We start from the raw sequence: 461373 nt of genomic DNA, 5'->3' as shown, positions 1-461373 counted from the left end.
TGGTTCTATTTATGACCCGTACAAACGACAACGCCCCGTCGAAACGGGGCGTTGCTTGCATCTCAATAAAGCGAGTATCAATTACTCTGCCTTATCAGCCTCTGCAGCTGGCTCAGCAGGTGCATCCGGAGCACCAGCTTCTGCTTTTGGATCCTTGATTGCGATCAGTTCCAGGTCGAAAACCAGCACCGAGTTTGCTGGAATCGCAGGGCTCGGGCTTTGCGCGCCGTAGGCCAGATCACTAGGGATGTACAGCTTGATCTTCTCGCCAACGTGCATCAGCTGCAGGCCTTCAACCCAGCCCGGGATCACGCCGTTAACGGGCAAGTCAATCGGGCTGCCACGCTCAATCGAGCTGTCGAAAACAGTGCCGTCAGTCAGCTTGCCTTCGTAGTGGACGGTAACGATATCGGTTGGCTTGGGTTGCGCACCGTCAGCCTTCTTGATGATTTCGTACTGCAGGCCGGAATCAGTGGTCACGACGCCATCGCGCTTGCCGTTCTCTTCCAGGAACTTCTTGCCTGCTGCCTTGGATTCGTCGCTCAGCTTGGCCAGGCGCTCTTCGGAACGCTTTTGCAGGGAAGCAAAAGCTTCAACCAGCTCTTCGTCTTTCAAACGTTGTTCTTTCTTGCCGATCGCATCTTCAATGCCCTGGGCAACTGCTTTTGAATCAAGATCGTCCATGCCTTCTTGAGCCAGGCTTCTGCCCATGTTCAGGCCAATACCATAAGAGGCTTTCTGCGCTGGGGTTTTCAGTTCCACGCTGTTGGTTTGCGAATCACAACCAGCGAGCACCAGCCCAACCAGGGCTACCGCAGCTGCTAAACGATGCTGTTTCATGCTTATTCCTTGTTCGGTGCACGCCCGTAGGGCATTCGAGTGAAAGCGCGAGCTTAGCAGGCCGCAACGATCACTGGCTACCAGCTTAGGATTAAGAAAATGCTTATAAGTTCAGCTATTTAGGTCGAACTTCGACGAAAACAATTGGTTTGCAGGGAAAGGGGTAGAATCTAGAAGAAATGATGCAATGCGGGGAAGCATGAAGAGGGGGGGGGGGGGAAAATGGCGCAGCGGACGGGACTCGAACCCGCGACCCCCGGCGTGACAGGCCGGTATTCTAACCAACTGAACTACCGCTGCGCGTAACTTCAAAAAGCGAGTTTGGTGGGTGATGACGGGATCGAACCGCCGACCCTCTGCTTGTAAGGCAGATGCTCTCCCAGCTGAGCTAATCACCCTTCACTCTCGAAGTGGGGCGCATTCTAGAGAGCCAATCGCACCTTGGCAACCCCCTTTGCCAAATAAATTTTATTTAGCAGGCAAAGGCTTAGATAAGGTCTGAAAAACTACCCTGGCAGGCACTCCTGCGTTAAAACGTTGCCCAACCTAGGGCTTCACTACCTGATTTTTAAATTTGCACTGCTGCCACTTACCTGCTTTTCCAGCGATTCCTTCACTCAGGGTTGGCCTGGGACGATTAGGCGGGAATAATGGCGGCTTTGCGTTAATGGAGAGTCACCCTGCTATGTGGTTTCGTAACCTGCTGGTTTATCGCCTCACCCAAGATGTACCCTTTGATGCAGATGCGCTGGAAGCCGCACTTGCTGCAAAACCGGCACGCCCATGCGCTAGTCAGGAACTGACCACTTACGGTTTCGTCGCCCCCTTTGGCAAAGGTGCTGACGCTCCCCTGGTTCACAGCAGCCAGGGGTTCCTGTTGATTGCCGCACGCAAGGAAGAACGCATTCTGCCCGGCAGCGTGGTGCGTGACGCGGTCAAGGAAAAAGTCGACGAGATCGAAGCCGAGCAGATGCGCAAGGTCTACAAGAAGGAGCGCGATCAGATCAAGGACGAGATCGTCCAAGCCTTCCTGCCTCGCGCCTTTATCCGCAAATCTGCAACCTTCGCAGCCATCGCCCCGGCCCAAGGCCTGATCCTCGTCGATGCATCCAGCCCGAAACGTGCCGAAGACCTGCTTTCGACCCTGCGTGAAGCCATTGGCTCACTGCCGGTACGCCCGCTGACGGTGAAGATCGCCCCGACGGCGACCATGACCGAATGGGTCAAGACCCAGAAAAGCGCCGATGACTTCTATGTCCTGGATGAGTGCGAACTTCGCGACACCCATGAAGATGGCGGCGTGGTGCGGGTCAAGCGCCAGGACCTGACCAGCGATGAAATCCAGCTGCACATGGAGTCGGGCAAGCAAGTCACCCAACTGTCCCTGGCATGGCAGGAGAAGCTGTCGTTTGTACTCGACGACAAGCTCACGGTTAAACGCCTGCGCTTCGAAGACCTGCTGCAAGAGCAGGCAGAGCAAGACGGTGGTGATGACAACCTCGGCCAGCTGGACGCCAGCTTCACCCTGATGATGCTGACCTTCGTTGAATTCCTGCCAGCGTTGTTTGAAGCCCTTGGTGGCGAAGACACACCGCAGGGACTCTAAGCAGCCTGTTGCCAGGATGCGTTCTACTGCGCATCCTGGCGATGCATTACCGGGCAACATGAACAAGCCGCTGGACATAAGAGCGGCACCCCGTCACCCAATGGATCAACAACATGCGCGCATTGATTAGCCTAAGCCGCTTTGTCGGCAATACCTTTGCCTTGTGGGTACTGTTATTTGCGATTTTGGCTTTTTTCCTGCCAAGTGTTTTTCTACCGCTTACCGCTTGGATAGTGCCGCTGCTTGGCCTGATCATGTTCGGCATGGGCCTGACCCTGAAGACCGAAGATTTCCGTGAAGTCGCCCAACGCCCCGCGCGGGTATTGGCCGGCGTCATCGCTCAATTTGTAATCATGCCGTGCCTGGCCTGGCTACTGTGCAAACTACTGAACCTGCCTGCCGAAATTGCCGTCGGGGTGATTCTGGTGGGCTGCTGCCCGGGCGGAACAGCTTCCAATGTCATGGCCTGGTTCGCCCGCGGCGACGTGGCGCTGTCAGTGGCAATCACCTCCGTGACCACCCTGCTCGCCCCGCTGGTGACGCCGGCGCTGATATGGCTGCTTGCCTCGCAGTGGTTGCCCGTGTCCTTTATGGCAATGTTTATCTCGATCCTGAAGATGGTTCTGCTACCAATCATTCTCGGGTTGGTCGTCCAGCGCCTGCTGGGTGAGCGAGTCAAATTGGCTGTCGATGTGTTGCCGCTGATCTCGGTGGTCAGCATCGTTGCCATCGTCGCGGCTGTTGTTGCCGCCAGCCAGGCCAAGATTGCCGAGTCGGGCCTGCTGATCATGGCGGTTGTGATTCTGCATAACGGTATTGGCCTGGCGCTCGGCTACCTTGCAGGACGGGTGATGGGCATGCCATTGGCACAGCGTAAAACCATGTCGATTGAAGTCGGCATGCAGAACTCCGGGCTGGGTGCTGCACTGGCCAGCGCGCATTTCTCACCTTTGGCTGCCGTGCCCAGCGCGCTATTCAGCGTTTGGCACAACCTGTCCGGCCCACTGGTCGCCAGCATTTATCGACGCATGAAAGATGACGCGCCTGAGAAAAACCAATAAATCAGAAATATTTGGATATTGCGGCGACTTGCCTCGCCGCAGGACTCGGTTAAACTAGTACCCGTTTTGAGGACGACCTCAGACTGCATATCCATCTGGCGGGGACGACCCCAGCGACGCAAATTAATCGTCTGGAGGTCTGTATGTCCTGGATCATTCTGTTTTTCGCCGGCCTGTTCGAAGTCGGCTGGGCTGTTGGCCTTAAATACACCGACGGCTTTACCCGCCCCCTCCCTACCGCACTGACCATTGCCGCCATGGGCATAAGCCTGGTGCTGCTCGGCATTGCCATGAAAGACCTACCGCTGGGTACCGCCTATGCAATCTGGACCGGCATTGGCGCCATCGGCACGGTGATTGCCGGAATCATCCTGTTCGGTGAGTCAATGGCCCCCATGCGCATACTCAGCGTGGCCTTGATCGTCAGCGGGCTGCTGGGCTTGAAACTCAGCCACTAGCGCCTAAAGCCCTGCCAGCGCCGCATATCGCCGCGCTGGCACAGGACACTATGACCTCAACGAATATCGCCACGCAGCCCGGCTACCTGCTCTTGCAGATTGGCGCGACTGGCTTGTTGTGCAGCAATCGGTGAGCCCGCCACCAGGCAAATGCGTGACCACAGGCGCCGTAAAAAGCCCTTGTTCGGATCGCGACTGAAAAAACTGCCCCATAAACCTTGCAGCGCCATCGGAATCACCGGCACCGGGGTTTGCTCAAGAATGCGTTCGACACCGCCCTTGAATTCATCAATTTCACCGTCGCCGGTCAATTTGCCCTCGGGAAAGATACACACCAGCTCACCGTCTCGCAGGTACTGCGCGATTTGCTTGAACGCAGCGTCGTAGATCAGCAGGTCTTCGTTACGTCCGGCAATCGGCACGGTGCCAGCGGTGCGGAAGATAAAGTTGAGCACCGGCAGGTTATAGATTTTGTAGTACATCACGAAGCGCACCGGACGCCGGATAGCGCCACCAATCAGCAAGGCATCGACAAACGAGACATGGTTGCAGACCAACAATGCGGCGCCTTCATCTGGGATCGCCTGCAAGTTCTTGTGCTCAACCCGGTACATGGAATGGCTGAGCAGCCAGATCATGAAACGCATGCTGAACTCGGGCACAATCTTGAAGATATAGCTGTTGACGGCAATGTTCATCAGCGAGATGACCAGGAACAACTGCGGAATAGACAGCTTGGCCAGGGTCAGAAAAGCAATAGAAACAATCGCCGAGACCACCATGAACAGCGCATTGAGAATGTTGTTTGCCGCAATCACCCGCGCCCGCTCACTCTCGACACTGCGCGATTGAATCAGCGCATACAGCGGGACTATATAGAAGCCGCCAAACAAGCCAATGCCCATGATCGAAGCCATGATCGCCCACGCCTGGACATGGCTCAAAACCCCAAGCCAGTCATGGGGCTGGGCGGCTTGCGGAAAGTCGCCGGATACCCACCAGAGTAAAATGCCAAACAGGGTCAGGCCGATGGAGCCAAACGGCACCAGGCCAATCTCGACCTTCTCACCCGACATCTTTTCACAGAGCATCGAGCCCAGGCCGATGCCCAGCGAGAACACCGTGAGGATCAGGGTGACCACGCTCTCGTCGCCATACAGCCAGTCCTTGGCGTACGCCGGGATTTGCGTCAGGTATACAGCGCCGAGAAACCAGAACCAGGAATTACCCAGCAAGGAGCGTGAAACGGCCGGGGTTTGACCCAGGCCAATTTTCATAGTGGCCCAGGACTGACGGAAGATATTCCAGTCCATTTTCAGCTCAGGCAAGGCCGCAGGCCCGGAAGGAATCTTGCAACTGCACAGGTAGCCCAGCACCGCGACACTTACCACGGCTCCGGCAACAATACTGGCGTAGCTGCTGCTGGCCATGATCACACCAGCGCCGATGGTGCCAGCCAGAATCGCCAGGAAGGTTCCCATTTCAACCAGCGCGTTACCGCCAATCAACTCACGCTCGCGCAAGTGCTGCGGCAAAATCGAATATTTGACCGGACCAAACAACGCCGACTGGGTGCCCATGGCAAACAGCACCAACAACATCAGGGGCAAATTGCCCAGCAGAACCCCGGCGGCCCCTGCAAGCATGATGATGATTTCAGCGAACTTGATCTTGCGGATCAGCCAGTCCTTATCGAACTTCTCGCCAAATTGTCCGCCGAGGGCGGAAAACAGGAAAAACGGCAGGATAAATAGCAATGCGCACAGGTTGACCAGTAGATCACGGTCAGCGTCGACAGTGAGCTTGAACAGAATGGCCAGAATCAGTGACTGCTTGAAAATATTGTCGTTAAAAGCGCCGAGCAACTGGGTCAAGAAAAACGGCAGGAACCGCTTGGTGCCGAGTAACGCAAACTGCGATTGTTGGGTCATCGTCCATGTACCTGTGGCGGATTCGTTATGCATTTGACTGCAACCCATCCATCGAAAGCCACACCCAAAGCAGATTTTTGCAGAGGATTAACGAAAAAAGCGCCCTCGGGCACTCTTTCAATAAGCCCTTCTGCAGGGTGGAAGACGCCTCACCCCTCCACTAGCATTTGACGTCGATCTCGTGCCTCGCGCTGGACAAGCTGCGCGTTGTCGCACCCTCGCCCCGGTGACTTCTGGTTTTCCACTAGATCGGCAACTGCCCCATTGCCCAGCGCAGCAGGAAAAACACCAGCAAACCTCCACCGATTGTCGCCAGCAGGTGCCGGGTAAACGCCGCAATCGCGATGGTGACCAGGCCCGCCACCAGGTAAGCGTTATTCAGCGCCAGTTGCCAGTTCTGGCCATCGGGCAACAACATGCCGGGCACCACGATCGCCGTCAGTACCGCTGTCGGCACATAATGCAGCCCCTGGCGTACCAGCGGCGGAAAACTCAGGTTTGGCAAGGCGAACAAACTGTAGCGAATACTGAAGGTAATGACCGCCATGCCGAAAACCAGCAACCAATTGTCCATCAGGCAAGCTCCTCTTCAGGCAAATCACTGCGTCGTTCCAGGACCACGCCGACAAGGATCCCGCTGAATGCCGCGGCCATCAGCCCCAACTTGTAGGGAAAGTCATAACAAGCCAGGGCAACTGCAGCGGCAACCAAGGCGGCTGCAACCTGAGGGCAATTGCGCAGCATCGGCACAACGATGCCAATAAAGGTCGCGAGCATCGCAAAATCCAAGCCCCACTCGGCCAGGTTCGGCACCGACTGGCCAAAAACCAAGCCAATGACCGTACACAACAACCAGTTGCTGTACATCGCCAGTGCAGCGCCGAGGAAATACCAGTGCTTGTTCAACGACTGATCAGCGAGCGCATAGCGGTGCTGGACTACGGCGAAGGCTTCATCGGTCAACCAGAACGCCAGGCCCATACGCCAGCGCGCAGGTAGATGACGTACGAACGGTTGCAAGCTGGCGCTGTACAAAGCATGTCGCAGATTGACCACGAAGGTGGTCAACAATAGAACGGTGAGACCGACACCGCTGCTGAGCAGACTGATCGCAATAAACTGCGCTGAGCCTGCAAAAACAAAAACCGACATGGCCAGGGTCTGCCATGGGCTCAGCCCAGCCGCAACCGCCAGGCTGCCATAGATGATGCCAAATGGCATGGCGCCCAACAGCATGGGCAGCATGTCACGGACACCTTGAGAAAATTCCTGCACACGGGTCATAACCTGTCTCCTTGACCCGCAAGCCTATCTCAACCAGCGGCAGGCAGCTTGAACGATATTGCTCAACTGCGCGCCTTCGCCGAAATCACTATTGCAGGCTTGGCAGACCCGAGCTGGCAGCACGGTACGCACCAGGAGATACGCCGAATACCTGCTTGAACTGGCGACTCAAATGACTCTGGTCGGCAAAGCCGAGCTGCATCGCCACGTGCAAGGGCATGCACCCCTGCTTGAGCAGGGCACGGGCCTGGCTCAGGCGCCGCTGCTTCAACCATGCGTGGGGAGGCAGACCGGTTGCCCGGCGAAATACCCGTGCGAAATGAAAAGGTGAAAGGTTCACCGCCGCCGCCAACTCTTCGAGCGAGGGCGGCGCGGCCATTTGACTGCTGAGCAACTCCTTGGCCTGCTCCACCGCCCGGGTTTCACGTCCGGGGACGCGAGGCTCGGCGACCTTGGCGTAGCGTTGAAACAGCAGCAAGACCGCTTCGCGCCAGACGATTTGCTGATGCAAGGCATCGGCGCCGCCTTCCAGCAGAAGGTGCAGTTGGGTAAATGCATTGTGCAGTTGTGGATCGTGCAGCACGCTCACGGCGAAGCCAGGCATTCCGCCGCCGGCCAGATCCAGCTCTCGCAATACCCCGAGCACCTGGTGGTTATCCGGATAAAAGCCCCGGTAACGCCAGCCGTCGTCATGGGCCTTGGAGCCGGTGTGGACCTCATCCGGGTTGATCAACACCATGCTGCCCTGCGGCGCCAAATGATCACTGCCACGGTGCCTGAATCGCTGGGCGCCGTTTTGGATAACAGTAAACACAAAGCCTTCATGAACATGTGGGGCAAAACGCTGTTGCACATATCGCGCATGCAGCAGTTCGACATCGGCCAGGCCCTTGGCCTGCCAAAAACGGATTTGTTCACTCGCCTCGCTCATGGTTTTACAACGCGCCGAATCGCGCCTCCAACTGCTGCTTGATGGCTGGCCATTGCTGGTCAGTAATGCTGTATAGCACGGTGTCATCAAGGCGCCCATCGGCCAGGCGACGATGATTGCGCAACAGGCCCTCTCGTTCAGCGCCGAGCTTTTCAATCGCCGCCTGTGAACGCAGGTTACTGGCCGCCGTTTTCAGTTGCACACGGACCATCCGCCAGCTTTCAAAGGCGTGGCGCAACATCAGGTACTTGATCGTTGTGTTGAGCCCAGTGCCGTGCTGCGCCCGGTCAAGCCAGGTCCAGCCAATTTCGGCGGCAGGCAGTTTGGGCATGAAATCGGCAAAGCGCGTGGTTCCGACGAGTTGATCGCCCAGGCGGATAACAAATGGCAGCGCCTTGTCCTCGCGCTGATCAGCCAAGCCCTGGCGATACCAGTCAAGACGCTGCGCGCCGTCGACATACACCAGTTCGCCACGATTGGCCTCGGCCAGGGCTACCAAGGCCGGGATGTCCGCATCAAGCATCGGCTCGATGCGCAAGGCGCCACGCTGTAGGGTTATTAATTGCGGTCTGAACATAAGGCTCCTCTACATGCGTCAACGCCAACGAATCAACTTAACAGGGTGATAACCACTTCACAATTAACAGGCGCACAATTATTCCCGGCAGCAGCCCTGCGACCAAGGTCGCAACTGACGTTTGCAGACTTTGCTGCGACACTGTCGGCTGTAACACCCAAGCATTTGTATGCAGTTGCTGTGGTGCAACCTGCTACTGCTCACAAAGGCGCAAAATGTCATAGCCGTCGGTTGTTGAAGTTAAGACCGAACCGTTCGTACTTAGTTTGTTGTTGGAGTCTGCATGTCGCTGTCCGGCGGGCTAATCGCTGCTGTTGCCCTCACCTATATGGCCATCCTGTTCGCCATCGCATTTTATGGCGACAGGCGCCGCAAACCCTTGTCGCCTAAAGTTCGCGCCTGGGTCTACAGCTTGTCGCTGACCGTTTACTGCACCAGTTGGACATTCTTTGGCGCCGTGGGCCAGTCGGCCGAACAGCTGTGGTCTTTCCTGCCCATCTATATCGGCCCGATTCTCTTGCTGCTGTTCGCCCCCTGGGTGCTGCAGAAAATGGTGCTGATCAGCAAACAGGAAAACATCACCTCGATTGCTGACTTCATTGCTGCGCGCTACGGCAAATCCCAAGGCCTGGCCGTAGCCGTTGCCTTGATCTGCCTGGTTGGCGTGCTGCCTTATATTGCCTTGCAGCTCAAGGGCATTGTGCTCGGGGTGAACCTGCTGGTTGGCTCGGTGCCAGACTCCACCGGCACCCGCGCCCAAGACACGGCGCTGATTGTGTCGCTGGTACTGGCCCTGTTCACCATTTTGTTCGGCACACGCAACCTGGATGCCACCGAGCACCACCGCGGCATGGTGCTGGCGATTGCCTTTGAATCACTGGTAAAGCTGCTGGCGTTTCTCGCGGTTGGCGCCTTTGTTACCTTCGGCTTGTTCGATGGCTTCGCCGATGTATTCACCCAGGCCAAAAACTCCACTGAACTCACGGATTTCTGGCAAGTGGCGGTCAACTGGCCGGCAATGCTGGTGCAAACCTGCCTGGCGATGATTGCCATCGTCTGCCTGCCCCGGCAGTTCCACGTCACGGTTGTCGAGAACATCGAGCCGCAAGACCTGCGCCTGGCGCGCTGGGTTTTCCCTGCATACCTGGTGCTTGCCGCGATGTTTGTGGTGCCCATCGCCCTCGCCGGGCAGATGCTCCTGACCCAGGGCGTAACGCCTGATTCATTCGTGATCAGCCTGCCCCTGGCCGAGGCCCATCCAGCGCTGGCCATGCTCGCATTCATCGGTGGCGCCTCGGCGGCCACCGGCATGGTCATTGTTGCCTCCGTGGCACTGTCGACTATGATTTCCAATGACATGCTCTTACCTTGGCTTTTGCACCGCAATAGCACTGAGCGGCCTTATGAAGCATTCCGCCACTGGATGCTGACGGCACGCCGCGTGAGTATTGTGCTGATTCTATTGCTTGCCTATGTCTGCTATCGACTGCTCGGCTCCAACGCCAGCCTGGCGACCATCGGTCAGGTCTCATTCGCCGCTATCGGCCAATTGGCACCGGCCATGTTCGGTGCTTTAGTCTGGAAGCAAGCCAATCGCCGGGGCGTGTTCGCCGGGCTTATTGTCGGCGCACTGATCTGGTTCTACACCCTGGTGATCCCGCTGATCATCGGCAGCCTGGGCTGGTCCATAGAGCGCGTGCCCGGCCTGCACTCGCTGCTCCATGCACCGATCGGCTTCGAGGTGGATGCACTCACTCGCGGCGTGGTGCTGTCTCTGGCTGGCAACACGCTGCTCTTCGCCTGGGTCTCGTATTTTTCCCGTACCCGTGTATCTGAACACTGGCAAGCCGGACGCTTTATCGGCCACGACCTGGGCAGCAAGCTCGGCGCACGCAATAGCCTTGCCGTGCAGGTTAATGACTTGCTGATACTGGCCAGCCGCTTTGTGGGCGAGGAACGCGCCAAGCAAAGCTTTATGCGTTTTGCCGCACGCCAGGATCTGGCGTTCAACCCCAATCATCAAGCCAACAGTGAATGGATCGCCCACACCGAACGCTTGTTGGCCGGTGTGCTCGGCGCCTCATCGACACGTGCCGTGGTCAAGGCAGCCATTGAAGGCCGCGACATGCAGGTCGAGGACGTCGTACGCATAGTCGACGAAGCCTCTGAAGTGCTGCAGTTCAACCGGGCATTGTTGCAAGGCGCGATCGAAAACATCACCCAGGGCATCAGCGTGGTCGATCAGTCGCTGCGGCTGGTGGCCTGGAATCACCGCTACATCGAAATGTTCGAGTACCCAGATGACCTGATATACGTTGGCCGCCCTATCGCCGACATCATCCGCCACAACGCCGAGCGTGGCCTGTTTCGCGAAGGTGGCGTCGAAGCCAATATCAGCAAGCGCCTGTACTGGATGCGCCAGGGCACACCGCACACCTCTGAACGCATGTTCCCCAACGGCCGGGTGATCGAACTGATCGGCAACCCCATGCCCGGCGGCGGTTTCGTCATGAGTTTCACAGACATTACCGAGTTCCGCCAAGCCGAGCAGGCGCTCAAGGAAGCCAACGAGGGCCTCGAACAGCGAGTCAGCGAGCGCACCCACGAGCTGTCGCAATTGAATGTCGCCCTGACCGAGGCCAAGGGCAATGCCGAGGCCGCCAACCAGTCGAAAACGCGCTTCCTCGCTGCCGTGAGCCATGACCTGATGCAGCCTTTGAATGCTGCTCGCCTGTTCTCAGCAGCCCTGTCGCATCAGGACGAAGCACTTCCCCATGAAGCCCAGGAACTGGTACGCCATCTCGACACATCGCTGCGCTCCGCTGAAGAGTTGATAACCGACCTGCTGGATATCTCGCGACTGGAAAGCGGACGCATCACCCCCGACTTCAACCCCTTCGCACTAAGCACGCTGTTTGACACCCTCGGTGCTGAGTTCAAGGTGCTTGCCGCCGAACAGGGCATTGATTTCCGCCTGCGCGGCAGCCGTCAACGGATCGACAGCGATATCCGCCTGTTGCGCCGTGTGCTGCAGAACTTCCTGACCAACGCCTTCCGCTACGCCCAGGGCCGCGTGATTCTGGGCGTACGCCATATCCCCGGCCATTTGCGCCTGGAGGTATGGGATCGTGGTCCCGGGATTCCCGAGAACAAGCGCAAGGAAATCTTTGAAGAGTTCAAGCGCCTGGACAGCCATCAGACCCGTGCCGAAAAAGGCCTGGGCCTGGGCCTGGCGATTGCCGATGGCCTGTGCCGGGTGCTAAATCATTCACTGGAAGTGCGTTCATGGCCAGGCAAAGGCAGCGTGTTCAGTGTCACCGTACCGCTGGCCAAGGCCTCGCTGCACAAGCCAGCCAGCAAAGCCGTCGAACAGAACAATGCCCAGCTGCCAGGCTCCCAGGTGCTCTGTATCGACAACGAAGACAGCATTCTGACGGGCATGCACAGCTTGCTGTCGCGCTGGGGCTGCCAGGTTTGGACCGCACGCAATCGCCTGGAGTGCGAGCACCTGCTCAGCGAAGATGTACGGCCGCAGCTTGCCCTGATCGACTTCCACTTGGATGAAGGTGATACCGGCACCGAACTGATGGCCTGGCTACGCACCCGGCTCGGCGAGCCTGTACCTGGCGTAGTGATTAGCGCGGACGGACGCCCCGAACTTATCGCCGCGGTGCATGCGGCTGGGCTTGACTACCTGTCCAAGCCGGTCAAGCCTGCGGCGCTGCGCGCCTTGCTCAGCCGTCATCTAACCTTGCGCTAAAGGAGCTTGCGGGTAGACCTCCCCGCAGGAGCTACCCGCAGCTTGCCAACCGTCAGGCATCGTCCTCAAGGGGCAATTGCGCGGCCTGCTCCAGCAGGTCGGCCGGCAAGCTTTTACTTGCCCGCGCGCCCAGCAGCTTCAGGTTCTCAACACGATTGATGATATTGCCTCGCCCGTCGCACAGCTTGTTACGTGCCGAAGCGTAGGCTTTATCCAGCTGTTGCAGGCGCGCCCCCACTTCGTCCAGGTCCTGGATAAAGGCAAAGAACTTGTCGTACAGCGCCCCGGCTCGTTCGGCAATCTCGCGGGCATTCTGGCCTTGGCGTTCCTGGCGCCAGAGGCTGTCAGTCACACGCAGCGTTGCCAGCAATGTGGTTGGGCTGACGATCACGATATTCTGCTCAAAGGCTTCCTGGAACAGCCCGGGCTCAGCCTGGAGCGCAGCAGCGAATGCAGCTTCGATTGGTACGAACAGCAATACAAAGTCGAGGCTGTGCAAGCCTTCAAGCCGCTGGTAATTCTTGAGCGACAAACCCTTGAGGTGGCTGCGCAATGATTGCACATGCTGCTTGAGTGCCGGCTGTCGCGTGGCATCATCCTCGGCGGCCACGTACTGCTGATAGGCAGTCAGGCTAACCTTGGCATCGACCACCACTTGCTTGTCTCCGGGTAACTGAATCAATACATCCGGCTGGAAGCGCTCGCCCTCGGCGCTTTTCAGACTGACCTGGGTCTGGTACTCACGGCCCTTCTCCAAGCCGGCATGCTCGAGCACCCGCTCAAGGATCAGTTCCCCCCAGTTTCCCTGGGTCTTCTGCCCCTTGAGCGCACGCGTCAGGTTGGTCGCCTCATCACCCAGGCGCTGATTGAGTTGCTGTAGACGCTCAAGCTCCTTGCCCAGGGAAAACCGCTCACGCGCCTCATGTTGATAGCTTTCTTCGACGCGCTTCTCGAACGACTGGATGCGCTCCTTGAGCGGGTCAAGCAACTGGCCGAGGCGTTGCTGGCTGGTTTCTGCAAAGCGCTGCTCGCGCTCATCAAAAATTTTCCCGGCAAGCTCGGCAAACTGTGCGCGCAATTCATCCCGTGAGCTCTGCAAGTCCGCCAGGCGCTGCTGATGATGCTCCTGTTGATCACGCAGTTCTGCGGCAAGCGCCGCCCGTTCCGAGCCCAGGCGGCGCAACTCCGCCTCCTGCTGCTCGCGCTGCTGCTGCCACTCACGAGCGGCTTCGCGGGAAATCTGCTGTTCGTGCTGCAACAGTTCAGCCTCGCGGCGCATGGCTGCAAGTTCTGCCTGCTGGTCGGCTTTGATCTCGGCGATCTCGCTGACTTCCTCGCGGCAGGCATCAAGCTGCGCGCTCAGCCCGGCTTGCGTCAGTTGCGCACTGCCCAAGCGCTCCTGCAGCAAACTGCACTCGAAGGCCTGGGCCGAGGCGCGACTCTGTAGCACCAGGGCAAGCACCAACAAGGGTATTCCCGCTCCGGCAAGGCCGATAAACAAGCTCGGTAAATCGATTGGCATACGCAACTCCGCATCAGCATTACTGGAAGTATACCCAGTAGTTTACCGATACGTCAGGCGCCAGTTGCTTAACCCTTTATATAGCCAGGGCAAGGCATCGTCATGGATGCCGCACAGCCAGGATCATTCGCTGGATAAAGTCCAACCCAGGCATACAGCCCGGCATGCCTGAAAGATATTGATTGGCTGGATTGGGGGTCAGAGCGACTTGAGCAGGGCCTTGGCTTCTTGCGAACCATGCGCAGCAGCCTGTTCCAGCCACTGGTGCGCCTGATGCGGTTCGTTGACGCGTGGCTTGAGATAATGGCGTCCCAGCTCCAGCTGCGCGCAACTGTCGCCTGCGCGGGCAGCCAGGCGCAGCATTTCAAGTCCCATGCGACGGTCGCGGGTGTTACCGCAATCACGGCAGAGCATTTGTCCCAAACGGCTTTGTGCAGCCACTACCCCTTCGCGTGCGGGCTGCTTTAGCAGTTGGCCAGCAAAACGCTTGATCGAAGGTGCATGGCCCAAGCGTGGGTTATCGAGCAGCCACAGCGCGACGCGCATGGGTAACTTGGTGCTGATTGGGACGGGAGCAGAATGGGTACGGGGCAATACGCGAGGCATAAATAACGGCGATAGGGTGGAAAGGCGCGCCACTCTACTCTTTTTTTTTCAGAGGTAAACCCCAAAGACCTCGGAAAAACGTAGCGGGCGACGAAAGCACAAGGCGCACAGCCAACGCATAGCAGTCAAAGGCTTGACCAACATGACGGCACCCGCACTATCGAACCCAATCATTTTTCTGCAGTTCCCTAAACAGACTAATGTGACAACCGTATGTAGGTCCTGGACAGACAATCCACAGAACCTGTGGATAACTCGGTGGACAAGATGGGAGCAAGCGCCGTCAACGCCTGTAGTTTGGGGGCTGAGCTTAAACTGACGATTTTTTCACCAGCAAAAAAAATTGATATTTTTCATTGACTTAAAAAATCCATATGAATAATCAATGATTTACGGCGCTCTTTGAATCAAGCTTGCTAAGGCGCATTGAAATTGTGCACAAGTCAATTTACCGCAGGTCAGAAATGCCCTAATTGGGCGCATATTGGCCACTCCTGAAGATCACCATAACAGCGTCAAAGACTTGACCCACAAGCGCAAGCCCAGCAGCGTGGGGATCTCCACAGGGTGCGAACAGCAAGCGCCAAAAAAAACTGCGGCAAATTCGCGCAGGATAATTTTATTGGCCTTGATGCGATCATGTCTCAATTAGCCAACCGGTCGATCAACTTTCAGGCCGGTAGCGGCAAGCGCCCTTCGTGCTGAAAATCGGTGAGTTTGAATACCTTTGGCCCATCAATGGAGTGTGGTTTTTTAAAGGCCACGTACTGCTCGGTAGTCTCGCAAAACCAGGGCATCAGATTTCGGGGCCGTTTCTCCGCCAACGCTCGCGGGGTAAATAGCGCCACATTGACTCCACCTTGGGTACAACGCGCCGAGCGGTATTCGAACGCCTCGACCTGCGCACCACGCATGGCCGCCCCCAAAGCCTGGGTTTGCGAGTATTGGCTGGGATGCATCAGTTGCGTGCGGTACTCATCAAAGGGCGCTTTTTGCAGGGCAATGCCCCGTTCCACCTTATAACCCGCCTCGAACGAGCAATGTTCCGACAGAATCCGCCCGCTGGGCGGCGCTACGTCCATGCCATCCCACAATACAAAGCGGTAATAAGCAGCCTCGGCCATTGCCGTTTCGATGCGCTGGGCGGCATAGAACAAGCTGGGTTCAAAGCGCGAACCAAAACGCGAGCCCCAGCGCAGTGGCGGATAGCGAAACGGCGTTATCAATAGATAGTGCAAGCCGCGCGTTGCATCCGGCAGCACTGGTTTGCTGGTTTCCAGTAACTCCTCCAGCAGCGCTTGCTCCGCCAGGGTATCGACCAGTTGCAAGGTAGCGACCTGCTCCTGGCTCTCGACCAGGCGTACGAGTCGACCGCGCAGTGGCGCTATCTGTTCAGGGCCGTGACAGGCCTGCCAGATGCTCATCAAACCTTGCCGCGAATCGCATCAAGGTATTCCACTACCCGCACCAGGCCCTGCACCTGCCCCATCATCTCAAGCGGCACTCCCGCCAAGTGGTTGTTTTCAGTGCGCAAGAAATGCCGCATATCGGCGAGATCACCGCCAAAGAGTGCGAACAATGCACGATAGCCACGGATAAAGAGCAACGCCAACTCACCGGTTTTGCTCTGCGGGCTCAAACCTGTATCCACCCAGCGACTGATCGCACTGCGGTGCACACCGACAATACCGGCCAGCTCCTGCTGGGTCAGCCCAAGTTGTTCGCGACTGTTGAGCAACGCTTTGGCCAATACACTGTCAACATCGCTAACAGGCTGTATCTTTGCACTCATATGCGCCCCTCCAAATGTCTATTTACATCAATAATAGACCTTGATGTTGCAAATGCACACCAAGAAAGACATCTGCATTGGCAGCACATCCGGCATGGGGTAACGTCTGCCCATCGCCCAAGCCCGCCAATGCTTGGCCCCAAAGCACTGATAAGGTCCCGAGGTTTCACAGCAATTGATTGCGCCAACCTGCACACAGGAAGCTAAGCGATGAGACGACTCTGGCTACGATTGGCCGGATTGCTGGTGCTTCTGTGTGTGCTGGCGGGCATCGCAATGGTGAGTTGGCAGCAATTTCTACAGCGCCAGCACATCAGCCGTTTCGACTGGCAAGGGTTGTCTGTTTCCCTAGATGGCATTCACCTGCGCCAACTCCAGGTCGAACAACAAAGTGATGCCGCAACGCTAAGCGTTCAAAGCCAGGGCTTGACCCTTGGATGGCGCGACTTCAGTACGCTTACGCCATTCTGGCAGCACATCGAATTAGAGCGGCTCAGTCTCGACTGGCAGGAACACAATAGCCGCACCACACCCACCGACTCCGCCGCCATCGACCTGCTGGAAATGCTTGGCCCGCTGGCGCTGATGCCGCAGTCGCTGAGCATTGGCCAGCTCAGCGCAACACTGCCCTGCGCCCAGGGACGCTGCACCTTGCAAGGCGACCTGCAGCTGGACAAAACTTCGCAACAGCCACTGGCCATGACCCTGCAGAGCAACCTGCGCAGCCAAGGCCAGTTGCTGACCATTGATGGCCAGTTGCAGCGCACAGAGGATGACCTGGACCTGCAACTTGCACTGCAGGTCGATGGACAGCCGCAACTGGGAGCAAACCTGAGCCTGCGCAAACAGACCAATGCTTCAGGACAACCAAGCAGCCTGTTGAGCGGTGCAATCGCGGCGCCAAACCTGAACCAAGCCAGTGCCTTGCAACACTGGCTCAGCCAGTGGGCATTACCGGCCAGGGTCAAGCTGCCCGAAGCGCCGGGCGTTGCCGCCTTATCCGCAAACTGGGAACTGGACCTGCCAGCCGGGCCGATCAGTATTGAACATCTGCAACAGGCCAGCGGAACGCTGACCGCAAGCGCCAACCTGCCTGAGCCTTGGCCAGTTCCGGGTATCGGCCAGGTTCAGGGAGAGCTTAGCCTGGCACTTAATGCCCAGTCCGGCCAATGGCTCGTTAAGCAGATCAAGGCCGACCTGAAGCTGCAGCAACTGGCTGAAGCACTGCGCAACCGCTTGCCTGCCCCGCTGCAAAACGATCAATTCAGTCTCAGCATACAGCCCGCCGAACCAGCCAGTGGAACAGAAGACGCGCTCGAGACTCAGCTGCGCGGGCGTAACCTGCCGCTGGCGCTCAACCTCAACAGCAGCGGTGCCAGCTCAGTGCAGTTGCAAGCCAACCTGGCGCTGGCCAACACCTTGCCTTGGGCTGTTCAAGTCTACGACGCAAGCCTCGACGCCAGCAGCAAGAACCTGCAACTCGATGACTGGAAAGCCCAAGGCCTCAATGCAATGCTGGCCTTCAAGGGCTATGCAGACGCACAGCAACTCAGGCTCAACCTGGATAAAGGTTCGCGACTGCAACTCGCGCAGCTCACTCACCCTGAGTTCGGCGCCACTGGCCTTGATGCCACGCTTGCCGGAATAAACCTGAGCGCGGCAACCAGCTTCGATAGCTGGCAAGCCAGCGGACCGCTCGTGCTCAGTGCTAAAGCCTTGCAGCAGCATGCATTGAAAGCGCAAAGCTGGGGCTTCAAGGGCAAGCTGCAAGCCGACTCACAGACCCAGGCGCTTGATGGCTCGCTAACCACTGGCAGCGGCTTGCAAGCGCAACTGGCGGGGCAAAACACTGCAAGCAAGGGCTTGCAGCTAGAGGCCAAATTCAACGAGATATTCTTCCGCGCGGGCAACCCACTGAAAAGCACCCTGAGCGACTGGCCTGCCCTGCTCGACCTCAACAATGGCCGCCTCAATGCCAATGCCAAGCTGCACCTGGCACCCGGCAGCAACCCAGACCTGAGCTTCGACCTTGCCAGCCAGGGGCTCTCAGGCATTTACGACCGCACCCTGTTCAACGGCTTGACTGCCAAGGTGCAGGTGCGCCTGGCGAACCAAGGTCTCGAGGCCGAGGTCAAAGACTTGAACCTGACCGAGGCCAATCCAGGCATCGCCCTTGGCCCCATAGAACTGCGCGGCCGCTACAGCGCCCCACTCGGCGCACTGGATAAGGGCCAGCTAAGACTGCAGCAGGCCAACGCCCAGGTTCTCGGCGGGCAAGTTACCTTGCCAGCCAACCAATGGGACCTGAAGCAGCCTGATTTGCTCTTTGCCCTGAACTTGAAAAGCCTGAAACTTGAAGACCTGTTTGCCGCCTACCCCGCAGAAGGCTTGTCCGGTAACGGCTTGATCGATGGTTCGATTCCCTTGCGCCTCAACCCCGCAGGCTTGAGCGTTGAACAAGGCCAAATCAGCGCGCGCCAACCCGGCGGCCGCCTGCAGTTCGACAACGACAAGATCAAAGCGCTGGGCGCCAGTAATCCAGCCATGCAACTGGTAGCCCAGTCACTGGAGGACTTTCACTACACCACCCTTTCCAGCGGCGTGAGTTATGACCCTCAAGGCCAGCTCTTGCTAGCCCTGCGCCTTGAAGGCAGAAACCCGGCAATCGAGAAAGGACGCCCCATCAACTTCAACATCAACCTGGAGGAAAACATTCCGACCTTGCTGGCCAGTATCCAGTTGAGCGATAAAGTCAGTGATATTGTCCAGCAAAGGGTTCAACAATTTATCCTCAAGCGAAATAAAAGTGTCGCGCCAAAGGACAATCAATAAGGGAGCACGCAACATGCGTTTACGCAACGGTTTAGCCGCTCTGGCATTGGGTTTGATAAGCGTTGCCTGTACCCCAACGGTGCAGCTGGCAGTGCCTAACGAGCCGATCAACATCAACCTCAACGTCAAGATCGAGCATGAGATCTACATCAAGGTCGACAAAGAGCTCGACAGCATGTTCAACGAATCAAGCGGTCTATTTTAAGGAGCGATGCAATGACTCTATCTAAACGAATTGCCAGCCTGGTATTGCTATTGAGCCTGAGCATCCCGGCCTTTGCCATGAACCTCAACGATGCAATGTCCGCACTCGGCGGCGCTAAGGCCTCCGGCCAACTAGGCGAGATGCAAACCGGCTACCTGGGCGTGGTCAAGCCCGGCGGCAACGCCGATGAAATCGCCAGGCTGATCAACGACGCGCGGCGTAACGAGTACAAGAAACTGGCTGAAAAAAATGGTATCGAGGTCAGCGCCGTAGAGGCGATTGCGGGCAAGAAGGCAATTGAAAAGACCCCGCCTGGCCAGTACATCCAGCAAGGCGGCAACTGGGTCAAGAAATAGACGACCACAACAAAGGCGCCCTGTTTAGGCGCCTTTGTTGTATGCGGGGGGATTAAACCAGGGTCAGCGTGACATCAATGTTGCCGCGCGTTGCGTTCGAGTATGGGCAAACGATGTGCGCGCGATCAACCAGGGTTTGCGCCGCCGCCTTATCAAGACCCGGCAGGCTGATGCGCAACTCGACCTCGATGCCGAAACCATTGGGGATTGCACCAATGCCGACAACACCTTCAATCGACGCATCCGCCGGAATCTGCAACTTGTCGCGTGCGGCCACAAATTTCATTGCACCGATAAAACAAGCCGAGTAGCCCGCAGCGAACAATTGCTCAGGGTTGGTCCCCTCGCCGCCTGCGCCACCCAATTCCTTCGGTGTGGTCAGCGCCACATCCAGAACACCGTCAGAAGATATAGCCCGGCCATCACGGCCGCCAGTGGCTTCTGCATATGCACGGTAAGCAATAGTTTCGATCGACATGATGATTTCCTCTTGGTAGTCAAATAAAGGGGTAACAGATGCAACGAGGATCAAGTGGTGTTCTCGTTGGCCTTGAAACAATATTAGTGCGCAATTATTTAGTGCGCAAGATAATTATTCACAGATTTCTCTATCAGCACGATCAAGTTCTTCAATGGCCAGCTTTCTCGGCCAACAACCAACCATCGCAGGCTGCCCGGTTGTTGGCGCACAGGCTATTAGTGCGTTAACTTGACAGCCATCTTCCGCGTAGAGCTCATCCCATGGATTCCTCACTCGAACCTTGCAAGGCCCTGCTGCTGGACAATCAGCTGTGCTTTGCCTTGCATTCCACTTCGCTGCTCATGACCAAGACCTACAAGCCCCTGCTACAGGAAATGGGGCTCACCTATCCACAGTATCTGGCCATGTTGGTGCTGTGGGAAACCGACGGCCTGACCGTGGGTGATATCAGTGCGCGACTGCTGACCGACCCTGGCTCGCTGACACCGCTACTCAAGCGCCTTGAAGCCCAGGGCTTGCTCCAGCGCAACAGGAGCAAGGCCGATGAGCGTGTTGTAGAGCTGCGCCTGACCGCCAAGGGGCGTGCCTTGCATGAGCAGGCCAAGGCGATTCCGGGTTGTATCCTGAAATCGGCGGGCATGCCCATGGAGCAGCTTGATGAACTCAAGCAAGCGCTATTCACGCTGCGCAAACACTTGCACCAATCACTTGATGGCGATTAAGAATTAACGCCACATTGCTAGAGAACGATCATGAACAACGCATTAATCATCGAAGATATCGTCCTGGGCGATGGCAAGGCTGCCGTCAAGGGCGCACTGATCACCACCCAATACCGCGGCACCCTTGAGGACGGCACCACCTTTGACTCATCCTATGATCGCGGCAAGCCATTTCAGTGCGTGATAGGTACAGGTCGCGTCATCAAAGGCTGGGACCAGGGCCTGATGGGCATGAAAGTCGGCGGCAAGCGCAAACTCTTCGTACCGGCCGAACTGGCTTATGGCGAGCGCCAGATGGGCCAGCATATCAAGCCGCACTCGAACCTGATTTTCGAAATAGAGTTGCTTGAAGTGCTGACCCGCGACGACTAAAGCACCGAAAGCCGCTGGCGAATTGCAAAGCAAGACTCGGAGTTTTGATAACCGCCTGACCGCTTAAGCTTGAATCACTTTCACTGCTTGTGGGCACCGCGATGAAACCGACCAAATCCTTAGCAACCAAAATGACTGTAGATGACCCGCGCTGGCAGCGTGTGCTCGATCGCGCCCCTTCACTGGATCAGCCCTTCGTCTACGCAGTCAAGACCACGGGCATCTATTGCCGCCCCAATTGTCCGTCACGGCGTCCGAAACCCGACAACGTTGAGTTTTTCGACACGCCACAGCAAGCAGCCGCTGCCGGTTATCGCCCCTGCAAGCGCGCCACTTGCGGCGGCACCCCGCTCAGTCAGCAACACGCCGCGATAGTCAGCAAGGCCTGCCAGATTATCGAACATGCCGAGCAACTGCCCAGCCTCGACCAGCTCGCCCGGCAAGTCGGCGTCAGCGCCTATCACTTCCATCGCTTATTCAAGGCGGCGACCGGCCTGACGCCAAGGGCCTACGCCAGTGCAAACCGCGCACGCAAGCTACGCGCACAGTTGCAAAAAGGCAGCCTGGTCACAGACGCGCTCTACCACGCCGGCTTCAACGCCAGCAGCCGCTTTTATGAAAAAAGCGCCGAGGTACTCGGCATGAAACCCAGTGATTACCGCGCGGGGGGCGCTAATACGGATATTCGCTTTGCAGTGGCGCAGTGCTCGCTCGGGGCCATTCTGGTCGCACAAAGCAACCGTGGCATCTGCGCAATCCTGCTTGGTGATGAACCCGAAACCCTGGTTCGCGAGTTGCAAGACACCTTTGCCCAGGCCAACCTGATTGGCGCTGACGCAAAGTTCGAGCAACTGGTCGCCAAGGTCATCGGTTTTATCGAAGCGCCGGCAATCGGCCTCGACTTACCCCTGGATCTGCGCGGCACCGCATTTCAGGAGCGGGTCTGGCAGGCATTGCGCAACATCCCGGCTGGCAGCACGGCCAGCTATGCCGAGATCGCCAAACTGATTGGCGCACCAACATCATTCCGCGCCGTCGCCCAGGCCTGTGCGGCCAACAAGCTTGCAGTGGCCATCCCTTGCCATCGTGTGGTCAGAAGTGATGGCAACCTGTCCGGCTATCGCTGGGGCATCGAACGCAAGCAACAATTACTGGAGCTGGAGCGTGAAACGACTTGAGCATCAGGTGCCATCCTGTTGCGCGGCGCATTGGCGATGCAAAAACTTCAGCAACTCGCCAATAATCGCTTCAGGTGCATCCTCCTGGACCAGATGCCCGGCGCCGGGTACGCGCACCATTTGGCAGTTGGCAATCTGCCGTGCCAGCGCCTCCCCCCGCTCAATGGGTATCCACTGATCCTGCTCACCCCAGAGCAGTAGTACCGGGCAATCCAGCGAGGCATAGGCGCCTTGCACTTCATCGGTATAACGTTGGTCCATCTGCGCAATCTGCCGGTAGAACGCACCTTGCCGCCCCTCGCCCAGCCAGGGTTTGGTGTAGTGCTGCAAATCATGCTCCGCCATGGGGTGGCAGACCGAACCCTGTATATAGGCGGCCAATATCGCTTCGTGTATATAACCGGGCAATCCGCTGAATGCCTGCTGATGCTGGCGTACGTGCTGGACGAAGGGCGAACCCCAGGGCGCAATGGCCACCGGGTCGATCAAGGTCAGCGTTGTGTAGGCCAACTGATTGAGAATCCGGCAGCGCAAGGCCGTAGCGCCACCAAAATCATGGGCAACGACATGAGGCTTATCCAGGCCCCAATGCTCGATCAACGCCGCAAGCAGATGATTCTGCACGCCAAGCGAAACATCCTCGCCCTCAACCATTTCAGATTGCCCATAGCCGAGCAAATCAAAGTAATACACGCAGTAATTGCTGGCCAACAGCGGAGCGATACGCCGCCAAACCTGAGATGAAAATGGCGTGCCATGCACCAGGACCATTGCCGGACCTGCGCCCATGACGCCGTAGCGAACCGGTCGCCCTGCAAAATCAAAGGTGTGCGGTAAAGGAAGTGATTGATCGACAGCGTTCATATTTAACCCCTTTAATAGCTCATAAAGGTTAGAATAGGAGTCACCATACCTAACCTTTATCAATCAATAAAGGGGTTATATGAATACTGCCGACAACAGGCACTGGACCACCAGTGACTTTATCGCCGACGACCCTGTGCTCGACTTTCTCAACACCACAGGCGCCAAAGGCAAACAGCGCATCAACGAAAGACTGCACTCATGCCGCGCACTCATCGACTGGGCCCTGGCCGCACAACTGGTCACTGAAGACGAACACCAACGCCTGCTACAGCTGAGCCAGGCGGACACTGCAACAGCTGGGCGCGAACTGGACCAGATCATCCTGTGGCGCGAAGCCCTGTACGCGCTGATGCATGCCGCAAGCCATGAGCAAAAGCCCGAGGGCGCAGCGTTGCACTGCGTGGAAAACGTGATCAAACAGGCACTTGCCAGCGCCCAACTGCATTACACCGTGGGTGAACCCGGCTTTTGGGGTGTGGATTCAGAGAATGCTGGCATTGCGACCATCCGGCATCGATTGGCCCTGCAACTGAACAAGGGCATTACTGGCGGCAAATACCAACAAACCAAGGAATGCGAGGCCTGCACCTGGATGTTTATCGATACATCGCGCAGCCGCAGGCGTCGCTGGTGTTCAATGAGCACCTGCGGCAACCGGGCCAAGGCCCGGCGCTTTTACCAGGGTGAAAACAAGGCCTGACACCAACCGGCTGATGAACAACCCGGCTGGCCGGCTATTTTGCCCCGCGGGGCAACTGATGCCGCATAGCGCAACCGCCGGGGCATCAAGCCTTGAGACGAGTGACCAGGCGCGCTTGCAAGGCTTCCAGTTCAGCAGCATCGGCCTTGGCGCTGGCATGTATACCCAGGTCTTCACCGGCGAAGCGTGGGATCACATGCATATGGATATGGAACACCGTCTGCCCGGCAGGCGCACCATTGAACTGCGCAACCTGGACGCCAGCAGGCTGTAACTCATCGACCAATGCACGGGTGATTTTCTGCACCACCTGCATGACCTTGCACAGGCTTTCGCTGTCGATGTCGAGCATATTGCGCGCAGCAGAGCGCTTGGGAATTACCAGGCTGTGGCCATAGGACTGGGGAAATACGTCGAGGAAAGCCAGCACATCATCGTCTTCATACAGCTTGTAGCACGGCGCATCGCCACGAATGATCTGGGCAAAAATATTCTGGGAGTCGTAATCGCCATGCAAGCTCATGAGTCTGTCCAATATCCGTGGATGAAGGTGTAACCATACCGGTTTTACCGAGTCAGATAAAACTCGGTAGGCTTAGCTCAATCCTACCCGCCAGACCTTTTGATGTGGAGTCCCTATGCCTGATCTATCTGCTTTCAAGATTACCCAGAAATGGCCTGCCAGCCACCCCGAGCGTCTGCAACTGTATTCCCTGCCCACGCCAAACGGGGTCAAGGTATCGATCATGCTTGAAGAAATCGGCTTGCCATATGAACCGCACCTGGTCAGCTTCGAAACCCGCGACCAGTTTTCGCCGGAATACCTATCGCTAAACCCGAACAACAAGATCCCCGCGATGATCGACCCCAATGGGCCAGACGGCCAGCCACTGGCGCTGGTTGAGTCAGGCGCCATGCTTGTCTATCTCGCCGAGAAAACCGGCCAGCTACTCGCCAGCGACCCCGCGCAACGTTATGAAACCCTGCAATGGCTGATGTTCCAGATGGGCGGAATCGGGCCAATGATCGGTCAACTGGGCTTCTTCCATAAGTTCGCGGGCAAGGACATCGAAGACAAGCGCCCACGCGACCGCTATGTGGATGAAGTCAAACGCCTGCTCAACGTACTGGAGCAACGCCTGCAAGGCCGCGAATGGATCATGGGCGACGACTACAGCATCGCCGATATCGCCATCTTCCCGTGGATGCGCAACCTGGTTGGCTTTTACGAAGCTGGCGACTTGGTCGAATTCAACAAGTGCCCGAACATCAAGCGCGTGCTGGACAAGTTCCTGGCCCGCCCTGCTGTCCAGCGCGGCCTGAACATCCCCAGCCGCGGCTAAACCACCAAAGGCAAGGCCCAAACCCATCGCAAGCGCATGAAAAGATGCGAAAAATTGCACTTTGGGCTTCGCCAAACGCAAATCAGCTGATATCATGCGCGCCGCTGTGGGAAGATGCCGGAGTGGCCGAACGGGACGGATTCGAAATCCGTTGAACTGGCAACAGTTCCTAGGGTTCAAATCCCTATCTTCCCGCCACTATTCAATACTTAAGCCCCTGAAATTCCTAGAGTTTCGGGGGCTTTTGTTTTTCCGGACACGCAATGTGTCGAAAAACGTCGAAAAAAATGCAATGCTGGCAATTCAACATGATGCAGGAGCAAGCACATGGAAATGCTGGCAACACCACAGAGTAAGCGACTTCTTTATCCTACGACTTTTGTTAGCTTGCGCGCCCTGCCGATAGCCTGCATTAATTAGAGGCGCAGGCTAGGGTTTGACGTCGTTTAAATTTAAACTTGGTCTGTCCCCTATTACTTCTGATCCGTGACCAGAAACCAACGATACCTTACCCTCATAGATACTCTCCTCATGAAAAGAACGGAATACATAGAAAATATAGCTTTGAAGCTATTGCAAGCGGCAAGGCAGTATCCATTTTTATTCTCCAAGAACTGACGATGAAAAATATGATGTAAAGCAAAGTTATCGAAGCAGTAACAAATATAAGCAGCGCATCCCCAACAGCCAGAAAAGCCATAATCGATTTCAAGAGATGCCAAACTGTCCAAGCAAAAAAAGCATAGATAATTGGTTTAGTTGGTAATCTATACAACATACGTACAAACCAGTTCAACATACACCTCACATACAAAATTAATAAAAGTTTTTGTTTATAAACAACACAAAAACCTGCTACACGCGTACTGCTGGAACGCAAACTAAAACAGCAACTTAAATGTGTCATGCAACTTAAGCTTTGGCTAGATAACAAAAGTCTATGTGTCGAAAAAGTGTCGAAATCACTGGCTAAAGATGCACAGCATTGACCAGTTAGAAAAGAGCTAAAGCCAGAGAATAACTAGCTTTGACCTAAATAGGTCAGCAACGGACAACGCTGGAATCGGGTTCAAATCACTCCCAACCCCGCCACCTCCAAAATGCTTTTCACGCCTAACGACTGAGCTGATTGCTCCAGAATTCCGTTCCATGGCGTGGAATCATCAATATCATTGCCCTAGTAGGTAGCCAGATAATGTGCCGTGGACACCAGCAACAAAATCAATAAACCCGGAAAAGAACTTATAATCACAAGTCGCTGAACCTGCAAAGCAAAAATCAGAATTTTGGTTCGATATAATGATGGATGATCTGGATACCGCTTAACAATATTTAACCAACTAGCAATAGACGAATTAATTTCTGGGAGTTTGGTTTTATAGGCTGCAGGCGAAAAAATCAACGCCAGAAATAGAAGTACAACACCTACGGGTAACATATAAAAAACAGCAGGTATCTTTATACCTTCACCATAATAGTCATAAAAATATTTAAGTACAAAGATACCCCCTGGAATCCCAAATGCAAATGAAAGCTGCGCGAGAGTTCTCATATTTCCAGATATCGACAGGTCAATTTTTTGCATAGGTGTCCTAATGTCCATATTAAGTGTTTGCTTCAGTCCAACCCATTGGAAGAAGCAAATCCATTGTTAAAGATTACTGCTGAAATTTTTAGATTATACATACTCACAATCTACAGCCTTACTAAAATATCAATGTGCCACACCGCCCCACCAAAAGCCTAGAAGCAAGAGAGTTTGTATCGACAAAATGTCGAAATTACAGGTTAGATAAGGCCGTCACTGCCCAAGAGAGATGAATCGCACACCAGATAATGACTGGCTTTGACCTCAATAGGTCAGCAACCGACAACGCTGGTAAACAGGGCTCAGACCACGGTTTCGCAAGGTGTCTCTTTTGCCCTGCCCCGGCCACCACGCCCTTGCCTACTTCAAATAGCTCGGCAACGTATATCGGATTTATCCCGTGACAATGGCATAGCCATCCCCCTTACCCACCCTGCAAGGGAAATACCGGTCGCATTGAATCAAAGGCAGATTAAAGGCAATATGCCCGTGCCTGCTATAGCCTAGGCGATTGATCCACGGATGATGTTTTGACTTTACAAGGAATGTACCCAATGAAAGCTGCTTCTATAGTTGCGACCTGTGTGCTCGCTCTTTCGCCCGCAATCGTGTTCGGCTCCGGTTGCCCCAAAGGCAAGGAAGGGCCAACTCCGTTCAAGCCAATCACTGAAAGCAGCGGTTCGCTCGATGTACAAATCTACAGCCAAACCGATCTTGGTAGCGAAGCGATCAAGGCAGAGGGCTGGCGTTTCCGAGCGCGGACAATCGTTTTCGGTAAGGATGCCGTGGCTCCACTTCATTCCCACGACAAGCGCCCCGAGACAGCGGTGATGAAGCACGGCTCGGTGACGGTCTATGAACAGAACTGCACCGTCAGCTATGAGATGAAAGAGGGCGATGTCTATCAGTCTGGCCATGGCGACGCCCATTGGGTGGTAAATACAAGTGGCGCACCTGCCGTCATGTTTGTGGTCGACCTTGTGAATGAAGATTCCTTCCCGGGGTCCCACGACAAGATGTAAGACGGCCTACTGTTTGAGGCGGGCGCAAACAACGTGGTTAGCCCTATACCGTATTGGCACGCTTCTGCTAGCCCGGTTATTGCTGGGCTGAGCGCCAAAACCAGTCCTGACTCTGGTCGAGCTATCAACACAGTAGCCAGCAAAAAAAAATGGCCCTTCAAGTGAAGGGCCATTTTTTGTAGCAATGTTGGTTGGGACGATTAGTTGCCCGTTGGCATTGGGATGCTGAAACCTTCTTTGCCGAGGGCTTCACGCACGTATTGGAAGCGTTGGTATTGAGTGAGCGTGATTGGACCTGAGTACCCCTCGCCTTGCATTTTGCGCGGTGGGTATTTGATGTAGGTCTTCATTTTCTCTTTGATCGCTTCGTTGATTGTCACCAGCGTCCAGGTGCGCTCTGTGTAGTTGTTCATGAAAATATCGTAGCGTTCTTGAGGGTCCTGCCACAGGTCGAATACCTGGGGCACGGTAGCAACGTATTTTTCAGGCCCCTTCCAGCCCAGGTTGGTATCGACCGCCAAGCCACCAGTGGCTTGACCGTTGTCACCACGCAGGTTGAAGACCGCCTTGTAGTTACCTACGCGAACCGCACCCGGAGTCAGCTCGTTTTCAGTGAAGTAGAACCAGCTCTTACGATCTGACTTACCCGTGCCGAATAGCACAGGCGACATATCGTAGCTGTCGAAAATGATTGGCTTGCCTTCACGGTCATCCTTGGGCAGTTCAACCCCTGCGACCTTGGCGAAGGTTGCCATCAGGTCGAGCCCGCCCAGAATGTCGTGGTTCTTGGAGTTCGCTTTGATTTTGCCCGGCATCCAGGCAATGGCCGGCACACGGTTGCCGCCCTCACGCACTGTCCCTTTAGTACCCCTGAATGGCGTGTAGCCTGCATCTGGGTATACATCCTGCCAGGCACCATTGTCAGTGGTGTAGAAGACCAGGGTGTTTTTCTCGAGCCCAAGCTCACGGACCTTGTCCATGATGCGGCCAATATGGGTATCAAGCTCAACTATAGAGTCGGCAAATTTGGATTTTGACAGCGATTTGCCCTTGAACTCGGGAGCCGGCATGCTCGGCTGGTGAACTTTCATGAAGTTGACGTTGACGAAGAACGGCTCACCTGACTTGGCGCCTTTCTCGATAAAGTCTATCGAGGCTTTTTCAACATAGTTGTCGTAGAACGGAATACCTACGACCCCGTTGGGGTATTCATCGGTTTTTTCGTCTGGTTTATCGACGTATTGACCGTTGACGGCAAAATCTTCAGTTGGCTTCTCTCCAGCCTTGCCTGAAAGCGCACCCTTGGTGACTTTTTTGAACATGGCCCGCAGATCATCGCTCATGTCCGGAAACCATGTCGGATCGGCATAGGTGTAGGCATTGAGGTGGTAAAGGCCGACGTATTTCATCTCGTCGTAGCCTTGGGCATTTGGCAATGCGGAGTCATCTTCACCCAAGTGCCATTTGCCGGTGAAGTAGGTTGAATAGCCTGCTTTCTTGAGTACTGAACCCAGCGTCCATTCTGCGGCAGGGAGACCGCCACCCTGGCCCTGGAACGCGACAGTGGTCATGCCGCTACGGTTGGGAATCCTGCCGGTCTGCATTGCAGCACGACCGGGAGTACAGCTTGGCTGGGCATAGAATGAAAACATTGTCATGCCTTCATCAGCGAGCCTGTCCAGGTTTGGAGTGGGCATCCCACGGCCCTCTCCCCCGCCATAGGCACCCAAGTCACCATAGCCAGTGTCATCCGAGACAATCAAAATGATATTGGGTTTGGACTCTTCCGCATAGACAGGTAACCCTGTCAGCAGCATCGCTGCTGTGAATCCAGAAAGCATTAACTTCATCATTCATCTCCATTGAAATAATTGTCAATTCCCGGGCTGGGGCATTCAAACATCATTGATTAAAACGATTTTTTTTATCCTTTGCCCACTTGGCAATGTTACGCAATCGCTCTTTCGAGTGTAAGCAAAAACAATATGGTTTAAACGATAGTAGAATTTTCCGGGCAGTCTAGAATCAGCCTTTGCTGGCCGACAGAACGTACTGCCAGCTATGGGACCAAAAAAAAGCAGAACGCCCGGCGCTCTGCTTTTTTGCTGTAGCCATGAATGGCTTAACCCGAAGAATCTGCTCCGCCCAGCTGGAGAAATTGCAGTTTGTGCACTTTGCCCTGGCTGTCTTGATAGACCATGATGACCGGGACCACACCGCGTAGCTCGCTGACATCGGTCAAGGATATGACTTTGGCCACATCCAGTTTGTTGCCGTATTCATACTGAACAGGCTTGAGGTCATCAATGCTGCTGGCGTTGGCAAAGGCTACTGGGGCCAAGCTCAATAGTATTGCTGCAAGGGCGGTAGTCGCTTTCATCTGGTTTACTCCTGAGTCCGTTCATTGGATGCTGCCAAGCCGGTTCTGGTTGGGTTACCTGGGCATCGGCTTGGTTTAATCACTCGTTACGGGCTTATAGAGTTGAGTGGCTATTTGAAATTACAGATGAAGCGTCCAAGGGCGATGACCGGTAGCGCAATAATCCAGCCGCCCGCTTTCGCAGCCAGAACTCAGGTTGGCGCCGCAATCGGCCCCTTCACGATCAAGGCGCAACCAATGGACAATGCATCAAGACTCCAGGCAATGCTTGCATCCGATGCCTTGCGCTGGCGCCTGCTGGAAATGGTGCACTCCCTGGCGTTGCCCGATTGCTGGATAGCGGCGGGCTTTGTTCGAAACGCTGTTTGGGATCACTTGCACGGCCGTGCGCCTGGTGCAGTCGCAACCGATATCGATGTCATTTGGTTTGATCCACAGCGCTGCACGCCCGAGGAGGACCAGGCCCTTGAGGCCAGGTTGCGCAAGCTTGATGCACCGGTTACCTGGTCGGTGAAAAACCAAGCACGAATGCATATTCGCAACGGCGATGAACCTTACCTTTGTGCAACCCACGCCATGCGTTTCTGGCCTGAAACAGCAACGGCAGTAGCGGTAAGGCTGGGCAAGGACAGATCCTGCGAGATTGCAGCGCCCTTTGGGCTCGATGATCTATTTGGCTTGGTGCTCAGGCACACATGGCGCTTTGCTGGAGAAAAAAATGCCATCTATCAAGAGCGCCTGAAAGCCAAGAACTGGCTCGCAACATGGCCTTTGCTTGAGCTCGCATCAGAGCCGTCCGCCGCCGGTTAACCACAGGCGAAAGCCCGGCTTAAACAACGGGCATAAAAAAACCGGAAGCAAACGTACTGAGGTTCGGCTTCCGGTTGTGGTTACGCATGGCTTAACCCGATGAATTCGCGCCGCCAAGCTGGAGGAACTGCAGTTTGTGCACATTGCCTTCGCTGTCCTTGTACACCATGGTCACAGGGACTACGCCGCGTTGTTGGCTGACGTCGGTCAACGAGATCACTTTGGCCACGTCCAGTTCGGTACCGTACTGATATTGGACGGGATCAACCTTTGCGGCATTGCTGGTGCTGGCAAATGCTGCCGGGGCCAGGCTGAGTAAGGCTGCTGCGAGGGCAATGGAAGCTTTCATCTGGGTCACTCCTGAGTAAATTAAATGGGTCATGTTCAAGCGTCTACCGGGCCGGTCCAGGCATTCAGGCCTGTGGGTTGTGGCTGGTAGTTGCTGGGTACGGGGCTAGTTAAACACCCGCTGGTTCGCCAGAGAAATCGACTTGAGTGGTACTAAATATTAGCGCGACAAATAGTTTCAGGTAATCGTTCCAAAACCATCTATAGAGACTGAATATAAATATTCCTGCGAGTCATAAGCCGTGCAAACGCTGGCAATGCAGCTGCACCGAGTTTCTCTGTACTGATAAATAGAGTCGCGGCGGCTTCAGATATTACAAATCGCCCGAACCCACGAGAGGCATCTGCCTGGACTGCAGGCCCATCAGCGCAGGGCGATGGCTCTAGCGCGAATGGTTCTGGGCAATCAGGCTGCGTTGCATTACGCCAAATCGCGCCCACAAAAAAGGGCGCCGCAGCGCCCTCTTGACCTATTAACCCATCAAGCCGTTAGCTTGGTCAGCGCTTCACGGTACTTGTCGGCGGTTTTCTGCGCGACATCCGCTGGAACCGCTGGGGCTGGCGCTTGTTTATTCCAGCCGGTGGACTCCAGCCAATCGCGCACGAACTGCTTGTCGAAGCTGGGTGGATTGCTGCCTTCGACATAGCTCTCTGCTGGCCAGAAACGACTGGAGTCAGGCGTCAGCACCTCGTCCATCAGGGTCAGGGTGCCGTCTTCATCCAGGCCAAATTCAAACTTGGTATCGGCGATGATGATGCCCCGTGTGGCTGCATATTCGACAGCAGCGCTATACAGGGCAATTGCGGTATCACGAACCTTGAGCGCCAGCTCGTCACCGATAATCGCCTGGCACTGCTCAAACGAGATGTTCTCGTCGTGGTCACCCACTGCAGCCTTGGTCGAAGGGGTGAAAATGGGAGCAGGTAATTTAGAAGCCTCTTTCAGGCCAGCCGGCAATTGAATACCGCAGACGGTGCCGCTTTTCTGGTATTCCTTCCACCCGGAACCCACGATGTAGCCACGTACAATTGCTTCAACCGCTACAGGCTTGAGACGCTTGGCAACCACCGCACGCCCTTCAACCAGAGGCAATTCAGCCGCACTGACCACATCTTCAACCTTGTCGCCGGTGAAGTGGTTGGGCACCACGGCCGCGAGCTTGTCGAACCAGAAATTTGAAATCGAGGTAAGGATCTTGCCTTTCTCCGGGATCGGCTCATCGAGAATGACGTCGAACGCAGAGAGACGGTCGGTTGCGACCATCAACATGCGCTTGTCATCAATTTCATAGAGGTCGCGGACTTTGCCTGAGTAGATTTTTTTCAGGCTGAGGGTCGCAGGCGTGGTCATGTCGGAGTTTCCGTCTTGAACAAACGAAACAGGCGAAACATGGGTTTCGCCTATCGGTTTCATGCGGGCTGCGGCTGCAGCCCTGTTTCAGTGTCTAAATCATGCTGCCGACAAGGCCGCATGACGCTCGGTTTAACCCAGGTTATCCTGGATCAACCCAAGGATTTTGCGCGAAACGTCTTCAGGTGCAACTGTGTTCGCGTCTTTCTCGACCGACACTTGAACGCTGTCGCCTACTGTTGTCAGCCGTACCTGATAGCGCTCGGCCCGTGCGTCGATTTCTTCCTGGTCAGGTTCGCTGCCAAACAAGCTGCTGAAGAAGCCTGGCTTCTCTTCCTTGGACTTGGCGCCTTCGGCGAGGTTGATGTAGTAGACGCCCAGGCTGCGGTTAAGGTCGTCGATCCGAACGTCAGCCGAATCCAGCGAGCGGCCCACGCCTGACCATGCACGGTCGAAGTCCGAGCTGAGATTGAGGATCGGATTGCCATTACCGTCTTGCGACATGCTCACGCGGCTAGGTGCGTCGTAATCACGCGCAGCCAGCAACGAAACCGAACCACCCTGCTCCGTGCTGCGAGCCATGCTTACGAGCATTTCATCGAGCAGCGCAGCATCCAGGCTTTCATTGATGCTTTTCTCGGTGAAGGCCACATCCGCAGTGCTACCGGCAGGACGCTCGGCACTGACGACGAAGATTTCACTGGTGTTGCGCTGCACACCGGGCTCGATGCGCACGCGGACACGGGTTTCGGCATCAGGCGTGGAACCGGAAACGCGGGTGCTCAGGCGACGCGCCATGGCTGGCGACAGGTCTTCAAAACGCTGCCAGTCAGTGGTGAACTCGCCGGTTTGCGGACGCTCACTGGCAATACGGAAACCATTGGATTCATAGAACTGGCGCGCCACTGGCCAGACTTCAGCTGGCACGCGCTGCGCGACAATCCAGCGCGAAGCACCGCTCTTCTGCAAGCTGTACTCACTGGCGTCTGCCTGAACCTGCAGCGCTTGAGGACGCGGCACGTCATACTCACCTTCGACGTTCTCCGTAGCCACTTGCTGTGGAATAGGCAGCAACGGGTCAAGCGGCTTGCTGTGCACGTCGGCCGGAAGCTGCATTGGCGCAGTCTGGCGGGCAGTAAGGTAATCGCTGCCGCGATCACGGAAATAGCCATCTTCGCCCCAGAGCCAGCCGCAACCGCTGGTACTGGAGATAATCAAGGCAAGTGTTGTAAGTCCGGCCAGTCGCTTCATGCGTAGTAATTCCTCAATTAAACCAATACGCCGCACTGGCGCAGAGCCTGACGCAGCGGTTCATGACAGCGCGGGCTGAGCCAGGTCAGAGGCAGACGGATACCGTCTGGCATCATGCCCATCTCGTGCAGTGCCCATTTGACTGGAATCGGGTTGGATTCAATGAACAGATTCTTGTGCAGCGGCATCAAACGATCGTTGATGGCACGCGCGATAGCCGCTTCGCCACGCATGGCTGCGGCACACAGGTCGCTCATGGCACGCGGAGCGACGTTGGCGGTGACCGAGATATTGCCCTTGCCGCCCAGCAGCATCAGCTCAACCGCAGTGGCATCGTCGCCGGAGTAGACCAGGAAGTCCTTGCTGACGCGATCAATCACTTCTTTGGCGCGTTGCAGGTCGCCCGTGGCTTCCTTGATGCCAATGATGTTGTCGATCTTCGACAAGCGCTCAACGGTCTCGGGCAGCATGTCGCAAACGGTGCGACCCGGCACGTTGTAAAGGATCTGCGGGATCGCAACGGCTTCGGCAATGTGGCGGAAATGCAGGTACAAGCCTTCCTGGGTTGGCTTGTTGTAATAAGGCGTTACCAGCAGGCAAGCGTCTGCGCCGACATCCTTGGCCGCGCGTGTCAGCTCTACCGACTCACGCGTGGAGTTGCCGCCGGTACCGGCGATCACCGGGATGCGCCCTGCTACCTGATCAACAACGCGACGGATCGCCTCAATGTGCTCAGACACTTCCAGGGTCGCCGACTCACCAGTGGTGCCGACCGCGACGATGGCATTGGTGCCTTCTTGCAGATGGAAATCCACCAGTTTGCTCAGGCTATCCCAGTCGAGACCACCTTGTGCATCCATAGGAGTGACCAGTGCCACCATACTGCCCGCAATCATGCAACCGCTCCTGCCAAAAAAAGAGAGCCGTAATGGTACTGGCGCTATGAGCCTTGCACAAGCGAAGTACTTGGGTTACCGGCCAGTAGATGCAACTCGGCACAACCTTACTCAACCACCGGCCCAGGCGGTGCGGGCTTGAAACGGCGGAAATCCGGCGAAATCAGGCTTGATCATCAAGACTTTTACAACCTGAGACTCTCAACAAAAGACCGGCATACTTGGCAAAAAGCTTAAAAAAACCCGCATGGCGACTGCAAAAAAGTCGCTTGCGCGGTCTGATTGATTATCAGGTCCTGTCTGGTGCTGCATTTTTCTGGGCTTTACCAGGCAAGTGGAACAGCGGCCATGGGTGCTTTTCACAATATGACCGACTGGATATGGATTCGCTCAGGGCGCCAGGTTGGGAAGCGGTTATTGGAGGAGTGATTCCCCTCGGCAGCGCTTTTCGCTACCCTTCCGTCTTTGAGCAACGCTGTGTAAGAAAAATTGCTCACTCATTGTTTAGGAAGGCTGCATGTCCCCCCCCTCAGTACGCGAACAATTCCTCGTTATTAGCGCGCTCGGCCCTAACGCCATGGAGCTGACCAACGTCCTGTGCCGCACCAGCCACGAGAACCGCTGTGCCGTGATCAGCACACGCTTGAGCCGACATGGCGAGTTCAGCGCGCTGGTATTGCAAATCACCGGGAGCTGGGATGCCCTCGCCCGCCTTGAGGCAAGTTTGCCGGCGCTGTCCAAAAAGCACAGCTTTACCGCCAATGTGATTCGCAGTGCGGCCACCGAGAACCGGCCCCAGGCCTTGCCTTACGTGGCCTATGTCAGCTCGGTGTACCGTCCGGACATTCTCAACGAGCTGTGCCAGTTCTTTATCGACCACAATGTCGAGTTGGAGAACCTGACCTGTGACACCTACCAGGCACCGCAGACAGGCGGCACCATGCTCAATGCCACATTAACGGTCACCTTGCCCGCCGGCACGCAAATCAGTTGGCTGCGCGACCAGTTCCTCGACTTTGCCGATGCCCTCAACCTAGATGCGTTGATTGAGCCCTGGCGCCCACAAAACCCTTGAAACCTGCTGTCGCAGCCCTTTGCAGAGTTTTTCCCAGGAGATTTGTATGACAGTGAAGATTGATGCCCCGGTAACCGACTTCCAGGCCCAGGCCACCAGCGAACAACAGGTTCAGCTGTCCGCGCTCAAGGGCAAGCAAGTGGTGATCTACTTTTATCCAAAGGACAGCACGCCCGGCTGCACCACCGAAGGCCAGGGTTTTCGGGATCAGTTTTCCGAGTTCCAAGCCGCCAACACGGTGATCTTTGGGGTTTCCCGCGATGGCGTGAAATCGCATGAAAACTTCAAGGCCAAGCAAGGCTTCCCCTTTGAGCTGATTTCAGACAAGGATGAAAGCCTGTGCAAGCTGTTCGATGTGATCAAGCTGAAGAAACTCTACGGCAAGGAATACATGGGCGTAGACCGCAGCACCTTCCTGATCGACAAGGATGGCGTACTGCGCCAGGAGTGGCGCGGGGTTAAAGTCCCGGGCCACGTCGATGCGGTGCTGGCGGCGGCACAAGCGCTGAATAAAGCCTGACCTGCCAGCCAATAGCTGGCGCTCGAAACTAAAAAGGCCACTGATGTAGTGGCCTTTTTTCTGCGCGGCGCTTGGCCGATCAAACCAACGCTATTAAGCGCAAGGCTGTGGCGGTGGCTCGTTGCTCTCTACTCGCGGCCAGGCATCCAGCAGTGCCTTGAACAAGGTTGCCAAGGGGATCGCGAAGAACACACCCCAGAAGCCCCACAAACCGCCGAACAGCAAGACTGCACAGATAATCGCCACCGGGTGCAGGTTGACCGCCTCGGAGAACAGCAGAGGCACCAGCACATTGCCATCGAGTGCCTGAATGATCGAGTAGACCAGCATCAGGTACAAAAACTGATCACCAAAGCCCCACTGGAACAAGGCGATGAGCGCCACCGGCACCGTCACGACGACCGCGCCTATGTATGGCACCACGACCGACAGGCCCACGGCCAATGCCAGCAGTGCCGGATAGTTGAGGCCCAGTGCGGCGAAGGCAATATAAGTGACAACCCCGCAAATGATGATCTCAATCACCTTGCCACGGATGTAATTGGCAATCTGCTTGTTCATTTCGGTCGCGACCTGGCTGATAAGCGTACGCTCCTGTGGCAGATAGCCACTGAACCACTTGCCGATCACTTCACGGTCCTTGAGAAAGAAAAACACCAGAATCGGCACCAACACCAGGTAGATCATCACGCCAACCAACACAGGCAGGCTCGACAGCGAGAACGACAAGGCCCACTGGCCGAACTTGCCCGCGCCACCGCGCAATGACTCTATCGACTGCACGATCTGCTGCTCGGTGACCAGCCCGGGATAGCGCTCGGGCAGCATCATGAACAAGGTCTGCCACTCGCCCAGCATGCGCGGCAATTCGTTGAACAAGGTGCTGAGCTGATGCCAGAGCAGCGGCATCAGCACCAGGATAATCAAGCCCAAACTGCTGACAAACAATGCAAAGACCAGCCATACCGCGATGATATGTGGCACACGCAGGCGTTCGAGCGCACCGACCATGCCCTGCATAAGAAAAGCCAGGACCAGCCCCGTCAATACAGGCGCGAGCATGCCGCCCAATGTCAGGATCAAGGCAAAGCCGACAACCAGCAAAACAGCCAGCACCACCGCCTGCTCATCGGAGAAATAGCGGTGCAGCCAATCACGTAAAACCTTAAGCATTAATAATCCTTGATCAACCGATAATCAGCAGCATCTTCAACCACCGCAATGCCGTCTCAGGCTTTGCGTAGCCAATAGCAGTACACACCGTCCGCCACGGTTTCATGCAACAAACTGTGCCCGGCCAGCGTAGCGAATGCGCGAAAGTCGCGCTGTGAGCCAGCATCCGTTGCTATCACTTTAAGCACATTGCCACTTACCAGCTTGTTCAGCTCAAGCTTGGCCTTGAGCAGCGGCATCGGGCAATTCAAGCCGCTGGCATCCACCTGCGCATCGTAGGCTGGCGGCGAATTTTGTACATCACTCATCAAACTATCTCCAAAATCCTGCCGAAAACATGCTCCATATCTTTACCGCTTGTTTCATGGTCAACAACCGAGCGGTTGACCTTGAGATGCGGGCACAGCGGCAGGAGACGCAACATACGCGATGTGACCCACGCTTGCCATGCTCAAGGCGGTGCTACAGGCTCATGACGTTGCGCCAGCAGCGATATCGACACAGTGACCTGCGCAGGTTTCCCTCGCCACTGGTCATAGCAACCTGATCACAGCTACAGTATGGGCACCAGAAAACCAAGAGCACCCTGAATGAATTTCCTGCGCCCTGCCCTTTTGACGCTCGCCTGCCTGTCCGCCTCCGCCCAGGCTGCCAACGACTTGCCGTCACTGGGAGACGCCAGCTCGGCCATTGTCTCACCCCAGCAGGAGCATCAGCTAGGTCGGGCGTGGCTGAGCCTGCTACGGGGTCAGGTAAGCCAATTATCCGACCCCCAGCTCAAGGACTTCGTCGAGACCAGCGTCTACCGGCTCAGCGAAAGCAGCCAATTGAATGATCGACGCCTTGAGTTTGTGTTGCTCAACAGCCCGCAGATCAACGCATTCGCCGCCCCCGGCGGGATTATCGGGGTCAACGGCGGCTTGTTCCTGTATGCCGAGACTGAAGCAGAATATGCCTCGGTACTGGCTCACGAACTGGCTCACTTGTCGCAACGTCACTTTGCCCGCGGCCTGGAAGCCCAGCAACGCATGCAACTGCCGGTAATGGCGGCGATGCTGGCAGGAATTGTCGCTGCAGCAGCAGGTGCAGGTGACGCTGGTATTGCGGCGATTGCCTCGACCCAGGCAGCAGCCATCCAGGAACAACGGCGCTTTTCCCGGCAGAACGAAGCAGAGGCCGACCGTATCGGTATTATCAACCTCGAGAAGGCCGGTTACGACCCAAAGGCCATGCCGACCATGTTTGAGCACTTGATGCGTCAGTACCGCTATGACCGCATGCCGCCTGAATTTTTGCTCACCCACCCGGTGTCCGAATCGCGTATCGCCGACACCCGCAACCGCGCAGAGCAGTTACCAAGCGGCGGCAAGAAAGACAGCCTGGAATACCAGCTGATGCGCGCTCGGGTGCAACTGTTTTATGAAGGCACGCCCGGCCTGGCGGCAAAACGCTTTCGCGCCGAGTTGAACGAAAACCCGAAAAACGACGCTGCACGCTACGGCCTGGCCATCGCGCTGATCAAGGGCGGACGACAGAAAGAGGCCGGCGAGATTCTGGCCCAGCTGCTGAGCAAGTCGCCCAAATCGATTCCCTACAACCTCGCCCAGGTTGACCTGGATACCGCAGCCAGCCGCTTGAGTGACGCCCAGAGCCGCCTGGAGCGCATGCTCAGGGATTATCCAGACAATTACCCACTGAACCAGGCACGGGTCGATCTGATGATCCGCCAAGGCCGCACCCAAGACGCCGAGAGCAAGCTAGACGCCCTGCTCAAGTCGCGACCCAAGGATCCTGACGTCTGGTATCAAGTTGCAGAAGTACGCGGCCTCAGCGGCAACAGAATCGGCCTGCACCAGGCGCGCGCCGAATACTTCGCCCTGGTTGGCGACTACAAGCAGGCAATCGAGCAGCTCGACTACGCCAAACGCCGCGCAGCAAACAACTTCCAGCTGGCCTCACGGATCGACGCCCGCCAACGTGAGCTGGCCGAAGAGAAGCGCATGATCGACGAAATGCTCAATTAACCGGCCTCAAGGGCCACGCACTCAACAGCCAGTGCAGCTCGTTGACAGTAGGTAGGCGGACAACGCCAGGCGTGTCCGCCGCCCCATCGGCAAGACACTCAAGGATAAGCGCGGCTTGTTAACCCCAAGCTGTGCATGAAGCCCCACACGCCTTTAGGCGTTACCGGACAACCTCATGCGCGCTGCCTTGGTGAAATCAAGCATGCGTGTCAGCGGTTTGATGGCCTTGGGAATCAGCGCTGAATCGACGAAGATTTCATTGCTGCCTTCACGCAGGCAATTGAGCGTACGCTCGAGGGTGTTCATTGCCATCCACGGGCAATGCGCGCAGCTCCTGCATGCCGCGCCGCTACCGGCGGTTGGCGCCTCGACGAATTCTTTATCGGGACACAGCTGCTGCATCTTGTAGAAGATACCGCGGTCGGTTGCGACGATGAACCTCTTGTTCGGCAGGCTTTGCGCTGCTGCAATCAACTGGCTGGTCGAGCCTACGGCATCCGCCAGCTCAATCACCGCAGTCGGTGATTCCGGGTGAACCAAAACGGCAGCGTCCGGGTACAGCCCCTTCATGTCCTCGAGCTGCTTGGCCTTGAACTCTTCGTGGACGATACAGGCGCCGTCCCACAACAGCATGTCCGCGCCGGTCTTGTTCTGGATATAACGCCCCAGATGCTGGTCCGGAGCCCAGATGATCTTTTCACCGTTGTCCATCAGGTGCTCGACGATCTCGACCGCGCAGCTGGATGTCACGACCCAGTCGGCACGGGCTTTGACCGCTGCAGAGGTATTGGCGTAAACCACAACGGTACGCTCGGGGTGCTGATCGCAAAAAGCGGCGAACTCATTGATCGGACAACCCAGGTCAAGGGAGCAAGTGGCTTCCAGCGTTGGCATCAGCACACGCTTTTCAGGGTTGAGAATCTTCGCAGTCTCGCCCATGAACTTAACGCCCGCCACCAACACGGTCTGGGCAGGATGCTGGTTGCCAAAGCGCGCCATTTCAAGCGAATCGGAAACACAGCCGCCCGTTTCTTCAGCTAGCGCTTGCAGCACCGGGTCACAGTAATAATGCGCGACCAGCACGGCATTCTGCTTTTTTAGCTCCGCGGCAATTTCAGCGCGATAAAACGCCTCTTGCTCGGCGGTCAGCGGCGCCGGTTGCTTGGCGTCTAAGTGCGCCTGAACCAGAAGGCGTTCGGAAATCTGCGTCATGTCATCAGGCCCTGTAGCGGTCTATCAGCACGGGATTCAAGTATACCCCTGCTGTTGGCTATACAAGGGCCTGGCAGACGGGGTGTACAACACGGTTTGGCTGGCATGGATACGACACGGGCCTGTTATCTTCAGGCCTCGGCGCATTAAAGCGGCGGGCATAATATCGCGTTCGGGCAACTTTGCTCAAACGCCTTGATCAGCATGGCCGGCGCACAAACAAAAGACATAAAAAAACCCGAGGTTCTGCCAGAGAACACTCGGGTTTTCGGCCTGCACAGCCAATCGACTTGGCTGTGTAGACAATATGGTGGGTCGTGTAGGATTCGAACCTACGACCAATTGGTTAAAAGCCAACTGCTCTACCAACTGAGCTAACGACCCGTTGCGGGGGCGCATAATACTGATTTGATTCAGTAATTCAACCCTTTAACGCATTTTTTAGGCATACGGGGTCGGATCGGCAATGCCAGCAGCGGCAAATCCCTCGCTGCGCAGGCGACAACTGTCGCACTTGCCGCAGGCTCTACCCTGGTCGTCTGCCTGGTAGCAGGACACGGTCAAAGCATAGTCAACACCCTGGGCAACCCCGGCCTGAACGATTTGCGCCTTGCTCATGTTCTGCAGCGGCGCCTGTATGCGAAAGCCATTGCCCTCCACGCCAGCCTTGGTCGCCAGGTTGGCCATGCGCTCGAATGCTTCGACAAATTCGGGGCGGCAATCCGGGTAGCCCGAATAATCCACTGCATTGACGCCAATGAAAATATCGCGCGCGCCCAGCACCTCGGCCCAGCCCAGCGCCAAGGACAGGAATACAGTGTTGCGTGCAGGCACGTAGGTGACCGGAATGCCTTCGGACGGTGCCTCAGGCACATCGATGCTGCTGTCAGTCAACGCCGAGCCACCCATGCCATTGAGGTTCAAGCCAATCACCTTGTGCTCGACAACGCCCAGTTGCTGCGCCACACGCTCCGCAGCCTGCAACTCCGATCGATGGCGCTGGCCGTAATCAAAACTCATGGTGTAGCAGGCATAACCCTCGGCCTTGGCCAGGGCAACCACAGTAGCCGAGTCGAGGCCGCCGGAAAGCAGGATGACTGCGCGTTTGATGCTCATATAAATTCCTCGCGTCATTATCAGCGACGCCATGCTCAAATTAAGATTTGCAGCTGCCGATTAAAACCTGGGTCAGCGGCCTTGCTCGTCATTCCAGAGAATCTTGTGCAGCTGTAACTGCAGACGAACCGGCAAATTGTCGGCAACTATCCAGTCAGCCAGGTCACGGGCAGAGACTTGATGATGGCTGGGCGAGTACAGCACCTCACCAGCACGCTCATTGAGCCGATACTGGATCAGTTTAGTGGTCGCCCAGTCGTAGTCCTCGCGGGAGCATATGACGAACTTGACCTGGTCATTCGGGGTAAGCAGGTCGATGTTTTCGTAGCGGTTACGCGCCACCTCTGCCGAACCCGGGGTTTTAAGGTCCAGGACCTTGCTGACGCGCCCGTCAACCGCCGAAACGTCGAGAGCGCCGCTGGTTTCCAACGACACCTCGAAACCGGCGTCACACAGCCGCTCAAGCAGGGCTATGCAGTTGGGCTGAGCCAAGGGTTCGCCGCCGGTGACACAGACGTATCGCGGTGAATAGCTGGCGACTTTTTCGATAATGGCGTCAAGCGACATCAACTCGCCGCCATTGAAGGCGTAGGCAGTGTCGCAGTACTGACAACGCAGGGGGCAGCCGGTCAGGCGCACGAATACTGTGGGTAAACCAGCAGTACGCGTCTCCCCCTGCAGCGAGAAAAATATCTCGGTGATGCGCAGGGTCTTTTGCATATAAGCCACGGGCGTAACAGCTAAACAGGCTGTCCGCCTCCGTTGCGGGAAAGAAAGCAGCTATCGATTATCAATAGCTGCAAGGACAAGCACAGCTAGCCTGTCCACCAATAAAAACGCCGTGCTTGATCTGGGCACGGCGCTCTTTTTACAATTTTAGCAAATTAAAGGCTACATCCGCTGCAGGTTGCGTTGAGCAAGTTGCGCTGCGGACGAGTTGGGAAATTGCGCGATCACTTGCTGGAAGGTGCGCTTTGCCTTGTCCTGATCGCCAAGACGCTGTTCAACATCGCCCAGCTTGAACATCGAGTCAGGCACCTTGCTGTGCTGCGGGTATTTCTGCCCCACATCGGCAAACGCCTGGGCGGCGCCTTGCAGATTGCCTTGAGCCAGATTGACTTCGCCCAGCCAGTACTGCGCATTACCGGCGTACTGGCTTTTCGGATATTTGCGCAAGAAGGCACTGAACGCCTGGTTGGCTTTATCAAAGTCCTTGGTCTTGATCAGGTCGAAGGCAGCGTCATAAAACAGCTTTTCCTTCTCGGGATCAGGCTCACTGGCGCCCGCTGAAGCTGGAGCAGGTGCAGCGCCAGCACTGCTGTCGCCACCTGCGGAGGAATTCTGTGTGGCTGCAGCACCTGCTGCCCCACTGCTCAGCCGTTGATCAAGATCCTTGTAACGCTCAAGGTTTTCTTGCTTCATGCGCTGAATATCGTTTTGCTGCTCTTCAAGCATGCCGCGCAGCCGACCGATTTCGTCCTGCATTTGCTGCAACTGGTTGAATAGCATGCCCTGCGCAGAGGTCGGAGCTTGCGCTCCGCCTCCTGCATAGGCGCCGGACGTCTCATAACTCGGTGCGGGATAGCTGCCCGAGTTATTGTCCACAACTGGAACCTCAGCCCAGGCCACAAGTGGCAGGCTGAGTGCGAGTAGGCTTACGAGACGTCGGCACTTTTGCATATCGAATTACTTACGCAGTTCGACGCGACGGTTCTGAGCCCACGACTGCTCGTCGTTGCCAGTTGCAACTGGACGCTCTTCGCCGTAGGAAACCAGTTCCAGCTGAGCAGGAGAAACGCCCTGCAGAACCAGGTAGCGCTGAACGGCTTTCGCACGACGCTCGCCCAGAGCCATGTTGTATTCACGCGTACCGCGCTCGTCGGTGTTGCCTTCCAGAACGACGCGAGCGCCGTTGGCTTTCAGGTCTTTGGCGTGAACGTCCAGAGCGCGCATGGCTTCTGGCTTCAGGTCTGAACTGTCGTATTCGAAGTAGAAAGTGGTGATGGCGCGCAGAGCGGCTTCTTCGCTCATGTTGCCGTCAACCGAACCTGCGTCTGCACCGTAACCAGCGTTAGGGTCGATTGCGCCTTCACCAGCGGTGTCGCCGCCTTTCGAAGAACAACCAACAGCAACAGCCAGAGCCAAGCTCAGTGCAGCAAACTTACCAAATTTCAGCATTTCCATCATATAGCTCCTAATGAACCCCAGTGTGTTAAGCAAAATTGCAAAGTAACAAATGTACAACGCCGCATCAGTTCAGGTAGGGGGACCAGGAAGGCTCTCGAACTTCGCCTTGAGCGGTAGGAAGAGGGAGCCTGACGCGACCATTTACGGACGCTAACATCAAGACTCCCCGACCCTGCTGGCGGGTTGCGAAGATTATCATGGTGCCATTAGGCGCAACAGTGGGTGATTCATCCAAATTTGTGGATGAAAGTATCCGCACGTTTCCGCGCTGCAGGTCTTGAGCCGCTACTTTGAAGTTGGTGAAGCCTTCTTGGCGATGAATCATGACCAAGGTTTTCTCATCAGCAGACAGTTTTGGATTGGCGTTGTAGTTACCTACAAACGTTACACGTTCAACTGAACCACTATTGATATTGGTTTTATAGATCTGTGGCTTGCCACCACGATCCGACGTGAAGTAAATGGTTTGACCATCTTTACCCCAGAAGGGTTCGGTATCAATACCAAACTGGTTGGTCACCCGGCGCAGGGACTTGGACGCCAGGTCCATCACGTAGATTTCCGGATTGCCGTCCTTGGACAGGACAAATGCCAGGCGCTTGCCATCCGGAGACCAGGCTGGAGCGCCGTTCAGGCCTTCAAAATTGGTGATCTGCTCACGACGTCCGGTATCAATATACTGGACAAAGATCCGTGGGCGACGCTGCTCGAACGAGACATAGGCAATGCGCTTGCCATCCGGCGCAAACGAGGGCGACAGGATTGGCTCACGCGATTGCAGCAAGGTCACGGCGCGCGCACCGTCATAGTCGGAGCGTTGCAAGGTGTAGCGCGTGTTGTCCACCGAGAAACGTTCAGCAGTGACATAAAGCAAACGGGTAGAGAACGCACCCTTGACACCGGTGAGCTTCTCAAACGCCTGATCGGAGATGTAATGCGCCATGTCGCGCAACTGGTCGGTGGTGCCGCCAACCGTACCGGTCATCACCTGCTGCTCGGTAGCCACGTTAAACAGGGCGTACTGCACCTGGATACGACCACCGGCCGGCACCATGCTGCCGACCAGGACATACTGCGCGTTGACTGCTTTCCAGTCGCGGTAGATCACTTCACTGGCCTGGGTCGGCTGGCTGATCATGTTCTGCCGGGGAATGGGTTCGAATACACCCGAGTTGCGCAGGTCATTGCCAACGATCTCGGCAATGTCGTCAGGCAGCACACTGCCGCCCTGCCATCCAAAAGGCACCACCGCAATTGGCGTAGCGCGGTCAGTACCGGTACTAATGACCAGTGGATCAGCCGCCTGTACTGCGCCGACCATCATGGTCAAACTCAGTAGAACGATACGCATCAGGGTATTCACAGATCTAAATCCTCCGGTTTGAAGATAGCGCGACGCTTGCGGTACTGGCTGTCAAACGTTGCACGATCAAGTTGTTGCATCTCAGAGATACGGCCGACGTTACGCACGGCTTGTACGGCTGAATTATCAAAAGGTGCATCGCCACTTGAGCGCGACACACTGGCATTGGTGATGGTGCCATCAGGCAGCATCTCTATCAGCACTTCAACACTCATTCCATTACGTGCCGAAGGCGGACGACGCCATTGCTCACTGACCAGCTTGACGATCAAGTCATCAAGGTTGCCAGCAACTTTATCACCGACTTCATCTGCCAATGCCTGCTGGTGGCCCACATCATCGGAGAGCAACTCAGCCAGGGCAGCAGCTTTTTTATCCTCTACAGCTTTGCGGCGAGCCTCTTCGGCGGCCTTTTTCTTCTTGGCATCATCCGCGGCCTTTTTCTTGGCCTCCTCTGCTGCCTTCTTTTTCTTCGCATCTTCGGCCGCTTTCTTTTTAGCGTCCTCAGCTGCTTTTTTCTTGGCCTCTTCTTCCGCCTGTTTCTTCTTGGCGTCCTCGGCCGCTTTTTTCTTGGCGGCCTCATCGGCTTTCTTGGCTATTTCAGCTTTTTTCGCTGCCTCGGCCTTTTTAGCCTCGTCGGCCTTCTTCGCAGCTTCGGCTTTTTGAGCCTCGTCCGCTTTCTTTTGTTCCGCGGCCTTGGCCGCCGCTACTTTCTGCTCTTCAGCTTTTTTCTGTTCCAGCTGCTCGGTCTCGTACTGCGGAGCTGCTGTCTTCTTCTTTTCGCCGGCAATTTTCTGATTTGTCTGAGTCGTTGCCTGGCTCTGCGACTTCAACTGATACAGGGTTGCCTGAACAATCGGCTTGGCCGGTGGCAGATCCGGGGCAAAAGCAAAGCTGACAAACAACATGCCGAACATCAGCGTGTGCAGGGTCACCGCCCAGACAATTGGCCAGAAATAGCTTTCCGAGGTGGAACGCTCACGTTGCTCGCGCATCACGGGGCCTCGGTAATCAGCCCGACGTTACCCACGTCAGCCTGCTGCAAACCACCCATGGCAGCCATCACCGTGCCGTAGTCGACCGACTTGTCGCCGCGCACAAAGACCTGGACCTGCTTACCCTGGCGTCGGCTTTCATTGATGATCGCCGTTACCGCCTTGGTCATGCCGTCAAGCGATACTGCCTGATCCTGCACGGTGTCGGTGTCGACTTCCGCGCCCATGTTCCAGTAATACGACTTGTCGGCCTTGATCGAGATCGTCAGGACCCTGGCGTCGTTGTCTTGCGGCAAGATCTGGCTGCTGACCTGCGGCAGATCGACCTTGACCCCTTGGTTGAGCATCGGCGCAGTCACCATGAAGATAACCAGCAGCACCAACATCACGTCGATGTAGGGCACCACGTTCATCTCGGCGACCGGCTTGCGTCTGTTACGAATTCTGGCCATCGCTTAAAAACCTATCGAGTGAGCCAACAGCTAAACCAGCCCTTGGCAGAATACCGCGTCAGCGTTGAGTGGTTGGCGGGCGGCTATTGCCCGCCCAACCCTCGCAAAACAGCTGACACCCGCTATCAAATCAACTGGCGGTCAGTCTTCTGTTGTATGTACCTTGCGGTGCAAGATCGCGTGGAACTCGTCGGCAAATGTGTAATAGCGAGCAATGAACATCTCACCACGCGAAGAGAAACGGTTGTAGGCAATGACCGCTGGAATCGCTGCAAACAGGCCGATTGCAGTGGCAATCAATGCCTCGGCGATACCTGGCGCCACAGTGGCCAGCGTGGCTTGCTGCACCTGAGCCAGGCCGCGAAAGGAGTTCATGATGCCCCACACGGTACCAAACAGGCCGATATACGGGCTGGTGGAGCCAACTGTGGCGAGGAACGGCAAGCTGGTTTCAAGCTTCTCCTCTTCACGCGAGATAGCCACACGCATCGCACGGGCCACGCCATCCATGACTGCATCGGGGTCAACATTCGGCTGTTGACGCATGCGCGAGAACTCTTTGAAACCGGCACGGAAGATCTGCTCCAGGCCGGAATCCGGATCAGGATTGCTGCCGGCTTGACGATACAGCTTGGACAGATCAATGCCCGACCAAAAACGCTCCTCGAACGAATCGAGCGAACGCTTGGCAGCACGAAGCATGGTGGTACGCTGGAAAATCATGATCCAGGAGGTGACCGATGCGGCCACCAGGGTCAACATGACCAACTGAACAACCAGGCTGGCATTGCTGATCAAACTCCACATCGACATGTGGTCAACGGCGTTGGCTTCCACGCTTACTCTCCTGCTGTAGATGTACCCGCGCCGCCCTGCTCAGCAAAGGCTGTACGCAGAGCTTCGGGAATGGCCCGGGGTTTCAAATTGTCGGCGCGCACACAGGCCACCAAAAACTGCCCTTCACAGAGCAGCACATCATCCGCAACCCGCCTGACTTGTTGACGAAACTTCAGGCTGGCACGGTTTAATTCAATCACTTGCGCAGTTACTGATAGCTCATCGTCGAGCTTCGCCGGTGCGTGATAGCGCACTTCAGTCGAATGCACGACGAATAACAGGCCCTCACTTGCCAGCGTAGATTGGGAAAAACCCAGATCTCTCAGCCGTTCGGTGCGAGCCCGTTCCATAAACTTGAGGTAATTGACGTAGTAGACGATACCGCCGGCATCAGTGTCTTCGTAGTAAACCCGACAATGATGAGCGAACGGCTGAACTCCGTTTTGCGCGCGCATACTGTAGTGCTAGCTCCTGCTCTTGCCAATTGGGTAAAGCAAATATATTTTCCGATCACCCAGTCCCTTCATCGACCCATCAGCCGACCCAGGCCCAGCTATAGAATCGAATCCTCGTCAACACTGAACAGATCCGCGACCGGAAGTTCCCCCATGCGCTTGGGCACATTGAGTCCAAAGTGCAAATAAGCATGTCGCGTGACTACGCGCCCCCGCGGGGTGCGCATGATGTAGCCCTGCTGGATCAAGTACGGCTCCAGCACATCCTCGATGGTGTGACGCTCCTCGCTGATCGCCGCCGCCAGGCTATCAACCCCGACCGGGCCACCGTCGAACTTCTCGATCATGGTCAGTAGCAGCCGACGATCCTGATGATCAAAGCCGCGCTCATCCACATCCAGCAGGTTGAGCGCCAGATCGGCAACCTGGCGACTGATATCGCCATTGCTGCGTACCTCGGCGAAGTCACGTACGCGGCGCAGCAAGCGATTGGCGATACGTGGCGTGCCCCGGGCGCGACGTGCGATCTCGAAAGCCCCCTGGGTTTCTATGGGCAAATTCAAAATCCCCGCAGAACGGCTGACAATAGTCGCCAGATCATCGGTGCTGTAAAACTCCAGACGCTGGACGATGCCGAAGCGGTCACGCAGCGGATTGGTCAACATACCAGCGCGGGTTGTGGCACCAACCAGGGTAAAAGGCGGCAAGTCGAGCTTGATCGAGCGCGCAGCAGGCCCTTCGCCAATCATGATATCGAGCTGGAAATCCTCCATCGCCGGATACAGGACTTCCTCGACAATGGGCGAAAGCCGGTGAATCTCATCGATAAACAGTACATCGCCCGGCTCCAGGTTGGTCAGCAGCGCCGCCAGGTCACCCGGCCTCTCAAGCACAGGGCCAGAGGTGCTTTTGATCGACACCCCCATTTCCTGGGCAATGATATTGGCCAGGGTGGTCTTGCCCAGGCCTGGCGGGCCAAATATGAGGGTATGGTCCAGCGACTCCTTGCGCGCCCTCGCCGCCTGGATAAACAACTCCATCTGCTCACGCACGCTCGGCTGGCCAATGTATTCGGCAAGCGTGAGCGGGCGAATCGCGCGATCGACCTGTTCATCGCGATCACGCGTACTGGCGGTAATCAGGCGGTCAGCCTCTATCATTTAAACCATTCCTTTCAGGGCACGCCGGATCAAATCTTCACTGCTCAAACCATCTTCCTTGACAGCCGAAACCGCACGACTGGCTTCTTGCGGCTTGTAGCCCAGCGAGATCAAGGCACTTACCGCATCATTCTCGGCGCTTGGCGCAAGCGCTCCAGCTGCGGGCGCCACCACCAGAGAAGTCATGCCTGGCAAGGTTTCCCAAGCCTTGAAGCGATCCTTGAGCTCGACCAGCAAGCGTTCTGCAGTCTTTTTACCGACACCGGGGATTTTCACCAGCGCCGAGGTATCTTGCGCCTGGACGCAGCGCACCAACTCGTCGACCTCAAGCCCGGACATCAACGCCAGCGCCAACTTGGGCCCCACACCGTTGAGCCGGATCAGCTCGCGAAACAGCTCACGCTCACGCTTTTCAAAAAAGCCATACAGCAACTGCGCATCTTCACGCACGACCAAATGGGTGTGCAGCGTCAGCGGCTCGCCTACCGAAGGTAAACGGTACAACGTTGTCATGGGTACTTCCAACTCATAACCCAGGCCATTCACATCCAGAATCAAATGCGGCGGCTGTTTCTCAGCCAAGGTGCCGCGTAAACGTCCGATCACCGTTAAATCCTTAAAAAATTCAAACTACAAACGAAGGCGCCCGCCACGTCGCTTGGCACCGACCAGACCATGGGGAATAAGACTTTGACGATGATGGGCATGACACAAGGCGATGGCCAATGCGTCTGAAGCGTCAATCTGTGGCTTTTTTACCAGCTTGAGCAAGTGCATGACCATCATTTGCACCTGCTCCTTGTCCGCGCCACCCGTGCCGGCAATAGCCTGCTTGACCTGGGTTGCAGTGTATTCGCTTATATCCAGCCCCGCCTCGACGCCCGCGACAATCGCAGCGCCACGGGCCTGACCCAGCTTGAGCGCAGAGTCGGCATTGCGCGCCATAAAAACCTGCTCGATGCCCATGGTCACCGGGCCATAGGTTTCGATCACCTCGCGCACACCGCGAAAGACAACCTGCAGGCGCTCGGGTAACGGGCCATTGCCTGTGCGAATGCAGCCCGAGGCGACATACTCGCAAGTGCGACCAGTGTCGCGCACCACGCCGTAGCCGGTGATCCGTGAACCTGGGTCTATCCCTAGAATCAGTGTCATAACAACAGGCTCTCACGCCGGTGAATTAAAAATCGCCGCCCGGGCCGCAGGGCGCGACAAGGCAACGCTTGCCCCACCCGACAACCGAAGACAGGATACCGCCGATGGCGGATGCATAAAGCGTTATCCACCCTAGCTCTACAAAACCCCGGCCAATTAAAAAAGCCGGAACTTACTCCGGCTTTTTCATTATCCCAACTGGGCCATGACGTCGTCAGGAATCTCGGCATTGGAGTGGACATTCTGCACATCGTCCAGGTCTTCAAGCATATCGATCAACTTAAGCACTTTCTGCGCCGTATCGACATCCTCAAGCGTCGAATAAGTCGATGGCAACATCACCACCTCCGACTCCTCAGCCTTATAACCCGCTGCCGTCAGGGCTTCGCTTACCGCGATAAAGTCGACAAAGGCAGTGAATACGTCGATCGAACCATCATCGTTGGTCACAATATCATCAGCACCCGCCTCAAGAGCCGCCTCCATCAGCGCCTCCTCGTCCAGGCCCGGGGCAAAACTGATTTGCCCCTTGCGCTCGAACATATAGGCGACCGAACCGTCGGTGCCGAGATTACCGCCGCACTTGGTAAAGGCATGACGCACCTCGGCTGCCGTGCGGTTGCGGTTGTCGGTCATGGCCTCAACGATGATGGCCACGCCACTTGGGGCGTAACCTTCGTAGCTGAGCTCCTCGACTTTCTCACCGTCCGTCGACCCCACGCCGCGTGCAATGGCTCGATCAATGGTGTCACGCGTCATGTTTGCCGTCAGGGCCTTGTCGACCGCCAGGCGCAGGCGCGGGTTGTCTGCCGGAATCCCACCGCCCTGACTTGCTGCAACTGTCAGTTCACGAATAAGTTTGGTAAAGATCTTGCCGCGCTTGGCGTCTTGACGCCCTTTGCGATGCTTGATGTTTGCCCACTTGGAATGACCCGCCATAACAACTCCGCTTTCAATTACTTATGGGCACCCGCTTAACGAGGATGCCCAATGTTTATTACTCAGCCTTTGGCTGCTCACGCAGGCGAATGTGCAACTCGCGCAGCGCTTTGTTATCCACCAGCCCCGGTGCCTGGGTCATTACGCAGGCAGCACTTTGGGTTTTCGGGAAGGCAATTACTTCACGAATCGACTGTGCGCCAGTCATCAGCATGACCAGGCGGTCCAGGCCGAATGCCAAGCCACCGTGCGGCGGTGCGCCATACTTGAGCGCATCGAGCAGGAAGCCGAACTTCTCTTCCTGTTCAGCTGCCTCGATACCCAGCAGGCGGAACACGGCTTGCTGCATTTCCTTGCGGTGGATACGAATCGAACCACCACCCAGCTCTGTACCGTTAAGCACCATGTCGTAAGCACGCGACAACGCGGTGGCCGGGCTGGCCTCCAACTCTTGCGGGGTGCACTTAGGTGCAGTGAACGGGTGATGCAGTGCGCTGAAGCTGCCGTCGTCGTTCTCTTCGAACATCGGGAAGTCAACCACCCACATTGGGGCCCACTCGCAAGTCAGCAGATCCAGGTCGGTGCCCAGCTTCAGACGTAGCGCGCCGAGGGCTTCGCTGACGATCTTGGCTTTGTCGGCACCGAAGAAGACGATGTCGCCATCAACCGCTCCCACGCGATCAAGGATCACATTGAGGTTTTCCAGCGGGATGTTTTTCACGATTGGCGATTGCAGGCCTTCAACACCGCTGGCGCGGTCATTGACCTTGATGTACGCCAGGCCTCGAGCGCCGTAGATACCTACAAACTTGGTGTAGTCGTCGATCTGCTTGCGTGGCATGCTCGCACCGCCCGGAACGCGCAGTGCAGCAACGCGGCATTTTGGATCATTGGCCGGACCACTGAACACCTTGAATTCAACCTCTTTGAGTTGGTCTTCAACATCGACCAGCTCCATTGGGTTGCGCAGATCCGGCTTGTCCGAACCATAACGACGCATCGCTTCTGCAAACGTCATGTGCGGGAACTCGCCAAACTCAACGTCGAGCACTTCTTTAAACAGCTGGCGCACCATCTTCTCGGTGATGCCCATGATGTCCTTTTCATCGAGGAAACTGGTCTCGATGTCGATCTGGGTGAATTCCGGCTGACGATCGGCACGCAAGTCTTCGTCGCGGAAGCACTTGGCAATCTGGTAGTAGCGATCAAAACCGGCAACCATCAGCAACTGCTTGAACAACTGCGGCGACTGCGGCAAGGCGAAGAAGCTGCCAGGATGGGTACGGCTAGGCACCAGGTAGTCCCGTGCGCCTTCTGGAGTCGCGCGGGTCAGAATCGGCGTTTCTACGTCAAGGAAGCCATTTTCGTCGAGATAGCGACGGATGCTGGTGGTGATGCTCGAACGCAGCTTCAGCTTGGCCGCCATTTCTGGGCGACGCAGGTCGATAAAGCGATAACGCAGGCGCGTTTCTTCGCCCACATCGGAGTATTCGTTGAGCGGGAACGGCGGGGTTTCAGCTTCGTTCAGCACTTCCAGCTCATAGCCGAGCACTTCAATCGCGCCAGAGGCCATGTTCGAGTTGCCCGCACCAGCCGGACGCAGACGCACCTTACCGGTGATCTTGACCACAAACTCGCTGCGCACTTTATCGGCGACAGCAAAGGTTTCAGCACGATCAGGGTCAAAAACCACCTGAGCCAGGCCTTCACGATCACGAATATCGAGGAAGATAACCCCGCCGTGGTCACGGCGACGGTGAACCCAGCCGCAAAGGGTAATTTCCTGACCGTCCAGGCTCTCGTTCAACTGGCCGCAATAGTGGCTGCGCATCATGATGTTAGTCGCTTCTCTTGAGTCTTGAATTCGTAGGCTGCACGCCTGAACGCCTGGCGTCCAATGTGCAGCATTTAGCTTCAGGCAAATCTGGCCGTATAGATGTATGCACTAATTTGTGTTGGTCACACACAATATGACAGGCAATCGCCCCGCACCGGGCTTGGGCAGCACAGAACACCGGCATAAATCTCGGCAAAGCGCGAGATTATATATGGTTAAGCCGCCACATGCAGCCGCCCCGCTGTGGCTATTCGATCACAGGCCACATCTCTCGCCCTGATCGTCAGCCAAATCCCCTGCCAAACAGAGCTGATAATCGATGCCATTGTCAGTCAACAAGCGACAATTATTGAACCAAAAGCCCCTGAATAGACTCAAGCAATGACACCCATTGAGACAAGCATGGGCGCAGTGCCATACTGCCAATGCTAGAATTTACCCATATTTAGGGCACCCAATTCACGCCCAACCTGAGAGGATAAAAGGTATGGAAATCAACATCGGAATCGCCGAACAGGATCGCGCAGCAATCGCCGAAGGCCTTTCTCGCCTGCTGGCAGACACCTACACCCTGTATTTGAAAACCCACAATTTTCACTGGAATGTCACCGGCCCGATGTTCAACACCCTGCACCTGATGTTCGAAGGCCAGTACACCGAACTGGCGGTTGCGGTTGACGATATTGCCGAACGCATCCGTGCCATTGGCTTCCCGGCACCAGGCACCTACGCCGCCTACGCACGCCTGTCTTCGATCAAGGAAGAGGAAGGCATTCCAACGGCTGAGGAAATGATCAAGCTGCTGGTCCAAGGCCAGGAAGCCGTGACCCGGACCGCTCGTGGCATCTTCCCGCTGCTGGAAAAGGTCAACGACGAGCCTACCGCCGACTTGCTGACCCAGCGCATGCAGGTCCACGAAAAAACTGCATGGATGCTGCGCAGCCTGCTCGCTGCCTGATAAAGCTTCACCGCGCAAGACCACAAGGCCCGACATGCTCGGGCCTTGTCACCCGAGACTTGCTGACCAGCAAAGCCGGGCATAGCTGCGTCAGCAGCATTGAGTCGCCCCGCCCTTTACTGTTAAATACGCCTCCGTGCTAGCGACTCCGCTTTTGGCATTTATTAGCACGCCTGCCTGCTTAAGCTATCCACGCCTTCCACATCTACGGCAACGCATATGCAGTCAGTTTTCCTAGCGATTGGTTAAATTAAGTGAGCTCATTGAACATGTTGAAAATCGTCCACCTGCTGACGGGTCTAGCGGCCCTGCTTCTATCCTTTGTGCCCAGCCTTACAAATCACGCCCCGGCATTCCTGCAACACGCCGATGCGCTATGCCTTGCCTTGTTTGGCCTGCTCAACCTCACCCTAGCACCTCAACTCCCTATCTGGCACGCCGGACCACGCAGTGCTCTGCAGAATCTGGTATCCGTGCTTTTACTGACAGCCACCGTACTGCAGGCACTGATTCTAGTTGCACCGCTGCCGGTGATCGCCCACCTCCCAGCTACATTGTTCAGCCTGCTGGTATTGGCTGCTGGCGTATTGCTGCACCTGTGCATCAACCTGCGGTTCGCCTCGTCACGCCAGTCACTATCGTCACCCACAGACGCCAACCGTGAAAACGGCACGGTCAAGTGGTTCAATACGTCCAAGGGCTTTGGCTTCATTTCCCGCGACTCAGGCGACGATATATTTGTGCATTTTCGTGCAATCCGCGGTGAAGGCCATCGCGTCCTGGTCGAAGGCCAGCGCGTTGAATTTTCGGTCATGCAACGCGACAAGGGCCTGCAAGCCGAAGATGTAATCGCCGCACCACCTGCAAGACGCTAACTGGCAAACACAAAAAACCCGCATTTGGCGGGTTTTTTTAGCTCTTTATTAACACTCAATAATGAGGCGGCGGCGCTTCATCCTCTGAAATTTCAAGCTGCCCGGTCAGCTCTTCCTGACGCTTGGCCAACCCAGCCACCTGCAATTGCAGATGATCAATACGCCTTTGCTGCTCCACCAGTACATCGTTGAGTGACTGGATGGTGTCATCCTGGAACGCCAAGCGCGTTTCAAGCTCGACTACACGACTTTCAATATCCATGCTCATTCCCCGGCACTAAAGCCTGCAAAATTTGCCGCGCCCAGGCGCCGGCGAAGGTCGGCGATCTCTGCCTCAGTATAGGCTTGCACAGGTGCTTTGCCCCAGACAGGTGCTGGCCATGCAGCATCAGTGGCACGCCGTGCCACTACATGCATATGCAGTTGGGCAACCATATTGCCCAAGGTCGCGATATTCATTTTATCCGCAGCGAACTCCTGCTTTAAGAACGCCGCAAGCTGCGAGGTTTCCTGCCAGAGCAAAAGCTGATCCGCTGCATCCAGGTCAAACACCTCGGTCACCGCTTCACGCCGTGGCACCAGGATAAACCATGGGTAGTTGGCATCATTCATTAACAGCAAGCGACACAGGGGGAAATCGCCGACAACCCTGGTATCGCTCTGCAGGCGTGAATCCAACGCGAACATAAATAACCTCGTAACAGTGGTAGTAACAAAATTGTAATCAGGCAGCCTGTACCCTATAGCCAAAGCGTAAGGATACGCGCTGAGGCAAGCTTCGAGCGCAAATGCCGCTAAATCGCTCAAAAAACAACCACCAGATACACGCACCAAGAGGTGGCACGAACAATTTCAAGCCGGTATTTGCATGCACCATTTTGTTCCCTTCGGTAATAGATAGCATCTTAAAACCAGGCGGGGACCATCCCCAGGCAAACACTGGGGCAAATTGCTGATACAAAATTGAAACCGCGTCTCAAGCATTGAAATTCCAAGAAAAAATGCTTGTGAGGCCCGCAAAGACTAGCTATAACATGGCCCAAGATCACCCAGCCGCCATCAAGAGCGGACGCAAAGATCAAGGAAATTAAGAAAGATAGCGTTTTGAGCACGACTTTTGCTTTCTGCTACGACAATGCTCGGAATGCGGCGTAGCAAGCCCGCAATCAGGGCTTTATAAGTGAACAATTACAAGATCCGTTGGCGTAACTCATGCACCAGTAAAATCTATGAAATTGCGACATGTTCCCTCAGTATTTGCGACATCACTGAAAAGAACCAGCAACGAGCAGACGGCAACTATCGCCAATATTGGCTGCGTGTTATAAGTTACCGCCGACACAAAAAGAAAGAGCCGTCCATACAATAATTAATTGGGCAGCACAACTCTTCTAAAAAACCAAAGGAGCAGTCACGATGCAAGTGATGAAGTGGAGCGTAATGGCCCTGGCAGTAGCCGCGGGTAGCACTCAAATGGCTTTCGCCTCTAGCCAATCCGAATCTAACGGCTTTCTTGAAGATAGCAGCTTCGACATCTTCAACCGTGTTCTGTACATGAACCGTGATTTCCGTAATGGCCCTAACCCATCAGCTCCTAAAGGTGACAGCGGTTACCGCGAGGAAACTGGCTGGGGTCTGCGCACCCTGTTTGAATCGGGCTTCACCCAAGGCACCATCGGTGTTGGTTTTGACGCTTTCACCCTGAGCAGCCTGAAGCTGGACGGCGGTAGCGGTCACGGTGGTAGCGGTCTGTTTTCACGAGACAGCGACAGCAACTATGAGAAAACCCAATCTCAAGCTGGCGGCGCTATCAAATTCCGCGTATCCAACACTGGCCTGAAATACGGTGACATGTTTGTTGCCAGCCCAGTATTCAGCACTGACGACAGCCGTATCCTGCCTGAATCTGCAACCGGTACCTACCTGGTCAGCAACGAAATCGAAGGCCTGGAACTGAGCGCTGGTCGCTTCACCGCAATGAGCAGCCAGGTTGCAACCGGTCGCGACACCATTGACGGTACTGGCTTGAAGTCAGCCAACATCTACGGTGCAAACTACAGCTTCACTGATAACCTCAGCGCTGGCCTGCACTACTCCGACGTTGAAGACTACTTCAAAAAGACCTACCTGAACGTCAACTGGAATCTGCCGATCGCTGAAGATCAAAGCTTGAACTTTGACCTCAACGGTTACCACACCAAAGGTGATGGCGACGAAATCTACGGCGAAGTTGACAACGATATCTGGAGCTTGGCGGGCGCTTACAACATCGGCGCGCACACCTTCACCCTGGCCTATCAAAGCTCTAGCGGTGATGCTGGCTACGTCTACGGTGTAGACGGCGGCGGCACCATCTATCTGGCGAACTCGGTTCAATACTCCGACTTCAACGGCAAAGACGAAGATTCTTGGCAAGCACGCTACGACATCAACATGGCTAGCTACGGCGTACCAGGTCTGAGCTTCATGACTCGCTACATCGCTGGCGACAACATTGATGTTGGCACTGGCACCGACGCTCAAGAGCGTGAAATCGACATCGAAGCCAAGTATGTAATTCAAGATGGCGCTGCGAAAGACCTGTCTTTCCGTGTACGTAACGCCTTCTACCGTTCCAGCAATGCATACGGCGGCGATATCAACGATTTCCGTCTGATCATGGACTACCCGCTGGACGTGCTGTAATCCTCGGTTAGTTTGCAAGCGTTATAAAAAACCCGGCTTCGGCCGGGTTTTTTTATTATGTAATGCTGCATCGCCTGGCGATATATAAACAGCACCATGGTCTTAAATAGGCAGCGCATAAGTTCCCGTCACATGGGCGACCAGCTCATCTTCATTGCCCGCCGAATACAATGCGACTTCGCACACCGCCTGGCGCCGACTTAGACGCAATATTTTTGCCTGCGCCAATAAGTCGACCGCTTTTGGTTTGACCAGAAAGTTGATATTCAAGTTGGAGGTCACTGCCATCTCCACTCGACCCAGCCGACCCAACACCACCGCATACATCGCCGCATCCGCCAACGCCATGATAGTCGGCCCCGAAATAGTGCCGCCGGGGCGCACCAATCTTGCGCAGAAAGGTATACGCGCCAGGGCGCCTTCAGAATCAAGCCGATCGATGGTCAGTTGCATCTCTTGCGCTTGCGGCAATCCAGACCAGATAAGCGCTTGTACTTGCTCCGCTGTTAGTTCCGACATCCTAATCCCCCTTATTGTGCATATCTGCATCCTATACGTCTCAGTGCAGGCACCGTACAATGCCGGTCAATTAATTGCCCTTGCAACAGACAGAACGGTCAACCATGCGTACTAGTCAGTTCCTGCTCGCCACACAAAAAGAAACCCCATCCGATGCCGTTGTCGTCAGCCATCAGCTGATGCTGCGCGCCGGGATGATCCGCAAACTTGCTTCCGGCCTCTACACCTGGCTGCCAATGGGCCTGCGCACCCTGCGCAAGGTAGAGCGTGTCGTGCGCGAGGAAATGGACGCTGCTGGCGCACTCGAAGTGCTGATGCCGGGCATCCAGCCGGCCGAGCTGTGGCAGGAATCAGGCCGCTGGGAACAGTACGGCCCGGAGCTGCTGCGCATGAAAGACCGCCATGGTCGTGACTTTTGCGCAGGTCCGACTCACGAAGAAGTCATCACCGATATGGCGCGCAATGAGCTCAACAGCTACAAGCAGCTGCCAATCAACATGTACCAGATCCAGACCAAGTTCCGTGACGAAATCCGTCCACGTTTTGGCTTGATGCGCGGCCGTGAGTTCATCATGAAGGACGCCTACTCCTTCCATGCGAATCCAGAGTCCCTGCAGGAAACCTACGACCGCATGCATCAGGCGTACTGCAATGTATTCAGCCGCCTGGGTCTTGATTTCCGCCCAGTGCAGGCCGACACCGGCTCGATTGGGGGCACCGGCTCCCATGAATTCCATGTTCTGGCGGAGTCTGGCGAAGATGATATCGCGTTCAGCGATGCATCCGATTACGCCGCCAATATCGAAAAAGCCGAAGCGGTGCCACGTGAGTCCGAGCGCGGCGCGGCCAGTGAAGAACTGCGCCTGGTCGATACGCCAAACACCAAGACCATCAACGATTTGATCACTGGCTTTAACCTGCCAATCGAAAAAACCATCAAAACGCTGATTGCCCGCGGCACTGAAGAAGGCACCCTGGTTGCCCTGGTTATCCGTGGCGACCATGAACTCAACGAAATCAAGGCGGCCAACCTTGAACAGGTTGCCAACCCACTGGTTTTCGCCACAGAAGACGAAATTCGCAGCGCTGTTGGCGCAGGCCCAGGCTCACTTGGCCCTGTTAATATGCCAATCACCTGCATCATCGACCGCTCGGTGGCGATGATGAGCGACTTTGCAGCTGGCGCCAATATCGAAGAGAAGCACTACTTCGGGGTCAACTGGGAACGCGACTTGCCGCTGCCAGAGGTTGCGGACCTGCGCAATGTCGTCGAAGGCGATCCAAGCCCAGACGGCAAAGGCACATTGGTGATCAAGCGTGGCATTGAAGTGGGCCATATCTTCCAGCTCGGCACCAAGTACAGTGAAGCCATGAACTGCCAGGTGCTGGGTGAAAATGGCAAGCCAGTTACCCTGAGCATGGGTTGCTACGGCATCGGTGTGTCGCGCGTTGTCGCCGCTGCAATCGAGCAGAACTCAGATGAGCGCGGGATTATCTGGAATGACGCCCTGGCCCCCTTCCATATCGCCCTGGTGCCATTGCGTTACGAAACCGAGGTTGTGCGCGAAGCAACCGACAAGCTCTACGCCGAACTGACTGCTGCCGGTTACGAAGTATTGCTCGATGACCGTGACAAAAAGACCAGTCCGGGCATCAAATTCGCAGACATGGAACTGATAGGCATCCCGCACCGCATCGTGGTCAGTGACCGCGGCCTTGCTGAAGGCAACCTGGAATACAAGAGCCGGCTCGACACTGAAGCTCAAGCCGTTCCAGCCGCTGACATCCTGTCGTTTATCAAAGCACGTATCAGCCGCTGATTTCAGCCTATAGCAAGAGCCATCATGTTCAATAGAAACACCCTACGCCTTGGCGGCGCCGCACTTTGCGGCGCCGTTTTTCTGAGCGGCTGCGCCAACCAACTTCCTCAACGCAGCGAACATGAGGAACGCATCGAGCGCAAATTACTCGACCACAGCCTGCTGATAGACGCCGGTCAACCCGGCGTGCTTGAACTGCCACAGCGCCGTGTGCGGATAAATGAGCAAAAGACCTTTGAGGTCACCGTATTTGAAGTCACACGTAAATACGACCGCTACACGCCCTATCAACCTTGGCGCGAGTTGTACGAGATTCCGCTCGGTGCTGTAGCCGTAGTGGCTGGCGTGGGTGCCAATATATTGAATGTGGTCTTGCTGGGCAGCCTGCCTGACACCGCAACCAAAGACTGGATCAGCTACGGCTTTGCCGGCCTGAACCCATTTATGAATGTGCAGTCCAACGGCCGCTCGCAACAAAACCTGGCCAGTATCGACGAGCAGCGCCAGGATGCCCGGCTCGAATATTCGAGCCTGCCCTGGTCTGAACGTCCGGTGCTGGTCAAGGCTGGCAATGAACAGCATGAGCTTTCAACTGATCGCAGCGGCGTGCTGCGCATCAACCTGCTCGACAGCCCATTTGCCGAACAGGACATCAGTCGCGTCAGCTCCTTGCTTATCAGTGTCGAGGATCCGGACAGCGAAGTCCGGGCCGATGCCAGCTTGATGGTCAGCCGAACACTGCGTGGCAAGCTCAACGAGGCGCACAGGCTTATTTATGATGATCTGGAAGGCGACGACACTCGCCAGTGGGTGCATCGCGTCAAACGGCTTTCCGAACTGGGCCTCGAAGAGGAAGCCAGCGAACTGGAACAAAGCCTGATCGAACTGACCCGCAACGACCCCGAGCTGCAAGAGGCATTCTTGCGCTCACTGACCAAGGATGCCGGGCGCCTGGTCGCCGACCCCGGCAGCAACTAGACACAAGGCTGCTCGCTTGTGCGGGCAGTCGCAGGGCAAGTGAAACAGGGGGTTGCTCCATCAGCGAATGATAAAACCTGCGATCCCCTGAACACCTTGCTCGGTCAGGGCAACAGCCTCGACCCTGGCCTTTTTCGGACCCTGCTCAAGCCATTTACGCATCGCCTCGACGGCTTGCCCTTCACCCTCGCACATCACCTCTACCCGGCCGTCCGGCAAGTTCCTCACCCAACCATCAATGCCCAGTTGCTCGGCTTGCGCGGCCGTGGCCAGGCGAAAACCCACGCCTTGCACCCGTCCACTGATGTATCCATGCAAGCTGGTTCTGGCTTCCGGTTCATTGCTCATCTCGTTCTAGCCCTCGGCCTTTAGCTGCGCGAGCTTGGTCTTGATGCCTTCTGCGGTTTGCTCGCCCAGCAAGCGCTCACGCGTACGCCCGCTATCATCAATGATATAAGTTACCGGCAAGGCTTCACTGCGCGGCAATTTGTAACGCTCGGCGGGATCGCTGGCCAATACCGTGAAGGTGATGCCCAACGCCTCACTGACCTTTTCAAGTTCTGCGCCCTGCAAGTTATCGAAGTTCACTCCAAGGACACTGACGCCTTTGCCGGCCAACTCTTTATCCAAGGCATTGAGCTGAGGAATTTCAGTTCGACAAGGTGCGCACCACTCGGCCCAATAATTGATAACTAACCACTGGCCTTCGATCCGCTCAACAGGTACCTTGCGTCCATACTGGTCAACACCAGTCGCGTCTGAGCATGCTGTCAGGACGACCACTGCAAATACGCCTAGAACTATACGAATGACCCATTGGAGTTGTGCAGCCATGTATTCGATCCTCGTGCTGGCAGGGTTGATATGACGCTCGATGCCTTGCGCCTGGAGGTGCCGGACATCATTGATGAACAGTGTGTGCCACAGTCCGAGCTCGCGGAATGTTTCAGCAACGCTCGCATGGCCTCCCTTGAAGCTGCCCTGGAACAAGTCGTCAGCCTTTTGTTTCGGCTCAATCGCAGCACGATGACCTTACTCGAAAGACAGCGCGCGCTGCAAAACTTCAGCGATGAATATCGCCACTACTCGCTTTCCCAGCAAAGCCACACCCCGCCTCCGGTGATGTACATACACCTGTGCAGCGAACTGGCAATTGGCTTTAAGCGCTTGTTGCTGCAAATTCTCCAAGGCCGCAACCCGTCGCGCCCGCACCTGGCGTGGTGCCTGTATATGGCGCAGCATTTCCTGGCACAAACCCAATTGCGCCATTACCAGGTCTACCAAGAGCCACCGCCCAGCCTATGGCGTGACAGCCACCTGCTGTATTGGATCGGCGAACATCAGGCCTGCCTGGATGAACCTGTGGCCGCTGCCTTCAAGCCTGCGCCTTCTCCAACGCTGCGCGGCGTTTACCAGCAAATGCTGTTAATGGCGCTGAGTAACCCGTTTCACCTGCATGAAGGCGAGTGCCTGCTGCTATTTAGCGCCCTGGCTCCGATTACAGGATTAGCGCGGCTTTTACCCTGGGACGCAGAGGACGATGTCGAGGGCCCGATCGTTGACCTCAGCGAATCACGACCCTGCTTGAGTCTTGACCAGTCCGTGACGGGCGATCCCCAGTATTTGCGCCGCTTTGAACTTGGCGCTCTATTGGTTGCATTGCATGAACCCGCTCCACTGCGAACGGCTGCCGAGAGCAAAGTCCTCAACCATGTCCAGCAACATTGGATGGGACGCCAGCAACGGCGCCATGAGCGTGCCGAAGCGCCATCGAACTGTGACTTACTGGTTGGGCTCAATACTATCCATGCACAATTGCTGGGGCAGCGTCCGCCCCGCATCGAAGTCCAGGTAATCGATACCAGCCCGGGCGGCGCCCGCATACTCTGCCACTCGGATCGAGCCAAAGCGCTGCAAGTCGGTCAGCTCGTACTGATTGTCAACAGCAGCGAGACACCCACTCTGGCATTGGTACGCTGGCGCCACCTGAATCCCGCAGGCTTGCATATTGGCCTGCGCTACCTAAAGGGGCTGCCTCGCCCGGTCTGGCTACGCAGGGCACCTGTTGCACAAACCCATCCGGGCTTGCTGCAAAGTACACCAGCCATCGGCAGCGGCTGGCATCACGGTTTATGGCTACCACTTGGTCAGTTTGTCGAGGGTGAAAGTATTTGGCTGCAACTCGCCAATTCCAACAGCCAGAAGATCCTGCCGCTGCCGGCCTCAAACCTCAGCACGCCATTGGTAAGTCGTCATCCGATGGGACTGGGCTAAGCCCCCTGAGCGTCCTGGCGAATCCTTAAATCTGCGAGACTGATCACGCCGGTTATCGCTTGAGCGCACAGTTTGCAGCGCACACCGAGGTTTATAATTTGCCCCAATGGTGATGTCGAAATCAGTTCTCAGCCCGGATGCCAAAATGCCCCAGCCACACGACACATTGATCGGCAACGTCCCCTCTCAAATAGTTAAAAGTGCTCGTCAGCAAGTGAGTGCTTTCGAAGGGCGCATCGCTGAGTACAACGTGGCGGTCTGGCTGCATGTTCCGGGGCTAGCCAACTTGCCTGCATCGCTGTTTGTGACCTATATGGACGCGGGAAAACGGCGTGAAATTGCGATTGATCATGGCCAGGTCAATACTCACCACAAGATCATGCTGTCCGGCATTGCACGACTGCCCTTCAAGCTACAAATCGAAGACATGCAGTTGCAGCTGCGCAGCGCAGTGAGCTTTCAAACCCTGGCAGTTGAAGAGCTCTTTGTACAAGCTGCCGAACTCGAAGCCAGCGCAGGTCATCAGGCGCTGGCTTGATGCTCTGACGCCGAAATGCTCTCGGCCACCACAGGCTCTGCGCTGGACGGCTCAACCACCTCGGCATGCGTGTGAGCATGGGCGACAAGTGATTCAGGCCAATGGCTAAAACGCAGTCCCGTCAGCCGGTTCAACCGCTCAAGCGCTGCATCCGAGTCATAGGCACACAGCGGTACAACCTTGCCCTTTCTTGTACTCATATCCAGCTTTAAGCTCCCAGATTGTCTGCTTTATCACAGCTCGAATACTTGCCTGTTCTTCCCCGGCCAAACCGCCAGCCCTGCAACCCAAGGCGCAGTGCTCTTGATGCCTTGAACAAACCCTCTGCCAGAACCATGCCAGCCCCTGGCCGACCCGCCACATGCAGCATACCGACAATAGCCGCAACCCGGCTGGGCGGCAGTTCGCCGTAAACTGACACTATTTGTCAGTCGTTGCAGGCTGTAGCCACTGTGCCAGGCTGCCCTCGAACAAATGTGCCTGCTGCTCATGGAAGCGCTCAAGCACATCACGCAGTGCCGGGTACCATGGCTCATCCAATGCCTGCGGTAGTTGCTCTATTTGTGGCATCGGCCACGGGCTTTGACTGACCAGCCGCTGCAAAGAGAAACTGTTGAGGTCTCGAATCAGCACCCAGGCACCGGCTCCGCTGGTCGTGACTAGGCGCTGATTCTCAAGAAACCCCAGTACCTCTTCCCATTCATGCTCGGGCAGCCGCCAGCCTTTACGGCGAACATCACGATAGCGAACCTTCAAACCCGACTGTTGCCGCTCATAGAACACACGCAAAACCGCCATTACCAGCAAAATCTTTGGAATGTCCATACGGCGCCACTGGTAGGACGAAGACAGGTTGCACACCAGCTCAGCGCCAAACAGCACAATCAACCAGGACAAATATATCCAGAGCAAAAACAGCGGCACGGTGGCGAACGCGCCATAAATGAGCTGATAGCCCGGGAAGAAACGTACATACAAGCCAAATATCATCTTGGCCACCTCAAACAATACCGCCGTAAACAGGCCGCCAAGCAACGCATGCTTAAGCGGCACCTGTGCATTGGGAACGGTGGCATATAACAAGGTGAAAGCTGCCACGCTGAAGATAAGAGGCATAAAGCGCAGCAGGGTCTTGGCCCCTATCAATGCATCCGGGCCAGACATCAGCGACAAGGATGCAACATAGGTGCTGATGGCAAACCCGGCGCCGAGCAAGATCGGCCCCAGGCTGAGGATCGCCCAATACAGCAAGAAGCTGGAGACGCCACGCCTTGCCTGGCGCACGCGCCAAATAGTGTTGAAGGTTTTCTCGATGGTCACCAGCATTAAAAATGCAGTAACCGCCAAAATAATCACCCCAATCCAGGTCAGCTGACGCGCCTGGACGGTGAAGTTTCGCAAATACTCCTGGACAGTCTCGCCCGCCGAAGGCACGAAATTGCGAAACACGAAATTCTGGATTTGCTCATCCGTGCCCTGAAAAGCAGGAATCGCCGAGAGCATGGTAAAGGTGACAGTCATCATCGGCACAACGGCAAACAGCGTGGTGTAGGTCAGCGCAGCCGCATTGCTTGTGCCCTGATCGGCAAAAAACCGCTGGAACAGAAACCGCCAGAACTCGAACCATTCTCTTAACTGTTGGCGCATGCCTTCTCCTTAGCTGACCGCAGTATAGCCACGCTATTGTCCTTAATATGAGTCAGTTGTGCCCTTAATCGACAACTCAATGCAAGGCTTTACTGCACACAGGGCTACGCACATCAACGCTCGACACGGTTAGAATAGTCGCCACCTGACGCAAGATGCGAACCCGCACATGACCGATTTAACGCTATACCACAACCCGCGCTGTTCAAAATCACGCGCTGCATTGCAGCTTTTGCAGGAGCGCGGCCTTGCGCCCGAGATCGTCCTGTATCTCGACACGCCGCCAACTGCCGAGCAGCTCAATGACATACTGGACAAACTCGCAATCAGCGCACGCGCCCTGCTGCGTACCGGCGAAGAAGCGTACAAAACGCTGAACCTGGCCGCACAGGATCTCAGCGAAACTGAGCTGATCGCAGCCATGGTTGCCCAGCCCAAACTGATCGAACGACCGATTCTTATCGCAGGCAACCGAGCCGTGATTGGTCGCCCACCTGAGCGCGTCCTGGAGATTCTGCCGTGAGCGCAGCCTATATTCTGGTTCTGTATTACAGCCGCCACGGCGCCACCAGCGAAATGGCCAAGCAAATCGCCCGAGGCATCGAAAGCGCGGGGCTGGAGGCACGCCTACGCACTGTGCCGAACGTTTCCGCAGACTGCGAAGCCACTGCCCCCCAGATCCCGGAACAAGGCGCACTGTACGCGACCCTGGATGACCTGAAGAACTGCAGCGGCCTGGCCCTTGGCAGCCCAACGCGATTTGGCAATATGTCAGCCTCGCTCAAATACTTTCTTGATGGCACCAGCAATCTCTGGCTGACGGGGGCACTAACCGGCAAACCGGCAGGCGTATTCACTTCGACCGCCAGCTTGCACGGCGGCCAGGAAACCACATTGCTGTCGATGATGATGCCGCTGCTGCACCACGGCATGCTGATCACCGGGTTGCCTTACAGCGAATCAGCCCTGCTTGAAACCCGTGGTGGCGGCACGCCTTACGGCCCGAGCCACCACGCAGGCGCAGACGGCAAACGCGCATTGGACGAACACGAAAAGAGCCTGTGCAGAGCCCTCGGCCAACGCCTGGCCAAAACCGCACAACAACTGGAGATGCCCCGTGGCTAAACAGAAAAAGCCACTGCCAGAATTGTCGTGGCTAGAACCTCGCGTGAAACTCAGTCGCGCACTTAGCCTGTTTAACTATGTCGCGCTATTGATCTTGATTACCCTGTGGAATGTGGCGTTCGCCGACCTGCATGGCGCACGCAGCTGGGTAGTGCTAAGCGTTCAGTTAGTGCCGCTGCTGCTGCTCGCACCGGGCATTGTGCTCGGCAATGCCCGCGCACATGCCTGGCTGTGCTTTGTGATCAACCTGTATTTTATCCAGGGAATCCTGGCCGCCATCGACCCGGCACGAGCACTATATGGCGCGCTGGAGACAATCATCAGCTTTGCCCTGTTCTGCAGCGCCCTGCTCTACACCCGCTGGCGCTTCCAGTACGACCGCAAACTGGCAGGCGAGCAATAATCAGGCGAATGGCTGCCTGAAACGCGGAGCTTACTCCTGTAAGTGAGCATTTTCGGGTAGCTATTCAACGCAGTATCAGCAAGCGCAGTCGCTTCAAAGCAGATTGCAACCCAGCCAACAAAGAACTTATGCGCTTCTATATGCAAGCTTAAAATCTGGCTTTCAAGCGTAACGAGCGCAGCTCAGACAAGGCGAATGGCTGCCTGAAACGCGGAGCTTACTCCTGTAAGTGAGCATTTTCGGGTAGCCATTCAACGCAGTATCAGCAAGCGCAGTCGCTTCAAAGCAGATTTTTACCAGCCGAGAGTTTCTTTGAGAAAGGGAATGGTCAATTTACGCTGGGCTTGCAGCGACGCTTGATCCAACTCCTCAAGCAGGTCAAACAGGGCATTCATGCTGCGCTCGCCACGCGTGAGGATAAACCGCCCGACTTCTTCACTCATATGCAGGCCACGACGTGAGGCACGCAGTTGCAGGGCACGCAGTTTATCTTCATCAGATAGTCCCTGCAGTTGGAATACCAGCGCCAGAGTCAGGCGCGACTTCAAATCAGGCAGCTTGATCTTCAATTCGCGGGGCGAGGTGTTGGCAGACAGCAACAGCTTGCGGCCACTGTCGCGCAATCGATTGAACAAGTGAAAGAGCGCCTCTTCCCAGATGGGCTGGCCGGCAACGGCTTCAAGGTCATCCAGACAAACCAGTTCGCAACGCTCGAGATTATCGAGCAAGGCAATGCCATGCACGGCAACATCAGCCAGGGGCAAGTACACCGCCAATTCGTCACGCTGCTCAAACTTCAGGCAGGCAGCCTGCATCAGGTGGCTGCGACCGACGCCGTGCGCGCCCCACAGATAGATAAGACTCTCCGTCCAGCCCGCATCAACGTCACATAGGCGCTCAACATAGCCCAGCGCCGCAGCATTGGCTCCAGGGTAGAAGTTGGCAAACGTGGCGTCATCGCGTAGACGCACACCTAATGGCAGCTGAATCGGTTTCATACTGGGTTTTGCGGCTCATCTAAGCGCTAGCTGGAGACTCTCCATAAAGAGCGGGAAGTTTATAGTCTTCGGCCCCGGATGTCATTGATGCATTTTGCAGCTCAACTCAAGGGCTTAGGCCTGATAAAGCAACATGAAACAGGCCACGTTTTAGTTAAACGCCTGAACAAAACGTTCGCCCTTACTCTTTATACTTAAACCCGCTGCATGCTTCGATACACAAAACGATTGATTAAAATTAATCAATTACCTCGCCATTATTATAAGCGCCAGACTGCTTATAAAAATCATGGGCATGGCGTAGCAAAACCATGATTACTGCGGCAACGGGGAGCGCCAGAAGAATCCCGGAAAAACCGAATAGTTGGCCGCCAGCCATGATCGCGAAAATAACGGCAACAGGGTGCAAGCCAATGCGGTCACCTACCAACCATGGTGTTAACAGCATGCCTTCGAGCATTTGCCCCACGACAAAGACTGCCGCAATGGCCAGCAATGGATAGGGATCGAGGCCAAACTGGAAGAGCCCGGCAATCAGTGCAGATGAAATACCAACAAATACACCCAGATACGGAACAATACTGGCCAGCCCTGCAAATACCCCGATCAACAAGCCAAGCTCAAGGCCGATCACCATCAAGCCTGTGGCGTACATCACGCCCAACGCCAGCATTACCAATAGTTGCCCGCGCATAAAGGCGCCAATTACTTCATGGCACTCGCCCATCAGTTTGACAACGGTTTCTTCCTGATGGCGCGGCAGCATCAAACGGAGTTTTGCCACCATCAGGTCCCAGTCGCGCATCAGATAAAAGCTAACCACCGGGATCAGCAGCAGGTTGGCCACCCAGCCGACCAGGGCCATACCCGAGGCTGTAACTTTTTTAACCACCATGCTGACGATATCTGTGGTTTTCCCCAGATTGTCCGAGAGCGCGCCCTTGAGCTGGTCGAGACGCCAGAAATTGTCATTGAGACCAAACTTCGCCTGCACCCAAGGCAGTGCGATGTGCTGCGTCCAGTCAATCATCTGCGGCACCAGCTCGTACAGGCGTACCAGTTGCTTGCCCAGCAGTGGGACCAGCACCACCAGCAAGATGGTCAATACCAGGCTGAAAATGGCGAAGACAATGATCACGCCCCAAGTGCGTGAAATCTTCATTCGCTCCAACCGGTCAACCAGTGGGTCACCCATATACGCCAGCACAATGGCGATAATAAAGGGAGACAGCATCGGCCCCAGCAGATAGAGCAACCACACCAACAGCACAAACCCAACGATCAAATACCAGCGTGGCAGAGCCTTCATCCTAAATCCCCAGGTCGTCTTGTCGGTGCAGCTAAAAAAGCAACCCTTGGTTGTCAGCGGTTGCTTTGATAAATCGATGTAGCTCGGTAATTACCAGCGAAAACGCAATACGTTTGCCTTTGGCACATTACTTTGAGGTGTTGGAGGTTGTGGCGTAGCACTGCCTGGCGCACCCTCCTCGGTCCCGGTCCCGGTTTCGGTCGGGACCTGGGCATTGCCCTGGGCAGGTTCAGGGTCGGCCGTGGCGGGGATTTCCTGCAATTGTGCCAGCGCCAGCTGGGAACGTAGTTGTTCGGCATTGGCCTTGACCTTGAATACCAGGCGACCGTTATCAACCTTGATAAAACTCGACTCGAATGGCTCCAGGATCCGTTGAACCTCAGCATAACGAGCCAGGCTCGCGCCCTCGATCTCCAAGGTCAAATCTGTTGAAGAACCAGCAGCCGCGACGAAACGTTTTGCCAGCAACTCGCTCACGGCCATCATCACCGAATCTGCGACTGCAGCTTGATCCGCACCTTGCGCGCTGCCATTGAAGCTATCGCTGCCGACCCAGAGCCGCCAGTCGGCGCTCCACTGACCATCGGCTTCACGTGCCTGCACCGCCAACAGTGCATCGGCCGAGTAACGTTCAGACGCGCTGCGCAGTTCGTCAGGCGACTTGGCACTCAGGTTTTCTGCAGTAGCCACCAGTTGCTCGCTGAGATCAGCCAAGGGCAGGCGCAAGGGCAGGCCGCGATGCTGCGCTGCCCGACTCAAGGGCTCGGCGCTGGCCAGGCCATCACCGACCAGGCTAGTACCGTTAAGATCTTCGTTCAGCCACCAGGTCATCACCGCCGGGCGATTGGCGCTCCAGATCGGCATGCCCGCCTGGCGCAATGCGCGATCAACGCTTGCGGGATCGAAACTGACAACAATGCTGTCGCCCTCGAAACCATACTGAGTAACAATTTGTTGCGGATCTTTATAAACCTCGGCCAAATCGGGATTTTTCGAGCCATCGGGCTTGCCGGTCAGGCGCAGGACCAGAGTGTCCAAAGCACGGCCTAATTCAGCATCGCGCTTATCAGGCTGCTGGCTAGCGCCTGCTTCCCGTACTTCATAAAGGTCGGTAACCGTTGCGGCCAGGCTGGGCAAGCTGTACAGCAGGGGTAATGACAGGGCGAGCATACGAGCGATCAGGCGCATTAATTGGGTTCTCGAAAGACAGGGAGCGGTTAAAACAGCGCATTAAACAGGCTATACCTTAAACAGCCGCTCGTCCCCCGGCAACCATAGCGCTTCGTGGGTGGTCGCTGCCTACCAAGCCTGATAAAATCGCGCGCCTCGCAGCCCGGTCCATATAACGCCGGTACTCATCCGAATTTTCCTTAAAGGCCTGTACCCATGAGCAAGCAACCCTCCATCAGCTACAAGGACGCAGGTGTAGATATCGACGCAGGCGAAGCCCTGGTTGAACGCATCAAGGGTGTCGCCAAACGCACCGCTCGTCCGGAAGTCATGGGTGGCTTGGGCGGCTTTGGCGCTCTTTGCGAAATACCTGCCGGCTACAAGCAGCCTGTCCTGGTTTCTGGCACCGATGGCGTCGGCACCAAACTGCGTTTGGCGCTGAACCTGAACAAGCATGACAGCATTGGCCAGGACCTGGTTGCCATGTGCGTCAACGACTTGATTGTCTGCGGTGCCGAACCTCTGTTTTTCCTCGATTACTATGCCACCGGCAAACTCAACGTCGATGTCGCCGCCCAAGTGGTTACCGGCATTGGTGCGGGCTGCGAACTGGCGGGTTGCTCGCTGGTTGGCGGGGAAACCGCCGAAATGCCAGGCATGTATGAAGGCGAAGACTATGACCTGGCAGGTTTCTGTGTCGGCGTGGTCGAGAAAGCTGAAATCATCGACGGCAGCAAAGTCTGCGCTGGCGATGCCTTGATCGCCCTGCCATCTTCGGGCCCGCATTCGAACGGCTACTCACTGATCCGCAAGATTATCGAAGTCTCGGGCGCAGACATCGAAAACACTCAACTTGACGGCAAGCCACTGACCGACCTGCTGATGGCCCCGACGCGTATCTATGTCAAGCCGCTGCTCAAGCTGATCAAGGAGACCGGCGCAGTCAAAGCCATGGCGCACATCACCGGCGGTGGCCTGCTCGACAACATTCCACGGGTACTGCCAAAAGGTGCCCAGGCCATTGTCGATGTGGCCAGCTGGAAACGCCCTGTCGTATTCGACTGGCTGCAAGAAAAAGGCAATGTCGAAGAAAATGAAATGCACCGGGTACTCAACTGCGGCGTGGGCATGGTTATCTGCGTCGCTCAGGGTCAGGTTGAAGCGACTCTCAATAACCTGAAGGCCTCAGGCGAGCAACCTTGGGTCATCGGCCAGATTGCAGATGCAGCACAAAACGCCGAGCCCGTTGTTCTCAACAACTTGAAAAACCATTAATGCCGACGCCTTGCAATGTAGTGGTGTTGCTCTCAGGTTCTGGGAGCAACTTGCAAGCCCTTATCGATAAACTGGACCCAGGCTCCGCTCGTATCAGCGCAGTGATTTCAAATCGTGCGGATGCATACGGGCTTGAGCGCGCCAAGGCCGCCGGTATCGCGACCAACCTGTTGGATCACCGCCAATACGACAGTCGCGAGTCGTTCGATGCGGCATTGATCGAAGCAATTGACGCCCACAAGCCACAGTTGGTGGTTCTTGCTGGCTTCATGCGCATACTCAGTGCCGACTTTGTTCGCCACTATGCCGGACGCCTGCTTAACATCCACCCTTCCCTGCTGCCAAAGTACAAAGGCTTGCATACGCATCAACGCGCATTGGACGCCAAGGATGCCGAGCACGGCTGTAGCGTGCACTTTGTGACAGAGGAACTCGATGGCGGACCATTGGTCGTACAAGCAGTAGTTCCAGTTAATGCAGACGACTCAGCCGCAAGCCTGGCTGAGCGAGTTCACCGCCTGGAACACCAGATCTATCCACTGGCGGTGAGCTGGTTTGCCGATCAACGCTTGCACCTTGGCCCACAAGGCGCAATGCTTGACGGCAAGCCACTTGCAACTACTGGCTATATTTTCCGAACTTAGGAGAGAACATGCGTCGCGCCTTACTGTTCGCACTCGCGCTGATCAGCGCCCCGGTCTTTGCAGACGAGATCAAACCCTTCACCGCCAGCTACACCGCAGACTGGAAACAACTCCCGGTTAGCGGTTCGGCAGAGCGCAACCTGACGGATCTGGGCGACGGTCGCTGGGAATTGAACTTCGAAGCCTCCATGCTAGTCGCCAGCCTTACCGAAACCAGCACCTTCCGTATTGAAGACAATGCGTTCACTCCCCTCAACTATAAATACGAGCGCGGAGGCCTGGGCAAAGGCAAATCAGTCGAGCAAGACTTTGACTGGTCAGCCAAGCAAGTAATCGGCAACGACCGCGGAACCCCGGTTCGCATTCCACTGAACCGTGGCCTGCTGGACAAATCCACCTATCAAATGGTTTTGCAACATGACGTAGCTGCCGGCAAAAAAAGCATGAGCTACCAAGTGGTCGATGGTGATGACATTGAAACCTACGATTTTCGTGTACTCGGCGAAGAAGCCGTCACCACCAAGGTCGGCCTGATAGACGCCATCAAGGTAGAACGGGTACGTGATCCAACACAAAGCAAGCGCAAAACAACCTTGTGGTTTGCCAAAAACTGGGATTACTTGCTGGTTGCCCTGAACCAGATTGAGAAAGACGGCAAGGAATACCAAATCATGCTTGAGGAAGGCACCGTAAACGGCAAGACCGTTAAAGGTCGCTAATAATGCCGCACAAAAAAACCGGCCTAGAGCCGGTTTTTTTGTGGTGTGAAGTTCACTGCTGGACTAATTGATGCCCTGCATGCTCGACTGGCAACGGATTCAACATCGCTAAAGGCAGCGGCTTCAGCCCGCTCATCACCGAACGCAGCAAAGCCAGCATCACGCCAAGCATCAGTCCCAATACCAAGCCCAATACAACGATCAACAGCTTCTTCGGCTTTATCGGCGAAAGCGGGCTCACCGCTGGCTGGTCCACATCAACCAGGTCTTGCAACAACAGTTCGGGCTTCAATGCCTGCAAATAGGATGACTCCTCTTCCCACTTGGCCAGCTTAGCCAGGAACAGATCATCGTTATCGCGCTTGCGTAACGCTTCGACTTCGCGATTGTGGCGCAACATCCGCAGTTGCTTTTCGATCTCGCCAACATGCGGATCGGTAAAATCATCGGAGCTGCGTGCCCGCAATGCCTTTCGCTCGGCACCCAAGGCTTCGGTGCCCATGAAGTAAAGTGGAATCTGCTGATTATTCACTTCGGTGCGTATCAGGTTATTGGATGATTGCTGGCCAATCTCGCGCATGGAGGAAGGTGTCGCTGGCTTGTGGATCCCCAACTGCTCGGCGATCATCATCGCTTCGGTCAGTTGTGCAATGCGGTTCTGGCGGCGTAACTTGAGCTGCTGTCGCAGGCCTGACAACTCGTCGATAAGGTTGGCACGCTTTACAGAATCGGCCTCCAACAACTTGGCGATTTTCGATTGCTTGTCTGCCTCATAACCAATACGGGCAGCCGCAATCTGGCTTTGCAGTTTGCTCAGGCGGTTCGCCACCAATGTGTTGATTTCGGCTGCAATACGCGTTCGCTCCTGCTCTATGGCATAAGCAATCAAGCCATTCACCACGGCAGGCCCGTCGACGCCCTCGGGGTAGACAAAACTCAGGCCAACATAGTTAGACAGAGAATTGGCTCTCTTGGCGTCGGGCTTCAAAATGGTGAATGCGGATTCGTTGAGTCGTTCAAACGCTTGCTCGAGCGTCATACCAGGCTGCTCAAGAGCCTGGAAAAGTGCCTGGTGCTCCTGGAAAAACGCATAGCGGGTTGAATAGGACTCAAGCGAAATACCAATGCGCTTAAGCACCTGATCCCTGTCAACCTTATACACGCCAGTGAGGTTGAGCTGGTCGAAGCTTTTCAGCGACGTGGGCTTAAGAATGCTTTGCGCTTGGTAATAGGGTGTTGCGAGCATTGCATAGGCAACTGCTGCGGCGCCAACCAGCGCCATGACTGACGCAATCAGCCAACGCTGTCGCCACAAGCCACTGACCAAGGCAATTAAATCAATCTCATCGTTTCTGAATTCTGGATCATGACTTACGCGAGCATTCATTACAGCATCCATTAAATTGCTTGGAAATTCCTCTTCAGCGCATATCTATCATGTCTAGAATAGGCCTAGAACCTGACAAAAGACTGGTCGCCCTGAAGGGCGCGCGACGATATCAGACTGATATCATTATGCCAAGCAATTGATAGTACTGACTTAACTGCAATCCTATTACTCAGCGAGAAGCCAGCATGCAGCAGATGCCCTACCAACCATTGGCTTGTGCCCTGTATGACGAAATAGAAATCGCCTGCCTGCATAGTTACGACCTGGCAATCGAATTGATTTCCGGCGCAACACTTGAAGGCCAGGCACTAACCACCGAAACCAGTGCCGATAAGCAAGAGTTTCTAATCATCAGGACCGCTGACGACAAAGTGCGCGTGCGCCTTGACCAGCTACAGGCAATTACTGCCCTGACGCCGGGCGCGAGCTTCAAGCGCATTGAGATGAACAAGCCAGACAGTTCGTCCTGAGCGTTACAACAAACCACAGGTATTAAAAAGCCGGGCATAAGCCCGGCTTGAATAACCCGTAGTAATCAATCACCACATCAGGTCATCAGGCACCTGATAGGCCGCATACGGATCATCGGCATCTGGCGCCTCGGTTGGCGTATTGAGCAGCACCACACGACGCGGATCGCGTTCCTGGATCTTAAGCGCCGCCTCACGCGGGATCACTTCATAACCACCGCCATGACGCACAATGGCCAGCGAGCCGCTGCTTAACTTGTTGCGCACCAGATCATTGACCGGCAAGCGCTTAACTTTCTTGTCATCGGCAAAGTTGTAGTAGTCCTCGGTCGTCAGCTTAGGCAGGCGCGATGCTTCAATCAGTTGCTTGACCTGGGCTGCCTTGGCCTTTTGCTCGGCCTTTTCTTGCTGTTGACGGTTCAGCTCTTGGTCGCGAGCAAGCTTCTCTGCCCTTGCCTGCTCTGCGGCCAGCTGTTGCGAGTTGTCCTTCTCGACTTGGCCCTTATGCTCCATGCGCTGCTGTTTTTGCTTTTGCTTAGTAGCCTGTTTGGCCTGCTTCTCGTTAACCAACCCCGCCTTTAGCAGTTGGTCGCGTAGTGATAAAGCCATGACTTACCTCGGTATTCAACGACAGCAACCTCGATCCACACAGGTCTTGTTGCCATTTATTTTGATCCAATTTACAACCAGCGCCTCGCCCAGGTAACCAGCAGAGGCGCCTGGGCCAGCCGCGCTTAGATTTATCGACGCAATTCCCGCCTGCCGCGCATATTGATTGCTTATTGGCAATCAGCCAAGTGTTTGCTGTTTTTCCAGCTTCTTGGCCTCGCCCCACAAGGCATCGAGTGACTCCAGGTCGCACTTGGCAATGTCGCGTCCCGACGCGCGCAGCGCCTGCTCGATAAACCTGAAGCGCCGCTCGAACTTGGCGTTCGCCATACGCAACGCCGCCTCCGGGTCCACCTTCAAGTGGCGCGCAAGGTTGGTCACCACGAACAGCAAGTCACCAAGTTCCTCGGCAACCGCGCAGGCGTCATTTTCACTCATGGCTTCAAGCACTTCGTCCAGCTCTTCGCGGACTTTATCCACGACCCCGAGTGCCTCTGGCCAGTCAAACCCTACCTGCGCCGCACGTTTTTGCAGCTTCACAGCACGGGACATCGACGGCAACGTGCTGGGTACATCGTCCAGCAGCGATAGCTGCTCGGGTGCTCGCGCGTTGGCGGCACGCTCCTCGGCCTTGATCTGGTCCCAACGCTGCTTGACTGCCTCTGGATCGAGCCTGGGCAGTTCGACCGCACCGTACAAGTCACCGTCGGGAAACACATGGGGATGGCGACGCACCAGCTTGCGGGTAATGGTGTCGATGACCTCAGCAAAACCAAAGCGCCCTTCTTCTGCGGCCAACTGACTGTAATAAACCACCTGGAACAGCAAATCACCCAGTTCACCTGGCAATTGATCGAAATCGCCACGCTCGATCACATCAGCAACCTCGTAAGCCTCTTCAAGCGTATAGGGCACTATGGTCGCGTAGCTTTGCTCAAGGTCCCAGGGGCAGCCATGCTGCGGATCACGCAGGCGCGCCATAAGGTGTAGCAAGTCGTTTAGCTGGTACATAAATCCTCAGGAAGAACTGCGCAAACGCCGGGCTTCGATAATATTGGGCAACTGTGAAATCCGACCCAGCAAGCGACCCAGCGCTTCAAGACCGGGGATTTCAATGGTGATCGACATAGTCGCGGTGTTGTCTTCCTTGTTCGACTGGGTATTGACCGCCAGCACATTGAGCTTCTCGTTGAGCAGTATCTGGGTAACATCGCGCAGCAGCCCGGAACGGTCATATGCGCGAATAACCACGTCAACCGGGTAGGTCTGCACCGGTACCGGCCCCCAACTGACCTGGATCATCCGCTCAGGCTCGCGCCCTGCCAACTGCAATACCGCCGCACAATCCTGACGGTGAATACTCACGCCCCGCCCCAAGGTGATGTAGCCAACGATGGGGTCGCCCGGCAATGGCTGGCAACAGCCGGCCATCTGCGTCAGCAAGTTGCCGACGCCCTGAATTTGAATATCGCCGCGCTTGCCTGGCTTGAAACCCAGCGCTTTACGCGGAATAAGCTCAAGCTGCTCGGTGTTGCGCTCCGGCTCCACCAGCTGCTGGGCGAGGTTTACCACATGGGCCAGGCGAACATCTGCCGCACCCAGGGCCGCAAACAGATCCTCGGATGACTTCAGGTTGGCCTTTTCAGCCAGCTTATCGAAATCCACATGCGACAGTGCCAAGCGGCCTAGTTCACGCTCAAGCAAACCTTTACCGGCCAGTACGTTCTGGTCCCGGTCCTGCATCTTGAACCAGTGGACAATTTTTGCCCGCGCCCGCGAAGTGGTGATGTAGCCCAGGTTGGAGTTCAGCCAGTCGCGGCTCGGCGTGCCTTGCTTGCTGGTGATGATTTCGACCTGCTCACCGGTTTGCAGGCTGTAGCTCAGCGGCACGATGCGCCCGTTTACCTTGGCGCCACGACAGTTGTGGCCGATCTCGGTATGTACGCGGTAGGCGAAGTCCAGGGGCGTCGAGTCCTTGGGCAAATCAACTGCATGCCCATCGGGCGTGAACACATAGACCCGATCCGGCTCGATATCGACACGCAGCTGTTCGGCCAAGCCGCCAATGTCGCCCAGCTCTTCGTGCCATTCGAGGACCTGGCGCAGCCACGAGATTTTCTCTTCGTAGTGATTCGACCCCGACTTGACGTCGGTGCCTTTATAGCGCCAGTGCGCACAAACACCGAGCTCAGCTTCTTCGTGCATCGCAGCAGTACGAATCTGCACCTCGAGCACTTTGCCTTCTGGACCTAGAACTGCGGTGTGCAACGAGCGATAGCCGTTTTCCTTGGGATTGGCGATGTAGTCGTCAAACTCCTTGGGAATGTGTCGCCACAGCGTATGGACAATACCCAGCGCCGTGTAGCAGTCGCGCATCTGCGGCACCAGAACCCGTACGGCGCGCACGTCATAGATCTGACTGAACTGCAGGCCCTTGCGCTGCATTTTCCGCCAGATGGAGTAAATATGCTTGGCCCGCCCACTGATATCCGCCTCAATGCCCGTGGCCTCAAGCTCTGATCGCAGCTGATCCATCACTTCGTTGATGTAGTGCTCGCGATCCAGCCGCCGCTCATGCAGCAAGGTGGCGATCTGCTTGTACTGCTCGGGCTCAAGGTAGCGAAAGGACAGGTCCTCAAGCTCCCATTTGATGTGGCCGATGCCCAGCCGGTGGGCCAATGGTGCGTAGATATCAAAGACTTCGCGAGCAACGCGCTGGCGCTTCTCATCGTCAGCCAGCTTGACTGCACGAATAGCGCAGGTGCGCTCGGCCAACTTGATCAGCGCAACGCGCACGTCATCGACCATGGCCACGAGCATTTTGCGCAGGTTATCGACCTGGGCCTGTGACCCCAGCACCATGGAGTCGCGCGGGTTCATGCTCGCACTGATGGCTGCCATGCGCAGCACGCCCTCGATCAGCTTGGCGACCACTGGTCCAAAGCGTTGATGCACGGCCGCAAGCTCAACGGTGCCTTCACGAACACCGCGATAGAGCACCGCCGCGACCAAGGAGTCCTGGTCAAGTTTGAGATCAGCTAGAATCTCGGCGATTTCCAGGCCGACACGAAAACTGGAGGCACCCTCGCTCCACAGGTTTTGCGCTGCGTTGGCTTGCTGTTCTGCCTCACGGGCGAACTCACATGCGCTGCGCAGCGCATCACGATCCAATGCGGGATCAACGCCAAGCACGTGATCCAGCCATGCCTCAAGGTTGATGCTGCCGTCATCGTTGATCGGCTGATGCGCTCTAACCTGAACCATTTTGCTTACCTTCCCTACGAAGCGCACATTGCGCTACGAATCGACGCCGACCGCCTAGTCAAGAGGGCCGGTCAAACTGCTGTAAGGCGCAAATCCTTCACACCCCTGCATGCGCAACCGGGGCGCTGCATTGAACAACAATGCAAGCGGCCCGAACTGCGACCTTCGAACTGCATGAGGCATTTACATGCCTCGCGACCCGCAAGAGTCAAGCCCTGGCTACTAACTGCTCGCCAGCTCAAATAAAACCATGGCCTCAACATGCGCCGTCTGCGGAAACATGTCGAGAATGCCAGCTTTTTTCAAACGATAACCCTGTGCAATAAGCTGCTCGGCGTCCCGTGCAAGAGTTGCCGGATTACAGGAAACATACACCACCCGGCCTGCGCCCAGTGCAGCAAGTTGCTTCACCACTTGATAGGCACCATCACGCGGCGGGTCAAGTAAAACGGCGGAAAACCCACCTTTGCTCCACTTTTTATCAGTCAGCGACTCGGACAAGTCCGCATGGTAAAAGTGCGCATTGCTCAGTGAATTTTCAAGGGCATTTGCGCTGGCCCGTTCAACCATCGCCTGCACGCCCTCAACTGCAATAACTTCCCGGGCTAGACGAGCCAATGGCAACGCAAAATTACCCAGGCCACAAAATAGATCAAGAACCCGCTCATTGTCTTGCGGAGCCAGCCACTCCAACGCCTGTGCAATCATCGATTGGTTGACCGAGGCATTGACCTGCACAAAATCACCAGGCCGATACGCCAACTCCAGATCCCACTCAGGCAAGGCATAAGCCAGGCCTTGACCAGCAACAAAGGGCGCAGGGTCGGACGTGCCTTGCAGCCACAGTTGCGCCTCGTGCTCAGCGCAAAAGTGCTGCAAGCGATTGAGATCTGCCTCTGGCAATGCTTCGGTGTGACGCACCAATACCGCACTGGCAGTGCCATTAAATAGCTCAACGTGACCGATCGCCTGTGGCTTTTCGAGCTGGCCAAGGGCCTCTGGCAAACCGCGTAATATTGGCTGCAAGGGCTGTACCAGAACCGGGCAGTTATCTATCGCAATAATTTCCTGGCTTGCCGCTGCGCGAAAACCTACCGCCAGTTGCTTGCGCTTTGGGTCCCAACGCACAGCCACGCGGGCCCGACGCCGATAACCGAACTCGGGGCCTGTCAAAGGTGCAGCCCATTGCTCGGGCTGAGCCTGGGCCAGACGGCTTAACTGCTCCGCAAGCATTGCCTGCTTGAGTGCAAGCTGATCCGCATGCGCCATGTGCTGCACACTGCATCCCCCGCAGGTGCGGGCATGCGCGCAGGGCTCTTGGCGACGCTCGGAGCTGGCAAGCATAATGCGTTCACTGCGCGCTTCGACCACTTGGCTGCGGGCTGACTGCACGCGTGCCTCAACATGCTCGCCCGGCAGCGCTCCGGATACAAACCAGGTGCGCCCCTCACTGAAGGCAATACCGCGGCCATCGTTGGCCAAACGTTCAATGACCAGCCTTTGCTTTTTGCCCACGGGCACTTGTGGCGCCCGTGTCCCACCACTGGGTTGAAAACGTAAACCGCCGTTTTTCCTGGCCATTAATGCTGTGGCGCGTCGTAGATGCCAGTCGACAGATAGCGATCACCACGATCACAGATGATCGCCACCATTACTGCGTTTTCAACCTGTTGAGACAGACGCAGCATAGCGGCGACAGCACCACCTGAAGAAACCCCGCAAAAGATCCCTTCCTCACGCGCCAGTCGACGCATGACCTGCTCGGCCTCGTCCTGACCCATGTCGACCACTTGGTCAACCCGCTCGGCATCAAAGATTTTCGGCAGGTACTCATGGGGCCAGCGACGAATGCCGGGGATCGAGGCACCTTCTTGCGGCTGCAAGCCGACAATCTGCACCTGGGCGTTTTGCTCCTTGAGGTAGCGCGAAACCCCCATGATGGTGCCCGTAGTGCCCATGGAACTTACGAAATGGGTAATAGTGCCCTGGGTCTGTTGCCAGATTTCAGGGCCGGTGGCGTCGTAGTGGGCCTGGGGATTATCACCATTGCCAAATTGATCAAGCACCTTGCCGCGACCCTCACGCTGCATGCGCTCGGCCAGGTCACGCGCCCCTTCCATCCCCTCTTCACGCGTTACCAGGACCAGCTCGGCACCATAGGCGGTCATGGCCGCCTTGCGCTCAGCCGTTGAGTTGTCCGGCATGATCAGGACCATCTTGTAGCCCTTGATCGCCGCGGCCATCGCCAATGCAATCCCGGTATTGCCCGAGGTCGCCTCAATCAGGGTATCGCCTGGCTGGATATCGCCACGGCGCTCCGCGCGGGTGATCATCGACAATGCAGGACGATCCTTGACTGAACCTGCCGGGTTATTGCCTTCCAACTTGACCAACAGCGTATTGGAGGTGTTGCCGGGCAGGCGCTGTAGACGCACCAGGGGGGTGTTGCCGATGCACTCGGCGATGGTCGGAAATTGCACGGTCATGACGTCAATCAGGTCCAAACTACTTGGTGGGTGCCTATGATAACGGTAAACCACTATGCGCCCACAACAAAGCCCCATACGCCGGTCTGCTTTATTCGAGGCAAGCTTGATTCCAATTGACGGAAGACCACACCAGCGCGTGCTGGGCCAGACGCTCTAGAGCGCAAGATCATCTGGGACGGCCAGCGTCGCCGCGTTGAGTAACCTCTTGTTGGATGGTACGCAAACGGTACACTGCACAATAACAATCAGAGAGGGATGTGCGTGTTCAAGGACCTAGGCATTAAAGGCCGCGTTTTAATACTGACGCTATTGCCAACCAGTCTGCTGGCGTTCCTGCTTGGCGGGTACTTTATCTGGGCACAACTCTCGAACCTCCAGGGCCAGCTACTGCAACGTGGCGAGATGATTGCAGAACAGCTGGCACCGCTTACGGCTCCCGCCTTTCTACGCGGCGATATCGAGGTACTCCAGCGCATCGCTACCCAGTCCCTGGAGCAGCCCGACGTTCGTTCAGTAAGCCTGCTCGACAAGGATAAAGTGCTGCTCGCCCATGCGGGCCCAAGCATGCTCAATCCAATGCCTACAGTCGGCAGCGGCACCGAAAAGCTCACGGCCAAGCACAGCAACGACGATGCCACGCGCTTCCTGCTTCCAGTATTTGAGCACCACCTGGGCCTGACCGGCGAGCCGCCGCACCTGGGCAGCGACAAGCTGGTCGGCTGGGTCGAGCTCGAGCTATCCCATCACGCCACCCTGCTCAGTGGCTACCACAGCCTACTCACCAGTTTATTGCTGGTAGCTGCCGGCTTGGTGCTCACGGCCTTGCTCGCATTGCGTATGAGTCATTCGATCAACGACCCATTGCGCCGGGTCAAGGAAGGCGTTGCCCAACTGAAGGAAGGCAAACTCGAAACCCGTCTTCCACTGCTCGGCAGCCAGGAACTGGACGAGCTGGCATCGGGCATCAATCGCATGGCCGAAGCCCTGCAAAATGCGCAGGAAGAACTGCAGCACAGCATTGACCAGGCAACCGAGGACGTTCGCCAGAACCTCGAGACCATTGAAATCCAGAACATCGAACTGGATTTCGCCCGTAAAGAAGCACTTGAGGCCAGTCGTATCAAATCCGAGTTCCTGGCCAATATGAGCCATGAAATTCGCACACCCCTTAATGGCATCCTTGGTTTCACCAACCTGCTACAAAAGAGCGAGTTGACTCCTCGCCAGCAGGATTACCTGAGCACCATCGAAAAATCGGCGGATAACCTGCTCGGGATCATCAATGAAATCCTTGATTTCTCCAAGATCGAAGCCGGCAAACTGGTGCTTGAGAGCATCCCCTTCAACCTGCGCGAACTGATTCAAGACACCCTGACGATTCTGGCGCCAACAGCCCACGAAAAACACCTTGAGCTGTTGAGCCTGGTCTACCGCGACACGCCACGCGCCCTGCTTGGAGACCCATTGCGTCTCAGGCAGATCCTGACCAACCTGGTCAATAACGCAATCAAGTTCACCCGTGAAGGCAGCATTGCAGTACGCGTGATGCTCGAAGATGAAAACGAGAGCCACGCCCAGATACGCATTAGCGTGCAAGACAGTGGAATTGGCCTGTCCGATGACGACCTGCGCCTGCTCTTCCAGGCTTTCAGCCAGGCCGACAACTCGCTGTCACGGCAAGCGGGCGGCACCGGCTTGGGCCTGGCCATTTCAAAGCGTCTTATTGAACAGATGGGCGGCGAAATTGGCGTCGACAGCTCACCAGGCCAAGGCTCCGAATTCTGGATAAGCCTGAGCTTGCCCAAGGCGCGCGCAGACATTGAAGACCTGCCACGCCCGCCACTGCTTGGCCGCAGCATTGCCATCCTGGAAACCCATGAACTGGCGCGCCAGGCGCTACAGCATCAGCTCGAAGATTGCGGACTCAATGTCAACGCATTCAGCCAGCCAGACTCACTGCTCGAGGCGATTGGCGCCTCACGGCAAGGCCCGAGCCCAATTGGCATTGCGGTCATGGGCGTGACTTCCCAGGAGCTGCCTCCGGAAAGACTGAAGCACTACATCCGCCAACTTGAGCAAATGTCCTGCAAATGCATCGTGCTCTGCCCGACCACCGAGCAAGTGCTCTATCACAGCAGCCTGCCAGATGCCTATACCCAACTCCATGCAAAGCCTGCATGCACGCGCAAGCTGCAGCGCGCCTTGAGCGAAATGATCAGCCCGCGTCACCAGCGCTTGACCGCCGAAACACCAGAGCCTACCCGAACACCCAATATTCTTTGCGTTGACGACAACCCGGCCAACTTGCTCCTGGTACAAACCCTGCTCGAGGACATGGGAGCCGATGTCAGCGTCGCCAAGGACGGTCACGAAGCCTTGGATAAAGCCAGGAAAGTTCGTTTCGACCTGATACTCATGGACGTGCAGATGCCCGGCATGGACGGGCGGGAAACCACCGAAGCGATTCGCCTCTGGGAAACAGAGCAGAACAACAGCGCAGTGCCCATCGTTGCCCTCACCGCACATGCCCTGTCCAATGAAAAACGTACCCTGCTGCAAAGTGGCATGGACGACTACCTGACCAAGCCTATCAGTGAGCGGCAACTGGCTCAGGTGGTACTGAAATGGACCGGCTTATCGCTGCGCGCTCTTCTGCCCGAGCGTACGGATGACAACTCGCGCCAAGACATAGACCTCAACCAGATCAGCACCCTGGATAACGAGGAAGGCTTGCGCCTGGCTGCCGGAAAGGCCGATTTGGCCGCCGACATGCTCAATATGCTGCTGGCGGGTTTACCGACAGACTTGCAAGCCATACGTCAGGCCCGCCAATCCGACAACAGCCAGCTTCTGATTGAACGAGTGCATCGCCTGCATGGCGCCACCCGATATTGCGGAGTGCCACAGTTGCGAGCCACCTGCCTGCGCAGTGAAACCCTGCTCAAACAGGATGATCCCGGGGCAAAACATGCACTCGACCAACTTGAAGCGGCCATAGAACGCCTGATGATCGAGACCCAGGCCGAGGCCTAGCAACCCAGCCCCACGCCAATGCATCCAGCGGGCGCGGGCTGGACCGGCTGCATATGCTATAAACAATGAGTTTCAGGCATACAGGGCAATCAGGTTTAGGCCGCTGCGTGATAGCATTCGCGCCAATCTGGAGGAACCATGGCCGAACACGATTTTCGCTACAGCTTACTCAACCCCGAACACACCTTGATTGAATGCCGAGCAATGGCACCTGGACGCTATCAGGTCACCGGCAACGGCGGCTCGATAAAAAGCGGCGACAGCCTGATCGTCACACTCAAAGGCAGCCGCGACCTGAGCATGCGCCTGCAAGTCGAAAAGGTTCGCCACCTGATCAACCCGCCAGGCCAGTGGGTTGCAGTGGCCATGGGTCCGGTCTTCAAAGAACTGGCGATTCATAATTGGCAAGTCACTTGTGACAGCTGCGCCAAGCAAATCGACGTTGAATTTGCCGTCGATAGCGCCCTGGGTAAAAAAGCTCAGGCACTTGCAGCTCAGCAGCGGGTCAATGAGTTAGGTTGGTCGACTGAGAACGACCGCCACATGTGCCCGCAATGTCAGAAGGAATGACGATGAAAGCATTAATAGGCATCAGCCTAATCAGTGCCAGCCTCCTGGGCTGTGCGAGCGACGCGATGAAAGTTGAAACGGATCAAACCTACGAGGTCGAATGGATTGGCGAACGCCCGCTCATTGACTATAGCCACTTGACCATCACTCTCGGCAGTGACGGTCGCGCTTATGGCAGCGCGGGCTGCAACCACTGGTTTGCCGCCTATAAGCTCGATGGCGACAAGATCAGCTTCGAACAGGCCGGTAGCACCCGCAAAATGTGCGCCCCTGCCCTTATGGAGCAAGAAACTCGCTTCCTGCAGAGCCTGCCAAGCATCACTCGTTGGGACTTCTCGCCCACCGACCAGCTACGCCTGTGGCCCAAAGAGGGCAAACCCTTGAGGTTGTGGCCGGTCACAGACTGACCGCTGCCAAGTGGCTTGGGCGATGCGAGCGCTAGCGTTCAAATAGCTCAAGCTGCTCATGCCGGCCACGCAGATCATGCAAGCGCACCCCTACCCCTAGCAACCGCACTGCCTTGTTCCCGCGAGCAAATGCCGCACTCATCAGCAACTTGTAGCTGTCCAGGTCACGGCGCGCGCCTGCTTGCTCAAGGGTGGTTTGGGTAAAGTCATGAAACTTGATCTTCACAAACGGCTTGTCCGGCCTGTAGCTGTTATCGAGCCGCGCCATGCGCCGGTCAAGCTCTTGCAACAAGTCCGGCAGTTGCTCCAGGCAAGCGGCCAGATCCGGCAAGTCCTGGTTGTAGGTATTCTCGACACTGACCGACTGGCGACGGCTGTCAGTCTGTACCGCGCGCTCATCGATCCCGCGCGCCAGGCTCCACAACCGCTCACCAAAACTGCCGAACTCACGTATCAGCCTGAGCTTGTCCCACTCACGCAACTCACTGCAGGTTTGAATGCCCAGGCGTGCCAGTTTCGCAGCAGTCACCTTGCCGACCCCATGCAACTTGGCTACAGCCAGGTCAGCCACGAAATCATCGACTTGATCCGGGGTAATCACGAATAAGCCATTGGGTTTCTTCCAGTCGCTGGCGATCTTGGCCAAAAACTTGTTTGGCGCCACACCGGCGGAAACGGTGATGTGCAACTCCGAAGAGACTCGCCTGCGAATATCCTGGGCAATACGGGTCGCACTACCAGCAAAGTGCTGACTGTCGGTTACATCAAGAAAAGCCTCATCCAGCGATAAAGGCTCAATCTGGTCGGTGTAATCGCGGAAAATGCCGTGTATTTCACGGGAAACAGCTTTGTAGACATCCATGCGCGGCCTGACGATCAGCAAGTCCGGGCATAGCTTCTGCGCATGCCCGGAAGCCATTGCCGAACGCACGCCGTAGGCACGCGCCTCATAATTACAGGTCGCGATGACACCGCGCCGGTCAGCCGTGCCGCCAACCGCCAACGGCCTGCCCGCCAGGCTGGGATCATCACGCATCTCAATGGCTGCATAAAAGCAGTCACAGTCAACATGGATGATTTTGCGATTCGTGGCCAATGCAGTCGTGCACCCGCTGAGCACAGCTAGGAAGCTGCTATTAAGTCATGCATCAAGCACGGCGTTCAAGTTGCTTGATCCACTCAGGATCGAACCTTGTTTGCTCAAGCGGAATATTCAGCGCCTGCATCTTCTCCTGGTGCTGATTAATTTCTGCGAGCATTTGCACATGCTCGCTGGAGTTGCCATCCAACTGGTGCATCTGGCTGACACCGAGATGATAGAAACGCAGTATCTTCATGCTCAGAGGATCTTCGACCTTAACCCCGGCAGTCACCTGGTGCATGACATTGGTGACACGCATCAGGCTACGCTTGAGCTGCCAGCCATACACTGCAGCAGCCATCCACGGCTGCGACCAGAATACCCCTCGCACCAGCGCAATAGTCAGCGCCAGCGCGACGATCACCCCCGCCAGGTTCAAGCGAAAGTTATCACCACCGGGCTGCCCGAACAGTTGCACCGCAAGTGTCGAGCAAACGAGCGTCAGCAGCACGAAACTCCCCGCGACCAGCAGCGTGCTGCGACGGGTTTGCTGCCGATATTGCTCCGGATCAAGCGGTTTGATGACGAACGCCACGCGCGGGCTCCTTACTGAGATTCGATTGACCGTCATTATCACTCGGGACGCCGGTATCGGCACCCCTGGATTAGTTATCAGCCAATCGAATAAGTAACAAAGCCCTGCGGCAGCCTAGTAAACCAGCGTCAGGACAATATTGAAGATCAACGCAACGGCAAACCCCAGGGGCGCAGCACGTAACAACAGCTTGGGGAAAAACTCGGAACGGCTCTGCTCGGTCGGGCACGAGCCCAGCAACAGGCTACCGCCAGAGGAAAACGGCGAGATTGAAGTCGCTTGCGCACCCACCACGATGCACACGAATATCACCAGCGGATCAATGCCCAACGCAGCGGCAATTGGCGGCACAATCGGGAACAAGGCTGGAGTTACAACGCCCAAGGTGCTGGCGAACAACGACATCAACGCCGCGACTACGCCAAATGCCACCGGCACCATGACAGGTGGAATCGAAGTACCAATCCATGACGCCAGCAGGTCAATGGTGCCGACCTTGATAGCAATCGCGATCAGCATGCCAACGCCACAGATCATCACCAGCGTTGCCCAAGGCACGGTCGCCATTGCCTTGCGCTCATCGCCCAGCTTGAGCAGCAGCGCGATAACCGCGAACACACTGGCAATCAGGCCTATGTCCATTTTCGAGTTGATGAATGCGACAGTTGGATGATCCGGCAGTACGATCTGTGCAATAGGTGCAACCAGCACCAGCGCCATCATCACGATCGTCAGCAACAGGGTGGTTTTCTGTTGCTTGTTCAGCGCACTGGGTTGGCTGATGGTGTAGGTAGAGCTTTGCATCAACTTCTTGTGCCCGGTAAAGAGTACAAAGCCGCTGATCACGAGCAGTGGAATGACAAAAGTGCTGAGGAAAATAGCAAAACTATTAATAAATGCCGTGTTCTCGGCAATACCGGAGTTGGTCATCAGGCTGCGGAAAATAATACCGCTTTGGCTCGAGACAAAGTTTGCACCGCCCAAAGCCCCATAATTCACCGCCATAGCGCCAAGAATCAGGCTCATGCGCGTGCGCTCACACAGCATCAGGGTCAGTGGCGCCATGAACGCCAGCACCGTGTAATAACCCGCGCCAAGACCGGCAATCAGCGCCGAGGTCAGGAAAACCGCATAGGGCAGCAAGTGCGGGAATTTGCGACAGCTGTAGAGCAGGTGCTCAGCCAGCTTTTCCAAGGTGCCGTTAACAATCGCAAAGCTGTAGAACAGGCATACCGAGAAGATGATAAAGAACATCTTCAGCGGCCACATCTTGATCACATCCGAGGGGCTCAGGCCCATCACAAAGCAACCAATCAGATAGGAAAAGGCAATGGCAAACAAGCCAATGTTGATCTTGGTTTTATAACCCAAGGCTATGGAGATCACGATTGCCGCGATCACGATCAAACTCATCATTTTCAGACCCGCCAATTATTCTTGTAATGCGTTAGATAGTGTTCGCGAACTTAAAAAGCTGCGAAGGGTTTGCGCACATGACTTTTTGCCACTCAAGCGGATCGCCCAGCAGCGCTTGGATGCCCTGGAACTGCTCGTGGTAGCTGGTCGAGTTCTCGAACTGGGTATGGGGCCAGTCGCTGCCCCAAAGCATGCGTTCAACCCCGCCACTGGCAGCGCGCAACAACTCGAACACACCCGCACCCTGCTCCGCGGTTAAATCACTGCGATAAGGTGCCGAAAGCTTGAGCCACACCTGTTGATTGGCAAGTAATTCGAGAAAGGCCTTGTGGCTTGCCAGCTGTGGATCGATGCCGCCACGGGGCAAGCCAAAGTGGTCAATCACCACATTGACACCGCTTTGCAGTATTGCTGGCAGTATCTGCGCCAAGTCCTCAATGCGGCGCTGTATTTCAACCGACCAGCCCAACGCGGCGACTCGCTGGAAAAAAGCCTGCCAGCAATCAGTTGAGTAGTCTTCCAACTGCTGGCCGACCAGATTCAAACGAACGCCAACCACGCCAGATGCAGCCAGGCGACCCAGTTCATCGGCACTGATGCTCGGCATGACCACGGCAATACCGCGCAGGCGCTCAGGATACTTATCCAGCGCGGCGAGCATAAAACTGTTGTCCGTACCGAGAAAACTGGGTTGCACCAGCACGCCATGGGCCAAGCCGCAACTCTCGAGCAATGCCAAGTATTGCTCGACCAGCGCGTCGTAGTCGGGGTTATAGCGCCGGCCGGAAGCCAGCGGCAGATCACGGCTAAAGATGTGCGCGTGCGTGTCGATGCCAGACAGTTGTGAAGAGGTCATAGGTCGTTACCTTGGCCGATTGTTCTTGGTGAATCCCTGAAAAACCACTGCGATTTTTCCAGAAGACTCATGGCGCGCCATTCAGGCATTTTTACTTATTCATACATTCATATATATGAATGGACGACCATATATATAGCAAAGACAACTGTCAACAAGGCTCAGATGTCACTGGTCAGTGCTAAAGTAGGCACAGGAAAAATCGTCTGGATCTATGTATGAATGGGTTAAAACTTGGCTCAGATCAGCGCTTACCGCTCTACCAAAGGCTGCGCGACGAAATTCTTGCGAAGATAGCCTCTGGCGAATGGCGTCCGGGAGAGCCAATCCCGACAGAGGCAGAACTCACCAAAACCTACAACGTAGCGATCGGTACGGTCAGAAAGGCCGTCGACACGCTGGTTGTTGATGGTTTGCTGCAACGCAGCCAAGGCCGCGGCACCTATGTCCGCAGGCCAGATTTCAACTCTTCGCTCTTTCGTTTCTTCCGGCAAACCAACAGTTCGGGCGAACATCAGGTTCCACAAAGCCGGATTGTCACCCTCGGCCTCGAACCCGCCCCGCAAACAGTGATTAATGCACTCAAACTCAGCGCGTCGGATACAGTCATCCGCATGCAACGTGTCAGGACGAGCGGCGAGCGGGCGATTTTTACCGAGGTGATCTGGCTACCCGCCTCACGCTTCGCCAAGTTGCTTGAGGTAGACCCGCAGGATTTCGGCAACCTGCTCTACCCATTCTATGAGCAACAGTGTGGGCAGTTGGTGGCATCGGCCAAGGAAACCCTGACCGTGGAGTTGGCGGACGCACAAACCAGCGCCGCACTCGGGATCGACAGCGGCAAACCGGTTGTGGTCATTGAGCGAACAGCCCTGAGCTACGACAACACCCCGCTTGAATACCGCATATCCAGGGGCGCGGCTGATACCTTTCGTTACCAGATCGAGATTTCATAAGCCAGATGCAGCGGTTATTGGCTCGCTGCCTTGGCCGGTTCGGTTGCTGCAGGCTCCTTGTTCTCTGGCTTATCCATATAGGCCTGGATCACCAAAATCACAATCAGCATAAAAGCGGCGATGGGCAATAACTTGGGTTTAGCCGCCAGCTCTGCACCACAGGCAGGGCATTTTTTATCTGTTGCCGCAACGGCTGTACCGCAGTCTTTACATGTATGGGCCATGACCACCTCGCGAAAAATATGACGGACTCTAGCGCAACACCCAGTGGCAGAGCTAGGTCATTGCAATAAGTCGATAACGCTCTATTTTCATGACAGTCCGATGAACTGCCATAAAAGCGCGCAAAGCTGCAGCACACAAGGGCTGTAGCTCTAACGCGCTTAGCGATAATCGCTAAGCAATTGAACAAACAGCAGTTTTTTCTGAGTTTGGTGGTTGACCGCAGCGTTTCAGGCGATAGAATGGCGGCCGCGGGATGGAGCAGTCTGGTAGCTCGTCGGGCTCATAACCCGAAGGTCGTCGGTTCAAATCCGGCTCCCGCAACCAAAAATATAAAGGCCACTCAATCGAGTGGCCTTTTTTGTATCTGCATTATTTACGATTTAACTAATTGATTAAAAAGCAGAAATAGATTGACAGAATCTTTCATCTCTATAGAATGGCCGGCGCGGGATGGAGCAGTCTGGTAGCTCGTCGGGCTCATAACCCGAAGGTCGTCGGTTCAAATCCGGCTCCCGCAACCAGATTCATGCATAAGGCCTCGACAGTGAAAACTGCCGGGGCCTTTTGCTGTGTGCCTTGTTTGTAGCCAAGCGCTGTCGCGCCCTCCTCTGCCTCTTCCTGTATTTGCCAACCCAGCCGCTGATCTAGCCTAAGCAACTGAACAGAAAACAGTTTTATTTCAGATTAGGTTTGACACTGAGCCTCAGATAGATAGAATGGCGGCCGCGGGATGGAGCAGTCTGGTAGCTCGTCGGGCTCATAACCCGAAGGTCGTCGGTTCAAATCCGGCTCCCGCAACCAAACATATAAAGGCCACTCAATCGAGTGGCCTTTTTTGTGCCTGTCTGTTTGCCAATCCCTTTAAACGCCAGAGTTTCTAGAGATAGCTGAGCGTCGTTGCTGGGCCTGCAAAAACCACCAAGGCCGCCTTTGCGGCCTTTGTGCTAAGCGAATCGGGCTTTAGCCTCCCGTGGCATTCATAAAGCGCACCACTTGAATCTGGTCATCGTGGCTGAACTCATGCCGCTCGGGCTTGCGCTGCATGCCTGCGGCAACAGCGTCCAACAAAGGCTTGTCGGTTTCAGGGTAACGACGTAACAGCGCGCGCAGATCCACTGAGTTTTCATGCCCCAGGCAGAGCAGCAAACGCCCTTCCACGGTCAGGCGCACGCGATTACAAGTGGCACAGAAGTTATGCGAATGCGGCGAGATAAAACCAACGCGGCTTTTGTCATGCCCCTCCAGCCGAATATACCGGGCCGGACCACCGCTTTGCTCGGCACTGTCGATAATTGAATAGTGCTGGGCAATGAGCGCACGCACCTGGTCACTGGAGAAAAAACTCTCGCCACGGGAACGGCCCACGTCCCCCAATGGCATTTCCTCGATAAAGGTAATATCCAGGTCGCGCGCCATGGCGTACTCGACCAGGTCCAACACCTCGTCGGCATTGCGCCCGGCCATTGCCACAGTGTTGAGCTTGATGCTCTCAAAGCCGGCATCTCGCGCCGCCTCGATGCCATCAAGCACCTGCTTGAGTTCACCGGTGCGGGTAATGGCACGGAATTTATCAGCCTGCAGGCTATCCAGGCTGATGTTCAAGCGCTTGACCCCCGCCTCGGCAAGCGGCCTGGCCAGCTTGACCAATTGCGAGCCGTTGGTGGTCATTACCAGTTCACGCAGACCTGGCAGAGCGGCAATTTGCTCGCACAGGCCGACAATGCCCTTGCGCACCAATGGCTCGCCGCCAGTGAGACGGATCTTCTTGACGCCCTGGCCGACAAACAACGCCGCCAGCCGGTAAAGCTCTTCGAGCGAGAGAATTTGCTGGCGCGGCAGAAAGGTCATTTCTTCGGCCATGCAGTACACACACCGAAAGTCACAGCGATCGGTCACCGACATACGCAGGTAATCGATACGACGACCGAATCCGTCCTGCAAGTTACTGTGCATAACCACTCCTAACTTGTGCCGCGTTGAGCCGGGACATTACAGGCCCGTTTACAGCTTAAATGCTATTGAACCAGAGGGGAATCCGCTCCTTCGAGAACGATCCCCTGGATATCCGCCTGGCCGACAAGCCCTTTAACGTACTGCACCAATGCCACTTGCCAGACACGTTGATCAAGTTCGGCACGAATAGAACCGGCTACTGCAGTATAGGGCAATAACTGGCCCTCAATACGCTGGTCTACCCAGACGACATGGTAACCGTAGCGACTTTCGACGGGTTGTGTCACCAAGCCTGGCTGCGAGCGAAACAGTTGCCGTTCAAACTCAGGAACTGTCTGCCCTTTGCTGATCTGGCCCAGCGCGCCTCCCTGCTGCTTCGAAGGGCAATCGGAATGCGCCATGGCCAGTTCGGCAAAGCATTGAGGATCAGCCTGCAACCGTTCGATCAAGCCCTGCGCTTGCTCACGAGCCACACTTCTAGCCATGGCATCGTCACCCTCCGCGGCCAGCAATATATGCCGGACAGCCAGTAACGGTGCGCTGGAGTAACGTTTACGGTTATTCTCGAAATACTGCTGGCACGCCTGCTCATCAGCACGTGGCAGATCAACTTCACGCTCAATCAAGGCGCTGATCTGCGCTTCCTCCTCTGTTTCACCGCCTTGGGGCTTGACCGTTAAATCCAGCGCCTTGACGCGCTGAAGCAAGAGTTCGCGGATGACCAGAGCCTGGCTTGCCAAGAAAATGGCTTCGTCTGGCGTAGCCGCCGAGTGATATTGCATTTCCTGAGCAATTTTTTCTTGCGCTATAGCCACGCCGTTGACCTTGATCCTCGGCCACTGCTGCTCGCTACTGGCGATTAACTCCAGGGGCTCGTCTCGAATAGCGCCGTCATCTTGGCGGGCCGGGTGATGCGAATCACAGGAGCATCCGCCATGTGCGGGGTTGTGTTCACTGTTCATGGCAACTCCATCAACCTTTCTGGCGCACGATTTGATAGCGACGGCCCAGATACCAGACGGGAGCGCTGACCACATGCACCAGGCGAGTAAAGGGAAAGAGTACAAATAAAGTCATGCCCAGAAACACATGCAGCTTGTACACCAGCGAAACCCCTTCAATGCTGTTGGCGGCCACCACAGGTTGCAGCGTCACCAAGGCTTGCGCCCAGTTACCAAGCATGATCATTACCGAGCCATCGAGGTGTGCGGTGGAAGCGAAAATAGTGCCCAGGCCAAGCAGCAACTGCACCAGCAACACCAACAGAATCATCACATCAGAGAAGCTCGAGCTGGCCCGTACACGCGGGTCGGTGAGGCGTCGCTTGATCAGCATCAGCAAGCCGACAAGACAAATCAGACCAAAAATGCCGCCTGAAACCATGGCCAGCAACTGTTTGTTTTCAGTACTGATAACCATGTGATACAGCGCTGGCGGTGTCAGCAGGCCGACAAAGTGGCCAGCCAGGACAAACAGGATGCCAACATGGAACATATTGCTCGCGACCCGCATCCCCTTGTTGCTGAGCATTTGGCTGGAACCGGTTTTCCAGGTGTACTGCGACAAGTCAAACCGCGCCCAACTGCCAATCAGGCAAATAGCCAGGGCGACATAGGGGTAAACCCCGAACAACAGCAAATTAGTGTTAGACATCCTGCACCTCCCGAAACTGAGCCTTGCTCTGCTCATCAGTCTTGAAATCGACCCAATGCAAAGGCACCGGCAACTCTTCTCGCACTTTGCCTGGCCCTGTGGCCTGGCTGGCGCACCGGTCCTGCTGCTGGGCCTGGAGGAAGTCCACTGCCTCCTCTTCCCAAACCTTGTCCAGCGCCTCCAGTGAATCGTCACGGACTTCTGTGGCAACCTGTTCACGGACCGTGGCCACAGCGCTGACAGGCTCCTTGCCTGCGATTTGCAGCAAGGCACGCATGCAACTGGCATAACTGCTTTCACGCTCATCCAGACGCGCAGCCAGCAGCGTCAGCAAATGCGCGATATCCGCCAGCCCTTCGCGGGCGTCGAGATCATCTCGGGTCGAGAGGTACTCGAGGTAGAGCGGGATATAATCGGGCAATTCTTTGACACCGATGGAAAAACCGGCAGCTTCGTATTGCGCCATCATGTCGACCATCGCCTGGCCGCGATCTCTTGACTCGCCATGCACATGCTCGAACAACAACAGCGACAACGAACGACCACGTCCAAACAGCCCGCTGTAATGCTCCTGGCTGTCCATCAGGTCACCGGTTGTTATATCCCCAAGCAATCCTTGTAGGGCACGGCGTTGCTCGGGACTGATCTCACGGGCGGCGTTGATCGCTCCACTCAACTCCGCTCGGGCCTGCACCAGTTGCTCGGTGGGATAGTCCAGGAGCAAAGAGATAACCTTGAGTATTTGCATGCTCATTGCTCCCAAATTTGTACGGTTTTGAGGATGTCGCGCTTGTTCGCCTTCTTGGCCCCAAAGATGTTGCTGTCCGAGCTGCCATTGCAACCGCTGCCAAAGCTGAATCCACAGCCAGAGCGCTGGGCAAATGCATCGCTCATGGCTTCCTCGCGGTGCGCAGAAGGGATCACATAACGGTCTTCGTAATTCGCAATGGCCAGATAGCGGTACATCTCCTCAACCTGCAGCTCAGTCAAGCCCACATCTTCAAGCACTTTCAGATCACGTATGCCATCCACTTGCTGGGCACGTTTATAAGCACGCATCGCAAGTAGACGCTTAAGGGCCAGCTTGACCGGCTTTTCATCACCAGCCGTGAGCAGGTTCGCCAGGTAACGCAAAGGAATACGTAGGCTATCGACATCCGGCAAGACACCTTCCATAGCAATCTGGCCGGCTTGGGCGGCGTTCTGGATAGGTGAAAGTGGCGGCACATACCAAACCATCGGCAAGGTACGGTATTCAGGATGTAGCGGTAACGCCAGCTTCCAGCCCACAGCCATTTTGTACACTGGAGACTTCTGCGCAGACTCGATCACCGACATGGGCACCCCATCAGCCAGCGCCTGCTTGATCACTGCGGGATCATTGGGATCGAGAAAGATCTCAAGCTGCTTTTCATAGAGGTCTTGTTCACTGGCTCTACTCGCAACCTCGGCAATTCGATCAGCGTCGTACAGCAAAACCCCAAGGTAACGAATGCGCCCAACACAGGTTTCGGAACACACAGTCGGCATGCCAGCTTCGATACGCGGGTAGCAGAAAATGCATTTCTCCGATTTACCACTCTTCCAGTTGTAATAAATCTTCTTGTACGGGCAGCCGCTGATGCACATCCGCCAGCCACGGCATTTTTCCTGATCAATCAGGACAATGCCGTCTTCCTCACGCTTGTAGATCGCACCGCTTGGGCACGACGCCGCACAGGCTGGGTTGAGGCAATGCTCGCACAGGCGCGGCAGGTACATCATGAAGGTATTTTCATACTCGCCATAAATGTCCGCCTGGATTTTGTCGAAGTTTTTGTCTTTACGTCGCTTGGTAAATTCTGTGCCCAGCAGTTCTTCCCAGTTTGGCCCCCACTCGATCTTCTCCATGCGCTTGCCGCTTATTACCGAACGTGGGCGGGCGACAGGTTGATGCGCCCCGAGGGGAGCGGTATGCAGATGCTGGTAATCGAAATCAAAGGGTTCGTAATAGTCGTCAATGACCGGCAGGTCCGGGTTGGCGAAGATATTTGCCAGAACCCTGAACTTGCCTCCGATTTTCGGGTTGATCGAGCCATCGGCGTTGCGCACCCAGCCGCCTTTCCACTTGTCCTGGTTTTCCCACTCCTTGGGATAACCGATGCCGGGCTTGGTTTCGACGTTATTGAACCAGGCGTATTCCATGCCTTCCCGGCTGGTCCAGACGTTCTTGCAGGTGACCGAACAGGTGTGGCAACCGATGCATTTGTCCAGGTTCAACACCATGCCAACTTGTGAGCGAATCTTCATGGCAACTACCTCAAATAGTCTGTGGCAATGGTTGTGGCAGCGCATCACCACCTAAACCACCCACATCGGTTCCGTCGAGCCAGTCGACCTTGTTCATTTTGCGCACCACAACAAACTCGTCGCGGTTGCAACCGACGGTGCCGTAGTAGTTGAAGCCATACGACTGCTGGGCGTAGCCACCAATCATGTGCGTTGGCTTGAGTACCACGCGAGTCACCGAGTTGTGATGACCGCCACGGGTCTTGGTCGTCTCGGAACCCGGCAGGTTCACGATCCGCTCCTGGGCGTGATACATCATCACCATGCCGTTTTTAACCCGCTGGCTAACCACTGCACGGGCGGTCACCGCGCCATTGGCGTTGAAACACTCAACCCAGTCGTTATCGACAATGCCGGCACTTCTCGCATCGTCTTCAGACAGCCAGATAATTGGCCCGCCGCGACTCAGCGTCAGCATCAGCAAGTTGTCGGTATAGGTGCTGTGAATCCCCCATTTCTGGTGCGGAGTAATCCAGTTCAGGACAATCTCGGTATTGCCATTGGGCTGCTTGCCTTTCACGAAATCGATGGTGCGCGTGTTCACAGGTGGCCGGTAACTCATCATCTGTTCGCCAAAAGCCTCCATCCACGGGTGATCTTGGAAGAACTGCTGGCGACCGGTAATGGTGCGCCAGGGAATAAACTCATGGACGTTGGTGTAACCGGCGTTATAACTGACCTTCTCATCTTCCAGGCCGGACCAGGTCGGGCTGGAGATAATCTTGCGCGGCTGGGCCTGGATATCGCGAAAACGAATGGTTTCATGCGCCTTGGACTTGGCCAGATGCGTATGGTCCAGACCGGTAAACTCCGAGAGCGCTGCCCAGGCTTTAACGGCCACGTGGCCATTGGTTTCTGGGGCAAGCGAGAGAATGACCTCGGCTGCATCGATCGCGCTTTCAATTCGTGGCCGACCTTTGCTGACGCCCTCGTCGGTCACACGATGGTTTAGCTCGGCAAGAAAATCGACTTCATGCTGAGTATTCCAATTGATCCCCTTGCCGCCATTGCCGAGCTTGTCCAGCAACGGCCCCAGCGAAGTGAACTGCTTGTAGATATTGGGATAGTCGCGCTCGACCACTACCATGTTCGGGCAGTTCTTGCCGGGCACGGGGTCTTCCCCGGCGCTCTTCCAGTCCGTGCCACCGTATGGCTGGGCCAGCTCTCCCGGTGTGTCATGCAGCAGCGGCACTGTGACCAGGTCGTGCTCGACCCCGAGATGACCTTCGGCCATTTTTGAAAAGTGCTTGGCAATGCCCTTGTAGATCTCCCAGTCGGAACGTGATTCCCACGCGGGGTCAATGGCGGCGGACAATGGATGAATAAAGGGATGCATGTCCGACGTATTCATGTCGTCCTTCTCGTACCAGGTTGCCGTTGGCAACACGATGTCCGAATAGACGCAGGTTGAGGACATGCGGAAATCAAGCGTGGTCACCAGATCGAGCTTGCCGATGGCTCCTTCTTCTACCCACTCCACTTCGTTGGGAATGGCTTTTCCGAGCTTGCCGATGTCTTCGTTCATCACCCCGTTCCTGGTGCCCAGCAGGTACTTGAGCATGTACTCGTGGCCCTTGCCGGATGAGCCCAGCAAGTTGGAGCGCCAGATAAACATGTTGCGCGGGAAGTTATCTGGGTTATCGGGTTGCTCGCAGGCAAAGCGCAAACTGCCGTCCTTGAGAGACTGAGTGACATAGTCCACTGGAGACATGCCCGCGGCCGCCGCATCACGGGTGATCTGCAAAGGGTTGCGGTTAAGCTGCGGCGCACTTGGCAACCAGCCACCACGTTCAGCCTGGATGTTGTAATCCAGTGCATGCTCGGAGAACTGGGATTTATCCGCCAAGGGCGACAGCACTTCGTGCATGTTGAGCTTCTCGTGGCGCCACTGCGAACTGTGGTTGTAGAAGAAGCTGGTACCATTCATCTGCCGTGGCGGACGACTCCAGTCGAGACCGAAGGCCAGCGGCAGCCAGCCACACTGCGGACGCAGTTTTTCCTGGCCGACATAGTGCGCCCAGCCCCCCCCGGTTTGCCCCACGCAACCGCAGAGCATGAGCATGTTGATCAGCCCGCGGTAGTTCATGTCCATGTGATACCAATGGTTCATCGCCGCACCGACGATAATCATCGAGCGTCCCTTGGTCTTGTCGGCGTTATCCGCAAACTCACGGGCAATCTGGATGGCTTTCTCGCGGCTAACGCCTGTGATCTGCTCTTGCCAGGCGGGCGTGCCGGGTACGCTTGGATCATCATAGTTGCTGGCCACATTACTGCCGCCCAGGCCACGATCGATACCCAGGTTCGCTGCCATCAAATCAAACACGGTGGCAACTTTTGCAGAGCTGCCGTCTGCCAGCGTGATGCTCTGTGTAGGTACGCGGCGCAGTTGGACCTCTTCACCCTCGGCATGCTGGAAATGTGCGTGGGTCTGGCTGCCAAAATAGGGGAAAGCGACTTCACAGGTTTGCTCGTTGTCGATCAGGCTCAACTTGAGATCAACCTCGCGGCCGCTGCCGCCTTCACGGGCCTCAATATTCCACTTGCCCTTCTCACCCCAGCGATAACCAATGGCACCCTGGGGCGACACCAACTCGCCACTGGAATCCATGGCGATGGTCTTCCAGTCGGGATTGTTTGCCTGGCCCAGATTGTCGGCCAGATCCGATGCCCGCAGGAATCGCCCGGCGTGGTAGCTATCGCCTTTGTCTTCAAGCAGCACCAGCACTGGCATATCGGTATAGCGCTTGGCGTAGTCAGTGAAGTAAGCACTGGGCTTTTCCAGATGAAATTCTTTGAAGATTACATGGGCAAAGGCCTGCGCCAGCGCCGCATCGGTGCCTTGCTTAGGGTTCAGCCACTGGTCGGTGAGCTTGGCGACCTCGGCATAATCCGGAGTAATGGCTACCGTTTTGGTGCCTTTGTATCGAACCTCGGTAAAGAAGTGGGCATCCGGCGTGCGTGTCTGCGGAACGTTCGAACCCCAGGCGATGATGTAGTTGGAGTTGTACCAGTCCGCCGACTCCGGCACATCGGTTTGCTCGCCCCACACCTGCGGCGAGGCTGGAGGTAAATCGCAGTACCAGTCATAAAAGCTCAGGCAGACACCGCCAATCATCGACAAGTAGCGCGCACCGGCGGCATAGCTGACCATTGACATCGCCGGGATCGGTGAAAAGCCAACCACCCGATCTGGACCGTATTGCTTGGTGGTGTAGACGTTGGCGGCAGCAATGATTTCATTCACTTCATCCCAGTGCGAACGAATGAAGCCACCCATGCCACGCTTGCTCTTGTAGCTTTCGGCCTTTACCGGGTCCTCAACGATACTGGCCCAGGCCTCGACTGGTTCCAAGTGCCTGCGCGCTTCACGCCATAGTTTCAGCAGCGGCTTGCGCACCTTCGGATACTTGAGCCGGTTGGCGCTGTAGATATACCAGCTGTAGCTGGCGCCACGCGGGCATCCACGCGGTTCATGGTTGGGCAGGTCATTACGCGTGCGCGGGTAATCGGTCTGCTGTGTTTCCCAGGTGATCAAGCCATTCTTGACGTAAATCTTCCAGGAGCAAGATCCAGTGCAGTTGACCCCGTGGGTGGAACGCACGATTTTGTCGTACTGCCAGCGCGCACGGTAAACGTCTTCCCAATCACGGGACTCCTTGCGTGTTTCACCGTGACCCTTGGCGAATTCACCCTGCTTGCGTTTGAAAAACCGCAATTGATCAAGTAAGTGACTCATTTATCATTCCTCTCAGGTTAGGCGCGGAACGCCCGTGCGATATACCGGCTGGGCGTTAGCAAGGTGTCTGTGCACCCTTGCGCGAGTACCACCACCAGGTCACGGCAATGCAACTCAGGTAGTAGCTGATGAAGATGTACATGGCGACTTCAGGACGACCCGACTCGGCCATCGAAGTGGCGAAGGCAATTGGAATAAAGAAACCACCGAATGCACCTACGGCCGAGGTAAAGCCAATGACCGCAGCAGACTCCTTGCCGGCCTCTTGCATTGCCAAAGCCTGCTCGGCCTCACTTTTGCCGGCACACCAGCGCTGATGCAGGGTGCGGAAAATCACCGGAATCATGCGGAATGTCGAACCGTTACCAATACCGGTAGTGACAAACAGCAACATGAACATGGCGAGAAAGCCGTAGAAACTGCCTGGACTGTTTTCTTGCGGTAAGAAGTGCAGCACCCCAAAGATCGCGGCGATCATCAGCACGAAGTTCCAGAAGGTCACCCGAGCGCCGCCCAAACGGTCGGAGACCCAGCCGCCAAGTGGGCGCACCAACGCTCCGACAAATGGCCCCAGAAAGGCAAACTGCAGGGCGTTTACCTCGGGAAACGAGGTTTTGATCAGCATCGGAAACGCAGCGGCAAAGCCAATGAATGAGCCGAACGTCGCAAGGTAAAGCCAGCACATGATCCAGTTGTGCTTGCGCTTGAAAATAATCGATTGTTCCTTGAAAGAAGCCTTGGCACTGCTTAGGTCATTCATGCCAAACCAGGCCGCCAGCGTGACCACGGCAATCAGCGGAACCCAGAGATAACCGGCGTTCTGCAACCATAGCTGAGTACCGTCATTGAGCTCTTGCGGCGCACCTGCGATGCCGCCAAACAGACTGCAACCAATAACCAGCGGCACTGAGAACTGCATGACAGACACGCCGAGATTTCCCAGGCCAGCGTTGAGCCCCAGCGCCGTGCCTTGTTGTGACTTGGGGTAGAAAAAGCTGATATTGGACATAGATGAAGCAAAGTTGCCGCCACCAAAACCACAGAGCAACGCAATCAGTACGAACACGCTGTACGGGGTCTCCGGATTTTGTACCGCGATCCCCATCCAGATGGCTGGAATCAACAATGAAGCCGTGCTGATTGCAGTCCAGCGACGACCACCAAAGACCGGCACCATGAATGAATAGAACACCCTGAACGTCGCACCGGAGAGCGCGGGCAAGGCGGTCAACCAGAACAGTTGATCCGTACCGAAGTTAAAGCCAATGGCATTGAGGCGCACGATCACCGTGCTCCAAACCATCCAGACAGCAAAGGCCAGTAGCAGCGCCGGGATCGATATCCATAGATTACGGGTGGCCACCCGCTTGCCACACCGCTCCCAGAACTCGGGGTCCTCCGGGCGCCAGTCGTCAATGACCGGGCCAGTTTTCTTTACCTGTTCAGGTCTAGCCGTTGGGGAATCGTGGGTTGTAGTCATTGCGAGAGTCCTTTAACTATCAATTCGCTGGCTGTCCGGGCTCGATTGGCCCTGGCCCATAAGAGGAGCTGTGCGTACTTCGCTTAGGTACATCCAGATCAAGGAGACCCAGACCACGCCGTACATCAACATGAAGCAGGACGAGCGCACGCCCGTCAGGTCAACCAGCGCGCCAAACAAGATGGGCAGGACAAAGCCACCCAAGCCGCCAGCCAAGCCGACGATGCCGCTAACGGCGCCGATGTCGTTGGGAAAATCATTGGAGATGTATTTGAAGACCGAGGCCTTGCCGAATGCGAAGGCGATACCGAGGGCAAACATCAGCACGGTGAACATCCATGCATTGAGCCCAAGGTGGAAACTCAAGGAGCCGTTTATGGTTTGCACAGTCAGATCGGTTTGCGGGTAAGACAAGATAAACAGGCAGATCCAACTGACCCACAACACCCACCAGGTAACGCTGTGAGCGCCCCACTTATCGGACATCCAGCCACCCACGGCGCGCAGGATTCCGCCCGGCAGCGAAAAGCAGGCAGCGAACAGCGCCGCACGCTGCAAACTGAAGCCGTATTCGTTGACATAATATTCTGTCATCCACAGCGCCAGCGCCACGTAACCGCCGAACACGATCGAGTAATACTGGCAGTAGCGCCAAACACGGGGGTCTTTGAGTGAGCGCAATTGCGTGCGCAGAGGGACGCTACTGGCGACATGGTGGGCCTTGTTGTCAAAGGTCAAAAACCAAAACAACAAGGCGGTGACAAACATGATGGCCGAATAGACTTTCGGCACCATCTGCCAGCTTGCAGCAGCAATGATTGCAGGTGCCAGGAACTTGGTCAGCGCCGCGCCTGCGTTGCCAGCGCCAAACAGGCCCATGGCGAAACCTTGGGTAGAGGCCTCAAACCATTTTGCGACGTAGGCAATCCCTACCGAAAACGAGCCACCTGCCAGCCCGACAAATAATCCCAGCAGCAAAAACTGCCAGTACTCGGTGGCATGGCTGATGAGATAGATGGGCAGCACGCACACCAGCATCAGCACGAAGAACACCAGCCGCCCGCCAAAACGATCGGCCAACAAACCCAGCGGCAAGCGCACCAGCGATCCGGTAAGAACCGGGGTTGAAGCGAGCAGGCCAAACTGCGTCTCGCTCAGATGCAGCATCTCTTTGACCGGTACGCCAAGGACCGCAAACATCATCCAGATCATGAAACAGATGGTGAAGGCAAAGGTACTCATTGCGAGTACGAGATTCTGCTGGGTTTTTAAGCTTGTCATCAGATGTCTACATAACGAACGGTCATTGCAGACTAAATATTGATGGCACCGCTCATATGACCTACATCAATAAGTTTCCCCTCGAACTGGCCCACAATTTGCCCTGCTACCCCGAAAGAGGTAGCGTCGTAACTAATAAATTAATCAATAAATTCATTGTGTTACGAAAATAGACCAGTAACCACTCGTTAGATCTATCGCACCAAACTATTTGGAGGTAATTGCCTTGAGGCGCTGGCTTAAGTGCTCACTACCCGCCAAAGCAGCCTTGGCAGTGACACTTATCACTGTTCTGGCGTTGAGCAGCGCATTGAGCGCCGTGGTAATCGCCAACATCAGCAAGGATGATGCGGCAGCTATCAATGCCGCAGGCTCATTGCGCATGGCCACCTATCGACTCATTTGGCGCCTGGATGTCGCAGCGCCCCGCTCAACCATTGAAAACTTGAAAGCGGATATGCAACAACGGCTTGCCAGCCCGGCATTGCGCCGAGTGGCAGAGCGACGGATGGACTCAAGCACTGCCCTGGCATTTCAGGCGATCAATGATCACTGGCAAAACGTCATGCTGCCGGCGTTGGATCACAAGACTAAAAGCGTCTTTATCGCTGAAGCTGAACGTTTCGTGCTGCAACTGGAAAAGTTTATCAGCCAGCTTCAGCGACAAAGTGAAAGCCGTCAAAACTGGCAGCAAGGCATCCAGGGTGCGGCGCTGATACTGACAGTACTGATCCTGCTGGTCGGTCTATACCAATTGCAAAGCAGCGTGATTCGCCCCCTCAAGCAACTGGTCGATAGTGCTCGCCGCTTTAGCCGTGGCGACCTGAACGCACGCATTACCTATCGTTCAGAAGACGAACTCGGACAGATGGCGGAAAGCTTCAACGCCATGGCCGAAGTCATAAAACAGTCCCACCTCAACCTTGAAGACCGGATCAACGAAAAGACCCGTGACCTTGAGCAAACCAACTCGACACTGCAGATGCTCTACCAGAGCAGCCAAAGCCTGGCCACCAACGCGGCGAATATCGAGCAACTCAATAACTTGATCGACCGCTTTCAACAACGCTTCAGCCACCTGCACCTGACCCTGTGCCTGCACACAAATGCCAGCACCAAGCGAGCGCAATTGATTGTCCTGCGCGGCAACCAGCAACGCGAAACCTGCCTGCACAACAACTGCAGCAATTGCCCGCGCCATCAACATCCCTCGGTATCCATATTCGCGATTACCTCCCAAGGCGTCCGTCTCGGTGAGCTAAGGGCAATATTCAGTGACGGCCACTCCCTTCGCACCTGGGAAACCGAACTGATACAGGCATTGGCCAACCTGATTGGTACTTCACTGTCACTTGAGCAACAGCGTGAACAGGAAAACCGGCTACTTCTGCTCGCAGAGCGCGCAACCATCGCCCGGGAGCTGCATGATTCCCTAGCCCAGGCATTGTCCTATATGAAGCTGCAAGTCAGTCGCATGAACACCTTGATCCAACGCCAGGAACCTACTCAACACCTGCTTGAGGTTAATGAGGAACTGCGCGACGGGCTCAATAGCGCGTACCGGCAATTACGCGAGTTGCTCACCACATTCCGCCTGCAGATAGAAGGAAGTGGACTGGAAAGTGCCCTTGAGCAAACCGCCGATGAGTTCGCCCAGCGTGGTACCGCAGAGATCATTTTCAACACCCCTCCCTTTGCTTTCAGCCTGAGTGCCGCCGAACAAATCCATCTACTGCAAATCGTCCGAGAAGCCCTATCCAACTGCGTCCAGCATGCTATGGCCGAACACATATGGGTAACCATTAGCCAACACGGCGAGTCTGTCCGACTGCTTATCGAAGACGATGGCTGCGGTATCAGTAATGACTATGACCAGCGTCAACACCATGGCTTGAACATCATGCGCGAGCGTGCAGAAAGCATTGGCGGCCAATTAAGCATTACCAACAGGAACGCGGGGGGAACCTGCATAGAAATGGAATTTAAAGCCGTGTTTTTCAGCGGACACACAATGGAGACTCTCTCATGAGCCAAGCCCCCCATACCCTGTTGCTGGTTGACGACCACCCAATGATGCGCCGGGGAATACGCCAACTGATCGAACTTGAGGATGACTTGCAAGTCGTTGCCGAAGCCAGTAACGGCTATGACGCCTTGCTCATGGCCGAGCAGTTCAAGCCGGATCTGATCCTGCTGGATAACAATATGCCGCAGCTCAACGGCATCGAAACACTCAAACGGCTGCGTGAGGCTCAGTACAGTGGAAAAGTGCTGATGTTCACCGTATCGGATGCTCAGGAAGATGTCACCGACGCACTACGCTTGCAAGCGGACGGCTTTTTGCTCAAGGACATGGAGCCCGAACAATTGATCGAGCAACTCAGGCAAGCGTTGGACGGGCAGTTGGTCATAAGCCCGGCACTTACACTAACCCTGGCGACGGCCCTTCGCCCCACCCCAGAAAACAATGCGTGCAACCTCACCCATCGCGAACAGCAAGTTCTAAAGATGATCGCTAGCGGAATGAGCAACAAAAAACTGGGCAACAAGCTCGGTATCAGCGAGGGCACGGCCAAGGTCCACGTAAAAAACATCCTGAACAAACTGGGTGTCAGTTCACGGCTTGAAGCGGCCGTCTGGGCACTTGAACACGACAAATAACAGTGTCTTACCAGGCAAACGCCATGCTCTTGGCCAAGACAAGGATGACCACCATTTGCGTCAGCACACTGTAGTGGATCAGCCTTGAGCGCCTTGGGGTAGCGCGCCCCGTGCGCAACAACCAGACCACAAGGATGAAATGCCCGAGAATGCTCAGCGCAAAAGCGATTTTCAGGCTCAGCAGGAAGCTGAAACTGCTGGCAAATGGATGCGCCAGGCTAGCACGATAATTCCAAGCCAAGCCAAGACCCGCGCCATATAGCGCAAGCACCACCCAATGCATCACTTTGCGCGCCCGCATACCCAGCGCAGCACCTAACTGCTGCCGAGCAGTATCCGGTAGCTGGCGACTGGCATAACTGACAATCATCACCTCAAAAAACACACCGCCAATAAAGAATGCGGCAGCACACAAATGGATGATCTTGATAAGTAGATAGCTCAAGGCAGCTCCTTATCCGGGATGTCCATCCGCGCGGGCCTGACACAACATAGGGCCATAGCAACAGACATACTGGGCGAAAGCCAAAGCCCAGAACCCAGCGGCAACCGTCAGGGCTGGCATGTACCAATAGCCCACCACAAATACCCGGACGGCAGCAGCCAGATTGAGCCATATGAACGCAAGGGCAAATCCCTTGGGAAGCGTTAATGGACGCCCCGTATGCCCCAGCGAAACCCTTGCAAGCATGGCCAGGATCAGGCCGCCGACACCTCCAACGGTCAAGGCATGCAGAGCCGGGCTTGGACTGGCGAGCAACCCCATGTGCCACAGCGTCATTGCGGCACAGGCAATAATCAGCCAGCCATAAGCCAAATACAGCGACCACAGCAATGGCACCTGCAACACAGCGCTATCAAACCAGCGCCAGAATCGGACCGCGTGTGCCAGAGTGACCAGAAAAAACAGCCCAGCGATCCATAGACTCGCCTGCGCCGCCCAACCTAGTGCCTCAAGCGCCGCGATCAAGATACTGACTACTAACAGCGCCCAGTCCAGCCACGGCCATGGCTGGACTGGCGCTGGGCGGCCCAAACCTTTCTGGGTAAAAAATGGAATCACTCGCCCGCCAATCAAGCCCATCAATGCTGCAATCAGCCATGCAGCAGCCATGACACCCTGGCGCTGTAACCCGGGATGCCCAATACCCAGGCCATAAAGGTTGAGGATCTCGGCCAACAGAAAAAACACCAGCACCACGACAATCGGATAGTTACGCTTCTGCCTTACCTTGCCCAGGGTTTGCGCCATGGCCAGGATGACAAGCAACATAAACAGCAGGTTTATCGCGGCCAACAGCCACAACGGAGGCCCCAGCAACCAACAGATACGCCCCAGTAACCAGAGAACAATAAGCGCTGCCAGCGGCTTGCCACTCAAGCCAGGACGCCCGGTCCAGGTTTGGACGGCAGTCAAAAGAAAGCCGGTGATAATGGCCCCGGCAAAGGCAAAGACCATTTCATGCTGATGCCAGCCCAACCAACCGCCAACCGGCTGCCAGCCGTTGAAGTAGCCGTGTATCGCAAGAACCCACAGAGGAACAGCAACCATGGCTAGCAGGCTGCCAAACAGGAAGAAACCTCGGAACGCCAGACGAAACAAGGGCGCGATTGCCAGTGCCTTACGCTTATCCAGTATCTGCATTTGCTCGACCGCCAGAGCTGTTCACCCCTCAAGCCTGCACCCTACAGCCTTTTTTTCGAACACTTCGATGACCTGAGTCAAGGCATGTGCTTAAACTTGCGCAGCACTGTATGTATTCAGCAATCGTTAAGACTTAGTTTTTATTATTAACACCTGTTTAATAACCTGATGAGCCCAGACTATGACTTGGAAAAACACCGAACTCCGCTACGGACGCCTGTCCATTGGCCTGCACTGGCTAATGGTCCTTCTGCTCATCGGGGTTTACGGCTGCATCGAGCTGAAAGGCAATTTCCCTAAGGGCAGCGACACCCGGGAACTGCTTAAGCAATGGCACTTTATGCTGGGTTTGTCGGTGTTTGCCCTGGTCTGGCTGCGCCTGTTGGCACGCCTGATCGCGCCAACGCCGAAAATCGTCCCGGCGATTCCGCAATGGCAGGCGATTCCCGCCCACCTTATGCACTTAGCACTCTACGCCCTGATGATAGGCGCGCCCTTAGCTGGCTGGCTGCTTCTCAGTGCCGCGGGTAAACCAATCCCCTTCTTCGGCATGGAGCTGCCTGCCTTGCTGGCTAAAAACCCGGACCTGGCCAAGCAGATCAAATACTGGCATGAACTTGCAGGCACCACCGGCTACTGGTTGATCGGCCTGCATGCCGTGGCCGGTCTCGCCCACCACTACATCCTGCGCGACAACACCCTGGTCCGCATGCTGCCACAGCGCAACTCGAACTGACTCCAGCTCAATAGCGCCCGGCTTGATTTACTCAGGGCCGGGCTGACTTGTGGGGCTAATCACCTGCCAGAGGTCCTCTAAAAAGGTCGCGGGCTAAGACAGGACAAGCAACGAGTCAAAAGCGGCGCAGCTGTTAAACGCCGTAATATCGAGCGCAGTAGGTTTTCAAAGCTTTGCTAACGCAGCTTCGATCTTGGCGATGTCTATCTTGGTCATCTGCATCATGGCTGCGAATGCGCGCTTGGCCGCAGCCGGATCCGGATGGGCTATCGCGGCGGACAATGCACGCGGGGTGATTTGCCATGAAAGCCCCCACTTGTCCTGGCACCAGCCGCAAACGTTTTCCTGTCCGCCATTCTCAACAATTGCATGCCAAAGGCGGTCCGTTTCCTCTTGATCATCGGTGGCAACCTGAAACGAAAATGCCTCGCTATGCTTCACCCCACCGCCACCATTAAGTCCGAGACAGGCAACGCCCATCACCGTGAACTCCACGGTCAAGACATCACCTTCTTTACCAGCCGGGTAATCCATGGGGGCACGATAAACGGTGCCGACTGCACTATCCGGAAACGTCTCAGCGTAGAAGTTCGCGGCATCCAAAGCGTCGCCGTTATACCAAATGCAAACGGTATTCTTGCTAGTCATTCTGGCTCTCCAGCAGATCCCTGAGACAGATATTCTAGCCAACGCCTACAAGCCATTTGCTCTAATTGCTGGCAATGCGATAACCGGCCTGGCCAGCTTCAGCCGCCAGTTTTGCCCACACCTGGCAACAGCTACCGCCCGTCACTGGCTCAGCACTGACAATTGCCAGCGAATACACTGGAAAACTGCACAAAGCGCCGCTAGAATTGCGCACTTTTTGATCAACGGACATGCTTCGTGTCCGCCGCTCGTAGCCAGAGGTTTGCCCCATGTCCACCACCGCCCCGAAAGTCGGATTCGTTTCACTGGGTTGCCCCAAGGCCCTGGTGGACTCCGAGCGTATCCTGACCCAGTTGCGTATGGAAGGTTATGAGGTCGTGCCGACCTACGAAGACGCCGACGTGGTAGTGGTCAACACCTGTGGTTTTATCGACAGTGCCAAGGCTGAGTCGCTGGAGGTGATTGGCGAAGCCATTTCGGAAAACGGCAAGGTCATTGTCACTGGCTGCATGGGCGTTGAAGAAGGTTCGATCCGCGAGGTTCATCCAAGTGTGCTTTCGGTCACTGGTCCGCAGCAGTACGAGCAAGTGGTCAATGCCGTGCATGAAGTGGTACCGCCACGCCAGGATCACAACCCGCTGATCGACCTGGTGCCGCCACAAGGCGTCAAGCTGACGCCCCGCCACTATGCCTACCTGAAAATATCCGAGGGCTGTAACCATAGCTGCAGCTTCTGCATTATTCCGTCGATGCGAGGCAAGCTGGTCAGCCGCCCGGTTGGCGAAGTGTTGAGCGAAGCTGAACGTTTGGTTAAAGCCGGTGTAAAAGAGCTGCTGGTTATCTCCCAGGACACCAGCGCCTACGGCGTTGATGTGAAGTACAAGACCGATTTCTGGAACGGCCGGCCGGTCAAGACCCGCATGACAGAGATGTGCGAGGCGCTTTCAAGCCTGGGCGTTTGGGTACGCTTGCATTATGTGTATCCATACCCGCACGTCGACGAACTCATCCCCTTGATGGCCGCCGGCAAGATCCTGCCTTACCTGGATATTCCGTTCCAACACGCTAGCCCGAAAGTGCTCAAAGCCATGAAACGCCCGGCCTTTGAAGACAAAACCCTGGCGCGAATCAAAAGCTGGCGGGAAATCTGCCCGGAACTGACCATCCGCTCGACCTTTATTGTTGGCTTCCCCGGCGAAACCGAGGAAGACTTCCAATACCTGCTCGACTGGCTGACAGAGGCTCAACTCGACCGCGTAGGCTGCTTCCAGTACTCCCCGGTTGAAGGCGCACCTGCCAACCTGCTCGACGATTTGGTGCCGGACGATGTCAAGCAGGATCGCTGGGATCGCTTCATGGCGCATCAACAAGCTATCAGCACCGCCCGCCTGCAACTGAAAGTCGGCAAAGAGATGGATGTGTTGATCGATGAAGTCGACGATCAAGGCGCCGTGGCTCGCTGCTACGCCGATGCCCCGGAAATCGACGGCAGCGTATTTATTGCCAGCACCGACGTAAAACCGGGCGATAAGGTCCGGGTAGTGATTGTCGATGCAGACGAATACGACATGTGGGCCGAACTGGTCTAAACCCACGAACGGTTAAGCCAGACGCCATGAAAAAGCCGCGATAATCGCGGCTTTTTCATGGCTGATATTTGCCAACAATGGCTATTTTTTGCAATTGGGTTCGCTGGTGAATGTCTTGGAGACATCGACCAAGCCCAAGTGCTCGATGGTGCTACGGCCAATCAGCACGGGATAGTTCATCTTGCCACGGTTTTTCAGTGAGAACTGTTCCTTGTAGACCTGGTCGCCAATGCACATGCTCATCATCACCACCGGACGACGCTCTGAGCCGCCGGCACCGCGCACTTTAATATTGCGCACGACTTTGCGCTCAACCTCCATGGTTTTCAGCTTGCCGGTATCAGTGTCTTTGAGCTCAATATTAAAACGTACCCATTCATCGCCATCTTTGCTAAACCGGTCCAGGTCCTTGGCATCCATTGATGACGTCTTGGCGCCAGTGTCGAGTTTGATCTTGACGGCGATGCCTTCCGGCTCGATCTCACCCTCTTCAACCCAACCAAAAACCTTGGCCGACTGAGCTGCAACGACCGGCCCGGCAAGGCCCAACGCGAAAACAGATATGGCTAGTGCTTTTATATACGACAATTTCAAAGTGATGCCCTCATTGAGTGAGCAGCCTGCATGCAATGCACTCTCGCATGTGGAAACACTGTGAAGTACAGGCCGTATTGCCAAGGCTGCTGTTGATGGGCATGCCCCAGGCGCAGCGCTTATTGCACGCCGCACCAGGGGGTAGACAAGTCAAACGCGCAATAGCTCCCTTGCGCGAGCCTGAACATTAGCCTTGTGGCTGCTCCTTGACCCTGAACCAGGCTGCATAGAGCGCGGGCAGAAATAGCAACGTCAAGGCCGTCGCGACAATCAGGCCGCCCATGATCGCCACCGCCATCGGCCCGAAGAAGATGCTGCGGGACAACGGGATCATTGCAAGCACCGCAGCCAACGCAGTCAGGGCGATGGGACGGAACCGCCGTACAGTGGCATCGATAATTGCGTTCCAGCGGTCTTGCCCGGCACTGATGTCCTGCTCGATCTGGTCAACCAGAATCACCGAGTTGCGCATGATCATGCCCGACAGCGCGATGGTGCCGAGCATGGCGACGAAACCAAAGGGCTGGTTGAACAGCAACAGGAACAAGGTCACGCCAATCAGCCCCAGTGGCGCAGTGATAAACACCATCGCCGTGCGCGAGAAGCTTCTCAGCTGCAGCATTAGCAAGGTCAAGACCACCACGATAAACAGCGGCATGCCAGCATTGACCGATTTCTGACCTTTGGCCGAGTCTTCGACCGTACCGCCGACGTTCAACAAATAACCCGCTGGCAGCTGCTCGCGCACTTGCTCAAGCGTCGGCAATATTTGCTGGATAATGCTTGATGGCTGCTCCTTACCGTAGACATCGGCGCGCACCGTGACCGTTGGCAAGCGCTCACGGTGCCAGATGATGCCTTCTTCAAAGCCATACTCCAGCGTTGCCACTTGTGACAGCGCAACGCTCTTGCCGCTGCTGGTCTGGATCGCCAGGCTCGGCAGCATGTCCAGGCTACGGCGCTCCTGATCGGTGCCGCGCAGGAGTATCTCGATCAATTCGTCATCATCGCGGAACTGACTCACGCTATTACCCACCAGGGTAGAGCGCAAAAAGTTGGCCACATCCTCAGACGTAATGCCAAGGGCCCGAGCACGAGACTGGTCGATATTGACCCGCACGACTTTGCTTGGCTCTTCCCAGTCAAGGTGAACATTGGTTACGAAGGGGTTTTCACGCACCTTGACCGCAACCTGTCGCGCCAACGCCCGCACCTTGTCTATATGTTCCCCCGAAACCCGCAGTTGAATCGGATAACCCACCGGCGGCCCGTTTTCCAGGCGCGAAATGCGTGTGCGCAAGGTCGGGAATTGCTCATTCATGGTTTTAATCAGCCAGCTGCGGATTTCCTCACGCTGCTCGATATTCTTGGTCAGCACCACAAACTGGGCAAAACTCGCAGCCGGTAGCTGCTGGTCAAGCGGCAAGTAAAAACGCGGAGAACCCGTGCCCACATAAGCCACGTAGTTATCGATGCCATCATGCTCTTTAAGCATGTCTTCCAGGCGACTGACTTGCGCTTCGGTGGCGCGCAGGGAGGCGCCTTCGGCCAGCTTCAAATCGACCATCAATTCAAGACGATTGGACGCAGGGAAAAACTGCTGCGGAATCAGTTTGAACATCGCCAACGAGGTCAAAAACATCGCCACGGTAATCACGATGACGGTTTTTCGGTGACGCACGCACCAGGCGATGGTGCGCCGTACACGTCGATAGAATGGCGTTGCATAGGGATCGTGCCCGGTTTCGCTGCCGCCGTGTTTGAGTGCGTGCAGCTTGGCCAGGTCTGGCAGGAACTTGGCCCCCAAGTAAGGTACGAAGACCACCGCCGCAATCCACGAAACCAGCAGGGCAATGGACACCACCTGGAAGATCGAACGGGTGTATTCGCCGGTTCCGGACTGCGCGGTAGCAATTGGCAAGAAGCCAGCAGCGGTAATGAGCGTGCCGGTCAGCATTGGAAAAGCCGTGCTGGTCCAGGCGAAACTTGCGGCCTTGAGGCGATCGTAGCCCTGCTCCATTTTGATCGCCATCATCTCAACCGCAATGATGGCGTCATCCACCAGCAAGCCCAGCGCCAGCACCAGCGCGCCCAAAGAGATTTTATGCAGGCCGATACCAAGGAAGTACATGGTGGCAAAGGTCATGGCCAATACCAGCGGTATTGAAAGCGCCACCACCAGACCGGTGCGAAGGCCCAGGGAGAAAAAGCTCACCAGCAATACGATGACCAGCGCCTCGGCCAGCACCCGGACAAACTCACCGACTCCCGTCTTAACCGCCGCAGGCTGGTCAGATACCTTGTGCAGTTGCATGCCTGCGGGCAGGGTTTGTTGAATCCGCGCGAATTCATTTTGCAGCGCAGCCCCCAGTTGCAGGATGTCGCCACCGTCCTTCATCGCCACGGCAATACCGAGCGCATCCTCCCCCATAAACCGCATGCGCGGTGCAGCAGGATCATTGAAACCGCGCTTGACCTCGGCCACATCACCCAGGCGAAAGGTGCGGCCAGCGACACGAATCGGGAAGTTACGAATTTCCTCGGGGGTTTTGAATCGCCCGTCTACACGAACCTGGACACGGTCAGTTGGTGTTTCAAAGAAGCCAGCGGTGGTCACCGCGTTCTGCTGGTTAAGCGCTTGTTGCACTGCAGCCAAGGACAAGCCCAGGGTCGCGGCTTTGGTATTTGACAGTTCGATCCAGATCTTTTCATCCTGCAGGCCGAGCAAGTCTATCTTGCCGACATCCTTGACCCGCTGCAGCTGCAGTTGAATCCGGTCGGCATAGTCCTTCAGGATGGGATAATCAAAGCCCTTGCCGGTCAGCGCATAGATATTGCCGAAGGTGTCACCGAACTCATCATTGAAGAAAGGCCCCTGGATACCCTGTGGCAAGGTATGCCGGATATCACCGACCTTCTTGCGGACCTGGTAATAAAGCTCTTTGACTTCATCGGCCTTGAGATAATCACTGGCCAGAAAGGTCACTTGTGATTCGCCGGGACGCGAGTAGGAGATCAACTTCTCGTACTCACCGGTTTCCATGAGTTTCTTTTCGATGCGGTCGGTAACCTGCCGCGAAACTTCCTCAGCAGAAGCGCCTGGCCAATTGGTGCGAATAACCATGGCCTTGAAGGTAAACGGCGGGTCCTCGCTCTGGCCTAATTTGGTGTAGGACAGCGCTCCGATAACACTCAATAGAATCATGATGTAGAGCACAAGCTGCCGGTTTTGCAAGGCCCAGCGCGAAAGGTTGAAATCCATGGGATTACTCCTTCGCCGTCAGCTTGATCGCGCGATTCTCACGGTCCAGGGGCTTGACCTGCTGCCCCTCCTGCAAGACTTGCGTGCCGGCCGCAACAACCCAGTCATCGGCCTTGAGTCCAGCCAGAACCGGCACCGAATTGTCACTGTAGGGGCCAACGCGAACGGCTGTTCGCTTCAAGGTCGAGCTTTGCGGATCAACCACCCAGACATATGGCTTGCCCGCATCCGCGGTTAAAGCCGAGAGCGGAATGGCCAGGGCAACTTCCCCCTCACGGGCAATAAACACCCGGGCGCTCTGCCCCAGTTCGGCAGGAATATCCCCTGCGTCAAATGCAACCCGGGTCGCAAAGGTGCGCGATTGCGCATCAGCGGCTGGCGACATCTCGCGGATATGCCCATTAAAGCGCTTGCCGGGTTGTGACCAAAGCTCTATCTCGACCGGCTGGCCAACAGGATAACGGCCGTACGCCTGCTCGGGCAGATCAATACGGACTTCACGTTCACCGTCTGCAGCCAATGAAAATACAGTCTGGCCGCCGGCAACAACCTGTCCAACCTCGACGAAACGCTGGGCAATGACACCATCTTGCGAGGCCGCCAGCACAGCGTAGCCACTCTGGTTATTGGCGACATTGAAATCAGCCTGGGCCTGCTTGAGACGGGCCACACCCGCGCGATACAGATTTTCCGCATTGTCATACTGCGAACGGCTGACCAGTTGACGCCCCTGCAGGGTTTTGTAGCGGTCGCGCTCGGCCTTGACCAGTTGCAGGTTCGCCTGGGCCGAAGCCACCTGTGCGCGGGCTGACTCAAGCTGCAAACGCACATCTTGTGGGTCAAGCTCAGCCAACGCCTGGCCTTTCTTGACGCGATCGCCCACATCTACCTGGCGCTTGATCACCTTGCCGCCGATGCGGAATGCCAGGTCGGGTTCATAGCGTGCGCGTACTTCGCCCGGATAGGTATCCATTAGCGCAGTGGAAGGCACGGGCTGGACCACCATTGCAGGGCGTATCACCGATTCGGTTTTCTCACCATTACCACAGGCCGCAAGGACAGCGATGAGACTCAGGGGAAGCGCAGTTCGAAAGACATGTTGGAACATGACCGTTGGCCTTTCAGGAAAGTTTTAGAATATTTATACTGAGCGGTATAGTATAAATACCAAACTCACCAGTCCAGTATTAAAAATCGCCAATGCCAAACAAGTTGTTACAGTCAAACGGCCCAGGTCGCCCAAAGGATCTCGCAAAACGCAGCGCTATTCTGGAAGCGGCAAAAACGCTGTTTCTGCGCAACGGCTATGACGGCAGCAGCATGGATGCGATCGCCGCAGAGGCAGGCGTATCCAAACTCACGGTGTACAACCACTTTACAGACAAAGAGACGCTGTTCTCGGCGGCTGTCCAGGCCAAATGCGAAGCGCAGATACCTGAACTGCTGTTCGAGCTGCCCGATGAAACCCCAATAGAATCAATCCTGCTTAAGGTCGCACTCGCCTTTCATACGCTGATCAACAGCCGTGAGTCGATCGAGTTGCACCGGGTCATGGTCAGCCTAAGCGGCCAGGACACCAAGCTCTCGAAACTGTTTTTCGAGGCCGGCCCCCAGCGCCTGCTCGACGCCATGCAGCGTTTGCTGGAGCGGGCCAATGCCAGCGGTAAATTAAAAATCGACGATACACATATCGCAGCCGACCAGTTTTTTTGCCTGATCAAGGGCGGGGCCAACTTTTGTGTGTTGATCGGTCTTGAGGAAGCGCTAGAAGGCGACGCGGCACTGGAACATATTGAGCAGCACGTCGCCATGTTCATGCGGGCCTACCGCCCAGACTAGCCGTTCGCAGATCACGGGGCCTTACTTGCCGGCGGGAACCAGCTTCTTCAGCGGATAGATATCGTAGCGACTGGATTTGCCTTCAAGCGCATAACCAGGCTTTGCACCTTCCACGACCGGCGCTTTACGCGGACGCTTGACCACCACTCGATGGGTCGCCAACTGCAGTGCCGCCGCCAGCAAGGCCGGGGCATCCATGTCATCCCCGACGAGTGGACGAAATACGCGCATTTCTTTTTTGACCAGGGCACTTTTGTCGCGATGGGGAAACATCGGGTCCAGGTAAATCACCTGTGGTCGCTCGCCCTGCCAATCATTGATCAGGCTAATCGCATTGCCAAGATGCAAGCGCATACGTGCGGTAATCGGCGCTACATCCGGGTCATGCCCGGCACGGACCAAGCCATCCTCAAGCAGCGCAGCGATCAATGGCTGGCGTTCGATCATGTTCACCATGCACCCCAGGCTGGCCAGCACGAATGCATCGCGACCAAGCCCGGCAGTGGCATCCAATATCGACGGGCGCACACCTGCCTGGATGCCCACCGCCTTGGCGATCATTTGGCCGCTACCGCCGCCAAAGAGACGCCGGTGGGCTACAGCGCCCTCGACAAAATCCACCCGCACCGGCCCAGGCGCTTGCGGGCCGAGTTCGACCAACTGCAAGCCGCTATCGGCCAGTTGCAGAGCAAAGGCCGCATCTCCCGTCTGCGGCAGGCCCAGCCGCGCCGCCCATTGCGCGGCGTCCACGGCTAAATGAGGCGCCAACGCATCCATGCGGACTGCGGTGCCGTGTTTGTCTTCGCTCATCAACATCTGCTCGTCTGCATCTGGATTGGGCTTGGCTGCGCAAAAAAGACCCGCGCCTATTGGAACGCTATTTTGCCAGAGCCTAACGGCTATAGGTGAGTCATGTGCTCAACCCGCTCGCTTCAACAACCTCAGGTTTGGGGTTCTTGGATTTTTTTCAGCCTGTCCTGTAATAAATCCGCCCATCTCTTCTCTGTATCAGCAGACGCGCAAGTTGAGCAAAAGGTTATCTATCCCCTTTTGACCGAGTTGCTGCGTTCAAGGCGATAGCCGCATCCATCGTCATCCCTGAGTTTGACTCTATGCATCCAACGAACGGAGATTCACCTTTATGAATGCTAAAACCCGTACAGTTTCTGCTGCTAGCCTCGCACTCGCATTGGGCGCTGCCGTGGCACTGTCTTCTGCCGCTGTCACCACTGCTCACGCCGCCGACAACGAAAAATGCTTCGGTATTTCCCTCAAGGGTAAAAACGATTGCGCAGCAGGCGCTGGCACCACTTGCGCGGGCACTTCAACAACCGATTACCAAGCCAACGCCTGGAAATATGTCCCAGCAGGCACCTGCGAAAAGACTGAATCCGCGACTTCGCCAACAGGCTTTGGCCAACTGACCGAGTACAAGCCAAAGGCTTAAACACAGCCGATTCGGAGCGCCGCACATGACATCAAGCATATTGCCCCATGCCACAGGCGTTCCTGATCATGGACCAACCTTGCCTAAACAGGTGGGGTTGGGCCTAAAAACGCAACACATCCAACAGATTCTCAATGAAAAAACCGACATCGGCTTTTTCGAAGTACACGCTGAAAACTATATGGTTGCTGGCGGGCCTTTTCATCATTACCTAACCCAGATTCGCCAGCGCTATGCCTTGTCGATTCATGGTGTTGGCCTGTCGATCGGCTCTGAACAGGCCATAGACGAAAATCACCTGAACCGTTTGGCCGAATTACTTGACCGCTACCAGCCGCAGGCTTTTTCAGAACACCTGGCCTGGTCGAGCCACGACGAGAATTTTTACAACGACCTGCTACCCATTCCCTACGACCAGGCCACCCTGGCGCGAGTCTGTGAGCACATTGATCGCATTCAGGAACGCTTGCAACGGCGCATGCTGCTGGAAACCCCCTCGACCTATGTTGAATTTTGCCAATCGAGCATGAGCGAGACCGATTTCATCAGCACGGTCATCAAGCGCACTGGCTGTGGCCTGCTGCTCGACGTCAACAATGTGTATGTGTCCTGCGTCAATCACCATTGGGATGCGCAGCAATACATAGACGAACTGCCGCTTGAGGCGGTGGGCGAAATCCACCTGGCAGGTTTTGCCGAGGACCATGACAGCCTGGGCGAACGCTTGCTGATAGATGCCCATGGCACGCCTATAGACAATGCTGTCTGGACGCTCTACGGCGATGTTCTTGCCCGCACCGGTGCACTGCCGACATTGATCGAGCGGGACAACGACATCCCATCCCTTGCGGTCCTGCTGGCAGAAGCGCAACAGGCTCAAGGGCTGTTGGCGCAGCATTCACTTGTGCCGGAGCATGCATGACCATGGGCTACCAGCACGAGCTCTCCAACGCACTGCTCAAGGTGCAGCACCCCTGCCCTGGGCAACTTAAAACCTGGAATGGTTCAGCCAGCGACAGCCGCTTTGCGGTGTACCGTAATAATGTGATCAGCTCATTGATCAATGCGCTGGCCGACAACTTTCCTGTGACCCTGCAGTTGGTGGGTGATGAGTTTTTCCGCGCGATGGCCAGTGTCTTTGTCCGCGAATTCCCTCCGCAGTCGCCTGTTCTGGCTTGTTACGGCGCAAGCTTTGCCCGGTTTATGGAGGTATTTCCCCCAGCCCAAGGCCTGCCCTACCTGGCGGATGTGGCACGCCTCGAGTTTGCCCGCATCCAGGCCTATCACAGTGCCGATGTAGCCACATTGGGCCCGGAACACCTGGCGCAAGCCCTGGCTGATCCAGCGGCACTCGAGCAGATGAGACTCACCCTGCATCCATCGCTTGCGGTACTTAATTCGCCCCATGCGATTGTCTCGCTATGGGCCGCGCACCAAGGCCATGTCGATATCGCCAGGGTCAATCCGAATACCCCCGAGCATGGACTGATACTGCGCAACCGAATGGAAGTTGAAGTGCTGCAGATATCAACCGCCGCTGCACTTTTTCTTGGCGCACTGATGGACAGCCATCCCCTTGCGGAGGCGGCCGAGTACGCCATTGCCTGCGAGCCCGAGTTTGACCTGACCCCATTGCTGGCCCACCTGATTCAAACAGGTGCAATCACCCGCTATAGCCTTTCCAACTCTGCTGCCTAACAAGGATGCATCATGACTGAATCAACCCACCCACAGGCTCCTGCGCCGGTACGCATGGTCGGCAACGCGATCGAGCTGTTCAAGCAGATCCCGTATAGCCTGATTGCCTTAATCGGTCGCTTTGCCATTGCAGCCGTGTTTTGGAAATCCGGACAAACCAAGGTGTCGGGCCTTGAAATCGATATAGTCTCGGGCACCTTCACACTGGGCATCCCTACACTCTCCCCCTCGGCAATTCCATTATTCACGGAAGAATATAAATTGCCCTTTTTATCCCCTGAACTTGCAGCCACCCTGGCTGCAGTTGGCGAGCATGTGCTGCCGGTTTTGATTCTGTTTGGCTTTGCCACACGCTTCTCCGCGCTCGGCTTGCTGGTGATGACCCTGGTTATCCAGCTGCTGGTCTATCCAAGTGCCTATCCGACTCATGGGGTATGGGCTGCGGTGCTGTTGATCCTGATGAGCAAAGGGCCTGGAATATTTTCTATAGACCACCTGATTGCACGGCGCTATGGTTACAACTCCTGAATCCGGCTACGGCTATTAGATGAACCTGCTTATTCGGCATGCCCTGCGCATCATGATTTGCCTGACACTCGCCTTTAATGGCGTGGTGCAGGCACAGATGCGTTTGCCATGCCCAATGGGTAACACCAACCCAGCGCAACACCAGGCCATGGAGTGCTGCGCCGAGCAGATGAGCATTGCTGAAAAATTCTGCAAAAGCGGCCTTGAATGCCAGGCCAATAGCATCATGGTTCAGGTTCTAAGCATTAAGTCCCCGGTAAATTTTGCTCATCAGCCGCCTATCCTGGCGCAAAACAACTTCATTGCATCCACCTCCCCCGACAGTGTTTGGCGCCCTCCCCGCGCCTGATTCCTCTTCTATGTATTGAGTTCCAGCCGGGTTGGTCCCGGCGGGGCGCTGCGTGTCTGGCTTTCCGCTTTTTGGGGCCGCACTGGGCGCGACTTCAACATGATCGGAATCACTGCAATGAAACTTCGATATCCATGCCTGCGCACACTGGCGTCGGCATTCGTGGCTGTGCTTGCCACGCAACTCAGCGATGGCGCCTACGCCTTGAGCCTCGCAGAGGCAATGCGAGAGGCAGAACGTGATGCTCCCTCACTAGCCGCTCAAGCGGCTCAGCTTGAGGCCGCACGCAACAATGCAATTCCCGCAGGCGAATTGCCTGACCCAAAGCTACTGCTTGGCTTGCAAAACTTCCCCATCAATGGCCCGGATCGCGGCGAACTCAATGCTGTACCCATGACATCGACCAAGATTGGCGTGATGCAGCAAATGCTCAACAGCGACAAACGTGGAGCACGGATCGACACGGCCAAAGCCAGCGTCGAGCGCGCCAGCATAGAAGCGCAAATTGAGCGCCTGAATGTACGCCGTGAAACCGCAATGGCCTGGATTTCGACCTTGGCGCTTGAACGCAAGATAGCCCTGTTCAAGACGCTGTACGCAGAAAACCAACTGCTTGGCAAAGCTGTTCAGGCGCGTCTTGCCAGCGGCAATGGACAGACTGCCGACGCAGTCGCACCGAAAATCCAGGCGGCAATGCTTGAAGAGCAAGAGGACCAGCTACACCAGGAACTCGCCCAACAACGCGCCGCGTTAAGGCGCTGGGTCGGACTGCGAGCGAATGAGAAGTTGACAGGATCAATGCCCAACTGGCCTGTGGATGCGCAGCACTACACACATAACCTCGCGCGCCATCCCGAGCTTGCGGCATACGAGCCAATGGCCCGCGAGAAAGAAGCTCAGCTTCGCCAAGCCAAGGCCGAGAAAAAGTCCGACTGGAGCTGGGAAGTCGCCTACCAGAACCGAGACCAGGATTTCGGAGACATGGTCAGCTTGCAACTGAGCATTGATCTCCCGGTCTTCAGTGGCTCACGCCAGGACCCAAAGATTGCCGCACGCCACTCCGAGCTGGACAAGATCGAAGCTGAGTATCAGGCCCAGCTGCGCATGCACACCCAGCAGTTAGAGGACAACCTTGCGACCTACCAACGCCTGGACCGTGCCTTCAAGCGCAACCAGGCAACCTTGATTCCACTGGCCAGAGACAGGCTCAAGCTGGCAATGGCCGACTACCGCGCCGCTCGAAACCAATTGTCAGCCGTAATCAGCGCGCGCCAAGGGCTTATAGAGGCGCAACTGAAACAGATTGATATCGAACAACAGCGGGCACTTACCAGCGCTCGCCTGTATTTCACTGACATAGAGGCTGGCCTGTGAATACCAAACCCCTGATTTTCAGCAGTCTGTTACTTGCTCTCGGCGCAACCGGCGGTTACTGGCTCGCCAGCAAAGACCACTCGCCCCAGATGCCGGGCCCGGCCGCCACTGCGGAGAAAAAAGCACTGTATTGGTACGACCCTATGTTCCCGCAACAAAGGTTCGACCAACCCGGCAAGTCGCCCTTCATGGACATGCAACTGGTGCCCCGTTACGAAGAGGACGGTGGCGATATCGCTGGTATCAGCATTGATTCAAGCGTCACGCAAAACCTTGGCATGCGCCTGGCAACAGTGACATTGGGCTCGCTTGATCGCGAGATACAAGCTGCGGGCATCCTGACCCTGAACAATCGTGATGTTGCGGTGGTGCAAGCACGTAACACAGGCTTCGTCGAGCGTGTGTATGCACGCGCAAACCAAGATGTAATTGCCGCAGGCGCCCCACTGGCGGACATACTGGTTCCGGATTGGATCAGCGCCCAGGAAGACTACCTGGCACTGCGCAACAGTGGCGAGCCCAACCTGGTGGCCGCTGCCAAGCAACGCATGCGACTGGTCGGCATGCCCGCCAGCCTTGTGGATAAGGTCGAACGCAGCGCGAAACTACAGCCGCTGTGGACAGTGACCAGCCCGATTGCCGGCATGATAGAACAACTCGATGTTCGCCAAGGCATGACGGTTTCCAGCGGAATGAGTCTCGCCCGCATCAACGGCCTGGACAGTATCTGGCTCGATGTCGCGATTCCAGAAGCGCAGGCTGCGCATTTGGCGACTGGGCAAGCTGTTGAGGCATATTTGCCTGGGCTTGCTGGGGAGGCAATCAACGGCCGCATCAGCGCAATCTTGCCACAAGCTGATTTACAGTCTCGCACCCTGCGCGTACGCGTTGAGCTGGACAATCCGCAAGGCAAGCTGCGCCCAGGGCAAAGTGCCAACGTACGACTTGCGCAAATCGCCACTGAACCCAGGTTAGTGGTGCCGAGTGAAGCCGTTATCCGCAGCGGACATCGCGCCCTGGTGATGCTGGCGACGGGAAATGGTCGCTACCAGCCCACACAAGTCATGCTCGGCCAGGAGAATGGCCAGCAAGTCGAAATCATCCAGGGCCTGGAGGCCGGCCAACAGGTTGTCGTCTCCGGTCAGTTCCTGCTGGATTCGGAAGCCAGCCTGCGTGGCATCGAGATCACGTCGCTCGACGACCCGCAAACACAGGCCCCGAAGCGCGCATTGCACCAGGCCGAAGGCGAAATCATCAGCCTGGACACAGACAGCATCACCCTTGCCCACGGCCCTTTCAAGACATTGTCCATGCCAGGAATGACCATGCAATTCCCGGTTGCAAATGCTCGCTTACTCGCAGGCTTGAAGGCTGGAGATCGCGTGCGCATAGCCGTGAGTGAAAGCGATAACGGCCTGCTGATCGAACAAGTACACCCCATGGAAAAGGCGGTGCAACCATGATCGCAGCTCTGATTCGCTGGTCGATCGGCAACCGTCTGCTGGTGCTGCTTGCCACTGTTTTTGCAACTGTCTGGGGCGTTTGGTCAGTGCAAAATACGCCAATCGATGCCCTGCCCGACCTGTCCGACGTCCAGGTCATCATTCGCACGCCATACCTCGGCCAGGCGCCACAGATTGTCGAGAATCAGGTGACCTACCCTCTGACAACCACCATGCTGTCGGTGCCGGGAGCCAAGACAGTGCGTGGCTATTCCTTCTTCGGCGACAGCTATGTCTATGTCTTGTTCGAGGACGGGACAGACCTGTATTGGGCGCGCTCGCGGGTGCTTGAATACCTCAGCCAGATCCAGGACAAGCTGCCTGATGGAGCCAAGCCATCGCTTGGGCCAGACGCAACCGGGGTCGGCTGGATTTATCAGTATGCGTTGGTCGATCGCAGCGGCAGGCATGACCTCGCGCAGTTGCGCTCACTGCAGGACTGGTTTCTCAAGTTCGAATTGAAGACCCTGCCCAATGTGGCCGAGGTCGCCAGTATTGGCGGCATGGTCAAGCAATATCAGGTGCAGCTCGATCCGCTGAAGATGGCCCATCTTGGAATCACCCAGCGCGAGGTGACCGATGCAATCGGCCAGGCCAATCAGGAAACTGGCGGCTCGGTCATGAGCCTCGCCGAAACCGAGTTTATGGTCAGGGCCTCGGGTTATTTGAATACGCTCAACGATTTCCGCGCCATCCCACTGCGTCTGGATGCCAACGCAGTGCCCATTACCCTGGGAGATGTAGCCAGCATCCAGATCGGTCCGGAGATGCGCCGGGGTATCGCTGAGCTTGACGGTGAAGGTGAAGTGGCAGGCGGCGTGGTTATCCTGCGCAGCGGCAAGAATGCGCGCGAGACCCTGACTGCGGTCAAGGACAAGCTGGAATCACTCAAGGCCAGCCTGCCGCCCGGGGTCGAAATAGTCACCACCTACGACCGCAGCGAGCTGATCGACCGGGCCATTGATAACCTTGGCTTCAAGCTGCTCGAGGAGTTTATCGTGGTGGCACTGGTCTGCCTGGTATTTCTCTTGCACCTGCGTTCCTCATTGGTGGCAATTGTTTCGCTGCCAATCGGTATCCTGGTCGCATTTATCATCATGGGCCAGCAAGGTATCAACGCCAACATCATGTCCCTGGGCGGCCTGGCCATCGCCATTGGAGCGATGGTCGATGCAGCCGTGGTGATGATCGAGAACGCCCACAAAAAGATTGAGGCATGGCATGCCAGACATCCCAATCAGACTCTAAGCGGCAAACAGCATTGGCAAGTGATCAGCGATGCCGCCATCGAGGTTGGACCTGCGTTGTTTTTCAGCCTGCTGATAATCACCTTGTCGTTTATTCCGGTCTTTACCCTGCAAGCCCAGGAAGGTCGGCTCTTTGCCCCCCTGGCTTACACCAAGACCTATTCGATGGCAGCCGCCGCCGGCTTGTCCATTACCCTGATCCCGGTGCTGATGGGCTACTGGATTCGCGGAAAAATCCCAAGCGAGCAACACAATCCGATCAACCGAGGCTTAATCAAAATCTACCAGCCAGCGCTTGACGCGGTACTGCGCAAACCCAAAACAACCCTGGTGATTGCCACGCTGATCTTTCTCAGCGCCGCTTGGCCAGCGTCACGCCTGGGTGGGGAGTTTTTACCGCCCTTGGATGAAGGTGACCTACTCTATATGCCATCGGCGCTACCGGGGTTGTCCGTCCAGAAAGCCGCAGAGCTGCTGCAACAGACCGACCGCCTGATCAAGACGGTACCGGAAGTCGCTCGCGTTTTTGGCAAAGCTGGACGGGCTGAAAGTGCCACCGACCCGGCGCCACTGGAAATGTTTGAGACAACCATTCAATTCAAGCCGCGCGATCAGTGGCGCGAATCCATGACGCCGGAGAAGTTGATCGAAGAGCTTGATCGCGCCGTAAAAGTGCCAGGGCTGAGCAACATCTGGATTGCGCCCATTCGCAACCGTATCGACATGCTCGCAACGGGCATCAAGAGTCCGATCGGGGTCAAGGTGGCGGGCACCAACCTGCTGCAAATCGACCAGGTCACCCAGGCCGTCGAGCACGTTGCCAAGCAGGTCGATGGCGTCAGCTCCGCACTGGCCGAACGGCTCACCGGCGGACGCTATATCGATGTCGATATCAATCGCCAGGCGGCTGCACGCCATGGCTTGAATATCGCGGATGTCCAGGCAATAGTCGCCAGCGCCATTGGCGGGGCCAATGTCGGTGAAACCATTGAAGGGCTCGCCCGCTACCCGATCAATGTGCGCTATCCGCGTGAATGGCGCGACTCGTTGAGCCGTCTGAAAAGCCTGCCGATCTACACCGCCCAAGGCAGCCAGATCACCCTGGGCAGCGTTGCCGAGCTAAAGATAAGCGATGGTCCGCCCATGCTGAAAAGCGAGAATGCGCGTCCTTCCGGCTGGGTTTACGTGGATGTGCGCGGACGGGATTTGTCGTCGGTGGTGGCCGACTTGCGCACCGCGATCAACCAGCAGGTAACCCTGCAACCCGGCATGAGCCTGAGCTATGCCGGGCAATTCGAGTTCCTGCAACGTGCCAATGCACGCCTGAAGCTGGTGGTACCGGCCACACTGATGATTATCTTCGTGCTGCTGTACCTGACCTTCACGCGCTTGAAAGAGGCGTTACTGATCATGGCCACACTGCCCTTCGCCCTCACGGGTGGTATCTGGTTTCTGTACCTGCTCGATTACAACCTCTCGGTCGCAACCGGCGTCGGCTTTATCGCCCTGGCCGGAGTGGCCGCCGAGTTTGGCGTAATCATGCTGCTGTACCTGAAAAACGCCTGGTTTGAGCGCTTGCAACAAGGACGAGAGGACCAAGGCGCTCTGCTGGAGGCGATTCGCGAAGGGGCTGTGCAGCGCGTACGTCCCAAGGCGATGACAGTGGCGGTGATCATTGCCGGCTTGCTGCCGATCATGTGGGGCAGCGGCACCGGCAGCGAGGTGATGAGTCGTATCGCCGCGCCAATGGTTGGCGGCATGATCACCGCACCGCTGCTGTCGCTACTGGTGCTGCCAGCGGCCTATCTATTGATGAGTAAAAAGCGCGGAGGTTGAAGGAGCAACCCGTCTATAGAAGCCCCAGTTGCTCTGCCGGGGCTTCTATCTCAAGTACAGGCAAGTCGGGCAACCCGGGTAAGCGCGTCATCAGTTGCTGATGAAAGCGTCGAGCCAACTGTGGCGCGAGCCGGTTATCCGAGGTGTGCAAAAACACATAAGGGCTCAAGCCCTGTTCGATCCAGCTGGCGACCTTATCCAGCCAAGGCGCCATAAATGGATCATTCTCAAGCACCTCGGGATGGCCAATAAAGCGCAGTTGTGGCGCCTGGCTGAACGCCGTGGGTCGCGTGGGCAAACGCGGCTTCTTGTCTTGCGCATGGATAACGTGCGGTTCGCCGGAGTTGCAGCTGAACAGCGCTCGCGAATCCAGGCAAATGCGCTCCACCCCCTGATCAAGCAATAGGCGATTAAGCGCACGCTCCGCTTCGCCCTTGGCAAAAAACTCAGGGTGACGCACTTCAATGGCCAGGGCCCGACCGCCAAAATGGCCTGAACCTGTGCCCCAGTGCTTGATCAACAGCGCCAGTTCAGCCAGGCGTTGTGGGCCAAAGCTTGCAGGCAATTGCAACCAGTACGGCGCCACCCGTGCGCCCAGGGGGGCCAGCAGTGCGCGAAAATCATCCAGCGCCTGCAACTGCCCGCGCAGGTCATCGCAATGGCTGATATCCCGTGGCAATTTCGCGCAAAAACGGAAATGCTCAGGCATTGCCTCGGACCATTTGCTGATGGTTTCAACCGCTGGGCGCGCGTAAAAGGTGGTGTTGCCTTCGACTGCATTGAACAGCTGGCAGTAGTGCTTGAGGAAATCAGTCGGACGCGTGCCTTGGGCATAGATCGAGCCGCGCCAGGCAGCTTCGCTCCATGATGGGCAGCCAAGAAAATACGGTAACACTAGGCGTAGAGATCGAGACCCAGCACCTGCTGCGCATCGGATTCGGTAATGAATTGTGCGGTGGTGCTGTAACTGGCAATCGCTTGCGAGGCGCGACTGCTGATCGCCGGCTGTTGGTAGACCAGGTCCTGCGCCTGACTGGTACGACTCGGCGCGCTCTCGCTGGAAGCTTGCACCCGACGAATCTGCGGTGCAGTTTCAAAACCTTGGCTCGCACCCACCGCCGTCGGTTGTTCACGGCGCGTCTCAGCCTCGCGCTGGGCTTCGCGATACGGGGTGACCGCAGTCCCCGAGCGAGGGCCACGATCTGGCGAGTATGGGACTATGGAGCCGTCTATACGCATTAACTATGAAACCTCTGAGAAGCCACTGCGCCGGGTATTGCTGGGGTAGCCCAGAAGGCTCCTCAACACCCTGATCATCAGTAACTACGGTGCTTGCAGCTGCAATCTAAACCTGTGTAAAGCACTTGGCAATCCACAAGTGACCAGCCGCGAGCTTTTCTGCTCAAACGGCCATATCCAAGCGACAGGCCAGTGTACGAATATAAAAGCCGGGCGACTCATTAGCTCGATGCTTTTGGCGTTGCCACCTGGTCACGCAGGTACACCGGTTGCGCTTGATCTGCAACCAGCGACTCGCCTCGCGCCCAGGCGAATTGGGCCAGCGCCAGCAAGTCTTGGGCATGGGGTAACATCGATGGAGCCTGGGCACTTGGCTTGATTGCAATGCGCTCGGCAAAGGTGCCCCAGCCTGTCCCTGCAGCAAACCAGCCACCCGTTGAGCCGTCCGGCAGGCTGGCAAGCTCCGGAGCCATCACGGCTTCGCGCCCGACCAAGCGCATTTCACCCTGCTGCGCCTGGTAACAGCCCCAATAGATCTCATCCATGCGCGCATCAATCGCTGCGGCAACTTGAACAGCGCCCTCCTCGCGCATGGCACGTTGCGCCAACACCGCCAGATTGGAGACAGGAATAACCGGTCGATCCAAGGCGAAGGCAAGGCCCTGCACCACACCAATAGCAATACGAATACCCGTGAACGCCCCGGGCCCGCGGCCAAATGCAATGGCATCGAGCGCCGACATGGGCAGGCTGGCCTCAGCCATCAAAGCCTTGATCATCGGCAACAGGCGCTGCGCATGCTGGCGCGGTATCACTTCGTAATGGCTGAGCACTTTGCCGTCGTGCAGCAAAGCAACCGAGCAAGCTTCGGTGGCGGTATCGAGGGCCAACAGGGTGGTCATGGCGGCGTCCGGCAAACAGATGGCCGCGCAGTATAAACGCTGGAGACAAGAAGCTGTAGGCGTGCAACCCTGAGAAACAACAACGGCCCGCCTAAGCGAGCCGTTGTTGGAATACAGGCCGGGTCGAGTTTAGGGGGTCGCTTAAGACAGTGCAGCCAAGACCTTGGTGGTGATCTCATCGACTGAACCAACACCTGCGATGGCGCTGTACTTAGGCGTGCCTTCGGCAGCAGCCATCTTCTGGTAGAAGTCTACCAGCGGCTTGGTTTGCGAGTGATAGACCGACAGGCGATGACGTACTGTTTCTTCCTTGTCGTCTTCGCGCTGGATCAGCTCTTCGCCTGTTTCGTCATCCTTGCCGGCAACTTTCGGCGGATTGTATTCGGTGTGATACACACGGCCAGAGGCTGGGTGAACGCGACGACCAGCAATACGCTTGACGATTTCTTCGTCTTCAACGGCGATCTCGACCACGTAATCGATATTCACCCCTGCCTGCTTGAGCGCTTCTGCCTGGGGAATGGTGCGCGGGAAACCGTCGAACAGGAAACCATTGGCACAATCTTGCTGGGTAATGCGTTCTTTGATCAGGTCAATAATGATCTCATCGGAAACCAGGCCACCGCTGTCCATCACGCCCTTGACCTTGAGGCCAAGCGGGCTGCCGGCTTTTACCGCGGCACGCAGCATGTCGCCAGTCGAAATCTGTGGAATCGCGAACTTCTTGGTAATGAAGCCCGCTTGGGTACCTTTTCCGGCACCGGGCGCCCCTAGCAAAATCACGCGCATCGATGTGCTCCTCAAATTGTAAGTAATAAATCAGTGGACTCGCCTCTTGGGGCCAATCTCAGAATATTCAGGGCAGCCGCACACTTGCGCAACAAACTGCCAAAGGCCGATCAAGATACACAGCAGTCCCCCCCTGCACAAGCCACCGAAAGTCGGATACACCTCCAGCGGCTGCCAACCGGCATTCGGCTGCTTGGCGCTGCATCCCCCTTAAAACGGGGATGCAGCCTACCCAGGGGCGCCATAGACCTGAATAAAACAGTTACCGACTTAACCGGTATTGCGTAAACCGGCGGCAATACCGGCGACACTCACCAAAAGAGCCTGTTCCAGAGGGGTGTCTGCCTGATTTTCACGCATCCTCGAACGCGCCAACAACTCAGCCTGCAGCAGGTGCAGCGGGTCGAGATAGGTGTTGCGCACGGTGATAGACTCCAGCGTCTCCGGACTGTGACCGAGCAGTTGCGACTGCTGGGTCAGCCCGAGCACGCACGCGCAGGCCTGCGACAATAGGTCGCGTAAATGCGCACCCAAGGGCTGAAGTGCAGGATCAACCAACCGCTCATCGTAAAGGCCGGCGATGGCTTCATCAGCCTTGCTCAGCACCATTTCAAGCATGTCGATACGGGTGCGGAAGAACGGCCATTGCTCGCGCATTTGCGCCAGCAAGTCGGCTTCATTGCGTTGCAATGCGTTATTGAGCGCGCGGTCCCAACCCAGCCATGCCGGGAGCATAAGCCGGGTTTGAGTCCAGGCGAAAATCCATGGAATGGCCCGCAGGCTCTCGACACCACCGGCCCTGCGCTTCGCCGGACGGCTGCCCAAGGGTAGACGGCCCAGTTCCTGTTCAGGGGTTGCCTGGCGAAAATACTCAACGAACTCCGGCGTCTCCCGTACCACGGCGCGATAGCCTGCAACGCCATCGGCAGCGAGTTTATCCATCATTTCGCGCCAGGCCGGCTGCGGGGCTGGCGGTGGTAGAAGCGTAGCCTCGAGTACGGCAGCCAGGTACAGATTCAGGTTCTGCTCGGCAATATCCGGCAGTCCAAACTTGAAACGAATCATCTCGCCCTGCTCGGTGGTGCGAAAACGCCCTGCAACCGAGCCCGGCGGCTGCGACAGGATCGCCGCATGGGCAGGACCACCGCCACGACCCACCGTGCCGCCGCGGCCGTGAAATAACAGCAGTTCCACATCATGTGCCTTGCAAATATCAACCAGGGCTTCCTGCGCCCGGTACTGCGCCCAGGCGGCAGCGGTGGTGCCAGCATCCTTGGATGAGTCGGAATAGCCGATCATTACTTCTTGCGGGCCATGCAACCTGGCGCGATAGCCTTTTATGCCCAGCAGACGCTCGATCACCGGCCCTGCGTTGTCCAGGTCCGCCAGGGTTTCAAATAGCGGAACCACGCGCATGGGGCGCTGCAGCCCGGATTCCTTGAGCAATAGCTGCACCGCCAGCACATCTGAACATGCGCCCGCCATGGAAATCACGTATGAGCCCAGGGAGGCTGCTGGCGCCTGGGCAACTTCTCGGCAGGTTGCCAATACTTCAGCGGTATCCGCACTGGGCTTGAAGTGCTCCGGCAACAATGGACGGCGATTTTCCAGTTCGGTCAGCAAAAACTGCAAACGCCGGTCTTCATCCCACTCGGCATAGCTGCCCAGCCCGAGGTAGTCGGTGATTTCATTCAACGCCGCAGCATGTCGAGATGCATCCTGGCGCACGTCCAGCCGGACTAGAAACAGGCCAAATGTCGCCGCACGGCGCAGACAATCCAGCAAAGGCCCATCGGCGATCACGCCCATGCCGCATTCGTGCAGGGAGCGATAACACAGCTGCAGCGGCTCCAGCAGGTCGCGATTGTCGTGCAGAACCGCCTCGCTGGCCTGGGTTTGACTGTGCAATGCCTCTTGCGCCCAGCGACGTGTCGCCCGCAGACGCTCACGCAACTGTTTAAGCAGCGCCCGATAAGGCTCTGCGGTTTTACCCACAGCAGCACAGAGTTCCGGGCTGGCCTCTTGCATCGACAGCCCAGCCGCCAACTGGTCGATGTCGCGCAGATACAGATCCGCTGCCATCCAGCGTGACAACAGGAGCACTTCGCGCGTGACCGCGGCGGTGACATTCGGATTACCATCGCGGTCACCCCCCATCCAGGAGGCAAAGCGTACCGGCGCGGCTTCAAGCGGCAAGCGGAAACCTGTGGCGGCCTGCAAGGCGATATCAGCCTGGCGCATAAAGTTGGGAACCGCCTGCCACAGCGAGTGTTCGATAACCGCGAAGCCCCATTTGGCTTCATCCACCGGCGTTGGCCGGGTACGACGGATTTCCTCGGTATGCCAGGCCTCGGCGACCAGCCGGCGCAAGCGCTCGCTGATCTGCTGACGCTCATTGTCGGTCAAGTCACTGTGATCTTGCTGCGCCAACTCAGCGGCGATGGCATCGTATTTTTGAATAAGGGTGCGCCGTGCAACCTCGGTCGGATGCGCGGTGAGCACCAGCTCGATATCCAAACGGCCCAACTGCCTGGCCAACTCGTCCTTGCCGTGGCCACCGCTGAGTAAACGCTGCAGCAACTCACCCAGGACACGCGATTCAAAGGGTTCTGGCTCGACGCTGGTACGCCGGCGAATGCGGTGATATTGCTCAGCAATATTGGCCAGGTTCAGAAACTGGTTGAAGGCACGTGCCACCGGCAACAGTTCATCATCCTCAAGGTTATTGAGGGTCTCGCTTAGCTGCTGCGCGCCTTCTTTGGAGCCGCGGCGCGCCGCTTTTGCGCCTTTGCGGATACGCTCAATCTTGTCGAGAAACTCATCGCCGTACTGCGTGCGGATAGTCTGCCCAAGCAACTCGCCGAGTTGGTGGACGTTTTCGCGCAGGCGCGCGTCTATTTCAGCCATGCCAGTGCTCCCCGCTACGTCAAAAAGAGTGGTGCGTAAGCCAAGAGTGCCCCATTGCGGCAATCTCTTACAAGCGCACGACATCGAACTCAGCCGGACTATTTGCGGTCTAGTCTTGTGTAGTAGGCGTGCTTCAGAAAATCACGCCGAACCAAGATCGCACTGAAGCCTGCCACGAGCGGGCAAAGGATGAGTTAGTCATGAGAATTCGCGAACTGGTAGGCCATTGGGAACAGAACGCCAAGGGTCGCCTGACCCGCAGCCCTTATCAAATCCGCCTGGATGTCGAAGCTGCCGCGCGGGTGGCTGCGCTGGCGGAAATGTATCCCAAGCGTAGCCCGGAAGAGCTGCTCGGTGAGCTGATTGGCGCCGCACTTGAGGAGCTGGAGGCCAGCCTGCCTTATGTGAAAGGCAGCCATGTGGTGGCGACCGACGAGCTAGGTGATCCATTGTTCGAGGACATTGGTCCTACACCGCGCTTTCTGGCCTTGTCTCGCAAATACCTGCATGACCTGAACGAGCAACTGAAAAGCGCGGATCACTAGCCGCTTGCAACCGAGACGTCAATGAATACGCCTGAGGTGCAAGCGGCCAGGGCAGATCAGCACAGCTGGCCGCGAAGGATTCAGTGATGGTCAGGGCATGACCTGCTGTGGTGTTTTTTCACCGATGCAGTGGACCGCCTGCTTGCGATTATTGACCAAGACCCCGGTCAGCCCTTTTTGCTCGGTATCGAACATCACCACAATACCGTCGACGCACTTGGCGACCTGTGAAGCAGGCTGCAGGGAGACTTTGTAGTCCTCGCCCGGCACCGTCTTGAGCATGGTGAATTCAGACAAGAGCAAGGCATCCTGCGGCTTGGAAAATTGCACGTAACCGTAGTAGGTCAACACCGCGACAGTGGCGCAAACAGTGGCAACAGCGGTCAGAATCATTGGAATTGCAGGATCACGTTCAGTCATTGCGGACTCTCAGAGTTAGGAACTTCGGCTAAGCGGCGCAGGCCCTTGAAGCCTTGCGGGTCACTCATAAACAGCAGCAGCACTTCACGCCAGGTAGGGTCATTGAAGGTTTGCACATGACCACCACGGGTCAGCTGCAAGACCCTCGGCGCGGGCGCTGCCTGATACAGGCTTATTGCGTTGGATACCGGCACCACGGGATCATCGATACTGTGGTAAATCAGCAATGGTAAGCCTTTGAGCCTGGGAATTGCAGTAATTGCGCTTTCGTCATCGGGGACAAACTCGCTTAATGGCACTTGCAACAACCAAGTGAGCCAGGAGGTGCTCAGCACGTATTGGGCAACCTCACGGTAGCTGGCGGGCGTGCCGTCGATGATCAAGGCATCAAGCCTCTTGGCTTGTTGCGGGTGCTCGGCAAGATAATGCACGGCCAATGCACCGCCCAGGCTTTGGGCAAGCACGAACAAGGGTATGCCGCGCACCTCGGCAGTATCGTCAAGCTGTGCAAATGCCGCATCAATGTCCTGATAAATCTCAGGCAGGCTCGGCTCACCCTCAGACAGGCCGTAACCGCGATAATCGAGCATCAATACCTGATAGCCCTGCTCAGGCAACCACCAGGGCGCACCCAGGTGCATGGCCATGTTGCCGCCGTTGCCATGCAGATAGAGAACAGTGCCCTTGACCTCCACTCCAGCCTTTGCCGGCAGCCACCATGCATTCAGGCGCGTGCCATCGGCGGCGACCAGGTATTCGTCGCGAAACGCCAGCCCGGCGCGCTCAGGAGTGAAGGGCAACCCCTTGGCGGGATAGAACAACAGCGAACTGCAACCTTGCAGCAGGACAATCACCAACAATACAAGCGCGCGCATCATTGGCCGCCTGCACGGACTTCTTCACGAGCCTTGTAGGTTGCCTCATAGATGCGCTCTGCCAGGCGTGAAAAAGGCAAGCTTTGAATCCATACGGTGCCGGTGCCCTTGAGCGTTGCAAGAAAGATCCCTTCTCCGCCAAACAGCATGCTCTTGAGCCCGCCAGCCAACTTGATATCGTAGTCGATGCCTGAGCTGAAGCCGACCAGGCAACCGGTGTCGAGGCGCAAGGTTTCATTATTCAACTCTTTGCGAATAACGGTGCCGCCCGCATGCAGGAACACCAGGCCATCGCCTTCAAGCTTTTGCAGGATGAAACTCTCGCCGCCAAAAAAACCGGCGCCCAGGCGCTTGTTAAAGCTGATGCCGATGGATGTACCACGCGCTGCGCACAGGAACGAATCTCGCTGGCAGACCAGCGAACCACCCACCTGGGCCAGTGAGACCGGCACCACGCTGCCCGGATACGGTGCGGCAAAGGCCACCCGTGCCTGCTTGTCACCCGTATTGGAGAAGTGCGTCATAAACATCGACTCACCGGTGACCATGCGCTTGCCCGCGCTCCACAACTTGCCCAGCAAGCCAGAGGATGAGCCATCGCCCATGCGGGTTTCAAAACGCACATCCTCGGTCATGTAGTTCAGCGCCCCGGCCTCGGCAATCACCGTCTCCCCCGGGTCCAGAATCACCTCGACGCTTTGCGCCGAGTTACCAAGAATTTCGTACTCAAGTTCGTGGCTGTTCATTAAAAATCCTTAATACTGAACATATATTTTCAGATGTTCCTTAGACCGAAGATCTTAAACAGCCCTTTAATTATCCCCGCTACCAATACAAATCGTGGGCGTGGCGAGCGCAGGCCAGGCAAGACGCAGCCCTTCTGAAAAAGCGGAGTTTACTCCGGTAAATGAGCATTTTCGGGGGCAACTCAAACGCAGCATCAGCAAAGTACAGGACGCTACAGGATGTTGGCGTAGTCGGCCTCAATACGATCAAGGCTCAGGTTATTGAGGAAGTTGGAGAAACACATCCACGCCGACAAGGAGTTCAAGTCACTGAACTGTGGTGGCAGGTACTTGGGTGGCACCACCAGGCCTTCATCAACCAACTGGCGCAGGGTACGCATGTCTTCCAGCGTGGTCTTGCCGCAGAACAGCAGCGGGATCTGCTCCAGTTTGCCTTTGCGTACCGCAAGCTGGATGTAGTTGTAGATCATGATAAAGCCTTTCAGGTAGGAGAGATCCTTGGTGAAAGGCAAGCCCGTTGGCGTCGACCCACGAAAGGCCCGATTGGCATTGCTGTAGCTTTCTTCGAGGCTAAAGCCCTGCTCGCGATAAAACTCGAATACCTGCAGGAAATCAGCCCCCTCCTCGGCCATGTGGATGGCGCGGGTACGGTTGGTCAACTTGCGCAGGCGGGTTGGATACGAAGCGAAGCTGATCACCTCCATCAGGATTGCCAGCCCCTCCTGAGTCACGGTCGAGGACGGCGGGCCCTTGGCAAGGAAGGTGCAAATCGGCTGGTTCTGGCCGTTGAGGGTGGTTGCGACATGAACCAGTCCCTCATGGACCTCAAGCGCCTTGACGTCGCGCTCGTTGAACATCGCATCGGTACGAATCTTGATGTAATCCGCGCCGGCCGCTGCGTCCGCCAGGATACCGTCGGACTCGAATACGCGAATGGTATCCTCGTGCTCGCCGAACACCTTGTTCAGGCGATGCTGCAACAGATCGACCGCAGCCTTGGCATTGAGATTCTTGACCTCATCCTTCAAGTCGCCCCGGCTGTCGATGTTATTGAGAAACCCCGAGAACATGACGCCCAGGTCAGCCAGGGTTGGATCACCGGCATGGAATGCATCCGAGGCGGCGCCATAGAGGTCTTGCGAAATAAGGCCGAAGTCCTCGGTTCCGCGCGCTTCCAGCATGCGAATAACCATGCGGTACTCGCGGCACATGCGACGCATAATCTGGCCAACCGGGTTGAACTGCCCCAGTTGGCGCGTGATATCGCGTTCGATATTCTGAAATTCGAGCTTTTTTGCCGTCGCATCAAAGGCCAGCGGACGACTGTCATAGTAGGCCCGGTCGACCTTGGGCAGCATTTTTCCCTTGTGCTTGAGAAACTCGCTGCGGACGCTTTCGTCCCACTTCACCGCATCCAGTACCCGAATGGGCGTTTGCGCCTCGACGATCCTGTCTGACAACGCACGGACGATTAATTGATAATCATCCAAACCTACATGACTGTTCATCACTCCCTCGCGGCCTCAAGACCAGAATTACTCGGCTTCACGCTGAAAGCGCGCAACCTCGATAAACACGTCCGAATTGGCAGGATCATTCAGGTATGCAAAAACCTGCTCCATCGGCGAGGTGATCAGCACACCCTCGCCCACCGGCATTTCCACCATTTTGCCCTGCCACAGACCTTCTTCAAGCTCTTGCAGCATGCGTTCAACATCGAGACTGTACAACACCAGCTCATTGTTGCGCGTCAACTCAAAGCCGAGGATTACAAAATTGGCGCCCAAACGCTTGGGCAAGCCGGTCGACATATACCAGCGGCTACCATGATGAGCGACGGTGAAACCGTACTCCTCGACATCATCAAGATTATCCAGGCTGCCTTCGAAGCTTCTCGCCTTGTAGGTATTGGAGCCCGAGCGGCTGATTTCGAGGTACTGCAACTCTCCCCATTCGTTTTTGCGCGACCACTCGCCCAGCAACGGAATAGGCGCCGCTTCATTGGCCGGAATCGGATCTTTGAAGGTAACCAGGCAGCCACTCAACAACAGGAAGGACAAGGCGACCAACGCACGCCAGGCTTTCATTCAGCTCTCCTTGTGAAATCGGGTTGTGTACTGCTCCGATCGCTGCCACTCGATGCCCGGGCCCTTCGATGATCGCAGCCTGCTGGCTGCGGTTGCTTAAACGCCCAGGACCAAATACAGATACCGTTTAAGAATGGCTAACATTGCTTCAATGTCCAGCGCATCAACGCCCTCGATAAGCCCTCGATATTCCATGCGCTCGACTGCAGTCGTCAAGAGTATTGCATCCTCGGCCGGATGCTTTGAGCCGATCATAGCGAAGAAACGTGTCGCTCCGTGCAAAACGATTTGCGCCTGGGCCCGCACCAGATCGTGCAAGCGGGGATTGAGCAACGCTTCGTGGCGAAATGCCTGCTCAGCCAGCAAGTGATCGCGACGGTCAATCAGCTGGCTGCGTACGAAGGCAACCGCCATCTGCGCCACTTCATCGGCAAAGGCCCGCAGCCTGGCTGGTGAACCATCAAAATGGCTCACGCGCTCTTGCAACAATGCGTCGTTGCTGCTCCACAGCTCGGTCTGGTTAGCCGCGCAACGCTCCACGAACAGAGTGAAGGTGTCGCTTATCAGGTCGTTGATATCTTTGAAGTAATAGGTGGTCGCTGACAACGGCACCTGCGCCTCGGCAGCCACAGCCCGGTGGCGAACAGCGCGCACGCCATCGCGCACGATAATACGCAACGCTGCTTCAAGAATGGCTTGGCGGCGTTTCTCACTACCAGCCCTGCTGGCTTTACGTCCCTGGTATTGGATATTGTCGGTTACAGCAGTTGCTGCAAAGCTATCATCGTCTTGAGTCATTACGCGTTTCACAGGCAGACAGTCCTCTAACACATACGTATAAAAGAGTTTCGCGACCTTCCCTAGACTTATTGACTTCACCGGCAAGCCGTCGGTGTCCAGCTCTATGTATTGACCTTTGCGGGGGCTGGAAAGTTACACGGGGCTACGCAGCCTCATACTGCCCAACAATGCAGTTCATGCAGGTTCACTCAATAGACGAAGTGATATCACCTTGCGACACCTTGGCCCCAGAAGCAGAAAACCGCCCGAAGGCGGCTTTTGCTCAGCGTCTCACGCTTGCGGTCGCATGTGCGGGAATAGGATCACATCCCTAATTGAGGGCGCATCGGTCAGCAGCATCACCAGGCGGTCGATACCAATACCTTCGCCCGCAGTCGGCGGCATGCCATATTCCAGCGCGCGAACAAAGTCAGCATCATAGTGCATGGCCTCGTCGTCGCCGGCATCCTTATCCGCAACCTGTGCCATAAAGCGCTCGGCTTGATCCTCGGCATCGTTAAGCTCGGAATAGGCGTTGGCGATCTCACGTCCACCGATGAACAGTTCAAAGCGATCGGTGACGCTTGGGTCCTGATCATTACGCCGTGCCAAAGGCGAGACTTCGAATGGGTACTGGGTGATGAAGTGTGGCTGCTCCAGCTTTGGCTCAACCATCTCTTCGAAAATCATCACCTGCAACTTGCCCAAGCCTTCAAAGCCCAGCACCTTGGCGCCAGCCTTCTTGGCGATCTCACGGGCACTGTCAATGTCACGCAGCTGCTCGGCCGTCACATCGGTGTACTTGAGGATCGAATCGAATACCGACAGGCGCACGAAGGGTTCGCCAAAATGGAAGACCTTGCCCTGATACGGCACATCTGTACTACCCAAGACCAGCTGGGCCAACTCACGGAACAGCTCTTCGGTGAGGTCCATGTTGTCTTCGTAGTCGGCATAAGCCTGGTAGAACTCAAGCATGGTGAATTCTGGGTTATGGCGGGTCGAGACACCTTCGTTACGGAAGTTGCGATTGATCTCGAATACCCGCTCAAAGCCACCGACTACCAGACGCTTGAGGTACAGCTCAGGCGCGATACGCAGGAACATCGGCATGTCCAGCGCATTGTGATGGGTTTCAAACGGCTTGGCTGCTGCACCACCCGGAATGGTCTGCAACATTGGCGTTTCGACTTCCAGGAAGTCGCGCTCAGCGAGGAATTTACGAATATGACTGATCACCTGCGAACGCACGCGGAAGTCCTGGCGGACCTCTTCATTGACGATCAGGTCAACGTAACGCTGGCGGTAACGCTGCTCGGTATCGGTCAGGCCATGGTGCTTGTCCGGCAGCGGACGCAGGGACTTGGTCAGCAGCCGCACGCTGGTCATTTCAACGTACAAGTCGCCCTTGCCCGAGCGCGCCAGGGTACCTTCGGCGGCAATGATGTCGCCCAGGTCCCAGGTTTTGACCGCCGCCAGGGTTTCCTCAGGCAGGGTTTTACGGTTGACGTAGACCTGAATGCGCCCAGTCATGTCTTGCAGCACCATGAAGGAGCCACGGTTGAGCATGATACGACCGGCAACCTTGACTGGAATCGCGGCTTCAGCCAGCTCTTCCTTGGTCTTATCGACATACCGTTTCTGCAAGTCCGCGCAGTAGCTGTCGCGGCGGAAGTCGTTGGGGAAGGCAATGCCCTGCTCACGCACGGCGGCAAGCTTTTCTTTGCGCTGGGCAATCAGCTTGTTTTCTTCCTGTTGCAGATCGTGCTGGTCGATTTGTTCGTCGCTCATGGTCTTCCGTCTGTTCCTGTATTCGTAGGTGTTGCTGAGCGCAGCGATGCCCAACATCCGGCCTGCTTGACCGGTATCCTACGCAAATGCAGCGCCGCTCGTTGCCCCAGCTTAGCTGGATTCAACCTACATTGCGTTGTGTTGCACAGCCGCGCGAGCGAGGCTGTTTTTTACAGTCCTTGCTTGAGACTGGCCTCGATAAAACCGTCGAGGTCGCCATCGAGTACCGCGTCGCAGTTGCTGTTCTCGATATTGGTGCGCAAATCCTTGATTCGCGACTGATCGAGCACATAAGAGCGAATCTGATGACCCCAGCCGATGTCCGACTTGGAGTCCTCGAGCTCTTGCGAGGCCGCATTACGCTTTTGAATCTCTTGCTCGTACAACTTGGCCCGCAACATTTTCATGGCGGTGTCTTTGTTGGCGTGCTGAGAACGCTCGTTCTGGCAGCTCACCACCGTGTTGGTCGGCACGTGGGTGATACGTACCGCAGAATCAGTGGTGTTTACGTGCTGACCACCGGCGCCGGAGGAGCGATAGGTATCAATACGCAGGTCAGCCGGATTGATCTCGATCTCGATGTTGTCATCGATTTCAGGCGAGACAAACACTGCTGTAAACGAGGTATGGCGACGATTGCCCGAGTCGAACGGACTCTTGCGCACCAGGCGGTGAACACCAATTTCAGTGCGCAGCCAACCAAAGGCGTACTCGCCCTTGATATGCACGGTCGCGCCTTTGATACCGGCGACTTCGCCAGCCGATAGCTCCATGATGGTCGCATCAAAACCGCGTTTGTCTGCCCAGCGCAGGTACATGCGCAGCAGCATATTGGCCCAGTCCTGAGCCTCGGTGCCGCCAGAGCCCGCCTGGATATCCAGATAAGCGTTATTAGGGTCCATTTCACCGCTGAACATGCGGCGGAACTCAAGCTTCTCAAGAATTTCACGCAGACGTTCAACTTCGGTCGCTACATCATCAACTGCGCCCTGATCGTCTTCTTCAGCGGCCATTTCGAGCAAGTCGGCACAGTCGGCCAAACCTGTCTGAAGGTCGTCCAGAGTCTCGACTATTAATGCAAGGGATGCGCGTTCGCGCCCCAAGTTCTGGGCGTACTCAGGGTCATTCCAGACATTTGGGTCTTCAAGCTCACGGTTTACTTCAACTAGACGATCATGCTTTTGATCGTAGTCAAAGATACCCCCGAATTGTCAGGGTGCGCTCGGAGAGGTCCTTGATGCTGTTAACGATCGGGTTGATTTCCATAGCTGGCGGGCACTCGCAGGTAAAACGTTCGAAAAGCCGACGATTATACCTGCTGTAGCGCGCCATCGACAGCCCGGTGTTTGTCCAGCGCTATTGCTCGACGCCAACCTGGTTACGACCGTTGCCTTTGGCCCGATATAGCGCGTTGTCGGCCTTTTCGACCAGGGTCAATGAATCGCCCCCGGCGATAGGCATGATGGTTGCGACGCCAAGGCTCACGGTCACTGACGCCCCTTCCTGAGGCTGGCAGTGCGGAATATTCAGGGCCTCGACAGCACGGCGGACCTTTTCGGCCTGCAAGCGCGCGCCACCGGACGCCGTGCTTGGCAGAATCATCGCAAACTCTTCGCCGCCGTAACGGGCGACCAGATCGGAGGAGCGCGAACATGCGTCGGCTAGCGCAGCACCCACCCGGCGCAGCACGTCATCGCCAGCCACATGGCCAAACTGATCGTTATAGACCTTGAAATAGTCGACATCGATCATGATCAAGGACAATTGACTTTGCTCGCGAAGCGCCCGGCTCCACTCGATCTCAAGGTACTCGTCGAAATGCCGGCGATTGGCCAAACCGGTCAGGCCATCGGATTTCATCATGCGCTGCAGCACCAGATTGGCTTCAAGCAGCTGTTGCTGACTCTCACGCAAGGCTCGAAACGCCTCGTCCCGCTGCTGCAAGGCAATATAGGAACGCGAGTGATAGCGAATACGCGCGATCAACTCAATGGTGTCGGGCAATTTCACCAGGTAGTCGTTGGCGCCGTTGGCAAAGGCGGCGCTTTTGACCTGGGGATCTTCCTTGGTCGAAAGCACGATAATCGGAATGTCCTGCAGGCTCGGCTCTGCTCGATAAGCACCCAACAAGCTCAAACCATCAACCCCCGGCATGACCAGGTCTTGCAGAATCACCGTTGGCCTGATTTGCCGGGCAGTATCCACGGCCGAGTAGGGATCGGAGCAAAAGTGAAAATCAATACCCTCCACGCCGCTCAGTGCACGACGCACTGCCTCGCCAATCATGGCTTGGTCGTCGACCAGTAACACCATCACAGCGTTGGTCGCTGCAGGATAGTCTTTGGCATCTATTAGCTTGGAATCGTGCATACCATCTCCAGACAACACAGGGCATTGTGCCTTTATCTACTCAACTCAGCCAGCAGCCAAACCGTTACCCGTAGTGTTCAATCAATTTTGATGCAATTTGATCCAGAGGCAGAATCTCTACCGCCGCATTGATAGAGGCAGCAGCCTTGGGCATGCCGTACACCGCGCAAGTGGCCTGGTCCTGGGCGATCGTCAAGAAGCCCCGCTCACGCATGTTTTTCAAACCCTGGGCGCCGTCACGCCCCATCCCCGTCAACAAGACCCCAACCGCCTCGCCTTGCCAATGGCGCACCAGGCTGTCAAAGAACACATCTATGGAGGGCCGGTAGATCTGCTCGGCAGGCTCCTTGCGATAGCACAGGCGACCATTGGCTTGCATGCACAGGTGGTTGTTGGTACCCGCCAGCAAAATCTCGCCACGGCGAGGCTGATCATCGGGCTGCGCCAGACGCACAGGCAGTTTTGACTCTGTGGCCAGCCATTGCGCCATACTTTTGGCGAATACTTCATCAACATGCTGCACCAGCACGACCCCGGCACTGAAGTCCGCCGGTAATTGCCTGAGCAACGTCACCAGGGATGCCGGCCCTCCCGCCGATGCGCCAATGGCGACTATTCGTTCACGCTTGCGAGTTGTCTCGGCTTGCGTGTGTACGGCCGCCGACTTGACGCCGTGCTGCCCAATCATCCAACCAATATTGTGCAGCTTGCGCAGCAGTGCTGTTGCATCGACAGCTTGCGGGTCAATCAGTGAAGGGGTGTTGACGACATCCAGCGCACCATGCCCCATGGCCTCGAAGACCTTGTTCATGTTGCGTTCGATGTCCGAGGTAACGATCAAAATAGCGCAGGGACACTCAGCCATGATGCGCCGGGTAGCCTCTACGCCATTCATGCGCGGCATCAGCATATCCATCAACACCACATCAGGCCTTTGCTCTTCGCACTTTTGCAGCGCTTCCAGACCATCAGTTGCAGTCCAGATAACCTGATGCGCATGCTCTCGACTAATGACTAGCCGCAACACCTCAATCGCCAGCGGCATGTCATTGACTATCCCGATCCTCATTCCTGCGCATCCCCAATCAAAACCTGAACAGCATCCAGCAATGCTTCGTCATGGAAACTGGCTTTCGCTAAATAGTAGTCGGCCCCGGCATCAAGACCACGCTGGCGATCTTCTTCGCGATCCTTGTAGGAAACCACCATCACTGGCAGCGACTGCAGGCGACTGTCGCGGCGTACCAGGCTAACCAGCTCGATACCGTCCATGCGTGGCATATCGATATCGGTGATCAGCAAGTCGAATGACTCCGCCCTCAGCGCATTCCAGCCATCCATGCCATCTACCGCAACAGCTACATCATAGCCACGACTGAGCAGCAACTTACGTTCAAGTTCACGGACTGTGAGCGAGTCATCAACCACCAGCACGCGTTTACGCACCCGGCCACCCGCTTGCCTGTCACGACTGTCGACCCGCTGCAGGTTACCGCTGCCGAGCAACTTGCCAATCGAGCTGCAAAGGTCTTCTACATCGAGGATCAGCACCGGCGTGCCGTCATCCAGCAAAGCCCCAGCCGACACATCTCGCACCTTGCCAAGCCTTGCATCCAGCGGCATTACCACCAGGGTACGCTCGCCGATAAAGCGTTCGACCGTCAGCCCATAAAGCATGTCCCGGTCGTTGATAAGCACCACCGGGATACCGTCTTGCTCGACACGCGCCTCGGTCTTTTGCAGTAACTGGCTCGCCGCGATCAAGCCGACATGGCGGTTCTCGTGCCAAAAATGCTGGCGTCCCTCAAGCTGGACAATTTGCTGTTGCTCAAGGCGTACCATGTGTTCGATATGTGCCAGCGGAATCGCATAGGCCTCGGCGCCAATTTCAACCACCAGGCTACGTACAACCGATAGCGTCAGGGGAACCTCGAGGATAAACAGGCTGCCCTGCCCTGTTTGCTGCTGCATGCGTACGCTGCCACGCAGTTGGCGAATCTCGTGCATGACCGCATCAAGCCCCACGCCGCGACCCGAGACTTCGGTCACTTGCTCGCGCATGCTGAAACCGGGCAAGAACAGGAACGCCAGCAGTTCTTCCTCGCTCAACTTGGCGATGGTTTCCGCAGTCGACAGCTTGCGCGCGCGAATGCTTTCCCTGAGTCGCTGCAGGTCGACCCCGCCACCATCGTCACCTAGCTCCAGAACCAGCATGCCCGCGTGATGCCGGGCACGTAGCTTGATCACCCCTTCAGCGGCCTTGCCGTGACTGACCCGTTGTTCAGGGCTTTGGATTCCATGATCAACTGCATTGCGCAACAGGTGTGTAAGCGGCGATTCAAGGCGTTCCAGCACATCACGGTCAACCTGGGTACCTTCCCCCTCGACTTCCAGGCGCACCTGTTTGCCAAGGGATCGGCCAAGGTCACGTACCATCCGCGCCTGACCCGCCAGCACATCGGCAAATGGCCGCATGCGCGAGGTCAGCGCCGCGTCGTACAGCGCCTGGGTACGCTGCTCGCCCTGCCAGGCGAACTCGTCAAAGGCTTCGATATGCTGCGTCAGCATCTGCTGGCATTCACCAAGCAGCCCCCGGCTTTCACTCAGCAAAGCCTGGGCCTGTGCATCCAAAGACGACTCGAGGGTGACTTCACGCAAAGAATCGAGCGCCCGACGGGTCGTGGAATGCAAGCGTTTCAGACGTGCCAGGGAGTCACTCAGCGGCTTGATACGCTGAAACTCAACCAGGGATTTCCCCGACATGTCCAGAAGATGATCCAGACGCTCGGCCGAGACACGCAGCACTCGCCCACGGGCATCAGTTGCCGGTTCAAGGGTCGAGTCCTGGGAAGGCTCCACCACTGCTGGCTCGGGGCTGTCCTGCACCATTGGCTCTTCAGCCGGAGCTGGCGGCGGTACGGGCGGCGGCGATGACTGTGCAAACGCAGGAACAGCCGCAACAAACAGCGCCTGCAGGCGGACGACCAGACTGGCAACCTGCTCGCTGAGCTGGTTCTGTTGCTCGCTATTCAGCCCGACCTGGCCAATGCGCAATAACACATCGGAACCCTGCAACAGTGCATCGATATGATCCGACTGCAAGCGCAGCAAGCCTTCCTGCGCGGCAACCAGCAAGTCTTCCATGACGTGGGCAATGCTCACGCCCTCATCAAGACCAACAATTCGCGCCGCACCTTTTAACGAGTGCGCCGCACGCATACAGGCTTCGAGTTGTCCGGCGTGCGTGGGATCACGTTCCAGCACCAGCAAGCCGGCATCAAGCACCTGGGTCTGTGCCTCGGCCTCCATGCGAAACAGTTCAAGCAGCGAGGCGTCACGCATTTGATCAGGGGTCATGCCAGGCTCCTGGTCATTGCCTGCGCCAGCAACTGCTCATCCAGCAAGGTAATACTGCGTTCCCGCCAGCGGACCACGCCCTTGGCGTACTGGCCAGCGGCTTGCCCGACACCTCGTGCAGGCTCCCTGATGGCACTCAGGGCAATCCTGTGAATGCCTTCGACCTCGTCAACAGGAGCAACAAAGACACCGTTGCTGCTACCCAGAATCAGCATGCGTGGCACGACACGACGCTCAGTATTGGCGATCTGCACGGGCTCAAGACCGAGCAGGTCCTGCAGGGAAATGCAGGCAACCAAGGCCCCGTTGACATTGGTCACCCCCAACACGCTTCGCGAGCGCTGATGGGGCAGCGAATGAATGGTGGTCTGGCTCACCACCGAGACCAAACCCGAGGTCGCAAGCCCAAGCCATTGCTCACCCAGCCGAAAGATCAGGGTTGAGCGACATTCGCCAAGGTCTTGTTCAACGTCCGCAGTAGCATCATCGCGTTCGAGCAACTGCGACCCATAGCGGTCAAGCAAGCTGATTGCCGCCTGCGCATACACCTCGCAATTACGGCAGTGCACATGCTCGACCAGGCGCGGGCAGCTTTTATCGCCATAAACGCCAATGCGTTTCCAACAGTCATCGAGTATTGGCAAGGAGTCATCAGTGATGAGGGTTGGCGAACTATCGACCACTGTTATTCACTCCACGACTCGCTCGCAGGCGCAAGCGCCGGGCACCGGCCTGATCACCACGGGCTTCCAGCAACATGGCCAGATGCGATAACGCCTCAATGTGTTCAGGCTCCAGGTACAGCGCCTTGCGGTAATAGTTTTGTGCCTCATCGCTGCTGCCAGCAGTGTCATGAAGCAACCCAAACCAGTAGAACAGCCCTGCGCTCGGCCCCTGCGTCGCCAATAAGGCATCACAGGCTTTTAACGCCTCGGCAGTGCGCCCGCTATTGGCCAAAGCCTCGATTGCAGCCAACTGATCAGTTGTTGCATCAGGCTTGGCCTGGGTGTTTTTTCCAGTGACGGTACTCAGCGAAGACAATGCCGGCCTGGGCGCAACAGGCTTGGTCTGCCGGGGAGGCGCCATCACCGGTTTTGCGGGCAGCTTAAGTCGGGCGGCCAAGGGTTGCGGCCCGGACCTGTCATTCAGCCCCTGCGTCGAGGCGGTCGCACTGGCATCGGCAAGCTTGAACACAAAACTCAAGGGCACGCCCAATGCCTGCATACCGTTCTGACTGAACAGGCCTGTCTCGGCCGGCCCGGTGAACATCGCACCACCGGGCGCCAGCAAGCGCTTGAGCGCCTGCAAGGCCTTGAGCTGGGTGGGCCGGTCAAAATAGATCAGCAGATTGCGGCAAAACACAAAGTCATAAGGCTGGCGCGTGTTGTGCAGGCTGGCGTCGAGCACATTGGCACATTGCAAGCTCACCTTTTCACGCACGCTTTCAGCAAGCCGGTAGCGATCAGCCTCAAGGCTGAAATAACGCTCGCGAAAGCCCAGGTTGTCGCCACGAAAGGAGTTGCGCCCATATACAGCCTTGCCGGCGACTTCCAGTACCCGCTCACTCACATCCAGCGCTTCGACCCGAAACGTCTCCGGCGCCAGACCACCATCCAGTAATGCCATGACGATTGAATAGGGTTCTTCACCGGTCGAGCATGGAATACTGATAATCCGAAGTGGCCTTGAGGCCTTCAATTCGCTTAGACGAACCTGCGCCAACCTGGCCAGGAGATTGAATGACTCGGGGTAACGGAAAAACCAGGTTTCAGGCACAACCACAGCCTCGACCAAGGCATGCTGCTCATCTGCCGAGACCTGCAACTGCTGCCAGTACGCTTCTTCATCGGTGCTGGCCGTGGCCTTGATGCGCTGGCGTATGGCGCGCTCGATCACGGTCTGCCCTACGGACTCGACATCCAGGCCGATTTTACGCTTGAGTAACTGCTCGAACCGTTCATTCATGAGTTGGATCATCAACTGCATCACGCACCAGCAGCGCCCGGACTTCATCGGTCAACAACTGCTCAACGCTGATGCGCTGAACCATTCCCCCGGCGGTCTGCTGGACCATGCCCAAGTAGGGCGCTGTCGGGTTTTGCACCGGATTGGAGCTGAACCCATCCTCACGCAAACGCTGCGTATCAGTTGCCTGCTCAAGGATCAGACCAAGTTGCACCGGCTGTGCCTGCGAGGACAAATACCTGACCACTACCAAACGGGTACTGGCGCGCGACTGCGCGGGATTGGCAAACACCAGCTGGCAGAGATCAATCACTGGCAGCGGCTCCCCACGAAACACAAACAAGCCGGAAACCCACTTCGGTGCGTCGGGGATCGCCTTGAACCGCTGCATTGGCAAGACCGCGCTGATGGCGTGAACGTCCAGTGCATAGCGGTCCTTACCGAGGGAAAACAGCAAGTACAACTCACCACGCTGGCGGCGAGCTTGCTGGTAGGTGGCTGGCGCGCTCATCCCGATCTAGACCTTGAAGCGGCTAACGCCGGATCGCAGGCTACCAGCCACCTGGTTGAGTTCATCAATCGCTGATCCGGTCTGGCGCAGCGACTCGACTGTCTGGCCACTGGCCTCACCCAGTTGCACCAGTGCCTGGTTGATCTGCTCGGCCCCGGTGGCCTGCGCCTGCATCCCTTCATTGACCATCTGTACCCGGGGCGCCAGCGCCTGGACCTGATGGATAATTTGCGTCAACTGCTCACCCATTTGCCCCACTTCAGCAATACCGCGACGCACCTCTTCGGAAAACTTGTCCATGCCCATGACGCCAGCAGAGACAGCAGACTGGATTTCACGAACCATTTGCTCGATGTCATAAGTCGCCACCGCGGTTTGATCGGCCAGACGACGGACTTCAGTTGCCACAACCGCAAAACCGCGACCATATTCACCGGCTTTTTCGGCCTCGATCGCGGCATTCAGGGACAACAGATTGGTTTGATCGGCAAACTTAACAATGGTGGTGACCACATGATTGATGTTGCCAGCCTTCTCGTTAAGGATCGCCAGCTTGGCGTTGACCAGGTCAGCGGCGCCCATAACCTGGTGCATGGTGTCCTCCATGCGGGTCAGGCCAAGTTGGCCAGACCCTGCCAGCACCGAGGTTTGCTCGGCGGTACCGGACACCTCATCCATGGTGCGCACCAGGTCGCGGGCAGTCGCGGTAATCTCGCGCGACGTGGCGCCAATCTCGGTGGTGGTCGCTGCGGTTTCGGTCACTGTGGCTTGTTGTTGCTTGGAAGTTGCCGCGATTTCGGTGACAGCGGTGGTCATCTGCACCGCCGAACGTTGCGCCTGGGTCACCAACGACTTCAGCGCCTCGCTCATGTCGTTGAAGCCGACCTCGATTGCGTTGAATTCATCATTGCGTTGCAGGTCCATGCGTACCGACAAGTCGCCCTCGCCCATCACCCGCAACGTCCTTACGATCGCCTTGATCGGCGTGGTAATGGCTCGCAACAGCAACAATCCACAAACACCGGCAATCAAAATAGCCAGCAAGACCGCGATAACCGTGCTGACTTCCAGCGCAACCACCGCAGCAGAAATCCCATTTACCGCTGTTATGGCATGAGTGCGATTCAAATCCACAAGCTGGTTGAGCTGTTCACGCCCTTGCAGCCATTTACTTTCTAGAGGACCGAGCCCCAATGCCGAAGCTTGAGCAAACTCGCCCTGGCCAAGCAACGCCCTGAACTGCGCATGCAGCTTGAGGTAATCAGCACGGTCATGTTCAAACTCAGACAGGAGCTGCTCATCCGTTTTATCGAATACCGTCCTTTTGTACAGGGCAATTTCCTTGTCGAGTTGTTTCTCGCTGTCCTCGAAACCCTTCATATCAATGGGCTGGCCATTGAGCTCGGTTGCGCCCTCGCGCAAGGAGGCCGCCAGCAGGGCCTGCTGCGTCATGAGTATATGGTCGACCCAAATACCGCGAATCTTGGAAATCTGGTAAAGGCCAGGCACCGCATCTTCCTGTACCGACCTTGCCTCTTCGTCGACACTGGCCAGGCGGGTATAGGTATACACCGCAAGCAACAGCAAAATGGCAATGACAACCGCAAAACTTGCAACAATACGCCGCCGAACAGTCCAGTTCTTCACAGTTTTCCCCGGTTTTAAATACTTGACTCGATTCAGTCCCGCAGCATAGGGCTTGGGCCTTAGGGTTATAGCGGCGACTCTAGAGACTCCCTGTATCGACTGCAAGTTGGATATCTGTAGGTTCGACCACCCGCTTAACTAACCTGGCCTTCTGGCTGCGTGACTGATCCAGCACAGACCTCCTTAACCATAGCTGTTGAATTGACCTGCATGATCATTTGCGCCGCTTTCTCGGCAATCATCAGCACTGGCGAGCAGGTATTGCCCGAAACGATGCTGGGCATGATCGAGGCATCGGCGACCCTCAACCCGGCAATTCCGTGCACACACAGGCGGTCATCAACCACCGCATCGGTGCCTTGACCCATCTTGCAGGTGCCGACCGGATGAAAAATGGTGGTGCCTATTTCAGCTGCGGCGCGGTACAGGTCCTGCTCAGTCTGATAACTCGGGCCGGGCTTGTATTCCTCCGGCCTGAAGGCTGCCAACGCAGGGGCGGCAACAATCCTGCGCGTCAAGCGAATAGCCTCTGCAGCCACTTGCAAGTCGCGCTCATCGCTCAGGTAATTAGGCTGGATCAATGGCATCGCCGTGCTGTCGAGCGAATTGATCTCGACCTTGCCGCGACTAAAAGGGCGCAAATTACACACAGAGGCGGTAAACGCCGGGAAGTCGTGCAGCGGTTCACCGAAACGCTCGAGTGACAGGGGTTGAACGTGATACTGCAAGTTGGCGCTGGTTTGCTCGTCACTGGAACGGGCGAATGCTCCCAACTGACTTGGAGCCATCGCCAGCGGTCCACTACGCTTGAGCAAATACTCAAGCCCCATGGCCATCTTGCCCGTCAGTTTAGAGGCTATCTGATTAAGGGTTCTAACCCCGCTGACTTTATAGACAAGGCGTAGTTGCAGATGGTCCTGCAGGTTCTGGCCAACACCGGCCAGCTCGTGCTGGACGGCGATACCCAGGCGCGTCAATAACGGACGCGGACCTATACCGGAGCGCTGCAACAACGCCGGCGAACCAATGGCCCCGGCACAGAGGATCACTTCCCGACGCGCCTTGATACTGTGCTCACGGCCTTGCAAATGCACGTTCAAACCCTGGGCACGCCCCTCCGCCAAGATCACCCGCTGGACATCGGCGCCGGTCACTATGTGCAAGTTGCTGCGCTGCTCAATGCCTCGCAAGAATGCTTTCGAGGCATTCCAGCGCACGCCACGGCGCTGGTTAACCTGGAAGTAGCTACAGCCTTCGTTATCGCCACCATTGAAGTCCTCGACACTGGCGATCCCGGTTTGTGCGGCAGCCTGCCTGAACGACTCCAGTACATCCCATTTCAAGCGCTGCTGCTCGACTCGCCATTCCCCCTGGCCGCCATGCAAGGCGCTCTCGCCGCCATAGTGGTTTTCACTGCGCTTGAAGATGGGCAAGACATCATTCCAGGCCCAGCCCTGGTTACCCGCCGCCGCCCAGCCATCGTAGTCCTGGCGCTGGCCGCGCATGTAAATCATGCCATTGATTGAAGAACTGCCGCCCAGCACGCGCCCTCGCGGGTATTTCAGGGAACGCCCATTGAGCCCGGGCTCGGCAACGGTGTCATAGCACCAGTCCGTACGCGGGTTGCCAATGCAATAAAGATAACCCACCGGGATATGAATCCATGGATAGTTATCGCGCCCTCCTGCCTCAAGCAGCAGCACCTGGACACTCGGATCCGCAGACAAGCGGTTAGCCAGCAAGCACCCGGCAGGGCCAGCACCGACGATCAGATAGTCGTAGCTCTCCAGAATTTTCTGCATTGACGCCTCGCTTTGTTGTTTTTATATGCTCGCGGCCAGCCTAGCCGCTCAAGGCTGCCAACAGAAATAATCTATTGGTCGGAGTACTTCATGGCTTCGCCAACTGCACAGCACAGTTGGCGAAGTCATTTCCCGCGATTGATCAGCCCTGTGGCCGGGCGTGTGCCTCAAGCTGTGCCTGCAAGCCTGGCTCCAGCTGTAGCTGGGCGGCCAGTTGGTTGAGGTACTCACGCTCACCACCCTCTTGCTGGCCAATCAACATGGCACTGGCAAGGTACATTTCAGCCGCCATTTCAGGACTATTGGCGGCCTGGGCAACGACGGCGGCATCCAGTGGGCTGCGCACTTCGCGATCCAACCAGTCCTGCAACTCGGGGTCGGAGGTCAGCTTGGCTATTTCCCCGTAGATAAGCTTTTTCTCTTGCTCATCCACTCGTCCGTCGGCCTTGGACGCGGCAATCAGCGCACGCAATATCCCATGGCTATGTTCTTCAACCTCCGGACCGACAAGCATGTCGACAGTCTGAGGCATCGCCATTGCAGCCGAACGGGTCGCCGGAGCCTGAGTATTTTGTGCCTGGTTTTTTTGCCAGGCGCTATAGGCCTGATAGGCCAGCATACCGAGGGTGGCCAAGCCGCTCATGCCAATACCGCCAGTATTATTCGTGGTACTGCCTCGGGACTGGCCAGCTTGCGGGCTCTGCCCTCCAGAACCCAATAGACCACCGAGTAAATCCCCGAGACCACCTGCTCCGGCATTGGTACCGCCCGCCCCGCCCAACAGGCCGCCAAGCGCACCACCCAATGCACCGCCAAGACCACCGGCCATGCCGCCTGCGCTTCGGCTTGAGCCTCCTTGCCCAGACAACCCAGCGCGTAATAACTGTTCAAGTAAACCGCTAGTGTTCATTGATGCCTCCATTGCGTTGATACACCCGATTCTGGGAAATAAACCATAGACCAGTGCCTGGCCCCACACCAGCGATTAAACCTGCGAGCACAGCTTCGTCTGGAACTTGTGGGCAGTCGTACGTACCATTGCCGGCGCATCATGGAAATTAGCGCATTGGCGCTATGCGGATAATTAAAACAAAGGAACTGTGCAGAATGAAAAGCAAGACAATCACACTGGCCGCCTGCCTTTTGACAATTGTCACAGCCAACGCTGGTGCTGCGGATATCATCAATCAGAATTTTGGCGATATCACTTTCAAGACCACTCGCCTGTCCAGCAACGAGTCCAACTACCTGGACCTGCCCACGCAGTGGGCCAAGGCCTACGGTTCATTCAATAAAAAACTGAAACTAGAGCCGCAGATCGCGGAAATGGTGCGCTTGCGCGTTGGCCAGATAGACAACTGCAATTACTGCAATGTGTTTCATACTCGCGATGCGCTGGAGTCTGGGATCTCGCCTGCCAAGGTCTATGCAATTTCCACGTGGCGCAGCAGCGAGCTGTTCAGCGCCAAAGAGCGCGCAGCGCTTGCATATGCCGAGGCCCTGGCCAAGGTGGATAACGCCGCCATGCCCGAGGCATACGCCCAACTCGACAAGGTCGGCTACAGCGCGGTAGAGAAAGAAGAACTCACCAACTGCGCGCTCCTGATGAGCCTGTGGTCGCGCCTGTTCCTGGCCCAGGGTAAAACCTCCTACCTCACCGATGGCCCCAGTGAGCCCGAGAAAGCCCCAAGCCCGAAGCCCTGAACTGCGAGCCTGGCGTCATAAAAAAGGCTGGAACACCCAGGTGCGCCAGCCTTTTAGCTAAAAGGTCAAAGATGTCTGAAGCGACTTAGGCTGGAGTGAGCTCCGCCCTGACCTGTGCTTCCAGTTCCTGCTTCAATGCAGGATCAAGCTTGAGTTGACGCGCTAATTCCTCAAGGTATGCGCGCTCCATAAAATGCTCTTCATCGACCATCAACACACTGGCGATATACATTTCCGCCGCCATTTCAGCCGTGGTGGCAGCACGGGCGACATCAGCCGGGTCCAGAGGCTTGTTCAACTCGGCCTCTAGCCAACGCTGCAATGACTGATCATCCGCCAGCTTGCTGAGTTCGCCTTCAATCAATTGACGTTCGCGGGCATCGACATGACCATCGGCCTTGGCTGCCGCCACTAACGCCTTGAGAATGCCCTGGCTGTGAATCTCCGCTTCCGGAGCGGGCAGACGATCGATGGTTTGCGGTTCATGCCGAACATTACCCGCCTGCTGGGACTGCCAGTTGCCGTATGCCTTGTAGGCAATAACCCCCAAGGCAGCCAAGCCGCCATATGTGAGCGCCTTGCCACCAAACTTGCGGGCCTTCTTATTGCCCAGCAACAACCCCATTGCCCCAGCAGCCAGCGCACCGCCACCGGCGCCAGAGAGCAAGCTACCCAAACCGCCAGATGAGCCAGACTTGCCCAAGACACTGCCCAACACATCGCCCAAGCCACCGCCACCGGAGCTTGAGCCAGGGTTATTGGCAGCGCCCTGCTGGCCTGATGATTTTTGCTGCATCAGGTCTTGGCCGGATTTGAGTAACTGGTCGAGCAGTCCACGTGTGTTCATTGCATTCTCCGCGCATTATCTGAAGGCGTTGAAATCTCAGGTCTAACTAAATTGACCGGATTTAAACGCATCAGTTGCGCAGAGCCTACCAACAGAGTGCATCGAAATATTGCTGGGCCTGAGCCTGCCCCCATGCAACTGAGCCTGTTGCGAACAGGCCAATGGCGATGCCTGCGGCAGCCAGTATCCGCGCTCGACGGGCAAGCCCACGCAAACCCTGCCCGTTATGAGTGCTGTTTTTTAGCGAGCCGCCAGATGGGCAACCATGAGCTGTACCGTTTCGTTGCCGCGGTACTCATTCACGTCGAGCTTATAGGCCAGTTCGACCCAGCGCACGGTCGGGTTCGGCCACTGGTCACGGTCGATATTGAAGGCGATGGCGTCCAGGGTTTGTCCGCCACACTCGGTTTTAAGTACCATTTTCAGGTGTTTTTCACCCACCAAACGCTGCTGCACAAGCTGGAATGCACCATGAAAAAGCGGTTCGGGGAAATGCTGTCCCCAAGGCCCGGCATTACGCAGTGCCCGTGCCAGCTCAAGGTTGTACTCGGCAAGCGACAGTGTGCCATCTGAAAACAGGCGTCCGGTAAGGTCATCTTCGTTCAACTGGCGGCGCACCTCGCCATCAAATGCCTCGGCGAAGGCCGGAAAATTAACTGCAGGCAAGGACAAGCCCGCCGCCATGGCATGACCTCCAAACTTGCTGATCAACCCCGGATGCCTGGCTGCAACGGCATCGAGCGCATCGCGAATATGAAAACCTGGGACCGACCGCGCAGACCCCTTGAGCAGACCATCACCGGCATCGGCAAAGGCAATGGTTGGCCGGTGATAGCGCTCTTTCAGGCGCGAGGCGAGAATTCCGATGACCCCCTGGTGCCAATCCGGTTCGTATAGGCACAAACCAAAGGGCATCTGCTCAACCGGTAACTCCTTGAGTTGCGCCAGGGCCTCGCGCTGCATGCCTTGCTCGATGCTTTTGCGATCCTGGTTAAGTTGATCAAGCTCAACGGCCATGTCACGGGCCAGCGCTTCGTCTTCACACAGCAGGCACTCGATACCCAGGCTCATATCGTCCAACCGCCCAGCCGCATTCAAGCGCGGCCCGAGGATAAAGCCCAGGTCGGTAGAAGTGATACGTCCATGGGGACGCCCCGCAACCTCCAGCACCGCCCGTAGACCGGGGCGCGCGCGACCGGCACGAATCCGCGCCAGGCCCTGATGCACCAGGATGCGGTTATTGGCATCCAGCGGCACCACGTCTGCAACACTGCCCAGTGCAACCAAATCCAACAACTCAGCCAGATTCGGCTCTGCTATCGCGCGCTGGGTGAACCAGCCGATAGTCCGCAAGCGCGCACGCAGCGCCAGCAGTACATAGAACATCACGCCGACACCGGCCAGCGCCTTGCTCGGAAACTCGCAGCCAGGCTGGTTGGGGTTGACGATTGCATCAGCCGCCGGCAACTCCGGCCCAGGCAGGTGGTGATCGGTAACAAGCACACTCAAACCCGCAGACTTGGCTGCCGCCACACCCTCGACACTGGAAATGCCGTTATCAACGGTGATCAGCAATTGCGGCTCACGCTCAAGTGCCACGGCAACGATTTCCGGGGTCAGGCCATAGCCATATTCAAAGCGATTGGGTACCAGGTAATCGACATGGGCTGCGCCCAGCATTCGCAAGCCCAGCACGCCCACAGTGCTGGCCGTGGCGCCATCGGCGTCGAAGTCACCAACAATCAGCATGCGCTGGCGCTGCTCAAGGCCTGCCACCAACAAATCAACCGCCGCATCGATCCCCTTGAGTTGCTGGTAGGGGATCAATCGCGCCAGTCCTTTATCCAACTCAGCGATCGATTGCACGCCGCGCGCGGCATACAGGCGCGTCAGCAAAGGTGGCAGGCTGCCCAGGTCGGGCAGTATGTCTGGCAGTGGACGAGGTTCAATACGCATTAATCAGTATCCAGGAGGGCTGCACAGGCCTGCACAGACTTACAAAGAGGTCGCAGCGCGTGCGGCCTGGTCATAAAGCCCGGACATCGCGCGCAACATACCCGCGAGGCGATGAATGTCCTCGGGATTGATATTGAGGTTTTCAAAGGCGGAAATCAGGCACTCTTGGCGAATCTCGATGTATTCGGCGCAAAGCTCAAGCCCCTTTTCAGTGGCCTGATAGAACATTTCCTTGCCTTGCTTGCTTCCCGACACCAACCCCAGCTTGCCCAGCTTTTTCAGGGCATAGGTGACGGTATGGGTGTCTTCGATATTGAGCAGCAGACAGAGATCGGCCTGGCGCTTCGCCCGGCCACGACTGACCAGATTGTGCAGCACCATCACATCGAGGGCATTCATTTCAACGCCACCCGCGGCCTTCATGCAGCGTTCCATCCAGCGCATGAAGGCGTTACCCGCGATGATCATGCCGAACTCCATTTGCGAGAGTTCTTGTGACTGCTCCGCCAGGTGGCTGGAGGCCACAATCGAGCTGCGCGCGGGTCGTGAGGAGTTGCCGTCGGTCATCTGGAGTCCGTTGCTAGGCGAAGGTTTTTATGGGGTTTAGGGTCAGCAGCTGGCAAGCATACAACAAAGCCATTTGTCTGGCAGACGACTGGCCGGAAGATTCTCGGCAAAAAATACATTGACGTTTTATCGATAAAATATCATCGTTTTGTCAAAGAAATTCTAGTTCGCATTTTGAACGCCAATAATAAACAGGGGATTTCAATGAGTCGTTTACTCCTCAATTGCGATATCGGTGAGAGCTTTGGTGCGTGGCGCATGGGCCTCGACGCCGAAGTAATGCCGTTCATCGACTGCGCCAATATCGCCTGCGGCTTCCACGCCTCGGACCCCAGCATCATGCGCCGTACAGTGGCCCTTGCGGTGGCTCATCAAGTACGCATCGGCGCACATCCGGCCTATCCCGACCTGGTCGGTTTTGGTCGTCGCTCCATGGCCTGCAGCCCGCAGGAAATCGAAGACATGCTGCTCTATCAGATTGGCGCGCTCGAAGGCATTTGCCGCGCCGAAGGCACCCAGGTCAGCTACGTCAAGCCACATGGGGCTATGTACAACGACATGATGCGCAACCCCGACTCGCTGCGTGCAGTCATGCAGGCGGTTGCCCGCTACAACCCCGAATTGCCACTGATGCTGATGTCGACCCGCGACAACAGCGCCAGCCAGCGCCTTGCCGATGAAATAGGGATCAAGCTGTGGTTCGAGGTATTTGCCGACCGCGCCTATGATGCCGCCGGCATGCTGGTCTCCCGCGCCAAACCAGGCGCGGTGCACCACAAGGCTGAGACCATCGTCAAGCAAGCCACCGACCTTGCCACTGGCACCGCCCTGACCGCCGAGGATGGCAGCAGCTTGCAACTGCGTGCCGATACCCTTTGCGTGCATGGCGATAACGCCGGCTCGATTGCTGCGGTGCAACAGATTCGTGCTGCATTGAAGGCCCTTCCAGCATGAAGCTGCGCATTGAAGTGGTTGCCATCGACAGCCTGATGCTGCGCCTGTTTGACCAGATCGACGAAGACAACATGCCTTGGCTGCTGGCCGCCACCGAGCGCCTGCGCGAGACATTCGCCGGCGCCTTGCTGGAGTTGGTCCCCTCCTACACCACGGTGTTGCTGCAATATGACCTCAAGCAAATTGACGATCGCCAGGCGCGCCTATTGATTCAACAGGCCTTGGCTGACTTGCAACCCCAAGCCAGCAAAGCCGGGCGTGAACAACAAATTCCCGTGTGGTACCAGCGCAGCGTCGGTCCTGAACTGCAAGCCATCGGCGAACGCACCGGGCTGGGTGATGCCGGGGTCATAAAGTTGCATAGCGAGCACACCTACCAGGTGTTCGCCTTGGGCTTCGCCCCCGGCTATGCCTTTATGGGCCTGGTTGATCAAGTGCTTGCCAGCCCACGCCTGAGCACGCCGCGCCAGCAGGTTCCGGCAGGCAGCCTGGGCATTGCTGATCGGCAGACCGCGATTTACCCGCTGCAATCGCCGGGGGGCTGGAACCTGATCGGGCGCAGCCCAGCGCGCCTGTTTGACCGCGAACTGGATGGCTACAGCTTGCTGCAACCCGGTGACCGCGTCCGCTTTATCCCTATTGATCATGCCGAATTTATCAAGCTGGGCGGCGATGACACCCCTTTTGAGGCCAAATCATGAGCCTGTTGATTGAACGCAGTGGCGCCCTCGCGAACCTGCAGGACATGGGTCGCGTCGGTGTACGTCACCTGGGTGTAACCCAGGGTGGCGGCGCTGACTGGATCGCACAGAACTGGGCCAACTGGCTGCTCGGCAACCCGCTTGATGCGGCGGTGATCGAAGTCACCCTTGGCAACCTCGAACTACTCGCCGAAGCCGACACCTGCCTGGCGCTGTGTGGCGCGGACCTGGGCGCCCAACTGGATGATCAAGCCATCAGCCCGGGGCGCAGCTTCAAGATTCGTCGCGGCCAGCGCCTGCGCTTGCAAACACCAGTCGCAGGCGTGCGCGCCTATATCGCGGCACCCGGAGGCTTTGTCGCGCCACAGGTATTGGGCAGTTGCTCCAGTGTGAAACGCGACCAGCTCGGCGGCTTGCATGGTGATGGCCAGCCACTGCAAACCAATGATCGCCTGCAATGGCGCGACACCAGCCGCCTTCCCACACCACGGGAACTGGATCCGCAACTGTTGCCGCAACGCCCGACAAAAATTGTCCTGCCTGTGGTTTTAGGTGCACAGATTGCAGATTTCAGCGGCCAAAGCCTGTTCGATGCATTCAACAGCAGTTGGAAGGTTGATCAGCGTGCCGACCGCATGGGCATTCGGCTGCTCGGCCCGACGCTGCGTTGCGAGCGCCAGCAGATGGTGTCTGAAGGTGTGCCGCTCGGCGCCATTCAGGTGCCGAGCGATGGCCAACCCATTGTGCTGCTCAACGACCGGCAAACCATTGGTGGCTACCCGCGTCTTGGCGCGCTGACACCAAGTGCCGTCGCTCAATTGGCGCAGTGCCTGCCCGGCACTGAGTTGCAGCTTAAACCCATGGCGCTGGAAGCAGCCCAACGCCTACATAAACAGCTACTGGCCCAGTGGGCTTAAGGGCTTTCGGAGACTCGGCCATGCAGCCACTGAACAGTTTGAGCCCTGGGCAATTGCGCCAGAAAATTCGCCGGGGAGAATTTACCGGCCCCACCGCCGGATTGGCTGCTGGCTTTGCCCAGGCGAATTTGTTGATTGTAAATCAAGCGCAGGCCTACGACTTTCTGTTGTTCTGCCAGCGCAATCCGCAAGCCTGCCCGCTGCTGGATGTCACCGATGTTGGCTCAGCCGTATCGCGCTATGCCGCACCCGGCGCGGACATCCGCACTGATTTGCCCAGGTACCGGATTTACCGGCACGGCGTGCTCGAGGAGGAAGTCTGCGATATCTCGGCCCACTGGCAAGACGATATGGTGGCTTTCCTGATCGGTTGCAGCTTCAGCTTTGAAAGCGCCCTGTTGGCCAATGATGTGCCGGTCAGGCATATCGAAGACAACCACAACGTGCCCATGTACATCAGCAATCGTCAGTGCCGTCCTGCCGGCCAGTTCAGCGGCCCGATGGTGGTCAGCATGCGGCCGATGCCTACCGAAAAAGTGGTGCGCGCCGTACAGGTGACCTCACGCTTCCCCGGCGTCCATGGCGCTCCGGTACACATTGGCGACCCCGCAGCGCTGGGCATTGGCGACCTGGCGCAACCGGACTTTGGCAACGCATCACGACTCAATGAAGGCGAAGTCCCGGTGTTCTGGGCGTGCGGCGTAACTCCACAGGCTGTGGCCATGCACAGCAAACCGCCACTGGCGATTACCCATGCACCGGGCCACATGCTTATTTGTGATGTGCGCAATGAGCAGTTGGGCGTGATCTAAGGCCCCAGAACAACCTCAAGGCTTCACCCAATAACAATCAGAGCACTCCGCTTTTCTAAAAACGACCTGCCAAACTCCAAAAAAAAGAAGGTAATCATGCAACCAACGGCAAGCACCCTCGACACCGCCCCTGGGCAACAGCGCAGCGTAATGCGTGGCGCTATATTCATCATGGCGACCTCATCGATTGGGCCGGCGTTTCTCACCCAGACTTCGTTGTTCACCGCCAAATACATGGCCAGCTTCGCCTTTGCCATTCTCATATCATTGCTGATTGATATAGGCGCGCAACTGAATATCTGGCGCATCCTCAGCGTCTCCAACCTGCGCGGCCAGGACGTGGCCAACAAGGTACTGCCTGGAGCTGGCCACCTGATTTCCGGGTTTATCGTGCTCGGAGGTATCGCCTTCAACATCGGCAATATCGGTGGCGCGGGCTTGGCCATGAACGTGTTGTTCGACGTGCCACCGGTGCTGGGCTCGATCATCGCGGCGGTCGCCATCATCGGTATTTTCATGATGCGCAATGCTGCGCGGGTCATGGACAAGGTCATGCAACTGCTTGGCCTGGTAATGCTGTGCATGATCGGCTACGCCATGCTGCAATCGAACCCACCACTGCTTGAGGCCTTGTCGCAAAGCATCAACCCGGATGACCCGATGCTCCTGCTGCTGCCAATCGTAACCCTGGTAGGCGGCACAGTCGGCGGCTACATTTCCTTCTCCGGCGGCCATCGCCTGGTTGATGCTGGGATCACCGGCATCGAAAACGTCGGCGCAGTCACTCGCGCCGCGGTCATTGGTATCGCCACCACGGGTGCCGTGCGTGTGTGCCTGTTTCTTGCCGCACTTGGCGTGGTCAGCCAGGGGTTGATGCTTGACCCGGGTAACCCAGCCGCCTCGGTGTTCTCGCACTCGATGGGCACCATAGGCTACAAAATGTTTGGTGTGGTGCTGCTTGCAGCTTCGATCACCTCTGTAATCGGCGCGGCATACACCAGCGTCAGCTTCATGTACTCGCTGCATGAGAGCATCAAGCGTCACAATCAACGCGTGGTAATCGCCTTTATCCTCTGCTCGACACTGATCTACAGCCTGGTCGGCAAACCGGTCAAGGTGCTGGTAGTTGCTGGTACGCTCAACGCCCTGGTGCTACCGCTGGCACTGGGCTGCATCCTGATTGCAGCGAAGAAATCGAATATTGTCGGCAAGGATTACCGTCACCCGAACTGGATGCTCGGCTTTGGCATTCTGGCAGTGATTGCCACCTGCGTGGGCGTGGCGCTGTCGTTCAATTCGTTTATCAAGTTCTGGATGTCTTGATTGCAAGCGAGCCACTGACTGGTGAAACCACCGAGGGTGAACACGCGCTGTTCACCCTCGGTAACGGCAATGCCTAGCGGCTGCCCTTGAGCCACTCCATGGGTATCTCATGCTGGCCACGCTCGTCAGTGACGAACAACTCGCCGTCACTGATCATCACGCTCCAGTTCAGCGCGCGTGGCATATCCAGGGCCAGGCTGGCCAACTCTTCCTGGCCCAGCGCGACTACATTGATGTTCTTCAAGCCCAGCACTGGCGCCAGCACCTTGGTCTGCCAGACGCGCAGGCTGCCATAGGCAACCAGGCTGAATTTCTCGGTACGCCGCGAGCACCAGGTAATGCGATCACTGTCTGGCTGCCCCACTTCGATCCAGTGCAGCACGCGGTCATCCAGGCTCTTTTCCCACAGCGCAGGCTCATCGACATCCGACAGGCCGCGACCAAATGCCAGTTGCTCGTCATAGAACAGCGCATAGGCAATCAGGCGCACAGCCAGACGCTCTTCCGTCTCGGAGGGGTGTCGAGCGACCGTGAAACGCAGGTTTTGGTAAACCCCACGATCGATATCGGTAAGGTTCAACTCAATTTTGTACGTAGTGGAAGGCAGGGCCATGGGCGAGCTTCTTGGCTGATCAAATAGGCGGCAAGTCTACCCGATGCGGGCTGCGTACGTCAGGATCACGTCCAGGGTCTGATCGATGGAGACCATCAACCGCGTTTGGCTGGCTTGAATCATCCCCGTGAAAAATAAATTTATGAGTAGATACAACTGCTTATCCAGCCTTGGCAAATGCTCGCCAGTTGCTATGATGCGTCCCTTTTGGACGAAGCTGCATGTTTGTTCGTTTGATTGCCGGCCTGGCTTGCCTGCTCCTGTGCGCCAGTGTCTGGGCAAGCCCGCCTCGTACCTTCAACGAGGCCAAGAAGATCGGCTGGAAGCTCTATGCCAAGCAATCGACCGAGTTCTACTGCGGCTGCAAATTCAGCGGCAAGCATGTCGACCTCAGGAGTTGCGGCTACAAGCCACGTAAAAACCGTAGCCGTGCCTCACGTATCGAGTGGGAGCATATAGTCCCGGCCTGGGAAATTGGTCATCAGCGCCAGTGCTGGCAGCATGGCGGGCGCAAGAATTGCTCGAAAAACGACAAGATCTACCAGCGCGCCGAAGCCGACCTGTTCAACCTGGTGCCCGGTATCGGCGAGATCAACGGCGACCGCAGCAACTTCCGCTACGGCTGGCTGCCACAGCCCCCCAGCCAATATGGCGCCTGCCCGATGGTAGTGGATTTCAAAGCCAGGGTCGCAATGCCACGCAAATCAGTACGCGGCATGATCGCCCGCACCTACCTGTACATGAGCGACCGCTACAAGCTGCGCTTATCGAAAAAGAACCGCCAACTGTATGACGTCTGGAATCGTACTTATCCGGTTAAAAACTGGGAGCGCCAACGCAACCAGCAACTGGGCTGCATCATGGGTTGGAGCAACCCCTATGTCGGCAACTACGATCCCAAGGCATGTACAAGCAGCCTGCGCAGAATCTGACTCATTCAGGGCTTGAAACCCAGGTCAGGCGAGTTGAGCCGCGACCGCATCCGGCGTCGACTCGGGAAACTCCCTGGCCAGTGTGGTTTGCAGCCAGACTTCAAACCATTGCATGTCAGCACTTCGCGGCCCAGGTGGGATCAGCAACTGGTAGCTGTCCAGGCGCACCTGGTTTGGCAGCGGCCTGACCAACAGACCGGACTCCAGCTCTTTGCGCACCAGCACATCATTGGCCAGCGCAATACCAGCACCGGCCTCCGCCATCGACAAGGCGTGGTCGTTGCTCACATAGCGCACCTCCGAGCTGACTCGAAACGCCTGGTTGTTCGCAGCCAGCCAAGCGTTCCACCAACTGCCTTCATCGACGTGGATCAACTCGTGCTGCGCCAGTTCTTCAATACTATGCAGCGGGCCGTGCGTCTCCAAATAGGCCGGCGAACACACGGGAAACACCTGGGGATGGAGCAACATGCCCTGACTCTGGGCGAAATCACCGGGCATGCCGTACACAATCCCCAGGCTGGCCACGTTGGCATCCACCTCGGTGAAAGTCGGGTTGGGTTCAATCGCTACTTTCAAGCCTGGCCGCTCCTGACGCAGTGCATCCAGGTGAGGCATCAGCCAGCGCTTGGCAAATGCCGGGACCACAAGGATTTTTAGCCAGCGCGCCGCGCCACCGGGGGTCAGTTCCAGGCTGGCCTCGGCGATCTGCTGCAGCGCCACTGAAATCTTGTCGTAGTAGCGCTGCCCGGCCGCAGTCAACCTGACCCCGCGCGATGTGCGCTGGAGCAATTGCACCCCAAGCCAGTCTTCCAACAGGCGCACATGACGACCTATTGCCGGTTGCGTCACGTGCAGCGACTTGGATGCAGCCACATAGCTGCCCAAGCGTCCCGCCGCCTCGAAGGCACGCACCGCATTAAGCGGCGGCAGGCGTGTTGTGCTCATAACGACCCCCAGCCTAACTGTTAAATTTATTAACAGCAACGGTAAACAAATTGAGCTTTTCGCACAACCGCAATCTAGACACACTCAGCCTCAGCAGTCTCATTATAAAAACCGCTGCACAGATATGTTCTTAATCCCTGCCACAACAATTAAAACCCCCGGCATGCCAGGCATCGGCGGGGAGGGAATCGGAGGTATGACCATGAGTGCCCTGCACAGCTTGCAGACGGCAGCCGTATCCATTCGTTCGGTACGCAAAGTCTACGGCGATCCACAGACAGGCCCCGTGGCGCTGAAACACGTAGACCTGGACATCCGCGACAATGAGTTTTTCACCCTGCTCGGCCCATCCGGCTGCGGCAAGACCACCTTGCTGCGAATGATTGCCGGCTTTGAATTCCCAAGCGCCGGGGAAATTCTCCTCTACGGCGAGAACATCGCTGACCGGCCGCCATACGAGCGCCCAGTCAACACTGTGTTCCAGCACTACGCCCTGTTCCCGCACATGAGCATCGCCGAGAACCTGGCATTTGGCCTTGAATCGCACCCCATGGGCAAGCGCCTGGGCAAAACAGCCATCACACAGCGAGTTAGCGAAATGCTCGCCCTGGTGCAGATGGAGCGCTTTGCCGATCGCCGCCCTTCCCAACTCTCCGGTGGCCAGCAACAACGCGTGGCACTGGCGCGCGCACTTGCCCCGCATCCCAAGGTGTTGCTACTGGATGAACCGCTCTCGGCGCTTGACCTGAAACTGCGCCAAGCCATGCGCGAAGAACTCAAGAGCATCCAGGCCAAGACCGGGATCACCTTTATTTTCGTAACCCATGATCAAGAAGAAGCCTTGACCATGTCCGACCGCATTGCCGTGCTCGCTGAAGGCCAGGTGCAACAGGTCGGGCGACCATCGGATATTTACGAGCAACCCAACAACCGCTTTGTCGCCGACTTTATTGGCGAGACCAACTTCCTCCCGGCCCAAGTCGAGACGCTCGCCGACGACCATGCCCTGCTGCGTATTACCGGAGGCCAACTGATGCGCGCCGCAGGCCGCGAGGGCCTGCACCAAGGTGCGCAGGTAACCCTGTCAATTCGCCCTGAACGTTTGCAGTTAGTCGCGCCCGACAGCCCCGAAACAACACCTTGCACACTGGTAGAACAGATCTACCTGGGCACCGACCTGCAATACCAGGTGAGCCTGGCCGATGGCAGCCACTTGCGTGTGCGTACACCGAACAGAGCCGGGCAAAACCAGAGTTTCGTTCCGGGGCAACGCCTTGGCCTGCAGTTTGACCGCGAAAGCGCCAGCGTACTGTTGGACTGAGCCTAGGAGCCAACAATGAACTCACGACCTATAGCTCCCGGTAGCGCGTTGGAACGACGCAGAGCCTTGGGTAGCCTCTTGGGCGTATCGCCCGCGCTACTCGCCATCGGCCTGTTCTTGCTTGTGCCGATACTGATCATTGCCGCTTACTCGCTGATGCAGGCCAACCCCTATGGTGGTGTCGACCAGGTATTCAGCAGCGAGGCCTACACATCCCTGCTGTTCGAGCGCCAACTGGACGATAGCCTGGCGTTTACCGACTCGTACCTGATTATTGCCCTGCGCTCAGTAGGTATTGCCACGGCCACCACCCTGATCACCCTGCTGATTGGCTTTCCGGTCGCGGTATGGCTGGCGATGCAGCCCATACGGCGCCGGGGCCTGTTGATTTTCCTTATCACCATTCCGTTCTGGGCCAACCTGCTGATTCGCACCTATGCGTGGATTCTCCTGCTGCGAGGCACAGGCGTGATCAACAACAGCCTGCTGGGCCTTGGCTTGATCCAGCAACCATTGCCGCTGCTATACAACGACGGCGCCGTACTGCTGGGCCTGGTCTACACCTACGCCCCCTTCGTCGTACTGCCGATCTACGCGACACTCGAAAAAATGGACATGCGCCTGCTCGAAGCAGCTCAGGATCTCTACGCCGGACGCCTGCGTACACTGCGCAAAGTTGTCCTGCCAATTGCCAGGCCCGGCATTCTCGCTGGCGCCATCCTGACCTTTGTACCTTGCCTGGGCGCGATGATCGCCCCCGAGCTGCTCGGCGGCGGGACCAAGTTGATGCTTGGCAACCTGATATTCCGCCAATTCAGTGATGCACGAAACTGGCCATTTGGCGCAGCCCTGGCGCTGGTCCTGATGGCTGCGGTGATGTTGGTTCTGATGTTCTATGCCATGCGCACGGAACGCCTGCGCGTTGCCCGGGAGGGAAAATAATGTTGCCTCTATTCAAGCGCCGTCGGCTCGACATTCAGCACTTCCCCGGCTTCGGCGGATTCAGCTTCCTGTTTTACCTGTACCTCTACGCCCCGATCCTGGTGCTGATCCTGTACTCGTTCAACGCGAACCAATCGGCCACGGTGTGGACCAGTTTCAGCCTCGACTGGTATCGCGCAGCCTTCAACAATCAAGCCTTGCGCTCGGCGGCCGGCAACAGCCTGCTGATTGCCGTTTGCGCCAGCGTGATCGCCACGGTTATTGCCACCCTGGCAGCGCTGGGCACCTCACGCGGGGCGCGGTTCAAGGGCATGCGCCTGTCCATCGGTGCGATCATGTTGCCATTGGTGCTGCCAGAAATAGTGGTCGGCGTCGCTACCCTGGGATTGTTTTCCAGCATCGGCCTGTCACTGGGCTACGGCAACCTGATCATCGCCCACACGGTGTTCTGCATCCCCTTCGCCTACCTGCCGATCCGTGCACGCCTCGAGGACATGGACCTGTCGCTGGAGCAAGCCGCCAACGACCTCTATGCAGGCCCCTGGCGCACCTTTACCAAGGTCACCTTGCCACTGCTGATGCCCGGGATTTTCTCCGGCCTGATGCTGGCTTTCATCGTGTCGCTGGATAACTTCGTGATCTCGATGATGGTGTCCCAGGCCGGCACCACCACCCTGCCCATCTTCATCTTCGGCATGTTGCGAATGGGCGTAACCCCCGACGTCAACGCTGTATCGACCCTGATCCTGGCCGTTTCGGTGTTGTTCGTCAGCTTGTCTTTCCTGCTGGGTAAATCAAGAACCTGATCAGGCCTTTACTTTCATCAAAGGGAGTCACTTATGCACAAGTCAATTACGGCAATCGCAGCCGCCATGGCTCTGGGGCTAGCGGCCACGGCACAAGCCGACCAAAGCGTTAACGTCATTAGTTGGAGCGGCTATTTCTCGCCACAGATTATTGAAAAGTTCGAGAAACAGACAGGCATCAAGGTCAGCGTGGACTCATACGACTCCAACGAAACCCTACTGGCCAAACTCAAGCAAGGCGGCAGTGGTTACGATGTAGCCATTCCCTCGCACCAGTTCGTACCCATCCTGGTCCACGAAAACCTGCTGGAGCGTTTCGACCCGGCCAAACAGCCGTATTACGCAAACCTGAGCGACAACCTGAAAAAGCCGAGCTGGGACCCGGAAGGTGGCTATTCGGTGCCCTTTATCTGGGGCACCACCAGCGTGGTGCTCGACACCGCGAAATACAATGGCCCAATGGATAGCTATTCGGTGCTCTTCGAGCCGCCAAAAGAGCTGCAGGGCAAGATCAATATGCTCGACTCGGTCAGCGATGTAATGGACACCGCCAGCCTGTACCTGGGGATTCCGCTGTGCAGCGAAGATCCCAAGCAAGTCCAGCAGATCCTCAATCTGCTCAAGGCGCAAAAGCCATTCGTCAAGACCTACAGCTCCAAGGCTGGCTCTATCCGCGAAAACCTGGCCGCCGGGGAAACCTCGATGTCGCTGTTCTGGGGCGGTTCCTCGTTGCGCGCCCGGGAATTGAAACCAAGCCTGAAATACCTGTACCCAAAGGAAGGCGTAATGGCTTGGGTGGACAATATGGTGATCCCCAAAGGCGCCAACAATCCTGAGGCTGCACGCGCGTTCATCGCCTTTATGAGTCAGCCGGAAAACTCGGCGATGACCCAGAACTTCCTCAAGCACCAGAGCCCGGTCAAAGGCACCGAAGCCTTTCTTGATGCAGATCTGAAAACTGCGCCGGAACTGCAAATCCCTGAAGGCACCAAGGTTGTATTCAGCCAAACCTGCGGCAAGGACGCGATCCGCCTGGCCGACCGGCTATGGACCAACCTGATGCGCTAGGCAACTGCCTGCCACTGCTGCGGGACAAGCCTGCAACGGCTCTCCCGCAGCAGAGGCGCACTGTATCTGCGCCGATGCAATCTCCTTCAAAACTGCTTTGATAAGCGAGACCCAATGAACCAAAACCAAAATATCAGCGAGCTGGTCCAACTCCAGGCCCATGAACTGGCTGAGCGCATCCGCTTGCGTCAAGTGTCGTGCCGTGAAGTCATGAGCGACTACCTTGCGCACATCGAGCGTTTCAACCCGGCAGTCAATGCCATCGTCAGCCTGCAACCAGAAGAAACCCTCCTCGCTCAGGCCGATGAACGTGACCGCGAATTGTCGCGCGGCGAGTACCGGGGCTGGATGCATGGCCTGCCCCATGCAATCAAGGACTTGTCACTGACCAAGGGCATCCGCACCACCCTGGGTTCGCCGCTCTTTCGCGACTTTGTTCCCGAGAACGACGGCATCATGGTCGAGCGTATCCGTGGAGCTGGCGCCATTCTTATCGGCAAGACCAATACCCCTGAATTCGGGCTGGGTTCACACAGCTATAACCCGGTATTCGGCGTCACCGGCTGCGCATATGACCCAAGCCGCACGGCCGGTGGTAGCAGCGGCGGCGCTGGCGCGGCGCTGGCCTTGCAACTGGTGCCGGTCGCAGACGGCAGTGACATGATGGGTTCGCTGCGCAACCCAGCCGCATTCAACAACATCATTGGTTTCCGCCCTTCCCAGGGCCGTGTGCCATTTGATGACAGTGCCGACCTCTTCATCGACCAGCTAGGCTACGAAGGCCCCATGGGCCGCAGCGTGCGCGACGTCGCCATGCTCCTGTCAACCCAGGCCGGGGGCGACTCACGCTCACCCTTGTCCATCAGCGAGCCGGGCACCCAATTCGCAGGCAGCCTTGAGAGTGACATCAAAGGTGCGCGGCTCGGTTGGCTCGGTGACTTCAACGGCTATTTACCCATGCAGCGCGGGGTGCTGGATTTGTGCAAGCGCGCCCTGGGTGACTTCGAGGCACTGGGTTGCCATGTCGAGGATGCCCGCAGCGACTATGCACCCGAACGCTTATGGGACACCTGGTGCACCCTGCGCCACTGGCTGGTGGCCGGCTCACTCGGTAGCCGCTATGCCGACCCACAACAGCGCGAGCAGCTAAAACCGGAAGCCTGCTGGGAAATCGAAGGCGGACTGGCACTGTCGGCAATGGATGTCTATCGCGCCTCGGCCGCACGTACCGACTGGTATAGGGCCATCAGTCGTCTGTTCGAGAAATACGATTACCTGTTGCTGCCCAGTGCACAGGTATTTCCTTTCGACAAGACCCTCGACTGGCCAAAAGAGATCGAAGGTGTCGCCATGGATACCTATCACCGCTGGATGGAGGTGGTTATCCCAGGCACGTTGTCCGGATGCCCGGTAGCGAACGTGCCAGTTGGCTTCAATGAGCAAGGATTGCCCATGGGCATCCAGATCATAGGCCGGCACCAAGCCGACATGGCCGTGTTGCAATTGGCCCATGCCTACGAGCAAGCCACCCGCTGGTATCAGCGCTGTCCACCGCCCCTGCTCGGTCTGGCCGGCTGATCCCTTTAGCCTGCAAAACAACCCGCCCCTGCCGGGGCGGCGCGTTGCTCAGGGATGCCTTAGCACAGCCTTTAGCAAAGGGTCATTCAGATAGGCCACGTTCAGTCGGGTCCAGGGGTTAATACCTGACTGCTCTGGTGAAAAATATGCCCGGGCGCAATCATGAAACCCTTGGGCAATAGCTGGCGGGTCAACTCGCGGGCATCATCCATGTGCGCCATTCTTGCCCACAAGTACAGGCTCTGCTCAGGCCTGAAGAACACCTCGGCACCAATTTCATCCAGCATCTGCAAGCCTGCCTCGGTTGCAGCCTTGAGGCGCTCCTGCAGGCGAATCTGATGCCGCAGAAAGTGACCTTCAGCCAGGATGACGAAGCCTTATTCCTGTCAGCTGATGTGAGGACCAGGATCAATCCACTCAATGTCATGGCGCGCAAGCAAGCCTCTGGACGGCGGCGATAGCAACCAGTTGCATTTAGCCCAAAGCTGAACGAATGACACTGCGTACGGTTTGCGCAACCCGTTGAAGCTTGGGCAGGTAGTCATTGAGCAGGACTTGCGTTGGCACCCGTGAAGCGTTGGTGCTGATATTGATGGCTCCGAGCAAATCTCCATTTCCGGCAAATACGGGCACGGCTACCGAGCGCAAGCCAAGGTCGAGTTCCTGGTCGACCATGGCGTAGCCTTGCCCACGCACTTTGCCAATTTCCTCGCGCAATGCCTCTTTAGCCGTTATTGAAAAAGCGGTGTGAGGCTCAAGCGGTACGCGCTCGACAAAGTCGTGCAGCGCCTGATCAGTCATCTGCGCCAGCAAAACCCTGCCCATCGACGTGTAAGCTGCAGGCAGCCGGGTACCCGCGACCAGGGTGATTGCCATCAGTCGGTGGGGCGCTGCAGAACGACTGACATAGACCACATCATTGCCGTCGAGCACAGTCAAGGACGAGGATTCGCCAAGCTCTGCGGTGATGTCCTGCAGGTAATGCTGAATGACCGCACTGTATTGATTAGAGGCCTGATAAGCATGGCCAAGCTGCAATACCTGCGGCGTCAACTCGAACTGGCGTCCACTGCGGCGCATATACCCCAGCGAATGCAAGGTAAGCAGAAACCGCCTGGCTTTAGCCCGATCCATGGCCGTGCGGGCCGCCACTTCACTGAGCGTCATCCGCGGATGAGCCGCATCAAAGGCGAGCAAAACCTTCAACCCGGAAGCCAGTGCACTCACGTAGTCCCGGTCATCTGGCTGAAGCACCTTGTCGTCCATCGTTTCCCCTTGATTGATGCATGTACGCCTGTTGAGCGGGCAGAACTCTAGCATTTGTTCGCCTTGCGAACATGCATTTTGCAGTTGCATCCAGAAAGTATTGACCTGAGAACGATGATCGCGCATTGTGTTCGTTAGGCAAACATATGTTCGTATAGCGAACTAAGATGCCTGATGAAATAACCAGGCGTGCCGCCAAAAGCCCAGCACCCCGATCACAAGGTGTGAATATTTCCCCAAGAGCCAAACACGCCGACGAGCAGAGGCCGTCTGCCCATAACCTTGCAGCCAGTTGCAATCACCATAAAAACAACAGGATTCCTGATGGAAGCTATAACTAATTTCTCTGTAAAAATGGTGCAGCGGTATCTGCCGAGCGCCTTTCTATTGGCAGTCCTGCTGACCTTCATCGTGTTGCTGATGGGGGTTGGCATCACCGGCCAATCGCCCATGGACATGGCCAGTTACTGGGGCGATGGATTTTCCAAGCTGTTTACCTTCGGCATGCAGATGGTACTCGTGCTGCTAACCGGCTATGTGCTTGCACTGAGCCCGGCAGTCCAGGCCATGCTCAGCGGTTTTACCAAGCACGCCAGCACCCCCAAACAAGCATTGGTGTTGACCATAGTGGTCAGCTTTGTTTGCTATTACCTCAACTGGGGTTTTGGCATGGTGGCAGGCGCCATCCTCGCGCGGGAAATGGGCAAACGCGTTGCGATTCACTTCCCGTTGATCGTGGCCGCTGCATATGGCGGCGAACTGGTGCGCGGCCCCTCGTCATCGATTCCATTGGTAATCGCCACACCTGGGCATTTCATGGAGGATACGCTGGGTATCATTCCTGTCTCGCAGACGCTTTATTCAAGCTGGAACATCATCCTCACCCTGTTGCTGCTGGTTTTACTGGTGGGATTCTTTTTGCTGCAAAAGCAACCCAAGGACATCATCCGCCTGCAAGACACCGATGAGGATATCCAGCAGGAGGCGCCCCTCAGCAAAAAAGACATGGCCCCTTCTGACCGGCTTGAACACAGTCGCTGGCCGATCCTCCTGCTGGGCTGCCTGGCGGCGGCCTATCTGGTTGGACAAATCGTCCACAAAGGTTTCAACGTAAACCTAAACACCATCATCCTGTTCTTTCTCGCGCTCGGCCTGATCCTGCACAAAAACTCGGTTTCCTACACCAAGGCTGCCAGCAAGGCCGTTACCGCCGGCAGTGGCATTATCGTGCAGTTCCCACTGTACGCCGGCATTGCCGGGATGATGACCGGCTCAGGGCTGGTGACCGAGTTCTCCCAGGCAATCATCCACATCGCCACGCCGGAAACCTTTCCGCTGCTGACCTTCCTCTGCGCGGGCATAGTCAACTTCTTTATTCCGTCCGGTGGCGGACAATGGGCGATCCAGGGTCCGATCATGATGAACGCCGCTCACGCCCTGGGCGCAGATCCTGCACAAACCATCATGGCCTTTACCTGGGGCGATGGCTGGACCAATCAAATCCAACCCTTCTGGGCCTTGCCACTGCTGGGGGTTGCTGGCCTCTCGGCTCGGGATATCATGGGCTACCTGATTATCTGGCTGGGCATCTCCGGCGTGGCGATTGGTGGCACATTCGTCGTGCTTTCGATGATGGGCTAAGCAACAGCTTCCATCCACCCCTGGTAAGCCAAGCGCCAATGACACTGCGTCATTGGCGCTTTTTTCAGCACTGCATTTCCCGCTCGCAACAGCCCTCGACATCGCGGTAATTGATCACAGCTGTCTTGGCGACCAAGTCGATATCCAGCCGACAATAAAACTCGCCGTGGCGCCAGCCCATCAACACCCGACTGTCGATCGAGGAGTTAAGCTCGAAGCGACCCTCAAACGCCGGGTAATGACTGCGAAAGCGCATCAGTTCAAGCAAGCGCTGGACCACTGGCCGCTGCATTTGCTGGTCGATTTCCTCGAAGCTGTAGTAATGACGGTTGATGTCACGCGCCTCGCCACTGCTTTCCAACAAGCCATAGTCATTGGCACCGGCCAGCAGGCCGACGTAATACACCTGCGGGATACCCGGAGTGAAGAACTGAATGGCGCGCGCGACAATATAGGCATCATCGTCACACTGCAGCGCTTCATAGAAGGTGCAGGTCAGTTGGTAAATGGCGCCGACGCTATGCACATTCACCGCCGAGCGACGCATGATCGGGTCGGCACTGCGCTCCGAGACATTGGCGACCAATGCCTTGATCTGGTCTTCCGGCAGCACGCCTTCGACATCCGGAATACAAATACCGTCGTGAGTATCGAGCACTGTCACCTGGTTACGCGGGCACATGCGCAGCCAGTTCCTCAGGTACCGGCTGCTGCCTTCGAGCAGGCAATGCAGGATTAATGGCGGCAAGGCGAAGGCATAGGGCCGCATGCCTCGACGGGAGATGGCGTACTGGTAACTGGTGTGATCGTGTACCTCGGGCAGGGTTTCGGCCCCGTATTTCTGGGTCGTATCACGGAACCATTCGAGAATCCGATAGACCTCGGGCTCAACCAGAAAACAACTGCTGCCAATGCGCTTGGTGGTGTAGCCAAATGCATCGAGGCGGAACAACTTGACCCCACGTGCGGCGAGAAAGGCGATATAGCCTTCCATCAACTGATAGGTATGGGCGGCCGTGTAATCCAGGTCGATTTGCTGCTCGGTAAAAGTACACCAGACCCGCCCGCGCTCACCGTTGGCAAACTGCACCTCGCGAAACGGTTCCTTTTCCTTGCGGATATGGATCAGCGCCAAGTCTTGCGGGCTGATGGGACCAAGTCGATCGACCTGTACGAACAGGTCGGCATAGGCCGAGGCCGTGCCGTTTTTAAGAAAATCCTTGAACTCAACCGACTCATCGGAAATATGGTTGATGGTCAAGTCCAGGCACAGGTCATAGCGGGCAGTGATGCGTTCGACATCCGCCCAGGTGCCAAATGCCGGATCCACCTCAGCATGGGTCAGCGGTGAAAAGCCACTGTCGGCATTGGATGGATACAGCGGCAGGATATGCACGCCACCTATGGTGTCGCCCAGATAGCGGTCGATCACGGTGTAGAGGTCAGCAAGGTTATTACCCAGGCGGTTGGGATAACAAATTAGCTGGACAGCATTACGCAGCGACATGGCAGCCTCCTTTCCAGTTCAGCCCTCACGGGCAGTACACGAAAACGCTGCCAGGCGACAGCTTTCGATGCGCTGCCAACTACCCTAGCAAGTATCGCCACGCAGTTGATAAAAAATTGGGGATAAATCTAAATGACCGCCACAAAAAAGGCCGGCACCCTAAGGTTACCGACCTTCTTTCTACACCAAAGTGCAAATTGCCCCAGAACAGCTAGCAAGCGGCAATAAGACAAGGCGCAACGATCAACGGCTGGCCCTGTAATATCGAACGCAGTGGTTTCAGGAGCCCTTAAAGCGGTTTTCCACGATTGCCGTGGGCAGTGACAAAGCCCTGCACCGCTTTGAGGTCATTGGCCAGCACCGTGCAGCGCTCTTCACGCTCGAACAGGTCAGCCAGGTGTGGCGGCAACGCCGGGGCCTGGCCGATATTGGCCTTCTCGACCGCCTCCGGGAACTTGACCGGGTGTGCAGTACCAAGAATGACCATCGGCACGCTCAGGCTACGGCGACACTCACGAGCGGCCTTGACCCCAATCGCCGTGTGCGGGTCGAGCAACTCGCCGCATTCCTTGTAGACCTCGGCAATGGTTTCGCAGGTGGCGGCATCATCCACGGCCAGCGAATCAAACAGCTTGCGGGTTTCGCTCCAGCGATCCTGCTCGACGCTGAAACCACCACCTTTCTTGAAGCTGGCCATCAGTTCGGCAATGGTGGCGCCATTACGGCCATGCATGTCGAACAACAGCCGCTCAAAGTTAGAGGACACCATGATGTCCATCGACGGCGACAGCGTTGGGTGCAGGGTTTCCTTGGCATACTGGTTACCGCTCATAAAGCGATGCAGGATATCATTACGATTGGTCGCCACGATCAGTTGGCTGATCGGCAAGCCCATGTTACGCGCCAGGTAGCCAGCAAAGATGTCGCCGAAGTTGCCGGTTGGCACCGAGAATGCCACCGAGCGCGCTGGCCCACCAAGCTGCAAGGACGCGTGGAAGTAGTAAACGATCTGGGCCATGATCCGCGCCCAGTTGATCGAGTTTACCGCGACCAAACGCGTGCCCTTGAGGAAGCCCTGGTCAGCAAAGCTATCCTTGACCATCTCCTGGCAGTCATCGAAGTTACCTTCGACTGCGATGTTATGGATGTTCTCACCGAGAATGGTGGTCATCTGCCGACGCTGGACCTCGGACACGCGGTTGTGCGGATGCAGGATGAAGATATCGACGTTTTCACAACGGCGGCAGCCTTCAATCGCGGCAGAACCGGTATCACCCGAGGTGGCGCCCATGATCACCACGCGCTCGCCGCGCTTCTCCAGCACGTAGTCAAGCAGGCGGCCCAATAACTGCAGGGCGAAGTCCTTGAATGCCAGTGTTGGGCCATGAAACAGCTCAAGCACCCACTCGTTGCCGTTCAACTGGCGTAGGGGCGCAACCGCACTGTGGGCAAACACGCCGTAGGTTTCTTCAAGGATCTTCTTGAAATCGGCATCCGGGATACTGCCCGTTACGAACGGACGCATGACCCGGAAAGCCAGCTCGTGGTAAGGCAAACCCGCCCAGGAGGCAATCTCTTCCTGGGTGAAACGTGGCAAGTTCTCCGGTACATAGAGACCGCCGTCACTGGCCAGACCGGCCAGCAATACATCTTCGAAATTCAGGGCCGGTGCCTGGCCACGGGTGCTGATATAACGCATATGGTTCTCCCTTAGACCAGTTGTTCGACGCGGATACGCACAACGCTGCCAGCGATATCATCCAACGCCTCGAGCGCGGTGATGGCTTCATCGATCTGCGATTCGACGACACGGTGGGTGACCAGGATCATTGGCACCAAACCGTCATGTTCTTCGACTTCTTTCTGCATGATCGACTCGATATTGATACCGCGAGCCGACAGAATGCTGGCCACCTGAGCCAGAACCCCCGGGCGATCCTTGGCTTGAATGCGCAGGTAGTAAGCGCTCTCGCAGGCATTGATCGGCAAGATCGGGTGATCAGACAGCGCGTCTGGCTGAAACGCCAGGTGCGGCACATGGTTGGTCGGGTCAGTGGTCAGCGCGCGTACAACGTCGACCAAATCGGCCACCACCGACGAAGCGGTTGGCTCCATACCGGCGCCAGCCCCGTAGTACAGGGTCGAGCCCACGGCGTCACCATTGACCATGACCGCATTCATCACGCCGTTGACATTGGCGATCAACCGATCAGCCGGGATCAGCGTCGGGTGTACACGAAGCTCGATGCCCGCTTCAGTACGCCGCGCAACACCCAAATGCTTGATGCGATAACCCAGCGCGTCCGCATAGTTGACGTCCGCGGTGGTCAGTTTGGTGATGCCCTCGGTATAGGCCTTGTCGAACTGCAACGGGATACCAAAGGCAATCGAGGCAAGAATGGTCAGCTTGTGCGCCGCATCGATCCCTTCGACGTCGAAGGTCGGGTCAGCCTCGGCATAGCCCAGAGCTTGCGCCTCAGCCAGCACATCGGCGAAGGCACGGCCTTTTTCACGCATTTCGCTGAGGATAAAGTTGCCGGTACCGTTGATGATGCCCGCCAGCCAGTTGATACGGTTGGCCGCCAGGCCTTCGCGGATCGCCTTGATCACGGGAATACCGCCTGCGACCGCCGCTTCAAACGCAACAATTACGCCTTTCTCGCGGGCCTTGGCAAAAATCTCGTTGCCATGGACCGCAATCAGCGCCTTGTTGGCGGTCACCACATGCTTGCCGTTTTCAATGGCCTTGAGCACCAGGTCACGGGCAAGCGTGCTGCCACCAATAAGCTCGACAACCACTTCAATTTCAGGATTGCTGACCAACTCGAAGACATCGTTGGTAATTGCAGTGCCGGTCGTATCGCATTGCGGGTTAGCTGAACGCTGCGCAATTTGCGCCACTTCAATGCCACGCCCAGCACGTCGCGCGATTTCTTCTGCGTTACGCTTGAGCACGTTGAATGTACCGCCACCGACAGTACCTAAACCACAAATGCCTACTTTGACCGGTTTCACACTGAACTCCCATCTGTACTGCACAAAACGACCGACTCATAAGTCGGTCGCATAAAAAGAGAGCCGCACATTACGAAGCGGCTAGGTATTAGTCAATCTGCCCTGCAACAGGGTCAAATCGCCAGCTATTACTGGGCTGCAAGTGCCTGGGCGCCAAGTTGAGCAGCCGGCTGGTAGCCGGGGATCAACTGACCGTTGGCAAGCACCACAGCGGGCGTCCCACGTACACCGATGGATTGTCCAAGGGCAAACTGCTTGGACACCGGGTTGGTACAGGCTGCAGCCGAAATGTTCTCGCCCTCGACCATTTTATCCATGGCGTCGCGGCGATCCTTGGAACACCACACAGCTTGCAGTTGCTTGTCACCTGCCGAGCCAAGCCCCTGGCGCGGGAAGGCAAGATAACGCACCTCGATGCCTTGCTTGTTCAATTCGGCCACTTCGCCATGCAGCTTGTGGCAATAAGGGCATGTGGTGTCGGTAAACACGGTGATATGGGTCTTGGCCTTGCCCGTCGCCGGGTAAACCACCATTTCAGCCTGTGGAATATTGTTGATGGCCTTGGCGATGCCCTGGCTTTCAGCCTTTTCAGTCAAGTTGACCGGCGCGCCATTTTGCATCTGGAACAAATAGCCCTGCATCACGAACTGGCCATCAGCACTGGCATAAATCACCCGGCCACCTGCAAGCTTGACTTCGTACAAGCCTTTGAGCGGGCTGGCGGTGACGCTCTCGACCGGAACGTCGATCTGCAAGGTGTCCAGCGTTTTACGGATAGCCTGTTCTGCCTCGTCAGCAAAGGCCACACTACTCAACAGTGCCAATGCTGCGCACGCAATAATTCGGGTTAAGCGCATGGGTTCTCCTACAGAGCAGCGCAAATTTCGGAGGCTGGAGACTACCATAATTCGGCCCTGCTGGGCTGCGCCAAACAGCCTCTTATCCGCGCGGATGATGAACCGCATGCAACTCTTGCAGACGGGCCCGGACGATGTGCGTGTAGATTTGGGTGGTCGACAGATCGCTATGGCCTAACAGCATCTGCACCACGCGCAGGTCGGCGCCATGGTTGAGCAAGTGCGTGGCAAAGGCATGGCGTAGCGTATGTGGCGACAATGACTTGGCGATACCGGCAACCTTGGCCTGGTGCTTGATGCGATGCCAAAAGGTCTGGCGCGTCATTTGCTCGCCACGGGCGCTGGGAAACAGCACATCACTGGGCTTGCCACCGAGTAGAAAACCGCGGGCATCCTTGGTATAGCGTTCAATCCAGACAATCGCCTCCTCGCCCAGCGGCACCAGCCGCTCCTTGCTGCCCTTGCCCAATACACGCAGCACGCCCTGGCGCAGGTTCACCTGCTCCAGCGTCAGGCTAATCAACTCGCTGACCCGTAAACCGCAGGCGTAGAGCACTTCAAGCATGGCTCGATCACGCAGACCGATGGGATCGTCCAACTCAGGGGCGGCCAGTAACGCCTCGACATCAGCTTCTGACAGCGACTTGGGCAACGGACGACCCAATTGCGGCAGGTCGATCTGCAGCGTCGGGTCCTGGCTAATTACACCTTCACGCAACAAGTAACGGTAGAAGCCACGCAGCCCGGATAAGAACCGGGCGGTGGAGCGAGCCTTGTAACCTTCATTCAAGCGCCAGGCCAGATGATCCAGAATAACCTCGCGTCCGGCCGCCTCCAGGGTCAGGCCGCGTGAGTCGAGCCAAGCATTTAAATGAGTCAAATCACTGTGATAGGCATCGCGTGTGTGCGCGGAGAGGCCTTTTTCGAACCATAATGCTTCAAGGAACCGGTCAATCAGCGGATGTTCTAGCGTCGGCATAAGTAACTGCTTTAATGTGGCGTGCGCTTTAGGGGTCTCCTGAAAAAAGTAGTTTTTCAGAGACGCCTTAGTCTTCCATAGCAAGTAACGCTGCACCAGTGACAAGGAGTCTTGATGAACGAAACACAAATTTTATTTGCCATTGGCGGCATCGGCGCAGCAGCCCTGGCCAGCCAATGGCTGGCTTGGCGCCTGCGCCTACCAGCCATTTTATTTTTACTGCTAAGCGGCTTGCTGGCAGGCCCTATCACTGGCGTTCTAGACCCTCAAGCACTATTTGGCGACTTGCTGTTCCCCCTGGTATCGCTTGCCGTGGCACTGATCCTGTTTGAAGGCAGCCTGACACTACACATGTCAGAGTGGAAAGAAATCGGCACCGTGGTTCATCGCCTGGTGACTTGGGGCGCGCTAATCACCTGGGCGGTCATTGCCTGCGCGACCCACTATTTGCTCGGTTTCAGTTGGGAGCTGGCACTGCTTTTCGGCACCTTGACGCTGGTAACAGGCCCAACGGTCATTGTGCCGATGCTGCGCGTGGTGCGCCCCAAAGCCTCAATTGCCAACATCCTGCGCTGGGAAGGCATTGCCATCGACCCCATAGGCGCACTGCTTGCGGTCGTGGTCTTCAGCTTTATCGTCAGCATCGACGATGGCAGCCCATGGGGCCATAGCTTCTCAACCTTTGGTGCTGTGATTGGCACGGGCGCGCTACTCGGGGTCATTGGCGGCTGGCTCTTTGGCCAGGTGCTCAAGCGCCACTGGCTGCCCGAATACCTGCACAACCTCGCATCCCTGGCCGCCGTGCTGGGTATTTTCATTACTTCCAACCAGTTGATGCACGAGTCTGGGCTGCTGGCGGTGACCGTCATGGGCATGTGGCTGGCCAATATGCGTGGCGTTGATGTCCGGCAAATCCTCCACTTCAAGGAAAACCTGAGCGTTTTGCTGATTTCCGGGCTGTTCATTCTGCTCGCCGCGCGCCTGGACCTGAAAGCATTGATTGCCCTCGGACCTGTGACCTTGGTATTGCTGGCGATTATCCAGTTTGTCGCCCGGCCACTCAGCGTATTTGCCTGCACCCTTGGCTCGAACCTGAACTGGCGCGAGCGAAGCCTGCTGGCCTGGATCGCTCCACGCGGGATTGTCGCGGCGGCAGTATCGGCCATCTTCGCCCTGCGCCTGCAAGAGGCAGGTGATGAGCAAGCAGTGTTGCTGGTACCGCTTACATTCCTGGTGATTATCGGTACCGTGGTGCTGCAAAGCGCCACTGCGCGCCCCTTGGCGCGTCTGCTGAAGGTCGCCGAGCCCGCGCCCAGTGGATTCCTGATCGTTGGCGCCAACCCGGTGGCCCGCGCCATGGGCAAAGCCCTGCAAAGCCTTGGCAACCGCGTATTGCTCACCGACTCCAGCTGGGAAAACACCCGCGCAGCACGCATGGCCAACCTGCCGACCTACTTCGGCAACCCGACTTCGCAGCACGCCGAAGCCAATTTGGACATGGTTGGCCTTGGCCACCTGATTGCACTGTCGCCTTCCAGCGAGCTAAACGCCCTGGCCTGCATGCATTTCCGCCATGACTTTGCCTCGACAAACCGCTTCACCCTGCCCTCTGGCAGCGACAGCCGACGTTCGGACAAGCATCGCAGCAGTGACGGTGTGCGCGGCCGTAACCTGGGCAGCGAAGCCATCAGCTTTCCACAGTTTGCCAGTCGCCTGAGCAAAGGCGCGGAAATCCGCACCACCACGCTGAAGTCCGCATTCGGCTGGAAGGAGTATCAAGAGCTGCACGGGGACAGTGCTCTGCTGCTAATGGCGAGAGACCCCAAAGGCTGGATCCACGTCGCCACTCAGCCTCTGGATTTTGAACCTGAAGCCGACTGGACGCTGGTGTCATTGATTGATGACGTACCAACCTGCACACCAGCGGCCAAAAGCGAACCAACAACGCAGTCCGACACAGCCGCCGCGGCCCCCAGCACCAACCAGTAATAACAGCGCGGCAAGCTGAAAAGGCGCCTATCAAGGCGCCTTTTCAGTGCTTGCAGAACGCTTATGCGTCTTGCGGGAAGTCTGGCAAGACAGGTACTGGCCGCTTGTCATCATCAATGGCGACGAAGCTGAATACACCGCTGATTGCGCGCTCAACACCGTCTTGATACATGCTTTCAACGAAGACCTCGACCTCGACCTTGAGGCTGGTATTGCCGACCTTGATGACCCGTCCAACCAGCTCAACAATCGATCCTGCTGCAATCGCATGGTTGAAGTCGATGCGATCGGTGGACACTGTTACCAGCGAGCGCCTGCAAAAGCGCGTCGCAGCAATAAACGACACTTCATCCATCCAGGCCAGCGCTGTTCCACCGAACAACGTGTTGTGATGATTGGTCGTCGGCGGGAATACCGCCTTGGCAACGCGCGTGGTGGAAAGCTCGATGCGGCGCTGGATTTCTTGTTCACGAGGGGTCATGACATAGCGGCCTGTAGTTAAGCGTTGAGTAAGCATAATCATTGTAGGGTGCAACAACGCGAAGCCTGCCCACCCGAAGTCGAATATCCACCAATAAAGCGACGCATGCCCGACTGATCATGCTTAAACGAAAAAGGCAGCCCGTAGGCTGCCTTTTTTCAAGGAAAAACGTCTTACGACAGTTTTTCCTTGATGCGTGCTGCCTTACCAGACAGGTCACGCAGGTAGTAAAGCTTGGCTTTACGAACGTCACCGCGACGCTTAACGGCCAGGCTGTCAACCAGCGGGCTGTAGGTCTGGAAAGTACGTTCAACACCTACACCGTTGGAGATCTTGCGAACAGTGAAAGCACTGTTCAGGCCACGGTTACGCTTGGCGATTACGACGCCTTCGAAAGCCTGCAGACGCTGACGGTCGCCTTCCTTAACTTTTACCTGAACGACAATGGTGTCGCCAGGAGCAAAAGGAGGGACTTCTTTGCTCATCTGCTCAGCTTCGATCTGCTGAATGATTTTGTTGGTCATGCTGCGCTCCTAAGACAAGCGGTCTGGCTTGTCATCGATACATTAACTATCGTCCCGCTGGCGGATGTATTCCTCCAGCAGCTTCTTCTCTTCCCCAGAAAGCGAGCGGCTATCCAGAAGATCAGCGCGTCGTTCGTGCGTCCTACCAAGGGACTGCTGCAAACGCCAGCGCCGGATGTGTTCATGGTTGCCGCCAAGCAGCACCTGTGGAACACGTTTATCCGCATACACCTCCGGGCGGGTGTAGTGCGGGCAGTCAAGTAAGCCATCCGTAAAGGAGTCTTCCTCGGCCGAACCTGCATGACCTAATGCACCAGGCAAAAGGCGCGTTACCGCATCAATCAGAACCATGGCTGGCAGCTCACCGCCAGACAAGACGTAATCCCCGATCGACCATTCTTCATCGACATGCGCTTCAATAAAGCGCTCATCGATGCCTTCGTAGCGACCTGCGATGAGGATCAAAGCCTCTTCGTTTACCAGTTCGCGTACTGCTGACTGAGTCAGCTGGCGACCTTGCGGCGAAAGATAAATCACCTTCGCTTTTTCACCTGCGGCGTGCTTGGCATCGAGCAAAGCATCCTCAAGCGGCTTGATCTTCATTACCATGCCCGGACCGCCACCAAAAGGTCGATCATCCACTGTGTGATGACGATCGCTGGTGTAGCTCCGCGGATTCCAACAAGTAAGCTGCAACAGCTCTTGTTTCACCGCACGGCTGGTAATGCCATATTCGCTGATGGCAGCAAACATTTCCGGGAACAACGTAATGACTTCAACGCGCAAGCTAGGCATGGCGCTTAGAAGTCCGCATCCCAGTCAACCCGCATTTCGCCAGCACTCAAGTCAATCGACAACACGCATTGCTCGGTATAGGGCAACAGGCGTTCGCGATCATCAAGGCTGTCGGCGCAGGCTTTGACCACCATCACATCGTTGGCGCCGGTCTCGAACAGATGGTCAATCTTGCCGAGCAACTGCCCTGCCTGATCAATCACCTTAAGACCTTCCAACTGATACCAGTAGAACTCGCCATCGGTTAGTTCCGGTAATTCGCTGCGAGGCACGCAGATCTCAAAGCCGGCGTAAGTACGCGCAACCTCGCGATCATCGAGACCTTTCAACTTCGCTACCAGGACCTTGCCTTGCAAGCGCCCACTGGCCACTTCAACTTGCTTAACCTCGTTGTCACGCCTGAGCGTCCAACGCGGGTAATCGAGCACGTTATCGATTGGATCGGTAAAGGAATACACCTTCACGTCGCCTTTCACGCCATGCACCGATACGATCTTGCCGAGGACAACCAGGTCTTCAGCTGGGGCTGGCGTTGTGCTCATAAATACTTAGGCTGCAGCCTTAGCATTTTCCTTCAGCAGCTGAGCAACACGCTCAGACGGCTGCGCACCCTGGCCAAGCCAGTAAGTAACGCGTTCTTCGTTTACGGACAGCTTGATTTCGTTACCCGATGCAACTGGGTTGAAGAAACCAACACGCTCAACGAAACGACCATCGCGCGCATTGCGGCTGTTGGTCACTGTGAGGTGGTAAAATGGGCGCTTTTTAGAGCCGCCACGGGCTAGACGGATGGTTACCATTAAACTTCGTTCCTGTAGTCGGTGCTGCAAAACTGATAATGCAAGCATCGGGCACTAGGCCCGAAAGGCCGCATATTCTAAGGATAATCCGGTTTTTTGCAAATAACTTTTTGCCTCCACCGGTCGAGGCCCTGACTTGGCATGCCTGCCAAGCCATTCAAGCCGTCTCGAAAAAACACCTGAACAGCCCGCATGAGTGGGCTGCAGCTGTATTTCAAGACACTGAATTACATCTTGGGCATCCCGCCGCCACCTGGCAGCATTCCACCCATACCACGCATCATTTTCGCCATGCCGCCCTTGGCGGTGAATTTTTTCATCATTTTCTGCATCTGCTTGTGCTGTTTTATCAGCCGGCCGATGTCTTGAACCTGGGTACCAGAACCCATGGCGATACGACGCTTGCGTGAACCACTGATAACTTCAGGGTCGCGACGCTCAGCTGGGGTCATCGAGTTGATGATGGCCTCCATCTGCTTGAATTGCTTTTCAGCTGCGCCCTGGGCATTGCCCATCTGAGCGAGATTCACCCCACCCATTTGCGGCAGCTTGTCCATGAGCCCGCCAAGGCCGCCCATGTTTTTCATTTGTTGTAGCTGGTCACGGAAGTCTTCGAGATCGAAGCCCTTGCCCTTTTTCAGCTTCTTGGTGAGCTTGTCGGCCTTGTCGCGATCAAGGGTTTGTTCAGCCTGCTCGATCAGGCTGAGCACGTCGCCCATACCAAGGATGCGCGAGGCTATACGGTCCGGGTGAAACGGCTCCAACGCATCGCTCTTCTCGCCCATGCCAATGAACTTGATCGGCTTGCCTGTAATTTGGCGCACGGACAGAGCCGCACCACCACGGGCATCACCGTCGACCTTGGTCAGTATTACCCCAGTCAGCGGCAGGGCATCAGCGAAGGCCTTGGCGGTGTTGGCGGCATCCTGACCGGTCATGGCGTCGACCACGAACAGGGTTTCGGCAGGCTTGACCGCTGCGTGCAGCGCCTGGATCTCAGCCATCATCTCAGCATCAACGGCCAAGCGACCGGCGGTATCGACCAGCACCACATCAATGTACTTGAGCTTGGCTTCGCTAATGGCCGCCTGGGCAATCGCCACGGGCTTTTGCGTGATGTCCGAGGGGAAGAAGGTCACGCCAATATCATTGGCCAGGGTTTCCAGCTGCTTGATCGCCGCAGGGCGATAAACGTCAGCAGAAACCACCAGTACGCTTTTCTTCTTACGTTCTTTTAGAAACTTTGCCAGCTTACCGACGGTGGTGGTTTTACCCGCACCTTGCAGGCCTGCCATCAACACCACCGCTGGCGGCGTCACATTCAATGCCAGGTCTTCGTTGGCGGCGCCCATCAGCTCTTCGAGCTCGGCGCGCACAATCTTCACAAAGGCTTGGCCCGGGGTCAGGCTTTTAGACACTTCCGTGCCGACCGCGCGGTCCTTAACCCGGTTGACGAACTCTTTGACCACCGGCAACGCAACGTCAGCCTCGAGCAAAGCCATACGCACTTCACGCAGGGTGTCCTGGATATTTTCCTCTGTCATCTTGGCTTTGCCAGTGACATTTCGCAGCGATTGCGAGAGGCGGTCTGTCAGATTTTCGAACATGCTCGTTCCTTTCAGGTTCAACCGAACCGAGGCTGGGCTTGCAACTAGCCGGCGATTATAACCAACTGTTTGCAACACTGACACCGCCAGTAGTCTTTCGTAAATTATGCTTTATGTGCCAAACTCAGCGCCTTTCGGGCTTTCCCTACTAGGATTTATGCACCCATTGCTGCCCAGCTTAGCGGCCGCATGCCTTTACGGCGGCGCTGCAATCTACCAAGGCCTGCGCCTTTCCACGCGCAGCAACCCTGACAAACGCCTGCTTGGCCTGCTCGGCGCGCTCGCGCTGTTGTTTCATGGCGGCAGTCTTTTCGTGCAAATGCATCACGATATTGGCATGCAGTTGGACTTCTTCAACGCAGCCAGCCTGATTACATTCGCCGTGATCAGCATCACATTACTGGCCTGCCTGCGCATTCCGGTGGAAAATTTGTTGCTGTTTTTATTTCCGCTGGGCTGCATAACCGTGCTGCTCGCACAATTCATGCCCATAGGCACCATAGACCCAATCGACGAAGAACCCGGCATCATTGCCCACATCCTGCTGTCGATCATTGCCTATGGCATGCTGACGATTGCGGTATTCCAGGCCTTGCTGGTGTCCATGCAGGACTACCAGCTCAAGCACAAGCACCCATCGGGCCTGACCAAGAACTTCCCGCCGCTACAAACCATGGAAAGCTTGCTGTTTGGCTTCCTGTGGGCTGGCTGGATCTTGCTTTCGCTGTCGCTGTTGTCGGGTGCGCTTTTCATCGATGACTTGTTTGCACAGCATTTAGTGCATAAAACCATCCTTTCTTGCTTCGCCTGGATCGTCTTCGCCGTACTCCTCTGGGGTCGCCATCAACTTGGCTGGCGTGGACACAAGGCAATTCGCTGGACCCTCGCAGGCTTTTGCCTGTTGATGCTCGCCTACTTTGGCAGCAAGCTGGTCCGTGAATTTATTCTGCACATATAGGTAGGCCCGCACCTCGTGGACACATTGCCCCCCGGCTTTTTGCTTGGCGTTCTGATTTTCCTGCTGGCTTGTTCAGCCTTCTTTTCCAGCTCCGAAACCGGCATCCTCAGCCTTAACCGCTATCGCCTGCGCCACCTGACCAAAGAAGGTCATCGCGGCGCCAAGCGCGTCAGCGCCCTGCTCAGCCGCCCAGACCGGCTGCTCGGGACAATCCTGATCGGCAACAACTTCGTCAATATCCTCGCATCCTCGATTGCCACCGTATTGGCCATCAAGCTGTGGGGCGAAGCCGGTATCGCCATTGCCACCATTGGTTTGACAATCGCCCTGCTGATATTCGGCGAAATCACCCCAAAGACCCTGGCAGCCCTACACCCAGAGCGCGTGGCCTATCCGTTCAGCATGCCACTGAGCATCCTGCTCAAGCTGTTTTACCCGCTGGTCATCATGCTCGGCTGGATCAGCAACGGCATCCTCAGGCTGCTTGGTGTTGACCCCACCAGCAAAAGCAGTGACAGCCTGACCACAGAAGAACTGCGCAGCGTTGTGCGCGAGTCAGGCCATGAGCTGCCGAAAAACCGCCAGAGCATGCTGCTGGGCATTCTTGACCTGGAAAAGGTCACGGTTAACGACATCATGATTCCGCGCAATGAAGTCACCGGCATCGACCTTGAAGACGATATCGAGGTCATCATCACCCAACTGGTCAGCACCACGCACACCCGTTTGCCGGTATTTCGCAACGATATCAACCAGATCGAAGGCGTGGTGCACATCCGTCAGATTGCCCGCCTGCTAACCAGCAACCAACTGACCAAGGACAGCCTGCTGGGTGCCTGCATGGAGCCGTATTTCGTGCCCGAAAGCACGCCACTCTCGACCCAGCTGATCAACTTCCAGAAGCAGAAACACCGCATCGGCATCGTCGTTGATGAGTACGGCGACGTGATCGGCGTAGTTTCGCTTGAAGACATCCTTGAAGAAATCGTTGGCGACTTCAGCAACCAGAACACCCTGCGCAACCCGGACATCCACCCGCAAGATGATGGTACCCAGGTCATCGACGGTGCGGCCTACATCCGTGAAGTCAACAAAGCGCTGGGATGGGAATTACCCTGCGAGGGGCCAAAAACCCTGAATGGCTTGATTACCGAGGTTCTTGAAAGCATCCCTGACAGCCCGGTGTGCCTGAAGATTGGCAACTATCACCTGGAAATTCTGCAATCCTCTGACAACCGCGTTAAAAGCGTGAAGGTCTGGCAAGCAGATAGCGGCGATACGGACAACGATGCTAACGACTGATAGCGTCCGCTAGAGCCTGGGCCCAATCCCGATAACCCATGCTTGATGGGTGATAGCCATCAAGCGCCAGGTACCCGGCAGCCAGCCTCGGCCTCAGGGGCACATATTGAGCGCCACATCCAGCCGCGACCTGCTGCAACTGTGCATCCAGCTGCTGCGCCCGGGCGCCCAGCAGCCAGCGCATCAGCCACGGCAGCGCACTGAAGTGCTGCAACGGCGGCACGCCCGTCAGCACCAACGATCCGCTCCTCGCCTGCAAACCCGCCGCCAAGCTGCACAACGCAGAGCGCCAGCGCCGCAGCCCGGTCAGATGCGTGCAATCATTAACCCCAAACACCAGCACGACCCAGTCAAGGCCGTCGACCTCCACTTGCGGCAGCAAGCGCTGGCACGCCTGTTCGGCGGTAATGCCGTTCTCGCCCAGCGCCCACCATGCAACCGGCCGCCGATGACGAACAGCCAATTCTTCGGCCAGTTGCCCGACCAGCCCTTGTTGCAGGCAGCTTACACCGACGCCGACCACAGTCGACTCACCGAGCATCAACAAGCGCAAGGGCTGGCCCGCATACTGGGGCCGGGCCAGCCCTCGGACCGGTCCGGCAGCAGGCGCAAGACGCAGCGCAGTCCGCCGCGTATGGATCGCCAGTGGCAACAGCAGCGGCGACAACAGCCCGACAAGCAACCACCAGCGCCAACCCTGGATGTTCACAGCTCGACTTCAACCGCCTCGGCCGCACGCATTGCCTTGGCCCGCGCCAATTCCAGCGATTCATCACGCGCCAGGGCGACACCCATGCGTCGCTGGCCATTGACTTGCGGCTTGCCGAACAGGCGCAGCATGGTGTCAGGCTCTGCCAGCGCAGCGCCCAGATTACCGAAGCTGACCTGCTCCGATTGACCCTCGACCAGCACGACAGCCGAGGCCGAAGGACCAAACTGGCGAATCACCGGGATTGGCAGCCCAAGAATGGCCCGCGCGTGCAAGGCAAACTCAGACAGGTCCTGGGAAATCAGGGTCACCATGCCAGTGTCGTGCGGGCGTGGCGAGATTTCACAGAACCAGACCTGATCGCCCTTAACAAACAACTCGACACCAAACAGGCCGCGCCCACCAAGCGAGTCCGTCACCGCCAAGGCAATGCGCTCGGCCTCTGCCATGGCCTTGGCACTCATCGGCTGCGGCTGCCAGGACTCCTGGTAATCTCCACGCTCCTGGCGATGGCCTACAGGCGCACAGAAGGTGGTGCCATTGATATGACGTACCGTCAGCAGCGCAATCTCGTAGTCAAAATCGATAAAACCCTCGACAATCACCCGCCCCTTGCCCGCGCGACCGCCCTCCTGCGCGTAATCCCAGGCCGGCAGGACGTCCGCCGCGCCCTTGAGCACCGACTGGCCCTTGCCGGAAGAGCTCATGATTGGCTTGACCACGCAGGGGAAACCAATTTTGGCCACTGCAGCTTCGAACGCCTCGAAGGAGTCAGCGAATTCATAGGGCGAGGTTGGCAGGCCAAGCTCTTCGGCGGCCAAACGGCGAATACCTTCGCGATTCATGGTCAACTGGGCAGCACGCGCGCTGGGAATCACGGTGTAGCCTTCATTTTCCAGCTCAGCCAGGGTCGCAGTGGCGATCGCCTCGATCTCGGGCACGATGTAATGCGGCTTTTCCTGCTCGATCACGGCGCGTAGCTGCGCGCCATCAAGCATATTGACCACATGACTGCGGTGCGCAACCTGCATCGCCGGGGCATTGGCATAGCGATCAACGGCAATCACCTCAACTCCGAGGCGCTGCAACTCGATCACCACTTCCTTGCCCAGCTCGCCCGAGCCACAGAGCAATACACGTGTCGCGCTAGGTGATAACGGGGTTCCGATACAGGACATAACAATTCCTTGGGCTAGCTTAAATATAAGGGAAGTCAGCCCGCGCAGATTGCGCCAGGGCCAATGGATACACAAACCAGCATGACGTATGCGCTAGAGAATAATGCCTTTGCTCACCGCGCGCTGATGGCAGCGCTGCAGCACCTCACGCCGCTCCTGGTTATCCATGCGGCTCCAGCAGGTAATTTCAGCAACATTGCGCTGGCAGCCAATGCAAATGTCCTCTTCATCCAACGCACAGACGTGCACGCAGGGTGAGGCAACTGGACGCTCATCGCTCATTAATCTTCTTGCTCGGTCAAATCACGCGCATAGCGCTGGGCGTTGTGGACATAGTGCGCAGCACTGGCCTCAAGCATTTTCTTTTGCCCGTCAGTCAGCTCGCGCACAACCTTGCCTGGCGAGCCCATGACCAGCGAACCATCAGGAATTTCCTTGCCCTCGCCAATCAGCGAGTTGGCGCCAATGATGCAATACTTGCCGATCTTGGCACCATTGAGCACCACGGCATTGATCCCGATCAAGCTGTAGTCACCCACAGTGCAACCATGCAGCATGGCGTTATGACCAACAGTCACTCCCTTACCGAGGCTGAGCGGAAACCCCATGTCGGTGTGCATGACACTGCCGTCCTGCACGTTGCTGTGTTCGCCAATGTGGATCAGTTCGTTATCACCGCGCAGCACGGCGTTAAACCAAACGCTTGCGCCCTGCTCCAGCTTGACCTTGCCGACCAGGGTGGCATTCGGCGCGGCCCAGCTTTCAGGATGGGCATCAACTTCGGATTGTCCAAGACGGTATTTCACGGCATTCCTCACGTAAGGCTAATGAAGTGTTTTGGCGGCGCGTGCAGATCGATCGGCGATTCGTCGTACAGCAGATTGATCAACTCGACCAGCATGATCGCCGTCAGCCCCCATATTTTATATTCGTCGTAGCGGTAGCTCGGCACATACCAACTTTTGCCGAGGTAGTCGATACGGTGTGTGGTTTCGCGCGGGTCTTCACGAAAAAACCTCAACGGCACCGAGAACACCGAGGCAATCTCGCCATCGTTGGCCCGGTAATCGACAAAGTCGGGCACCACCCCCACGAACGGCGTGACTTGTATGCCGTGACGTGAAACCAAGGTACTGAGCGGACCGATCACCTCGACCAAGCCAGGCGGCAAGGCGATCTCTTCCTCCGCCTCACGCAGCGCGGTTTGCACAAGATCCTGGTCTTCAGGGTCACGACGACCGCCAGGAAAGGCAACCTCGCCACCGTGCGTGGACAAACCACTGGCACGCAGGGTCAGTACGACTTCAGGGTCATCACTGCGGGTAATCGGCACCAGCACCGCCGCCTCCGGGAAACTGCTATCGGTTTCCAGAACTAACGGCTGATGGGACCGTACACGTTGGAGTAGCTCATCGAGCATGGGCAATCTCAGTGTTCTCTTTCTTATCTGGATAATGGCATGAAAGCCGACGACACCCAAGCTTGATACAGTGCTGATATTGCCGTTTTAAGGACACAGAGGAACCACTGGCGAAGGTAGAGAGCGACCATATGAGAAGGCGCAACGATCGGCGAGAGCAACAGCCAAAAGCTGGCCGCCAGCGAGTCAAGAACCGCGAGAATCGACCGCGCCCCCGCTCGACCTTAGTAGCCTGAGTGAGCATTTGACTCGCTTCGCCCTTCCCTTCGGGACCGCACCTGAATGCGTTCAGCCTCAAGGCTGTGAGCCGTTTTTAATGCAGTAATATCGAACCCAGTAGTTTTCAGAGGCTCCTCAGATTGATTCAAGCAGGCTTATCAAGCCAAGATATGCAATGAGTAGCGAGGAAACGGCATGAAATTCTGCAGTCAGTGCGGCAACCCGGTTAGCCATAGAATCCCCGAGGGAGACAGCCGTTTACGCTTTGTCTGCGAGCTTTGCAGCACCATTCACTATGAGAACCCGCGCATCGTCGCCGGCTGCATTCCGGTTTGGAACCAGCAAATCCTGCTTTGCCGCCGGGCAATCGAACCGCGTCGCGGTTTCTGGACACTGCCTGCCGGTTTCATGGAAAATGGCGAGACCATCGAGCAAGCCGCCGCCCGCGAGACAGCAGAAGAAGCCTGCGCTCGCGTACATGACCTAATGCTGTATAACCTGATTGATCTACCGCATATCAACCAGGTGCATGTATTCTTCCGTGCAGAGCTAACCGACCTCGACTTTGCAGTAGGCGCCGAAAGCCTGGAAGTCGCACTATTCAGTGAGGCCGACATCCCTTGGTCCGAGCTGGCTTTCCCGACAATCGGGCGTACTTTAGAATGCTACTTTGCCGACCGCCTGACGGCTCAATTCCCGGTCCGCAATGAGTCCCTAGAGGCCTTGCGTGCGCACTATAAAAAAGTAGCTTTTTGATCATATGGATATCGTTCTGATGCGCTGGTTGCTGGTTTTAATCTGCTTTTCCTTTGTTGCAAACGCGGGTGCAAACACGCTCGCGCCACCACCTCAACAAAAAAGCCACGCGACTCAGCGCATCGACAAGGTGTTGATCCTCAAGTCCGAACGCAAGCTGCAACTCATCAGCAAAGGCCAGCCATTCAAAAGCTACCGCGTGTCTTTGGGTAAAAAGCCCCAAGGCCACAAGCAGTTTGAAGGTGACCAACGCACGCCAGAAGGGATTTACTGGATTGACTGGCGCAAAACCAGTGACAACTACCAGCTGTCGATGCACATCTCCTACCCCAACGCCCGCGACCAGGCCTTTGCGCGCAGCAAAGGGCTATCGGCTGGCGGCATGATCATGATTCATGGCACCCCGATCGACGAAGAGTATCCTGAGTGGTATTTCAGCACGCTGGACTGGACCAACGGCTGCATCGCCATGAAAAACACCGACATGCGTGAAATCTGGTCACTGGTCAAGGACGGCACGCTGATCGAAATACGCCCCTGACTTGCGCGCTTGGCAGGCTATTGCACCCGATGTCTAACTCAGAACTGCAGATCAGAAAGTCGCCAAACTTGATAAGCAGGGGTTTCGTAAGGGTGACTGGTTTTCAAGGCCTTGACGCTGTCATGGATTAGTTCATCGGCCACCACCACCTCGACCTTCCATTCCGCCATCCGCTCGACAACGCCTTCATTTCCCAGATAGGGCCGGCTGCCTGGCAGCGGTCGAAACTGACCTTGCCCCGGCACCTGCCAGCAACAATGGTCATAGTTACCTATATGCCCGGCCCCTGCGGCAAAAATTGCAGCTTTAACGGTTTCAAGGTGACTTTCAGGCACGTAAAAGCACAATTTGTACATTAAGATCTCCGCTATACAGGCAGTCAGGCAATAATGCCATTTTGCCATCAACGTATCTAACCGCAGTTCAAATAATCCTTAATCTAAAGACCTGAATCCCTGGAAAACGTTCAGCGGCGACACCGGTGCCTGCGCTCGAGCCAACGAAACATGACCGCCATCACAATTGGCCAGACACCCACCGTGAGCAACTGCCGAGGGGCACAAAACATAGCGGGCAAGCACAGTCCAGATGCCTGGGTGAAAATCCAGCGCGCCAATACAACAACGCCTCACCAGATCAAGCCTGGCGAGGCGCTGTTAATGATTCGCCAGGCTAACCATCAGCCTGACGGAACAAGAGGTCGTTAATCGACCCACACACGGGCATTGCGGAACATGCGCAACCAGGCACCGTCTTCATTCCACTCATCCGGACACCAGGAGTTCTGCACGGCGCGGAAGACCCGCTCAGGGTGCGGCATCATGATGGTCACGCGGCCGTCACGGCTGGTCAGGCCAGTAATGCCACGCGGCGAACCGTTGGGGTTGGCGGGATAGGTTTCGGTGATCTTGCCGTGGTTGTCGACAAACCGCATTGCAACGCAACCCGACAAATCGGCCTCAAGCAAGGCTTCCTCACTCGCGAACTCGGCGTGACCTTCACCATGGGCAATGGCGATTGGCATGCGCGAACCGGCCATGCCACGCAGGAAGATCGACTCGGACTCCTGCACCTGGACCATCGCCACGCGAGCCTCGAACTGCTCGGAACGGTTGCGCACGAAGTGCGGCCAGAACTCGCTACCTGGAATCAGCTCATGCAGGTTGGAGAGCATCTGGCAACCGTTACACACGCCCAGCGAAAAGCTGTCTTTACGCTCGAAAAACGCGCTGAACGCATCACGCGCCCGGTTGTTGAACAGGATTGACTTGGCCCAGCCTTCGCCAGCCCCAAGCACGTCACCATAGGAGAAGCCGCCACAAGCCACCAGGCCCTTGAAGCTGTCCAGGTCAACGCGCCCCGCGAGAATATCGCTCATATGCACATCGACAGCGCTGAAGCCGGCACGGTCGAACGCAGCCGCCATTTCAACCTGGCCGTTGACGCCTTGCTCACGCAGTACAGCGATCTGCGGGCGCAGACCTTTCTTGATAAAAGGCGCGGCGATGTCTTCGTTGACATCAAAACCCAGCTTGACGCTCAGGCCTGGGTTGTCTTCTTCGAGCAGGGCATCGAATTCCTGGTCGGCACATTCGGCGTTATCACGCAGACGCTGAATCTGATAGCTGGTCTCGGACCACTGACGCTGCAGAATCCGGCGTTCTGCCGAGAATACCGCGACATCCTTGTAGCTGATTTCGATGTGGCCGTTGTTGACCGGCTTGCCGATCACAGCAACACAGTCATCAAGACCTGCCGCCGAGAACTGGGCGAGCACTTCCGCGGTGAAGTCCTGATGGACCTGGATAACCGCACCCAGTTCTTCGTTGAACAGCACACCGGCCAATTCGGCATGGTTCAGTGCCAGGGTGTCGAGTTGCAGGTTGAGCCCGCAGTGCCCAGCAAAGGCCATCTCCACCACGGTCGCCAACAGGCCACCATCGGAACGGTCGTGATAAGCCAGCAGTCGACCGTCAGCATTGAGCCCCTGGATAACGGCAAAGAATGCCTTGAGGTCTTCTGCGTCATCGACATCCGGGGCCTGCTTGCCCAGCTTGCCGTAGACCTGTGCCAGGATCGAGGCCCCCATGCGGTTCTGGCCACGGCCGAGATCGATCAGGATCAGATCGGTCTCGCCTTTGTCCATGCGCAGTTCAGGGGTCAGCGTGCGACGAATATCGGTAACCGGAGCGAAGCCAGTGACGATCAAGGACATTGGCGAGGTCACGCTCTTGTCGTCGTCACCATCCTGCCAACGGGTCTTCATCGACATCGAGTCCTTACCCACCGGAATGGTGATCCCCAACTCAGGGCACAGCTCCATGCCGACCGCTTTTACCGTGTCGTAAAGGCGAGCATCTTCACCCGGATGCCCGGCAGCGGCCATCCAGTTGGCCGACAGCTTGATGTCGGACAGCTTGGCGATGCAGGCACCCGCCATGTTGGTCAGTGTTTCGCCAATGGCCATACGCCCGGAGGCCGGTGCGTCGAGCAAAGCCAATGGCGTGCGCTCACCCATGGCCATGGCTTCGCCGTTGTAGGTGTCGAAGCTGGCTGCGGTCACGGCGCAATCGGCAACCGGAACCTGCCAGGGGCCAACCATTTGGTCACGCGTCACCATGCCGGTGATGGTACGGTCGCCAATGGTGATCAAGAAATTCTTGCTGGCCACGGCCGGGTGATGCAGGACGCGGCTTACCGCTTCACTGATATCAACCGCAGCCGGGTCAAAATCATCGCCCAGCTCGGCTTCGCGGTCTGCACTGCGGTGCATGCGCGGCGCCTTGCCAAGCAGCACGTTGAGAGGCATATCGACTGCGTTGTTGCCGAAATGGCTGTCGGCAACGGTCAGGTGCCGTTCCTCAGTGGCCTCGCCGACCACTGCGAACGGGCAGCGCTCACGCTCGCAAATCGCTTTGAAACGCTCAAAGTTAGCGGCATCGACCGCCAGCACGTAGCGTTCCTGGGATTCGTTACACCAGATTTCCAGTGGCGCCATGCCCGGTTCATCGTTAGGCACCGCACGCAGGTCAAAACGACCACCACGCTCGCCATCGTTAACCAGTTCCGGGAATGCATTGGACAAGCCGCCCGCGCCAACGTCATGGATAAAGCTGATTGGGTTGTCTTCGCCCAACTGCCAGCAGCGGTCGATAACCTCTTGGCAACGACGCTCCATTTCCGGGTTTTCACGCTGAACCGAAGCAAAGTCAAGATCAGCCGAGCTGGCACCGGTGGCCATGGACGAAGCAGCGCCACCGCCCAAGCCAATCAACATGGCCGGGCCGCCGAGCACGATCAGCTTGGAGCCAACCGTGATTTCGGCTTTCTGTACGTGGTCTTCGCGGATGTTGCCCATGCCGCCTGCCAGCATGATCGGCTTGTGGTAACCCCGGACTTCGTCGCCGTGCGGTGTGCTGATCGACTGTTCGAAAGTACGGAAATAACCGGTCAGTGCCGGACGACCGAATTCATTGTTGAACGCCGCGCCACCCAAGGGGCCTTCGAGCATGATATCCAGCGCAGTGACAATGCGCTCAGGTTTGCCGTAAGGCACTTCCCAAGGCTGTTCGAAGCCAGGGATCTGCAGGTTGGATACGGTAAAGCCTGTCAGGCCCGCCTTTGGCTTGGCGCCACGACCGGTTGCGCCTTCGTCGCGAATCTCACCGCCCGAGCCGGTCGATGCACCCGGGAAAGGCGCAATCGCGGTTGGGTGGTTGTGGGTCTCGACCTTCATCAGGATGTGCACAGGCTCTTTGACGGCGCCGTATTCACGGGTTTGTGCATTCGGGAAGAAACGGCCGGCCGTACTGCCCACGATCACCGCAGCGTTGTCTTTATAGGCCGACAGAACGCCTTCGCTGTGCATCTGGTAGGTATTTTTGATCATGCCAAACAGCGATTTTTCCTGCGCCTGGCCATCGATATCCCAGCTCGCATTGAAGATCTTGTGACGGCAATGCTCGGAGTTGGCCTGGGCGAACATCATCAGTTCGATGTCATGCGGGTTGCGGCCCAAAGTACCGAAACTGCTGACCAGGTAATCGATTTCATCTTCAGCCAGTGCCAGGCCCAGCTCGACGTTGGCTTTTTCCAGCGCAGCCCGGCCGCCACCGAGCACATCGACCACGGTCAGTGGCTTGGGCGTCGCGTGGCTGAACAGCGCCGCGGCGTCTTCCATGTTTTCCAGGACCACCTGGGTCATGCGGTCATGCAGCAGCACTGCAACCTGCTCGCGCGCGGCGGCATCAAGCTCGCCAGTCACGTAGTAGGCAATGCCGCGCTCAACGCGATGAATTTTCGCCAGGCCACAGTTGCGGGCGATATCGCTGGCCTTGCTCGACCAGGGCGAAATAGTGCCAAAACGTGGAATCGTCAGAAACAAGCGACCGCTTGGCTCCTGCACTTCTACACTTGGCCCGTATTTGAGCAAACGAGCCAAGACTTGCTCTTCGTCAGCGGTCAGGACACCGACAACATCGGCGAAGTGTGCAAATTCGGCGTACAGCCCAGTAACAGCCGGTATTTTGCGGGTAAGTTGCTCAAGCAACTTGCCGTGACGAAAAGCAGAAAGAGCGGGGGCGCCGCGCAAGATCAACATCGATGACAGCCTCTGGGAAGGGGGTGTGCTTTGAGGCCGTGCATTCTAGCCTAAAGCGCCGAACACATCACCCGTTTGCCTACGCCAAAACGACAGCCTGCTTGCTAGCAGAGAAGCAGTCGCCTGTCGAGATATTGCAAGGCGAATCCTTTGCGTATACTGCATCGATGTATTCCCAATCTGCGATCCGCACGCGCTACGCCAAATGGCTGTCAGCGATCGGAATCCTTCTGCTGCTGAATGGCTGTGGGGCCGAAGAAAAAGTACCCACAACCCTTGAGCAAGTGCAGGCGGAGGGAGTACTGCGCGTGATCACCAGGAACAGCCCGGCCACCTATTTCCAGGATCGCAACGGCGAGACAGGCTTTGAATATGAGCTGGTCAAACGTTTTGCCGCCGACCTTAAAGTCGAGCTGAAAATTGAAACAGCCGACAATTTGGATGATCTGTTTAACCGTTTAAACAGCGCAGACGGTCCGGTTTTGGCTGCCGCTGGTCTGGTCGATAGCCCCGGCCGCAAGCAACAAGCGCTGTTTTCCAAGCCTTATCTCGAAGTCACCCCGCAAGTTATTTATCGCCAAGGCGAGCGTCGCCCTACCCGCCCCGAGGATTTACTCGGCAAACGTATCGTAGTGCTCAAGGGCAGCAGCCATGCCGAGCAACTGGCTGAACTCAAAGTGCAAATGCCAACCCTTGAGTACGAAGAATCTTCCGACGTGGAAATCGTCGACTTGCTGCGCATGGTCGATGAAGGCCAGATCGACCTGACGCTGGTCGACTCCAACGAGCTGGCAATGAACCAGGTCTATTTCCCCAATGTACGCGTGGCCTTCGACCTGGGCGACTCGCTCAATCTCGCCTGGGCAGTAAAGCCGGGCGAAGACCACAGCCTCCTCGACGAGGTCAACACCTTCATTGCCCGCGCCAAGGAAAACGGCAGCCTCAAGCGCTTGACCGATCGTTACTACGGCCACGTTGATGTACTGGGTTATGTCGGCGCGTACACCTTTGCCCAGCACCTGCAAAAGCGCTTGCCACGTTATGAGCAATTTTTCCGCCAGGCTGGGCGCGACAACAATATGGACTGGCGATTACTCGCTGCCATGGGTTACCAGGAATCACTTTGGCAACCCACCGCCACCTCTAAAACAGGGGTTCGCGGGCTTATGATGCTCACCCTGCGCACAGCTCAGGCAATGGGCGTTTCCAATCGCCTGGACCCCAAGCAAAGCATTGATGGCGGTGCCAAGTACATTATTCACGTTAAAGAGCTACTGCCAGAAAGCATTCCAGAGCCAGACCGGACCTGGTTCGCCCTCGCCGCCTATAACGTGGGCGGCGGCCACCTGGAGGATGCCCGCAAACTCACCGAAGCCGAAGGGCTCGATCCGAACAAGTGGCTGGACGTGCAGTCAATCCTGCCGCGGCTTGCGCAAAAGAAGTGGTACAGCAAAACGCGCTACGGTTATGCGCGCGGCGGCGAGCCTGTGCATTTTGTACGTAACATCCGCCGCTACTACGACATTCTCACCTGGGTAACCCAGCCACAGCTCGAGAGCAACCAGGTCGTCGAGAGCGGCATGCACCTGCCCGGCGTAAGCAAAGAAACAATAGAAGCCGAATCGCCTCCGCTCTAGCCCGGCAACGGCTGCCTAGCGCGCAGCATTGGCGCGGCGCGCCTTGAAAAACGCGCTCAGCATTTCACTGCACTCCAGAGCCAGCACCCCACCTTCGATCAGGACCCTGTGATTGAGGAACGCCTGACTGAAAAACTCCCCACGGCTCTGGGCCACGCCAGCCTTGGGTTCTGTCGCACCAAACACCACACGCTCAATGCGCGAATGCACGATCAACCCCGCACACATGCTGCAGGGTTCCAGGGTGACATACAGCGTGCTGCCCGGCAGGCGGTAGTTCGCCAACTGCCGGGCGGCATCGCGAATCGCCACCATCTCGGCATGAGCGCTTGGGTCATGGGTTGAAATCGGACAATTGAAACCACGGCCGATAATCTTGCCATCCTGCACCAGCACCGCGCCCACCGGCACCTCGCCCAGCGCTGCGCCCTGCCCGGCCAACAACAGCGCCTCCTGCATAAAGTGCTGATCCTGACTGCGATCAATAATTCTCGGTTGCCGCATCAAACCACCGCAATGGCGGCCATAAGGCCGGTTTCCATATGATCAATCACATGGCAATGGAACATCCATACCCCTGGATTATCAGCGACAAGGGCAATTTTAGCGGTCTCGTTCTTGCCCAACAGATAGGTGTCAGTGAAATAGGGAATGATCTTTTTCCGATTCGAACTGATGACCTTGAACGTCATGCCATGCAAGTGGATCGGGTGCAGATACTGCGCCATATTGCGCAACTCGAAAATATAGTGATTATTCAATTTAAGCGTAGCAATTGGCCGGTCGGCGCAGGTTTTATCGTTGATATCCCAGGCCTGACCGTTAATTTGCCAATACTTTGCCGGACCTGCTTGATTCGGATCTGCCAGCGACGCCGCCCACTCGAAGTTGAACTTGATTGTCTCGGCTTTGGCCAGGTCGGGCTCTGCAACCGGATTAGCGGGCAATGGCGCAGGCCACTCAGCCACCGGCTCGGTTGATGCCAGGCTCTTGATCGTTGCCAGGCGCACGGAGCCATCACGCAGCGACAGTTCAGTACCAGCCTCGGGCACGCGCAGCGCCAGGTCAAGGCGCATGCCAGCGCCAAGCCAATACTCCTTGCCAAGCTCACGCGGCTCAATCGGGTTGCCATCGATGGCGTAAATGCGCGACTCGGCATTGGGCAGGTTCAAACGATAAGTCACCGTATTGTCGAGATTGATCAGCCGCAATCTCACCACTTGCCCGGCTGGCAGCTCCAGCGTCGGCACATGCACGGCATTGATGGTCGACAGGCGTCCTCGCGTGCCTTCACGGGCAGCCTGGCGCGGCACACTGAACGGCGTGTATTGGCCTTGCTCATCAACGTGCCAGTTTTTTATGCTCAAGGTGCGCTCGTGCTTGAACTCGCTCGGTTCGCGCTCTTCAATGATTAGCGGACCAACAAGCCCCTGCCCCATCTGCTCGGAGCTGAAAAGATGTGGGTGATACCAGTAGCTGCCGGCATCAGGCGGAACGAAGTGGTAATCGAAATACTCGCCCGGCAACACCGGCATCTGCGAGACATAAGGCACACCATCCATGTCCAGCGGCAAACGGATGCCGTGCCAGTGAATGGTGGTCTGCTCAGGCAGTTTATTGATAAAGCGCACGCGCAGCAGATCGCCCTGACGACAGCGGATTTCCACGCCTGGCGCCATGCCGCCGTAACCCCAGGCGGTGGTCTTGTGCCCCGGCACCAGCTCTAAATCAACGGGTGCGGCGATTAATTCGTAGTCATGGGTTTTCTGGTCAAACGGACGACCCAGCCAATAACGAGCGCCACCGGCACCAATGCCAACAACACTCAAGCCCGCAAGACCTGCGAGCACTTGCCTACGCGTAAACGACATACAAACGGGCTCCTTATAGCCAATCAACTCGAGCCCATCAGGCGGCGGTGAACAGCGTTCTCTCTGTGGAGAACGGCGGTTACCTTAACGGCTGTGGCAAAAACCTGTATTGCCACAAATCACTTCAGTCGGCGATACCGGGATTTTATCACGACATGAACGGCAAGGCCGAGCGACCAGACACTACAGTGCTAAAGCAAAAGCTTGGAAGGCTGGCCATCCATGAATGCCCAAGACAAGTGCAGGTCGCCACGGAACACTTGATCCAGAAAGCCCGGAACTGCATGGTTGGCAAAACAGACAATCACGATCAAGACGGGATAAAAACAATGACGCCTGAAAACCCTAGCATCGCCCTCATTGGCCCCGGAGCGATCGGCACCACCATTGCGGCGGCGCTGCATGAGGTTGGACGCACGCCGACGATCTGTGGCCGATCAGCACTCAAGCAGCTGGAACTGCGCCACGATGGCGGGCGCATCCTGGTACCCGGCCCGGTGCTTACCGCCCCAGCCGCGATCGAAACCGCATTCGACCTGGTGTTCGTTGCAGTCAAGGCGACTCAAATCGATGCCATCGCCCCTTGGCTTTCGGCGTTGTGCAGCGAGAAAACCCTGGTTTGCGCACTGCAGAATGGCGTTGAGCAAAAAACACTTATCGAGCCATATTTGCCCGGCAATCAGGTCCTGCCTTCAGTGGTGTGGTTCCCTGCGCAACGCGAGCCGGACTCATCGGTGTGGCTGCGCGCCAAAGCTCGTCTCACCTTGCCGGACACTCCGGCGACCGCGCTTGTTACCAAGGCGCTGGCAGGCACATTGTGCTCAGTCGACGTAACGCCTGACTTCACCTCTGTCGCATGGCGCAAACTGCTACAGAATGCCGCCGCTGGCTTGATGGTTCTGACAGGTCGCCGTGCAGGCATGTTCGCCAGAACGGATATCAGCGAACTGGCTCTGGCCTATCTTCGCGAATGCCTTGTGGTGGCCCGTGCCGAAGGTGCGGTGCTGAGCGACCAAGTACCGCAGGATATTATCGACGTATTTCGCCGCTACCCGGCCGACCAAGGCACCTCGATCCTTGCCGACCGATCAGCTGGCCAGCCACTGGAATGGGACTGTCGCAACGGGGTTATCCAGCGCCGCGCTCAGGCTCGTGGCATCCCGACACCGATCAGCGACCTGATCGTACCTCTGCTTGCCGCCGCCAGCGATGGACCGGGTTGAGACCCTGATTTACAAGCCAGCCTGAAAACCCAAAACCCAAAAAGCCCGCAATTACGCGAGCTTTTGGTTACTCCATCGGCCTAGACCGACTGCGGGATCATTCCCACTCAATGGTCGCTGGCGGCTTGCTCGATACGTCGTAGGTGACGCGTGAGATGCCTTCGATCTCATTGATGATGCGGTTGCTGACTTTTTCCAGCAGCTCATAAGGCAGGTGTGCCCAGCGCGCGGTCATGAAGTCGATGGTTTCAACGGCGCGCAGAGCCACAACCCATGCGTAGCGACGGCCATCGCCGACCACGCCAACCGACTTGACCGGCTGGAATACCACGAATGCCTGGCTGGTCTTGTGGTACCAGTCGAAGTTACGCAGCTCTTCAATGAAGATATGATCCGCACGACGCAGCAGGTCGGCGTATTCCTTTTTCACTTCACCGAGGATACGCACGCCAAGGCCCGGACCCGGGAATGGGTGGCGGTATACCATGTCGAACGGCAAGCCCAATTCAAGACCGATCTTGCGCACTTCGTCCTTGAACAGTTCGCGCAGTGGCTCGACCAGCTTGAGGTTCATTTCCTCAGGCAGGCCACCAACGTTGTGGTGCGACTTGATCACATGTGCCTTGCCAGTCTTGGCACCGGCAGACTCGATCACGTCCGGGTAGATGGTGCCTTGGGCGAGGAACTGGATGTTCTCCAGCTTCGAGGCTTGGGCATCGAATACGTCGATAAAGGTACGACCGATGATTTTGCGCTTCTTCTCCGGATCTGCTTCGCCAGCCAGGTTGTCGAGGAACTGCGCTTCAGCATTGGCGCGAATCACCTTGACGCCCATGTTTTCAGCAAACATGGCCATTACCTGCTCGCCTTCGTGCAAGCGCAGCAAGCCGTTATCAACGAAGACACAGGTCAGCTGATCGCCAATTGCCTTGTGCAGCAAGGCTGCGACCACAGATGAGTCAACGCCGCCAGACAGACCGAGCAGTACATTGGCATCGCCCACTTGCTGGCGCACCTGGGCAATGGCGTCTTCAACGATATTCGACGGCGTCCACAGGGCTTCACAACCGGCGATATCGAGCACGAAGCGCGAGAGAATGCGGCCGCCCTGCTTGGTGTGAGTCACTTCCGGATGGAACTGCACGCCGTAGTAGCCACGCGCATCGTCGAACATGCCGGCAATCGGACAGCTCGGCGTGCTTGCCAGGACACTGAAGCCTTCTGGCATGGCGGTCACTTTGTCGCCGTGGCTCATCCACACATCGAGGCCGAATACACCGTCGTCATCGACATGATCTTCGATACCGTCGAGCAAGCGCCCCTTGCCGACTACATCAACGCGCGCATAACCAAACTCACGGATGTCGGAACCGAGCACCTTGCCGCCCATCTGCTCTGCCATGGTTTGCATGCCGTAGCAAATACCCAGAACCGGCACACCCAGGTCAAATACAGCTTGCGGGGCACGCGGGCTGTTAAGCTCGTGAACCGACTCAGGACCACCTGCGAGAATGATGCCGCGCGGGGCGAATGCGCGAATGTCGTCATCGCTCATGTCAAACGGATGCAGCTCGCAATAAACCCCGATTTCACGCACGCGACGGGCGATCAACTGGGTGTACTGGGAACCGAAATCCAGGATAAGGATGCGATGGGCGTGAATATCAGGGTGAGCCATAACCGTCTCTCGTAGCGGAATCCACAAATGACAAGGGCTGAGTAAACAGCCCCGTACTTTTCAATCTCTATAAAAATCATTTTGCCGCACCGCGAGCGCAGTAGCGTCAAAAGGATTTCAGGGGCCTCTGAAAAACGTAGCGAGCGACGGGAGTACAAGGCAAAAAACTGCGAAAAAGTGACCGAGGTCGCGCTCGACTTTACGTGTTGTAAATGAGCATTTTGAGCAGTTTTTTAACGCAGTAATACCGAGCGTAGTAGTTTTCCAGAGGTTCCTTAGCCGACGCGGTAGTTCGGCGCTTCCTTGGTAATCTGCACGTCATGCACGTGCGACTCAGCCATACCCGCGCCGGTGATGCGAACAAACTCGGGCTTGGTGCGCATGTCTTCGACTGTTGCACAACCGGTGTAGCCCATGGATGCACGCAGGCCACCCATCAACTGGTGAACGATTGCCGCCATCGCGCCTTTGTATGGCACGCGACCTTCAATACCTTCCGGCACCAACTTCTCAGCACCAGCCGAGGAGTCCTGGAAATAGCGGTCGGACGAGCCTTGCGCCTGCGACATAGCGCCCAGCGAGCCCATGCCACGGTATGCCTTGTAGGAGCGGCCCTGGAACAGCTCGACTTCGCCCGGCGCTTCTTCAGTACCGGCCAGCATCGACCCGATCATCACGCAGGATGCGCCAGCCACTATGGCTTTGGACAAGTCACCCGAGAAGCGGATGCCACCGTCAGCTATCAGCGGCACGCCAGTGCCCTCGAGGGCTGCAGCAACATTGGCCACCGCTGAGATTTGCGGTACGCCCACACCAGCAACAATACGCGTGGTGCAGATCGAGCCTGGGCCGATACCGACTTTAACGGCATCCGCACCTGCTTCGACCAGCGCCTTGGCAGCAGCGCCAGTGGCGATGTTGCCACCAATGACCTGGATCTCGGGGAAGTTCTGCTTGACCCAGCGCACACGATCAATCACACCTTTGGAGTGGCCGTGGGCGGTGTCGACGATAATCACATCAACCCCGGCAGCCGCCAGAGCTGTCACGCGGTCGCCCGTTTCCGGGCCGGTGCCGACTGCCGCGCCAACACGCAGGCGAGCCTGGTCGTCTTTGCTGGCCAGCGGGTATGCCTTGGCTTTCTCGATGTCCTTAACCGTCATCATGCCCTTCAGCTGGAAGGCATCGTTGACGATCAGGACTTTTTCGATACGGTGCTTGTGCAGCAAATCGCGCACGACTTCTTTATCGGCGCCTTCTTTGACCGTGACCAAACGCTCTTTTGGCGTCATCACTTCATGGACCTTGGCGTCCATGCGGGTTTCGAAGCGCACGTCACGTGAAGTGACGATGCCGACCAGATCACCGTTGGACAGTACTGGCACACCGGAGATGTTGTTCTGGCGCGTCAGCTCGAACAGGTCACGCACCGTGGCGTCAGCCTCGATGGTGATGGGGTCCTTGACCACACCTGCCTCGAACTTCTTGACCTTGCGCACTTCGGCAGCTTGCTGCTCGATGGTCATGTTCTTGTGGATGATGCCGATGCCGCCTTCTTGCGCCATGGCAATCGCCAGACGCGCCTCAGTAACAGTGTCCATCGCAGCTGAAAGCAAAGGAATATTCAGCTCGATTCCACGAGTCAGGCGAGTCTTGAGGCTGACGTCCTTCGGCAGAACATCGGAATAACCGGGAATAAGTAAAACGTCGTCGAAGGTAAGGGCTTCTTGACTAATACGCAGCATGGCGGGGGCTCCCAGACGGGAAAATAGGAAGCGCGCCATTATACCCAGCAGTAGCCGTGCACTCAATGCAAACAAGCAAAGGAATTTAAATGCAACGCAAAGGTTGGAGTTCAGGCCTAAGCACACACATAATAATGATTATCAAAAGCACTGAAGAATTATATACAAATGCAATTTTGTCGCATAATCGCCAGCACCGCCTTCGCCACCCTTGCCTTCAGCCCGCTGTCAGCAAAAGCCAACGAAGCCTTCGAATTACCCGGACAACAAGTCACAGGTCAGCGACTCAACACTGAATACAGCAGCGACACTGCCAGCACCGCCAGTAAAAGCGCGGTGCCGATCATGCAAGAAGCACAAGCGGTACAAGTCGTGACAGAACAGGTGATCGAGGACTTCCAGGTCAATAGCCTGGATGATGCAATGAACTTCGTCAGTGGCATTACGCAGAGCAATACCTTGGCAGGCAGCCAGGATGGCTTTGTCAAACGTGGTTTCGGTACTAATGCCGATGGCTCGATCTTGCGTGACGGCATCCGCTCCAGCTTATCGCGCAACTTCAGTGCAACCACCGAGCGCGTCGAAGTCCTCAAAGGCCCCGCCTCTCTTCTGTATGGCGCACTGGAACCGGGTGGATTGATCAATGTGATCAGCAAGAAACCCGAATACCTGTGGCATAGCCGGATCAGTGGAGAAACCTCCAGCTTCGGCGGCGGCAGCGCAATGCTCGATGTCACCGGTCCTTTAGCCGATAGCGGCTTGGCATTCCGCTTTATTGCCGAGCGCCAGCATGAGGATTACTGGCGTAACTCGGGCGAGGATGAACATACGCTTATCGCGCCGTCTGTGAGCTGGACCGGCAATGACCTGACGCTGAGCCTGGCCTATGAGCGCAAGGAATATTCCACGCCACTGGATCGCGGCACCGTGATAGTCAATGGCAAACCCGCGCACGTGGACTACAACAAGCGCTTTAGTGAATCCTGGTCAAAGGCTGAAGGTACTGATGAGTTGGTCACCGCCAAGGCTGAATATCAGATCAACCCTAACTGGCTGACCCGCCTGACCTACGGCTGGAACCAGGAGGACTATGACTACGCCGAAGCCCGTCCGGCCTCGCTGGATGAAAGCACTGGCGACCTCACTCGCCGTGCTGACGGCAGTGAATTCAAGAACCAGACGCACTACCTGGCATGGGACTGGATTGGTCATTCACAGTTGTTCGATCAACGGCATGATGTGCTGATCGGGGCTGACACCGAACGGGTTGATAACTTTCGTGGCGACACCTATCGCGGGCGCAACAGCACTGGTTTCAATATCTATAACCCGCAATACGGCAACCTCGGCGAACCGTCGCTGATCAGCCAAGCGCAAAGTGATCGCAGTGATGAGCTGCACTCGCAGTCGGTTTACTTCAAGGATAACTGGCACCTGAATGATCAATGGATTGTGGTGCTGGGCGGTCGCTATCAGCGCTTCGAGCAGTATGTGGATCAAGGTCGTGGCGATGAATACGTGAAAACCACTGATCGTACTGACAATACCTTCCTGCCTTTCGCCGGATTGGTTTACCAGCTTAACCAGCAGGTGTCGCTGTACGGCAACTACAGCCGCTCGTTCGTGCCCAACTCATCCGACGCAGATACCGGTGAATCCTTTGACCCGGAAGAAGGTCGCAGTTACGAGCTGGGCGTAAAGCTCGACCTGCAGCCAGGCATTAGCGCCAGTGTAGCGCTGTTTGATATTGAGAAAGAAAACGTCGTGGTCAGCAATAACGGCAGCTCTGAAGCCGCCGGAAAAGTTGGATCGCGTGGTGTCGAGCTGGACATCAACGGCCGCATCGCCGAACACTGGAACCTGCTTGGCACCTACGCCTATACCGATACAGAAATCAAGGATGACCCGCAGAACCAAGGCAACGAGCTGGTCAACGCCGCGAAAAACGTCGCCAGCTTGTATCTCTCCCATGATCTCGATATCAACCCTGAAACAGGCAACTGGCGTGTGGGAGGCGGCGCCCGTTATGTCGGTGAGCGCGCAGGCGACAATAGCAATTCATTCTGGCTCGACAGCTACACCGTGGCCGATGCCTTTATCGCCTGGGACAGCACATTGCTGGGCGACAAGACCCGCGTTCAACTCAATGTGCGCAACCTGTTCGATCAGCATTACTACCCATCGAGCGGTGGCAACCTGCGGGTCAACGTGGGTGAGCCGCGTGAAGTTCGACTCCAGGCCAGTGTCGACTTCTAGGCATGCAAAAAAGCCTGAGCTGGCAGCCCCCTGCCAGCTTATAAAACCCTTATGATTCAGCGCCGCAGATGATCAGCCCGCTGGAACCGTCGAATGTTGTCCGCTGTTAAACGCTACAAACTCAAATTATCAGGCGCCTTGCTTCGCTACTTTCCGCGAACCGCAGCCTACTTGCGCGCTGAAGACGGCAACCTGCTGCGCCACGGCACCGGTGCTGCAAAGCCTCGGAGCAAAAGCCCGGCTAACCCAAAAAAGAAAACGGCCAATAAAGCGCGCAAAGCTGCCAGCGCTGGCCCCAGGAAAATCACTGAAGGCATCTATGGCCCGGCGCCACTGCCGATTTCCGAGCAACAGATTCAAGCCATGCGCGACCAGGTCCGCAAGGCGGCCAGTGCGGGCGTGGTCAGCCTGCCCTCCGATGAGCAGTGGGCAATGATTCTCAACACTGCCCCGTTAACCCGTGTGTTTGCAGGCGCAGGCTCAGGCAAGTCGAGCACTCTGCTGCTGCGCCTGGTATTTATGTTGTGCCACTTGCAGATCAAGCCCGAGCAGCTGACGGTAATCTCCTTCACCAGCGCCTCATGCGAGCAACTGCGCAAGCAGCTGCTTGATCTGCTGAGCTTCTGGCAATACCCCTTCGACCAAAGCCAGGCACGCCAATGCGTGCGTACCTTCCACTCGGCCATGGGCACCCTGGCAACAGCGCTGCTGGGCAAGCCAAGCTGGTTCGAGCAGCTCAACGACAAGACCGCCAACCCCAACGAGCTGGATAACCCGCTCACCGCATCACGCCTGGGGGCCGCCCAGCAACGCCTGCTGAAACAAGCCTATCAAGCCTGCTACGACGCGGAACCCGAATTCCGCCAGCAAGTTCACCAACTTTTGAGCTTACCCGCTCCACCGACCCCGGCAGATAACGCCAAAACCAAACCGGCAGGCAAAGCGCCGCAGGATACCTACAAGCTAAAAGGCGAGTTCAGCCCTGCGCCCTTGTTTGAGGCTTTTTACGCCCAGATCAACTTTATCCAAAGCATCGGCATTCACATCGCTGGGCTTGACCCGGCAAAACTGCAATGCAGCGCTCAAGAGCGTTTATTCATGCAGGCACTGGTGGCTTTCAATCGCTACTTTGAAACGGCGCTTAAAGAACAAGACCTGCTCACCTTCAACCTGGCCTTTGAGCAATTGACGGAGCTGTTCAATGGCAACAAGGGTGCATCGGCCAGCGCTGCACTGGAACCGTTCCAGCATTTGTTGATTGATGAGTTCCAGGACATTTCACCGCAAATCGTGAAATGGCTACAGGCCGTGCAGCGTAGCCTGGCCAAGCAAAAACAAGCGGTCAGCCTGATGGCCATTGGTGATGACTGGCAATCAATCTATGCCTGGCGCGGCAGCTCCCCGGAACTGTTCATGAATTTCGATAAGCACTTCCCCAGCAAGGGTAAATCGAAAAAAAGCAGCGTTTTGCTGATGACCACCAATTATCGCTCGATCGACCCCATCATTACGGCAGGCGAGCAGGTGCTCAAGGGCGTTGAGCTCAAGCAGAACAAAACCTGCCAGGCATCGCGGCCTACCCAGCCCGGCGAACACGGGGTCAAGGTTGTCAGCCGCTTTGATATCAATCGACGCTTGCCAGAGCTGCTTGAACAAATCAGCGAGCAATGCAGTTACGCAGCCGAGCAGAGCAAGCCAGAGAAAACCGCTGTGCTGTTATTGAGCAGGGCCAATCACACACTCAAAGCCATACAAGCCCAGCTCGACAAGAAACTGCCAGTCAAGGGCTACACCATCCACCGCGCCAAGGGCCTGCAAGCCCAGGTTGCAATCATCGTCGACGACTGCAAGGCGCCGGATAGCTATCCGCTGCGCAACGCGCTCTATGCCTATTCTGGCTATTTTGTGAACAGCTACGATCAGGCCATGCGTGACGAAAGCCTGCGCCTTGGCTACGTCGCCATAACCCGCGGTGTAAGCCGGGTATTTTGGTACACGCAAAAGGTACAAGGCGCTACCCAGTTACTGGCGGCTAGAGGTTGAGGCTCCCTTGATAAAGGTTGCAAGCAGCAGCGAGTAAAAGATGCGAAAAAGCGATCAAGGTCGCGCTCGAATTCAGTGGCCTAGTGTTGCTCACCCTTGGTGCAGGGCATCTGTTCAGGCAGTGCGATCCAGGCGTTCGGCCAGCTCGCAAAAGAACTCAACATACTGCTGATGACCACCGCCAAAAATCACATCCAGGCGCAACGGGTCGGCAGGATCACTAATGCCTTGCAGTGCTGGCCACGGCGCCAGGTCGGGCTCGGCGAGACGCCGTTGCAAGAACTCGACATCGACGCCAGGACGACGCACTTCGCCTGCGCTGCTGTCGATATAGACGACCTTGTTGTCACTTGCGAACGCCTCGCCCAGGGCCTGTACCAGGTGCAGAAAACCCCGGTCACTCCCCCCACGCGAGAATGCCTGCAAGCCTGGCTGGGCGATTGAACTGACGGTGTCACCAACGCCGACAATGCGCGGCATCAATTGCGGATCAAATTTATCCAGCGCCAGCGTGAGCAGCTCGGCCTGGGTGCCCGGCGCTTGGCGGGCATTGAAATCTTCGCCAAGTGGATAACTGGCGGTCTGGGCAAAATAGTAGTGATTGAGCAGCACCAGCAAGCCAACTTCCTTGACCGCACCGCTGAGCATGAACTGGAAATCAGTGGTACCCGCATGGTTATCGGCGCCCAGCTTGAGGCGCTCATGCCCCGCTGCATCACGCCCGGAGTTTGGCGCGTAATGGGTGAAGAAGCTGGCGCCCAGCCCCTGCTCGGCTGCCTGCCCATGCAGGCTTGTCATAAAGGCGGCGATATCTTGCTGTAACTGTCTATAGATATCCGGTTGCGCATTGAAGTGCTGGTAAAGCACATTGATATTCAGCGTTGGCGACACTCGATTATCCAGCACGGCCGAGGCCACCAACTCGCTAATCAGTCGATCATCAAGCCCATAGGGTGAACTCGCCAGCAGGCTGCGCAAAAACGATTCCGACCTGGCCGGTACTTGTTGCAAAAAACGCAGCTCGGCTTCACTGATCCCCGGATGGGAGACCCTGGCAAAGCGATCCTGAAACTGCACGCCACCGGCTGCCAGGCCTGGCAGGTACAACCCGCGCTCCCGTGCTTGAGCAGCATCGCCCACGCTCTTTTCGACAATACTATTCACGCCGCGCCGGCCAATGTGTTCGCCGTTGGTCAACACATAAAAGCGCCCGGCCAAGCGCGCGGCAGCTTCAATGTAGTCACGCTCTATCACCCGTGTAAGCGGGTCGCGGACCAGGCCCATGCAAACGCCGTCAAGATCCTGGACAATCAACAAGCGCTCGGTTGTGGCCAGCGAGTTGAGCAGTTCGGTGGAGTCGAGGGAATACCCTGTTTGATAATCAAGCATCGCCCTATCTTACGTGCTGGGGCTGGCAGCGCCAAACCGGCATCCCATCCGCAATGCCTGCTTGAGAGTTCCACCGCCGGGTCAGGCGTTGGCTTATCCAGTTATTTTTCATCGCCATCGGGCTTATAGGCTAACTTTATCTAGGCAGTTCCCAAGCAACCGCTGAACCGCAATCAAGGCGTTCTGAATACACTTGAATGCGCCAGGGAAGAAATCAGATGCTTATTGGCAATGCATAAACTGCGCTTTGGAGAATTCGATGTTCAAGTTTCTTAAAACAACTGCACTCGGCGGCGTCTTGTTTATTTTGCCGCTGATTTTAATTGGCGTGCTCATCGAAAAAGCAGTGCATTTGCTGCGAGGCCCGATTAGCAAGATGCTGCCGGTATTCGACCATCACAGCGTCGCAGGCATTACCGCGCTGACGATTACCGCACTGCTTGCATTGTTGCTGCTGTGTTTTCTGGCGGGCTTGCTGGCGAAGACCAGGGCGGCGAAACGGGTTCGCGACTCCATAGAAGACAAACTCCTCGACAACGTACCCGGTTACCGCCTGATCAAAGACACAATGGCGCGCATGGCCGGGGTTGAAGAAGAGGTCAATACCCAAGTCGGGCTCTATGTTGATGGCGATATTGTGCAGTTCTGCCTGATTGTCGGCAGCGCGCCTGACTGGACCTCGGTGTTCATCCCAGATGGCGGCTCTGCTGGCCTGACGGCAGGAGCGGTACAGATCGTGCCTTCGGCGCATGTCCACCCGACCGAGCTGAGCTGGTTTGAGGTACTCAAATGCCTCAAGCGCAATGGCCACGGCAGCATGGAACTGGCTCAGCCCTGGCTGCCAGGGTCGCAGCCAGATTAGCAAGGGGCCCAGCCGAGACAGCCCTCAGAGATCGACCCGCACCACGCGCACGGCATAGCCCAGGCGCTCGGCGAATTCATCGATAAATGCCTGCTTGAACACCGCATCGGCCCAGTTATTGAAGATAAACCCCAGGTTGGAAAAGCCGCAGGGCTGCAAGTAAAGAAACCCGTTGATATCGTCTTCATGGCGACATTCAGGGCAGATAAAGTTATCGGTGTATCCCGGCATCCAATTCTCAAGGCTGTCGAACAATGCCTCGCCGATCTCCTGCCTGCATTCGGGGCAACCGGCCTCTTCCTTGAAGCCCTTCTGCGGAGTAAAGATGCAGCGACGGGTGACGATCTCCAAACCATTGACCGGCTGCGCAAAGGGCAACAACTCCGGGTGCTCGACCACACGCCGCGCCCCCGGCGCAATGGCATAGGCCATCTTCTTGAACGTACGCCCACAGGTGGTCATTTGCGCTTCGATGATGTTTTGCTGCACCAGCCAACGCACAATCAAGCGCGCCCGCCCCTCGTGGCCCGGAAAGCTGGATATCTGCGGAACAACGATGGCTTGCTGGTCGTTCATTTAACCTGCTCTGCTGAAGTTTTCGATAAGTAAAAGCCGCGCAGTTTAATCGCGCCAGTTTCTGGATCAAGACAATCTACCGACAGCGGTTTAAAGCCTTTATCATGCGCCCATGATTAAAGATCCGTTCCAGCGCTTGGGCCTCGACCGCGAGGTGCTGAGCGTCAGCCAACTGAATAACCGTGCACGCCTGCTGCTGGAGGACGTGTTCAGCGGCATTTGGGTCGAAGGTGAAATTTCCAACCTGGCCAAGCCTGCCTCGGGTCATGTCTACTTTACCCTTAAAGACCGCCAGGCTCAGGTGCGCTGCGCCTTGTTTCGCCAGAGCGCGGCCCGGGTTCGCCAGGAGTTGCGCGACGGCCTGGCGGTAAAGGTGCGTGGCAAGGTCTCGCTGTTTGAAGGCCGTGGTGATTACCAGCTGATTCTCGATACCGTGGAGCCCGCCGGTGACGGTGCTTTGCGCGCGGCATTCGAAGCCCTCAAGGAAAAACTCGGCGCCGAGGGCTTGTTTGCAACTGAGCGCAAGGTCGCCCTGCCCAGCCACCCAAAGCGCATCGGTATCATCAGTTCGCCCACTGGCGCGGTCATTCGCGACATTATCAGCGTGTTTCGCCGCCGCGCCCCGCAGGTTGAACTGGTACTGATCCCGACCGCCGTGCAAGGACGCGAAGCCACGGGGCAGATTGTCCGCGCCTTGCAACTTGCCGATCAGCAGCAATACGATGCACTGATCCTGGCCCGCGGTGGCGGCTCGCTCGAAGACCTCTGGTGCTTTAACGAGGAAGTGGTAGCGCGAGCTATTGATGCCTGTATCACTCCTCTGGTCAGCGCGGTTGGCCACGAAACAGATGTTTCCATCAGTGATTTTGTCGCCGATGTCCGCGCCCCGACGCCCTCCGCTGCCGCCGAACTGCTCGCCCCGGACAGCTCGGAGCTGGTGCAACGCCTGAGTAATCTGCATCGACGCCTGGTGCTGCGCCTGCAAAGCCGTCTTGAGCGCGAACGATTGCGCCTTGAAAGCACCAGTCGGCGCCTGCGCCATCCGGGTGAACGGCTGCGCCAGCAAGCCCAGCAACTGGACGACCTGGACATGCGCATGCAACGTGCATTCGAGCAGCAATTCAACAGCCGCAAAGAACGCCTGGCCTATCTGGACAGGCGGTTGATCACCCAGCACCCCGGCCGCAATCTGCAACTGCTGCGACAGCGTCTCGACAGCTTTGCCCAGCGCTTGCCCAAGGCCATCAACGACGCTCTCAAGCAGCGCCGCTTGCAGCTACAAAGCCAGATGAAAACCCTCAACGCGGTAAGCCCGCTGGAAACCCTCGGCCGTGGCTACAGCATCTTGCTCGATGACAATGATCGAGTGGTGCGCAAGGCCGCAGACACCCAGCCCGGGCAACGCTTGAAAGCCAGGCTCGGCGAAGGCGAACTGGCTATTCGGGTCGAGGACAATCACATCACTCCGACGACCTTGTCGCTGCTGGATTGACGCCAATGCGGATTAACCAGCGGGCGCTGGCCTATTTGAATGAAGTCATTCACCACCGCTCGTTGCGGCGCGCTGCCCAGCATTTGAATATCGACCCTTCCGCGATAAGCCGGCAGATAGCCGCACTGGAGCAGGAACTTGATACGCGCCTGCTTGAACGCACGGCGCAGGGCGTCAGCCCGACCGAGGCGGGTGAGATGCTGGTTGCCCATTACCGCCAGCAGCAAGCCAACGACCGAGGCGTGCTGTCGCGCTTGTCCGATTTGCGCGGGCTGCGCCAGGGCCATGTACGTATCGCCGTGGGTGAAGGCTTTATTGCGGACCTGATATCACAGCCCCTGCAGAGTTTTATCCTCAGCCATCCGGGTATCGACCTGGAAGTAAACATGGCCGGTGCCAATGAAGCCATTGGCCTGGTCAAAGAGGATGCGGTGGACTTTGCCCTGGTTTATGCACCCGCCGAAGATGACTCGTTGCATGTCCATGTCGACACCCTGCAGCCGCTCGACCTGATCACCCCACCCGACCACCCGCTGGCGCAATCGACATCGCCTATCAGCATGGCGGCATTGCGCAATGAGTCCCTGGCCTTGATCCACAACAGCACCGGCATGGGCCAGTTGGCCGTGATCGTCGCTCAACTGGAGCACCTGCAACTGCGCCCCAAGTTGCGCACCAATTCAGTGGCGGTGCTGGTCAATTTCGTAAAGTCAGGCATTGGCGTGGCCTTTATGCCGGAGCTGACAGTCAGTGATGAGTTGCAATCAGGCAGTATTCGCCGCTGCACCCTGGCCAACCGTGCATTGCGCGATGCACGGGCACGGATTGTCAGCCACAAGGGCCGGGAACTGACGGTCGCCAGCCAGGCCTGCCTCGAGCATTTGCGCGACGGCATGCGTTTTTTCAACGATCACGCCCCCAGTATCCGCGATAGAAAATAGCGTTTGTCGGCTGCGCACCGAGTTTCACAATGTGGGGATAGCGTTGCATTTAATGCATCACTCAAAGACTTGAATAGTCAACACGACAACAGCTAGTTTCTCCCTCAGGAAACCTCAGGCTTCACACAACAACAACCTTTCCCATATTCCGAACTCGCTCTGCCACAAGGAAAATAATATGCATTCGATTCTGCGTCATAACCTTGCCCGTCGTTTCACCGCCGGATTGCTGTTCACCGCGATCTCGCTGGCAGGGGCCGTCGCGCAAGCAGCAACCGAAATCAACCTGAGCTACAACGGCGCCGCTGACAGCGAGAAAAACCCTGTCCACCTGTTCGCCACCAACCTCAAACGCCTGGCCGAAGAAAAAAGCGCCGGCGACCTGAGTATCAAGCTGTACCCAAACAGCATGCTCGGTGAAGAAGAGCAGCGCATGGAGCAAGTCATCAGCGGGCCAGGTTTGAACATCGCATCCTTTGCCGGTATTGCGCCGCTGTTTCCTGAAATCTATGTCAGCGCCATCCCGTTCATGTTCAAGGATGCCAGCGCCGCCCATAAGTTCTTCGATCAAGGCCAGTACTGGAACGCCTCCAAGGCCGAGTTCAAGGAGCGCACAGGCACTCAATTGCTGGCGGTTGTCGAGGAAGGCGGCTTTATCAACTTCACCAACAATAAAAAGCCAATCAAATCGCCTGACGACTTTGCTGGCTTGCGCTTTCGCGCAATGGACCCAAGCCAGGTGGCGCTTTATGAATCATTCGGTGCATCGGGTACGCCAATTCCCTGGACCGAACTGTACATGGGCCTGCGCACGGGCGTAGCCGATGGCCAGATGAACCCGGCCTCCTACATCATCATGGGCAGCCTGTATCAAGTGCAGAAGTACCTGACACTGGCCAACATCCAGTATTCCGACCAATTCCTGGTGGCCAACGGCGACATGCTCGATTCGCTGTCTGAAAAAGACCGTGCTGCACTGCTCGAAGCCAGTAAAGAAGCCACTCGCCTGAACCGTGAAGCCATTGCCAAGCAGGAAGACACCGACCTGGCATTCCTCAAGGCTCAGGGCATGGAAGTGATCCAGCCGGACGACAAGGACCTGGCGGCCTTCCAAAGCAAAGGCCAACCGGCGTACCTGTCCTGGCTCAAAGAGCAGAATATCGATGCCAAGTGGATCGATATGGCGCTTGAAGATACCGGCCTCAATCACGCCCAGTAAAACGGCTAACCAGCACCCCGCCCGACCGGGGTGCTGACGCCTATCCGGAGTCACGTCACCTATGCACTCGCTACTACAGCGCAGCAGCAGCGTCCTGCTGAACCTGGGCACCTTGCTGCTATTGCTCGATCTGTTGTTACTCAGCTACGGCGTGTTTGCACGCTACCTGATTGGCAGTTCACCCATCTGGATGGACGAATTGGCGCGCTACCTGATTATCGGCAGCGTCATGATGGTCATGGGTACGCTCTGGATTCGCGGCGGACATATGCGCATCAACCTGCTTGAGCAGCACCTGCCGCACAAATTGGCCAGGATAGTAAAACTTTATCAGTGGTTGATTGCCCTGTGCTTTTTCGCTTTTGCGACCTGGGCAAGCCTCCACTATGCCCTCAACGCCAGCCGTTTTCGCAGCATGGGCCTTGGCGTCAGCCGCATGTGGCCATTGCTCAGCCTACCTATCGGCTTTGGTTTGCTGACCCTGATGATTCTGATTCAAGGCCCACAGCAGAGACAGCCGCAAGCAGAACAAGGAATAGCACCATGATGGGCCTGGCCATGATCACAGCCTTTGCCGTTAACCTGGTGCTGGGCCTGCCGCTGTTCCTGTGCTTGCTGCTAACTGCATTGGTTGGTTTTCTGTTTGTTGACCCCAACCTGTTTTTCAATACCTTGCCGCAGCGCTTCTATGGCGGCATGGACATTTTCTCGCTGATGGCCATTCCATTGTTCATTCTGGCGGGTAACCTGATGAACAGCTCGGGCATGACGCCACGCCTGATGCGCCTGGCCAATGCGCTGGTCGGTCACTTCCGTGGCGGCCTCGGGCACGTCAACGTGGTCGCCGGGGTATTCTTTGCCGGGGTCAACGGTTCTGCCGCTGCCGATGCTTCCGCACTCAGCACCCTGCTGGTTCCAGCGATGGAAAAGGAAGGCTACTCGCGCAAATTTGCTGCGGGACTTACCGCTGGCAGCTCGCTGATCGGGCCTATTATTCCGCCCAGTATCTTCATGATTCTCTACTCGTCCCTGACCAATACCTCGGTTGGCGAGCTGTTTCTTGCAGGGGTGATTCCAGGCTTGGTGCTAGCCCTTGCGTTTATGGCCATCAACGCGATCTACGCTCGAAAAGCAGGCCTCGAAGCGCAGCACAAGGCCCCGTCATGGGCGGAAGTGCTGGCCGCTGTGGCGGGCGCATCAACGGCCCTAGTTGCCCCTGTCCTGATCGTCGCGGGGATTGTCCTGGGCCTGGTTACACCGACCGAATCTGGCGCAATCATTGTCCTGTATGTCGCCCTGATTGGGATTATCCAACGTGAGCTCTCGCTTAAGGGCTTCTGGACTTCGATCCAGGAAACAGTGCAATTGACGGCCAGTATCTACGTGATCATTGCCGCCGCATCGGTGGTCAACTGGCTGCTCAACTATGCCCAGGTTGCCAATGAGTTCGCGATGCTGCTCCAGCCATTCAACCACTCACCAACCCTGATGTTGCTGGTCATCAGCTCGATCATTTTCATTTGCGGGATGGTGATGGAGGAAGTGTCGGTACTGATGCTGCTCACGCCAATCATTGCTCCGGTTGCCCTGGCTGCCGGTGTCGACCCTGTCCACCTTGGCCTGATATTTACTCTCAATATCACCATTGCAATGATTACGCCGCCGATGGGCTCGTGCCTGTTCATTGTGGCGACCATCAGCAAATTGAGCATCACCGAGATGTTCAAAGGGATCTGGCCCTTCATCGCCGTGGCATTGGCCGTACTTTATATCCTGATCCTGTTCCCGTCTTTGACCCTGTGGTTACCGCACTTGCTGAGCTAACAAGATGAATGCAAATACAGCCATACCGCACAATCCTGAACCCGACTGGCACGCTGTAGCTGCGTTGCCCATTGTCGAGTGTAATCAGCCACTGCAAGCACTTGGCCTGAACCGGGCGCTGACAGTACACCCGGCTTATTACAAGCTCGGAGTCCCGAATGCAATTGCCGAATGCTACGTGCGCAGCGAAGTATTCGAGCGCTTGTTGCAAGTAACCAAGTGGCTCCCAGCAGGCATCCGTTTGGTGGTGCTGGATGCATGGCGACCATTCGGCGTGCAGCAATACCTGTACGACAGCTTGTGGGATGCGCTCAGGGACTATCACCCGCAAGCGGATACCGCCCAACTTGAACACCTGACGCGCCAGTTCGTGTCGCCACCAAGCACCAGCAGAACTGCGCCCAGCCCACATTTGACCGGTGGCGCGGTGGACGTATCGCTGTGTGACGAAGACGGTCGCTGGCTCGACATGGGCACCGGCTTCGATGAGGCCAGCCCGCTTTCGGCTAGCCACTACTTCGAGCAGATCGAACAGCCCGACGAGCAACAAATACGCATTCGTGACAATCGCCGAATACTCTATAACGCCATGCATGCTGCAGGTTTCAGCAATCTGCCCAGCGAGTGGTGGCACTACGACTACGGCGATCAGTTATGGGCCTGGCACAAGGGGCTGGATGCAGCCATATATGGACCGAGCCAGGTTCAGTCACTGGACAGCCTGTGGCGCCAACAGTTGGAAAAACAGATGCAGGCCGGCCAGGTCAGCTAAGCCCCCTTCAGGTGAAACGACACCTCGCGCATTGCCGCTCCGGACACTGGCCAAGACATAGCCCTTCACAGCGCACCGGCTTTAATGCAAGCATTGCAGCTTGTATTTCCCTGGATTGAGTCTTCTATGCCTGGCCTGCGTTATCTGTTGTCTTTGTGTGTACTGCTTGTGGCGCTGCCAGTCAGCGCCCAGGGTTTTATTACCCGCCTGCTTGACCAACCCGTGCCTGGCGGCGTGGCCGTGGTTGACCTGGGCAATGATGCCAGCGCCCCACGCGCGACTTATCACGGCAAGCCGGTGCTGGTGGTGAAGGAAGATCAACAACGCTGGATTGCGATTGTCGGCATCGCGCTGAGCACCAAGGCAGGCACTGACACGCTTCAGGTCAGCAGCGCGCAAGGTGATAAAACCCTGAGTTTCGAGGTCAAGCCCAAGCACTACAAAGAGCAGCACATCAGCATCAAGAACAAGCAGCAAGTCAATCCCAACGCCGCGAACCTCAAGCGCATCAACCGCGAACTGGCCGAGCAGAACGCAGCCTATGACCAGTTCAGCCCCCGCCAACCCAGCAACCTGTTGTTTGATCGCCCTGTCAGCGGTGCACTTTCAAGCCCTTTTGGCTTGCGTCGTTTCTTTAACGGCGAGGAGCGCAACCCACACTCCGGGCTGGACTTTGCCGCGCGCAGCGGTACGCCAATCAAGGCACCAGCAGCTGGCAAGGTGATACTTACGGGCAACCTATTCTTCAATGGCAATACGGTATTTATTGACCACGGCCAAGGCTTGATCAGCATGTTCTGCCACCTTTCACAGATTGGCGTAAAGGTCGGTGACGAAGTGCCGCGCGGCGGGGTTATTGGCAAGGTCGGTGCAACCGGACGAGCCACAGGACCACACCTGCACTGGAACGTCAGCCTCAATGCCAACCGGGTCGATCCAGCGATTTTTATTGGTGCATTCAAACCTTGAGTTACAGATAGGCCCTGCACATGCCACGGAGCTTTGCTAAGGTGCTCCGGCTTTTATCGAGGTAAGCAGGAGTCGTTATGCAACAAGAGCTGGCCAATGCCCTGGAATGGCTACAGCAACACCCGGATCTATACACCGCTATCGCGCTCGCTGCGCTGGTTGTCGCCGCCATGCTGTGCAACTGGCTGGTCAAGCGCGTGCTCGTGCGGGGCCTGCATCTGGTTGCGGGCAATACCCGCTTGTGGCGCGTGGCACACATCAGGGAAAGTGGCGTAATCAAGCGCCTGTCCAACATAGTCCCGGCACTGATCCTGTCCAACGGTATACGGGTTATCGAAGGCCTGCCCGAATCGCTGGTAACCATTGTCACCAATGTCTGCAGCGCCTTCATCGTATTGACCGTGGCACTGGCGATCAACGCGATACTCAACATAATCAACACCCTGTACCAGCGCCGCCCCGACGCCCACCAGCGGCCGATAAAGGGCTATATCCAGGTCATTCAAATCGTTATTTCACTGGTTGCGCTGATCCTGATAATCGCAGCGCTGATCGACCGCTCGCCGGTAATTCTGTTGTCTGGCCTGGGCGCCATGGCAGCCGTATTGATGTTGATTTTCCAGGACACCATCTTGTCGCTGGTCGCCAGCATCCAGATCTCATCCAACGACATCGTTCGAGTTGGCGACTGGATCGAAATGCCGCAACTCAATGCCGATGGCGATGTAATAGACATCGCCCTGCACATGGTCAAAGTGCAGAACTGGGATAAAACCATCACCAGTATTCCCACCCGGCGCTTTATCACCGACCCATTCAAGAACTGGCGAGGCATGCAGGAATGCGGCGGAAGACGGATCAAGCGCAGCCTCTTCCTCGATCAGTCGAGCATTCACTTCCTAAGCGCCGATGAATTGGCGCACCTGCAACAAATGAAACTGCTTAAACAGTACCTGAGCGATAAAAACACCGAAGTCAGCCAATGGAACAAGGCGCTCGCTGGAGACGCGGAGGTTCAGGCCAACACCCGCCGCCTGACCAATATCGGCACCTTGCGTGCCTACATTGAAAACTACCTCAAGCATCATCCGGATATCCATCAGCAGATGACGCAACTGGTCCGCCAGCTTGCGCCGACCGCCGAAGGCCTGCCAATCGAAATCTACTGCTTTACCACGACCATATCCTGGGGCCGTTACGAAGGCATTCAATCGGATATTTTCGACCATATGCTGGCAATACTGCCGGAGTTTGGCCTGCGTGTTTACCAGCACCCAAGCGGTGCTGACATGCGCGAACTGCGCCACCAATCCCTGTTCGGCCAACCCAGTTGAAGCGGCCCGCGGGCCTTGGGTCAGGCGTAAGGTTTGACCCAGGGCCACATCAAGCAATAGTTAAGCAATATTTCTTTCAAACCCGCAATTAAATATCGGAAAACCTCTAACCAAGACCAAAATCACCAATTTTACAAGCATGCTTGCCAGCTTTAACCTGGCGCAGTAGTGTAGACCCATGAATACTTCTCACACCCTGTTTCTGCAGCGGCAACATACCAATCTGTGTCTGGTCAGCCAGCGACTGCGTAGCTAAGACTGCTGCCCTCGCCCCTCGCTACCCATTGACCCAACCTGTGCCTATCAGGTCGCCGCTTCCAAGGATTTATCATGAGCATGCTTAAAGACCCATCACGCAAATACCGCGCCTTTACGCCAATCAATTTGCCTGACCGTACCTGGCCGTCAAAGACCATCACCGAAGTGCCCATCTGGTGCAGCTCTGACCTGCGCGATGGCAACCAGTCTCTGATTGAGCCCATGGACGCCGAAAAGAAGATGCGCTTCTTCAAGACCCTGGTTCAGGTAGGCGTGAAGCAGATTGAAGTTGGATTTCCTTCTGCTTCGCAGACGGACTTCGACTTTGTGCGCACCTTGATCACTGACGGACATATTCCAGACGACACCACTATCCAGGTGTTGACCCAGGCCCGTGAAGACTTGATCACCCGCACCTTTGAATCACTCAAGGGCGCTAAAAAAGCCATCGTTCACGTATACAACGCGACAGCACCATCGTTTCGTCGCATCGTGTTCAACCTCGACAAGGCTGGCGTGGTCAATATCGCGACCAGCGCCGCCAAGGTCATCAAGCGCCTGGCCGAACAGCAGTCTGAGACCCAGTGGACATTCCAGTACTCGCCAGAAATATTTTCTTCGACCGAGCTGGATTTCGCCGTTGAAGTCTGCGATGCGGTGCTCGATGTCTGGCAACCAACCCCGGACAACAAGGTCATTCTCAACTTGCCGACCACTGTTGAAGTGGCGACTCCAAACGTCTATGCCGACCAAATTGAGTGGTTTGGCCGCAATATCAGCCGTCGCGACAGCGTCTTGATCAGCCTGCACACCCATAACGACAGGGGCACGGGCGTTGCAGCCAGTGAGCTGGGCTTGATGGCTGGCGCCGATCGCGTCGAGGGCTGCCTGTTTGGCAACGGCGAGCGCACCGGCAACGTAGACTTGGTCAACCTGGCGTTGAACCTCTACACCCAGGGCATCAATCCAGGCCTGGATTTCTCCGACATTGACGCCGTGCGCAAAGTGGTCGAAGAATGCAACCAATTGCCGGTTCACCCACGTCACCCTTACGTCGGTGACCTTGTGCACACTGCATTCTCCGGCTCGCACCAGGATGCAATCCGCAAGGGCCTGGCCCAGCAGCAGGAAGACGCCATTTGGGAAGTCCCTTACCTGCCAATCGACCCGGCCGACATCGGTCGCAGCTATGAGGCCGTGATTCGCGTCAACAGCCAGTCCGGCAAAGGCGGCATCACCTTCCTGCTCGAACAGGAATACGGCGTGTGCTTGCCGCGACGCATGCAGATCGAATTCAGCCAGGTGGTGCAAAAAGAAACCGACCGCCTGGGCCTGGAAATGACTGCCGAGCAGATCTACAGCCTGTTCAAGACCGAGTTCCTGCAAGCCTCCAGCCCCTATGCACTCAAGGGCCATCGCCTGCAGGAAGAGAACGGCACCAGCGCGGTCGACGTTGAAGTCATCAGCAACAACGAAACCAAGCACTGGAGCGGAATCGGCAAAGGTCCGCTGGAAGCCTTGGTCGCCGCCCTGCCCTTCGATGTAGAGATCATGGACTACTCGGAGCACGCAATTGGCGCAGGAACCAATGCCAAGGCCGCCGCCTATATCGAACTGCGAATGGATGGCGGCCGTGCGCTGCATGGTGCGGGCATTGACGAGAACCTGACCACTGCCAGCTTCCGTGCCCTGTTTAGCGCTCTGAATCGTGCCTTGGTCCAGGCTCAGGAAGCGGCGTAACAGCTCGCCCGAGAAACCTTGCAACCAACAACCCCGCCAATTGGCGGGGTTGTTTGCTTCTGGATAAAGGCAAGCCCCTAGAACAAGCTCAACAACAACGTAAGCTCAATAATGGTTGTCAGTATGACCAGCAGTAATAACAACCAGATGCCCAGCACTCTCCAATTCGAATAACGCCCGTGGGCTTGCCATCCGGCTGAGCCGCTAAAGCAGAACCTGGCATAGACAAGCATCACCAAGACTTCGGGGACAATCAACAGCTGTGCACTAAAGGTTTCGGGATGCCAACTGGAAAGACTGAAAGTCGCAACAAACAGGCCAATGGCAAGGCTCCAGAGCCTCAATGATTGGTTGCCGCGGCCCAGCACCTTGAAATTATGCTGCATCACAAAAGCACCGGCCAAAGGCGAGCCCAGGAGCGTGGCCAGGCCAACCGCGGGTACCGAGTACAACCTGACACTCGCAACCTCGTCAGCCCCAGCGCAACATGGTGTTCGCTCCAGCGTGCCGGGTGACGGGGAAACAGGCATGTAAAACCTTCAACCAAGGGTGAATATATCGGCATCACGATCAGCTGGAAAACGCTGGCGATACTCGGCCAAATCAACCCCCTTTAGAGTAAAGCGCAGCACTCCTGTTACATCCTGACCGTCCAGCATGACCTCACCCTGAAAATCAATCACCTTGGAATCACCGCTGTAGGCATGCCCCTTGCCATCGGTGCCAGTGCGATTGACTGCCGCCACAAAACACAGGTTTTCAATCGCCCGAGCTGGCAGCAGGCGATTCCAGTGATTTCGCCGCGCCGCCGGCCAGTTGGCGGTATAGAGCAATAGATCCGTATCACTCGCATCACGGCTCCAGACCGGGAACCGCAGGTCGTAGCAAATCAGCGGGCGAATATTCCAGCCCTTGAGGCTGAACAAGGCCTGCTGTTGACCAGCGGCAAAGTGCTTGTGCTCACCGGCCATGCGAAACAGGTGACGCTTGTCGTAATGCTCGACTGAGCCATCAGGGCGCGCCCATAGCAGCCGGTTGCGATAGCTGCCGTCTGCCGCCTGGATGATCAGGCTGCCAGTCACCACAGCATTCATCCGCGCAGCCTGCTCCATCATCCACTGGCTGCTCGGGCCGCCCTCAGGCTCGGCCAGTGCCGCTGAGTCCATCGAAAAGCCAGTACTGAACATCTCTGGCAGGATGACCAGATCAGCCCCCTCGACGGCTGCCAGCATCTGTTGGAAATGCTCTCGGTTGGCGGCCGGGTCTTGCCAGGCCAGATCACTCTGGACCAGCACAAGATTCAGGTCCGGCAAAGTCGTTAAATCGCGCATAATTTCTCCGCAGCTTGGCGCAAGGTGTCTTCACGTTTGGCAAAGCAGAACCTGACAAGACGTAGATCTTTCGGAGCCTGCTGATAGAAAACCGATACGGGAATGGTCGCCACGCCATGCTCGCGCGTCAGCCATTCAGACATGGCCACATCATCAAGATCATCACGAATGGCCGAGTAGTCAGCCAGTTGGAAATAAGTGCCGGGCGTGGGGCTGAAGCTGAAACGCGAATCCTTGAGCAAGCCGCAGAACAGATCGCGCTTGGCCTGATAAAAACCTGGCAGTTCTTCAGTGTGCTGTGGCTGTTCACTCATAAAGTCAGCCAAGGCCCATTGCAGCGGAGTAACGCCGCAAAAGCTGACATATTGATGGACCTTGCGCAGCTCGGCGCTCAATGCAGGCGGGGCAACCACATAACCTGTCTTCCAGCCGGTCACGTGGTATGTCTTGCCAAAGGAACTGACCACGAACGCACGCGAATAGAGCTCTTCATGCGCCAAGACACTGGTATGGGAAACACCATCAAAGACCAGATGCTCGTAAACCTCATCGCTGAGCACATAGATATCGCGACCGCGAATCAGCATGGCCAGTTGGTCCAGCTCTGCCCGACTGATCAGCGCCCCACTGGGATTATGCGGGCTGTTGAGGATAACCAGCCGCGTTTTATCACTCAGCGCATCGCTGAAACGTTGCCAGTCGATCGAGAAACCCGGCAAGGCCAGGGGCACATGAATACAACGACCGCCGGCAAGCTCGACCGAAGGCTCGTAGCTGTCATAGCTGGGGTCAAAGACAATCACCTCATCACCCGGGCGGATCAACGCCTGAATCGCACAGAAAATCGCCTGGGTAGCGCCCGGTGTAATAGTGACCTCGGTTTCGGCGCTGACCGTGCGACCATAACAACGGCCAATCTTGGCGGCGACTTGCTCACGCAGCGCCGGTAGACCGGTCATGGCGGTGTATTGGTTGTGCCCCGCCGCGATATGCCGGCCGACGGCGTCACGCAGTGCCAGCGGCCCATCAAAGTCGGGAAAGCCCTGCGACAGGTTCAGGGCACCCGTTTCCATGGCGAGCTGGGACATGCGGGTAAATATAGTGGTGCCAACATTCGGCAATTTGCTGATGATCATCACACCTTCCTGCTGCACACGCCTGGCTAGGCGATTCATAACCGCAGGATAACGGATCGCACAGGCATGAAAAAGGCGCCCGTCAGGCGCCTTTTTCAACAGAGACCAAATAGCCGTGCTAGCGCTTGTCCTTACGCTTTTTCTCGGCTTTCTTGTGGTGGCTCATCAAGCGACGCTTCTTGTTCACTTGACGATCGGTCAGGGTATTTTTATTGCCCTCATAAGGGTTCTCGCCACCTTTGTATTCGATGCGGATCGGCGTGCCGACCAGTTTCAACACCCGGCGATAGGTATTTTCCAGGTAACGCGAGTAAGCGCGGGGCACCGACTCGACCTGGTTGCCATGGATCACGATCAGCGGCGGGTTGGCACCGCCCAAGTGAGCGTAACGCAACTTGATCCGGCGGCCATTGACCAACGGTGGCTGGTGCTCGCGCACCGCATCCTCGAGGATCTGGGTCAAACGGTTGGTCGGCCAGCGGGTGATGGCTGACTGGAACGAAGCCTGTACCGACTTGTACAAGTGGCCCACACCCGTGCCGTGCAACGCCGAAATAAAGTGGATATCGGCAAAATCAACGAAGAACAGGCGGCGCTGCAGCTCTGTTTTCACATAGTCGCGCTCGCTTGGCTCCATGCCATCCCATTTGTTCAGGGCGATAACCAGCGCACGACCACTTTCAAGTACGAAACCAAGCAGGTTCAGGTCATGATCGACCACGCCCTCGCGCGCATCCATGACGAATACGACCACGTTGGAGTCTTGAATCGCTTGCAGGGTTTTGACCACCGAGAACTTCTCGACAGCTTCAAAGATCTTGCCACGTCGCCGCACACCTGCAGTATCGATCAGCGTGTACTTCTCATCATCACGCTCGAAGGGGATGTAGATACTGTCGCGCGTAGTGCCCGCCTGGTCATAGACAATAACCCGGTCTTCACCGAGCATGCGGTTAACAAGTGTCGACTTGCCAACATTAGGACGGCCGATGATTGCCAGCTTGATACCGTCTTTCTCGCTCGGGCCAGGGATGCGCTTGGCTTCTTCGCCTTCGGCAACCTCTTCTGGTTCTTCACCCTCCTCCAGCTCCCCGGCGTCTTTCGGAAAGCGACTGAGCACGGCTTCGAGCATCTGCGAGATTCCGCGGCCATGGGCACCGGCAATCGCCAGGGATTCTCCCATGCCCATCGCGGCAAACTCGGCACGTGCCAGATCAGGGTCGAGATTATCGACCTTGTTGATGATCAGGTGGCTGTCCTTGTTGCGCTTGCGCAGGTGCTCGCCGATCATTTGATCCGAAGCAGACAAGCCCGCCCGCGCATCGACCAGGAACAACACCACATCAGCTTCTTCGATGGCCTGTAGCGACTGCTCGGCCATCTTCGCGTCAATACCTTCTTCATCGCCGGAAATACCACCGGTATCTACGACAATGTAGGTGCGTCCCTGCCACTTGGCCTCGCCATACTGGCGATCACGGGTCAAACCCGACAGGTCACCGACGATAGCATCGCGGGTCCTGGTCAAGCGGTTAAATAGAGTGGACTTACCGACGTTTGGTCGGCCCACCAGGGCAATTACGGGAACCATTAGGCTCTCCACTTCGTTATTTCAGAAAATACAAAGGCCGCTGCATGAGCAGCGGCCGGAATTCAAAGCTGGGCCTGGATGCTACAGATGCAGCATAGACAAGCCCGTCAGTTGCCAGCTATTTAATGGTGTAAGCAACCAACTTGCCGCTGTTACCAAATACGTACAGCCAGTCGCCATCCACCAGCGGACGTGCGCGTATGCCATCACTGTCAACGTGCTCACGACCGACAAAGCGTCCATCAACCTGACTGATCAAGTGCAGGTAGCCTTCAAAATCGCCAAATACGACATAGCTGGAGAACACTTCAGGCGCTGACAATTGGCGACGAGCCAATGCATCATTGCTCCACAGAGCCGATGCTGAACGCTCATCCACACCTTCAACAGTGCCATTGGCCAAGCAGACATAGACGGTACCGAAACCCTGGGCCACGCCTACATAGCTGGACGCTTCACGCTGCCAAAGCACACGGCCCGACTCCAGGTCCAACGCGGCAACCCGCCCCTGGTAGCTGACTACATAGAGCTTGCCACCGGAAAGCAGCAGGCCACCGTCGATATCCACCACACGATCCAGTTCGGAGCGGCCTTGTGGAACGGCAACACGCTGTTCCCAGACCGGTATGCCGCGCTGAGCGTCCAATGCAATGACCCTACCGCTGGACAAAGCAGCAATAGCCAGATTATTGGTTAGTACCGGGGCACTGGTTCCGCGCAATGTAAGCACCGCCGGGGTGTTATCAAAGCTCCAGCGTTGATTGCCAGTGTCCGCATCAAAGGCGACCAGCCGATCGTCCTGGGTTTGCACCAAGACGATATCACCATTGGTCGCCGGGGCCGAAAGCACTTCACTATTGACCCGAGCGCGCCACTTTTCTTCGCCGGTCGAGGAGTCCAGGGCAATAATCTCGCCTTTGAGAGTCCCCAGCATCACCAGGCCATAGCCTGCGCCCACAGCACCAGAAATTGGAAGCTCCAGGTCGTCTTCCCAGATCACGTCGCCCGTCATGCGGTCCAGGGCCATGACAACACCCTCGACGTCAGCGGCGAAGATCTTTTCACCTTCGATCGCAGGCTCGAGCATATTGAACGTTTCGCCTTGGCCATCGCCAATCGAACGGTCCCATTGCTCATCAAGCTCAACTTCGGCTGTGAAGTCGGGCAGTTCTGCTGGCGGCAGTTCCTTCTTGCTAGTGCTACTGCAGCCCACGACCAGCAAGGCCAGGCTCAGTAGTGCGACATTCTTCCAACGTATCACGTCACGCATCCCCTTTCGCGAGGTCGTCCAGCTTGATTTGCAAGCCACCAACCGCAGCATCTTCTGACAGAGCAGACTTGGCTTTTTCGTAGGCCGCGTGCGCATCGTCAGTGCGACCCAGCTTGACCAGCAGGTCACCCTTGAGCTCTTCGCGGCTGGCCAGATAGGCCTTATCAGCATCGCCATCAAGCAGTTTCAAGGCTTCTTCGGTCTTGTCTTGCGCAGCCAGCACACGGGCCAGGCGTTGACGTGCCAGCTCTTCCAGCGTCTCGTCGGCCGGTTTGTCGACTATGCCTTGCAGTGCGTTGGCGGCATCGTTCAACTCACCAGCTTCGACCGCAACCTTGGCCACGAACAAATTGCCGTACTGCGCGTAATAGGTGCCACCGTACTCGCTGTTCAGCTTGCCAGCCAGCTCGGCGACTTTACCGGCGTCGGGCTTGCCACTTGGATCAAGGGCGGTTTCCAGCAATTGCTGGTAAATCATTGATGCGCCTTGTGACTGGTTGGCCTGGTACTTCTGCCACCCCTGCCAGCCCAAGACTGCAATCAGCGCCAGCGCGCAACCCGCCATCAGCGGCTTGCCGTTTTGCTGCCACCATTCCTTGATTACCGCTAATTCTTCTTCGTCGTTACGCGAAACCACCCCAATACTCCTTATTCGCTAATTCGCTTAAGCCTGTTTGAGGCTGGTTGCCAGATGTTCAGCAAGAACATCCCAGGCAATGCTGTTTTGTTCACCCTGACCACGCAGCGGCTTGCAACCTACCACTTGCTGGGCCAGTTCGTCTTCCCCAATGACCAGAGCGAATAACGCACCACTCTTGTCGGCTTTCTTCAACTGACTCTTGAAACTGCCAGCGCCAGCATTAACTTGCAGGCGCAAGCCTGGAATCTTGTCACGCAATTGCTCGGCCAATGGAATGGCAGCCAGCTCGGCGGCCTCGCCAATCGCACAGAGATACACATCAACGGTACGTGCGATTTCAGCAGGCACTTTATCAAGTGTCTCGATCAGCAATAGCAGCCGTTCAATGCCCATGGCAAAGCCAACGCCGGTGGTCGGCTTACCACCCATTTGCTCAACCAGCCCATCATACCGGCCTCCGGCACAAACTGTGCCTTGTGCACCCAGTTTATCGGTGACCCATTCAAATACGGTTTTGCTGTAGTAATCCAGGCCACGAACCAGCTTGGGGTTGATCACATAAGGAATGCCAGCAGCGTCAAGACGCGCCTTGAGGCCCGCGAAATGGACGCGCGACTCTTCATCGAGATAGTTCTCAAGCTTTGGTGCATCAACCAGCAGAGCCTGGGTCTGCGGCGACTTGCTATCAAGGATGCGCAATGGGTTGCTCGACAGGCGGCGACGGCTGTCTTCATCCAACTGATCGATTCGAGCCGTGAGGTACTCAACCAGCTCGCCACGATAGACCGCACGCGCTTCACTGGTACCAAGGCTGTTGAGTTCGAGAGTTACCGCATCGCCAATGCCAAGCAGTTTCCATAGACGCCAGGTGAGCATGATCAGCTCGGCATCGATGTCCGGGCCAGGCAGATTGAACACCTCAAGGCCGATCTGGTGGAACTGGCGGTAACGGCCCTTCTGCGGACGCTCATGACGGAACATGGGCCCGATGTACCAGAGTTTCTGGGTCTGGCCGCCACCGGACAAACCATGCTCAAGTACCGCACGCACGCATGCTGCGGTGCCCTCGGGACGCAAGGTCAGCGAGTCGCCATTGCGATCTTCGAAGGTGTACATCTCTTTTTCGACAATGTCAGTCACTTCACCGATCGAGCGCTTGAACAGTTCAGTGAACTCGACAATCGGCATGCGTATCTGCCGATAGCCGTAGCCATCCAGCAGACCTGCAACGGTGGCTTCAAAATAGCGCCACAGCGGGGTTTGCTCTGGCAGGATGTCGTTCATGCCACGAATGGCTTGCAGGGGCTTACTCAATTCAATTCCTTAGACGTCAAAGCTCTTAGCTGCGAACAATCACAGCGGCATCTGCTGCGAGCTTTTCAGCTGCTTTCTCACGGATCAACTTTTCCAGGTTATCCACGAGGTTTTCATTATTCAGTTTTTGTGCAGGCTTGCCATCAATGTAGATAAGGTTGTTTGGCGAACCACCGGTCAAGCCGATGTGCGCCTCTTTTGCCTCGCCAGGACCATTGACTACACAGCCGATTACCGCGACATCAAGCGGTACCAGCAGATCATCCAGACGGCCTTCGAGGTCGTTCATGGTCTTGACCACATCAAAGTTCTGCCTTGAACAGCTTGGGCAGGCGATGAAATTGATACCGCGAGAACGCAGGCGCAGCGACTTGAGGATATCGAAACCGACTTTGATTTCTTCAACCGGATCAGCCGCCAGCGAGATGCGGATAGTATCGCCAATCCCGTCGGCAAGCAGCATGCCCAGGCCAACCGCCGACTTGACCGTACCGGATCGCAAACCACCGGCCTCGGTAATCCCCAAGTGCAAAGGCTGCTCGATTTTAGTCGCCAGCAGACGGTAGGCCGCTACGGCCATAAACACATCGGAGGCCTTGACGCTGACTTTGAAGTCCGGGAAGTTGAGTCGATCAAGGTGTTCGACATGACGCATCGCCGACTCGACCAGAGCTTCGGGTGTCGGTTCGCCGTATTTCTTTTGCAGGTCTTTTTCCAGCGATCCAGCGTTAACCCCGATACGAATCGGAATGCCTTTGTCGCGAGCAGCCTCGACCACCGCACGCACCCGATCTTCGCGGCCAATATTGCCCGGATTGATACGCAGGCAATCAACCCCCAGCTCGGCCACGCGTAGCGCTATCTGGTAATCGAAGTGGATATCGGCAACCAGGGGTAGATTTACTTGCTGCTTGATCTTGCCGAATGCCTCAGCGGCATCCATGTCGGGTACAGACACGCGCACGATATCGGCACCGGCCTCTTCCAGACGACGGATCTGCGCCACGGTGGCGGCCACATCGTTGGTGTCGGTGTTGGTCATGCTCTGTACCGAAATCGGCGAGTCGCCGCCTACGGGTACAGAACCCACCCAGATTTTACGCGACAAGCGACGCTTGATCGGTGATTCGCCATGCATGAGTTAAAGCCCCAGTTTCAGGCGTGCTGTTTCGCCAGTCGCATAGGGTGCGACATCCACAGCCTGACCGTTATAAGTAACCTGTGCACCACTGGCAAAGCCCAAACGCAGCTCCAAAGGTGCTTTACCGCTAACGTTGAGGCTCTCGCCCTGCTTCTTCAGACCGCTGTAAATCACTTTGCCATTGGCATCTTTCAACTGCAGCCAGCAGTTGGCCGTGAAATTGATGCTGACATTGCCTTCACCCGCAACCGCAGGCGTGCCTTGAGGCGCGGCAGTTGACGCCGGCGCCTCCGCAACCGGCGGCGTCAAGGCCTCGGTCGTCGGCGCGTTATCAGCCACGGCCTGGCCTTCGACAGGAGCAGCATTGGGCATTGTCTCGTCGCCAGTCATTTGCGCTGCCATTTCATCGCTTGGCGGCTCTGGAGGGTCGCTCAGTGAATCGTCAGTAGCCGACAGGTCCAGTTGGGTTTCATTCTGAGCGGCGGCCACGGCCTGGTCTTCCGGCTCATCCAGGGCGTGGATCTGGGTTGAACCATCGGCCCCTTCAACCTCGACATGCTCGATGCCTGCCACGGCTAAATCATCAGCCTGGCGCTTGGCCTGTTCCTGCCACCAGAAAAAGCCCACGAAACCCAAGACAACCAATATGGCAAAGCTGACGAAACGCAGGATTTTCTGCGAGTAATTCGTCGGCTCTTCAATACGACCCAGGCTCTGCACACTACTGGCCGCTACGCTGCTACCGGTGAACTGATCAAATTCCTTGACGATTTCTGCCTGATCAACACCCAAGAGTTTTGCATAGGTGCGCAGATAGCCACGGGCGAAGGTCGTGCCTGGCAATTTATCGAACGCTCCCGCTTCAATCTGGCCGAGGCGCTCAGGCGTGAGGTTGAGCTGCGCGGCAACCTCGACAATCGACCAGCCCTTGGCCTCGCGCGCGATGCGCAGAGTTTCACCGGGATTGACGCGATTTGCTGCTACAGCTTCAGGTGGCGCCGATTTCATCATTGCTCCGACAGGTATTGCTTGTATTCCGCAGTACCGGGATACAAGCGTTTAAGTTGCAGACCGAGGCTTGCTGACTTGTCACGGTCGTCAAATATTTTGGCAAGACGGGCACCTAACAACAGGCTTGCCGCGTTTTGCTCACTAATAAGGCTATAGCTATCGTAGTAACCGCGCGCCGCTACATAGTCCAGCTCTTTGTAGGATATCTCAGCCATTGCCAACAACGCGCGTGGCTGGCGGCTATTCAAGCGCAAGGTCCGTTGAAAATACTTTTTAGCTTCCTCGGGCTTGTCCATGGCTAATGCCGTGACACCCAGGTTTTCAAACACCCTGGAACGCTCTGGATAGAGGTTGTCTTGGGCGGCTTGCTTGTACCGCTCCATTGCTTCGCCATAACGCTTTTGCTCAAAAAGAAAGCTGCCATAGTTATTCAGCAACCGGGCATCACCAGGACGTTGCGAAATAGCACTTCTGTAGTGCTCATCAGCCAGCTGAGGTTCCATTTCAAGCTGGAATACCAACGCCAGCGCGGCATGGGCATCGGCACTGGATGAGTCAATCTCCAGCGCTTTCTTCAGCGGCACCTTGGCGCGCTCGCTTGCGCCTTGCTGAATGTAGCCCAAGCCCAGTTGAATGTAGGCGTCACGTGCCTCTTCACGACCCTTTTCGGTTCTCATTGGGTCGACATCACCCGTTGTAACACAGCCAGCAAGCAGGCTGGCAAGCAATAAGAACAGCGCGGGGCGCAGGGTCATGGATTTCCTCTCTTCTAGTTACTGTTTGCGGTGGAACGTGGCGACTCTGCCTCGCTACTCAACTCACGCACGGCGATATAACGCTCGCTGCGGCGTGTACGATCCATCACTTGACCAACCAGCTGGCCACAAGCGGCATCAATGTCCTCACCGCGCGTAGTACGCACAGTTACATTGTGCCCTGCTTTGTGCAGCAGGTCTTGGAAACGACGTATCGCATTGTTGCTCGGCCGCTCATATCCCGAGAAAGGGAAGGGATTAAACGGGATCAGGTTGATCTTGCAAGGTACATCTTTGAGAAGTGCGATCATTTCCTCAGCGTGCTCAATCTTATCGTTCACATCTTTAAGCAATGTGTATTCGATTGTCAGCACACGCTTCTCGCCCAAACGCGAAACATAACGCTTACAGGCGGCGAGGAGCATTTCCAGAGGGTACTTCTTGTTGATCGGGACCAACTGGTTGCGCAACGCATCATTGGGGGCGTGCAGCGACAGCGCCAGCGATACATCTATCACTTCGGCCAGTTTGTCGATCATCGGCACCACGCCCGAGGTAGACAGGGTCACCTTGCGCTTGGAAATGCCGTAGCCAAGGTCGTCCATCATGATTTTCATCGAAGCGACGACATTGTCAAAATTCAGTAACGGTTCACCCATGCCCATCATCACCACGTTGGTGACGGCGCGATCGATTTTCGCCGGCTGAGTGCCGAATGATTTATTCGCAATCCATACCTGGCCAATAATCTCGGCTGCGGTCAGATCGCTGTTGAAGCCTTGTTTACCTGTCGAGCAGAAGCTGCAGTCGAGCGCACAACCTGCTTGCGAAGACACGCACAGCGTGCCGCGAGCGCCCTGCGGGATATAGACGGTTTCAACGCAGCTACCCGACGCCACGCGAACCACCCACTTGCGGGTGCCATCGGTGGAAATATCTTCGCTGACCACTTCCGGCCCGCGAATCTCAGCACAGGCCTTGAGCTTTTCGCGCAAGACCTTGCTGACATTACTCATGGCATCGAAATCATCGATGCCAAAGTGGTGAATCCACTTCATTATCTGACCGGCACGGAAACGCTTCTCCCCGATACTGTCGAAGAATTGTTCCATTTCCTGCTGGGTCAGACCCAGAAGATTGATTTTACCGGTCGCAATAGTCATGGTTTCACCTTCACCCGGTTCGCTTAGCGAATGCGAGCGCACACCTCTGTAGAGGCGAAGAAGTAAGCGATTTCGCGAGCAGCCGAGGCTTCGGAGTCCGAACCGTGTACAGCGTTTTCGTCGATGGAAACAGCGAAATCAGCACGGATAGTGCCAGCTGCTGCTTCTTTAGGGTTGGTAGCGCCCATCAGTTCACGGTTTTTCAGGATAGCGCCTTCGCCTTCCAGAACCTGAACAACAACCGGACCGGAAGTCATGAATGCAACCAGATCCTTGAAAAAGCCACGCTCGCTGTGCTCAGCGTAGAAACCGCTGGCTTCGCGCTCGGACAACTGAACCATCTTCGATGCAACAACGCGCAGACCTGCTTTTTCGAAGCGGGTAACGATCTCGCCGATGACGTTTTTAGCTACTGCGTCTGGTTTGATGATAGAGAAAGTACGTTCAACAGCCATGTGAAACTCCAAAAACAGGGATTAAAGCGAAAAATTAAACCCGCGAATTATACGCGGGTTCTGGGTAAATGCGTAGGGCTCGCGCCTGACGGCGCACAGCCTGGGGTCAAAATCAGTCCACTTCTTCGATCCAGGCCGCCTGGATAGCCTCCAGAACCTTCTCGCCGCCGCGCTGACTATCGTCGGAAAATTCCGGCAGTTCGATCACCCAGCGATGCAGATCGACGAAGTTCACGTAACGTGGATCGACATCCGGCTTGCTCTCTGACAACTGAATGGCAATTTCCAGTACATCGGACCATTTGATACTCATGGTGATGCTCCTTAATGGCCTTCAGAAACCTGATTAATGGTGTATTTCGGGATTTCGATCACCATATCCTCTTCACCCACCACGACCTGGCAAGACAGGCGCGAATAAGGCTCCAAACCCCAGGCCTTGTCGAGCATGTCATCTTCCAGTTCGTCGGAAGGCTCGAGGGAGTCGAAACCTTCACGGACCACGACGTGGCATGTGGTGCACGCACAAGACTTCTCGCAGGCGTGCTCGATATGGATGCCATTGCGCAGCGCAGCATTCAACACAGTCTCACCAGGCTGAGCCTCGAAAACCGCACCTTCTGGGCAATGCTCGGCATGCGGCAGGAAAATCAACTGGGTCATGCTTATTCCTCGATCTCATTAAGACTACGGCCAGCCAGCGCGGCTTTGACCGTTGAATCCAGGCGACGCGCTGCAAACGCATCGGTTACTTGGGTCAATCGCTTGGTTTGCTGTTCAAGGGCCAAGCCATCGGAACCATTTATCAACTCGCGCAACAGTTCTACCTGGGCGTCAATCGCCAACCGCTCATCGCGATCCAGCAAACGCTCGCCATCGGCATCCAGCGCTGCTTCAACTGCTTCAAGCAGGCGCTGGGCATCAACCTGCTGCTCACGCAATACGCGCGCCTGCTTGTCGTCCCCGGCATTGCTGAATGAGTCCTGCAGCATTTTGGCTACCTGGTCATCAGTCAGCCCATAGGACGGCTTAACCTGAATGCTGGCCTCTACGCCCGAACCCAGCTCGCGCGCAGCCACACTTAACAGGCCATCGGCATCAACCTGAAATGTCACCCGGATCTTCGCTGCACCCGCCACCATTGGCGGGATACCACGTAGTTCGAAACGCGCCAGGGAGCGGCAATCACTGATTAACTCGCGCTCACCCTGGAGCACATGCACCATCATGGCGGTCTGGCCATCTTTGTAGGTGGTGAAGTCCTGGGCACGGGCAACAGGTATGGTGGTGTTACGCGGAATGACCTTCTCCATCAACCCACCCATGGTCTCCAGACCGAGTGACAAGGGAATGACATCCAGCAGCAACAGCTCTTCACCATCGCCCCGCTTATTCCCGGCCAGGGTATCTGCCTGAATCGCCGCGCCGATGGCAACAACCTGATCAGGATCGATATCGGTCAGGGGCTGACGGGCAAACATCTCGGCAACGGCCTGGCGCACACGCGGTACTCGCGTAGAACCACCAACCATGACCACGGCGCCAACTTCCTCCAGCTCGATGCCTGAATCACGCACTGCACGGCGACAGGCCTTGAGGCTGCGAGCAACCATCGGCTCGATCAGCGCCTCAAACTGCGCGCGACTCAGCTCACCGCGCCATTGCTGGTAGACCACCTCGACGACATCATTGCTGGTCAGGGCTTCCTTGGCAGCACAGGCTACCTCCAGCAGGCTGCGCTGGGCGCTCGGATCGATATCAACCGAGAGCCCCGCCTGCTCGATAATCCAGCTGGCGATCGCATGATCAAAGTCATCGCCACCCAGCGCACTGTCTCCGCCAGTCGCCATGACTTCAAATACACCGCTGGTCAGGCGCAGGATCGAAATATCAAAGGTGCCGCCACCCAAGTCATAAATTGCCACGACGCCTTCAGCTTGCTGGTCGAGCCCATAAGCGACGGCAGCCGCGGTAGGCTCATTGAGCAAGCGCAGGACATTCAAGCCCGCTACACGCGCCGCATCCTTGGTGGCCTGGCGCTGCGCTTCATCGAAATACGCAGGCACGGTAATAACGGCACCCACCAACTCACCACCAAGGGTCAACTCGGCACGCTGGCGCAACACCTTGAGAATCTCGGCGGAAACTTCAACCGGGCTCTTGGCGCCCTGCACTGTTTCGATCGAGGGCATCTGCGACTCACCGCCAACAAAGCGGTAAGGCAACTGGTCGCCAAGCTGCTTGACGTCCGCAAGACCGCGCCCCATGAGGCGCTTGACCGAAACGATGGTGTTGAACGGGTCGCTAGAGGCTGCGCCTTTGGCAGACTCACCGACTTCCACCCGGTCCGCGTGATAGCGCACGGCGGACGGCAGTATGACTTCGCCTTCAGCGTCAGCCAACGGCTCGGAAATTCCGCTGCGAACGGCAGCGACTAGCGAATTGGTGGTGCCCAGGTCGATCCCGACTGCCAGCCGACGCTGGTGCGGCTGGGGGCTCTGTCCGGGCTCAGCGATCTGCAGTAAGGCCATGGTTTATATATGCTTTTGTGAATATCAAGCGCACCCCTTGAGGCACGCGAGCGTTAATCGTCGAGGCGCTCTTCCAACTGGCGGACCTCGTGGGAAAGCTTGTCGAGAAACTGCATGCGACGCATGAGACGCTCGGCCTCATCACGACGGGCAGGATCATCCCAACAAACCGCAAAGCTTTCGTTCAACTCATCAGAGGCAACTTTCAGCTGGCGCTTGAATTGCAACACACCCTCAATATCATCGGCGTCCTGCAGCTCTTCAAGCTCTTCGCGCAACTGGATCTGCTGCATCAGGAAGTCGGGGTCATGCACTGTTACTTCAAGCGGTAGCTCGGGGCCACTGAGGGCCAACAAGTAACGGGCACGCTGCGGAGCATTTTTCAGCGTCTGGTACGCTTCATTGAGGCTCGCGGACTTCTCCAGCGCAACGCGCTGCTCACGCGCATCGGCGTCGGCAAAGCGATCCGGATGAACCGCCCGGGCCAACTCGCGATAGCGCACAGCCAACTGATCAAGATCCAGCCGAAAGCTTGGCTGCAGGTCAAATAAAGCGAAGTGACAAGGAGTACCCACAATAGCCTCAGATGTTGAAGCTTTCGCCGCAGCCACACTCACCGCGCACGTTAGGGTTATTGAACTTGAAGCCTTCGTTCAGACCTTCCTTCACGAAATCCAGCTCAGTGCCGTCAAGGTAAACCAGGCTTTTAGGGTCAATAATCACCTTGACACCATGACTCTCAAAGACCTGGTCCTCGCTAGCCGTTTCATCGACAAACTCCAGCACATAAGCCAAACCAGAGCAGCCAGTCGTGCGAACAGCCAAACGAATGCCCTCACCTTTGCCGCGCCCATCAAGGGAACGCTGTACGTGCCGGGCGGCGGCTTCGGTCATGCTGATAGCCATCGACAAACCTCCTTAGAGCAAGCCTTTCTTCTGCTTGTAGTCGCGCACAGCAGCCTTGATGGCATCCTCGGCGAGCACTGAGCAGTGAATCTTAACCGGCGGCAACGCCAGCTCTTCGGCGAGCTGAGTGTTCTTGATGGTTTCAGCCTCGTCCAGCGTCTTGCCCTTCATCCACTCAGTGGCCAGGGAGCTGGAAGCGATAGCCGAACCGCAACCGTAGGTCTTGAACTTGGCGTCTTCAATAACGCCTTCGCCGTTGACCTTGATCTGCAAGCGCATTACGTCGCCGCAGGCTGGAGCACCAACCATGCCGGTGCCAACATCTGGGTCCTGCGCGTCCATCTTGCCGACGTTGCGCGGGTTTTCGTAGTGGTCAATGACCTTTTCGCTGTAAGCCATGCTCTTATTCCTCAATCATCAGGCGCCGCTCATCGGCAGCTTTAGTGTGCCGCCCATTCAACCTGGGACAGATCGACACCTTCTTTGAACATATCCCACAGTGGCGAAAGCTCACGCAGCTTGGTAACTGCATCGCGAACTTTTGCTGCTGCGTAATCAATCTCTTCTTCAGTGCTGAAGCGACCGAAGGTGAAACGAATGGAGCTGTGCGCCAACTCATCGTTGCGACCCAGGGCGCGCAGAACGTATGAAGGCTCGAGCGATGCCGAGGTACAGGCCGAACCCGAGGAAACAGCCAGATCCTTGAGCGCCATGATCAACGACTCGCCCTCAACATAGTTGAAGCTCAGGTTGAGGTTATGCGGTACGCGGGCAACCATGCTGCCGTTGACATAGAGCTCTTCCATATCTTCAAGGTGCGAGTAGAAGCGATCACGCAAGGCCAGCAAGCGCTGGTTCTCGGCAGCCATCTCTTCCTTGGCGATACGGAAAGCCTCACCCATGCCAACGCACTGGTGGGTTGCCAAGGTTCCCGAGCGCATGCCGCGTTCGTGACCGCCACCGTGAGTCTGCGCTTCCAGTCGGATGCGCGGCTTGCGACGGACGTACAGTGCGCCCACGCCTTTAGGGCCGTAGGTCTTGTGCGCAGAGAACGACATAAGATCAACCTTGAGGTTCTCCAGGTTGATTTCAACCTTGCCCGTCGATTGCGCTGCGTCGACGTGGAAGATAACCCCACGCGAACGAGTCAGCTCGCCAATGGCGGCAATGTCGTTGATCGTACCGATCTCGTTATTGACGTGCATGATCGAAACCAGAACGGTGTCTTCACGCAGCGCTGCTTCAACCATGGACGGAGTGATCAGGCCATCTTCACCTGGCTCGATGTAGGTGACTTCGAAGCCTTCACGCTCAAGCTGGCGCATGGTGTCGAGCACCGCTTTGTGCTCGATCTTCGAAGTGACAAGGTGCTTGCCCTTGCTCTTGTAGAAGTCAGCGACACCCTTGATAGCCAGGTTGTCGGATTCTGTTGCCCCGGAAGTCCAGACAATTTCACGCGGGTCAGCACCGACCAGCTCAGCAACCTGGCGACGCGCATTCTCGACCGCCTCTTCGGCTTTCCAGCCAAAGAAGTGGGAACGCGACGCTGGGTTACCGAAGTTGCCTTCGGCGGTCAGGCACTCGACCATTTTTTGCGCAACACGCGGATCAACCGGAGTGGTAGCGGAATAATCGAGGTAAATAGGCAATTTCATTGATTCTCTCCTATCAGGACTCAGGCTTTGCAGGCCGGATTCAGTCGACGGCGGATGCTTCTATTTTATCTAGTTGCGACGTCCTGCCGTTGCAGCGACGCTGGTCCTGGCGATGAGCAACTTCTTGAACTTCTCGACGGGTAACCAGATCGGCCAAACTGATGCCACTCAGGAACTCGTGGATCTGCTGGCTCAGGTCACACCACAGATGATGAGTCAGGCAGGTATCTCCCGCATGACAATCGCCCTGCCCCTGGCAACGCGTCGCATCAACGGATTCATTGACCGCGTCAATCACTTCGGCGACCTGGATACCGTTCATGTCACGCGCCAGCTGGTAACCGCCACCGGGGCCACGAACACTGGAAACCAGGCTTCCGCGACGCAACTTGGCGAACAGCTGCTCCAAGTAGGAAAGGGAAATTCCCTGACGCTCGGAAATATCAGCAAGGGACACGGGACCATTCTGCGCATGCAACGCCAAGTCAAGCATGGCGGTGACGGCGTATCGGCCTTTGGTTGTCAGTCTCATCTAAGAGGTACCGGGGATCACAATATGCTGCAAATTATGCAATTCCCGAGTATTTAAGTCAACTATAAGACCTATTAAATTACTCGGGATTAGCATTTGCGAGGGGCGCAAAGCATAGCAAACTCGCTATGCTCGCGCATCAGGCGGCAGGCTTGTCGTCCTGCTCCTTGCAGACACCGATGAAATCTTCATCGCGCAGGACCGGCAGATCTTTCGCGCAGTAGTCACTACCCAGCGAAGTAAGCGCCTCGCACATACCCTCAAGGCGCACATCCACCGCCTGCAGGTGATCAAGCAGCTGGCCAATTGCACGCGAAACCGGGTCGGGCATGTCCTGGCTAACCCCATAGGCATCAAAGCCCAGCTTTTCAGCCATTGCCTTGCGCTTGGCCTCTTGGTCGCTGTCGTCCTTAACAATGATCCGGCCGGGAATCCCGACTGCAGTCGCGCCCGCCGGTACTTCCTTGGTGACCACTGCGTTGGAGCCTATCTTGGCACCGGCACCAACAGTGAATGGCCCCAGGACCTTGGCGCCCGCGCCGACAACCACGCCATCTTCGAGCGTTGGGTGGCGCTTGCCTTTGTTCCAGCTAGTCCCACCCAGCGTCACCCCCTGGTAAAGGGTGACATCGTTGCCGATTTCAGCCGTCTCACCAATGACGATACCCATGCCGTGGTCAATAAAGAAGCGACGTCCAATCCTGGCACCCGGATGAATTTCAATACCGGTCAGCCAGCGACCAAAATTCGAAACCACGCGGGCCAGCCATTTCCAGCCATTGACCCACAAAGCATGGGCAACGCGATGCAACCAAACCGCATGCAGGCCGGGGTAGCAGGTGACCACTTCAAAGGTATTGCGCGCAGCCGGGTCGCGATGAAATACGCTTCGAATGTCTTCACGGATTAGCTCAAACATCTGACTTCCCCTGTTTGTGGTGTTCACCGCGCGCGGCCTTGAGCGTTTCGGTCAAGATTCCACGCAAAATATTCATCTCGGCTCGACTGATGTTATTGCGCCCATATAGGCGCCGCAACCGACTCATCAAGTGACGCGGGTTTTGCGGATCAAGAAACCCGACTTCCTCCAGCGCCTGCTGCAGGTGCGTGTAGAACGACTCCAGCTCATCAGCCGTCACCAACTGGGTATTGAGCATTGCAGTGGTTTCGAGCTTGGCCACCTTGGTAGGCTGGTTTTGAGCAGCCAACCATGCCATGCGCACCTCATAGACAAGCACCTGCACCGCCGCCGCCAGGTTCAGCGAACTGAACGCAGGATCAGACGGAATATGCACATGATACTGACAGCGCTGCAGCTCTTCATTCGTCAGGCCGGCATACTCTCGACCAAAGACCAGCGCCACATCCGCACCTTCCAGCGCCTGCTCACAAGCCGTGATCCCACATTCGCGCGGATCCAGCAATGGCCACGGGATACGCCGATCACGGGCACTGGTACCGAGCACCAGATTACAACCAACCAGCGCCTCCTCAAGGGTAGCGACGACTTGCGCCGCCTGGAGAATATCGCTGGCGCCAGACGCTCGTGCATCAGCTTCATGACTCGGGAAATCAATAGGGTCAACCAGCACCAAGCGGCTCAACCCCATGTTTTTCATTGCCCGCGCCGCCCCACCGATATTACCGGGATGACTGGTATTGACTAAGACCACTCGAATATTTTGCAGCAATGAAAGCGCTCACACAGAATGCGGAAAGGTGCAAATCTTACAGAACCCACCCTGATTACGCCACGCAGGCTATGCGGCACTTCATATATGTGAGTTTTCTGATAGAATGATCGGCTTTCTTTAACGACCCAGGTGACCCATCCATGCAGCCTATGCTGAATATCGCGCTGCGCGCAGCCCGTAGCGCCGGTGAAATGATCTTCCGCTCTATCGAACGCCTGGACGTCATCTCGGTAGACGAGAAAGATGCCAACGATTACGTGACCGAAATTGACCGCTCCGCAGAACAGTTGATCATTCAGGCCCTGCGCAAAGCCTACCCGACGCACGGTTTCTACGGCGAAGAAAGCGGCCTTACCGAAGGCACGGGCGAAGGCGCTGACTACCTGTGGATTATCGATCCACTGGACGGCACCACCAACTTCGTTCGTGGCGTGCCGCATTTCGCTGTAAGTCTTGCCTGTAAATATCGCGGCCGCCTTGAGCACGCCGTGATCATAGACCCGGTTCGCCAGGAAGAATTCACCGCCAGCCGAGGCCGCGGCGCGGCACTGAACGGTCGCCGCCTGCGCGTCAGCACACGCAAGAGCCTTGATGGTGCCCTGCTTGGCACCGGCTTCCCGTTCCGCGAAAGCCAAATGGACAACCTTGAGAACTACCTGGGCATGTTCCGCAGCCTGGTTGGGCAGACTGCCGGCGTACGTCGTGCAGGCGCCGCCAGCCTCGACCTGGCCTATGTAGCAGCGGGCCGTTTCGATGCATTCTGGGAATTTGGCCTGTCCGAGTGGGACATGGCTGCAGGCGCCCTGTTGATTCAAGAAGCAGGCGGCCTGGTCAGTGACTTCACCGGTGGCCACGACTTCCTGGCAAAAGGCCAGATCGTTGCCGGCAACACCAAGTGTTTCAAAGCCGTATTAACCGCTATTCAACCGCATCTTTCGGCATCACTGAAGCGCTAAGCGCTGCGAGCCTGCAAAAGCGCCTTCGGGCGCTTTTTTATTGCCTGCACCTGACGCACGACTGGCTTAGTTTAATTCAGAAGCACCTTCAATCGCGCCCAGACAAGCTGAGCTGCGCCCACAAAAAAAGCGCCCAGACAGGGCGCTTTTTTGTGGGTCCGGTTACTGGGCCTCAGAGAGCACCAGCTTGCCGTCCTTAACCGGAATACGGCTACCTGGATCTTCAGACATGCGCACCTGGCTAACCTTGCCATCCAGCTCATACTTAACGTTGTAGCCCACCAGTTTCTGACTGGTGTCGGTGACTGTCTTGCAACGGTTTTCCGTGGTGGTGTAGGTATCGTTCGCCTGCATGTTGCCCTGCACCTTGTTACCAGCATAACCGCCGCCAATGGCACCTGCCGCAGTGGCAATCTTCTTGCCGCTACCTCCACCGATCTGGTTACCCAGCAAGCCGCCAACCACAGCGCCAATTGCCGTACCGGCAATCTTGTGTTCGTCCTGCACTGGACGCTGACGCGTAACAGTCACATCGCGACATTCCTGACGCGGGGTCTTGATGGTCTCATTGATGGGCTCAACAGCCAGCACATCTGCGTAGTCCGGGCCACCGACCAAGCTGTAAGTCGCAACAGCACCGCCAGCAGTTACGCCCACCGCACCTAATACCGCACCTACAAGCAATGACTTATTCATTATTGACTCCTGACCTTCTCAATCTGGCGAATCCCGCCTTATCTGATACTCAGACAACAAAAAGCCCTCGCAAGTTCAAAACCTGCGAGGGCCAGTTGAGCGACTATGACGCCAGGCTTGAGGCCTAAGGGCGTTCGTCGACCTCCTCTGCGACAACCGGTGGAATCAGGTCATCGACAGTCAGGTTCAGCCAGATCAGCACTACGTTGGCGATATAAACCGACGAGTAGGTACCGGCAAAAACACCGATAAACAGCGCGATCGAGAACGAGAACAGATTGTCGCCTGCAAAAATCAGCAAAGCGCCAATCGCCAGCAGGGTCGAGATCGAGGTAGCCAAGGTCCGCAACAGGGTTTGCGTGGTCGAGATATTGATATTTTCAATCAAGGTCGACTTACGCAGCACCCGGAAGTTCTCACGAACCCGGTCAAACACCACGATAGTGTCGTTGAGCGAGTAACCGATGATCGCCAGGATGGCCGCCAAGGTGGTCAGGTCGAAGGTCACCTGGAAAAACGACAGTATGCCCAGGGTCACTACCACGTCATGGATCAGCGAGACGATGGCTCCGACCGCAAACTTCCACTGGAAGCGGAAAGCCAGGTACAACAGCACGCCGCCCAAAGCCAGCAACATGCCGATACCGCCTTGGTCACGCAGCTCTTCACCCACTTGCGGGCCAACGAACTCAACCTTCTTGACCTCAAGTTGATCACCCGTCGCGCGCAATGCACTGGCAACCTTGTTACCCAAGTCCGGGTCATCACCCTGCATGCGCACCACAACATCAGTGGTCGCACCAAAGCTTTGTACCACGGCATCAGTAAAGCCGGCTGCCTGTAACTTCTCACGCACCTGCTCCAAAACCGCAGGTTGCTCGTAGCTCAGCTCGATCTGGGTACCGCCAGTAAAGTCCAGGCCAAAATTCAGGCCCTTTACCGCCCAGCTGCCCAACGCCAACAGCGTCAGGAACACAGTCACGGCAAACGCGAAGTTCCGCGCCCCCATGAAGTTGATTGTACGATTCATGTCAGCCCCTTAAATCCACAACTTCTTGAAGTCACGCCCGCCAAAAATCAGGTTGACCATGGCGCGAGTCACCCAAATAGCAGTGAACATAGACGTCAGGATGCCAAGCGACAGCGTTACCGCAAAGCCCTTGACCGGCCCGGTCCCCATTGCGAACAGGATGCCCCCGACCAACAGCGTCGTCAGGTTGGCATCGATGATCGCCGAGAACGCGCGGTCGAAACCTTCATGGATTGCCCGTGGAATCGACATGCCATTGGCGATTTCTTCGCGGATACGCGAGAAGATCAGCACGTTGGCGTCAACCGCCATACCCATGGTCAATACGATACCGGCGATACCTGGCAAGGTCAGCGTTGCACTGAGCAACGACATCAATGCCAGCAGCAAAATCATGTTGAAGCCCAGCGCGATGGTCGCCAAGACACCAAAGAAGCGATAGATCGCAATGATAAACAGCGATACGAACAGCATGCCCCACAGCGCTGCGTCGACACCCTTGGCAATGTTATCCGCACCCAGGCTAGGGCCGATGGTGCGCTCTTCAGCGAAGTACATCGGCGCGGCCAGGCCACCGGCACGCAGCAACAGGGCCAATTCAGACGACTCACCCTGACCGTTCAGGCCGGTAATGCGGAACTGACTGCCCAGCGGCGACTGAATGGTTGCCAAGCTGATGATTTTCTTCTCTTCGGCGAAGCTTGGCACGGCAACTTCTTGCTCCACGCCATCAACCATCTTGCGCACGAACTTGGTGATCGGCTTTTGCTCGATGAAGATTACCGCCATGCTGCGACCAACGTTGCTGCGCGTTGCGCGGCTCATCAGGTCGCCACCGTGGTTATCCAGGCGAATATTGACTTGCGGACGGCCATTTTCATCAAAGCTGGCCTGCGCGTCGGTCACCTGGTCACCAGTGATGATCAGCTCACGCTCAAGGTCGACCGGCGGACGACCCGGTTCACGAAACTCGAAGGCTTCGGTCGATGCCTTTGATGCATCGGCAGCTGCTTCAAGGCGGAACTCGAGGTTGGCCGTCTTGCCCAGAATACGCTTGGCTTCAGCGGTATCCTGCACACCCGGCAGCTCAACCACGATACGGTTGGCACCCTGGCGCTGAACCAACGGCTCAGCCACGCCCAGTTCGTTTACCCGGTTACGTACGGTGGTCAGGTTTTGCTTGATCGAGTATTCACGAATTTCAGCAATCTTGGCCTTGGTCAATGTCAAGCGCAGCACTTGCATGCCACTGCGCTCGGTGGTGGTCAGGTCAAAGTCAGTGAAGTCCTTGCGCACCAGGCTTCTGGCTTTTTCAAGCGTATCTTCATCAGCAAAACCCAGCTGAATTGCACCTGCCTGCTCCGGCATGCTGCGGTAACGCACGCGCTCTTTACGCAACAAGGTCTTGACCTCGCCCTCGTAAACCTTGCGCCGTGCATCCAGGGCTTTCTCCATGTCAACTTCGAGCAGGAAGTGGACACCACCGGAAAGGTCGAGACCCAGCTTCATCGGCGTCGCACCGACGCTGCGCAGCCAGTCAGGCGTTGTTTGCGCAAGGTTCAGCGCAACCACGAAATCTTCACCGAGCGCCTTGCGCACGATGTCTTTTGCAGGAAGCTGATCTTCCTTCTTGACCAAGCGCAGCAAACCTGCCTTGCCCTGGTCGGCAACGCTAAGGCCCTTGACCTCGATACCAGCCTCTTTCAACGCACGGTCTGCACGATCAAGATCAGACTGTTCGATGCGCTTGGCGGTGCTGTTGCCACTAATCTGGATAGCCGGGTCATCCGGATACAGGTTAGGAGCAGAGTAGAGAAAGCCGACGGCCAACACGGCCACAATCAGCAGGTACTTCCAAACTGGAAATTTATTGAGCATGACGCCGCCCGTTGTAACGCGGGGCGCATTTAGCGCCCCGTCGAATGGTAAAGGTTGAAACTTAGATGGCTTTCAGAGTGCCTTTAGGCAAGGTCGCTGCAATGGCAACCTTCTGAATTTTCAGCTCAACGGTATCCGAGACTTCAATCACTACAAAGTCATCGCTGACTTTGTTGACCTTGCCAGCAATCCCACCAGTGGTGACGACTTCATCACCTTTCTGCAGGCTGCTGAGCAGGTTCTTGTGCTCTTTGGCACGCTTGGACTGTGGACGCCAGATCATCAGGTAGAAGATGACCAGGAAACCGACCAGAAATACCCACTCAAAACCGCTACCAGCTGGGCCGGCCGCAGGTGCAGCAGCGTCTGCGAATGCCGCAGGGATAAAAAAGCTCATGTATCACTCCTGTTGAAATAGTTTTTAAACAAACTCGGGTTTAGTCCAGCGGCGGCGTTGGCAGACCACGCTGGCTGTAGAAGCTATCGACAAAGGCGGCCAATGTACCCTGTTGGATAGCACCGCGCAAACCAGCCATCAAGCGCTGATAGTGACGTAAGTTGTGGATTGTATTCAGCATACTGCCCAACATTTCGCCGCATTTGTCCAAATGATGCAGATAAGCACGGGAGAAGTTCTGGCAGGTGTAGCAATCGCAATTGGCATCCAGGGGAGAATCATCGTGACGGTGCGCTGCATTGCGGATCTTCAACACACCGGTATCGACAAACAGGTGGCCATTGCGAGCGTTACGGGTCGGCATCACGCAATCGAACATATCCACGCCACGACGCACACCTTCGACCAAATCCTCGGGCTTGCCCACCCCCATCAGGTAACGCGGTTTTTCAGCCGGCATCAGGCCTGGCAGGTAGTCGAGCACCTTGATCATTTCTTCTTTTGGCTCACCCACCGACAAGCCGCCAATCGCCAGGCCATCAAAGCCAATTTCATTGAGGCCCTCGAGCGAACGCTGGCGCAACTCCTGGTACATGCCGCCCTGGACAATACCGAACAGCGCTGCAGTGTTATCGCCGTGAGCAGCTTTTGAACGCTTGGCCCAACGCAGCGACAACTCCATCGACGTCTTGGCTACATCGAACTCTGCTGGATACGGCGTGCACTCGTCGAAAATCATTACCACATCTGAGCCCAGGTCGCGCTGGACCTGCATCGACTCTTCCGGCCCCATGAACACCTTGGCACCGTCAACCGGGGAGGCGAAGGTCACGCCCTCCTCCTTGATTTTGCGCATGGCACCCAAGCTGAAGACCTGGAAGCCACCGGAGTCAGTCAGGATAGGACCTTTCCACTGCATGAAGTCGTGCAGGTCGCCGTGCTCCTTGATGACCTCGGTACCCGGGCGCAGCCACAGATGGAAGGTGTTACCCAGGATCATCTGCGCGCCAATCGCCTCGATATCACGAGGCAACATGCCCTTGACCGTGCCGTAAGTGCCGACCGGCATGAATGCAGGGGTTTCCACTACGCCACGTGGGAAGGTCAGGCGTCCGCGACGCGCCTTGCCATCGGTTGCCAACAACTCAAAAGACATACGGCAAGTACGCGTCATACGTGATCCTCGGGCCCGCGCGCCGCGGGATTACGGGTGATGAACATGGCATCACCATAACTAAAGAAACGGTAACCCTCGGCGACAGCACTTTGATAAGCCGCCATGGTTTCCGGATAACCTGCAAACGCCGACACCAGCATCAGCAAGGTCGACTCAGGCAGGTGAAAATTGGTTACCAGCGCATCGACCACATGAAATGGCCTGCCGGGGTAGATAAAAATATCAGTATCGCCACTGAAGGGCTTGAGCTCGCCATCACGCGCGGCTGTTTCCAGCGAGCGTACGCTGGTCGTGCCCACGGCGATCACCCGGCCACCGCGTGCACGACAGGCAGCCACCGCGTCGACCACATCCTGACCAACCTCAAGCCACTCGCTGTGCATGTGATGATCTTCGATACGCTCGACACGCACGGGCTGGAAAGTACCCGCGCCGACATGCAAGGTGACAAAGGCAGTCTCGATACCTTTGTCAGCAATGGCTGCCATCAGCGCTTCATCGAAATGCAGCCCCGCCGTTGGCGCCGCTACCGCACCAGCGCGCTGGGCATAGACGGTCTGATAACGCTCGCGGTCGGCTGCATCGTCCGGCCGATCAATATAAGGCGGCAACGGCATATGGCCGACCCGCTCAAGCAGCGGTAAGACTTCCTCGGCAAAGCGCAACTCGAACAGGGCATCGTGACGGGCAACCATTTCTGCCTCGCCGCCCCCCTCAAGCAAAATGCTCGAGCCAGGTTTTGGTGACTTGCTCGAGCGCACATGCGCCAGCACGCGATGGCTGTCCAGCACACGCTCAACCAGAATCTCAAGCTTGCCGCCCGAAGCCTTCTGGCCAAACAAGCGCGCAGGAATGACCCGCGTGTTGTTAAACACCATCAGGTCGCCTGGGCGCAAAAACTCGAGCAGGTCACTGAATTGACGGTGGCCCAGCGCACCGCTCGGTCCATCGACCGTTAGCAGGCGACTGGCACGCCGCTCAGTCAATGGATGACGAGCAATCAGGGCTTCAGGTAAATCAAAATGAAAATCGGCAACACGCATGACAGAAGGGTCATCTAGCAGGGCGGCAAAGTTTAGCGGAAATTATTAAAAATGACCACGAAAGAGCATTGACCAACTCGAAACTCGTCCCTATACTTCGCCGCCATTGTGCCCCGGTGGCGGAATCGGTAGACGCGGCGGATTCAAAATCCGTTTTCGAAAGAAGTGGGAGTTCGAGTCTCCCCCGGGGCACCACAAACTCGAAGAAAGGCCTTGATTATCAAGGCCTTTTTTATGCCCGAGGTAAAGTTGGCACAGTGGTTCCAGGCAACGCTTATTAATAAAAATCGGCCTGCCTTGGCTCTTTTCCACGCGCCCTGCACCATGCCTGCGCCTACTCGAAGCGCCCTTGCCCATCGCGATCACGCAAGTAGCGGTGCGCCACTGGAAACGGCGGCAGCCACGACTCTCGCCTTAGCATCCATAACTCGTAGGTGGGTCGTAACTGGTCCGGCTCATCCAGCGAGCCCAGGTTCAGCTCGACCTCGTCAGCGCTACGGGAAAAGACCGATGAGCCACAGCTGGGACAGAAATACCGACCCTGGTATTCACCGACCTCACCAGTGATGGTTACGGCATCCTCGGGAAATATCGCCGAGGCGTGAAACAACGCGCCGTGATGCTTGCGGCAATCCTGACAATGACAGATACCCACCCGATAGGGCTGGCCAACCGCGACAATTCGAACTTTGTCGCACAGGCAACCCGCGTTGAACGACTCCACAAGCACCTCCTCTAAAATTATGCTGTTGTAACCAATAGCCAAGACAATTAAACAGCAGCTACCATTTTATCCCCTTGGAGAAGGCTCCATGCTCAAAACAGCCCTCATACTGAGTTTAGGCATTGTGCTCAGCGCCTGCGCTCACGAAAGCTCGTCCCCAACACCTGCTGCTCCGCCTACAACGGCTCCCGATCAATGGGTTGGCAGGTGGATAGGCGTCGAAGGCCTCAATTTGACCCTGAGCAAGGATGCAGCGGCAGGCCCCGGGCACTATTTGCTGAAGATGCAATATGGCCTTGATGCCGAGCAAAGCGGTACCTACAAAGGCCAGGCAACAGCAGATGGCATCGCGTTTAACCGGCAGGATGGTTCGCAGCTACTGCGCGCCGGAGATGGCCAGGCAACAGGGCTGAAATGGCTGGCGGACAAGCACAACTGCTTGATTGTGAAACCAGGCGAAGGCTATTGCCGAGACTGAACATTTGCAGTCACCAACAACTGGTCCGGCTAGTTGAAGCCCTGGCTGGGCAACAACCGGACCCGATATGACTTTTCTTTCAGATCAACGGATCAAGTTGGCAACCCGGCAAGCACCTGGCATTGCCAAAGCCAGTTGCAAGTTGATGGCCAAAGGCCTGTATTCCTCGCTGCGTCCCAGTTCGCATTCGAGTTATGATTAGGCGACATAAAGCGGACTTCCCAGAACTATGGCCGTTGACCTACAAGCGCTCTATCCCAAATTGATCCACCTGATGCTGGACACTGTGTTCGTGGTCGACAAGGACAACCAGATCGTATTTGTCAGTGATGCCTGCAAAGCCCTGCTCGGCTACCACCCCAGCGAACTGACGGGCACCGCGATCACCAACTATATGCACCCTGATGATCTGGCGATCACCCAGGCTTCGATTGTCCGTGTCATGAGTGGCAAGCCCCACATCGATTTCCGCAACCGCTACATCCGCAAGGATGGAAGCGTCGTACACATCCTCTGGGCGGCCTTCTGGTCCGAGGAGGTGGGCGCAAGGATTGGTGTTGCACGAGACATCACCGCCCTGTGGCAGGCAGAATCGGAGCTGCATTTCCTTGCCCACCATGACCCGTTAACCGAACTGGCCAACCGCTCGCTTTTCAGCGAACGACTGGAATCGGCCCTGCGCGGAGCCCGCCGCCACCAGAACTCACTTGCCCTGCTGTTCATAGATATCAATGACTTCAAGGGCATCAACGATGTTCATGGCCATGTCGCAGGAGATCGTGTACTGCGCTTGATCGCCCAGCGCCTGAAAAGCTGCGTACGCGAGACCGACACTGTCGCGCGCATGGGCGGTGATGAATTCACAGTGCTATTGACCGATATTCAATCCCAGGACGCAGTGGCAGCCAAGGTCGAGCAGATCCTCGAAATCATGGCCGAGCCGCTGGGCGCTGACTTTGGCGCAATAAAAATGCCGTCCTGCAGCATCGGCGTGGCCTGCTACCCCGCTGATGGCGAGGATGCCGACACCCTGCTAAGCCATGCGGATGGCGAAATGTACCGGGTTAAAAAGCAGCGCAGCATCGTTCGCTAGGCCACAAGTTGCCCGCAAAGGGGTCGCAGCCTGCCTGATTCAAGCAGTTGGCCGAGTCGACTCATCCAGTCAAGCGCTTGCAAGCCAAAGCTGTAAATGGACGCGCACGCTCTCGTGGTAATCCTTCTCGCAAAACAACAATAAACTTTTGCACGGTTATTCCAGAAAACATTATTACTGCGTATGATAGTGATTCGTATTAACACTATAAATACAGCAGAGTCCGCCATGTCCGCCAATCCTCCCTTGCATTCACACACACCCTTCGCCCAGCGCTCATCACTGACAATCCGCCCCTTGGCCCTGGCGGTGCACATGCTTGCAGCCGGGACAGCCCTGGCGGTGCCATCGGTCATGGCAGCGGAGCAAGCTGAGTCAACCGAGGCCGCGAGTGCTGTAACCCTGAAGCCAATGGAGATCACTGGCGCCGCCGAGCCGAGTGCAGTCACTGAGGATACCCACTCCTACACCACAGAAGCTGCCCGTACCGCCACGCCGTTGAGCATGTCGCTGCGCGAGACGCCGCAGTCGGTCAGCGTGGTTACCCAGCAGCGCATTGAAGACCAGGACCTGGAAACCATCCTTGACGTGGTCAACAACGCCACCGGTGTGTCGGTCAACCGCTACGAAACCAGCCGCGCACAGTTCAACGCCCGTGGCTTTGAACTCAACTCGCTGATGATCGACGGCGTACCCACCATTTATGAGCAACCATGGAGTTCCGGCGAGATTTTCAGCAGCCTGGCCATGTATGACCGTGTTGAAATCGTACGCGGCGCCAACGGTTTGATGACCGGTGCAGGCGATCCTTCGGCATCCATCAACCTGGTGCGCAAACGCGCCAGCAGTCGCGACCTGAAAGGCTCGGTCAAATTCAGCGCAGGGACATGGGATACCTTTGGCACCGAAGCCGATGTATCCACTGCCCTGAACGAGGCTGGCACCATTCGCGCACGCCTGGTTGGCGAAGTGACAGATGGCGATACCTGGATCGACGATAACTCCAAGCGCAGTGAAACGGTCTACGGCACCATGGACATCGACCTGACGCCCGATACCACCCTGTGGTTCGGCCTGAGCAACCAGGACAACAGCGAAGACTCGCCAATGTGGGGCGGCCTGCCCGTCTGGTACGCCGATGGCAGCCGCACCAACTGGAGCCGCTCGAAATCGACCTCCGCGGGCTGGAGCAAGTGGGACACCAGCTACAAGACTTACTTCGTCAATCTTGACCACACCTTTGCCAACGACTGGCAGGTCCACCTCAGCTACAACCGTGGCGAGCGCAAAGGCGACTCCGCGTTGCTTTACCTGTCTGGCAACCCAGGCCGTGACGGCAGCAGCCCGATGTCCTCGTTCCCGGCAACCTACAAAACCGAGACAACCCAGGACGACTACAGCATTCGCTTCGATGGCCCATTCTCGCTACTGGGTCGTAAACACGACCTGGCCTTTGGTTACATCGACAGCAAACAAGAGTTCGATGCCGACGCACTGGTTGCCCAGACCGGCTTTGGCGGGGTGCCAAACTTCGACGCCTACAACGGTGATTTCCCTGAGCCCGTCTGGGCACCACGCAGCGACTATGGCTACAGCGAAACCCGCCAAAAAGGTTTGTACGCAGCAACGCGCCTTAACCTGACCGACGACCTGAAGCTTATCCTGGGCGGTCGCGACAGCTGGTACGAGCAGACCAGCGATGACATCTACTCGGAGGTCAGCAAGGTCGATGTGGATCATGAGCTGACGCCTTACGCGGGTATCGTCTATGACCTCAATGAAAACCTGTCTGCCTATGCCAGCTACACGGAAATCTTCCTGCCGCAGTCGGTACGTGACCGCAACGGCCAGCAGCTGGACCCCATTGTCGGCGAGAGCAGCGAATTAGGCCTCAAGGGTGAGTTCTTCAATGGTCGTCTGAACGCCTCTGCGGCGGTATTCCAGATCAAGCAGGACAACCTGGGCCAGAGCACCGGCCAATTGATTGATCCAACCAACCCCATTGGCGGTTACGCTTATGAAGCAAGTGAGGGCGCGACCAGCAAAGGCTTTGAAATTGAGGTCTCTGGCGAACTGGCCCCGGACTGGAATGCCTCGGTCGGCTATACCCAGTTCACCGCTGAAGATGCCGATGACAACGACGTCAACACCCTGTATCCGACCAAACTGTTGCGTACCTTCACCACTTATCGCCTGCCCGGCATGTTCAACAAGTTGACCATCGGCGGCGGTGTTAACTGGCAGGACAGCATCTACACCTACGCCACCAACCCGGCGGGCAACTCCGAGAAAATCGAACAGGATGCCTATGCACTGGTCAACCTGATGGCACGCTACGACATCACCGAGAACCTGTCGGCCCAATTGAATGCCGACAACATTACCGATGAAAAGTACTTCGATATTTTCGATGCCTACGGCGCCCTGACTTACGGTGCGCCACGGAGCTTCACCGCTTCGGCCAAGTACCGCTTCTGAGTGCGTCAAGCTGTACTGCACAACACCGGCCCTGCGCCGGTGTTGTGCATTCTGGGGGTATGCCTGGGCTCGGTGTCACGACGAAACTTCAGCCCTGGCGATAATCTTTTGTGGTTTTCCCCGTCCAGCGCTTAAAGGCACGACGAAAGTTTGTGGGTTCGGAAAACCCCAGCAGCAATGCAATATCATCGGTGCTCATAATCGTCGTTTTAAGGTATTCGATGGCCAAGGAGCAGCGCACGTCATCGGTAATCTGCACAAAGGAAATGCCCTCTTCCTGCAATTTGCGCCGCAGGCTGCGAGTCGTCATGTACAGCTTTTGCGCGACAGTTTCCATACTCGGAAACTCACCCGGCGTTTGCATCATCATCTGGTACACCTCGCCCGAAATACCCGAAGACACCTTTGCCTGACCAATCAGGCGATCGCAGGTTTCTTGCAATACCGTGGCCGTCAAACGATGTGCCAGATGGGGCTTTTGCTCAAGTATCGAGCTGTCGTAATACAGCTCGCACTGATCGTGATCGAAAATGCATGGGCAGCCCAGGTACTGCTCGTAGATCGCGGCATGGGCCGGAGCCGGGTAAGAAAAACAGGCTTTGGTTGGCGGACAGCTTTTCCCGAAAACATCCTGAAGGTGGGTGACGTGCTGGGTGAACTGCTGCTCGATAAGAAACTGCTTGATCTCCCTGGACGGGCTTGGGTTCGAAGCATCAGGGAAGGTCCACACCGCCTCGTTTTCATACTCATGCCATTCAATGGTCAGCGTAGGCGTTGCCAACGAATGGTATTTAACCCCAAGCCTGAAATAGTCCCGCAGTGACAAACAAGACATCAGCGCATAGCCATACATCCCATAGGCCGACAGGTGCAAGCGCGAACCAGTGATAAAGGGCGTGGCAGGGTCTTTCGACAAGCTCAGCGCGTTGCCGCAGACCGTCGCGTACTGGCGCACCGAAGTCAGCGCCGTCGCATCATAGATTTTGTCCTCGTCCACACCGCTGCCTCTCAGGCTGTCAGCCGGTGCAATGCCCTGCTCTGCAAGAACCTCAACTAATGCCGCAATTTTATAGGGAGCGTAGATACGCTCATTGAACAAAGGCATTTTGGGGGGCATTGGCGGGTTCCTTTCCCTGTCCTTTATAGATTCTTTTGTGTCCGTTAATGATCTTACCGACACATGGGAATTTCAATAAGCTTGTTTTATAGACCGCGCCTGCAAACGCCATCGCGTGTTATCGCGCCGGTAAAAGTCCAATAACAAGCCAGGTCCCCAATGAGCCAGTTGAATCGCAAAGTCATCATTTCCTGTGCAATTACAGGCGCCACGCACACGCCGTCGATGTCTGAATACCTTCCTCTGTCACCGAGAGAAATCGAGGAACAGTCCATCGAAGCTACCGAAGCTGGCGCAGCGATCCTGCACTTGCATGCACGCGACCCGGATGACGGCCGACCGACTCCTGACCCAGAAGTCTTCAGCCAATTCGTCCCGGCGATCGCCCAAGCAACAGATGCCGTTATCAACATCACCACCGGCGGCAGTACTCGCATGACGCTGGCGCAACGGCTCGCCTATCCGTTGATTGCCAAGCCCGAACTGTGCTCGCTGAATATGGGTTCGATGAATTTTTCTATCCACCCCATTGCCCGGAAAATTTCATCCTGGAGCCATGGCTGGGAGAAAGAACATATCGAGGGCATGGAAGATGTGGTGTTTAAAAACACCTTCAAAGACATCAAAGACATCATGCTCCAGCTCGGGGAATACGGTACCCGTTTCGAGTTTGAGTGCTACGACGTCGGCCACCTGTACAACCTGGCTTATTTCGTCGAACAAGGGCTCGTGAAACCCCCACTGTTTATCCAATCCTGTTTCGGTATTCTCGGCGGCCTCGGTGCCGACCCGGAAAACATGGCAGTCATGAGGTCCACCGCGGACCGCTTATTCGGCCGCCACAACTATGAGTTTTCGATTCTCGGTGCCGGCCGACATCAACTGTCACTGACAACCATGGGCGTGATCATGGGCGGCAATGTGCGCGTAGGCCTGGAAGACAGCATCTATCTCGCCAAAGGGGTCAAGGCCAAAACCAATGCCGAGCAAGTACGAAAGATCCGCCACATCCTCGAAGAGTTGTCGTTCGAAATAGCTACACCCGAGGAAGCCCGGCAAATGCTTGGGCTCAAAGGCAAACACAAGGTCGAGATTTAACCTTTACCCGAACCTTGCAACAAAAATAAAAATGAGGCTTCTTCATGACAGTCATGCTCAGTAGCGCAGAGATCCATGGGCTCGCCACCCGGCGGGCAATGGTCCGGCTTATACCCTTGATGTGCGCAATCTACTTCATGTCCTACCTGGACCGTACGAACGTCGCACTCGCCAAGTCTGCGCTGAGTGCAGACCTTGGCATCAGTGCAGCTGCATATGGCCTGGGCGCTGGAATTTTCTTCCTCGGCTATGCGTTACTGGAGGTTCCTAGCAACCTTCTGGCGCACCGCATAGGTCCACGCCGCTGGATTGCCAGGATTGCCGTAACCTGGGGCGCGCTATCCTCGGCCATGATGTTTGTCCAGGGCGAATGGTCCTTCTATTTGCTTCGAGTCCTGCTCGGTATCGCCGAAGCGGGCCTGTTCCCCGCACTGATGTATATGGTGACCCTGTGGTTTGCACCCAAGGATCGTGCCATAGCCGTCGGCTGGATTTACATAGCGCCTGCCTTGGCGCTGGTGATCGGCAATCCGATCGGGGGCGCACTGATGAAGATGGACGGCATTGGCGGCTTGCATGGCTGGCAGTGGATGTTCCTTCTGGAGGGTCTGCCCAGCATTATTGTGGGGGTAATCCTTTGGTTCAAACTGCCCGAGCGCCCACGCGACGCACGCTGGTTGAGCAAGGCGGAAGCCGAGTCACTAGAAGCCCATGCATTGCTCCCCGGGCATGCAAATCCCCATGACTACTCTGGTCACTGGGTTCAAGCACTGAAGCGCCCGACGACAATACTGATCGGATTGATTTACTTCCTTAACCAAGTGGCTTTCGTCGGGCTGGTGTTCTTTACGCCGTCGATCATCCAGCAAATGCAGATCAGCTCACCATTAACCGTGGGCTTGCTATCAAGCAGTGTCGGCATCGGGTTTCTCGCTGGCGTTTTGATCCTGCCCAGGATTCACCGGAAAATAGCCCGCGACTGCTATTGCCTGGGGTTGTTCACCTGCGGCCTGATTGCCAGCGCTGTTGCATTTACCCTGATCGACAATGCATCGGCGCGTATTGCCCTGTTTACCGCAACGGCCTTTTTCGCCGGTGGCGTTCTACCCATTTACTGGGCCATTGCCATGAAACGCCTGCAAGGCATTGAGGCCGCTGCAGGCTTGGCGTTTATCAACACCATCGGCCTGTTGGGCGGCTTCGCGGGGCCTTATCTGTTCGGTCTGGTAGAAAAGGCTTCGGGCTTGAGCTCGTCTGGTTTCTACGTGATCCTTGCAGCCGCCGTGCTGGGCTTGCTGCTGGTGCCCGCTCTGGCAAAAGCAATCAATGCCGAGACAAATGCCACAGCCATGCCGATTACCGAGTAAGAGGAAAACAGATGAAGATTGTTGACTTGCTAACGCCCGCTGCCAACTTGAAAGTTGTGATTACCGGTGGCGCAGCGGGAATCGGCGCGGTTATCGCCAAGGCGTTTTATGAGGTTGATGCGCAGGTCTACATTTGCGATATCGACGCCAGCGCTGTTGAACGCATGAAGCTTGAGCACCCGGGCATGCTCGGGGGCGTGGTGGATGTCAGTATCAAACAGCATGTCGACCGCATTATGGCTGAAGCCATGGCCCTGCTTGGCGGCATAGACGTTCTCGTCAATAACGCAGGCATTGCCGGGCCAACGGGCAGCATCGACGAGCTGGATGCACACGCATGGGAGCAGACAGTTTCGACCAATCTTAATAGCCAGTACTACTTTCTGAGCAAAGCGGTGCCTTATCTCAGGCAATCAGGCCAGCACCCACACATTATTGCAATGTCATCGGTTGCCGGTCGGTTGGGCTATCCCTTCAGAACACCCTATGCATCAACCAAGTGGGCAATTGTCGGGCTCATGAAATCACTGGCCAATGAACTGGGCCCACACAATATAAGGGTGAACGCGATCCTGCCTGGGGTTGTTGCAGGTGAGCGCATGGATCGAGTAATTGGCGCGCGGGCAGAAACCCTGGGCATCAGCTTCGACTCAATGCGCGATCAGTACCTGGAGAAAATATCCCTACGCCGGATGGTCACCATGGAAGACGTTGCCGCCATGGCGCTGTTTTTGTCATCCCCAGCCGCAGTCAATATCACTGGCCAGGCGATAAGTATCGATGGGAACGTTGAATATCTATGATTGAGCTGCTCAGCACCGCCGCCGAGCAGCAGGACCACAAGCAGCCCTACTGCACCTGAGGCGATGTGGCCGTGTTGAAACCGACCACATCGCGACAGCATATGCCCGGTCAGTTGTTTTGCGGCGTCTCGCCACGAGCCAGCCGAGCGTTGATCTCATCGATTACCGCAGGCAACTCGGCAATGGTGTCGATCAAATAGTGCGGCCGCGAACCTTCGAACATCTGGCCGATACGTGCGCGCTCCTGCTCGAGCTTGTCTTGCGGCAGTGCCTTGAACTGCTCATAGGTCAGGCCCAGGGCATTGCCCGAGCAGGTCAGTGCGACTGTCCACATACCGGCACTGCGGCCTTCGAGAATGCCCGGCCAGGTGTCGTCGACCTTTACACAGGCAGCGACATCACTGATGCCCAGGGCGATGACATTGGCCAGCGACTGCGCCGGATGCGGACGGCCATTAGGCACCTCGTCGGTTGCGACCACATGATCCGGCACATAGCCGTTGGTACGCGCCAACTCGACCACCCGGGCCATGACCACCGCCGGATAACCTGAGCAGGTCCCGATCTTCAAACCTTTGTCGCGCAATGCGGCGATGGCATCGAGCGCACCGGGGATCAGCGCCGAGTGGTCGGCAATCTTTTCGATTTGCAGCGGCATAAAACGCTCGTAAATCGCGGTGACATCAGCATCCGTCGGTGTTCGACCAAATGCTGCGCGGTAGCGCTCGGCAATCTGCGGATCGTTACACAGGGTGCGTATGTGATCCCACTTGCCCATGCCCATCGGACCGCGCGCCTCATCCAGGGAAACCGCGACACCAAATTCAGCGAAGGCTTCAACGAAGATTTGCGTGGGTGCAAAGGAGCCAAAATCGACGACGGTGCCGGCCCAATCAAGAATCGCAGCCTGCAGGTGGGTGGGTTGCTGGTAGTTCATGGTTTTCTCCATTTGCAAAAACTCCGCAGACGCAGGAGCTGAATGATGTTTGAAATCGATATTCATGTGTGCCTTTCGGCAATCCAGTTGAAATCCAAGTGCGTCCGGCTGAATCTGTATTGCTCGTCCTGATCCTGAAACGCTGGAGCAATACAACCTAGATCCAATACAGCACCAGCTGTGCGACCAGCAGCCAGCGCGGACAGGATCAGGCAGCCTGTGAACCGATAAAGTTCTTGCCGCGCGCGCCCTGCATGGCGGAGAAAACCATCTGCCGCGCCTCACCTTCGGTCACTCCGTAATCGGCAAACTCGGTTTTGACGTCCAGGCGATGGAGGAACGCACGCAATTGCGCCTGGGCTTGACCCAGGTCGGGTCCGAAGACTCGCTGCAGCGTCTGGTCCCGCCCCGCTTCCTTGCCCCAGGCCAGGCCCAGGACGTACGGCAAGGTGAAGGAACAGGCGATGCCGTGAGACAGGCCATGACGCAGGGTCAGCTCATAGGAAATGGAATGCGCAAGGGCCGTCTTGGTGTTGGAAAAGGCCAATCCTGCTTTCAGGGCAGCCAAGGCCATGCGCGAGCGCAGTTCGCGGCTCGCCAGGTTTTGCTGCAGCAGGGGAAGACAATCGAAAATGTCCTCGATGGCAGAAACAGCAAGGGTGTCGGAAATCGGATTGGCGTTGACATTCCAGATCGACTCCAAGGCGTGAGACAGCGCATCCAGCCCGGTCGAGACAGTTACAGCAGCGGGGAGCGTGAGCATCAAGTCTGGGTCGATGATAGCTGCAGTTGGCCAGGTGCACTGCAAATGCAGCGAATACTTCTTCTGCTGCTGCGAGTCCCAAATGGTTGCCCAAGGCGTTACTTCACTGCCGGTACCAGCGGTGGTCGGTACGGCTATCAGCCTCTTGTGGCGCGGCGGTGTAAAGGTTTTGCCAGTGGCCAACAGCGCCAGCAGCTCATCGAACTGACCGGAGTCGGTGCCGACAATCAGCGCCTTCGCTGTGTCTATGGCGCTGCCGCCACCAACGGCCAGCACAACTTCACAACCGGACGCCTGCTGCCAGAACCGCTCGTAGGTGGCGCGCAACTGGGCAACATCAGGATTAGGCTGGACGTTCTCGACCAGGTGAATCAAGCGATCGCCAAGCAATGCCTGGAGTGTGTCGATCAAACCCAGGTCACGCGCTTCGGGAAAAGTCACCAGGGCAACGGACTGGCCTTCGGTCAGGGCAACAACCTGGCTCAGGCTGCCAGCGCCGAAATAGGTGGCAACCGGGTTATGAAATTGGGCAGACATGACGCGTCCTTTTGTTGTTTGAACCTGCGGCATTAATAGTTGCCGAGTGATTCAGGCTCGAATCGATTGGTCCGGGGCGGTGATCGGTCAAACCCATAGCGCCCCTGGTCACAATGAAGTCGCTCATCGCACTGTTACTCCATCTATATGCCTTTTTGCGGCCAGGCCGAAGTGCATAAACAGGTCACTCAATGCCTGCCGTCGCCCTGAATGGCCTTGCGCAGACGACCCGAAAGCATGTCCGCGGCAATGACCATCAAGGTAATGACGATGATGCAGGTTGCCGTTTCCGGGTACTTGAACAGCTTGAGGCTGCTCACCAGCTCGAAACCCAAGCCGCCGGCACCGACCATTCCCAGCACCGTCGCGGAACGCAGGTTGACCTCGAACCGATACAGAATCACCGCGATCCAGGCAGTAATCACCTGCGGCAAGACCCCGAACACAATCACCTGCAGGGGCCTGGCCCCCGTTGCGCGAAGGGCTTCGAGCGGGCCTTGGTCAATTTCCTCGATACTGTCGGCAAAGAACTTTCCGAGCATGCCAACGCCGTGCACAGCCAAGGCCAGCACACCGGGAAACGGACCCAGGCCTACCGCCGAGACAAATACCAGTGCAAGAATCAGTTCATTGATGCTGCGAATCACGTTGAGCGCCTGCCGGGTACCCTGATACAACCAGCGATTACTGTGCAGGTTGCGCGCAGCGAGAAATGCCAGCGGCACCGCGAAGAGGATGCCGAGCAAGGTTCCCCAGATGGCAATCTGCACCGTCTCAAGCGCCGGGGCGAGCAACTTTGGCAAGATGTCCAGATCAGGTGGCACCGAACGGCTGATGAAATCACCAATCTGCGGCAACCCCGCCGCCAACTCGCCCCAACTGAGCTCCGCGCCACCCGCACTCCAGTGCAGCAAGGCAATGATCACCAACAGCAGGGTGCCGCTGACGGCCCAGCCACGCAGGCTTTCAGGCGTACTCACCAGCCAGCGATATTCGTGCGTACCCATGTCAGCCTCCCAGTCCATTGGCATAGTGCAACTGCGGCGCACAGGCCGCGGCGGATTCATCTTCAGTGGATTCTGCGTCTGGATAGATACGCTGCAAGGTCGCCTCATCAAGGCCACTGGCATCGCCGTCATAGACCAGCCGGCCATGGGCCAAACCGACAATACGGTCAGCGAATTCACGGGCGAACTCCACTTGATGCAGGTTGCACACCACGGTAATCCCCAGCTCGCGGCTGGCATCGTGCAGGTATTGCATGACCAGGCGTGCGGTCTTCGGGTCGAGACTGGCCACCGGCTCATCGGCCAGGATCACCTTGGGTTGCTGAGCCAGCGCCCGGGCGATGCCGACGCGCTGCATTTGCCCGCCGGACAGTGAATCCGTTCGCGCATCGGCCTTGTGCGCCAGCCCGACACGAAGCAAGCACTGGCGAGCCAGTTCGACGTCAGCCTGGCTGAACAGCTGCAACACCGAGGCCAGGGTCGACACCGAAGCAAGCCGCCCGGTCAGCACGTTCTTCAATACCGACAGGCGCGGCACCACATTGTGGTGCTGGAAGATCATCGCCACCTGGCGACGCAGCGCACGCTCATCACGGGCATCCAATGCATCGATGCCAGCCACCTGCAGCTCACCGCCGTCGGCCCTGGCCAGACGGTTCATGCAACGCAGGAAGGTCGATTTACCCGCACCGGACTGGCCAAGCACAACCACAAATTCACCAGCTCCGATTTGCAGATCGATGCCGCGCAGCACCTGGTTTCCACCGTAGTGCTTGCTCAGTTGGCTAACCCTGATCACTTCATCTTACTCAGCTCGAGATCGAGCACCTTGGCAGTATCGCGGACCACATCGTAGGCAGCATCGGTGGTCGGCTGAAAACCATTGAGCACACCTTGGTCGCCCCAAGGCACGTCCTTGACCTGGGCCAGCGCCTTGACCAGCTTCTGCTTAAGGGCCGGGTCCAGATCCTTGCGCCAGACCATCGGCGACTCCGGAATATCCGGCGAACTCCAGACAATCTGGATATCGTCTTGCTTGATCTGCCCCTGGCTGATCGCCGACGCGAGAATACGGTCAGCCACCGCTGCTGCGTCGACCTTACGGTTGACCACGGCCAGGATGCTGGCGTCATGGGAACCGGAGAACATCACCCGCGAAAACAGCTCTTCAGGCTGGTAGCCCGCCCGCTCAATACCGGCCTTGGGGAACAGGTGGCCGGAGGTTGAGCTCGGATCAACGAAGGCAAAGGTATGATCCTTGAGGTCTGCCAAGGTCTTAATACCACTGTCACGACGGGTGATGATCAAGCTGTGATAAGCGCTGGTGCCAGTCTTTTTGGTCACGGCCACAGCAAAAGCCTCGCTGTCGGCCATTTTATTGGCAAGCACATAGGAAAACGGGCCCAGGTAGGCAACATCCAGCTTTTTCGAGCGCAAGGCCTCGATCACACCGTTGTAATCGGTCGCCACGAAGGGCTTCACCGGCATGCCCAGGCCTGCCTCGAGCTGGTCGAGCACTTGTTGGCTGCTTTCGACCATTGATTGCGAGTCCTCGGAAGGAATCAAGCCGATGCGCAGGGCAGGCTCGGCCAATGCATGTGGACTGGCAAGCAGCGGCAATAAAACACTGCAGGCACAAAACAGTTTGCGAAAAGTGGTCATGGCATTTCCAGCAGTTGTTGTGGGAATGCCAGTTACCCTAACCCTGTAATGTGACGGTCATACGATCGATTCAATATGCATTTACGTCGAAAAGTATTGAAAGGATCTATGGATGTCGAACAGCAAACTGCGCGCCTTTCTGGCTGTCGCGCGACACGGCAGTTTCAGCGCAGGTGCCCGCTCCCTTGGCCTGAGCCAACCTACCATCACCACCCAGGTTCAAGCGCTGGAGCGCCAGCATAATCTCGAGCTCTTCCATCGCCGTGGCCGGCGCGCCGAGCTGTCCAGTGTCGGCCGCCAGCTACTGCCAATCGCCCAGCAACTAATTAGCCTGGAGGCCGAGGCCGACGGATTACTCCGCGACTCAGGCGCCCTCACCCGCGGGCAACTGCGCCTGGGCGCCGTGGGGCCATTCCATGTCATAGAGATGGTCGATGCCTACCGGCGCGATTACCCGCAGATCGATCTGTCGATCCGTATCGGCAACTCCGCCTCAGTGCTGGCTGACCTTGAGAACTACGTGATAGAAATAGGCGTACTGGCTGGGTTTCATGACTCCCCGGCATTTCATAGCATGCTCTATGCACGCCACCCAATCATACTGTTCGCCCATCACACACATGCCTTGGCCCAACGCGACAGGGTTCGCCTCGAAGAACTGCAAGGGCAACCCATGCTTTACCGCGAACAGGGCTCCACCACCCGCCTGGCGTTCGAAAAGGTGTTGGCTGAACGGCACGTCACACCCCGCATGGTCATGGAGATTGGCAGCCGCGAAGCCTTGCGCGAGGCAGTTGTGAGAGGAATCGGCCTGGGCATGGTTTCAGCGGCGGAATACGTTGGCGACCCGCAACTCAAGGTGATCCGCATCGAAGGCGAGCCAATACACACCGAGACATATCTATACTGCCTGGCCGAACGCAAGGGCAGCCAGATGATAGAAAGCTTCCTTGCTTGCGCAGACCAGGCCCGACAGCAACGCTGAACGGTTTTGCTCAGCACAACGCCCAGCGGAAAACCAGAAGCCTGCCCTCGCCACTTAATACAGCCAGGTCGAGATCAGGGTCTATCATTACTGATACTTCATTCCGGAACAGCCCATTAGGGAACCTCTGAAAAACTACTGCGCTCGATGTTACTGCGTTAAAAAACTGCTCAAAATGCTCATTTACAGCACGTAAACTTCGCTTTTCGCAGTTTTTTGCCTTGTCCTATCTTCGCTCGCTACCTTTTTCAGAGGCTCCTTAGGTGAACTAACCGAACCCGTGAAATATTCAACACTAACTACAGCGTTGCTCTGCCTCGTGCTAACGACCGTTGCCAGGGCCGGGCAATACCAGGTTGTTACCGAAGAGTGGGCGCCTTACAACTATAGTGAAAACAACCAGATCACCGGTATGGTTACCGAGGTCGTCAGGGCAATCATGGCGCGAACCGGGGATGACTTCGAGATAGTGCTGCTGCCCAGCATGCGAACCACGCACAGATTGAAAACCCGCCCCAAGACAATCATGTACTCCTTGTTCCGCACGGCTGAACGCGAATCTTTGTACAAATGGGTTGGGCCGGTAGTGGAAGAGTCCATCCACCCTTACCAGTTGGCGAGTGCGCCGCCGATAAACTCCCTGGAGCAACTGCTGCACGCTCCGCGGATCACCACACGCTATGCCGGCCTGGTACCCAGAATGCTCCAGTCACTGGGTTTCAAAAACCTCGACACCAGCGCAACCCAGAATCTTCAGCTCTACCGCATGCTGCTGGCCGGGCGCACCGACATCATCATCGGCGATACAGATTCGGGGGTGGCTTATTACAGCCGTCAGTTGAATATTGCCCCAGGCACACTGCGCCAGATACCTATCGAGCTTTATCGTTCATCCTTGTATATAGCCTTTAGCCGCGACAGTGCTGACGAACGAGTAGCCGCCTGGGCCCGTGCACTGGAGCAACTGCGCGACTCAGGCGAGCTGGCGCGCATCCAGCAACGGTATGAACATTGATGAACTCCAGCCTGTCGCGCACAACCGGGCCCTGAACTGGTGCAAAGTCTGTAAGCTCAGGTTGTGTATGGACTTGACGCAAAAGCTGGATTCGAATGCCTCGACAGTGAATCTGCCGGGCCTTGGGGCGGGATGTTTCAGCGCAACTGCTTTCGACAGCCCGTATGGCCTGCCGAAAGCAGAGGTTGGGAGTGCTCCAGCCGTGAGGCTTAGAAGTTGTAAAGCATACCCAGGCTCAAGCTCTTGATGCTGGTGTCATAGAAGTCGATGTTGCTGTCTTCCTCACCGTAGTTGGCAACCACACGGGCGCGCCAGTTCTTCATGCCAAACGGCTCTTTGTAGGTCGCGGCGAAGGAAATACCCATGCGATCCAAGTCGGCCTTTTTGTCGTAGATCGGGTTGCGGTCATCGCTTTCCAAATGGCCCGCAGTCAAGTTGGTCACCAACTCCCAGCGGTCAAAACCTGTGTAAGCGTAGTTAAGTTCCATTTGATAACCATCCATGGCCATGGCATCGCCATCGAGGTCACGATTGATGTAGCTAAGTGTCGGGATAACAATATGGTCTCTGCCAATACCCCAGACATAACGTACATCGAGTTTATTTTCGTCACCTTCACGATCAAGCAGCTTGCGCTGCGCTGAGCTAAGGCCCAAGGCCTCACCACTGTCTTCATCGTCTATATCGATCTTGCGATGGGTATAGGTGACGTCGAAACCGGATTCAAAGATGTGTTCCCAAGACATACGCGCACCGGAACTAGTGCGGTCGGTTTCCTTGCGCTTGCCATTAACCAGGTATGGATCTTCCCAGACCTCAACAGGCGTGGAAGCAAGCAGGCTGGCGCTGATATTACCGAGATGGCCGATACCTTGGCGTACACCCAAAGCGAGAGTGCCGTCCTGGGTTAGGAAGTCCTCAAGCTCGGTACCACCAAAAAACTCGGTACGACTGCCTTGCAGTTTATAGGACAGGCCAAAAGCAGGAACGATTTTGCTAAAGCTCTTGCTGTCTGGGGAACTATTCAATGAGTCGATATGGCTGTCGCTGACATCTGTGCCGGCCAAGGTTGCAACTGTGTTGCTCTCCATGCGGTTGGCGCTAGCTCCCAGATATGCATAGCCACTGAAGCCATCTTTCTTTGGGATTCGGTCAAACGCCTGGGCTGAGCAAGCCACTGCCAAACCAAGGGTCGTCAAGATAAGTCTACGCATTTGTTACTCCTGTAAAACGCAGCTGGGCACGAGAAAAAATTCTTATTGGCTGAGGTTTCAAAACACAGACAAAGCAGCATTTGTACTTGACCGTATTATCCTTGGCTCAACTTTAGACGATTTATACAGCAACCGATGTATTTCAACTGCAAGAATATGGTATCGCGCGACGGAATCAAACAGTGGCCTGTGCAACTTTCCAACCGCCTGTGCCTTGCGCCACTGGCTAGTTGGAACTCAGTCCGCGCTTGATGGTGATGACAATCAAACGATGAAGTAGGTCGAGTTGAAGTTAAAACACCTGAAGACGTCGCAGATAGGATCTGAATTCAAGCATTTCGAGACGTGGCTCGCACTTTCGACCAATAGACCTGAGCCAGTGGGTTTGCAGGCTCGGACATCATGCGGCCAGCAACCCCTTGCAAGAGCCCTGCCCACACAGCCTGCAGAGGCCTGAAGAGTCCACCGCCAAAGGCTCGCTGGACATGCTAGCCAATGCAGCCCTACGCATTCAGCACAAGCGCTCTTGGAGCCTCATGATTTTGATGGCCTGAGCAGGGCTGTGTACAGACCAGTACACAGCCCTGCTACATAAATAAGCTGGGTTCAACCCATAAGCTCAGGGCTTATTGCAGCCCCAAGTGCAAGTCACTGAAGACATAATCCGTGTCTTTGGCATTGGCCACATGGCAACCCGCACATTTTTCATACGGCAGTACCTTGGCGGTCTGCGGATATGACTTGTCGTCCTTGGCAGGGCCATAAGAGAAGTATGCCCAGTTACCTGGCGCATTAGGGAAGCGGGCTGCATCCTTGACCATATAGGTGACGCCAAAGAAATCATTTTGGAAGATTCCCTTGCCGTGACTCGTCACGCAAACACCAGTGGTCTTGTCACACTTGCCAATGCTCTGCGGCCAGTGCTTGCCATTGTTCTTGCTGCAACTGCCGTTGCTTTTGTCGCAATCCTCGGACAGACGCGACTCACTGAACTCCTTGACGAACTGGGTACCGTCAGGCCATTTATTGGTCGCCTTGTATATGGCCAGTGCGGTTGGCTCGACATAGGTATTGCCGAACTGGACGCCTTCTCTGACGCTGCCATCGAGAATGGTTCTGCTGCCTGGCGGTGTGGCGAATGTTCCGATATGCGTCCAGCTCCGATACCCCTCGGGGATGTGCGCTGTCTGAGCATCGACGAATTTGGCTTTAACCCCCTCATCGAGAGACTCGGCTGCCTGGGCAATGCTGCCAATCGCAGTGAGCGAAAAAGCGAGCAGAAGCCATTTTGGGGTGTTACTGAGGATTTTGGCGCTACTGAACATAGTAATCTCCCTATCTATTTATGTTGCTCCAACCATCACGGTGCGACGAGCCTCAACGGCTTGAGTATCCCCTGGAAAACAGGGTATTGGTCACCACGACCTGTCGCCCGAGCAATTAAATCGGGCTTGCCCAACCCACGACCCAAACTTTAGTATTGCCAAAATGATTTAACGAAATTGTAAGAGCCTTCCTACAAGCTCAGACATTAAAGTAGCCAGCTCGAATGCCTCCTGCAGAGGTTCAAACTGGTCAGCCTCAGAGGCAAAGCTTTATAACAATTGCGCGCATTGATTCTTCCAGCAAAACAAGCGTTAAGGACAACCAAGCCGCTTGCTGAAATTGAGTTACCAGCTACATTTAACCGAGTATTTCGGGTTCTAAATACCTGCATGTAAAATCTCGGTTCTTACTGCCGAAACCATGCGCTTTGGTGTAAGGGACTGTGTAAGTACGGCGTCGTTTTCAAGGAAATGTTCATGGATAGCAGAGAACAAGTTGTACATTTGGAACGCTTTGTCGGCCAGCGAGTTCTTGGGCAACAACAGACCATCAAATATGTGATCCTCGGATTATTAGCCAACGGTCATATCCTGCTGGAAAGTCTTCCAGGCCTTGCCAAGACCCGGACAGTCAAGGCACTGGCCGAGCATCTTGATGCCCAGATGAGCCGCATCCAGTTCACGCCAGACCTATTGCCCTCGGACATTACTGGCGGCGAAATCCTCCAGCAGGTCGATGGCCAGAACCAGATCAAATTCCAGCCAGGGCCTTTGTTTGGCAACGTCATACTTGCCGACGAAATCAACCGTGCCCCGGCAAAAGTCCAGGCGGCCTTGCTCGAGGCGATGGAAGAGCGGCAGATAACCGTCGCCGGGCAGACCCACCCGATGTCGCAACTGTTCATCGTATTGGCGACACAAAACCCGATCGAGCAAGAAGGCACCTATCCCCTTCCAGAAGCGCAGATGGATCGCTTCCTGATGAAACTGGTGATGGATTACCCGCATACGGACGACGAAGCCCAGGTGCTGCGCATGCTCAGGGCCGAGGACCAGGCCGAGCATCAAGCCAAGTCCGCCGAGCAGGAGGTTCGCCTGGCCCAGGAAGTGATTTTCGCCGCGCGCCAGGAAGTGAACAAGGTGCATGTCTCAGAGGCGATAGACCGCTACCTAATAGACCTGATCAACGCGACGCGCTATCCCGCCGACTACGACACCGACCTCGCCCGCTGGATCCATATTGGCGCCAGCCCACGCGGCGGCATCAGTCTGGACAGGGTTGCCAGAGCCCACGCCTGGCTGGCAGGCAATGACTTCGTTTCACCGGATGATGTTCGCGCCGTTATACACCCCGTGCTGCGACACCGGTTATTGCTCACCTACGACGCAGTGGCCGACGGTGTAAATGCAGATCAAGTGCTGGACCGTTTGCTCGACAAGGTGGCAATACCCGCCTGACTAGGAGCAGTACCATGCAGTCTTCCAAGACCGCTGCAGACGGATTCGTTTACGCATCATTGCCGCAACTCATGGCATTCGAGTATCGCGCTCGCGGCCTGAGCTTTATGGCTCGCCAGTCGCTATCCAGTGTCCTGTCCGGCAATCATGCTTCTCGCCTGCGCGGCCGGGGCTTGAGTTTCGACGAGTTGCGCCACTATATGCCTGGCGATAATTTACGTCATCTCGACTGGCGCGCCTCGATGCGCTACGGCAAACCCTTTGTGCGCAGCTATACCGAGGAGCGCGACCGCCCGACCTTGGTTATTGTCGACCAGCGCATGAGCATGTTTTTTGGCTCGCAACGTAACTTCAAGTCAGTCACAGCGGCAGAGCTGGGCGCGCTTTGCGCCTGGATCGCGCTGCAAGCGGGCGACCGTGTAGGTGGCCTGGTATTCGGCGATGACCGCATCGAGCATATCCGCCCTTTGCGCAGCCGTTCGCGGGTCGAAGCCCTGTGCACAAGCATCGTTCGGCAAAACCATAGCTTGTCCGCCACCCAGCCTGATAGTGAATACGCGGACCAGTTGGACCAAGCCCTGCGCAACTGCCTGAGCCTGGCTGGTCACGACCACCTGATCTGCATTATCAGCGACTTTGCGGCGACCAGTGAACGCACGCTGCAACTGCTTAGAGAGCTAAAGACCCACAACGATGTAATCGCCATGCAGGTTTATGACCCCATTGCCCTGAATCTGCCGAGCACGGGGCGACTGATGGTCACCCAGGGCGAACTGCAAGTCGAACTGGAGGTTAACCACCGTCGGGTCAACAAACCATTGGGCGAGTTTCTCACGGGACGCCTGCGTCAAGTAGCGGAAATGCTGAGGCTCAGCCAGGTGCCTTTGATGATGTTCAGCACCGGTGAAGACAGCCTTGAACAGCTCAGGCAAGAGTTGGGCAGGCTTGCCCAGGTCCCGCGATGACAGCGCCTAGCACACCAAGCATCAGCCAGTTGCAGGAATTGCCGCTGCCAACACCCGCGTTTAGCTATTTTCCGCAAACCTGGGGCTGGCTCGTATTGTTGCTGGTTAGCCTGCTTATCTTCACCACCTGGGCATTTCTGCGCTGGCGTCGATGGCTTCGCAACCACTATCGCCGCGAGGCTTTATTGCGCTTGTCGCAACTGCAAGATGCCTCCACGGATAAAGACCTGCGCCTGGGCGCCTTGCGTGAACTTCCTGAACTGCTCAAGCGCGTGGCGCTGTCGATGCCAAACGCCCCCGAGGTGGCCAACTTGAGCGGCGCCCAGTGGCAAGGCTTCTTGCAAAGTACAAGCCCTGCCCCTCTGCCCGCTGACCTTAGCCAACAACTGGCCCTGCTGGCCTATGCGCCACAGGCACAACTGCAGGCATTGGAGCCCGAGCAGATCGACAGCCTGTTTAGCACCTGCAAGCAATGGATCGAGGCTCACCATGTGGCAGCTTGATTACCCTTGGCTGATGCTGCTGTTGCCGTTGCCCTGGCTGACGTACCGTTATTTGAGCGAGTACCGCGAGTCTCGCAGTGCCGTTCGCGTTCCATTTTTCAGAGCCGTGAGCCAGGCAGCTGGACAGGTCCCCGGCCAGTCCAAATCCAACGGTGCCCGCTGGCAGCTGCTGATCAACCTGCTTGTCTGGACGCTGGTATTGCTCGCCTGCGCTCGCCCGGTCTATGTTGAAAAGCCTATTGAACATACCCAGCCAACCCGCGACCTGATGCTGGCTATCGACATTTCCCAGTCGATGGAGACGCGTGACTACAGCAACGCCAACGGCGAGCAAACCGACCGCCTCAGCGCGGTCAAGGATGTCGTTCGGGATTTCATTGAAGAACGCAAGGACGACCGCATTGGCCTGATCGTGTTTGGCACTGGCGCCTATCCACAGGCACCGCTGACCCTGGATCATGCCAGCCTGCATATTTTGCTCGATGAAGTAGGCATCGGCATGGCCGGCCCCAACACCGCATTAGGCGACGCCATAGGCCTGACCATAAAACTGCTGGATAAAGCCAAGGAACAAGAAAAGGTCCTGATCCTGCTCACCGATGGCAATGACACCGGCAGCGCAATAACACCCGACCATGCAGCTGACCTGGCGGCCAGCAAAGGTATCGTCGTGCACACCATCGGCATTGGCGATCCCCAGGCCACTGGCGAGTCGAAGGTCGACCTGCAAATGCTGGAAAACATCGCCAACATTACCAACGGCAAATTCTTCCGTGCCGACGACCTTAGTGCGCTGAAGCAGGTCTATGACACGCTTGACCGGATCACTCCGCACAAGGTCAAGACCTTCAGCCATCAACCCAAGCGCGACCTGTTCTGGTGGCCGCTGGGTGCTGCCCTGCTCTTGCTTGCATTGAGTCATTGTATTTCCGCCATCGCCGTGCGCATGTCCTCGATGGCCGCCCCCCAGTCACAACAGGAGCGCTGAGATGGATATCGACCTGAGCGCCCTGCACTTCCTTCGTCCTCTCTGGCTACTGCTCATACTGCCAGGCATAGCACTGCCCATCATCTGGGCGCACCGCCACGACCTGAATCGTCAACTGCGGGGCGCCATCGCACCGCACTTGCTCAAGCACCTGGTAATAAAGCCGCAGGACAACCAGCGTCTACGTCCCGTGCACCTGCTTGCGGCACTACTCATTCTGGGTGCGATTGCCGCTGCTGGCCCGACCTGGCAACAGGATCGCCCGGATTTCCTTGATGATCGCGCACCGCTCATATTGGCCGTGGACTTGTCGCCCTCGATGGATGCGGACGATGTACCACCAACGCGCTTGAGCGCGGTACGCCATAAATTACACGACCTGATCGAGCGCCGCGCCGGAGCACGCACAGCATTGATTGCCTATGCAGGAAGTGCTCACCTGGTGTTACCGGCAACCGACGATCCAGCGTTGCTCGATACCTTCCTGCAAGCACTATCCACCGGCCTCATAAATAAAGCAGGGCATGACGTGCTGGGCGTGATCGACCAGGCCAAGCGATTGCTGGAAGCAGAAAAAAGCCCCGGAACCCTTGTTCTGATTACCGACGGCGCCGATCCTGCCCTGAACAAGCAGATAGACGAGCATCTCAAGGGCGTTGACCTACAGGTTCTGGTTCTGGCCGTAGGCAGCAAGCCTTCAATCGTGGTCCGCAATGCCCAGGGGCAACCGCAGGTTGATGCCGATGGCCGCCCAGTGGTTGCCAACTTTGACAGCAAGGCACTGCAAGCACTCGCCGACGCGGCCAATGCGCCACTGGGAAGCCTGACCCTCAACGACGATGATCTTGACTGGATAGAACTGCACGCCCAGCGCCACTTTCAAGCAATCAGCGACCAAGGGAAGCAGATTCACTGGAAGGATGCTGGCTACTGGTTGTGCTGGCCATTGTTGCTGATCGCCCTGTTTTGCGTACGCCGCGGCTGGCGCGTGCATTGGCTGGCCAGTCTGGTGCTTGCATTCGGGCTCGGCTTGCCAGCAGCTCCGGCACAAGCCGGAGCACTGGCCGATGCCTTTTTCACTGCGGATCAACAAGGCCGCTGGGCCTTCGAGCACCAGCGCTACCCACAAGCGGCGGCTCGCTTTAGTGATCCTTATTGGAAAGGGGTCGCCGCTTATAACGCCGCCGACTATGACGCCGTCCTCGTCAACTTCGCCAACCAGGATAGCGCCCAGGCATTCTTCTATATGGGCAATAGCTACGTACGTTTATTCCGCTTCCCCGAAGCGATTAGCGCATACCAGCATGCACTCAAACTGCAACCAGAATTTCCTCAGGCCACCAGCAACCTGGCCCTTGCCCAGGCCCTGCAGAAAGACTATGAAAACCAGCAGGAAGCTGGCACACCTGACGAAAAACCGGATGAAATCAAGTTCGATAACAAATCCGATCAAGGCAAGGACATCGCCCAGCCAGTGGCCAAGGCAGCATCCGATCAACTTTGGCTGGATAACCTGACCACCTCGCCCGCTCGCTTTCTCAAGCAGAAGTTTGCACTTCAAGACGCCAAACGCCAGCAGGAAACGGAGGCCTCGCCATGAAGCGCCTGATCCTGCTTCTTGTCTTGTTACTGCCCTGGCCGGCGTTGGCCGATGAGCCAAGCGTGCTTGTCGACAGCCGCCTGGTGCCGGAAGCACAAGTGTTAGTCGGCGGCACCATAAATCTCGAAGTCGACCTGCTCGTCGACACCTGGTTCACCAGTGCGCCCCAACTGCCTAAACTGGAACTGCCGGGCGCGATTGTATCCGCTCCAAGCTCGGAAGCGACCCACCTCACTCAAAGGCGCCAAGGCAAAACCTTTTTTGGCTTGCGCTTCACCTACCGGATCACGCCACAACAAGCGCAGACCTTCGATATTCCTGCGCTAAGCATTCAACTGCAGCCCGGGCAAGGCAGCAAGCCACAGACGGTACAAACGCAGGCCCAAAGCTTCAACGCGGTACAACCCGTCGGTGCCAGCCACGACAAGCATGTATTGGTAGCCAAAGAGGTCACCTTTACCCAGAACATTGTTCGCTCCCACGACCCGCTACGCGTTGGCGATAGCATCAGCCGTCAACTCAATATCCGCGCGATAGATGCGCAGGCACTGCTGATACCGGCACCTGAGGCAGCCGAAATAGAGGGGCTTAAACACTATGTTCAAACGCCTGAAATCCAGCCACTGGATGACGGTCGAGGTGGCATTACTGGCGGTATACGTAACGACACCCTGACCTATGTTGTCAGTGAGCCGGGCAACTACACACTACCCGCGATCGAATTGAAGTGGTGGAACCAAGCCGGGCAGCAGCAGACAGCATCAGTGCCCAAGGTCAGCTTCAAGGCCCAGGGTCAAAGCAGCTACAGTGGGCCGTTTTCAATTAGCGAAGACCTGCGCCAGCTGGGCCGAAATACTCGCGTGCATATCGCACGCCATTGGCTGCTGCTGAGCGGCTTGACCCTCTTTGCAGTTGCCATGGTTTATTTCGGCAGACCTTACTGGCAGCGCGGCTGGCAATCATTTTTACGCAAGCGAGCAGCGCGTCGGCAGGCTTGGCTTGACTCACCTGATTACGCCTGGCAACAACTTCTGGCACGACTGAATGATCAAACCTTGCCCCTTGACGAGCTATACCGTTGGCTCAAGCGAGATACCGATGAAAATACCTTCATCGGTGCAACCGAAGACTTGCCCTCGCATCTTAGAGAACAGCTGCTAACCTTCCTGAACGACCGTTACGCACTGAACCCGTCCCCTCTAGCTGGGGTTTCAGAGCGAAAAAAGGTGCTGTCTGAAATCCGTAAATTACTAAAACAGCGGCGTTCACCCGCCTCAGTGACAGGCCAGCTAAAACCGCTAAACCCAACACACTAAAACACTGGTAATGCTAAACAAGGATGGCTCTATGCTTGGATTGAATACACAAACGTCATGGCGCGGGCTGGTCGCACTATTGCTGGTTTTACCCATGCTGGCGCAGGCGGCCGATGAACTACCGTCTTGGAATGATGGCCCCTCGCGTCAGGCCATCGTAGAGTTTGTCCAGGCGGTCACCAGCGAAGGCAGCAAGGATTATGTGCCGGTTGCCGAGCGCATTGCCGTGTTTGATAACGACGGCACCTTGTGGAGCGAACAGCCGATGTACTTCCAGCTGCTATTCGCCCTGAGTGAAGTCAAACGCCTGGCACCACAGCACCCTGAGTGGAAAACCGAACAACCCTTCAAGGCCGTCCTCGAAAACGACCAGAAGACCCTTGCCGCCAGTGGCATGGAGGGCCTGATGAAGATCGTTGGTGCCACTCATACAGGTATCAGCACTGCAACATTCAAAGAGAATGCCGAGCGCTGGCTGGCCAGCGCCAAACACCCAAAATCCACAAAACCATTCACTGAAATGGTGTTCCAGCCAATGTTGGAATTACTTGACTACCTGCGCGCCAATGGCTTCAAAACCTACATCGTTTCGGGTGGCGAAGTGGAATTTATGCGGGTCTTTGCCGAAGAGGTCTACGGCATTCCACCTGAGCAGGTGATTGGTACCACCTTCGTGACTAAGTTCCAGGACCAGGATGGCAAGTACTCGATCCTGCGTGAGCCCAAGCTGGCGCTTAACGATGACGGCCCGGGCAAACCGGTGAGCATCCAGTCAGTTATCGGGCGTCGGCCAATTTTTGCTTTTGGCAACTCTGATGGCGACCTGCAAATGCTGCAATGGACTACCGCAGGTGAGGGCAAGCGCTTTGCAGGCATAGTCCATCACACCGATGCCAAGCGCGAATGGGCCTATGACCGTGACAGCAAGATTGGTCGCCTGGACAAGGCGCTTGATGCCGCCAAAGCCCAAGACTGGACCGTCGTAGATATGGCCGGGGAGTGGAAAAACATCCATCCCTTTGAGTTGAATCAGCCTTAGGCTTTTTTCAATCAAAACGCCAGTAATCGCTGGTACATGTACTAACCTTTTAAACCACTGCTGTAATCGTCAAATTCGTACACAAAGGAAATACGAGCATGAGAACCCCTCGAAAATGGATACCGCGAGTTGCACTCGCGATGGCTACAGCCATAAGTGCCTCAGCTGCAATAGCCGCAGACAAACCCAATATCCTGGTGATATTCGGGGATGACGTCGGCCAGACCAATATCAGTGCCTACGGTCAGGGTGTTGTCGGCTACGAAACACCGAACATCGATAAGATTGCCGCAGCGGGTATGAAGTTTACTGACTACTATGCTGAAAACAGCTGCACAGCTGGACGCTCAACCTTCATCACTGGCCAAACCATTTTCCGCACAGGCCTTTCGAAAGTAGGTCTGCCTGGAGTTCCGGTAGGCCTGCAGGATCGCGATATCACCATTGCTCAGGCGCTCAAGCCACTTGGTTATGCAACCGGCCAATTTGGTAAGAACCACTTGGGGGACCGTGACGAATACCTGCCGACCAACCATGGTTTCGATGAGTTCTTCGGCAACCTTTACCACCTCAATGCTGAAGAAGAACCTGAGCGTGAGCTCTGGCCGAAGGACGATACAGAATTCGTCAAGAACGCTTCTCCACGGGGTGTAATCAAATCCACTGCTGACGGAAAGATCGAAGACACTGGCGCGCTTAATAGCAAGCGCATGGAAACCATTGACGACGACACGACTCAAGCTGCAATCAACTTCATCGAGAAACAAGCTAAAGCGGACAAACCCTTCTTCGTGTGGATGAACACCACACGTATGCACTTGTTCACGCACGTACGTGAATCGATGCGAGGTCAGAGCGGGATGCCTGGCAATGAGTACGCTGACGGGATGATCGAGCACGACGAAGACGTCGGCATGCTACTCAAAAAGCTGGATGACTTGAAAATTGCCGACAACACCATTGTGGTTTACACCACAGACAACGGTCCTAACCAGTTCTCCTGGCCGGATGCGGCAACCACGCCATTCCGTAATGAGAAGAACTCTAACTGGGAAGGTGCATACCGAGTACCGGCAATGATCCGCTGGCCGGGCCATATCAAGCCAGGAACCATTTCCCGTGAAATGTTCTCTGGGCTCGACTGGTTCCCGACACTGCTTGCAGCGGCCGGTGATACTGATATCAAAGAAAGGCTTTTGAAGGGGACCGACGTAGGCGGTAAAAACTTCAAAGTACACCTTGATGGCTACAACCAGCTGGACTACCTGACAGGTAAAACCGACAAGGGTGCACGTAACGAGTTCTACTACTTCAACGATGATACCGATTTGGTCGCCATGCGCTTTGACAACTGGAAAGTTGTTTTCTGTGAGCAACGCGAACCTGGTGGTATGAAAGTCTGGAGCGAGCCCTTCGTCTGCCTTCGTCTACCGAAGATTTTCAACCTGCGGATGGATCCGTTTGAGCGGGCGGATATTGTTTCCGACCAGTACTACGACTTCTTGACCAAGAACGTGTACATCACCGAGCAGGCGACTCAGCGAGCAGCCAAGTTCTTGCAAACCTTCGTCGAGTATCCACCTAGCCAACGTCCAGCGAGCTTCAGCATCGACCAGATTCGCGCAAAGATCGATAAACAGATCGAAGCCAAGATGCAAGAAGCAGAAGCTGCGAAAAAACAGTGACGTAACACTTGGCGCCCGCTTGCTTGGGGCGCTATCTTGAAAACCTGCGACGGGGCAACCTGTCGCAGGTTTTCTCATATCAGATAAGGCACTTTTTTGATGTCCTCAGCCGCCAAATCATCTCGTGCCCGATCTCGTGGTGCGGTTGCTGATACCTCTGTAAACCTTCTTGCCCTACCCATGCTGATTCCCGTGCTGTTGCTGCTTATTTCCGGCTGCGCAGCCTTGGTCTATCAGGTGCTTTGGGTCAAACAACTTTCTTTGGTGGTCGGGGTTGAGGTCTATGCCATCACCACGGGCATCAGCGCATTCTTTGCCGGCCTGGCCTTGGGCGGCTTGATTTTCGGTCGTTGGGCCGATCGCCTGAGTCGTCCGATTCGACTTTATGCAGCCCTGGAAGTGATAGTGGCTGTGCTCGGGATTGCGGCCACTTATGCCTTGTCGCAATCGGCCGGCCTGTTCGCTCGGCTCGAAGGCAGCATCGGCTTGCTTGCCTGGCTGCTGCCCTTTGCATTGGTCGGCATACCCGCGTTTTTCATGGGTGGCACATTACCGGTTCTGGTGCGTGCCTTGTCACCTGCCGAAGGTCACCTCGGTGAAGCGGGTGGCCGCCTGTATGCCGGCAATACCGCCGGGGCAATCGCTGGTACATTACTGGCGGCTTTTATCCTGATTCCACAATTAGGCGTCACTGGGAGTGCCTACGCTGCGGCCATGCTTAACTTGCTTGCCGGTGGCGGAGCCTGGCTCGCACGGCGCAGTGATCAAAGGCTGCCTGAACCAGCAGTCGCATCCCCTGCTCCGCGTTCAAACATGGCCCGCCTGGCCATTGTCTTGTATTGCATCGCCGGCGGCGTAGCACTTGGCTACGAGGTGGTCTGGACACAATCGATCGTGCCCTTCATGAGCACCCGCGCCTTCGCGTTCTCCGTGGTCTTGGCCACCTATCTCACCGGCTTGGTACTGGGTAGCGCCTTATATGCGCGCCGCGCCGATCGCATTGCCGATCCCTGGGGGCTATTCGGCCTGTTAATCGCCGCCGCCGGCCTGCTCGCCTTGCTGCAGATTGCTGGGCTGGGCCGCTGGTTGATCATTGCCCAGACCCAGGCGGAGTTCTTAGTACTGCAACTGACTGGCAATGACCTCGCCGGAATGTCTGCCCGCTTTGCTGTCGCCGCGCTATGCGTAGTGTTCCTGCCCACGACCTTACTTGGGGCGGCCTTCCCGCTGGCGTTGCGCCTAGCGGTCAACAGCAGTCACGTCGGCCGGGATGTCGGCGCCGTGGTTGCGCTCAACACTCTCGGCGGTATTGTCGGGGTGGTGCTCACCGGTTTCGTCCTGGTGCCTGAACTGGGTCTGGTGCGAACCCTGGTCGTGCTGGCCGTAATCGCGGCATTGATCGGCGCCGTAGCCGTGCTCAAAGGTGCAGCGGTAGGCAAGGGAATGCGCTTCGCCGTTTTGACACTTGGCCTGGCCACCCTCATCGGCGGGGCACTTACGCCGCCGCAACGGCTTGCTGATCTGCTACCCGGGGCGCGCAACGGCAAGATAGTGTTCTACAAGGAAGGCCGTAGCGGCACGGTCGCTGTGGTCACCCAGGGTCGAGCCGAACGCCAGTTCAACCGCCTGTATATCCAGGGCGTTTCCAATACGGGCGACGCCATGCCTTCGCTGCGCTATATGCGCCTGCAAGCACTGCTGCCGCTGCTGATCCATAAAGGCCAGCCGCAATCGGCGCTGGTCATTGGCTTTGGCACCGGGATCACCGTCGGAGCCATGTTGCGCTACAGCGACCTGAAAAAACCGGTGGTCGCCGAACTGCTGCCGGAAGTGCTCGAAGCCGCGCCACTGTTCAACGGTAACTATAACGCCGCAGAAAACCCGCAACTGGACATTCGCTTACGCGACGGCCGCCGTGAACTGCTGCGCAGCGCCGAGCGCTACGACCTGGTGACCCTGGAGCCACCGCCACCATCGGCCGCCGGAGTGGTCAACCTGTATTCCCGGGACTTCTACGCTCTGGCTGCCAGTCGCCTGCAGCCCGGTGGACTGGTTGCCCAATGGCTGCCACTGCCTACGCAGAACATCGAAGACAGCCGTTCATTGGTGCGCAGCTTTATTGATGTATTTCCCCACGCCACGCTCTGGACCACCGAGCTCCACGAGATGCTGCTGATTGGCTCGCTGGAGCCTATATCGCTATCAGTGCCTGATATCGAGCAACGCTTCGAGCGCCCACAGATTGCAGAGTCGCTAAGGGAGGTGGGGATTGATACCCCTGCGGCGTTGCTCGCGACCTGGATCACCGACCGCAAGGGGCTCGAGCGCTTTGCCGGTGATGCGCCTGCTGTCACCGACGATCGCCCACGTATCGAATACGCTCCCTGGGTACGCTCGAAGGAAATCACTCGCGTGTTGCCAGCGCTGCTTGAACTCCATAGCGCCCCTCCACTGGTCGATACTGATGATGCCTTTCGTGCCGAGGTCGCCAATAACTGGACACGCCTGCAGCACTTTTACGCAGCGGGCCTGTTCTCCTACCAGCGCGATCGCGAAGGCTGGACCCGCGAAGTGCGCCAATTGCTGAGGACTGACAGCAATAACCCTTACTACAGCTGGTTTCTGGGCCTACCTGAAAGCCGGTCAAACTGACGCCAACTGCCGTGCCCTGCAGCCACACTGCGGGGCACTCAGCTGCAGTAGCGATTTAGTCGAAACCGGCCCCTGAAGCTCAAAACAATATCCAAGCCCTTTAGTCCAGGCTTAAAAAGGCCGAACTATACTGCAATTCAAATTCCGCCCGAGCCTCTCCGGATGAGTTTGAGAACATGGTCGTACTTACCCTGCTTGTGGGCATTGATCCAGCCATCCTGGGCAAACGCCGACTTCTTCAACAAACATATGATCGACCCCGATGACGGCCAGTTCGACACCAGCAGTTACTTGTCCGAGGTGCCCAATGGATTCCTGCCAGTCCCGAGCCTGATCACTGAACCGGCAGTTGGTACCGGGTTGGCGCTGGGTGCGCTGTTCTTCCATGAGTCCGATGAGCAACGCAAGCAGCGCAGCCAAAGCCAGGCAATGCTGCCTGAAAACATCAGCATCCTTGGCGGCATGGGTACGGAGAATGGTACCTGGGGCGCCGCCATCGGCCACCTTGGATTCTGGATGCAAGACAGCTTGCGCTACCGTGGTGTTCTGGCCTATGCCTCGCCCAACCTCGAGTTTTATTCGCTGCCACGTATCGGTGACCTGGGTAAATCGGTTGAGTTGAACCTGGAAGGCCCGGTGGTCTTCCAGGATCTCAAGTATCGTCTTCCCGGGACCAAGGTGTTCATCGGTGGCCGCCAGCTGTACCGCAAAGTGACAAGCAAGCTGGTCAGCTCGCCAGACCTGTCGAATTTGCCAAGCGCCGTACGGGAGTTTCTTCAACGGCAAACGGATAAATCAATCACAACTTCCGGCCTGGGACTGGTGTTGGAGTACGACAGCCGCGACAACCCCTTCAACCCGCAAAAGGGTTATTACTACTCAAGCAATTACAGCCTGTTTGACGACAGCATTGGCAGCGATGTCGAGTACAGCAGCTATCAGATTTCCGGCTTGAACTATTGGCAGCTCAATAGTCGCTGGAACCTGGGATTGCGCCTGCAGGTCGACGCCGTCAACGCCCGTGGCGACGAAACCCTGCCGCCTTATGTTCCGCCCTTCATCGACCTGCGTGGCGTCTCGAAATCGCGCTATCAAGGCAACAGGGTCACGGTCGCGGAAATCCAGTTGGACTATAAGCTGAGCCCACGCTGGACGCTGGGAGTGTTTACAGGAACAGGCCGCGCTGCCGAGCACTTCAATGAGCTCGGCAGCGCCGAGGAAGTCAACAGCTATGGCACAGGTTTTCGCTACTTGATAGCCAAGCGTTATGGCCTGGTGATGGGCGTGGATGTTGCTGCAGGCCCAGAAGACAATGCGGTATATATCCAGACCGGCTCAACCTGGTAATAGCAACAAGGCATGCTGCTGGATCGTGGCTAAATGCCTGCCGAAAATATCAATCCAGCGCTTGCCAGTTAATGCGCCGCTGACTAACTTACGCAGCGCCAACCAAACAGCTCAAACAGCCCGCAACCCTGGCCTCCAGCCTGCTAGGCTTTGCTGAATGAATCATCGACCCGCTCCACCCGTCAGGAGTTTGCTGCATGCAATCGCGTGTGTTTCGTCCAACAGCCATATTGATCAGTGCCGTGCTCGCGCTCAGCGGTTGCCAATCGTTTCTAAGCAGTCGCTACGCTGATAGCGTGCCTCCGGAACAAGGCATAGTCGCGGTTAAAGGTTTGGCCAAGGGAGCGGTCGTCAGGCGCAATGCCCTGGGCATGCCGCTGATTGAAACCAGCACCCTGCATGACGCCATTTTCACCCTTGGCTATGTGCATGCCGGTGACCGCCTCAGCCAGATGGTCGGCATGCGTTTGCTCGCGGAAGGTCGCTTGTCGGAAATGGTTGGCCCCGGCGCGCTGGAGGTCGACCGGCTGATGCGTGCAGCCAACCTCAGGCAAAGTGCCGAGCAGCTGTACAAGGGAGCATCGCCACGCCTGAAGAAGATTTTCGAGGTGTATGCACGCGGGGTGAACGCCTATATGTTTCGCTTCCGTGACAAGTTGCCGATGGACCTCGCCGAATCTGGCTACCGCCCCGCGTACTGGAAAGCTGAAGACTCGGCGCTGCTGTTCAGCCTGATCAACTTCGGGTTGTCGGTCAACCTGCAAGAAGAAATCGCCGCATTGGTCATGGCGCAAAAAGTCGGCAACGAAAACCTCGCCTGGCTGCTGCCGACTTACCCGGACGAACCCCTGCCCTTTGCCGAAGCCGACAAGCTCAAGGGCTTGAGCCTCAGCGGTCAGATCAGCGAATTAACCGCCATCGACTCAGCCATTCAACAAGTGGCAGACACCCGTTTGCTCAGTGTTGCCGCTTCCAACAACTGGGCAGTAAGCCCGCAAAAGACCCGCAGCGCAAAGAGTTTGCTGGCCAATGACACCCACTTGCCATTGTCATTGCCGTCAATGTGGAGCTTCGTGCAAATCCGCGCGCCGAAATACCAGGTGGCGGGTGTCTCAATCGCAGGCGTGCCTGCGGTGGTTGCAGGCTTCAACGGCAAAGTCGCATGGGGCATGACCATGGTCATGGGCGACAACCAAGATATATTCCTGGAGAAAATCAAGCGCCAGAACGGCCAGCTCTACTACCTCGCCGAAGGTAAGTGGCAGCCTGCCAAGCAGCGCCAGGAGACCTTTTTCATCAAGGGCCAGAGCCCCGTACGCGAAACGATTTTTGAAACTCGCCACGGCCCGCTGCTGAACTCGGTATTGGGTGAACGCAAGCACCCGCTGCAACCGATACAGATCAGCAGTGGCTACGGGCTGGCCTTGCAAACCGCACAATTGGAGTCCGACCAGAGCCTCGATGCCTTTTTTGACCTGTCCCGTGCGCAGTCGGCCGAACAAGCATCGACCGCCACCCGTGAAATCCGTGCAATACCGCTGAACATTGTTTTTGCCGATGCCGAGCATATCGGCTGGCAAGTCACTGGTCGTTTCCCTAATCGGCGCGCCGGTGTTGGCCTGATGCCCTCCCCCGGCTGGAGCAGCGAGTACGACTGGGACGGCTATGCAGAACCGATGCTCCATCCCTATGATCAAGATCCGCAGCAAGGCTGGATCGCAACCGCCAACAATCGCACCGTACCGCGCGGCTACGGCATGCAGCTGTCCAACTCCTGGCATTACCCTGAGCGCGCCGAGCGAATCGCCCAGTTGCTCAACAGCGGCAAGCAAGACCTGCGCAGCACCAAAGCCATGCAGTACGACCAGACCACCCTGTTTGCCGGCAAGCTGCAAAGCATGTTCGAGGCTCCAGGCATGGCCGAGCAGCTTGCGCAAGCAATCAAGGCAATGCCGCCAGCCGATGCCGCCAATGCACGCAATACGCTGAAACGGCTGATGGCCTTCGATGGCAAGCTCGCGGCCAATTCGGCTGACGCAGCGCTGTACAGTGCGTTTTTGCATGAAAGCGCACGGCAGACATTCCTCGATGAGCTGGGTCCCGATACCAGCGCGGCATGGAAGGCGCTGGTCGAAACCGCCGGCATCTCCTACTCCGCCCAGGCGGACCATCTGCTCGGCCGTGATGACAGCCCGTTCTGGGACGATATCAACACCCCGCAGAAAGAAACCAAGGCCATGATCCTGGCACGCAGCCTGAGCGCCGCCGCCAGCTTCACACAAGCCAAGCTCGGCAGCGATCCGGCAGGCTGGCAGTGGGGCAAGCTGCACAGCTACAACTGGATCAGCGACAGCAGCAAAGCGGCGCCCATGCTCAGCGCCAGCCAACGCGCCAGCTTAAGTACCATCGGCAGCTACCTTGATCGCGGCCCATACCCTGCCGGTGGCGACCACAGCACCCTGAATGTCTCGGCTTACCACTGGGGACAGGACTTCGATACCTGGTTGATTCCAGCCATGCGCATTGCCGTCGACTTTGGCCTGGACGAACCTTTCTACGGGGTTAACAGTTCCGGGCAATCAGGCAATCCAGCCAGTGACCACTACGCCGATGGCATTGATGCATGGCTCAAGGGCCAATACATGAGCTTTCCGTTCAAGTCGCAAAATATCGATAAGGTCTACGGCAACAAGCGCTTGCTGCTCACGCCCGGCAAATAACCCAGATTTACCAACAATCATGGAACCAATTGCTCAAGTAGCACTCTGAGTTAATGGACTTACTCCATGATCATCGTTTAGGGCGCCCTTTGGTGCCCTTTCTTTTGCCTGAAATTTAGGTGCCCCGCCGGCAAACCAGGCAATGGGCGATGACAAAGCCTGATTTTTCTATTGGCTGTGACTATCGACCCACAGTCGCCAATCTAATCTACTTAGCCAAATCAGCCGCGGACATGCAGCCCTCTTGTGTCTCATAGCATCTCTGGCAAGCGGCTATGCTGTAGCTAAACACGGGTTAGACCTCACGCCCAGCCATTCAGAAAGGAACTCAAATGTCGCCTACCTCGCCTCCCGAGCTGCAGTTTTCGCGCACCCTGCTCGATACCTTTATTCGCGCCGCGCTGATAGCGGCCCTGGTTTATGGCTGCTATCAGGTTTTTCACCCATTCCTGAGCATGATGCTCTGGGCATTGATACTGGCCGTTACCCTTTACCCATTGCATGGCATGGTCAAATCACGCCTGACCAGCCGCAGCGGCCATGCGGCGTCATTACTCGTGGCACTGGCAATTGCAGTGTTGCTGATCCCGGTGTATTTCCTCGGCAGTTCACTTACTGAATCCGTCCACGTTGCAATCGAGACGGTCAAAAGTGGCAGCGTGCATATTCCGCCGCCACCCGCCGTCGTTGAAAGCTGGCCGGTAATAGGTGGGCCACTCTACGGTTTCTGGACAAATGCAGCCTCTGACTTAACCGGCGTGCTGCAGACGGTGGCGCCACACCTGAAAGGGGTTTCCCTTGGCCTGCTGAGCAAGATCGCCGGTGTCAGTGTTGGCTTTTTGATCTTTATCGCCTCACTGATCATTGCCGGCGTGATCATCGCTTATGGCGAAACAGGCCACAGGAGCGCCATTCGCATTTCTGACCGCATCATCGGCACAGACCGCAGCCATAGCTTTATTACCCTGTGCGTCGCGACTATTCGCGCCGTTGCCCAAGGTGTAATCGGCATTGCCTTTATCCAGATGGTGGTGATTGGCATCGGCTTTATCGTGATGGGTATTCCGGGGGCGGGCCTGCTGGCGATGGTGGTATTGCTGCTGGGCATCATGCAGTTGCCCCTGCCGTTGGTCACTATCCCGGTGATCGCCTTTGTGTTCTTCACTGAAGGCGCCACGTTGGCCACCATTATATTCGCCATCTACACCTTTATCGGCGGCTTGCTGGACAACATCCTCAAGCCGATACTCTTGGGCCGTGGCGTTGACGTCCCCATGCCGGTAATTCTTATCGGCGCCCTGGGCGGCATGCTGGCGGGGGGCATTATTGGTTTGTTCATCGGCCCTGTCGTGTTGGCCGTTGGCTACAAGCTGTTCTGGCAATGGGTCGATGCCGGGCAAACGCCTGCGGTGCAAACTGAAAGCGTGACCCAAGACACGCAATAACCATGCACCACAGTGGAGCTACTTGACGCGCCACAGTTGATCAAGCCGGGTTGTATAGCCCGGGCTCATCAACTCGCGGCGCATGCCCCACTCCGGCATTGCCGGCACACCGCAAGGGCGTACCGTGCCTTTGCCCCACTTGGCATTAATTGAGTCCAGAACCTGCATGACTTTATCGCTTGAGGCGGCCTGGGCGCCTGTGAACATATCGTCAGTAAACTCTCCACGCTGGCACAGCTCAAGCAACAGCACTTCGGCCTTGCTGAAGGCATAACCCGGACTAAAGGCATTCTCCAAGCCAGCCATCGCAACCTTGGTTATCAACCGCGTATCGTCAGTCGGGTAAGGCAACTCGCAAACCACACCTTTGGCGAATTTCGGCTCGTCAGGATTGAACATGCCAGTGCGCAGACTCACCCTGACCTTTTTGCACAAGGAGCCCTGGGCACGCAGCCTTTCACAGGCACGCGCGACATATGTAGCCACAGCCTCACGAATGGGTTCGATTTTTTTCAAGCGATAGCCAAACATTCGACTGCAACAAATTTCCTGCTTGGCCACAGCCAACTCTTCGAATTTTAGACAGGACGTGCCGCGTAGCTCCCGCGCGGTTTTCTCGATGACAACGCTGAAGCGCTTACGCAGCATCCAGGGATCCGCCTGGGCCAGGTCCCAGGCGGTCTTGATCCCCATGCGGGTCAGGTGCTGAGTCATGTTTCGGCCTACACCCCATACATCACTGACGTCACAGGCCTTGAGCAGCTTGTCGCGCCGCAGCGGATCAGTGATATCGACGACGCCATCGGTCTGGCGCTGCCAGCGCTTGGCAGCATGGTTGGCCAATTTGGCCAGGGTACGAGTACCGGCAATACCCACGCCGACTGGCAAGCCCGTATAAAGCTGCACCCTCGCGCGGATTTGCTGCCCCAACGGCTCAAATGGCGGCTTCATACCGGTTAGATCAGCAAAGGCTTCATCGATTGAATACACCTCAACAGCCGGAACCAAGCCCTCAATAGTCGCCATCACCCTCTGGCTCATATCACCGTATAAAGCGTAATTACTGGAGAACGCGAGGATACCCTTCTGCCTGAGACGTTCCTTTACCTGGAAATAAGGCTCGCCCATTTTCACAAAAGGCTTGGCGTCGGCGCTGCGAGCAATAACGCATCCATCGTTATTGCTCAACACCACTATCGGCACCCTGGCCAGATCAGGCCGAAAGACACGTTCACAACTGGCGTAGAACGAGTTGCAGTCAACCAGGGCATACACCTTGCCCTGTTCAGACATGGTGGCGCACGCTGTAGCGCATGACGCCCCAAACGCTGAACTCATCGCCAGCCAGTACTGGACGTGGCGCATAGGCCGGATTTTCCGACCTGAGCACATAGCCACCATGTTCTTTGTGCAGGCGTTTTACCAACGGCTCGTTATTCAGCGCAGCAATCACTATATCGCCGGCCTTGGCTTCGATTGCGCGGTCAACCACACCCAAATCGCCATCAAAGATTCCGGCACCGATCATGCTGTCGCCCGCGACTCGCACCAGAAAGGTTTGCGGCAGACGTAGCCCAAGCAACTCATCCAGAGAAATTTCGCGCTCGATATGATCCTGCGCCGGTGACGGGAATCCGGCAGGCACATGAAAGGAATAAAGAGGCAACTCAGCTCCGCCAACAAGCTGGAGGCCGTGGTACTGGAAATACATGACGAAAGCCCATAAATACTGGTCATGCATACAGTACATTTTAATTAATGCTTTCGCCAAAACTTCAGACGAACCGTCCAGTATAGGCAGCACCTCTGCGCACAAGGCACCAGTTGCACAGCGTTACGCTGGACAAATACCGACCATTTATCGGCATCTACTGAACCAAAGACACAGACGGACACTCAGAGAGAGTGGACTTACTCCATGATCATTTTTAGGGCGCCTCTGGCGCCTTTTCTTTTGCCCGGCATTAACCAGGCCTACTCCTGCGCGATCCCCGTAACGGTAATCGCGTACCGTTCCAGAAGTTGCACTGCAGGCGTTTGTTCCTCATGGGGCAGCTCTTTGGGAGGCAGGGGCTTGAGGTTTTGCTCAGCCATGCGCAGCACCAACTCAACAGCCTCATCAATGCTGGGTTTTTGCGACGATTCAAACTCAAGACTCTCGGCGCTTTCATCGTGGTTATAGGTAATTCGCCAAACCGGCATAAAGCCTCCTCAATCTAAGGTTATGAACATCTAACCGCTATTCGGGCCTACAACCTTAGAAAGCGCAGAGCGATGACAGTTCGTTAGCGTTACATATTGAAAGCTATTGGATCGATCGTGGCTGAAGCAACATCAATCATCACACTGACCCGGTTGCTCAAACAGATTCTGCAGATATAAAAAAGCCCCGCAGTTTGCAGGGCTTTTCCAAAGTTTTGGAATCAGGCTTTTGGCAAGGTCACGCCACGTTGGCCCTGATACTTGCCACCGCGGTCCTTATAAGACACTTCGCACTCTTCATCCGACTCCAGGAAAAGCATCTGCGCCACGCCTTCGTTGGCGTAGATTTTCGCTGGCAGCGTCGTGGTATTGGAGAACTCCAGTGTAACGTGGCCTTCCCACTCGGGTTCAAGCGGGGTGACGTTGACTATGATGCCGCAGCGCGCATAGGTGCTCTTGCCGAGACAGATGGTCAGTACATTGCGTGGAATACGGAAGAACTCGACCGTGCGCGCCAGGGCAAATGAGTTCGGCGGGATGATGCAAACATCACTTTTCACATCAACGAAACTTTTTTCATCAAAGTTCTTGGGATCGACAGTCGCCGAGTTGATATTGGTGAAAACCTTGAATTCATCCGCGCAGCGAACGTCGTAACCGTAGCTTGAGACACCGTACGAGATTAATCGCTCGTTGCCCTCGGTACGTACTTGGCGCTCAACGAAAGGTTCGATCATGCCCTGTTCTTGGGCCATGCGGCGAATCCACTTATCCGATTTGATGCTCATGGCGGGCGTCCTGAGGTTAGTAATGACACAAAAGTGAGCGCATCTTACCGGGGCTGGCGGTAGGGTTCAAAGTTTGCCGTCGAATGTGCAAAAACTGAGCAATTTCTGATCCATCAGTCGTTAAATAACAGAAAGGTGCACACAGTATTCGCGCTTAGCGTGAAAAACGAGTATGGTGCTTCCACTGTGCTGCATGTGTCACCGCGAATCGCTACTTGATGCCTAGATTTCGATCCAAACATCGTCCGACTCCTAGTACTCGTTGCACTCAGTCCCGGCCTGGTTTTTTCCAGGGCTGTATATTACTTTTGTTAGGAGATTACACATGTCTAATCGTCAAACTGGCACCGTTAAGTGGTTCAACGACGAGAAAGGTTACGGCTTCATCACTCCACAATCTGGTGATGACCTGTTCGTACACTTCAAAGCTATCCAGAGCGATGGCTTCAAGAGCCTGAAAGAAGGCCAGCAAGTAACTTTCGTGGCCACTCGTGGTCAGAAAGGCATGCAAGCTGAGGAAGTACAAGTTATCTAACTTGTCCTCCCTATAAAGAACCCCGCTTCGGCGGGGTTTTTTTATGCCTGCAGAAACTCACCAGCCAGCAGCAATCCCGGTGCACCGGGACCGCCGCTGACGAGCCTCAGTCGTCGCTAACCGAAATAGTTGGCATGGCTTGCGCATTGGCACCACTTTGGGCAATTCGTGCACCAACGGTACGTGCGGTTTCCTGATAGATCATGGCTATCTGGCTTTCCGGGTCAGCGATGGTCGTTGGCTTGCCGCCATCTGACTGCATGCGGATGGCCATCGACAGCGGCAACGAGGCAAGCAGATCGACATCAAACTGCTTGGCCAGCTTCTCACCGCCGCCTTCACCGAATAAATGCTCGGCATGACCGCAGTTCGAGCAGATGTGCACGGCCATGTTCTCGACCACGCCCAATACAGGGATATTGACCTTGCGGAACATCTCCACACCCTTCTTCGCATCCAGCAACGCCAAATCTTGCGGCGTGGTGACAATCACGGCACCGGCGACCGGGACTTTCTGCGCCAGTGTCAGCTGGATATCGCCAGTGCCTGGCGGCATATCCACCACCAGATAATCCAGGTCAGTCCAGGCGGTCTGGGTGATCAACTGGATCAGCGCGCCGGACACCATCGGACCGCGCCACACCACGGGCGTATTCTCATCGGTCAGAAATGCCATGGACATCACTTCAACACCGTGGGCCTCAAGCGGCACGAACCATTTCTGATCCTTGACCAGTGGCCGTGTGCCCTCGGCGATGCCGAACATAATGCCCTGGCTAGGACCATAGATGTCGGCATCGAGAATACCCACCTTGGCGCCTTCACGGGCCAGGGCCAGGGCCAGGTTGGCCGCAGTGGTCGATTTGCCAACACCGCCTTTGCCCGAGGCAACCGCGATAATATTCTTAACATTGGCCAGTGCAGGCACTTGTTCTTGTGCCTTGTGCGCAGCAATCACGCAGTCGATCCGCACCTTGGCAGCCTCGACACCATCAAGATTGGTCAGCGCCATCTCCAGCACCTGCGCCCAGCCACTCTTGAACAAACCGGCGGCGTAGCCCAGTTCAAGGCGCACATTGACACTGCTGCCCTGAATATCGATCTCTCGCAGGCAACCGGCACTGACCGGGTCCTGATTCAAGTGCGGGTCGGTGTACTGACGCAGGGTGGCTTCAACTACTTCACGGGTGACAGACATGAAAACTCCCAAACAAAGGTCAAGTAACGCAGTCCAGCATGTTACCGCAAAGCCAGAGTTGCAACAGATGCCGACTTTTCCACCTTTGGACGGCCGCGCGGGATGAAAAAAAATGGCCAGGGCTATATAGTTGTCGACTTCCCTTGATTTACCAGTGCAGCCGATCTCTATGTCTGAAGCCCGCAAGATTCTCGTTACCAGCGCCCTGCCCTACGCCAACGGCTCGATCCACCTTGGCCATATGCTCGAGTACATTCAGACCGACATGTGGGTGCGCTTCCAGAAGCTGCGCGGCAACCAGTGCATCTATGTCTGCGCCGACGATGCCCATGGCTCGGCCATCATGCTGCGCGCCGAAAAAGAAGGCATCACGCCCGAGCAATTGATTGATAACGTCAAGGCCGAGCACACCGCCGACTTTGCCGACTTCGGGGTCGATTTCGACAATTACCACTCGACCCACTCCGAAGAAAATCGCGAGCTGTCTGCCGCGATCTATCTGAAACTGCGCGACGCCGGTCACATCGCCACGCGCTCGGTGACCCAGTATTTCGACCCGGAAAAAGGCATGTTCCTGGCCGACCGCTTCATCAAAGGCACCTGCCCGAAATGTGCGACGCCAGACCAGTACGGCGATAACTGCGAAAAATGTGGCGCGACCTACGAGCCAACAGAGCTGAAAGACCCGCGCTCGGCCATCTCTGGTGCCGTGCCGGTGCTGAAGGACTCCAAGCACTTCTTCTTCAAGCTGCCCGAGTTCGAGGCCATGCTCAAGCAATGGACGCGCGGTGGTGCGCTGCAAGATGCCGTTGCCAACAAGCTTGCCGAATGGCTCGACTCCGGCCTGCACGAATGGGACATCAGCCGTGACGCCCCCTATTTCGGCTTTGAGATTCCCGATGAGCCGGGCAAGTACTTCTATGTCTGGCTGGATGCGCCGATTGGCTACATGGCCAGCTTCAAGAACCTGTGTTCGCGCCGCCCTGACCTGGACTTCGACGCCTTCTGGAACCAGGATTCCAGCGCCGAGCTGTACCACTTCATCGGCAAGGACATCGTCAACTTCCACGCCCTGTTCTGGCCAGCAATGCTCGAAGGCGCGGGCCTGCGCAAGCCGACCGCGGTCAATGTACACGGCTATCTGACCGTCAACGGGCAGAAAATGTCGAAGTCGCGCGGCACCTTTATCAAGGCCCGCACCTACCTCGACCACCTCAACCCGGAATACCTGCGTTACTACTACGCCGCCAAACTGGGCCGTGGCGTTGATGACCTCGACCTCAACCTTGAAGACTTCGTGCAGAAGGTCAACTCCGACCTGATCGGCAAAGTGGTCAATATCGCCAGCCGTTGCGCCGGGTTTATCCACAAGGGTAACGCCGGCGTGCTGGTCGCCAGTAATGCCGCGCCTGAGCTGACAGAAGCCTTCAAGGCCGCAGCGCCAAGCATTGCGCAAGCCTATGAAACCCGCGACTTTGCCCGCGCAATGCGTGAAATCATGGGCCTGGCCGACCGCGCCAACGCCTGGATCGCCGACAAGGCGCCGTGGTCGCTGAACAAGCAGGAAGGCAAGCAGGAAGAAGTCCAGGCGATTTGCGCCCAGGCGATCAACCTGTTCCGCCAGTTGGTTATTTTCCTCAAGCCAGTGCTGCCAAACCTTGCCAGCGACGCCGAGAAGTTTCTCAATGTCGAGCCGCTGCGCTGGGATGACCATCAAACCCAGCTGGCAGACCACCAACTGAACCCGTTCAGCGCACTGCTGACCCGTATCGAACCTGCGAAAATCGAAGCCATGACCGAAGCCTCCAAAGAAGACCTTGCCGCAGCTGAAGCCACCAACCAACCGGCGGGCAATGGTGAACTGGTAAAAGAGCCAATTGCCGCCGAGATCGCTTTCGACGCCTTTGCCGCAGTTGATTTGCGGGTTGCCCTGATTGAAAAGTGCGAGTTCGTCGAAGGCGCCGACAAACTGCTGCGCCTGAGCCTGGATATCGGTGATGCCAAGCGCAACGTCTTCTCCGGCATCAAGAGCGCCTACCCGGACCCAAGCAAGCTTGAGGGGCGCCTGACCCTGTATGTGGCCAACCTGGCCGCGCGCAAGATGAAGTTTGGTGTGTCCGAAGGCATGGTCCTGGCGGCTGGCCCCGGCGGCGAAGAGATTTACCTGCTCAGCCCGGACAGCGGTGCCAAGCCCGGCCAACGCGTCAAGTAACACGGCCCCAGGCGCTGTAACCCTGCCGCAGTACCGCCACCAGCGGTGCTAGGCTTATTAGGCCAATAACACTCAAGCCAATGCTGGCTTGAGTGTTATTTAGCTGTCACCGATAATAAACACCCTTTTTATACGGCCTTTGCCCGTCCAAACGGTACCCGCAATGACCGAACTCGCTCTGATTCTGGTTAGCGCCATCCTGGTCAACAACTTTGTGTTGGTGCAGTTTCTTGGCCTGTGCCCATTTATGGGTGTGTCGAAGAAAATCGAAACCGCGATTGGCTTGTCCCTGGCGACCACCTTTGTCCTGACGCTGGCTGCCATGTGCAGTTACCTGGTGCAGCAATACGTGCTCAAGCCACTGGATATCGAGTTCCTGCGCACCATCAGCTTTATCCTGGTGATCGCCGTGGTGGTGCAGTTCACCGAGATGGTGGTTAACAAGACCAGCCCGCTGCTGTACCGCGTCCTGGGGATCTTCCTGCCGCTGATCACCACCAACTGCATTGTCTTGGGTGTTGCCCTGCTCAACGCCAACAAGAGCGAGTTCACCTTTATCACCGCCACTGCCAACGGCTTTGGCGCTGGCCTCGGCTTCTCCCTGGTCCTGGTCTTGTTTGCCGCCATGCGTGAGCGCATTGCCATTGCCGATGTACCCAAGTCATTCCAGGGCGCGGCAATCGGCATGGTCACCGCCGGCCTTATGTCGCTGGCCTTCATGGGCTTTACCGGGTTGATCAAGTTATGAGCCTGGTAATCAGCGCGGTTCTTGCGCTGCTGGCCCTGTGCCTGGTCTGCGGCGCCATCCTTGGTTACGCTGCGGTGCGTTTCAAGGTCGAAGGCGACCCCATTGCCGAGCAAGTCAACGCCCTGCTTCCACAAACCCAGTGCGGCCAGTGCGGTTATCCGGGCTGCAAGCCTTATGCCGAAGCCATTGCCGCTGGCGACAAGATCAACAAGTGCCCACCCGGTGGCGAAGCGACCATCCAGGCGCTGGCCGATCTGCTGGATGTCGAGCCCGAGCCCCTTGATGCGGTCGAAGGCGAAAAGCCACAAATGGTTGCCTTCATCCGCGAAGCCGAATGCATTGGTTGCACCAAGTGCATCCAAGCCTGCCCCGTCGATGCAATTGTCGGCGCGGCCAAGCAGATGCACACGGTTATCGCCTCTGAATGCACCGGCTGCGACCTCTGTGTTGAGCCCTGCCCAGTTGATTGCATCGACATGCTCGAAGTCGGCAGCAGTGTACAAACCTGGAAATGGCAGCAGCCTCTGGCTCCCGGCCAACTAATCGCCACTGATCGCGACGCGAGCCACAGAGGCGAAGCTGCATGAGCCTGATGCAAATCTGGGATATTCCGGGCGGTATTCATCCGCCAGAGCGCAAAGACCTCTCCACCCAAACGCCGATCCAGGCCGCCCCATTGCCTGCGCGGTTGATAGTGCCGCTTAACCAGCATATCGGTGTTCCGGCCGAGCCAGTGGTTGTTGTTGGCGAGCATGTACTCAAGGGCCAACTGATCGCCAAGGCCAACGGTTTCGTGAGCGTACCGGTGCATGCACCGACATCCGGCAGCGTCAGCTTTATAGGCCCGCAGCCTTACCCGCACGTATCTGGCATGCTCGCCCCGGCCATCGTTATCGACAGCGACGGCAAGGATCAATGGTGCGCGCTACAGCCGTGCACCGACTACCGCCAGTTGGAGCCAAGCGCCCTGCTGGAGCTGATTCGTCAGGCCGGAATCAGTGGTTTGGGTGGCGCGGGTTTCCCCACAGCTGTGAAACTGACCGCACGCCCAACGCAAAAAATTCACACGCTGATTATCAACGGCACCGAGTGCGAACCCTATATCACCGCCGATGACATGCTGATGCGTGAGTTCGCCGCCGAGCTGGTTTCAGGCATCGAGATCCTCGCCCACCTGATCAATCCCGAGCAGGTATTGATTGGCATCGAAGACAACAAGCCCGAAGCCATTGCCGCCGTGAAGCAAGCGGTGGGCGAGCGGCCGTTTCAAGTCTGCGTATTCCCAACCAAGTACCCCTCCGGCGGCGAGAAACAGCTTATCCAGATCCTGACCGGGGTCGAGGTGCCCAGCGGCGGCCTGCCTGCGGACATCGGCATGCTCTGCCAGAATGTCGGCAGCGCCGTTGCCGTACACAACGCGGTGGTACTCGGCCAGCCGTTGATCTCGCGGATCACCACCCTGACCGGCGAAGCGCTGGCGCGACCGATGAACCTCGAAGTATTGATCGGCACCCCTGTTGGCGAGTTACTCGACTTCACCGGGCTTGATCAGCAAGCCTTGGGTCGTTTGATCATGGGCGGCCCGATGATGGGCTTCACCCTGCCCAACACAGATGTACCGGTGATCAAAACCAGCAACTGCCTGCTGGCATCCAGCGCCACGGAACTGCCTGCTCCAGCGCCCGCAATGCCATGCATTCGTTGCGGCGAATGCGCAGAGGCCTGCCCCGCCAGCTTGCTGCCGCAACAGTTGCACTTCTTTGCCCTCGGCCAGGACCACGAGCAGCTCAAGGCGCATAACCTGTTTGACTGCATCGAGTGCGGCGCCTGCGCCTATGTATGCCCCTCAAGCATTCCCCTGGTGCAGTACTATCGCGCCGCCAAGGGCGAGATTCGCGACCTGGAGCAGAAACAGCTCAAGGCCGAACAATCCAAGCAACGCTTTGAACTGCGCCAGGAACGCTTGCGTCTCGCTGAAGAGAAAAAAGAAGCCGAGCGCAAAGCCCGCCAGGAGCGAGCCGCTCGCGCCAAGGCTGCCCAGGCAGAGAGCCCGGCTACCGAGCCCGCCAACAGCACGGCTGCAAGCCCGGCCAGCAGCCTGAGCGATGAGTTGAAGAAGCTGAAGATTCAGGCAAGCATGGCGCAAGTCGCCCTGAAGAAAGCCGAAAAACAGCTCGCCGCGCACGACACACCTGAACTGCACACGCAGGTCAGCAACCTGCGCGAGGCAGCGCAAAAGGCACAAGAAGCCCTGGACACTGCTCTGGCCGCCGAGCCAGCCGCAGCACCAGCAGGCCCCACCGCCAATGATGCCGAGCTGAAAAAGGCCAAGATCGATGCTGCCATGCTGCGCGCCCAACTGCGCAAGCTGGAAAAGATCGAAGCACCCACCGCCGAGCAAGCCAGCGAGTTGCAAAACCTGCGCGACCAGCTCGAAGCAGCCGAAAAACGGCTCGCTAGCCTGCAGACAACCGCAACGGCGGCACCTGCCAAGCCAGCGCCCGCCGCCAATGATGCCAAGCTGAAAAAGGCCAAGATCGATGCCGCCATGCTACGCGCCCAACTGCGCAAGCTGGAGAAGATCGAAGCACCAACCGCCGAGCAAGCCAGCGAGTTGCAAAACCTGCGCGACCAGCTCGGAACGGCCGAGAAACTGCTCGCCAGCCTGCAGACAACCGCAACAGCGGCACCTGCCAAGCCAGCGCCCGCCGTCAATGATGCCGAGTTGAAAAAGGCCAAGATCGATGCCGCCATGCTGCGCGCCCAACTGCGCAAGCTGGAGAAGATCGAAACACCAACCGCCGAGCAAGCCACTGAGTTGCAAAACCTGCGCGACCAGCTCGAGGCAGCCGCAGTAACGGCCGCCGAACAAGCCTTGCATGCTGCAGAGGAAGCATCGAGCAAACCCGCGCCACAATTGCAGCGCAGCGACAAGCGCCCGATTGACGAAACCAGCCGCGCCCTGAAAACCGAAGCGGCCTTCGCCCGCGCCGACCTGCGCAAGCTGGAACGCGCCGAGAACGCCGATACTGCTGCCCTTGAGGCTGCACGCTCGCGCCTGGCTGCTGCCGAACAGGCACTGGCGACGCACCAGGCCACAGACCCACCCCTTTAGAGAGACTCGACAGCCAATGGCCTTGCCCCGCATCACATCGCCCCACGCCAAGGGCAGCAATCGCACACAGCGCGTCATGCTGCGGGTGTTGCTGGCAACCGTGCCCGGGATTATCGCCCTGACCTGGCTGTTCGGCTTTGGCACGCTGATCAATCTGATTTGGGCCAGCGCCTGCGCCCTGGGCTTTGAGGCATTGATTCTTGCCCTGCGTAAGCGCCCTGTAGGCTTCTTCCTCAAGGATTACAGCGCACTGGTGACTGCGGTACTGCTCGCACTGGCTTTGCCGCCCTACGCGCCCTGGTGGCTCACCCTGGTGGCAACGGGCTTCGCCATCAGCTTTGGCAAGCAACTGTATGGTGGCCTGGGGCAAAACCCGTTCAATCCGGCAATGGTCGGTTACGTCGTGGTGCTGGTTTCGTTTCCGGTGGAGATGACCAGTTGGCCAGCGCCGCACATGGTCGGTCCGCTGGATGCCGTGCAGCATATTTTTGGCTTGGCCAGCCTGCCCGACGGTTGGGCGCAAGCCACGGCCCTGGACGCGCTGAAGATCAATAAAAGCCTGACCATTGATGAACTCTGGATGCAAAACCCGGCTTTTGGTCGCTTCGGCGGCGCCGGAGCCGAGGTGGTCAACCTCGCCTTCCTGCTCGGCGGTATCTACCTGCTGCGCAAACGCCTGTTCACCTGGCATGCGCCCATCGGCATGCTCGCAGCATTGGCAATCATGAGCTTATTGTTCTGGAACGGCAGCGGCTCGGACTCCCACGGCTCACCGCTGTTCCACCTGCTCAGTGGCGCAACCATGCTCGGTGCGTTCTTTATCGTCACCGATCCGGTTTCGGGCGCGACCAGTAACCTGGGACGCTTGCTCTTTGGCATAGGCGTGGGCGTGCTGGTCTACGTAATCCGTGCCTGGGGCGGCTATCCAGATGGCGTTGCCTTTGGCGTCTTGCTGATGAACCTGGCGGCGCCCACCATCGATTACTACACACGACCACGCACCTACGGTCATCGCAAGCCCACCCGTGGCTTCAAGCTCGGAGAATAACCAGTGGCCTTGCCTGAAATCAGCCGGTCGATGATCAAGAACAGCTTGGTGCTGGGACTCTTTGCAGTGGTCACCGTCGGCACAGTGGCGCTTACCCAACTGGGCACCGCATCACGTATCGAAACCGCGCAGCGTGAGGCCCAGGTCCGCGCGCTTGCGCAGATATTGCCCAACGGCAGCTATGACAATCACCTGCTCGACAATGTTGTCCAGGTGTTTGATCCGAAACTGCTTGGCCTGAAAACACCAGAAGATGCCTACATTGCCCTCAAAGACGGCAAGCCCAGCGCAATCATCCTCAAGGCCGTCGCCCCGGATGGTTACAGCGGCGCGATTCACCTGCTGATCGGAATTAACGCCAATGGCACGCTGGCCGGGGTAAGAGCGCTCAACCACCGTGAAACACCGGGCTTGGGCGACCGCATCGACCTGAGCAAAAGCAACTGGATCTTGGGCTTTAACGGCAAGTCGCTGAGCAACCCGGACGACAGCGGCTGGGCGGTCAAGAAAGACCACGGCGTGTTCGACCAGTTTGCCGGGGCCACTATCACGCCCCGAGCCGTGGTCAAGGCCGTGCACAAGGCCTTGCAGTACTTCGATGCCCACCAGCAACAACTGTTTGCCACTGAGCGTACGCCCAAACAGGAATCCAACTGATGGCCAGCACCAGCTACCGCGAAATCACCCTCAACGGCCTGTGGAAGAACAACCCCGGGCTGGTTCAGCTGCTTGGCCTGTGCCCGCTGCTTGGCACCAGTAACTCCACGGTCAATGCCTTGGGCCTGGCACTGGCCAGCGCCCTGGTACTGATTTGCTCCAACACCGCAGTGTCGCTGGTGCGCGGCGTGGTGAACACCGCCGTGCGTCTTCCGGCGTTTGTGATGATCATTGCCGCACTGACCACCTGCATCGAGCTATTGATGCAGGCCTATACCTATGAGCTTTATCAGATTCTCGGCATTTTTATTCCGCTGATCACCACCAACTGCGTGATCCTGGGCCGCGCAGATGCCTTTGCCGCGAAGAACGATCCAGGCCGTGCAGCCTATGATGGTTTGATGATGGGCCTGGGTTTTGCAGCGGTGCTGGTGTCCATAGGCGCCATTCGCGAGTTGCTCGGCACCGGTATTCTGTTTGCCAATATGCAGTTGCTCTTTGGCCCCGCCGCAGCGAATTGGAAGATCACCCTGTTCAGCGACTACCAAGGCTTCTTGCTGGCCATTTTGCCGCCTGGTGCCTTTATCGTGCTGGGTTTGTTGATTGCCGGTAAAAACCGCATCGATTCAATATTGGCCGAGCGCGCCAAGGCCAGGCAGCCTGAAGTTGTGGTGCAAAGCCGCCGCGTTCGTGTGACAGGAGTCATTGAGTGAACGCCGCCAAACGCTACGAAATCTTCCGCCGCCTGCATGAAGACAACCCCGAGCCCAAAACCGAGCTGGCCTACAGCACACCCTTTGAGCTGTTGATTGCGGTCATCCTCTCGGCGCAAGCCACGGACGTTGGCGTGAACAAGGCCACGGCCAAGCTCTACCCCGTCGCCAATACTCCGGAAGCGATTTACGCCCTGGGGTACGACGGCCTGTGCGAGTACGTGAAAACCATTGGCTTGTATCCGAGCAAGGCAAAAAACATCATCGAAACCTGCCGTATGCTGATTGAGTTGCACAACAGCCAGGTGCCAGAAACCCGCGAAGCGCTCGAAGCGCTGCCAGGCGTGGGCCGCAAGACCGCCAATGTGGTACTCAACACGGCATTCCGCCAGTTCACCATGGCGGTCGACACCCATATTTTCCGCTTCAGCAATCGCACGGGCGTGGCCCCGGGCAAGAACGTGCTAGAGGTCGAAAAGAAGCTGCTGAAGTTTGTCCCCAAGGATTTTCTACTCGACGCCCACCACTGGATGATCCTCCACGGCCGCTACGTGTGCCAGGCGCGCAAACCGCGCTGTGGCAGTTGCCGCATCGAAGATCTGTGCGAATACAAGCAGAAAACATCTGACGATTGATTTTACAGTGACTTTTCTATCCTCCTGATTGAAAAAATCTTTTTTACCCGCTGCGATTTTGCCGCTATAAGGTGCGCAAATGGCTTGCACAGCCCGGAGTGGAAGATATGAGCACTGACAAAGAAGACCTGGACCTCGATGACGACTTTGTCTCAGACGATAGCGATGATAACGAGGCACCGGTTGAGGTGGCGAAAACCAACCTGACCAAGCGCCGCATCATTGATAATTTTCTGGACGAACGCCGCCTGAACAAACAGCTGGCTGAATACGATTTCGATTTGTAAGCACTGCCCTGCATCAACGGCCCTTCCTGAAGCCTATAGCGCAGCAGGATCGACTCAGCAGGTTGAAAGGCAATAGCGCGGTCCAGAACCAGCGCTATTGCATTGTTTTACCCCGCCAAACCAGTGGCTACTCAGCCAGTACCTTATCCAACGCGTCCGCCAAGGTTGCGACCGTGCGCTCCAGGTTATTGAGCTTATCAAGACCAAACAGGCCCAAACGGAATGTCTGGAAGTCTGCTGGCTCGTCACACATCAGAGGCACGCCCGAGGCGATCTGCAAGCCCTGGGCAGCAAACTTCTTACCGGTCTTGATATCGGCATCATCGGTGTAGCAAACCACCACGCCAGGCGCTTCAAAGCCCGCCGCCGCCACACTTTTAAAGCCCTTCTCTGCCAGCAAGGCACGAACCCTATCGCCAAGCGCCTGTTGTTCATCGCGCACTACATCAAAACCGTACTGCTCGGTTTCTTTCATCACATCGCGAAAGCGCACCAGTGAGTCGCTTGGCATGGTCGCGTGATAGGCGTGACCACCCTGCTCGTAGGCGCCCATAATCTGCAGCCACTTTTTCAGGTCGCAAGCAAAGCTGCTGCTTTCGGTACTTTCGATACGCTCGCGAGCCAACTCGCTGAACATTACCAATGCGCAGCATGGCGACCCGCTCCAGCCTTTCTGCGGTGCGCTGATCAGAATGTCCACGGCATTGGCCTGCATATCAACCCACAGCGCACCAGAGGCAATGCAGTCGAGCACGAAGATACCGCCAACCGCATGCACCGCATCGCCAATGGCGCGCATGTAGGCGTCTGGAAGAATGATTCCAGATGAAGTTTCAACGTGCGGAGCAAAGACTACGTCGGGCTTTTCCCGATGAATCGCGGCAACCACTTCTTCAATAGGCGCTGGGGCAAACGCTGCCTGGGGCTCAGTGCTTACAGGCCGCGCTTTGAGTACGGTGCTGTGCGCAGCAATCTTGCCCATCTCGAGAATCTGCGTCCAACGGTAGCTGAACCAACCATTACGCACGATCAGGCATTTTTTATCGCTGGCAAACTGACGCGCGACGGCCTCCATGCCAAAGGTACCGCTGCCTGGAACCACGGCCACTGCATGGGCGTTATAAACCTGCTTGAGGGTGAGCGAAATATCATTCATGACCTGCTGGAATGACTGCGACATGTGATTCAGCGAACGATCGGTATACACCACCGAATATTCAAGCAGGCCTTCTGGATCAACAGATGAGACTGGATTGTGCATAGGGTTACCTTGTAGACAGTGGCAGTAAATGCGCAGGGCTCGGCTGGATTGCAGCACAGTGCCCTGGGCTGGCAAGTGGCAAATCAGTCGTTGCGTGAGGGCGACAACAGCTCGATCTTATAGCCGTCCGGGTCTTCGACAAACGCAAGAATGCTGGTGCCATGCATCATCGGGCCTGGTTCACGGGTAATCTTGCCGCCGCGCGAGCGGATGTCATCACAGGCTTTGTAAACGTCCTCGACTTCCAGGGCAATGTGCCCGTAGCCGTTGCCAAGGTCGTAGCTTTCGGTGCCCCAGTTGTGGGTCAGTTCAAGTACCGAGTTGTGCGCTTCATCCCCGTAGCCAACAAAGGCCAGGGTGAATTTACCGTCCGGATAATCCTTGCGGCGCAGCAGGGTCATGCCCAGCACTTCGGTGTAGAAAGCGATGGATTTATCCATATCGCCGACGCGTAGCATGGTATGCAACAAGCGCATGATAAAGGCTCCATAGAGTCGTTATGGCAAATGCAAAAGGCCACTATTTGGCCTCTACTAAATGAAAGCCTATTGTGAGCGCCCTAACGGATTCTGACCAGTCTTGCGCTCGATCAAGCCCCTGGAGCGCTGGACCTGGATTATAGGGAAAGCGCTCTAAAGCGCTTTCTTGAGGGTTTTTCGGCCTAGATCGTCCTTGGCATCATGCGCCCGGTCCTTCTTGTCGGAGATACCATCTTTTGCGTCATCGACCTTATCTTTCTTGTCGTCCAGACCCATGCTATCGGAGGCGGCTTCTTTTGCATCACAGCGACCACCAACACCCACGGTGGCTTTCATGGCTGCGCTTTTAGCTGCCTTTTCAGGGGTGCAATCGGGGTCAATAACCCCAGCCTGGAGGTTCAAGCAAAACAGGCCAAGGCTTAGGCCAGCGAGTAATTTGTACATGAGCACTACTCCTTTTAAAGGCGGACAACGCGAAGGTTATCCGCCATGGCTCAAACGCCTGAATCGTCAGAGATGAGCCAACTTTTCACCTGTTCGCGCCAACCAATGACGCATAAAAAAGCCTCATATAGACAAGGCTATATGAGGCTTGATGGACTACTGAAAGCTTAGATCAGTTTGCGACCCTTGTTGGCAGCAATACGCATGCGCAGGGCATTCAACTTGATAAAGCCTGCGGCGTCTTGCTGGTTGTAGGCTCCGCCGTCTTCCTCGAAGGTTGCGATGTTGGCATCAAACAGCGATTCATCGGACTTGCGGCCGACAACGATAACGTTACCCTTGTACAGTTTCATGCGAACCACGCCGTTCACGTTGACCTGCGAGGCATCGATCATCTGCTGCAGCATGGTGCGCTCAGGGCTCCACCAGAAACCGTTGTAGATCAGGCTGGCGTACTTAGGCATCAGCTCATCCTTGAGGTGAGCGACTTCGCGGTCCAGAGTGATCGACTCAATGGCGCGGTGACCCTTGAGCATGATGGTGCCGCCTGGGGTTTCGTAGCAGCCGCGGGACTTCATGCCGACAAAGCGGTTCTCGACGATGTCGAGGCGACCAATACCGTTCTCGCCACCGATGCGGTTGAGCTCGGTCAGCACAGTTGCAGGCGTCATTTCCTTGCCGTCGATGGCAACGATGTCACCCGCGCGGTAAGTCAGTTCGATGTAGGTTGGGGTGTCCGGCGCCAGCTCTGGCGACTTGGTCCAACGCCACATGTCTTCTTCGTGCTCGGTCCAGGTATCTTCCAGCACGCCGCCTTCATAGGAGATGTGCAGCAAGTTGGCATCCATCGAGTATGGCGATTTCTTCTTGCCGTGGCGCTCGATTGGAATGCCGTGCTTTTCAGCGTAATCCATCAGTTTTTCGCGGGACATCAGGTCCCACTCGCGCCACGGGGCAATCACCTTGACGCCCGGCTTGAGTGCATAGGCGCCCAGTTCGAAACGAACCTGGTCGTTGCCTTTGCCGGTGGCGCCATGGGAAATGGCGTCAGCGCCGGTTTCGTTGGCAATTTCGATCAAGCGCTTGGCAATCAGCGGACGCGCGATCGAGGTACCGAGCAGGTACTCGCCTTCGTAAACAGTGTTGGCACGGAACATCGGGAAGACGAAATCGCGAACGAACTCTTCGCGCAGGTCATCAATGTAGATTTCCTTGACGCCCATGGCCTGAGCTTTAGCGCGAGCTGGCTCAACTTCTTCGCCTTGACCGAGGTCAGCAGTGAAGGTCACTACTTCACAGTTGTAAGTATCTTGCAGCCACTTGAGGATCACTGAAGTGTCCAGGCCACCGGAATATGCCAGGACTACCTTGTTTACATCGGCCATGCCATGAACTCCATGGGGTTGTACGGAAAGCCGACCATTCTACTGACCCTGGCGGCCAATTTACAGAGGCGCGACAGCTTAAGACGACGAGGCGACAAATTGTTTAGCCGATGCGACTGCAAAAACCCGGTCAGGAAGTCGCGGCGGGATCGGCTGGCGCTGTAGCTTTTGGCGCCAGAGCCGGCTCATCCGGGGATTTTTCAACGGCCTGCTCGGGGACTTTATCCAAAGTGATGGACACGCGCCGGTTCTTCGCCCGATTGGCCGGGCTGTTATTGGGCACTATTGGGTAGCGCTCGCCGTGGAAGCGCATGGTGATTTGCTCCGCTGGCACACCGTGTGCTTCCAGGTAGCTCATGACCGCCATTGCCCGGCGCCGCGACAAGTCGCGGTTGGTCAAACGGCTACCACTATTATCGGAATGGCCCTCAAGCAGAATTCGATTGACCGCAGGATCCGACTTGAGGAAATCCAGGAGTATCTGCAGCTTGGCCTCGGCCATTGGATCAAGATCGACGCCGCCATTGGGAAAGCCAATGCGACTCTGCCTGACCTGATTGAAGTTAACCGGAAGCAGCTTGGCGGTGCAGGCCAGGTAATCGGTGTAGGCCTTCTTGAACTTGACCGGTAGCAGGCGGACTTCAACCCGCTCTCCTCCTTGAATAGCCAAATGTTGCACCAACGGGCTGCGACCATCCAGCAACCCGGCGAGCAAACGTCCGGCTTGGGCCTGGGAACTGTTGAACGGAATATTGCCGTCGCTAACCCCAACCCGACCCAGGTTGATATCCGAGCGTCCCGGCTGCCATGGTGCGGCCGCTGCAAGCAAGGTTGCCGAGCCAGGGCTCAGCCAGCGGCCTTGGGTCTGCAAACGAAAAGTGGCTTGCTCACCAGCCTTCCTGACAAACTCACCGACGCCGAAATCCGTCACAGGCTGCGACAGCCGACACTCGAACTTATCGCCCTCCACTGTCCACTCAACATTCTCCAGACGCGTCTGAAAGCTAATGCCCCATGCAGGCAAACAGGTGCTCAAGCCAATGAGCAGGCACAGTGGGGTCATCGAAAGTTGGCGCACGGTGGGCTCCACACGTAATCACGGGTTTGCCTTTGATATCGGTTGCAGGCGCAAAAACTTAAGTACGCTGGTCGTGGATTTGCGCGTTAAGCGCACGGATGGCGTGCTCTGATGGGGGTTTTCCGGTAGGATTCGAGCCACGTTTTACCCGCCTGGAAGCCTCCATGATCGACCGTCTTACTCTGCTGCGTCCCGATGACTGGCATATTCACCTGCGCGACGGAGCTGTTCTGCCGCACACAGTGGCTGACGTTGCGCGTACTTTTAGCCGTGCCATCATCATGCCCAACCTGGTTCCGCCAGTACGCAACACCAGCGAAGCCGGTGCCTATCGCCAGCGCATACTCAGCGCCCGTCCGGAAGGCAGCCAGTTCGAACCGTTGATGGTGCTGTACCTCACCGACCAGACCAGCCCTGAAGATGTTCGCAGCGCCAAGGCCTCGGGCTTTGTCCATGCTGCCAAACTGTACCCAGCCGGCGCGACCACCAACTCCGATTCCGGCGTGACCAGTATCGACAATATATTCGCCACCCTGGAAGCCATGGCCGAAGTCGGCTTGCCGCTCTTGGTTCATGGCGAGGTGACCCGCAGTGACATCGATATCTTCGACCGCGAAAAACAGTTTATCGATGAGCACCTTGGTCGAGTGGTCGAGCGCTTCCCAACCTTGAAAGTCGTTTTCGAACACATCACCACCCGTGATGCCGTGGAGTTCGTCAAGGCCGCACCTGCCAACGTAGGCGCAACCATTACCGCTCACCACCTGCTGTACAACCGCAATCACATGCTGGTCGGCGGTATTCGCCCGCACTTCTATTGCCTGCCGATCCTCAAGCGCAATGTGCATCAGGAAGCCTTGCTTGATGTCGCCACCAGCGATAATCGCAAGTTCTTCCTCGGCACCGACTCGGCGCCGCACGCCTTGCACGCCAAGGAATCAGCCTGTGGTTGCGCCGGCTGCTACACAGCCTTCGCCGCTATAGAGTTGTATGCCGAAGCTTTCGAGCAGCGCAATGCCCTGGACAAACTCGAAGCCTTCGCCAGCCTCAACGGCCCCGACTTCTATGGCCTGGCGCGCAATACCGAGACCATTACCCTGGTCCGTGACGACTGGAACGTACCGGCCAGCCTGCCTTTCGGTGAGCAAACTGTTACTCCACTGCGTGCTGGTGAAACCCTGCGCTGGCGCCTGCTGGAGCAAACTCAATGAGTGAAGATCAGTACGAAGAAGAACTGGAGGGCAACGCGCCCTCAGGCCCGCGCCACCCAATGGCAGCGCGTTTTCGCGGCTATCTGCCGGTGGTGGTAGATGTCGAAACCGGCGGTTTCAACAGTGCCACCGACGCGCTGCTGGAAATCGCCGCAACCACAGTAGGGATCGATGAACAGGGTTTTCTGTACCCCGACCACACCCACTTCTTCCGTGTAGAACCCTTTGCGGGGGCGAACATCGAACAGGCGGCGCTGGAGTTCACCGGCATCAAGCTTGATCATCCGCTGCGCATGGCGGTGAGCGAGGAACATGCCCTGACTGAAATCTTCCGTGGCCTGCGCAAGTCGCTGAAAGCCAATGGATGCAAACGCGCCATTCTGGTTGGGCACAACAGCAGCTTTGACCTTGGTTTTCTTAATGCGGCGGTTGCCCGTACCGGCATCAAGCGCAACCCCTTCCATCCATTCTCAAGCTTCGACACCGCAACCCTGGCTGGCTTGGCCTATGGCCAAACCGTTCTGGCCAAAGCCTGCCAGGCGGCGAGCATCGAGTTTGATGGTCGTGAAGCACATTCGGCACGTTACGACACCGAAAAGACAGCCGAGCTGTTCTGCGGCATCGTCAACCGCTGGAAAGAGATGGGTGGCTGGGAAGACTTCGACGACTGAAGCCCTTGCACGGGCGATGCTGAACTCATGAACAACGCATAAAAAAACCGGCCATAAGCCGGTTTTTTTATGCGCCAGGTAACGCTCAGGTGAGCAGCGCCCACCTGAAGGCAAACCCTTACAGGTTGGCAGCGTTCTCGGACAGGTAGGCAGCAACACCGTCTGGCGATGCAGTCATGCCTTTGTCGCCTTTCTTCCAGTTTGCCGGGCAAACTTCGCCGTGCTCTTCGGTGAACTGCAGGGCATCAACCAGACGCAGCAGCTCGTCCATGTTACGGCCCAGCGGCAGGTCGTTCACGATCTGCGAGCGAACAACACCGTTGAGGTCGATCAGGAAAGCGCCACGGAAAGCCACGCCGCCTTCAGACTCAACGTCGTAGGCTTTGCAGATGTCGTGGTTGATGTCAGCTGCCAAGGTGTACTTGACCTGGCCAATGCCGCCCTTGTCTACCGGGGTGTTGCGCCATGCGTTGTGGGTGAAGTGGGAGTCGATGGAAACACCGATCACTTCAACGTTACGCGCCTGGAACTCAGGAATACGGTGATCCAGAGCGATCAGCTCCGAAGGGCATACGAAGGTGAAATCCAGCGGGTAGAAAAATACCAGGCCATATTTGCCTTTGATCGCAGAGGACAGGCTGAAGCTGTCAACGATTTCGCCTGTACCCAATACAGCTGCGACGTCGAAATCAGGGGCTTTCTTACCTACGAGTACGCTCATTCGATATCTCCTAAAAAGTTTTGAGTAGTGCGAGTAGCCTAGCGCTATAACACGACAACGCAATGACGCTCCCCGCACTGACTGGGCCCATCATCATACACTTCGATTTTAGGCCTCGCCCACCGCTTTTTGACCTTGGGTCCTGCAAGGCAACTCAGCCAGGGGATAACCGTTCATCAGGGTTTTTCGATTTATCCAACATACGCTGCGGATGGCTTTGACAAGCATTCTCATTAACATTAGTATCCATCGCAACGAAACAGTCTTTGAGCAGTGAGTCTTAACTATGTATGTCTGCCTCTGCGAAGGTGTCACTGACGGCCAGATCCGCGATGCAATCTACGAAGGTTGCTGCAGCTACCGTGAAGTCCGTGAAGCAACAGGCGTTGCCAGCCAATGCGGAAAATGCGCCTGCCTGGCCAAATCGGTTGTCCGCGAGACCCTGACCGAGGTCCATGCCAACCAGGGCGCCCTCGCCTATCAGGCCAATTTTGTAGCTGCTTGATATTTTTTATCGCAGCTAAAACCAGACCTATCCAAAGCCGGATTTAAGATCCGGCTTTTTTATGCCCAAAATTCAATGACTTAATACTTAGATGCAGAACTTAAACATTCGTATTAAGTTTAAATTTAACTTATCTATCAAACACTTAGGTTTGACAGTAGTAGTTTATGCGCTCAAAATTTGCTTCACATATTTTTTCGGCACAGAGCAGGCACGCAAATGAAAGGCGACAAGAAAGTCATCCAGCATCTGAACAAGATCCTCGGTAACGAGCTGGTCGCGATCAACCAATACTTCCTGCATGCCCGCATGTACGAAGACTGGGGCCTGAAAAAACTCGGCGAGCACGAGTACCACGAATCAATCGACGAAATGAAACACGCTGACAAATTGATCAAGCGTATTCTTTTCCTCGAAGGCCTGCCTAACCTGCAAGACCTTGGCAAAATTCTCATTGGTGAAAATACCAAGGAAATGCTTGAGTGCGATCTGAAGATCGAACACAAAGCGCACACCGACCTGAAAGCCGCGATTGCCTACTGCGAGAGCGTTGGCGACTTTGCCAGCCGTGAATTGCTGGAAGACATTCTGTGCTCCGAGGAAGAACACATCGACTGGCTCGAAACCCAACTCAGCCTGCTCGAGGCCATTGGCCTGCAAAACTACCTGCAGTCGCAAATGGACGAATGATCCTGTTGCTTGCTTGAATCAAAAACGGCAGCCCTGGGCTGCCGTTTTTTTATGCCTCCAATAACGAGCTAGCGATAGCCCTCTTCAACCAAAGCTTCCTCAGAAACCCTGCGCACCTGCTGATCTTCCTCGGTGAGCCGGGTTTTCTTCCAGTCGCCTCTGGCAAACCAGCACAATGAAATAATCGCGATCAGCACATTGGTGACCGGAAATGACCACCACAAGCCAGCAGCACCCAACTGAGTGTGCTTGGCCAATACATAGGCCAGCGGGAATTGCAGCATCCACTGTGCAACCAGCGCGATAACCATCGCACTGAGCATGTTACCCGAGGCCCTGAATGCAGAAACGATGCACAGTTGAATACCAATGCATCCCCAGGCCAACGCCATGATGCGAATGAAATCCGTGCCCTGATTGATCACCACGGCCTCGCCCGGCACAAAGAACGCCACCAGGTGTGGGGCAATCGCATACACCAGCAAACCCACGACAGTCAGGCCAACAAAACCATACAAGGCCCCTAGCTGGGTGATTTTCGAGGCGCGGTTGATATTGCCTGCGCCTATGTTCTGGCCGACCAGGGTCGAGACGGCCATTGAAATGCCCATCGCGGGAATGGTGATGACTTGCAGAATATTGGCGCCAATACCGTAGGCGGCGATTGTGCCGGTATCGAAACTGGCCACCAGAAAAGACATGACGATCAACCCCAGGCCTCGAGTAGAGAGTTCAACCGAACCTGGAAAACCAAGAAAGAACGCTTTGCGGATATAGCCCAGGTCCGGCTTGAACCCTGCCCACTTGACTTGAATCCCGTGGCGCCCGCGCAAAAACACCCACATCCCCAAGCTGGCCGCTATTGCTTGAGTCACCAAAGTCGCCATGGCCGCGCCCGTGACACCAAAACCCGGTACGGGCCCCCAACCGAAAATAAACAACGGGTCGAGGCCGAAGTTGAGCAACACCGTTGCCAGCACGATCAGCAAAGGCACTCGCGTTTGCCCGACACCGCGCATCAGGGACTGGAACATGAAGAAGATAAATACAAAGATCACGCCAACAAATGACACACGCATGTATCCCAGGGCGCTGTCATACACATTTGCCTCGACGCCGAGCAACTTGAGCAGATATGGGGACAAGATATAGCCAAGGGTGCCCAGGACCACTGAACTGATCATCACCATCAGCATGGTCTGCGCAGCCACATGATTAACCATGTCCGGGCGTCCAGACCCCATGTACTGGGCAGTCAGTGTAGCGCCGGCCATTGCCAGCCCTGCTCCCAGCGCTACCACCAGAAATGTGACCGGCGTGCTGACAGCTACCGCCGCCACGGCCGACGCCCCCAGGCGACCAACCCAATAGGTGTCGGTCAGTTGATAACCGGCCTGCAACAAGTTGGCGATAATGATCGGCACCGCCAGCGACAGCAGCGCCCTGGCAATGGAACCATTGAGAAACTGATGCTGACGCTGGCTACTGCTACTCATCTCATATCCCTGTTTTGCCTGGCGAGCGCTCTGCGATAGAGACCCTATGGAACCTGAGCAGTTCAGCAACGATCCGGGACAAAGGGTTTGCGCAAGGCAAAAAAAATCGATGCCGAGGCATCGATTTTTCCAGAACCCGCGAAGCTTAGGCTTCGGACTTCTCAACTGCCGCCTTGATCATGGGCTGCAGTTCACCATTGTCAAACATCTCGGCAATGATATCGCTGCCGCCGACCAATTCACCACCGACCCAGAGTTGCGGGAAAGTTGGCCAGTTGGCGTACTTTGGCAGATTGGCGCGGATATCCGGATTCTGCAGGATATCGACATAGGCGAACTTTTCGCCACACGCCATGACGACCTGCGAGGCCTTGGACGAGAAGCCACACTGCGGGGCATTCGGCGAGCCTTTCATGTACAACAGAACGGGGTTGTTGGCGATCTGTTCTTTGATGGTTTCGATGATATCCATTGGGCACCTCAGGACTAAGCTTTACGACTCAAAAGTCGACACGGTTGGCGCTATTGTAGCGAAAAGCCGAGTGTAATGCTTGGTCGGAAACAACCCGGCCCAAATACCGACCTGAGCCTCTCAGGCGGCGACTATTTCGACCGGCACCCCATTCAGCGCGGCATTTCCTGATAGCGCATCGAGTTGCAGCTCGTCGGTCAGGTCATTGGCACTGGCACCCGGCTGATGACTGGCAATTGCCATTTGCACTCCAGGCCGGGCATGACCCCAACCATGAGGCAGGCTCACCACACCCGGCATCATGTCATCGCTGGCGGCGACCTCCACCTCAATCAGCCCAACCCGTGAGCGCACCCGCACCCGCTGGCCATCCGTCAAGCCACGGCTGGTCAGATCTGCAGGATGCATTAACAGTTGATGACGCGGCTTGCCCTTCACCAGGCGGTGATAATTGTGCATCCACGAATTATTACTGCGCACGTGCCGGCGACCAATCAGCAACAGTTCATCGGCAGCAGCCAAAGGCTGCTGGGCAAAGCGCTGCAGGTCAGCCATGAAGAGAGCTGGCGCCGCCTGCACCTTTTTATCCTCCGTACGAATACGGGCGGCCAAATTAGCCTTGAGCGGCCCCAGGTCCAGGCCATGGGGGTGTTCGCGCAGCGCATCAACACTGAGCTTATGCTCGGAGTTGTCACCATAGGCACCGCGCCGCAGGCCCATGTCGATCATCTTGACAGGGGCCATGGTTGGCTTGAGTTCGGTGCCCATTTTTGCAGAGAACGCCTTGGCCAGGCCGATGAATATTTCCCAGTCATGCAAGGCATTGGCGGGCTTGTCCAGTACCGGCTCGTTGAAGCGCGTGACATTACGCACCGCGAAGCTGTTAAAGGTGGTGTCGTAGTGATCATGCTCCAGCGGTGCCGTCGGCGGCAGGATCAAATCGGCGTAGCGGGTGGTTTCATTGATGTAAAAGTCGATGCTGAGCATGAACTCCAGGCCATCGAGCGCCTGCTCCAGCTTGCGTCCGTTGGGCGTCGACAACACCGGATTACCCGCTACGCTGACCAAGGCTTTGACCTGCCCCTGGCCTTCGGTCAGCATTTCCTCGGCCAGCGCCGCGACCGGCAGTTCGCCGCCATACTCAGGCAAGCCTGAAACCCTGCTTTGCCAAACATTGAAGTGCCCCCCCGAGGTGCTCGCCACCAAGTCAACCGCCGGCTCGGTGCAAAGCGCACCGCCAACCCGATCCAGGTTGCCAGTCACCAGGTTGATCAACTGCACCAACCACTGGCACAGGGTGCCGAATGCCTGGGTCGAAACGCCCATGCGCCCGTAGCACACCGCTTTATCAGCGCCAGCGAAGTCCCGCGCCAACTGGCGGATAACGTCAGCTGGAACAGCGCAACGCTCACTCATTGCCTCGGCGCTAAAACCGGCAACGGCCTCACGCACTGCCTGCAAGCCCTCTACATCCAAGTGGGTCTGGCGTGTTAGGTTTTCACTGAACAAGGTGTTCAAAAGAGCAAGCAGCAGCGCGGCATCCTGCCCGGGACGGATAAACAGGTGTTGGTCGGCAATTGCGGCGGTTTCCGTGCGGCGCGGGTCAACCACCACAAACTTGCCGCCACGGGCCTTGATTGCCTTCAGCCGCTTCTCGACATCCGGCACCGTCATGATGCTGCCGTTGGACGCTAGCGGATTGCCCCCGAGGATCAACATAAAGTCGGTGTGATCGATATCCGGAATCGGTATCAGCAAGCCATGGCCATACATTTGATGGCTGGTGAGGTGATGCGGCAACTGGTCGACCGAGGTTGCCGAAAAGCGGTTACGGGTTTTCAACTGCCCTAGAAAATAGTTGCTGTGGGTCATCAGCCCGTAGTTGTGCACGCTCGGGTTTCCCTGGTAGATCGCCACAGCATTGTTACCGTGCCGCGCCTGGATATCGCTCAGGCGTTCGGCAACCAGGGCAAAGGCCTCGTCCCACTCGATGGCCTGCCACTCACCACCCACACGACGCATTGGCTGACGTATCCGGTCGGGGTCGTTCTGGATATCCTGCAGTGCCACCGCTTTTGGACAGATGTGACCACGGCTGAAGGTGTCCTGTGCATCGCCTTTAATGGATACGATTTGCTGACGGCCGTCCGGCGCACGCTCGGTTTCGATCGTCAGGCCGCAGATGGCTTCGCATAGATGGCACGCACGGTGATGGAGAGTCTTGCTCATGGCCGGCCTCGCTTTATTATTCGAGTGCACCCGCAGGAGTGCAAATAACGACTATGGCGCGCAGCCCGATATCGCACCAGCAGCGTTAGTCCTGTGAATTGACAGGCATCAGGGCAACCAATCCAGCACCAGCAGGCCGCCGCCGAGCAGGCTGGCAAAGCCTGAAACAGCAGACAATTTGCGCCGAATCGTCATTTGCTTATAAGATTTCGCCTTTCCCTGTTACGTCGCACTGTGCGGCCTCCTGCCGCAGGTCCAGCCATTTCTACTATTTATAGTGCTTGTGCCACCTGCGCCCTGTTGTAAAAAAGGTATTTTTGATGAGCGCAAGACACTTTCTCTCGCTGATGGACTGCAGCCCCACTGAGCTGGTGAGCTTGATCCGCCGCGCCATGGAGCTAAAGGATTTGCGCAACCGAGGCGTGCTTTTCGAACCGCTCAAGAACCGTGTACTGGGCATGATTTTCGAGAAGGCCTCGACCCGGACACGCCTGTCCTTTGAAGCGGGCATGATCCAGTTTGGCGGCCAGGCTATTTTCCTGTCGCCACGCGACACCCAACTGGGCCGTGGCGAACCCATTGCCGACGCAGCCAAGGTGATGTCTCGCATGCTCGATGCGGTCATGATCCGCACATTCGCCCACGACACCCTGACCGAATTTGCCGCGAACTCGCGCGTACCTGTCATCAATGGTTTGTCAGATGACCTGCACCCCTGCCAGTTGCTGGCCGACATGCAGACCTACCTTGAACACCGTGGCAGCATCGCGGGCAAAACCGTGGTCTGGATCGGTGATGGCAACAACATGTGCAACTCCTATATAGAGGCTGCCATCCAGTTCGACTTCCAGTTGCGCGTTGCCTGCCCCGAGGGCTACGAGCCTAGCGCCAGGCTGCTGGCCGAAGCTGGAGAGCGGGTACAGATCATCCGCGATCCACGCCAGGCAGTGGTTGGTGCGCACTTGGTGACGACCGACGTATGGGCCTCGATGGGCCAGGAAGACGAAGCGCAAGAACGCATGAAGCTGTTCAAGCCCTACCAGGTCGATCGTGCCCTGCTCGATATGGCGGACGAAAGCGTATTGTTCCTGCACTGCCTGCCGGCCCACCGTGGCGAAGAGATCAGCGAAGACTTGCTTGACGATCCGCGCTCGGCCGCATGGGACCAGGCGGAAAACCGTCTTCATGCGCAAAAGGCCTTGCTTGAATTCCTAGTCGAAGCGTCACACCACCACGTATGACACACTCAATGCTGCTTAACCTGCGCGACCTGAGCTGTGGCTACAACGAGCACAAGGTAGTACAGGACCTCAATCTACACCTCAATGCCGGCGATATTGGCTGCCTGCTCGGCTCATCCGGCTGCGGCAAGACCACGACATTGCGCGCGATTGCCGGCTTTGAGCCGGTGCACAGCGGCGAGATAAGCCTGGCCGGCGAAGTGATTTCCAGTGCCGGCTTTACCCTCGCGCCGGAGAAGCGACGGATCGGCATGGTGTTTCAGGACTACGCCCTGTTCCCCCACCTAAGCGTGGCGCAGAACATCGCCTTTGGCATTCGCAAACAACCAGACTGCGAGCGCATCACCGAGGAATTGCTGGCGCTGGTCAAGCTTGACCACCTTGGCAAACGCTACCCGCACGAGTTGTCTGGCGGACAGCAGCAGCGGGTATCGCTGGCCCGTGCACTGGCGCCAGAACCCCAGTTGCTATTACTTGATGAGCCCTTCTCCAACCTTGATGGCGAACTGCGCCGCAGCTTGAGCCGTGAGGTTCGTGAAATCCTCAAGAGCCGTGGCACCAGCGCGATCCTGGTGACTCACGATCAAGAAGAAGCCTTTGCTGTCAGCGATCATGTCGGAGTGTTCAAGGAAGGCAAGCTGGAGCAGTGGGACACCCCCTACAACCTGTACCACGAACCCAAGACCCCTTTTGTCGCCAGCTTTATCGGCCAGGGTTATTTCATCCGTGGCCAGTTGCTGAGCCCGGAAAAGGTGCAGACCGAACTGGGAGTGATCAGCGGTGATCGTGCCTATATCTGGCCGACCGGCAGCGCGGTAGATGTACTACTGCGGCCCGACGACATTGTTTACGCTCCGGAAAGTTCGCTGACAGCACTGATTGTCGGCAAGACCTTCCTTGGTGCGGCAACCCTGTATCGCCTGCAACTGCCAACCGGGAGCCAGCTTGAGGCGCTATTTCCCAGCCACGCGGATCATCAGCCAGGTGAAAGCGTGGGGATTCGCGTTGCAGCGGAGCACTTGGTCGCATTTGCAGTACCCGGCAGCGTCGCAACCCACGCCAACCCGCCAAGCTCTGGGGTACGCCGCCACAGCGCGGGCAGCTAGCTCAGGTCACAAGGGGGACTAGACGTCCCCCAGCAACAAGGTTGCCTTGGCGACCAGAACGGCGTCACCGGCAATTTTCACCCGCTCCCCCGCCAACCGACAATGCAATTCCCCGCCCCGCGCAGAGGCCTGGTACGCACGCATCTCAAGCTTGGCCAGGCGCTGCGACCAATAGGGGATCAAGCTGCAGTGGATGGCGCCGGTAACGGGGTCCTCGGCAATCCCGATCGAAGGGGCAAAGTAGCGAGAGACAAAATCATATTGCTGCCCTGGCGCGGTGATGATGACACCCATGCCCGGCAATTTGGCGACTTCAGCCAAGTCAGGCTGGCAATTGCGCACCGTAGCTTCATCCGCCACCACCGCGAGCAGTTCCGGACCGACAAATGCGGCCTCGACAGCAACCCCCAGCGCTGCAGACACCGCGTCGAGCAACCGATGATCGGGCTCAATATTTTGCGCAGGGAAGTCCAGCTCCAAACGTTGCCCGGCGCGCCTGACCCGTAGCGGCCCGGACAGGCTGTGAAACTCGATAACCTCGCCCGGCTCTGCATAGATATTGAACAACACATAAGCGCTGGCCAGCGTCGCGTGACCGCACAACGGCACCTCGGTAGCCGGTGTGAACCAGCGTATGTGCCAATGCTCGGACTGCTTTACTAGAAATGCGGTTTCCGCCAGGTTGTGTTCGGCCGCGATACGCTGCATCAGCGCGTCATCGAGCCAGTGATCAAGGCGATAAACAATAGCTGGGTTACCGCAAAATGGGCGGTTGGAAAAAGCATCGACTTGATGATATTCGAGTTGCATCACGATAATCCTTGGTTGTCTGGGCCATCACCGCTGCGGGTCAGGGGCCGGGGAGGAATGATCAGGGTCGATAGCCGGCGGGCTGATGCCATAACGCCGATATAGCGCAGCCACTTTTCCCGTGGCTGCATAGCGTTCCAGGCCCTGCTCGAAAATATCGACATAACGCTGGCTGGCCCCCAGTGCGGGGCTGAACGCGACGTAGATCGGAACATCTATCTTGCGACAACCAACTTCAAGCAGGGCATCGGTTTGCCCCTGCCTGGCCAAATAGGCTTGCATGACCCAGTTATTCTCAATAATGGTGTCCACGCGGCCTTTGCGCAATTTATCAATATTGATGGCTAGCGCCCGATCACCGGACGCCATCTGCACTCGTGCCGAATCAGCACGGTAACGCTCGAAATAGGTGTTCAGCTCCTGGCCATAGCTATAGCCATTAATAGCTCCGACCGTGACCCTGGCCAGCGAATCGACCCCTTGGTAGCGCCAGCCAGGGCCTGGCTTGGCGTAGAAGCAATTACGCGAGATGCCCACAGCCGTCTTGGTAAAGATGAAATCTGGAGCGTCTCTGACGCCAGCGCCAAGCAACGCATTGGCTTTACCTAGCCGAACCTCATGAACAGCCCGCGCCCAATTGGTCACCCGGTACTCGACCTCAATCCCGCGTTCGGCAAATATGTCTTGCACCAACTCCACGAATATCCCTGGTTGCTGCCCATCCGGCGCGCAGTTCACAGGGCACCAAAGGTCGCCGGTGATGACCAGGGTTTCGTTATCCGCCCCTGCGGCCCAGAGCACCTGCGCGCAAAAACTTGCAATAAAAGCCAGCCATAAGCGAAGAAAGCGAATCAAAGGTCTGCCTCACAAAAAAGCCGATGTGGGCTAGTTCTCGCTGCGTACCCGCTTTACGGCATCCAACCAGCCCTTGTAAAGCGTATCACGATGGCTATCTGCCATTAACGGGGTAAAGCGTTGCTCGCAGTGCCAATGGCTGGCAATTGCTTCGAGGTCAGGGTAGATACCCGCTTGCAGCCCTGCAAGGTATGCGACCCCGAGCGCCGTCGTTTCTGTAACCTTAGGACGCTCTACAGTGACCCCGAGAATATCGGCCAAAAACTGCAGGACCCAGTTATTTTCAACCATGCCGCCGTCAACCCGAAGCGCACTGGGCGCAGCGGCGCCGTCCTGGCGCATGGCCTCAAGCAGGTCCAGGGTTTGGTAGCAAACCGACTGCAAGCCTGCTGTGACGATTTCCTTGATACCAGTATCGCGGGTCAGGCCAAAGATCGCGCCCCGCGCTTTGGGGTCCCAATAAGGTGCTCCCAACCCCGTAAAGGCAGGTACCAGATACACGCCACACGCATCACCGGTTTGCACGGCCATTGCTTCGCTGTCGCGCGCATGATTGATCAGCTTGATACCGTCACGCAGCCACTGAACGGCTGCGCCAGCCACGAAAATGCTGCCTTCGACGGCGTATGTAACCTTGCCATTGAGGCGATAACCCACTGTGGTCAACAAGCGGTTCTGCGAGGTAACCGGCGTATCACCGGTATTCTGGATCATGAAGCAGCCAGTGCCGTAGGTGCTCTTGACCATGCCCGGCTGAAAACAGGCCTGACCAACCAACGCCGCCTGCTGATCGCCCGCAATACCCAGCACCGGAATGGCCGCCCCCAGGAGCTCGGGCAAGCAAGCACCAAAATCCGCAGCCGAATCCATGACCTCGGGTAGCATGTTCACCGGGATATCAAACAACTCCAGCAACTCGGCATCCCATTGCTGAGTATGGATATTGAACATCAAGGTACGCGAGGCGTTGGTCGCATCGGTCTTATGTGATTGGCCGCCCGTCAGGCGCCACAGCAAGAAGCTGTCGACCGTACCAAAGCGCAACTCGCCCCGCTCTGCTCGCTCACGAGCGCCGGGTACATTTTCCAGAATCCAGCGCAGCTTGGTCGCGGAAAAATAGGGGTCGATCAGCAGTCCGGTCTTGGCTGCCACGCGAGCCTCATGCCCGGCCTGCTTGAGCTGTGCACAGTAATCAGCGGTACGCCGGTCCTGCCAGACAATGGCGTGATGGATTGGCTCGCCACTTTGGGCATCCCATACCAAGGTGGTTTCACGCTGGTTGGTGATGCCTATTGCAGCAATCTGGTCAATCTCCAGACCACTGTGTTCCAGCGCCTGCCGACAGACATCCAGGGTGCTCTGCCAAAGCTCCTCGGCATCATGTTCGACCCAGCCGTCTTGCGGGAAATACTGTTTGAACTCCTGCTGCGCCTGCGCCACAGGCAAGCCTTGGGCACTGAATACAATTGCGCGACTGCTCGTCGTGCCTTGGTCGATCGCCAGCAGAAACCGTGACATGTATGTGTCCTTATTATTGTCGGGCCTTCACAACCGAAAATGTGTTGGCCAAGGTGAATGAGTGCACGCCGCACCCATGGCATGCAGCAAACTGAAATTACTCGCGGCCAATTGCCGCAAATTGGGCATTGGTGTGTTGCGCCAGGACGGCACCCGATAACTCGACCTCAAGTCCGCGCCGCCCGGCACTGACATGAATGCTCGGAAACTGTTGGGCCGAGGTGTCGATAAAGGTACGCAGCCGCTTCTTTTGCCCCAACGGGCTAATGCCACCGAGCAAGTACCCTGTTGACCGTTGCGCGGCAACTGGATCGGCCATATCGGCCTTCTTGACCCCGGCTGCAGCGGCCAGCGCCTTCAAGTCCAGGCTACCGGCGACGGGCACCACAGCAACTATAAGCTCGCCTTTCTCGCTTGCCGCCAGCAGCGTCTTGAACACACGCGCAGGATCAAGGTTAAGTTTCTCGGCAGCCTCCAGCCCATAGGAAGCCGTTTTCGGATCATGGCTGTAGCTGTGAACCTGGAACGGCGCCTTGGCCTTTTTTAACAGATCGATTGCAGGGGTCATGTTCGTTTGTGAAAATGCTCAGACAAAGTCTCATTACCATAGCCGAAAATTTCTTCCTGAGCAGCCTATAATGGCGCAAAAAAGGACTCGCCCATGACCCTGCCACCGCGCCAGCAAGACATTCTCAATCTCGCCCGCGAGCGCGGATACGTCAGCATCGAGGAACTTGCCCAGGCATTCACTGTAACCCCGCAGACTATCCGCCGCGACATCAACCAGCTCGCCGAACAGGGCTTGCTACGCCGTACTCACGGCGGCGCGGCGTGCGAAAGCTCCAGCACACAAAACACTGCCTACACCATGCGCGCCGGGCAAATGCGCGAAGAAAAACTGCGCATTGCCGAAGCCGTTGCTGCCCAGATACCTGATCACGCTTCATTGTTTATCAACATAGGCACGACCACCGAAGCCATTGCCCGCGCGCTACAGAACCACAAAGGCTTGAAAATCATCACCAACAACCTGCATGTGGCCGCACAACTGAGCACCAAGGCTGATTTCGAAGTACTGGTGGCCGGCGGAACGGTGCGTGCCGACGGCGGAATCGTGGGCCAGGCCGCAGTCGATTTCATCGAGCAATTCAAGGTCGACTTTGCCCTGGTTGGCATCAGCGGCATTGATGAAGACGGCAGCTTGCTCGACTTTGACTATCAGGAAGTGCGGGTATCCCAGGCAATCATCAACAATGCCCGCCGGGTTCTGCTGGCCGCTGACTCAAATAAATTCGGACGTAACGCCGTGGTGCGCCTGGGATCGATCAACCTGGTCGACCAAGTATTTACCGACGCAGCGCCAAGCCCGGCGATCTGCCGGCTTTTGCGCGACGCCAAGATCCAACTCAACCTGGTCTAGACAGCCTCTGTAGCAAGACACGACGCAAACCAGGGCGCAGCTGAAGACTCAAAGCAGGCAAACTTTCGTGGCTTGTCGACTGGCGAAGCCAGGGTTATTCAACTAGCATATGTTCGGAAGTGAACATCAATAGTTCAATTTCGATCCCTGGTGAGTGTCAGCATGTCCAAACACAGCAGCCACAGCGCACCCATTGCCGAAGTTTATGATGTTGCCATCGTTGGCGGCGGCATTAACGGAGTCGGAATTGCCGCCGATGCAGCAGGACGCGGTTTGTCAGTGTTTCTTTGCGAGCGCGACGACCTGGCCGAACACACTTCTTCCGCCAGCAGCAAACTGATCCACGGCGGCCTGCGCTACCTTGAGCACTATGAATTTCGCCTGGTGCGCGAAGCGCTTGCCGAACGCGAAGTGCTGCTGGCCAAGGCCCCCCATATCATCAAGCCCATGCGGTTTATCCTGCCGCACCGCCCGCACTTGCGGCCTGCATGGATGATCCGCGCGGGGCTGTTTCTCTATGATCATCTTGGCAAGCGTGAAAAACTGCCGGCCTCCAACGCTGTACGCTTCGCCGCAAACAGCCCAATGCAAGCGCATATCACCCGAGGCTTTGAATATTCGGATTGCTGGGTCGACGACGCCAGGCTGGTGGTGCTAAACGCCATGGCCGCCCGTGAGAGCGGCGCCCACATCCACACCCAAACCCGCTGCACCAGCGCACGACGCAGCAAAGGCTTATGGCACATTCATCTTGAACGCGGCGATGGCAGCCTGTTTTCAATTCGCGCCCGTGCGCTGGTCAATGCCGCCGGCCCCTGGGTGGCGAAATTTATTCGCGACGATCTCAAGCAAGAATCCCCCTACGGGGTTCGCCTGATCCAAGGTAGCCACATCATAGTGCCGCGCAGGTTCGAAGGTGAGCAGGCATATATCCTGCAGAACGAAGACCAACGCGTGGTGTTTGCGATCCCCTACCTCGATCAATTCACCATGATCGGCACCACCGACCGTGAGTATCAAGGCGACCCAGGCACGGTGGCCATCACCGAAGAAGAAACCGATTACCTGCTCAATGTGTTCAACGCGCACTTTCGCCAGTCTCTTGGACGCGTGGATATCCTGCATAGTTTTTCAGGGGTCCGGCCACTCTGTGATGACGAGTCTGCCGAACCGTCAGCCGTCACCCGCGACTACACCCTGTCACTCTCTGGGCATCCCGGTGAGGCTCCTCTGCTTTCGGTATTCGGCGGCAAGCTGACCACCTACCGCAAGCTGGCCGAATCCGCACTGAAACTGCTGGCCAGCCACTTCCCGCAAATGGGGCCAAGCTGGACCGCGACCAGTTTGCTACCCGGCGCCGAGGACTTTACAAGCCAGGCCGCCTTGGTCGACGCGCTCAGCGCCAGGTCCAACTGGTTGCCGAACAGCTTGGTTCGGCGCTGGGCAACCACTTACGGCAACCGCAGCTGGCTGTTGTTGGACGGAGTAGACAAGCTACAAGACCTGGGCGAGCATTTTGGCGCCCAGTTGTATGCCCGGGAAGTTGAATACCTGTGCGCCGAGGAGTGGGCTACGGCGCCTGCCGATATTCTTTGGCGTCGCACCAAGCTCGGCCTGTTCATGAGCGCCGCAGAACAACTACGCCTTGGCCAATACCTGCAGGAACGCCGTTCGCAGGCTGCGAAACCCGTGCCCCTGGGCCCGGCGCTGCTTCAATAGGCAAATTGTTTGCCCGCACAAGCTTCCCCAGCCTACAACTGGGCGATATGAGTATCCCTACGGTGGGCAATCAAATAGGGCAGCACCGCTGCAAGCAACGGCTTTTTAAACGCAGCCTGAAAACGATGGGCCAAGCCGGGAATCAGCTTTAACTGGCTGCCGCGAATGTGCGCCGCCAGGTGTACGCCGTGCATTACCGGCAATAGCGGGTCTGCCGTGCCATGCACCACTAGAGTCGGAACCCGTAGGCGATTGAGCAGCTCCACCCGGCTCGGCTCGGCCAGAATGGCTGCGATCTGTCGCTCAACCCCTTGCGGATTGAATGCGCGATCGTAGGAAACCTGCGCTTCGTGCAGCAACTGCTGGCGATCATCCTTGACCTCGGGACTGCCCAAAGCAGCGAGCAGATCCGCTTGTTGTTCCAGCGCCACCGCCCTGTTGGGCGCTTCACGGCGGCCCAATAACGCCAGCAGCTTTGGACTCGGTGCCGGTAAGCCCGCGGCTCCCGAGCTGCTCATGATCAACGTCAGGCTTTGCACCCGCTGCGGCGCGAGATCAGCCAGGTGCTGGGCGATCATGCCACCCATGCTTGCACCCAGGACATGGAAGCGTTCAATGCCCAGCGCATCCATCAAACCCAGTGAATCACGGGCCATATCTGTCAGGCTGTAAGGCGCCGACACACTGATGCCGATTCTGTAGCGCAACGCTTGGATGGTCAGGTTTACCGGCGCCATGGGCTGATGCCAACGGCTCAAACCGACATCGCGATTGTCGAAGCGAATCACCCGAAACCCCTGCTCACACAGCGATTGCACCACCTCATCCGGCCAGTGGATCAGTTGGCCGCCCAGGCCCATCACCAGCAATAAGGCGGGATCACGGGCACGACCGACACTTTGATAGGCAAGACTCAGCTCACCCACATCGGCAAATTGTGTAGCGGATGTCAGGTCGCAACGGACCGCAGAAAAAGACGACACGCTGAATAACAGCGCGACCATAAATAAAAACGCACGCATAAAAACACCAAAACGCAGAACCCCATCAAGGTGCAATCTTGATGATATTTATGCTTTCGCGCTGCCACAGAACCATGACAATTTGATGAACCCTGCTCAGTGGTCGTTTTAGCCATGAAGCGCTTGATTGATAGCGTTTTAAAGCCTGCCAGAGCGCCCGCACATTCCATGCGCGCTCTGGCATTTCGCCGATTTAAGCCAGCTGGGTGCGCAACTGACGCGCTGCCGCGACCATATTTACTAACGCAGCTTCGGTTTCGGCCCAGCCACGGGTTTTCAAGCCACAGTCGGGGTTAATCCACAGCCGTTCCGCCGGGATGCGCTGCACTGCCTTGGTCATCAACTTGATGATTTCAGCGGTTTCCGGCACCCGTGGCGAATGGATGTCGTAGACACCAGGACCAATGTCATTGGGATAATCGAAGGCTTCGAATGCATCAAGCAACTCCATGTCCGAACGCGAAGTCTCGATGGTGATGACATCGGCATCCATCGCCGCGATTGACTCGATCACATCGTTAAATTCGCTGTAGCACATGTGCGTGTGGATCTGGGTTTGGTCCTGTACACCCGATGCACACAAGCGGAATGCCTCGGTCGCCCAGTCGAGATAATCCTGCCAGGCCGCCTTGCGCAACGGCAGGCCCTCACGGAACGCGGCCTCGTCGATCTGGATGATCTTGATTCCGGCTCGCTCCAGGTCAACCACTTCATCACGAATTGCCAGTGCCAACTGCCGCGCCTGGACTTCAGGGCTGACATCTTCACGCGGGAAGGACCACATCAGCATGGTCACCGGCCCGGTCAGCATCCCCTTCATGACTTTGCTGGTCAGGCCCTGCGCATAACGAATCCATTCGACCGTCATGGCTTTAGGTCGGCTCAAATCACCAAAGATCACCGCTGGTTTCACGCAGCGCGAGCCATAGCTCTGGACCCAGCCAAAACGGGTGAACGCATAACCATCGAGCTGCTCGGCGAAATACTCGACCATGTCATTACGCTCTGCCTCGCCATGCACCAGCACATCCAGGCCAAGGTCTTCTTGCACTTGAACTGCGTGGCGGATCTCACTGAACATCGCCTCGGTGTATTCAGCGCCTGACAATTTGCCTTGTTTGAATGACTGACGCGCCAGACGAATAGAGGCGGTCTGCGGGAAAGAGCCGATGGTGGTGGTTGGGAACGCTGGCAACTGCAGCCGTTCGCGTTGCAGGTCAATACGTTCAACAAAGGCTGATTTACGCTGGCTGTCTGCTGCTGTCACCGCACTCAAGCGCGCTTGCACCTCAGGTTTGTGAATGCGTTTTGACTGCTTACGGCTGAGCTGGACCTGTGCACTCTCGGCCAATGCCGCCTTGACCTCGGCAGACTCAGGATCGTTCAAGGCCTTGCCCAGCAGCGAAATTTCCGAGCACTTTTGCACGGCAAACGACAGCCAGCCTTTAAGCTCGGTATCCAGCGCATCTTCTGGCTGCAGATCAACCGGGCTGTGCAGTAGCGAGCATGATCCAGCAACCCAAAGGTTGTCACCGAAGCGAACTTGCGCCTGCTTCAACGCCTGCAGCGCAGCATCCAGGTCGCAACGCCAGACATTGCGTCCATTGACCACGCCCAGTGACAGCACCTTATAGCTTGGCAGGCGATCAATCAGCAGCGGCAGTTGTTCGGGCGCCCGCACCCAATCGACATGCAAGCCATCGACTGGCAAGCCCACGGCCAGGCCAAGGTTGTCTTCAAGACCACTAAAATAGGTCGCGACCAGTTTTTTCAGCGGCGCATGCTGGAGCAAGTGATAAGCGCGCTCGAAGGCGTTTTTCCAATCCTGCGGCAGGTCCAGGCCAAGAATGGGTTCGTCGATTTGCACCCACTGGACATCCAGGGTAGCCAGGCGTCCGAGAATCTCACCGTAGAGTGGCAACAGGCGCTCAAGCAGATCCAGTTTATCGAACTCATCGCCCTTGGCTTTACCCAGCCACAAATAGGTTAGCGGGCCAATCACTACAGGCTTGACCTTGTGCCCCAGGGCCTGGGCCTCGGCGACCTCCTCAAACAGCTGCTCCCAGCTCAGCTGGAAGCGCTGATCAGCGCTGAACTCAGGCACCAGGTAGTGATAATTGGTATCGAACCACTTCGTCATCTCTTGCGCATGGGCGCCGCCACAACAGCTTTTGCTGACACCGCGAGCCATGCCAAACAAGGTATCCAAGGTTGGCTGGCCGGCGTCAGGCCGAAAACGCTGGGGGATCACCCCAAATGTCAGGGAGTGCGTGAGCACCTGGTCGTACCAGGCAAAGTCACCCACTGGCAGCAAGTCGATTCCAGCATCCTTCTGCAGTTGCCAATGCGCAGCGCGCAGTTGGCGACCCACCACACGCAAACCGGCCTCATCCAGCTCGCCTCGCCAATGGGCTTCCAGCGCCTTCTTTAATTCGCGGTCGCGACCGATGCGAGGAAAACCGAGGGAATGAGATACAGCCATGACTAATTACTCCATACAGATGATGGCCTGTATTCTCAACAACCGCTAATCATGAGACAAACTCAACATATTCGTATTGATCTATAGTTTTACTCATGTTCATATAGCGCCACGTCTGAACCTGCACACCGCTTTGTCTTTATTGCGCCCGCGACCGTGAGATCACCATGCTTGAACTTCGCCACCTGAAAACCCTGCACGCACTGCGCGAAAGCGACAGCCTGGTTGATGCAGCCGAACGCTTGCACCTGACTCAATCCGCGCTCTCGCATCAGTTCAAGGAGCTTGAAGAACGTTTGGGCATGCAGCTATTTGTGCGCAAGACCAAGCCTGTGCGCTTCACCAGTGCCGGCTTGCGCTTGTTGCAACTGTCGGACTCGGTATTGCCACTGCTGCGCAGCGCCGAACGTGACCTGTCGCGTTTGGCTGGCGGCACTGCTGGCAGATTGCATATGGCGATTGAATGCCACAGTTGTTTCCAGTGGCTGATGCCGACCATTGACCAGTTCCGCGATGCCTGGCCCGAGGTGGAACTCGACCTGGCCTCTGGTTTTTCCTTTGCACCCTTGCCAGCCTTGGCGCGTGGCGACCTCGACCTGGTAGTGACCTCGGACCCCCTCGAACTGGCGGGCATTACCTATATCCCGCTGTTCACCTATGAGGCCATGCTCGCCGTCGCCAACCAGCATGCGTTGGCAACCAAGGCCTTTATCGTCGCCGAGGATCTAGAGCAGGAAACGCTGATCACCTACCCTGTGGAGCGTGATCGCCTGGATATTTTTACCCGTTTCCTGGAGCCCGCCGACATCGAACCTGCGCAGGTTCGCACCTCCGAACTGACGGTGATGATGATGCAGTTGGTCGCCAGCGGCCGGGGCGTCTGTGGGTTGCCAAACTGGGCGCTGCACGAGTACAGCTCGCGCGGTTATGTGACCGCCAAGCGACTTGGCGAAAAGGGTTTGCTGGCCACACTCTATGCAGGAATTCGCACCGACATGCTCGATGCGCCCTTTATGCGTGACTTTTTGCTGACCGCCAAGGACACCTCATTCGCCAACCTTGAAGGTGTCAGCGTCGCCCGCTAACCAGCGCCTGGCTGCTCAGAGCCAGGTTCAGCCTGCGCGCGCAACAACAGCAACATCGACGCAGGCTGCACCTGCTGTGGCTGTTTGGGTTCCTGCAACCACTGCAATTGCCACCCCGCCTCGGCCAGCAAAGCGAGCCAGGATTGCAAGGTGCGAAAGAACCATGGCATGGGTTGGGTAAACTCATTGCCAAAGTCACTGAATGACTCAACCCGCCAACCGTCGACGTAGGGCTGGCTGGCGCAGGCCTGCCAGGGGTGCAAGGTCTGGATCAGCAGCAGGCCGGCGTCAGTCGCCCGGCTGCGCATGGCCTTGAGGCTGGGTAAAAGATCTTCCTCAAGCAGGGCAAAATTGCATACCAGTAAGTCAAACTTGCCCAATGCCTGCCCCGCCTCGGCGAGCTGGTCATAGCCAAGCTCATGATAGCGTTGCGCATAAGGGTCGGCTGCGCGAGCCTGCAAGATCAATGGCCGCGAGGCATCGACACCGAGCACCTCAATACCGCTTGCCGCCAGTGCCCGACACAGCCAGCCCTCACCGCAACCGACATCCAGCACGCGTCTGGGCGCACATTCAGCGATGGCATCAAGCACCGCAGCATCCGTAACCAGGCGACGGCTGGGCAGACACTGTTCACGCACAACCCTGGTCCACGCCTCGGCATTGGCCTGCCAACTGCGCATCAGTTGCCTGGGCTTATCAACTGGCATATCGACCTCGCTTCAAGTGGCTTTGGTGCCAGCTCTTGATCCTTTAACCTTGCTCCGTGCCTGCACTTTAGCCAAGCAGCGACTACCATCAAATATAGTGCTTGCTCGCCCATGGCCGAGCCCCGTGCGGTGGTAATATCTGCCCCTACGGATGAACCATAGGCATGCATGGAAATCGAAAGCTGACCGATGGTCTTTTTCCTTTAATACTTGCTGACTATGGTTTGCTGTCAGTCACCGCTGCTGAAACTACCAGCACAGGGCCACATACATGGAGCTAGACGTGCCACCACTCGACCCGCAAAAGCGCCTTGCCGCGCGCAATGCCACCTTGACCCACGAAGACGCACTGAACTGCATGGTTTATCGTCCGGATGAGCAAGACCCTGATGCTGAAGAGATTGACCTGGGCGATGCCAAGATTCTTTTCACCGGCGTCTTCGAAGCGCCAGCCGACTGGGATGAGCAGGAACGGGAAGAGTTTTTTGGCGATACCAACCCCGAGCTGTTCATGACTGCATTTATCGAGTGCGAGTCCAAGCCCGAGTCAGCACAGTTCTTCACGGTGGAAGGCAACGACTATGTCGCGACCATGCCGAACCCGGGTGAAGTGGTGATGTTCTACGTGCTCGACTACAGCGAAGATGACAACGGCCGTGAATACATCCTGGTGCGCGACGACGAACCCATGAGCTGATGAACGCCGATGGGCCGCCAGCTTGGCGGCTCGATTTGCTGGCAGTGCTGTCGGCAAAGCCTTCCGGTGTCAGGTTCGGCGTTGCGTCTTGATATACAGCGCTTCGACTTTCTCCCGCGCCCAAGGCGTCTTGCGCAAGAAGGTCAGGCTCGACTTGATACTCGGGTCGCTTTTAAAGCAGCGGATATCAATACGCTGCGCCAGGCCATCCCACCCGTAAGCTGCAACCAACTGATTGAGAATTGCCTCAAGCGTGACGCCGTGTAGCGGATTGTTTGCGGTTTGAGTCATGCCATGCCCATGCAGCGAGTCGGTTGAGAAGCGCACCATAGCCAAGCCCGGGTGCGAACGGAAGCAATAAACGTAATTTCACCCGCAGCGCAGGCATTAAAAAACCGGTCCATGGTAACGCCCATGGACCGGTTTTGTGCTGCTCAACACTGGCTATCAGACAGCGTTGTACTCTTTCTCGGCGTCAGCGAAGCGCTTCTGCATGGTTGCAGACGGTTCTTTATCCAGCAGGCTGAAAAGCACAATCGCCAGCGTTGCGAGGATGAAGCCAGGAATGATCTCGTACAGACCCAGACCGATGTAGTTCTTCCACACGATCACGGTGATCGCGCCGACCAACATACCGGCAAGTGCGCCGTTGCGGGTCATGCGGCCCCAGATGACGGAAAGCAGGACAACAGGTCCGAATGCAGCACCGAAACCGGCCCAGGCATAGGACACCAGGCCCAATACGCGGTTTTCTGGATCAGCAGCGAGCAAGATCGCGACCAAGGCAATCAGCAACACCATGCCACGACCCACCCAGACCAGCTCGGTTTGCGAAGCATCTTTGCGCAGGAAAGCTTTGTAGAAATCTTCTGTCAGCGCGCTCGAGCAGACCAACAGCTGGCAGCTCAAGGTACTCATCACGGCAGCCAGGATGGCCGACAACAGAACGCCTGCAACCCATGGGTTGAACAACAATTTGGCCAGTTCGATGAAGACCCGCTCAGGGTTTTCAGTTACTGGACCTGCAACCTCCGGGTGTACCGTGAAGTAAGCAATACCGAAGAAACCAACAGACACGGTACCGATCAGGCAAAGGATCATCCAGGCCATGGAGATACGACGTGCTGCAGGAATGGTTTTAACCGAGTCGGCCGCCATGAAGCGCGCCAGGATGTGCGGCTGGCCGAAGTAGCCCAGGCCCCAGGCCATCAGCGAAATCACACCAATGAAGGTTGCACCTTTGAACATGTCAAAGTTGGTGGCGTCTTGCATTTCAATTGCAGCGAATGTTGGATCTACGCCGCCAGTGGCGATCATTACGACCACTGGTGTCAGGATCAAGGCGAAGATCATCAGCGTTGCCTGTACGGTGTCAGTCCAGCTGACAGCCAGGAAGCCACCGATAAAGGTATAGGCGATGGTTGCCGCGGCACCGGCCCACAGTGCAGTCTCGTATGACATGCCAAAGGTGCTTTCAAACAGACGCGCACCTGCTACTACGCCCGATGCGCAATAGATGGTGAAGAACACCAGGATGACCAGCGCAGAGAAGATCCGCAGCACACGGCTATTGTCTTCGAAGCGGTTAGTGAAGTAATCCGGCAGGGTCAGTGCATTACCGTTGTGCTCGGTCTGCACCCGCAGGCGGCCTGCAACAAACAGCCAGTTCAGGTATGCACCGATCACCAGGCCAATGGCAATCCAGGCTTCGGACAAGCCTGACAGGTATACCGCGCCCGGCAAGCCCATCAGCAACCAGCCGCTCATGTCCGATGCACCTGCTGACAACGCAGTTACATAGCTGCCGAGGCTACGGCCACCGAGGATGTAATCGGACAGATTCTTGGTACGCAGATAGGCAAACAGGCCTATCCCGATCATCAAAGCAATGTACACCACAAAAGTGACAAGCATGGGTGTGTTCGCAGTCATTGGGGTGTTCCCCTCTCGTTTGTTGTTATGGCAGCACGGGGTTGGCCCATGCCCTGTATGGCAAGCAGCGGTCGCGTGTAGCGCCCGCACCTCGGAATCCCTGAAAAGCTACTGCGCTAGATATTACGGCGTTAAAAACTGCTCAAATGCGCATTTAGGCCCACTAAACTCCGCTTTTCGCAGTTTTGTCCCTTGTCCTATCGTCGCTCGCTACCTTTTCACAGGATCCCACGTGATAAAGCGGATACCTTGTCTATACCCTGCGGCCGGAAAGCCCGGCCCAGCGTAATATCAGAACAACCGGCCCCCCCTTTAAGATCGAGCAATTAACCTGCAAGTCACTCAATCCGAGACGTCAGGCTCTTTTGAGCCCTCAATAAAACAACGGGCGAGGCCCGAAGGCACCCGCCCGTTAAAACTGCTTAAATCTCGTCGCCCAATGATAACAGCGACGCATTACCTCCGACTGCAGTGGTATTCACCGAAGTCGTGCGTTCGTTAACAAAGCGCAGCAAGTAGCTTGGACCGCCAGCTTTGGGCCCCGTACCGGATAACCCACAACCACCGAAAGGCTGCACGCCGACCACCGCACCAATCTGGTTACGGTTGATGTACAGGTTGCCCACGCGCGCCAAGGCTTCGATGCGCGCTGCGGTTTCCTCGTTGCGGCTGTGCACTCCAAGGGTCAAGCCATAACCGGTGCCGTTGATTGCACCGACCACGGCTTCCAGCTCGCTGGCCTGATAACGCACCAAATGCAGAATCGGACCAAAATTCTCTTTCTTCAACTCATTGATGCCGCCGATTTCGAAGGCGACGGGCGCCACGAAATGCCCATCAAGATCAGCCGCGAGTTGGGTTTCGGCAATCAGCTTGCCTTCGCTCTTGAGCGCAGCGATGTGGGCATCCAGGCCGGCCTTGGCTTCTGCATCGATCACCGGGCCAATATCATTGGCACGCAGGTGCGTCGGGCCAACCTTGAGCTCGGCCATCGCACCTTTGAGCAATTCCACTACGCGGTCGGCAATATCCGCCTGAACATAGAGCACACGCAGAGCCGAGCAACGCTGGCCCGCACTGGTAAAGGCCGATTGCACGGCATCTTTGACCACTTGTTCTGGAAGGGCTGTCGAGTCAACGATCATCGCATTCTGGCCGCCGGTTTCGGCAATCAGCGCGGCGATTGGGCCTTCCTTTTCAGCCAGTTGGCGATTGATGATCCGCGCGGTATCGGTCGAACCGGTGAAGCACACGCCGGATACACGGGCATCGCGGCAAAACACTCCGCCCAGGGTCGCACCATCACCCGGCAGGAATGCAATCACATCCTTGGGCAGGCCGGCCTCGAACATCAGCTCCAGCGCCCGTGCGGCGATCAGGCTGGTCTGCTCGGCTGGTTTTGCCAGCACGCAGTTACCGGCAACCAGCGCTGCGGCGATCTGGCCCAGGTAGATTGCCAGGGGGAAGTTCCAGGGGCTGACGCAGACAAAAATACCGCGACCTTCATGGAACAGCTCATTGCGTTCGCCGGTAGGGCCTTGCAGCTCTTCGCGGCCCAGGCGCAGACGCGCTTGCTGGGCGTAGTAGCGACAGAAATCGACGGCCTCGCGGACTTCATCAATACCGTCCTGCAGGCTCTTGCCTGCTTCCAGCGTGCACATTGCCATCAGCTCTGCGCGGTGAGTTTCAAGCAGGTCTGCCAGGCGCTCGAAGATGCTGGCGCGATCGTCGATAGCAGTGGCATTCCAACGCGGCCAGGCGGCGCTCAGTACATCCAGCGCCTGGGCGGCCTGGGCGGCGCTGGCAAACTCAGCGCTGCCCACCACTTTGCTCAATTCATAGGGGCAGTGCACAGCCTGCGCAGTACCGGTGAGTTTTTCACCTTTGATAACCGGCGCGGCATGCCATTGGCGATTGAGATGAGGCTGATAGGCACTGTTCAATTCTGCCCAGGAATGTTCGATATTCATGTTGATGCCTTGGGAGTTTTTCCGAGCAGCACCAAACAGCGCAGGCGGAAGTGGAATTTTCTCATTGCTGAGCGATTTGAACTTGCGCAACTGCGTCACCGGGTGATCAAGAAGTGACTCAATCGGCGTGCCTGGATCAACCAGTTGATGCACGAACGACGAGTTGGCGCCGTTTTCCAGCAGGCGACGAACCAGGTATGGCAGCAAGTCCTTGTGAGCTCCCACCGGCGCGTAGATACGCACATTGGTGGCGTGCTTTTCCAGTACGGTGTCATACAGTGCATCGCCCATGCCGTGCAGACGCTGGAACTCGAAATCACGCGGCTCTGGCAGTTCAGCGGCCATGGTCAGAATGCAACTGACCGTGTGCGCGTTGTGGCTGGCAAATTGCGGATAGATCACCCCACGGGTGAACTCTGACAACAAGAAACGAGCACAGGCCAGGTACGAGCTGTCGGTGCCTTCCTTGCGGGTAAATACCGGAAAGCCATCCAGCCCCTGGACATGGCACTGCTTGATTTCGCTGTCCCAATAGGCACCCTTGACCAGGCGCAGCGGCATTTTCTCGCCCAGCTCTTTGCCCAGCAAGGTCAGCCATACCAGCACTGGCAGGCAACGCTTGGAGTAAGCCTGGATGACCAGGCCAACCTCGCCCCAGCCACTGATTGCCGGGTCACGCAGCAGTTTTTCGTAGAGTTCAAGTGACAGTTCTAGGCGGTCCGCTTCTTCGGCATCGATCGAGATGCCAACGTTCAACTTGCGGGCCCGTACACACAGCTCGCGCACGTTAGCGAACAGCTCAGTCAGCACACGCTCACGCTGCGCCACTTCATAGCGCGGGTGCAGCGCGGAAAGCTTGATGGAAACCGATGGCCGCGGGCCTTTACCGACTTGTGGTTCCGCACCGACGGTATCAATCGCCTGGCGATAGTCAGCCATATATTTATTGGCGTCTGCAGCGGTCAGCGCAGCCTCACCCAGCATATCGAAGGAGTAGCTGTAGCCCTTCTCACGCTCAGGACGACCATTTTTCAGTGCTTCGCTGATGGTGCGACCAAGTACGAACTGCTTGCCCATGAGTTTCATGGCCTGGTTCATGGCCGCGCGTATAACCGGCTCGCCGGAACGCTTGATCAGCTTGCCCAATACGTTTTTCGGGCGTCCATCTGCTGTTTCCGGGTCAACCACCTTGCCGGTCATGACCAGGCCCCAGGCGGCAAAATTGACCAGTACGCTGTCACTCTTGCCCAGGTGACGCTCCCACTCGGCGGCACTGAGCTTGTCGCGAATCAGCGCATCGGCGGTAACGGCGTCCGGCACGCGCAGTAAAGCCTCGGCCAGGCACATGAGCATCAGCCCTTCCTGGGTGTCGAGGCTGTACTGACGAAGAAGTGCGTCGAGGGTATCGACAGCATTGTCCCGGCTACGCACATCTTCGATCAATGTGCGGGCATTCTGGCGGATAGCCTCAATACCGGCTTCACCGGGGTCGGCGAGCTGCAATAGCTCAGTAAGATAGGCTGCCTCGTCAACGCTGTAATTTGCGCTGATGACAGGGAAAAAATCGGCGGCCTTGGCGGCAGAGATCCGGGTTAGGAACTCGTCCTGCAAGACGTGACTGGCTTTAAACATCACGCCCATCCTCTTATGGAGACTGTTGTTGTGAGCGCCTTTGCAGACTTCAATGCAGCTGTGTTGCCCGAACGACAAAACTTAGGCAACCCAACCAGGCGCAACTGGATGGCTGAATTTAGTGGCAGAGTGATTACAGCTTCTTACTGAAACCTCTGGAGTTTTTGCAGAAAGCTATGGGGCGGGGAACTAATTCCAGGCTGTTTTTTCAACCGGAACACCCGAAAAACAACCAGAGAGCCCGAACTAGAAGGTGTAAGAACCCTGAATCCGGCTAAAACCTGGCCTAATGGACAAAACCTTCCGCACCACACTGCCCGGAGCATTGAGGCGGCGCATCAAGCATCCTGTGACGGGATGCGAACGGCAGTCAGGAACGGCGCATGCCGATGTGTTCGATACCGTCTTCCAGGTAAATATCACTGCATGCAACAAAGTCATAACGCCCGTAGTAACCTTGCAAATGGGCTTGCGCCGATAAATATATCGGCACTTGTGGCCAGCGTCTGGCGCAGGCGTCCAGTGCATATGCCATTAGTTCATGGCCCAGCCCGGAACCTCGCGCCGAAGGATCGGTGACCACACGGCCTATCACAACATGCCCATCATTGCGCGCAGGGTCGAGCAAGCGTAGATAGGCCACCAGCCTGTCGTCTTGCCATGCCATCACATGAAGGGTGTCGCCCTGCATGTCGAGACCATCGATATCATTGTAGACACAATTCTGCTCGACCACGAAAACCGCACTGCGCAGCTTCAATATAGCGTATAGATCGGCCACGCTCAGCTCGCCATGGTGCTTGGTCTGCCAGGTAACGGGCGGTGAAAGGGTCAAGACAAAGTCCTCTGTAAAGGTCTCGGCGCAAGCGGGCGCGTGAGGAGGTAACGCTAAATTGAGCTGCGCATGCGCTTAGGCGTCAAGCCCATGTAGCGGCGCATTGCTGTTGTCAGGGCGCTTTGTGAAGAGAAGCCGCACTCCTCGGCGATCCGAACCAGCGGCAAGTTGCTTTCTCGCAGTAAACGCGCAGCTTGATCCAGGCGGCTTTTAAGCAGGTATTGATGTGGGGTAAGGCCAACGCTGTCTTTGAACTGCGCATGAAAATGGCTTGGGCTCAGGCAAACGGTCTGGGCCAGTTCGGCCACACTGATGCGCCGCGACAGATGCTCGACTATATAGCGATCCAGGCGCTCCAGGTTAAGTGCGCCGCTGACCTGGCGCCGCTGTTCGCCAAACAGGCGCAGGTGCAAGGCGCGCAACAATACGCCCCCCAGCGAGCGCGCAAGAATAGGATCGCTGCCGTAGCGCTCAAGCTCCGCGCCGGCATAGCTGAGCAAGTGCTGGAAGTCTGCATCCAGCTGCGGATAGCGCGGCGTTTCGAACAGATGCGTCAATAACGCCAGGTCTTCGCTGGTGGTGTCCTGCTCATCAAGATCGATGATCAGCATGCGGTTGTCGCCCATGCCCGCAAACTGGTGATCGGCATCGCCGGGAACCAGGCAGGCGCGCATCCGACAAACCTCTCCACCACTGCCGTTGACTTCGAATTCAGCACGACCGGACAACGAAAGCACCAACTGGTGGTGATCGTGGGTGTGTTCGTGGGCTTTATCATCGAGGCGGATTAGGCGGGCATTGAGCATCGCAAGGCGGCGTCCGAAGAGTGATTGCACATTTTACCTTCTAAACTGCCAAAACAGCAGCGTCGACGACAAATGGACAGGCCGTGACCATGCGCCGCAGGCAATTGGTGATTGAAAACCCCAAGTTACCCCCCATGTTTATGTCATAGCCCAACTGCAGGTGCAGCATGAACGAAGATAACGATATCGTCGTAGAACCAGAAAATAAGGATGACCAACGTCTGGCCCTGCCTAATCAGCAACTGCCAGACAAGCTCTATGTGATTCCGATTCACAATCGCCCGCTCTTCCCTGCCCAGGTGTTGCCGATCATCGTCAATCCCGACCCCTGGAGTTCGACCTTGCAACGGGTCAGCGATACGCCGCACAAGAGCATGGCACTGTTCTTTGTCGATAATCCCCCCGCCGATGGAACAGCCCTGGACCCTGATGACTTGCCCGAGCACGGCACCCTGGTGCGCGTGCTCAATGCTTCCGAGGAAGGTGGCAAGTTGCAGTTTGTTGCCCAGGGCCTGACCCGCGTACGCATTCGTGGCTGGTTGAGCCGCAAGCCACCCTACCTGGCCGAGGTTGAATACCCGAAAACCCTGCTTGAGTCCCGTGACGAAATCAAAGCCTATGGCATGGCACTGATCAATGCGATCAAGGAACTGCTGCCGCTCAACCCGCTGTATAGCGAAGAACTGAAGAACTACCTCAATCGCTTCAGCCCCAACGACCCCTCGCCGCTGACCGACTTTGCCGCCGCCCTGACCACAGTGCCTGGCAATGAGCTGCAAGAAGTCCTCGACACTGTGCCGATGCTCAAGCGCATGGAGAAAGTGCTGCCGCTACTGCGCAAAGAGGTTGAAGTGGCACGGCTGCAAGGTGAGTTGTCAGCGGAGGTCAACCGCAAGATATCCGAGCATCAACGTGAATTCTTCCTCAAGGAACAACTGAAAATCATCCAGCAGGAGCTGGGCCTGAGCAAGGATGATCGCAGCGCCGATATCGAGCAGTTCGAGCAGCGCCTGGAAGGTAAAACCCTGTCCGAGCATGCCCAAAAACGTATTGATGAAGAGCTGGGCAAGCTGGCGATACTGGAAACCGGCTCACCCGAATATGCCGTCACCCGCAATTACCTGGATTGGGCCACGGCGCTGCCATGGGGCATGTTTGGCGAAGACAAGCTTGACCTCAAGCACTCGCGCAAAGTGCTCGACAAACATCACTCGGGCATGGACGACATCAAGTCGCGAATCACCGAGTTTCTTGCTGTAGGCGCCTTCAAAGGCGAAATCGCAGGCTCCATCGTATTGCTTGTAGGCCCGCCCGGGGTGGGCAAGACCAGTATCGGCAAATCGATTGCCGAGTCCCTGGGCCGCCCTTTTTATCGCTTCAGCGTTGGCGGCATGCGCGACGAGGCCGAGATCAAGGGCCATCGGCGTACCTACATTGGCGCCCTGCCCGGCAAGCTGGTGCAAGCGCTGAAGGAAGTCGAGGTGATGAACCCGGTAATCATGCTCGATGAAATCGACAAAATGGGCAGCAGTTTTCAAGGCGACCCGGCTTCTGCCCTGCTGGAAACCCTCGATCCGGAGCAGAATGTCGAGTTTCTCGACCACTATCTCGACTTGCGCATAGACCTGTCGAAAGTCTTGTTCATCTGTACCGCGAACACCCTCGACTCGATTCCTGGGCCACTGCTCGATCGCATGGAGATTATTCGTCTTTCCGGCTATATCACCGAAGAGAAACTGGCGATTGCTAAAAACCACCTGTGGCCAAAACAATTGGAAAAAGCCGGAGTACCGAAAAAACACCTGAGCATTACCGATGCAGCGCTACGTGGTGTCATTGAAGGCTACGCCCGTGAAGCCGGTGTGCGCCAGCTTGAAAAGCAACTGGGCAAACTGGTGCGCAAGGCGGTCGTGCAATTGCTGGAGGCACCCGACACGCCGGTAAAAATCGGCCACAAGGACCTTGAGCGCTATCTCGGCATTGCGGTTTTCCGTAACGAACGGGTGCTCTCCGGCAAAGGCGTGATTACCGGTCTTGCATGGACCAGCATGGGCGGGGCCACGCTGCCGATCGAGGCCACACGCATTCACACCCTCAACCGTGGTTTCAAACTCACTGGCCAGCTCGGCGAGGTGATGAAAGAGTCTGCTGAAATCGCCTACAGCTATATCAGCTCGAACCTTAAAAAATTTGGCGGTGACAGCAGCTTCTTCGACCAGGCATTTATTCACCTTCACGTCCCCGAAGGCGCAACCCCGAAAGACGGGCCAAGCGCTGGCGTGACCATGGCCAGTGCGCTGCTTTCGCTGGCACGCAACCAGGTGCCGAAAAAAGGCGTGGCCATGACCGGCGAACTGACGCTGACCGGGCAAGTGCTGCCCATTGGTGGGGTTCGCGAGAAAGTGATTGCCGCACGCCGGCAGAAAATCCATGAACTGATCCTGCCAGATGCCAACCGAGGCTCGTTTGAGGAACTGCCGGACTACTTGAAGGAAGGCATTACCGTGCACTTCGCCAAACGCTATAGCGATGTAGCCAAGGTGCTGTTTGAGTAAAGCTACAGGCAAGCAAAGGCTCAAGGGCGGACCTGCACTTGAGCCTTTGTCATCAGGGCAATGCTGTTTTTCGATGCGCTCAGGCTTACGCTTGGACATCGTCTGGGGCTATGCTGGACAACCATTTCCATCACCGGAGCCAAACATGACCGCAGTTTACCGCCTGCTGCCGCCACTCAGCCTCGCGTTGCTAGCCGGCTGCTCCACCCAATCAACGACCGTTAACCTGCAACAGCAAAGCGATTGCCCGCTGAGCCTTAGCACCGAGCAACAACTGATCATCAGTTTGCCAAGCAACCCGACCACAGGTTTCCGCTGGGTTGTGCGCGATGCGGCCCCGGCTGTATTGACCAGCCTTGGCCCCGAGGTTTACAGCAATCCTGAGGAATCGGGACTGGTCGGCAGCGCGGGTAAATCAACCTGGCGCTACACGGTCAAGCAACCGGGAGAAGGTCACCTGGTCATGACTTATCAACGGCCATGGGAAACCGAGGTTGCACCTGCGCAAACCTTTGACTGCACCATCAAGGTCAAGTAATTCGCCCGACTACACCGGTTCACCCGGGTTCGGCGCGAAAAGCTACTTCAAGCGTCATCTTCAGCGTTGGCAAGCAGCAATCAAAACGACATAGTCATGGCTTCCGCCACCTGGTCGAGAATTTGATATGCGTTGGTTGCTTTTAGCCCTCAGTGGCGCGGCACTGTTCATCTATGCAAGAGTTGCCGATCTTGCCCTGCTGGGTCTGCTGAGCAAAGGCATCCCGGTCATTGCGCTGCTGCTGTGGATGCAACAGGCGCCCGCTGGCACCTATAGCCGCTGGATTCGCATCGGGCTGCTGTGCTCGCTGGCTGGCGATATCCTGCTCGACTGGCCGGGCGACCTGTTCGTGTTTGGCCTGGGCGCCTTCCTGCTGGCCCACCTCGCTTATTTGCGCGCTTATTTCAGTGACTGCAAGCGGCCTGCCTGGCCCGCGCTGTTCATTGCGATCATAGTCGGTGGCGGCATGTTCAGCGTTCTGGCCAGTGCCGGACTCGGTCCTCTCCTGATTCCCGTGCTCTGCTATGCCACCGCTATCGGCGCCATGCTCTGGCGTGCCCTTGCCCGCCTGAACCAGCCACATATCAATCAGCGAGGCGCCTGGTTGGCGGCTGTTGGCGCGCTGCTTTTCGTGTTGTCCGATAGCCTTATCGGTATCAACCGCTTTGTCGCACCATTCGCCGCCGCGCCCTATGCGATTATCCTCACCTACTGGCTGGCGCAATGGGCAATCGCCACGTCCGCTCAGCAGCGTTTTCGCTGAGACATCAACCGACACGGGCGTGCCTGGGCCGTTTTCCGGCCCATTGACACAATCATGGTTTGGTTAAGCAGCCAAGTTGGCTAAAATACGCGGATTTCCCGTCCTGTTTCGGAACCACCGTGAGCAAAGAGCCCGACCGCATATTTTCCCAACCGCTGGCGCAAGTACCGGACTTTGCCTTTAACGAGGATGTGGTCAGGGTATTTCCGGACATGATCAAACGCTCGGTGCCTGGCTATCCGACCATTGTTGAAAACATTGGCGTGCTCGCCAGCCAGTTCGCCAAGCCCCATAGCGTGCTCTACGACTTGGGCAGCTCGTTGGGCGCGGTCACCCAGGCGCTACGTCGCCATGTACAGATTGAAGACTGCCGGGTCATCGCTATCGACAACTCCAGCGCAATGGTTGAGCGCTGCCGCGAATACCTGCATGCACAGGATTCGATGTTTCAAGAGTTGTTACCGGTCGAAGTGATCGAGGCCGACATTCTCAGCCTCCAATTCCAGCCAACATCACTGGTCGCATTGAACTTCACCCTGCAGTTCATCAAGCCTGACCAGCGGCTTGAGTTGCTCGGGCGTATCCGCAATGCCTTGCTGCCTGGCGGCGCCTTGATCCTTTCGGAAAAGCTCTGCTTCGAAGATGATGAACAACAGCAATTGCTCACCGAGCTGCACATCGCCTTCAAACGCGCCAATGGCTACAGCGAGCTGGAAATAGCCCAGAAACGCAGCGCTATTGAAAACGTGATGATTCCCGACAGCCTTGAAACCCACCGCGAACGCCTGCTTAGCGCAGGCTTCAGCAAGGTGACGCCTTGGTTCCAATGCCTTAATTTTGCCTCGATGATTGCCCTACCATGATCCAGCGTTTTGATTTAGATGCACTACAATCACAGCTCGCCGGGACGCCACTGCAGGAGTGGAGCGCCGACCTGCCACGGCAAATAGACAGCAAGCTGGCGATCGGCCATGGTGACCTGGAACGCTGGTATGCAGCGGTTCAAGCCTTGCCGCCCCTGGTAATCACTGAGCTGGAAATGCTGCAGGCGTTCAGCTTCAACGGCCCCTGCGACGAGTCGAGCCGTGAACAGTTAAAAACGGCTCTGCAGGGCTTGATCCCATGGCGCAAAGGCCCTTTTCAACTGTTTGGCGTGCATATTGATACCGAGTGGCGCTCCGACTGGAAATGGCAGCGCGTCGCGCCCTACCTTGACCTCAAGGACAAGCGCGTCCTCGATGTTGGCTGCGGCAATGGCTATTACATGTGGCGCATGCTCGGCGCGGGCGCCAGCTGCGTGGTGGGCATCGATCCAAACTGGCTGTTTTTCAATCAGTTTCTGGCCATGAAGAACTACCTGCCGGAACAGCCCATCTGGCACCTGCCTTTGGCTGTCGAGGAACTACCACCGAAGCTGCAAGGCTTTGACACGGTGTTCTCGATGGGCGTGCTCTACCACCGGCGCTCCCCCATCGACCACCTGCTCGATCTCAAGGATTGCCTGGTCAAAGGTGGTGAGCTTGTGCTCGAAACCCTGGTTGTAGAGGGTGATGCCCAGCAAGTATTGCTGCCTGAGGATCGCTACGCGCAGATGCGTAACGTGTGGTTCTTGCCATCAGTTCCAGCATTGGAGTTGTGGCTACGCCGCGCAGGCTTTGTCGACATCCAATGTGTTGATGTCAGCACCACCTCAATCGAAGAGCAACGCGCCACCGAGTGGATGCGTTATCAGTCATTGCCCGAGTTTCTCGACCCAGCCGATCACAGCCGCACGATCGAAGGTCTACCGGCGCCGACGCGGGCCGTGATTACCGCACGTAAAGCTTAGCACCACTCCTCGGGGATTCCTTGAGGCCTGTAGTCGACTTCGGCCACATCATTGCATGGGCTGGGCAGTCGTCGTTGGCGGCTTGGTTCTGCTCACTCCATTCGCAGCTTTCATTGCTTGGCTTATACGTGCCAGTGGCGGTTGGAGTGATGACCACTTAGGGTCGACTCCAGTCTGTCGCGACAGTCTGAATACGGCCCACAACTGCCTATCCGAGAGGGTTGCTGCTGTCGATCCAAAACGTTCTATTTCCCTTCATGCGCCAGGTTTGCGCAGGCCACCCTTTCCAGCCTTTCTCTCGCCCCCCGCCCCGACCGCCCCCAGCATTTTCTGGAAGCTTGGGCATTCAATATGACGATCAGCAGGGCAGGACGCTACTCGGCGGAGCTCGTCGCGTATGGCGCTGAGTCGTTCGATGGTGCTGTCCAGTTCGTCAGCCTTTTGCTTGAGCCGCTGACGATCAATATCGGGCTGCCCCTCTGCGTCCAGCATGGCGACAAGATCGTCCAGTGAAAGCTCTGCCGATTGCCCGAGTGCGATCAAGGACAACCGCTCAAGTACATCGGCATGAAACACGCGACTCAGGCCACGCCGGCCGATCGAACGGATAAGGCCTTTTTCTTCGTAGTAGCGCAGCGTTGAAGCCGGTAGACCGGAACGTCGTACCACTTCACCAATAACCAGCTCTTTCATGCTTGACCTCAAGTCGACTTGAACTTGCAGACTGCTCGTATCAAACCGCCAAAACAGGTTGAAGGCAAGGAGGTACGTCATGGGAATAAGCGAGACAGCACTGCGCATTCTGTTTGTTGGAATGGGGGCCACGCTGATCATGGACCTATCGGGTTTTATTCAAGCACGAGTGTTTGGTCTAGCGTCGCTTGACTATGGCCTGGTCGGTCGTTGGCTGGGCCACATGTTGCGAGGGCGGTTTCGTCATGCCCCGATCATGGGGGCGGCTCCAGTCAGGAATGAACGCTTGGTCGGGTGGGCATTCCATTACATCACCGGTATTGTCTTCGCGATGGTGCTGATCGGTGCGAAAGGATCTGCCTGGCTCTGCAACCCCACACTGGCGCCTGCTCTGGTTATGGGGTTGGTCAGCGTAATTGCGCCCTTTTTCATCATGCAACCCGCGCTCGGTTTCGGCGTTGCCGGTTCGAAGACTGGGGTGCCGAGGGTAACAAGGCGCAGAAGCGTCACTGCGCACCTGACCTTCGGACTGGGACTTTTTGTGGCGGGATGGCTGCTGATGCTGCTCTTTCCGGCATCAATCTGCCTGCCTTGAGCGCCTTCGGTGCAGCAATGGTGCGGGGTGAGAGCCCTGGTTGAAAGTGCCTGGCTTTGGCCGCTGCCTGCCTGACGCAATCACCCGCGGTTAGCTGCTGCCACTATCAATTGCTTCATCTCCACCACGGCCTGTTTAAAACCGACAAACAAGGCATGGGCGACCAGCGCATGGCCGATATTCAATTCGTTGATCCCGGCAATCGCCGCCACGGGTTCAACGTTGTGATAGTGCAAGCCATGCCCGGCGTTGACGATCAAACCCTGGCTGACGCCACGCTTCACACCATCGGCAATACGTGCCAATTCGACGGCTTGCTCCTGGGCTGTATGCGCATCGGCATAACGACCGGTATGCAACTCAACAGCAGGCGCGCCGACACGTTTGGAAGCGTCGATCTGTTGCGGGTCCGGGTCGATAAACAACGAAACCTCACAGCCTATCTTGCTCAAGCGCTCCACCGCCGCACGAATGCGCTCCTCCTGGCCTGCAACATCGAGCCCGCCTTCGGTGGTCAGCTCCTGGCGCGTTTCCGGCACCAGGCATACATGCTCGGGACGGATGCTTTCAGCAAATGCGAGCATCTCCTCGGTCACGCCCATCTCGAAGTTCATGCGTGTTTGCATCACCTCTTTAAGCAGGCGCACGTCGCGCTCCTGGATGTGCCGGCGATCTTCACGCAGGTGTACGGTAATGCCGTCGGCACCCGCTTCCTCGGCGTCCAACGCAGCCTTCACCGGATCTGGGTAACGTGTGCCACGGGCTTGGCGCAGCGTAGCTACATGATCAATATTCACACCCAGCAAAACACGATTGGCATCAGTCACGAGTAGGCTCCTTGAGGGTCATAAACAATTCACGGCTAACCAGCGGCTTGCCGCCTAGATGGGGGGCCAGTGCTTGGCGCATCAGCCGTTTGGCAGCTGCTAGCGCACCCGGAGTTTGCCAGTTGGCGTCGGCCATGGCTAACAATTCGGCACCCTGGAATGCACCTGGCTGCCATTGGCCTATAGGCACCAGGCCGTCGTCTGTCTGCAAGCGATAGATACCATCACTGACCACGGCCTGGCCGTGCAAATCCTGGTCGAGGGCAAAACCATAGCCCAGTTGGTCGAGCAAACGCCACTCGAAGGAGCGCAACAAAGGCTCGATGGCCCGCCCCTGGCCAAGCGCAAGCAAGGTCAGGGCATAGTGATCGAAAATCGCTGGCTGGGCATCTTCGGCGGGTAACAAGCGAATCAGAAGTTCATTGAGATAAAGCCCACTGAACAGCGCCTCGCCTGACAATAGATTGGGGATGCCGGTTGCCTCGAGGCGCGAGACATTCTTCAACTCACCGCGACCGCGAAACTCGGCATCCAGGGCAACAAAAGGCCGCGCCAGGGTTCCGGCCTTGCCCCGTGCACCTCGTAAAACGGCGCGCAAGCGCCCTTGAGGCGTAAGGAAATCCACCAGCGCGCTGCTCTCGCGATACGCACGGCTGTGCAACACATAAGCGGGCTGGTTCAGCACAAGCATGGCAAGTATTGACTCGAAATGAACTGCGCGTGGCTGGGTGCCACGCGCGCATTGGAGCAAGCTTAACTGATCATGACGGCCTAATCTGCCGTGCTTGCTCAGATGTCGTCGTAACCGAGCGAACGCAAAGCCCGCTCATCATCCGACCAACCACCTTTGACCTTGACCCAGAGGTTGAGCATGACCTTGGAATCGAACAGCACTTCCATGTCCTTGCGCGCTTCCTGGCCAACTCGCTTGATGCGCTCACCCTTGTCGCCAATGATGATTTTCTTCTGGCCGTCGCGTTCAACCAGAATAAGCGCATGAATATGCAGAATCCGGCCTTCTTGCTTGAACTCTTCAATTTCAACGGTGATCTGGTAGGGCAGCTCGGCACCCAGTTGACGCATGATTTTTTCGCGCACCAACTCGGCGGCGAAGAAACGACTGGAGCGGTCAGTGATCTGGTCTTCGGGGAAGAAGTGATCGCCTTCCGGCAGGTGCGAGCTAACCAGTTTCTCAAGGGTTTCGAGATTATGGCCGTGGTGCGCGGAGATAGGCACGATCTCAGCCTTGGGCAACTGGGTAGCCAACCACTCCAGGTGCGGCATCAGGTCTGACTTGTCTTCAAGGCGATCGGTCTTGTTGATCGCCAGAATCACCGGGCCTTCAACGTACTGGATACGCTCAAGCACCATCTGGTCTTCATCCGTCCAACGGGTGCGATCAACCACAAAAATCACCACATCAACGTCTTTCAACGCCGAAGATGCGCTTTTGTTCATGTAGCGATTGAGCGCTTTCTCGTTGTTTTTATGTAGGCCTGGGGTATCGACATAGATAGCCTGGGCGCCATGTTCGGTCTTGATGCCGAGCATATTGTGGCGAGTGGTTTGCGGCTTGCGCGAGGTAATTGCAAGCTTTTGCCCAAGGATATGGTTCAGCAGCGTTGACTTGCCCACGTTAGGCCGGCCAACGATGGCGACATAGCCACAGCGTGAAACAGGTGAATCAGTCATGGCCGTTCTCCACACCCAGGGCGATCAGGGCTGCCGCGGCGGCAACCTGTTCAGCAATGCGCCGACTAGCGCCCTGCCCCAGTGTTTTGTCATTCAATAAAGTCACCTGGCATTCAACGATGAATGTCCGACAGTGAGGCTCGCCCTGAATATCAACCACATCGTAACGCGGCAATTCGCAGGCACGGGACTGCAGGAACTCCTGCAGCCGCGTTTTTGGATCCTTGTTGGTATCGACCAGGGTCAGGCTTTCCAACTCATTGGTCAGCCATGCCAGCACACGCTCACGCGCCGCCTCCATGCCCGAATCCAGGTAGATAGCACCGATCAATGCTTCCAGTGCATCGGCCAGGATCGACTCACGTCGAAAACCGCCGCTTTTAAGCTCGCCGGAACCCAGTCGCAGGTATTCACCCAGATCAAAGCCACGGGCCAGGATCGCCAGGGTTTCGCCCTTGACCAAGCGCGCGCGCAAGCGTGACAACTGGCCTTCTCGGGCTTGCGGGAAGCGCTCGAACAGCGCCTCGCCCGCAACAAAGTTAAGAATAGCGTCACCGAGGAATTCCAGGCGCTCATTATTGCGCCCAGCAAAACTGCGATGGGTCAGGGCCAGGACCATGTGGTCCTGGTCTTTAAAGGTGTAACCGAGCTTGCGCTCTAAACGGGCTAACGAATCATTCACGGCATACGCACACGGAATTCTTTATCAAAATGGACCACCAGATCGAGGTTCTCGATCAGCGGCTCACGCTTCTCGTATTTGAGATGAGCGCGAAATTCATTGTTCTCGACTGTTACTTCAAGGGCATCCCGAAGCTTCAGGTCGCGAATACTGTTGACCTGCATGCCCTTGCTGACATGGTTGTAAAAATCACCAACGGTGCGGATATCCGCAGCCTTGTCGGTCTCGACCGAAGTGATGATCTTTTCCATCGACATATAGTCAAGGTAATGCGGTATTACCTTGAAAGCCGCGCTGGCAAAAAACGCAACAAGCCCCAGCACCAGCAACCAACTAATAATAGACATTCCCTTTTGCGAACGCGCAAATGTCATGATTAACCCCATTTATTAGAATTTTAAAACGCCAAAGCGGCGAGCTAACAGACTATATATAGACTGCGGCGCTGATTTGAACAGCGCCGCATTTTCAGGTTTTAAATCAGTGAATCAGGCCAACGCGTGAAAAGTTTGGCAGATTACTCATTTTCGGATCCGGCCAGCTCATCCATACCGCAAAGGCCTTACCCACGATATTTTTGTCTGGAACCATGCCCAGCAAGGGCTTTGGAATGTTTGGGTCATTCCAGTAACGGCTGTCGTTGGAGTTGTCGCGGTTATCGCCCATCATGAAGTAGTGCCCTTCAGGCACCACCCACTCACCGCCGGGAACGGCGTGATAACGCTTCATTTCCTTGCGAATCAAATGCTCAGCTTCGCCCAGTTTCTCGTTGTAGAGCATCACGCTGCCGAGGCTGCCTGGCTCTTCACCGATCAGCTGTTGAGCGACCAGCTTGCCGTTCACATAGAGGTGCTTGTCCTTGGTGTAACGGATCTGGTCGCCCGGCAAGCCCACTACCCGCTTGATGTAGTTGATGTTCGGATCGCTTGGATAGCGAAACACCATTACATCGCCACGCTGCGGGTCTTCGACCTGGATAACCTTGGTATCGATGACCGGCAAACGAATACCATAGGCAAACTTGTTTACCAGGATGAAGTCACCGACTTCCAGGGTCGGGCGCATTGAGCCCGATGGAATCTGGAAGGGTTCAACCAGAAAGGAGCGCAGTATCAGCACAATCGCCAATACGGGAAAGAAAGACTTGCCGTACTCGACCAGCAGCGGCTCTTTATTCAGTCGTTCAATCACCTGCTCGTCGGCCTCGCCAGCAACCTGACCTTGATAGGTTGCGATTGCATTACGCCGACGTGGAGCCAGAAACACCAAGTCAAATAAAGCCAAGGCACCACACACGGCAACTGCGATGACCAGTAACAGCGGGAAATTGATCGACATATGTCTTAACTATCCACTTTGAGAACAGCAAGGAAGGCGTCTTGTGGTATTTCCACATTACCGACCTGCTTCATTCTTTTCTTACCGGCCTTCTGCTTTTCCAGCAGCTTACGTTTACGACTTACGTCGCCACCGTAGCATTTGGCCAGTACGTTTTTACGCAAAGCCTTGACGCTTGTACGCGCAATGATTTGCCCACCAATTGCAGCCTGAATTGCCACATCGAACATCTGACGCGGAATCAGTTCCTTCATTTTCTCGGTCAACTGGCGACCTTTGTATTGCGCCTTGTCACGGTGCACGATCAGCGCCAATGCATCGACCTTGTCGCCGTTGATCAGCACATCCAACTTGACCAGATTAGCCGACTGGAAACGGTCGAAGCTGTAGTCCAGCGACGCATAACCACGACTTACCGACTTGAGGCGGTCGAAAAAGTCGAGCACCACCTCGTTCATTGGCAGGTCGTAGGAAACCTGGACCTGACTGCTCAGGTACTGCATATCGATTTGTACGCCGCGCTTTTCGATACACAGGGTAATGACGTTACCCAAATGCTCCTGCGGCACCAGGATATTGGCGCGCACTATGGGCTCGCGCATATCTTCGATAGCCGAGATATCCGGCAACTTCGATGGGTTGTCGACGTAGATGGTTTCGCCGGTTTTGAGCACGACCTCAAAGACTACGGTCGGCGCCGTGGTGATCAGGTCCAGGTCATACTCACGCTCAAGGCGCTCCTGGATGATCTCCATGTGCAGCATGCCGAGGAAGCCAATGCGGAAACCAAAGCCCAAGGCGTCGGAGCTTTCCGGCTCGTACTGCAATGCAGCATCGTTGAGCGTCAGCTTCTGCAGGGCTTCACGGAAGTCTTCAAAGTCATCGGAGCTGACCGGGAACAAGCCAGCGTAGACCTGCGGCTTGACGCGTTTGAAGCCGGGCAGCATATCGACATCAGGGGTCGTCGACAGGGTCAGGGTATCGCCCACTGGCGCACCATGAATGTCCTTGATACCGGCGATAATAAAGCCCACTTCACCGGCTTTAAGATCGGCTGTGGCAGTGTGCTTGGGGTTGAACACGCCAACGCTGTCGACCTGATGCATCTTGCCGGTGGATTTGACCAGCACCTTGTCGCCCTTCTTGATCCGCCCGTGACGCACGCGCACCAGAGAGACAACACCCAGGTAGTTGTCAAACCAGGAGTCGATGATCAACGCTTGCAGCGGTGCATCAATCTCGCCGGTTGGTGCCGGAATGGTGGTAACCAGACGCTCCAGCACTTCATCGACGCCCATGCCGCTCTTGGCGCTACAGGCCACGGCATCGGTCGCATCGATACCGATGATATGTTCGATTTCTTCCTTGACTCGCTCAGGCTCGGCCTGCGGCAAGTCCATCTTGTTCAGTACCGGCATGACCTCAAGGCCCTGCTCGATAGCGGTATAGCAGTTAGCTACCGACTGCGCCTCAACACCCTGGCCGGCATCGACCACCAGCAACGCGCCTTCGCACGCAGCCAGCGAACGACTGACTTCATAGGTGAAGTCAACGTGGCCAGGCGTATCAATGAAGTTCAACTGATAGGTTTTGCCGTCACGCGCCTTGTAATACAAGGTCACGCTGTGCGCCTTGATGGTAATGCCGCGCTCGCGCTCCAAGTCCATGGAGTCCAGCACCTGGGCCTCCATTTCGCGCTCAGTCAGACCACCGCACATTTGAATAAAGCGGTCAGCAAGCGTCGACTTGCCGTGGTCAATATGGGCAATAATACTGAAATTACGTATGTGGCTCAGGTCACTCACAAGACAACACTCAAAAAGATCGCAGGCGACGGCCCGCCGAAAATAGCCGCGAAGTGTACCCGATTTACCGCCAACTCGTCACCCACGGCCCCAACCTCGCTGATATAAGGCTGACAACCTGCCGCAAAGCCTGCACAGCGGCAGATTCGCCGGGGGCAAGACACAAAAAAGGGCGATTAAATCGCCCTTTTCCGCTGTCGACTGTTACTCAGACAATTTGAAGGTAATGAAGCTTGCGCGGCCCTTGCGCAATACGCGCATCGACACCGAGCGATCCTTCGGCAGGGCCTTGGCGACAGCCGCAAAGGTTTTGCCAGAGTCAATCGCCTGATTGTTCAGGTGAGTAATGACATCCCCCTGACGCAAACCGATCAACGCAGCCGGTCCATCCATGACCTCACTGATCACCACGCCACCCTTGAGATCCAGCGCTTTCTTTTGCTCGGCGCTCAACTCAGCCACTTTAACGCCCAGGCGGTTGCTGCTTTGCTCGGCGCTTGGTGCCGCATCGCCAGCCAGAGCAGTGCCATCTTCAGGTAGCGAGCCGATGGTCAGGTCAAGCGTCTTGCGAGCGCCATCACGAACAACTTCCATCTTCGCCTTGGAGCCAGGCTTCAAGCCACCGACAAGGTGCGGCAGGTCAGCAGACATGATGATCGGCTTGCCATTGAGGCTCAGGATTACATCACCCACCTGCAAACCACTCTTGGCACCTGGGCCACCTTCAAGCACCTGGGCAACCAGGGCGCCTGCCGGCTTGTCCAAGCCAAACGACTCGGCCAGGTCCTTGTTCACTTCCTGGATGACCACGCCCAGCCAGCCGCGACTGACCTTACCATCAGCCTTGAGTTGATCAGCCACATCCATTGCCACGCTCATGGGAATCGCAAAGGACAACCCCATGAAACCACCGGAACGGGTGAAAATCTGCGAGTTGATGCCTACGACCTCACCCTCGAGGTTGAACAGCGGACCGCCTGAGTTGCCTGGGTTGATCGCCACATCGGTCTGAATAAAAGGCACGTAGCTTTCATTCGGCAGACTACGCCCCTTGGCGCTGACGATACCGGCTGTCACCGAATGGTCGAAACCAAATGGCGAACCAATGGCCAACACCCACTCACCGACCTTGAGGTCTTCCGACTTGCCCAGCTTTACTGTGGGCAGGTCCTTGGCATCGACCTTGAGCAAGGCCACGTCACTGCGCGGGTCTGCGCCGATCACCTTGGCCTCGAGCTCACTGCGATCCGACAGGCGAACAATGATTTCATCGGCATCGGCGATCACATGATTGTTGGTCATGATGTAGCCGTCGGAGGAAATGATGAACCCAGAACCCAGCGATTGCGCTTCACGCTGACGGCCATGGCTCGGCGGTCGTGGCTGCTGTGGAATGCTGCGCTCGAAGAATTCACGAAACATCGGCGGCAGCCCCTCAAGGTCGGGTGCAGACATACCGCCAGAGCTTGCGACTGCATCTGGGATTTTTTGCCGCGTGCTGATGTTTACAACTGCGGGCGAGGCCTTCTCAACCAGCTCAGTGAAGTCAGGCAGCTCAGCACGAGCGGTGAGCGCCTGCCCCATTAGCAACAATGAGAGCACAGCGGAACAACATATTTTCAGGCTAGGCATTAACGTAAAGCTCCCCATCCGGAATAGATTGACTCATTGAACAGTCGTAGCATTCGCCAATATGGCACGCATTACTACCGGCTGAAATTGTGGATTTTCCGCCACACGAGACGTCCGCCAGCGCACCCCGAGCCAGGATGCAACCAACCCCGCGAAACTTGACAGAATTACCCACGGCTCACTCAGAGACAGCTGATCAGCAAGAACAGCTGCCGCAAATAGCCCAATCAAGGGCATCAGGTAGACGAGCAGTGAACCGCGCACAAGCAAATCCTCGCGCCCCCCAATCACTACTTGGTCGCCAACAGTTAAATGCAGATTTGATAGCGCTCGCACATAGCCTCGACGGCTATCAACGCCTAGCTTATCGAGCAAACCCTGGCCGCAGCCGGCATTTGCCGAGCATGTAGAGCAGGTGCTTTTGCGAAGTGTCTCGACCCATACCGCGCCGGACTCTACTGCAACGACCCGCCCCTGCTCTTCGATCATGGCTGAGGTTGAGCCTCACCCTGGCGAACTGACAATGCCACTCGCTCGGCAGTCCCAAGCGGGATTTCCCCCACGACAGTGACCATGACATCCCCCCCCGAAGTCGCCAAACGCCGCGACACCGCGACTGTCGGGCCAAGCTGAGTGCGCGCATCCCCTGCGGTTGCGCCATCGAGAGGTTCAAGAAAGACTGAAAAGCGCGCCAGGCCATCGTCGTATAGAAGACAGGCTACGGGCTCTTCGGAAATTGAGCTGACCTTCTGGGTCGTTGAACTCAAGCTAAAACCAGGAGGCAACCAGTCGGTACGCCATGCCTTGGCATCCAGCGGCGTTGCCGCAACGACCTTGACTGGCTGGCAGTCAGCGCTCGGAGTGACAGGTTCGGTATTGGTGGCTTGGCTCGCATCGAACTGAGTGAACTGGAATCGCTCTAACATCTGCCCCTTGTCATTGAGCAACAAAGACTTGAGCGGCACACCAGTCTCGCTGTCGAGGTGCAGCTCAATACCGTAGCGGTGCTGGTCTCGCGGAAGCAGCCCAAGAACCACAGCGCTTCGCCCGGCAACGCGGGAATTGCCCATGACGCGGATGTCGTACCATTTGGCTAGCTCGTTTGCATTCAGTTCACGCGCGGGCCATGCCTGGGCGTCACTGACTTCATCAACCAGGCCGCCAACCACGCATTCAGTACGCCCATTGACACGGAAGCTTTCATGGGCAGGACCATCCAGCTGAAGAAGACGGTCATGCACGACCTTGTCCTTGTCAACCTGATGCCAAATGCTATGAGTGGAAAAGCTACCATTACGCTCATATATGAACGTGCCATGGTAGCTTTGATTCTGGCTTGCATCGGATAAGCGTCGCAACCAATCTTGCGCATCAGATGCAGCAGCAGGTAACGCCAAACAACCGCCTAACAATAAGGCGGTCAGGGGTATAAAGCGCATGCGTTTCCTTAACGGCTTTCCAGACTTGCTGCGCGTGCGTATGGCAGTGCGCCTTCAGTCACATTTGAACCAATTTGCTCAGCATGCTGACGCACGTAGGACGGCAAGCGCTGCTCATGCCATGTTGGCTCAGCTTTACTCGACGGTATCATGGATGAGCCCTGATCATCAGTGGTAAAACCGGCCAACATTGCAGGTCCCTGCACCTGGACATGGTTGATCGCAGGTTGGGCCGCTGCTTGCTGGGCAAGCTCAGTACCGGTCAGCTCATCCTGGTTGTACAGTCGCACACCCGCCAACACAGCCACTGTCACCGAGGCAGCAACAGCCAACCGGCCAACCGCACGCCATGGGCCACGAGTCACATTGCCCGGTGCTTGCGGCATGGCTTCATCGGCAATCGCAGCAGAGACCGCACTGGCAATGTCCAAACGTGGCTCAAGCAGCTCTTTGTGCATTACGGCGCGGGCTATCTGGTAGCGCGACCATTTGGCTCGCAACTCGGCATCATGACTGGCGCCGAGCACTCGCCGAAGCTCCATTTCGTCCGCTTCGTTATCCATCACCGCGGACAGCGATTCCTGCAGGGCTTCACGACTCATAATGATTCCTCTCTTGGCTGTCGCCGCTGTCTTAGGTTTCTTGCAACAAAGGCTGCAGTGACTTATCAATTGCTTCTCGCGCCCGGAAAATCCGTGAGCGCACCGTACCAACCGGACACTGCATCACACTTGCAATGTCTTCATAGCTGAGACCATCAAATTCACGCAATGTTAGGGCCGTTCGTAAATCTTCTGGTAACTGCTGGATGCAACGATGCACGGTGGCTTCGATTTCATCCCTCAGCAATGCCCGCTCTGGAGACTCGATATCCTTGAGGGCGTGATCGCCATCATAGAATTCGGCATCTTCAGCACTTACATCGCTATCTGGCGGCCGACGACCTCTCGACACCAGGTAGTTCTTTGCCGTGTTAATGGCAATGCGGTACAGCCATGTATAGAAAGCACTGTCACCGCGAAAGTTTCCCAATGCTCGATAGGCTTTAACAAAAGCTTCCTGAGCAACGTCTTGCGCCTCATGGGTGTCGTGCACGAATCGCACGATAAGCCCTAGAATCTTGTGCTGATACTTCAACACCAATAGATCAAACGCTCGCTTATCGCCGCGCTGGACACGCTCAACAAGCTGCTGATCCTCTTCCTGGCTTAGCATGAACACTCCTTAGTGAATTGTGAGGAGTGCAGCGCCAGCCAATAAACCGGCTTGCAAAAATAGACTCGGGCGTTGCGCAAAAGTTCTCCCCTCCAACCAAGCTTCTTGCAGATTTTTTCTGCTCTGCATGAAACTGCGCAGGTCAAGGCGGCGCCATTGACCTGCGCAAATAATCTTAGAACGTTTGGATTATCGTCAAAAGCCGCGATCTAGAGGCAATCTGGCACGATAAGCAAACAATGTCCCTCTCCGGGTGACCGCTAATAGAACCTGAAAACTCATAAAAAGTTCCCTTGGCGCTCACACCGCATCAAGCCGGCTATTGTGACGCGCCCCCCCTCTATATACTAGTGGGGCATTTTCGCGGAATCAGCTCATGAACCACCATTTTCAACACGATGTTCTGGTTATTGGTAGCGGCGCTGCCGGCCTTACCCTCGCCCTGACCTTGCCGGCGCACCTCAATATCGCGGTATTGAGCAAGGGCGCATTGGCCAATGGCTCGACTTTCTGGGCCCAAGGAGGTGTCGCGGCAGTGCTTGACGACCTCGATACCGTTGAGTCGCACGTAGAAGACACCCTTAATGCCGGTGGTGGCTTGTGTCGCGAGGATGCCGTGCGTTTCACCGTTGAACACAGCCGTGAAGCAATCCAATGGCTGATCGACCAGGGCGTGCCGTTCACCCGTGATGATGAAACCGCACGCGAGGACGGTGGATTTGAGTTTCACCTGACCCGCGAAGGTGGCCATAGCCACAGACGCATTATTCACGCAGCCGATGCAACCGGCGCGGCAATATTCAAAACCCTGCTTGAACAAGCCCAGCAGCGCGACAATATACAGCTGCTTGAACAGCGCGTTGCAGTCGACCTGATTACCGAGCGCAAGCTGGGCCTGGAGGGCGAACGCTGTCTCGGGGCCTACGTGCTCAATCGCGAGACCGGCCACGTCGACACCTATAGCGCGCGTTTCGTTATTCTCGCCACCGGCGGAGCAGCGAAGGTATACCTGTACACCAGCAACCCAGATGGTGCTTGCGGAGACGGCATCGCCATGGCCTGGCGGGCGGGCTGCCGGGTTGGCAACCTGGAGTTCAACCAGTTCCATCCGACTTGCCTGTACCACCCGCAAGCCAAGAGCTTCCTGATCACCGAGGCTTTGCGTGGCGAAGGCGCCCATCTCAAGCTCCCCAATGGCTCGCGCTTTATGCAGCGCTTCGATGAGCGTGCCGAACTCGCACCGCGCGATATCGTGGCCCGGGCAATCGACCATGAAATGAAGCGCCTGGGTATCGATTGCGTCTACCTGGATATCAGCCACAAACCTGCCGATTTCGTGAAATCGCACTTCCCCACTGTTTATGAACGCTGCCTGGACTTCGGTATCGACATCACCAAAGAGCCCATCCCGGTGGTACCAGCGGCGCACTACACCTGTGGCGGCGTGGTTGTCGATCAAGCGGGACATACCGATGTTCCCGGCCTCTATGCAATTGGCGAAACCAGTTTCACCGGTTTGCATGGCGCCAACCGCATGGCCAGTAACTCATTGCTGGAGTGCTTCGTCTATGCCCGCGCGGCGGCGGACGACATAGCCCGCCAACTAGACGACATAGCCATACCGCACAACGTGCCCGACTGGGATGCGAGCCAGGTTACCGACTCTGACGAGGATGTGATCATTGCGCATAACTGGGACGAACTTCGACGCTTCATGTGGGACTACGTTGGCATTGTACGGACCAATAAGCGCCTGCAACGCGCCGAGCACCGCGTCCGCCTGCTGCTCGACGAGATCGATGAGTTCTACAGCAACTATAAAGTCAGCAGGGACCTGATCGAGCTGCGCAACCTGGCGCAAGTGGCTGAACTGATGATTCGCTCAGCCATGCAACGCAAGGAGTCACGGGGCCTGCACTACACCCTGGATTACCCCGGGATGCTCGCGCACGCAGAAGACACTATCCTGCAGCCTCCCATCTACGCGGGCTGAATCTAAGCCAAACGCGCAAGCGCCTGTGCCCGGCCTCGGACATGGCGTCGCGCGGGATGCAAAGGCTATGCGCCATTGCGATACCAGCCAGGCGGTCCGGTGCCGGGCCTGCCCAGCGAAAGCGCAAGACGATCAACCACGGCAACGCCAGGCTGTCTGGCAACAACTGGATGGAGCGCCAACCCTCGGCGTCACTCCACAGTTGCCAATCATCGTCGACCCGGCGCAACGCCGTCAGGGCTTCGGGAGCGGCCAACGATATATATCTTGGATAAACCCAGGCCATGTGCAGCCCACAGGCCAATGTCGCGGCGGCGCTCGCCCAGATGGGAAGATCAATTACCCACAGGGTTATCAGGGCGAGCGATTGGACAGCCAGGTAGAAAACACCCAGGCGCACCGATGGCCGCCAGCGGAACTCAAGGCGGCTACTTGGGCTGGACACGGTCCAGGATCATGCGAACCATACGCTTCAAATCCTCATCTTCCGGCTCAGCGCGCTGCATGAACCAGCCGAACATGTCCTGATCCTCACATTCAAGTAGCTTGACGTAGCGCGCCTGGTCTTCAGGGTCGAGGTCTGAATAGACTTCTTTAACAAAGGGCACCAGCAACACATCCAGTTCAAGCATGCCGCGACGGCTATGCCAGAAAAGACGATTGAGTTCAGTCGAGTCGACCATTGGAAAGATCCTTGAGCAAGCCAGGCATTGATATAGCGCGCCAGTATACCGGCGAATGCCCAGGCTGTTGACCCTGACTGTCGGCCATTATCCATAAAAGCAATCGCATACTGGCGCTGACAAGCGCTTACGGGCGCTCTATGATGAGGCCCTAACTTTTACCAGCGATACTTGATTGCCATGGTTGATACCGCTTTCTTTTGCACCCTCAGTCACGAAGGCATACTCACCGTACGCGGCGCGGACGCCAACAAATTCCTGCAGGGCCAACTGACCTGCAACCTCAACTACCTCGACGAAAGCCATTCGAGCCTTGGTGCACGCTGTACGCCCAAAGGCCGGATGATCTCCAGCTTCCGGGTTGTGAGCGTGGATGACGGCTACCTTCTGGCAATGGCGCTTGAACTGGTGGAACCGCAGCTCGCTGACCTGCAGAAATATGCCGTGTTTTCCAAGTCGAAACTGACTGACGAAACCGACCAGTGGGTCCGTTTTGGCCTCAACAACTGCGATCAAGCCTTGCTTGACCTGGGTATTGTTCTGGCGCCGAGCAATGACAGCGTTGCCCGTAGCGAACAACTGATTGCCGTGCGCGTCGGTGAAAACCGCGCTGAGCTATGGGCACCCGCCGAGCAAGCACAGGCCCTGCAGGAGCGCCTGAATAAACAGGCGCCGCTGGCGGACCTCAACCAATGGCAACTGCAACAAATTCGCCAGGGTATTGGCCATGTGCAAGGCAGCACCCGCGAGCTGTTCATTCCACAGATGCTCAACCTGCAAGCCCTGGGCGGGGTGAGCTTCAAGAAAGGCTGCTACACCGGCCAGGAAATCGTCGCACGCATGCAATACCTGGGTAAGCTCAAGCGCCGCTTGTACCGCCTGGCCCTGGACAGCCAGCAATTGCCTGCACCGGCAACAGAGGTATTCTCCAGCGTGCACAGCTCCTCGGTTGGTGAAGTCGTGGCGGCGGCGCGCAGTGACGACGGCATCGAGTTGCTGGCCGTATTGCAAAGTGACGCAGCCCAAAGCGCTGACTTGAAGCTGGGTGACGCTGAGGGCTTGCCCCTGCACCTGCTCGACCTGCCCTATACCCTGGATTCGGATCGCGACATCCAGCGCTGACGCCGTGCGGCAAACCTCATAAAAGCGAAATACCACACGCGATAAAACTGAACCGCTGCGTAAACTTCAAGTTGCCCAACCTACACGAGAACAACGATGAGCAAACTTGCCGAGAAGGTCCAACAGGAACTGATTGAGGCCATTGATAACGATCAACTCGTCTTACCGACATTGCCTGAAGTGGCACTGAAAGTACGCGATGCTGCCGAAGACCCGGACATCGGCGTGCCACAGATCAGCAAAGTCATCGGCAACGACGCAGCGCTCACGGCTCGCATTATCAAGGTGGTTAACAGCCCGCTTTTGCGCTCCAGCCGCGAAATCACCGATTTGCAGATGGCAATCAGCCGCCTGGGTATCAATTACACCTGCAACCTGGCTATCGGCCTGGCCATGGAGCAAATGTTCCAGGCAACCACGGATGTGGTGGATCGAAAAATGCGCGAAGTCTGGACCAAAAGCACCGAAATTGCAGGCATCTGCCATGTACTTTGCCGCCACTACACGCGCTTGATGCCAGACCAGGCAACCCTCGCTGGATTGGTGCACCAGATTGGCGTGCTGCCGATCCTGACCTATGCAGAAGAAAACAGTGAGTTACTGGCCGACGCCATCAGCCTGAGCCATGTGATCGACAATATTCACCCCATCATTGGCGACCGCATTCTACGCGCCTGGGATTTCCCCGAGCTGATCAGCATGGTGCCCAGCCAGCACCTGGATTTCAGCCGCAATAGCGCCAAGGTCGATTACGTCGATATCGTCCAAGTGGCCACACTGCAAAGCTACCTGGGCACCGACCATCCCTATACTCAGCTTGACTGGGGTACGGTTCCGGCGTTCGCCAAGCTGGGCCTGGACCCCAACGTTGACGTCCAGGAAGACCAGGACCTGGCGGCAGACATGGAAGCAGCCATGAAAATGCTGCAGTGATGTTGGCCCAAGACTTCCTTGGCAGGTTCGAGGAAGTCTTGGCTCGCAGTGGCGTCAGGCACCTTCAGCGGAAAGAAATGATACGCGCACGCGCAAGCCACCACTGGCTGACTGATGCAGGCTGACCTGCGCCTGATGCGCTCGACAGATCTCACCGACTATCGCTAAGCCCAGACCTGCCCCTGAACCCTGGGCGTTGCGCCGGTAAAACCGCTCGAAGACCTTCTCACGCTCAGCCTCTGGAATGCCAGGCCCATCATCTTCGACCTCAAGGATACAGGGCTCGATGACCCGAATAATCACATTGCCGCCCGATGGGGCGTGGGCGATGGCGTTATCCACCAGGTTGGAAAGCAACTCATTGAGCAATGTCGGCTCGCCATGCAGCCAGATCGGCTTGTCCGCCTCCAAGGCCAGAGAAACGCCCTGGGCGTGCGCCAAGGGCGCCAGCGCCAAACCCAGCTCGCGAGCCAACTGACTCAGGTCAAGCTGCTCGGCACCGCCCTCGGTTATGGCTCGTGCACCGCTTTCAATTCGCGCCATGGATAACAGCTGGTTGGCCAAATGCGTCAGGCGATCGGTATTTTGCGCCGCAGACTCCAACGTACTCTTCCAAGCATCAGGGTTATCCGAACGCAGCCCCAGTTCAACCCTTGCCTTGATCGCCGCCAGCGGAGTGCGTAACTCATGCGCCGCATCGGCAATAAATTGCGACTGGCGCTCGAATAACTGGTGCAAGCGCTCATTGAACTGATTCAACGCCCCGACCAGAGGCCGCAACTCACGTGGCATGTCAGCGTCCGGCAACGGACGCAAATCTTCCCGAGCACGCTCAGCGACTGTACGGCGCAGACGGTTCAGCGGGCGCAAGGTGGCACTGACCGCCAACCACACCAGGCCCAGGGCGCTGACTGAAAGCAACCCCATGCGCCACAGGGTGCCGTACAACAGGTCCCGCGCCAGACGCTCACGGGCGCCCTGGGTTTCCGCGACCCTAATCTCGGCCAGGCCGTTCAACTGCGGTTCGCTGACGGGTTGCCAAAGGCTGACGACACGCACGCCCTGGCCTCGATATTGACCATTATAAAAATGCGCCAGCGCCGGGTAATCATCGGTTCGCTTGGTGCCAGGCGGCGCTGCAGGCAAGTCATCATAACCAGAGACCAGGGCACCGTTGAGGCCAATGACCTGGTAATAGATCCGTCCGGCGCTGTCATAGGCAAAGGTGTCCAGCGCTACATAGGGAACGTTGGCCCTGAGCCTGCCCTCTTCCGTATACAGGCCATCGGCAATCGCCCTGGCGGACGCCAGCAATGTGCGGTCATAGGCGGTATCCGCCGCGCGCCGGGCACTCAGGTAAGCACTGACACTGCTGACCAGCAGTATGATCGCAAGCAAAATAGCCAATCGCCAAAGCAGGCGCCCGCGCAAGCTGCCCACTTCAGTCACCGACAGCCTCCAGCAGATAACCCAGGCCCCGGAAAGTCACGATTTTCACTGCATTGCCTTCGAGCTTTTTACGCAAGCGATGGATATAGATTTCAATTGCATCGGCACTGGCATCCTCGTCCAGGCCAAACACCTGTGCGGCCAATTGCTCTTTGCTCATGACCCGTCCAGGGCGGGCAATCATCGCTTCGAGCACGGCTTGCTCTCGCGAGGTCAGGGTCAGCAACTCTTCATGCAGATGAAAGCGTCGCGTCGCCAGATCGTAGACCAACTCGCCACAACGCTGTACTTGCTCGCCGCCCAGTACGGTACGCCGCAGCAATGCCTTGACCCGCGCTTCCAACTCGCTCAACTCGAAGGGCTTGGCCAGGTAGTCATCAGCCCCAAGATTGAGGCCATGAACACGGTCTTTGACTTCTCCACGCGCCGTGAGCATCAGCACCGGCAAGGTGTTGCCACGATCTCGCAAGCGAGCCAGCACCTCGAAACCGTCCATCCGTGGCAGGCCGATATCAAGAATCGCCAGGGCATATTGCTCACTGCTCAGGGCCAGGTCAGCCGCCACGCCGTCATGCAGCATATCGACAGTCCAGCCAGCGCTCTTGAGGGCCTGCGCCACACTTGCCGCAAGCTGCGGATGGTCTTCAACCAACAGTATTCGCACCATCGTCTCCAAGATCAAAGTAGCCGGTTAAAAGCAGCGCAGCAGTTTACCCCACCGGGTCAATTGTGAAGCAGGCAATCACCTGCCTGGCGCCAGGGAAAAACTTTCAGCAATGAAAGGTTGCTGAAAGCTTGGCCCAATAGCATCGCTCTCAAGTGGCTCGATCCACTTACCCGAGCGGATAGCACAGTGGCGTGCATCTGCTACAAAAACAACAACATCGGAGACCACAGGATGCCATCAGCATCAAGCAAGACTTTTACGCCTGTTAATCTGCTTAGCGTAGCTGTCAGCAGCGCCTTGCTCGCACCTACAGCCCATGCCGAGTTCTTTAAAGACAGCTCCGGCACCCTGACCGCCAACAATATTTACCTGAATCGCGACTTCCGTGAAGGCACAGGCCAGAACAAACGCGAAGAATGGGCCCAGGGTTTTATCTTCGATATTCAATCAGGCTACACCGAAGGCACTGTTGGCTTCGGGGTTGATGCATTGGGGTTGCTCGGCCTGAAACTTGACTCCAGCCCGGATCGCACCGGTACCGGCCTGTTGCCGACCCATGACGATGGTCGCGCAGCGGATGACTACTCGCACCTGGGGCTGACCGGCAAGGTCAAGATTTCGGCGACCGAATTGAAGATCGGTACCTTGATGCCGGAACTGCCTACGCTCAAAACCAACGACAGTCGGATTCTGCCGCAAACATTCGAAGGCGGCCTGGTCACCTCCAAGGACATCAGCAACCTGACCTTCACCGGCGGCCGTATCGATGAAGTCAAGGATCGTGACTCAAGTAACAACCAGGACCTTGCGCTGAATAACAAGAACCGTCGCTTTGCCAGCTCGGCAAAGGCTGATCACTTGACCCTGGCTGGCGCCGACTACCAGTTCACCGACCGCATTACCGGCCGTTATCACTTCGCCGAACTTGATGACATCTATCGCCAGCACTTCTTTGGTCTCAAGGCCTCGCAACCGATTGGCCCAGGCACCTTTACCGCCGACCTGCGTCTTTCGCTCAGCGACGACCACGGCGCCGCCAACGCAGGCAAAGTAGATAACCGCGCACTCAACGGCATGGTCAGCTATGGCCTCAGCGGCCATAAGCTAAGCTTGGCCTATCAAGACATGAGCGGAGACACCGGCTTCGCCTATGTCGACGGCACTGATCCGTTCCTGGTCAACTTTGTGCAAATAAACGACTTCGCCAATGCCGATGAACGCTCGTGGCAAGCGCGCTACGACTACGACTTCGGCGCGATAGGCGTGCCTGGCCTGAGCTTCCTTACCCGCTACATCAGTGGCAGCGACGCGCAAATCGCTGGCAGCAACGAAACGGGCGATGAGTGGGAGCGTGACATTGAACTCAAGTACGTGGTCCAAAGCGGCCCAATGAAAGACCTGTATGTACGGCTGCGTAACGCTTCTTTCCGTTCTGACTTTGCCCGCAACGCCGACGAAAACCGCATCGTGATCGGCTACTCGCTAGCCGTCTGGTAAGCACAATAAAAACCCAAGAGGAACAGTCAATGAAAACTGCCTTTACCCGAATCGCCCTGGCCACAGCCTGCCTGGCATTTGCCGGTCAACTGCTCGCCGCAGAACCCAAGCGTCCCGAATGTATCGCCCCGGCCAAGCCCGGCGGTGGTTTCGATCTGACCTGCAAGCTGGCACAAAGTGGCCTGAAAGATGGCGGCCTGCTGAAAAAGCCCATGCGCGTTACCTATATGCCTGGCGGTGTTGGCGCCGTTGCCTACAACGCCGTTGTCGCCCAGCGCGCGGATGACCCGGGCACTATCGTGGCGTTTTCCAGTGGTTCGCTGCTTAACCTGGCACAGGGCAAATTCGGGCGTTATGACGAATCAGCCGTGCGCTGGCTGGCGGCGGTCGGTACTGACTACGGCGCGATCACAGTACGTGCAGACTCGCCTTATCAGAACCTTGACGACCTGATCAAAGCCCTGAAAAAAGATCCATCGAGCGTAGTGTTCGGCGCAGGTGCAACCATTGGCGGCCAGGATTGGATGCAAACCGCGCTGATTGCCCGCGCAGCCGGTATCGATCCGAAAAACCTGCGCTATGTGGCCTTTGAAGGCGGCGGCGAAACAGTAACAGCCATGCTCGGTGGCCATGTTCAGGTGACCAGCAGCGGCCTGGGTGAAGTCACCCCGCAGATCGAAGCCAAGAAGATCCGCATTCTTGCGGTGCTGTCCGATGAACGCCTGCCGGGCAAACTGGCCGATATCCCAACGGCTAAAGAGCAAGGCTACGACATCAGCTGGCCGGTTATTCGCGGCTTCTACGTAGGCCCGGAAGTCAGCGACGAGCAGTACAACTGGTGGAAACAGCAGTTCGACACCATGCTCGCCAGCGAAGACTTCGCCAAGTTGCGTGAACAACGCGACCTGTTGCCACTGTCGCTGACCGGTGATGAGTTGAAAACCTTCGTCTTCAAGCAAGTTGAAGACTACAAGAAGCTTGCCGGTGAGTTCGGCCTGGTCCAGTAAAGCCAGGACCAGTAAAACCGGGCTCATCCAGCCTCAATGACGTGGGCGCAGGCGCGAAGCCAGCGCCCACGCACTGGACGCCTGTCAGCGTCGATTTTTTACGAGACTTCCGCCATGTATGTCCGCTTGTTCTCTGCGATCTGGTTGCTGCTGTGCATCTGGCTCGCCTTCGTCGCCTGGGGGTTCCAGGCACCCTTCGCCTACGACCCTGTAGGCCCTCGCGCTTATCCGCTGCTGCTGCTGGGGCTGATGGGGGCTGGCGCGTTGTGGCTGATCATCAAGCCAGGTCTGATGGAACAACAGCTGCACATCCCAACCCTGAAACGGTCGGCCATGTGTGTGCTCGTACTGCTGGCCTATGCCCTGACGTTCGAGCCCCTGGGATTTGTTTTGAGTACCTGTGTTGCAGTTTTCCTGCTTGGCCTGCTGTTCACTGGCCGCCCGGTGCCGTGCCTGATCAGCGCCGTATTGATGGGCATCTTGCTGTTCCTGTTGTTTGATTATTTGCTGGACGTGCCTCTGCCGCTCGGCGTGCTAGAAGCCTACGTGGAGGGTTGAGATGGAAACGCTAACTTATTTATTGCAAGGCTTCGATGTCGCCACCCGCCCGGCAAACCTGTTGGTTGCGCTGTTCGGTGCTTTCGTCGGCACCATTGTTGGCTTGCTGCCGGGCCTTGGCCCGATTAACGGTGTAGCACTGCTGCTGCCCTTGGCATTCGCGTTGGGCTTACCTCCCGAAACAGCACTGATCCTGCTGGCGGCGGTGTATCTGGGCTGTGAGTACGGCGGCCGTATTTCGGCAATTCTGCTCAATGTGCCGGGCGATGCTGCAGCGGTAATGACCACCCTCGATGGCTATCCATTGGCGCGTCAGGGTAAAGCGGGCATTGCCCTGTCGCTATCGGCGGTCAGCTCGTTCATCGGCAGCATTATCGCCACCTGCGGCGTGGTGTTGTTTGCCCCGCTATTGGCCAAGTGGGCCGTAGCATTTGGCCCTGCCGAATACTTTGTGCTGATGATTTTCGCCATTGCCTGCCTCGGCGGCATGGTTGGCGACAAACCGGTAAAAACCCTGATGGCCGCGCTGATTGGCCTGGCGCTTGCCACAGTCGGAGTGGACTCGACCACGGGTGTCTACCGTTTTACCTTCGGCAGCGTCAGTCTTTCGGACGGTATCCAGTTTGTCATAGTGGTGATCGGGTTCTTCAGCGTCAGTGAAGTGCTCTTGATGCTGGAAAAGACCCACAACGGTCAAAAAGCGGTCAAGGCCAGCGGCCGCCTGTTGTTCAACTTCAAAGAGTTCTGCTTCACCTTCTGGACCATGGTGCGCAGTGCCGTCGCCGGTTTTGTCATCGGCACCCTGCCTGGGGCCGGCGCAACCATTGCCAGCGCCATGACCTACATGACTGAAAAGCGCATGGCAGGTAACAGCGGCAAATTCGGTGAAGGCGACCTGCGTGGTCTGGCAGCGCCAGAAGCCGCCAACAACGCATCAGCTTGCGGCTCGCTGATCCCGATGTTGACCCTGGGTGTTCCAGGTTCTGGCACCACGGCAGTGATGATCGGCGCACTGACCCTGTACAACATCACGCCGGGTCCATTGCTGTTTGAACAGCAGCCCGATGTGGTCTGGGGCCTGATTGCTTCGCTGTTCATCGGCAACGTGATCCTGCTGGTGATGAACATCCCGCTGGTTGGCCTGTTCTCCCGCATGCTCAGCGTGCCGAACTGGGTACTGGTACCGGCAATCACCGTGATCAGCATGGTCGGTGTATATGCCGTACACAGCACCACGTTCGACCTGGTGCTGATGATCTTGCTCGGTGTGTTCGGCTACATCTTGCGCAAGCTCGACTTCCCGCTCTCGGCGGTGATTCTCGGCTTCGTGCTGGGCGAACTCATGGAAGACAACCTGCGCCGCGCCTTGTCCATTTCGGCGGGCGACCTGGGCATCCTCTGGTCCAGCCCTATCACGCTGATCCTCTGGGCGCTGGTGGTGTTGATGCTTTCGCTGCCGGGCTTGCGCTGGTGGCGGGCGCGCAAAGCACGTATCGCACATGCCTAAGCTGCCCTTCCTGGCACGCCTGCCTAGCTGGTGGGCGACGCCACTGATCGGTGCGGTCGGTGGTTATTTGGCCAGCCTTGTCGGCTGGCCTTTGCCCTGGATCATTGGCTCACTGCTAGCGGTCATAATCGCCCGCTGCAGTGGCTGGCTGGTGACCGAAGTCCCTTCGGGTCGCAAAGCCGGACAATGGATAGTCTCCAGCGCCATCGGCCTGCACTTCACCAGTGAAGTCATGGGCCAACTGCATGATCATTTCGGAGTCATCCTCGCTGGTGCATTCGGCACCTTGCTCCTGAGCCTGATCGGCATTGCAGTATTGCGCCGATCAGGGGTTGATCGCGCCACTGCATTTTTTTCCAGCATGCCGGGCGGTGCCAGCGAGATGGTTAATTTCGCCCAACGGCACAATGCCCAGACCGCCCGCGTTGCCGCAGCCCACAGCATGCGCCTGTTGCTGGTGGTATTGATTGTTCCGGCACTTTTTACCTGGAGCCTGCCGCCCATGGAGCGCCCTGCTCCAGCTCCCGTTGATTGGGTGTGGCTCGCAATACTGATGCCCGCTGGTGCGCTGCTTGCGCTTATCTGGGGCAAGCTCAAGCAACCCAACCCCTGGATGCTAGGCCCACTGACTGCCTGCGCCATTGCGGCCTGCACCTTTGACCTGCACATCGGTCTGCCGCCTGGCATGGGTCAAATCGGCCAATGGCTGATTGGCTGTGCACTGGGCTGTCACTTTGATCGCGCCTTTTTCCGTAGTGCTCCAGGCTTCTTGCTGCGCATCCTGCTGTTCACCTTGCTGGCGATGATCACCGCTGTATTGCTGGCCAAGGGCTTGGGCCTGATTGCCGGACAAGATCCAACCTCGTTGATGCTTGGGATGATGCCGGGCGGTATTACTGAACTCTGCCTCACCGCTGAGGCCTTACAACTGTCGGTGGCCTTGGTGACCGCGCTGCAAGTGTTGCGCTTGTTCATGGTGATGTTCTTGGCTGAACCCTTGTTCAAGGTTTGGCAAAAAACTTGAACAGGCTCCAAGCGCAACAATGACCACGTTTAACCCGCCCTATGTGCGGGTTCTTTTTTACTGAAGATGTCAGGAACACAGTCGGTCTGTACAAGCTGTCATAAGCTTGATGTCAGATGGTGTCTGAGGCAGTACGAGACAGAGGCAGGTTAAATGATACGACTCAAAGCACTGGCCGGCGCAACGTTGCTCTGCATTACCCTAAGCGCATGCAGCATGGTCGGGTTCTCGTACAAGCATATGGACTGGTGGTTGATGTGGAAGATTGATGACGCCCTCAATCTCACGTCCGAGCAAAAAGACCTGCTCGAACCCCAGCTGCATACTCTGTTGAACTGGCACTGCAGCGCGGAATTACCCAACGCCATCAGTTGGCTTGAGCAAAACCAGCTGTTGCTTGAGCAATCCACACCCAGCAGCGAAGCCATCCGTGCGCAGATCGATCAGGTCGACACTGCCTTCAAGCGGATTGCCCGGCAGGTCACACCAACGGCTACGCAACTGCTTGGCGGCTTGTCCGACCAGCAGGTTACCCATTTGTATGCATTCCTGAAGGAGCAAAACCAGGAAGACCGGGAAGAGTTTCTCGATCCGCCGCTTGCCACCCAGATAACTGAGCGCAGCACACGCATGCAGGAGCGCCTTGAACCCTGGTTTGGCCAGTTGAGCGCATCACAGATAAAACGCATCGACAGCTGGTCCGCCGACCTCGGCGAGCAGAACCGTATCTGGCTGGAAAACCGCGAAGCCTGGCAAAGCGCACTGCGCAGCGCGCTGAAGATCCGTAACACACAAGCCTTTGCGGCGCGGCTACGGCCCTTGATTGAGTCCCGCGAGGACTTCTACACAAAAGACTACAAGCAGGCCAACCCCAAGGCGCAAATGGCACTGGCTGCTCTGCTTGGCGATCTGGTTGGTCAGGCCTCTGAGGAACAACATGAGCAGATCAGCAAGCGACTGGACAAGTTGCAAGCGCAACTGGCGCAGCAAGTCTGTATTCCTGCAGCGCCATAACCTGTCGCACCGGTTCAGCCCAGGGCCTGGACCGTTGTCGGCAACTTCCAGTTGATCCCTTGCAACCCGTGCTGCTCAAGGAATTTATTGGCGCGGGTGAAGTGACCATTGCCGATAAAACCGCGATAGGCCGATAAGGGCGAAGGGTGCACGGAGCGCAAGACCAGATGTTTGGTGCTATCAATCAGTTTCTCTTTGCTCTGCGCATGAGCGCCCCACAGCATAAACACCACGTGCTGCTGATGGCTGCTAACCGTCTCAATCACCTTGTCGGTAAAGAACTGCCAGCCTTTCTTGGCGTGGGAGCCCGCATTGGCACGCTCCACTGTGAGTGAGGTGTTGAGCAACAACACGCCCTGCTCGGCCCAGGATTGAAGGTAACCGTGTTGAGCAATATCGATATTCAAGTCGCGCTTGAGTTCTTTATAGATGTTGACCAAGGAAGGCGGCGTGGCGACGCCTGGCTGCACCGAGAAGCACATGCCATGCGCCTGCCCCGGCCCATGGTAGGGGTCCTGACCAATAATGACCACTTTGACCTGATCCAGCGGCGTCGAATTGAATGCACTGAAGATCATCGACCCCGGCGGGTATATTTCTTTGCCTGCCGCTTTTTCGGCGCGTAAAAACTCACCCAGTTGCTTCATATAAGGCTGTTCAAACTCATTACTCAACGCCGCTTTCCAGCCAGCCTCAAGTTTGATGCGATCACTTGCGCTCATAGGTGCCTTGACGCTCATCAAGAATAAAAAACAAGGCGCAGCCCAGGGTTGCTGCGGTTGCGCCAACTGGCGAAATGGTAACAGACCTATTGATTGGCCTGCATCACAGCCTTGGATACAGCTTGTAGGCCGCCACCAGGCGGCCAACACTGAAAATCCATCGCCGAGGATACGCCCATGCACAACTCAACCGAGATAGATGCCGTATCAGAACTGCCAGGGCCGCCTGCCGAACCCCGTATCAGCCGTGAACAGCTTGAGCAGGCGCTGGAGAAATCCCCTTTCGCCCAACTCATCGGTTTCAGCCTGACCCACTACAGCGCCGGTTCGATTGAAATGGAGGTGGTTCCACGCAAGGAACTGAGCCAGCACCACGGGTACGTCCATGGTGCGGTGATAGGTTTTATGATCGACAGTGCCTGCGCCTGGGCGGCGGCTTCAATGGTGGGTGATGTGGTGACCAGCGAATACAAGGTCAACATGCTCGCCCCGGCGCTAGGCGAGAAATTGATTTGCCGCAGTGATGTGATCAAGGCAGGGAAACGCCAGGTGGTGACGCGAGCAGATGTTTTTGCCGTACGCGATGGCCAGCAGAAGATAGTTGCCACCGGACTGGCCACCATTGCCCGCGTCTAGGCTGAACAGGTCACCCCTGATGCAGCGCGCGGTAATGACTGGGCGCCATGCCGACCACTTTGCGAAACAGGCGCGAGAAGTAATACACATCCTCATAGCCAAGCTGCTCGGCGACCTGGCGAATCCCCTGTTCGCCCTCGTCGAGCAGGCGGCAAGCGTGAGCCATTTTCAGTTGGATGAAATCCTCGATCGGTGCTTGCCCGGTCAGCGCCCGGTAGGTCTTGGCAAAGTGAAAACGGGACAGCTTGAACTGCGCAGCCAGCTCATCAAGACTCAAGCTGCCATGCAGGTGCGCGCGCATCACCGCTTGCACCGCATCGACATCCAGCACCCGGCCAGACTTCAACTTGACCCGCGCCGGCAACACCGCAAGCGAAGCCAGCAATGCCTGAAGCTGATGCGCCGCATAGATAAAGTGACGCAGGCCCAATCCCTGCTTGCGCAAGTTGAGCAATGCATCGAGCTCGGCCAGCAGCCGGGGTTGAACACCGATTCGCAACAGCGGCCCCTTGCCCAGCGGGCGCAAGAAGTCACCGACCAACTCGCCATCAAAATGAATCCAGTAGATACTCCAGGGCCTGGCATTGTCGGCGCCATAGGCATGGGCCTGGTCCTTGGGCAGAAGTAGCAAATCACCGCCAGCCACATCCAATCGTCCATCAGGTGTTTCAAGCCAGCCCTGCCCGGAGCGACAGTAGATCAACAAATAGTCCTCCGGCGCCGAGCGCTGCATACGATGATTAAGCGCATTGGGATAGAAACCCAAGGCCAGGGGATAACAGCCTTGGGTCAATGTATTTCGGGCCATAACCCGGCGCAGGCGCGGCGGTGTGATAAAGCGCAAGCCATTGGCGGGCAACGGCCAACTGGAAGTTTCGACTTGGCTGCTCATTGGCTATTGTCCATTGCTAGCGAATGCGTAAGGCCAAGATAGTCCATCTACCTGACAAGATCGTCAATCCACAAGTCTCGGCACAAGCGCTATAACAAGCTGAAAATAACAATCAGACCCAACCAGGCGTGCTGAAAATCACGCACAAGGTTGAGGTTTTCAGCGGAGGCAAAATGTCCAAGACAATTCCCCAGTTGATCGAAGGCCAGTGGCGGCAAAGCCGCAGCAGTGAGTTTATCGAAGTCACTGACCCTGCAACCCAGGAGGTGCTGGCGCTTGCTCCAAAGGCCACCGCTGAAGAAATCGAAACCGCAATCGCCAGCGCCAAGGCAGCCTTCCTGACCTGGCGTGAAGTGCCTGTGCCAGAGCGCGCACGGGTCATGTTGCGTTACCAGCATCTGCTCAAGGAACATCACGACGAACTTGCCGAAATTCTTGCCCAGGAAACCGGCAAGATCTTTGCCGACGCCAAAGGTGATGTCTGGCGCGGGATCGAGGTGGTCGAACAAGCTGCCAATATATCCAGCCTGATGATGGGCGAAACCGCCGAGAATGTTGCCCGCGATATCGACACCTCCAGCTGGATCCAACCGCTGGGCGTTTGTGTCGGCATTACTCCCTTCAATTTTCCGGCGATGATTCCGTTGTGGATGTTTCCGCTGGCCATTGCCGCGGGCAACAGCTTCATCCTCAAGCCTTCCGAGCAGGATCCACTGACGCCCAACCGCCTGGCCGAACTGTTTATCGAAGCGGGTGCGCCCAAAGGTGTGCTGCAAGTGCTGCATGGCGCCCGCGAAGTGGTCGACAGCTTGTTGACCCACCCGGATGTACGCGCCGTCTCATTCGTCGGTTCAGTACCCGTTGGCCAACATGTGTATCGCACCGGCACCGCACACCTGAAGCGAGTGCAAGCCTTCGCCGGAGCGAAAAACCATATGGTAATCATGCCTGACGCCAACAAGGATCAGGTCTTGAGCAACCTGGTCGGTGCCAGCTGCGGCGCCGCCGGTCAGCGCTGCATGGCCATCAGCGTGGCGGTGTTCGTTGGCGAATCGAAACAGTGGATTGATGAGTTGCGTGCACAAATGGCCGAGCTCAAGCCCGGTTACTGGAATGATGCCTCTGCTGCCTATGGCCCGCTGATCAACCAGCAAGCCAAGCAACGAGTCCTGCGCCTGATCGCCGAAGGCAAGGCCGAAGGCGCCGAGTGCTTGCTTGATGGTTCGCAGTGCCAGGTTGAAGGCTACCCCAACGGTAACTGGGTTGGGCCGACCCTGTTCAGCGGCGTGACCCAGAAGATGGCGCTGTACCGTGAAGAAATCTTTGGCCCGGTGCTGGTGTGCATGCAGGTCGATACGCTGGAGGAAGCCATTGAGCTGGTCAACGCCAGTCCATACGGCAATGGCACCTCGATCTTCACCCGCTCCGGCGGCGCGGCGCGACGTTACCAGCATGAAGTTGAAGTGGGTCAGGTCGGGATCAACGTCCCGGTACCGGTGCCGCTGCCGTTTTTCTCCTTTACCGGTTGGAAAGGCTCGTTCTACGGCGACCTGCACGCTTATGGTAAGCAGGGCGTGCGCTTTTTCACCGAGACCAAGACAGTCACCAGCCGCTGGTTTGATGAAGACTCAGTAGCCAGCCATAACATGACGATCCAACTGAAATAACTCGCAGCGGGTGATTGAGCCTGGACAGGACATACACCCGCCTTAACCGCATGTTTTGAGGCTGCGAAAGGGACGAGCCATGGATTTTGAGTTAAGTGACGAGCAGCGTTTACTGGTCGATAGCGCACAGGCTTTTGCGCGCAAGGAGCTGGCCCCCCATGCCGCAGACTGGGATCGTGACCATCACTTCCCACTGGATGTCATACGCCGCGCGGCAGAGCAAGGTTTTCTCGGCCTGTACATTGATGAAGACAACGGTGGGCTTGGCCTGTCGCGCCTGTCATCGGCGCTGATATTCGAACAGCTTGCAACCGGATGCGTGGCCACCACTGCGTTTATCAGCATTCATAACATGGCCGCCTGGATGCTCGCCTCCTTTGCCGACCAGGCGTTGAAGGACCGCTGGCTCCCCGGGTTGATCAGCGGTGAGTTGCTGGCATCCTATTGCTTGACCGAGCCTGATGCTGGCTCCGATGCCGCCAATCTGCGCACCCGCGCCAGGCTCGACGGCGATTCCTATGTACTCGATGGCAGCAAGTGCTTTATCTCCGGCGCCGGTGCCACCGAGGTGCTTATCGTCATGGCGCGTACCGGTGCAGAAGGTGCCAAGGGCATTTCGTGCTTTTTGGTCCCGGCCGATACCGACGGCATCACCTACGGACGCAATGAATTGAAAATGGGCTGGTGCGCCCAACCCACTCGCACCATCACCTTTGCCAATGTTCGCATTCCTGCAGGCAATCGCATCGGCCCCGAAGGCCAGGGATTTGTCTATGCCATGAAAGGCCTCGATGGCGGGCGTATCAACATTGCCAGTTGCTCGCTCGGTGCCGCACAGGCAGCGCTCGAACAATCCCTGGGCTATGTTGAACAGCGCAAGCAATTTGGCCAGCAGTTGAGCGATTTCCAATCGGTGCAATTCAAATTGGCGGATATGCTCACCGACCTCACCGCCAGCCGGCAAATGGTGCGCATGGCCGCCGCCAAGCTGGATACCCGGCACAGTGAAGCCAGCCTCTACTGCGCAATGGCCAAGCGCTTTGCCACCGACCACTGCTTCACCCTCTGTAACGAAGCGCTGCAAATTCATGGCGGCTATGGTTATCTAAACGACTATCCATTGGAGCGATGGGTGCGCGACAGCCGCGTGCACCAGATACTCGAAGGCAGCAATGAAATCATGCGCCTGATCATCGCCCGCCGGCTTTTGCAGCAAGATGGCATGCTGGATCGGCTGCTGTAAGACAAACAAGGTTCCTAATCAGGAGTTTTCATGACCACCGCAATAGAAGCCTACAACCCAAGCGCCTTTGACCTGACCCACAAGCTCACGGTCGAAAAGCACGCTCACACCGCCCTGATCACCATCAACCATCCACCCGCCAATACCTGGGATCGCGAATCCCTGATTGGCCTGAAACAACTGGTTGAACACCTTAACCGCGACGATGATATCTATGCACTGGTGATCACCGGCCAAGGCGGCAAGTTCTTCTCTGCGGGCGCCGACCTCAAGCTGTTTGCCGATGGCGACAAAGCCCGCGCCCGTGAAATGGCCCGCTTGTTTGGCCAGGCATTCGAAGCCTTGCGTGACTTTCGTGGCGTGTCGATTGCCGCCATTAACGGCTTTGCCATGGGTGGCGGCCTTGAGTGCGCGCTGGCCTGCGACATTCGCATCGCCGAACAGCAAGCCCTTATGGCACTGCCGGAGGCAACCGTTGGCCTGCTGCCCTGCGCTGGCGGCACCCAGGCATTGCCTTGGCTGGTGGGTGAAGGTTGGGCCAAGCGCATGATTCTCTGCGGCGAGCGCGTCGATGCCAATACGGCGCTGCGCATTGGCCTGGTCGAGCAAGTGGTCGAAGCCGGTGAAGCGCGCAATCACGCCCTGCTCCTGGCCTCCAAGGTTGCCCGCCAGAGCCCGGTTGCAGTGCGCACCATCAAGCCCCTGTTGCAAGGCGCGCGCGAGCGCAACCCAAATAGCTGGCTCCCAGAAGAACGCGAGCGGTTTGTCGACCTGTTCAATGCCGATGACACCCGCGAAGGGGTGAATGCATTTCTCGAGAAACGCGAGCCGCAGTGGCGTAACCGTTAAGGCGTGGCTGGAAACTGATCCAGCCCTGATAAGCATAATGGATAACCGATGAACGTAACTTTTGAAGAGTTTCCCAGCCTGCACGGCGTCAGTATTGGGGTGGCGACCCTGGATGCAGAGAAGAGCCTGAATGCACTGACGCTGCCGATGATTGAAGCGCTCGACAGCCAATTCGCCGCGTGGGCAGATGACCCGCAAATCGCCTGCGTCATGCTGCGCGGCAATGGTCCAAAAGCCTTTTGCGCCGGTGGTGATGTGGTGCAACTGGTCGAGGAATGCCGCGCGCATCCCAACCAGGTACCGCCACTGGCAAGGCGTTTTTTTGCCGATGAATACCGCCTCGACTACCGCATCCACACCTTCCCCAAACCCTTTATCTGCTGGGCCCATGGCCATGTTCTGGGCGGTGGCATGGGCCTGATGCAAGGCGCCAGCACGCGAATCGTTACGCCTTCGAGTCGCTTGGGCATGCCTGAAATCAACATCGGCTTGTACCCCGACGTTGGCGGCAGCTGGTTCCTGGCGAGAATGCCAGGGGCGCTTGGCTTGTTCTTTGGCCTGACCGCCAGCGGCATGAATGCGCGCGATGCCCTGGACCTGGATCTGGCTGATCGCTTTTTGCTCGATAGCCAACAGGACGCATTGCTTGATGGCCTGATCCAGCTCAACTGGCAAATCCAGCCTGAAACCCAATTGCACAGCCTGCTCAAAGCCCTTGAACAACAAGCCATTGCTGAAATGCCCGAGGCACAGTGGCTGCCGCGACGCTCGCGCATTGACCAGCTACTCGACCAGGCCGACTTACCCAGCGCCTACAACGCATTGCTCGCGCTGCAAAACGATGACGACAAGTTGCTGGCCCGCGCAGCCAAAACCCTGGCGGGCGGTTGCCCACTGACGGCGTATCTGGTCTGGGAGCAGATTGCCCGCGCCAGGCACCTGTCGCTGGCCGAGGTGTTTCGCATGGAGTACGCCATGAGCCTCAATTGCTGTCGTCACCCGGAATTCCCTGAAGGCGTACGTGCCCGCCTGATCGACAAGGATCAAGCGCCCAAATGGCACTGGCCGGACATCGCCAGCATCAGCCCGGAAACCCTCGCCGCGCACTTTGAACCGGTCTGGCAAGGCGACCACCCGCTGGCCGACCTGTAGAAGTTGTACTTAACAGATAAGGAAAATAACAATGACAACTATCGCCTTTATCGGTCTGGGTAATATGGGCCTGCCAATGGCCCGCAACCTGCTCCGCGCAGGGCATGCCTTGCGCGTCTTCGACTTGCTTGAAGCATCCGTTGCTGAGCTTGCCGGAGAAGGTGCGACAGCTGCCAAAAGCGCGCATGACGCCGTGCAGGGCGCAGAAATCGTCGTCAGCATGCTGCCCGCCAGTCGTCACGTCGAGGGCTTGTACCTGGGCGAGTCGGGCCTGTTTGGCAGCCTGCAACCCGGCACCCTGGTGCTGGAGTGTTCCACCATTGCCCCTGAGTCTGCGCGCAAGGTGCACCAGGCTGCCGCTGAGCGGAATATCCCTCTGCTGGATGCGCCGGTTTCTGGCGGCACGGCGGGCGCGGCGGCGGGCACGCTGACATTCATGATTGGCGGTAAAGTCGAGCATCTTGAACAGGCACGACCGATCTTCGAGTTGATGGGCAAGAATATTTTCCATGCCGGCCCCGACGGAGCCGGCCAAGTGGCCAAGGTGTGCAACAACCAGGTCTTGGCGGTGCAGATGATCGCCACAGCGGAAGCCATGGCAATGGGCGTTGCCAACGGCCTGGACCCGGCAACGCTGGCCGAGATCATGCGCCAGAGTTCAGGGGGGAACTGGACGCTGGAAAAATACAATCCCTGGCCAGGCGTCATGGCCAATGTTCCGGCCAGCAAAGGCTACAGTGGCGGCTTCATGGCTGAATTAATGACCAAGGACCTGGGCCTTGCTCAGGAAACGGCGCAACACTTTGGCAACAGTGCGCCAATGGGTGCCCTGGCCTTGCAGCTCTACCGCATGCTGCTCAAGCAAGGCAAAGGCAAGCAGGACTTCTCGGTGATCCAGCAGCTGTTTATCGATTAAGTGCAATTGGACAAGCGCTGTACTTGACCAACAGGGCTCGTCCATAAATATCCTTATATACTGTATGACTAATTTGGCTCAGTCAGACTTTCATAGGGATTTTTCAGTGATCAACGCTTTTTTGCTGCGCTACCGATTTCGCCTGTTGTTTGCCAGTAGCGTCTTGCTCACCAGCGTCAGCGGTTGGCCGGCGCCAAATCTTGCCTTGAAGTGGACGGCCTTTTCGCTCTTGGTGTTATCCGCCATGAACACCCTGCGCCACAAAGGCGTACTGCTGAGAATTGCGCTGGCTTTGGGCATAGTGAACCTGAGCTTGTTTTTCCTGGAAAAGTACATCGTCATGCCCGGCCCGCTCAGTGATGGCTTTGGCTTGATCGCCTTTTACATGCTGGTGGTCTATGCACTGTTCAACCGAGTCATTCACCAGCGCCCGGTCACCCAGGAACTGCTCTATGGCCTGCTCGCCCTGTACCTGCAACTGGCACTGGCCTTCGCCGCATCATTCCACGTCATCAACAGCTTTGTACCCAATGCATTCTGGAGCGAACACGGCCCCCTTGAACTGCATGACTTTGTCTACTACAGCCTGGTTACCCTGACCACCGTGGGCTATGGCGACATACATGCACTAGCCCCGGGGGCACGCCTGCTGGCCGGTGCGGAGGCCTTCGCCGGGGTGATGTTCATTGCCGTGGCCGTAGCCCGCACATTGACCCTGATGAGCGATAACGACCCAGTGGACTAGCTTGCCCCGCATCGCAGCACTCGCAGTCATAAACGCACCATTGCGATGCAAAAAGCGGCCCCTGACACAAGGTTCATTGCGCAACACCACATTCTAGAAGCCTCGTCTCAACTGGCACGATGTTCGCTTTAGCTAACTTGAAGCAGGACAACCCCGCCAGCGCCAAACGTTGCGGGGACGCGGCTGACAATTTGCAAATGGCTGACTAGGGTTCCGGCTCATCGATGGTTCGATGAGTGGCTGGTCCGAGAGTTGGCGACCTCCAGTGAGGTTACACGGCGGGATAAAAGCCCGGGAGAACGCGCCTCATTTGAGGATCCGCCGCGAACTCCTGCCCGCCCAAATTCGAACTGGAGGTTCCACATGCGTACACCCCGTCTGTTCTCCCTATTGGCTGCTGGTTTAGCGGTCGCGATCAGCATCAACGCCCCCGCAGCCCAGAAAGACAATTTCAGTGTGTGCTGGACCATCTATGCCGGCTGGATGCCTTGGGAATATGCCAAGGCACAAGGCATCGTCGATAAATGGGCGAAAAAATACGACATCAATATTGATGTGGTGCAAATCAACGATTACGTCGAGTCCATCAACCAATATACCGCCGGCCAGTTTGACGGCTGCACCATGACCAACATGGATGCGCTCACCATTCCTGCCGCCGGAGGCGTTGATTCCACCGCGCTGGTCATCGGCGATTTCTCCAATGGCAACGATGGCGTGGTGATCAAGGGCGCCAACAAAACCCTGGCTGACCTCAAAGGCATGCCCGTCAACCTGGTGGAGCTGTCGGTTTCACACTACCTGCTGGCACGCGGCCTTGAACGCGCCGACCTCAGCGAAAAAGACCTCAAGGTGGTCAACACCTCAGACGCCGATATGGTCGCGGCCTTCCAGACCGATGACGTAAAGGCTGTCACTACCTGGAACCCGCTGCTGGCCGAAATTGAGGCCACGCCCAACGTCACCAAGGTCTTTGACTCAAGCAAGATCCCGGGCGAAATCATCGATCTCATGGTGGTCAACAGCGACACCTTGAAAGACAACCCCAACTTCGGCAAGGCCCTCACGGGTGCCTGGTATGAAGTGATGGCCACCATGAGCGCCGACAGCCCTGAAGGCAAGGCCGCACGCGAAAGCATGGCCAAGGCTTCAGGCACCGACCTGGCCGGTTACGAATCACAGCTTGCCGCCACCAAAATGTTCTACAGCGCCAGCGACGCGGTGGCCTTCGCCAACAGCCCGAAATTGCCCGCAACCATGAGCAAAGTGGCCGAGTTCTCGTTCAACCATGGCCTGCTCGGTGAAGGTGCGCAATCTGCCGAAGCGGTCGGCATGAGCTTTGCCAAGGGCGTGAGCACCGGCGACAAGAGCAATATCAAGCTGCGTTTCGACCCAAGCTATATGCAAATGGCGGCAGATAACAGCCTGTAACCCATCGCAACTGCGGTTCGGCCACTGATCTGCCGAGCCGCAGAGGCGTCACCTGATACGGGATGACTTAATGCGCTTAATCAACCGCCACCCAGACAGAGCCGGTCGATTGATGCTGGTGTTGCTACCGTTCGCACTGTTGCTGTTCGCCTACTTTGTCGGATCGGCCAATCGCCTCGCGGAAAACGCCAACGACAAGTTGCTGCCCAGCGCCACGCAGATGGTGGCAGCGGTAGATCGCCTGGCGTTCACCGAAGACAAACGCAGCGGTAACTACCTGTTCTGGCAGGATACTTTATCGAGCCTGAAGCGCCTGGGTATGGGCCTTGGCATCGCTGCGCTGGTTGGCCTGTGCCTGGGTATGGCTGCAGGTACGCTGCCACTGCTCAGCGCCCCCTTATCACCCTTGCTCACGGTATTGTCGATGGTGCCACCGCTGGCGATCCTGCCGATTCTGTTCATCGTCTTTGGCTTGGGCGAGCTGTCCAAAGTGATGCTGATCGTCATTGGCATCACCCCGGTGCTGGCCCGCGACCTTGAACAACGTGCCCGTGAAATTCCCACTGAATTGCTGATCAAGGCGCAAACCCTCGGCGCCAATACCTGGACCCTGATGCTGCGTGTGGTCCTGCCCCATTTGCTGCCGCGCCTGCTGATTGCGCTGCGACTGGTACTGGGCTCGGCCTGGCTGTTCCTGATCGCAGCCGAAGCCATCGCCAGCACCGACGGGCTCGGTTACCGGATATTCCTGGTACGTCGCTACCTGGCCATGGATGTGATAGTGCCCTATGTCATCTGGATCACCCTTCTAGCCTGGCTCATGGACCTTGGGCTACGCCAGGTCGCACGCCTGGCATTCCCATGGTACGAAGGAGCCAAGGCATGACCCAGGCCCAGCACAACAACTTTATTGAAGTGACCAACGTCTGGCAGCAATACGCCGACCAAGTGGTGCTTGAGCGGCTAAACCTGTCGATCAGCGAAGGCGAGTTCTGCACCCTGGTCGGAGCCTCTGGCTGCGGCAAGTCAACCTTCCTGCGCTTGCTGCTCGGTCAGGAGCGGCCGAGCAAAGGACAAATCCTGCTTGCGGGCAAACCCTTGGCGGGCGAGCCGGATGCCAGTCGTGGCGTGGTCTTCCAGCGTTATTCGGTGTTTGCCCACCTCAGCGTGCTGGACAACGTGGCGATCGGCCTGGAGTTAGTGCAATCGCCCCTGCTCGGCCGACTGTTTGGCAATGCCAAACGTGAAGCACGCGAACAGGCTGCCGAGTTGCTGACCAAGGTCGGTTTGGGTCACGCGCTGGACAAATACCCAAGCCAACTCTCTGGCGGCATGCAACAGCGCCTGGCCATTGCCCAAGCCCTGATCATGAAGCCCCGGGTGTTGCTGCTTGATGAGCCCTTCGGTGCGCTGGACCCTGGCATTCGCAAAGATATGCACACCCTGCTGCTGGAGTTGTGGAACGAGATCAAACTCACAGTATTCATGGTCACCCACGACCTCGCCGAGGGCTTCAGCCTGGGCACTCGCCTGCTGGTGTTCGACAAGCCCCGCATTGATCCCCACGCACCTAATGCCTTTGGTGCACGCATTACCTACGACATCCCGCTCAACCCCCAGCGCCGCGCCAACCGCGCAGTGTTCGATGAGCTACCTGCGCACGTTGCCGCCAGCCTGCAACCTGCTGTCTAAGGAGTTTTTGATGACTGCCTCATTAAGCTTTCGCCCGACCCTGTACGAAGAGTTTGTCCCCGGCGGTGGCCACACCTCCTTTGTCCTCAAGCGCGGCCAACTGCTGCGGATCACCGACCTTGAAGGCAACGCCAATGCCAGCATGATACTGCTCAATGCCAACGAGAAAAGCGAACGCTTGAGCCTGCCCGATACGCTCAAAGGCCAGCACACCGCCAAGCTCACCAGCGGCCATTGCCTGTATTCGGACATGGGCCGGGTGCTGGCCGCCATCACCGCCGACACCTGCGGCTGGCACGACAGTTTTGGCGGCGTACTCAACGCCCGGGAAGTGGCCGAGAAATACGGCGAAGGCAGCTATCAAGCCTTGCGCAACGGCTTCTATCGCAATGGCGTGGATAACTTGCTGGTTGAGATGGGCAAGTGGAATCTCAACCAGCAAGACCTGCTGATGTGCCTCAACCTGTTCAGCCGGGTCAGTGTCGACCACGATGGCTGCTTCCAGTTCGAGCCGGACAACTCGCAAGCCGGCGACTACATCGAACTCTATGCACCGATGGACACCCTGGTGGTACTCACCGCGCTGCAACACCCGATGGACCCCAACCCGAACTATGCCCCAAAACCGCTAAAACTGAGCTGGCACAAGGTCGAAAGCGACGGTATCAGCGTGCTCTGCCGCACCTCGCGCGAAGAAAACGCACGCGCCTTCCATAACACTGAACGCCTTTATATCTGAGGAGCGGCCCATGTCTGAGCAGCCAAACAGCCTGATACACAGCAACAATCATCCCGAGGCCGCCGTCTTCCGTGCCCGGATTGGCGCTGGCGAACCCTTCATGACCGAAGTCAAAGCCGGACAAACCTTGCGTTTGCTCGACCTTGAAGGCAATCAGGCGGTCGATACCTTGTTCTATAGCGCGCGTAATCCGCGCGAGCGCTATGACGTGCAACGCACACTGCGCAAACAGAACCGCGTCTACCTGACCACCGGCACCGTGCTGTACTCCAACCTCGGTCAGCCAATGCTGACCATCACCGCTGACACCTGTGGCCGCCACGACACCCTCGGTGGCGCTTGTGCACAAGAAAGCAACACCGTGCGCTACGCCCTGGACAAGCGCTACATGCACAGCTGCCGCGACAACTTCCTGCGCGCGAGCCTGCACGATGGGCGCCTGAATAAAGCCGACATCAGCGCCAACATCAACTTCTTCATGAACGTGCCGGTCACGCCGCAAGGTGGCTTGACCTTTGAAGACGGTATTTCCGCAGCCGGAAAATATGTCGAGTTACGCGCCGAGATGGACATCATCGTACTGATTTCCAACTGCCCGCAGCTCAACAACCCCTGTAACGCCTACAACCCGACACCTGCCGAGGTATTGATATGGGACTGATCAACGCACGGCTGCGCCAGTGGCTGTTCAGCCTGTGTCAAAGCCGTTCAGGCCAGTGCTTGCAGCCGCCTGAAAAGCCATCGCCGACAAAGCCGCAACAGCGCGCCGAATAGAACCACATCCAACATTCAGCCGCGGACGACCGTGGCGCAGATCACTCACAGCGGGACGACCCGCTGCCCTTTCGAGGGACGCAAGATGTTCAACAAAGTATTAATTGCCAACCGTAGCGCCATTGCCTGCCGCATCCTGCGCACCTTGCGCAGCCTTGGTTGCCAAGGCGTTGCGCTGTACGCCGAAGCCGACGCCGCCAGCCTGCATATCCAACAAGCCGACGAGGCATTCAGCCTGGGCGATGGCCCCGCCGCCGACACCTATTTGCACGTCCAGAAAGTCCTGGCGATTGCCCGCGAGTCCGGGGCCACTGCGATTCACCCAGGCTATGGTTTTCTCTCTGAAAACGCCGCATTTGCTGAAGCCTGCGAGGCAGCCGGTATCGCCTTTGTCGGACCAACGCCTGAACAACTGCGGATCTTTGGCCTTAAACATACCGCCCGCGCCCTGGCCAAAGCGCAAGGCGTGCCAATGCTTGAAGGCACTGGGCTACTGGAAAATATCGAAGCAGCGCTGGGCGCAGGGGCAAGCGTCGGTTACCCGGTGATGCTTAAAAGTACGGCCGGCGGCGGTGGCATTGGCATGCGCGTTTGCCGTGATGCCGAGGAACTTGCGGATGCCTTTGAAACCGTCAAACGCCTGGGCCAGAACAATTTCAGCGATAGTGGCGTGTTTATCGAAAAATACATCGAGCATGCACGCCACCTTGAAGTGCAAATATTCGGTGACGGCCTTGGTGAAGTGCTCGCCTTTGGCGTGCGCGATTGCTCGGTGCAACGGCGCAACCAGAAAGTCATCGAGGAAACCCCTGCGCCCAACCTGCCAAGCGGCATGGACCTGGAACTGTGCGCGGCAGCGATCAAGCTGGCCAAGGCAATCAATTACCGCAGTGCCGGCACCGTGGAGTTTGTCTACGACAGCAAGGCCGAGCGCTTTTACTTTCTCGAAGTCAACACCCGTCTACAAGTCGAGCACGGCGTCACCGAGCAGGTCTGGGGTGTAGACTTGGTCGGCTGGATGATCGAACTAGCCGCTGGCGAACTGGCGCCGCTGGCACAACTGCAAGGGCAGCTCAAGCCAAGCGGCCATGCCATCCAGGCGCGTGTTTATGCCGAGGACCCGGGCCGCGACTTTCAGCCGAGCCCCGGTTTGCTGACAACGGTTGGTTTTCCCGAGGCTGATGGCAAGGCCCTGCGTATCGACACCTGGGTTGAGGCTGGCTGTGAAATCCCCGCCTACTTCGACCCGATGATCGCAAAGCTGATTTGCTGGGCACCTGAACGTGAGTCCGCACGCAGCGCGCTAGCGGATGCACTGGGCCAAACCACGCTGTATGGGGTTGAGAACAACCGCGACTATCTGCGCCAGATCCTCGGCTACGGCCCCTTTGTCGATGGCCAGCCCTGGACCCGCTGCCTTGAGGGTTTGCGCTATCAAGCCGAGACCATTGAGGTGCTCAGTGCTGGCACCCAAACCAGCGTGCAGGACTATCCCGGCCGACTCGGCTACTGGGCGGTTGGCGTCCCGCCATCAGGGCCAATGGATGATCGTGCGCTGCGGCTGGGTAACCGTCTGCTGGGTAATTCCCCCGGTGCGTCAGCATTGGAAATCACCATGGGCGGGCCAAGCCTGCGTTTTAACACGGACGCGGTGATTGCCGTGACCGGCGCGGCCATCGACTTGCAACTCGACGGTGTTGACCAGCCGCTGCACACGGCCATAAAAATCAATGCTGGCAACGTCTTGAGCATTGGCAGCATCCAGGGCAGTGGCGCGCGCAGCTACCTGTGCGTGCGCGGCGGCATTGATGTACCCGATTACCTGGGCAGCAAAAGTACCTTCACCCTCGGCCAGTTCGGCGGCCATGGTGGCCGGGCATTACGTGCAGGTGATGTCTTGCACATTGCCAAGCTAACCCAAGCCAGCTACGGCGAACGCCTGCCAGCAGCGCTGTGCTGCGAACTCCCTGCCGTGCGCGAACTCCGGGTGATTTATGGCCCCCATGGCGCACCGGAATATTTCAGCGAAGACTACATCAACACCTTTTTCAACACCGCCTGGGAGGTTCACTTCAACTCCAGTCGCACCGGCGTACGCCTGATCGGCCCGAAACCGCAATGGGTACGTGACAGCGGCGGCGAAGCGGGTTTGCATCCGTCGAATATCCATGACAACCCCTACGCCGTAGGTGCGGTCGACTTCACAGGCGACATGCCGGTAATCCTCGGCCCCGACGGCCCAAGCCTTGGGGGCTTTGTTTGCCCGGTGACCATCATCGAAGCCGACCTGTGGCAACTGGGTCAGCTCAAGGCGGGCGACAAGGTCCGCTTCACCGCTGTCGACATCAACAGCGCCCGGGCCTTGGCACAGTCACGCCTCAGTGAGCTCGACGCATTGAGTGCGCAAACCTACGCCGCATCCTTGAGCAACTGGGAGACGCCGGCCAACCCTGTCTTACTGGCCTCGCCAATTGTGCTTGACCTGGGCCAGGACGATACCCGACTGGTCGCACGGCTTTCCGGTGACACTCACTTGCTGTTGGAGATCGGCGCACCGGAACTGGACCTGGTCTTGCGCTTTCGCGCCCATGCCCTGATGCAGGCGCTGGAGAGCAAAGCACTGGCGGGCGTAATCGACCTGACGCCCGGCATTCGTTCGCTGCAAGTGCACTATCAGCCCGAGACGCTGAGCCTTGATGACTTGCTGGCGATTGTCGCCGGTGAATGGGACGCCGTCTGTGCCAGCCAAAACCTGACAGTGCCTTCGCGGATTGTCCATTTGCCATTGTCCTGGGATGACCCGGCCTGCCAACTGGCAATCGAAAAATACATGACCACAGTACGCAAGGATGCGCCCTGGTGCCCAAGCAACCTGGAGTTCATCCGCCGCATCAATGATCTGGAAAATCTCGACCAGGTATACCGCACGGTATTTGAAGCCAGCTATCTGGTCATGGGCCTTGGCGACGTTTATCTCGGCGCGCCGGTAGCCACACCGCTCGACCCGCGCCACCGCCTGGTCACCACCAAGTACAACCCGGCGCGCACCTGGACGGCAGAAAACTCAGTTGGCATCGGCGGGGCTTACATGTGCGTCTATGGCATGGAAGGCCCGGGAGGGTATCAATTTGTCGGGCGCACATTGCAGATGTGGAATCGCTATCGCGAGGTGGCTGCATTCCAGGGCAAACCCTGGCTGCTGAGGTTCTTCGACCAAATCCGCTTCTATCCGGTCAGACCTGAGGAACTGCTGAAAATTCGTCGCGACTTCCCCTTGGGGCGCTTCGACCTGAGCATCGAGCACAGCCAGTTGTCACTGGCTGACTACCAACAATTCCTGGCCAGCGAAGCCGACGGGATCGCTGCATTTCGCAGTCAGCAACGCAATGCCTTCGACGCCGAGCGTCAGCGCTGGATAGACAGCGGCCAGGCCCATTTTGATAGCGAAGAGGCCATTCCAGAACAGCTCGAAGAAACACCCTTGAGCGCCGGGCAACATGCGATAGAAAGTCATATTGCGGGCAACCTTTGGCAGGTTCAGGTCAGCGAAGGCAGCCGCGTCAACGCTGGCGATGTGCTGGTGATTCTCGAATCGATGAAGATGGAGATCCCATTGCTCGCTCCGCACGACGGCATCATCAAGAGCATCAGCGTACAGCCGGGGTCTGCGATTCGAGCAGGCCAGCGGGTTGCGGTGCTCGAACAGTAACCCTTAATCATTTGCGCCCGGCCCGCCAGTCAAGACCTGCAAGCAGGCCCTGGCGGGCTCACTCAGCATGGGAATTATGACGATGAAGCATCAATTTGACCTACGCCTCAGCGCCTTGGGTAGCGCCTACAAAAACCAGAGGCTGACACCGCGCCATCTCATCGCTGCTCTGCGCGAACAAGCAGTGGCGCTGAACCCTGAATTCAACCTGTTTATCCATTTGCTGACGGAGGCCGAACAGGAACCTTATCTGGCGGCGCTCGATAGCCGCTCGCCAGATGAGTTGCCGCTCTACGGCGTGCCCTTTGCGATCAAGGACAATATCGATTTAGCCGGTATTCCGACCACTGCTGCTTGCCCGGCATTTGCCTATACACCAACGCAAAGCGCCACCATTGTTGAGCAGTTAATCGCCCTGGGTGCAGTGCCCATGGGCAAAACCAATCTCGATCAATTTGCCACCGGCCTCAACGGTACACGCTCACCCTACGGCGAATGCCGTAACAGCGTACACCCGGATTATCCATCCGGCGGCTCCAGCGCAGGCTCATCACTGGCTGTCGCCCTGGGCCTCGCCAGCTTTGCCTTGGGCACCGATACTGCAGGATCAGGCCGCGTTCCGGCCGCGCTGAACAACCTGGTCGGCCTCAAAGCCAGTAAAGGGCTGATCTCGACAGCCGGAGTGGTACCCGCCTGCCGCACCCTGGATTGCGTAACCTTTTTCACCGCCTCGGCAGCGGAAGCCAGCCAGCTACTGGCCCTGACCGCAGCGCTGGACCCTCGCGACGAATACAGCCGCGCCAACCCCATGTGGAACTCGGCCAATGCCTTCGGTACTCCTCGCCCCTTCCGTTTTGGCGTGCCCAGGCAGCTTGAGTTCCTGGGTTGCAGCGAAAGCCCAGCCCTGTTTGCAGCCACCATTGAGCGGCTCCAGGCGCTGGGTGGTGAAGCGGTCGAAATCGACTTCTCGCCCTTTCTGGAGGCGGCACGCCTGCTCTATGAAGGGCCCTGGGTGGCGGAACGCTACAGCGTCGCCGGTGAATTGATCGAAGCGCAACCAGAGGCGGTCTTGCCGGTGATCCATGCCGTGCTTGCCAAAGCGCCCGGCACCACGGCGGTCGATGCCTTTCGCTCGCAGTATCGCCTGCAGGCGCTCAAGGCGATCTGCCAGCCAATCATGGACAGTGTTGACTGCGTCCTGACGCCTGCGTATCCGCGCCCGGTGACACTGGCTGAACTGCATGCCGAGCCGGTCGCGCGCAACTCGGACCTTGGCTACTACACAAACTTCATGAACATGCTCGACTATGCGGCGGTCGCCGTTCCAGCAGGTTTTATGAATAACGGCTTGCCTTGGGGCGTGACCCTGTTTGGCCGCGTGTTTACCGATCAGTACCTGCTCAGCATCGCCAATGCCTTACAGCACCAGCACAGGCTGCCGCTGTGTGGTGATCGCCCTGCAGACTGCAGCCTGCCAGTGAATCCGGCAGGCAATGACCTGGTCCGTGTTGTGGTGTGCGGCGCGCACTTGCAAGGCTTCCCCTTGAACTGGCAACTGCTCAATCGCGGTGCAAGGCTGCTTGAGGTAACGCGCAGCTCGCCTGACTATCAGCTTTATGCGCTGGCGGGCGGCCCGCCATATCGTCCCGGCATGGTACGTGTAGCAGAGGGTGGCGCGGCAATCGAGGTAGAAGTCTGGGAACTGCCGAGCAGCGAGCTGGGTTCCTTTCTCTGCGGCATCCCTGCGCCCCTTGGCCTGGGAAAAGTACAGCTGGCGGATGGCCGTTGGGAGGTTGGCTTTATCTGCGAGCCACAGGGTATCGAAGGCGCGCAGAACATTACCGAACTGGGTGGCTGGCGAGCCTATATGCAAACCAAGGCCTAGTCGGCGGCACTGCGCATGATCGACCCGCAAGCATCATGCGCAGTGCAGTGTCAGCCAACGGTTTTGCGCTACAACCAGCTGAAGCGCTTTATACTGCTGCCATCCTGGTCACTCGCTGGTTATTGATATTCAGCCATGAACAATTCCGCAAGCACTTGCCCCTTGTGCGGTCAGCTCAACCAGTGTGCGCAAGCTGGCGTGCCATCGCCGGTTGCAAGCTGCTGGTGCTTTGCCGAAAAGATCCCGCCCGAAGTGCTGGAAAAAATTCCGCCGGGTATTGACCGCCGCTGTATTTGTCCGCGTTGCGCCAAAGGCCTCGCAGCCACAGATAACAACAATAAAACGCCCCAAACCGCCCATAAGTGAGCCAATGCGTCTCGACCGAATCCTCAGCAACCTGCCGAGCCTGAACCGCCAGGACGTGCGCCAGCTTATTGCCAGTGGCCGGGTGCGGGTTGATGGCTTGTGCTGCCGGGACTCGCGCTGCGATATCAGGTTTTTTAATCGGGTTGAGCTGGATGATCAAATCGTCCAGGCGGGCAGGCCAGCACGCTACTTCATGCTTAACAAACCGATCGGCGTGGTCAGCGCGACTGAACACCCAGGGCACCAGACCGTCATCGACTTGCTCAATGAACCGGACAAGCACGAACTGCACCTGGCCGGTCGCCTCGACCTCAACACCAGTGGCCTGTTGTTGATAACCAATGACGGGCAATGGTCGCGCCGTGTGACCCAACCCACCAGCAAGCAGCCCAAGGTCTATTGGGTCTCGACTGAACAGCCGATTGAAGCGCACTACATCGACAGCTTTGCGGCCGGCATGTACTTCAAGTTCGAAGACCTCACCACCCTGCCCGCCAGGCTTGAGATCCTGGCCACCTACAACGCGCGGCTGTGGTTGCATGAAGGCCGTTATCATCAGGTCAAGCGCATGTTCGGCCACTTTCAGAACAAAGTCACCGGCCTGCATCGTGAGCGCATAGGTGCCATAACGCTCGACCCGCGGCTCACACCCGGCCAGTATCGCGCACTGACAGCAGACGAAATTGCCAGCGTCTAACCAGACTCTGCGACAAACTCACCAGTGCTGATTTATCCGCCACCGATAAACGGCAAGCAATCGCTCAAATAAATGCTTGTCAGCACCACAGGCGACTGCTTAAATCCAATCACAAGGTGAAAAGTGACTGGACAGTCACAAACACCATCTAAGCGCTCTTTTGGTTTCTTGCGCTCTGCGCAAATTGGGTTCCTGCCTGGTTACAAGACACCCTCCACAGCTGACCGGCTGCGGGGCGGCTGCTCTATTTCAGCCCTTACCGATTGATCAAAAATAATCCAATAAAATCCACGTCTGACATCGCTTTGTCACGTCCAGGCGTTTACCTACTGTCCTGCTCTAGTTCGGTTTACGCCTATGCGTAGGCCATGGTTTGGATTGCGCCGAGAGGAAACGACATGAAGCCAATCAACGCTGTCGTCGATGTTCACAGGACGTTCAAGGTACACACCGAGTTCTACGCCAACCCAATGGCCCGCAAGACCATCATCTTGGTCAACGGCTCCCTGGCGACTACCTCCTCATTCGCGCAAACGGTTAAGTACCTGCAACCACAGTTCAATGTGGTGCTCTACGATCAACCCTATGCAGGGCAATCGAAGGCGCATAACAGCAACCATCAGCCGATCAGCAAGGAAGATGAGGCCAACATATTGCTTGAGCTCATCGAACACTTCGAAGCCAGCTACCTGATGTCATTTTCCTGGGGTGGCGTCGCGGCGATGCTGGCGCTGGCCAAATGTCCCGAGCGCATCGAGAAAGCGGTGATCAGCTCCTTCTCGCCACTGCTCAACGAGCCAATGCTCGACTACCTGGAAAAAGGCCTGATCTACCTCAAGGCAGTTGATCGCGACGGTGTCGGCCACTTGGTCAATGACACAATAGGCAAGCATCTGCCCTCGCTGTTCAAGCGCTACAACTATCGCCATATCAGCCAGCTCGACGAGCACGAGTACCTGCAAATGCACGCGCATATCAACCAGGTCGTGCGCATGGAGGCTCACTGCCAGATGGAATACCTGGCGCGCATCAATGTGCCGCTGCTGTTCGTCAATGGCGAGAAGGATGAATACACCACCGGGCAAGACGTGCGCGTATTCGCCGACTATCTGGATGACTGCCAGTTCGCGACCATCGAAGATGCCGGGCACTTCCTCGACATGGAACACAAGAGCGCCTGCCAGCAGAGCAAAACCCTGCTGCTGAACTTCCTGCAGCACACAACACAGCGCCACATTCGCTACCATGCCCAACCACAAGCCATCGCGGTTTAACCGATGAAAGCAAGTACCAAGGCGGCCCCTGAAAAGTGATGTTCCGGCTTTATCAGGGGCTGTCCATCGGCGAACCGGAGAAATAGCCATCCCTAGCGCTTCAATTTCCCCTGAACATCTGGTACAAAGTCACCCGCAAAAGCGGACGTCGCAAACAAGACGTGCCAAGCGGGTATAGTTTAGTGGTAGAACGAAAGCTTCCCAAGCTTTAGATGAGGGTTCGATTCCCTCTACCCGCTCCAGATCCATCGCAAGCAGGCCTCGTCATCGAACGGGGCCTTGTTGTTTCTGGGGGTTGGTTCGAAGCCGGCGCCCGACTATTGCCCCTGTCGCTTCCACTGCCCGGGCGGGCAGCCTGTCCAGCGGCTGAAGGCGCGCGAGAAACTGGCGGCTTCGGCGTATCCCAGACGTTGGGCGATACTGTTGAGATCCAGCGCTGAGTCGCTCAGCAGGCGTTCGGCCAGGCGCTGCTTGATCTGCTCGTTAAGCTGCTGGAAGGAATGCCCCTCACTCGCCAAACGCCGATGCAGGGTACGCTCGGACAAGCCAAGTCGCTCGGCCACTGTGCGACTGCTGAGCAAGCTGGCCGAATCACGAATCAACACCTGCTGTACCAACCGTGCGGTCATGGCCCTGGCCAGGCTATGGGAAATTTCCAGGCACAGGCGCTCGCACAGTTGCTCACCTTCACTATGGGCGCTGATGTGGGCCTGTGGCAGCTTGAACTTCAGGTCCGCATGGGAAAACAGGATGCCATTGCGCCTGGCATCAAAACGCAGCGGGTAAGGAAAGTCGCGCTGCAAGGCACTCAGGTCCGTGGGTGCGCGGCTCATCATCTCTACCGCCAGAGGCTCAATCGGCCGTTGCAGCAGTTCGCCAGCCACGCCCAGGCAGGCAGACAGTCCCCGCTCGATAACGAAGGCTCGGGCATCCTGCGGCAATACACTGGCATCGAACAACAGCCACATCCCTCGCCGATCAGGCTCGGTGTGCGCCGGACACAGGGTCAACGCCAACAACTGGAAGCGACTGAAGGTGGCAAATGCCTCGTCGAGGCTGCGGCTGGCAAGCATGGTGAAGCCCAGCAGCCCCAGCGAGGTCAAGTGGTAACGCTGCCCGGCGATAAAGCCCAGCCCAGGCCGACCGGCATGCTCGATCAGGTTGCGGATTACCGCCAGCTCCTGCCAGGCCTCGATCTGGGCATTACGTTGTTGCAGCGCTGCACTGCTGATGGCGCTACCGATCAGGCAAGCCTGGATGTCCACGCCAACGGCCTGGGCGGTTTCCAATAGATAGCGCACGCCAGTGAGCGGGCGGTTCTGGCGCCAGTCCATCAGCTAGATCCTTGTGTCGCGTCGCTCCCAAAGCCTGCATTGTCATGGCAGCGATTATCAATTTTTGGCAGTGATTATCATGGCTGAGCCTAGCACTCACCCTGCATCCTGCAAACACTCCAATAACAATGAGTGCGAGCCATGAGCGAATTTATCTACAGCCTGCCCAGCCATAACCGCGCCGCCAGTTACCAGCACTTTCGCGCGACGCCAAGCACCGGCGCCATAGGCGCAGATATTGAAGAACTCGACCTGACCCGCCTGAGCGACGAAGGCTTTGCCGAACTGCGCCAGGCGTTGCTTGCGCATAAAGTCGTCTTTATCCGCGACCAGTCCCTGAGCGTCAGTGACCTGGAGCGCGTGACCCAACATTTCGGCGAATTCGGTCGCGAACCCTACGTGACCTGCATGGACGACCATCCCCATGTGGTACATGTGCTCAAGGAAGCCACCGAGAAAACCCCTTTTGTCTTCGGCGGTGCCTGGCACACCGACTGGACCTTCCAGGAACGTCCGCCTGCGTTCACCTTGCTTTATGGCCATGACATCCCGCCCTTTGGCGGCGATACCTGCTACGCCAACCTGGCGCTGGCCTACGAATGGCTGTCGCCGGGGATGAAGAAACTACTGGCCAACCTGGATGCAGTGCACAGCCCGGAAATGGCCTACGGGGTCAATGCCCGGCACAACGCCCTGCTGGAAAACATGGCCATACGTTACGGCAGCGACACCTCAGCAGAAGTGCGTAGCCATCCGCTGGTAATTACGCATCCAGAAACCGGGCAAAAGGTGCTGTTCATCAACCCGGCCTACACCACGGGCATCAAGGGCTTGCGCCCGGATGAAGCACGACCGCTATTGGACTACCTGTTCAAGCTGGCGACCAGCGAGGCCTTTACCTGTCGCATGCGCTGGCGCCAGGGCACCTTGGCGATCTGGGACAACCGCAGCACCTGGCATATGCCGGTGGCCGACTACCACGGCATGCGCCGCGAAATGTACCGCACCACTGTGGTCGGTGAAGTGCCGAGTCGCTGATCCTGCAATCGCGTATCAAGCTGCAAATGCCTGCCCGGGTTCGAGACAGGCGTTTGCGCCGCAGAAACTTCCGACCTATAACTGTTTGGGCTAAAAATACAGAGATCAGCTAAATACCGGCTGGTTCCGATCATCCATGTTGCACAGCAGCTCAACCCATGACGGCACAAGACTCAAGATCACAATTCGAGGCGCAATTACTGAGCCCTCGCGAACATGGCAACAGCGATGCCTGGGCGTTCGTGATCCTGCCCAAAGCGGCCAGCGCCAAGTTGCCAAGGCGCGGCCGGGTAACGGTAGAGGGTCGTATCAACGACCAATACTTCCAGGCGCTGGCTGAACCCGATGGCCAAAAGAGCCACTGGTTGAAAATCGATGAGCAACTGCTTGAAAAGCTCGGAGCCCCTATTGGCGAGATGGCTAGGTTTGACCTGAATGCCATGGCGCAAGAACCTGAGCCCCAGGTTCCTGCCGAGCTGAGCGAGGCCTTGAAGGTGTCTCCCGAAGCACTGGCCACCTGGCAAGACACAACCACCGTTGCGCGGCTTGACTGGATCCATTGGATCACATCAGCCAAACAGGCAAAGACGCGCGCCAAGCGGATCATTGATGCCTGCGACATGTTGTCATCGGGCAAGAAAAGAGTCTGCTGCTTTGATTCTTCAGGCTACTACAGCAAGGCGTTCAGTGCGCCACGTGCCGCCGACCCGGCAGGCCAGGGCTAGCAACTCCCTCTCCTTCCTTACCTAAGTGTTCCTTTAACCCAATGACCTGCGCCTGTTCCTGGCCATGCGTCGAGAGTTTTTGAGAATCATCATCAATTGGCCTGTATAATCCCTCGGTAACTTTTTGTGTCAGAGGAAAGAGGCTTATGTCCGTACATCGAGTAACCGGGTTGGCGCGTGTAATCAGCGCCGGGGTTCTGTCCATCGGCATGCTGTTCGCCAGTGGCGTGTACGCCGATGATCCGGTAACCCTGACCCTCTACAACGGCCAGCATGAAGCCACTGGCAAGGCCGTGGCCAAGGCGTTCGAGGAGAAGACCGGGATCAAGGTACTGATCCGCAAGGGCGGTGGCGGCCAACTGGCGAACCAGATCGCCGAAGAAGGCGAGCGTTCACCGGCTGACATCATTTACACAGAAGAGGCGCCGCCGCTGATCAAGCTGGGCAGCCAAGGCCTCCTGGCCAAGGTAGACCCAAGCACGCTTAAGCAGATCGACCCCAAGTTCTCCGACAACAACGGCAACTGGCTCGGTATTACCTCCCGCGTACGCGTGCTGGCCTACAACCCTGACCTGATCACTGAAGCCGAACTGCCAAGCAGCGTGCTGGAAGTGGCCGATCCGGAGTGGGCTGGCAAGATCGCCTTTGTCCCGAGCAGCGGTGAATTCCTTGGCCAGACTGCCGCAGTCATCAGTCTCAATGGCCGAGAGGCTGCCGAAGAATGGCTGACCGGCCTCAAGGCGTTCGGCTCCACCTACACCAACAACGTCGTCGCCATGAAGGCGGTGGAGAACGGTGAAATTGGGGCTGCATTGGTCAACAGCTACTACTGGACCGCGCTGAAGAAAGAAAAAGGCGAGCTCAAGTCCAAGCTGCACTACTTCGCCGATGGCGATGCCGGTGGCCTGTCCAGTGTTTCGGGTGCCGCAGTGATCAAAGCCAGCAAGCACCCCAAAGAAGCCCAGCAATTCCTGGCATTCATGATCAGTGATGAAGGGCAAAAAGCCATTTTGAGCAAATCCGCCGAGTACCCGGTCAACCCCAACGTGCCAGCCGACCCGCTGCTCAAGCCGTACGACCAGCTCAAGCCACCAGCGATCACCGCAGCGCAAATTGGCCTGGCTGAAGATGCACTGGAATTGCAACGCGAAGTCGGAATGAACTGATCATGCAACCCCAAGCGGTAACCCCCGACCTGCCGTTACCGGCGGCAGGCCATGCCAGCCGGCGGCGCAAGTCGCCGCCGATCTGGCTGCAGCTACCGGTACTGGCTTTGCTGCTGGTGGCGGCCCTGCCGTTGTTCTTCGTAGTCGCCCGTGCCGCAGAAACCGGCTTTGCTGAAGCCTTTGCGCTGCTCTGGCGGCCGTTTGTCTTCGGCTTGCTGGCCAATACCATGAAGTTGATGGTCCTGGTGACTATTGGCTGCGCGGTGATCGGGCTGGGGCTGGCCTGGCTGGTTGAACGCAGCGACCTGCGCTGGCGGCGGCACTGGAACGTGCTGCTGTGCCTGCCGTTCGCCATTCCGTCGTTCGTCAGTGGCTTTACCTGGGTATCGATGAGCCCCATGTTCGAAGGGCTGGGCGGTACGGTATTGGTGATGGTGCTGTCGAAATACCCGCTGATCTACCTGCCCGTGGTAGCGACTCTGCGCAGTCTCGACCCGGCACTGGAAGAGTCGGCACGCATGCTCGGCTTGAACCGTCGCCAGGTGTTCTGGCAGGTTACGCTGCCGCTGCTGCGACCAGTACTGATGGCCACCAGCTTGCTGGTTGCGATACACATGCTGGTTGAGTTTGGCGCACCGTCGATCATGCGCTATCAAACCTTCACCACCGCAATCTACCAACAGTTCGAGCTCGAATTTAATGGTAACAACGCGGCCATGCTTTCCGCGCTACTGCTGGCGCTGTGCATGATTCTGCTGTGGGGCGAGTTTCGTCTGCGCGGTCGTGGTTATGCACGCACCGGCCAAGGGGTAGCCCGCAGCGCGGCACCAGTACGCCTGGGCCGTTGGCAAGTGCCTGCACAGCTGATACTGCTGGTATTGGTCATTATCGGGTGTGGAACACCGCTGACGATGCTCGCTTTTTGGATAATAGAAGGCAGTTCGGCCAGCTTTCCGGTCGCCGAGATCATTCAAACACTGTGGGCGTCGCTGTCCTACTCCTTCGGCGGTGCCTTGCTCAGTTGCCTGCTGGCGTTGCCGGTGTGCCTGGTGGTGGTGCGCTACTACGGCCGCATGGCTACGCTCGCGGATCGCCTGCCCTACTTGCTCCATGCATTGCCGGGGCTGGTAATCGCTTTATCCTTTGTGTTCTTTGCCCTTGGCTACATGCCGGTGCTGTACCAAACCAGTATCCTGCTGCTGATCGCCTATGCGCTGTTGTTTATGCCGATGGCGCAAGGCCCGATTCGCGTGGCGCTGGAAAAAGCCTCGCCACAACTGGAAGAAGCGGCACGCACGCTGGGGCATACGCCCATTGCGACCTTTCTCCGGGTGACCCTGCCGATCATCTCGCCGGCCATCGGCGCCGGCTTCGTGCTGGTTTTTCTCGACTGCATGAAGGAACTGACGGCAACCCTGATCCTCGGCCCAACCGGCCTGGAGACCTTGGCAACAAAGGTCTGGTCCCATACCGGCAACCTTGAGTACGCCGGTGCGGCCCCTTATGCCGCGCTGATCGTACTGGTATCGGGTCTACCGGTTTACCTGCTGACCACAAGGGCCTACCGCCACAAGGCAGGCTGAAACCAGGGGGCAATTGCCCCCTGGAACGCAAGCAGGCCTGTTGCTCAACCCTGGCTCGGCCTCTGGCCTGCAAGAGCGGATGGCCAGGTTTCACCTGAAACCACTCCCCTTGGTTGAACCGCATTAAACCAATCGACCCAAAGCGCATTCACGGAGCTGGGCAGTTGAATAATTTTATCGTTTTCACCGGTGGCCCCGGCTCGGGGAAAACCGCTGTAATTGAACAGATAAAAGCCCTTGGCCACAGATGCAGGGACGAGGTTGGCCGGATGGTGATTCGCCAGCAGCAAGAGCTGGGGGCTGATGCCCTGCCGTGGAAAAATAAAACGGCCTTCAGGGATGAAATGGTCCGCGCAGAAATTGCCAGCTACAACCAACAACCAACGCTGGCCGAACCAGTGTTTTTCGACAGGGGCATTATCGATTGCCTTGGCTACTCGCTCCTTGAGGGGCTTGAGCTGCCTGCAGCCTTGATAAGCCTGGCCAACTCAATAACCTACAGCCGTCATGTCTTTATCTTCCCGCCGTGGAAACACATCTACGAAAATGACGCCGAGCGCAAACAAAGCTTTGCCCAGGCGGTGCAAACCTACAAGGCGATGCTCAAAGTTTATCAGCAGTTCGGCTATGAACTGATTGAAGTCCCGCAGCTAAGTATCAGCCAGCGAGCAGGCTTCATCCTGGACAGGCTCAGCTTGGATTCGCAGTCATGACTCGCGGCGCTCGCCAAAGCATCAGAAGCTAAGGAACCAGACCAATAGCGCAATGCCAACCACGACTGCAGCCAGCCCAAAACTGACTGACTGCTTCTGATCGCTCCCGGCCCGACCGGACGCATACAGCTTTGATGCTGAAAGCCCGGTGCCACTAATGCTGCCAGTCACACGCGTACCTTTTTTGCTGAGGTTTGCGCTAAGCCCCTTGCCACCAAGCGATGTACTGACGCCACTTTTACTGACTACCCGGGGCCACCTTGAAACTCCTACGCAATCAAATCGCCCGCCAGTCAAGTGCTGTCATTGCTGCTTGATTAAGCATTGATCCTTAGCTTAGGCGGGAAATAAGCGACTGTAGTTCTGGCAACCCTCTCAATGGCTGGCACATCCAAGCTGACCACCAATGCGGACCTCTGAAAAAATATTTCACCTGCACTGCATCCAATTGCCTTTCTGCCGGGTAGTACCAGTAGCAGCCCACTAAATGCTGCTCCTTTTGGCTTATGGAGAGACTCGCATGAACGCTAAGAAAATTTTCAGCCTTGCCAGTACAACCCTCGCAGCAGCTTGCTTGTTTGCCACTGTACCCGCGGCCTATGCGCAGATGGGCTTACCCGACAGCATCAAGGTGCCTGACGGCAACAAAGTGGCGATGGAAACTGTCGGTGTAGGCGAAATCACTTATGAATGCCGTGACAAAGCCAATGCCGCAGGCGAAACCGAGTGGGTGTTTGTCGGTCCCAAGGCTGCCCTGAATGATCGCAGTGGCAAACAGGTTGGCGAGTATTTTGGCCCACCTGCAACCTGGCAGGCCAAAGACGGCTCGAAAGTCACTGGCACCCAGCTGGCAGTCGCGCCTGCTGGTGACGGCAACATTCCTTACCAGTTGGTCAAGGCCAACCCGGCTGAAGGCAAGGGTGCAATGAGCGGTGTCAGCTACATCCAGCGTGTCGCAATCAAAGGAGGCGTGGCCCCTGCCAAGGCGTGCACAGCCGAGACCAAGGGCAACAAGGAGATCGTGAAATATCAGGCAGACTATATTTTCTGGACTGCTAGCTAAAAACTCCGCTAATAGAGGATCTGGTCAGGTTACGCATTTTGCAAAGTCGTCTAATCTGATCAGATCAAACCCCAGTCCATGCGGCTGGGGTATTTACTAATTAATGGCGTCTGAAGCTATTGTCCTTGCCTGAACCCACCTTTGATTATGAAGCCTGCCTCACACGTTGCGCCCAAGGCGACCAGCAGGCATTGCGCGTTTTGTACGACCAGGAAAGCGCGCGCCTACTCGGCGTGGCCAAGCGTATTGTCGGCGATAATGCGCTGGCTGAAGACATCGTGCATGACGCTTTTATCAAAATCTGGGCACGAGCCAATAGCTATGACTCCTCGAGAGGTTCTGCCCGTGGCTGGATCTTCAGCGTGACGCGCCATCTGGCACTTAATTTCATCCGCGACAATGCCAACCATGCCCTCGCCGACGAGCTCGACCATGAGTCAATGGCTGATCAGGCGTCGCCTGGCATTGCTGACTCCTTTGAGTATCGCGCGCGCTCGGGGCGGATCTATACCTGCCTTGAACAACTGGAACCAGCACGGCGCAATTGCATCCTGCATGCCTATGTTGATGGCTACTCCCATGCGCAAATCGCCCAGAAACTCGGCACGCCGCTTGGCACCGTCAAAGCCTGGATCAAGCGCAGCCTGCTGGCGTTGCGGGAGTGCATGGGATGAGCAAGGTGACTGGCAGCAACAGCCCGGAGAATATCGACGAACTGGCAAGCGAGTACGTGCTCGGCACCTTGTCGGCGCAGCAGCGCAATGAGGTACGCAAGCGCATGGCGACCGAGCCTGAACTGCGGGCGGCGGTCGATGGCTGGGAAAGACGCTTACTGGAACTGACCGAGCAAGCCGATGCGCAAACGCCCTCGCCCTTTTTGTGGCGGCGTGTGCAGCGCAGCATTAACTCAAGCCTGCAGCAGGGTTCATCAACCGCTGCCACATCTTGGTGGAATCTGTTGCCGCTGTGGCGCAGCCTTGCCGCCAGCGGTATCGCCGCGACTTTGGTGCTGGCTGCTGTCTTGCTGCTACGCAATGCACCACTCAATGAAACAGCTTATCTGGTGGTGCTGGTGGCTCCGCAAGACAAAGCCCCGGGCTGGGTTATCCAAACCAGTAACCGACAGGAAATCCAGTTGATACCGCTGGGGGTTGCCGAGGTGCCGCGCGACAAGGCGCTTGAATTCTGGACCAAAGGCGAGGATTGGCAAGCACCGGTTTCCCTGGGCTTGGTCAAGCCTGGGCAAAAGCTGTCGATCTCGCTCGACAAGCTCCCGCCACTGGCACCCAACCAACTGTTTGAGCTGACCCTGGAAAACCCCAATGGCTCACCCACGGGTAAACCAACAGGACCGATACAATTTATTGGCCGTGCGGTGAAGGTCATATAAGCAGCTTTTACACAGCGGCTCAAATACTCAAGCGCAGGGCCAAGGCGCCAAGGGTGGCAAGCAAAATTGGCACCGTCAGAACGATGCCGGTCTTGAAATAGTAACCCCAGCCAATCGTCATGTTCTTGCGCGCCAGGACGTGCAACCACAACAGCGTGGCAAGGCTGCCGATCGGGGTTATTTTAGGGCCGAGGTCACAGCCAATGATATTGGCGTAGATCATCGCCTGCTGAGTCACCCCGCTGACATCTGCGGCATGGATGGATAGCGCCCCCACCAGCACGGTCGGCAGGTTATTCATCAGCGACGACAACAATGCGGTCAGCAGCCCCGTGCCCAGGGTCGCGCCCCACACGCCATATTCAGCAAACACATTGAGCAATTGCGCGATATGGTCAGTCAGCCCGGCGTTCTTCAGCCCGTAAACGACCAAATACATGCCCAGGGAAAACACCACGATTTGCCACGGCGCCTCCTTGAGCACCTTACGGGTTGAGATTACATGCCCGCGCGCGGCAATCAGGTAAAGCACAAAGGCCGCCACGGCGGCGATCGCACTGATAGGCACGCCTAGCGGCTCAAGTACAAACAAGCCAATCAGCAGCAGCGCCAGCACCCACCACCCGGCAATAAAGGTCGCCCGGTCACGGATCGCCTCGACAGGAGGCTTGATATCCGCAAGGTTGTAGCCCGCCGGTAAATCCTTGCGGAAAAACCACATCAACATGCCCAGCGTGGCCGCGATGCTGACCATGTTGACCGGCACCATCACCGAGGCATACTCGCTGAAACTGATACCGAAATAGTCAGCGCTAACGATGTTCACCAGATTCGATATCACCAACGGCAGGCTGGCGGTATCGGCAATAAAGCCTGCCCCCATGACGAATGCCAGGGTCGCAGCAGCGGAAAAACGCAGCGCCAGGAGCATGGCAATAACGATTGGCGTAAGAATCAGCGCCGCGCCATCATTGGCAAATAGCGCAGAAACCACAGCGCCCAACAGAATGATAAAGGCATAGAGCCGACGACTGCTGCCGCCTCCCCACTTGGCCACATGCAGCGCCGCCCACTCGAAAAGCCCTGCTTCATCGAGCAATAAACTGATGATGATTATCGCGATAAACGCCCCGGTGGCGTTCCACACAATCTGCCAAACCGTCGGGATATCACCAAGGCCAATCACCCCGAAGAGCAGTGCCAGTACAGCACCAAAGCTCGCACTCCAGCCGACGCCAAGCCCTTTTGGCTGCCAAATGACCAAGGTGATGGTAATGATGAATATCGACAGCGCGATCAGCATGCAGGTTACTCAATAGGATAAAAATTGATCAGTCGCACATCGACTTTAGGGCGGGCCAGTTGAATAAAGCCCCCCATTCGAAATACAAAGTGCCGTGAACGGCAACAGCCCTCAGGCCCAAGCCTGGACAGCACGACGATGGGAAGTTTTTCTTATGGGAGGGGCGAATATATAGAAAACCCAAGGTGGGTAAAACAGGTATTTGCCAGTGCTTGGCTCAGTGCGCTGCCCTATCAAAGCCCTTGACGGGACATGTCGATCTTTAAGCTGTTCGCCCACGGTGGACACTAATGCCCTAAACCACAAGCGCATGCAGTATGCCTGTCTGCATGCGCGGGAATCGACGCTTATGGGCGGTTAGGCACTAGCGCTGCAGCACTGTCATCCGCTGCTTGCTGATCTGCAGCTGCAGACCAAGCACCGAGTTGCTCGATACTTTCGCGATATGGCTTGAGCCCTTTGCTCAGCAAGATAATCGAAGTGCTAACCGCCAGTATGGTCACGATCAACAGCGAGTAACGCAGCGCGTTATCGTCGGCAAACACGTAGTCAGTCACCAACGCAACGGCTGTCGGGCCTATCCCCAGACCGAGCAAGGTGATGACAAACAGATAAATCGCCGAGGCCTGCCCGCGCATGGAGTTAGGCATGATCTCCTGAATCGCAGCCGGCGCCACACCAAATGGCATGCTCAGGCAAAACACCGTTGGCGCCATCAGGACCGAAGCCCAAAAGGCGCTTTCCATCAAGGGAAACCCCAACACAAAGGGCACAGAACCAATCGCCGCATACAAGCCCACCCGCATGTTGGCGTCTGTGCGACCACGCTTGGCCATCCAATCTGCCAAGCGCCCGCCGAAGACGATGCCCAGGCACCCAAACACCGCCACAATACTGCCGTAGACGATCCCGACGTGGCTGGCATCCCAACCGTAAGTGCGAATGTAGAAGGTAGGTACCCAAGCCGCGCTGCCATAACCGGCAAAGGCCAGGCCTGCGAAACCAAAGTTGTGGCACAGCACCGTACGCCGATTCTTGCGGATGTAGCTGGCCACTTGCGACAGCGGCACCACGACACCGGCCCCGGCACCACGGCGTGCAGGCTCTTTAACTGCCAGCATCAATAGGGTAAAGAGCACGCCGGCAGCGCCAAGGACGAGGAAGATCAGCTGCCAGGGCCGGACCTCACCCAGCACTGGCAACATCACATCACCCTGCGCCGAGGCGAACTTGATCACCAGTCCGCCCAGCAAGAATGCCAAGCCCGAGCCCAGGTAAACCCCCATCGAATAAACGCTGATCGCGGTTGCGCGGCGCTCCAACGGGAAACTGTCGGCAATCAATGAATAGGCGGCGGGCGACAACGCAGCCTCACCAACGCCCACGCCAATCCGGCACAGCAAAAATTGCCAATACAGGCGCACCATCCCACATGCAGCGGTGGCGGCACTCCAAAACAGGACGCCAAAGGCAATCAGCCCGCGACGACTCTTGCTATCAGCCAAGCGACCAAGCGGAATACCGCACACTGTATAGAACAAGGCGAAGGACAAGCCCATCAGCAGGCTCATTTCAGTATCGGAAATCGCCAGGTCACGGCGAATGGGGCCAACCAGCAAGTTGAGAATCTGCCGGTCAATAAATGACAGCACATAGGCAACCATCAAAATGCTGACGGTGGTCCAAGCGCGAATATTTGAAGGATAGCCATTGTTGTTATTGGGCATGGGCAGTTTCCTCGACAGCGCAAATGCGGTGCGCGACGGTTTAAAGTACTGCCAGCTTAGGCGGATATGCCGCCTGGTGAGTATCGCTCGTAGGCGTTATTAACAGGATGAATATCATCCTTTGGAGTGACAGGCGCCAACCTGCGCCCGCCCTCCAGCGGAGCTGCAACTCAAAGGTCGATAGGCGCGCGTTCACATAAAACGGCAAGGGCCTCGGTCCAGCTTGGATGATCGTTCAGGCAGGGCACCAGTTGCAGGGTTTCACCGCCTGCCTCTTGAAACTGCTCCAATCCGCGATCACCAATCTCTTCAAGCGTTTCGATACAGTCGGCAACAAAGGCCGGGCACATCACCAGCAGGTTTTTAACCCCCTGCTTCGCCAACTCCTCAAGCCGAACCTCGGTATAGGGTTCGATCCACTTTGCCCGGCCAAGGCGAGACTGAAACGACACCGACCACTGCCCAGGCTGCAAGCCCATTTTTTCGGCAAATGCCTGGGCGCTGCGCATGCATTGCGCGCGATAACAGGTGGCCAGGACTTCAGGCGATGCGCTCTGGCAACAGTCCGCGCCTTTCAAGCAATGACCAGCGCTTGGGTCACGCTTGTGCAAGTGACGCTCTGGCAAACCGTGGAAACTCAGGAGTAAATGGTCAAAGCCCTTGGCCAGATAGGGTTTCGCACTGTCGACCAGCGCCGATATGTATTCTGGCTGGTCGTAGAATGGCTGCAGAATCGATAATTGCACCTCGGACTTACTCTCGCCAAGAACCCGACGCGCTTCTTCAATCACCGTAGTTGTGGTGCTATCCGCAAACTGCGGATACAGCGGAGCCAAGGTGATTTTTTTCACGCCTTGGGCAAGCAATTTTTGCAGCTGCGACTCGATTGAGGGCTCACCATAACGCATTGCCAGCCCCACCGGCCCGTGCGTCCACTTGGCGTGCATTGCCTGTTGCAAGCGTTTGCTGAGCACAACCAGGGGCGATCCCTCTTCCCACCAGATAGAGGCATAGGCATGGGCAGACTGCTCGGGTCGCTTGATCAGGATCAACGACACCAACAGCCGCCGAATCGGCCACGGCAAGTCAATCACATAGGGGTCCATCAAGAACTGATTGAGGTAGCTGCGGACATCGGCAACTTTTGTCGAGGCTGGCGAACCCAGGTTAACCAGCAGTAACGCGTGATCGGTCATGCAAATTCCTAGTGCGGCCCGCTTTGATCGGGCTCAGTCTGTCGGATTCAATAAATCCGTTAATGCGACATCCAAATGAATGAAGCGGAACTCAAAACCGAGGTCGGTCAAACGCTTGGGTTGCGCACGCTGGCCACCCAACAGCAGGATCGACATTTCACCAAGGCCTGCACGCAATAAAAAACCGGGGACAGGCAATACAGTGAAGCGGTTGAGCGCATGCCCCAACTCATAGGTAAATTCACCATTGCGCACCGGATGCGGCGAGCAGGCATTATAAGGACCACTGGCCTGTTGATGCTGCAAGAGAAAATCAATCAAGGCGATTTGATCGCTCAAATGCACCCATGGCATCCATTGCTTGCCACTGCCGATACGACCGCCCAGGCCGAGCCTGAACGGTAACAACAGGCGCTTCAACATGCCGCCGTCTGCAGCAAGCACCAAACCTGTGCGCACCAGCACCACACGAATACCCAGCGCCTGGGCCTGCAGCGCTGCGCTCTCCCAATCGGCACACAAGCGGGAGGCAAAATCATCGCTCATCTGTGGCGACTCTTCAGTCAGCACTTGATCACCACCGTCGCCATACCAACCAACAGCCGAGCCGGATATAAGCACGCCTGGTTTTTGCTCACGCTGTGCGAGCCAGGTGATGAGCTGTTCGGTCAGGGCGATTCGACTATCACGCAGAAGGGCCTTGCGCGCGGTGCTCCAGGGCTTATCGGCAATGGGCGCGCCCGCCAGATTAATCACAGCATCGATAGATTGATCCTTGAGCTCTTCGAGCCTTGCAACGCCGCGAACCGAGTAACCACACAGCGCTTTGACCTGATCAGGACGGCGACTCCAAACGCTCAACTGGTGCCCCTTGGCGGCCCAGTAATGACACAAGCCCTGACCGATCAGACCGGTACCGCCAGTCAGCAAAATATGCATGGCATCTTCCTCGCATGTATCTAGCCCAAGGCAATTTTTCACAGCTTAAACAGTCTACCTTTGACATAGGGCGCGGCGTTTCATCAACAATGGCTAAGCTTACCGAGTAGCTTGAAAACCGCGTCATTAAGCTTTGTGTTGAGCCTTAAACTATAGATGAGTCCTGTCTTGGGCCGCACAATCTTATACATAAAAATAAAATTGTATAGCTTTACACCAAAGCGTAGCCTAAGGTTCTAGAACATGAGGCAGACCATGAACTCAAGCATTCCCATCGCTATTATCGGCACAGGAATTGCCGGATTATCCGCCGCTCAAGCCCTGCAAAGCGCCGGCTACAACGTTCAACTTTTCGATAAGAGCCGTGGCAGCGGTGGTCGCATGGCCAGCAAGCGCAGCGACGCTGGCGCCCTCGACCTTGGCGCACAATATTTCACCGCTCGTGACCGGCGTTTTGTCGAAGTTGTGCAGCAATGGCAAGCACGGGGCTGGGCCAGTCAGTGGCAACCAAGCCTGTACAACTATCGAGATGGCGAACTCAGTGCCTCACCCGACGAACAGGTACGCTGGGTGGGTTCGCCCCGCATGAGCGCAATAACCCGCGCCATGCTGGGCGCGCTGCCGGTAAAATTCAGTTGCCGTATCACCGAGGTTTATCGCGGCGAACACCATTGGAGCTTGCAGGATGCCGAAAGCCAGAGCCACGGCCCATTCAGCCATGTGGTGATCGCCATGCCCGCGCCGCAAGCCACTACTCTGCTTGCCGCTGCGCCCAAACTTGCCGCTGCGGCAGCAAGTGTTTCAATGGACCCAACCTGGGCCGTCGCCCTGTCATTCGCAAGCCCACTCGACACCCGTGTGGAAGGCTGCTTCGTGCAAGACAGTGCCCTTGACTGGCTAGCCCGCAGCACCAGCAAACCCGGTCGCGACAACAGCAACGACACCTGGATACTGCATGCAACCAGCCAGTGGAGCCGCCAGCATATCGACCTGGCCAAGGAACAGGTCATCGAGCATTTGCACGGGGCTTTCGCCGAATTGATCGGCTGCGCCGTACCGGCACCGACCTTCACCCTGGCCCATCGCTGGTTATACGCACGTCCATCAGCCGCACATCAACTGGGCGCTTTGGCCGATGCGGACCTGGGTCTGTATGCCTGTGGCGACTGGTGTTTGTCAGGCCGGGTTGAAGGTGCCTGGTTGAGTGGCCAGGAAGCCGCTCGCAAACTGCTCGAGCATATGCAATGAATGCATGCCAGGCCCCACGGCGAATTAACCCGCAAAAGCTGCTGCTGTCGAAATGGACCGCTGTCACCCCGCGCAATCGTGAAAAGCACTTCATCGTTACCGACCTGGTGCGCGATGAACAAGGCCAGGTGTTGTGCATCGAACTCCAGGCTGTATTGACCAAACGCAGTGAGCTGCTTGCCTGGCAGAGCTTGCAGCACAAGGAGCAATGGTTGATGGGCTGGAAATAACCCAGCTCAACCTTTACCCCCTTAAAAACTTGTACAAAAATTTGACTTGTACAAGAACAACCCTATGATGAAGAAAAGTTGTACACGTTTTTATTTTGTACAACTAATCATCATAGGGTCACCATGGCTATGTCAGACGCAAGGGTCAGCAAACCGAAAATCGCTATAAGCGCCTGCCTGATGGGCGAGCCAGTGCGCTTCAACGGCGGTCACAAAGAATCGCGACTGTGCAGCCGCAGCCTGAATGATTATTTTGAGTTTGTCTCGATCTGTCCTGAAGTAGCCATTGGCCTGGGCACACCCCGCGAACCCATACGCCTGGTCGGTGACCCCGAAGCGCCAAGAGCGGTAGGCACCGTCAACAAAGACCTCGACGTGACCGAGCGACTGGCAGTTTATGGCCAGCAAGTTGCTGGCGAACTGACAGATATATGCGGCTATATCTTCATGCAGCAGTCGCCATCTTGCGGCTTATACCGGGTCAAGGTTTACCAGGATAACGGCAACCCCAGCGAGCCCCAGGGCACGGGCATCTTTGCCGCTGAGTTTACCGCCCGCCACCCCGACCTGCCGGTGGAAGAAGCAGGCCGCCTGAACGACCCGGTTCTGCGCGAGAACTTCCTCTGCCGCGTGTTTGCCTATGCCGACTGGCAGCAACTGATGCAAACCGGCCTGACCCGTAAAAGCCTGATCGGCTACCACTCACGCTACAAATACCTGCTAATGGCAAGCAACCCATTGCAATACAAAATGCTGGGCCGCCTGCTGGGTAACCTCGGCACCCATGATCTGCAAGAACTTGCGCCCAAGTATTTCAGCCAACTGATGGCCGCGCTGAAAAACTGCGCAACCCGTGGCACCCACAGCAATGTATTGCAGCACATCAGCGGCTATCTCAAGCAATCACTGAGCGCACAAGAGAAACAAGAAATGCAGCACCTCATCAGCCAGTACCGCCAAGGCGTGGTGCCGTTGGTGGTGCCTCTGACGCTGCTTAAACATCACTTCCGGATGCATCCCGACCCTTATATCGATCAACAGGTTTACTTGCAGCCGCACCCGGAAAACCTCAGCTTGCGAAATGCCTTATGACCCACATAGACCAAGCCCCCATTGACGGGGATTACCAAGCCGCACTCGCGAATGGTTTGCGACCTATCCGTGATGTCGCGCGTATTACCGGCGTTAACCCGGTGACGCTGCGCGCCTGGGAACGGCGCTATGGCCTGATCGTGCCGCAGCGCACGGCCAAAGGTCACCGCCTGTACAACGAGCAACAGATTAGTCAGATCCAAACGATCCTGATGTGGATCAACCGTGGTGTTTCGGTCAGCCAGGTAAAGGGGCTGCTGGACACAGGCGCCCCAGCACTAGCCGTGGCTGGCGCGCAATGGGCTGATTCGCAATGGGCACACAAGTGCCAGCAACTACTTGAGGCCATCAGCGCCTTGGCTGAGCGGCGCATCGACGACATATTCAACAGCGAGCTGGCAGTTTACCCGCCGCAGGTGCTGTGCAAGCAACTGCTGCTACCGCTGCTGGTCGAGCTCGAACAACGCTGGCATGGGCAATTTGGCGCCTGTCTTGAGCAAGTGTTCTTTCACTCATGGCTGCGCAGCAAGCTCGGTGCACGGCTTTACCACAACAACCGCCAGAACATGGGCGACCCGCTGTTGATGGTCAACTGCTCCGACTTGCCCATGGCCCCAGGACTGTGGCTCAGCGCCTGGCTGGCAAGCAGCGCCGAATCGCGGGTTGAAGTGTTTGACTGGCCCGTGCCCCTGGCTGAGCTGGGCATGGCCATCGAACACATTCAGCCTTGTGCGGTACTGCTGTATTCAACCCAACCCTTGAACCTCAGCCAGTTACCGACACTGCTCCAGGGACATGACATCACCCTGCTCATCACCGGGCCAACGGTAACCATTCATCAAGCCCAATTACTGGAGTTACTCAGCCAGCACAGCAACCTGGCCATTGCCCTTGATCCGATCAGCGCCATGCAAGTGCTGACCGATAGACGCCTGCTAGAGGAGGCCTGATGCAGCAGTTGATGTGGTTCCGTACCGACCTCAGGGTGCATGACAATACCGCGCTGGCCGCAGCAATGGCGCAGGGGCCGACTGTCGCCGTATTTTTGTTGAGCCCCGCACAATGGCAAGCTCACGATGATGCTCCCTGCAAGATCGATTTCTGGCTGCGCAACCTCAGCCACCTGAGCACCGAACTGGGCAAGCTGAACGTGCCCTTGCTGGTCCGAACTGCCGAGCACTGGGATCAGGCAGCAGGCGTAATTAGCGAGCTGTGCCAACAATTCGACATTGGCCAGGTACATCTCAACCAGGAATACGGCGTTAACGAAAGCCTGCGCGACAACCAGGTAGGCCAAGCACTGGACGCCCTGGACATTGGGCTGCGCCGCCACCTTGACCAGTTATTTTTCCAGCCGGGCAGCGTACTGACCAAGACCGGCACCTACTTTCAGGTTTACAGCCAATTCCGCAAGGTTTGCTATCAGCGTCTGCACGACAACATTCCAGGGTTGATAGCCAAGCCCGCCGCGCAAGCGGCATTGGCAATCGAAGCCGACCCGGTACCGCTGCAAGTCGAACCATTCGCAACGCCCAGCAAGCAACTGCAACAACTCTGGCCTGCCGGCGAGGATGAAGCCATGCGCCGCCTGGCCCGCTTCGTCGACGAACCCATAGCGGACTATCAAGCAGAGCGTGATATCCCGTCCAGCCCTGGCACTAGCCAGTTGTCTGCATACCTGGCCGCTGGCGTTATTTCGCCGCGCCAATGCCTGCATGCGGCGCTGGCATTTAACCGCGGTGAATTCGACAGCGGCAATGCCGGCGCCACCACCTGGATCAACGAGTTGCTGTGGCGCGAGTTCTACAAACATATCCTGGTTGGTTATCCACGGGTTTCGAAACACCGGGCATTCCGGGTTGAAACCGACTTGCTCAAATGGCGCAAGGCCCCTGCAGAACTGGAGGCATGGCAGCAGGGCCGCACAGGTATTCCGATCATCGATGCGGCGATCCGCCAACTACTGAGCACGGGCTGGATGCATAACCGACTGCGCATGGTGGTGGCCATGTTCCTGACCAAAAACCTGCTGATTGACTGGCGCGAAGGCGAGCGTTTCTTTATGCGCCACCTGATCGATGGCGACCTCGCTGCGAACAACGGCGGCTGGCAATGGAGCGCCTCGACCGGAACGGATGCGGCGCCCTATTTCCGCATATTCAACCCTGTCAGCCAGTCACAGCGCTTCGATCCGGATGGACGCTTTATCCGCCAATGGCTGCCTGAACTGGATGGCCTGGGAAAAAAGGAAATCCATGATCCCTCGGCGCTCGGCGGCTTGTTTGGCATGGCGGACTATCCGAGCCCGATCGTTGATTTAAAAAGCAGCCGTGAGCGGGCGATCAACGCCTTCAGGGACCTGACTGAAGAACCGAGGCATGTTTTCCATGAGTGATTTCCTGAAAGACTTCGCCCGCGAATTCGCCGCGCTGAACAAGCACAACCTTGAGCGCCTGGTCGATTTGTACAGCGAAGATGCCGTGTTTCAAGACCCGCTGCACACGCTCCATGGCCTGGCAAACATACGCGGCTATTTTGCCGAGTTATACGCAAACGTCAGCGATTTAAGCTTCGACTTCAAGGGGTATGACCAGGTCGGAAGTGGCGAAGGCTATCTGCGCTGGACCATGAGCTATCGCCACCCGCGCCTCGCGGGTGGCAACCTGATCCAGGTTGAAGGCTGTTCTCACCTGTTGTGGCATACCAGGGTTTATCAACATCGCGACTACTTTGACGCAGGCAGTTTGCTTTATGAACACCTGCCAGTCCTGGGCGCAGTCATCTCATGGCTGAAAGGCAGGTTAAGCCAATGAACGAACGTCGCTATTGGGTCACCGGCGCCAGCAGTGGCATTGGTGCAGAACTCGCCGAGTTGCTGCTCGGCATGGGCCATCGCGTGGCGCTGAGCGCTCGCTCCGTGGAGCCGCTACAGGCCATGGCGGAGCGCTACCCACATCAGGTGCTGGTACTTGCGGGAGATCTCTGTGATCGCTACCAAGTGCAGGACATCACCAATCGCATCAACTCGACCTGGGGCTGGCTGGATACGGCGATTCTCAATGCAGGCACCTGCGAATACCTCGATGCGTCCAAATTCGATGCCGCACTGATTGAACGGGTGTGCAAGACCAATCTCTTCGCCACCAGCTACTGCATCGAAGCCGCCCTGCCCTTGCTGCGCAAAAGCCAGAGCCCACATCTGGTCGCGGTTGCCAGTTCGGTCACCTATTTGCCACTGCCACGCGCTGAAGCCTATGGCGCGTCGAAGGCTGCGGTGCGCTACCTGTTTGAGTCGCTGCGCCTTGACCTGGCACATGAGGGAATCGATGTGACCCTGGTCAGCCCCGGTTTTGTAGAGACACCGCTGACGCAGAAAAACGATTTCCCGATGCCCATGCGCGTCACCGCGACAACTGCCGCGCAGCACATCGTAAAGCGCCTCGACAAGCGCCCTTATGAGATTGCCTTTCCGTGGCTGTTTATCCGTTGCCTGCGGTTACTCGGCGCGCTACCCAAAGCGATGCAAGTTGCCATTGGCAAACGCATGGCTCGTACCTAACCAGCAATTGGGATCAGACATGAAAATTGCCATTATCGGCAGTGGTATTTCAGGACTAACCAGTGCCTATTTGCTTAATCGCAAGCATCAAATCACTGTGTTTGAAGCCAGCGACTGGATCGGCGGTCACACCCATACGGTTGAAGTTGAAACCGCTGGGAAACGCTTTGCAATCGATACCGGCTTCATTGTCTTCAATGACTGGACCTACCCCCATTTCATTCGTTTGCTCGGCCAGCTTGGAGTAGCTTACAAACCTACACAGATGAGTTTTTCGGTCAGCGATCCGGTCAGCGGTACCGAGTACAACGGCAACAGCCTCAACAGTTTATTTGCCCAGCGCAGCAACCTGATTTCGCCCAGGTTCTGGAACATGGTCCGCGATATTCTGCGCTTCAATCGCGAGGTCATCGACGACCTCAATAACTACCGAATCCACCCCAGCATGACCTTGGGCCAATACCTCAAGGCGGGCGGCTACTGCAGCCGCTTCACCGAACACTACATAGTCCCCATGGGCGCGGCGATATGGTCAATGTCGCTGCAAGACATGCTCGATTTCCCCCTGCAGTTCTTCGTGCGTTTTTTCAAGAATCACGGCCTGCTATCAGTCAACAATCGGCCGCAGTGGTGTGTAATCGAGGGCGGCTCCAGCCGTTATATAGCCCCCCTGAGCGCCTCATTCAAACAACACATCCGGCTTAACTGCCCAGTGCAGCGGGTCGAACGCGACGCCGAAGGCGTGAACATCTACAGCACCAACGGCCTTGAGCGTTTCGATAAAGTCGTCTTCGCCTGCCACAGTGACCAGGCCCTGGCACTGCTGGCGCAGCCCAGCGCGCAGGAACGGCAAATCCTCGGCGCCTTGCGTTACGCAGACAATGACGTGGTACTGCACACCGACACTCGCCTCTTGCCCCAGCGACCGCTGGCCTGGGCCAGTTGGAACTACCGCCTGGGCGGCCCCGTCGAACAACCGGCGGCGGTGACCTACAACATGAATATCCTGCAGGGCATACAAAGCGATACCACCTTCTGCGTCAGCCTTAACCAGAGCGCCCAGATTGAACCGAGCAAGATCCTCGGCCGCTACAGCTACTCGCACCCGCAATACAGCCTCGACAGTGTTGGCGCACAAAGTCGCCATGAAGAATTGCTGGGCCCCAACCACAGCTATTTCTGCGGTGCCTACTGGGCCAACGGCTTCCATGAAGACGGCGTCGTGAGTGCATTGCGCGTCGCCCGCCACTTCGATGAGGCCCTGTGATGAACAGCGCACTCTACAGCGGCACGGTGCAGCATCGACGCTTTGCCCCAAAGCCACACGACTTCAGGTATCGCATGGGTTTTATATACCTTGACCTGGATGAACAGGATCAGGTCCTGGGTTTGTCTTGGCTGGCCGGGCGTGGTCGATTTGCGCCATTTGCATTTCGCGAAACAGACTTTCTGCCACAGTTCACCCGCGTGGGCATTCGTTTGATTGATGCGGTACGGCTACGCGTGCAACAAGCCACCGGGCAAATGCCCGAAGGGTCTATTTGCCTGCTTGCACAGCCGCGCAGCTGGGGACTGGCCTTCAACCCGGCAAGTTTTTTCTATTGCCACGACCGCAACGGCAAGCTGCTAGCCATTCTCTGCGAGGTCAGCAACACGCCGTGGCGCGAGCGTTATCACTATGTCGTGCCAGCCAGCGACGATGCCAGGCAAGAGGTCTGCGTCAACAAGGCATTCCATGTCTCACCCTTCTTGCCGCGCGATATCCAATACCGGATGAGGTTCAGCCCGGTCAGCCAACGACTGGGAATCCACATGGCCGACTGGCAAGGCCCCGACAAGCTGTTCGATGCCAGCCTGAGCCTGACCCGCCGCGAGCTCACGCGCAAAAATCTGTATCGCTACCTGGCCAGCTTCCCCTGGATGACCGGCAAGACAGTCATTGCGATCTACTGGCAAGCGCTGCGCTTGCTGATCAAACGAACACCATTGTTCAACCACCTGCCGGCAACTGATTCATTCAGCGTTGCCCGCCAGCATGCGAAGGAATCCACCCATGAAAAGCTCTAGCTTCAGTTCTTCCAGGAGCGCGTTAATGATGGGTAGCGGCCTGGGCGCGGGTTTGCTGCGGCGCGGTGTGCTACGCCAGCTGAAAGGTCTGCGTCATGGCTCCCTGACGGTAATCGAGGGCGGTCAGCGCTTTGAGTTTGGCGACCCGCACGCCAGCATCCATGCCGAAATCAAGGTCAACGACAGTGCCGTCTGGGCCATGGTTGCCAAGAACGGATCCATCGGAGCCGGTGAGGCTTATATCCACGGCCACTGGAGTTCGCCGGACCTCACCGCCGTGGTGCGCGTATTTGTCACTAACCTCGACACCCTGGATGCCATGGAAACCGGTCTTGCTCGTTTGGGGCGTCCGTTCGTATTGGGCCTGCATTGGCTCAACAGCAATACCCGAAAAGGCTCGCGAAAAAATATCGCGGCCCATTACGACATTGGCAACGAACTGTTCGAGGAGTTTCTCGACCCCAGCATGATGTATTCAGCGGCGCAATTCCTTAGTGCCGAAGACAGCCTGCATCAAGCCCAGTTGAATAAACTGGAGCGCATTTGCCAGAAGCTCGACCTGCAAGCCCAGGATCATCTGCTCGAAATTGGCACAGGCTGGGGCAGCATGGCGATTTATGCCGCACTTAATTACGGCTGCAAAGTCACCACCACCACGCTCTCCAAGGAGCAGTTCGATTACACCCAGCGACGTATTAAAGAACAGGGCCTGGAAGATCGCGTAACCTTATTGCTCAAAGACTATCGCGACCTGGAAGGCAGCTACGACAAACTGGTATCGATCGAGATGATCGAAGCTGTTGGCCATCGCTTTCTCAGCAGCTACTTTCAGACATGCGCCAATCTGCTCAAGCCAGATGGATTGATGCTACTGCAAGCCATTACTATTCGTGACCAACGCTACGAGCAGGCCCGCAATAGCGTCGACTTCATCCAACGTTACATTTTCCCGGGCGGTGCGCTGCCCTCAATCACCAAGATGCTCGATATCATTACCGACAAGACCGACATGAACCTGCATCACATGGAGGACTTCGGCCAGCACTATGCGCGCACGCTGCGCTTATGGCACGAGAACCTGCATCAGGCCCGCCATAACCTGGAAAAGCTCGGTTACGACGAATACTTCTACCGCATGTGGGAGTTCTACCTGTGCTATTGCGAGGGCGGCTTTATTGAGCGCACCATCGGTACCGCACAACTGCTGCTGGCAAAACCTGGCGCACGACCCGCCCCCTTACTTGGACGCTTTAATGCCTAAACTGATCGTCAATGCCCTGCTCTTCCAACTTGGCTGGCTGACCTGTGTGTTCGCCGGTGACAGCCTGTGGTTGCTGATAGTGGCGGGCATATTGGCGGTGCATTTTTTCTGGACCAGCAGTTGGGCCGCTGAAGGCAAACTGTTAATCAGTGTTTTCTGCGCAGGCAGCGCACTGGACAGTTTTTTGCTGAACCTCGGTGTGTTTGAGTTTTCCGAGCCTCGCACGCTGATACCTCTGTGGCTGGCACTGCTCTGGATACTGCTGGCCAGCACGCTTAACCACTGCCTGGCGTGGACAGCCAAGCCCTGGTGGCGCGCCAGCCTGCTGGGCGCAGTTGCAGGGCCTTTGTCCTACTATGCCGGGGCGCAGATCGCAGATGTGCGCTTGCCTCTCGGTACCGCGCCCACCCTGTTGCTGCTGGCGCTGATCTGGGCCCTGGTGATGCCCGTGCTGCATGGCTTTGCCAAGCTCTATCGCGCGCAATACGAGCAAGCCTTGCGCACACGTCGATCGGCTTGAGCCACCAAAGCCTGCTGGCTGGCGTACACTGCTGGCCATGACCGACTCAGCGCACATCCCTGTAACCCAACTGCAACCACCTGGCGCAGACAGCGAAGCCGTGGCCTGCTCGAACTGCGCCGCATGCTGCTGCCAGCTGGAAGTCATGCTGATCACCGAAACTGGCGTTCCTGAACGCTACATCAGCACTGACGATTGGGGCGGTGAAGTGATGCTACGCCTGGATGATGGCTGGTGTGCAGCACTGGATCGCGACAGCATGCGTTGCAGCATTTATGAACAACGCCCGCTGATTTGCCGGGAGTTTGAAATGGCATCGCCAGAGTGCATCGAAGAACGGCGCGGCATGGCCACCATCTACCGCTAGAACAGCGCTGGCAGTTGCCAGCGCTGTTACTGCCAGGCCATTTAGAAACTCAGGCGATAATGCAGCGCGTAGGACTCAACCCCGTCGTTAGGATTCTTGATCCCGGCGTTGGAGTAGTGAATAGCCCTGATACCGACTTCCTGATTAGCAAAACGTACGCCTGCACCAATACGGTCTTCGAACTGAAACGAGGTACTCAAATCGTTATTTTCGATTTCAGTACTGGAGAAGAATGCGATACCAATACCGGCTTCAACATAGGGGCGCACGTTCTCTCCCGCGAACTCGTACACAAACACTGGAGCCAGTGAGACGCTGTGATTACTTGAAGTCTCATCACCGTCCCAATAAGTGTATGCACCGTCCCAATAACCGGTCAGGCGCCCTACATCGCTTTGCAGCCAGCTTCTGTCGAAATCGAACTGGGCGCCAAAACGATAGGTCGTGGTTGAGTCACTGGTTTGCCCGATAGAAAAACTAAGGTCCGCAGCCTGAGCAGAACTGCAAACACTCCCCCACGCAGCAATTGCTGCAGCAACTAGAGTGATAGATTTTTTCATACCTTTTCCTATTCTTTCGTGAGTCCTATTCACAAGGCCTGTCTATTTTTATTCAAACGCCATGACTCTGGCGCTTCCCACCCCAAGCATGGGCAACACTGCCTGCATCTTTTGCGGATCCGCGCTGCTCCAGAAAAGCTGTTTAACATCAGATTGCCCTGCAAGTAAATTACGTTCGGCCAATAAACGTTGTAATTGCTTGGCTACTGCCGCGCCCGTATCAATTAAACCGACATTGTCGGGGACAAGTTGGCGCAATAGCGGTTTGATAAACGGATAGTGGGTACAGCCCAGGATTAGCGTGTCACAGCCCTGCGCCAACAAAGGCTCGACATAGCGCTCAAGTAAGGCCCGAGTAGCCGGCCCTTCCAGATCACCGGCCTCTATCTGCTCAACCAGGCCCGGGCAAGGCTGGGTGACAACGCGCACGCCGGAGGCAAACTGATCGAGCAAGGCGGCAAACTTCGCACTCTTGAGTGTGCCACTGGTGGCCAGCACTCCGACCACGCCTGAACGGGTTATGGCAGCAGCGGGCTTGACCGCAGGCTCCATGCCGACAATGGGAAGATCCGGATACAGCTGGCGCAGATCGGCCGCCCCCGCGACCGTCGCGGTATTGCAGGCCAACACCAGTGCCTTGGCGCCTTGCTCCAGCAGGAAACCAGCAATTGCCCGGCAACGCTGGCGAATGAACTCCGGGCTTTTCTCGCCATATGGCACATGGGCACTGTCGGCGACATAGAGCAATGACTCACGGGGCAGCAACTGGCGAATCTCTGCCAACACCGATAAACCACCGACACCGGAATCAAAGACGCCTACGGGCGCGTTGCTATTCATTGCCCAATGGCTCATCCGGGACCTGTTGACAGGCAACAGCGCAGACCCTGCAAGCGGGATCACGCTTGACGCGCAGTTCACGAAAGCGCGAGCCCAGTGCATCTATCAACAACAGGCGACCAATCATGGGCTCACCGAACCCGGCCAGCAGCTTCAGTGCCTCAAGCGCTTGCAGGCTACCGACCAAACCGACCAAAGGACCAACCACGCCCGCCTCGCTACAGGTTAATTCAGCCTCGCTGCCATGGCCGTAAAGGCAGTGGTAGCAAGGGCTGGCATCACTGCGTGGGTCAAAGACCGACAACTGCCCTTCGAGGCGAATAGCGGCGCCACTTACCAGCGGAATCCGAGCGGCAACACAGGCCGCGTTGACGGCCTCACGCGTGGTGAAGTTATCCGAGCAATCAAGCACCAGATCGACAGCAGCAACGGCACTGGCCAATGAATCCTGGTCCAGGGCACTACGCAGTAGTTGCAACTTGATAAGCGGATTGATTGCCTTGAGCCGCGCGGCCGCCGAATCGACCTTGGGCTGGCCCACCGTCAAGCTGTCATGGACAACCTGGCGCTGCAGGTTGCTCAGGTCAACGCTGTCGAAGTCCGCCAGGTGCAGCTCGCCAACCCCGGCCGCCGCGAGATAAAGTGCAACCGGCGACCCCAGCCCACCAACGCCGACTATCAGTACACGGCTATTTTTCAGGCGTAACTGACCGGCTACATCAATTTGCTGGACCAGAATCTGTCGGCTGTAGCGCATCAACTCTTCGTCGCTTAGCTCTGCAAAAAAACCAGCCTGTTCACTCATGGGCAAAACATCCAATGCTAATGCGTTGATGACCACCAAGGTCGCGGCGACTTTCAACCTGGCCAAATCCCCGCGCGCTCAACAGCTCGCACACCGCCGCAGCTTGATCATAACCATGTTCAAGCAATAGCCAGCCTTTGGCACTGAGAAAGTGAGGGGCCTGTTCGATAATCAAGCGAATATCGTCAAGGCCGTCTGGGCCTGCAACCAGCGCACTGCTCGGCTCAAAACGCACATCGCCCTGGCTCAGGTGCTGATCATCTGCTGCGATATAGGGCGGGTTACTGACAATCATCTGGTAGGGCTGGTCATCAAGCGCAGCAAACCAGTTGCTCTGCATGAAGCGGGCGTTGGCCAGCTGTAACCGGCGGCGATTGCGCTCGGCCAACTCGACGGCTTGCGGCACTCGATCAAGCCCACAAAGCTGCCACGCAGGTCGCTCACAGGCCAGCGCCAGGGCAATAGCCCCGGTGCCCGTGCCCAGATCAAGCACCGCAGCAGGCGTTGCCGGTATCAACTGCAATGCGGTTTCAACCAGCAATTCCGTGTCGGGGCGCGGAATAAGCGTATGCGGTGCAACGTCCAGATCAAGAGTCCAAAAGCCTTGCTGGCCGATAATATAGGCCACAGGTTCACCGGCCTGGCGGCGCTTGATCGCCGCGGCGAACTGCTCGAGCTGGGGATCAGTGAGTGCCTTGTCGGCCCAAGTGTGCAAGTAGCTGCGCGACTTGCCCAGTACGTGCGCCAGCAATAACTCGACATCCAACCGGGCACTGGGTGAGTCCGGCAGCTGTGTGCTGCTCAGTAGCGCTTGGATAGTCGGCATGGGTTCAAGATCGGCTCAGGCAATGGTGATATAGAGTAGCGCGCCGAGCCGCAGCTGTTAACGCGCGCTGGATCAGTCGCCCAGGGCTGCCAACTGGTCGGCCTGGTACTCGGCGAGCAGTGGTTCGATCACGGCATCGACACCACCGGCCATGACTTCAGCCAGCGAGTACAGGGTCAGGTTGATGCGGTGATCGGTCACCCGCCCCTGGGGGAAGTTGTAGGTGCGAATACGTTCGGAGCGATCACCCGACCCCACCAGCAGCTTACGGGTATCGGAAATCTCCTTGTGCGCGGCGGCGTCCTGTTGATCCTTGAGTTTGGCCCCCAGCCAGGCCATCGCCTTGGCGCGGTTCTTGTGCTGGGAACGTTCTTCCTGGCACTCGACCACTGTCCCCGTCGGGATGTGGGTAATGCGGATAGCCGAGTCAGTGGTGTTGACGTGCTGGCCACCGGCACCGGAAGAGCGATAGGTATCAACGCGCAAATCGGCCGGATTGATATTGATCTCGGCCTGCTCGTCTGGCTCGGGCAGGACCGCAACCGTACAAGCCGAGGTGTGCACCCGCCCCTGGGATTCGGTTTCAGGTACGCGCTGTACGCGGTGTGCGCCGGACTCGAACTTGAGCTTGCTGTAGACGTTATCGCCTTCGATGCGGGCGATAACCTCTTTATAGCCACCGTGCTCGCCTTCACTGGCCGAGAGAATCTCGACCCGCCAGCCGCGACGCTCGGCATAACGCGAATACATGCGGAATAGATCGCCGGAGAAAATCGCCGCTTCATCCCCGCCCGTGCCGGCACGCACCTCAAGGAATACGTTGCGGTCATCGTTGGGGTCTTTGGGCAGCAGCATGCGCTGCAAATCAGCCTCGAGCTTGAGCAACTGCTCTTTGGCCTCGGCAACTTCCTCCTCGGCCATTTCACGCATATCCGGATCGCTGTCTTTCAACAGCGCCTGGGCGCTTTCGAGATCGGCCAAGACTTTACGGTATTCTCCAAACGTAGCATTTACCGGCTCGATCTCGGCATATTCCTTGGAATACGCGCGAAATTGCTGTTGATTGCTGATCACTTCGGCATCACCAAGCAACGCCGTCAGTTCCTCGAAGCGGTCCTGCATCAAATCAAGTTTATTGAGCAGCGAAGGTTTCATTGCATGCCTTTGTTGGATGACACGCCCTCATCGAGGGCAAAAAGTTCTTGTGCCACGGCCAGCGCGTCGATGCGCCCGTCAGCAGACAGTTTTTTCATCTGCACGCTAGGCGCATGCAGCAGTTTATTGGTCAAGCCTCGCGCCAGCTGCGCCAGGACATCCTCGGCGCTTGCCCCGTTGCTCAACATACGCTGGGCCTTGGCCAGCTCCTCATCGCGCAGGCGCTCGGCTTGCTGACGATAGGCTTTAAGCACATCGACAGCAGCCAACTCGCGCAGACGCAACATAAAATCATCGGCACCGACCGAGACCAGTTCTTCTGCAGCCTCTGCCGCACCTTGGCGACTCTTGAGGTTTTCGGCAATGACTTCGTGCAGGTCATCGACTGTATAGAGGTACACATCGTCAAGCTCGCCAACTTCCGGTTCAATATCCCGTGGAACGGCGATGTCGACCATGAAGATAGGCTTGTGCTTACGCTGCTTGAGCGCGCTTTCCACAGCACCTTTACCTAAGATTGGTAACTGACTCGCTGTCGAGCTGATCACGATGTCACTCTTGGCAAGCTCCTGCGGAATATCCGAAAGCAACACCGCATGGGCACCGAACTGCTCTGCCAGGCTGCTGGCGCGCTCCAAGGTACGGTTGGCGACAACAATGCGCTTGACCCCTTGGTCATGCAGATGGCGGGCAACCAGGCTGATGGTTTCGCCCGCTCCGATCAGCAGCGCCTGGCTGCGATTGAGGTCGCTGAATATTTGCTTGGCCAGGCTGACGGCTGCAAATGCCACCGATACCGGGTTTTCACCAATGGTGGTATCAGTGCGCACCTGCTTGGCAGTGCTGAAGGTGGCCTGAAACAAGCGCCCCAGCAAAGGCCCCATGGTGCCCGCCTCGCGGGCGACCGCGAAGGCTGACTTCATTTGTCCGAGAATCTGCGGTTCGCCCAGCACCATTGAGTCGAGGCCAGATGCCACGCGCATCATGTGACGAACTGCCGCATCGTCTTCATGCACATAAGCACAGGCGCGCAGGTCTTCCAGGTTCAGATTATGGTAACTGGCCAGCCATTGCAGGACCGCATCGGATGTGAGGCTGTCTTGCTCGATGTACAGTTCGCTGCGATTACAGGTCGAGAGAATTGCAGCTTCGCGGCTAGCCGTATCCCTGCACAGTAGCTGCAATGCCTCAACCAACTGCTCTGGAGTGAATGCCACGCGTTCGCGGACGTCCACCGAGGCGGTTTTGTGGTTAATACCGAGGGCAATAAAGGCCATGCATGTTCGCTGACAGATGAAATAAGCCGGCAATTGTCCTACTTCGACCGTTTGAGAACAACCACCGCTCGTTATTGTCACAACATCTCAAGCAGAATTTATCTTGCCCGGCGGGCACCGAATAATGGATGCCAGGGGCAAGAAACCTATAAATTTGCATGTAATTCGTAAAATATTTGCGCTGCACTGTTGTTCATTGCTCAGCTTTAACTCAGCATCATGCAATAGTTGGAGCAGGTTCAATTGCCCAATTAATGATCCCATGGGCTTGCCCAAGGGCTTGTGTCATGATGCTCCGACCGCAGGTTAGCCGTCTCGTCTTCTATGAATAGATCTTTAGCACTACTGACAGCCATGGCTTTTTTGGGTGGCTGCCAAACCTTTAATACCTCTACTGATGGTTCGCCACCGGTTGAGGACGTGACCGCAACCGAGCAAGCTGCCCAGCCCGAGGTCTACAGCTCGTTCAGCAAGGAAACCTTGCTGGCACTGCTGACCGCTGAAATGGCCGGCCAACGCAACCGCTTTGACATTGCACTGGGCAACTACGTGCAGCAAGCCAATGCGACGCAGGATGCGGGTGTTGCCGAGCGCGGCTTTCGCATTGCCGAGTACCTGGGCGCCGACCAGGCTGCCCTGGACACCGCGCTGATCTGGGCGAAAAATGCCCCCGACGCCATCGATGCGCAACGGGCAGCAGCAGTGCAGCTGGCGCGGGCCGGGCGTTATGACGAGTCCATGACCTACATGGAAAAGGTCCTGCAACGCCAGGGCGATACCCACTTCGACTTCCTGGCCCTGTCGGCCGCAGAAACCGACCCGGAGACCCGCGCAGGCTTGCTGCAGAGCTTTGATCGGCTGCTGAACAAGTACCCGGCAAACGGCCAGCTGATTTTTGGCAAGGCCCTGCTGCTTCAGGAGGATGGGCGTTCCGAAGAAGCCCTTGAGCTGCTCGAAAGCCACCCCGCCAAAACCGACGAGGTAGCACCGCTGCTGCTGCAAGCCCGCTTGCTCCAAAGCCTGGAGCGTGGCGATGAAGCCTTGCCATTGCTTGAAAAAGGCATCCGCGAACATCCGGACGACAAGCGCTTGCGCTTGAGCTATGCACGCGCGCTGGTCGAACAGGGCCGCATGGAAGATGCCAAGGGCGAATTTTCGTCGCTGGTGCAACAGTTCCCCGAAGACGATGACTTGCGCTTCTCCCTGGCCCTGGTCTGCCTGGAGGCCCAGGCATGGCAAGAGGCTATCGTTTACCTCCAGGAGCTCATAGAGCGTGGCAGTCACGTTGATGCAGCGCACTACAACCTGGCCCGCGCCTACGAAGAGCTTGGTGATTCAGACAGCGCCCTGATCGAGTACGGCCTGGTCGGCCCTGGCAATGACTACCTGCCCGCCCAGGCCCGCCAGACCGAGCTACTCTTCGCCAGCGATCGCATCGGCGAGGCCTCGGCCAAACTCGAGAAAGCCCGTGGCGCCGAGCCTGACTACGCCATCCAGCTGTACCTGATAGAGGCCGAAGCACTGGCCGGCAAGCAACGCAAGGAACAAGCCTGGCAACTGATCCAGCAAGGGCTCGAGCAGTTCCCGGACGACCTCAACCTGCTCTATACCCGCGCCATGCTCGCCGAAGACCGTGACGACCTTGGCCAACTGGAAACCGACCTGCGCTTTATTCTTGAGCGTGACCCGGAAAACACCATGGCGCTCAACGCCCTGGGCTATACCCTGGCTGATCGCACCACCCGCTACCAGGAAGCCGACGAACTGATCGATAAAGCCTATCGTTTAAGCCCGAACGACCCGGCAATTCTCGACAGCAAGGGCTGGATCAACTATCGCCTGGGCAAGCTTGACGAGGCTGAGCGCTTCCTGCGTAAAGCACTGGAAGACTTCCCTGACCATGAGGTCGCCGCCCACCTCGGTGAAGTCCTTTGGGTCCAGGGCAAGCAAAGCGAAGCCCGTGATATCTGGGCCAGCGCCCTGGAAAAACAACCCGACAGCGAAGTCTTGCGCAGCACCATCAAGCGCCTGACAGGAGCAGAGAAACCCTAATGCGTTTGCGCTACCTTATTGCCTGCAGCCTAGTCGCGCTGCTGACCGGCTGCGCCGGCTTGATCTCCCACGAATCAGTCGAAGGCCAGGGAAACCAGGCCGCCTGGCAAGCCCACAAAGAACAGTTGAGCGCGCTGGATGCCTGGCAAATCAGCGGAAAAATCGGCATCCGCGCCCCCAAGGACTCAGGCAGCGCGACCCTGTTCTGGCTACAACGCCAGGACTACTTCGACATTCGCCTGTCCGGCCCGCTGGGTGGTGGCGCCGCACGCTTGACCGGTCGCCCGGGCGAAGTGCTGCTTGAGGTCGCCAACAAGGGCCGCTATAAAGCCGAGTCACCTGAAGCCCTGCTGCAACAACAGCTGCGCATGAACCTGCCGGTCTCGCACCTGCTCTGGTGGGTTCGCGGCCTGCCCGCCCCCGATACCAAGAGCAACGTCACCCTGGACACCGACAGCCACCTGTCAAAGCTGACGCAAGATGGCTGGCAAGTCGAATACCTGAGCTATGTTGAGCAAAACGGCTATTGGCTGCCCGAGCGCATCAAGCTGCATGGCCAGGACCTGCAGGTCACCATAGTGGTCAAGGACTGGCAGCCTCGCCAGTTGGGCCAATAATGCCCGGGCAACACCATGCCGACGCACGCCTGACACTGCCTGCGCCCGCCAAGCTCAACCTGATGCTGCATATCCTCGGCCGCCGTGCCGATGGCTATCACGAGCTGCAAACCCTGTTTCAGTTTCTCGATTTCGGCGACGAGCTGAGTTTTGCCCCGCGCACCGATGGCAAAATCCAGTTGCACACCGAAATTACCGGCGTGGCCCATGACAGCAACCTAATCGTGCGGGCCGCGCGCATGCTGCAGAAGCACACCGGCTGCGCCCAGGGCGCCGATATCTGGCTGGATAAACAATTGCCGATGGGCGGTGGCATCGGTGGCGGCAGCTCGGATGCGGCCACCACCCTGCTCGGCCTCAACCACTTGTGGCAACTCAACTGCAGCCTGGACGAACTGGCAAGCATAGGCCTGGCGCTGGGTGCAGACGTGCCGGTATTCGTTCGCGGGCACGCCGCATTTGCCGAAGGCGTGGGTGAAAAACTGACGCCAATCGAGCTTCCCGAACCCTGGTTTCTCGTGGCAATACCGCAAGTACTTGTACCCACAGTAGAAATTTTCTCCGACGCCGAGTTGACACGCGATACGCCGCCCATTAAAGTTCGCAGCCTTCTTGAGGGGGGCGGTCGAAATGATTGCCAGCCAGTTGTAGAAAAGCGTTATCCAGAAGTACGTAACGCTCTGATCTTGTTGAACAAATTTGTTCCCGCAAGATTAACTGGCACTGGAGCTTGTGTATTTGGGAGCTTCCCAAATGAGGTCGATGCTGATAAAGTCGCCCGCCAACTTCCAGCCACTTTGCCAAGTTTTGTTGCACAAGGGCGTAACATCTCGATGTTGCACCGAGCGCTTCAGGAGTTGGACAGGAAGTAGATGCAAAGTAGTGAGCTTCACCAGATAGGGGCGTCGCCAAGCGGTAAGGCAGCAGGTTTTGATCCTGCCATGCGTTGGTTCGAATCCAGCCGCCCCTGCCATTAACGCCTTATTGGGCTTTAATGTCTGGAGAGCTACAAGCATCAGCAATGAAATACGATACAGGGGCGTCGCCAAGCGGTAAGGCAGCAGGTTTTGATCCTGCCATGCGTTGGTTCGAATCCAGCCGCCCCTGCCAATTTCTATACTCATCCAGGTATACCCTCAGCCGGTAGGTACTGCGCGTGTCCAAGATGATGGTCTTTACGGGGAACGCTAACCCCGATCTGGCGCGGCGTATTGTACGCCAGCTGCACATCCCCCTCGGCGATGCCTCTGTCGGTAAATTCTCCGACGGCGAAATCAGCATTGAAATCAACGAAAACGTTCGTGGTAAAGACGTCTTCCTGATTCAGCCGACGTGCGCGCCAACAAACGATAACCTGATGGAACTGGTGGTAATGGCCGACGCCTTCCGCCGCTCATCAGCTACCCGAATCACTGCTGTTATCCCCTACTTTGGCTATGCACGCCAGGATCGCCGTCCGCGCTCCGCTCGCGTTGCAATCAGCGCTAAAGTCGTGGCTGACATGCTCACCGTTGTAGGCATTGACCGTGTTCTGACTGTCGACCTGCACGCTGACCAGATTCAAGGTTTCTTCGATATCCCGGTAGATAACATCTACGGTTCCCCGGTCCTGGTGGATGATATTGAAGATCAACGCTTCGAAAATCTGATGATCGTCTCCCCGGACATCGGCGGTGTAGTGCGTGCGCGTGCTGTAGCCAAGTCCCTGGGTGTTGATCTGGCGATCATCGACAAGCGCCGCGAGAAAGCCAACCACTCCGAAGTGATGCACATCATCGGTGACGTGGAAGGCCGCACCTGTATCCTGGTTGACGACATGGTCGATACCGCTGGCACCCTGTGTCACGGTGCCAAGGCACTGAAAGAACACGGCGCTGCCAAGGTCTTCGCTTACGCCACCCACGCCGTATTGTCGGGTCGCGCCATCGAGAACCTTGAGAATTCGGTACTGGACGAACTGGTGGTGACCAACACCATCCCGCTGTCCGCTGCCGCACAATCGTGCTCGCGTATTCGCCAGCTCGATATTGGCCCTATTGTCGCCGAAGCGGTTCGCCGCATCAGCAACGAAGAATCGATCAGCGCAATGTTCCGTTAATCCGGAACCCTGTGCCCTGAGCGAAATGCGCCCCGCCTTAATGCGGGGCTTTTTTACCTAACCACCCTGTCGCTGGTCGCAAGCGTAACGGGTGGAAAGGTTATTTTGGAGAAATGAAATGAGTGATTTTAACATTGACGCACAAGCGCGTTCAGACCTGGGGAAAGGTGCGAGCCGCCGCCTGCGTCGTAACGCCAGCCTGGTTCCAGCCGTAGTTTACGGTGGCGAAAAGGCTCCACAATCCATCAGCCTGGTTGCCAAAGATTTCGCCAAGCTGCTGGAAAACGAAGCTTCGTTCAGCCACATCCTGTCGCTGTCCATCGACGGCGCCAAGGAAAACGTCCTGATCAAAGCTCTGCAGCGTCACCCGTCGAAAGGTTTCGTACTGCACGCTGACTTCATCCGTGTTGTTGCTGGCCAGAAACTGACTACTCAGGTTCCACTGCACTTCATCAACGAAGACAAAGCAGTTGCAGTCAAGAAGCAAGGCGGCGAGATCTCTCACACCGCTACTGAAGTTGAAATCAGCGTACTGCCACGCAACCTGCCTGAGTTCATCGAAGTCGACATGGCCAAGATCGAAGTCGGCCAGACTCTGCACTTGTCTGACCTGGTTCTGCCAAAAGGCGTTGAACTGGTTGCACTGGCTCACGATAGCGACCTGGCCGTGGCTAACGCCCACATGCCTCGCGTTACCAAAGCTGAAGATCTTGAAGTTGACGCGGAAACTCCAGACGCTCCGGCAGCTGACGCTCCTGAAGCTGAGTAACACCCGCTACGCTGATCAACAGCTCAGGTGCATTTGCGCTTGAGCTGTTTTCGATAAAGGGCTCCAGTATGACTGCCGTACAACTGATCGTTGGCCTTGGTAACCCAGGCCCTGAATACGACCAGACTCGGCATAATGCCGGGGCCCTTTTCGTTGAACGACTGGCAGACAGTCAACGCATCAACCTCAGTGTTGATCGCAAGTATTTTGGCCTGACTGGCAAATTCAGCCATCAAGGCCGCGACGTTCGTTTACTGATCCCCACCACCTTTATGAATCGCAGCGGTCAATCCGTGGCAGCGCTGGCGAACTTCTTTCGCATCCCTGCCGAAGCGATCCTGGTGGCTCACGACGAACTGGATATGCCGCCTGGCGTCGCCAAACTCAAACAGGGTGGCGGGCACGGCGGGCATAACGGCTTACGCGATATCATCGCGCAGCTGGGCAACCAGAATAACTTTTACCGCTTGCGGCTTGGCATCGGCCATCCAGGGCATAGCAGCATGGTGTCCAATTACGTTCTAGGACGCGCCCCGCGCAGCGAACAGGAACTACTCGACACCAGCATCGACTTTGCACTCGGCGTACTCCCAGAGATGCTCGCCGGAGAGTGGAACAAAGCGATGCAAAAGCTGCACAGCCAAAAAGCCTAACCTAACTCTAGAAATCATCTGCGCGAGGAAAACACCATGGGATTCAATTGCGGCATCGTCGGCCTGCCGAACGTCGGCAAGTCCACCTTGTTCAACGCCCTGACCAAATCCGGTATCGCTGCGGAGAACTTCCCCTTCTGCACCATCGAACCGAATACGGGCATAGTACCGATGCCGGATCCGCGCTTGGATGCCCTGGCTGAGATCGTCAAGCCCGAGCGCGTGATTCCAACCACCATGGAATTCGTCGACATCGCAGGCTTGGTAGCCGGCGCCTCGAAAGGTGAAGGCCTGGGCAACAAGTTCCTGGCCAACATCCGCGAAACCCACGCCATCGCCCACGTCGTTCGCTGCTTCGAAGATGAAAACGTCATCCACGTATCGAACAGCGTTGATCCAAAGCGCGATATCGAGATTATCGACCTTGAGTTGATCTTCGCCGACCTCGACAGCTGCGAGAAGCAATTGCAGAAAACCACGCGCAACGCCAAGGGCGGCGACAAAGATGCTGTCGCACAGAAAGCCCTGCTGGAAAAGCTGATTCCGCACTTCACCGCAGGCAAACCCGCACGCACGCTGCTCAAGGACCTGGCTGACGACGAGAAGCAACTGATACGCGGCTTCCACCTGCTCACCAGCAAGCCCGTCATGTACATTGCCAACGTTGCCGAAGACGGCTTCGAAAACAACCCATTGCTCGACATCGTGCGCGGCATTGCCGACGCCGAAGGTGCCGTCGTGGTGCCTGTCTGCAACAAGATCGAAGCCGAAATCGCCGAACTGGACGATGGCGAGGAAAAGGACATGTTCCTGGAGTCGCTCGGCTTTGACGAGCCAGGCCTTAACCGCGTCATCCGCGCTGGCTATGAGCTGCTCAACCTGCAAACCTACTTCACCGCTGGCGTGAAGGAAGTACGCGCCTGGACCGTTCGCGTCGGCGCCACTGCCCCGCAGTCCGCCGCCGCCATCCACACCGACTTCGAGAAAGGCTTTATCCGCGCCGAAGTGATCGCCTACAACGACTTCATCCAGTACAAGGGCGAAGCAGGCGCTAAAGAAGCCGGCAAATGGCGCCTGGAAGGCAAGGAATACATCGTTAAAGACGGCGACGTAATGCACTTCCGCTTCAACGTTTAAACACCGCTGGCAGCCCAGGCTGCCAAACCAAGCCCTCGAGACTCACCTTGTGAGCCGGGGGCTTTTTATTGCCTTCGCATCGCCTAGCTGGCCCCCGAAGGCTGGCCTGGGTGATTGATCCTTGCGTAGCTGGCTGGGCTAAAACGCAAGGTCAACAGCAACATCAAGATCAGGCTGACCAGCATCACCAGCCAGGTGCTGTAGAACGACCCGCTCAGCTCACGCAACCAACCGCCCATCGAGGGTGCAATGGCGTTGATCAAAAAACCGAAGCCCTGCACAAAAGCCACCAACTGCCCTGCCGCGCGAGGATCATGCAGGTGGTCGAGGCTCAGCAACAGGCACAACACGAAACAGGCGCCCAAGCCGAAACCGACCAACCCAACCCAGGCTGCCGATGCCGCCAACGGCATCCATAACAGCCCCGCATAACCTATTACTTGCGCCCCCAGGCTAATGCCGAGCAAAGGTCGTCGATCCTTGATGCGATGGGCCAGCACCGGCATCGACAGCGCCGCCAGCACCTGGAATATGGTCATCCACGCCAACAGCGCACCACTGGCCTGCTGGCTCCAGCCCAACTGCTGGTAATAGGCTGGCAGCCAGGCGACCATGGTCATAAAGCCCCAATTACAGAAGCCGAAATAAATCGCCAGCAACCATGCCCGACGGTTGCCGACAAAGGCCTTGAATGAAACCCTTTGCGCCAAGGCCTGAGGCCTGTGCCAGGGCATCCTGAACCACAGCAAGGCGGCAAGCAGCGCAGGGATCAGCCAAACCCACAGCCCCGCCTGCCAATGACCAAATGCCTGGGCCATATGTGGGCTCAGCAAGGCAGCCAGGCCGCCGCCACTCATCAATGACGCCGAATAAACCCCCATCGCCAAAGCCACACAACCAACGAACTGACGCTTGACCATGCCTGGCACCAGCACCTGGATCAACGCGACACCAACACCGCCCAGCAACGCTGTTGCCAGCAACACATTGCCATCCGCGATAAAACCCCGCGCGAGACAAGCCAGGAAAATACACAGCAAACCCAGGGCAATGCCCCTGCCCTCACCCAGCCGCGCTTCAATCCACGAGCCACAGAGCGCCACCAGGCCAATACATACCACAGGCAAGGTCGTTAGCAGCGCCGCCCCCTGGAAGCTCATTGACGTGCTTAGCCGAATATCGTCCAGCAAGGGACTGATCGAGGTGAGAATTGGCCGCAGGTTAAGCCCCAAGGCAACCAGCACCAGCCAACCCCAAAACCTAATCCTCATTCAATAACTCCAGCATCGCTGGTAAACCCTTGAACACGCTGCACAGACGCACGCTCCACACAAAACTCGCCCACTTGGGCGAACGATCAAACAGACGACTGCGGCGGATCATTGATACACCACAGCGAAAAAGACAAAGCCGAAGCTCAAAGAAGGGCAATTCAACACCCGAGCATTGTGCCACGCTCGCCCGAGAAAGTTGACGGATTGGACAGGTAATTAAAATTTAGCTTGGCACAGCGACGATCCAAACCACGCGAGTGCACGCATTGCGCGTAAGCACTTGATCAAACGCAATAATTTTATCAAAACATGCTTGACACAAAGCCCTCAGGCTAGAATAATGCGCGCCACTCGGCTACGTAGCTCAGCTGGTTAGAGCATAGCATTCATAATGCTGGGGTCCGGGGTTCAAGTCCCTGCGTAGCCACCAAATACCTGTTTCTACCTGTCTCAGACAGTCTACGAAACACCCCAAGAAGCCCGCCTAGTGCGGGCTTTCTTGTATCTGGCTGTTTATACCTGTCTCTACCTATCATTGCGCGGCGTGTATCCCCCTGTGTATCCTCTTGGAATAATTGAACCAAGGGGATACACAAATGAAGCGTTCAGAAATCAAGCGCCGCCCCCTCTCAGACACTGCCCTTGCTGGCTTAGAGCCAGACGTCAAGGAATACCGCGAGCTAGACGGCTCAGGGCTATATTTTAGAGTCAAGCCAGACGGGCAAAAGTCGTGGCAGTTCCGCTACAAAAAGCCAGACGGCAAATGGTCGTGGCTTGGGCTTGGCGGGTATCCCGATGTCAGCGGCTCACTGGCACGGCAAAAAGCAGCCGAGTTGCGCAACGATGCAAGCGAAGGGAAAAACCCTCTCGCCAGCAAGCAGGCCCGCAAAGCGGAAGAACAGGCCGCCGCTGACAACACCTTTGAACGTTTGGCGCGTGAGTGGTACAGCTCTCGCTTAAACAGTTGGGACAACGGTACTGCCAAACGGGTAATCGGTGCACTTGAACGCCATGTGCTCCCCACATTTGGTAAACGTCCTTACACCAGCATTCTTTCAATGGAGTGGATGGATCTACTGCGTGGCATGGAGCAGAAAGGCATTCTCGAGCAGATGAGCCGAGTGCGCGCTTACTGCAAGGATATATATGACTTGGCCAGGGTTACTGGCCGCGCCGTAAACAACCCACTGGACGGAGTTCACAAGTTCCTATCAACCGGCAAGGCCGAGAACTACGCACACGTATCTGCTGACGAATTACCCGCCCTACTCCGAGCAATTCAGTCCTACCCCCACGCCAAGGATGTTCAGCTAGGTTTGCGCCTACTGACCCTGCTAGCCGTCCGCCCCAGTGAACTACGAGAAGCTCACTGGTCAGAGTTCGACTTTGACAAGAAGCTATGGACTATCCCACCTGAACGCAAAGGCAGGAAGCCAAGGCGTGGTGAAGCACGTGAACACCTGGTACCGCTCTGCCGCCAAGCCATTGCCTTGCTCGAAGAGTTGCACCCAATCACCGGAGCTTATCCCCTGCTGTTTCCGGGCCGTAGTGATCGCACAAAACCACGCAGCGACACAGTGTTTCTAATGGCTCTGCGTCGCCTTGGTTATGAAGGCCGACAGACTGGTCATGGCTTCCGCCATATTGCCAGCACCATACTGAATGAACATGGTTTTACTGCTGACCATATCGAGGCACAGTTGAGTCACAAGGCACCCGGAGTGCGAGGCATATACAACAAAGCCCAGTACCTAGAGCAACGCACGACCATGCTGCAATGGTATGCCGATCACCTAGACAAACTGGCAGCCGGAAACGTTGTTACAGGCACCTTTGGCAAGGTGGTTTAGGCATGCATTACAATAACCCTGAAAAAACACGTGTTCCATGTGTTCCACGTGTTCCAAAATTGCTTAAAGCCAATAATTACGGGGCCTGCAAGGGTGGAACACAAAACCTTAATAACTGGAACACTAGCCCCGAGGAACACAAAACGTGTTCCAGTGCTCGCCTGCAAATGGGAACACCAACACCGCACCTATTATCGACTGCAGGCCACTTCCTTTGTGGCGCCCCAGTGCAGCCAAGCGCAACTCAACCTCCCGCTGCTTTGGGGCTTGGGGGCACATCTTGATCAGCCCGTATTACCTAGCTTCACCACTTGATATCGAAGCGTGGGAGGTCATTGAAACGCTAGAGCAATATGTTCTCTATGATGAGTTTGCTGAGCGCATTGAATATGCATTGCAACTGCTGGAAGAAGGGCAGAGACACTGGCAAGAGCACCAATCACCAGATGGTGAGTGGTCAGAAATATCGATCATGGTTGTTTCCGAAGTAAGGCGGCTCTCATACAACATCAGTCAGAAGCTTCAAATCTCTGACCTAGATATAGCGGCTTGCATTCGCTCTACAGTGGGAATAAGCAGCGAGAGTAACGTCTCAAATAGTCAGTGCATGGCAGCTCTCGCAATAGACCGGGCGTGCAGAGCGATTGAAACTCTCGGCAAATGGCTTGCTGACTTTCAGCAAGAATTTCACACCACCAGTCCAGAAACTCTAGACGCCATAGCACGAGAGAGCCCCGATGACTTTGAAGCGCTCATAAACGAGCCTAGGCGAGAATGGGCACAAGTCGAAATGGAGACACGAGAAAACACAGCCGAAATTTTAGGAAATGCGCGCCATTACCTAATACTGGCTGCGGTATACGCCTTGCCTATATTGAGTGACGAAGATAAAACTAAGATCAGCACAGCGGCAAGAAGCAGAGGACTCCGATCAGCAGAGCTACGACGACGCGCTGTCACAGAGCGAAACGATGCCATATGTGCGAAAGCACATACGCTAAGAAAGAACGGTGTCGCAGAAAAAGACCTGGTTGGGATGATAGCGCATACTGCTACTGCTGAAAAAGAATCAGGCGGCGTGAAACTATCAAAAAAACAAATACGGAACATTCTGCGAGCTGGCGGGGCGCTTGACCCAGACCTGGACTTAACTTGGCCTCCCGACTGCATTCGATTAGATCCGCCGTTTTGATTGTAGGTGACACTGATTGGCAACTGTCGGCCAACAGCTTCCGGTCATGAAAGACAGGAATAGGCCACTGGGTACTTTACTGGGTTCATGAGCCTGATCGGACCATATAGTTCGATCAGGATTACATGCAGACCAATGAAGATTGTACTGTTGCGGCGGCATGGTGGTACGGGCAGCGTGGACGAGGCGGATGGGCTTCTGGACGTTTCCTCGGTGAAACACACGTCAACCCGCCGGAAGCGCTGGAACTCGAGAGGGCCAGGGTATCGAACGTGAAACGCAGACATGTCCCCAATCACTTAACTAGCAATAACGGGTAGTTAATGCCTTTTGGATTATTTTGATCTCCAATTTATTTGCAGATTTCTAAGCACTTTTTTGTGAGTAATTCAGCGCTCAACTGCGAGCGTTGCTACTACTCGAAGCAGGTAGTGGCTAGATGCCATTTAAACATCTGCAGGTATGTGTTAGAGCTATGCTTTGAGATCAGAACCGAGTGTTCGGGAGCCAGGAAAGAGCTTATGCCACACGACATTCATCACTGGGAAGATATTGCAAGTGATTTTCAACGGGGAGCCGTACTGATTGGTAATGGAGCAAGTATCGCAGTCAATACGGACTTCGGATATGCGACTCTTCTACAGGAAGCACGCAGTCGAGGATTACTTACGGCAGAGGTAGAGGAGCTTTTTAGATCGTTCGGTACGAGTGATTTTGAGTTGGTGCTGCGGTTAGTTTGGCATGCGACCAGGGTCAATTCTGCACTCCAGATCCCTGATGGCCTCACAGTTCAGGTGTACCAGGACATTCGTCAAGCACTCATTGAAACCGTACGTGCCGTGCATCCTGCTCACGCCGAAATAGCTGATCGCCTTCCCAGTATGTACGGCTTTCTGAAACAGTTCAGTACGGTGTTGTCACTGAATTACGACCTGCTTGTGTACTGGACGATGACATACGGGCTAGACGTGCAGGATCAGCATCAGTTCAAGGACTGCTTCTTGGCTGGAAGCTTCGATGATGGCTGGAAGCGCTTTAGGCGGCGGACCTGGGAGCGGACAAATACGCTGGTCTTTTACCCACACGGCAACCTAGCTCTGCGTCGAGACGTTGTGGACAACGAAGGCAAGATTCACGATCAGGGAGCAGGACTTCTTGAGGCAATTCTGTCTGCCTGGAGCACCGGTCGCTTTATCCCCCTTTTTGTGAGTGAAGGTACTTCGGCGCAGAAGTTGTCGGCGATCCAGAACAGCTACTACCTATCCACAGTGTACCGAGAGGTTATCCCGTCGCTGGACGGAACTCTCACCATCTTCGGGTGGGGCATGGGCGAACAGGAATTGCATTTACTTCAACGGCTTTCCCAAGCGAATGTGGCTCGTGTGGCGTGCTCGGTTTATCAGGGCAACCAACAGTTTTGCGAGGCTGCGTATCGCATTATCAGGGATCACCTTGGTGAGATAGACATTGTGTTTTTTGACAGTGGGACTGCCGGGTGGGCGGTCGGCGCTTAGACTTGAGCCGTGCGCGGTAGAGCACGAAAGATGATTCGAGAGAGGTTGCATGAGGACATCACCACATCTGCCACTCAACAAATCCGAGCCGATTCCTCATTCGCTCCAAGTTGCTACCAAAGGGAAGGCAAAAGCGGTTATACATGCCATGCGGGCGCGCTCACCAGCCCAATGAACGCCTGCAGGCTTAGCGGTATTTGCACAGGATCGACTGCCGAAGTTAATCGCCAGGCAATTCTCAATCGCTTTAGGAAAAGCTTTTGCCTGGTCATACACGCTCGCGATCAAGCTACATAAATCAATCTTTATGAACTGCATGCGTCATCGCCTTATTGCGCCACGGTACCATGAGCGTATACCGTGCACACTTCGACGTTACTGAAAGTAAATTAATTAGTATTGGGGATATCGCCTTGAAATCCACACTCCGATTTCGCAAGGCACGAAACTTGGCCGACGAGCAAGGACAAGTTTTCACGCCAGCGGTGATCGCATCATTGCTGGCAAAAGCAGTCGCGGCTGACCGTGAGACAATCGTTGACATTGGTGCTGGTGAAGGCGCTTTGGCTTCCGCAGCTTTGACTCGATGCAAGGATGCCGCTGTTGTTTTAGTCGAGAAAGACAAGCAATACGCACAAGCACTTAGTAGCCTGTTCACTCCAAACGCCAAGGTGATCGCCGAGGATGCTCTGACCCCTGGCCTCCTTGAGAGCATCATCTCACCGCTTGCAAAATCAGTCGTACTCTCGAACCCCCCCTACGGAATGCTTCGTATCTCTAGAGAAGAACTTACCAGCGATAGGGAAGAATTACCCCCGATTGTAGAAGGGGGTGGATGGGTTAGAAGAGATGCGGCTTTCTTGGCACGAATTTGGTCGGCAAGTAACAAAGGTACCTCACTAGGTTTGATCGTCACCTCTGCAATTATTTGCGATAAAGCATATGAGTCGTATCGCAGAAAGCTGGCAGAAGAACTCTCTGACCTAGTTATTACCGAACTTCATCCTAAAACATTTGCAAATGCCGAGGTGCAGGCTTACCTAATTTCTGGATGTAAAAGCGTTCGCCGAAAGCGAAACGTATTACTAAGGCAAGCAAATTTGCAAGGAAATATTGTAAATGAGTTGTCAGTTTCGACGCAGCAAGCAATCGAAAGACTCGATTACACGTATCACTCAATGATTCATGAAGTGCAACTAAAACCTGGGCAATCAATCGGAAGCCTATCCGAACTAGGAGGGATAATAGCTCGTGGAAGCCGATCTCAGAACGTGTTCAGAGCGCTTGGACTTACAGCATTTCACACCACTGACTTTGTTACAAACTCGAAGCATCTTAAACTGAATGGCGCAATTGAGGGATTTAAGTCTGCACATCCTGGAGATATTTTAATTCCAAGAGTTGGCTCTAGATGCTTAATACGAGAAGCCAAGGTAGTAGAAGGCACTGGACTAATTACGGATTGCATATATCGTATTCGCGCCCCACAAAGCGTACAAAAAAAAATATGGCATACCCTTGACAGCGATTTCGGGAGGGAATGGCGGAAATTGGCGGCAAAAGGATCTTGTGCGAAACATATAACGATAGAAACACTCAGCTCCCTTCCCATCTTGGCATAAAGAAAAAATAATAATATATAGGAAAACATGGATTGAACCATATATATAGTGAATCCTCAAAATACGACCAACTTTCATTAGAGAGAACAGTTAAGGGGCTAAGCAATTTAGGAATTCGTCAGCCACCCCTGACATGGGAAAAGGCGAAACGGTGGGCGAAGCAGTTTAACGATGGTCCAGAAAAAGCCCTGGCGTGGTTAATCCTTCGCTTCTTGGTCTTTCGGACAACGGAACAGCTAGAGTCCTCCTTTAGACAAGCAATAAAGTCTGCGAGCCAACATTTTGGAGAGAAAATTGAGCTTCCAAAGGAAACGGACTGGCGCGCCATTCTAAATGGGGACATCGGAAACCTGAGCTTCTACTGCAGCCCCCCCACTCTTAATACCCATAACCTCCCTGGGAAAAGTGGAGAGCTAATTGCCCGCTTAGTTAACAGAACATTCGGCGTAAATAAGTCATATGCATATGACTTTACAGTAATGCGCGAAGATGAGCGGTTGCTAATTGTCGATGACGGAACATTTACTGGCGAGCAACTCGACGGCTTTCTAGCCAGCTACGGACCAGCAAAAAACTATCCAGAACAAATAGCTATTGTGGTGGCTATAGCACATGAAGAAGCGATCTCTAAACTTGCAAAGCAACACCCCGGTATTGCTGTATTTTTTGGGGAAATGCTTTTAAAAGCCCACTGCTTTGAGCACCTAGCACAGGCGTGGATATCTAACGGATTGTGGCCATACCCTGAAAGCCACCCCACTGATGTATATAAAGCAATTTGTGAGAAGCACAAGCTTCTAAATGGTAGTAGTGGCTCACTTGGCTTTGGCAGTCTCGGTGTAATAGTGGGGTATGAGCACGGCATTCCAGATGACTCGCTAAGTATACTTTGGAGCAAATCAGAAACGTGGCTCCCCTTAATAGAAAGGTAAAAGATATGAAGGCAAGCACTGACGCCGCAATCCTGACGAAAACTCGCGCCGAAGAACACGACGCAGATATATGGGGTGAATTTTTTATCCCCCCTTACTTTGAGCGCTTGGGTCTAAAAACAGCAACTAAGTCAAATTACATAATTGGAAAGCGTGGCTGTGGAAAAACCATGCTTCTAAAATATTTTGATTACCATACAGCATTCTCAAGCAGAAGGCCGTCAATCCCCACTGAAGAAATATCTCACATAGGCATCTACTGGCGCGTAGATACTCAATTTTGTAGTTCCCTACAGCATAGAGGGATAACGGAGGAACAGTGGCAGATTGTTTTTGAAAGCTACTTCTCTTTATATATCGGCATCGAAATAATTAGATCGCTAAAGGCTATCGCTAATAGCGCATACCCAAACTTCAATACTGGGGATTTCGAGCGCTTGCATTTTAACTCCGCATCAGATTTTCATGAAGACTTTCCGTCATCCGCCGCCGAGCTTGAAATACATCTGGGCAAAATAAGGCGATCATTTTCAACATGGGTATCCAATGTAGCGACAGCCAAGCAACCGCTACTACCGCCAGGACGTATATTTCTAGAGTCCCTAATTGAGGACATTCGAGAGGTCCCAGCACTCAGTAACGCATCTTTTTATATCTATGTAGATGAAATTGAAAATCTAGTATCCCATCAGCGGAGAGTTTTAAACTCACTCCTAAAGCACAGTCAAAAACCGTTAATTATTAACTTCACCTCGAAGGAACGGTCGCAAGACAATCAAACTACTGGGCCGGAATGGGTAAATGGCACTCATGATTACCGACTTCTGGATCTAGATCAGTTACTGTATGAAAGCGAGCGACCATTTTTTTTCTCAGAGGTATTTTTAGCCAACTTAGATCTAGCGTCCGGTCTGCATGAAAGCGAATTAGTCAAAAGATTACAATCATTAGAATCTATGCCTGAGAGGCGAGCCCCTCAGTACAGGGAGTCTATTCTTTCTGAAATGAGAGATCGTTTCCCAACCAAGAGTTATAAAGCTTTTGCTGCAGATGCCCTGAAGATAGACGCCATCAAGAGAAAGCTAGAAGAACGAATAAGTAAGGCCTTAAAATATAGAAGCTCGAGAATAACTCTTAGTGATTTCATGGCTTTTACAACAATTCCGGAGGCCTTAGTCACTGTTCCTGCGCTCTTAAACAGACAGGCATTAACTCCAGAAAAAGTCTTGAAAGCCTTAGGTGAGTACGCAACCACAGGGGAAGGGCAATTCCACACATCGTGGATACAGAATAATCTTGTTGGGGCGCTGCTTGAGATATATCGCCCCTATGGACGAGAGTGCCCGCTATATAGCGGATTTGACACGCTTTGCACAATGTCTAACAACAACCTAAGACACTTCCTCATCCTCTGCTACAAAGCTCTAGAAATAGCAGATTTAAAAGAGGAGGAAGAGAGAGCGATCTCCATCGAGACCCAAAGTCGTGCAACCTATGAAGCGGCGGACCAGCTGATCAAAGAGATAAAAACTTTTGGCCAATATGGAGAGCAGCTAAGAATATTTGTGCTTAGACTTGGAAGTATTTTCAGAGCCTTGCAAGCAACACCTCCGATGAGTGAGCCCGAACAAAATCAATTCACTGTAAACTCAGGAAGTCGAGCATTAAAACCCGAAGAGCTTAACTTTATAAGTGAAGCAATTAAATATGCTATATTAGTTGAAAAGCTAGAAACTAAGACCAAGGGATCAGTAGGTAGTGACATCATTGACTATCAATTGAATCCAATATATTCGCCTTACTTTCAAATCAGTTATCGCCGCAAGAGAAAACTTGAAATATCTACCGACGATTTTCAAGTACTCTTCTCAGGCAACGAAGACGAATATAGGAGTTTGGCTCGATCCGTTGCTAAAGCGACACCGGAAGTTGATGACCGACAACTGGGGCTTATCTGATGAGCATCTCAATAGCCAGTTTTTACACTCGATCTTCGTCAAACCCAAAAGATCTGTTATTGGACGATAAGTTTGTTTTTATACATGGCAGTGCATTGGATGAACGTGGAGAGCTTGCAATTTCTTTTGGAGATGCAAATGCTCAGCGCGTGCTTGTCCAGTATGACATTGAAACAATGGCCCTTAGCGTCGACAACACCACCGCAAGTGCCGATGTCGGCTCAGACCTGTTTCGTCACTTTACGGCTGGACAACTTGTAGTTCTAGAAGCCACTACACTAGGATTTGCTGAGCTATTTTCCACTATACGGGCTCTTATCGATATTGGCCTTAAAAGAATAGAAATTATATATGTTGAACCATTAGAGTATACAAAACCAAAGGGTGCAGATCAGTACGCTCTCTCTGACCGAATAAAAGGCTATCTCCCCATACCGAATTCAATTGTCGACCTGACCTCCGACGACCTTGAGGCAGGAGTTTTCTTTTTAGGGTTTGAATCGGAAAGATTAGAACGAGCACTTGAAGAGCATCAAATGATCACTACAAAGGATATCAAGGTAGTGTTTGGCATCCCGGCATTTCAACCTGGCTGGGAACTAAACTCTATCGTTCCCCATCTAACTCGACTAAGTGAGCAAGGTCGAATCGAGATGGCTTATTGTGCTGCGAATGACCCGGAGGCTGCATTTGAGTGTCTAGAGACTACCCGCACATCTCTCGGCTACGGAAAAAGCATGTTTATTGCCCCTATTGGTACTAAGCCATGTGGAATAGCATCAGCAGTATTCGCAAGCATCTACCCAGAGCAAGTCGGCTTGCTATTTGATCACCCCACGCGCAAGTCGAAACGTTCAGAAGGCTCCAGTTTATGGCATCGATACTCAGTCATATTGCAATAGTAAGTATTTTGGAACGTTAATAGCTTGCTCTATCAAGATGAGGCATCCAAATAATGACCTACCAAGACAGCCTAAAGCCTGCAAACCTCAAGACAATGCTAACTCTGCAGGATGAACTTAATAGGGTTATTGACCCCAACTGGGTTAGTGCCAAACAACCCTTTCTGAGAGCTGCTTTTGTTGAAGCTGCTGAAGCACTGGATCATCATGGTTGGAAGTGGTGGAAAAATCAGTCCCCAGACGTCTACCAGCTGCAAATTGAACTGATAGACATACTTCACTTTTACTTGTCTGACGCATTGGTCGAGTCCAATGCAAATCTTGACTTATCAATCAAGAAGATAAGTACAGAACTACAAATAACAAATATAATTTTTGACGAAGTGGAATACAAGCTTGGCAAGCTTGATATTCTTCAGCTTCTTGAGTTGCTCGGCGCAATGGCTGCTTGCCGTCGTCGCAGCTTTGCAGTGCTGGACCAGTTAATGAAGAGGTGCTCTCTTCGCTGGCATGATGTATTCCTACACTACGTATCAAAAAATATTTTAAACCTTTTTCGACAAGCGAACGGATATCGCGATGGAAGCTACATAAAAATCTGGGATGGTGAGGAAGACAATGTTTGGCTTGAAAGAATTGTAAAAAATATCAGCCCTGAAGAACCTGATTACCCTACACGGCTCCGTCAAAAACTCACTGAAAAATACCTAAAAATCAAAAGCGGATCGAGTTCGTAGAACTCTGAATAGCGCAGGATTCACTAGAGACCTCCAAGCCTCATAATAAGGCTCAGTAAGATGAACCATAAGCAACCAGCGTTACCTTGAAGAATTTAAGGACGAAGTGATCAAGCAAGTAAGCACGGCAATACATTGTCATTTACAGATGAAGAAAACGGTAACATCTATAGTAGTCCAGAAGCATTCCACTGCTGGGTCGAAACTGATAATTATTTCACAGACTTCACAGCACCAGAATATATAGAAGCTCTTGTTCAAGGTGGAGTGAAAGCTAACATCAAAAGAATGATATTCAAAAAAATATATAATCCATGCCTGAAAGTCCGTACGACATGACCAGTGCAGGTGATTTTTACCTCGAGTCAAACTCCGAACTTACTCACCACTTACTAACTAAAATGTTTCAGAAGCCAATCACTCAGGATTTATCTGAAATTTTCTTAGAGTGGTGTAAAAGGGGCCAGGAAATTTTTTCTAGCTTCGATATCACTTATGATTTGGGTAAAAAATACTTTATGTAAAACCTATATGTAATAGAGTGCTCGGCTTATGGTAAATACTCAAATCACTCGTAGCACACGCCGGACCGAGCTAAAGCCCGCCCCTTAACCAAACGCTATATATCAAGAGATAGCATAAAGATCAAGAAAATAACATCCACTAAGTTATCACAGTTATTGCAGCGCCTATAAGCATGCCTGCAATAGTTTTCGGTCTGCAACGACTGCCCACTAGTAGATTTCCTTTTCCCTAGTCCTTGCGCATTTCACCTGCGCCCTTCCCTCCATTCTTTATGGCTGAACTGGCAAATTAATGCCATTAAAAATTCTTGAAAATAACAGGGAAATGAACGGCCGGTCATTTCCCTGACCACCCTTAGCCTATGCCTGTCTCAACTAGTACAGGTAATTAGCTATGACCATTCAGCCCCTGCAAACCGGCGCTATTGCTCCTCCTTTTAGCGACGTTCTTATGACCACAGCCCAAGCAGCTGCGGCTCTTGGCTTATCACCTCGCACGCTTGATGCCTGGCGTTGTTCGCGCCGTGGTGGGCCTGCGTGGATTAAATGCGGTTCTCGCGTTCGTTACCGTAAAAGCGATGTCTCTGCCTGGTTAGAAACGCATACCCGCCAGATAACAGGAGACCAAGCATGACGACTGCTCGCCTCTCTGCTGGTCAGCTTGACCCTTCAACAAGCCTGATACGCATCAATGAAGTTGTGGCCATTGTCGGCCTGGCACGCCCGACCATTTATAAGCTGATGAGTCAGCGAGAAAGCGGCTTCCCACTTCCCGTAAAGCTGAGTGACAGCACCGCCCGAGGTGCGCCAGTGGCGTGGGTTCTGAGTGAGGTTCAGGAATGGGTGCGTTCACGAATCGCTGCCCGGGACAAGGTGGCCGCATGATGCCGATCTTTCTACCCCACACCATGCTTGATAGCCCTGAAGCTTTGTCGCTCCCGGAGCTAAGTGAGATTCAGCGGCGCGGTCGAACAGCCCTGATTGCTATGCGTGACAAGGCGCTGGCAGAAGGTGCTCAGGTAATGTTCGTAATTTGGCCTGGCGGTACTTGGACAATGCTGGCGATTGAGCCGCCAGTCGATGCCACCGTCACTGATGCAAGCCAACTGATACCCAGTCTTCTACTTGCCAGTGAGGCACTGGCTGAGTTCGAGCGCCGAGCAAAAAAGGGTGAGTACTTAGGTTGGCTATCGCTAGAGCGCAGCCCTCCAACTCTGCACTGAAACAAAAACGCCCACGGTTAACCGTAGGCGTCATGTCAAAGCAGCTCAGCAACCCCGAGAAGCCAAACTGCGAGGCCATTTTATGCCTAGTATTTCCATCCAGCAAGTTCGACTTGCACAGATCAAATCATCGAGCTACTCTGCCAAGGTCGCTGCAAATTCAGCGACCGGGTTTGGCGACCCGAACATCAGTAGGCGCACAAGCGCCCCATATCCAGCAGCAGGCGCTTTTTTTGTGCCCGCAGCTACGTGTTATGGCGGCTGTGCGTGGGATACCTTCGGGTATGCCGGGTGCCTACTGTCCCGGTTCGCCAACCTGCGCACAGCTGCCACCCATAATCGTTTGGCGACGGTTCGTGGCAGCTCCACAACAGTAGGAGCACCACTTATGAAGCATTTGCACGCCCTCAATCCGCCTCCAATTCAGCAACATATCGCCTCATTAAAAGCCCGCGCCATTTCCGCGCTACACGCTGACTCTTCACTTTCCGTTCGCCTCGCCCGCTACAACGAAGCCATGCGCCGTACTCGCGCCCTGGAAACCAAAGGGGGTGCGCAATGAATCCGCACCTCAAAACACTTCAAGACTGCGAGTCTGAACTCACTGGAGCCAGTGACGCGCTGGCCATTTTGACCGGGCTGTTCTCGGCGATTCCAAAACTGGATCAAGTCAACGCAGCAGCCGTTGCCCGCGCCGGACGCTACATCGCCGAAGACTGGGCAAACATGCTGGACGTTGATGCTGAGCAACTGCGCATTGAAGCCTCCGCTTTGAACGGTGAGGTGCAATCATGAGTTCGCTTTCAGTTGTGACCACTCGCCAAGAACTTTTCTGCAAACTGCCTACAGGCGGCTTGCTGTCGGTTAATGAGGGCGTGCCGATTACTGATGCGCTTGAGCATGCTTCCTGCCTTCTTGCCTGCGTAAATAGCCTCAGTGCATCCATCGGCGATGGCAACGCTGAGCCGGTGGATGCATATGCCATTCAGTACCTGAACGAATTGGCCAAAGGCTTGATTGATGCCTGCGTATCGGGCGCGCTTCGCAAGGAGGCCAGCCAATGACTGCCTCTAAAAAGCGCCCAAGCTTCGCAGAAGTAAAGGCGGCGGCATTGCGCTCAATTGATCGAGTGTTGGCGCATTGGTTGCCCGGTGGCAAGCGTGTAGACAACAACCGGGAATACACCGCACCCAACCCTTTGCGCGCAGACAAACATGCAGGCTCATTCAAAGTTAACCTGGCTAAAGGCACATGGTCGGACTTCGCTACCGGAGACAAAGGCGGCGATCTAATTGACCTGGTGCGCTACCTCGACGGCGGCACGGATATCGAAGCCTGTAACAAGCTGGCTGACTTCCTAAATGTCACCGCAAGCAGCGAGCCTGCACCTGTTGCGAAACAGGCCAAAACACCGGAATGGGTGCCGGTGCAGCCCGTACCCGATGAAGCGATGGGCAAGTGTCCACTCAAGCATCGCCAGCACGGTAAACCGTCAAAGGTGTGGGTCTATAAAGACGCTGAATCCCGTCCGCTGTTTGTGCTGTATCGCTTCGACCTGGGGCCGGATGAAAACGGTACTCCGCCCGACATCAGTGAGCGGTGCACTGGGTCCTATGCAGCGATTAATTGTTCGATGCTGAGCTCTGCACTGATTTCTCGCACGGCACGTTCTCTAAGCCATCGTGTTCCTGTAGCGCTCAATATCGGTAGGCAAATGTCTCCCATCGAGCGACCCCAGCCTAACGCCTTCTCAGTTGCGTTCACATGAGCGGCAATCTGAGTTAGTTCATGGACGGCCTTTTCCAGTCGCGCTGCCCAGAGGTAACGAGCGGCTTCCAGCATATTGTGACGGGCCTTTTTGGCCTCTTGCTTGGCCAGCTCAATACGCTCCGCTATCGTTTCCAGCTCAGTGTTCAGGGCTTGTATTACTGCGGTCGTCCCTGAGTTCCCCCGTTTGAATGACTCAAGCGCTTCGCTCACCGCACGGAGTACACCTTTGGTGCGGGTCTCCTCTGGTTCGTCACCAGCCGCTAGCGCAGCAGCATACTGAGCAGCTGCTTTTTTCTCTTTAGCCTTCGCCTGTGCGAGTTCATTGCTTTGGCTTTCCTGCAAAGCTTCAAGTTTCTCGGAGACTTTGGTCTGTTTGATTTCGAGTGCTTTTATCTCCGCATTGGCTGCATCGAGAGCTTTGCGGGCTGTTTTGACTACAGTGGGTGCCTGCTTTGACCCTTCCTCCCACTCGGCGAGTTGGAGTAAGCGTTTAATTTCTTGCTGGTTGTTCTCGATTCTACTTTTTGCCGATGAATAAGGAAGTACTCGGGCCACTGGTCAACATGGGCCTGCGACTCGCGCCTGCCCGCGCCGCACGTAACTCGCGCAATGATTTGCAGAGCTATTTGCAAGGCTATGACAGCACAGAGCGCGCCCGTTTGGTCAGTCGTTTGGGCTGGCACGGTGACGCCTATCTGCTCCCTGACAGACAGATAGGTAGCAGCAATGAGCACCTGCATTTTTATGAGGCAGGTGCAGCGCTACCACCGATTAGCCAAGCGGGCACACTGGAACAATGGCAACAGCAAATCGGTGCGCTATGCATTGACAATCACCGCCTCGCCTTTGCAGCCAGCACGGCGTTCGCGGGGCCATTACTGCATTTGCTTGGCCATGAATCAGGTGGTTTTCACTTTCACGGAATCAGCTCAAGCGGTAAGAGCACCACAGGGCGGGTGGCGTGTTCGGTGTATGGCCCGCCCGCCTTTGAGCGCTCATGGCGTAGCACCGACAACGCCTTGGAATCGATTGCATCTGCGCACTCAGACGGCCTGTTAGTGCTCGATGAAATCAGCCAGTGCGACCCGCGTATTGTTGGCGAAACGGTGTACATGCTGGGCAACGGCACCGGGAAAGCTCGCGCCAATGACCGAGGGCAAGCAGGTAAGCCAGTGCAAGAGTGGCGGCTGTTGTTTGTGTCGAGCGGTGAAAAGACCTTAGCCGAAACCATGGCCGAAGCTGGGCGGGAGCTTAAAGCCGGTATGGAGATCCGCATGCTAGCCATGCATGCGGACGCTGGCCAAGGCTTTGGGTTGTTCGACACCTTGCACGGCTTTGAAGGCGGTGCAGCGCTTTCAGATGCGCTGCAAGCAAGGGTCAAAAAGTTTTATGGAACACCCTTACTCGCCTTCCTGACTGCCCTGTGTGAGCCCGGTCAATTGCTGGGGTACACAGCCATGTTAAGGCAGACCGTTGAGCGGTTCGCCTCCGAAGCACTACCGGCCAGCGCTAGCGGCCAAGCACACCGCGCCGCTGCCCGATTTGCCCTGGTTGCGGCTGCAGGAGAACTGGCTACGGCTCTAGCCCGCCCAGACCAATAACCCTTATTTAATTTGGAGCATCAAAATGAACGAATATCGCAAGCAAATCAAACAGCGTCAAAACGAGATTGAACGCCTGAATCGCGAACTCCCAGCGCTTAAAAAAGCATCGGATGAGGCTTTAGCCGCGTTCTACAACAGCCGAATGGGGCGACCTATCTACCCTCAAGAAGCAACGAATGCTTAGCTGCAATGTCTGCAGGAATGTCCGTCTTTAATAAGTCAGCCCATGCAAGTCATGTGATCAGGCTGACCAGTTCCAACCTGGTGGAGTGCTCAAAATATGGCCATTTATGGGTACAGCAACCGGCACCGTGTATCCCTACGTGTATCCCTAAAAAATACAGACGGAACAAATACCATTAAAAACAGTTAGTTACAGCGCCAAAGCCGGTGACTGCGTCCCCAAACAAAACAAGGGTTTACCGAAAGGTAAGCCCTTTTTTGTATGCGCGTTAGAGCGCTCTTGGTACGAGCTCGTGTTATCGCCCATGCGCCGCAGCGCTTAGCTGGGCCGTGTCGACACGTACGAATATTGAATCGCCAATTGCGGTGAGTACATCGCCTGCGTAAACCTCGCAGATAACCCGGCTCTTGCGTCCTACTTCGCCTTCAACTTTAGCGCGCAGGGTGAGCGGTACGCCCATTGGTGTTGGCTTGATAAACTTTATCCCGAGATTACCCGTGACGCAGTCAATGCGCGGCAGGCTGCCGACTTCTCGACCTTCTGCCCGAAAATGGTAGGCCATTGCAGTCCAATTCGAATGGCAATCCACCAGCATGGCGATCAAGCCGCCGTATACCAGTTCAGGCCAGCCGGTATATTTGTCATCAGGCAGGTACTCAGCCACGACGTGCACCTTGTCTTCATGCCAGTGGCTTTTGATCTGCAGGCCATGCGGATTGCTACTGCCGCAGCCGTAGCAGATGCCTTCTGGTGCGGCTGTGTCCTGGAGTGAAGCGCTGTGCATGGTGGTACTCCTCATGAATGACTCTGTGTTGTGTGCTGCGCTATGCAGATGCCTGTCACGCCTAAACCCGGCGAAAAATAATACAGCGACGCTGTGATTTCAGCTTACGCCACACCGCCGAACGGCCTCATAATCAGCAACCAATTTAACAGTGATTACCGTGCTCTGGCATTTAGCTCAGTGTGCTTAATCTGTGGAGCCATGCAATGAGCAACAACCTGGGCAACCTGCGAGCCGAGCGTGACATCGAGCATTATCCAGTGAGGAACAACGCTACCTACGCGGGGCTTTGGAAGCAGATAGCACTGGGGATTGTGGCCGGGTACACGGCGCTGAGCGTGCTCGGTTTTATTGCTGCGATGCTATGGCTGAAGCTGGCAACCAGCGGCCTGCAATTACAGATCCCGAGCTAATCGATCGCCCTGGCCTCGGCCGTTGGCGCATTACTGGCTTTCATCTGGGTGGCCAGTAGCAGGCCGCTGAAGATCAAGCCGCCACCAATCCAATGATAGGCCAACAAGCCTTCGCCTAGCAGCAGCCATCCCAGAATCGCCGTGAACACTGGCATTAGATAGCTTGTCAGCGCTGCTTTTGCGGCACCGACGACACGAATGCCATGGTTCCAGGCAAGGTAGGCAAGCAGGGAGGCAAACAACGCAGTGTAGACAATGGCTCCCAATGTCGTAGCGCTGACATTGGCTTGGGCGCCCTGGGCCAGTTCGAACAGGTAAAACGGCAGGATCATCGGCACACCCAGCAGCATTAGTACACCCAGCAGTGCCAACGGAGGGATAGGCTGCAAGAACCTGGCCCAACGCCTCAGCAACAAGGAATACAAGGCCCAGTCCGTCACGGCCAGCAACATGATCAAGTCGCCACGATTGAACGACATTGCCGTCAGGGTGGCCCAACTGCCCTGGGTAATTAAAATCACCAAGCCTATGGCCGCGATAAGCATGCCTAGCCAGGCACGTCGCGCTGGCCACTCGCCAAGCAGTAATCCACCACCGATAAAAGTAACCAATGGCAAACAGGTGCTGACCAAAGTGATATTGATCGCTACGGTGCTTTGCGCCGCGCTGTAGAGCAGTGAGTTGTACGCGCTGATACCGCTGGCAGAGAGCACCAGCAAGCGCCAGCCAGCACGTTTCAAGTCGGCAACATGCCGACGCAAGGGTGCTATCACGAACGGCAGGAGCAGCACGCAGGCAAGGCTCCAGCGCCAGAACGCCAAGGCAAATGGCGAAATGTCATCGTGAACGGCTCGAGCGACCAGTGCATTGCCCGACCAGCACAGGATAGCGAGCAATAGGCCGAGCATGGCCCATGTACGAGAGTTTTTCATAACGGTCAGTTTTGATCGATCGGGCGCAACCGGTATTGCGAAGGCAATTGATCAATCCCCTCGACCGTTACATTCAGGTCTTTCCAGCGTCCGTCCTTGATACCGTAGATACAGCCATGTACCGACAACGACTGGCCGCGGTGCCAGGCGTTCTGCACTATGGTCGTATGGCTGACGCTAGCGACTTGCTGCATGACATTGAGCTCACACAGGCGGTCTACCCGATCTTCTTCATTGGGCAGCTTTTCGAGGTCTTTATAGTGCTCGTAATACAGATCACGAATAGTACGCAACCAACCGTCAATCAAGCCGTACTGCCGGTGTTGCATGGCCGCACGCACCCCGCCACAACCGTAATGGCCGGTGACCAGGATATGTTTGACCTTTAGTACTTCGACGGCGTATTGGATCACCGACAGGCAATTCATATCGGTATGAAGCACCACATTGGCAACGTTGCGGTGAACAAACAGGTCACCAGGCAACATGCCGACAATCTCGTTGGCAGGCACGCGCGCATCGGAGCAACCAATCCACAAGTATTCCGGCGTTTGCTGACGCGCCAGCTTGGCAAAAAATTCTGGATCGCGTTGAGTGATTGCCTGAGCCCACCGTTCGTTGTTGTCGAAGAGGTGCTGTAAATCACTCATTCCATCCACTCCAAAATATCAAGATGCGCCTAAAACGACACAGTGAGCCTTTGACAAATTAACAACCGCAGCAGTCACAGCTGAGCGTAACGCCGCCACCAGCGGCCTAGTTGCGCTGGCTGCTGGATCGCCTCGGCATGCCAATACTGATGCCAGTGGCTCGCCAAGTCAGCAAGTTTGGGCCAATCAATCTGCTGTTGGCCCAATGCACTAAGCAACAAGGGTTCAAGCTGATCACGGCTGGCCCGCAGTTTAACCCTGAAATCACTGTCTGCAAGACATCGGCGGTGCACCGCCTCAAACCGCCACCACAAACTCTGCTCAATCGGCTCGAGTGGGTCGCTTAACAATGCCGCGCCGGATGAAGGTTCAAAACTCAGTGGCTGGAACAGACTCAGGCAGGGTGCCGAGGTTGCTGTTGCAGCAACGGAGACACCTTGATTGTCCAGGCTTGCCAGCAGACTCGAGGTCGTTTGCGATGGGCGCCATACCTTGCCTGCATGCATACAGACCTGGCGATTATTATGCCAGGGGAAGTTGTCGCCCAGGTCGCCATGATTACGTAACGCTGCAGCCAACTGCATAAATCCAAAAGATTCCGCCCCTGTATCCAGAACCCTCTTGTTGGCTTGACAACGCTGTTGCGCACCGGCGATCCAGGGCAGCAAGCGGGTGTCGAAGATTCTTGCAAAGTGAAATTCGCCCTTGCCATCCCAACAGTCGAGTTTACGCGCCTGTTCATGCAAGCGCGGGCTATGCAAATCAAACTCAGAACCCAACGTTAGCGCATTGGAAATAGCCCACTGCTCCACACACTTGGCGACCCATAAATGCCCTGCGGTTTCGAGCACCCATGCCTCGTGCGGATCAGCGATCAGGAAGCTGTTGTCATAGCGATATGACTTATTGCGATACCCCGCCGCCCCACCCTGACCGTGGATATGAATGTGCTCGACAATAACCTCTAGCGCTTCACGAGCAGTCGCTCCGCGCTCCAGGCCGAGGCGAACCAGATCCATGCCCAACAAACAATTGGCGTTTTTCTGGGTAAGCTTGGTAAACACAGCCTGATTGCCGATGGCTACGCCGCGATCATTGACCCCCATCTCACCACCCCACATCCAGCTGGGCTGGCTCAATAGCAAGCCGTGGCGCTCAGCTGTTTGCGCAATACTTTGGTAGGTGGTCATCAACGTTGCCCTGCGGTCACCACGCACTTCGGGAATACGAATCAAACGTTGTGGTTCTGCAGCTTCTCTATCACTGTTTTTAGCAAACCATGTTCGCCCCCGATGGCGTACTACTAAAGAATCGCACATCACTACACCTGTTCCTCACGTCATGGCTGAGCATGGGAAAATTATTATTAAAGCAAACAGCTTAGTAGCTCTTTGCCGGTGTGCATGACTAATTGCAGCGCAGTAGATAAATAAGGGGAACGCGCATGACAGCTTGGCCTTAGCTGCAGCTGGACATAAAAAGCACAGTGAAAGGCAGGAAAGTGCTTGAGGGTCAGGCACAGATTCCAGATAAGGTTGCAACCTGTGCGCAGGAAAGAGACGGGAGGCGCTTAATCAATCAAGGTGCAGGCCATAACCAGTGCATCTTCGCGCCCACCCACTGCCGGGTAGTAATCGCGGCGGCGGCCTATCTCATTAAAACCATAGCGCTCATAGAGTCGGTATGCCGCCTGGTTACTGGAGCGGACCTCCAGAAAACACTCACCGGCCTTTAGCTCCATCGCACGCTGCATCAGGAACTCAAGCAGGCGCAGGCCATAACCTCGCCCCTGATTTTCAGACTTGATAGTGATGTTGAGCAGATGCGCCTCATCCAGAATCACATTAATGACGCCGTGTCCCACCTGTTGTGTTCCTTCAAACATCACCCAGCTGTCGTAGGACTTGAGGCTGTCCATAAAGATGCCGCGGGTCCATGGGTGACTATATGCGGCGTACTCAATTTTCAGCACAGCCTCAATATCCGCCTCGGTCATGGGGCGGAACGATAATGCATCACTCATTCAGACTGACTCATCCAACGTTGTTTCACACGGCGCATCGCCTGCCACAACTCAGCTTTGCGTACAGGTTCGTCCATTAATAGCTCTAATCCAGGTACTGCCCAGGCTGGGCCTATACCTTCAATCTGCAATTCCCGGCAGTAATCGCCTGCGTCAGCTTCACCGGCAAATCGTATAGCAGGCAAACCAACCAGCCACAGGCAGCTACAGGGCTCTTGCTCTTCCAAACGAGCAGCCACGAAACTCTGAACAAACTCGAGCGCGGCTGTCGGCCCTTGGTCCATGTTGCCGCGCGACAGTAATGGCCAGCGCACCGGCTGACCTATGATCTGCGGACTGTCTGGTAAACCGGCAGCCCGGAGCAAATCCTTGAGCAACAAGTAGGCTGGATCACGACCTTGCAAAGGCTCGCCTGTAGGCAGCTCAACCAACACAGCACAATGACCCGCGCGTAGCAATTGCAATGCAAAGCGCGGAGGCGCCTCCATGGCGATTTTGGGCGTGGGTACAGGTGTCTGCGGCTCATCACTGACTACTGGCCGAATATTGCGCTCCTGCGACTTAGGTCGAGGTACCTCAAGCCGAGGATGAACAGTTGCTGGCCTATCGCCAACAGGAGGTGATTCCGGCTGCGCAATTGCCGGCGGCTGAGCCTCGCCAACAGGCTCTTGCAAAGGCTCCAATAGCTCTGGCCGCGAAGGTGCAGCGAAGGGTAATGCCACTCGCGGCAGCCAACTGGCGACCTGCATAGCACTCAAATAAGCCCTGCGGCGTAATTCTGGAATCAAACGTTTGCTACCCGTGGATGTACATATTGGCCTGTATTGGGTCAACGCATAGGTATGACCCAATGGATACAATACCAGCAACAGCACCTTTACTAATACCAATACGTCCACACGCTGCCCTGCCCAACAAGAGCCTTATCTTGTCATTCATCGCGCTGGATTGGCTCGGTAGACCAATGGCCGCTTCCCGAAAGCGGGGTTCCACCTGGCAGCCAAGCGACTGACGGATCATTCTTGGGCAGGGTCTTAGTCAATTTGTTGCAGACAGCTGGTTGTGGAAAATGCACAGCGCTTGAGCCTTGTCTTCAACCAGGATAAAGCATCACCCCCCCCCACATTGCTGAGGCCATTCTGAAAGCGCCTGCGCGTGGCTCGAACTGGCAGCTCTTGCTGCTATTTCGAAGGTATGACAGCGCAAGGACGGCCCCCTGATTGTTTTCACACGGGGACTCAACCTGCGAACCAGCCTTTGGCAGATGCCTCGCTAACGCTCATGAGTCCACATCAAAGCGCTGATAAACCGCCCCTTAATTGATAGGTGTCGCGGTTAGGTTTGCTCCTATATCAGCATTTTGCACTTTAACTCCGTAGAACGAGGTAACACTGCCCCCAGTGGGGTGCACATTCTGAAAACGCTCGATATTTATCTCTTTGAAATGTGCCCGTGCGTTCACAGCGAACCCAAGTGGATCCGGGGTAATTGGTGTACACCCGGTACTGTTTTTTATACACACACTGGAGGGCGCAACATCCAGGCCGAGGTCGACATTGAAACCATAAGTGTTTTGATCTGGATTGGCTGGATCACCATCCGATGTATAAAAATTATCAATAACCCATTGGGCTCCCGTCCCATTTTCATTATTTACCCGGCCATTCTCCAGGATAAACTGGTTGCGTTTGGGGTTATTGGAGACTGCATCCTCAGGACTGCCGGAGTTGTCCCTAACGAAAATGCTTTTCAGCTTAGCGCTCAACCCTTCATTGCCACGGTCATCCCAGCGACCGCCACTTGCCATGCAGGCGCCGGCACTCGTACCAGAGCCGCCAACACACAAAGCGCCTGCGCCGCCAGAGCTCAAGGTAAGTGATGAACCCTGCTCATAACGCTTAAGTACAATCCTGCCAATACTTCTTCCGGTGTCTTTGTCACCCAGGCGCAAGTCGGAAACATCAAGCTTCGACCAATAAGTGCCTTTTCTAAACTCGACGCCTTGATTACTGACATCAACGGAACCATCGCGATAATGCATCTCGTACTCTGCCCCACTGAGCCACAACCCTTGACTACTTTCATCTACATTAAGCGCCGCGTTCGCTTCCGTGGTGTAAAAGTCGGCATTAAATCCAAAACCATCACCAACATAACCACCTGGCTTGATCGTAAGATGGCCATTGAGCGTGAAGTCGTAGGCTGGAAAAATCGAAAGCAATACCAATAACTCTGTTCCCCCTTGGAGTGGAGCATCAGCTTGACCAACACGTATGCCATCGAGACTATAATGACCAACAACATTGTTAAGCCCGAATCGGATACCGTCGAAATGCCCATCGAAGCCACCGCTCGAGGGGTCTAGGTCAGCAAGCCCGGCGTAGCAAGCTACACCCAGGCCGGTTGCACAACTTTTAGTCACATCAACTGTTACCTGACCTGTACCGAAGCTGCGCAAGCCGCTAAACCACAAGCTGTTATTGTTGTCGGTCAGCGATAACGAGCTATCTACCAGGCTCCAGCCAATATCTGCCGTGATGCCTTCACTCCCGGAGTGGCTATCACCTCCGGGACGGAGCTTGAGGTAGTTTTGGAACGTACCTTGATTTTGAAACTTCAAATCAAAACCGACACTTCCTATACGTTGACTGGCCGGGTTTCCAATAATCAATCCCTCAAGCGCAGCAGTGAGATTGAGGTCCTGAAAGGCTAATTTGACGTAATTGCCCTGCGTGTCTTGCTCAAGGTCTAGAGTCAGGCCTGACTGGCTGACAATCGCACCCGAATAGTTTTCAGCTCGCAACACACCGGCGTCGGTATATTGAAACAGGCTGTTGGCAACAGTTATATCAGGCGTCAGGCGCAACCCTTCTCCGCTTTCCCCGCCTCCCGAGATACTGATACTGCCCCCAAGCCGTAGATCCATCCGCAACTGACCGAAACTACGTTCGTATTGAGGGTCACGAGTATCTGGCGCACTTGGGGTTGCTGCAACACCATCAACCGCATCGGAATACGCAAGATCAAGACCAACCCCACCAACAGAGGCAACAAAACGAGAGTCACCAAGATCGAGTTTTACCTGCTCGCCATTCCCGCCGCTGACAATATCCACATAGGCATTATTCAAATAGGTATCAAACGAGACACCTTTGACAATCAGATCGAAACCGTTATCGCGGTAGTAAAATGTGGTATCGGTCAGTGAAAGCTTGCTGTCATCAACGGAGAACCCGCTGACGCCACTGGCCCCACCGCCTCGTAACTTTAGTCTGGCCCCTAGTGTTGAGAACATCCGAAGACTACCGAAGCTATTCGGATTGCCAGCGAGCTCAACCTTACTGACAGTTAGCTCAGTCGCACGTCCCGCATGTTCGACTTGAAGCTGTCCAGCCGCAACGTCTATCGCTGTATTAGATGCACTGCTGCTGGATAGCGGTCGGGCACTGACCTTCTTAAGACTCAGCCTCTGTCCATCTTGCGTATGATCAATCCTACCAGCGGACCAACCTGGCCCTGTAACCTGCAAGCTAATACCGTCTTGCCCTGAAATCTCAGACAGGTCGTTATCATCAAGCACTTGCATCGCTTGCAGCACTGAACTGAATAAACCAATGAGACATAGCGAATAACGGTACATAGCTTAAAGCCTCAGTTGCTAGGAAAAACTAAAACATTACCCTGCACTCGAGTGGTGCCATCAATTGTGATAGAGAAGATATTCGTTTGCTGATAACTTGGATCACCACCTTGTGCAACACTCAGTGCTTTATTTCTCCAACCACCTTGATTAGAAACACCGAATGTGAAATTGGCATCTTTAAATACAATTTCATTCGGCAAGCCAAACTCCAATACATCTTGATTGAAAACCGCACCATCGCCTCCAAAACCGCTATTAATCATGCGCGTACGCAAAGTCAAACCTTCGAAACTAAAAATACCCTTGATATTATCCAGCACATACCAGCCACCAGACTCTTCGGCACGAACAGCTACACGTAAGCCACAGTCACCGGGAACTGTGGAGCCCACTGCTGAACAGCTACGTTGATTTGCGGACCAAGTGGCCGGATTGTTGGTTGCCGGAGTATCCCAGAGTACGCCGCCCTCTTTGTTAATGCTCAACTCACCAGACAAATACACGCCTCCCCGCCCATTGAATTGGCTCAAGGTAGCATCATCAAGTGCCTGCATCTCTGCATGCAGGGTCGTAGCAAAGACCAGTGGAACAATAACAAGCGCTTTATAAATCACGGCTAGTCGCCTTCAGATAGTTGATGCTCATACCTTCTATTGAATTGCGGCCGTAGTTATAGCCGCCGGAAACTATACCGTTGTTGCCTGAGCGTAAATTACCAATAACAATGTTTGTTTCAGGTGCATTGGTATAGAAGTCATTGGCAATTGCATTTCGTTCCGCTGCAGAACGTGCAGAGCCATTAGCCGCTCGACTGACGGGGTTGGGGAGTTCAATTACAAACTGACCATCACTGGTTACATCAAATAATAACGGCTGGCTCTTACCGTAACCCAAAGCAATATTGAAATAGGTATCGCTTAGGCTTAAGGTCCTGTCTGCTTGTTCTTGGTCACTCGCGCAGTTTAAAGAACCGGGAATGCAAGACATCAAATCAATACGTTTTGCGAAAATATTTGTACGCGCTTCGCCAACCAACTGATCCCGAGCCTCATCGCCCCAAAGCCGTAAATAACTACCGTCCATGATCAACTCGACAATATCGATATTGAGTATATCGGTACGCCCTGCTGCAACCTGAAAATCAAAGCGAATACCAGCATCGAGACGTTCACCCAGGCGACTTGAGCAGTTAGTACCTGCGGCGGCAAAACCGGCAATACAAGGTTGCCCCATGACACCAGTCAAACGTTCAGGAAACTTCAATTCAAGAATAGCGACTTCATCAGGAGTGGTTTGTACCCACACGCCATCATCTCTGAGAGTTAAAAGATCTTCACCGTTACCAAACTGAAGCTTGAACGGATTGCTAAGGCGCCCGAGGTTGACCGGCTGCAGATTGCTGCCTTTATTACTGCCGGTTGAAGCCAAATAAAACTCATGAACCGAGATAGGGATATTTTCACCCGCCGCATTGGTAATATCATTAATAAATATGCTCGATTCAGATGCATCAAGCAGTATGCCTTCAAGTGAGAATGCAATACCCTGGCCGTTCACACCTGCGAGTTGTTGATCGTTCATTTCCAGCATTTTTGCTTGCACCGGAAACACAATCAAAGCGCCGTACAACAGGCTATATAACCCTTTCATGCTTAGCACCCCACAGTCGCAGAGCCCAGGCAGGTATCCTCTCGCGCAATACCGTTAAAGGCTTGTTCAAAATTGAGCTTGATAGGTGCCACGAGGTTGCCATTTTCATCGCGATAATTGGGAATGTTTAAAAAGGCACCGGCAAGTACATTGCGAAACGCATTGCTGTCCTTGTCACGCCAGGCAACATCCTGGGTCTGCAAGGACAGGAAGAATCCACGAGCAGCGCCCTCTATTGCAGCAGTATTTGGATTGTCAGCTAAATTCAAGTTGCCAACGGGTAACGATTGGAAATTGCCAAGCGGGAAGCAGGTTGGCAGCGAAAGGACCTCACAACCATTGGATGAAAACAAGCTGAGTAATGCATCGGTGAAGCCTGTTAAGTTGCAATCACTGCAGCTCAGGCGCTGACCATTTTCAAGCCCTGAATAAGTGGCGCGAATCAGATCGGAATCGCCGCCCTGGGTGACCAAGCCAGCATCCGCCTGCAGCCTCGTACGCCTGGTGACGCCTGCAAGGGTCAGGAGAACGTCTTCAAAGGTATTCGCTGCGTCAAATATAGGCGATGCCGTACCTTCGATCTTGATCGGGATGTTGCCAGTCAGGCTCTTAATATCCCCTGAAAGATAACCTTTGGCTTCATCAAAACCGACCCTGACACCGACGACCTTATTGCCATCATATGCCAGCTCCAAGTAGGGGTTGGTTATTTGAAATGGATTAACCGTATCATCGGCGTTAACAGTACCCAGCGCAAAGTTATTGATCAGAATATCAGCACTATCGACAGGCTCCCCCGCGCGAGGGTATTTACCCAGTTCGAGCTGCTTGATATTTAATTGTGTTTCAACCTTCAACCCTAGATTAATACGGGTGTAGTCAATACCTGCATTTTGATCTGTCGTCAGGTTAATAAACGCTTGACCAGATACATCCGACAATTCTTTATCGGCCATCTCGATCATTTTTGCACTGGCACTTGTACTGGCAACTCCAGTGCAAAGTAATATCAAAATGCTTTTTAAGAATCGAGAAACCGAATTCATAATGCCTCCATGTACTTACTTCTGACGAAAGCAAATGCCTTTCGCCTGTAATAAATATAGGAACCACTGGCACAAATCGCCCCCAACCAATAGTCGAGGGTTAAAAGTCGAATCGGTTATTTACGGACCGAACTAATGCGAACTGTTACTCATCACCACATCCGTAGAACGCTGTCCATATTGCTGGAATAGCGCTAAAACATGGGCTGTAATTGCACGAGTTAAGGCATCAATACTCAGTTGCGAGCAATGTGCCAGGCAGTTGAGTTTTATCCGGTGCAAGTGAAGTGATGGCATTCGCGCCTCGTACTCGCGTAGATCCCCTTTTACCAGTACCGGCAGGAATATTTCACCCAGTGTCTTATAACGCCGAATAAGGAGCCTCAGTCCATCATGAAAAGGCAACTCTTTGGAGCCCACCAGTCGATTTCCACTCGGAATCTTTAGGTACAATCCGGAGTGCCCCATGGTTTCGCCAGGGATGATGTATACCCCTGTGGCTTCAACAGCCGCGCAGGGAATGTCCTGAAAGGTATCATGCCAAGCCTGCTCGTCCGGCAGAATGGTAATACTGCCGTGATTGCTCTGCGGGACCACGAAACTGTAGTTGCTATACAGCTTTTCTATGTAGGGCGAGTAGACGCACAGGCGGTTTTCGAACCGTTGCAAGAAGGCAATTGCCTCGCGTCGATTGGTGATTGCATGCAGATCCCAATCGAGGTGGTTCTGCTGCTCCAATCCGGCCCAGTAATCTTCAATCAAAACAGCCGTAGTGGCAGACATGACAGGTACCAAAAAGCGTGGGGGGTTCCACCTTCATCGCAAATTCAATGCCAGCGCAATCTGGCATTCAAATGCGAAGCAGCCCACATCTTTTAGCCAGTCTTGCTGTTCCAGCAGTCGCATACTGCCGCAATCTGTCACTTCCGTGACTTGATGAGTCACCATTGCTGGTACTCATCCCGTGCTGCAGTACAGAGAAACGACCTCTGATCGGTTGTAACTCAAGCGTTTTTCCAACGATGCAGTACAATTGGCGTTTTTCAATTGAGTGATTGGCCTCTCAATGATTGACCCCAAGCGCGTATTGCGTGCCCTCGCCGAACACTGGACGTTACTTGAGCCGCTTTGCGAGCACTTTGACTCCGGGACCTTGAGCCTGACCGAACTGCGCAGCCAGCTTTCGGTACAGTTGCCGGAGAGCACGCCAGTCGATATCACCATGCTGCTCGATCAGTGGATTCGCCTGGACATATTGGTGCCGGTGGCCAAAAGTCCCAACCGCTTCGAGTTGAATGCGCAGATTCATGACTTCCTCGCCTACCTGCGCCGTGAGCATCGCCTTGGCCTATGCCTGGAAATCGAGGCCTACCTGCGCCACCTTGAGCGCTTGGCCGGTTATATAAAGGATGCATTTGAAGTCCGTGATGCTCATGACCTTGCGCGGCAGCTGCGCTTGCTCGACATGCGCGTACGCGATGTACTGAAAAAACTTCTCAACGATGAACAAGCGTTGGTCGCTGTCGCTGACCGTGCCAAAACCAGCGACCGGCAAATCCCCCTGCGCCAACGCTATGCTGAAGTACTGGCGACTTGGGACGAATACGTCGAGCCAATGATCCAGCTGGTTGCCGCCGACGGTGCCTTCGAGCAAGGCGTCTACCGTGTTGAGCATGTACTGCTGCGCCTGTTGAGCGAGCAGCAGCGTCTCGGCCAGTTGGTCGACGATGACCTGCTGCTGCGAACCCATGCACGTATTCTCGAGATGCAGACCACCGCGCAACTGACCTTGCGCCGTGCACGCGAGCTATTACTGCCGCTGCGTGAAGAAGCACGCAGGCATAACGCCGTGACACGTGGCGCGGCCCTGGCGCTTTCAGCCATTCGTCGCAAAGGGCTCGATGCAGTGCCGCAGGCGTCAATGCCCATGTTCAGTCGCCCGCAAAGCACCTTCCTTGGAAGTGCTTCGCAGGTCGAGGCTTATGTCTACGCCCTGGCCCGCTTCGAACCCAAGCCTGCCCATTTCCCCAAAGCCAGCAGCAGCCGCAAAGGCCAGGCTCCTCGTGCACCGCGCACCGCGCGGGAAATGCTTGAGCGATGCGAACAAGCGCTACCGCTGCCTGACCTGATGGCTTGGCTACTTGAGCAGGAGCCCAATGGAGCAACAGATGAGTTGCTGTACTGGTTCTCTCGATTATCGCGTGACTCACGCTTCCAGCGTGACCGCCTTGAGCGGCGCGAATACCTTACCGCCGAGCATCAGGTCAACCTGAGCTCATTCGCCCTGATTAAAAGTAATCCGGCGTCCAGCAAAGCCGAAAAGAGCAGCGTATGAATATCGACCTTTCCGAACTGAGCCACTTGGCCCCTATATTCCGTGAACTGTTCAAGGGCTACCACGTCAGTCGCCGTGACCCAGAGCTGTATACGCAGCTATCGAACCAACAAGACCAATATCGCGCGCTGTTCAAGGCGCTTGGTTTTGAACTGACCTGCGACCCTCGCGGCTTCTATTACTTTGTACCTGAGCAAATTGGCGCACAGGTCAACAAAACGGCACAGCGTCTCGCTCTGTTCACTTTTATCCTGGTTGAGCACCTGGCCGACCAGGGGCGCGATCCGCTGGCGGTGCTTGACGGTGGCAGCCTGGGCCGCGACGAGTTGCCTGCGTTACTGGAAAAATACCGCGACCTGTTTGTCCAGGCCGAAGTGACAACCCAGGACGAGCTCGAAGAAAAGGTTATGCGTCGTCTTTGCCAACTGGGTTTTGCCAGCGAAGACAACGGTATCTATCGTTTTCTGGCGCCTATGCACCGGTTCCTCGATGTGTGCCTGTCGGTCCAGCAAGACCGTGATCTCGCGGCCAGCCTGCACAGCAATCTGCCGCTGCCGACACCTGTACTGGTCGATGATGAAGAGGAAGACATCATTCGTCTCGACGAAGCTGCAGTAAAAGTTGATGAATTATCCGAAGAACAGGCCATATCTGAAGCCATCGCCGCAGAACGCGCAAACCAGGAGGTTGATGCATGAGCCAGGAACGCTACGGCATTCGCCGTTTTGCCTTGTTGAACACTGCCGGCTACAGCCTGGGGATTTTCCCACTGGAAAATCCGCTATCGGTCTATGGCGCCAACAACTTGGGAAAAAGTGCATCGATTAACGCCCTGCAATTCCCGATACTCGCACGCATGTCAGACATGAGCTTTGGCAAATACAGCCTGGAGCAATCGCGAAAGTTCTATTTTGCCACCGACACCAGCTATATCCTGGTCGAGGTTTCATTACCTCATGGCACCCATGTGATAGGTGTTGCCGGGCGCGGTCCAGGCGGCGGTTTTGGTCATCAGTTCTTTGCCTACGCTGGCGAGTTGAATCTTGACCACTATCAGAAAAATGGCACCTGTTTACGGCAACGCGAACTGTTCAACAACCTCGAACGCGAAGACATCAAGGCCTACGAACTCAAGCCCGATGAATTGCGGCGCCTGCTGGTTGGCGGGCATACCTCGATTCCGCTGGACCTGACGATTATCCCGCTGCGCTCGACCAGTGAGCAGAGCCTGAAAACCTTTCGTGCGCTGTTCATCAACCTGCTGCACATGCGTGAAATCACCGCAGCCAAGCTCAAGCAGCTTTTTCTTGATGCTTTCGAGCATAGCTTGCGCTCAGGCAGTGTTGACTATATTGCTGCTACTGAAGAGGCGTTCCGCGATGTGCGCCGCATGGAGCAGGATTACCAGGCACTGGTGACTGCCGGGCCTCTGATCGAAGCGTTGTCTGCGGGTGTAGCACAACGCGAACTATTGCGCGGCAAGTTGCATCGCCTATCGCCGTTGCTCGATAGCTTGCTTGGCACCTGGCAGGACTACGCAGGGGCGCGCCGCGAGGAGCTGGTCATTCAGGCCGAGCACTATCGCAACGAACAAGATGGCTTACAAAATGAACAGCGCAGCAGCACCCAGGAGTTGATGCGCCTCGAACGTGAGATCAGCGAAATTCAACGCTGGCTTGGCGAGCTCGATGTGCTGACGCACCGCTTTGCCCTGGTCGACAACGTGCAGCAACTGGAGCAACAACTTCTGGCTGCCAAGGATGCCCATGACGAACTCGCCGGTGCGCTGGCGCAATCTCGACAGTTCTCCAGCGAAGACCTTGATGAGCGCCTACGTGACCTCGATAAGCGCCTCAAGTCAGTCAAGCAACAGCTTGAGCATGCCGATAACAACAGCTACTCGCGTTTGCGCGAGGAGTTTTCGCAGCAAGATGTAGATCGCTTGATGCGCCTGTTCAATGGCCAGCTCTTTAGCTTGCCTCTGGGCGAAAAAGGCATTCAGGTCGAGGACGGTGAAGCCTGGGTCAAATCCCTTGAAGCAATCCTCGATGGCTTCAAGGGCGAGCAATTTGAAGTCCCGGGATTGTCCATCAACCTTTCCCACATCGAGCCACCCGCTCTGCAAGCTCTGGCTGACCGGGCAGCGTTGCGCGATCAAAAAGACCGTCTCGACCGCGAATACAAACAGCTGAAGACTCAACAAGCCGTCGCAGCAGACCGCGCTGCGAGCAAGTCCCAGGCCGAGCAGCTGTATAAGAATGTCCTCGACGCACAAAAGGCGCTCGAAGACTTCCGTCGCAGCGAGACCTTGGCAGCAGAAAAGCCAGGCAAGCTAGGGCAGCTCGCAGAGCATGAAGCCGCTCAGGATGAATTGAAACGTTCCAGTGATGCCTTCACCGAACGCGTCCAGCAACTCTCTGCCAAGCTGCAACTGGTTGGCCGCCAGCTAGCCGACCTTGAGGCCAAGGAGCGTACGCTCGAAGATGCTCTGCGCCGCCGCCAGCTATTGCCGTCCGACCTGCCCTTCGGCACCCCGTTCACCGACCCGGTGGATGACTCGCTGGATAACTTGCTACCGCTGCTCAATGACTATCAAGATGCCTGGCAGGGCTTGCAGCGTATCGATGGCCAAGTCGAGGCTCTGTATGCACAGGTACGCTTGAAGGGCGTAGCCAAGTTCGACAGCGAGGATGATGTCGAGCGGCGCCTGCACTTGCTGGTCAATGCCTATGCGCACCGCCAGGATGAGGCTCTGACCCTGGCAAAGGCGCGCCGTGCAGCGGTGACAGACATTGCCCGTACCCTGCGCAACATCCGCAGTGACTACGACAATTTAGAACACCAACTGGCCCTGTTTAACCGCGAGATCAACAAGCGGCAGGTCTCGAACCTCGAAAGTTTCCGCATTGTCCTGGCGCCGAACAAGGAAGCGCTCAAGCATATTGACCAGATCATCCACAGTGCCGGTCAATATGAGGAGGGCGAAACCCTATCCGTATTCGACCTGTCGCAATCAGCCGATCAAGACGCCAAGAACGAAGAAGCCAAAGAGTACCTGGCGCGCCTCGTTGCAGCCAATCACAACCAGCTGGGCTTGAAAGAGCTGTTCGAGCTGTCATTTGAGATCACCAAGGTTCATGGCCAGCCAGTGATACATACCGATATCGACGGCGCGGCGTCCAACGGTACGACCATGACCATCAAGGCGCTGACCAACATGTACTTGTTGTTGCACTTGATGGATCGCGAACAAGCGGGCCGGGTACGCTTGCCTTACTACCTTGATGAGGCGGCAGACATCGACGAACGCAACCAGCAAGCCCTGATAGAAACCAGCCTACAGTTGGGCTTCGTGCCAATTCTTGCGTCTGTTAAACCACAGGTTTCAGCACACGTCGCGATTGACCTCGAAGGCGGCAGTGGCCCGAACGGCATCTATATCGATGAGGCGGACTGGAAGTTCATCAAGCCACGGGAAAAGACAGCGCAGGAGGCAAAACCAGTACCTGCCGAGGAAGCCCTAAGCTAAAGCCCAATGCCTGTATAAACAACAAGGGCCGCATATGCGGCCCTTGTTGTTTCAGCGACTACTTCTTGGGTAGCTGGATTTTTGGCGCCCAGCGCAGCCAATCATCCTCTGGGTCATCAAACAGCGCAAAGGTTTGGCCGGGGATTGCCTGTTTGCCCATATCGGCGTTGTCTGGAGTCGCGAAGGATACGCCACCAGCCAATACCGTCTCCAGCGATTCGGTTCGTAGCTTCACGCCTTTGAACAGCCCTGCATCGACACCTATACCCGATGTATTCCAGAACCGGCTTCCGGTGTGAACCAATGCCTTGTAGCGAGGCTCAATCAAAATGTGGATAAGAACACGATCAGCCGTTGCTCCCAACTCATAACTGACCACTTTTCCAACCACGATCTCGCGGTAGGTAACAGGTACGCCAGTCTTCAAGGAACCGCGACGCGAGGCACTCAAGACCAGGCGCAAGCCCGCTTCGCTTTCGGCTAAGTTCGGTGGGTCGGTCAAGGCAATAAATTGAGTGCGCTTGGCTTCCTGGGTATTACCAGGCAAGACCTCAACATACTGGCCACGTACCAGGGTATCGAGATTGTCCACCTGCGTCAGACCCAACTCCGGTTTGACTACCCAGAACTTACTGCCAGCCCGGGCAACCCTTGCATCGCCTTGAGTAATACGCGCATTGAGCTGAACGGCCTGCAAGTCTTTGGTCAATTCAAGACTTTCGATAGTACCTACATCCATACCCTTGTAGCGAATCGGCGCACCTGGCTTGAGCCCGTCAGCACGATCAACCCGAATACTGATCATCGTGCCTGCCTTGACCGCATCATCACGATCACTGTGCAGGTTGAACATCTGTATTCGTTTATTGGAGCGTGGGCCGTTGAGGTCTGCAGTTTCAAAAGCTATGCCACCGGCAATCAACGTTTGCAATGACTCACTTTTGACCTCAATCCCCGACAAGCCGCCCTTGAGTGTTATGCCGCTGGCGTTCCAGAAATAGCTGGTGCGGTTGACTAGATGCGCGTACTCGGGCGTGATGTGGACCCCCAGTAGCACTTCTTTATTATTACGTGCCAGTTGATAGCTCTGAACCGTGCCCACTTTAATCTGGTGATACAAAATGGGGCTGCCCACCTCAAGTGAACCAAGGTTTTCACTGCGCATAACCAGGTGCAGGCCAGGAGCGCCCAAATCAAGTGGTGGAGCCTTACTACGCGCCTCAAACTCGCGCGCAGGCGCTGCACCCTTTTTGCCTGGACGAACGGCAATGTAGTTCCCTTTAACCAGTGCTTCAATGCCAGTAATACCAGCCAGGGAGATCGAAGGCTTAACGACCCAGAACTGGGTACCCTCAACCAGGTAGTGCTCGGTCAAGGGGTCCAGGGTCAGCTCTGCGGTAGCCCCTTGTAGATCATCATCTACCTTGAGCTTCTTAAGCATGCCGACCTGGATTCCCTTGTACATGACTGGCGTATGGTTTTCTTCGAGGCCTTCGAAATCAGGGAGTTTCACGACAACCTTGAGACCTGCTTGCGCCGAGTCAAAGCTGTCATACAAGCGAAATGGCTGGGACGGATCTGTTGGCGGGCTGTCCTTGCGCGTCTCAGGCGTACCAAAGGCAATCCCTCCGGCAACAATGCTGGCGAGCGATTCAGTGCGTACCTTGAAACCCGATAGCCCAGCATCGACCGTGATACCGCTGGCGTTCCAGAAACGGGTATGTTTACGCACCAGGTTGGCATACTCAGGCTCAATGAATATGTGGATACGAATCGTCTGGCGATCATCATCCAGCACATAGTCCTTGACCCGACCCACCTTTAGCTGGCGGTAGAAAATCGGGCTGTCCTTATCGATCGACCCCAGGCGATCAGCCTTGAGCGTCAGATGCAGCCCGGGCGTATCATTGGATAACGGCGGGGCCTCATCTAGCGCTTTAAATTTCAGGGTAGGCTCGCCCTTGCCCGGACTCACGGCAATGTAATTACCTGAAACCAGGGTTTCCAAACCTGTCACACCGGCCAGAGACACACTGGGCTTGACCAACCAGAAACGTGTGCCAGTGAGTAAGTGCCCCTTGGCCTCTTTACTCATCTCGATGGTGGCGACAACATCATCAGCCTTGCCTTCGCTGTCGAGATTTACCGCCTTAACCTTACCGACCGAAATCCCTTTATAGATAACTTCCGTCTTGCCAGCCTCAATCCCCCCACCGCTTGCAAACCTGACCTCAATCATGATGCCCGCTTGATCGTATGCCTTCCAGGCCAGCCAGCCACCAATCAACAACGCGATGATGGGCAAGATCCAGATAGCCGACCAATTAGAGGCCGGTTTTTTTTTAGCCAGAGGCAGATCATTCATCGTTGTCATCCGTATCCGTATTGTCCCAAATCAAGCGTGGATCAAAGGTTAAAGCCGCAAGCATGGTCAGGATAACCACACTGGCGAATGCAACAGCACCCCAGCCCGGCTCAATGCTGGCTAATGCGCCAAACTTGACCACAGTTACTAAAATTGCGATTACAAAAATGTCTAGCATTGACCAGCGGCCAATCCACTCGATAAAACGATACATCCACATGCGTTGGCGTGCCGACATGGGTTGGCGACGTTGTACGGAGTAAAGCAGCAAACCAATACCTACCAGCTTGAACGTAGGCACCAAAATACTGGCAATGAACACCACAGCTGCAATAGGGTACATCCCATAGTTAACCAGCTCGATCACGCCAGACATTATGGTATCGGCCTGGCCTTTCCCCAGGGAGCTAACCTGCATGATCGGCAACATATTTGCCGGGATATACAGGATCGCCGAGGTAATGAGCAGCGCCCAGGTCTGTAACAGGCTATTTGGCCGACGCGCATGCACCCTTCCCCCGCAGCGTGGGCAGAACTGCTTCTCCACTTCTGTATCAATCGGGCTCAACTGATGGCATTCATCACAGACCAGCAACCCAGCATCAATTGCTCTCACTGGCGCGCTCCTCACCTGATAACCCTTGCCATATCTGATGGGGAGACATGGTGACCTCCAGCCACACCTGTAGCAGCAACAGGCCGATAAAGCACAACAGACCCATGCCAAAACTGAGGTCAGCAACGTCAACCAACTTGACTACAGCGACGAGGATGCCCATCAGGTACACCTCAAGCATGCCCCACTCACGCATATGGTGGTACATGCGGTACAGCAATAGACCATAACTACGGCCAAAATCGAAACGAATGCTGAGCAAGACGAACAGTTGAATCAATAACTTGAGTAACGGAATCACCATACTGCTTAAAAACACAACGACAGCAACCGACTGCATGCCGCTGTTATACAAGCCAAGTACCCCTGACCACACTGTGTCCTGGGTCTGTTGCCCAAGTAGATTGAGTTCGATGATAGGTAGAAAGTTCGCAGGTACATACAGCAGCAGAGCAGCCAAAACCAATGCCAGGCTACGTCGTATAACTTGGTGTCTATGGCTATAGAGCTCGTAGCCACAGCGCGGGCACTCGACTCTCTCACCGTCCTCAATTGATTGATTTCGCATCAGCAGGTCGCATTCATGGCAGGCTATAAGCTGCTCAATGGAATGTTGTGTCAGCGATGTTGCTTCAATCGGCTCCGGCATAGATTTCCCTTCACAAAGTGAACCTAGTGTAAACGAGGAGTTATCACTCTGATGAAAAACAATTGCTGGCTGGCAAGCCAGACTCTTTCAAAAAGTGTGATCAGACTAAGCCTACCCTATCCCGCCATCCTTACTGGCTGCTAGCGACGGGCTGCGCGGCCTGTCGTGCTTTTGTTTAGGGCAAAGAGAAACCCCAGACCATTTACATGATCTGGGGTTTCGGTATAGGCGCTTGACGATGACCTACTCTCACATGGGGAAACCCCACACTACCATCGGCGATGCATCGTTTCACTACTGAGTTCGGGATGGGATCAGGTGGTTCCAATGCTCTATGGTCGTCAAGCAATTTGTTTGAAGCCTCGTCTTGGACGCTGCTTCGAATCGGGTATGTGATGTTTGTAGTGTTGCAAACTTTCGGTTCTATCAACTTCTGTTATGACACTCAAACAGCAAATTGTTTGGGTGTTATATGGTCAAGCCTCACGGGCAATTAGTATGG

At 56.4% G+C, this 461373-nt stretch carries 440 protein-coding genes, 12 tRNA genes, 1 rRNA gene, 3 pseudogenes and 1 riboswitch; of the genes and pseudogenes, 214 read left to right on the top strand and 242 right to left on the bottom strand.

Features of this window, described 5'->3' with window-relative positions:
- Positions 1–81 precede the first annotated feature (81 nt).
- The 3 genes from bamJ to CHB79_RS02235 all read right to left on the bottom strand — a co-directional run bounded on the left by bamJ (position 82) and on the right by CHB79_RS02235 (position 1238).
- On the bottom strand, positions 82–840 hold the full coding sequence (gene bamJ, locus CHB79_RS02245) for a BamJ family beta-barrel-assembly machinery protein (protein WP_010484974.1): 759 nt from the start codon (positions 838–840) through the stop codon (positions 82–84).
- Positions 841–1063: 223 nt separating this feature from the next.
- Positions 1064–1140 (bottom strand) — tRNA-Asp (locus CHB79_RS02240).
- A 22-nt stretch (positions 1141–1162) separates the two neighbouring features.
- Positions 1163–1238 (bottom strand) — tRNA-Val (locus tag CHB79_RS02235).
- Between the two features lie 287 nt (positions 1239–1525).
- Here CHB79_RS02235 and rdgC point away from each other — a divergent pair.
- From rdgC to sugE, 3 genes are all read left to right on the top strand, one after another.
- On the top strand, positions 1526–2446 hold the full coding sequence (gene rdgC / locus CHB79_RS02230) for a recombination-associated protein RdgC (RefSeq protein ID WP_010484973.1): 921 nt from the start codon (positions 1526–1528) through the stop codon (positions 2444–2446).
- Positions 2447–2559: 113 nt separating this feature from the next.
- Entirely contained in the window at positions 2560–3507 is a 948-nt protein-coding gene (locus tag CHB79_RS02225) for a bile acid:sodium symporter family protein (protein ID WP_010484972.1), read from the top strand.
- A gap of 143 nt (positions 3508–3650) precedes the next feature.
- A complete protein-coding gene (gene sugE, locus CHB79_RS02220; protein ID WP_010484971.1) occupies positions 3651–3965 on the top strand; it encodes a quaternary ammonium compound efflux SMR transporter SugE in 315 nt (104 codons plus the stop codon).
- Positions 3966–4021: 56 nt separating this feature from the next.
- Here the strand turns inward: sugE and CHB79_RS02215 are convergent, their stop codons facing one another.
- The 5 genes from CHB79_RS02215 to CHB79_RS02195 form a co-directional block, all read right to left on the bottom strand.
- Complete coding sequence (locus CHB79_RS02215) at positions 4022–5896, bottom strand: MFS transporter (protein WP_089358746.1); 1875 nt, start codon at positions 5894–5896, stop codon at positions 4022–4024.
- Positions 5897–6140: 244 nt separating this feature from the next.
- A complete protein-coding gene (locus CHB79_RS02210) occupies positions 6141–6470 on the bottom strand; it encodes an AzlD domain-containing protein (RefSeq protein WP_089358745.1) in 330 nt (109 codons plus the stop codon).
- Positions 6470–7180, bottom strand: a complete 711-nt coding sequence (locus CHB79_RS02205) for an AzlC family ABC transporter permease (protein ID WP_089358744.1) — start codon at positions 7178–7180, stop codon at positions 6470–6472. The genes CHB79_RS02210 and CHB79_RS02205 overlap by 1 nt, the downstream gene beginning before the upstream one ends.
- Before the next feature lie 88 nt (positions 7181–7268).
- Positions 7269–8111: a helix-turn-helix transcriptional regulator gene (locus tag CHB79_RS02200; RefSeq protein WP_089358743.1), complete on the bottom strand. Its 843-nt coding sequence runs from the start codon at positions 8109–8111 to the stop codon at positions 7269–7271.
- Positions 8112–8115: 4 nt separating this feature from the next.
- Positions 8116–8688, bottom strand: coding sequence for a GNAT family N-acetyltransferase (locus CHB79_RS02195; RefSeq protein ID WP_010484966.1), 573 nt, complete (start codon positions 8686–8688; stop codon positions 8116–8118).
- A gap of 283 nt (positions 8689–8971) precedes the next feature.
- Here CHB79_RS02195 and CHB79_RS02190 point away from each other — a divergent pair, with 283 nt between their 5' ends.
- Positions 8972–12448 (top strand): hybrid sensor histidine kinase/response regulator, encoded by a 3477-nt coding sequence (locus CHB79_RS02190; RefSeq protein WP_089358742.1) that lies wholly within the window; start codon positions 8972–8974, stop codon positions 12446–12448.
- 52 nt (positions 12449–12500) lie between these two features.
- On the opposite strand, the gene CHB79_RS02185 is transcribed toward CHB79_RS02190, so the two are convergent.
- The 4 genes from CHB79_RS02185 to CHB79_RS02170 all read right to left on the bottom strand — a co-directional run bounded on the left by CHB79_RS02185 (position 12501) and on the right by CHB79_RS02170 (position 16368).
- Complete coding sequence (locus CHB79_RS02185; protein WP_176443132.1) at positions 12501–13856, bottom strand: DNA recombination protein RmuC; 1356 nt, start codon at positions 13854–13856, stop codon at positions 12501–12503.
- 312 nt (positions 13857–14168) lie between these two features.
- Positions 14169–14516 carry a tetratricopeptide repeat protein gene (locus CHB79_RS02180; RefSeq protein ID WP_089358740.1) on the bottom strand — a complete coding sequence of 116 codons (348 nt, stop codon included), beginning with the start codon at positions 14514–14516 and terminating at the stop codon, positions 14169–14171.
- A gap of 731 nt (positions 14517–15247) precedes the next feature.
- The gene (locus tag CHB79_RS02175; protein ID WP_089358739.1) at positions 15248–16000 is read right to left on the bottom strand and encodes an RES family NAD+ phosphorylase; all 753 of its coding nucleotides are present in this window, start codon (positions 15998–16000) and stop codon (positions 15248–15250) included.
- On the bottom strand, positions 16000–16368 hold the full coding sequence (locus CHB79_RS02170) for an XRE family transcriptional regulator (protein WP_089358738.1): 369 nt from the start codon (positions 16366–16368) through the stop codon (positions 16000–16002). The genes CHB79_RS02175 and CHB79_RS02170 overlap by 1 nt, the downstream gene beginning before the upstream one ends.
- A gap of 210 nt (positions 16369–16578) precedes the next feature.
- On the opposite strand from CHB79_RS02170, the gene CHB79_RS02165 reads away from it, so the two are divergent.
- Genes CHB79_RS02165 through CHB79_RS02155 form a run of 3 tightly spaced genes read left to right on the top strand, consistent with a single transcriptional unit; the run spans position 16579 to position 19761 of the window.
- Positions 16579–19200 carry an intermembrane phospholipid transport YdbH family protein gene (locus tag CHB79_RS02165; RefSeq protein ID WP_089358737.1) on the top strand — a complete coding sequence of 874 codons (2622 nt, stop codon included), beginning with the start codon at positions 16579–16581 and terminating at the stop codon, positions 19198–19200.
- Between the two features lie 13 nt (positions 19201–19213).
- Entirely contained in the window at positions 19214–19405 is a 192-nt protein-coding gene (locus tag CHB79_RS02160; protein WP_010484957.1) for a YnbE family lipoprotein, read from the top strand.
- 11 nt (positions 19406–19416) lie between these two features.
- Positions 19417–19761, top strand: coding sequence for a YdbL family probable chaperone protein (locus CHB79_RS02155; protein WP_010484955.1), 345 nt, complete (start codon positions 19417–19419; stop codon positions 19759–19761).
- Positions 19762–19813: 52 nt separating this feature from the next.
- Here the strand turns inward: CHB79_RS02155 and CHB79_RS02150 are convergent, their stop codons facing one another.
- Positions 19814–20239, bottom strand: a complete 426-nt coding sequence (locus tag CHB79_RS02150) for an organic hydroperoxide resistance protein (RefSeq protein WP_010484953.1) — start codon at positions 20237–20239, stop codon at positions 19814–19816.
- Between the two features lie 263 nt (positions 20240–20502).
- Here CHB79_RS02150 and CHB79_RS02145 point away from each other — a divergent pair, with 263 nt between their 5' ends.
- The 3 genes from CHB79_RS02145 to ada all read left to right on the top strand — a co-directional run bounded on the left by CHB79_RS02145 (position 20503) and on the right by ada (position 22514).
- Positions 20503–20964, top strand: coding sequence for a MarR family winged helix-turn-helix transcriptional regulator (locus CHB79_RS02145; RefSeq protein ID WP_010484952.1), 462 nt, complete (start codon positions 20503–20505; stop codon positions 20962–20964).
- Between the two features lie 30 nt (positions 20965–20994).
- Positions 20995–21336: an FKBP-type peptidyl-prolyl cis-trans isomerase gene (locus CHB79_RS02140; RefSeq protein WP_010484950.1), complete on the top strand. Its 342-nt coding sequence runs from the start codon at positions 20995–20997 to the stop codon at positions 21334–21336.
- 131 nt (positions 21337–21467) lie between these two features.
- Positions 21468–22514 (top strand): bifunctional DNA-binding transcriptional regulator/O6-methylguanine-DNA methyltransferase Ada, encoded by a 1047-nt coding sequence (gene ada / locus CHB79_RS02135; RefSeq protein ID WP_245851321.1) that lies wholly within the window; start codon positions 21468–21470, stop codon positions 22512–22514.
- A gap of 3 nt (positions 22515–22517) precedes the next feature.
- Here ada and CHB79_RS02130 read toward each other — a convergent pair whose 3' ends face one another.
- Positions 22518–23378 carry an alpha/beta fold hydrolase gene (locus tag CHB79_RS02130; RefSeq protein ID WP_089358735.1) on the bottom strand — a complete coding sequence of 287 codons (861 nt, stop codon included), beginning with the start codon at positions 23376–23378 and terminating at the stop codon, positions 22518–22520.
- Positions 23379–23457: 79 nt separating this feature from the next.
- Between CHB79_RS02130 and CHB79_RS02125 the strand changes: the two genes are divergently transcribed.
- Positions 23458–24081: a CGNR zinc finger domain-containing protein gene (locus CHB79_RS02125; protein ID WP_089358734.1), complete on the top strand. Its 624-nt coding sequence runs from the start codon at positions 23458–23460 to the stop codon at positions 24079–24081.
- Positions 24082–24166: 85 nt separating this feature from the next.
- Here CHB79_RS02125 and CHB79_RS02120 read toward each other — a convergent pair whose 3' ends face one another.
- Positions 24167–24604, bottom strand: a complete 438-nt coding sequence (locus CHB79_RS02120) for an HIT family protein (RefSeq protein ID WP_089358733.1) — start codon at positions 24602–24604, stop codon at positions 24167–24169.
- Between the two features lie 115 nt (positions 24605–24719).
- Between CHB79_RS02120 and CHB79_RS02115 the strand changes: the two genes are divergently transcribed.
- Both CHB79_RS02115 and CHB79_RS02110 read left to right on the top strand, forming a co-directional pair.
- Positions 24720–25424, top strand: a complete 705-nt coding sequence (locus CHB79_RS02115; protein ID WP_089358732.1) for a glutathione binding-like protein — start codon at positions 24720–24722, stop codon at positions 25422–25424.
- 108 nt (positions 25425–25532) lie between these two features.
- Positions 25533–25622: transfer RNA gene (locus CHB79_RS02110), tRNA-Ser, on the top strand.
- 979 nt (positions 25623–26601) lie between these two features.
- On the opposite strand, the gene CHB79_RS02105 is transcribed toward CHB79_RS02110, so the two are convergent.
- Entirely contained in the window at positions 26602–27009 is a 408-nt protein-coding gene (locus CHB79_RS02105; RefSeq protein WP_141133412.1) for a hypothetical protein, read from the bottom strand.
- 557 nt (positions 27010–27566) lie between these two features.
- Here CHB79_RS02105 and CHB79_RS02100 point away from each other — a divergent pair.
- A complete protein-coding gene (locus tag CHB79_RS02100) occupies positions 27567–28034 on the top strand; it encodes a cupin domain-containing protein (RefSeq protein ID WP_089358730.1) in 468 nt (155 codons plus the stop codon).
- Positions 28035–28234: 200 nt separating this feature from the next.
- On the opposite strand, the gene CHB79_RS02095 is transcribed toward CHB79_RS02100, so the two are convergent.
- Positions 28235–29884 (bottom strand): arylsulfatase, encoded by a 1650-nt coding sequence (locus CHB79_RS02095; RefSeq protein WP_010484936.1) that lies wholly within the window; start codon positions 29882–29884, stop codon positions 28235–28237.
- Between the two features lie 272 nt (positions 29885–30156).
- Positions 30157–30414 carry a DUF2790 domain-containing protein gene (locus CHB79_RS02090; RefSeq protein WP_089358729.1) on the bottom strand — a complete coding sequence of 86 codons (258 nt, stop codon included), beginning with the start codon at positions 30412–30414 and terminating at the stop codon, positions 30157–30159.
- A gap of 237 nt (positions 30415–30651) precedes the next feature.
- Between CHB79_RS02090 and CHB79_RS02085 the strand changes: the two genes are divergently transcribed.
- Positions 30652–31224 carry a nucleotidyltransferase family protein gene (locus CHB79_RS02085; RefSeq protein ID WP_176443115.1) on the top strand — a complete coding sequence of 191 codons (573 nt, stop codon included), beginning with the start codon at positions 30652–30654 and terminating at the stop codon, positions 31222–31224.
- A gap of 91 nt (positions 31225–31315) precedes the next feature.
- On the opposite strand, the gene CHB79_RS02080 is transcribed toward CHB79_RS02085, so the two are convergent.
- The 4 genes from CHB79_RS02080 to dapA all read right to left on the bottom strand — a co-directional run bounded on the left by CHB79_RS02080 (position 31316) and on the right by dapA (position 35070).
- Positions 31316–31573 carry a DUF2790 domain-containing protein gene (locus CHB79_RS02080; RefSeq protein WP_010484932.1) on the bottom strand — a complete coding sequence of 86 codons (258 nt, stop codon included), beginning with the start codon at positions 31571–31573 and terminating at the stop codon, positions 31316–31318.
- Positions 31574–32053: 480 nt separating this feature from the next.
- Positions 32054–32923, bottom strand: coding sequence for a phosphoribosylaminoimidazolesuccinocarboxamide synthase (locus CHB79_RS02075; protein WP_010484930.1), 870 nt, complete (start codon positions 32921–32923; stop codon positions 32054–32056).
- Between the two features lie 132 nt (positions 32924–33055).
- Entirely contained in the window at positions 33056–34174 is a 1119-nt protein-coding gene (gene bamC / locus CHB79_RS02070; protein ID WP_010484927.1) for an outer membrane protein assembly factor BamC, read from the bottom strand.
- 17 nt (positions 34175–34191) lie between these two features.
- Positions 34192–35070, bottom strand: coding sequence for a 4-hydroxy-tetrahydrodipicolinate synthase (dapA, locus tag CHB79_RS02065; protein ID WP_010484925.1), 879 nt, complete (start codon positions 35068–35070; stop codon positions 34192–34194).
- 517 nt (positions 35071–35587) lie between these two features.
- On the opposite strand from dapA, the gene CHB79_RS02060 reads away from it, so the two are divergent.
- Together CHB79_RS02060 and CHB79_RS02055 are read left to right on the top strand one after the other, a co-directional pair.
- Positions 35588–36145: a glycine cleavage system transcriptional repressor gene (locus CHB79_RS02060; RefSeq protein WP_010484923.1), complete on the top strand. Its 558-nt coding sequence runs from the start codon at positions 35588–35590 to the stop codon at positions 36143–36145.
- A 46-nt stretch (positions 36146–36191) separates the two neighbouring features.
- On the top strand, positions 36192–36665 hold the full coding sequence (locus tag CHB79_RS02055) for a peroxiredoxin (RefSeq protein ID WP_010484921.1): 474 nt from the start codon (positions 36192–36194) through the stop codon (positions 36663–36665).
- Between the two features lie 93 nt (positions 36666–36758).
- Here CHB79_RS02055 and CHB79_RS02050 read toward each other — a convergent pair whose 3' ends face one another.
- Entirely contained in the window at positions 36759–37838 is a 1080-nt protein-coding gene (locus CHB79_RS02050) for an AI-2E family transporter (RefSeq protein WP_089358728.1), read from the bottom strand.
- Positions 37839–37894: 56 nt separating this feature from the next.
- Positions 37895–38146 (bottom strand): sulfurtransferase TusA family protein, encoded by a 252-nt coding sequence (locus tag CHB79_RS02045; protein WP_089358727.1) that lies wholly within the window; start codon positions 38144–38146, stop codon positions 37895–37897.
- A 282-nt stretch (positions 38147–38428) separates the two neighbouring features.
- Here CHB79_RS02045 and CHB79_RS02040 point away from each other — a divergent pair, with 282 nt between their 5' ends.
- Positions 38429–39862 carry a M48 family metalloprotease gene (locus CHB79_RS02040; protein WP_089358726.1) on the top strand — a complete coding sequence of 478 codons (1434 nt, stop codon included), beginning with the start codon at positions 38429–38431 and terminating at the stop codon, positions 39860–39862.
- 153 nt (positions 39863–40015) lie between these two features.
- On the opposite strand, the gene nadA is transcribed toward CHB79_RS02040, so the two are convergent.
- The 16 genes from nadA to aspS all read right to left on the bottom strand — a co-directional run bounded on the left by nadA (position 40016) and on the right by aspS (position 53567).
- Entirely contained in the window at positions 40016–41074 is a 1059-nt protein-coding gene (gene nadA / locus CHB79_RS02035; RefSeq protein ID WP_089358725.1) for a quinolinate synthase NadA, read from the bottom strand.
- 308 nt (positions 41075–41382) lie between these two features.
- Positions 41383–41458 (bottom strand) — tRNA-Lys (locus CHB79_RS02030).
- 57 nt (positions 41459–41515) lie between these two features.
- Positions 41516–42190 carry a 7-cyano-7-deazaguanine synthase QueC gene (queC, locus tag CHB79_RS02025; protein WP_010484912.1) on the bottom strand — a complete coding sequence of 225 codons (675 nt, stop codon included), beginning with the start codon at positions 42188–42190 and terminating at the stop codon, positions 41516–41518.
- 72 nt (positions 42191–42262) lie between these two features.
- Positions 42263–42910: a 7-carboxy-7-deazaguanine synthase QueE gene (queE, locus tag CHB79_RS02020; RefSeq protein WP_010484910.1), complete on the bottom strand. Its 648-nt coding sequence runs from the start codon at positions 42908–42910 to the stop codon at positions 42263–42265.
- Between the two features lie 171 nt (positions 42911–43081).
- The gene (ybgF, locus tag CHB79_RS02015) at positions 43082–43870 is read right to left on the bottom strand and encodes a tol-pal system protein YbgF (RefSeq protein ID WP_010484908.1); all 789 of its coding nucleotides are present in this window, start codon (positions 43868–43870) and stop codon (positions 43082–43084) included.
- 6 nt (positions 43871–43876) lie between these two features.
- Positions 43877–44374: a peptidoglycan-associated lipoprotein Pal gene (pal, locus tag CHB79_RS02010; RefSeq protein WP_010484906.1), complete on the bottom strand. Its 498-nt coding sequence runs from the start codon at positions 44372–44374 to the stop codon at positions 43877–43879.
- 67 nt (positions 44375–44441) lie between these two features.
- Positions 44442–45740 (bottom strand): Tol-Pal system beta propeller repeat protein TolB, encoded by a 1299-nt coding sequence (tolB, locus tag CHB79_RS02005; RefSeq protein WP_010484904.1) that lies wholly within the window; start codon positions 45738–45740, stop codon positions 44442–44444.
- Positions 45737–46735, bottom strand: coding sequence for a cell envelope integrity protein TolA (gene tolA, locus CHB79_RS02000; protein ID WP_010484902.1), 999 nt, complete (start codon positions 46733–46735; stop codon positions 45737–45739). Before tolA ends, tolB begins: the two co-directional genes overlap by 4 nt.
- Positions 46735–47187: a protein TolR gene (gene tolR, locus CHB79_RS01995; protein WP_010484900.1), complete on the bottom strand. Its 453-nt coding sequence runs from the start codon at positions 47185–47187 to the stop codon at positions 46735–46737. Before tolR ends, tolA begins: the two co-directional genes overlap by 1 nt.
- Positions 47188–47328: 141 nt before the next feature.
- A complete protein-coding gene (tolQ, locus tag CHB79_RS01990; RefSeq protein WP_010484898.1) occupies positions 47329–48024 on the bottom strand; it encodes a protein TolQ in 696 nt (231 codons plus the stop codon).
- A gap of 2 nt (positions 48025–48026) precedes the next feature.
- Positions 48027–48479 carry a tol-pal system-associated acyl-CoA thioesterase gene (gene ybgC, locus CHB79_RS01985; RefSeq protein WP_010484896.1) on the bottom strand — a complete coding sequence of 151 codons (453 nt, stop codon included), beginning with the start codon at positions 48477–48479 and terminating at the stop codon, positions 48027–48029.
- Positions 48480–48577: 98 nt separating this feature from the next.
- Complete coding sequence (ruvB, locus tag CHB79_RS01980) at positions 48578–49639, bottom strand: Holliday junction branch migration DNA helicase RuvB (protein WP_089358724.1); 1062 nt, start codon at positions 49637–49639, stop codon at positions 48578–48580.
- Positions 49640–50245, bottom strand: a complete 606-nt coding sequence (gene ruvA / locus CHB79_RS01975) for a Holliday junction branch migration protein RuvA (RefSeq protein ID WP_089358723.1) — start codon at positions 50243–50245, stop codon at positions 49640–49642.
- A gap of 24 nt (positions 50246–50269) precedes the next feature.
- Complete coding sequence (gene ruvC / locus CHB79_RS01970; protein ID WP_089358722.1) at positions 50270–50794, bottom strand: crossover junction endodeoxyribonuclease RuvC; 525 nt, start codon at positions 50792–50794, stop codon at positions 50270–50272.
- Between the two features lie 189 nt (positions 50795–50983).
- Positions 50984–51733 (bottom strand): YebC/PmpR family DNA-binding transcriptional regulator, encoded by a 750-nt coding sequence (locus CHB79_RS01965; protein ID WP_089358721.1) that lies wholly within the window; start codon positions 51731–51733, stop codon positions 50984–50986.
- 58 nt (positions 51734–51791) lie between these two features.
- Positions 51792–53567: an aspartate--tRNA ligase gene (gene aspS / locus CHB79_RS01960; protein ID WP_089358720.1), complete on the bottom strand. Its 1776-nt coding sequence runs from the start codon at positions 53565–53567 to the stop codon at positions 51792–51794.
- 490 nt (positions 53568–54057) lie between these two features.
- On the opposite strand from aspS, the gene CHB79_RS01955 reads away from it, so the two are divergent.
- The 3 genes and pseudogenes from CHB79_RS01955 (at position 54058) to CHB79_RS22145 (ending at position 55403) form a co-directional block, all read left to right on the top strand.
- Positions 54058–54528 (top strand): Dps family protein, encoded by a 471-nt coding sequence (locus tag CHB79_RS01955; RefSeq protein ID WP_010484884.1) that lies wholly within the window; start codon positions 54058–54060, stop codon positions 54526–54528.
- A gap of 269 nt (positions 54529–54797) precedes the next feature.
- A pseudogene (locus tag CHB79_RS22270) lies at positions 54798–55118 on the top strand (cold shock domain-containing protein membrane protein); the annotation flags it as partial.
- Between the two features lie 18 nt (positions 55119–55136).
- Positions 55137–55403 carry a cold-shock protein gene (locus tag CHB79_RS22145; RefSeq protein WP_238530370.1) on the top strand — a complete coding sequence of 89 codons (267 nt, stop codon included), beginning with the start codon at positions 55137–55139 and terminating at the stop codon, positions 55401–55403.
- Positions 55404–55458: 55 nt separating this feature from the next.
- Here the strand turns inward: CHB79_RS22145 and CHB79_RS01945 are convergent, their stop codons facing one another.
- Both CHB79_RS01945 and CHB79_RS01940 read right to left on the bottom strand, forming a co-directional pair.
- Positions 55459–55665, bottom strand: coding sequence for a SlyX family protein (locus tag CHB79_RS01945; protein WP_010484879.1), 207 nt, complete (start codon positions 55663–55665; stop codon positions 55459–55461).
- 2 nt (positions 55666–55667) lie between these two features.
- Positions 55668–56090, bottom strand: a complete 423-nt coding sequence (locus tag CHB79_RS01940; protein WP_089358719.1) for an HIT family protein — start codon at positions 56088–56090, stop codon at positions 55668–55670.
- A gap of 729 nt (positions 56091–56819) precedes the next feature.
- Here CHB79_RS01940 and CHB79_RS01935 point away from each other — a divergent pair.
- Complete coding sequence (locus tag CHB79_RS01935) at positions 56820–58088, top strand: OprD family porin (RefSeq protein WP_010484875.1); 1269 nt, start codon at positions 56820–56822, stop codon at positions 58086–58088.
- 102 nt (positions 58089–58190) lie between these two features.
- On the opposite strand, the gene CHB79_RS01930 is transcribed toward CHB79_RS01935, so the two are convergent.
- Positions 58191–58607, bottom strand: a complete 417-nt coding sequence (locus CHB79_RS01930; RefSeq protein ID WP_010484873.1) for a PaaI family thioesterase — start codon at positions 58605–58607, stop codon at positions 58191–58193.
- A 104-nt stretch (positions 58608–58711) separates the two neighbouring features.
- Here CHB79_RS01930 and CHB79_RS01925 point away from each other — a divergent pair, with 104 nt between their 5' ends.
- On the top strand, positions 58712–60427 hold the full coding sequence (locus CHB79_RS01925) for a proline--tRNA ligase (RefSeq protein ID WP_010484871.1): 1716 nt from the start codon (positions 58712–58714) through the stop codon (positions 60425–60427).
- Positions 60428–60451: 24 nt separating this feature from the next.
- The gene (locus CHB79_RS01920) at positions 60452–61405 is read left to right on the top strand and encodes a hypothetical protein (protein WP_010484869.1); all 954 of its coding nucleotides are present in this window, start codon (positions 60452–60454) and stop codon (positions 61403–61405) included.
- A gap of 60 nt (positions 61406–61465) precedes the next feature.
- On the opposite strand, the gene CHB79_RS01915 is transcribed toward CHB79_RS01920, so the two are convergent.
- Both CHB79_RS01915 and CHB79_RS01910 read right to left on the bottom strand, forming a co-directional pair.
- Complete coding sequence (locus tag CHB79_RS01915) at positions 61466–61753, bottom strand: acylphosphatase (RefSeq protein ID WP_089358718.1); 288 nt, start codon at positions 61751–61753, stop codon at positions 61466–61468.
- Positions 61754–61759: 6 nt separating this feature from the next.
- Positions 61760–62239 carry a TlpA disulfide reductase family protein gene (locus CHB79_RS01910; protein WP_010484865.1) on the bottom strand — a complete coding sequence of 160 codons (480 nt, stop codon included), beginning with the start codon at positions 62237–62239 and terminating at the stop codon, positions 61760–61762.
- Positions 62240–62269: 30 nt separating this feature from the next.
- On the opposite strand from CHB79_RS01910, the gene CHB79_RS01905 reads away from it, so the two are divergent.
- Together CHB79_RS01905 and CHB79_RS01900 are read left to right on the top strand one after the other, a co-directional pair.
- Entirely contained in the window at positions 62270–63679 is a 1410-nt protein-coding gene (locus tag CHB79_RS01905; RefSeq protein WP_010484864.1) for a PilZ domain-containing protein, read from the top strand.
- Positions 63680–63824: 145 nt separating this feature from the next.
- Positions 63825–64217, top strand: coding sequence for a hypothetical protein (locus CHB79_RS01900; RefSeq protein WP_245851320.1), 393 nt, complete (start codon positions 63825–63827; stop codon positions 64215–64217).
- Here CHB79_RS01900 and CHB79_RS01895 read toward each other — a convergent pair.
- Complete coding sequence (locus CHB79_RS01895; protein WP_089358716.1) at positions 64202–64417, bottom strand: hypothetical protein; 216 nt, start codon at positions 64415–64417, stop codon at positions 64202–64204. The two genes, CHB79_RS01900 and CHB79_RS01895, sit on opposite strands and share 16 nt — an antisense overlap.
- 220 nt (positions 64418–64637) lie before the next feature.
- A complete protein-coding gene (locus tag CHB79_RS01890) occupies positions 64638–65864 on the bottom strand; it encodes a virulence factor BrkB family protein (RefSeq protein ID WP_010484862.1) in 1227 nt (408 codons plus the stop codon).
- Between the two features lie 169 nt (positions 65865–66033).
- On the opposite strand from CHB79_RS01890, the gene arsC reads away from it, so the two are divergent.
- Genes arsC through CHB79_RS01875 form a run of 3 tightly spaced genes read left to right on the top strand, consistent with a single transcriptional unit; the run spans position 66034 to position 67392 of the window.
- The gene (gene arsC / locus CHB79_RS01885; protein WP_010484860.1) at positions 66034–66387 is read left to right on the top strand and encodes an arsenate reductase (glutaredoxin); all 354 of its coding nucleotides are present in this window, start codon (positions 66034–66036) and stop codon (positions 66385–66387) included.
- Entirely contained in the window at positions 66384–66989 is a 606-nt protein-coding gene (wrbA, locus tag CHB79_RS01880; RefSeq protein ID WP_010484858.1) for an NAD(P)H:quinone oxidoreductase, read from the top strand. Before arsC ends, wrbA begins: the two co-directional genes overlap by 4 nt.
- Positions 66982–67392, top strand: a complete 411-nt coding sequence (locus CHB79_RS01875; protein WP_010484856.1) for a DUF2069 domain-containing protein — start codon at positions 66982–66984, stop codon at positions 67390–67392. The genes wrbA and CHB79_RS01875 overlap by 8 nt, the downstream gene beginning before the upstream one ends.
- A 293-nt stretch (positions 67393–67685) precedes the next feature.
- Here CHB79_RS01875 and hda read toward each other — a convergent pair whose 3' ends face one another.
- The 3 genes from hda to CHB79_RS01860 all read right to left on the bottom strand — a co-directional run bounded on the left by hda (position 67686) and on the right by CHB79_RS01860 (position 70887).
- Positions 67686–68390 (bottom strand): DnaA regulatory inactivator Hda, encoded by a 705-nt coding sequence (hda, locus tag CHB79_RS01870; RefSeq protein ID WP_010484854.1) that lies wholly within the window; start codon positions 68388–68390, stop codon positions 67686–67688.
- Positions 68391–68628: 238 nt separating this feature from the next.
- Positions 68629–69699, bottom strand: a complete 1071-nt coding sequence (locus tag CHB79_RS01865; RefSeq protein WP_089358715.1) for an AI-2E family transporter — start codon at positions 69697–69699, stop codon at positions 68629–68631.
- A gap of 90 nt (positions 69700–69789) precedes the next feature.
- Complete coding sequence (locus tag CHB79_RS01860; RefSeq protein ID WP_089358714.1) at positions 69790–70887, bottom strand: DUF2066 domain-containing protein; 1098 nt, start codon at positions 70885–70887, stop codon at positions 69790–69792.
- A 198-nt stretch (positions 70888–71085) separates the two neighbouring features.
- Between CHB79_RS01860 and purM the strand changes: the two genes are divergently transcribed.
- Genes purM through CHB79_RS01845 form a run of 3 tightly spaced genes read left to right on the top strand, consistent with a single transcriptional unit; the run spans position 71086 to position 73507 of the window.
- Entirely contained in the window at positions 71086–72144 is a 1059-nt protein-coding gene (gene purM / locus CHB79_RS01855) for a phosphoribosylformylglycinamidine cyclo-ligase (protein ID WP_089358713.1), read from the top strand.
- Positions 72144–72788 carry a phosphoribosylglycinamide formyltransferase gene (gene purN, locus CHB79_RS01850; RefSeq protein WP_089358712.1) on the top strand — a complete coding sequence of 215 codons (645 nt, stop codon included), beginning with the start codon at positions 72144–72146 and terminating at the stop codon, positions 72786–72788. The genes purM and purN overlap by 1 nt, the downstream gene beginning before the upstream one ends.
- 8 nt (positions 72789–72796) lie before the next feature.
- On the top strand, positions 72797–73507 hold the full coding sequence (locus CHB79_RS01845) for a DUF3108 domain-containing protein (RefSeq protein ID WP_010484844.1): 711 nt from the start codon (positions 72797–72799) through the stop codon (positions 73505–73507).
- 52 nt (positions 73508–73559) lie between these two features.
- Here CHB79_RS01845 and CHB79_RS01840 read toward each other — a convergent pair whose 3' ends face one another.
- The gene (locus tag CHB79_RS01840) at positions 73560–74894 is read right to left on the bottom strand and encodes a Wzz/FepE/Etk N-terminal domain-containing protein (RefSeq protein WP_245851319.1); all 1335 of its coding nucleotides are present in this window, start codon (positions 74892–74894) and stop codon (positions 73560–73562) included.
- Positions 74895–75082: 188 nt separating this feature from the next.
- On the opposite strand from CHB79_RS01840, the gene CHB79_RS01835 reads away from it, so the two are divergent.
- Complete coding sequence (locus CHB79_RS01835) at positions 75083–75367, top strand: Rho-binding antiterminator (RefSeq protein WP_089358710.1); 285 nt, start codon at positions 75083–75085, stop codon at positions 75365–75367.
- Between the two features lie 69 nt (positions 75368–75436).
- On the opposite strand, the gene CHB79_RS01830 is transcribed toward CHB79_RS01835, so the two are convergent.
- The 5 genes from CHB79_RS01830 to cysM form a co-directional block, all read right to left on the bottom strand.
- Positions 75437–75976 (bottom strand): DUF2058 domain-containing protein, encoded by a 540-nt coding sequence (locus tag CHB79_RS01830; protein ID WP_010484839.1) that lies wholly within the window; start codon positions 75974–75976, stop codon positions 75437–75439.
- Between the two features lie 180 nt (positions 75977–76156).
- On the bottom strand, positions 76157–76987 hold the full coding sequence (gene mazG / locus CHB79_RS01825; protein WP_089358709.1) for a nucleoside triphosphate pyrophosphohydrolase: 831 nt from the start codon (positions 76985–76987) through the stop codon (positions 76157–76159).
- A gap of 6 nt (positions 76988–76993) precedes the next feature.
- Complete coding sequence (relA, locus tag CHB79_RS01820) at positions 76994–79240, bottom strand: GTP diphosphokinase (RefSeq protein WP_010484835.1); 2247 nt, start codon at positions 79238–79240, stop codon at positions 76994–76996.
- Between the two features lie 222 nt (positions 79241–79462).
- Positions 79463–80821 (bottom strand): 23S rRNA (uracil(1939)-C(5))-methyltransferase RlmD, encoded by a 1359-nt coding sequence (gene rlmD, locus CHB79_RS01815; protein WP_089358708.1) that lies wholly within the window; start codon positions 80819–80821, stop codon positions 79463–79465.
- Entirely contained in the window at positions 80821–81726 is a 906-nt protein-coding gene (cysM, locus tag CHB79_RS01810; protein WP_010484831.1) for a cysteine synthase CysM, read from the bottom strand. The genes rlmD and cysM overlap by 1 nt, the downstream gene beginning before the upstream one ends.
- 264 nt (positions 81727–81990) lie before the next feature.
- Here cysM and CHB79_RS01805 point away from each other — a divergent pair, with 264 nt between their 5' ends.
- From CHB79_RS01805 to CHB79_RS01795, 3 genes are all read left to right on the top strand, one after another.
- The gene (locus tag CHB79_RS01805) at positions 81991–84762 is read left to right on the top strand and encodes a response regulator (RefSeq protein ID WP_089359182.1); all 2772 of its coding nucleotides are present in this window, start codon (positions 81991–81993) and stop codon (positions 84760–84762) included.
- Between the two features lie 138 nt (positions 84763–84900).
- Positions 84901–85332: a hypothetical protein gene (locus tag CHB79_RS01800; protein WP_010484827.1), complete on the top strand. Its 432-nt coding sequence runs from the start codon at positions 84901–84903 to the stop codon at positions 85330–85332.
- A gap of 2 nt (positions 85333–85334) precedes the next feature.
- Positions 85335–85739, top strand: a complete 405-nt coding sequence (locus CHB79_RS01795; protein WP_010484826.1) for an META domain-containing protein — start codon at positions 85335–85337, stop codon at positions 85737–85739.
- A 31-nt stretch (positions 85740–85770) separates the two neighbouring features.
- Here the strand turns inward: CHB79_RS01795 and dinB are convergent, their stop codons facing one another.
- From dinB to CHB79_RS01775, 4 genes are all read right to left on the bottom strand, one after another.
- Complete coding sequence (gene dinB / locus CHB79_RS01790; protein ID WP_089359181.1) at positions 85771–86835, bottom strand: DNA polymerase IV; 1065 nt, start codon at positions 86833–86835, stop codon at positions 85771–85773.
- Between the two features lie 52 nt (positions 86836–86887).
- Positions 86888–87451, bottom strand: a complete 564-nt coding sequence (locus CHB79_RS01785; protein ID WP_176443114.1) for a DUF3087 domain-containing protein — start codon at positions 87449–87451, stop codon at positions 86888–86890.
- A gap of 78 nt (positions 87452–87529) precedes the next feature.
- Positions 87530–88828 carry an SLC13 family permease gene (locus tag CHB79_RS01780; protein WP_217898850.1) on the bottom strand — a complete coding sequence of 433 codons (1299 nt, stop codon included), beginning with the start codon at positions 88826–88828 and terminating at the stop codon, positions 87530–87532.
- Positions 88829–88862: 34 nt separating this feature from the next.
- The gene (locus CHB79_RS01775) at positions 88863–89687 is read right to left on the bottom strand and encodes an amidohydrolase family protein (protein WP_089358705.1); all 825 of its coding nucleotides are present in this window, start codon (positions 89685–89687) and stop codon (positions 88863–88865) included.
- A 218-nt stretch (positions 89688–89905) separates the two neighbouring features.
- Here CHB79_RS01775 and CHB79_RS01770 point away from each other — a divergent pair, with 218 nt between their 5' ends.
- Complete coding sequence (locus tag CHB79_RS01770) at positions 89906–90643, top strand: GntR family transcriptional regulator (protein WP_089358704.1); 738 nt, start codon at positions 89906–89908, stop codon at positions 90641–90643.
- Positions 90644–90657: 14 nt separating this feature from the next.
- Here the strand turns inward: CHB79_RS01770 and CHB79_RS01765 are convergent, their stop codons facing one another.
- On the bottom strand, positions 90658–90867 hold the full coding sequence (locus CHB79_RS01765) for a hypothetical protein (RefSeq protein ID WP_089358703.1): 210 nt from the start codon (positions 90865–90867) through the stop codon (positions 90658–90660).
- A 248-nt stretch (positions 90868–91115) separates the two neighbouring features.
- On the opposite strand from CHB79_RS01765, the gene CHB79_RS01760 reads away from it, so the two are divergent.
- The 3 genes from CHB79_RS01760 (at position 91116) to CHB79_RS01750 (ending at position 91669) form a co-directional block, all read left to right on the top strand.
- Positions 91116–91192: transfer RNA gene (locus tag CHB79_RS01760), tRNA-Met, on the top strand.
- A gap of 120 nt (positions 91193–91312) precedes the next feature.
- Positions 91313–91389 (top strand) — tRNA-Met (locus tag CHB79_RS01755).
- Positions 91390–91592: 203 nt separating this feature from the next.
- Positions 91593–91669: transfer RNA gene (locus CHB79_RS01750), tRNA-Met, on the top strand.
- Positions 91670–91828: 159 nt separating this feature from the next.
- On the opposite strand, the gene moaA is transcribed toward CHB79_RS01750, so the two are convergent.
- From moaA to CHB79_RS01710, 8 genes are all read right to left on the bottom strand, one after another.
- Positions 91829–92821, bottom strand: a complete 993-nt coding sequence (gene moaA, locus CHB79_RS01745; protein WP_089358702.1) for a GTP 3',8-cyclase MoaA — start codon at positions 92819–92821, stop codon at positions 91829–91831.
- Positions 92822–92883: 62 nt separating this feature from the next.
- Complete coding sequence (locus CHB79_RS01740) at positions 92884–93783, bottom strand: peptidylprolyl isomerase (RefSeq protein WP_089358701.1); 900 nt, start codon at positions 93781–93783, stop codon at positions 92884–92886.
- 10 nt (positions 93784–93793) lie between these two features.
- Positions 93794–94474, bottom strand: coding sequence for a respiratory nitrate reductase subunit gamma (gene narI, locus CHB79_RS01735; RefSeq protein ID WP_089358700.1), 681 nt, complete (start codon positions 94472–94474; stop codon positions 93794–93796).
- Positions 94467–95222 carry a nitrate reductase molybdenum cofactor assembly chaperone gene (narJ, locus tag CHB79_RS01730; RefSeq protein WP_089358699.1) on the bottom strand — a complete coding sequence of 252 codons (756 nt, stop codon included), beginning with the start codon at positions 95220–95222 and terminating at the stop codon, positions 94467–94469. Before narJ ends, narI begins: the two co-directional genes overlap by 8 nt.
- 2 nt (positions 95223–95224) lie before the next feature.
- Positions 95225–96763, bottom strand: coding sequence for a nitrate reductase subunit beta (gene narH, locus CHB79_RS01725; protein ID WP_089358698.1), 1539 nt, complete (start codon positions 96761–96763; stop codon positions 95225–95227).
- A gap of 10 nt (positions 96764–96773) precedes the next feature.
- A complete protein-coding gene (locus CHB79_RS01720) occupies positions 96774–100541 on the bottom strand; it encodes a nitrate reductase subunit alpha (protein ID WP_089358697.1) in 3768 nt (1255 codons plus the stop codon).
- A gap of 55 nt (positions 100542–100596) precedes the next feature.
- Entirely contained in the window at positions 100597–102021 is a 1425-nt protein-coding gene (locus tag CHB79_RS01715; RefSeq protein WP_089358696.1) for a NarK family nitrate/nitrite MFS transporter, read from the bottom strand.
- Between the two features lie 12 nt (positions 102022–102033).
- The gene (locus CHB79_RS01710) at positions 102034–103302 is read right to left on the bottom strand and encodes an MFS transporter (RefSeq protein ID WP_089358695.1); all 1269 of its coding nucleotides are present in this window, start codon (positions 103300–103302) and stop codon (positions 102034–102036) included.
- Positions 103303–103528: 226 nt separating this feature from the next.
- On the opposite strand from CHB79_RS01710, the gene CHB79_RS01705 reads away from it, so the two are divergent.
- Both CHB79_RS01705 and narL read left to right on the top strand, forming a co-directional pair.
- Entirely contained in the window at positions 103529–105331 is a 1803-nt protein-coding gene (locus CHB79_RS01705; protein ID WP_089358694.1) for a HAMP domain-containing protein, read from the top strand.
- A complete protein-coding gene (gene narL / locus CHB79_RS01700; RefSeq protein ID WP_089358693.1) occupies positions 105328–105963 on the top strand; it encodes a two-component system response regulator NarL in 636 nt (211 codons plus the stop codon). The genes CHB79_RS01705 and narL overlap by 4 nt, the downstream gene beginning before the upstream one ends.
- Before the next feature lie 7 nt (positions 105964–105970).
- Here narL and CHB79_RS01695 read toward each other — a convergent pair whose 3' ends face one another.
- On the bottom strand, positions 105971–106408 hold the full coding sequence (locus tag CHB79_RS01695; protein ID WP_089358692.1) for a CopD family copper resistance protein: 438 nt from the start codon (positions 106406–106408) through the stop codon (positions 105971–105973).
- Positions 106409–106417: 9 nt separating this feature from the next.
- Positions 106418–107608, bottom strand: coding sequence for an NnrS family protein (locus CHB79_RS01690; protein ID WP_089358691.1), 1191 nt, complete (start codon positions 107606–107608; stop codon positions 106418–106420).
- A 181-nt stretch (positions 107609–107789) separates the two neighbouring features.
- On the opposite strand from CHB79_RS01690, the gene CHB79_RS01685 reads away from it, so the two are divergent.
- The gene (locus tag CHB79_RS01685; protein ID WP_089358690.1) at positions 107790–108344 is read left to right on the top strand and encodes a cytochrome b; all 555 of its coding nucleotides are present in this window, start codon (positions 107790–107792) and stop codon (positions 108342–108344) included.
- 165 nt (positions 108345–108509) lie between these two features.
- On the opposite strand, the gene CHB79_RS01680 is transcribed toward CHB79_RS01685, so the two are convergent.
- Both CHB79_RS01680 and CHB79_RS21985 read right to left on the bottom strand, forming a co-directional pair.
- A complete protein-coding gene (locus tag CHB79_RS01680) occupies positions 108510–108992 on the bottom strand; it encodes a VOC family protein (protein WP_010484811.1) in 483 nt (160 codons plus the stop codon).
- A gap of 61 nt (positions 108993–109053) precedes the next feature.
- Complete coding sequence (locus tag CHB79_RS21985; RefSeq protein ID WP_157998228.1) at positions 109054–109224, bottom strand: hypothetical protein; 171 nt, start codon at positions 109222–109224, stop codon at positions 109054–109056.
- Positions 109225–109261: 37 nt separating this feature from the next.
- Here CHB79_RS21985 and rimO point away from each other — a divergent pair, with 37 nt between their 5' ends.
- Complete coding sequence (rimO, locus tag CHB79_RS01675; RefSeq protein ID WP_010484810.1) at positions 109262–110581, top strand: 30S ribosomal protein S12 methylthiotransferase RimO; 1320 nt, start codon at positions 109262–109264, stop codon at positions 110579–110581.
- Between the two features lie 81 nt (positions 110582–110662).
- On the opposite strand, the gene rloA3 is transcribed toward rimO, so the two are convergent.
- The 3 genes from rloA3 to CHB79_RS01660 all read right to left on the bottom strand — a co-directional run bounded on the left by rloA3 (position 110663) and on the right by CHB79_RS01660 (position 115545).
- Positions 110663–111175, bottom strand: a complete 513-nt coding sequence (rloA3, locus tag CHB79_RS01670) for a retropepsin-like aspartic peptidase RloA3 (RefSeq protein ID WP_029529386.1) — start codon at positions 111173–111175, stop codon at positions 110663–110665.
- A 187-nt stretch (positions 111176–111362) separates the two neighbouring features.
- Positions 111363–114437, bottom strand: a complete 3075-nt coding sequence (locus tag CHB79_RS01665) for an efflux RND transporter permease subunit (protein WP_089358689.1) — start codon at positions 114435–114437, stop codon at positions 111363–111365.
- 4 nt (positions 114438–114441) lie between these two features.
- Positions 114442–115545 (bottom strand): efflux RND transporter periplasmic adaptor subunit, encoded by a 1104-nt coding sequence (locus tag CHB79_RS01660; protein WP_089358688.1) that lies wholly within the window; start codon positions 115543–115545, stop codon positions 114442–114444.
- Positions 115546–115637: 92 nt separating this feature from the next.
- On the opposite strand from CHB79_RS01660, the gene CHB79_RS01655 reads away from it, so the two are divergent.
- The gene (locus tag CHB79_RS01655; RefSeq protein ID WP_089358687.1) at positions 115638–116276 is read left to right on the top strand and encodes a TetR/AcrR family transcriptional regulator; all 639 of its coding nucleotides are present in this window, start codon (positions 115638–115640) and stop codon (positions 116274–116276) included.
- Between the two features lie 21 nt (positions 116277–116297).
- Here the strand turns inward: CHB79_RS01655 and CHB79_RS01650 are convergent, their stop codons facing one another.
- Positions 116298–117053, bottom strand: coding sequence for a class I SAM-dependent methyltransferase (locus CHB79_RS01650; protein WP_425439573.1), 756 nt, complete (start codon positions 117051–117053; stop codon positions 116298–116300).
- 364 nt (positions 117054–117417) lie between these two features.
- Between CHB79_RS01650 and CHB79_RS01645 the strand changes: the two genes are divergently transcribed.
- The 8 genes from CHB79_RS01645 to CHB79_RS01610 all read left to right on the top strand — a co-directional run bounded on the left by CHB79_RS01645 (position 117418) and on the right by CHB79_RS01610 (position 126257).
- Positions 117418–117723: a BufA1 family periplasmic bufferin-type metallophore gene (locus tag CHB79_RS01645; RefSeq protein WP_010484798.1), complete on the top strand. Its 306-nt coding sequence runs from the start codon at positions 117418–117420 to the stop codon at positions 117721–117723.
- Positions 117724–117748: 25 nt separating this feature from the next.
- Positions 117749–118645: an MNIO family bufferin maturase gene (gene bufB, locus CHB79_RS01640; protein ID WP_089358686.1), complete on the top strand. Its 897-nt coding sequence runs from the start codon at positions 117749–117751 to the stop codon at positions 118643–118645.
- 2 nt (positions 118646–118647) lie between these two features.
- Positions 118648–119421, top strand: a complete 774-nt coding sequence (locus tag CHB79_RS01635) for an HvfC/BufC N-terminal domain-containing protein (RefSeq protein WP_425439571.1) — start codon at positions 118648–118650, stop codon at positions 119419–119421.
- A 12-nt stretch (positions 119422–119433) separates the two neighbouring features.
- Positions 119434–119949 (top strand): DoxX family protein, encoded by a 516-nt coding sequence (locus CHB79_RS01630; RefSeq protein WP_089358684.1) that lies wholly within the window; start codon positions 119434–119436, stop codon positions 119947–119949.
- Between the two features lie 19 nt (positions 119950–119968).
- The gene (locus tag CHB79_RS01625; RefSeq protein ID WP_089358683.1) at positions 119969–120298 is read left to right on the top strand and encodes a hypothetical protein; all 330 of its coding nucleotides are present in this window, start codon (positions 119969–119971) and stop codon (positions 120296–120298) included.
- Positions 120299–120415: 117 nt separating this feature from the next.
- A complete protein-coding gene (locus CHB79_RS01620; RefSeq protein ID WP_089358682.1) occupies positions 120416–121672 on the top strand; it encodes a TolC family protein in 1257 nt (418 codons plus the stop codon).
- Positions 121669–123135, top strand: a complete 1467-nt coding sequence (locus tag CHB79_RS01615) for an efflux RND transporter periplasmic adaptor subunit (protein WP_089358681.1) — start codon at positions 121669–121671, stop codon at positions 123133–123135. The genes CHB79_RS01620 and CHB79_RS01615 overlap by 4 nt, the downstream gene beginning before the upstream one ends.
- A complete protein-coding gene (locus CHB79_RS01610) occupies positions 123132–126257 on the top strand; it encodes an efflux RND transporter permease subunit (RefSeq protein WP_089358680.1) in 3126 nt (1041 codons plus the stop codon). Before CHB79_RS01615 ends, CHB79_RS01610 begins: the two co-directional genes overlap by 4 nt.
- A 13-nt stretch (positions 126258–126270) precedes the next feature.
- Here the strand turns inward: CHB79_RS01610 and CHB79_RS01605 are convergent, their stop codons facing one another.
- From CHB79_RS01605 to ppc, 5 genes are all read right to left on the bottom strand, one after another.
- Positions 126271–127152, bottom strand: coding sequence for a DUF72 domain-containing protein (locus CHB79_RS01605; protein ID WP_089358679.1), 882 nt, complete (start codon positions 127150–127152; stop codon positions 126271–126273).
- Positions 127152–127496 (bottom strand): hypothetical protein, encoded by a 345-nt coding sequence (locus CHB79_RS01600; protein WP_010484779.1) that lies wholly within the window; start codon positions 127494–127496, stop codon positions 127152–127154. Before CHB79_RS01600 ends, CHB79_RS01605 begins: the two co-directional genes overlap by 1 nt.
- A 221-nt stretch (positions 127497–127717) precedes the next feature.
- Positions 127718–128398, bottom strand: a complete 681-nt coding sequence (gene tsaB, locus CHB79_RS01595) for a tRNA (adenosine(37)-N6)-threonylcarbamoyltransferase complex dimerization subunit type 1 TsaB (protein ID WP_089358678.1) — start codon at positions 128396–128398, stop codon at positions 127718–127720.
- A gap of 141 nt (positions 128399–128539) precedes the next feature.
- A complete protein-coding gene (adk, locus tag CHB79_RS01590; protein WP_010484776.1) occupies positions 128540–129187 on the bottom strand; it encodes an adenylate kinase in 648 nt (215 codons plus the stop codon).
- 270 nt (positions 129188–129457) lie between these two features.
- Positions 129458–132094 (bottom strand): phosphoenolpyruvate carboxylase, encoded by a 2637-nt coding sequence (gene ppc / locus CHB79_RS01585; RefSeq protein WP_089358677.1) that lies wholly within the window; start codon positions 132092–132094, stop codon positions 129458–129460.
- 200 nt (positions 132095–132294) lie between these two features.
- On the opposite strand from ppc, the gene CHB79_RS01580 reads away from it, so the two are divergent.
- Complete coding sequence (locus CHB79_RS01580) at positions 132295–132639, top strand: hypothetical protein (RefSeq protein ID WP_010484772.1); 345 nt, start codon at positions 132295–132297, stop codon at positions 132637–132639.
- A 90-nt stretch (positions 132640–132729) separates the two neighbouring features.
- Here CHB79_RS01580 and CHB79_RS01575 read toward each other — a convergent pair whose 3' ends face one another.
- The 17 genes from CHB79_RS01575 to CHB79_RS01495 all read right to left on the bottom strand — a co-directional run bounded on the left by CHB79_RS01575 (position 132730) and on the right by CHB79_RS01495 (position 151900).
- Positions 132730–133059, bottom strand: coding sequence for a PA3694 family proteiin (locus CHB79_RS01575; RefSeq protein WP_010484770.1), 330 nt, complete (start codon positions 133057–133059; stop codon positions 132730–132732).
- Positions 133056–133934 carry an alpha/beta hydrolase gene (locus CHB79_RS01570; protein WP_089358676.1) on the bottom strand — a complete coding sequence of 293 codons (879 nt, stop codon included), beginning with the start codon at positions 133932–133934 and terminating at the stop codon, positions 133056–133058. The genes CHB79_RS01575 and CHB79_RS01570 overlap by 4 nt, the downstream gene beginning before the upstream one ends.
- Entirely contained in the window at positions 133934–134680 is a 747-nt protein-coding gene (locus CHB79_RS01565; protein ID WP_089358675.1) for a TIGR00266 family protein, read from the bottom strand. The genes CHB79_RS01570 and CHB79_RS01565 overlap by 1 nt, the downstream gene beginning before the upstream one ends.
- A 212-nt stretch (positions 134681–134892) precedes the next feature.
- A complete protein-coding gene (locus CHB79_RS01560) occupies positions 134893–136188 on the bottom strand; it encodes a flavohemoglobin expression-modulating QEGLA motif protein (protein ID WP_089358674.1) in 1296 nt (431 codons plus the stop codon).
- Between the two features lie 27 nt (positions 136189–136215).
- Positions 136216–136767: a hypothetical protein gene (locus tag CHB79_RS01555; RefSeq protein ID WP_010484762.1), complete on the bottom strand. Its 552-nt coding sequence runs from the start codon at positions 136765–136767 to the stop codon at positions 136216–136218.
- 96 nt (positions 136768–136863) lie between these two features.
- Positions 136864–137577, bottom strand: coding sequence for a TetR/AcrR family transcriptional regulator (locus CHB79_RS01550; protein WP_029529380.1), 714 nt, complete (start codon positions 137575–137577; stop codon positions 136864–136866).
- A 261-nt stretch (positions 137578–137838) separates the two neighbouring features.
- Positions 137839–139338, bottom strand: a complete 1500-nt coding sequence (gene lysS / locus CHB79_RS01545) for a lysine--tRNA ligase (RefSeq protein ID WP_010484758.1) — start codon at positions 139336–139338, stop codon at positions 137839–137841.
- A gap of 170 nt (positions 139339–139508) precedes the next feature.
- A protein-coding gene (gene prfB / locus CHB79_RS01540; protein ID WP_138943017.1) for a peptide chain release factor 2 occupies positions 139509–140604 on the bottom strand; the annotation gives its coding sequence in 2 pieces (ribosomal slippage) (positions 139509–140531 and positions 140533–140604; 1095 coding nt in all).
- A 90-nt stretch (positions 140605–140694) separates the two neighbouring features.
- Positions 140695–141708 carry a response regulator gene (locus CHB79_RS01535; RefSeq protein WP_089358673.1) on the bottom strand — a complete coding sequence of 338 codons (1014 nt, stop codon included), beginning with the start codon at positions 141706–141708 and terminating at the stop codon, positions 140695–140697.
- Positions 141709–141772: 64 nt separating this feature from the next.
- Positions 141773–142777, bottom strand: coding sequence for a chemotaxis response regulator protein-glutamate methylesterase (cheB, locus tag CHB79_RS01530; RefSeq protein ID WP_010484753.1), 1005 nt, complete (start codon positions 142775–142777; stop codon positions 141773–141775).
- Positions 142774–145065, bottom strand: a complete 2292-nt coding sequence (locus tag CHB79_RS01525) for a hybrid sensor histidine kinase/response regulator (RefSeq protein WP_089358672.1) — start codon at positions 145063–145065, stop codon at positions 142774–142776. Before CHB79_RS01525 ends, cheB begins: the two co-directional genes overlap by 4 nt.
- Positions 145062–145748: a chemotaxis protein CheW gene (locus CHB79_RS01520; RefSeq protein ID WP_089358671.1), complete on the bottom strand. Its 687-nt coding sequence runs from the start codon at positions 145746–145748 to the stop codon at positions 145062–145064. Before CHB79_RS01520 ends, CHB79_RS01525 begins: the two co-directional genes overlap by 4 nt.
- Entirely contained in the window at positions 145738–147030 is a 1293-nt protein-coding gene (locus CHB79_RS01515; RefSeq protein WP_089358670.1) for a CheR family methyltransferase, read from the bottom strand. The genes CHB79_RS01520 and CHB79_RS01515 overlap by 11 nt, the downstream gene beginning before the upstream one ends.
- Positions 147023–147541 (bottom strand): chemotaxis protein CheW, encoded by a 519-nt coding sequence (locus CHB79_RS01510; RefSeq protein WP_089358669.1) that lies wholly within the window; start codon positions 147539–147541, stop codon positions 147023–147025. The genes CHB79_RS01515 and CHB79_RS01510 overlap by 8 nt, the downstream gene beginning before the upstream one ends.
- A gap of 6 nt (positions 147542–147547) precedes the next feature.
- Complete coding sequence (locus tag CHB79_RS01505) at positions 147548–149188, bottom strand: methyl-accepting chemotaxis protein (protein ID WP_010484743.1); 1641 nt, start codon at positions 149186–149188, stop codon at positions 147548–147550.
- A gap of 134 nt (positions 149189–149322) precedes the next feature.
- On the bottom strand, positions 149323–150990 hold the full coding sequence (locus CHB79_RS01500) for a GMC family oxidoreductase (protein WP_089358668.1): 1668 nt from the start codon (positions 150988–150990) through the stop codon (positions 149323–149325).
- A 142-nt stretch (positions 150991–151132) separates the two neighbouring features.
- The gene (locus tag CHB79_RS01495; protein WP_089358667.1) at positions 151133–151900 is read right to left on the bottom strand and encodes a tellurite resistance TerB family protein; all 768 of its coding nucleotides are present in this window, start codon (positions 151898–151900) and stop codon (positions 151133–151135) included.
- Positions 151901–152097: 197 nt separating this feature from the next.
- Here CHB79_RS01495 and CHB79_RS01490 point away from each other — a divergent pair, with 197 nt between their 5' ends.
- Complete coding sequence (locus tag CHB79_RS01490) at positions 152098–152694, top strand: carboxymuconolactone decarboxylase family protein (protein WP_010484735.1); 597 nt, start codon at positions 152098–152100, stop codon at positions 152692–152694.
- Between the two features lie 85 nt (positions 152695–152779).
- On the opposite strand, the gene CHB79_RS01485 is transcribed toward CHB79_RS01490, so the two are convergent.
- From CHB79_RS01485 to CHB79_RS01475, 3 genes are all read right to left on the bottom strand, one after another.
- Entirely contained in the window at positions 152780–153541 is a 762-nt protein-coding gene (locus CHB79_RS01485) for a tellurite resistance TerB family protein (protein ID WP_089358666.1), read from the bottom strand.
- A gap of 240 nt (positions 153542–153781) precedes the next feature.
- A complete protein-coding gene (gene recJ / locus CHB79_RS01480; protein ID WP_010484732.1) occupies positions 153782–155497 on the bottom strand; it encodes a single-stranded-DNA-specific exonuclease RecJ in 1716 nt (571 codons plus the stop codon).
- A 39-nt stretch (positions 155498–155536) separates the two neighbouring features.
- Positions 155537–156064, bottom strand: coding sequence for a winged helix DNA-binding protein (locus tag CHB79_RS01475; RefSeq protein WP_010484730.1), 528 nt, complete (start codon positions 156062–156064; stop codon positions 155537–155539).
- Positions 156065–156268: 204 nt separating this feature from the next.
- On the opposite strand from CHB79_RS01475, the gene CHB79_RS01470 reads away from it, so the two are divergent.
- The 5 genes from CHB79_RS01470 to CHB79_RS01450 all read left to right on the top strand — a co-directional run bounded on the left by CHB79_RS01470 (position 156269) and on the right by CHB79_RS01450 (position 160771).
- Complete coding sequence (locus CHB79_RS01470) at positions 156269–157018, top strand: 5-oxoprolinase subunit PxpA (protein WP_089358665.1); 750 nt, start codon at positions 156269–156271, stop codon at positions 157016–157018.
- Entirely contained in the window at positions 157015–157719 is a 705-nt protein-coding gene (pxpB, locus tag CHB79_RS01465) for a 5-oxoprolinase subunit PxpB (RefSeq protein ID WP_010484726.1), read from the top strand. Before CHB79_RS01470 ends, pxpB begins: the two co-directional genes overlap by 4 nt.
- The gene (locus CHB79_RS01460) at positions 157716–158636 is read left to right on the top strand and encodes a 5-oxoprolinase subunit C family protein (protein WP_089358664.1); all 921 of its coding nucleotides are present in this window, start codon (positions 157716–157718) and stop codon (positions 158634–158636) included. Before pxpB ends, CHB79_RS01460 begins: the two co-directional genes overlap by 4 nt.
- Positions 158637–158656: 20 nt before the next feature.
- Positions 158657–159448, top strand: coding sequence for a putative hydro-lyase (locus CHB79_RS01455; protein ID WP_089358663.1), 792 nt, complete (start codon positions 158657–158659; stop codon positions 159446–159448).
- Between the two features lie 96 nt (positions 159449–159544).
- Positions 159545–160771, top strand: a complete 1227-nt coding sequence (locus tag CHB79_RS01450; protein WP_089358662.1) for an NRAMP family divalent metal transporter — start codon at positions 159545–159547, stop codon at positions 160769–160771.
- Positions 160772–160844: 73 nt separating this feature from the next.
- Here the strand turns inward: CHB79_RS01450 and CHB79_RS01445 are convergent, their stop codons facing one another.
- Positions 160845–161384 carry a YaeQ family protein gene (locus CHB79_RS01445; protein WP_010484719.1) on the bottom strand — a complete coding sequence of 180 codons (540 nt, stop codon included), beginning with the start codon at positions 161382–161384 and terminating at the stop codon, positions 160845–160847.
- A 221-nt stretch (positions 161385–161605) separates the two neighbouring features.
- Here CHB79_RS01445 and CHB79_RS01440 point away from each other — a divergent pair, with 221 nt between their 5' ends.
- Complete coding sequence (locus CHB79_RS01440) at positions 161606–162316, top strand: endonuclease (protein WP_089358661.1); 711 nt, start codon at positions 161606–161608, stop codon at positions 162314–162316.
- Between the two features lie 24 nt (positions 162317–162340).
- Here CHB79_RS01440 and CHB79_RS01435 read toward each other — a convergent pair whose 3' ends face one another.
- Positions 162341–163264, bottom strand: coding sequence for a LysR substrate-binding domain-containing protein (locus CHB79_RS01435; protein WP_089358660.1), 924 nt, complete (start codon positions 163262–163264; stop codon positions 162341–162343).
- 202 nt (positions 163265–163466) lie between these two features.
- Between CHB79_RS01435 and CHB79_RS01430 the strand changes: the two genes are divergently transcribed.
- The 5 genes from CHB79_RS01430 (at position 163467) to CHB79_RS01410 (ending at position 168979) form a co-directional block, all read left to right on the top strand.
- Positions 163467–164585 carry an ABC transporter ATP-binding protein gene (locus CHB79_RS01430; protein ID WP_089358659.1) on the top strand — a complete coding sequence of 373 codons (1119 nt, stop codon included), beginning with the start codon at positions 163467–163469 and terminating at the stop codon, positions 164583–164585.
- A 15-nt stretch (positions 164586–164600) separates the two neighbouring features.
- Positions 164601–165527 (top strand): ABC transporter permease, encoded by a 927-nt coding sequence (locus tag CHB79_RS01425; protein ID WP_089358658.1) that lies wholly within the window; start codon positions 164601–164603, stop codon positions 165525–165527.
- Positions 165527–166333: an ABC transporter permease gene (locus CHB79_RS01420; protein ID WP_089358657.1), complete on the top strand. Its 807-nt coding sequence runs from the start codon at positions 165527–165529 to the stop codon at positions 166331–166333. The genes CHB79_RS01425 and CHB79_RS01420 overlap by 1 nt, the downstream gene beginning before the upstream one ends.
- Positions 166334–166366: 33 nt before the next feature.
- Positions 166367–167401 (top strand): ABC transporter substrate-binding protein, encoded by a 1035-nt coding sequence (locus tag CHB79_RS01415; protein WP_089358656.1) that lies wholly within the window; start codon positions 166367–166369, stop codon positions 167399–167401.
- A gap of 114 nt (positions 167402–167515) precedes the next feature.
- Positions 167516–168979: an amidase gene (locus tag CHB79_RS01410; RefSeq protein WP_089358655.1), complete on the top strand. Its 1464-nt coding sequence runs from the start codon at positions 167516–167518 to the stop codon at positions 168977–168979.
- Positions 168980–169080: 101 nt separating this feature from the next.
- Here CHB79_RS01410 and CHB79_RS22140 read toward each other — a convergent pair whose 3' ends face one another.
- On the bottom strand, positions 169081–169266 hold the full coding sequence (locus CHB79_RS22140; protein WP_245851317.1) for a hypothetical protein: 186 nt from the start codon (positions 169264–169266) through the stop codon (positions 169081–169083).
- Between the two features lie 187 nt (positions 169267–169453).
- Positions 169454–170245, bottom strand: a complete 792-nt coding sequence (locus tag CHB79_RS01400) for an IclR family transcriptional regulator domain-containing protein (RefSeq protein WP_089359179.1) — start codon at positions 170243–170245, stop codon at positions 169454–169456.
- Between the two features lie 324 nt (positions 170246–170569).
- Between CHB79_RS01400 and CHB79_RS01395 the strand changes: the two genes are divergently transcribed.
- Positions 170570–171886, top strand: coding sequence for a short-chain fatty acid transporter (locus CHB79_RS01395; protein ID WP_010484701.1), 1317 nt, complete (start codon positions 170570–170572; stop codon positions 171884–171886).
- 64 nt (positions 171887–171950) lie between these two features.
- Here CHB79_RS01395 and gtfA read toward each other — a convergent pair whose 3' ends face one another.
- From gtfA to xerD, 5 genes are all read right to left on the bottom strand, one after another.
- On the bottom strand, positions 171951–173393 hold the full coding sequence (gtfA, locus tag CHB79_RS01390) for a sucrose phosphorylase (protein WP_010484699.1): 1443 nt from the start codon (positions 173391–173393) through the stop codon (positions 171951–171953).
- 289 nt (positions 173394–173682) lie between these two features.
- On the bottom strand, positions 173683–175092 hold the full coding sequence (gene thrC, locus CHB79_RS01385) for a threonine synthase (RefSeq protein ID WP_089358654.1): 1410 nt from the start codon (positions 175090–175092) through the stop codon (positions 173683–173685).
- An 11-nt stretch (positions 175093–175103) separates the two neighbouring features.
- On the bottom strand, positions 175104–176408 hold the full coding sequence (locus CHB79_RS01380) for a homoserine dehydrogenase (RefSeq protein ID WP_010484695.1): 1305 nt from the start codon (positions 176406–176408) through the stop codon (positions 175104–175106).
- A 128-nt stretch (positions 176409–176536) separates the two neighbouring features.
- Positions 176537–177265, bottom strand: coding sequence for a bifunctional protein-disulfide isomerase/oxidoreductase DsbC (dsbC, locus tag CHB79_RS01375; RefSeq protein WP_089358653.1), 729 nt, complete (start codon positions 177263–177265; stop codon positions 176537–176539).
- Between the two features lie 82 nt (positions 177266–177347).
- Positions 177348–178244, bottom strand: a complete 897-nt coding sequence (xerD, locus tag CHB79_RS01370) for a site-specific tyrosine recombinase XerD (protein WP_089358652.1) — start codon at positions 178242–178244, stop codon at positions 177348–177350.
- Positions 178245–178358: 114 nt separating this feature from the next.
- Here xerD and CHB79_RS01365 point away from each other — a divergent pair, with 114 nt between their 5' ends.
- A complete protein-coding gene (locus CHB79_RS01365; protein WP_089358651.1) occupies positions 178359–180233 on the top strand; it encodes a cation:proton antiporter in 1875 nt (624 codons plus the stop codon).
- A 61-nt stretch (positions 180234–180294) separates the two neighbouring features.
- On the opposite strand, the gene CHB79_RS01360 is transcribed toward CHB79_RS01365, so the two are convergent.
- The 6 genes from CHB79_RS01360 to ffh all read right to left on the bottom strand — a co-directional run bounded on the left by CHB79_RS01360 (position 180295) and on the right by ffh (position 184440).
- Positions 180295–180714, bottom strand: coding sequence for an acyl-CoA thioesterase (locus CHB79_RS01360; protein ID WP_010484686.1), 420 nt, complete (start codon positions 180712–180714; stop codon positions 180295–180297).
- 173 nt (positions 180715–180887) lie between these two features.
- On the bottom strand, positions 180888–181238 hold the full coding sequence (rplS, locus tag CHB79_RS01355) for a 50S ribosomal protein L19 (protein ID WP_010484685.1): 351 nt from the start codon (positions 181236–181238) through the stop codon (positions 180888–180890).
- 42 nt (positions 181239–181280) lie between these two features.
- A complete protein-coding gene (gene trmD, locus CHB79_RS01350) occupies positions 181281–182033 on the bottom strand; it encodes a tRNA (guanosine(37)-N1)-methyltransferase TrmD (protein WP_089358650.1) in 753 nt (250 codons plus the stop codon).
- Positions 182034–182038: 5 nt separating this feature from the next.
- Entirely contained in the window at positions 182039–182575 is a 537-nt protein-coding gene (gene rimM / locus CHB79_RS01345; RefSeq protein ID WP_010484680.1) for a ribosome maturation factor RimM, read from the bottom strand.
- A 6-nt stretch (positions 182576–182581) separates the two neighbouring features.
- Positions 182582–182833: a 30S ribosomal protein S16 gene (gene rpsP / locus CHB79_RS01340; RefSeq protein ID WP_010484678.1), complete on the bottom strand. Its 252-nt coding sequence runs from the start codon at positions 182831–182833 to the stop codon at positions 182582–182584.
- A 227-nt stretch (positions 182834–183060) separates the two neighbouring features.
- Complete coding sequence (gene ffh, locus CHB79_RS01335; protein ID WP_010484677.1) at positions 183061–184440, bottom strand: signal recognition particle protein; 1380 nt, start codon at positions 184438–184440, stop codon at positions 183061–183063.
- Between the two features lie 157 nt (positions 184441–184597).
- Here ffh and CHB79_RS01330 point away from each other — a divergent pair, with 157 nt between their 5' ends.
- The gene (locus tag CHB79_RS01330; protein ID WP_010484674.1) at positions 184598–185398 is read left to right on the top strand and encodes a cytochrome C assembly family protein; all 801 of its coding nucleotides are present in this window, start codon (positions 184598–184600) and stop codon (positions 185396–185398) included.
- Positions 185399–185413: 15 nt separating this feature from the next.
- Positions 185414–186700, top strand: a complete 1287-nt coding sequence (locus tag CHB79_RS01325; RefSeq protein ID WP_089358649.1) for an HlyC/CorC family transporter — start codon at positions 185414–185416, stop codon at positions 186698–186700.
- Here CHB79_RS01325 and CHB79_RS01320 read toward each other — a convergent pair.
- The 5 genes from CHB79_RS01320 to CHB79_RS01300 form a co-directional block, all read right to left on the bottom strand.
- Complete coding sequence (locus CHB79_RS01320; RefSeq protein WP_089358648.1) at positions 186690–187409, bottom strand: SGNH/GDSL hydrolase family protein; 720 nt, start codon at positions 187407–187409, stop codon at positions 186690–186692. The two genes, CHB79_RS01325 and CHB79_RS01320, sit on opposite strands and share 11 nt — an antisense overlap.
- Positions 187406–188587, bottom strand: coding sequence for a formate-dependent phosphoribosylglycinamide formyltransferase (purT, locus tag CHB79_RS01315; RefSeq protein ID WP_089358647.1), 1182 nt, complete (start codon positions 188585–188587; stop codon positions 187406–187408). The genes CHB79_RS01320 and purT overlap by 4 nt, the downstream gene beginning before the upstream one ends.
- 93 nt (positions 188588–188680) lie before the next feature.
- On the bottom strand, positions 188681–188869 hold the full coding sequence (locus CHB79_RS01310) for a DUF1289 domain-containing protein (RefSeq protein WP_089358646.1): 189 nt from the start codon (positions 188867–188869) through the stop codon (positions 188681–188683).
- Positions 188869–189393, bottom strand: coding sequence for a gamma carbonic anhydrase family protein (locus CHB79_RS01305; protein WP_089358645.1), 525 nt, complete (start codon positions 189391–189393; stop codon positions 188869–188871). The genes CHB79_RS01310 and CHB79_RS01305 overlap by 1 nt, the downstream gene beginning before the upstream one ends.
- A gap of 8 nt (positions 189394–189401) precedes the next feature.
- On the bottom strand, positions 189402–190007 hold the full coding sequence (locus CHB79_RS01300; RefSeq protein ID WP_010484661.1) for a CoA pyrophosphatase: 606 nt from the start codon (positions 190005–190007) through the stop codon (positions 189402–189404).
- Between the two features lie 414 nt (positions 190008–190421).
- On the opposite strand from CHB79_RS01300, the gene CHB79_RS01295 reads away from it, so the two are divergent.
- Positions 190422–190982, top strand: coding sequence for an NUDIX hydrolase (locus CHB79_RS01295; RefSeq protein WP_089358644.1), 561 nt, complete (start codon positions 190422–190424; stop codon positions 190980–190982).
- A 19-nt stretch (positions 190983–191001) separates the two neighbouring features.
- A complete protein-coding gene (locus tag CHB79_RS01290) occupies positions 191002–191523 on the top strand; it encodes a L,D-transpeptidase family protein (RefSeq protein WP_010484657.1) in 522 nt (173 codons plus the stop codon).
- 38 nt (positions 191524–191561) lie between these two features.
- On the opposite strand, the gene CHB79_RS01285 is transcribed toward CHB79_RS01290, so the two are convergent.
- On the bottom strand, positions 191562–191879 hold the full coding sequence (locus CHB79_RS01285; RefSeq protein WP_010484655.1) for a YqfO family protein: 318 nt from the start codon (positions 191877–191879) through the stop codon (positions 191562–191564).
- A 347-nt stretch (positions 191880–192226) separates the two neighbouring features.
- Entirely contained in the window at positions 192227–196123 is a 3897-nt protein-coding gene (gene purL / locus CHB79_RS01280; RefSeq protein ID WP_089358643.1) for a phosphoribosylformylglycinamidine synthase, read from the bottom strand.
- A gap of 167 nt (positions 196124–196290) precedes the next feature.
- Here purL and mltF point away from each other — a divergent pair, with 167 nt between their 5' ends.
- Complete coding sequence (mltF, locus tag CHB79_RS01275; RefSeq protein ID WP_010484650.1) at positions 196291–197760, top strand: membrane-bound lytic murein transglycosylase MltF; 1470 nt, start codon at positions 196291–196293, stop codon at positions 197758–197760.
- Positions 197761–197775: 15 nt separating this feature from the next.
- Here mltF and tadA read toward each other — a convergent pair whose 3' ends face one another.
- Complete coding sequence (gene tadA / locus CHB79_RS01270; protein ID WP_089358642.1) at positions 197776–198264, bottom strand: tRNA adenosine(34) deaminase TadA; 489 nt, start codon at positions 198262–198264, stop codon at positions 197776–197778.
- A complete protein-coding gene (locus CHB79_RS01265; protein WP_010484646.1) occupies positions 198264–199631 on the bottom strand; it encodes a multicopper oxidase family protein in 1368 nt (455 codons plus the stop codon). Before CHB79_RS01265 ends, tadA begins: the two co-directional genes overlap by 1 nt.
- Positions 199632–199960: 329 nt before the next feature.
- Here CHB79_RS01265 and CHB79_RS01260 point away from each other — a divergent pair, with 329 nt between their 5' ends.
- A complete protein-coding gene (locus tag CHB79_RS01260) occupies positions 199961–200854 on the top strand; it encodes an oxidoreductase (RefSeq protein WP_089358641.1) in 894 nt (297 codons plus the stop codon).
- Positions 200855–200951: 97 nt separating this feature from the next.
- Here CHB79_RS01260 and guaA read toward each other — a convergent pair whose 3' ends face one another.
- Both guaA and guaB read right to left on the bottom strand, forming a co-directional pair.
- The gene (gene guaA, locus CHB79_RS01255) at positions 200952–202532 is read right to left on the bottom strand and encodes a glutamine-hydrolyzing GMP synthase (protein ID WP_010484643.1); all 1581 of its coding nucleotides are present in this window, start codon (positions 202530–202532) and stop codon (positions 200952–200954) included.
- Positions 202533–202807: 275 nt separating this feature from the next.
- Positions 202808–204277, bottom strand: coding sequence for an IMP dehydrogenase (guaB, locus tag CHB79_RS01250; RefSeq protein WP_010484641.1), 1470 nt, complete (start codon positions 204275–204277; stop codon positions 202808–202810).
- 168 nt (positions 204278–204445) lie between these two features.
- Between guaB and CHB79_RS01245 the strand changes: the two genes are divergently transcribed.
- Positions 204446–206533 (top strand): TonB-dependent siderophore receptor, encoded by a 2088-nt coding sequence (locus tag CHB79_RS01245; protein WP_089358640.1) that lies wholly within the window; start codon positions 204446–204448, stop codon positions 206531–206533.
- A gap of 93 nt (positions 206534–206626) precedes the next feature.
- Positions 206627–208576 carry a DEAD/DEAH box helicase gene (locus CHB79_RS01240; protein ID WP_089358639.1) on the top strand — a complete coding sequence of 650 codons (1950 nt, stop codon included), beginning with the start codon at positions 206627–206629 and terminating at the stop codon, positions 208574–208576.
- Between the two features lie 114 nt (positions 208577–208690).
- Here the strand turns inward: CHB79_RS01240 and stpA are convergent, their stop codons facing one another.
- Entirely contained in the window at positions 208691–209965 is a 1275-nt protein-coding gene (gene stpA / locus CHB79_RS01235; RefSeq protein WP_089358638.1) for a glucosylglycerol 3-phosphatase, read from the bottom strand.
- Between the two features lie 259 nt (positions 209966–210224).
- Between stpA and CHB79_RS01230 the strand changes: the two genes are divergently transcribed.
- A complete protein-coding gene (locus CHB79_RS01230; RefSeq protein ID WP_010484633.1) occupies positions 210225–210827 on the top strand; it encodes a hypothetical protein in 603 nt (200 codons plus the stop codon).
- Between the two features lie 24 nt (positions 210828–210851).
- On the opposite strand, the gene CHB79_RS01225 is transcribed toward CHB79_RS01230, so the two are convergent.
- Positions 210852–211403, bottom strand: coding sequence for a sugar ABC transporter ATPase (locus tag CHB79_RS01225; protein ID WP_089358637.1), 552 nt, complete (start codon positions 211401–211403; stop codon positions 210852–210854).
- A gap of 112 nt (positions 211404–211515) precedes the next feature.
- Between CHB79_RS01225 and xseA the strand changes: the two genes are divergently transcribed.
- The 9 genes from xseA to leuA all read left to right on the top strand — a co-directional run bounded on the left by xseA (position 211516) and on the right by leuA (position 221952).
- Positions 211516–212895, top strand: coding sequence for an exodeoxyribonuclease VII large subunit (xseA, locus tag CHB79_RS01220; RefSeq protein ID WP_089358636.1), 1380 nt, complete (start codon positions 211516–211518; stop codon positions 212893–212895).
- A gap of 5 nt (positions 212896–212900) precedes the next feature.
- Positions 212901–213836, top strand: a complete 936-nt coding sequence (locus tag CHB79_RS01215; RefSeq protein WP_089358635.1) for a LysR family transcriptional regulator — start codon at positions 212901–212903, stop codon at positions 213834–213836.
- 178 nt (positions 213837–214014) lie between these two features.
- Positions 214015–215055 (top strand): TRAP transporter substrate-binding protein, encoded by a 1041-nt coding sequence (locus CHB79_RS01210; protein WP_089358634.1) that lies wholly within the window; start codon positions 214015–214017, stop codon positions 215053–215055.
- Between the two features lie 61 nt (positions 215056–215116).
- Positions 215117–215602, top strand: coding sequence for a TRAP transporter small permease (locus tag CHB79_RS01205; RefSeq protein WP_010484624.1), 486 nt, complete (start codon positions 215117–215119; stop codon positions 215600–215602).
- The gene (locus CHB79_RS01200; RefSeq protein WP_089358633.1) at positions 215599–216879 is read left to right on the top strand and encodes a TRAP transporter large permease; all 1281 of its coding nucleotides are present in this window, start codon (positions 215599–215601) and stop codon (positions 216877–216879) included. The genes CHB79_RS01205 and CHB79_RS01200 overlap by 4 nt, the downstream gene beginning before the upstream one ends.
- A 4-nt stretch (positions 216880–216883) precedes the next feature.
- Positions 216884–217651 (top strand): M15 family metallopeptidase, encoded by a 768-nt coding sequence (locus CHB79_RS01195; RefSeq protein WP_010484620.1) that lies wholly within the window; start codon positions 216884–216886, stop codon positions 217649–217651.
- A gap of 126 nt (positions 217652–217777) precedes the next feature.
- A complete protein-coding gene (locus tag CHB79_RS01190; RefSeq protein ID WP_089358632.1) occupies positions 217778–218620 on the top strand; it encodes a M23 family metallopeptidase in 843 nt (280 codons plus the stop codon).
- Between the two features lie 77 nt (positions 218621–218697).
- Complete coding sequence (locus CHB79_RS01185; protein WP_089358631.1) at positions 218698–219954, top strand: mechanosensitive ion channel family protein; 1257 nt, start codon at positions 218698–218700, stop codon at positions 219952–219954.
- 330 nt (positions 219955–220284) lie between these two features.
- On the top strand, positions 220285–221952 hold the full coding sequence (gene leuA, locus CHB79_RS01180; RefSeq protein WP_089358630.1) for a 2-isopropylmalate synthase: 1668 nt from the start codon (positions 220285–220287) through the stop codon (positions 221950–221952).
- A gap of 77 nt (positions 221953–222029) precedes the next feature.
- Here the strand turns inward: leuA and CHB79_RS01175 are convergent, their stop codons facing one another.
- The 22 genes from CHB79_RS01175 to trmJ form a co-directional block, all read right to left on the bottom strand.
- Positions 222030–222482 (bottom strand): hypothetical protein, encoded by a 453-nt coding sequence (locus tag CHB79_RS01175; RefSeq protein WP_141133411.1) that lies wholly within the window; start codon positions 222480–222482, stop codon positions 222030–222032.
- A 9-nt stretch (positions 222483–222491) separates the two neighbouring features.
- Positions 222492–223283 carry an amidohydrolase gene (locus CHB79_RS01170; protein WP_089358628.1) on the bottom strand — a complete coding sequence of 264 codons (792 nt, stop codon included), beginning with the start codon at positions 223281–223283 and terminating at the stop codon, positions 222492–222494.
- Complete coding sequence (locus tag CHB79_RS01165) at positions 223271–224419, bottom strand: pyridoxal phosphate-dependent aminotransferase (RefSeq protein ID WP_089358627.1); 1149 nt, start codon at positions 224417–224419, stop codon at positions 223271–223273. Before CHB79_RS01165 ends, CHB79_RS01170 begins: the two co-directional genes overlap by 13 nt.
- Before the next feature lie 118 nt (positions 224420–224537).
- Positions 224538–226010 carry a ribosome biogenesis GTPase Der gene (gene der / locus CHB79_RS01160; RefSeq protein WP_010484607.1) on the bottom strand — a complete coding sequence of 491 codons (1473 nt, stop codon included), beginning with the start codon at positions 226008–226010 and terminating at the stop codon, positions 224538–224540.
- Positions 226011–226128: 118 nt separating this feature from the next.
- Positions 226129–227280 carry an outer membrane protein assembly factor BamB gene (bamB, locus tag CHB79_RS01155; protein ID WP_089358626.1) on the bottom strand — a complete coding sequence of 384 codons (1152 nt, stop codon included), beginning with the start codon at positions 227278–227280 and terminating at the stop codon, positions 226129–226131.
- Entirely contained in the window at positions 227273–227917 is a 645-nt protein-coding gene (locus CHB79_RS01150) for a tetratricopeptide repeat protein (protein WP_089358625.1), read from the bottom strand. Before CHB79_RS01150 ends, bamB begins: the two co-directional genes overlap by 8 nt.
- Before the next feature lie 27 nt (positions 227918–227944).
- Positions 227945–229234, bottom strand: a complete 1290-nt coding sequence (hisS, locus tag CHB79_RS01145) for a histidine--tRNA ligase (protein ID WP_010484602.1) — start codon at positions 229232–229234, stop codon at positions 227945–227947.
- Positions 229235–229259: 25 nt separating this feature from the next.
- Complete coding sequence (ispG, locus tag CHB79_RS01140) at positions 229260–230372, bottom strand: flavodoxin-dependent (E)-4-hydroxy-3-methylbut-2-enyl-diphosphate synthase (RefSeq protein WP_010484600.1); 1113 nt, start codon at positions 230370–230372, stop codon at positions 229260–229262.
- 3 nt (positions 230373–230375) lie between these two features.
- On the bottom strand, positions 230376–231383 hold the full coding sequence (locus CHB79_RS01135; protein WP_089358624.1) for a RodZ domain-containing protein: 1008 nt from the start codon (positions 231381–231383) through the stop codon (positions 230376–230378).
- Positions 231383–232141, bottom strand: a complete 759-nt coding sequence (gene pilW / locus CHB79_RS01130) for a type IV pilus biogenesis/stability protein PilW (protein ID WP_089358623.1) — start codon at positions 232139–232141, stop codon at positions 231383–231385. The genes CHB79_RS01135 and pilW overlap by 1 nt, the downstream gene beginning before the upstream one ends.
- A gap of 14 nt (positions 232142–232155) precedes the next feature.
- Positions 232156–233304, bottom strand: coding sequence for a dual-specificity RNA methyltransferase RlmN (rlmN, locus tag CHB79_RS01125; protein WP_089358622.1), 1149 nt, complete (start codon positions 233302–233304; stop codon positions 232156–232158).
- Between the two features lie 23 nt (positions 233305–233327).
- On the bottom strand, positions 233328–233759 hold the full coding sequence (gene ndk, locus CHB79_RS01120) for a nucleoside-diphosphate kinase (protein WP_010484592.1): 432 nt from the start codon (positions 233757–233759) through the stop codon (positions 233328–233330).
- Positions 233760–233871: 112 nt separating this feature from the next.
- Positions 233872–234072 (bottom strand): Fe-S cluster assembly protein IscX, encoded by a 201-nt coding sequence (iscX, locus tag CHB79_RS01115; RefSeq protein WP_010484591.1) that lies wholly within the window; start codon positions 234070–234072, stop codon positions 233872–233874.
- Positions 234073–234083: 11 nt separating this feature from the next.
- On the bottom strand, positions 234084–234422 hold the full coding sequence (fdx, locus tag CHB79_RS01110; RefSeq protein WP_089358621.1) for an ISC system 2Fe-2S type ferredoxin: 339 nt from the start codon (positions 234420–234422) through the stop codon (positions 234084–234086).
- A 2-nt stretch (positions 234423–234424) separates the two neighbouring features.
- On the bottom strand, positions 234425–236290 hold the full coding sequence (hscA, locus tag CHB79_RS01105) for a Fe-S protein assembly chaperone HscA (RefSeq protein ID WP_089358620.1): 1866 nt from the start codon (positions 236288–236290) through the stop codon (positions 234425–234427).
- Positions 236291–236343: 53 nt separating this feature from the next.
- Positions 236344–236865 carry a co-chaperone HscB gene (gene hscB / locus CHB79_RS01100; protein ID WP_089358619.1) on the bottom strand — a complete coding sequence of 174 codons (522 nt, stop codon included), beginning with the start codon at positions 236863–236865 and terminating at the stop codon, positions 236344–236346.
- Positions 236866–236872: 7 nt separating this feature from the next.
- Positions 236873–237196, bottom strand: a complete 324-nt coding sequence (gene iscA / locus CHB79_RS01095; RefSeq protein ID WP_069901233.1) for an iron-sulfur cluster assembly protein IscA — start codon at positions 237194–237196, stop codon at positions 236873–236875.
- Positions 237197–237208: 12 nt separating this feature from the next.
- The gene (gene iscU / locus CHB79_RS01090) at positions 237209–237595 is read right to left on the bottom strand and encodes a Fe-S cluster assembly scaffold IscU (RefSeq protein ID WP_010484583.1); all 387 of its coding nucleotides are present in this window, start codon (positions 237593–237595) and stop codon (positions 237209–237211) included.
- A gap of 41 nt (positions 237596–237636) precedes the next feature.
- Complete coding sequence (locus CHB79_RS01085) at positions 237637–238851, bottom strand: IscS subfamily cysteine desulfurase (protein WP_089358618.1); 1215 nt, start codon at positions 238849–238851, stop codon at positions 237637–237639.
- A 40-nt stretch (positions 238852–238891) separates the two neighbouring features.
- Positions 238892–239383, bottom strand: a complete 492-nt coding sequence (gene iscR / locus CHB79_RS01080; RefSeq protein ID WP_010484581.1) for a Fe-S cluster assembly transcriptional regulator IscR — start codon at positions 239381–239383, stop codon at positions 238892–238894.
- Between the two features lie 139 nt (positions 239384–239522).
- Complete coding sequence (gene cysE, locus CHB79_RS01075; protein ID WP_010484578.1) at positions 239523–240302, bottom strand: serine O-acetyltransferase; 780 nt, start codon at positions 240300–240302, stop codon at positions 239523–239525.
- Entirely contained in the window at positions 240295–241074 is a 780-nt protein-coding gene (gene trmJ, locus CHB79_RS01070) for a tRNA (cytosine(32)/uridine(32)-2'-O)-methyltransferase TrmJ (protein ID WP_089358617.1), read from the bottom strand. Before trmJ ends, cysE begins: the two co-directional genes overlap by 8 nt.
- Positions 241075–241217: 143 nt before the next feature.
- Between trmJ and suhB the strand changes: the two genes are divergently transcribed.
- Positions 241218–242033, top strand: coding sequence for a type III secretion system regulator SuhB (suhB, locus tag CHB79_RS01065; RefSeq protein ID WP_010484575.1), 816 nt, complete (start codon positions 241218–241220; stop codon positions 242031–242033).
- A gap of 162 nt (positions 242034–242195) precedes the next feature.
- Here the strand turns inward: suhB and CHB79_RS01060 are convergent, their stop codons facing one another.
- The 6 genes from CHB79_RS01060 to queA form a co-directional block, all read right to left on the bottom strand.
- Positions 242196–242729, bottom strand: coding sequence for a glycine zipper 2TM domain-containing protein (locus CHB79_RS01060; protein ID WP_010484572.1), 534 nt, complete (start codon positions 242727–242729; stop codon positions 242196–242198).
- A gap of 124 nt (positions 242730–242853) precedes the next feature.
- Positions 242854–243759, bottom strand: a complete 906-nt coding sequence (gene secF, locus CHB79_RS01055) for a protein translocase subunit SecF (protein WP_089358616.1) — start codon at positions 243757–243759, stop codon at positions 242854–242856.
- A 9-nt stretch (positions 243760–243768) separates the two neighbouring features.
- Complete coding sequence (gene secD, locus CHB79_RS01050; RefSeq protein ID WP_010484570.1) at positions 243769–245637, bottom strand: protein translocase subunit SecD; 1869 nt, start codon at positions 245635–245637, stop codon at positions 243769–243771.
- Positions 245638–245698: 61 nt separating this feature from the next.
- Positions 245699–246034 (bottom strand): preprotein translocase subunit YajC, encoded by a 336-nt coding sequence (yajC, locus tag CHB79_RS01045; RefSeq protein ID WP_010484568.1) that lies wholly within the window; start codon positions 246032–246034, stop codon positions 245699–245701.
- 40 nt (positions 246035–246074) lie between these two features.
- Positions 246075–247190, bottom strand: coding sequence for a tRNA guanosine(34) transglycosylase Tgt (tgt, locus tag CHB79_RS01040; RefSeq protein WP_176443129.1), 1116 nt, complete (start codon positions 247188–247190; stop codon positions 246075–246077).
- Positions 247191–247204: 14 nt separating this feature from the next.
- A complete protein-coding gene (queA, locus tag CHB79_RS01035; protein WP_089358614.1) occupies positions 247205–248254 on the bottom strand; it encodes a tRNA preQ1(34) S-adenosylmethionine ribosyltransferase-isomerase QueA in 1050 nt (349 codons plus the stop codon).
- 110 nt (positions 248255–248364) lie between these two features.
- On the opposite strand from queA, the gene CHB79_RS01030 reads away from it, so the two are divergent.
- Positions 248365–248449 (top strand) — tRNA-Leu (locus tag CHB79_RS01030).
- Positions 248450–248588: 139 nt separating this feature from the next.
- On the opposite strand, the gene CHB79_RS01025 is transcribed toward CHB79_RS01030, so the two are convergent.
- The gene (locus CHB79_RS01025) at positions 248589–248978 is read right to left on the bottom strand and encodes a GFA family protein (RefSeq protein WP_089358613.1); all 390 of its coding nucleotides are present in this window, start codon (positions 248976–248978) and stop codon (positions 248589–248591) included.
- An 88-nt stretch (positions 248979–249066) separates the two neighbouring features.
- Here CHB79_RS01025 and CHB79_RS01020 point away from each other — a divergent pair, with 88 nt between their 5' ends.
- From CHB79_RS01020 to CHB79_RS01010, 3 genes are all read left to right on the top strand, one after another.
- A complete protein-coding gene (locus CHB79_RS01020) occupies positions 249067–249456 on the top strand; it encodes a hypothetical protein (protein WP_089358612.1) in 390 nt (129 codons plus the stop codon).
- Between the two features lie 229 nt (positions 249457–249685).
- Complete coding sequence (locus tag CHB79_RS01015; protein ID WP_089358611.1) at positions 249686–250549, top strand: sensor domain-containing diguanylate cyclase; 864 nt, start codon at positions 249686–249688, stop codon at positions 250547–250549.
- Positions 250550–250777: 228 nt separating this feature from the next.
- Entirely contained in the window at positions 250778–253027 is a 2250-nt protein-coding gene (locus CHB79_RS01010; RefSeq protein WP_089358610.1) for a TonB-dependent siderophore receptor, read from the top strand.
- 88 nt (positions 253028–253115) lie between these two features.
- Here CHB79_RS01010 and CHB79_RS01005 read toward each other — a convergent pair whose 3' ends face one another.
- A complete protein-coding gene (locus CHB79_RS01005; protein WP_245851316.1) occupies positions 253116–254207 on the bottom strand; it encodes an AraC family transcriptional regulator in 1092 nt (363 codons plus the stop codon).
- A gap of 96 nt (positions 254208–254303) precedes the next feature.
- On the opposite strand from CHB79_RS01005, the gene kce reads away from it, so the two are divergent.
- The 3 genes from kce to CHB79_RS00990 are packed head-to-tail and all read left to right on the top strand — an operon-like array spanning position 254304 to position 257412.
- Complete coding sequence (gene kce, locus CHB79_RS01000) at positions 254304–255242, top strand: 3,5-dioxohexanoate:acetyl-CoA acetone transferase (RefSeq protein WP_089358609.1); 939 nt, start codon at positions 254304–254306, stop codon at positions 255240–255242.
- Between the two features lie 44 nt (positions 255243–255286).
- Positions 255287–256609, top strand: a complete 1323-nt coding sequence (locus tag CHB79_RS00995; RefSeq protein WP_089358608.1) for an MFS transporter — start codon at positions 255287–255289, stop codon at positions 256607–256609.
- A gap of 11 nt (positions 256610–256620) precedes the next feature.
- Positions 256621–257412 (top strand): SDR family oxidoreductase, encoded by a 792-nt coding sequence (locus CHB79_RS00990; protein ID WP_089358607.1) that lies wholly within the window; start codon positions 256621–256623, stop codon positions 257410–257412.
- 109 nt (positions 257413–257521) lie between these two features.
- Here CHB79_RS00990 and phnX read toward each other — a convergent pair whose 3' ends face one another.
- The 5 genes from phnX to phnD form a co-directional block, all read right to left on the bottom strand.
- Positions 257522–258349, bottom strand: coding sequence for a phosphonoacetaldehyde hydrolase (gene phnX / locus CHB79_RS00985; RefSeq protein ID WP_089359178.1), 828 nt, complete (start codon positions 258347–258349; stop codon positions 257522–257524).
- Between the two features lie 208 nt (positions 258350–258557).
- Complete coding sequence (gene psrA / locus CHB79_RS00980; RefSeq protein WP_010484549.1) at positions 258558–259649, bottom strand: iron-containing alcohol dehydrogenase PsrA; 1092 nt, start codon at positions 259647–259649, stop codon at positions 258558–258560.
- Between the two features lie 188 nt (positions 259650–259837).
- Entirely contained in the window at positions 259838–260656 is an 819-nt protein-coding gene (gene phnE / locus CHB79_RS00975) for a phosphonate ABC transporter, permease protein PhnE (protein ID WP_029529370.1), read from the bottom strand.
- Between the two features lies 1 nt (position 260657).
- Positions 260658–261455 carry a phosphonate ABC transporter ATP-binding protein gene (gene phnC / locus CHB79_RS00970; RefSeq protein ID WP_089358606.1) on the bottom strand — a complete coding sequence of 266 codons (798 nt, stop codon included), beginning with the start codon at positions 261453–261455 and terminating at the stop codon, positions 260658–260660.
- Positions 261452–262318: a phosphonate ABC transporter substrate-binding protein gene (gene phnD / locus CHB79_RS00965; RefSeq protein ID WP_089358605.1), complete on the bottom strand. Its 867-nt coding sequence runs from the start codon at positions 262316–262318 to the stop codon at positions 261452–261454. The genes phnC and phnD overlap by 4 nt, the downstream gene beginning before the upstream one ends.
- A 112-nt stretch (positions 262319–262430) precedes the next feature.
- On the opposite strand from phnD, the gene CHB79_RS00960 reads away from it, so the two are divergent.
- Positions 262431–263303 carry a LysR substrate-binding domain-containing protein gene (locus CHB79_RS00960; protein WP_089358604.1) on the top strand — a complete coding sequence of 291 codons (873 nt, stop codon included), beginning with the start codon at positions 262431–262433 and terminating at the stop codon, positions 263301–263303.
- A 280-nt stretch (positions 263304–263583) separates the two neighbouring features.
- Positions 263584–264318 (top strand): substrate-binding periplasmic protein, encoded by a 735-nt coding sequence (locus tag CHB79_RS00955; RefSeq protein ID WP_089358603.1) that lies wholly within the window; start codon positions 263584–263586, stop codon positions 264316–264318.
- 209 nt (positions 264319–264527) lie between these two features.
- On the opposite strand, the gene CHB79_RS00950 is transcribed toward CHB79_RS00955, so the two are convergent.
- A complete protein-coding gene (locus CHB79_RS00950) occupies positions 264528–265532 on the bottom strand; it encodes a DUF2860 family protein (protein ID WP_089358602.1) in 1005 nt (334 codons plus the stop codon).
- A gap of 626 nt (positions 265533–266158) precedes the next feature.
- The gene (locus CHB79_RS00945) at positions 266159–266857 is read right to left on the bottom strand and encodes a cytochrome P460 family protein (RefSeq protein ID WP_089358601.1); all 699 of its coding nucleotides are present in this window, start codon (positions 266855–266857) and stop codon (positions 266159–266161) included.
- Positions 266858–267334: 477 nt separating this feature from the next.
- Between CHB79_RS00945 and CHB79_RS00940 the strand changes: the two genes are divergently transcribed.
- The 12 genes from CHB79_RS00940 (at position 267335) to CHB79_RS00885 (ending at position 284575) form a co-directional block, all read left to right on the top strand.
- Complete coding sequence (locus tag CHB79_RS00940; RefSeq protein WP_089358600.1) at positions 267335–268315, top strand: AAA family ATPase; 981 nt, start codon at positions 267335–267337, stop codon at positions 268313–268315.
- Between the two features lie 14 nt (positions 268316–268329).
- Positions 268330–269280, top strand: a complete 951-nt coding sequence (locus CHB79_RS00935) for a DUF58 domain-containing protein (RefSeq protein WP_089358599.1) — start codon at positions 268330–268332, stop codon at positions 269278–269280.
- Positions 269277–269783 carry a DUF4381 domain-containing protein gene (locus CHB79_RS00930; RefSeq protein WP_089358598.1) on the top strand — a complete coding sequence of 169 codons (507 nt, stop codon included), beginning with the start codon at positions 269277–269279 and terminating at the stop codon, positions 269781–269783. Before CHB79_RS00935 ends, CHB79_RS00930 begins: the two co-directional genes overlap by 4 nt.
- A complete protein-coding gene (locus CHB79_RS00925; RefSeq protein WP_010484533.1) occupies positions 269770–270771 on the top strand; it encodes a vWA domain-containing protein in 1002 nt (333 codons plus the stop codon). The genes CHB79_RS00930 and CHB79_RS00925 overlap by 14 nt, the downstream gene beginning before the upstream one ends.
- A gap of 1 nt (position 270772) precedes the next feature.
- Positions 270773–272371 (top strand): VWA domain-containing protein, encoded by a 1599-nt coding sequence (locus CHB79_RS00920; RefSeq protein ID WP_089358597.1) that lies wholly within the window; start codon positions 270773–270775, stop codon positions 272369–272371.
- Complete coding sequence (locus tag CHB79_RS00915; protein ID WP_089358596.1) at positions 272368–273687, top strand: BatD family protein; 1320 nt, start codon at positions 272368–272370, stop codon at positions 273685–273687. Before CHB79_RS00920 ends, CHB79_RS00915 begins: the two co-directional genes overlap by 4 nt.
- Positions 273688–273718: 31 nt before the next feature.
- Positions 273719–274726 carry an HAD family hydrolase gene (locus tag CHB79_RS00910; RefSeq protein ID WP_089358595.1) on the top strand — a complete coding sequence of 336 codons (1008 nt, stop codon included), beginning with the start codon at positions 273719–273721 and terminating at the stop codon, positions 274724–274726.
- A gap of 98 nt (positions 274727–274824) precedes the next feature.
- Positions 274825–276411: an arylsulfatase gene (locus CHB79_RS00905; protein WP_029529367.1), complete on the top strand. Its 1587-nt coding sequence runs from the start codon at positions 274825–274827 to the stop codon at positions 276409–276411.
- Between the two features lie 180 nt (positions 276412–276591).
- Positions 276592–279063: a fused MFS/spermidine synthase gene (locus tag CHB79_RS00900; RefSeq protein WP_089358594.1), complete on the top strand. Its 2472-nt coding sequence runs from the start codon at positions 276592–276594 to the stop codon at positions 279061–279063.
- Between the two features lie 162 nt (positions 279064–279225).
- The gene (locus CHB79_RS00895; RefSeq protein ID WP_245851315.1) at positions 279226–280410 is read left to right on the top strand and encodes a BamA/TamA family outer membrane protein; all 1185 of its coding nucleotides are present in this window, start codon (positions 279226–279228) and stop codon (positions 280408–280410) included.
- A 197-nt stretch (positions 280411–280607) separates the two neighbouring features.
- Entirely contained in the window at positions 280608–283130 is a 2523-nt protein-coding gene (locus tag CHB79_RS00890) for a penicillin acylase family protein (protein WP_089358592.1), read from the top strand.
- A gap of 332 nt (positions 283131–283462) precedes the next feature.
- Positions 283463–284575, top strand: a complete 1113-nt coding sequence (locus CHB79_RS00885) for an AI-2E family transporter (RefSeq protein ID WP_089358591.1) — start codon at positions 283463–283465, stop codon at positions 284573–284575.
- Between the two features lie 18 nt (positions 284576–284593).
- On the opposite strand, the gene umuC is transcribed toward CHB79_RS00885, so the two are convergent.
- From umuC to dcd, 4 genes are all read right to left on the bottom strand, one after another.
- Positions 284594–285868 (bottom strand): translesion error-prone DNA polymerase V subunit UmuC, encoded by a 1275-nt coding sequence (umuC, locus tag CHB79_RS00880; protein ID WP_010484524.1) that lies wholly within the window; start codon positions 285866–285868, stop codon positions 284594–284596.
- Complete coding sequence (locus tag CHB79_RS00875) at positions 285861–286286, bottom strand: LexA family protein (RefSeq protein WP_089359177.1); 426 nt, start codon at positions 286284–286286, stop codon at positions 285861–285863. The genes umuC and CHB79_RS00875 overlap by 8 nt, the downstream gene beginning before the upstream one ends.
- 263 nt (positions 286287–286549) lie before the next feature.
- Entirely contained in the window at positions 286550–286777 is a 228-nt protein-coding gene (locus CHB79_RS00870) for a hypothetical protein (protein WP_010484521.1), read from the bottom strand.
- Positions 286778–286998: 221 nt separating this feature from the next.
- Positions 286999–287565, bottom strand: coding sequence for a dCTP deaminase (gene dcd, locus CHB79_RS00865; RefSeq protein WP_010484519.1), 567 nt, complete (start codon positions 287563–287565; stop codon positions 286999–287001).
- 325 nt (positions 287566–287890) lie between these two features.
- On the opposite strand from dcd, the gene CHB79_RS00860 reads away from it, so the two are divergent.
- Entirely contained in the window at positions 287891–288100 is a 210-nt protein-coding gene (locus tag CHB79_RS00860; protein WP_010484518.1) for a cold-shock protein, read from the top strand.
- A gap of 106 nt (positions 288101–288206) precedes the next feature.
- On the opposite strand, the gene apbC is transcribed toward CHB79_RS00860, so the two are convergent.
- A complete protein-coding gene (gene apbC, locus CHB79_RS00855; RefSeq protein WP_089358590.1) occupies positions 288207–289298 on the bottom strand; it encodes an iron-sulfur cluster carrier protein ApbC in 1092 nt (363 codons plus the stop codon).
- A gap of 169 nt (positions 289299–289467) precedes the next feature.
- Here apbC and metG point away from each other — a divergent pair, with 169 nt between their 5' ends.
- The 9 genes from metG (at position 289468) to CHB79_RS00810 (ending at position 298713) form a co-directional block, all read left to right on the top strand.
- Positions 289468–291510 (top strand): methionine--tRNA ligase, encoded by a 2043-nt coding sequence (metG, locus tag CHB79_RS00850; protein ID WP_089358589.1) that lies wholly within the window; start codon positions 289468–289470, stop codon positions 291508–291510.
- 163 nt (positions 291511–291673) lie between these two features.
- On the top strand, positions 291674–292258 hold the full coding sequence (rsxA, locus tag CHB79_RS00845; protein ID WP_069899328.1) for an electron transport complex subunit RsxA: 585 nt from the start codon (positions 291674–291676) through the stop codon (positions 292256–292258).
- Positions 292255–292845 carry an electron transport complex subunit RsxB gene (gene rsxB, locus CHB79_RS00840; RefSeq protein ID WP_089358588.1) on the top strand — a complete coding sequence of 197 codons (591 nt, stop codon included), beginning with the start codon at positions 292255–292257 and terminating at the stop codon, positions 292843–292845. Before rsxA ends, rsxB begins: the two co-directional genes overlap by 4 nt.
- Positions 292842–295373 carry an electron transport complex subunit RsxC gene (gene rsxC / locus CHB79_RS00835; RefSeq protein ID WP_089358587.1) on the top strand — a complete coding sequence of 844 codons (2532 nt, stop codon included), beginning with the start codon at positions 292842–292844 and terminating at the stop codon, positions 295371–295373. The genes rsxB and rsxC overlap by 4 nt, the downstream gene beginning before the upstream one ends.
- A gap of 16 nt (positions 295374–295389) precedes the next feature.
- Complete coding sequence (gene rsxD / locus CHB79_RS00830) at positions 295390–296421, top strand: electron transport complex subunit RsxD (protein ID WP_089358586.1); 1032 nt, start codon at positions 295390–295392, stop codon at positions 296419–296421.
- Positions 296422–296451: 30 nt separating this feature from the next.
- The gene (rsxG, locus tag CHB79_RS00825) at positions 296452–297078 is read left to right on the top strand and encodes an electron transport complex subunit RsxG (protein ID WP_089359176.1); all 627 of its coding nucleotides are present in this window, start codon (positions 296452–296454) and stop codon (positions 297076–297078) included.
- The gene (locus CHB79_RS00820; protein ID WP_010484506.1) at positions 297078–297791 is read left to right on the top strand and encodes an electron transport complex subunit E; all 714 of its coding nucleotides are present in this window, start codon (positions 297078–297080) and stop codon (positions 297789–297791) included. Before rsxG ends, CHB79_RS00820 begins: the two co-directional genes overlap by 1 nt.
- Positions 297788–298426, top strand: coding sequence for an endonuclease III (nth, locus tag CHB79_RS00815; protein ID WP_089358585.1), 639 nt, complete (start codon positions 297788–297790; stop codon positions 298424–298426). The genes CHB79_RS00820 and nth overlap by 4 nt, the downstream gene beginning before the upstream one ends.
- 107 nt (positions 298427–298533) lie before the next feature.
- On the top strand, positions 298534–298713 hold the full coding sequence (locus CHB79_RS00810; protein WP_089358584.1) for a PA3496 family putative envelope integrity protein: 180 nt from the start codon (positions 298534–298536) through the stop codon (positions 298711–298713).
- Between the two features lie 127 nt (positions 298714–298840).
- On the opposite strand, the gene CHB79_RS00805 is transcribed toward CHB79_RS00810, so the two are convergent.
- The 5 genes from CHB79_RS00805 to CHB79_RS00785 all read right to left on the bottom strand — a co-directional run bounded on the left by CHB79_RS00805 (position 298841) and on the right by CHB79_RS00785 (position 303345).
- Positions 298841–299974, bottom strand: a complete 1134-nt coding sequence (locus CHB79_RS00805) for a pyridoxal-phosphate-dependent aminotransferase family protein (RefSeq protein WP_089358583.1) — start codon at positions 299972–299974, stop codon at positions 298841–298843.
- Positions 299975–300057: 83 nt separating this feature from the next.
- Positions 300058–300450 carry a lactoylglutathione lyase gene (gene gloA, locus CHB79_RS00800; protein WP_010484498.1) on the bottom strand — a complete coding sequence of 131 codons (393 nt, stop codon included), beginning with the start codon at positions 300448–300450 and terminating at the stop codon, positions 300058–300060.
- 156 nt (positions 300451–300606) lie between these two features.
- Positions 300607–300897, bottom strand: coding sequence for a hypothetical protein (locus CHB79_RS00795; protein ID WP_010484496.1), 291 nt, complete (start codon positions 300895–300897; stop codon positions 300607–300609).
- A gap of 167 nt (positions 300898–301064) precedes the next feature.
- On the bottom strand, positions 301065–302282 hold the full coding sequence (locus tag CHB79_RS00790) for an argininosuccinate synthase (RefSeq protein ID WP_010484494.1): 1218 nt from the start codon (positions 302280–302282) through the stop codon (positions 301065–301067).
- Positions 302283–302412: 130 nt separating this feature from the next.
- Positions 302413–303345, bottom strand: coding sequence for a flagellar protein MotY (locus CHB79_RS00785; RefSeq protein WP_089359175.1), 933 nt, complete (start codon positions 303343–303345; stop codon positions 302413–302415).
- Positions 303346–303524: 179 nt separating this feature from the next.
- Here CHB79_RS00785 and pyrC point away from each other — a divergent pair, with 179 nt between their 5' ends.
- Together pyrC and rnt are read left to right on the top strand one after the other, a co-directional pair.
- Entirely contained in the window at positions 303525–304571 is a 1047-nt protein-coding gene (gene pyrC, locus CHB79_RS00780; RefSeq protein ID WP_089358582.1) for a dihydroorotase, read from the top strand.
- Complete coding sequence (gene rnt, locus CHB79_RS00775; RefSeq protein WP_010484489.1) at positions 304568–305242, top strand: ribonuclease T; 675 nt, start codon at positions 304568–304570, stop codon at positions 305240–305242. The genes pyrC and rnt overlap by 4 nt, the downstream gene beginning before the upstream one ends.
- A 118-nt stretch (positions 305243–305360) precedes the next feature.
- Here the strand turns inward: rnt and CHB79_RS00770 are convergent, their stop codons facing one another.
- Positions 305361–305963, bottom strand: a complete 603-nt coding sequence (locus CHB79_RS00770; RefSeq protein ID WP_010484487.1) for a peroxiredoxin — start codon at positions 305961–305963, stop codon at positions 305361–305363.
- Between the two features lie 286 nt (positions 305964–306249).
- Between CHB79_RS00770 and CHB79_RS00765 the strand changes: the two genes are divergently transcribed.
- Positions 306250–306468 carry a bacterioferritin-associated ferredoxin gene (locus tag CHB79_RS00765; protein WP_010484485.1) on the top strand — a complete coding sequence of 73 codons (219 nt, stop codon included), beginning with the start codon at positions 306250–306252 and terminating at the stop codon, positions 306466–306468.
- A 219-nt stretch (positions 306469–306687) separates the two neighbouring features.
- Positions 306688–307158, top strand: a complete 471-nt coding sequence (gene bfr / locus CHB79_RS00760; RefSeq protein ID WP_010484483.1) for a bacterioferritin — start codon at positions 306688–306690, stop codon at positions 307156–307158.
- 68 nt (positions 307159–307226) lie between these two features.
- Here bfr and CHB79_RS00755 read toward each other — a convergent pair whose 3' ends face one another.
- The 3 genes from CHB79_RS00755 to CHB79_RS00745 all read right to left on the bottom strand — a co-directional run bounded on the left by CHB79_RS00755 (position 307227) and on the right by CHB79_RS00745 (position 311355).
- Positions 307227–308654, bottom strand: a complete 1428-nt coding sequence (locus tag CHB79_RS00755) for an MATE family efflux transporter (protein WP_089358581.1) — start codon at positions 308652–308654, stop codon at positions 307227–307229.
- A gap of 145 nt (positions 308655–308799) precedes the next feature.
- A complete protein-coding gene (grxD, locus tag CHB79_RS00750; RefSeq protein ID WP_010484479.1) occupies positions 308800–309126 on the bottom strand; it encodes a Grx4 family monothiol glutaredoxin in 327 nt (108 codons plus the stop codon).
- A 120-nt stretch (positions 309127–309246) separates the two neighbouring features.
- Positions 309247–311355, bottom strand: a complete 2109-nt coding sequence (locus CHB79_RS00745; protein WP_089358580.1) for a molybdopterin oxidoreductase family protein — start codon at positions 311353–311355, stop codon at positions 309247–309249.
- A 320-nt stretch (positions 311356–311675) separates the two neighbouring features.
- On the opposite strand from CHB79_RS00745, the gene argF reads away from it, so the two are divergent.
- Entirely contained in the window at positions 311676–312596 is a 921-nt protein-coding gene (gene argF / locus CHB79_RS00740) for an ornithine carbamoyltransferase (RefSeq protein ID WP_010484475.1), read from the top strand.
- Positions 312593–313702, top strand: coding sequence for an ABC transporter ATP-binding protein (locus tag CHB79_RS00735; RefSeq protein ID WP_010484474.1), 1110 nt, complete (start codon positions 312593–312595; stop codon positions 313700–313702). Before argF ends, CHB79_RS00735 begins: the two co-directional genes overlap by 4 nt.
- A gap of 18 nt (positions 313703–313720) precedes the next feature.
- Here the strand turns inward: CHB79_RS00735 and CHB79_RS00730 are convergent, their stop codons facing one another.
- The 4 genes from CHB79_RS00730 to ybaK all read right to left on the bottom strand — a co-directional run bounded on the left by CHB79_RS00730 (position 313721) and on the right by ybaK (position 317453).
- Positions 313721–314512 (bottom strand): PhzF family phenazine biosynthesis protein, encoded by a 792-nt coding sequence (locus CHB79_RS00730; RefSeq protein WP_089358579.1) that lies wholly within the window; start codon positions 314510–314512, stop codon positions 313721–313723.
- Between the two features lie 27 nt (positions 314513–314539).
- Positions 314540–315367, bottom strand: coding sequence for a substrate-binding periplasmic protein (locus CHB79_RS00725; RefSeq protein WP_089358578.1), 828 nt, complete (start codon positions 315365–315367; stop codon positions 314540–314542).
- Positions 315368–315397: 30 nt separating this feature from the next.
- On the bottom strand, positions 315398–316885 hold the full coding sequence (gene glpK, locus CHB79_RS00720) for a glycerol kinase GlpK (protein ID WP_010484468.1): 1488 nt from the start codon (positions 316883–316885) through the stop codon (positions 315398–315400).
- Positions 316886–316982: 97 nt separating this feature from the next.
- Positions 316983–317453: a Cys-tRNA(Pro) deacylase gene (gene ybaK, locus CHB79_RS00715; RefSeq protein ID WP_010484466.1), complete on the bottom strand. Its 471-nt coding sequence runs from the start codon at positions 317451–317453 to the stop codon at positions 316983–316985.
- A gap of 93 nt (positions 317454–317546) precedes the next feature.
- On the opposite strand from ybaK, the gene CHB79_RS00710 reads away from it, so the two are divergent.
- Together CHB79_RS00710 and glpD are read left to right on the top strand one after the other, a co-directional pair.
- Complete coding sequence (locus CHB79_RS00710; RefSeq protein ID WP_010484464.1) at positions 317547–318305, top strand: DeoR family transcriptional regulator; 759 nt, start codon at positions 317547–317549, stop codon at positions 318303–318305.
- A gap of 162 nt (positions 318306–318467) precedes the next feature.
- Entirely contained in the window at positions 318468–320024 is a 1557-nt protein-coding gene (gene glpD / locus CHB79_RS00705; protein WP_089358577.1) for a glycerol-3-phosphate dehydrogenase, read from the top strand.
- 32 nt (positions 320025–320056) lie between these two features.
- Here glpD and CHB79_RS00700 read toward each other — a convergent pair whose 3' ends face one another.
- Positions 320057–321046: an alpha/beta fold hydrolase gene (locus CHB79_RS00700; RefSeq protein ID WP_089358576.1), complete on the bottom strand. Its 990-nt coding sequence runs from the start codon at positions 321044–321046 to the stop codon at positions 320057–320059.
- Between the two features lie 193 nt (positions 321047–321239).
- A complete protein-coding gene (metE, locus tag CHB79_RS00695) occupies positions 321240–323528 on the bottom strand; it encodes a 5-methyltetrahydropteroyltriglutamate--homocysteine S-methyltransferase (RefSeq protein ID WP_089358575.1) in 2289 nt (762 codons plus the stop codon).
- Between the two features lie 167 nt (positions 323529–323695).
- On the opposite strand from metE, the gene metR reads away from it, so the two are divergent.
- Complete coding sequence (gene metR, locus CHB79_RS00690) at positions 323696–324613, top strand: transcriptional regulator MetR (protein ID WP_089358574.1); 918 nt, start codon at positions 323696–323698, stop codon at positions 324611–324613.
- On the opposite strand, the gene CHB79_RS00685 is transcribed toward metR, so the two are convergent.
- Entirely contained in the window at positions 324610–325323 is a 714-nt protein-coding gene (locus CHB79_RS00685; RefSeq protein ID WP_089358573.1) for a class I SAM-dependent methyltransferase, read from the bottom strand. The genes metR and CHB79_RS00685 overlap by 4 nt on opposite strands.
- A gap of 283 nt (positions 325324–325606) precedes the next feature.
- Here CHB79_RS00685 and CHB79_RS00680 point away from each other — a divergent pair, with 283 nt between their 5' ends.
- Positions 325607–326020 carry a hypothetical protein gene (locus CHB79_RS00680; RefSeq protein ID WP_010484454.1) on the top strand — a complete coding sequence of 138 codons (414 nt, stop codon included), beginning with the start codon at positions 325607–325609 and terminating at the stop codon, positions 326018–326020.
- 69 nt (positions 326021–326089) lie between these two features.
- On the opposite strand, the gene CHB79_RS00675 is transcribed toward CHB79_RS00680, so the two are convergent.
- The 5 genes from CHB79_RS00675 to CHB79_RS00655 all read right to left on the bottom strand — a co-directional run bounded on the left by CHB79_RS00675 (position 326090) and on the right by CHB79_RS00655 (position 333195).
- Positions 326090–326311, bottom strand: coding sequence for a VF530 family protein (locus tag CHB79_RS00675; protein ID WP_010484452.1), 222 nt, complete (start codon positions 326309–326311; stop codon positions 326090–326092).
- Positions 326312–326467: 156 nt separating this feature from the next.
- On the bottom strand, positions 326468–327952 hold the full coding sequence (gene putP, locus CHB79_RS00670) for a sodium/proline symporter PutP (RefSeq protein WP_089358572.1): 1485 nt from the start codon (positions 327950–327952) through the stop codon (positions 326468–326470).
- A 422-nt stretch (positions 327953–328374) separates the two neighbouring features.
- Positions 328375–331554 carry a bifunctional proline dehydrogenase/L-glutamate gamma-semialdehyde dehydrogenase PutA gene (gene putA / locus CHB79_RS00665; protein WP_089359174.1) on the bottom strand — a complete coding sequence of 1060 codons (3180 nt, stop codon included), beginning with the start codon at positions 331552–331554 and terminating at the stop codon, positions 328375–328377.
- A 370-nt stretch (positions 331555–331924) separates the two neighbouring features.
- Entirely contained in the window at positions 331925–332389 is a 465-nt protein-coding gene (locus CHB79_RS00660) for a GNAT family N-acetyltransferase (RefSeq protein WP_089358571.1), read from the bottom strand.
- Positions 332390–332442: 53 nt separating this feature from the next.
- On the bottom strand, positions 332443–333195 hold the full coding sequence (locus CHB79_RS00655; protein WP_010484445.1) for an AraC family transcriptional regulator: 753 nt from the start codon (positions 333193–333195) through the stop codon (positions 332443–332445).
- Positions 333196–333362: 167 nt separating this feature from the next.
- On the opposite strand from CHB79_RS00655, the gene lon reads away from it, so the two are divergent.
- From lon to cmoB, 5 genes are all read left to right on the top strand, one after another.
- Complete coding sequence (gene lon, locus CHB79_RS00650) at positions 333363–335750, top strand: endopeptidase La (protein ID WP_089358570.1); 2388 nt, start codon at positions 333363–333365, stop codon at positions 335748–335750.
- 145 nt (positions 335751–335895) lie between these two features.
- Positions 335896–336288, top strand: coding sequence for a protease inhibitor I42 family protein (locus CHB79_RS00645; RefSeq protein ID WP_010484440.1), 393 nt, complete (start codon positions 335896–335898; stop codon positions 336286–336288).
- Between the two features lie 127 nt (positions 336289–336415).
- Positions 336416–337051, top strand: coding sequence for a lysoplasmalogenase (locus tag CHB79_RS00640; protein ID WP_089358569.1), 636 nt, complete (start codon positions 336416–336418; stop codon positions 337049–337051).
- Between the two features lie 119 nt (positions 337052–337170).
- Positions 337171–337914, top strand: a complete 744-nt coding sequence (cmoA, locus tag CHB79_RS00635; protein ID WP_089358568.1) for a carboxy-S-adenosyl-L-methionine synthase CmoA — start codon at positions 337171–337173, stop codon at positions 337912–337914.
- Complete coding sequence (cmoB, locus tag CHB79_RS00630; protein WP_089358567.1) at positions 337911–338879, top strand: tRNA 5-methoxyuridine(34)/uridine 5-oxyacetic acid(34) synthase CmoB; 969 nt, start codon at positions 337911–337913, stop codon at positions 338877–338879. The genes cmoA and cmoB overlap by 4 nt, the downstream gene beginning before the upstream one ends.
- Positions 338880–339134: 255 nt before the next feature.
- Here cmoB and CHB79_RS00625 read toward each other — a convergent pair whose 3' ends face one another.
- Positions 339135–339572 (bottom strand): helix-turn-helix domain-containing protein, encoded by a 438-nt coding sequence (locus CHB79_RS00625; RefSeq protein ID WP_089359173.1) that lies wholly within the window; start codon positions 339570–339572, stop codon positions 339135–339137.
- Positions 339573–339651: 79 nt separating this feature from the next.
- Between CHB79_RS00625 and CHB79_RS00620 the strand changes: the two genes are divergently transcribed.
- On the top strand, positions 339652–340167 hold the full coding sequence (locus tag CHB79_RS00620) for a DUF2938 domain-containing protein (protein WP_089358566.1): 516 nt from the start codon (positions 339652–339654) through the stop codon (positions 340165–340167).
- 80 nt (positions 340168–340247) lie between these two features.
- Here the strand turns inward: CHB79_RS00620 and pdxJ are convergent, their stop codons facing one another.
- The 12 genes from pdxJ to rpoE all read right to left on the bottom strand — a co-directional run bounded on the left by pdxJ (position 340248) and on the right by rpoE (position 350797).
- Positions 340248–340994 (bottom strand): pyridoxine 5'-phosphate synthase, encoded by a 747-nt coding sequence (pdxJ, locus tag CHB79_RS00615; RefSeq protein WP_089358565.1) that lies wholly within the window; start codon positions 340992–340994, stop codon positions 340248–340250.
- Positions 340987–341685: a DNA repair protein RecO gene (gene recO / locus CHB79_RS00610; protein ID WP_089359172.1), complete on the bottom strand. Its 699-nt coding sequence runs from the start codon at positions 341683–341685 to the stop codon at positions 340987–340989. The genes pdxJ and recO overlap by 8 nt, the downstream gene beginning before the upstream one ends.
- A gap of 98 nt (positions 341686–341783) precedes the next feature.
- Complete coding sequence (gene era, locus CHB79_RS00605; RefSeq protein WP_089358564.1) at positions 341784–342686, bottom strand: GTPase Era; 903 nt, start codon at positions 342684–342686, stop codon at positions 341784–341786.
- Positions 342679–343368 (bottom strand): ribonuclease III, encoded by a 690-nt coding sequence (gene rnc, locus CHB79_RS00600; RefSeq protein WP_089358563.1) that lies wholly within the window; start codon positions 343366–343368, stop codon positions 342679–342681. Before rnc ends, era begins: the two co-directional genes overlap by 8 nt.
- Positions 343365–343742 (bottom strand): DUF4845 domain-containing protein, encoded by a 378-nt coding sequence (locus tag CHB79_RS00595; protein ID WP_010484420.1) that lies wholly within the window; start codon positions 343740–343742, stop codon positions 343365–343367. Before CHB79_RS00595 ends, rnc begins: the two co-directional genes overlap by 4 nt.
- A gap of 106 nt (positions 343743–343848) precedes the next feature.
- Positions 343849–344706, bottom strand: a complete 858-nt coding sequence (gene lepB, locus CHB79_RS00590) for a signal peptidase I (RefSeq protein WP_010484418.1) — start codon at positions 344704–344706, stop codon at positions 343849–343851.
- Between the two features lie 5 nt (positions 344707–344711).
- Positions 344712–346511, bottom strand: coding sequence for a translation elongation factor 4 (lepA, locus tag CHB79_RS00585; protein WP_010484416.1), 1800 nt, complete (start codon positions 346509–346511; stop codon positions 344712–344714).
- Between the two features lie 204 nt (positions 346512–346715).
- On the bottom strand, positions 346716–348143 hold the full coding sequence (locus CHB79_RS00580; RefSeq protein WP_089358562.1) for a DegQ family serine endoprotease: 1428 nt from the start codon (positions 348141–348143) through the stop codon (positions 346716–346718).
- A gap of 33 nt (positions 348144–348176) precedes the next feature.
- The gene (locus CHB79_RS00575; protein WP_089358561.1) at positions 348177–348632 is read right to left on the bottom strand and encodes a SoxR reducing system RseC family protein; all 456 of its coding nucleotides are present in this window, start codon (positions 348630–348632) and stop codon (positions 348177–348179) included.
- The gene (locus CHB79_RS00570; RefSeq protein ID WP_010484410.1) at positions 348629–349582 is read right to left on the bottom strand and encodes a MucB/RseB C-terminal domain-containing protein; all 954 of its coding nucleotides are present in this window, start codon (positions 349580–349582) and stop codon (positions 348629–348631) included. Before CHB79_RS00570 ends, CHB79_RS00575 begins: the two co-directional genes overlap by 4 nt.
- Before the next feature lie 8 nt (positions 349583–349590).
- Entirely contained in the window at positions 349591–350184 is a 594-nt protein-coding gene (locus CHB79_RS00565; protein WP_010484409.1) for a sigma-E factor negative regulatory protein, read from the bottom strand.
- A gap of 31 nt (positions 350185–350215) precedes the next feature.
- Positions 350216–350797, bottom strand: coding sequence for an RNA polymerase sigma factor RpoE/AlgU (gene rpoE, locus CHB79_RS00560; protein WP_010484408.1), 582 nt, complete (start codon positions 350795–350797; stop codon positions 350216–350218).
- A 376-nt stretch (positions 350798–351173) separates the two neighbouring features.
- Between rpoE and nadB the strand changes: the two genes are divergently transcribed.
- The gene (nadB, locus tag CHB79_RS00555) at positions 351174–352790 is read left to right on the top strand and encodes an L-aspartate oxidase (RefSeq protein WP_010484406.1); all 1617 of its coding nucleotides are present in this window, start codon (positions 351174–351176) and stop codon (positions 352788–352790) included.
- On the opposite strand, the gene CHB79_RS00550 is transcribed toward nadB, so the two are convergent.
- The gene (locus tag CHB79_RS00550; RefSeq protein ID WP_176443113.1) at positions 352759–353235 is read right to left on the bottom strand and encodes a protein YgfX; all 477 of its coding nucleotides are present in this window, start codon (positions 353233–353235) and stop codon (positions 352759–352761) included. The genes nadB and CHB79_RS00550 overlap by 32 nt on opposite strands.
- Positions 353219–353473 (bottom strand): FAD assembly factor SdhE, encoded by a 255-nt coding sequence (locus tag CHB79_RS00545; protein ID WP_010484402.1) that lies wholly within the window; start codon positions 353471–353473, stop codon positions 353219–353221. The genes CHB79_RS00550 and CHB79_RS00545 overlap by 17 nt, the downstream gene beginning before the upstream one ends.
- A gap of 180 nt (positions 353474–353653) precedes the next feature.
- Between CHB79_RS00545 and ygfZ the strand changes: the two genes are divergently transcribed.
- Both ygfZ and CHB79_RS00535 read left to right on the top strand, forming a co-directional pair.
- Positions 353654–354595 carry a CAF17-like 4Fe-4S cluster assembly/insertion protein YgfZ gene (gene ygfZ, locus CHB79_RS00540; protein ID WP_089358559.1) on the top strand — a complete coding sequence of 314 codons (942 nt, stop codon included), beginning with the start codon at positions 353654–353656 and terminating at the stop codon, positions 354593–354595.
- A gap of 96 nt (positions 354596–354691) precedes the next feature.
- On the top strand, positions 354692–355528 hold the full coding sequence (locus CHB79_RS00535; RefSeq protein WP_089358558.1) for an HDOD domain-containing protein: 837 nt from the start codon (positions 354692–354694) through the stop codon (positions 355526–355528).
- 54 nt (positions 355529–355582) lie between these two features.
- On the opposite strand, the gene CHB79_RS00530 is transcribed toward CHB79_RS00535, so the two are convergent.
- Positions 355583–356977: a sensor histidine kinase gene (locus CHB79_RS00530; RefSeq protein ID WP_089358557.1), complete on the bottom strand. Its 1395-nt coding sequence runs from the start codon at positions 356975–356977 to the stop codon at positions 355583–355585.
- Positions 356970–357641 carry a response regulator gene (locus CHB79_RS00525; protein WP_010484395.1) on the bottom strand — a complete coding sequence of 224 codons (672 nt, stop codon included), beginning with the start codon at positions 357639–357641 and terminating at the stop codon, positions 356970–356972. The genes CHB79_RS00530 and CHB79_RS00525 overlap by 8 nt, the downstream gene beginning before the upstream one ends.
- A gap of 234 nt (positions 357642–357875) precedes the next feature.
- On the opposite strand from CHB79_RS00525, the gene CHB79_RS00520 reads away from it, so the two are divergent.
- The 6 genes from CHB79_RS00520 (at position 357876) to CHB79_RS00495 (ending at position 364251) form a co-directional block, all read left to right on the top strand.
- The gene (locus CHB79_RS00520) at positions 357876–359141 is read left to right on the top strand and encodes an OprD family porin (RefSeq protein WP_089358556.1); all 1266 of its coding nucleotides are present in this window, start codon (positions 357876–357878) and stop codon (positions 359139–359141) included.
- Positions 359142–359170: 29 nt separating this feature from the next.
- Entirely contained in the window at positions 359171–360148 is a 978-nt protein-coding gene (locus CHB79_RS00515) for a Bug family tripartite tricarboxylate transporter substrate binding protein (RefSeq protein ID WP_010484390.1), read from the top strand.
- Positions 360149–360262: 114 nt separating this feature from the next.
- Positions 360263–360706 (top strand): tripartite tricarboxylate transporter TctB family protein, encoded by a 444-nt coding sequence (locus CHB79_RS00510; protein WP_089359171.1) that lies wholly within the window; start codon positions 360263–360265, stop codon positions 360704–360706.
- Position 360707: 1 nt separating this feature from the next.
- Positions 360708–362213: a tripartite tricarboxylate transporter permease gene (locus CHB79_RS00505; protein WP_089358555.1), complete on the top strand. Its 1506-nt coding sequence runs from the start codon at positions 360708–360710 to the stop codon at positions 362211–362213.
- Complete coding sequence (locus CHB79_RS00500) at positions 362206–363237, top strand: AbrB family transcriptional regulator (RefSeq protein WP_176443112.1); 1032 nt, start codon at positions 362206–362208, stop codon at positions 363235–363237. Before CHB79_RS00505 ends, CHB79_RS00500 begins: the two co-directional genes overlap by 8 nt.
- 153 nt (positions 363238–363390) lie before the next feature.
- On the top strand, positions 363391–364251 hold the full coding sequence (locus CHB79_RS00495) for a DUF6279 family lipoprotein (RefSeq protein WP_089358554.1): 861 nt from the start codon (positions 363391–363393) through the stop codon (positions 364249–364251).
- A 14-nt stretch (positions 364252–364265) separates the two neighbouring features.
- Here CHB79_RS00495 and ung read toward each other — a convergent pair whose 3' ends face one another.
- Positions 364266–364973, bottom strand: a complete 708-nt coding sequence (ung, locus tag CHB79_RS00490) for a uracil-DNA glycosylase (protein ID WP_010484381.1) — start codon at positions 364971–364973, stop codon at positions 364266–364268.
- Positions 364974–365150: 177 nt separating this feature from the next.
- On the opposite strand from ung, the gene CHB79_RS00485 reads away from it, so the two are divergent.
- On the top strand, positions 365151–365609 hold the full coding sequence (locus tag CHB79_RS00485; RefSeq protein ID WP_010484379.1) for a PaaI family thioesterase: 459 nt from the start codon (positions 365151–365153) through the stop codon (positions 365607–365609).
- A gap of 10 nt (positions 365610–365619) precedes the next feature.
- Here CHB79_RS00485 and CHB79_RS00480 read toward each other — a convergent pair whose 3' ends face one another.
- Complete coding sequence (locus CHB79_RS00480; RefSeq protein ID WP_010484377.1) at positions 365620–366501, bottom strand: AraC family transcriptional regulator; 882 nt, start codon at positions 366499–366501, stop codon at positions 365620–365622.
- 173 nt (positions 366502–366674) lie between these two features.
- Here CHB79_RS00480 and CHB79_RS00475 point away from each other — a divergent pair, with 173 nt between their 5' ends.
- From CHB79_RS00475 to CHB79_RS00395, 17 genes are all read left to right on the top strand, one after another.
- Complete coding sequence (locus CHB79_RS00475) at positions 366675–368168, top strand: CoA-acylating methylmalonate-semialdehyde dehydrogenase (protein WP_089359169.1); 1494 nt, start codon at positions 366675–366677, stop codon at positions 368166–368168.
- A 79-nt stretch (positions 368169–368247) separates the two neighbouring features.
- Positions 368248–369411 (top strand): isobutyryl-CoA dehydrogenase, encoded by a 1164-nt coding sequence (locus CHB79_RS00470; protein ID WP_089358553.1) that lies wholly within the window; start codon positions 368248–368250, stop codon positions 369409–369411.
- 30 nt (positions 369412–369441) lie between these two features.
- Positions 369442–370260 (top strand): enoyl-CoA hydratase, encoded by an 819-nt coding sequence (locus CHB79_RS00465; protein ID WP_010484371.1) that lies wholly within the window; start codon positions 369442–369444, stop codon positions 370258–370260.
- A 48-nt stretch (positions 370261–370308) separates the two neighbouring features.
- Complete coding sequence (locus tag CHB79_RS00460; RefSeq protein WP_089358552.1) at positions 370309–371412, top strand: enoyl-CoA hydratase/isomerase family protein; 1104 nt, start codon at positions 370309–370311, stop codon at positions 371410–371412.
- Positions 371413–371443: 31 nt separating this feature from the next.
- Positions 371444–372328 (top strand): 3-hydroxyisobutyrate dehydrogenase, encoded by an 885-nt coding sequence (gene mmsB / locus CHB79_RS00455; protein WP_089358551.1) that lies wholly within the window; start codon positions 371444–371446, stop codon positions 372326–372328.
- 106 nt (positions 372329–372434) lie between these two features.
- Entirely contained in the window at positions 372435–373073 is a 639-nt protein-coding gene (locus tag CHB79_RS00450; protein WP_176443111.1) for a potassium channel family protein, read from the top strand.
- A 194-nt stretch (positions 373074–373267) separates the two neighbouring features.
- A riboswitch (guanidine-I (ykkC/yxkD leader) is annotated at positions 373268–373373 on the top strand.
- A 63-nt stretch (positions 373374–373436) separates the two neighbouring features.
- Positions 373437–374504 carry a putative urea ABC transporter substrate-binding protein gene (locus tag CHB79_RS00445; protein WP_089358549.1) on the top strand — a complete coding sequence of 356 codons (1068 nt, stop codon included), beginning with the start codon at positions 373437–373439 and terminating at the stop codon, positions 374502–374504.
- Positions 374505–374574: 70 nt separating this feature from the next.
- Positions 374575–375390: an ABC transporter permease gene (locus CHB79_RS00440; RefSeq protein WP_089358548.1), complete on the top strand. Its 816-nt coding sequence runs from the start codon at positions 374575–374577 to the stop codon at positions 375388–375390.
- Positions 375387–376196 carry an ABC transporter ATP-binding protein gene (locus CHB79_RS00435; RefSeq protein WP_089358547.1) on the top strand — a complete coding sequence of 270 codons (810 nt, stop codon included), beginning with the start codon at positions 375387–375389 and terminating at the stop codon, positions 376194–376196. The genes CHB79_RS00440 and CHB79_RS00435 overlap by 4 nt, the downstream gene beginning before the upstream one ends.
- A 10-nt stretch (positions 376197–376206) precedes the next feature.
- Positions 376207–376935, top strand: coding sequence for an urea amidolyase associated protein UAAP1 (locus CHB79_RS00430; protein ID WP_089358546.1), 729 nt, complete (start codon positions 376207–376209; stop codon positions 376933–376935).
- 10 nt (positions 376936–376945) lie between these two features.
- Entirely contained in the window at positions 376946–377596 is a 651-nt protein-coding gene (locus tag CHB79_RS00425) for an urea amidolyase associated protein UAAP2 (RefSeq protein WP_089358545.1), read from the top strand.
- A gap of 198 nt (positions 377597–377794) precedes the next feature.
- Positions 377795–381418: an urea carboxylase gene (uca, locus tag CHB79_RS00420; RefSeq protein ID WP_089358544.1), complete on the top strand. Its 3624-nt coding sequence runs from the start codon at positions 377795–377797 to the stop codon at positions 381416–381418.
- 82 nt (positions 381419–381500) lie between these two features.
- Entirely contained in the window at positions 381501–383303 is a 1803-nt protein-coding gene (atzF, locus tag CHB79_RS00415; protein ID WP_089359168.1) for an allophanate hydrolase, read from the top strand.
- A gap of 135 nt (positions 383304–383438) precedes the next feature.
- The gene (locus tag CHB79_RS00410; protein WP_010484354.1) at positions 383439–383669 is read left to right on the top strand and encodes a cysteine-rich CWC family protein; all 231 of its coding nucleotides are present in this window, start codon (positions 383439–383441) and stop codon (positions 383667–383669) included.
- A 4-nt stretch (positions 383670–383673) separates the two neighbouring features.
- A complete protein-coding gene (locus CHB79_RS00405) occupies positions 383674–384366 on the top strand; it encodes a pseudouridine synthase (protein WP_010484353.1) in 693 nt (230 codons plus the stop codon).
- 398 nt (positions 384367–384764) lie between these two features.
- A complete protein-coding gene (locus CHB79_RS00400; RefSeq protein WP_089358543.1) occupies positions 384765–385640 on the top strand; it encodes an alpha/beta fold hydrolase in 876 nt (291 codons plus the stop codon).
- A gap of 168 nt (positions 385641–385808) precedes the next feature.
- A tRNA-Gly gene (locus tag CHB79_RS00395) sits at positions 385809–385882 on the top strand.
- Between the two features lie 75 nt (positions 385883–385957).
- Here the strand turns inward: CHB79_RS00395 and CHB79_RS00390 are convergent.
- Positions 385958–386974, bottom strand: a complete 1017-nt coding sequence (locus tag CHB79_RS00390) for an AraC family transcriptional regulator (protein ID WP_010484351.1) — start codon at positions 386972–386974, stop codon at positions 385958–385960.
- A gap of 141 nt (positions 386975–387115) precedes the next feature.
- On the opposite strand from CHB79_RS00390, the gene CHB79_RS00385 reads away from it, so the two are divergent.
- The 5 genes from CHB79_RS00385 to CHB79_RS00365 all read left to right on the top strand — a co-directional run bounded on the left by CHB79_RS00385 (position 387116) and on the right by CHB79_RS00365 (position 392199).
- On the top strand, positions 387116–388012 hold the full coding sequence (locus tag CHB79_RS00385; protein WP_010484349.1) for a TauD/TfdA dioxygenase family protein: 897 nt from the start codon (positions 387116–387118) through the stop codon (positions 388010–388012).
- A 158-nt stretch (positions 388013–388170) separates the two neighbouring features.
- Positions 388171–388737, top strand: a complete 567-nt coding sequence (locus tag CHB79_RS00380; RefSeq protein WP_089358542.1) for a YdeI/OmpD-associated family protein — start codon at positions 388171–388173, stop codon at positions 388735–388737.
- 146 nt (positions 388738–388883) lie between these two features.
- Positions 388884–389903: an extracellular solute-binding protein gene (locus CHB79_RS00375; protein WP_010484345.1), complete on the top strand. Its 1020-nt coding sequence runs from the start codon at positions 388884–388886 to the stop codon at positions 389901–389903.
- A gap of 2 nt (positions 389904–389905) precedes the next feature.
- On the top strand, positions 389906–391486 hold the full coding sequence (locus CHB79_RS00370; protein ID WP_089358541.1) for an ABC transporter permease: 1581 nt from the start codon (positions 389906–389908) through the stop codon (positions 391484–391486).
- A gap of 164 nt (positions 391487–391650) precedes the next feature.
- Positions 391651–392199, top strand: a complete 549-nt coding sequence (locus CHB79_RS00365) for an AAA family ATPase (protein WP_089358540.1) — start codon at positions 391651–391653, stop codon at positions 392197–392199.
- Positions 392200–392220: 21 nt separating this feature from the next.
- Here CHB79_RS00365 and CHB79_RS22345 read toward each other — a convergent pair whose 3' ends face one another.
- A complete protein-coding gene (locus CHB79_RS22345; protein ID WP_425439551.1) occupies positions 392221–392496 on the bottom strand; it encodes a DUF4236 domain-containing protein in 276 nt (91 codons plus the stop codon).
- A gap of 223 nt (positions 392497–392719) precedes the next feature.
- Here CHB79_RS22345 and CHB79_RS00360 point away from each other — a divergent pair, with 223 nt between their 5' ends.
- The 3 genes from CHB79_RS00360 (at position 392720) to CHB79_RS00350 (ending at position 394652) form a co-directional block, all read left to right on the top strand.
- Entirely contained in the window at positions 392720–393262 is a 543-nt protein-coding gene (locus tag CHB79_RS00360; protein WP_089358539.1) for a DUF3455 domain-containing protein, read from the top strand.
- A gap of 125 nt (positions 393263–393387) precedes the next feature.
- A complete protein-coding gene (locus tag CHB79_RS00355) occupies positions 393388–393936 on the top strand; it encodes a sigma-70 family RNA polymerase sigma factor (RefSeq protein WP_089359167.1) in 549 nt (182 codons plus the stop codon).
- Complete coding sequence (locus CHB79_RS00350; protein WP_010484336.1) at positions 393933–394652, top strand: anti-sigma factor; 720 nt, start codon at positions 393933–393935, stop codon at positions 394650–394652. The genes CHB79_RS00355 and CHB79_RS00350 overlap by 4 nt, the downstream gene beginning before the upstream one ends.
- A 19-nt stretch (positions 394653–394671) precedes the next feature.
- Here CHB79_RS00350 and CHB79_RS00345 read toward each other — a convergent pair whose 3' ends face one another.
- From CHB79_RS00345 to CHB79_RS00330, 4 genes are all read right to left on the bottom strand, one after another.
- Entirely contained in the window at positions 394672–395955 is a 1284-nt protein-coding gene (locus CHB79_RS00345; RefSeq protein ID WP_089358538.1) for an arsenic transporter, read from the bottom strand.
- A gap of 347 nt (positions 395956–396302) precedes the next feature.
- Positions 396303–397682 carry a spinster family MFS transporter gene (locus tag CHB79_RS00340; protein WP_089358537.1) on the bottom strand — a complete coding sequence of 460 codons (1380 nt, stop codon included), beginning with the start codon at positions 397680–397682 and terminating at the stop codon, positions 396303–396305.
- A gap of 170 nt (positions 397683–397852) precedes the next feature.
- Positions 397853–398878, bottom strand: coding sequence for a ferrochelatase (hemH, locus tag CHB79_RS00335; protein ID WP_089358536.1), 1026 nt, complete (start codon positions 398876–398878; stop codon positions 397853–397855).
- A 33-nt stretch (positions 398879–398911) separates the two neighbouring features.
- Positions 398912–399817, bottom strand: a complete 906-nt coding sequence (locus CHB79_RS00330; RefSeq protein ID WP_089358535.1) for a TIGR01777 family oxidoreductase — start codon at positions 399815–399817, stop codon at positions 398912–398914.
- 255 nt (positions 399818–400072) lie between these two features.
- Here CHB79_RS00330 and CHB79_RS00325 point away from each other — a divergent pair, with 255 nt between their 5' ends.
- The 12 genes from CHB79_RS00325 (at position 400073) to CHB79_RS00270 (ending at position 410161) form a co-directional block, all read left to right on the top strand.
- Positions 400073–401065 carry an NAD(P)/FAD-dependent oxidoreductase gene (locus tag CHB79_RS00325; protein ID WP_089358534.1) on the top strand — a complete coding sequence of 331 codons (993 nt, stop codon included), beginning with the start codon at positions 400073–400075 and terminating at the stop codon, positions 401063–401065.
- A complete protein-coding gene (locus CHB79_RS00320; RefSeq protein ID WP_010484324.1) occupies positions 401062–401295 on the top strand; it encodes a TIGR02450 family Trp-rich protein in 234 nt (77 codons plus the stop codon). The genes CHB79_RS00325 and CHB79_RS00320 overlap by 4 nt, the downstream gene beginning before the upstream one ends.
- 129 nt (positions 401296–401424) lie before the next feature.
- The gene (locus CHB79_RS00315; protein WP_089359166.1) at positions 401425–402387 is read left to right on the top strand and encodes a YbgA family protein; all 963 of its coding nucleotides are present in this window, start codon (positions 401425–401427) and stop codon (positions 402385–402387) included.
- Positions 402384–403337 carry a MerR family transcriptional regulator gene (locus CHB79_RS00310; protein ID WP_089358533.1) on the top strand — a complete coding sequence of 318 codons (954 nt, stop codon included), beginning with the start codon at positions 402384–402386 and terminating at the stop codon, positions 403335–403337. The genes CHB79_RS00315 and CHB79_RS00310 overlap by 4 nt, the downstream gene beginning before the upstream one ends.
- Positions 403337–404782, top strand: coding sequence for a deoxyribodipyrimidine photo-lyase (gene phrB / locus CHB79_RS00305; RefSeq protein WP_089358532.1), 1446 nt, complete (start codon positions 403337–403339; stop codon positions 404780–404782). Before CHB79_RS00310 ends, phrB begins: the two co-directional genes overlap by 1 nt.
- Positions 404775–405200: a nuclear transport factor 2 family protein gene (locus tag CHB79_RS00300; protein ID WP_089358531.1), complete on the top strand. Its 426-nt coding sequence runs from the start codon at positions 404775–404777 to the stop codon at positions 405198–405200. The genes phrB and CHB79_RS00300 overlap by 8 nt, the downstream gene beginning before the upstream one ends.
- Positions 405197–405946, top strand: a complete 750-nt coding sequence (locus tag CHB79_RS00295) for an SDR family NAD(P)-dependent oxidoreductase (protein WP_089358530.1) — start codon at positions 405197–405199, stop codon at positions 405944–405946. The genes CHB79_RS00300 and CHB79_RS00295 overlap by 4 nt, the downstream gene beginning before the upstream one ends.
- A gap of 19 nt (positions 405947–405965) precedes the next feature.
- The gene (locus CHB79_RS00290; RefSeq protein ID WP_089358529.1) at positions 405966–407213 is read left to right on the top strand and encodes an NAD(P)/FAD-dependent oxidoreductase; all 1248 of its coding nucleotides are present in this window, start codon (positions 405966–405968) and stop codon (positions 407211–407213) included.
- Positions 407213–408013 carry a DUF1365 domain-containing protein gene (locus CHB79_RS00285; RefSeq protein WP_089358528.1) on the top strand — a complete coding sequence of 267 codons (801 nt, stop codon included), beginning with the start codon at positions 407213–407215 and terminating at the stop codon, positions 408011–408013. Before CHB79_RS00290 ends, CHB79_RS00285 begins: the two co-directional genes overlap by 1 nt.
- Positions 408000–409274: an SAM-dependent methyltransferase gene (locus tag CHB79_RS00280; RefSeq protein WP_089358527.1), complete on the top strand. Its 1275-nt coding sequence runs from the start codon at positions 408000–408002 to the stop codon at positions 409272–409274. The genes CHB79_RS00285 and CHB79_RS00280 overlap by 14 nt, the downstream gene beginning before the upstream one ends.
- Positions 409267–409794 (top strand): DUF2878 domain-containing protein, encoded by a 528-nt coding sequence (locus CHB79_RS00275; protein ID WP_089358526.1) that lies wholly within the window; start codon positions 409267–409269, stop codon positions 409792–409794. Before CHB79_RS00280 ends, CHB79_RS00275 begins: the two co-directional genes overlap by 8 nt.
- Positions 409795–409831: 37 nt before the next feature.
- Complete coding sequence (locus CHB79_RS00270; RefSeq protein WP_089358525.1) at positions 409832–410161, top strand: YkgJ family cysteine cluster protein; 330 nt, start codon at positions 409832–409834, stop codon at positions 410159–410161.
- A 41-nt stretch (positions 410162–410202) separates the two neighbouring features.
- Here the strand turns inward: CHB79_RS00270 and CHB79_RS00265 are convergent, their stop codons facing one another.
- From CHB79_RS00265 to hemA, 6 genes are all read right to left on the bottom strand, one after another.
- Positions 410203–410721, bottom strand: coding sequence for an acyloxyacyl hydrolase (locus tag CHB79_RS00265; RefSeq protein WP_089358524.1), 519 nt, complete (start codon positions 410719–410721; stop codon positions 410203–410205).
- A gap of 48 nt (positions 410722–410769) precedes the next feature.
- Positions 410770–411561, bottom strand: coding sequence for a glutamate racemase (gene murI / locus CHB79_RS00260; RefSeq protein WP_089358523.1), 792 nt, complete (start codon positions 411559–411561; stop codon positions 410770–410772).
- Positions 411554–412366 carry a molybdopterin-synthase adenylyltransferase MoeB gene (locus CHB79_RS00255; RefSeq protein ID WP_089358522.1) on the bottom strand — a complete coding sequence of 271 codons (813 nt, stop codon included), beginning with the start codon at positions 412364–412366 and terminating at the stop codon, positions 411554–411556. The genes murI and CHB79_RS00255 overlap by 8 nt, the downstream gene beginning before the upstream one ends.
- Positions 412359–413192, bottom strand: coding sequence for a peptide chain release factor N(5)-glutamine methyltransferase (gene prmC, locus CHB79_RS00250; protein WP_089358521.1), 834 nt, complete (start codon positions 413190–413192; stop codon positions 412359–412361). The genes CHB79_RS00255 and prmC overlap by 8 nt, the downstream gene beginning before the upstream one ends.
- Before the next feature lie 72 nt (positions 413193–413264).
- Positions 413265–414347, bottom strand: coding sequence for a peptide chain release factor 1 (gene prfA / locus CHB79_RS00245; protein WP_089358520.1), 1083 nt, complete (start codon positions 414345–414347; stop codon positions 413265–413267).
- Positions 414344–415624 carry a glutamyl-tRNA reductase gene (gene hemA / locus CHB79_RS00240; protein WP_010484297.1) on the bottom strand — a complete coding sequence of 427 codons (1281 nt, stop codon included), beginning with the start codon at positions 415622–415624 and terminating at the stop codon, positions 414344–414346. The genes prfA and hemA overlap by 4 nt, the downstream gene beginning before the upstream one ends.
- Before the next feature lie 324 nt (positions 415625–415948).
- Between hemA and CHB79_RS00235 the strand changes: the two genes are divergently transcribed.
- The 9 genes from CHB79_RS00235 to ychF all read left to right on the top strand — a co-directional run bounded on the left by CHB79_RS00235 (position 415949) and on the right by ychF (position 422950).
- Entirely contained in the window at positions 415949–417676 is a 1728-nt protein-coding gene (locus tag CHB79_RS00235) for a tetratricopeptide repeat protein (RefSeq protein WP_089358519.1), read from the top strand.
- Positions 417676–418293, top strand: a complete 618-nt coding sequence (gene lolB, locus CHB79_RS00230) for a lipoprotein insertase outer membrane protein LolB (RefSeq protein WP_089358518.1) — start codon at positions 417676–417678, stop codon at positions 418291–418293. The genes CHB79_RS00235 and lolB overlap by 1 nt, the downstream gene beginning before the upstream one ends.
- The gene (gene ispE / locus CHB79_RS00225; protein WP_089358517.1) at positions 418293–419165 is read left to right on the top strand and encodes a 4-(cytidine 5'-diphospho)-2-C-methyl-D-erythritol kinase; all 873 of its coding nucleotides are present in this window, start codon (positions 418293–418295) and stop codon (positions 419163–419165) included. Before lolB ends, ispE begins: the two co-directional genes overlap by 1 nt.
- Positions 419166–419191: 26 nt before the next feature.
- Positions 419192–419266 (top strand) — tRNA-Gln (locus CHB79_RS00220).
- 62 nt (positions 419267–419328) lie between these two features.
- Positions 419329–419403, top strand: a tRNA-Gln gene (locus CHB79_RS00215).
- 46 nt (positions 419404–419449) lie between these two features.
- Positions 419450–420391 (top strand): ribose-phosphate pyrophosphokinase, encoded by a 942-nt coding sequence (locus CHB79_RS00210; protein ID WP_087515887.1) that lies wholly within the window; start codon positions 419450–419452, stop codon positions 420389–420391.
- 118 nt (positions 420392–420509) lie between these two features.
- A complete protein-coding gene (locus CHB79_RS00205; RefSeq protein ID WP_010484290.1) occupies positions 420510–421160 on the top strand; it encodes a 50S ribosomal protein L25/general stress protein Ctc in 651 nt (216 codons plus the stop codon).
- 68 nt (positions 421161–421228) lie between these two features.
- On the top strand, positions 421229–421813 hold the full coding sequence (pth, locus tag CHB79_RS00200; protein WP_010484288.1) for an aminoacyl-tRNA hydrolase: 585 nt from the start codon (positions 421229–421231) through the stop codon (positions 421811–421813).
- Positions 421814–421849: 36 nt separating this feature from the next.
- A complete protein-coding gene (ychF, locus tag CHB79_RS00195; RefSeq protein ID WP_010484286.1) occupies positions 421850–422950 on the top strand; it encodes a redox-regulated ATPase YchF in 1101 nt (366 codons plus the stop codon).
- An 83-nt stretch (positions 422951–423033) separates the two neighbouring features.
- Here the strand turns inward: ychF and CHB79_RS00190 are convergent, their stop codons facing one another.
- Entirely contained in the window at positions 423034–424221 is a 1188-nt protein-coding gene (locus CHB79_RS00190; RefSeq protein WP_089358516.1) for a CynX/NimT family MFS transporter, read from the bottom strand.
- Positions 424211–424333 carry a hypothetical protein gene (locus tag CHB79_RS22265; protein ID WP_281254585.1) on the bottom strand — a complete coding sequence of 41 codons (123 nt, stop codon included), beginning with the start codon at positions 424331–424333 and terminating at the stop codon, positions 424211–424213. The genes CHB79_RS00190 and CHB79_RS22265 overlap by 11 nt, the downstream gene beginning before the upstream one ends.
- Positions 424334–424577: 244 nt before the next feature.
- Between CHB79_RS22265 and CHB79_RS00185 the strand changes: the two genes are divergently transcribed.
- From CHB79_RS00185 to CHB79_RS00170, 4 genes are all read left to right on the top strand, one after another.
- Positions 424578–424654: transfer RNA gene (locus CHB79_RS00185), tRNA-Met, on the top strand.
- 166 nt (positions 424655–424820) lie between these two features.
- Positions 424821–426074, top strand: coding sequence for a tyrosine-type recombinase/integrase (locus tag CHB79_RS00180; protein ID WP_089358515.1), 1254 nt, complete (start codon positions 424821–424823; stop codon positions 426072–426074).
- 280 nt (positions 426075–426354) lie between these two features.
- The gene (locus CHB79_RS00175; protein WP_141133408.1) at positions 426355–427266 is read left to right on the top strand and encodes a hypothetical protein; all 912 of its coding nucleotides are present in this window, start codon (positions 426355–426357) and stop codon (positions 427264–427266) included.
- Positions 427267–427787: 521 nt separating this feature from the next.
- Positions 427788–428780, top strand: coding sequence for a DUF4917 family protein (locus tag CHB79_RS00170; protein WP_089358513.1), 993 nt, complete (start codon positions 427788–427790; stop codon positions 428778–428780).
- 96 nt (positions 428781–428876) lie between these two features.
- Here CHB79_RS00170 and CHB79_RS00165 read toward each other — a convergent pair whose 3' ends face one another.
- Positions 428877–429098 carry a hypothetical protein gene (locus CHB79_RS00165; protein WP_089358512.1) on the bottom strand — a complete coding sequence of 74 codons (222 nt, stop codon included), beginning with the start codon at positions 429096–429098 and terminating at the stop codon, positions 428877–428879.
- Positions 429099–429127: 29 nt separating this feature from the next.
- On the opposite strand from CHB79_RS00165, the gene CHB79_RS00160 reads away from it, so the two are divergent.
- The 16 genes and pseudogenes from CHB79_RS00160 (at position 429128) to CHB79_RS21975 (ending at position 440236) form a co-directional block, all read left to right on the top strand.
- Positions 429128–430402 (top strand): N-6 DNA methylase, encoded by a 1275-nt coding sequence (locus tag CHB79_RS00160; protein WP_089358511.1) that lies wholly within the window; start codon positions 429128–429130, stop codon positions 430400–430402.
- 32 nt (positions 430403–430434) lie between these two features.
- A complete protein-coding gene (locus CHB79_RS00155; protein ID WP_089358510.1) occupies positions 430435–431334 on the top strand; it encodes a phosphoribosyltransferase-like protein in 900 nt (299 codons plus the stop codon).
- 5 nt (positions 431335–431339) lie between these two features.
- Complete coding sequence (locus CHB79_RS00150; protein WP_089358509.1) at positions 431340–433292, top strand: ORC-CDC6 family AAA ATPase; 1953 nt, start codon at positions 431340–431342, stop codon at positions 433290–433292.
- 59 nt (positions 433293–433351) lie between these two features.
- On the top strand, positions 433352–434194 hold the full coding sequence (locus CHB79_RS00145; protein ID WP_141133407.1) for a hypothetical protein: 843 nt from the start codon (positions 433352–433354) through the stop codon (positions 434192–434194).
- Between the two features lie 53 nt (positions 434195–434247).
- Positions 434248–434931: a dUTP diphosphatase gene (locus CHB79_RS00140; protein WP_089358507.1), complete on the top strand. Its 684-nt coding sequence runs from the start codon at positions 434248–434250 to the stop codon at positions 434929–434931.
- 135 nt (positions 434932–435066) lie between these two features.
- Positions 435067–435270, top strand: a complete 204-nt coding sequence (locus tag CHB79_RS22340) for a DUF2026 family protein (protein WP_141133406.1) — start codon at positions 435067–435069, stop codon at positions 435268–435270.
- Positions 435246–435455 (top strand): DUF2026 family protein, encoded by a 210-nt coding sequence (locus CHB79_RS22335; protein WP_089358506.1) that lies wholly within the window; start codon positions 435246–435248, stop codon positions 435453–435455. The genes CHB79_RS22340 and CHB79_RS22335 overlap by 25 nt, the downstream gene beginning before the upstream one ends.
- Positions 435456–435849: 394 nt before the next feature.
- On the top strand, positions 435850–436089 hold the full coding sequence (locus CHB79_RS00130; protein WP_089358505.1) for a helix-turn-helix domain-containing protein: 240 nt from the start codon (positions 435850–435852) through the stop codon (positions 436087–436089).
- Entirely contained in the window at positions 436086–436340 is a 255-nt protein-coding gene (locus tag CHB79_RS00125; RefSeq protein WP_089358504.1) for a helix-turn-helix transcriptional regulator, read from the top strand. The genes CHB79_RS00130 and CHB79_RS00125 overlap by 4 nt, the downstream gene beginning before the upstream one ends.
- Complete coding sequence (locus CHB79_RS00120; protein ID WP_089358503.1) at positions 436337–436678, top strand: hypothetical protein; 342 nt, start codon at positions 436337–436339, stop codon at positions 436676–436678. The genes CHB79_RS00125 and CHB79_RS00120 overlap by 4 nt, the downstream gene beginning before the upstream one ends.
- Positions 436679–437066: 388 nt before the next feature.
- A complete protein-coding gene (locus CHB79_RS21980; RefSeq protein WP_176443107.1) occupies positions 437067–437240 on the top strand; it encodes a hypothetical protein in 174 nt (57 codons plus the stop codon).
- Positions 437237–437473, top strand: a complete 237-nt coding sequence (locus tag CHB79_RS00115) for a hypothetical protein (RefSeq protein ID WP_089358502.1) — start codon at positions 437237–437239, stop codon at positions 437471–437473. The genes CHB79_RS21980 and CHB79_RS00115 overlap by 4 nt, the downstream gene beginning before the upstream one ends.
- On the top strand, positions 437470–437742 hold the full coding sequence (locus tag CHB79_RS00110; RefSeq protein ID WP_089358501.1) for a DUF3077 domain-containing protein: 273 nt from the start codon (positions 437470–437472) through the stop codon (positions 437740–437742). The genes CHB79_RS00115 and CHB79_RS00110 overlap by 4 nt, the downstream gene beginning before the upstream one ends.
- Positions 437739–438260: pseudogene (locus CHB79_RS00105) on the top strand (type I secretion C-terminal target domain-containing protein); the annotation flags it as partial. The gene CHB79_RS00110 and the pseudogene CHB79_RS00105, both read left to right, overlap by 4 nt.
- 724 nt (positions 438261–438984) lie before the next feature.
- A pseudogene (locus CHB79_RS00100) lies at positions 438985–440031 on the top strand (DUF927 domain-containing protein); the annotation flags it as partial.
- Between the two features lie 43 nt (positions 440032–440074).
- Positions 440075–440236 (top strand): hypothetical protein, encoded by a 162-nt coding sequence (locus CHB79_RS21975; protein WP_176443109.1) that lies wholly within the window; start codon positions 440075–440077, stop codon positions 440234–440236.
- A gap of 295 nt (positions 440237–440531) precedes the next feature.
- Here the strand turns inward: CHB79_RS21975 and CHB79_RS00095 are convergent, their stop codons facing one another.
- The gene (locus CHB79_RS00095; protein WP_089358499.1) at positions 440532–441020 is read right to left on the bottom strand and encodes a PaaI family thioesterase; all 489 of its coding nucleotides are present in this window, start codon (positions 441018–441020) and stop codon (positions 440532–440534) included.
- Between the two features lie 206 nt (positions 441021–441226).
- On the opposite strand from CHB79_RS00095, the gene CHB79_RS00090 reads away from it, so the two are divergent.
- Positions 441227–441433 (top strand): hypothetical protein, encoded by a 207-nt coding sequence (locus CHB79_RS00090; protein ID WP_089358498.1) that lies wholly within the window; start codon positions 441227–441229, stop codon positions 441431–441433.
- Here the strand turns inward: CHB79_RS00090 and CHB79_RS00085 are convergent.
- From CHB79_RS00085 to CHB79_RS00040, 10 genes are all read right to left on the bottom strand, one after another.
- A complete protein-coding gene (locus CHB79_RS00085; RefSeq protein ID WP_245851313.1) occupies positions 441430–442365 on the bottom strand; it encodes a DMT family transporter in 936 nt (311 codons plus the stop codon). The two genes, CHB79_RS00090 and CHB79_RS00085, sit on opposite strands and share 4 nt — an antisense overlap.
- A gap of 5 nt (positions 442366–442370) precedes the next feature.
- Positions 442371–443015, bottom strand: coding sequence for a carbonate dehydratase (gene can, locus CHB79_RS00080; protein ID WP_010490838.1), 645 nt, complete (start codon positions 443013–443015; stop codon positions 442371–442373).
- Between the two features lie 74 nt (positions 443016–443089).
- The gene (locus CHB79_RS00075) at positions 443090–444334 is read right to left on the bottom strand and encodes a peptidase C69 family protein (RefSeq protein ID WP_176443108.1); all 1245 of its coding nucleotides are present in this window, start codon (positions 444332–444334) and stop codon (positions 443090–443092) included.
- 251 nt (positions 444335–444585) lie between these two features.
- The gene (rimI, locus tag CHB79_RS00070) at positions 444586–445038 is read right to left on the bottom strand and encodes a ribosomal protein S18-alanine N-acetyltransferase (RefSeq protein WP_010490834.1); all 453 of its coding nucleotides are present in this window, start codon (positions 445036–445038) and stop codon (positions 444586–444588) included.
- Complete coding sequence (locus tag CHB79_RS00065) at positions 445035–445826, bottom strand: energy transducer TonB (RefSeq protein WP_089359165.1); 792 nt, start codon at positions 445824–445826, stop codon at positions 445035–445037. Before CHB79_RS00065 ends, rimI begins: the two co-directional genes overlap by 4 nt.
- A 527-nt stretch (positions 445827–446353) precedes the next feature.
- Positions 446354–448678, bottom strand: a complete 2325-nt coding sequence (locus tag CHB79_RS00060; RefSeq protein ID WP_089358495.1) for a DUF6160 family protein — start codon at positions 448676–448678, stop codon at positions 446354–446356.
- A gap of 11 nt (positions 448679–448689) precedes the next feature.
- Entirely contained in the window at positions 448690–449295 is a 606-nt protein-coding gene (locus CHB79_RS00055) for a hypothetical protein (protein WP_089358494.1), read from the bottom strand.
- Positions 449285–450331, bottom strand: a complete 1047-nt coding sequence (locus tag CHB79_RS00050; protein WP_089358493.1) for a hypothetical protein — start codon at positions 450329–450331, stop codon at positions 449285–449287. Before CHB79_RS00050 ends, CHB79_RS00055 begins: the two co-directional genes overlap by 11 nt.
- 2 nt (positions 450332–450333) lie before the next feature.
- Entirely contained in the window at positions 450334–451377 is a 1044-nt protein-coding gene (locus tag CHB79_RS00045; RefSeq protein WP_029529733.1) for a DUF6160 family protein, read from the bottom strand.
- 132 nt (positions 451378–451509) lie between these two features.
- Positions 451510–452160 carry a hypothetical protein gene (locus CHB79_RS00040; RefSeq protein WP_089358492.1) on the bottom strand — a complete coding sequence of 217 codons (651 nt, stop codon included), beginning with the start codon at positions 452158–452160 and terminating at the stop codon, positions 451510–451512.
- A gap of 283 nt (positions 452161–452443) precedes the next feature.
- Between CHB79_RS00040 and mksB the strand changes: the two genes are divergently transcribed.
- The 3 genes from mksB to mksF are packed head-to-tail and all read left to right on the top strand — an operon-like array spanning position 452444 to position 457241.
- Positions 452444–453712, top strand: a complete 1269-nt coding sequence (mksB, locus tag CHB79_RS00035; RefSeq protein WP_010490820.1) for an Mks condensin complex protein MksB — start codon at positions 452444–452446, stop codon at positions 453710–453712.
- A complete protein-coding gene (mksE, locus tag CHB79_RS00030; protein WP_089358491.1) occupies positions 453709–454410 on the top strand; it encodes an Mks condensin complex protein MksE in 702 nt (233 codons plus the stop codon). The genes mksB and mksE overlap by 4 nt, the downstream gene beginning before the upstream one ends.
- A complete protein-coding gene (gene mksF, locus CHB79_RS00025) occupies positions 454407–457241 on the top strand; it encodes an Mks condensin complex protein MksF (protein ID WP_089358490.1) in 2835 nt (944 codons plus the stop codon). The genes mksE and mksF overlap by 4 nt, the downstream gene beginning before the upstream one ends.
- A gap of 58 nt (positions 457242–457299) precedes the next feature.
- Here mksF and CHB79_RS00020 read toward each other — a convergent pair whose 3' ends face one another.
- The 4 genes from CHB79_RS00020 to rrf all read right to left on the bottom strand — a co-directional run bounded on the left by CHB79_RS00020 (position 457300) and on the right by rrf (position 461217).
- A complete protein-coding gene (locus CHB79_RS00020; protein ID WP_089358489.1) occupies positions 457300–459606 on the bottom strand; it encodes a PqiB family protein in 2307 nt (768 codons plus the stop codon).
- Positions 459599–460222, bottom strand: coding sequence for a paraquat-inducible protein A (locus CHB79_RS00015; protein WP_089358488.1), 624 nt, complete (start codon positions 460220–460222; stop codon positions 459599–459601). Before CHB79_RS00015 ends, CHB79_RS00020 begins: the two co-directional genes overlap by 8 nt.
- Positions 460209–460871, bottom strand: coding sequence for a paraquat-inducible protein A (locus CHB79_RS00010; protein WP_089358487.1), 663 nt, complete (start codon positions 460869–460871; stop codon positions 460209–460211). Before CHB79_RS00010 ends, CHB79_RS00015 begins: the two co-directional genes overlap by 14 nt.
- 230 nt (positions 460872–461101) lie before the next feature.
- Positions 461102–461217: ribosomal RNA gene (rrf, locus tag CHB79_RS00005) — 5S ribosomal RNA — on the bottom strand.
- Positions 461218–461373 lie beyond the last annotated feature (156 nt).

The organism is Pseudomonas segetis (genome assembly GCF_900188155.1).
GTDB lineage: Bacteria > Pseudomonadota > Gammaproteobacteria > Pseudomonadales > Pseudomonadaceae > Aquipseudomonas > Aquipseudomonas segetis.
This window is presented reverse-complemented; position numbering and strand designations above follow the sequence as displayed.

Excerpts from the sequence above, each read along its gene's own strand:
- bamJ (WP_010484974.1), bottom strand. The coding sequence starts at position 840 with ATGAAACAGCATCGTTTAGCAGCTGCGGTAGCCCTGGTTGGGCTGGTG.
- rdgC (WP_010484973.1), top strand. The coding sequence starts at position 1,526 with ATGTGGTTTCGTAACCTGCTGGTTTATCGCCTCACCCAAGATGTACCC.
- CHB79_RS02225 (WP_010484972.1), top strand. The coding sequence starts at position 2,560 with ATGCGCGCATTGATTAGCCTAAGCCGCTTTGTCGGCAATACCTTTGCC.
- sugE (WP_010484971.1), top strand. The coding sequence starts at position 3,651 with ATGTCCTGGATCATTCTGTTTTTCGCCGGCCTGTTCGAAGTCGGCTGG.
- CHB79_RS02215 (WP_089358746.1), bottom strand. The coding sequence starts at position 5,896 with ATGACCCAACAATCGCAGTTTGCGTTACTCGGCACCAAGCGGTTCCTG.
- CHB79_RS02210 (WP_089358745.1), bottom strand. The coding sequence starts at position 6,470 with ATGGACAATTGGTTGCTGGTTTTCGGCATGGCGGTCATTACCTTCAGT.
- CHB79_RS02205 (WP_089358744.1), bottom strand. The coding sequence starts at position 7,180 with ATGACCCGTGTGCAGGAATTTTCTCAAGGTGTCCGTGACATGCTGCCC.
- CHB79_RS02200 (WP_089358743.1), bottom strand. The coding sequence starts at position 8,111 with ATGAGCGAGGCGAGTGAACAAATCCGTTTTTGGCAGGCCAAGGGCCTG.
- CHB79_RS02195 (WP_010484966.1), bottom strand. The coding sequence starts at position 8,688 with ATGTTCAGACCGCAATTAATAACCCTACAGCGTGGCGCCTTGCGCATC.
- CHB79_RS02190 (WP_089358742.1), top strand. The coding sequence starts at position 8,972 with ATGTCGCTGTCCGGCGGGCTAATCGCTGCTGTTGCCCTCACCTATATG.
- CHB79_RS02180 (WP_089358740.1), bottom strand. The coding sequence starts at position 14,516 with ATGCGCGTCGCGCTGTGGCTGCTCGATAACCCACGCTTGGGCCATGCA.
- CHB79_RS02175 (WP_089358739.1), bottom strand. The coding sequence starts at position 16,000 with ATGAGCATCTGGCAGGCCTGTCACGGCCCTGAACAGATAGCGCCACTG.
- CHB79_RS02170 (WP_089358738.1), bottom strand. The coding sequence starts at position 16,368 with ATGAGTGCAAAGATACAGCCTGTTAGCGATGTTGACAGTGTATTGGCC.
- CHB79_RS02165 (WP_089358737.1), top strand. The coding sequence starts at position 16,579 with ATGAGACGACTCTGGCTACGATTGGCCGGATTGCTGGTGCTTCTGTGT.
- CHB79_RS02160 (WP_010484957.1), top strand. The coding sequence starts at position 19,214 with ATGCGTTTACGCAACGGTTTAGCCGCTCTGGCATTGGGTTTGATAAGC.
- CHB79_RS02155 (WP_010484955.1), top strand. The coding sequence starts at position 19,417 with ATGACTCTATCTAAACGAATTGCCAGCCTGGTATTGCTATTGAGCCTG.
- CHB79_RS02150 (WP_010484953.1), bottom strand. The coding sequence starts at position 20,239 with ATGTCGATCGAAACTATTGCTTACCGTGCATATGCAGAAGCCACTGGC.
- CHB79_RS02145 (WP_010484952.1), top strand. The coding sequence starts at position 20,503 with ATGGATTCCTCACTCGAACCTTGCAAGGCCCTGCTGCTGGACAATCAG.
- CHB79_RS02140 (WP_010484950.1), top strand. The coding sequence starts at position 20,995 with ATGAACAACGCATTAATCATCGAAGATATCGTCCTGGGCGATGGCAAG.
- ada (WP_245851321.1), top strand. The coding sequence starts at position 21,468 with ATGACTGTAGATGACCCGCGCTGGCAGCGTGTGCTCGATCGCGCCCCT.
- CHB79_RS02130 (WP_089358735.1), bottom strand. The coding sequence starts at position 23,378 with ATGAACGCTGTCGATCAATCACTTCCTTTACCGCACACCTTTGATTTT.
- CHB79_RS02125 (WP_089358734.1), top strand. The coding sequence starts at position 23,458 with ATGAATACTGCCGACAACAGGCACTGGACCACCAGTGACTTTATCGCC.
- CHB79_RS02120 (WP_089358733.1), bottom strand. The coding sequence starts at position 24,604 with ATGAGCTTGCATGGCGATTACGACTCCCAGAATATTTTTGCCCAGATC.
- CHB79_RS02115 (WP_089358732.1), top strand. The coding sequence starts at position 24,720 with ATGCCTGATCTATCTGCTTTCAAGATTACCCAGAAATGGCCTGCCAGC.
- CHB79_RS02105 (WP_141133412.1), bottom strand. The coding sequence starts at position 27,009 with ATGCAAAAAATTGACCTGTCGATATCTGGAAATATGAGAACTCTCGCG.
- CHB79_RS02100 (WP_089358730.1), top strand. The coding sequence starts at position 27,567 with ATGAAAGCTGCTTCTATAGTTGCGACCTGTGTGCTCGCTCTTTCGCCC.
- CHB79_RS02095 (WP_010484936.1), bottom strand. The coding sequence starts at position 29,884 with ATGAAGTTAATGCTTTCTGGATTCACAGCAGCGATGCTGCTGACAGGG.
- CHB79_RS02090 (WP_089358729.1), bottom strand. The coding sequence starts at position 30,414 with ATGAAAGCGACTACCGCCCTTGCAGCAATACTATTGAGCTTGGCCCCA.
- CHB79_RS02085 (WP_176443115.1), top strand. The coding sequence starts at position 30,652 with ATGGACAATGCATCAAGACTCCAGGCAATGCTTGCATCCGATGCCTTG.
- CHB79_RS02080 (WP_010484932.1), bottom strand. The coding sequence starts at position 31,573 with ATGAAAGCTTCCATTGCCCTCGCAGCAGCCTTACTCAGCCTGGCCCCG.
- CHB79_RS02075 (WP_010484930.1), bottom strand. The coding sequence starts at position 32,923 with ATGACCACGCCTGCGACCCTCAGCCTGAAAAAAATCTACTCAGGCAAA.
- bamC (WP_010484927.1), bottom strand. The coding sequence starts at position 34,174 with ATGAAGCGACTGGCCGGACTTACAACACTTGCCTTGATTATCTCCAGT.
- dapA (WP_010484925.1), bottom strand. The coding sequence starts at position 35,070 with ATGATTGCGGGCAGTATGGTGGCACTGGTCACTCCTATGGATGCACAA.
- CHB79_RS02060 (WP_010484923.1), top strand. The coding sequence starts at position 35,588 with ATGTCCCCCCCCTCAGTACGCGAACAATTCCTCGTTATTAGCGCGCTC.
- CHB79_RS02055 (WP_010484921.1), top strand. The coding sequence starts at position 36,192 with ATGACAGTGAAGATTGATGCCCCGGTAACCGACTTCCAGGCCCAGGCC.
- CHB79_RS02050 (WP_089358728.1), bottom strand. The coding sequence starts at position 37,838 with ATGCTTAAGGTTTTACGTGATTGGCTGCACCGCTATTTCTCCGATGAG.
- CHB79_RS02045 (WP_089358727.1), bottom strand. The coding sequence starts at position 38,146 with ATGAGTGATGTACAAAATTCGCCGCCAGCCTACGATGCGCAGGTGGAT.
- CHB79_RS02040 (WP_089358726.1), top strand. The coding sequence starts at position 38,429 with ATGAATTTCCTGCGCCCTGCCCTTTTGACGCTCGCCTGCCTGTCCGCC.
- nadA (WP_089358725.1), bottom strand. The coding sequence starts at position 41,074 with ATGACGCAGATTTCCGAACGCCTTCTGGTTCAGGCGCACTTAGACGCC.
- queC (WP_010484912.1), bottom strand. The coding sequence starts at position 42,190 with ATGAGCATCAAACGCGCAGTCATCCTGCTTTCCGGCGGCCTCGACTCG.
- queE (WP_010484910.1), bottom strand. The coding sequence starts at position 42,910 with ATGCAAAAGACCCTGCGCATCACCGAGATATTTTTCTCGCTGCAGGGG.
- ybgF (WP_010484908.1), bottom strand. The coding sequence starts at position 43,870 with ATGCAAAAGTGCCGACGTCTCGTAAGCCTACTCGCACTCAGCCTGCCA.
- pal (WP_010484906.1), bottom strand. The coding sequence starts at position 44,374 with ATGGAAATGCTGAAATTTGGTAAGTTTGCTGCACTGAGCTTGGCTCTG.
- tolA (WP_010484902.1), bottom strand. The coding sequence starts at position 46,735 with ATGCGCGAGCAACGTGAGCGTTCCACCTCGGAAAGCTATTTCTGGCCA.
- tolR (WP_010484900.1), bottom strand. The coding sequence starts at position 47,187 with ATGGCCAGAATTCGTAACAGACGCAAGCCGGTCGCCGAGATGAACGTG.
- ybgC (WP_010484896.1), bottom strand. The coding sequence starts at position 48,479 with ATGCGCGCGCAAAACGGAGTTCAGCCGTTCGCTCATCATTGTCGGGTT.
- ruvB (WP_089358724.1), bottom strand. The coding sequence starts at position 49,639 with ATGATAGAGGCTGACCGCCTGATTACCGCCAGTACGCGTGATCGCGAT.
- ruvC (WP_089358722.1), bottom strand. The coding sequence starts at position 50,794 with ATGACACTGATTCTAGGGATAGACCCAGGTTCACGGATCACCGGCTAC.
- CHB79_RS01965 (WP_089358721.1), bottom strand. The coding sequence starts at position 51,733 with ATGGCGGGTCATTCCAAGTGGGCAAACATCAAGCATCGCAAAGGGCGT.
- aspS (WP_089358720.1), bottom strand. The coding sequence starts at position 53,567 with ATGATGCGCAGCCACTATTGCGGCCAGTTGAACGAGAGCCTGGACGGT.
- CHB79_RS01955 (WP_010484884.1), top strand. The coding sequence starts at position 54,058 with ATGGAAATCAACATCGGAATCGCCGAACAGGATCGCGCAGCAATCGCC.
- CHB79_RS01945 (WP_010484879.1), bottom strand. The coding sequence starts at position 55,665 with ATGGATATTGAAAGTCGTGTAGTCGAGCTTGAAACGCGCTTGGCGTTC.
- CHB79_RS01940 (WP_089358719.1), bottom strand. The coding sequence starts at position 56,090 with ATGTTCGCGTTGGATTCACGCCTGCAGAGCGATACCAGGGTTGTCGGC.
- CHB79_RS01935 (WP_010484875.1), top strand. The coding sequence starts at position 56,820 with ATGCAAGTGATGAAGTGGAGCGTAATGGCCCTGGCAGTAGCCGCGGGT.
- CHB79_RS01930 (WP_010484873.1), bottom strand. The coding sequence starts at position 58,607 with ATGTCGGAACTAACAGCGGAGCAAGTACAAGCGCTTATCTGGTCTGGA.
- CHB79_RS01925 (WP_010484871.1), top strand. The coding sequence starts at position 58,712 with ATGCGTACTAGTCAGTTCCTGCTCGCCACACAAAAAGAAACCCCATCC.
- CHB79_RS01920 (WP_010484869.1), top strand. The coding sequence starts at position 60,452 with ATGTTCAATAGAAACACCCTACGCCTTGGCGGCGCCGCACTTTGCGGC.
- CHB79_RS01915 (WP_089358718.1), bottom strand. The coding sequence starts at position 61,753 with ATGAGCAATGAACCGGAAGCCAGAACCAGCTTGCATGGATACATCAGT.
- CHB79_RS01910 (WP_010484865.1), bottom strand. The coding sequence starts at position 62,239 with ATGGCTGCACAACTCCAATGGGTCATTCGTATAGTTCTAGGCGTATTT.
- CHB79_RS01905 (WP_010484864.1), top strand. The coding sequence starts at position 62,270 with ATGACGCTCGATGCCTTGCGCCTGGAGGTGCCGGACATCATTGATGAA.
- CHB79_RS01900 (WP_245851320.1), top strand. The coding sequence starts at position 63,825 with ATGCCCCAGCCACACGACACATTGATCGGCAACGTCCCCTCTCAAATA.
- CHB79_RS01895 (WP_089358716.1), bottom strand. The coding sequence starts at position 64,417 with ATGAGTACAAGAAAGGGCAAGGTTGTACCGCTGTGTGCCTATGACTCG.
- CHB79_RS01890 (WP_010484862.1), bottom strand. The coding sequence starts at position 65,864 with ATGCGCCAACAGTTAAGAGAATGGTTCGAGTTCTGGCGGTTTCTGTTC.
- arsC (WP_010484860.1), top strand. The coding sequence starts at position 66,034 with ATGACCGATTTAACGCTATACCACAACCCGCGCTGTTCAAAATCACGC.
- hda (WP_010484854.1), bottom strand. The coding sequence starts at position 68,390 with ATGAAACCGATTCAGCTGCCATTAGGTGTGCGTCTACGCGATGACGCC.
- CHB79_RS01865 (WP_089358715.1), bottom strand. The coding sequence starts at position 69,699 with ATGAAGGCTCTGCCACGCTGGTATTTGATCGTTGGGTTTGTGCTGTTG.
- CHB79_RS01860 (WP_089358714.1), bottom strand. The coding sequence starts at position 70,887 with ATGCGCCTGATCGCTCGTATGCTCGCCCTGTCATTACCCCTGCTGTAC.
- purM (WP_089358713.1), top strand. The coding sequence starts at position 71,086 with ATGAGCAAGCAACCCTCCATCAGCTACAAGGACGCAGGTGTAGATATC.
- purN (WP_089358712.1), top strand. The coding sequence starts at position 72,144 with ATGCCGACGCCTTGCAATGTAGTGGTGTTGCTCTCAGGTTCTGGGAGC.
- CHB79_RS01845 (WP_010484844.1), top strand. The coding sequence starts at position 72,797 with ATGCGTCGCGCCTTACTGTTCGCACTCGCGCTGATCAGCGCCCCGGTC.
- CHB79_RS01840 (WP_245851319.1), bottom strand. The coding sequence starts at position 74,894 with ATGAATGCTCGCGTAAGTCATGATCCAGAATTCAGAAACGATGAGATT.
- CHB79_RS01835 (WP_089358710.1), top strand. The coding sequence starts at position 75,083 with ATGCAGCAGATGCCCTACCAACCATTGGCTTGTGCCCTGTATGACGAA.
- CHB79_RS01830 (WP_010484839.1), bottom strand. The coding sequence starts at position 75,976 with ATGGCTTTATCACTACGCGACCAACTGCTAAAGGCGGGGTTGGTTAAC.
- mazG (WP_089358709.1), bottom strand. The coding sequence starts at position 76,987 with ATGTACCAGCTAAACGACTTGCTACACCTTATGGCGCGCCTGCGTGAT.
- relA (WP_010484835.1), bottom strand. The coding sequence starts at position 79,240 with ATGGTTCAGGTTAGAGCGCATCAGCCGATCAACGATGACGGCAGCATC.
- rlmD (WP_089358708.1), bottom strand. The coding sequence starts at position 80,821 with ATGGCCAGGAAAAACGGCGGTTTACGTTTTCAACCCAGTGGTGGGACA.
- cysM (WP_010484831.1), bottom strand. The coding sequence starts at position 81,726 with ATGACCGTGCAATTTCCGACCATCGCCGAGTGCATCGGCAACACCCCC.
- CHB79_RS01800 (WP_010484827.1), top strand. The coding sequence starts at position 84,901 with ATGGCCGAACACGATTTTCGCTACAGCTTACTCAACCCCGAACACACC.
- CHB79_RS01795 (WP_010484826.1), top strand. The coding sequence starts at position 85,335 with ATGAAAGCATTAATAGGCATCAGCCTAATCAGTGCCAGCCTCCTGGGC.
- CHB79_RS01785 (WP_176443114.1), bottom strand. The coding sequence starts at position 87,451 with ATGACGGTCAATCGAATCTCAGTAAGGAGCCCGCGCGTGGCGTTCGTC.
- CHB79_RS01780 (WP_217898850.1), bottom strand. The coding sequence starts at position 88,828 with ATGAGTTTGATCGTGATCGCGGCAATCGTGATCTCCATAGCCTTGGGT.
- CHB79_RS01775 (WP_089358705.1), bottom strand. The coding sequence starts at position 89,687 with ATGACCTCTTCACAACTGTCTGGCATCGACACGCACGCGCACATCTTT.
- CHB79_RS01770 (WP_089358704.1), top strand. The coding sequence starts at position 89,906 with ATGAATGGGTTAAAACTTGGCTCAGATCAGCGCTTACCGCTCTACCAA.
- CHB79_RS01765 (WP_089358703.1), bottom strand. The coding sequence starts at position 90,867 with ATGGCCCATACATGTAAAGACTGCGGTACAGCCGTTGCGGCAACAGAT.
- moaA (WP_089358702.1), bottom strand. The coding sequence starts at position 92,821 with ATGCACAGTAACTTGCAGGACGGATTCGGTCGTCGTATCGATTACCTG.
- CHB79_RS01740 (WP_089358701.1), bottom strand. The coding sequence starts at position 93,783 with ATGAACAGTGAACACAACCCCGCACATGGCGGATGCTCCTGTGATTCG.
- narI (WP_089358700.1), bottom strand. The coding sequence starts at position 94,474 with ATGTCTAACACTAATTTGCTGTTGTTCGGGGTTTACCCCTATGTCGCC.
- narJ (WP_089358699.1), bottom strand. The coding sequence starts at position 95,222 with ATGCAAATACTCAAGGTTATCTCTTTGCTCCTGGACTATCCCACCGAG.
- narH (WP_089358698.1), bottom strand. The coding sequence starts at position 96,763 with ATGAAGATTCGCTCACAAGTTGGCATGGTGTTGAACCTGGACAAATGC.
- CHB79_RS01720 (WP_089358697.1), bottom strand. The coding sequence starts at position 100,541 with ATGAGTCACTTACTTGATCAATTGCGGTTTTTCAAACGCAAGCAGGGT.
- CHB79_RS01715 (WP_089358696.1), bottom strand. The coding sequence starts at position 102,021 with ATGACTACAACCCACGATTCCCCAACGGCTAGACCTGAACAGGTAAAG.
- CHB79_RS01710 (WP_089358695.1), bottom strand. The coding sequence starts at position 103,302 with ATGACAAGCTTAAAAACCCAGCAGAATCTCGTACTCGCAATGAGTACC.
- narL (WP_089358693.1), top strand. The coding sequence starts at position 105,328 with ATGAGCCAAGCCCCCCATACCCTGTTGCTGGTTGACGACCACCCAATG.
- CHB79_RS01690 (WP_089358691.1), bottom strand. The coding sequence starts at position 107,608 with ATGCAGATACTGGATAAGCGTAAGGCACTGGCAATCGCGCCCTTGTTT.
- CHB79_RS01685 (WP_089358690.1), top strand. The coding sequence starts at position 107,790 with ATGACTTGGAAAAACACCGAACTCCGCTACGGACGCCTGTCCATTGGC.
- CHB79_RS01680 (WP_010484811.1), bottom strand. The coding sequence starts at position 108,992 with ATGACTAGCAAGAATACCGTTTGCATTTGGTATAACGGCGACGCTTTG.
- CHB79_RS21985 (WP_157998228.1), bottom strand. The coding sequence starts at position 109,224 with ATGTCCGTTGATCAAAAAGTGCGCAATTCTAGCGGCGCTTTGTGCAGT.
- rimO (WP_010484810.1), top strand. The coding sequence starts at position 109,262 with ATGTCCACCACCGCCCCGAAAGTCGGATTCGTTTCACTGGGTTGCCCC.
- CHB79_RS01665 (WP_089358689.1), bottom strand. The coding sequence starts at position 114,437 with ATGGATTTCAACCTTTCGCGCTGGGCCTTGCAAAACCGGCAGCTTGTG.
- CHB79_RS01660 (WP_089358688.1), bottom strand. The coding sequence starts at position 115,545 with ATGTTCCAACATGTCTTTCGAACTGCGCTTCCCCTGAGTCTCATCGCT.
- CHB79_RS01655 (WP_089358687.1), top strand. The coding sequence starts at position 115,638 with ATGCCAAACAAGTTGTTACAGTCAAACGGCCCAGGTCGCCCAAAGGAT.
- CHB79_RS01650 (WP_425439573.1), bottom strand. The coding sequence starts at position 117,053 with ATGGATGCGTTGGCGCCTCATTTAGCCGTGGACGCCGCGCAATGGGCG.
- CHB79_RS01645 (WP_010484798.1), top strand. The coding sequence starts at position 117,418 with ATGAATGCTAAAACCCGTACAGTTTCTGCTGCTAGCCTCGCACTCGCA.
- bufB (WP_089358686.1), top strand. The coding sequence starts at position 117,749 with ATGACATCAAGCATATTGCCCCATGCCACAGGCGTTCCTGATCATGGA.
- CHB79_RS01635 (WP_425439571.1), top strand. The coding sequence starts at position 118,648 with ATGGGCTACCAGCACGAGCTCTCCAACGCACTGCTCAAGGTGCAGCAC.
- CHB79_RS01630 (WP_089358684.1), top strand. The coding sequence starts at position 119,434 with ATGACTGAATCAACCCACCCACAGGCTCCTGCGCCGGTACGCATGGTC.
- CHB79_RS01625 (WP_089358683.1), top strand. The coding sequence starts at position 119,969 with ATGAACCTGCTTATTCGGCATGCCCTGCGCATCATGATTTGCCTGACA.
- CHB79_RS01620 (WP_089358682.1), top strand. The coding sequence starts at position 120,416 with ATGAAACTTCGATATCCATGCCTGCGCACACTGGCGTCGGCATTCGTG.
- CHB79_RS01610 (WP_089358680.1), top strand. The coding sequence starts at position 123,132 with ATGATCGCAGCTCTGATTCGCTGGTCGATCGGCAACCGTCTGCTGGTG.
- CHB79_RS01600 (WP_010484779.1), bottom strand. The coding sequence starts at position 127,496 with ATGCGTATAGACGGCTCCATAGTCCCATACTCGCCAGATCGTGGCCCT.
- tsaB (WP_089358678.1), bottom strand. The coding sequence starts at position 128,398 with ATGACCACCCTGTTGGCCCTCGATACCGCCACCGAAGCTTGCTCGGTT.
- adk (WP_010484776.1), bottom strand. The coding sequence starts at position 129,187 with ATGCGCGTGATTTTGCTAGGGGCGCCCGGTGCCGGAAAAGGTACCCAA.
- ppc (WP_089358677.1), bottom strand. The coding sequence starts at position 132,094 with ATGGCTGAAATAGACGCGCGCCTGCGCGAAAACGTCCACCAACTCGGC.
- CHB79_RS01580 (WP_010484772.1), top strand. The coding sequence starts at position 132,295 with ATGAGAATTCGCGAACTGGTAGGCCATTGGGAACAGAACGCCAAGGGT.
- CHB79_RS01575 (WP_010484770.1), bottom strand. The coding sequence starts at position 133,059 with ATGACTGAACGTGATCCTGCAATTCCAATGATTCTGACCGCTGTTGCC.
- CHB79_RS01570 (WP_089358676.1), bottom strand. The coding sequence starts at position 133,934 with ATGCGCGCGCTTGTATTGTTGGTGATTGTCCTGCTGCAAGGTTGCAGT.
- CHB79_RS01565 (WP_089358675.1), bottom strand. The coding sequence starts at position 134,680 with ATGAACAGCCACGAACTTGAGTACGAAATTCTTGGTAACTCGGCGCAA.
- CHB79_RS01560 (WP_089358674.1), bottom strand. The coding sequence starts at position 136,188 with ATGAACAGTCATGTAGGTTTGGATGATTATCAATTAATCGTCCGTGCG.
- CHB79_RS01555 (WP_010484762.1), bottom strand. The coding sequence starts at position 136,767 with ATGAAAGCCTGGCGTGCGTTGGTCGCCTTGTCCTTCCTGTTGTTGAGT.
- lysS (WP_010484758.1), bottom strand. The coding sequence starts at position 139,338 with ATGAGCGACGAACAAATCGACCAGCACGATCTGCAACAGGAAGAAAAC.
- CHB79_RS01535 (WP_089358673.1), bottom strand. The coding sequence starts at position 141,708 with ATGCACGATTCCAAGCTAATAGATGCCAAAGACTATCCTGCAGCGACC.
- cheB (WP_010484753.1), bottom strand. The coding sequence starts at position 142,777 with ATGAGGATCGGGATAGTCAATGACATGCCGCTGGCGATTGAGGTGTTG.
- CHB79_RS01525 (WP_089358672.1), bottom strand. The coding sequence starts at position 145,065 with ATGACCCCTGATCAAATGCGTGACGCCTCGCTGCTTGAACTGTTTCGC.
- CHB79_RS01515 (WP_089358670.1), bottom strand. The coding sequence starts at position 147,030 with ATGAATGAACGGTTCGAGCAGTTACTCAAGCGTAAAATCGGCCTGGAT.
- CHB79_RS01510 (WP_089358669.1), bottom strand. The coding sequence starts at position 147,541 with ATGAGCGCGCCAGCCACCTACCAGCAAGCTCGCCGCCAGCGTGGTGAG.
- CHB79_RS01500 (WP_089358668.1), bottom strand. The coding sequence starts at position 150,990 with ATGCAGAAAATTCTGGAGAGCTACGACTATCTGATCGTCGGTGCTGGC.
- CHB79_RS01495 (WP_089358667.1), bottom strand. The coding sequence starts at position 151,900 with ATGAACACTAGCGGTTTACTTGAACAGTTATTACGCGCTGGGTTGTCT.
- CHB79_RS01490 (WP_010484735.1), top strand. The coding sequence starts at position 152,098 with ATGAAAAGCAAGACAATCACACTGGCCGCCTGCCTTTTGACAATTGTC.
- CHB79_RS01485 (WP_089358666.1), bottom strand. The coding sequence starts at position 153,541 with ATGAACACACGTGGACTGCTCGACCAGTTACTCAAATCCGGCCAAGAC.
- recJ (WP_010484732.1), bottom strand. The coding sequence starts at position 155,497 with ATGCGTATTGAACCTCGTCCACTGCCAGACATACTGCCCGACCTGGGC.
- CHB79_RS01475 (WP_010484730.1), bottom strand. The coding sequence starts at position 156,064 with ATGACCGACGGCAACTCCTCACGACCCGCGCGCAGCTCGATTGTGGCC.
- CHB79_RS01470 (WP_089358665.1), top strand. The coding sequence starts at position 156,269 with ATGAGTCGTTTACTCCTCAATTGCGATATCGGTGAGAGCTTTGGTGCG.
- pxpB (WP_010484726.1), top strand. The coding sequence starts at position 157,015 with ATGAAGCTGCGCATTGAAGTGGTTGCCATCGACAGCCTGATGCTGCGC.
- CHB79_RS01460 (WP_089358664.1), top strand. The coding sequence starts at position 157,716 with ATGAGCCTGTTGATTGAACGCAGTGGCGCCCTCGCGAACCTGCAGGAC.
- CHB79_RS01455 (WP_089358663.1), top strand. The coding sequence starts at position 158,657 with ATGCAGCCACTGAACAGTTTGAGCCCTGGGCAATTGCGCCAGAAAATT.
- CHB79_RS01450 (WP_089358662.1), top strand. The coding sequence starts at position 159,545 with ATGCAACCAACGGCAAGCACCCTCGACACCGCCCCTGGGCAACAGCGC.
- CHB79_RS01445 (WP_010484719.1), bottom strand. The coding sequence starts at position 161,384 with ATGGCCCTGCCTTCCACTACGTACAAAATTGAGTTGAACCTTACCGAT.
- CHB79_RS01440 (WP_089358661.1), top strand. The coding sequence starts at position 161,606 with ATGTTTGTTCGTTTGATTGCCGGCCTGGCTTGCCTGCTCCTGTGCGCC.
- CHB79_RS01435 (WP_089358660.1), bottom strand. The coding sequence starts at position 163,264 with ATGAGCACAACACGCCTGCCGCCGCTTAATGCGGTGCGTGCCTTCGAG.
- CHB79_RS01430 (WP_089358659.1), top strand. The coding sequence starts at position 163,467 with ATGAGTGCCCTGCACAGCTTGCAGACGGCAGCCGTATCCATTCGTTCG.
- CHB79_RS01425 (WP_089358658.1), top strand. The coding sequence starts at position 164,601 with ATGAACTCACGACCTATAGCTCCCGGTAGCGCGTTGGAACGACGCAGA.
- CHB79_RS01420 (WP_089358657.1), top strand. The coding sequence starts at position 165,527 with ATGTTGCCTCTATTCAAGCGCCGTCGGCTCGACATTCAGCACTTCCCC.
- CHB79_RS01415 (WP_089358656.1), top strand. The coding sequence starts at position 166,367 with ATGCACAAGTCAATTACGGCAATCGCAGCCGCCATGGCTCTGGGGCTA.
- CHB79_RS01410 (WP_089358655.1), top strand. The coding sequence starts at position 167,516 with ATGAACCAAAACCAAAATATCAGCGAGCTGGTCCAACTCCAGGCCCAT.
- CHB79_RS22140 (WP_245851317.1), bottom strand. The coding sequence starts at position 169,266 with ATGCTGGATGAAATTGGTGCCGAGGTGTTCTTCAGGCCTGAGCAGAGC.
- CHB79_RS01400 (WP_089359179.1), bottom strand. The coding sequence starts at position 170,245 with ATGGACGACAAGGTGCTTCAGCCAGATGACCGGGACTACGTGAGTGCA.
- CHB79_RS01395 (WP_010484701.1), top strand. The coding sequence starts at position 170,570 with ATGGAAGCTATAACTAATTTCTCTGTAAAAATGGTGCAGCGGTATCTG.
- gtfA (WP_010484699.1), bottom strand. The coding sequence starts at position 173,393 with ATGTCGCTGCGTAATGCTGTCCAGCTAATTTGTTATCCCAACCGCCTG.
- thrC (WP_089358654.1), bottom strand. The coding sequence starts at position 175,092 with ATGCGTTATATCAGCACCCGTGGCCAGGCACCGGCCCTGAATTTCGAA.
- dsbC (WP_089358653.1), bottom strand. The coding sequence starts at position 177,265 with ATGCGCTTAACCCGAATTATTGCGTGCGCAGCATTGGCACTGTTGAGT.
- xerD (WP_089358652.1), bottom strand. The coding sequence starts at position 178,244 with ATGCCGACGCTAGAACATCCGCTGATTGACCGGTTCCTTGAAGCATTA.
- CHB79_RS01365 (WP_089358651.1), top strand. The coding sequence starts at position 178,359 with ATGAACGAAACACAAATTTTATTTGCCATTGGCGGCATCGGCGCAGCA.
- CHB79_RS01360 (WP_010484686.1), bottom strand. The coding sequence starts at position 180,714 with ATGACCCCTCGTGAACAAGAAATCCAGCGCCGCATCGAGCTTTCCACC.
- rplS (WP_010484685.1), bottom strand. The coding sequence starts at position 181,238 with ATGACCAACAAAATCATTCAGCAGATCGAAGCTGAGCAGATGAGCAAA.
- trmD (WP_089358650.1), bottom strand. The coding sequence starts at position 182,033 with ATGCCTAGCTTGCGCGTTGAAGTCATTACGTTGTTCCCGGAAATGTTT.
- rimM (WP_010484680.1), bottom strand. The coding sequence starts at position 182,575 with ATGAGCACAACGCCAGCCCCAGCTGAAGACCTGGTTGTCCTCGGCAAG.
- rpsP (WP_010484678.1), bottom strand. The coding sequence starts at position 182,833 with ATGGTAACCATCCGTCTAGCCCGTGGCGGCTCTAAAAAGCGCCCATTT.
- ffh (WP_010484677.1), bottom strand. The coding sequence starts at position 184,440 with ATGTTCGAAAATCTGACAGACCGCCTCTCGCAATCGCTGCGAAATGTC.
- CHB79_RS01330 (WP_010484674.1), top strand. The coding sequence starts at position 184,598 with ATGCACCCATTGCTGCCCAGCTTAGCGGCCGCATGCCTTTACGGCGGC.
- purT (WP_089358647.1), bottom strand. The coding sequence starts at position 188,587 with ATGTCCTGTATCGGAACCCCGTTATCACCTAGCGCGACACGTGTATTG.
- CHB79_RS01310 (WP_089358646.1), bottom strand. The coding sequence starts at position 188,869 with ATGAGCGATGAGCGTCCAGTTGCCTCACCCTGCGTGCACGTCTGTGCG.
- CHB79_RS01300 (WP_010484661.1), bottom strand. The coding sequence starts at position 190,007 with ATGCTCGATGAGCTACTCCAACGTGTACGGTCCCATCAGCCGTTAGTT.
- CHB79_RS01295 (WP_089358644.1), top strand. The coding sequence starts at position 190,422 with ATGAAATTCTGCAGTCAGTGCGGCAACCCGGTTAGCCATAGAATCCCC.
- CHB79_RS01290 (WP_010484657.1), top strand. The coding sequence starts at position 191,002 with ATGCGCTGGTTGCTGGTTTTAATCTGCTTTTCCTTTGTTGCAAACGCG.
- CHB79_RS01285 (WP_010484655.1), bottom strand. The coding sequence starts at position 191,879 with ATGTACAAATTGTGCTTTTACGTGCCTGAAAGTCACCTTGAAACCGTT.
- purL (WP_089358643.1), bottom strand. The coding sequence starts at position 196,123 with ATGTTGATCTTGCGCGGCGCCCCCGCTCTTTCTGCTTTTCGTCACGGC.
- mltF (WP_010484650.1), top strand. The coding sequence starts at position 196,291 with ATGTATTCCCAATCTGCGATCCGCACGCGCTACGCCAAATGGCTGTCA.
- tadA (WP_089358642.1), bottom strand. The coding sequence starts at position 198,264 with ATGCGGCAACCGAGAATTATTGATCGCAGTCAGGATCAGCACTTTATG.
- CHB79_RS01265 (WP_010484646.1), bottom strand. The coding sequence starts at position 199,631 with ATGTCGTTTACGCGTAGGCAAGTGCTCGCAGGTCTTGCGGGCTTGAGT.
- CHB79_RS01260 (WP_089358641.1), top strand. The coding sequence starts at position 199,961 with ATGACGCCTGAAAACCCTAGCATCGCCCTCATTGGCCCCGGAGCGATC.
- guaA (WP_010484643.1), bottom strand. The coding sequence starts at position 202,532 with ATGGCTCACCCTGATATTCACGCCCATCGCATCCTTATCCTGGATTTC.
- guaB (WP_010484641.1), bottom strand. The coding sequence starts at position 204,277 with ATGCTGCGTATTAGTCAAGAAGCCCTTACCTTCGACGACGTTTTACTT.
- CHB79_RS01245 (WP_089358640.1), top strand. The coding sequence starts at position 204,446 with ATGCAATTTTGTCGCATAATCGCCAGCACCGCCTTCGCCACCCTTGCC.
- CHB79_RS01240 (WP_089358639.1), top strand. The coding sequence starts at position 206,627 with ATGTTGTCCGCTGTTAAACGCTACAAACTCAAATTATCAGGCGCCTTG.
- stpA (WP_089358638.1), bottom strand. The coding sequence starts at position 209,965 with ATGCTTGATTATCAAACAGGGTATTCCCTCGACTCCACCGAACTGCTC.
- CHB79_RS01230 (WP_010484633.1), top strand. The coding sequence starts at position 210,225 with ATGTTCAAGTTTCTTAAAACAACTGCACTCGGCGGCGTCTTGTTTATT.
- CHB79_RS01225 (WP_089358637.1), bottom strand. The coding sequence starts at position 211,403 with ATGAACGACCAGCAAGCCATCGTTGTTCCGCAGATATCCAGCTTTCCG.
- xseA (WP_089358636.1), top strand. The coding sequence starts at position 211,516 with ATGATTAAAGATCCGTTCCAGCGCTTGGGCCTCGACCGCGAGGTGCTG.
- CHB79_RS01215 (WP_089358635.1), top strand. The coding sequence starts at position 212,901 with ATGCGGATTAACCAGCGGGCGCTGGCCTATTTGAATGAAGTCATTCAC.
- CHB79_RS01210 (WP_089358634.1), top strand. The coding sequence starts at position 214,015 with ATGCATTCGATTCTGCGTCATAACCTTGCCCGTCGTTTCACCGCCGGA.
- CHB79_RS01205 (WP_010484624.1), top strand. The coding sequence starts at position 215,117 with ATGCACTCGCTACTACAGCGCAGCAGCAGCGTCCTGCTGAACCTGGGC.
- CHB79_RS01200 (WP_089358633.1), top strand. The coding sequence starts at position 215,599 with ATGATGGGCCTGGCCATGATCACAGCCTTTGCCGTTAACCTGGTGCTG.
- CHB79_RS01195 (WP_010484620.1), top strand. The coding sequence starts at position 216,884 with ATGAATGCAAATACAGCCATACCGCACAATCCTGAACCCGACTGGCAC.
- CHB79_RS01190 (WP_089358632.1), top strand. The coding sequence starts at position 217,778 with ATGCCTGGCCTGCGTTATCTGTTGTCTTTGTGTGTACTGCTTGTGGCG.
- CHB79_RS01185 (WP_089358631.1), top strand. The coding sequence starts at position 218,698 with ATGCAACAAGAGCTGGCCAATGCCCTGGAATGGCTACAGCAACACCCG.
- leuA (WP_089358630.1), top strand. The coding sequence starts at position 220,285 with ATGAGCATGCTTAAAGACCCATCACGCAAATACCGCGCCTTTACGCCA.
- CHB79_RS01175 (WP_141133411.1), bottom strand. The coding sequence starts at position 222,482 with ATGCCTGTTTCCCCGTCACCCGGCACGCTGGAGCGAACACCATGTTGC.
- CHB79_RS01170 (WP_089358628.1), bottom strand. The coding sequence starts at position 223,283 with ATGCGCGATTTAACGACTTTGCCGGACCTGAATCTTGTGCTGGTCCAG.
- CHB79_RS01165 (WP_089358627.1), bottom strand. The coding sequence starts at position 224,419 with ATGATCATCAGCAAATTGCCGAATGTTGGCACCACTATATTTACCCGC.
- der (WP_010484607.1), bottom strand. The coding sequence starts at position 226,010 with ATGGTTCCCGTAATTGCCCTGGTGGGCCGACCAAACGTCGGTAAGTCC.
- bamB (WP_089358626.1), bottom strand. The coding sequence starts at position 227,280 with ATGCGTGACGTGATACGTTGGAAGAATGTCGCACTACTGAGCCTGGCC.
- ispG (WP_010484600.1), bottom strand. The coding sequence starts at position 230,372 with ATGCATGGCGAATCACCGATCAAGCGTCGCTTGTCGCGTAAAATCTGG.
- CHB79_RS01135 (WP_089358624.1), bottom strand. The coding sequence starts at position 231,383 with ATGAAATCGGCGCCACCTGAAGCTGTAGCAGCAAATCGCGTCAATCCC.
- pilW (WP_089358623.1), bottom strand. The coding sequence starts at position 232,141 with ATGACCCTGCGCCCCGCGCTGTTCTTATTGCTTGCCAGCCTGCTTGCT.
- rlmN (WP_089358622.1), bottom strand. The coding sequence starts at position 233,304 with ATGACTATTGCGACCGGTAAAATCAATCTTCTGGGTCTGACCCAGCAG.
- ndk (WP_010484592.1), bottom strand. The coding sequence starts at position 233,759 with ATGGCTGTTGAACGTACTTTCTCTATCATCAAACCAGACGCAGTAGCT.
- iscX (WP_010484591.1), bottom strand. The coding sequence starts at position 234,072 with ATGAGTATCAAATGGTCCGATGTACTGGAAATTGCCATTCAGTTGTCA.
- fdx (WP_089358621.1), bottom strand. The coding sequence starts at position 234,422 with ATGACCCAGTTGATTTTCCTGCCGCATGCCGAGCATTGCCCAGAAGGT.
- hscA (WP_089358620.1), bottom strand. The coding sequence starts at position 236,290 with ATGGCCTTACTGCAGATCGCTGAGCCCGGACAGAGCCCCCAGCCGCAC.
- iscA (WP_069901233.1), bottom strand. The coding sequence starts at position 237,196 with ATGGCTATCAGCATGACCGAAGCCGCCGCCCGGCACGTACAGCGTTCC.
- iscU (WP_010484583.1), bottom strand. The coding sequence starts at position 237,595 with ATGGCTTACAGCGAAAAGGTCATTGACCACTACGAAAACCCGCGCAAC.
- CHB79_RS01085 (WP_089358618.1), bottom strand. The coding sequence starts at position 238,851 with ATGAAATTGCCTATTTACCTCGATTATTCCGCTACCACTCCGGTTGAT.
- iscR (WP_010484581.1), bottom strand. The coding sequence starts at position 239,383 with ATGAGACTGACAACCAAAGGCCGATACGCCGTCACCGCCATGCTTGAC.
- cysE (WP_010484578.1), bottom strand. The coding sequence starts at position 240,302 with ATGTTTGAGCTAATCCGTGAAGACATTCGAAGCGTATTTCATCGCGAC.
- suhB (WP_010484575.1), top strand. The coding sequence starts at position 241,218 with ATGCAGCCTATGCTGAATATCGCGCTGCGCGCAGCCCGTAGCGCCGGT.
- CHB79_RS01060 (WP_010484572.1), bottom strand. The coding sequence starts at position 242,729 with ATGAATAAGTCATTGCTTGTAGGTGCGGTATTAGGTGCGGTGGGCGTA.
- secF (WP_089358616.1), bottom strand. The coding sequence starts at position 243,759 with ATGAATCGTACAATCAACTTCATGGGGGCGCGGAACTTCGCGTTTGCC.
- secD (WP_010484570.1), bottom strand. The coding sequence starts at position 245,637 with ATGCTCAATAAATTTCCAGTTTGGAAGTACCTGCTGATTGTGGCCGTG.
- yajC (WP_010484568.1), bottom strand. The coding sequence starts at position 246,034 with ATGAGCTTTTTTATCCCTGCGGCATTCGCAGACGCTGCTGCACCTGCG.
- tgt (WP_176443129.1), bottom strand. The coding sequence starts at position 247,190 with ATGTCTTTTGAGTTGTTGGCAACCGATGGCAAGGCGCGTCGCGGACGC.
- queA (WP_089358614.1), bottom strand. The coding sequence starts at position 248,254 with ATGCGTGTTGCCGATTTTCATTTTGATTTACCTGAAGCCCTGATTGCT.
- CHB79_RS01020 (WP_089358612.1), top strand. The coding sequence starts at position 249,067 with ATGCTCAAAACAGCCCTCATACTGAGTTTAGGCATTGTGCTCAGCGCC.
- CHB79_RS01015 (WP_089358611.1), top strand. The coding sequence starts at position 249,686 with ATGGCCGTTGACCTACAAGCGCTCTATCCCAAATTGATCCACCTGATG.
- CHB79_RS01010 (WP_089358610.1), top strand. The coding sequence starts at position 250,778 with ATGTCCGCCAATCCTCCCTTGCATTCACACACACCCTTCGCCCAGCGC.
- kce (WP_089358609.1), top strand. The coding sequence starts at position 254,304 with ATGAGCCAGTTGAATCGCAAAGTCATCATTTCCTGTGCAATTACAGGC.
- CHB79_RS00995 (WP_089358608.1), top strand. The coding sequence starts at position 255,287 with ATGACAGTCATGCTCAGTAGCGCAGAGATCCATGGGCTCGCCACCCGG.
- CHB79_RS00990 (WP_089358607.1), top strand. The coding sequence starts at position 256,621 with ATGAAGATTGTTGACTTGCTAACGCCCGCTGCCAACTTGAAAGTTGTG.
- phnX (WP_089359178.1), bottom strand. The coding sequence starts at position 258,349 with ATGAACTACCAGCAACCCACCCACCTGCAGGCTGCGATTCTTGATTGG.
- psrA (WP_010484549.1), bottom strand. The coding sequence starts at position 259,649 with ATGTCTGCCCAATTTCATAACCCGGTTGCCACCTATTTCGGCGCTGGC.
- phnE (WP_029529370.1), bottom strand. The coding sequence starts at position 260,656 with ATGGGTACGCACGAATATCGCTGGCTGGTGAGTACGCCTGAAAGCCTG.
- phnD (WP_089358605.1), bottom strand. The coding sequence starts at position 262,318 with ATGACCACTTTTCGCAAACTGTTTTGTGCCTGCAGTGTTTTATTGCCG.
- CHB79_RS00960 (WP_089358604.1), top strand. The coding sequence starts at position 262,431 with ATGTCGAACAGCAAACTGCGCGCCTTTCTGGCTGTCGCGCGACACGGC.
- CHB79_RS00950 (WP_089358602.1), bottom strand. The coding sequence starts at position 265,532 with ATGCGTAGACTTATCTTGACGACCCTTGGTTTGGCAGTGGCTTGCTCA.
- CHB79_RS00945 (WP_089358601.1), bottom strand. The coding sequence starts at position 266,857 with ATGTTCAGTAGCGCCAAAATCCTCAGTAACACCCCAAAATGGCTTCTG.
- CHB79_RS00940 (WP_089358600.1), top strand. The coding sequence starts at position 267,335 with ATGGATAGCAGAGAACAAGTTGTACATTTGGAACGCTTTGTCGGCCAG.
- CHB79_RS00935 (WP_089358599.1), top strand. The coding sequence starts at position 268,330 with ATGCAGTCTTCCAAGACCGCTGCAGACGGATTCGTTTACGCATCATTG.
- CHB79_RS00930 (WP_089358598.1), top strand. The coding sequence starts at position 269,277 with ATGACAGCGCCTAGCACACCAAGCATCAGCCAGTTGCAGGAATTGCCG.
- CHB79_RS00925 (WP_010484533.1), top strand. The coding sequence starts at position 269,770 with ATGTGGCAGCTTGATTACCCTTGGCTGATGCTGCTGTTGCCGTTGCCC.
- CHB79_RS00920 (WP_089358597.1), top strand. The coding sequence starts at position 270,773 with ATGGATATCGACCTGAGCGCCCTGCACTTCCTTCGTCCTCTCTGGCTA.
- CHB79_RS00915 (WP_089358596.1), top strand. The coding sequence starts at position 272,368 with ATGAAGCGCCTGATCCTGCTTCTTGTCTTGTTACTGCCCTGGCCGGCG.
- CHB79_RS00910 (WP_089358595.1), top strand. The coding sequence starts at position 273,719 with ATGCTTGGATTGAATACACAAACGTCATGGCGCGGGCTGGTCGCACTA.
- CHB79_RS00905 (WP_029529367.1), top strand. The coding sequence starts at position 274,825 with ATGAGAACCCCTCGAAAATGGATACCGCGAGTTGCACTCGCGATGGCT.
- CHB79_RS00900 (WP_089358594.1), top strand. The coding sequence starts at position 276,592 with ATGCTGATTCCCGTGCTGTTGCTGCTTATTTCCGGCTGCGCAGCCTTG.
- CHB79_RS00895 (WP_245851315.1), top strand. The coding sequence starts at position 279,226 with ATGAGTTTGAGAACATGGTCGTACTTACCCTGCTTGTGGGCATTGATC.
- CHB79_RS00890 (WP_089358592.1), top strand. The coding sequence starts at position 280,608 with ATGCAATCGCGTGTGTTTCGTCCAACAGCCATATTGATCAGTGCCGTG.
- CHB79_RS00885 (WP_089358591.1), top strand. The coding sequence starts at position 283,463 with ATGTCGCCTACCTCGCCTCCCGAGCTGCAGTTTTCGCGCACCCTGCTC.
- umuC (WP_010484524.1), bottom strand. The coding sequence starts at position 285,868 with ATGTCTGAACAGGGCAAGGTGTATGCCCTGGTTGACTGCAACTCGTTC.
- CHB79_RS00875 (WP_089359177.1), bottom strand. The coding sequence starts at position 286,286 with ATGTATTTCCAGTACCACGGCCTCCAGCTTGTTGGCGGAGCTGAGTTG.
- CHB79_RS00870 (WP_010484521.1), bottom strand. The coding sequence starts at position 286,777 with ATGCCGGTTTGGCGAATTACCTATAACCACGATGAAAGCGCCGAGAGT.
- dcd (WP_010484519.1), bottom strand. The coding sequence starts at position 287,565 with ATGAGCATCAAATCGGATAAGTGGATTCGCCGCATGGCCCAAGAACAG.
- CHB79_RS00860 (WP_010484518.1), top strand. The coding sequence starts at position 287,891 with ATGTCTAATCGTCAAACTGGCACCGTTAAGTGGTTCAACGACGAGAAA.
- apbC (WP_089358590.1), bottom strand. The coding sequence starts at position 289,298 with ATGTCTGTCACCCGTGAAGTAGTTGAAGCCACCCTGCGTCAGTACACC.
- metG (WP_089358589.1), top strand. The coding sequence starts at position 289,468 with ATGTCTGAAGCCCGCAAGATTCTCGTTACCAGCGCCCTGCCCTACGCC.
- rsxA (WP_069899328.1), top strand. The coding sequence starts at position 291,674 with ATGACCGAACTCGCTCTGATTCTGGTTAGCGCCATCCTGGTCAACAAC.
- rsxB (WP_089358588.1), top strand. The coding sequence starts at position 292,255 with ATGAGCCTGGTAATCAGCGCGGTTCTTGCGCTGCTGGCCCTGTGCCTG.
- rsxC (WP_089358587.1), top strand. The coding sequence starts at position 292,842 with ATGAGCCTGATGCAAATCTGGGATATTCCGGGCGGTATTCATCCGCCA.
- rsxD (WP_089358586.1), top strand. The coding sequence starts at position 295,390 with ATGGCCTTGCCCCGCATCACATCGCCCCACGCCAAGGGCAGCAATCGC.
- rsxG (WP_089359176.1), top strand. The coding sequence starts at position 296,452 with ATGATCAAGAACAGCTTGGTGCTGGGACTCTTTGCAGTGGTCACCGTC.
- CHB79_RS00820 (WP_010484506.1), top strand. The coding sequence starts at position 297,078 with ATGGCCAGCACCAGCTACCGCGAAATCACCCTCAACGGCCTGTGGAAG.
- CHB79_RS00810 (WP_089358584.1), top strand. The coding sequence starts at position 298,534 with ATGAGCACTGACAAAGAAGACCTGGACCTCGATGACGACTTTGTCTCA.
- CHB79_RS00805 (WP_089358583.1), bottom strand. The coding sequence starts at position 299,974 with ATGCACAATCCAGTCTCATCTGTTGATCCAGAAGGCCTGCTTGAATAT.
- gloA (WP_010484498.1), bottom strand. The coding sequence starts at position 300,450 with ATGCGCTTGTTGCATACCATGCTACGCGTCGGCGATATGGATAAATCC.
- CHB79_RS00795 (WP_010484496.1), bottom strand. The coding sequence starts at position 300,897 with ATGTACAAATTACTCGCTGGCCTAAGCCTTGGCCTGTTTTGCTTGAAC.
- CHB79_RS00790 (WP_010484494.1), bottom strand. The coding sequence starts at position 302,282 with ATGGCCGATGTAAACAAGGTAGTCCTGGCATATTCCGGTGGCCTGGAC.
- CHB79_RS00785 (WP_089359175.1), bottom strand. The coding sequence starts at position 303,345 with ATGACCCCACTGTGCCTGCTCATTGGCTTGAGCACCTGTTTGCCTGCA.
- pyrC (WP_089358582.1), top strand. The coding sequence starts at position 303,525 with ATGATCGACCGTCTTACTCTGCTGCGTCCCGATGACTGGCATATTCAC.
- rnt (WP_010484489.1), top strand. The coding sequence starts at position 304,568 with ATGAGTGAAGATCAGTACGAAGAAGAACTGGAGGGCAACGCGCCCTCA.
- CHB79_RS00770 (WP_010484487.1), bottom strand. The coding sequence starts at position 305,963 with ATGAGCGTACTCGTAGGTAAGAAAGCCCCTGATTTCGACGTCGCAGCT.
- CHB79_RS00765 (WP_010484485.1), top strand. The coding sequence starts at position 306,250 with ATGTATGTCTGCCTCTGCGAAGGTGTCACTGACGGCCAGATCCGCGAT.
- bfr (WP_010484483.1), top strand. The coding sequence starts at position 306,688 with ATGAAAGGCGACAAGAAAGTCATCCAGCATCTGAACAAGATCCTCGGT.
- CHB79_RS00755 (WP_089358581.1), bottom strand. The coding sequence starts at position 308,654 with ATGAGTAGCAGTAGCCAGCGTCAGCATCAGTTTCTCAATGGTTCCATT.
- grxD (WP_010484479.1), bottom strand. The coding sequence starts at position 309,126 with ATGGATATCATCGAAACCATCAAAGAACAGATCGCCAACAACCCCGTT.
- CHB79_RS00745 (WP_089358580.1), bottom strand. The coding sequence starts at position 311,355 with ATGAGCAAGACTCTCCATCACCGTGCGTGCCATCTATGCGAAGCCATC.
- argF (WP_010484475.1), top strand. The coding sequence starts at position 311,676 with ATGAGCGCAAGACACTTTCTCTCGCTGATGGACTGCAGCCCCACTGAG.
- CHB79_RS00735 (WP_010484474.1), top strand. The coding sequence starts at position 312,593 with ATGACACACTCAATGCTGCTTAACCTGCGCGACCTGAGCTGTGGCTAC.
- CHB79_RS00730 (WP_089358579.1), bottom strand. The coding sequence starts at position 314,512 with ATGCAACTCGAATATCATCAAGTCGATGCTTTTTCCAACCGCCCATTT.
- glpK (WP_010484468.1), bottom strand. The coding sequence starts at position 316,885 with ATGTCACGGTTTCTGCTGGCGATCGACCAAGGCACGACGAGCAGTCGC.
- ybaK (WP_010484466.1), bottom strand. The coding sequence starts at position 317,453 with ATGACCCCTGCAATCGATCTGTTAAAAAAGGCCAAGGCGCCGTTCCAG.
- CHB79_RS00710 (WP_010484464.1), top strand. The coding sequence starts at position 317,547 with ATGACCCTGCCACCGCGCCAGCAAGACATTCTCAATCTCGCCCGCGAG.
- glpD (WP_089358577.1), top strand. The coding sequence starts at position 318,468 with ATGTCCAAACACAGCAGCCACAGCGCACCCATTGCCGAAGTTTATGAT.
- CHB79_RS00700 (WP_089358576.1), bottom strand. The coding sequence starts at position 321,046 with ATGCGTGCGTTTTTATTTATGGTCGCGCTGTTATTCAGCGTGTCGTCT.
- metE (WP_089358575.1), bottom strand. The coding sequence starts at position 323,528 with ATGGCTGTATCTCATTCCCTCGGTTTTCCTCGCATCGGTCGCGACCGC.
- metR (WP_089358574.1), top strand. The coding sequence starts at position 323,696 with ATGCTTGAACTTCGCCACCTGAAAACCCTGCACGCACTGCGCGAAAGC.
- CHB79_RS00685 (WP_089358573.1), bottom strand. The coding sequence starts at position 325,323 with ATGCCAGTTGATAAGCCCAGGCAACTGATGCGCAGTTGGCAGGCCAAT.
- CHB79_RS00675 (WP_010484452.1), bottom strand. The coding sequence starts at position 326,311 with ATGACTCAAACCGCAAACAATCCGCTACACGGCGTCACGCTTGAGGCA.
- putP (WP_089358572.1), bottom strand. The coding sequence starts at position 327,952 with ATGACTGCGAACACACCCATGCTTGTCACTTTTGTGGTGTACATTGCT.
- putA (WP_089359174.1), bottom strand. The coding sequence starts at position 331,554 with ATGTTTAAAGCCAGTCACGTCTTGCAGGACGAGTTCCTAACCCGGATC.
- CHB79_RS00655 (WP_010484445.1), bottom strand. The coding sequence starts at position 333,195 with ATGCTCAATGCCCGCCTAATCCGCCTCGATGATAAAGCCCACGAACAC.
- lon (WP_089358570.1), top strand. The coding sequence starts at position 333,363 with ATGAACGAAGATAACGATATCGTCGTAGAACCAGAAAATAAGGATGAC.
- CHB79_RS00645 (WP_010484440.1), top strand. The coding sequence starts at position 335,896 with ATGACCGCAGTTTACCGCCTGCTGCCGCCACTCAGCCTCGCGTTGCTA.
- CHB79_RS00640 (WP_089358569.1), top strand. The coding sequence starts at position 336,416 with ATGCGTTGGTTGCTTTTAGCCCTCAGTGGCGCGGCACTGTTCATCTAT.
- cmoB (WP_089358567.1), top strand. The coding sequence starts at position 337,911 with ATGATCCAGCGTTTTGATTTAGATGCACTACAATCACAGCTCGCCGGG.
- CHB79_RS00625 (WP_089359173.1), bottom strand. The coding sequence starts at position 339,572 with ATGAAAGAGCTGGTTATTGGTGAAGTGGTACGACGTTCCGGTCTACCG.
- CHB79_RS00620 (WP_089358566.1), top strand. The coding sequence starts at position 339,652 with ATGGGAATAAGCGAGACAGCACTGCGCATTCTGTTTGTTGGAATGGGG.
- recO (WP_089359172.1), bottom strand. The coding sequence starts at position 341,685 with ATGCTTGTGCTGAACCAGCCCGCTTATGTGTTGCACAGCCGTGCGTAT.
- era (WP_089358564.1), bottom strand. The coding sequence starts at position 342,686 with ATGACTGATTCACCTGTTTCACGCTGTGGCTATGTCGCCATCGTTGGC.
- CHB79_RS00595 (WP_010484420.1), bottom strand. The coding sequence starts at position 343,742 with ATGACATTTGCGCGTTCGCAAAAGGGAATGTCTATTATTAGTTGGTTG.
- lepB (WP_010484418.1), bottom strand. The coding sequence starts at position 344,706 with ATGTCGATCAATTTCCCGCTGTTACTGGTCATCGCAGTTGCCGTGTGT.
- CHB79_RS00580 (WP_089358562.1), bottom strand. The coding sequence starts at position 348,143 with ATGCCTAGCCTGAAAATATGTTGTTCCGCTGTGCTCTCATTGTTGCTA.
- CHB79_RS00575 (WP_089358561.1), bottom strand. The coding sequence starts at position 348,632 with ATGATCGAAGAGCAGGGGCGGGTCGTTGCAGTAGAGTCCGGCGCGGTA.
- CHB79_RS00570 (WP_010484410.1), bottom strand. The coding sequence starts at position 349,582 with ATGCGCTTTATACCCCTGACCGCCTTATTGTTAGGCGGTTGTTTGGCG.
- CHB79_RS00565 (WP_010484409.1), bottom strand. The coding sequence starts at position 350,184 with ATGAGTCGTGAAGCCCTGCAGGAATCGCTGTCCGCGGTGATGGATAAC.
- rpoE (WP_010484408.1), bottom strand. The coding sequence starts at position 350,797 with ATGCTAAGCCAGGAAGAGGATCAGCAGCTTGTTGAGCGTGTCCAGCGC.
- nadB (WP_010484406.1), top strand. The coding sequence starts at position 351,174 with ATGAACCACCATTTTCAACACGATGTTCTGGTTATTGGTAGCGGCGCT.
- CHB79_RS00545 (WP_010484402.1), bottom strand. The coding sequence starts at position 353,473 with ATGGTCGACTCGACTGAACTCAATCGTCTTTTCTGGCATAGCCGTCGC.
- ygfZ (WP_089358559.1), top strand. The coding sequence starts at position 353,654 with ATGGTTGATACCGCTTTCTTTTGCACCCTCAGTCACGAAGGCATACTC.
- CHB79_RS00535 (WP_089358558.1), top strand. The coding sequence starts at position 354,692 with ATGAGCAAACTTGCCGAGAAGGTCCAACAGGAACTGATTGAGGCCATT.
- CHB79_RS00520 (WP_089358556.1), top strand. The coding sequence starts at position 357,876 with ATGCCATCAGCATCAAGCAAGACTTTTACGCCTGTTAATCTGCTTAGC.
- CHB79_RS00515 (WP_010484390.1), top strand. The coding sequence starts at position 359,171 with ATGAAAACTGCCTTTACCCGAATCGCCCTGGCCACAGCCTGCCTGGCA.
- CHB79_RS00510 (WP_089359171.1), top strand. The coding sequence starts at position 360,263 with ATGTATGTCCGCTTGTTCTCTGCGATCTGGTTGCTGCTGTGCATCTGG.
- CHB79_RS00505 (WP_089358555.1), top strand. The coding sequence starts at position 360,708 with ATGGAAACGCTAACTTATTTATTGCAAGGCTTCGATGTCGCCACCCGC.
- CHB79_RS00500 (WP_176443112.1), top strand. The coding sequence starts at position 362,206 with ATGCCTAAGCTGCCCTTCCTGGCACGCCTGCCTAGCTGGTGGGCGACG.
- CHB79_RS00495 (WP_089358554.1), top strand. The coding sequence starts at position 363,391 with ATGATACGACTCAAAGCACTGGCCGGCGCAACGTTGCTCTGCATTACC.
- ung (WP_010484381.1), bottom strand. The coding sequence starts at position 364,973 with ATGAGCGCAAGTGATCGCATCAAACTTGAGGCTGGCTGGAAAGCGGCG.
- CHB79_RS00485 (WP_010484379.1), top strand. The coding sequence starts at position 365,151 with ATGCACAACTCAACCGAGATAGATGCCGTATCAGAACTGCCAGGGCCG.
- CHB79_RS00480 (WP_010484377.1), bottom strand. The coding sequence starts at position 366,501 with ATGAGCAGCCAAGTCGAAACTTCCAGTTGGCCGTTGCCCGCCAATGGC.
- CHB79_RS00475 (WP_089359169.1), top strand. The coding sequence starts at position 366,675 with ATGTCCAAGACAATTCCCCAGTTGATCGAAGGCCAGTGGCGGCAAAGC.
- CHB79_RS00470 (WP_089358553.1), top strand. The coding sequence starts at position 368,248 with ATGGATTTTGAGTTAAGTGACGAGCAGCGTTTACTGGTCGATAGCGCA.
- CHB79_RS00465 (WP_010484371.1), top strand. The coding sequence starts at position 369,442 with ATGACCACCGCAATAGAAGCCTACAACCCAAGCGCCTTTGACCTGACC.
- CHB79_RS00460 (WP_089358552.1), top strand. The coding sequence starts at position 370,309 with ATGAACGTAACTTTTGAAGAGTTTCCCAGCCTGCACGGCGTCAGTATT.
- mmsB (WP_089358551.1), top strand. The coding sequence starts at position 371,444 with ATGACAACTATCGCCTTTATCGGTCTGGGTAATATGGGCCTGCCAATG.
- CHB79_RS00445 (WP_089358549.1), top strand. The coding sequence starts at position 373,437 with ATGCGTACACCCCGTCTGTTCTCCCTATTGGCTGCTGGTTTAGCGGTC.
- CHB79_RS00440 (WP_089358548.1), top strand. The coding sequence starts at position 374,575 with ATGCGCTTAATCAACCGCCACCCAGACAGAGCCGGTCGATTGATGCTG.
- CHB79_RS00435 (WP_089358547.1), top strand. The coding sequence starts at position 375,387 with ATGACCCAGGCCCAGCACAACAACTTTATTGAAGTGACCAACGTCTGG.
- CHB79_RS00430 (WP_089358546.1), top strand. The coding sequence starts at position 376,207 with ATGACTGCCTCATTAAGCTTTCGCCCGACCCTGTACGAAGAGTTTGTC.
- CHB79_RS00425 (WP_089358545.1), top strand. The coding sequence starts at position 376,946 with ATGTCTGAGCAGCCAAACAGCCTGATACACAGCAACAATCATCCCGAG.
- uca (WP_089358544.1), top strand. The coding sequence starts at position 377,795 with ATGTTCAACAAAGTATTAATTGCCAACCGTAGCGCCATTGCCTGCCGC.
- atzF (WP_089359168.1), top strand. The coding sequence starts at position 381,501 with ATGAAGCATCAATTTGACCTACGCCTCAGCGCCTTGGGTAGCGCCTAC.
- CHB79_RS00410 (WP_010484354.1), top strand. The coding sequence starts at position 383,439 with ATGAACAATTCCGCAAGCACTTGCCCCTTGTGCGGTCAGCTCAACCAG.
- CHB79_RS00405 (WP_010484353.1), top strand. The coding sequence starts at position 383,674 with ATGCGTCTCGACCGAATCCTCAGCAACCTGCCGAGCCTGAACCGCCAG.
- CHB79_RS00400 (WP_089358543.1), top strand. The coding sequence starts at position 384,765 with ATGAAGCCAATCAACGCTGTCGTCGATGTTCACAGGACGTTCAAGGTA.
- CHB79_RS00390 (WP_010484351.1), bottom strand. The coding sequence starts at position 386,974 with ATGGACTGGCGCCAGAACCGCCCGCTCACTGGCGTGCGCTATCTATTG.
- CHB79_RS00385 (WP_010484349.1), top strand. The coding sequence starts at position 387,116 with ATGAGCGAATTTATCTACAGCCTGCCCAGCCATAACCGCGCCGCCAGT.
- CHB79_RS00380 (WP_089358542.1), top strand. The coding sequence starts at position 388,171 with ATGACGGCACAAGACTCAAGATCACAATTCGAGGCGCAATTACTGAGC.
- CHB79_RS00375 (WP_010484345.1), top strand. The coding sequence starts at position 388,884 with ATGTCCGTACATCGAGTAACCGGGTTGGCGCGTGTAATCAGCGCCGGG.
- CHB79_RS00370 (WP_089358541.1), top strand. The coding sequence starts at position 389,906 with ATGCAACCCCAAGCGGTAACCCCCGACCTGCCGTTACCGGCGGCAGGC.
- CHB79_RS00360 (WP_089358539.1), top strand. The coding sequence starts at position 392,720 with ATGAACGCTAAGAAAATTTTCAGCCTTGCCAGTACAACCCTCGCAGCA.
- CHB79_RS00350 (WP_010484336.1), top strand. The coding sequence starts at position 393,933 with ATGAGCAAGGTGACTGGCAGCAACAGCCCGGAGAATATCGACGAACTG.
- CHB79_RS00345 (WP_089358538.1), bottom strand. The coding sequence starts at position 395,955 with ATGCTGATCGCGCTGTCGATATTCATCATTACCATCACCTTGGTCATT.
- CHB79_RS00340 (WP_089358537.1), bottom strand. The coding sequence starts at position 397,682 with ATGCCCAATAACAACAATGGCTATCCTTCAAATATTCGCGCTTGGACC.
- hemH (WP_089358536.1), bottom strand. The coding sequence starts at position 398,878 with ATGACCGATCACGCGTTACTGCTGGTTAACCTGGGTTCGCCAGCCTCG.
- CHB79_RS00330 (WP_089358535.1), bottom strand. The coding sequence starts at position 399,817 with ATGCATATTTTGCTGACTGGCGGTACCGGTCTGATCGGTCAGGGCTTG.
- CHB79_RS00325 (WP_089358534.1), top strand. The coding sequence starts at position 400,073 with ATGAACTCAAGCATTCCCATCGCTATTATCGGCACAGGAATTGCCGGA.
- CHB79_RS00320 (WP_010484324.1), top strand. The coding sequence starts at position 401,062 with ATGAATGCATGCCAGGCCCCACGGCGAATTAACCCGCAAAAGCTGCTG.
- CHB79_RS00315 (WP_089359166.1), top strand. The coding sequence starts at position 401,425 with ATGTCAGACGCAAGGGTCAGCAAACCGAAAATCGCTATAAGCGCCTGC.
- CHB79_RS00310 (WP_089358533.1), top strand. The coding sequence starts at position 402,384 with ATGACCCACATAGACCAAGCCCCCATTGACGGGGATTACCAAGCCGCA.
- phrB (WP_089358532.1), top strand. The coding sequence starts at position 403,337 with ATGCAGCAGTTGATGTGGTTCCGTACCGACCTCAGGGTGCATGACAAT.
- CHB79_RS00300 (WP_089358531.1), top strand. The coding sequence starts at position 404,775 with ATGAGTGATTTCCTGAAAGACTTCGCCCGCGAATTCGCCGCGCTGAAC.
- CHB79_RS00295 (WP_089358530.1), top strand. The coding sequence starts at position 405,197 with ATGAACGAACGTCGCTATTGGGTCACCGGCGCCAGCAGTGGCATTGGT.
- CHB79_RS00290 (WP_089358529.1), top strand. The coding sequence starts at position 405,966 with ATGAAAATTGCCATTATCGGCAGTGGTATTTCAGGACTAACCAGTGCC.
- CHB79_RS00285 (WP_089358528.1), top strand. The coding sequence starts at position 407,213 with ATGAACAGCGCACTCTACAGCGGCACGGTGCAGCATCGACGCTTTGCC.
- CHB79_RS00280 (WP_089358527.1), top strand. The coding sequence starts at position 408,000 with ATGAAAAGCTCTAGCTTCAGTTCTTCCAGGAGCGCGTTAATGATGGGT.
- CHB79_RS00275 (WP_089358526.1), top strand. The coding sequence starts at position 409,267 with ATGCCTAAACTGATCGTCAATGCCCTGCTCTTCCAACTTGGCTGGCTG.
- CHB79_RS00270 (WP_089358525.1), top strand. The coding sequence starts at position 409,832 with ATGACCGACTCAGCGCACATCCCTGTAACCCAACTGCAACCACCTGGC.
- CHB79_RS00265 (WP_089358524.1), bottom strand. The coding sequence starts at position 410,721 with ATGAAAAAATCTATCACTCTAGTTGCTGCAGCAATTGCTGCGTGGGGG.
- murI (WP_089358523.1), bottom strand. The coding sequence starts at position 411,561 with ATGAATAGCAACGCGCCCGTAGGCGTCTTTGATTCCGGTGTCGGTGGT.
- CHB79_RS00255 (WP_089358522.1), bottom strand. The coding sequence starts at position 412,366 with ATGAGTGAACAGGCTGGTTTTTTTGCAGAGCTAAGCGACGAAGAGTTG.
- prmC (WP_089358521.1), bottom strand. The coding sequence starts at position 413,192 with ATGCCGACTATCCAAGCGCTACTGAGCAGCACACAGCTGCCGGACTCA.
- prfA (WP_089358520.1), bottom strand. The coding sequence starts at position 414,347 with ATGAAACCTTCGCTGCTCAATAAACTTGATTTGATGCAGGACCGCTTC.
- hemA (WP_010484297.1), bottom strand. The coding sequence starts at position 415,624 with ATGGCCTTTATTGCCCTCGGTATTAACCACAAAACCGCCTCGGTGGAC.
- CHB79_RS00235 (WP_089358519.1), top strand. The coding sequence starts at position 415,949 with ATGAATAGATCTTTAGCACTACTGACAGCCATGGCTTTTTTGGGTGGC.
- lolB (WP_089358518.1), top strand. The coding sequence starts at position 417,676 with ATGCGTTTGCGCTACCTTATTGCCTGCAGCCTAGTCGCGCTGCTGACC.
- ispE (WP_089358517.1), top strand. The coding sequence starts at position 418,293 with ATGCCCGGGCAACACCATGCCGACGCACGCCTGACACTGCCTGCGCCC.
- CHB79_RS00205 (WP_010484290.1), top strand. The coding sequence starts at position 420,510 with ATGAGTGATTTTAACATTGACGCACAAGCGCGTTCAGACCTGGGGAAA.
- pth (WP_010484288.1), top strand. The coding sequence starts at position 421,229 with ATGACTGCCGTACAACTGATCGTTGGCCTTGGTAACCCAGGCCCTGAA.
- ychF (WP_010484286.1), top strand. The coding sequence starts at position 421,850 with ATGGGATTCAATTGCGGCATCGTCGGCCTGCCGAACGTCGGCAAGTCC.
- CHB79_RS00190 (WP_089358516.1), bottom strand. The coding sequence starts at position 424,221 with ATGAGGATTAGGTTTTGGGGTTGGCTGGTGCTGGTTGCCTTGGGGCTT.
- CHB79_RS22265 (WP_281254585.1), bottom strand. The coding sequence starts at position 424,333 with ATGATCCGCCGCAGTCGTCTGTTTGATCGTTCGCCCAAGTGGGCGAGT.
- CHB79_RS00180 (WP_089358515.1), top strand. The coding sequence starts at position 424,821 with ATGAAGCGTTCAGAAATCAAGCGCCGCCCCCTCTCAGACACTGCCCTT.
- CHB79_RS00170 (WP_089358513.1), top strand. The coding sequence starts at position 427,788 with ATGCCACACGACATTCATCACTGGGAAGATATTGCAAGTGATTTTCAA.
- CHB79_RS00165 (WP_089358512.1), bottom strand. The coding sequence starts at position 429,098 with ATGCAGTTCATAAAGATTGATTTATGTAGCTTGATCGCGAGCGTGTAT.
- CHB79_RS00160 (WP_089358511.1), top strand. The coding sequence starts at position 429,128 with ATGAGCGTATACCGTGCACACTTCGACGTTACTGAAAGTAAATTAATT.
- CHB79_RS00150 (WP_089358509.1), top strand. The coding sequence starts at position 431,340 with ATGAAGGCAAGCACTGACGCCGCAATCCTGACGAAAACTCGCGCCGAA.
- CHB79_RS00140 (WP_089358507.1), top strand. The coding sequence starts at position 434,248 with ATGACCTACCAAGACAGCCTAAAGCCTGCAAACCTCAAGACAATGCTA.
- CHB79_RS22335 (WP_089358506.1), top strand. The coding sequence starts at position 435,246 with ATGCCTGAAAGTCCGTACGACATGACCAGTGCAGGTGATTTTTACCTC.
- CHB79_RS00130 (WP_089358505.1), top strand. The coding sequence starts at position 435,850 with ATGACCATTCAGCCCCTGCAAACCGGCGCTATTGCTCCTCCTTTTAGC.
- CHB79_RS00125 (WP_089358504.1), top strand. The coding sequence starts at position 436,086 with ATGACGACTGCTCGCCTCTCTGCTGGTCAGCTTGACCCTTCAACAAGC.
- CHB79_RS00120 (WP_089358503.1), top strand. The coding sequence starts at position 436,337 with ATGATGCCGATCTTTCTACCCCACACCATGCTTGATAGCCCTGAAGCT.
- CHB79_RS21980 (WP_176443107.1), top strand. The coding sequence starts at position 437,067 with ATGAAGCATTTGCACGCCCTCAATCCGCCTCCAATTCAGCAACATATC.
- CHB79_RS00115 (WP_089358502.1), top strand. The coding sequence starts at position 437,237 with ATGAATCCGCACCTCAAAACACTTCAAGACTGCGAGTCTGAACTCACT.
- CHB79_RS00110 (WP_089358501.1), top strand. The coding sequence starts at position 437,470 with ATGAGTTCGCTTTCAGTTGTGACCACTCGCCAAGAACTTTTCTGCAAA.
- CHB79_RS21975 (WP_176443109.1), top strand. The coding sequence starts at position 440,075 with ATGAACGAATATCGCAAGCAAATCAAACAGCGTCAAAACGAGATTGAA.
- CHB79_RS00095 (WP_089358499.1), bottom strand. The coding sequence starts at position 441,020 with ATGCACAGCGCTTCACTCCAGGACACAGCCGCACCAGAAGGCATCTGC.
- CHB79_RS00090 (WP_089358498.1), top strand. The coding sequence starts at position 441,227 with ATGAGCAACAACCTGGGCAACCTGCGAGCCGAGCGTGACATCGAGCAT.
- CHB79_RS00085 (WP_245851313.1), bottom strand. The coding sequence starts at position 442,365 with ATGAAAAACTCTCGTACATGGGCCATGCTCGGCCTATTGCTCGCTATC.
- can (WP_010490838.1), bottom strand. The coding sequence starts at position 443,015 with ATGAGTGATTTACAGCACCTCTTCGACAACAACGAACGGTGGGCTCAG.
- CHB79_RS00075 (WP_176443108.1), bottom strand. The coding sequence starts at position 444,334 with ATGTGCGATTCTTTAGTAGTACGCCATCGGGGGCGAACATGGTTTGCT.
- rimI (WP_010490834.1), bottom strand. The coding sequence starts at position 445,038 with ATGAGTGATGCATTATCGTTCCGCCCCATGACCGAGGCGGATATTGAG.
- CHB79_RS00060 (WP_089358495.1), bottom strand. The coding sequence starts at position 448,678 with ATGTACCGTTATTCGCTATGTCTCATTGGTTTATTCAGTTCAGTGCTG.
- CHB79_RS00050 (WP_089358493.1), bottom strand. The coding sequence starts at position 450,331 with ATGAAAGGGTTATATAGCCTGTTGTACGGCGCTTTGATTGTGTTTCCG.
- CHB79_RS00045 (WP_029529733.1), bottom strand. The coding sequence starts at position 451,377 with ATGAATTCGGTTTCTCGATTCTTAAAAAGCATTTTGATATTACTTTGC.
- CHB79_RS00040 (WP_089358492.1), bottom strand. The coding sequence starts at position 452,160 with ATGTCTGCCACTACGGCTGTTTTGATTGAAGATTACTGGGCCGGATTG.
- mksB (WP_010490820.1), top strand. The coding sequence starts at position 452,444 with ATGATTGACCCCAAGCGCGTATTGCGTGCCCTCGCCGAACACTGGACG.
- mksE (WP_089358491.1), top strand. The coding sequence starts at position 453,709 with ATGAATATCGACCTTTCCGAACTGAGCCACTTGGCCCCTATATTCCGT.
- mksF (WP_089358490.1), top strand. The coding sequence starts at position 454,407 with ATGAGCCAGGAACGCTACGGCATTCGCCGTTTTGCCTTGTTGAACACT.
- CHB79_RS00020 (WP_089358489.1), bottom strand. The coding sequence starts at position 459,606 with ATGAATGATCTGCCTCTGGCTAAAAAAAAACCGGCCTCTAATTGGTCG.
- CHB79_RS00010 (WP_089358487.1), bottom strand. The coding sequence starts at position 460,871 with ATGCCGGAGCCGATTGAAGCAACATCGCTGACACAACATTCCATTGAG.